The sequence below is a fragment of the Rhizobium sp. 007 genome (assembly GCF_015353075.1).
Classification (GTDB): Bacteria; Pseudomonadota; Alphaproteobacteria; order Rhizobiales; family Rhizobiaceae; genus Rhizobium.
On record NZ_CP064187.1, the window covers coordinates 3,105,001 to 3,490,000 of the forward strand.

Genomic DNA, 385,000 nt, shown 5'->3' on the forward strand with positions numbered 1-385,000 from the left:
GGAGAGCGGCGCCAACCGCAGAAATTGCGTGAACGCGAGAAAGCCGGCGCGGATACCGGCGGCAAGCGGGTCACCCTGCCGCGTGCTCTTTCGAAGCTCGGCTATTGTTCCCGCACCCAGGCCGAACGCCTGATCGCCGACGGCCGTGTTGCGGTCGATGGGCGGATCATCCGGAATCTCGACGCCTGGGTCGATCTCCAATCAGCAAAGCTTGCAGTCGACGGCGCAACGATCGCCGCCGAGGCGAAAATCTACCTGATGTTGAATAAGCCGCGCGGGCTGCTGACGACCCGGCACGATCCGGAAGAGCGTCCGACGGTCTATGATTGTCTCAAGGAATTCGACATTCCGCATCTTTCACCGGTCGGCCGGCTCGACAAGGCAAGCGAAGGCCTGCTGCTGTTTACCAACGATACCGAGTTCGCGCAGGCCCTGCTCGATCCGATCACCCATGTGACCAAGACCTATCATGTGCAAGTCAACCGCATCATGGATGCGGAATCGCTGGCCGAAATGACATACGGGATCCGGCACGACGGCGAAGTGCTGACAGCGACGGCTGCACGGCTCCTGCGAAGCGGCGACCGCAATTCCTGGATCGAGGTGGAGCTTGACGAGGGCCGTAACCGGCAGATCCGCCGCATGCTCGAAGCCACCGGTGCGGAGTGCCTGCGGCTGGTGCGGGTTGCAATTGGGGGGCTCAAGCTTGGAGAGCTGCCGAAAGGCTCGGTGCGCACACTGACAGAAGCGGAGCTACGCGACCTGAAGCGGCGGACGGGCATGGAAAGGACCGGGCGGAATTGATGCAGAACGACGATATCGCGCCGCATGACTTCTGGCAGGAGCTCCATCCCCCGGGCAGCTTTCCGGCAGATGGCGATTTTACCTCGTTCTATGTCGCGGAACTGCAGGACCGCCGCCAGCTTCGTCTGCCGATCCGGGTGCTTGCCGACAGCGACCACGCGCTCGCCTCGCTGATCGTCAACCAGGCGAGCTTCGCCGTGCTCGATGCGCTTGCCGGGCAACTGGCGGCAACGATCAGGCACTTTGACATCGATATCGTCGCAGGCCTGCCGACGCTCGGGTTGACGCTTGCTGCAGCAGTCGCCCAGAAGCTCGGACACGCGCGCTACGTACCCTTGGGCACCTCCCGGAAATTCTGGTACCGCACCGACCTTTCCGTAGCCCTGTCGTCGATCACGACGCCGGAACAGCAGAAGCGTCTCTATATAGACCCGCGCATGCTGCCGCTGCTTCGGGGCCGCCGTGTCGCGCTGATCGACGATGTCATTTCGAGCGGCAGTTCCATCGTCGCGGGCCTGCAATTGATGATGGCCTGCGATATCGAGCCTGTCGTCGTCGCCGCGGCGATGCTGCAATCCGAACGCTGGAAGGAAAAGCTCGCCGCTGAAGGCGCCCAATGGCCCGACCGCACCGTTGGCGTCTTCGCGACACCGATACTCGAAAGGACGGCAGAAGGCCGTTGGCGCGCGCCCACTGCCTGACCTCGCACAATATGAGGATTGTTCGATCTTTCCGCGCGCCCTCCCTATACAGCCCTGTCCGGATGGCTACATTCCGCTGACGGTTGAAACGCGAGCCCGCCAATGACGTTCGAGCAAGCATCCCTGCTGATCCTTCTCTCGGCAATGCTCGTTCTGTTCTCCCTGAACCGTATCCGCATCGAGGTCGTGGCGATCGGGGGCCTGCTTGCCGGGTATCTGCTCCGACTTTATCCAGCCGATCAGGTCTTTGCCGGTTTCGCGAGTCCCGTCGTCATCACCGTGGTCGAGATTCTACTGATCGTCCAGGTGCTCGCCCGCGCGAAACTCTTTGACAGCCTCGCCGCACGTTTTGCAGCCGCCGGACTGTCCGGCTTCACGGTCATCGCCAGTCTTTCGGCGGTCACCGGGCTCATCTCTATCTTCATGAACAATATCGGCGCCTTCGCGATCATGCTGCCTGCAACGCTGCGCATCAGCAGCGTCATGGATATCCCCCGGCGCCAGCTCGTCATGCCGATTTCCTTCGCGGCACTTCTCGGCGGTCTCGTCTCGCTGATCGGAACGCCGGCCAATCTGCTTGTCAGCGATGCATTGGCCAAGGCAACGGGCTCCGGCTTTCATTTTTTCGATTTCGCCTATGTCGGCCTTCCTGTCGCCATCGCCGGAATTCTGCTGATGGCCGCTCTCGTTCCGCACCTATTTCCCGAAACGGACGACCAACCTGCCGCTGCGGCGCCAGCCCGACGGCGCATCGTGACGGAACGGCGCATTCCTGAGGGTTCGCCGCTCGCCGGCGTACGCCTTCTCGATTGCTCCAGCCTCTTTGAAATCCAGCCGCACGCATTGATCCGCAACGGCCGGTTCGTCTTTGGCCCGCTCGATCAGTCGACGATCGAGGCAGGCGATAGCTTGCTTGCCGAAGGCGCCGATGCAGTTTTTGCCGGTCTCGCCGCCTCGGCTGCGCTCGTTCCAGAAGCTCATCCGAATGGGCTGCAGGCGGATTTCACCCGCATCGAGGCCGTCGTCATGCCGGAGAGCACGCTGGTCGGCTCGCGAATCCGCTCGTTGGAGGTTTTTAAGAGCCGGAGCGTCAGGGTTGCCGCTCTCTCCATGCGGTCACCACGGATCGAAGGCCGCTTCGAGGATTTGCAGCTCTCGATCGGCGATATCCTCCTGCTCGAAGGCCCACGCGAGGCGGTCGCTGAAGCGCTTGAGGAATGCGAATGCCTGCCGCTCGCCTCCCAGCCCGCAGACGAGGCGACGTCAAATGCGTGGCAGCCCTTCCTGATCTTCGCTGCTGGCGTGACGCTTTCCGCTGTCGGGCCGATCCGCCCGGAGATCGCATTTGCGGCTGTCGTGCTCGTTCTTGCGCTGATGGGCTATCTCAACATCCGCCAGGCCATGGCGGACATAAACTGGCCGATCATCATCATGTTGGCCGCGATGATCCCGATCGGCTCGGCTGTTGCCGCAACAGGCACGGCCCAGCTGGTCGCCGATTGGCTGAGCCTGCTCGTGCCGATATCCATGCCGCTTGCCGGCATCGCACTCCTGCTCTTCATCGCCATGGCGCTTACGCCTTTCGTCAACAACGCGACAGTGGCAATTGTGCTCAGTCCCGTTGCGCTGGAATTCGCGGAAGCGGCACACCAAGCCCCGGCCGCCTATCTGATTGCCGTTGCCGCCGGCGCATCGCTCGATTTCCTGACGCCGTTCGGCCACCACAACAATACGCTGGCGATGAGCATCGGCAGCTACCGCGTCTCCGACTTCCTGCGCGCCGGCAGTCCGCTGGCGTTTGCTTCCTATTTTCTGACCGTTCTTCTGGTCGCCCTGATCTGGCTTTGAAAGCCATTTGCTTGACATCCCCTGCAATGGAACTAGAGCAAGGTGAAACCCCGCGACAAAGGACTATCGAGCCCGTGCGAATTCTTTCCGAAGCCCATTTCCCCGAACTGCCGAACTATTATCGCGGCAAGGTGCGCGAGAATTACGACCTTCCGGATGGCAGCCGCATCATCATCAGCACCGACCGCCTCAGCGCTTTCGACCGCATCCTGACCTGCATCCCATATAAGGGCCAGGTGCTGACGCAGACGGCACGCTACTGGTTCGAAGCAACCAAGGATATCTGCCCGAACCACGTCATTGCCTATCCGGACCCGAATGTGGTCATCGGCAAGCGGCTCGACATTCTGCCCGTCGAGGTCGTCGTCCGGGGCTATCTCGCCGGCACCACCGGCACGTCGATCCTCACTCTTTATAAGAAGGGCGAGCGCGAAATGTACGGCATGCGCCTGCCGGACGGCATGCGCGACAACCAGCGCCTGCCCGAGCCGGTGATCACGCCGACCAGCAAGGAATTCGACGGCGGCCATGACGAGCCGCTGACGCCTGACGAGATCGTCAGCCGCGGGTTGCTCACAGCGAAACAGTGGGCAACGCTTTCGAGATACGCGCTCGCGCTTTTCGCACGCGGCCAGGAAATGGCTGCAAAACGCGGCCTCATCCTTGTCGACACCAAATACGAATTCGGAACCGACAAGGACGGCAATATTATTCTCGCCGACGAAATCCACACGCCGGACAGCAGCCGTTACTGGCTCGCGGACAGCTATCAGCAGGCCTTCGAAGCCGGCACGCGCCCCGCAAGCTTCGACAAGGACTTCGTCCGTGCCTGGGTCGCCGAGCGTTGCGACCCGTACAAGGACGAGATCCCCGAGATCCCGGTCGAATTGGTCGAGCAGACATCGAAGGTTTACATCAAGGCCTATGAGGCGATTACCGCCCAGTCTTTCGTGCCGGATGACAGCGGCGAAACCCCGGTTGCCCGTGTGCGAAGCAACCTTGCGCGCTATTTCCCTTAAAAATCCGGAACGAACCGCCCGAAAGCCGCCTGTGCGCTTGCGGGATTTCGCCGGAAGGCGTTAGCATGTGCAAGGAAGGGGTGCCGGTCGGAAGGCCGGCTTGGGAACGAATGGCACGAAGGCCGCGGCGCAAGGCCGAGGAAACCCGGGAAGACATTCTGTCGATGGCCGAGTTGCTGTTTCGCCAGCGCGGTTTCGTCGCCGTATCGATCGCCGACATCGCCTCCTCCCTCGGCATGTCGCCGGCCAATGTCTTCAAGCATTTTCATTCGAAAGTGGCGCTCGTCGATGCCATTGCCGAACGGCATCTCGGCAACGCCACCGAGCGTTTTGGCTCTTTCGAGCGAAACCTCCCGCCGAAAGAGCAACTGCTGCGTTTCGTGCTTCGGCTTCTCGAAAGCCACCTCAAGGACATTCAGGAAAATCCCTACATCTTCGAAATGGTGCTGACGACAGTTCAGGCGAAGCTCGAAGCGGGTAATCGCTACCGCGAGCGAATCGAGCAGCAACTCGAAGAAATCATCCGCGAGGGGGTTAGCGCAGATCATTATAAATGTTCCGATCCGCGCCGCGCCGCTCATACCGTTGCCGATGTCCTTGCATCGGTGCTGCACCCCGTGCTGATCGCCCGTGACGATAAGGATACACTTGTGCACAGGGCTGAGGAGATCGTCTGTTTTGTAGATACTGCACTGCAAAATAACGCTTGCTAAGTGACGATCATTGAATTACGTCACTTCGTAAATCTATTCTTAAGTTCGGATCGAAGGGTATTTGAATCCCGCTAATCACGCTCCTTATGTGGATGCAGCGCTCCGTCGCCGGGGCTGGTGATCCGATCCGCAAATGCCAACCGCAAGGGAATTCAGCATGATACGGCGTGGCTTCATCATCTCTTCAGTTTTGGTGCTGGGCGGATTGCTTACTGCCTGCAGCGACAGCGGCAACAACCAGGCCGGCGGCGCAGGCGCGCCTGGAGCGGCGGCTCAGCAGGCAGCCCCGGTCGGTGTCGTGGCGCTGAAGAAGGACACGTTCCCGGTCACGACGATCCTTCCGGGCCGGGCCGAGGCTTATCAGACGGCCGATATCCGTCCGCAGGTCAGCGGCATCATCCGTGAAATCGCCTTCAGAGACGGCAGCGAGGTGAAAAAGGGCGACCTCCTCTATCAGATCGAAGACGCGCCTTATGTTGCAACCGTCGAACAGGCCAAGGCGGCAATCGCCAAGGCCGAAGCCAGCGTGCCGAGCGCGCAGAGTAATTTCGACCGCTACCAGCGCCTCGTCGGCAGCGGCGCGACACAGATCGAATTCGAAACGGCAAAGACCACCCTTCTCCAGGCTCACGCTGAGGTCGAATCGGCCAAGGCCACCCTTGCCTCCGCGCAAATCGATCTCGACCACACGAAGATCGTCGCGCCGTTCGACGGCGTCATCGACGAGACGGCCTACAACGTGGGCAACGTGGTGGCCGCCAATCAGACAGCGGCGCTGACGACGATCCGCCAGCTTGACCCGATCTATGTTTCGCTGACCGAATCGAGCACCAATCTCCTCAGGCTCCGTGATGCCTTGGCATCTGGCACCGTTCGGGGTGAAGGCGCCGATGTCGCATTCCGGCTCATCCTGGAAAACGGCAAGGAATACGCCCAGAAGGGCAAGCTGGATATGTCGAAGCAGATCGTCAGCGAGACGACCGGCACCTTCATCATCCGCGTGCTCTTCCCGAATCCGGATCTGGTCATTTTGCCGGGCATGTATGTGCGCGCAACCGTCGAACTTGGCGCCGAGGTCGGCTATGCGCTGCCGCAACTCGCCACCAGCCGCGACGCAACCGGGCGTCTGACGGCGCAGTTCATCTCCGCTGATGGCAAAGTCGAGGCACGTGTCTTCGAAAACGCCTCGCCCTCCAACAATTCCTGGCTCGTGACCGACGGCGTGAAGGATGGCGATCAGCTGATCGTCAGCGGTCTGCAGTCGATCGCGCCCGGCATGCCGGTTACGCCCGTCCCCATGAAGATCAATGAAAGCGGTGTGGTCGTGGCTGCCGAGCAGGCAGCGGCCGGTGACGCCCAGAAGCCGGCCGCGCAGTAGGACGCGCCCGCCTCTAACATTGATCCAAGCCGCACAGGAATAATTTGATGGCCAAGTTTTTCATCCGACGCCCGATTTTTGCCTGGGTCATTGCGATTTCCATCATGCTCGCAGGCTTGCTCGGCATCTTCACTCTGTCGATCTCGCAGTATCCGGACATCGCACCCACCACGGTGCGTATCAACGCCACCTATCGCGGCGCGAGCGCTGAAACCGTAGAGAAATCGGTGACGACGATCATCGAAGACGGCATGACCGGCCTTGATGACCTCACCTACATGACTTCGACCTCGTCGACCGGTTCGGCGAGCATCTCGCTGACGTTTGGAACAAGCGTCGACCCGGACATCGCCCAGGTGCAGGTCCAGAACAAGCTGCAGCTCGTTCAATCGCAGCTTCCCGATGACGTCATCGATGCCGGCATCAGCGTCACGCGATCGACCTCCAGTATCCTTTTGGTCGGCTCGCTGGTTTCGACCGACGGCAAGCGGAATTCCGTCGACCTCGGCAACATCCTGTCTAATCAGATCGAAGATCAGATCCAGCGTCTCGAAGGCGTCGGCAGCATCAATATATTCGGTTCGGGTTACGCCATGCGCGTCTGGCTCGATCCCTTCAAGCTGCAGAAGTATCAGCTGACGCCAAGCGACGTAACCTCGGCTATCGAGGCCCAGAACACCCAGGTCTCCGTTGGCTCGCTCGGCGCACAGCCGCTCGTCGAAGGCCAACAGCTGAACGTCACGATCACCGCGCAGAGCCAGCTGACGACGGTCGCGGACTTCGAGCGGATCATTCTGAAAGTGGAAAAGGACGGCTCGACGGTCCGCCTCAGCGATGTCTCGCGCATCGAAATCGGCCAGGAAAGCTACGGCGGCTCTTCGCGCTACAATGGTCAGCCCTCGAGCGGCTTTGCCGTCAACCTCGCGATCGGCGCCAACGCCATCGATACCGCGGAGCGCGTTCGCTCGGCGCTCGACACGATCGGACGCGGCCTGCCGGAAGGCGTGGAGATCACCTATCCTTACGACACGACGCCCTTCGTCGAGCTGTCGATCGAAAAGGTCGTCCATACCCTCATCGAAGCGATCGTTCTCGTCTTCGTGGTTCTTCTTGTCTTCCTGCAGAACCTGCGCGCGACGCTGATCCCAACCATCGCCGTGCCGGTGGTGCTGCTTGGAACCTTCGGCATTCTCGCGGCAACGGGATATTCGATCAACACGCTGACCATGTTCGCCATGGTTCTCGCAATCGGCCTCCTCGTCGACGACGCTATCGTCGTTGTCGAGAACGTCGAGCGCATCATGTCGGAGGAAAAGCTATCGCCGCTTGAGGCGACCGAGAAGTCGATGGGCGAAATCACCGGCGCCATCGTCGGCATCGCGCTGGTTCTGACCGCCGTCTTCATTCCGATGGCCTTTTTCGGCGGTTCGACCGGCATCATCTACCGTCAGTTCTCGATCACCATCGTTTCGGCCATGCTGCTTTCGGCCCTCGTCGCCATCGTGCTGACGCCGGCACTCTGCGCGAGCATGCTGAAACCGGTCGGCGAACACAGGAAGCACCGCGTCGGCGACTGGTTCAACCGCAACTTCACGCGCTCGACCAATGGCTACGTCCGCACCATCGGCTATCTGTTGAAGCGTCCGATCCGGGTCATGCTGGTGTTCCTGCTCGTCGGCGCCGGTTGCGCCTATCTGTTCACGCGCCTGCCGAGCTCGTTCCTGCCGCAGGAAGATCAGGGCGTTCTGCTGACGATCGTCACCACGCCGCCCGGATCGACCACGCAACAGACCCAGGCCGTCGTCGAGAAGGTCGAAAAATACTATCGCGAAAACGAGAAGGACTCCGTCGAGTCGGTTTTCGGCGCCCTTGGCTTCAGCTTCAACGGCTCCGGCCAGAACAGCGCGATCGTCTTCACCAAGCTCAAGGACTTCTCGCTTCGTACCGATCCCAATCAGCACGCGCAGGCGATCGTGACGCGGGCGCTCAAGACCTTCTTCACCTTCCGCGAAGCGCAGGTCTTCGCATTGCTTCCGCCGGCGATACAGGGTCTCGGCGTGTCCAGCGGCTTCTCGATGTACCTCGTCGATACCGGCGGACACGGCACAGCTGCGCTCGACACCGCCTCCAAGCGGCTGATCCAGATGGCCAATGCCAGCGGCAAGGTGGTCGCCCTCCGCAATAACAACAAGGAGGTCGAGCCGCAGATGCGGATCGTCATCGACCAGGAGAAGATCGGCGCCATGGGCGTCGATATATCTGCGGTCAATGCGATGCTCTCTGTCATCTTCACCGGCCGCGACGTCAATGACTTCACGCTGAACGGCGAGATCAAGCCGGTCTACGTGCAGGGCGATGCGCCCTTCCGAATGCAGCCGACTGACCTCGACCACTGGTATGCCCGCAACTCTTCCGGCGAAATGGTTCCCTTCTCCGCCTTCACCACGACGGAATGGGTAAAGGGTGCCCCGACGCTCGCCCGCTTCAACGCGGTCAGCGCGATCCCGCTAGAGGGCGCTTCGGCACCGGGCGTCAGCTCCGGCGACGCCATGAACGAGATGGAGGCCCTGACTGCACAGCTCGGCGGCGGCTATACGGTCGCCTGGCAGGGCATTTCCTATCAGGAGCGGCTCTCGGGTTCGCAGGCGCCGATGCTTTATGCAATTTCGGTGCTCGTCGTCTTCCTTTGCCTCGCCGCACTCTACGAAAGCTGGTCGATTCCGTTCTCGGTGATCATGGCGGTGCCTGTCGGCGTGCTCGGCGCGCTTATGGCTGCGACCCTCTTCGGACAAGCGAACGACGTCTACTTCAAGGTCGGTCTTCTGACGACGATCGGTCTCGCAGCGAAGAACGCGATTCTGATCGTCGAATTCGCCAAGGACCGGATGGAGACCGGAATGGGGCTCTTCGAGGCGACTTTGGAAGCGGCAAGGCTGCGTTTGCGCCCGATCATCATGACATCACTTGCCTTCATTCTGGGCGTCGTGCCTCTTGCCGTCGCCACCGGCGCGGGCTCCGCAGCCCAGAACGCAATCGGCATCGGTGTCCTCGGCGGCATGCTCGCGGCGACTGCGCTCGGGATTTTCTTCGTGCCGTCCTTCTTCGTCGTCATCCGACGCGTATTCTCCCGCCGCAAGAAAATTGTGGCGTGAGTGTGATAAAAATGCACTGCCAGAATGAATGACTCATTGATACATTGCCCGCGGACTGCTTCGGCATGGTGTACCTCGTTGGGACGAAGCGCGGCCGAAGGCAAAGCATGATGCTTTTGGCAAGAATTTAGACTTGGTCGAGTTACAGGAAGAAATGAATGATATCTCTTCGTTTTGCTACACCGGCACTATTGCTGTTGCTGGCGGGCTGCGTGAGCGGACCGGACCACACGCCTCCGGAGATGCCGCTGCCGGCGAAATTCGGTGAGGGCAGCACCAAGAATATCGGTGATGTTGCGACGGTGGCCTGGTGGTCGGCCTATCGCGACAGGCAGCTCGACAGCCTGGTGGCGCGCGGCATCGACCAGAACCTCGACGTGCTGCAGGCGATGGAGCGCATCAATTCGGCGTCCTCGAATGTGACGGTCGCCGGGGCCGGTTCGCTGCCGAGCCTGGTGGTCGGTGCCTCGCACACGGTGTCGGGCCAGATGGGCTCGGAGCGCACCCGGGTGGGTGCTACCAACACCACTGGCGGCGAGGCCAATGTCTCCTGGCTGCTCGATCTCTTCGGCCAGTACCGCCGCTCCAAGGAAAGCGCGCTTGCCTCGCTCGATTCGGCCTATGCCAGCGCCGACGTGGCCCGGCTTGCCTTCCTGCAGGATCTCGTCTCGACCTATATCGACGCCCGCTTCTACCAGGAGCGCATTGCGCTGTCGAAGGCCAACCTGCAATCGCGCCGGGAGACCTACGACCTCACCAAGTTCCAGCTGGAAGCCGGGGCCGCCTCCAGGCTCGACGTCGTCCAGGCCGAGGGCCTGGTGCAGTCGACGCAGGCCGAAATCCCCGGTCTGGAAACCAACTTCCGCGTCTCGGCGCATCACATCGCCACGCTGCTCGGCCTGCCGGCCTCCTCGCTGATGGCCGAACTGCAGAGGGGGGCCGCCCAGCCGGTCTACCGTGCCGGCATCATCTCCGGCATCCCGGCCGACCTGATCCGCAACCGTCCCGACATCCGCGTGGCCGAGCGCAATCTGGCAGCGGCGACCGCCAATATCGGCGTCGCCCAATCGCAGCTTTATCCGTCGATCGCGCTGTCCGGCTCGATCTCGCCGACCTGGGTCAACCCGGCCAGTGGCCGCGGCGGCGGCCTGACCACCTGGTCCTTCGGCCCGACGCTCAACCTGCCGATCTTCGACGGCGGCCGCCTGCGCGCCAATGTCGACATTGCCAAGTCGGACGCCAAGACCGCCTATCTCGCCTGGAAGGCAGCGGTGCTCAACGCCGTCGAGGAGGTGGAGAACGCGCTGTCGGCGGTGCGCCGCGACGCCCAGACGGTGGAAGCGCTGCGCGCCCAGGTCAAGACGACGCAGGAATCGCTGGAACTGTCGACGGCAAGCTACAAGGACGGCGCCTCCTCGCTGCTCGACGTGCTCGACGCCCAGCGCCAGGTGTCGCTGGCCCAGGCGAGCCTGGCGGCGGCCGTGCAGCAGATGGCCAAGGACTACGTCTCCCTCAACGTCGCCATCGGCGGCGGCTATGCCCCGGGCGGCAAGGTCAACTCTGTCTCCGCCACCGTGGCAAAGGGCCCCACAAAGAGCTGAGAAAGCCATTTCTATGAATGACAAAAGCCCCGGCAACGGGGCTTTTTTTATTGCTTCTCGAAAAATCCCGTGTGCAACACGCCCTATCCCACAAAATGGATTCGACAAGCCGGTGCGCTTCAGGTACGCGTGATTAAACGATTAATCAAACACATTATGAAACCATGGCTCAGCTGCGCCCGGGACCGAACCTCAGCAGGATTGCGACGTCGCTAGGCGTGTCGGTCGCAACGGTGTCGAACGCGCTTTCGGGCAAGGGGCGCGTCTCGGAGCAGCTCGTCGGAAAGATCAGGGAACATGCCGCGGAGCTCGGATATGTTCCAAGCCAGGCGGGTCGGGCGCTTCGCACCGGCCGAAGCCGCGTGCTCGGCCTCGTTCTTCCCGACATCGCAAATCCCCTCTTTCCCAAGATTGCGCAGGCGATCGAATTCGCCGCCGCCTCTGCCGGTTACGGCGTACTGATCGCCGACTCGCGCGGCAATGTCTCGGCGCAGACCGAAGCAATCAACCGGCTGGTCGAACGCGGCGTCGACGGTATGGTGATCGTGCCCCGCCGCGCAACGCGAATATCGGCGGCAAGCTGCCCAGTTGCGGTCATCGACACCGCATCAACCCCCGGCAACACGGTTGCAGCCGATCATTGGCAGGGTGGCGAACTGATTGCCGCTCACCTCGCTGATCTCGGCCATAAGCGAATCCTCATCATCGGCAACAATCCGGAATCGAACGTGCAGAACGATCGGGCGGGTGGCATCCGTTCGGGTCTTTGTGCGGGCATGAGCGCCGAAACGCTCTGGATCGAAAAGCTTGAACATCAGGCCGGCAGCGGCTGCCCGCTCGGACTTGCAAGAAAGGTCGAGGAGGGCTTCAGCGCCTTTGCCGCCCTGTCCGATCTTCAGGCGCTGCGGGTGCTCACGGAGCTGCAGCGCGACGGCATCGATGTGCCTGCAGAGGCCAGCGTCACCGGTTTTGACGACCTCATCTGGTCTGCGGTCGTGACACCCGCACTTACCACGGTGAAGATGGACATGGACGCCATTGCCGAGATCGCCGTATCGGCCTTGCTTAACAGCATAAACACAGGCCGCACCCGGGAGGGCGCACTCGTGACCGCGCAGAATGATCGCGTGCCCATGCAACTGATCATTCGCCAATCATCCCGGCCGGCGAAGCCGGTTCAAGAAAACCTGCAGATGGAGAACTCATGACATGAAGACATCCCTCATCGCATCGACAGCGCTGCTCGCGCTTATCCCGCTCGGCGCCGTGGCGCAGGATCGCACTCTGACTATTTCCGTCTATGCCTTTGCGCAGGACGACTTCAAGACGCTGGTCTATGATCCCTTCGAAAAGCAATGTGGTTGCAAGCTCGTCGTCGAGACGGGCAACAGCGTCGAACGCCTCGCCAAGATGGAGGCGAACAAGGCAAACCCGGTTGTCGACATGGCTGTCGTCTCGATGGCGGATGCGCTGTCGGCCTCCCGCAAGGGCCTGGTGGAAAAGATCGATCCGTCCAAGCTTACCAACTTTGGCAAGCTCTACGATCTCGCCAAGGACCCGAACGGCGACGGCATGAGCGTCGGCTACACGTTCTATGCCACGTCTATCGCCTACCGCTCGGACAAGATGAAAATCGAGTCCTGGGCCGATCTCCTCAAGCCGGAGTATGTCGGCCACGTCGCCTTTCCGAACGTGACCACCAACCAGGGGCCGCCGGCGCTCTATATGCTCGGCCTCGCGCTCGGCAAGGATACGCCCGACCTCAACGGACCGATCGAAGCCGTCGGCGAAAAGAAGGATGACATCGTCACCTTCTACGAGAAGTCCTCGCAGCTGATACAGCTCATGCAGCAGGAGGAAATCTGGGCCGCCCCGATCGGCCGTTTCTCCTGGGCGGGCTTCACCAAGCTCGACCTTCCGGTCGCCTGGGCGACACCGAAGGAAGGCCAGACCGGCGGTATGAATGTCATGGTCGTCACCAAAGGCTCGAAGAATCAGGATCTGGCGCTGCAGTTCATGGATTTCTGGCTCTCGACCGACATCCAGACGAAACTCGCCGAAAAGCTGATCGATAGTCCCGCAAACAAGGACGTGAAGGTTTCCGAGGCCGCCGCCAACAACCTCACTTACGGCGAGGACACAGCCAAGAGCCTCAAGCTCATTCCGTCCGCAGCAGCGCTCGACAATCGCGACGCATGGCTCAAGGAATGGAACGACAAGGTCGGCCAGTAAAGCGCCCATCACCCGGTTCCGGCTTGCCGGGACCGCCCATTCCGCCGCCGTTCCGAAAGGCGCATCATGTTTCAGAACCGAGCAGAAGCCCTGGCGCTCGCCCTGCCCGCAGCGGTCTTTGCCGCGGTGGTTTTTCTGCTGCCCGTCGCCATCCTGCTTTCGGAAGGCTTTCGCCTGGAAGGCGCCTGGACGCTTTCTGCCTATGGTGACTTCTTCTCCGGGACGCTGAACCGCACCGTCTTCATCCGCACCTTCAAGCTTGGTCTTGAGGTGACGGCCGTTTCGGCGATCATCGGCTATGCCGCAGCTTTCGCCATCGTCAACCTGCCGCCCAAGGGCAAGGGCCGGATGATCGGCCTCGTTACCCTGCCGCTGATGATCTCGCCCGTTGCCCGTACCTATGCCTGGATCGTCATCCTCGGCCGCACCGGCATCGTCAACCAGGCGCTGACCGGCATGGGCCTCAGCGACGGACCACTACGCCTTCTCTTTACTGAAACGGCCGTGTTCATCGGCCTGCTGCAGCTCTTCTTGCCTCTGATGATCCTTTCGCTGATCAGCGCGCTCGAAAATATGCCGAAGGATGCGATCCCGGCGGCCCGCGTCCTCGGCGCCAACTGGTTCCAGGTTTTCTGGAAGGTCATCCTGCCGCTCACCCGCGAAGGCCTCGTCGTCGGCGGCACGCTCGTCTTCACCGGCTCGCTGACGGCCTATATCACGCCCGCCGTGCTTGGCGGTTCCAAGGTGCTGATGCTCGAAACATTGCTCTACCAGCAGGTCTCCGTCGCCAATAACTTCGTTTCCGCAAGCGTCATCGCCTTCATGCTGATCGTTATGAGCTTCGCCGCGAACATTCTGCTGAAGCGCCTGGCAACTGCAAGGAACAAGCGATGACCGCCCGTCTGTTCTCACCGATCGTGCTTTTCCTCGTGCTGGCGTTCCTGATCGGGCCATTTCTGATCATCATCGCCGCATCGCTTTCGGCCGGGGATACGCTCGCCTTTCCGCCGCAAGGCCTCTCGCTTCGCTGGGTGATCAAGGTCTTCACCATCGAGAGCTTCCGCGACAGCTTTTCGATGTCGATGTTCCTTGCAGTCTTCGGAACGCTCGCCGCCCTCGTGCTCGGCATTCCGGCCGCCTACGCTCTGTCGCGCTATTGGCTGCCGTTCGGTGAAACGGTCCGAACCGTTGTCTCGCTGCCGATCATCGTCCCGGGCATCATCGTCGGCCTCGCATTGTTGCGTTACCTCGTCGTGCCCTTCGGCTTCAACATCACGCTGGCGCTCTTCTTCGCCCACACGGCGCTCGTCCTGCCCTATGCCGTGCGCGTCGTCTCCGCAAGCCTCAATAATTTGCGCTCAGACATCGAGGAAGCCGCCGTGCTGCTCGGCTCGTCGCGCCTCGGCGCCTTCTTCCGTGTCGTGATGCCGAATATCCGCGGCGGCATTCTTGCCGCCTTCATCCTCGGCTTCGTCACCAGCTTCAACCAGGTGCCGGTCTCGCTTTTCCTGTCCGGCCCCGGCGTCCGCACGCTGCCAATCGATATGCTGGGCTACATGGAAACCACTTACGACCCCTCGATCGCCGCGCTCTCCTCGCTGCTCGCCTTCCTTTCCATCGGCATCGTCTTCCTCGCCGAACGCTTCCTGGGACTGTCTCGTTATGTCTGATACCTATCTTCAACTCGACAAGCTGACGCTGGCCTACGGCGATACGGTCGCCGTGAAGGATCTCGACCTGTCGATCGCCAAGGGCGAACTCGTCGCCCTGCTCGGCCCTTCAGGCTGCGGCAAGACGACGACGATGCGCTCCATTGCAGGTCTGCTCGCGCCCGCCTCCGGCCGCATCAATCTCGATGGCGCCGACATCACGCGCGTTTCGGCCAACAAACGCGCCGTCGGCCTCGTCTTCCAGTCCTACGCGCTCTTCCCGCACCTGACGGTCTATGAGAACGTCGCCTTCGGCCTCCGCCTCAAGGGTATCAACGGACAGACGCTCGATACCCGCGTCAACGCCGGCATCAAGTCAGTCGGCCTCTCCAGTTTCGCCTCACGCAAACCCGCAGAACTCTCCGGCGGCCAGCAGCAGCGCGTGGCGCTTGCCCGTTCCATGGTCATGGAGCCGAAGGTGCTGCTGCTTGACGAGCCGCTCTCCAACCTCGACGCGCGCCTGCGCCTCGAAATGCGGGCAGAACTGCAGCGCGTGCAGAAGGAAACCGGCGTTACAATGATCTTCGTCACCCACGACCAGGCGGAGGCCCTGGCCCTTGCCGACCGTATCGTGGTCATGCTGAACGGCGGCATAGAGCAGATCGGCACGCCGGAAGAGATCTACAACAAACCGGTCTCCGCCTTCGTTGCCGATTTCGTCGGCTTCGAGAATGTCTTCAAGCTGCAGAACGGCAGGCTTGTCACGCCGAACGGCGCCATTGAACTTTCCCTTCCCGCTCCGCAGGCAGCAGGGCTGGCCTGGCGGCCCAGCTCGATCGCGCTTGGTTCCGGTCCTTTCCAGGGCGCCGTGCGCGGCACCTCCTTTGCCGGCAACACGCGCGAATATCTGCTTGATACGCCGCTCGGGCCGATCAAGGCCGAGGTGGATGCAAGCCTGCCACCGCACGAAATCGGCGCGGCACTTTCCTTCGACCTACCGCTTAAGGCGGCTGCAACTCTTACGCGGTTCGGGTGACATCATGGGCGTTTGGATCGATACCGATATGGGCTTTGACGACATCGCCGCCATTCTGGTGGTTGATCAGTCTAAGCTCGAGATTGACGGCGTCTCGCTCGTCTTCGGCAACACGCCGCTGACTCAGGTGCAGGCAAACGCCGCTGGTGCCATGCAAACCTTCGGCTGGACATTCCCCATTCATACCGGCCGCGCCCAACCAGTCCTGGGCAAGTTCGAGACCGCTCAGGCGATCCTCGGCGATACCGGCATCCCGACGATCGGAAGAGGCCTGCCCGCAGCGGCGGCGCTTGCAATGAGCGACGCCTTCACTGCTCTTTGCCGCTGGCTTGAGGCTGACGGTCCGCGCCGTATCCTGGCGCTTGGCCCGCTGACGAATATCGCGGCGGTGGCGCTCGCGCGTCCGCATCTTGCTGCCCGCATCACCGAACTCACCTGGATGGGCGGCAGCGTCACTGCCGGCAATCATACGGCCTCGGCGGAATTCAACGCCTTTGCCGATCCCGAAGCGCTGGCGATCGTCATCGCCCACGGCATGCCGCTGCGTATGGTCGATCTCGACCTCTGCCGCAAGGTGCTCGCCAGACCGGAAGACGCTGAACCCGTGCGCAGCGCGGGCGGCACGAGGGCCGAACTGCTGGCCGACATGTTTGCCGGTTACATCCGCATCGGCACCAGCCGCGGCCGCCCCGCCATGGCGATCTACGATCCGTGCGCCGCCGTGGCATTCGTGGCGCCGGATGCTGTGAAGTTTCATCCCGCCCGTATCGATGTCGAGCTGGGGGGCCGGTTGACCCGCGGCCGCACGGTGGTCGAGACGCGCGACACGCATGCCACGTTTAACGCCCAGTTCGCCGCCGATATCGACGCCGAGACGGCGCGCACCATCATCCTCGCAGCCCTGGTCAACGAGGCCCGCACATGAACGCACAGCTTGGGCGGGAACCCGCAGACATCAATGATCCGTCGCTGCGCGCCCGCGCCGTTGCCGCCGCAAGGGGTGCTGCCCCGTTCGACGCGCTGATCACCAGCGGCAAACTGCTCGACGTGGTCACCGGCCGCTTCCGCGATGCCGATATCGGCCTCGTCGGCGCACTGATCGCCAGCGTGCATGCGCCGGGCACCCGCACCGACGCGACCGAACGCATCGATGCCGGCGGCACGTTCGTCACGCCCGGCCTGATCGATACGCACATGCATATCGAAAGCTCGATGGTGACGCCTGCCGAATATACCGCGGCCGTCCTGCCGCGCGGCGTGACGACGATCCTGTGGGATCCGCACGAATTCGCCAATGTGCACGGCCTTGACGGCGTGCGCTGGGCGATCGAGGCTTCCCACGCTCTGCCTTTGCACATGATCCTGCTCGCCCCGTCTTGCGTTCCTTCGGCACCCGGCCTGGAAATGGCAGGCGCCGACTTTGACGCTTCGGTCATTGCCGGAATGCTGCGCTTGCCGGCGCTCGGCGGCGTTGCCGAAGTCATGAACATGCGCGGCGTCATCGACGGCGATCCGCGCATGAACGCCATCGTTCAAGCGGGGCTCGCCTCGGGCAAGCTCGTCTGCGGCCACGCTCGCGGGCTGGAAGGCGCCGATCTCAACGCCTTCATGGCGGCCGGCGTCACCTCCGATCACGAGCTGACCTCCGGCGCCGACCTTCTCTCGAAGCTTACCGCCGGAATGACGATCGAGCTCCGCGGCTCGCATGATCACCTCCTTGAGGAATTCGTCCAGACGCTGAACGGCATCGGCCATATGCCGCCAACTGTGACGCTTTGCACCGACGACGTCTTTCCGGATGAACTCGAAAGGGATGGTGCCCTCGACGACGTCATCCGGCGTCTGGTCCGCTACGGCATGAAGCCGGAATGGGCACTCCGCGCTGCGACGTTCAACGCCGCCGAACGCCTGAAACGCAACGACCTCGGCCTGATTGCCGCCGGACGACGCGCAGATATCGTCCTCTTCGAAGACCTGCAGGACTTCAAAGCCCGCACGGTCATCGCCAATGGCCACGTGACGGCGCAGAACGGCAAGCTTACGTCGCCGGTCCATTCGCTCGACTCCGCGCCGCTTACCAATTCCGTCAAGCTTTCGCCGCTAACCGAGGACGACTTCAAAGTGCCGTCGAAGGGCAATCGCGTCCGCATCGCCACGATCGACCGGCCGCGCTTTACGCAATGGGGCAAAGCCGATGCCGAGGTTAAGGACGGTTTCGTCGTTCCGCCGCCGGACTGCGCCATGATTGCCGTCGCCCATCGTCACGGCAGGGCGGATGGCCGCCCGCGCACCGGCTTCCTGAAGGGCTGGGGAAAATGGCGCGGCGCTTTCTGCACCACGGTATCGCATGACAGCCATAACCTCACCGTCTTCGGCGGCAATGCACGCGACATGGCGCTCGCTGCGAACGCCGTCATCGCGGCCGGCGGCGGCATGGCCGTTGCCAGGGATGGTCAGATCGAAGCGTTGCTGCCCCTGCCGCTTTCCGGCCTCGTCACCGAAATTTCGCTGAAGGACACCGCCTCCGCCTTCCGCAATATTCGCAAGGCAATGGAAAAGATCGTCGACTGGCAACCGCCCTACCTTGTCTTCAAGGCCTGCTTCGGCGCGACACTCGCCTGCAACACCGGCCCGCATCAAACGGATCGAGGGATTGCGGATGTCTTGACGGGAAAGGTGCTGGAAAGTCCGGTGCTGGAGATTTTGTAGCGGACGGGGGAGCTTGCCGCTCCCCCCGTCCGACCTTCGGGCGAAGTTATGCCGCTGACGAGAAGAGGAAGGTTGGGGCATCGCCGCGAGCCCCTTCTCCCTCGGTTCCGGCAGGCGGATGGAGGAGAAGGCCGCGAGCTCTTATGCCGGGGACGTCAACGCCTGCTCCACCAGCTTCACCCAATAAGCCACGCCATAGCCGATCGCCGCATCGTTGAAGTCATAGGCGGTATTATGGTGCAGGGCACCGTCGACGGCAGGGCCATTGCCGAGCCACACGTAGCAGCCCGGCGCATTCTGTGCGAAGAACGCAAAGTCATCGCCGGCCGTCGAAGGCGGAAAACTGGTGCGCACCTTCTCCCCCAACACCGCCCGTGCAGCAGCCAGGGCCTGTTGCGTTGCATTGGCATCGTTGACGACCGGCGGAATGCGCCGCTCGAATTGATAATCCACGGCAATGCCGTACATCGCCGCCGTGCCCTGCGCGAGGCGGCCGATTTCCGCTTCGAGCTGATCGCGCACGTTGGCGCAATAGGCCCGCGCCGTCCCGCCGACCTCGACCGTGTCCGGGATGACGTTGAGCGCCTTCGGGTCACCCGCCTGCAGCGAACAGGCGCTCACGACGGCGGGCTGCAGCGGATCGACGACGCGGCCGACGATCGTCTGCAGCGAGGCTAGGAAGGTGCCCGCGGCGGTGATTGGGTCGCGCCCGAGATGCGGTTTTGCGCCATGCGTGCCCGTCCCGCGAAAGGTTATGCGCCAGCTATCGGAAGAAGCAAGCTGCGGCCCTTCGACCACTGCAATCTCGTCGACGGCAAGTCCCGGCATATTGTGCAGGCCGTAGACGGCATCGCAGGGAAAGAGCTCGAAGAGCCCCTCTTCCACCATCCGCCTCGCGCCGCCTCGCCCTTCCTCTGCCGGCTGGAAGATGAAATGCACGGTGCCCGAAAAGCCCTTGACCGCCGCCAGATGACGTGCCGCGCCGAGCAGCATGGCGGTATGACCGTCATGCCCGCAGGCATGCATCTTGCCGGCCACGGTCGATTTATACGACCGCTCGGCAATCTCCGGCATCGCCAGCGCATCCATATCCGCACGAAGCCCGATCACTCGCGTGCCGCTGCCGGCCTGCAGCGTGCCGACGACGCCCGTACCGCCAAGTCCGCGATGCACCTTGATGCCCGCCTCCTCAAGCAGCTCCGCCACGATGCCGCTCGTGCGCTCCTCCTCGAAGCCAAGCTCGGGATGGGCGTGCAGGTCACGGCGCAGCGCTGTGAGAAAAGCCAGATCGTCCTTGATCCGCACGGGGATGTTCATGGGCCTGGATGTCCTGTCATACGAAACGGGCGCCAAAACGGCGCCCGCGTCAGGTTATCCTTTGTTCAACAAAGAGCGGCGAACTTCAACCCTCCTCGACGAAGACCTCTTCGCGCTTCTTCTTCACGCTCGGCAGGAAGACGACGATGAGGACTGCCGCGGCGATCGCAAGAAGGATCGCGCTGATCGGCCGCGTGACGAAGGTCGTCGGATCGCCGCGCGAAAGGATCATCGCCCGCCGCAGGTTTTCTTCGAGCAGCGGACCCAGCACGAAACCGAGCAGCAGCGGTGCCGGCTCGCATCTGAGCTTGGCAAGCAAGTAGCCGATAAAGCCGAAGAAGGCGACGGAATAGAGATCGTAGACGTTGGAATTGACGCTGTAGACCCCGATCGAGCAGAAGGCCATGATGATCGGGAAGAGCACGTAATACGGCACTGTCAGCAGCTTCACCCAGAGCCCGATCAGCGGCAGGTTCAGGACGACGAGCATCAGATTGCCGATCCACATCGAGGCGATGATGCCCCAGAAGAGCGCCGGCTGCTCGGTCGCAACGTTCGGCCCTGGCACGATCCCCTGAATGATCATCGCGCCGATCATCAGCGCCATCACCGGATTGGCCGGAATGCCAAGGGTGAGAAGCGGAATGAACGAGGTCTGCGCACCAGCATTGTTCGCCGACTCCGGGCCTGCGACGCCGGCAACGGCACCCTGGCCGAATTCCTTCGGCTTGTTCGAGATGCGCTTTTCAACAGTGTAGGAGGCAAAGGACGCGAGGATCGCACCTCCGCCCGGCAGGATGCCGAGAGCCGAGCCGATCGCCGTGCCGCGAAGCACCGGCGCGATCATCTCCTTGAATTCTTCGCGTGACGGCAGCAGCCCGGAGACCTTTGCTACCAGCACCGTCCGGGTCTTTTCTCCTTCCAGGTTGCGCAGAATTTCGGCGATACCGAAGACCCCGACGGCAAGTGCCACGAAATTCAAGCCATCCGCATATTCGCGGATGCCGAGCGTGAAGCGTGGGGTGCCTGTATAGATATCCGTTCCGACGAGGCCAAGCAGCAGCCCGAGCACGACCATCGCCAGCGCCTTGACCACGGAACCATGGGCGAGCGCGATCGACGACACCAGGCCGACGACCATCAGCGAGAAATATTCCGCAGCACCGAAGCGCAGGGCGATATCGGTCAGCGGCGGCGCGAAGATCGCGACGAGGAAGGTCGAGACCGTTCCGGCGAAGAAGGAACCGAGTGCGGCGATCGCAAGCGCCGCCCCTGCCCTGCCGCGCCGCGCCATTTGGTAGCCGTCGATGGCCGTCACCGCCGAAGAGGATTCGCCCGGCATGTTGATCAGGATCGCCGTCGTCGAACCGCCGTACTGCGCGCCGTAGTAGATGCCGGCGAGCATGATGAGCGAAGACACCGGCTCAAGCTGGAAAGTGATCGGCAAAAGCATGGCGATTGTCGCCGTGGCGCCAATGCCGGGCAGCACGCCGATCAGCGTACCGAGCAGAACGCCGATCAGACAGAAGAAAAGGTTGGCAGGCGTTGCTGCCGTCGCGAAACCGAGTGCCAGATTGCTGAAAAGTTCCATCGCGGCCTCCTAGAACCGGACCCAGGGGCCAAAACGCTCGAACGGCAATCCGAGGCCGTAGCTGAACACGCCAACGGAAAAGGCCGTCAGCAGAACCGAGAGCAAAATCGCGTGGAGCACCGTCATCCGATGCGAGGCGAAGCAAGCAATGAAAGCGGTCAGGAAGATCGAAGGCACAAATCCCAGCCCCCGAACCGTCAGCCCAAAAAAGATCGGCGCAGGCAGGATGAACAGCATGCCACGCCAGGCAAGCGGCCCCATCGGCTCGCCCTGCACGCGGATCGCTTGAACAAAGACGACCGCGCCGAGAATGATCAGCACCGCTGAAAGCAGCAGCGGGAAGTAACCCGGCCCCATGCGAAGCGTGGTCCCCAGGTCGAGACTGTAGGATTGGATGGCGAAAAATGCGCCGGTCGCGACAAGCAGCGCGCCGCAGATCACATTGGTGGTATCGAAACTAACCGATTTCATGGTGTCTCCGTGGGTTGGAGATGGTTCCCTCAGCGCAAGTGGTTTTCCCTCATCCGGCTGCCGCCACCTTCTCCCCGCCGGGGAGATGATGCCAGAATTCCCTCCCCCCAGTGGGGAGAGGGTTAGGGTGAGGGGCCAGAGGCACTACACCTCAATCCGCATATTCGCCGGCAGCGTCGATCACCGGCTTCCAGCGGGCGATTTCGCTTTCAAGCTTCGCCTTCAGGGCAGCAGGCGTAGCGTCGGCCTCCGGCGATGGCGCGGTGCCCAGTTCTGCAAAGCGAGCCGCGACGTTCTGGTCCTTCAGCGCAACTTGCAGCGACTTCGACAGGCGCTCGTTGACCTCTGCCGGAGTGCCCTTCGGCGTGTAGATGCCGTGCCAGATGCCGACTTCAAAACCGGGCAGACCGGCTTCGACCGCCGTCGGGATATCCTTCATGATGTCGAGGCGCTTCGGCGAGGTCACGGCGTAAGCCTTGATCGTGCCGCCCTTGATCTGCTTCGTCGTGTTGGTCGTCTGGTCGCACATGACGTCGACCTGGCCGCCGAGAAGATCGGTCATCGCCGGGCCGGTGCCCTTGTAGGGAACAGTCGTCAACGGCGTCTGGATAGCGCTCATGAACATCATGCCGCAAAGATGCGAGGCTGCGCCGATACCGGCGTTCGCGACCGTCACGCTGTCCTTGTTGGCCTTCACATATTCAATAAGGCTCTTGAGGTCGGCCGGTTCGAAATCCTTGCGGGCAACGATCGTCATCGGGACTTCGGTGACGAGACCGACATATTCGAAGGCGCCGAGCGTGTCATAGGCGAGCTTGCGGTAAAGCGTGGCGCTGGTGGCCATGCCGATGTGGTGCAGCAGGATGGTGTAGCCATCCGGGCTGGCTGAAGCCACCCGTCCCGCGCCGAGCGTACCGCCCGCACCGCCGACATTTTCGACGACGATCTGCTGGCCGAGGTCCTTCGACATGGATTCGGCAACGAGGCGGGCAACCGTATCGGTCGGGCCGCCGGCCGAGAAAGGAACGACCATGGTGATGGTGCGCTCGGGATAGGTCTGCGCGGATGCGCCGCTTGCGAGAAGCGAAACGGCAACTGCCGCCGTCATGCCAAGCATGGCCTTCAGAATTTTCATCTTTTTCCTCCCTGATGAAAACAAAATACCACCGACGCTTCCCACGCGCCAATGGAGATAGGGCCATTAGCACGCCCCGAACCGGCTACGGCAATCAGCCCCGCTCCGCCCTTTGCCCGAATTCCGCATGGGTGCAGCGCAGCATGGGTCGATTCGGACACAAACGCGTTTAGCGATGTGTGGAAATCCACCCATCGAACTACTCGGAAACGAGCAGTTTCTTATCGAGGCCGTATTTCTGCATCTTTTCGTACAATGTCTTGCGGGAAATCTGCAGCGACTCGTAGACCGGTTTGAGGCTGCCGCCATGTGCAACAAGGGCGCTCGCGATCACGCTGCGCTCGAACTCCGCAACCCGATCGGCAAGGCCGCTCACCTCGCCCAGCTGCCGCTCGCCGTCGAGGCCGAGCACGAAGCGGTCCGCTGCATTGCGCAATTCGCGCACATTGCCAGGCCAATCCCGCTGGGCGATGTCGGAAATCACCTCGGGCGGCACTGCCATCTCGTCGCGGCCGTAGCGTGCCGCTGCCTCGCGGACGAGCTGGAGGAACAGCAGCGGGACATCCGGCCGCCGCTGCGCCAACGCCGGTACGTGCAGTGTTGCGACATTCAGCCTGTAGAGGAGATCGGCGCGGAAACGTCCCGCAGCGACTTCGGCTTCGAGATCGACCTTGCTGGTCGCAATGAAGCGCACGTCAAGCGGGACGACCTCGTTCGAGCCGAGGCGGGAAATGACCCGCTCCTGCAGCACTCGAAGAAACTTTGCTTGGAGGTCAAACGGCATCGATCCGATTTCATCGAGCAGGATCGTGCCGCCGCGCCCGTGCTCGAACTTGCCGTAACGCGGCCGCACCGCACCGGGAAAAGCACCTGCCTCATGGCCGAAGAGCTCGCTCTCGATGAGGTTCGCAGGCAGCGCCGCGCAGTTGATCGCGATGAACGGCCGGCTCGCACGGGCACTGATGTCATGCAGCGCCCGGGCAACGACCTCCTTGCCCGCGCCGGTCTCGCCAACGATTAGTGTGTCGGCGTCGCTCGCCCCGATTGCCCGGATACGGTAGCGTAATTCCACCATCACCTGCGTGCGGCCCGGCAAACGCGCCTCGATATCGTCGCGCTTTCCAGCGACGGCCTTGAGCAGCCGGTTTTCCAGCACGAGGCTACGGCGTTCCATGGCCCGCCTTATCACTCCGGCCAGCATCTGGGGCGTGAACGGCTTTTCGATGAAATCATAGGCGCCTTCGCGCATCGCCTTCACTGCCAGCTGCACGTCGCCATGGCCCGTAACGAGGATGACAGGCACTTCCGCATCGATCTCGCGGATCTTCTGCATCAAAGTCATGCCATCGGTGCCCGGCATGCGGATATCGCTGACGACGACCCCGGCGAAGCTATAGCCGATCAGCTCCAGCACATGGTCGGCATGGGAAAACGTCTCGACGTTGAAACCCGAAAGCTCCAGCGCCTGCGCCGTCGACCGGCGCAGCTCTTCCTCATCGTCCACCAGCAGGATCTTCTGTTCGCTCACTCGGCCGCCTCCGGCATTATGCCCGTCGCCGATTGCAGATCGATGCGGAACACGGCGCCTCCCTCCGGATGATTGGAGGCCGCCAGGCTGCCGCCGAAATCCTTGATGATGTTGTAGGAGATCGAAAGCCCGAGCCCCAGTCCCTTGCCGACGCCCTTGGTCGTGAAGAAGGGATCGAAGATGCGCTCGGCAATCGCCGCCGGCACGCCCGGTCCATGATCGCGTACCGTCAGCACCACCTTGCCCTTTTCTTCGCAGGCCGTCACCTCAATCCGCCGGTCCTCGATCCCTTCGACGGCATCGGCCGCGTTCGAAATCACGTTGACCAGCACCTGCTGCAAGCGGACGGACCCGGCGCGGACGACGGGTGGGCGGATGCCAAGATCGACCCGCAGGTCGGCATCCGCCGCCTTCAGCCGCCAGGCGATGATCTCCAGCGTATCGCGGATCGCCTCGTCGAGCGGCACCGGGCCGAGCTTCTCGTTCGGCTTGCGCGCGAAGTTGCGCAGATGCTTGCTGATGGATGCCATGCGGTCGATAAGCCCGCCGATGCGCTGGATATTGTCCTGCGCTTCTGCAGTCCGCCCGCGGTCCAGGAGCACGGCGGCGCTGTCCGTATAAGTCTTTGCGGCGGCAAGCGGCTGGTTGAACTCGTGGGACAGTGCCGCCGACATCCGGCCGAGACCGGCAAGCTTGCCTGCCTGGATGAGATCGGCCTGCGTCTGGCGAAGCTGTTGTTCGGTCAGCCGCCGCTCGGCGATCTCCTCTTCGATGCGGCTGTTGACGCGGGCAAGGTCGGCCGTGCGCTCCTCGACGCGCCGCTCCAGCTCGTTGCGCGCTTCCGCCTGCAGATGCAGGCGCTCGTTGAGCCGCATCCGCCGCTGCCGGAGAATCGCGATCGCCAGCCCGGCGATGCAGAGAATGAGGAAGACGGCGCCAAGCGCGGTGCGCGCCTGCGTGCGAATGGAACCGGTGTCCATCAGCACGTTCACGGTCCAATCCGCGGCCGGCATATAGTGCGAGAGCACCAGATATTCCTTTTGCACACCTTCTTCGACAAGCGACATCAACTCATGCTCGTCGAAATGGCTGCGCGTGATCGGCAGCGCGGTCAGCCTCGCATTCGCGTAGCGGCGGGACGCTCCGGTACGCGCGATGCGGTCTGAGGTCAGGGGCAGAATGCCGTTATAGAGCCAATCCGGCTTGCCCGACATGAAGATGATGCCCTCGGGGTCCGATACGAAGATGCGGTATTCCCCGCCGCTCCACGAAGCCTCGATCATGTCGATATCGACCTTGAAGACGATGACGCCGCGGATTTCCTCGCCTGCATAGATCGGCGAGGCAAAATAATATCCGCGTTTCAGCGAGGTGGTTCCGAGCGCGTAGAACCGGGACTGGCGCCCGGCAACGGCATCCTGGAAATAGGGGCGATAACTGAAATTCTCGCCGACGAAGCTGCCCGGAAGGTCGAAATTGCTTGCCGCAATCGTCTCGCCATCCGGCTTGATCACATAGATATCGGAGGATTTCAGAAGCCCGTTGATTTCCTTGAGATAGAGATTTGCCGCATCGCGCAGCGCCTGGTCCTGCGGGCGGCTGACCAGTTCCTTGATGTTGTCGTGATCGGCAATCAGCGCCGGCAGCGCTTCATAGCGGTTCAGGTGGCCACTGAGCGCGGAAACCGCGAGCCGCAGCGCAGTCCCCGCCTGCGATGACGCCTCGCTCATATAGGCGCGTGTTGCCATCGCCCCGCCATAATAGAAGAACGCGAAGACGACGAACGGCACCGAAAACAGCGCGGCTATCAGCCTGTATCTGGACGACAGGTCCGCCTCCTCCCCTTCCTGCCTCCTCTCCTGGGAGGCATACCCGACGCGCCAAGTCTAATGACCGGATAACGGATTTCCAAGAGGCGCTTTGCCTTGACTCACCCGGAGCCCGGATGTCCTATTGCGCCACCGCGATGAGGACACCCCGCATGAGCGACGAGCAACCCCCCGCCGACAGCAAACTCACCACTTCGAAGCGCCGCTGGGCCGCCGAAGGCAAGTTCCTGACAGGTCGCATCAGCCGTCCGGAAACCGAGCGCCTGCCGCCCGGCCAGCATCTCGTCAAGAACTGGCCCGTCCTCGATCTCGGCCAGCAGCCGGTCATCTCGCTGGACACATGGCGTCTGGAAGTGCGCGGGCTCGTCGAGACACCGCTGGACCTCACCTGGACGGCCTTTCAGGCGCAGGAGCAGAGCACCAAGGTCAGCGACATTCACTGCGTCACCACATGGTCGCGCTATGACAACAAATGGAAAGGCGTTTCGACACGCGATCTTCTCGATCTCGTAATGCCGAAGCCGGAAGCCAGTTACGTCATGCTGACAAGCTATGACGGCTATACGACCAACCTGCCGCTTTCCGATTTCGCGGCCGAGGATGCGATCCTCGCGACATCATGGGAAGGCCTGCCGCTGACGCGCGATCACGGTGGCCCCATGCGCCTGGTCGTGCCGCATCTCTACTTCTGGAAAAGCGCCAAGTGGCTTCGCCGCATCGACCTCATCCCGGCCGACGAGGCCGGCTTCTGGGAAAAGAACGGCTACCACATGTACGGCGACCCATGGCGCGAGCAGCGCTATACGGATGACTGACCGCGAAGCAGGCGCATGGCCGCGAAGTACACGCCGAAGAGAATACCCACAAGCGCCGATAGCGACGCCATGCTTGCCGCGTGGATCGGGATTTCGCTCCAGCGCGGGCGCACGATATCCGCCGTGTTGAACGCCTCGCCGCTGAAACGGCAGGTGATCAGCGAAAGCCCGCGCCGCACCATCTCGGCATCGGCATCCGCAATGATCGCCGATGCGGCCTCCGCTTCCTGCGGCATGGCGCGCATGGCGATCAGCACGGCCTTGGCCGCCGCCAGATAAGCATGGGCGCATTCGTTGAACGGGCTCCGCTCATCGGTGACGCTGCCGGGCATCCGCCCCCAGAAGCAGTAGGAATACTGGATCTGCGCATAGTTCAGCACGCGCCTGAACGGTTCGCTCGTATCAGTCGCCTGCGAGGCGAGATCGATGATCCGGTGCCGATAGCCGGCGATGACCGCCATCTCGCCATGCGAAATTTCGGGGATGGGGATGCCGGCATGGCTGCCAGCGGAACTGCTGCTGTGCGCTGAAGCGTTTCCGGCGGCGGAAAAAAGAAGTGCTGCCAGACCTAGTTTCGCCAGCCCTCGCTTCGCGCAATTTCGATAATGAGATTGCCTAAACATTGCCAAGCTTTCCCTCATCCCTGTGACACACGGGAATGAGGAGTTCTCTTTTAACGAGCCACGACGAGGCAACGCACCAAGCCCGAATTACCGGAATGCCGGACGCAGTCGCTTTTCCGCCAGCACGCCGAAGACAATCCCAAGCGCCGCCCACAGAATGACATGCATGCCGAGCGAGGCCGTGCGAAAACGCCAGAGCACCGTGGCCGAATAATTTTCCGGCACCTCGTTGATCGGCGGCAGCAGGTACTGAACCAGGCCGATGAAGACGAGATAGGCGGCACCTGCGAGGATCGCCGCATTCCAAATGCCGAAGCGGGCAGAGAGATTGCGCGCCAGCGCCACTGCGGCAATCAGCGAGGCAACGGAAACGACGATCATCAGGAAGAACACCTCGGTGCGCACGCCGATCGTATCGGGAATGCCGACCGCAGGCGGGTTGGCGGGGTACTTGATCGCCGGAACGAGAACGATCGCAACAAAGGCGGCAAGCGCGATCACTGCGGCCGTGCCGCGAGCGTCGAGCCGGCTGAAACGCCCATGAACGAAGGCGAAGGCAAGAGCAAAGAGGCCGCCAACCGCAATCGCATAGGTCATGACGCCGGTGAAGAGGCCGAGACCGGCCTGTGTGGCGCGACTGACGAGTTCCGGTTCAGCGGTTTCACCTGCCGCCCGGGCAGCGGCTTCTTCGAAGGCAATCGCCTGATCGACCAGCGGCTCACCGAATGTATAGGCAAAGACAAAAACCAGGATGCCAGCGATCACCCCCGCGAGCATGCCACGGAGCAAAAGATTTCCAACCATGTCTGTCGTCCTTTAGTGGCAGGGGAAGCCGAGAAGGTGGCGGCCGTCATGCACGAATTCGTGGACGTAGCCGCCGGAAAACAGCGCCGTGGCGCCCTCTTCCGTGCCGACGAAATAGATGGCGATGATCATCAGCAAGCCCCCGAAGATCGCCCAGGGCAGGATTTCTCCTACCGGGATCGGCGCGGGTGCTACGATGGGCTGAAGAGCGGTGTCAGACATGTTTTCCTCCTGGAAGACGCGTTCAGTCGAAAGAGCGTTGTACGGTAGGGTCTGACTTCCAGCCTGCTTTCGCATCCTGGTCACAGTGGCGCGACCGCGCCGGATTTTCACCGGCTTCCAAACCCGCAACATGATCGTTATATCTGCGCGCGGAGAACTGTCAACGAGACTTGATCTCGCTCCCCATCGCATTTCCGGAGATCGAAGGAACGTGCATACCCGGCTCACCTGGATCTGCCACGGCCCGACAAGCGCTGGTCGCAATGGTCGCTTCCCTCTCGATGAACCGCTTGAAGAAAGCGCCGTCGCGGAGACGCGGGCAATTGCCGGTCGGCTGCAGCGCGCCGATCGAGTCCTGACGAGTCCGGCGCTGCGCGCGCGCCAGACTGCCGAAGCGCTCTCGCTCGGCTCTCTTCCCGATCCGCTGCTTGCCGACTGCGATTACGGCAGGTGGGGTGGGATGGCGATCGCCGATCTGCAAATGCAGGAGCCTGAAAATCTGCTCGCCTGGATGAGCGATCCGGAATCGGCCCCGCATGGCGGCGAAAATATTAGGCAACTCGCAGAGCGGGCAGCCCAATCGATGGAAACGCAATCGGTGCTCGGCGGCCACGTCATCGCCGTCAGTCACGCCGCGCTCATCCGCGCTGCGATCCTGAACGTGCTTCAGGCGCCGCTTTCCTCTTTCTGGCTCGCGGATATCGAACCGTTATCCATCATCCGCATGTCCCATAACGGCCGCCGCTGGGCGCTTCGCTTCGGCGACTGAAGCCGCTATAACGCTAATTTTTCAAGGAATAAATTAGATCAGCCTTACGCAAGCAAGTTGCGTCATAGCTATTGAACCCGGTTTACCGGGCGCTAAGTCCTTGCCCCGAGGAGACCGGCCATGACCTATGATTGGAGTGGGGAGCGTACACGGCGCATGCGTCTTTTGCGGATCGCGACCGCCGTTATTCTCGTCGCCCTGGTTGTCAGCATTCCGTTGCTGATGACATAGGCGAAAAAGGCGAGCAGCCGTCAAACTGCTCGCCTTTCTTTAGCTCTATCGAACTGGAACGCGCACAGCACTCTGCGATCAAGCGATGACTCGCCAGGATTTTCTGTCGGGACATTCCTTTTCGTGCTTGCCCTTTAGTGCTTGATAGTCGTCCCGGTCACCGACACTGGATCGCTGGCCGGAAACGTATCCTCGAGCCCCTCGTCAAGCTGCTCCTCGAGGGTCAATCGATCATGGGACGCGCGCGCGCTCAGCCTGACGCTCATCGTTTCGCCCTCCGGGGCCTTGGAGGACGCGATTTGGCTCATCAGCTCCTTTGCCTTTTCTATGGCATTCTGCCGATTGAGCGAGCGTTCAGCGTCGTTCTTCAACTGGACGGAAACGATCTCGCCGCCGTCGCCGACGAATTCGACCGTAAAGCCAGCCTTCCCGCCGCCAATGGGGGTAACCTGTGTTCCAACGACCTGCATTGGGGATTTCCTCTCTTTGAACGCCAAAAGGAAAACGAAGATACCGCCCGCTTGGTTCCAAGCATTGAGGATTCAGCGCGGCTACAGCATTGGAGCGCCCGACCTGAGCGATAGATGAAGTTTTGTACCGAAATCAGGAACGTCTACGATTTGTCGCATGCCTCGGAAGGCGAAGGCATGAGCTCGACATCCGTCGCGCTCAGTCCAGGTCACTTTTGACCGTGTAGTCGCTCATTTGCCCATACCTCTCGCTCGGGTATTCTGGCAGCCGCCGGGCGCTAGAGCGTTTTGTTCCGATCCTTTAAGCCAATAAGCTTTGATGGCGGAAGGGGCTGGAAGAATTATTTCTCGGCGCCATTTACTGAATTCTAATAAAGGCAATGGAGTTTAGGAGCATGGCTCGGTGAGGTCCCACGTTTTATCAGCCCGAGAGACGTCGAAATCGAAGGCAATGGCGATATCGACACGCTGAGAAAGCCGAAGACCTCGCCGGTCATGCTCCTAAGCAGCAAGTGGCCGAGTGCCCCTATGACTTCCGTGGCGTGGCACACGAGACATATTGCGTGTCCTAACACGCGATGCGTGTGATGACGCATTGGGAAAAGAAGCCCCGCAAGGGGACGGGGCTCAAGATATGATGAGCAGCGCCCTAGAGCGGGCGACGTCGGAAAGTACGCTTCATAGCTCGCATCTTCAAGATGCAGAACTCAGGCTCAAAGCTGCGTCTATGGCCAAGTCTCCTCGTTCGAAGCCTCTCCTTTCCACCGAAGGGCCCCTCCGGCGGCGTGCATCGACCGCAAACGATCGCCTGCGCCGTGCTGGTTAAGATGATTGCGGCCGTGCGGCATGTCGTCTACGCGGAGCCTTTCGTGGGCATGGGCGGCGTGTTTTTCAGGCGAGTGCCGCGTGGCGAGGTGATCAACGACCGCAACGGCGAGGTGGTAAACCACGGGTTCCTGCAGCGGCACTACCCGCAGTTCATGGACACCCTGAATTCAAGATCACCAGCGGGCGGGAATTCGAACGCCTCAAAAGCTGCGATTCCGCCACTTTGACAGACCTCGAACGCGCGGCTCGCTTCATCTATCTGCAGAAACCCGCCTTCGGTGGAAAGGTCGCGGGGCAGAATTTCGGTGTCGATACGACCGGCGGGCACGCTTTAATCTCACCAGGCTGGCACGGCTCCCGGACGACGTCCATGAACGCCTCGCAGGTGTCGCAATTGAGAACTTGGATTGGCTTTACCTCGATCCGCCGTATTTCGGCAGCGAAGGCGACTACGGGAAAACGCTGTTTGGCCGGGGGCAGTTCGAAGTCATTGCGGAGCCCTTGCTCGCATCAAAGGCAACTCCATTCTGTCCAGCAACGACGTTCCGCAGATCCGCGATGTATTCAGCCTTACCTTCGCAGAAGCGGAATTGACCTATCGCGATGTGAGTGGCTGTGGCCATAGTCGCGCGAAGGGCTAGTCTTCTGACCTTCCGAAGTGCCCGCCATGGGCTTCATCGTAACGGTGGAGCGCATTCAGATAACCTGAAAGCGCTTCTGCTAGCGGACGCGACAAGCCTGTCTGGAGATGGCTCTTCCAGGTGGCTATCTCGTCGGTGTCACTGTCGACAACACGGTATTTGGCGTTGCCCTCTGCCTCAATCCGATACTTCATGACCCAGTCACCCAGCAGGTTTTGATGATGAACTAGACATCGCCAGAACGGTTTCAACCGCCCTTGTCAAACAGTTCGAGCGGCGAAGCAGATTAATTAATCCGGCCTACTTGGTTCCAACATCTTGTCTCGAAAGGAGAGCGAGCCACGCGCTTAGGGGCGCTCACCGCTTCTGCCAGCAGAATGACAGACGATCAAAAGGGAGCAAATTAGCTAAAACGGCTTAGGCCCTTGTGCCTTCGGCGGAGGCGCCGGGTTCTCCGGAAGCCGAATGCCTCTTTCTCAGGGCATCGATAATCTCCATGGCGGTCAATTCATCAAGACGTCTTAGCGGCAGAGTTTCAGCAATGACAGCGACCTTGTGCGTCTGCGTATCGACAATCGACCAGCTGCCATCCCCGTCGCGTCTGGCGTAATACTGCGGGCGTATTCGCATATTCACGTCGGCCTCTGCCTCTCGGTCATGCTCACGACTAGCTGTTGCAAGCTATCTTCGATAGTGACGCCGTGCTGATAGAAATAAATGATCTGGCTTGCGAGTTCGACGCGCTCATAATCGCTCGTTATGTGCCCGGTAGCGCAGATATCATCGAAGACTCTCTTGCAGATCTCAATATCTTCGGTAGCGAAATAGCCTCTGCTCATGCTCGGTTCCCTAAACTCCTAAGAATTCTAAGAGAAAGCCCCGCCGGAAGCGGGGGTAAAGCGGCCTTCACGAAAACATATCGTGGCAAGGGCTCGTCTAAGAGAGGGCAAAGCGAGCCCAAGCCACTGGCTCAGTACTTAGGGATCATCCCGCAGCACTTGAGATCACGCAGCTTCAGCGACTGGTGGGAAGATGAAACGCGTGATCGCAATAAACCGGCAGGGGAAGGAAAAGTTCCCGAGTGATTGGCCCCGCCTCTAAATGAGGCATCGGGCGACCGCCGAGCATTCAATACCGATATTATCCGTAGATAGGTCGAGCACCGCGCTTGCACTTGATCTCTTCTTTGTACTCTCCGTCGCCCCATTTCCGCTTAATCTAACATCCTCCGCGACGATACTCTTCCTTGTATGCTCTTCGTTCGTATCGGGGTTCACCATAGTAGCGATCGGAATGCCACCGCCCATGGCCGCTTTCGTCCTTCCAAGGATCGGCCGATGCGTCGCCAGCACACATGGTGAGTGCCACGCCCGCTGCGGCAGCGATGGTCAGCATCTTCATGGCTCGCACTCCTGCTTCCCGGTCCCAGATCAAAGCTGTACTTGATGGCTTCGTTTCGACGATCGATCCTGAACGCCGGATGAAGAGAACATCGGTTACCGTCCATGCAGCTCGTTGATCTTCTCCTATGGCTCTTCGACCTTTCTCGATGCCTCTCGCGCCGTGGGTGCCCAGCCGTTGGTGCGGCAGGATGCTTTGCCTCTGCCAAGGGATGGTGTTGATGGCCCATCGTCACTGGCGGGCGCGCGATCGGCTGGTTAGGTCGAGATAAATGCGCCCAAACTGCAAATCTCCATCCAACGAAACAATGTCCTGGTGGCCCTCGCCGAGCCATGTCTCTCGCCATTTGTATTTCGACTGATATTCTTCCGTCGTCATTGCCTCAAATTTGGTTTTCTTTTTAAGCATTCCCTGATGTAATCATCAGATGGCCAAGTCTCCAGCTTCAAAGCCGCTGCTCGCATCCGATAAGCCGGTTCGATCCCGGCCGCGCAAGCCACGCGATCCAGCGCAGCCGAACCTTCCCCTCGATCCCATGCCGGACCGCATCGAGCCGTGCCTGGCGCTTCTTAAGCCGAAGCCGCCGAGGGGCGAGCAGTGGGTTTACGAAATCAAATGGGACGGGTATCGCCTGGCGGTGCATATCGAGCCTCAGCGCGTGCGCATCATCACGCGCGGCGGCCATGACTGGACGCATCGTTTCCCCGCGATCGAGCGGGCCGCCAAGCAGCTCGGCGTGGCGACAGCGATCATCGATGGCGAGGCAATCGTGGTGGATGAGCGTGGCCGGTCCGATTTCGGGCTGCTGCAGCAATCGCTCGGCGGCCGGGGTGGCAAGCGGACTTCCGGCGAAGCGCTCTTCGTGGCGTTCGATCTGCTCTATTTCGACGGGCATGATCTGCGGCAACTGGAGCTTTTTTCGCGACGCCATCTGCTCGAAGGGCTGATCATCGATCGGGAGGGCGTCATTCGGCTGTCGGAGGAGTTCCAGGCGGACGGCGACAGGCTGCTGGAGCTTTCCTGCGAGCATGGGCTCGAAGGCATCATCGCGAAGGATCGCCGTAGCGAGTACCGCTCCGGCCGCCTCGGCGACTGGGTGAAAATCAAGTGCCTGCAGAGCGACGGCTTCGTGATCGTTGGCTATGAACTTTCCACGGTCGCGCGGGCCGGCATCGGCTCGTTGCTGCTGGCAGCGCGCAAGGGTGACGGCCTGGTTTATGTCGGCAATGTCGGGACCGGCTTCAACGAACGCACGGCGCAGGAGCTGCGCGAAAAGCTCGATCGGCTGAAGGTCACGAAACCGCCGGTCACATATGACGGAAGGCGCAAGGGACTGGTCTGGGTGCGGCCGACGCTGATTGCCGAGATCGAGTATCGCGCGTGGACGCACGATGGGAAGCTGAGACATGCCTCTTACAAAGGTCTGCGGGATGAAGAGGACGACGCCACGATTTATGTGCTGGACAAGTAGTCCTGACCCTAGCCGGCCCTTTGGGTAATGGTGCGCTGAAACGTAAAGTTTTTTCAGTCCCGTAAACTCCCGATTGGAACTTGAACCGTATATGACCTCCTCGCAGAGGGGAACGTCTTCCCACCGGCGAGCGGTTTCACGGAAAACTGAGCTTTCATCGCGGCCGGCGGCGCCTTTACATTGGCGCGCGACACGCTGCAAATGCAGCATCTCACTTCTTACACGATCAGCCGGTCCCAACTGCCGTAGTGCTCTTCGCTGCGCTTGCCGCGCGGCAGGCTGAGCCCGATCAGAAACAGGCCGGCGGCGACGTCGCCCGCGGTTCCGAGACTCGTTGCGCCCTGGAGCACGAACGGCGATGCGGCGATCCAGGCGCCGAGCAGCACGTTCAGGAAACGCGCCGGGCGGGCGACTTCGGCCATGGCGGTGACGGCGACCAGGATCACCAGACAACCGAGGATATGGTCGCTGAAGTAGAGCGGCGGCGCGGTGCCGAAGACAAGCGGCGAAAACATCAGGAATGCGCCGATGGCGGTGCTGGCGACGAGCGTCCAGGGGAAGTTGACGCCGCCGGTAACGAACTCGCGCAGGATGGCCGAGGCGGGACGGTCGAGATCAGGTTTGGGCGTCTGGTCCTCCGACAAGGACGGACCACCGCGCCAGAAGGTCCGCCAGAATAGCTCTCCCGCGCGTTTTGCGCCATAGAGGTATTGGCAGCTCACCAGCACCTCGTCGATCGAATAGGGCACGAGTACGACGGTGACCGCCGCCTGGACGATACACAGCGTACACAACGCGCCGATCAGGGGCGGCTGGATGATGACGAAACTGACGCTGACCACTCCCAGCGGGATGATCAGCAACCCGAAAAGCAGTACCATCCACGGCATGGTGCGCCAGCGGCGGCGATCGCCCCCGCCAAAATATCGAGGACGTAAGAGCATCCATGTATTTCACATAGGCCGCTTCCGCTTATTAGCGCTGGCCTTGTCCTTCACGACCTTATCAAGTTGCTCTCTGTTCAAGAGAACATCAGTCTCTCCTGGCTTGCCGTCGGGATGGCTGAATTTCATTCCCTCCTCTGCCGGCATATCGAGTGCCTGTTGGGCATTCATAATGCCAAGCGGGACGCGTTTACCGTCGACCTTTACCGTCGCCTCGACGATCTTCATATCTCGCACTCCTTCTCTAAGGCAAACGCTGGAAGGAGTGCGATCGTTCCGATAGCGCCAGCGACTATTCCGCGGGCTCTTCGTCTTCTGACACGCGGTCAGTCTTCTTCAGCAAAACAAGCTCATCAGATTTCGTCTGATTGTCCGTCGTGACGGTCGCTGTGGTCATTTTTTTGTCGACGGCCGCGTTGTTCTTGGCGTGGTAGGCGCAGTCGGCAAATGCCATTGGAGCGGATAGGCCAATGGCCGCCGCCATTATTAGAAGCATCTTCATGGTCTTCTCCTTCTGGCTCGCGGCAAATCCTAACCTACAATCCACTGCGCTCGAAATCACAATCCTGTTCCGGGCGCAGCTGCCGACTCGTCCACTATCAACACCAATGAAACGGGTCATCGGCTCCCCTATTTTTGTCACCAGGACACCAATCCTCCATCCGAGCGGTGTTTGCTCGCACAATGACCGGCGAGCCGGACATTCCACTGGTGGTAGCCGTGTCAACGAGAAAAAGCGGAAGCTCGTCAACCCATAAGTCCGGTTCCGAAGCAATCGTGCCTCGCTTCCAGAGCGGAGTTCCGACGACCACCACAGCGCCAGAAAAACCGCTGCGACTCACCACCGGGAAGCGGTTTTCATTCGTGTGGCATACGCGAAAGAAAGACCGCCTCAACCTGGCCAGTCGAGACGGTCAAGACGGATGCGTTATCCGTCGGCCACGGTGCGTGGACGCCGAAGCCACCGAGGCGCTGCTGCTCGCCTCATCGGGGGGGTGGGGGGGAATAATGAGGCGATGAAGGGAACCTATCAGCAGACGGCACCTTGCGAAATTATACAGAGGTTGTCCGAATCTTGGGCGCAGGTATGCGGCGTCCAAACGGGTTGCATCCGTGTTGCAAGTAATAAACTGCAACACATTGAAAAGCCCGGAAATGCGCTGTGTTCCTTGTCGGCGCATTCTGGAATTTGTGGGAATTTCCGGTAATAAGTGGGAAATAGCGCAAACGCCTGAGAGGGCAAGGATTTGAGGCAGTCACGCCGGTGGGTTTACCCGGCTACAGTGCTGTTAGTGCGGCACAGCAAAACCGATGAGTTAGCGGACACCGACAGGTCCCCAAGCGCTTGGCTCAATTCAAAAAATTCTCCAGCGGACTTTGAAGGCCTTTAAATCATTGAAAGATAAGACTTCATACCCTTGCCCTTGGCAGCCGCGCGCACGTGCTCAATTCACGCTGATGGCTGAGCGCCTTGGCCGGTTAAGAGGCCGCTTCATTCTGTCGATCAACGACGTACCTGAGATCCGAGACATTTTTGCCAAGTTTGCCTTTGCTGAAGCTGAATTGACATACACAATATCGGTCGCCGAGAGGACAGCAGCGCGAGAACTGATTATTACGCGATAAGGCCTGGACTAGTTGGAAGCGGGAGGCGCCGTTGCTCCATGGCGCCCCTTGTCCTTCCCTCACGTAACTCCGGCGACCACATCGGGCACCACGTTGCGGACGCTTTCGTCCTCGACGTAGTCACTGGGCCGCTTCTGACGCTTGCCGAGTTCCGGCTCGTGAAACTTTATCTTTTCGTACGGAATCGAGTTTAGGATGTGCGAGATGCAGTTGATGCGCGCCCGTTTTTTATCATCCGATTGCACGATCCACCATGGGGCGTGCCGGCTATCCGTCGCCCGGATCATCTCGTCGTAGGCTCGCGAGTAGTCCCACCACCGGCGGTATGACTCGACGTCCATTGGGCTGAGTTTCCACTGTCGCAGCGGGTCTTCGATCCGCCGTCTGAAGCGCCGATCCTGTTCTTCCTCGCCTACGGTCAGGAAGTACTTCAGGAGCGTGATGCCGCTTTCCACGATCGCCGCCTCAAAACGAGGAGCCACCTCGAGAAAGCGCCGCGCCTGCTTATCCGAACAGAATCCCATGACGCGGTCCACGCCAGGCCGATTATACCAACTGCGATCGAAGATGACGATCTCGCCTGCGGCCGGCAGATGCGCCATGTAGCGTTGCATGTAGATTTGCGACTTTTCGCGATCAGTCGGGGCCGGCAGCGCAATTACGCGAAAGACCCGTGGACTGACGCGCTCGGTAATTCGCTTGATCATCCCGCCTTTGCCGGCAGCGTCCCGGCCCTCGAAGATGATCACGATGCGAGCTCCTGATTTCTTCACCCAAGCCTGCAGGTGCGCAAGCTCGACTTGAAGTCTCGCGATTTCCTTGTCGTAGTTCCAGGACTTCTTGTTTTTCTGTTTTTCGCCAATTTCCGTGTCGTCGTGACTCTTGTTCATGACTTCCTCCTCGCCCTTTTACGGTGCCTTCACTTCATCACCCATCACTTAGTGACCCTCGACCAGTGGCCGATCGCTTCCCTCTTCGAGGCGAGCCGCGCGCAGGGCGTCTTCCGTGTCATCGAAGAATTTTTCTGCTCCGATGCCGTCGACGACGCCGGCGCGTTCCAGCAGCGCTGTGGCCTCGGCGTTTAAGTGAGCCACGCCAAAGGCGATGCCCCGTCCGGAGAGGTTCGCGTGCGCGGCATCAAGCGCGGCAGCTCCGGTGCTGTCGATATGCGCAATTGCGCTGGCATCCAGGATAAACCAACGCGTTTCGGTCGGCAGGCCCTCAGCGATGGCGCGCAGCCGCATGCGGACATAATCCGCGTTGTAGAACAGCAGATTGCCCTGGATGAGACATATGGCGATGCCTGGAACGCCCAGAGCTTCTGGAAAGCGCTGCATATCGTAGAAACCATCGCGTCCCGCAATGCGACCCAGAAGTGCGTCGCGTGGAAACATCGTCTTGCGCAGAAGATAGATCAACGTTGCGGCTATCGCGATGATGACGCCGTTCAGTACTCCGAAGCTGATGGCTCCCCCCATGGCGATCAAGGCGAAGACGAACTCCATCCGGCTGATGCGCCATATCTTTCTGAGTTCGCTGACGTCGATCAGGCTAATTGCGGCTGCCGCGAGGATCGCCGCCAGAGCCGGAATTGGCAGGATGCGCAGGGCATCATTCAAGAAAACCAACGCAGCCATCAGCGTCGCGGCGGAAATGAGACCCGCCGCTTGCGATCTGCCACCGGCCGAAAGATTGATCGCGGTTCGCGAATCGGAGACGCTGACGGGAAATGCGCCAAACAGGCCGGGAGCGATGTTCGCCGCGCCCAAGCCGATCAGTTCCTGGTTCGCATCCACCTCCTCTCCAGTGCGCGCGCCGAAGCTCCGGGCGGCGACTATACCCGCGCCAAAACTGACCAGAAACACAGCAGCCGATCCGAGCACGATCCTGTCCAAGGGCATTTGGGAGACTGCGTGAAGAGAAAATGACGGCAATCCGGTGGGGATGTCACCTACGACGCCGATGCCTGCCGCTTCAAAGTTGAAAATGGCAGAAAGAACCACGGAGAGGACGACGACAAGTACAGGTCCTGGTATCGGTATCGGCAGCCGCGCGGCTTTTACAATCCACAACAGTGCGAACATGGCGAGGCCAAGCAGCAGCGATGGCCAGTGGATCAAAGCACTTTTGCGAACGATCTCGGCAAGCGGTGCTAGGAGCCCGTCCGACTCGATACGCACTCCGGTAAAGCGGCCGATCTGCCCAATAAGGATGGAGAGCGACACGCCAGCAAAGAAGCCGACAAGGATTGGACGAGATAGAAAGTTTGCCAGGACGCCCAGCCGAAGCAGCCGTGCCGCAAAATAGAAGCCTCCAACGCCCAAAGCGATGGCGGAAGCGATCAACACGGGATCGATGGGCGTACCTGCGGGCTGCGCGGCGATCACCACGCCCATGGCGGCCGCAAGAACCGCCATGGTCGCGGCATCCGGCCCGACCACCAATAGCTTAGACGGCCCGAACAGCGCGTATGCAACGGGCGCGACGATGCTTGCGTATATCCCTGTCTCTGGGGGGAGGCCCGCGATGGCAGGGTAAGCGATTGCACTAGGCAGACCGACAGCCGCGATGGACAATCCAGCAGCAATATCGCTTCGCAGCCAATCCACGCGGAACCCCGCAAGCCCCCTGAGTATTGGCACATGAAAGCTTCTAGTCATGCCACCCCCCAGAAATCTATCCGCGTGCGGAGCCACGTTACGCTGTCAGTCCAGGCGTGATGTCCGATCGCTCTGCCCTGCGCCGTGATCGAGATGCTCTGCCAATAGTCTTCAGGAGTTCGAAGCGCGACGTGCCGGCCGAAGCAAACTTGACGACCCTTGGATGGGTGCACAGCAGTCTACGCGACTGGTGCCTCCCAACACAGGAAAAAGCCTATGTCGCCCGGCATGCCACCTGGAAAACTAATAACCATTGCTTTTAACTGGTAGCCCTGAGGCCGGGCGACCTCGACGAAAAGGTCGTACAATTGCTTGGCTTTTCCTTGAAGCGTCTCGGGCCAGTCTGGTCGGGCACTGTTAATCGCCCGACCGCTGTCCGTGCAGAAGCTCGAAGGGAAGCTGTAGACCAAAGCTTCGAATTTGCCGTCGGCGGCGGCCTTCATGACGACGCGCCTGATAACGTCACGCTCCTTGTCGCCGACATGCTCGCGGAAGAAATCGTCAACGAACTCCGCGTGTTTTTTTGCTTCCCGCGCTCTGAGTTTTTCGTCGCGCTGCATTTCCACAAGTTGCAGTTCAAGAGCCTTCGCTCTCAACTCTTCCGCGGTAATCGGTGAAGGACGGGGATCTGACTTTTCATTTGCGGCCATGACGTTTCCCTCCCAGTAATCGACGGCCAAGCAGAGGATTATAGAGCAAATCCATCAAACGCGGTAGCATTCATAATGCAGTAGGTTCGGGTACCAGTCGGCTCGATAGCGGCGTATCCGTCGTTTCTAAAAAGGCCCCCTTTACTGCAAAACTCGGTGACAAAAGTGCAAAGTTTCGCGACCGGCTACAGCCGAGCAAGGGGTGATCTCCCCCGGCGCAGGAGCCATGCTCCGGGCCGGGGTAACGTGGAAATAGCCCCGGCCGCATCACTCGCTTATTGAAGCGGCCAAACCACGCGAACACGAAATCTGAAAATTCCGGATCCAAGTGACAAAATTCCGGAATTTCGCGACCGGCTACAGCTGTTTTAGCTTGCAACACCGCAACATGGTGCGCTCAAGCTACCGTTTCAAATAAGTCAACAAAATCAGGAAGTTGACTGGTAGCGGAGGAGGGATTTGAACCCCCGACACAAGGATTATGATTCCTCTGCTCTGACCTACTGAGCTACTCCGCCACTGGTCAACGATGCCGTTCGCGAAGCGACGGCTCGTGGGATGAGCGGCTTATAAGGTGCGGTCCGGCTTGGTGTCAAGCAGGTGACATCAAGAAAACGGCGAGCTTTGTTGCACGCCGTTTCGCGTCCGGTTCAGGCGGCGACGGGTCTGGAAAGCAGGGCCTTCAGCGAGGCTTCGGCCGCCGGCTCGCGCTCTGAACGCTCGACAAAGCCGCCGCCAAAGACGCGGGCGTCGTCGCCCGGCGCCGAATAGAGCGCGCAGGCCTGGCCGGGCGCCACGCCGGCTTCGCCGACGGTCAGGTCGACATAGATGCCGCGCGCATCGGCACGGAGAATGGCCGGTGCCGGCGCCCGGGTAGAGCGAACCTTCGCGTAGCAGGCAAAACCTTCGCCGGACGCAGCTTCGGAAAGCGGTTCGTCGCCGAGCCAGTTGAGGTCGCGAAGATAGACGCGGTGTGTCTCCAGCGCTTCCTTGGGACCGACAATGACACGGCGGGAGCGCGCATCGAGAAAGACGACATAGAGCGGCTCGCCGGTCGCAACGCCGATGCCGCGGCGCTGGCCGATCGTATAATGAAGGATACCGTCATGGCTGCCGAGCACGCGGCCGTCGAGATGCACGATCTCGCCCGCCAGCGCCGAGTTCGGCTTCAGCTTGGTGATGATATCGGAATATTTGCCCTGCGGCACGAAACAGATGTCCTGGCTGTCGGCCTTCTTGGCAACGACGAGCCCCATCTCTTCGGCAAGCCTGCGGGTCTCGGCCTTCGGCAACCCGCCGAGCGGGAAGCGAAGATAGTCGATCTGCTCCTGGGTGGTTGCAAACAGGAAATAGCTCTGGTCACGATCGGCATCGGCCGGGCGGTAAAGCGCGCGGCGGCTGGGGTTGCCGGATGCCGGATTCGGGCGCGAACGGATGTAATGGCCGGTCGCCAGCGCATCGGCGCCGAGTTCCTTGGCGGTCGCCAGAAGATCAGCGAACTTGACGGTCTGATTGCAGGACACGCAAGGGATCGGCGTTTCGCCGGCGACATAGCTTTCCATGAAGGGATTGATGACGGTGTCGCGGAAGCGCTTCTCGTAATCGAGCACGTAATGCGGAATGCCGAGCGTTTCGCAGACGCGGCGCGCATCGTCGATGTCCTGCCCGGCACAGCAGGAGCCGGCGCGGTGAACGGCCGCGCCATGGTCATAAAGCTGCAGCGTGATACCGAGCACATCGTAGCCCTGGCGCTTCAAGATGCCGGCAACGACGGAACTGTCGACGCCGCCCGACATGGCGACGACAACGCGCGTATCTTCCGGCTTCTTGTCAAAATCCAGTGTGTTCACGGGTGCTGCCAGTTCAGTGCTTGTTTCGCCCCGCCGTTTGCCCTGCAAATGCGGCGGATTTCCTGCTCTTCCGGCAGGCTCGTTGGCAGGGCTTTCGTGGCCGTGGATATAGAAAGGATTGCGGCTTCGCGCAAGAGGCGGGGATTTGCAGCCACGCCGCGCTATTCCGCTGCCGCCTTGCGCCCTCTCTCCTCCCGGCCCTCCAGCATCGCTCTGAGCTGCGGCAAGGCCTGCGGATATTCGCGTTGGATGAAATCGATCAGCTTTTCGCGGATTTCGCACCGCAGATCGAAGGTTCGCCCGGAATTCGAGGCTGAGGCGAGGATGCGGATTTCCATGACGCTCTCCCTGAAATCGGTGACGGCGACGTTGGCCACCCTCCGATCCCAGAGCTTGGAGCCAGCCAGTATCTCCTCCGCCTTGGCGCGGATCGCGGAAACCGGCACGCTGTAGTCGAGATAGATCATGACCGTGCCGATCAGCGATGCGCTCTCGCGCGTCCAGTTCTGGAACGGGTTCTCGATAAAATAGCTGAGCGGCAGGACGAGGCGGCGCCAGTCCCATATTTTCACGACGACGTAAGTCGAGGTGATCTCCTCGACATTGCCCCATTCGCCCTCGACCAGAAGCGCATCGTCGATGCGGATCGGCTGCGTGATCGCAAGCTGAATGCCGGCGAAGAGATTTTTCAGGACCGGCTGCAAAGCCAGACCGACGACGATGCCGGCAACGCCGGCGGATGCGAGCAGACTCACCCCATATTGCTTGACCGCGTCGAAAGTCATCATGCAGGCGGAAATCGTCACGACGACGATGATCATGTCTGCGATCCGCTCGATGATCCGCGACTGCGTGACATGCTTGCGCGCGAGCAGATTGTCCTCGGCGTCCAGCTTGAAGCGCCGCAGATAGACCGTCATCCAGATATGCTTGGCGGTCTTCGCCATCCAGGCAACGAGGATGATGAAGGCGATCAGCAGCACGTGACGCAGCGTCGAGGCCTGATATTCCGTGAGCGGTGAAATCGTGGCGGCAAAGCCCAGCGCCGCAGCTAGGATTGCCAGCCGCGCCATGCCCTCGAGCCGGGAGACAAGCGACCGCCAGAAGAGATCGTGTGAGGCGACGAGGCGTGTGAGAAGCCGGAAAGCCACGCGATGGAAGAAAAGCGAGAACGCCACCACGATAGCGAAGGTGCCAATGCTTGCCACCCAATCAGGCAGCCAGATGCCTTGGCCGCGAATATCGTTCACAAGGTCGGACATGAGCCGGCACTTAGGGTGCATTGCAATATGGAAAAGGGTAAAAATTCATGCGACCGCTTGCAGCGCAGCAAGGCCGCGGAGCCTTTCGATGCGAGATCTGAGCCGTTGACGGCGATGCGCAGCTTTTAAGGACGTGCCGTATATCAATTCTTCGGCTTGCGCCCGTGGCATGGTCTTGCCGAGCAGATAGCTCTGGATTTCCCCGAACCTCCTACCTGAGCCTCTTGAGCTACTCTTTTGTTTCGACACCTTCGGCAGGCGTCGCGCATTGAAGCCCGGAGCGATGCCGACTGCGCGGATGATGGCGAGAATGCCGGCATCGCTCTCGATACCGGCCAGAAGCTGCGATCGAGCTTAATCTTGTCGAAGGCGAAGGCGAAGGCGAAGGCGAAGGCGAAGGCGAAGGCGCGAAGATAGCTGGAAACATCCGGCTGGTTATAGAGGAAAAATAAATAAAATCAGTATCATAGATCGCCTGAACTTTAGGCGGAAGAATGTTGATAGGCAATTGGAAGCCGTTTGATGCCGCAGGAACAATCCCTGCGGCAATTTGTTTCTAGTGAGACGATACGGAGCCAACGAAGGCGTCGAACCGCCCTTACGAACAACGCACAAATAACCGATCACATTTCGAAAAGGAGGCTCATGTGACTCTCCTGGAACTTAAACCGAACCAGGCGGACGGCATCGCGCATGCAATTCGCCATGCATGCGAACTGCTGCCTGATCCCGCTCATATGATCGAATTCGGCGTCTTCTTCGATCCATATATCGACGGCTCGAAGGTCGTCTTCCTCGGCGAGGCGTCGCACGGCACCGCCGAGTTCTACCAGGCGCGCGCGGCAATCACCCGAAACCTTATCGAAAATCACGGTTTCAACATTATCGCCGTCGAAGCCGATTGGCCCGACGCCGAAAGGATCGACCGGCATGTGCGCCACCGGAACGTGCGAACCTACGACCCAGAGTCGTTTATACGTTTTCCCGATTGGATGTGGCGGAACGCCGAGTTCGAGCAGTTCGTCTCCTGGCTGCGCAGCTACAATGAGAGCCTCGCGCCGGATCGGGGCGTCGAATTCCGCGGCTTGGATATCTGCTCACTGAATAGCTCGCTCAAAGCCGTGCTCGATTACCTCCAGCGTATCGATCCCGAGGAGGCGATAGAAGCCCGCCGCCGTTATGCCTGCCTGACGCCATGGCAGGAGCGGCCCGCGGGCTATGCCCATGCCATCCTTTCCGGCGTTCAGGAGGAATGCGAACCGGCCGTCGTCGCACAGTTGCAGGAACTGCTCGCCCGCGAGCTCGATTATGCCGCCGCTGACGGCGAGGACTTTCTCGATGCAGCTCAAAATGCGCGTATCGTCGCAACCGCCGAACACTATTATCGGGCGATGTACCGGAGCGGCAACGATTCCTGGAACCTGCGCGACAAGCACATGTTCGAAACGCTCCAGAAGCTGATGGAGCATCGGCCAGATGCAAAGGCTGTCGTATGGGCCCACAATTCGCACATCGGCAATGCGGCTGCCACCGCCATGGGCTGGGACGGCCAGTTCAACATCGGTGAGCCTGCCCGGATCGCCTATGGCGAGGAGGCCCTTCTCGTGGGCTTCGGGACGGACCGCGGTACTGTGGCGGCCGCCGACGACTGGGATCAGCCGGTAAAAGTCAAGACCGTCAATCCTTCGCGTCCGGACTCTTACGAGCGTGTTTTCCGGCAGACCGCGATACCGAGATCGCTGACCGACCTGCGCGGAACCCGCGATCGGGCAGTGCGCGAGATATTGTCGGAACGCCGACTTGAACGCGCCATCGGCGTTGTCTACCGGCCGGAAAGCGAATTCTACAGCCACTATTTCGAAGCGGTGCTTCCGGAACAGTTCGACTGCTACCTTTGGTTCGAAGAAACGAAAGCCGTCAATCCGCTTGCCGCCGTGCGCCCGCACGGTGTGCCCGAAACCTATCCGTTCGGATTGTGACGATGCAGAGCGCTCTCCGCTTTCACGATCGTGCCGACGCGGGCAGAAGGCTCGCCGAGGCCATTGGCGCACGAAGCGATGACCCGGTCGTGCTCGGTCTGCCGCGCGGCGGCGTGCCTGTGGCATTCGAACTCGCGCGCTGCCTGCACGCGCCGCTCGATATCCTCCTCGTCCGCAAGATCGGGGCGCCTGGCTATCCGGAATATGCCATCGGCGCTGTCGTCGACGGCAAAAATCCACAACGTGTGATGAACGAAGACGTCCTTGTTTATTGCGGCGCGTCCCTCGATTATTTCGAGAAAGAAGCAGCCCGCCAGCTCGAAGAGATAGAGAGGCGCCGAAAGGTTTACCTCGGCGATCGCCCACCGACTGATCTTGCGAACCGGAGCGTCATTCTCGTCGACGACGGCATTGCCACCGGCGCATCGGTAAAGGCTGGATTGAAGGCGCTCCGCCAGGCGGGTGCGGCCCATATCACGCTTGCGGTTCCGGTTGCGCCGCGGATGGTAATCGAGGAACTGAGGGCGCAAGTCGACGAAGTCTTCTGTCTATCCGCGCCTGAAGACCTCCAGGCGGTCAGCCTTCACTATGACGATTTCAATCAGACCAGCGATGGAGAGGTCACCGAGTTGCTTGCAAGGACTGCCTACGGCGACCCCCCGAAGGGCTGAGGCGATTAAGGCTTCAGCACCACTTCTCCACGTTCTTGCCATTCCAGTAGTGAGGGCGATCGGTATGGACCTTGACCATGCGATCCCATGAGAAACGATCTGCGCCGTTTAAGTTCAGTGGTGCGGATGCATGCACTGGCCGTGATCGGCAAGGACTTCGATGACCCGGCACTGATCCACACGGCCGTGGCCGCAGCCTTCGACCATGATCTCCAGCTCGGCTTTCAATGCCATGAGGCTGCGGATACGCTGTTCGACCTCGATGAGCCGCGCTTTTGCGATCGCATCGGCTGAAGCGCAGGATTGATCGGGATCATCCTGCAGCGCCAGCAAGGTTCGGATGGAACCGACCTCGAAGCCGAGTTCGCGGGCATGGCGGATGAAGGCAAGGCGGCGGATATCGGCAGGTTCATAGGAGCGCTGGTTGCCCTCGCTGCGGCTGGGCGCCGCCAGCAGCCCTATGCTCTCATAGTAGCGGATCGTCGGAACCTTCACCCCGCTCTGGCGGGCTGCATCGCCGATCGTGATCTTTTTCATGATTTTCCTCTTGCACCTCTAGTCGCTAGAGCATGTAGGAAGAATGCTGCTGAAGAACAAGGAAATCCGAAATGGCTGAAGCGGCTCGGGCGAAATACAAAGTTGGCGGCATGGACTGCGCATCCTGCGCGGCGAAGATAGACACGGCAGTCCGCCGCATCGCCGGCGTCGAGGAGGTTTCCGTTTCCGTGACCGCCGGCACGATGACCATCAGCCATGACGGTACCAGTGATCTGAAAGCGATCGAGAAGAAGGTGACCGGTCTCGGCTATTCGGTCGTGGCGATGCCGGCGAAGGCGCCGGATCACGATCACGCTGCGCAAGGCCATAATCATCGTCATACCGATCATGATCACCATGGACATACTCATTCTGAAAAGGACATCACAGGGGTGCCCGGCCACGACCATGGGCAGATGGGCGGCCTCTGGTGGCAAAGCAGGAAAGGGCGGCTGACGATCGCAGCCGGTGCGGCTCTTGCCGTGGCCTATGCTGCCGGGCATCTCATGCCGGCGATCGCCTCCTACGCCTTTGTTGCCGCCGTGCTGATCGGTCTTGTACCGATCGCCCGCCGCGCGATGACGGCGGCACTTTCCGGAACCCCGTTTTCGATCGAGATGCTGATGACGATCGCGGCCGTCGGCGCCGTTATCATCGACGCCGGAGAGGAGGCCGCAGCCGTCGTCTTCCTCTTTCTGGTCGGCGAGTTGCTGGAAGGGGTTGCCGCCGGACGTGCTCGGGCGAGCATTCAATCGCTGACGGCGCTCGTGCCGAAGAACGCCTTGCTGGAGGAAAACGGCCAAACGCGCGAAGTGCCGGCGGAAACGCTCGCTGTTGGCTCCACCATCCTCGTCCGCCCGGGCGACCGGATTTCCGCTGACGGCGTCATCGTCTCGGGCGAAAGCGCGATCGACGAGGCGCCTGTGACGGGGGAAAGCGTTCCGGTGCGCAAAAGTACCGATGACACGGTCTTTGCCGGAACGGTGAACGGTGATGCCGCGCTCCGTATCAAGGTAACTGCGGCAAGTGCCGACAACACGATCGCCCGCGTCATCAAACTCGTCGAGGAAGCGCAAGAATCGAAGGCGCCCACCGAGCGTTTCATCGACCGCTTCTCGCGCTACTATACGCCAGGCGTCGTCGCGGCCGCGGCATTGGTCGCGATCATCCCGCCGCTCCTTTTTGATGGCGCCTGGGACGAATGGATCTACAAGGGGCTTGCGATCCTGCTGATCGGCTGCCCCTGCGCTCTGGTGATCTCGACGCCCGCTGCAATCGCCGCTTCGCTGTCGGCAGGCGCGCGGCGCGGATTGCTGATGAAGGGTGGTGCCGTGCTGGAAACGCTCGGCAAGGTCACCGCCGTCGCGCTCGATAAAACCGGTACGCTGACCGAAGGTAAGCCGAGGGTGACCGACATCGTGCCTTTCGAATTGACGGGGGCTCAAGTGCTTTCGCGCACGGCCGTCCTGGAAAGAAACTCCAGCCACCCTCTCGCACTGGCGATCCTCGATCGCGCAAAGAGCGACAAGGTACCCGTACCGCCGGCCTTTGAGGTGGAAGCCATTCCCGGCAAGGGCATGACTGGCCGCGTCGGCGGTGAAAGGCTCGATCTTCTCTCTCCGTCTGCCGCTCGCGCGACGGGCGCCCTGACGGCCGAACAGGACGAGCGCATCGCTGCATTGAACGAACAGGGCAAAAGCGTATCGGTTCTCCTCGTCGACGGCAAAGCCGCCGGTTTGATCGCCATGCGCGACGAGCCGCGCGGGGACGCAAAAGCCGGCCTCAAGATGCTGACCGATGCCGGGGTCCGGATCGTCATGCTGACCGGCGACAACGAGCGCACAGCAAGGGCGATCGGTGAACAGCTTGGTATCGATGTCCGAGCCGAACTCATGCCCGGAGACAAGCAGCGTTTTGTCGGCGAACTGATGCGCGAAGGCTTCATTGTCGCCAAAGTCGGCGACGGCATCAACGACGCCCCTGCCCTGGCGGCCGCAGATGTCGGCATCGCCATGGGAGGCGGCACGGACGTAGCGCTGGAGACCGCGGATGCGGCGGTCTTGCACGGCCGCGTCGGCGACGTGGCGGCGATGATCGAGCTTTCCAAGCGGACGATGCGTAACATCTTCGAAAACATCGCCATCGCGCTTGGCCTGAAGGCGGTCTTCCTCGTCACGACCGTCATCGGCCTCACCGGCCTCTGGCCCGCAATCCTCGCCGATACGGGCGCAACAGTGCTGGTGACACTCAATGCGCTGCGGCTGCTACGTCCGGTGCGATAGCGAGCCAACCATAGCTTGTGATGAATTTTCGATGACACGGGAACCATGTTGCCGTCCGCGCATTCCCGCATTCGGGCTGTATTCTTCGAATGCGGCGCCCGGGCAAATCTCGATGGGGAGGATATCATGGATCGCAGAAATCTTACGGCATTGCTCGGCATACTTGCCGTCGCCGGCTACCAGAACCGCGACAAAATCGCCGCAGCACTCCGCGAACTCACGCAAGGCGGCGCACAGCCGCAAACTGCCGGCACGGAGCCCGGCGGAGTGCCCTCGCAACCTTCTGGAGGAGGCTTGGGCGGACTTCTCGGCGGCCTTGCAGGCGGTGGTCTTGGTGACCTCGTCAAGGGCGGCTCCGCCGGCGGTATCCTGAGTGGCGGCCTTGGCGGCCTACTCGATCAGTTCACCAAGAACGGCTATGGCGAAACGGCGGATTCATGGGTATCGCCCGGTGCGAACAAGCCGATCGACGACCGGCAGCTCTCGCAAGCGCTCGGCGCGGACGTTCTCGAAGAACTTTCTGCAAAGACGGGCTTGCGTGAGGATGAAATCCTCAAACGCCTTTCAAAAGACCTACCGAAGGCCGTCGATGACCTGACACCACAAGGTCAGATTCCGAACAGCGCCAACTTTTCGATCTGATTGAAAGCTTTGCCCGGCGCAGTCCCCCGCGCCGGGCATTCGCATTCTTCCTTGGGAGGAAATCTTAATCGACCGCGAAGACCAAGGGCTTGGCCTGGCGGATTGCCCGGTGGGCCGTCAGCTTCGCGAGAACGTCGTCGCCGATCGGACCATCGACATAGAGGAGCGCGATCGCATCACCACCCTGCTTGTCGCGGCCGAGCTGGAAGTTGGCGATGTTCACACCGGCTTCCCCGAGCGTCGTGCCGATGAAGCCGATCATGCCGGGAACGTCGGTGTTGGCAATATAGACCATGTGGCTGCCGACATCGGCATCGAGGTTGATGCCCTTGATCTGGATGAAGCGCGGCTTGCCGTCGGAGAAGACGGTACCGGCGATCGAGCGCGTCATGCTTTCGGTCGTCACCGTGAGCTTGATGTAGCCGTCGAAGACGCCGGTCTTGTCGCGCTTGACCTCGGAGAGCACGATGCCCTTTTCCTTGATCATGATCGGGGCCGAAACCATGTTGACGTCGGCAACCTGCGTGCGGATCAGACCGGCAAGCAGCGCGCTCGTCAGCGCCCGGGTATTCATGTTCGCCGTGGCGCCGTCGTAGAGGATCTCGATTTCCTTGATCGGCTCCTCGGTGACCTGGCCGACGAAGGCGCCGAGAACGTCGGCGAGCCTGATGAACGGCTTCAGGATCGGCGCTTCTTCAGCCGTGATCGACGGCATGTTGATAGCGTTGGAAACGGCACCCTTGACCAGGTAGTCCGCCATCTGCTCGGCAACCTGCAGGGCGACGTTTTCCTGCGCTTCCGTGGTCGACGCACCGAGATGCGGCGTGCAGACGACGTTTGGCAGACCGAAGAGCGGGCTTTCTTTGGCGGGCTCGACCTCGAAAACATCGAAGGCAGCACCGGCGACATGGCCGGACTTGATCGCCTCTGCAAGCGCAGCCTCATCGACGAGACCGCCGCGGGCGCAGTTGATGATGCGCACACCCGGCTTCGTCTTCGCCAGTGCGTCCCTGTTGAGGATACCGCGCGTCTTGTCCGTCATCGGCACATGCAGCGTGATGAAGTCAGCCTTGGCAAGCAGTTCGTCGAGCTCGACCTTGATAACGCCCATTTCCTCAGCGCGCTCCTTGGACAGGAACGGGTCGTAGGCGAGAACGTGCATCTTGAGACCAATGGCGCGAGCGCAGACGATCGAGCCAATGTTGCCGGCACCGATAACGCCAAGCGTCTTGCCGGTGATTTCGACACCCATGAACTTCGACTTCTCCCACTTGCCGGCCTGCGTCGAGGCATCAGCCTGCGGCAGCTGGCGGGCAACGGCGAACATCAGCGCGATTGCGTGTTCGGCGGTCGTGATGGAGTTGCCGAAGGGCGTGTTCATGACGATGATGCCGCGGCGCGAGGCAGCCGGGATATCGACATTGTCGACACCGATGCCGGCGCGCCCAATGACCTTGAGGTTGGTCGCGGCTGCAATCAGCTTTTCCGTCGCCTTTGTGGCGGAGCGGATGGCAAGACCGTCATAGTTGCCGATGATTTCGGCGAGCTTGTCCTTGTCCTTGCCGAGTTGCGGCTGGAAATCGACTTCGACGCCGCGGTCGCGGAAGATCTGGACGGCGGTTTCCGACAATTCGTCGGATACGAGAACGCGAGGTGCCATTGGGGGCTTCCTTCAAAAGTGTTCAGCGATGATAAATGAATGCGGAGGCCCCGCTCAGTGAGCGGAGCCGGATGCGATCACGTCAGGCAGCAGCCTGGGAAAGCGTCGCCTTCTGCGTCTCGAAGGCCCAGGAGATCCAGGGCATCAGCTTCTGCATGTCGGCGGTTTCGATCGTGGCGCCTGCCCAGATACGGAGGCCCGAGGGCGCGTCGCGATAATGGCCGATGTCGTAGGCGACACCTTCCTTCTCGAGCAGCGAGACGATGCCCTTGGCAAAATTCGCCTGGCCGTCGGCGTCGAGTGCCGCAACATCCTTGTCGACGATCTTCAGGCAGACCGACGTATTAGACGCGGTCTCCGGCTTCACCGCCAGGTTGGCGATCCAGTCGTTGGCCGCAACGAAATCGGCTATGACCTTGGCATTCGCATCGGCACGCGCCATCAGCGCCCTGAGGCCGCCGAGCTGCTTTGCCCAAAAAAGTGCATCGAGATAGTCCTCGACGCAGAGCATCGAAGGCGTGTTGATCGTCTCGCCCTGAAAAATGCCTTCGGAGAGCTTGCCGCCGGAAGTCATGCGGAAGATCTTCGGCAGCGGCCAGGCCGGCGTATAGGTCAGCAGGCGCTCAACCGCGCGCGGTGAAAGGATGATGACACCATGCGCGCCCTCGCCGCCGAGAACCTTCTGCCAGGAAAAGGTGACGACATCGAGCTTGGCGAAATCGAGGTTCTGCGCAAAAGCGGCAGACGTCGCGTCGCAGATCGTCAGTCCCTTGCGGTCGGCAGGGATGAAATCACCGTTCGGAACGCGAACGCCCGAGGTGGTACCGTTCCAGGTGAAGACCACGTCGCGGTCGAAATCGACGGAGGCAAGGTCTGGCAGCTCGCCGTAACCGGCTTCGAGCTTGCGGACGTCCTTGAGCTTCAGTTGCTTGACGACATCAGTGACCCAGCCGGCGCCGAAGCTTTCCCAGGCGAGCATGTCGACGCCGCGCTCACCGAGCAGCGACCAGAGCGCCATTTCAACGGCGCCGGTATCGGAAGCCGGAACGATGCCGATGCGGTAATCCGCCGGCACTTCCAGGACTTCGCGGGTAAGATCGATGGCTTGCTTCAGCTTTGCCTTGCCGACTTTCGCGCGGTGCGAACGGCCGAGAGCCGCGTCAGAAAGGGCATCGAGCGTCCAACCGGGGCGCTTTGAGCAGGGGCCAGAAGAGAAATGAGTATTTTGCGGACGTACGTCCGGCTTTGCGGTCTTCGCCATGTGCTATCCTTCCAGATAGATAGCTCCTCGTTGGGGAGGAGTGTCCCGCCGCCGTGGATATAGATGACGCGCATTATAGTCAACGTGGAAGTGTCGCATCCGGAGGATTTTTTGACGCAGGCGCGATCAAGACCGCTTCATCCATGCGGGGGCCGACAGGGGGAGAACGACCCGAAGAAAGCTGTCCTATGCTAGTGCGATAAGATATCGGCAGTCCCAGCTTTCGACCTGAAGACCCGCGTAGGCGCACTTGATGCGCAGACAATGGCACACCTCGAAAGTAGACTTCTGAACGTACTTAATCTGCACCCATGACGAAAAAAGCCGCCCCAACGGGCGGCTTTCGATCAGTAGCTGAGACTGCGGATCACTTGTAGACCGACGGCTGCAGCGGAATTTCCGGCGGCGGCTCGTAGCTTGCCTGCTGGCAACCGCCGAAGAGGTAACGGGCGCCGACGCGGGCTTCATGAACATTGAAGCCCTTGTCCCGGCCAGGACCACCATTGCTCGCGTAACCGAACATGCTGCCGCCGTCGACATGCAGGAAGCGATAGCCGACATCCGCCTTGACATTACAAGTGACGTCGATCGAGGCGCCGGCCATCAGCGCGTAGCTAAAGCGCCAGTTGCCGCGGCCGCCATGGATCACTTCGTCATCGCAACCGCCGCCATCATCCTGGCAGGAGACGTTACGAAGATTTTTCCATTTGACATAGGTACCGCCGATGCCACCGCCGACATAAGGCGTGAAGACGCCGTAAGTGCCGAGGTCGACATAGGCATTCGCCATCAGCGTCCAGGCCGTGAGCGACGAGACGTCGCGAGACGTGCAGGCCTCGAGTGGGTCGCCGCACAGGCCGGTCGTTGAGCCGCGGAAATCAGCCTTGGTCAGGTAGTCGAGCGTAAGGTCGGTGCGGAAGTAATTGTTGATCTGGTAACCAACGCCGCCGCCGACCGTCCAGGAGTCGCGTAGCTCGGCCTTGTCGAAATCGACCTCATTGGCGTTGCTTCCCTGGAAGTAGCGGGCCCCGCGCATGTCGGTGAAGCCGTAGCCGACATCGCCGCGCAGATACCAGCCGGTCGATTCAGTTACCGTGACTTCCGGCGGCATTTCCGGCGCGGGCTCGATAGGAGCGAGATCGGCGGCGAAAGCATTTGATGTGACAAGCAATGCGGCAAAGATGCCGGACAAGCTTCTTTTCATGATCCACTCCAAAATCCAGTTGCATCGGCAGAGCGGACCCCCTGCCAATCTGAAAGGCTTTGCATGGATAATGAATTGGAAACGTTAAAAGCTGCTTAACTGTAAAAATTAACTACGTTTTTTGCCAAGCAACATGGCTGAGCAACCCGTTGAAGTTAACGGAAACATGTCGAAGCCAAACAATTCTTCGATCTTCTAAGGTTCGACAAGTGATCGCGTCAGAGGCCCACACTGGAGAAGGTCAGCCGCGTGAAGATCGTATAGTTCGATTCCGAGACCATCATGGCGACGAAAACAAGCACCAGAACCGGCGGCACCAGGATTGCATAGACAAGTGCCAGCCGCTCCCACGCCATGTGCATGAAGACGGCGACGATCAGTCCTGCCTTCAGCACCATGAAGAACAGGATCAGGAACCACCGCGCATAGCCCTGGATGGCGAAATAGTCGACCAGGTACGAGAAGGTGCTGAGGACGAAAAGCAACCCCCAGACCAGGAGATAGAGCTTGACGGGGTGTTGTTGTCCGGAATGCGTTTGCGCATGTGCCATGGCAGTCCTCACCACAAATAGAAGAATGCGAAGATGAACACCCAGACGAGATCGACGAAGTGCCAGTAGAGACCCATGATCTCAACGATCTCGTAATCACCCTTGCGGCTGGTAAAAAAGCCCCGCCGCTCCGTGTCGAAATCACCGCGCCAGACCTTGCGGGCGACGATCAGAAGGAAAATCACGCCGAAAGTGACATGGGTGCCGTGGAATCCGGTGATCATGAAGAACGACGAACCGAATTGCGCCGCACCCCAGGGATTCTCCCAGGGCCGTACGCCTTCCGAGATCAGTTTCGTCCATTCGAACGCCTGCATGCCGACGAATGTCGCGCCGAGAACCGCTGTCAACAGCATCAGGGCAGCCGTCCGTCCGCGTTCGCGGCGATATCCAAAATTGACAGCCATCGCCATCGTGCCGGAACTGCTGATGAGGACGAAGGTCATGATGGCGATCAGAATCAGCGGCAATTCCTGCCCACCGATATGAAGCGCGAAGACCTCGCTGGGATTCGGCCAATCGACAGGCGTAGACATGCGCGCGGTCATATAGGCAAGCAGAAAGCAGCCGAAGACGAAGGTGTCGCTGAGGAGGAAGATCCACATCATGGCCTTCCCCCACGAGACGTTCTTGAACGCCCGCTGGTCGGAAGACAGATCGGCCGCGATCCCACGCAGGCCTTCGGGCCGCTCGAGTGTTCCGCCGGTTTGCGCTTGCGTATATTCAGCCATCCTTCATCCCTCACGAAATCAGCTGGCGGCAGAGATCGACGAAATCATTCGCCCAGCCGGCAAAGAGTGCGAAGAGAACCACCCAGACGAAAAGCATGAAATGCCAGTAGACGGCGCAGAGCTCGAGGCTGAGGTGCAGCCTGCGGGCAGGGAAACGACCGTCGAAGGCCCTGCCCGTCGTGCGGCCGAGCACCGCCAGACCGCCCAGAATGTGCAGGCCGTGCAGGCCGGTCAGCATGTAGAAGAAGCTGTTGGCAGGATTGTCGGCAAGCACGTAACCGGCCGCCGCCAGCTCCCGCCACGCCATCACCTGTCCAGCGAGAAAGAGGAATGCCGTCGCCAACCCCAAAAGGAGCGCAACCCGCATGATGTCGCTACGACCGCGGCGTGCCTCGCCCTTTGCCCATTCGAGCGCGACGCTGCTGAGCGCAAGCGCGGCGGTGTTGACCCAGAGCAGCCGGGGAATGGGCGTCGCCCACCAGTCGGCTGCCGCCATGCGCATGAAGTAGGCGCTGATCAGAAGCGCAAAGAGCGCGCCAACTACGGCGAGGAAAATGCCGAGCCCGACCCTTGCGGGCGCGATCGGCAATCGCTTTTGGCCAGCCGACTCGGTCACCAGTCCCACTTCCAGCCACGGCTTGGATGTCAGCCGGTGCTGGGTCATCCACCAGAGGACGATGACGGCGATGACCGCCAGGAAGATCATCATGACGCTCATGAAGCTGCTCCCGCCGCCGTCCGGGCGGTGCCCGGATCATTCTGCGCAAGGAAGTCCTCGCTATTGCCTGGCACGCTGTAATCATACGCCCAACGGTAGACCACCGGCAGTTCCTTGCCCCAGTTGCCATGCACCGGTGGGGTCTGCGGCGTCTGCCATTCCAGCGTTGTCGCACGCCACGGATTGCCGCCGGCTTCCCGGCCTCTGAAAAGGCTCCAGACCAGATTGAACAGGAAGACGATCTGCGCTGCCCCGACAATCAGCGCGGCAGCGGTGATGAAAACGTTCAGCGTATCGGCGGACGGCGGAACGAAAGCCGTCTCGCCCATCTCGTAATAGCGGCGCGGCACGCCCACCAAGCCGAGATAGTGCATGGGAAAGAAGATCGCATAGGTGCCGATGAACGTGGTCCAGAAATGGATGTGCCCCAGCGTCTCGTCCAGCATGCGTCCGGTCACCTTCGGATACCAATGATAGATCGCACCGAAAATGACCAGGATCGGTGCCACGCCCATCACCATGTGAAAATGCGCCACGACGAACATCGTATCGGACAAAGGCACGTCGACGACCACATTGCCGAGGAACAGCCCCGTCAGGCCGCCATTGACGAAAGTCAGAATGAAGGCGAGCGCAAAAAGCATCGGCAGCGTCAGGTGGATATCGCCGCGCCAGAGCGTCAGCACCCAGTTATAGACCTTGATGGCGGTCGGTACCGCAATGATGAGCGTCGTGACGGCAAAGAAGAAGCCGAAATTCGGGTTCATGCCGCTGACATACATGTGATGCGCCCAGACGATGAAGCTGAGCGCCCCGATGATCAGGATCGCCCAGACCATCATGCGGTAGCCGAAGATATTCTTTCGCGCATGCGTGCTAATGAGATCGGAGACGATCCCGAAGGCGGGAAGCGCCACGATATAGACCTCGGGATGTCCGAAAAACCAGAAGAGATGCTGGAAAAGGATCGGACTGCCGCCACCCTGCTGCAGCTGCGTGCCCATCTCCACGATGGCAGGCATGAAGAAGCTTGTCCCGAGCAGCCGGTCGAACAGCATCATCACGGCGGCAACGAAAAGTGCGGGAAAGGCAAGCAGCGCCATGACCGTCGCGGTGAAAATTCCCCAGACCGTCAGTGGCATGCGCATCAGCGTCATGCCGCGCGCGCGTCCCTGCAGCACGGTCACGACATAATTCAGGCCGCCCATCGTGAAGCCGATGATGAACAGGATCAGCGACGACAGCATGAGAATGATGCCCCAGTCCTGTCCCCCCGGCGTGCCCGAAAGAATGGCTTGCGGCGGATAGAGCGTCCAGCCGGCCCCGGTTGGTCCGCCGGGCGCGAAAAATCCGGCGACGAGCACAAGCACGGCGAGCAGATAAATCCAGTAACTCAGCATGTTGGCATAGGGAAACACCATGTCCCTGGCGCCGAGCATCAGGGGAATGAGGTAGTTGCCGAAACCGCCGAGAAACAGTGCGGTGAGGAGATAGATTACCATGATCATGCCATGCATGGTGATGAACTGGTAATAGTGCTCCGCGTCGATGAAAGCGAAGTAACCGGGAAAGGCAAGCTGCAGGCGCATCAACCAGGACAGGACGAGCGCGACGAAACCGATCGCCATCGCCGTCACCGAGTATTGGACGGCAATGATCTTGGCATCCTGGCTGAAGACATATTTCGTCCACCAGCTCTTTGGATGGTAAAGTTCCACATCTTCGACTTCTGCAGGCGGGATGACCTCCTCGGCGCCCGATCGAATATCGACCATGATATGTCCGTCCTCCCTGTTCCTCCGATAGTTACTGCGCCTGTTCTGCCGGCTGCGCTTCCCCCGATGCCAGCATCTGCGTGAATGTCGTCTGCTCCGCCAGCCAGGCCTGGTAGGCGACCTCCTCATCGATCATGACCGTTCCGCGCATTTGCGAATGCCCGACGCCGCACAGCTCGGCGCAAAGGATTTCGAACGTTCCCGTGCGCGTCGGCGTAAACCAGAAATAGGTCACCATGCCGGGGATCATATCCATCTTTGCCCGGAACTCAGGCACGTAGAAATCATGAAGCACGTCGATCGAACGAAGCAGGACCTTGACCGGTTTGCCGATCGGCAGGTGCAATTCACCTCCCTCGACGATCACGTCATCGAGCCCTGCGGTGTCGTTCTTGTTCAGGCCAAGGGGATTTTCCGGACTGACCTCACGGGTATCGGCTTTCCCCAGCCGTCCGTCTGCGCCCGGCATCCGGAAACTCCACTGCCACTGTTGAGCGACGACCTCGATCTGGTGCGCATCGGCGGGCACGGTGATGAACTGGTTCCACACGACGAGCCCGGGCGCAAGCATCGCGGCAACCCCGACGGAGGTCACCACCGCAAGCCATATCTCCAGCCGCCTGTTTTCCGGCTCATAGGCGGCCCGGTTTCCGGGTTTGTGCCGGAACCGGAATACGCAATAGGCCATGAAGGAACCCACCGCCACGAACACCAGACCGGTGATCGCAAAGGTGATCAGCAGGGTGTCGTCGATGTAGCTCCAGTTGGAGGCGATCGGCGTCCACCACCACGGGCTCAGCAAATGGAACACGACGGATCCCACGACCAGCAGAACCAGAACCAGCACGATAGCCATTGCCTGCTCCTTGAACCGTGACTTGCCACAGGGCGAAATCCGCAATCCGTCGGTGTATTTTTAGCATTATCTCACGAACAAGTCGTGTGGACAATGATGACGGCGAAAGCGACGCTGCGGTGACCGTCAGGCATTCGCATCACATCTATTGGGAAAACTGCTTGAGGTAAGCGATGAGATTGTTGATCTCGCTGTCGTTCTTCAGCCCGGCAAACACCATCTTCGTTCCCTTTATCTTCCCCTTGGGATCATGGAGATAGTCGCGCAGTGTTGCCTCGTCCCAAACGAGCCCGCCCTCGCCTGCTTTCTTCATTGCCGGAGAATAGCTGAAATTCGGATGCGTCGCCGCCTTCCTGCCAAGAATCCGGTTCAGCGACGGACCGACCTTGTTCTTGTCCGTATCGGCTACATGACATATGGCGCATTTTTTGAAAACAGTAGCGCCCGCCGTGGCATCGCCCTCCTGGGCATTCACGCCAAAAGCAGGAAGCATGGCAACACATAAGCCGGCTAAAAGAACGCGATACCGCATGACAACCCAATCCTCCCAGGTTGCCTGAAACGACGGCCGGCGCCATCTTTCTATCGCAATATGGCTTGCCGTGTTGTCGCCGCTGCAGGCGGGTGACACTTGTGCGATCAAGAAAAAGCTATGCCTCCACGCCGATAAGTCAATTCATCCAATAAGATTGTGCTGAAGCGAATGACGCGGGCATAAAAAAAGCCGGCGCATTGGCACCGGCTGTGATCGATCATCGACGGCAGAACTAAGCGGCGGTACGTACGCCCGAGATCGTGCCGATCAGCTCGTTGACAATGCGCTCGATCTGCGCCCGGTCGTCGCCCTCCGCCATGACGCGGATCAGCGGTTCGGTGCCGGAGGGGCGGATGACGAGGCGGCCGTTCTTGGAAAGCTCGGCTTCCGCATCGGCGATTGCCTGCTGCACCTGCAGGTCTTCCAGCGGCTTGCCGCCGGAAATTCGGACATTGCGCAGAAGCTGCGGCACCGGCTCGAAGCGGCGGCAGACTTCGCTGACGGTCTTGCCAGTGCGCTTGACGGCAGCAAGAATCTGCAGCGCGGCAACAAGGCCATCGCCGGTCGTGCCGTAGTCCGAGAGCACGATATGTCCGGACTGTTCGCCGCCGACGTTGAAATTGTGCTGGCGCATGTGCTCGACGACATAGCGGTCGCCGACCTTGGTGCGGGCAAGACCCATCCCCTTGCCTTCGAGAAAGCGTTCGAGGCCGAGGTTCGACATCACGGTCGCAACGATGCCGTTGCCGCGAAGCTGCTGGTTCTCCGCCCAGGTTTCGGCGATCACCGCCATCAGCTGGTCGCCGTCGATCATCGTGCCGTTTTCATCCACGATGATGACGCGATCGGCGTCGCCATCGAGCGCGATACCGATATCGGCCCGCACTTCGTCGACCTTCTTCTGCAGAGCGACGGGGCTGGTGGAACCGCAGTTGAGATTGATGTTGATGCCGTTCGGCTCGTTGCCGATCGTAACGACATCGGCGCCGAGTTCCCAAAGCACGGCCGGTGCCACTTTATAGGCGGCACCATTGGCGCAGTCGATCGCAATCCTCAGGCCCTGCAGCGTGACATCGCGCGGCAGCGTGCGCTTCGCATGCTCGATGTAGCGGTCATGCACGCCATCGATGCGCTTGGCACGGCCGATGTCGTCAGATTTGGCAAGTTGCGTGTGGAGATCCTTCTCCATCAAGTCTTCGATCTGTATTTCGATATCGTCGGAAAGCTTGTAGCCGTCGGGGCCGAAGAGCTTGATGCCATTGTCCTCGTATGGATTGTGCGAGGCGGAAATCATGACGCCGATATCGGCACGCAGCGAACGTGTCAGCATGGCGACGGCGGGCGTCGGAATCGGGCCAAGAACGAATGCATCGAGACCTGCGGCCGTGAAGCCCGCCACCATGGCATTTTCCAGCATATAGCCGGAGAGACGCGTGTCTTTGCCGATGACCACGCGATGGCGGTGATTGCCGCGGCGGAAGATCGTACCGACTGCAATGCCGACCCGCATCGCCAGATCCGGCGTCATCGGGAAGATATTCGACTGCCCGCGAATGCCGTCTGTGCCGAAGTAACGTCTTTTCATATGCTCCCCTATGCTTTCAGCGCGCCAAGAAGGCAGCGCGTTGCGCCAAGCAATTCAGGCCACAGAGACGACTCGCCCCAATACAAAGCCTCATTGCGGCCTCTTCATGATAGCGGCATGCCACAAATCCTAGGCGCCATCACGTAAATTACCAAGAAAATTTATTATATCCCGTTACCGACGGAAAAAAGGCCGGATCTTCTGCTGGAAAATCCGGCCTTGTTCGTTCGAGTTGCTTTCCGTCAATGCGGCTGGGGTTCGAGCCCTGCTTCCGGCTCGTCGCCCTTGGAAGCCGGGCGTGCGCCGGCTTTCGGCACGGCCGAGCCGCGGCTCGGCGGCGAATCGTCGCCAAGGTCGCGAGCGGGCTTTTCACCGCGCAGCAGCGCCTTGATTTCCTCGCCGGTCAGCGTTTCGTACTCAAGCAAGCCTTCGGCAAGCGCGACGAAATCGTCGTGCTTTTCGGTGAGGATATCGCGCGCCTGCGTGTATGCCTCGTCAATAAGCCGACGCACTTCGTTGTCGATCTTTTGAGCCGTGGCCTCCGAAACGTTCTTCGATTGCGATACGGAATGGCCGAGGAAGACCTCCTGCTGGTTTTCGCCATAGGCAACCTGACCGAGCTGGTCGGAAAAGCCCCACTGCGTGACCATGGCGCGGGCAAGCTTGGTGGCCTGCTCGATATCCGAAGACGCACCGGAGGTGATGTTCTCCTTGCCGAAGGTGAGTTCTTCCGCAACGCGGCCGCCCATCATGATGCAGAGGCGCGAGACCATCCACTTATAGCTCATCGAGTAGCGGTCGCCTTCGGGCAGCTGCATGACCATGCCGAGTGAACGGCCGCGCGGAATGATCGTTGCCTTGTGCAGCGGATCGGCGACGGCGACGTTGAGCGCCGTGATCGCATGGCCGGCTTCGTGATAGGCCGTGAGCTTCTTTTCCGCTTCGGTCATCGCCGAAGAGCGGCGCTCGGCGCCCATCATGATCTTGTCCTTGGCGTCTTCGAACTCCTGCATGGTGACGACGCGCTTGTTGCGGCGTGCGGCCATCAGGGCGGCTTCGTTGACGAGGTTCATCAGGTCAGCACCGGAGAAGCCGGGCGTACCGCGGGCTAGAACCTTGAGGTCGACATTCGGCGCCAGCGGAACGTTGCGGGCATGTACCTTGAGGATGCGCTCGCGGCCGACGATATCCGGGTTCGGAACGACAACCTGACGGTCGAAACGGCCCGGACGCAGCAGCGCGGGGTCGAGAACGTCAGGGCGGTTGGTCGCGGCGATCAGGATGATGCCTTCATTGGCCTCGAAGCCGTCCATCTCGACCAGCAACTGATTGAGCGTCTGTTCGCGTTCGTCGTTACCACCGCCGAGACCGGCGCCACGATGGCGGCCGACGGCGTCGATTTCGTCGATGAAGATGATGCATGGCGCATTCTTCTTCGCCTGCTCGAACATGTCGCGGACGCGACTTGCGCCGACGCCGACGAACATTTCGACGAAGTCGGAACCCGAGATGGTGAAGAACGGAACGTTGGCTTCGCCGGCAACGGAGCGGGCGAGCAGCGTCTTACCGGTACCCGGAGGGCCGACAAGCAGCACGCCGCGCGGGATCTTGCCGCCGAGGCGCTGGAACTTCTGCGGATCGCGCAGGAATTCGACGATTTCTTCCAAGTCCTGCTTGGCTTCGTCGACGCCTGCGACGTCATCGAAGGTGACGCGGCCATGCGCCTCCGTGAGCAGCTTGGCCTTCGATTTGCCGAAGCCCATCGCGCCGCGCGAGCCGCCTTGCATCTGCCGCATGAAGAACAGCCAGACGCCGAGAATGAGCAACATCGGCAGCAGCGTGCCGAGATAGCTCAGGAAGCCTGACGAACCATCGGTTTCAGGCCGGGCCGAAACCAGGACATTCTTCGACTGCAGGCGCTCGAGCAGGTTGTCATCTATGACAGGAGAATAGGTCTGGAAGGTGGTGCCGTTTTCAACATAGCTTCCCGACACACGGTTGCCCGTGACGACGACTTCCTTGACGCGGCCCGCATCGACCTCACGCAGGAACTGCGAATAGGGTATGTCGCGCGAGCCGGTCTGCGCCGGCGTCGTCTGGAACATGCTGAAAAGGGCAATCAGCAGAAGCGCTATGATTGCCCACAAGGCGAAATTACGTAAGTTAGGGTTCATTGAACTCCCCAGCACTGCAACAACCGCCTCATGGCAGCCGTCTTATTTGGCTTCTAACATAGGGTTGCGCTGTGCCGTTGCCAAGGCGATACACTCTGTCAGATGGCTTTTCCGTCAATAAGACCTAAAGGCGGGCTTGGATAGGGGCGCATTCCAAAAGCCGCCGCGAGGCTTTCAGCAAAGATGAGATCAAATCGTGTCAAAAAGCGGTCGAACAGCGCAAAATACCGCGTGAGAGTGACATCCGGATGAGAATTCATGCACGAGTTCGCGTCAGCGGCGACTGAAATGCGTGGCTGAGCTGCCAAGGCCCGCTTGAGCGCAGCTTTGGGCAAATGCGCCACCCGCCGTGGCTGGATTGCCGTGCCAAGCACGGGAATGAGGGAGGGGTTGGCGGGCCGTGCGATAACCGTCAGATCGAACGATGAGCTATTCTCGACAACAAACCGGCCATCCCAAATGCCGCGCTGTCCGGGCGCAACGAGCAGTGGCAAGATGCCGCGGCTTTCGCGGGCAAGGTAAAGGCCGTCGCGTCTTAGATCGAAAACCACTCGGCTTGCGGTCATGCGTCCGGGCGTGCCGGCGGTTACGAAACCGAGAATGCGATCCATCTGCATGCGGCCTGGCGCAAAGCGCTGTCCGCCGAAAACGGCCGCAAGACGGCCGAGCGCATAACCGAGCACGTCCAGGGGCGCCTCAAGTCCATCTCTCTCCACGCAGCCCAGCCCTTCGCACGCAAGGGCAAAATGACGGCCGAGCCATAGGGCCGCCTGCCGTGAAAGCTCCAAGCGGGCGTCGGCGCCGTAAGCTTCTGCCTCCGGGGCGCCCTCACCGGCCAATGCCGCGCGCGTCCGCACGCGCTCATATTTAAGATCCTCATTGCTTGGATCATCGAGCCACGGCACGGCGCGGGCCGAGAGAAATGCGCGGATATCGGCGCGCAGGCACGAAAGAAACGGCCGGGCGATCCAGACCCGGCGCTCAAAGAGAACGGCATCGGCGATCCCGGTGGAGGGGTTGTCGCTGCGCGCGCCGCGCATCGCTCGCGTCTCCCGCTGATCGTCCAGCGTATGCGCCGTCACGATGAGATTAGCGCCAAGTTCCGCCGCGGCATCTGCGAGCAGTTCGTAACGTGCCTCGCGGGCGGCCGCCATGATGCCGGTTTTTGGTTTGGGATCGCGCCAGACACGGATCCCGTGGGCAATGCCGAACGATTTGCATAAGGCTGCGACATGGCGCGCCTCATCTGCCGATTCTGCGCGCAGATCGTGGTCGATCGTGGCGGCGCATAGGGAAATTTGGGAACTGGGTTCGGCCTTCAGCGCTTCAAAAAATGCAAGAAGCAGACCGGTCGAATCGCTGCCGCCGGAGATCGCGACGAGAATACGCGTCGGGCTGGCAAGCGAACGGAGAAAGCGGCGGGCCGCTGCCTCGGGCGAAAGCACGGTTTCCGGAGACAAACCGGAAGCCTCAGCAGGAGAGGCGCTTTTGTTCGCTCGCGACCTTGCTTATGACAGCGCGCGAAGCCTTCGGGTAACGCTTGGTGACTTCCTTGAGCGTCGCACAGGCGGTGTCGTTATTGTCGAGTGCTGCCAGCGACATGCCGAGCTTCAGCAGCATTTCGGGCGCCTTTTCGGACGAGCCGTATTTCTTGTGGGCATTCAGGAAGGTCTTGGCGGCCTCATTGAACTTGCCCTGGGAATAGAGCGCTTCGCCCAGCCAGAAGTTGGCATCGGCAGCCCGAGCGCTTCCCGGATACTGCGCGATATACCGGGTGAACTGCTCTTCAGCAATCGCGTAATCGCCGGAAAGGACGTGACCGTAAGCGGCCTTGTACTGATCGGTCTCGCTGCCGAGAGATGCGGTCTGCTGCGGCGACGTCCCGGCATTCACGTCGGGAAGCGGCGCTGAACCGACCTCCGCGTTCTCATTCACGCTGCCGCCGATCGGATTGCCGTTCTGATCGAACTGGATCGAGCCCAGCTGCTGCGGCGGCCGACCGAAACCGCTGTCCGACGGAACGTCGTTGGAGGGAGCCCTTTCGGCTCCCTGTGGTGTTTCGATGATCGTCGCGACATCGTCGTTCTGGCGCTGGGGACGTGCATCGGCCTGCCCGGAAGCCGGAGGCTGCAGATCGGCCTCGCTCTTCTTCGTGTTGCCCTTCGATCCAGCGGCACCGCCGCTCTTTTCCAGATCCTGGAAGCGGAATTCGTTGTCTTCCTGCGTCTTGCGCAGCGATTCCTGCATCTGCAGGATCTGGAAGCTCATTTCCTCGATGCGGCCGTTCAGCTGGCGCAGCTGCTCTTCGAGTTGCTGCACGCGCATTTCCGCGCTGCTGCTCTGCACGTTGACGGCCGGCGGCGTCTGCGTCTGGCTCTGCGCAGGCTTGCCGCCAAAGTTCATGCCGAGAAACGAAGCGGAATAAGCCGCTCGCTCGGTTCCGGTAACGGCCGCGAGGCAGAGCAAGCCTGCCACGACAAGTTTCTTCATAGGTTTCGTCCTGTCCCAGTGATTCTTCGCGCCTGGATGGCACGAACAGGAGATTTTTCCAATTACCTTCAAAAAGCAACGGAGTCTGGCCAAAGTGTGTTCAAAAAGAAAAGGCGGCCCGCGAAGGAGCCGCCTTTTCACAACACAATATATTTGAAAGGATTACATACCGGCGCCGCCGAGAACAGTGACTGCACGGCGGTTCTGCGACCAGCAGGAAATATCGTCGCAGACGGCGACCGGACGTTCCTTGCCGTAGGAGATCGTCTTCATGCGCTGCGCCGGAACGCCGCGCGAAGAAAGGTAATCCTTGGTGGCGGCAGCACGGCGGGCGCCGAGAGCGAGGTTGTATTCGCGCGTGCCGCGCTCGTCGGCATGGCCTTCGACGGTGATCGCATAGTTCGGGTAGCGAGCCAGCCACTGTGCCTGGCGGTCGAGTGTCTGGGCAGCGTCGGCACGGATCGAGGTCGAGTCAGTGTCGAAGAAGATGCGGTCGCCGACGTTGACGGTGAAGTCCTGAGCCGAACCCGGCGTTGCGGCACCTGCACCGAGGCCGAGCTCGCCAGCGCTGTTCGGCGTCTTCTTGTTGGCGCAGCCAGCAAGCGCCAGACCGGCAACGAGTGCGATCATGACAGGGTTGCGGGCGAAATTCTGCATGCGGCTCATTGCCGGGGTGTGAATTCGGCTCATGGCCGGGTCTCCTTGCGATTTATCAGGGTTGCCGGACTGTAACCGTACTGGGTTAATCGGCGCTCAAGAAGTATGGTTAATAATTTGTTGATTGTCCCTGCATCGGCCAATTCCAGCACTTTGCGGCGACAAGAAGGCGAAATCCGGCTCATCCACTACTCAAGCAGCGGCGACCAGGCCGGGTCGGATGCGTAGGTCGGCGTCTTGATGGCCTGCTCGTTGTAACCCGTCAGATCGATCGAATAGAGCTGCGGGCCGCCTGCACCGGCGGGCTGGCGGAAGAACATCAGCACACGCCCGTTCGGCGCCCAGGTCGGGCCTTCGTTGTGGAAACCCGTCGTCAGGATGCGCTCGCCCGAACCGTCCGGCTTCATCACGCCGATCGAGAATTTCCCGCCCGATTGCTTGGTGAAGGCGATCAGGTCGCCGCGTGGCGACCAGACCGGCGTCGAATAATTGCCGTCGCCGAAGGAGATACGCGTCTGGCCGGAGCCGTCGGCATTCATCACGTAAATCTGCTGCTTGCCGCCGCGGTCGCTTTCGAAAACGATCCGGCCGCCATCCGGCGAATAGGATGGCGAGGTATCGATCGCGGCTGTCGACGTCAGGCGCGTCGTCGTGCGCGACCGCAGATCCATCGTGTAGATATTGGCGTTACCTTCCTGCTGAAGGCTCATCACCACTTTTTGGCCATCCGGCGAAAAGCGCGGCGAAAAGGTCATGCCCGGGAAGTTGCCGACAACTTCACGCTGTCCGGTTTCGAGCTGCAGCAGGTAGACGCGCGGCTGCTGGTTGGCGAAGGACATGTAGGTCACTTCCTGCCGGTTCGGCGAGAAGCGCGGCGTCAGAACGAGGTCGCTGCCATCCGTCAGCGTGCGCACGTTGAAGCCGTCCTGGTCCATGATCGCGAGTTGGCGTTTGCGCTGCTGCTTCGTGCCAGACTCGGAGACAAAGACGACGCGGGTATCGAAATAGCCCTCTTCGCCGGTGATCTGCTTATAGATCGCGTCGGCAATGATGTGGGCAACGCGGCGCCAGTTTTCCGGCTGCGTGTAGAATTGCTGGCCGGTCATCTGCTGACCGGCGAAGGAATCCCAGAGACGGAACTCGGCGCGAAGTCGGCCATCGCCTTCCTGCGTGACGCGGCCGGTGACGAGCGCCTGCGCGTTGATGACCTTCCAGTCCTCGAAACGCGGAGCGGCATCGGGGTTGGAAATCTTCTCGATGAAGGCGTTTTTGTTGATCGGCGCAAAGAGGCCGGAGCGCTGCAGATCGGCGGCGATCACCTGAGAGACCTGCGCGCCCATGTCGCCCTGCAGGAAATCGGTAATGGCGATCGGCAGCGGCTCGACGTTACCCTTGTTGATGTTGATCTCGACAAGCGCGTGCGCAGGCGTCGCGATAGCCGCCGTCACAGCCATGCCGAGAGCCACCATGAAGGCGCGGATGAGGGAACACTTGGTCATGAGGAGCAAGCCTTTCAGCATTTAAAGGGCCATCTGACTGGGATCGAAGTTCACGATGACTTCGCTCCACGCGTCATATTTGTCTTTCGGAAGGTTGGTGAACGGCGCAGACCGTTTGACGGCACGATAGGCACCGCCTGCAAGTGCACGGCGTGTGGATTCGTTGCCGCCGGTCGCTTCGACCTCGGGATCTCCGATGATCTCGCCATTCTCGTCCAGCTTCATGTGGACGGTGATGCGGACCTGGTCCATGTCCGCAAGGCCGGGAATGATCTGCCAGTTGCCGGCGATCGCATTACGCAGCGCATCCATCTCGCTCATGCTGAGCTTGGCGCCGGTGTTATTCGACTTCTTGGCACCCAGAGAAGCGACTTCGGTCGAGCGCTTGGCGCCGCCGTTGGAAGGCTCCTGCTTGTTCAGCAGTGCTGCGATGTCGTCGGCGTTGAAATCGCTCTGCTTCGAGGACGAGGCCTTCGCCTTTTCCTGGGCCTTGTCGGCTTTCTTCTTGTCCGGCTGCTTGTCAGCCGTCTTCTGCTGGTCCTGCGTTTTTTCCGGCGGCTTTTCAGCGGGTTTCTGCTCGGGCGGCTTCACCTGCGGCTTGGCCACCGGCGTCGGAACATTGTCCGGCAGCGCTTCGGCTTCCGGCTTCGGCGGCTCGGCCTGTTCGGCAGGCATTTCTTCCGGCTTCGGCGGCGTCGGCGCAATTTCCGGCTTGGTTTCTGGAATCGATGCGACTTCCTTCGGCTCATCGACCACCGTGTCCTCCTTCATGATCTCCTTCACCTCGTTGGGGACGGGATCATTCTGGGGAAGCGGCTTCTCGGCGGCTTTCGGCGCGGCAGTGCTTTCGTTGTTGTTGGGCTTGGCGTTCGGGATCGGCGGCGTCTTCAGATCGATCTTGTTGTCGCCGAGGTTTTCGGCGTCTGCAACATCAGCGGGTTTTGACGTCGGCTTCGGCGCCGGCTTGTCGTTGGGCTTTGCCGTCTTGTCACCCTGCTGCATCTGGGTGATGGATTCGACCGGCACCAGATCGACCGGCATCGCTTCGAAATCATCGACCTTGAACGATTCCGGCGAACCAATGGTCACCAGAGCCGCGGCGAGCACCAAGCCGTGCAGAACAGCAGATGTGACGACACTGGTCTTCATCTTGCTTTCTACTGGTCCTTCTTCTGCTGCGTGACCAGACCGATATTCTTGAAGCCCGCGCCCTGGATGCGCGCCATGACGTCGGCGATCACGCCGTAGGGCGCCGTCGCATCGCCACGCACAAAGATGCGTTCATTGTAGCCGGTGGTCGCGATCGCTTCGAGCTTGGCGGCGATCTCTTCGGCCGGGATCGGCGTTTCCTGCAGGAACACCGCACCGTCGTTCTTGACGGAAATGGTGATCGGCTGCGTTTCGGAATTGAGCGCCTTGGCCTGCGTTTCCGGCAGGTCGATCGGCACGCCGACGGTCATCATCGGGGCCGCCACCATGAAGATGATGAGCAGCACGAGCATGACGTCGACGAGCGGCGTCACGTTGATCTCGGAAATAACACCCTTGTTCCGGCCACCACGGCGGCGGCGTCCTCCGCCTCCGCCGTTATTGCCTCCAACAGCCATACCCATGATCGTGTACTCCGTTGGTTTACTGTGCGGCCTGACGCGGCTGCAGCTTCTCGTCGATCTGGCGCGAAAGTATGGCGGAGAATTCGTCCGCAAAGCCTTCCATGCGGCCAGAGAGTTTGCCGGCATCCGCGGAGAACTTGTTGTAGGCGATAACCGCCGGGATAGCGGCAACGAGGCCGATCGCAGTGGCGAGAAGCGCCTCGGCGATACCGGGTGCAACGACCGCGAGATTGGTCGACTTCGATCCGGCGATTGCCTGGAACGAAGTCATGATACCGACGACCGTACCGAAGAGACCGATGAACGGACCGGCCGAACCGATCGTCGCGAGCGACCCGAGGCGGGCGGAAAGATATTCGGTTTCACGGGCGAGCGTCACATCCATTGCCCGGTCGATACGCATCTGCAGGCCGATCGGCGAGCGTGCGCCGCGCTCGAAGGACTTCTTCCACTCGCGCATGGCTGCGACGAAGATCGAAGCAAGCCCGGTATTGTTGCGTTCGGAAAGTGTCCTGTAGAGCTCTTCCAGCGACTGACCCGACCAGAAAACCTGTTCGAACTTGTCGAACTGGCGCCGGGCGCGCCCATAGGCCAGATATTTGTCGATGACGATTGCCCAGGTCCAGACGGAGGCTGCGATCAGCCCGAGCATGACCAGCTTGACGACGATGCCTGCCTGCATGAACAGCGACCAGAGGCTGACGTCGGCCGTTGCTGCTGCCAATCCTACTTGTTCCATTTATCAAAATCCCCGAATCCAAACGCCCGGTGCTTGACCGGGCGGCACAGAAAGTGATCTCGCAAGAATTGCCTGGCGACCGCCGCCCAAAGCCCTGGTCAAGCTTAAAGCTCTTCTTCCGCCTTCCTTGCCGTCAAATTTGGTCAAAGGAAGGCGTGCACCGCACAATCTCTGACTTTCAGAGTAAGACACTATTATGGTTAATAGATCGTTAGTGCCAGAGTATGACGGCAAAGCTTTACCAGCTGAATTTTTCTTCCCGGCTTGGCACGAAGAGACCGAAGTCCGACGACGGAATACCGCGCAATCCTTGCAGCGCCGGATTCCTTCACATGAAAGTCATGTTTTTGCAAGGCTTGCGTTTGGTCATTTTGGCATGTCTGGGATGCACTTTCAGCCCTCCTGCGTCTCGATTTGCATCTGCTTTGCCAGCGCCTCGGGCAACCGCCGCGGTCTTCCCTTCGCGTTGATGACGGCAATGATGACCTTGGCGGCGATAAGCGGCGTCTCGCCACGGCGGATGTCCTGTTGCAGCACCATCTTCGCGCCGCCTGCCTTCTCGGTGCGCGTGACGATGGTGAGAACATCATCCATGCGCGCCGGATTCCTGAAGTCGATCTCCATGCGGTGAACGACGAAAACGAGCCCTTCCTCGTCGGCGGTGATCAGCTCGCGCTGCTCGACGCCCAGGCAGCGAAGATAGTCGGTGCGGCCGCGCTCGAGGAAATGCAGATAGCGCGCGTGATAGACGAGACCGGAGAAATCGGTGTCTTCGTAATAGACGCGCTGGATCAGTTGGTGCCCCGTCTGCGTCAGCGCGCCAGAAATCGAAAAGCCGTTATCCGCCATAATTTTCTCCAAACTCGCATGCCTGTTGGCGAGGCGCAGCAATGCCCTAGCTTTGAACAATCGTCACAGTACTTGAGTATTCCCGATAGTGGATGAACATGCAGGAGGCAATGCGATGAAGATTGCGGTGATGGGCGGAGATGGGTTCATTGGCTGGCCGACATCGCTGCATCTCTCAGACGCGGGGCACGACGTCCACATTCTCGACAATCTCTCGCGGCGCTGGATCGACACCGAACTCGGCGTGCAATCGCTGACGCCGATGGATTCCATTCAGGAGCGAACCCGCATCTGGCATGCCGAAACCGGGCGGCGCATCCATTTCAATCTGATCGACCTCGCCAAGGATTACGAGCTTCTCAAGAATTGGCTTGCCGAAAACCGGCCGGACGCCATCGTCCATTTCGCCGAGCAGCGCGCGGCACCCTATTCGATGAAGAGTGACCGGCACAAGAACTACACCGTCAACAACAATGTCAGCGCTACGCATAACCTTTTGAATGCGCTCGTCGAATTACAGCTCGACGCTCATCTGATCCACCTCGGCACGATGGGCGTCTACGGCTATTCGACTGTCGGCGCGGCGATCCCCGAGGGCTACCTGACCGTCGGCGTCGAAACGGCGGATGGCGACATGGCGCAACAGGAAATCCTCTATCCGTCCAATCCCGGCTCGATCTACCATATGACCAAGTGCCTGGATCAACTGCTCCTGCAGTTCTATGCGAAAAACGATGCGCTGCGCATCACCGACCTGCACCAGGGCATCGTATGGGGCACACATACGGAGCAGACCTGCCGCCATCCCCAACTGATCAACCGTTTCGACTATGACGGCGACTACGGCACCGTACTGAACCGCTTTCTCATCCAGGCCGCGATCGGCTACCCGCTGACCGTGCACGGCACAGGCGGCCAGACGCGCGCCTTCATCCATATCCAGGATTCGGTTCGCTGCATCGAGCTTGCGCTGAAGAACCCGCCTGCGCGCGGCTCCCGTGTCGAGATCTTCAACCAGATGACCGAGACGCATCGGGTGCGCGATCTTGCCGAGATGATCGCCAGGATGAGCGGCGCGAAGATCGCCTGGCTTCCCAACCCGCGCAAGGAAGCGCCGGAAAACGATCTGATCGTCAGGAACGAGAAATTCCGCGATCTGGGGCTCGATCCAATCACGCTCGAGGCGGGCTTGCTCAGCGAGATCGTCGACGTCGCCAGCAAATTCGCTTACCGCGTCGACCGCTCCCGCGTTCCCGCCGTCTCCGCCTGGACGAAGGACATCGCCGCCACGATCGACCGCGACCCGGAAGGCAAGCGGCTGAAATCGGTGTCATGAGCATGGATGTGACGGAGACCGGAGCGGCCATCTCACTAGCAGAGTCGCCTCAGCGTTACGCCTACATCACCCTCGTCACGAATGCCGACTATGCCAAGGGTGCGACCGCGCTTGTGCGCTCCCTTCGGCTTACGAAAACGGCGGCCAATATCGTCGTGCTGCATACCGGCGGCGTGGATGGGATCGCGCTTGCCCCGCTTGCCGATCTTGGCTGCCGCCTCATCGCAGTCGCGCACCTGCCGCTTTCCGGCGCCTTCAACGAGCGTCATGCCCGCGGCCAGCTTCATTCCGCCGCCCCCTTCACTAAGGGCCGCAAGCCTGATTTTCATTCGCCGCTCGACAATTTCTGCAAGCTTCGCCTCTGGCAGCTGACCGAATACGAGCGCACCGTCTTCATCGATGCCGATTCCATCGTCTTGAAGAATATCGACAAACTCTTCGGCTACCCCGAATTTTCCGCAGCACCGAATGTCTATGAAACGCTTGCCGACTTCCGCCGCATGAATTCCGGCGTCTTCGTCGCAAGGCCTTCCGAGGAAACCTTTGGCCGGATGCTTGCCATGCTCGACCAGCCGGATGCCTTCTGGCGACGAACCGACCAGACCTTCCTCGAAGCCTTCTTCCCGGATTGGCACGGCCTCCCCGTCTATTTCAACATGCTGCAATATGTATGGTTCACCATGCCCGCGCTTTGGGACTGGAAGAGCATTTCGGTCCTGCATTACCAATATGAAAAGCCATGGGAGAAGGATCATCCGAAGGCGGCCAGGCTCAAGCCGCTGATCGATCTCTGGCACTCCGTCCATGCCGGCAACGACCTGCCGGACCTTGCGTCCATGATGAACCCGGAGGCGAAATGAAGGTACTGGTATCCGGCGGGACGGGCTTGGTGGGTCGCTATATCGTCGAGGAGCTGCTTGCCGCCGGATATTCGGTCATCATTGGCGGACGCCGCGCGCCATTGCCACGCCTCTTCTCCCGTCCCGTCGAATTCGCACCGCTTTCGCTCGATCCCGACAAGGACCATATCGAGGCCTTCGACGATGCCTATTTCTTCGTGCATGCCGCGCTCAGCCACCTACCCGGTCAATATCGTGGCGGCGAAGGCGATGATCCGGGCGGCTTCCGTCGCCTAAACCTCGACGGCACTGTGAAGCTCTTCGACACCGCCAGGCGCGCCGGTACCCGCCGCTGCATCTTCATCTCCAGCCGCGCCGCCTATCAGGATGCAGCGCCCGGCACTGTTCTCACCGAAGACATGCTGCCGGAGCCCGATACGCTTTACGGAGAGGCGAAGCTCGCCGGCGAGCGAGCGCTCGCCCATCTGGCCGGACCGGGCTTTGCAGCGGCCAGCTTGCGCGCCACGGGGGTCTACGGCGACTTGCTCCCGAACAAATGGACGGGTCTCATCGAGGATTATCTGAGCGGTAGGCCGGCGCCCGTTCGAGCCGGAACGGAAGTTCACGGCCGCGACCTCGGCCGCGCCGTGCGGCTGATGCTGGAGACGGAAAGCGCCCGCATATCCGGCGAGGTCTTCAATGTTTCCGATCTTCTCGCCGATACCCGCGATATCTTGTCGGTCGTGCAACAGCAAACCGGCTGTCCCAATCCTCTGCCTGCCTCGGCAGACAAGTCTGCCATCAATCGGATGAGCACCGAAAAGTTGCAAGCGCTCGGCTGGCTTCCGGGCGGCAAGGCCCTGTTCGAACAGACGGTCCGGCAACTGGTGGCCCCATTGCAGCACTTGCGACAGTAAACTCCAGCTGCTTTCACGGGATTGCAATGGCCCGCCAGCCGTTTATGGTTCGCATTATGCAGCAGACGATATCCAAAGAACTGAAAGCCCAGATGCGCGCCGAACGGCTTGCGCTGCGCGACGCAATCCCGCCAGAGACGCGGATCGAAAAAAGCCTGGCAATGGCGGAGCACGCCGGCGAGGCCGTGGCTTTCGATCCCGGCACGATCATTTCGGGCTTCATGCCCATCCGCTCGGAGGCCGATATCCGGCCGTTGATGGCGCGCTTTGAGGCACGCGGCGCCCGCCTCTGCGTTCCCGCCATCCTCGACAGGCAGACGATCGTCTTCCGTGAACTCCTGCGCAGCGCGCCGCTGGTTGCAACGGGCTTCGGCACTGCCGGACCGGGACAAGAGGCCACCGTTCTCGATCCGGAAATCATGCTCGTGCCGCTGTCGGCCTTCGACGATCGCGGCCATCGCATCGGCTATGGCGCCGGCCACTACGACCGCGCGATCGGCCGTTTGCGGCAAAAAGGCATGCATCCGAAGCTGATGGGCATTGCATTCGACTGCCAGGAAGTGGCACATGTGCCCGACGAGCCGCATGACATAAGCCTGGATGCCATCCTGACAGAAAGCGGCCTTCGCTTTTTTGCTTCTTGGATCGGATAAGGAATGCGTCTGCTTTTTCTGGGTGACATGGTCGGCAAGACGGGGCGCACGGCTGTATGGGATCGCCTGCCCGGCTTGGTTTCAGACCTGAAACTCGACTTCGTGATCGTCAACGGCGAAAATGCTGCCGGCGGTTTCGGCATCACGGAGGACATCTTCCTCGAGACGATCAACGCCGGCGCCGACGTCGTCACAACCGGAAACCACGTCTGGGACCAGAAGGAAGCGGTCGCCTTCGCGGGCCGCCACGACCAGTTCCTGCGCCCGGCGAACTATCCGCAGGGAACGCCCGGCCGCGGCTCAGGGCTCTTTTATGCGCGAAGCGGAGCACGCGTGCTCGTGGCAAACATCATGGGCCGCGTCTTCATGCATCCCGAGCTCGACGATCCCTTCAAATCCGCCGAAGCGATCCTCGATGCCTGCCCGCTGAAGGAACAAGCCGATGCGATCATCTTCGATTTCCATGCGGAGGCCACCAGCGAGAAGCAGTGCTTTGGCCATTTCGTCGATGGACGCGCCAGCTTCGTCATCGGCACGCATACCCATGTGCCGACCGCCGACCACCAGATCCTCAACGGAGGCACGGCCTATATGTCGGATGCCGGCATGTGCGGCGACTACGACTCCTCGCTTGGCATGGACAAGGAAGAGCCGCTAAACCGCTTCATATCCAAGATGCCGAAGGGACGTATGGAAGCTGCCACTGGACCTGCCACGATCTGCGGTGTTGGCGTGGAGATTTCCGACTCCACGGGGCTTGCCGAAAAGATCGCGCCGCTGCGGATTGGCCCGCGGCTTTGCGAAACCATCCCGGATTTCTGGCTCTGAGAACACCCGCCGGCAACACGCAATTGTGAGCGGCCCTGCCTGATTTCGGCTGGACCGATGCGTCCCCTTGTCGCATCCTCGCCGCACCGTGAAAGCGCCGGAGGGTGGCATGAAGCCGCAATTGCTTATCCTCGCTATCGCATGCCTTGTGCCTCTTGCCCTGCCCCGTGCAGCCGCCGCACAAGAGGAACGGAAGCCCGTTAGCCAATGCCAGGCGATCGCACAGGCAATCCCCAAGGCCAAATTCGCAAGCTTTTCCGGTGAGATGCCCATCGTGACCGCGGTTTCGGAAGGCGAGGATGTCAAGCTGACCTTCCTAGGACATTCCACCTTCGAAATCGAAACGCCGGGCGGCATCGTCATCGCAACGGATTTCAACGGCTGGTACCGGCCGGTCGTGACACCCGACGTGGTGACGATGAACCGGGCGCACTCCACGCACTACACGCTGACCCCGGACCCGGCGATCAAGCACGTGCTGCACGGCTGGAGCGATGTGCCCGGAGAAAAGGCCGACATCGACCTGATGGTCGGCGACACCTATATCCGCAACGTGACGACGGATATCCGCGGCGGCTACGGCGCTGCGCAGCAGGATGGAAATTCGATCTTCGTCTTCGAGAGCGCCGGGCTCTGCATCGGCCATCTCGGCCATCTGCACTATGAGCTGACCGATGCCCACTACACTGAGATCGGCCGCCTGGACATCGTCATGGTGCCGGTCGATGGCGGCCTGACCATGGGCGCCGACAGCATGAGCCGCATCATCAAGCGGCTTCGCTCGTCGCTGATACTGCCGATGCACCGCCGCGGTCCGCCGGTCGCGCGCTTCGTGTCGATGTTCGGCAAAGATTTCGATATCAGCTACGCGCCCGACGACACGATCACCGTTTCCATGCGCTCCCTCCCCAAGAAGCCGCTCATTTATGTGATGAAGGGCGCTCAATAGAGAAGACCCGAAAGTCTGAGACCTCCGGGTTCTGCCCGTATCAGGCAAATTGCAGATGCCGCTTGATGCCCACTTCCGGCATCTTGTCATCGCTGAGATTGGCCTTCGCGATCTCCCAGCCGAACTTCAGCTTGCTGCCGGTCGAAACCCAGATTTCGGCGTCGTCCACATGCATGACAAGCATCGTCAGGTTCGGATCTTTCTTGCCCTCCTCGTACCAGGCAGCAACCACCGAATTCCAATATTGCTCGATCCTCGAAGGATCCGGCCGGACCTCGATCTTGCCTGCCAGGCACGCGTGGTAGTCGTGATCCTTGCCGACGACGCAGAAATGCGCCCGCATTCCCGGTTTGACGGCGCGTACGATGTCGGCATCCGATTTGGTATAGAACCAGATGGTATTGGTCTTCGGATCGGCATGCGGAGCCATCGGCTGCATGTGCATGTCGGCACCATCGATGCCGAGCATCCCTGCGGAAACATCGTTCACCTGATCCCAAAGCTGCCGTGCCGGATGATCGCGCGCTTCACTAAAGCTTGCCATGGCCTTTCCCCTTCCGTTCGGGCTTTTCAAGCCTTCAAACGTCACGTCTGCCGCTTTGTTCCGTAGCTTTTCGCCTTCCTCGGGACACAGAGACAAGCTGCTTTCTTCTTGAATGCAGCCCGCTTCGCTCTTATAAGGCCGTCCATTCCGAACAATGAGACGTGAACAGGGGTGCCATGGCTGGCCATTCACAGTTTAAAAACATCATGCATCGCAAAGGCCGTCAGGATGCCGTGCGGTCGAAAATGTTCTCCAAGCTTGCGCGCGAAATCACCGTTGCCGCCAAGGCCGGCCTGCCCGACCCGACGATGAACGCCCGCCTGCGCCTGGCAATCCAGAACGCCAAGGCACAGTCCATGCCGAGGGACAACATCGACCGTGCCATCAAGAAGGCCGCAGGCGCCGATAGCGAGAATTACGACGAAGTCCGCTACGAGGGTTACGGTCCGGGAGGCACGGCGATCATCGTCGAAGCGCTGACCGACAACCGCAACCGCACCGCATCCAACGTCCGCTCGATCTTCACGAAGGCCGGCGGCGCGCTCGGCGAAACCGGCTCGGTTTCCTTCTCCTTCGACCACGTCGGTGAGATCACCTACAAGCCATCCGCCGGCGATGCCGACACGGTCATGGAAGCCGCGATCGAAGCCGGCGCCGATGACGTCGAGACCGACGAGGAAGGCCACACCATCACCTGCGCCTTCGAATCCCTCGGCGAGGTCGCCAAGGCCCTGGAAGGCGCGCTTGGCGAAGCTGAAACCGTCAAGGCCGTCTGGCGCTCCCAGAACAACGTGCCGGTGGACGAGGAAAGGGCCCAGTCGCTGATGAAGCTTATCGACAGCCTGGAAGACGATGACGACGTGCAGAACGTCTATTCGAACTTCGAGGTTTCCGAGGAAGTGCTCGCCAAGCTTTCGGCCTGAGCATTCGAACGAACGAAGAAAAGACCCGGCTGCGGAAACGCTACCGGGTCTTTTGTTTTCAGGAGTGATGTTCGGCGCAGAGCGACGCAGCCTATATGCAACCACCCGCTACCTCTTGGGCTCCCTCACTCCTGTGCTTGTCACAGGGGGTCCAGCACGCCCACGTCCTTGGTCGCGGAAGACTTATTCACAGCAATGAGGGAAGAAGCCGCGGAGCGCTTCGCAGCTCCAGGACCTTAAGCCGCAACACGCATGAAATTCCCCAGTCCCGCAAACAGCTCGACCGACTTCAGCCGCGCCTCGATGTCGTGGATCGGCATCGAGATGATGAGTTCGTCGGCCCCGGTCTCCTTCAGGAATTCGGTGAGCTTCGCCTCTGACGTCTTCGGCGAGCCCACGACCGCATAGCGCAGCGTGTGCTCGACATTCAGTTTCTCCATCGGTGACCAGAAGCCCTCCATGTCCTCGACTGGCCGCGGGAACGGGCCACGGACGTTACGGCGCAGATTGACGAACTGCTGCTGGGCAGAGGTGAAATGATATTGTGCCTCCTCGTCGGTCGGCGCGACGGAACCCATGACGCCGGCCATGACGTAGGGCTGGTCGAGCGAGGCTGAGGGTTGGAACTTGCTGCGGTAGATATCGATCGCATCGAGCAGCGAATCCGGCGCGAAATGCGAGGCGAAGGCATAGGGAAGGCCGAGCATCGCCGCGAGCTGGGCGCTATAAAGACTGGAGCCGAGAAGCCAGATCGGCACATGCGAATTGTGGCCCGGAACGGCAAGGATCGCCTGGTTCTCGACCGGCGCGCCTAATAGCTGCTGCAGCTCGACGATATCGTTCGGGAAGTTGTGGGCGCCTGTCTCCAGATTGCGGCGGAGCGCCTGTGCCGTGCGCATATCCGTACCCGGCGCGCGGCCAAGCCCGAGGTCGACCCGGCCCGGGAAAAGCGCCGCCAATGTGCCGAACTGCTCGGCGATCACCAGCGGCGAGTGATTGGGCAGCATGATTCCGCCCGAGCCGATGCGGATCCGTTTCGTTGCGGCACCGACATGGCCGATGACCACCGCAGTCGCGGCACTTGCAACCCCCGGCATGCCGTGATGCTCCGCCAGCCAGAAGCGCTTGTAGCCGCACTCCTCCGCCTTCTGCGCCATGCGCGCCGAGCCTTCGAAGGATTGCTGGATCGTCGTGCCTTCGGCAACGGGCGAAAGATCGAGAATGGAAAAGGGAACCATAGGAAAACCTGCCGGTGATTGGAAGGACAGGTCTATGTAGGTTCTGGAATCGCTCATTCCAAATCCCGCGGACGAAGAAAAGGGCCGGTTTCCCGACCCCCGATCTCTTCGCTTCGTTTGCTCCGTTTATCGGCGTTGCCGGAGAACATGAACCTCGGCGCTGCGATGGTAGTGGTCGTGAGGCAGCGTGAAATTGCCGAGCTGACGGTCCATCTCCACAGCCTCGGCCGCAAGGCGGTGGATCGCGGCTGTCGTTTCCTCGACCATGGCGGCATTCTGCTGCGTCATCGAATCGAGCTCGGAAACGGACGTGTTGATCTGGCGGAGCGTATCCGCCTCTTCGCGGGTCGATTCCATGATCTCGTTGATTTGGCCGTTGATCGCTTCCACATGGCTGCCTATGCCGGTCAGAGCCACCCCTGCCCGCTCGACAAGCGCCACGCCGGTCTCGACTTCGCGGGTCGACTTCTGCAGCAGGCTCGCGATTTCCTTGGCTGCGCTCGATGAGCGCTGCGCCAGCTCGCGCACTTCCATTGCCACAACCGCAAACCCCTTGCCGGATTCCCCGGCGCGAGCGGCTTCGACGCCGGCATTAAGCGCCAGCAGGTTGGTCTGGAAGGCGATGTCGTCGATGACGGAGATGATCGTATTGATCTGCCGCGAGGAGGATTGGATTGCTTCCATCGCTGCGATTGTCTCGCGCATGATCTGGCTGGAGCCGGTGGTCTCCTTCTTCGCGTCACGGGCAATGCGCTCCGCCTGTTCGGCGCGTTGGATCTGGACGCGAACGGACTGGGTGATCGCGTCGATCGCATTGGCCGTTTCGGTGATCGAAGCAGCCTGGCGCTCGGTACGTCCGGCAAGGTCGTCGGCTCCGGTCCGCATCTCTTCCGAGCCCGACCGTACAGCCATAGAGTTGCCGCCGATCGCCGTCATCGTTTCGCTGAGCGTGGCGAGCGCCTCGTTGAAGTTGACGCGCAGGCTTTCAAGTTCGTTGGGGAAGCGCGTTTCGATCTGATAGGCAAGATCGCCGTTCGCCAGATGGTCCAGACCCTCGTCCAGTGCCTGGACGACATCCTGCAAGGTTCTCGCTTCCGCTTCGCGCAGTGCAAGGTTTTCCTGACGGTCGCGCTCGGCGCGGGCGCGGGTTTCGGCGCTTGCCGCTTCCAGCTCGCGGCTTTCGATCAGTGATTGCCTGAAGCGGGCGAGCGCCTTGGCCATCGTGCCGATTTCGTCCTGGCGGGTCTGGCTGCCGATCTCGACATCCAGCTTGCCGTCGGCCACATCGCGGGTATTTCCAGCGAGGCGGGCGAGCGGCGAGAAGAGCAGCTTGGTGATGAGGCCGGTGGCGATCGCCATGACGACAAGCGCTGCAAGGCCGATCATGGTCAGCAGCGTCGCGATCTCGATCGAACCAGCATTGAGCTCGCTGACGAGCACGCTTTCGACGACGAGGAACCGCTCGCCCTGATAGGTGATAGAGCGGACATAGGCCCGGGCGGTGCCGTCGGGGCGCGCAAAGTCGTCGACCGTCATGCCGTTGCTGCTTGCAAGCGCATCCTTCATGAAGGTGAACGGCGCCGTGTCGAGCGTCACAAGCCGGCCTTCGGCATTGAGCCCTACGACAGAACCGTCACTGGAAATGATGGCCGCCTGAGCCGTGCTGCCGGAAACGATCCCCTTTGCCAGGATGCTGGTGATGATATCGTCGCGAACCTTGAAGAGGATGATGCCCTTCGGCTGTCCGAGCTTGATGATCGGCACTGCGTAGAAGATCGCCGACTTGCCGTTGGAGGCATCAACGCGCAGGCCCGAAAATGCGGTCGGCGCGGAATCGTCCGTCGCCTTGGCCGTGTTCTCTATCGCCTTTGCAAACGCAATACCCGCACCTGTCGCCTTCCATGTATCAGCCTTCAGGTTTTCGGCAAAATTGTCGTCCTTCTTGTAGGAATAGAGAACCGAGCCATCGAGATCGGCGATCAGCAGGTCGCTGAAGGCGGTGTTCTCCAGGTCGCGTGCAACTTCGCCCTGCGTCTTTTCGTGGTTGGAGTAGTAGAAGCCGCTCGGTCCTTCCGGCTTCATCAGCTTTTCACGCTGATCGGCCGGGTTCGGATTGTTGGTGATGAACACCTTCTTGAGTTCGCCGCGCGCGTCGCCCGACGATTTTTCGATCGTCTTCCAGCCGCTCTTCAGGCTGGTGATCGACATCTGCAGCGCCTCGATGCGCGCAATGGAACTCGCCTGATTTTCGAGCTGTCCCAGTTGATCCTGCAGCATGTCGCCGCGGAAGATGAGAACGCTTTCCTTGGCCTTCAGCGCCTGCGCATCTGAAATGCGGCTGCTGGTGAAGTAGCCAAGAACACTGATCGTGCTCACAGCCAGTGCCGTGAGCAGGATAAATGTCGCGATAACCTTAAAGGACAGGGACTGAAATCTCTGAGCCATGACAACGAACCCTTCCGGAGCGGCTTGCCGGCAGCAAAACCTGCCACCTTGACCGAAAACAGAACACGGGGAGCCTTAACCTTTTGCAAAAAGGCAACTCCTCTCACATTTGAAGGGGTAGCTTTCAGGCATTGGATTTAATTCGTGGTAAACGGCGCCTTATAAAGGGACGTAATGTTTTTGTTTTGTTCACATATCGGTGGCAGTTATTTTGCAACCGCAATAAGGTGAGCCATGCAAAATACGATTCGCATCATCGGCATCGACCCGGGCCTTCGCCGCACCGGCTGGGGAATTATCGACACACTCGGCAATTCGCTGCGCTTCGTGGCCTCCGGAACGGTGACCTCGGACGGCGAGATGGACCTCGCCTCTCGCCTCTGCCAGCTGCATGACGGGCTTGCCGAAATCGTGCATGGCTACAAGCCGGATGAGGCAGCAGTCGAGCAGACCTTCGTCAACAAGGATGCGGTTGCGACGCTGAAGCTCGGTCAGGCCCGCGGCATCGCGATGCTCGTGCCGGCACGCGCCGGGCTCCAGGTATCGGAGTATGCGCCCAACGCCGTCAAGAAAGCCGTCATCGGCGTCGGCCACGGCGAGAAGCAGCAAATCCACTTGATGCTGAAAATCCTGATGCCGAAAGTCGAATTCAAGGGCAACGACGCCGCTGACGCGCTCGCCATCGCAATCTGCCACGCCCATAACCGCGGCAGCAGCCGGATGCGCCAGGCAGCACTGGCCGGCTGACATGCGTTCTTGACTTGTTCCCTTTCTGCAGCTAGGTAATACAAAGGAGGTATTACCATGCGTGTCACCGAAAAGGGCCAAGTGACGATCCCGAAGGAGATTCGCGACCGACTGGGGATCGGCCCTGGATCGGAAGTGGATTTCATCGCCTCCGGAGCGGGCGCCGTACTCGTCAAGATCGAGAAGAGCGGAGCTGATCCGATTCGCAATTTCGATGATTGGGCGCGCCGCGTCCAAGGAACGGTTGATCTCGGCGGAATGACGACGGATGAGTATATCGAATGGTTGAGGGGCCCACGTGACGATCTCGACCCTCGTTGACACCAATATCCTTATCGACATCCTGGGGCCTGATACCGCCGAACGGCAATGGTCGCTGAAGTCCCTGAAGCAATGCGTGATTGACGGCGATCTGGTAACGAACGTCGTTATCTGGTCGGAACTCGCCGCCTCGCCTTTGTCCGAGGAGCAGTTGACGTCTGCTTTGTCCTGGCTCGATGTGAAGCGTGAAGCCGTACCTTTCGAGGCGGCCTTTCGTGCCGGCAAAGCACACCGCCTATATCGGCGAGCCGGCGGTCAGCGCGAAAGGATACTTCCCGATTTTCTGGTCGGGGCTCATGCCGATTGGCGCCGGCATCGGCTGCTGACGCGTGACGCTGTCCGCTATCGTTCCTATTTCCCATCGCTCGATCTCATCACCCCCGAAACCCATCCCTGACGGACCTCTTCATGATCGGCAAGCTCAAAGGCACCATCGACGAAATCGGCGACGACCATGTGCTCGTCGACGTACACGGCGTCTGCTACGCCGCCTATTGCTCCGGCCGTACCCTATCGAGACTCGGCTCGCCGGGAGATGCCTGCGTGCTCTTCATCGAGACCTATGTGCGCGAAGACCAGCTGAAGCTCTTCGGCTTCATGACCGCGCTGGAGCGCGAGTGGTTCAACCTGCTGCAAAGCGTCCAGGGTGTCGGCGCGAAGGTCGCGCTCGCCGTTCTCTCCATCCTGACGCCAAGCGAACTGGCCAATGCGATCGCACTGCAGGACAAAACGGCCGTCTCCCGTGCACAGGGGGTCGGCCCGAAGGTTGCGGTCCGTATCGTCACCGAATTGAAGAACAAGGCACCCGCCTTTGCCGGCGAGGCGATCAATATCGGCCTCAAGCAGGAACTCGGTGAAGGTGTTGCTTCGGCCCCGGTCTCCGATGCCGTCTCGGCGCTGACGAACCTCGGCTATTCACGTGATCAGGCCGCCAACGCCGTCGCTGCGGCCATGAAGACGGCAGGCGAAGGTGCTGACAGTGCCAAGCTGATCAGGTTGGGTCTCAAGGAGCTCGCGCGTTAAATCCGCCGCGATTTGATGCAAAAGCGGACTGCGTCATGTATGGGTTGAATCCCTATCAAACTGGAAGATTGCCAAGATGAGTGAACCCGCGCGCCTGATATCGCCGGAAAAGCGGGGCGAAGACCTGGATGTGACGCTACGCCCGCAGTCGCTGGACGAGTTCACCGGCCAGGCGGAGGCGCGTGCGAACCTGAAGGTCTTCATCGAGGCCGCCAAGAACCGCGGCGAGGCGCTGGACCATGTCCTCTTCGTGGGGCCGCCAGGCCTCGGCAAGACGACGCTCGCGCAGATCATGGCCAAGGAGCTCGGCGTCAACTTCCGCTCCACCTCGGGTCCGGTCATCGCCAAGGCAGGTGACCTTGCCGCGCTGCTGACGAATCTCGAAGAGCGCGACGTCCTCTTCATCGATGAAATCCACCGCCTGAATCCGGCCGTCGAGGAAATCCTCTATCCGGCGATGGAAGACTTCCAGCTGGACCTCATCATCGGCGAAGGCCCGGCCGCCCGCTCGGTGAAGATCGATCTCTCGAAATTCACCCTCGTCGCCGCGACCACGCGTCTAGGCCTCTTGACCACGCCGCTCCGCGACCGCTTCGGCATTCCGGTGCGGCTGAGTTTCTATACGGTGGAAGAACTGGAACTGATCGTGCGCCGCGGCGCCCGTCTCATGAACCTGCCGATCGTCGACGACGGCGCCCGCGAAATTGCGCGGCGCGCCCGCGGCACGCCGCGCATCGCCGGCCGCCTGCTTCGCCGCGTGCGCGATTTCGCCGAAGTCGCCAAGGCCGAAGCCGTTACCCGCGAGATAGCCGACGAAGCGCTCACCCGCCTGCTTGTCGACAGTGTCGGCCTCGACCAGCTCGATAAGCGCTATCTCAACATGATCGCCGTCAATTTCGGCGGCGGCCCCGTCGGCATCGAGACGATCGCCGCGGGCCTTTCCGAACCGCGCGACGCGATCGAGGACATCATCGAGCCCTACATGATCCAGCAGGGCTTCATCCAGCGCACGCCGCGTGGCCGCGTGCTGACGGCAACCGCCTGGAAGCATCTCGGCCTGCAGCCACCGAAGGACCTGGAAGCCGCGCAGTTCCGGCTGTTTCAGGAAGAGGATTGAGTGATGACGCGACGCGGATTTCTGAAGATTCTCGGCGGCAGTGTCGCGGGCGTCGTGGCGCTTGGTGGTTATGCCTTCGCCTATGAGCCTCTCGCGCGGCTGAACATCACCCGTTATGCACTGACGCCGCCAGGGTGGACGCCGGGCTTGAAACTCAGGGTCGTCGCGCTTGCCGATTTGCATGCCTGCGAACCGTGGATGTCCGCCAGCCGTATTGCCGCGATCTGCGCTACGGCGAACGCACTCAGCGGAGACGTGACGGTCATGCTCGGCGACTATGCCTCCGGCATGAACATGGTGACCCGTTACATGCATTCGAGCGAGTGGTCGGAGGCACTCGCCACCTTGCGCGCTCCGCTCGGCGTTCACGCGATCATGGGCAATCACGACTGGTGGGAAGACAAGGACGCTCAGGAGAACGACGGCAGGGAACCGTTCGGACATCGCGCCTTGGCCGATGTCGGAATTCCGGTTTACAGCAACCGTGCCGTCCGGCTCGAAAAAGATGGCTATGGCTTCTGGCTGGCGGGCCTGGAAGACCAATTGGCGCTTTTGCCCGGCAAGAGGTGGGGCCGCACGCACATGCTCGGCCTGGACGATCTGGACGGCACGCTGGCACAGGTTTCCGACGATGCGCCTATCATCCTGCTTGCCCATGAGCCAGATCTTTTTCCGCGGGTGCCGCAGCGTGTATCGCTGACGCTTTCGGGTCATACACACGGCGGGCAGATCCGTCTTTTTGGCCACTCGCCGGTCGTTCCCTCCCGTTTCGGCAATCGTTACGCTTATGGCCACGTTGTCGAGGAGGGACGAAATATTATTATCTCCGGCGGCCTTGGATGTTCGATTGCGCCAATCCGCTTCGGCGTCCCGCCGGAGATTGTCGTGGTCGATCTTGGATAGACAGGGAATGTCCGAGCAACCCCTCATCCGAGACGCTGAAGCGCGAGATGATCGAGGAACTCGGCGTCGAGGTGAAAATTCAGCGTCTTCTCTGGAACGTCGAGAACTTCTTTGTCTGCGGTAAACGCGCCTGGCACGAGCTGGGCATTTGTGACCTGATGGAAATCCCGCCCGAGTTCCCGTTCAAGTCCGGCGAGATCATCCACCGGATCGAGGATGGCGGCAATTATCTCGAGTTCAAATGGGTGCCTGCGACACGCCGCCCTGTCCGCGCTGGATATTCCGCCTATTTCATCTCTGAAGAAATCGAGACCTTGCCAGCCTCGCTGCGCCATCTTGCCTGGCGCGATGGGAACCTAGCTGGCAACGATTAGGCCGACCGCAAACATTGACGCCACGTAGATCGGCGCCTTAGCTACGCCCCATTCGCAATGAGGAGGATGCGCCATGCCGAGTTTCGATCCGTGCCGGGTGTTCCGCAAGCTTTCCTATAACAACGCGCTTGCGAACCATCGCCTACTGTCTGCCTGCGCATCCCTGCATCCGGGGGAGTTCGAGGCGAAGCGCGTGAGCTTCTTTCCCTCGATCAAGTCGACGCTCAACCACATCATCACCGTTGACTGGTTCTATGTCGACGCGCTCGAGGGCGGCACGCTTGGTGCGAAAGCCTGGGAGGTCGAAGAGCCCTTCGATACGGTCGCCTCGCTTACTGTCGAGCAGCGCAAGGTCGATCAGCGCCTCGTGGCGTTTTGCGAAGCCCTGAGCCCCGAAGGGCTTGCAGCGGTGATCGATCTCCAGCGTGCTGGCCGCCTCCAGAAAGAGCGGGCGGACGACGTGCTAAGCCACCTCTTCCAGCATCAGACGCATCATCGCGGCCAGGTGCATGCGATGCTCGCTGGAACCTGCGTAAAGCCGCCGCAGCTCGACGAGTTTATCGTCGATGACGACGCGAAGTTCCGCAGTGTTGAGATTGCCGCCCTCGGCTGGAGCGAAGAGACGCTGATGCGTTAATCGGCAAGCTGCGCCTTTAGCCGGTCGACGATCGTCTTCGTCAGCAGATCGTAGTTCTCGTCGAAATGGTGATCGCCTGGCAGCTCGACGACGTCGGCGGCGCTATTCTTCAATGCGGGGCAGGCAACCTCGTCGTCGTCGTCCTTGCCGTAGATGCATTGCACAAGCTTGGGGTCGATGGCTCTCAGATCATCGACCGGGTCGCCGGCAGCACCCTCCGTCTTCTGGCCGAGCCAGCCCATGACGGAAATCACATAGTCCACCTCGTGGGAAAGCGAGAGCAGCGACACCTGGGCGATCGCCGCTTTGTCCGCGGCTTTGAGCCTGTTGTAGGTGGCGGGCACGATATCGGCACCGAAAGAGTACCCGATCAGAAGAACGTGCTTCACCTTCCATTGCTTGCGATAGAATTCGATAATCTTCGCCAGGTCGTCGGCCGTCTCCTGGGGCTGGCGCTCTGACCAGAAATAGTGAAGTGAGTCGACACCGATGACGGGAATGCCCTCTTTCTGCAGCGCCGCACCGACTTCCTTGTCGATATCGCGCCAGCCGCCGTCGCCGGAATAGACGATGGCCATGGTGTTCATGGACGGCTTGGCCTCGAGCACGGCAAGCGGCAATCCGAGCGGATTGTCCGCGCTTCCAGAAGCGGCGATCAGGTCGTCCAGAGTGTCAGAAAGCGCCGTTTCGGCATCATCCCCGACATCGCGGATCTCAATTTCCGGATGATCCTTCTTCAGCGCCTCGGCATGCGCACGCCCATCTTTCGTTGCAGCGGACGTGAAGGCAGCAGTGATGGCGTTCGGAAGGCTGCCATCGGCGAGGCCGTAGACCATCCGGTCACCCACCGTCTTTTTCGATGCCGGTGTGCAGAGCTGTTGGGTCAGCGGAATGCCGGCAACCGGATCCACGACCAGCGTTTGGCCGATCGTCGCATCCGGCGTCTGCGCAGCAATCGCCAGCGCCAATGCGCCGCCCTCGCTGATACCGGCGATGATCGGCAGATGATAGGCGCTGTTGCCGGCAGCCCGCTGCACCTGCTGGCTGAGCGACTCGATGTCGGAAACCAGATAGATGCAGCCGTCATTCTCGCTGACGTCATATTTGCGCAGGGCATCCATATAGGTCGGGAAGTCGACACCGATTACGACGGCTCCCTCCTGCACCAATCTGTCGGCCTCCGCCTTTTCCTTGTCGCTCCAGCCAGCGCCATCCGAAATCAGCATCACCGCGCCTTTGACATCGCCGTCCGGCAAAAAGATGTGCGGTGAAGGAATAAGCCCGGTTTCAAAGCGTTGCGTGGTTTCCTCGGCAGCGACGGCCGGGGCCGTCAGCGCGAAAGCGCACACGGCCGAGAGGAGATATCTTCTGATCATTTCCTGACAACTCCCTTCAATCCGCCGCCGATGAGAAGTGTAGCGTCCATCAACGCGATCATCGGATTGCCCCCTCCTGAAACCGCAAGATAGCGCGGCTGCCAGTGCGGATGAAACTTTGATTTGAATGCCCGAAGGCCTTTGAAATTGTAAAAGCGCTCGCCGTGTTCGAAGACGGTGCTGCCGATCCGGTCCCAGACAGGTGCCGTCTCGCGCTTGGACATGCCGGAAAGCGGCGCCATGCCAAGGTTGAAGTGCGTATAGCCTTCGCCTCGCAGATATTCCATGATCCGCACGAAGAGGAAGTCCATCGATCCCTTGGGCGCCTCCGGCGAAAAGCGCATGAGGTCAATCGTAGCTTCCGACTTCGTTTCGGTGACGAGGATATTGGCAAAGGCAACGATTCTACCGTCCTTCTTCAAAACGCCGACAGGCTGGACGCTGACGTAATCCGCCTCGAAGGCGCCGAGCGAGAAGCCTTTCTCCTTGGCGTTGTGATGTTCGAGCCAGGCGTTGGAAACCGCAGAGAGCTCGTCGATGACACCGGTTACCTCTTCGGGCGGGATGACTTCGAATTCCAGCCCGTCGCGCTGCGCGCGCGCCGCCGTCTGCCGCAGGTTTGCCCATTTGCCGCCCTTCATTTCGAAATCCGTCAGATCGGCAACGGCCAGTTCGCCGAGCTTGAACGCACGCAGGCCCGCATCGGCGCAGTGGGAGAGAAGTGCTGGAGAAATCTGATAGAACACGGCCCGGCAACCGGCAGCGCGCGCCGCCTCGACGAAGCGCCACACGAGTTCCGGCCTCGCGTGCTTTGCCCCGATGGGATCAAAGAGTGCGATCCAGGATCGCCCCTGCCGGCCATACATGATGAAGGCATCGCCCTCCTCGGAAAACATGATGCTCTTGTCGCCCATGCGCACGAGATTGGCATCGGCATCATTCTGCGTCCTGACTATCTCGACCGCGCGCCGGAGCGCCTCCTCCGTCGCAGGCTCCGGCTTGAACGCGGCGGGGCGCAGCAGGCTGAAGATCGCGATTGCCGACGAAATGATCGTGAGGCCGAGAACGGCACGCAGCCCGCGCGGCGCCTCGCCGGCGAATTCGAACTGCCACCAGAGCTCGTTGCTGTATTCCACATCGCGGTAGACGAAGAGCAGGATGACGACCGCGCCCACGCAGATCACTGCAATCGCCGTCATCCATGATGCCGTCAGCGTTTGGTTAAGCAGTGAGGCATGACGGGTGAAGAGCCGGCGGCTGACAAAGAGGCTGGAGATAAGGAAGGCAAGGAACACCGCTTCGACAAGCGCTACGGCCTTGAGCAGCGAAAGCGCTAGCGCAGCAACAGCAGCGATAACCGCCACCAACCAGGCGCCATCGAGCCGCTGGCCAAGACCGCGCGCGGCAACGAGTAGCGCCAGACCCATCAGGCTGGAGAGGAAATGCGCTCCTTCAACGATCGGCAGCGGCAGATAGCTGGCGAGGAATTCCAGGTTCTGGTCCGGCGTTGGCGTGACGCTCGAAAAGATCAGCATAACGCCGAGCAGCAGCGTCAGCGCCGAAAGCAACTGCGGCGTCAGCCGTGCGCCGATGCGCCGTATGCTGGAAGCCGCCGGATGATCGACGAAGCGCCGAAATTCGGTTGCCGACACTGCGAGCACGGCGATCAGAAGCGGCAGCACATGATAGATCAGCCGGTAAAGGACCAGCGAGCCGAGAACCGCGTCGATATTCACCGCGCTGCCGAGCGAAGCGATGATGACCGTCTCGAAAACACCGAGACCCGCCGGAACATGGCTCAGCACCCCGAGCCCGACAGCAATCGCATAGACGGCAAGGAACACCGGCCAAGCGATCGCCGTTTGCGGCAGCAGAACATAAAGAACCGTGGCTGAAGCCGCGATGTCGAAGGCGGTCACCAGGAACTGGCGCGACCATGTGCGCGAATCCGGCAGGCGGATTGCGATCGGACCGATGTGCATCGCCCGACCGTCGCGTCCAAGCACGAGAAGCGCGCCAAGAGCCGCGATGATCACGCCCGCGGCCAGCCGGAGCAGCAATGCGCTCGTTCCCACCAGAGGTGCGATTTCATTCGCGATGATCATCAGTGCGATCGATGCGACCCCTGCCAGGCCAAGCCCGAAGGACAGCGTGACGAACGCAATGACGCGGCCGATATCTTCCGGCGTCAGGCCGAGACGCGAATAGGCGCGATAGCGGATCGCCCCGCCGCTCAACGCGCCGAAGCCCGCCGTGTTGCCGACCGCATAAGCGCTGAAAGCCGTCAGGGCTACATGCGGAAATGGCAGCCTCTTGCCGATGTAGTCGATGGCATTGAGATCGTAAACGATGAGCGCCAGGAAGCTCAATCCGGTAAAGAGAAGCGCAAGCAGGATGGCGCTGGGGCGCGTATTGGAGAGCGCTGCGACGACGTCCTCGTAGCGCACCTCATCGGTTAGCTGGACGACGGCATATCCGACGATGCAGAAAACAAGAAGCGTGGCGAGCGCCACCAGGTGGGGCCGATAGCGCCGCAGGAACCCGCGCGCAACCCGGCTCTCCGCGACTTCGATCTCTTCCAAGCTGCCGTCACTCGCCATCTCTACCTGCCGCTTTGCCGTCTGGCGGATCATTCCGGTAGACGAAGCATACGCGGCATTCAAGCTCTGCGAGCTTATACCGGACGATACCCCACCGCCGTCATTTGCGTCTCACTCGGCTTGAATTGGGGCAGAATTAGCGCCGTCAAACGCAATGGAACATTGCATTTTCGTAAGGTTTGACAATCCAAGAACAAGATCAGCCAAGGCCTGCGTTCGTGCGGCACTGTCCGACACAAGCCTCGGAATTTTCAGCTCGCGGCCTCGCTCGCTGTATCCGGCTTTTGTGTCACATGGCGCGCCGCCGCCGCACGCGCCTCGGCCTCGCGCCCCTCGCCGGCGACCTGTACGGTAGGCACCGCGAATTCAATGCCGTTCTCCTTGAAGGCATTGCGGATCATCGCCAGTGCGTTGCGGCGGATGACGAATTGCTCGCCTGGCTTGGTCATCATCGACAGCCGGAGCTCAATCGCGAATTCGCCGAATTGCTCGACGCCCTTCATCTTCAGCGTCTCGATGATATGCGGCCCGAATTCGGGATTCTCGAGCAATTGCTGTCCGATCTGCTTGATTACCTTCTTCGCTTTCACGAGGTCAGTATCGTAGGTCACGTTGAGACTGATCTTGTCGATCGTCCAGTCGCGGTTGAGGTTCTTGACTGCGCCGAGCTCGCCGAAGGGCACGGTCGTCAGTGGTCCGCGGTGATGGCGGAGTTTCACTGAGCGCAGGCTGAAGGCCTCGACCACGCCCTTGTGGCTGCCGCTCTCGATATATTCGCCGACGCGGAAGGCATCGTCCCACAGATAGAACATGCCACTGATGACATCCTTGACGATCGCTTGCGCTCCAAAACCCACCGCAACGCCGACGACGCCGGCACCGGCGATCAAGGGCGCGATCTGGATGCTGAGACCGGCGAGCACCATCAAGACGGCGATAACGGCGATAACGACAGCAAGGATGTTACGAAAAATCGGCAGCAGCGTCTGCAACCGCGCGCGCCTCGCCTTTTCCTCATCCGTGGCGCCATCGGCAAGCGGGGCATCGGCAAGCTTGCTGTTGATAAAGGCCTTCACGAGATGCCAGAGCAGATCGGCTGCAAGCAGAATGACGACACCGCCGATGACGCCGCGAGCGATGCGATCCACCATCGTCTCCCCGGCGGCCATCGTATCGGCTCCGACGCCAATCATGCGCCCCAGCCAGACAGCTGCCAACGCGATGATGACCGCCCTGACGCCGCGGTCAAGCAACACTGCTGCCATGCTGCGCTTTGCAAGGAAACCCGCTTCAGCCTGATGCAGCGCACGGACAGAAATCGTGGCGATGGCGAGCACTTTCGGCAATATCAGCGCGTAGATGCCGAGCCAAAGCAACCCGGCGAAGCCGGTGACCCACAGCACCCAAAGCAACACGAAATAAAGCGTCAACGCCCAGGATGTCGTTGGACTGCGGCGTGCACCGTCTGCCGGTCGCGACCAAACAGCCTCGGTGGCAATCAGAAACAATCCGATACCAAGAACATAGGCAACGAAATAGCGCGATGCACTGGAAAAGCCGAGCGGCGCCAATACCTGGATGACGGCCCATCCGAAGGCGAAATAGATGACGAAAACCGCCGAGCGCCGGAACCAGAAAAGCGCTTCGGCGCGAGAGACCTCGCGTTCACCGTCGGCCCTTGGAAGCGTCACCAAAGCAACCAGCAGCCGTCCAAGCGAAATAACAAAGCGTGCGGCCACCAGCGCAATCGTCACGGCGATCGCCATCGACTGACTGACCGGCGGCCAGTTCAACACAAGAAGCGCTATGAGAGTTGCAATCATGAAGACGATAGCAGGTACGAGGCGATAGAACAGATTGACCCCTGCCTGATAAAGCCCCGCCGGCTCCTCGGCATCCACGCGCCGAATGCGCGGGCGCGGCGCAACCGCACGGAAAAGCAATTCAGCCAGGGGACCTGCAAGGAAAAGAGCCAGCGTCTGAACCAGAATCCGGCCGACGCCTACGGGCTCCACCTCCCGGTCGACAATATCGGATGCGCTTGAGACCTCGTCCGGCAGGGCCATTGGGGCTTGCGACACCATCTCGACATGACGGCGTACGTGCCCGAGCAAATCCGAAAGCACGGACATCTGCTCTTCAGGCGCGGCGGCGGCTGGAGCAGATGGTGCCGCGTTCGTCTGCGCCGACATCCATTTCTGGACTTCGGGGGCCTGCATCAGTTCCATTATCTGGCGCACTTTGTCCGGCGGCGGCCCGGCCGGATCCGCAGCAGGTGCTGGCGTTTGCCCACTCGTCGCGCCGCAAAGGGCCGTCAAAATCACCAAAGAGAGAAGAAACGCCCAAAGACCGCGCCCCACGAACCTTGAACCCGACATGATGCCGCCCCTTTGGTGTGATCCCGCATCAACCATATCGCGTGCACGGCCATAGGCAATGGCCCAGGAAAAGGCCCGCAACCGGTGAACTTTATGGGGTCAGTTCACCGGGGATGCGGGCTTGTAACGCTTGAGGCTTGGGGCCTCAGGCTTTCGGCTTTTCCACATGGCCGCCGAAGCCGGCGCGCATGGCGGAAAGCACCTTGTTGGCGAACTCATCATTGTCGCGCGAGGAAAAACGGCCATAGAGCGCAGCGCTCAGCACCGGCGTCGGCACGCTTTCGTCGATAGCTGCCATGATCGTCCAGCGGCCTTCGCCGGAGTCTGAAACGCGGCCCGCAAATTTCATCAGCGCCGGATCGGCATGCAGCGCGTCCGAGGTCAAATCAAGCAGCCACGAGGTGATGACGCTGCCGCGCCGCCATACTTCGGCGACATCCTGCAGGTTGAAATCGTAGCGGTAGTGTTCCGGGTGGGAGAGAGGCGCGGTTTCGGCGTTCGATTCTTGCGCCGCCGCACCGATATTCGCGCGCTTGAGGATGTTCAGCCCCTCTGCATAAGCGGCCATCAGGCCGTATTCGATGCCGTTGTGAACCATCTTGACGAAATGGCCCGCGCCGTGAGCACCGCAATGCAGATAGCCCTGCTCCGCCGTGCTGTTCGGGTCAGGCTCGCGGTTTGCCGACGGCGGCGTGGTGCCGGCGCCAGGGGCCAGCGAGGCGAAGATCGGCGAAAGGCTCTGCACGATGCCCTTTTCGCCGCCGATCATCAGGCAATAGCCGCGCTCCAGACCGAAGACGCCGCCGCTGGTGCCCACATCGACATAGTGGATGCCCTTGGTGATCAGCTCGGCGCCGCGGCGGATATCGTCGTGATAATAAGAATTGCCGCCATCGATGATGATATCGTCGTCGTGCAGCAGCGGCACGAGCTGCGCAATCACCTTGTCGGTGATGGCCGCCGGCAGCATCAGCCAGACGGCGCGCGGGCGGGAAAGCTTCGAGACGAGCTCCTCGAGAGAGGCGCTGCCGACCGCGCCTTTTGCGACGAGATCGGCGACGCTCTCCGGCTTCGTGTCATAGACGACGCATTCATGGCCGTCGCGCATCAAGCGCTGGACCATATAATTGCCCATACGGCCCAAACCCACCATGCCAAGCTGCATCTGAAATCTCCTGGAATGTACTCAATACAGTAAGTCCGGAAACTAGCACCCACAGTGCAGCAGGCAAGCGAAGTCTCATCACATTAAGGCGAAGGCGGCTCCCATGATGGCTGGTATTGTCATTTGAGCGCCTCGTAGTCTGGAGCCTCCGCAGGCTCGCCGCGCATCTCGCTGAGGAACATGCCCTCGCGAAGATTGATGCCGTATTCGACGAAGGCCTTCATGCAGCAGAGCATGTTGGCCCAGCCCTCGCAGTTGAGGTAGGTTCCGCGCCGGCCGGCCTCGTCTTCCTGCCAGCCATTCTCGGAGATCGTCACCATCGTTCCGCCGTCCTCCAGCGGATCGAATTTCATCTCGACCGTCGTTTTGTAGCGAACCTTGTTCTCGTCCGTGCCACCATCCCAGCGCAGCAAGATCAGGCGCTCCGGAACGAGATCGACCACTTCGACCGGCGAATCCTTCCACCAGGTTACCGTCGTACCCTTGACGAGCGGTGCGCTCGCCCCGCCGATGGTCGTGAAATAGCTCGAGAGCTTCTTCGGATTGACCACCGCATCGAAAACTTCTGCGACCGGACGTCCGATCCGTCCGCCGACACGAATACTGAGGGACATTGCACTTCCTCCTCTTTTCGATTGTGATAAGCGCCATTATGTTATAAAAACATAACATGTCAAGCGAATCGGATAACGACCCTGTTTTCAAGGCACTGGCCCACTTTCGGCGCCGGGAAATTCTCGACATTCTGAAAGACGGTCCGCGCACCACCGGCATGCTCTGCGAAACCTTCGCAGACATGGATCGCTGCACAGTCATGCAGCATCTGAAGGTTCTCGAAGAAGCCGACCTCGTTGTCCCGAAGAAGGAGGGCCGCGAGCGCTGGAACCACCTCAACAGCCTGCCGATCAAGCATATCTACGACCGCTGGATCAGTACTTATGCGGGGCATGCACTATCGATACTCGACAGACTGAAGAGCGATCTGGTGGGATAAACTCAAAACGAAACGGGCGCCGAAGCGCCCGTTTTGTTAAGGACCAGTTCAAGCGGCCTTGCGCAAAGGCGCGGCAAGCGGCGCAGAGCGGCGGTCGAGCGCACCGCTCGTGAGGGTGAGGACAAGAGCGGCGGCAACGAGGATCGCGCCGACCCAAGGCGTGGCGGCGAGCCCGAGCGAGGATTCGACGACCAACCCGCCGATCCAGGCGCCCGCCGCGATCCCGAGGTTGAAGGCAGCAATGTTGAGCGCCGAAGCAACATCGACGGCGGCCGGACGGACCTGCCTTGCCAGTTGCACGACATAGAGCTGCAGGCCCGGCACGTTTGCAAAGGAGAGAAAACCGAGCGCAGCCAGCGTCGGGATCGCAAGCCATGGCGAAACAGCCGTGAAGCTGAAGAGAACAAGCACGATCGCCTGGGCGATGAAGAGCCCGGTCAGCGCCCTCACCGGATCACGATTGGCAATCCGCCCGCCGATGATGTTGCCGATGGCGATCGCGATACCGTAAAGCACGAGGATCAGGCTGACGGCAGACGCTGAAAAGCCGGTGATCTCCTGCAGGATCGACGCAAGAAAGGTGAAGGCGACGAACGTGCCGCCATAACCGAGCGCGGTGGTGGCAAAGACGATCAGCAACCGGCCGCTGCCAAGCACGCGAACCTGATCCTTGATGCTCGCGGGCGGCGCTTTCGCGAGGTTGGAAGGAAGCAGGAGCGCAATACCGGCAAAGGCCACGACGCCGAGCGCCGCGACGGCGGCAAAGGTCGCCCGCCAACCGAATGTCTGGCCGATGAAAGTGCCAAGCGGCACGCCGGTCACGATCGCGACAGTCAGTCCCATGAACATCATGGCAATGGCCGAGGCGCGGCGGTTCTCCGGCACGAGATCGGCGGCGATCGTCGAACCGACGGAGAAAAATACGCCATGGGCGAAAGCCGAGAGCACGCGCGCAACCAAGAGCGGTGTGTAACCGGGGCTGAACGCCGCCATGGCATTGCCGATGATGAAGAGCGTCATGAGCCCGAGCAGCAGCGGTTTTCGGGCGATCCGGCCGGTCAGCGCCGTCAGGATCGGCGCGCCGAAAGTCACGCCAAGCGCATAGACGCTGACAATGAGACCTGCGAGCGGCAAAGTGATGTGGAGATCATTGGCAACGGTCGGCAGCAGGCCGACGATGACGAATTCCGTGGTACCGATCGCATAGGCGGCGATCGTCAAGGCAAAAAGAGCAAGTGGCATGAGATGACCCGTGATGATGTGCCCAAAGTTCGGGCGCAGGTTATTGTTCGGGTCCAAATATGGATGCGCGGCACCGCGTCGATAATCCGGTGGAGCGGCCCAGCACTTGTGAATTGAATTCAAGATATGCGGCTACTTAAGAATGCTCCGTCTCGCTGACAAGCCATTTCCGAAAGAGCGCCAACGACGACCTTTCCAGGGCGCCGGGGGGATAAAGCATCGCGTAGTTCAGGGCTGCAGGCTGGCGTTCGACGAAACAGCGCGCAAGTCTTCCGGCGGCAATATGCTCGGCAACCAGAGAACTGCGCACCAGCGCAAAACCCAGTCCCCTGCCGCAAGCTTGCAGCATCTCCTCGAAGGTATCGAAGACCGGCGCTTCATCGACCGCTCGTGCGATGTCGAACCCGGCAAGCGGCTCGACGTTCGGATCGTCTCGGACAGTCACCTGTTCGTACCATCGCTGCCAGTCGAGCACAGTGTGCCGCATGCCGCGATAGATCAACAACGGCGCGGCGCGAATGGCACCACGGCTTGGAAGCCTGCTTGAGAGAGTCGGCGCGCAGACGACGAATTCCTCGTCGAGCAGAAGCGGCTCCGTCACAAGGTCCGGGCCGCCATGACCAAGCCAGATCGCCAAATCGACACTCGAAAAATCCGGTCGCTGATAGCCGACGGCGGTGCGGACTTCGATTTTCGGATAGCGGCGGCAGAAAGCCTCGAGACGCGGAGCAAGCCATTGGCTTGAAAATTCAGGTGTCGTCGCGATCGTCAGCGACGGACTGGCGCTTGCCTCCCGTGCCTGATGCAAAGCACTTTCAAGTAAAGCAAGCGCGCTCGCAATCTCGGGATGAAGCCTGAGACCAAGCGGTGAAAGCCGGGCGCCGTGCCGCCCGCGATCGAAGAGCCGGCCGCCCATCCAGCCTTCCAGTTGTGCGATCTGATGGCTGACGGCTGTCTGTGTCAGCCCCAGCCGCCCCGCGGCACGCCCAAAGCCTCCTGTCTCCGCAATAGCGCAGAAGGCCTGCAGGGTCGAAAGCGGCGGCAACGGACGATCTGCCATGAAAATCTCTCATGATAAGAACAGTCGAGTTTCATTATACCGCGGTGCAAAGCAAGAATAAATTGACCACATGGGAGAGAGGCCATGAGGATTTCGATAAAAATTCTGAATGCATTGCTGCCGTTTAGCGGCCTCGCCGCTTCAGCGCAGCGGCAAAGATCCACAGCCCCGCCGCAGCCGGCAACCGCACTGAACGCGCATATGCAGAGAGATATCGGAATAGACGAGGGGCGGAACCCTGCCGCCGAAAAATGAAGTGCGATCCGCGGCAGCCGATGGAGATTTACGATCCTGGGCGCCTACAAACGTAGGTGGGCACCGTGTGTCCAGGCCCACGAGCCTGGTCAGGGACAGCTCCCTTTGGATCGAGTATGGCCCCAGGGATTGTGGTTCCTGTCGAGAGGCGCAGATCGCAGCACGATATATAAGGCCGTTCACGCAGCTGCGCCAGAGGGACATGCATGCTGCGAAAATTTAATTGAGCTCGGCAGGCGCCCGGCCGTTGAGCTTGTCGGTGAGGCCGCGAATGCGGCTCGTCACCTCTCCGAGCACTTCGGCGAGGCTTTCCTCCGTCCGCGCGGTCGCAGCGAGAACGGTGTCTCGATTGCCGCGCAGCGTTTCGAGCTCGGCTTCCAGCTCACCCACGCGGCGGCTCAGCTCGGAAATTTCGTCCATCACCATGATCCCGGCCATGACGGTGATCCTCAGATCGCCGATTTCGCCGAACTGACCCTTGAGATGGCCGACATAGCGGTCGAAGCGGTTGGCGAGGTCGGTCAGATGGTCTTCTTGTCCTTCCTCGCAGGCCATTCGATAGGCCTTCCCGTCAATCGTTACCGTCACCTGTGCCATGTCACTGTCTTTCCATTAGCGGTCCAGAACCGCGCGGATCGTCTCCATCGCCGTTACCAGCCGCCGCGAAACCTCGCGGTTGACCTCTTCCAGCCGGTTGGCACGGAATTCTGCCTGGTCGAGTTCCTGCGCGAGTTTGGAGCGATCGGCATGCACGCGGCGAACCTCGCCCTCGATGTCGCCCTGCTCACGCTGGCGTTCGATTCGCATATCCACGGCGTTTTCCAAGCCGGAAATCGCCTGCTTCAGCTCGTTGAGGGCCGCTTCCATGGATTTGCCTGTGGGCGTCATGTCGCTGTCCGGTTCTCCCGCGCAAGACCTCTCGAATCGGCAGGCCTTGCCGGTCCAGTGATTTCAACAGGATATGCAGCTAGCCGACGGCGCGTCAATAAAAGCCGTACCGGCGCATAGGCCCTATTCTGTGGATGACTGAAATACACGCACCTGAAGCAGCGGATTCGTCTTTTGCACAACTCAACGATCAAATGTCAAAAATCGTCGCACCCGGCCCGGATATGGCCCGCAATTTATTGACTTGGCCGTTCCAACTGCTATGTCTCACCCGCTTTCATCGATGGCCTTCAGAAGGCTCGAGGCCATCTCCCGACACCGGAACCCCGTGGAAAAGCCATGACCTCTCCCGAACAACATGACCGGATGGCGAATGCGATCCGTTTTCTCTCCATGGATGCCGTCGAAAAGGCAAATTCGGGCCATCCGGGCCTGCCGATGGGCATGGCGGATGTCGCCACCGTTCTCTTTACGAAATACCTGAACTTCGATCCCAAGCAGCCGCACTGGCCGAACCGCGACCGCTTCGTGCTGTCGGCCGGTCATGGCTCCATGCTGCTTTATTCGCTGCTTTATCTGACCGGTTATCCGGACATGTCGATCGAGGACATCAAGAATTTCCGCCAGCTCGGCTATAAGACAGCCGGCCATCCGGAATACGGCCATGCGACCGGTATCGAAACCACCACCGGCCCGCTCGGCCAGGGTATCGCGAATTCGGTCGGCATGGCGATCGCCGAGCGCAAGCTGCGCGAGGAGTTCGGCCCCGACCTGCTCGACCACTACACCTATGTGATCGCCGGCGATGGCTGCCTCATGGAAGGCGTCAGCCAGGAAGCCATCGCACTCGCCGGCCACCTGAAGCTCAACAAGCTCATCGTCTTCTGGGATAACAATTCGATCACCATCGACGGCGCCGTATCGCTGTCGGATTCGACCGACCAGGTCGCGCGCTTTAAGGCAGCGCACTGGAACACGATCGAAGTCGATGGTCACGACCAGGCTGCCGTTGCCGCCGCTATCGAAGCCGCGCAGAAATCCGACCGTCCGACACTGATCGCCTGCAAGACGATCATCGGCTTCGGCGCGCCGAACAAGCAGGGCACCCACAAGGTGCACGGCAACCCGCTCGGCGCAGATGAAATCGCTGCTACCCGCGAGGCGCTGAACTGGGACGCCGAAGCCTTCACCGTCCCGGCCGACATTCTGGAAGCCTGGCGCAAGGCGGGCACCCGTTCTGCCGAAACCATCACGGCCTGGGAGGGCCGCCTCGCTGCCTCCGACAAGAAGGCCGAGTTCACCCGCCGCTTTGCCGGCGAATTGCCGCCCGGCTTCGATGCAGCGATCAGCGAATACAAGAAGAAGCTTGCCGAAACCAAGCCGACGGTCGCGACCCGCAAGGCTTCGGAAGATGCGCTCGAAGTTATCAACGGCTTCCTGCCAGAAACGCTCGGCGGCTCCGCCGACCTGACGCCCTCGAACAACACCAAGACCAGCCAGATGAAGTCGATTACCCCGACCGACTTCTCCGGCCGCTACATGCATTACGGCATCCGCGAACACGGCATGGCGGCCGCCATGAACGGCATCTCGCTGCACGGCGGCCTGATCCCCTACGGCGGCGGCTTCCTGATCTTCTCGGATTATTGCCGCCCGCCGATCCGCCTCGCCTCGCTGATGGGCATCCGCGTCATCCACGTGCTGACGCATGACTCGATCGGCCTCGGGGAAGATGGCCCGACGCACCAGCCGGTCGAACAGCTCGCCGCACTGCGCGCCGTTCCGAACCTGATGATCTTCCGCCCTGCTGATGCCACCGAAACCGCCGAATGCTGGCAGATCGCCATCACGACGCCAAACCGTCCGTCGGGCCTGGCGCTCACCCGCCAGAACCTTTCGGCCGTGCGCACCGAATACAGCGAGAAGAACCTCTCGGCTAAGGGCGCCTACACGCTCGCCGGCTCCGATGATGCCAAGGTCACGATCTTCGCATCGGGCTCCGAGGTCGAGATCGCCATCGCCGCTCGCACGACGCTGGAAGGCAAGGGCATTTCCACCCGCGTCGTCTCCGTTCCCTGCACCGAACTCTTCTTCGAGCAGCCGGAAGCCTACCGCAATGCGGTCCTCGGCAAGTCGCCGGTCAAGATCGCCGTCGAAGCCGCCGTCCGCGAAGGCTGGGACGCCTTTATCGGCCCGGAAGGCACCTTTATCGGCATGAAGAGCTTCGGCGCCTCCGGCCCATACAAGGAACTCTACAAGCATTTCGGCATCACGGCGGAAGCCGTCGTCGCCGCAGCAGAAGCCAAGCTCTAAAGGGGGAGCGTTCCGGCGCTCTCCACTCATCCGCAAGCCCCATATCTAGGGAGTGAATGCAAATGACTGTAAAGGTTGCCATCAATGGCTTTGGCCGCATCGGCCGCAATGTTCTCCGCGCGATCGTCGAATCTGGCCGCACTGACATCGAGGTGGTCGCAATCAACGACCTCGGCCCTGTCGAAACCAATGCCCACCTGCTGCGCTATGATTCGATCCACGGCCGCTTCCCCGCAGCCGTCAAGGTCGAAGGCGACACGATCATCGTCGCCAATGGCAAGCCGATCAAGGTGACGGCGATCAAGGACCCGGCGACGCTGCCGCACCGGGAACTCGGCGTCGACATCGCGATGGAATGCACCGGCATCTTCACCGCGCGCGACAAGGCCGCGGCCCACCTCACCGCCGGCGCCAAGCGCGTCCTCATCTCGGCGCCTGCCGACGGCGCTGACCTCACCGTCGTCTACGGCGTCAACCACGACCAGCTCACCAAGGAGCACATGGTCATCTCCAACGCATCCTGCACGACGAACTGCCTGGTTCCGGTCGTCAAGGTGCTGAACGACGCCGTCGGCATCGACCACGGCTTCATGACGACCATCCACTCCTACACCAACGACCAGCCGTCGCTCGACCAGATGCACAAGGATCTGTACCGCGCCCGCGCTGCCGCACTCTCGATGATCCCGACCTCGACCGGTGCGGCAAAAGCCGTCGGCCTTGTCCTGCCGGAACTGAAGGGTAAACTCGACGGCACGTCGATCCGCGTCCCGACCCCGAACGTCTCCGTCGTCGACTTCAAGTTCGTCGCCAAGAAGGCAACCACGGTTCAGGAAATCAACGAAGCCATCAAGACTGCCGCCAACGGCAAGCTGAAGGGCGTTCTCGGCTACACCGAGGAGCCGCTGGTTTCCCGCGACTTCAACCACGACAGCCAATCCTCGATCTTGGCAATCGACCAGACCAAGGTCATGGAAGGCAATTTCGTCCGAATCCTCACTTGGTACGACAACGAGTGGGGCTTCTCCAACCGCATGGCCGACACGGCCGTTGCGTTTGCGAAACTCATCTAAGTTTTGCGAAGCGGATTAGGAAGGCGGCCTGCGAAAGCGGGCCGCTTTTGTTTTGAGCACTGCCCGAGCTATCAAGTCCCTTGCGGCAAAAACGGCATGCATCTGCCCATGCCGGCAGAACGAGGATGAAGATCGTGGAATATCTCGATATTCGAAAGGCAAGCGCAGACGACGCAGAGGAGCTCTGTGTGCTCCTCAACGAGATAATCGAAGTTGGCGGCACCACTGCTCTGGAGGAGCCACTCTCCGTAAAGGAGCTGACCGACTGGTTCATCACCGGCAAGTCCGCACTGACATGCCACGTCGCACGGGCCGGGCCTGGCATTGCAGGATTTCAGTTCCTGAGCCTTTACGAAAACCTACCGAAAGGGTGGGCCGACATCGGAACCTTTGCTCGCCTGAGCCCGAAGATACCCGGCGTCGGTACCAAGCTCTTCGCCGCGACCTTGTCCGCCGCCGAAGAGCGCGGCGTCGCGTTCATCAATGCAACCATCCGCGCCGACAACACTGCCGGACTCGCTTATTATGAGAAGATGGGCTTCCAGACATATAGGACGATTGAAAAGGTGCCGCTCCGGGATGGCACGCTCGTGGATAGAATCCAGAAGTGCTTCGCGGTGAAGAAAATTTGAGCGGCGTCTAACGACCTTTCGAAAAGCAAAAAATTGCAGTCCTCTTCTCCTTGCCCTGCTCTTGCCTGATTTACCTATAAGTTCTTCATAGAGAATCTCTCCCGTAGCATCCCCACCGGCCAGCCGTCCGGCGCGCCGTTCAGCAGCATGAAGCCGCAGGCAAGCGAGGTTAAGCCACAAGGCCTACCCTTCCGACCTGTTTTGCCGTTTACTGATGCAGGCGGAATGAAGCGTGGAGGGCGGAAATAGCGGCATGCCGGGGCGGATTGCGGCGGGCAATGAAAGGGGTTGGACGTGGAAGCATTCTACATCGTCGTACTGGTATCGACGGCGCTTGTGCTTCTTGCGGCCTTCTCAAGCCTGCTCGCCTTCCGCTTTGGCGCTCCCCTGCTTTTGCTTTTCCTGGCAATCGGCCTGATTGCCGGTGTAGACGGGCTCGGCATCGAGTTCAGCAACAATTACCTCGCCTATATCCTCGGCTCGATCGCACTTGCCATCATTCTCTTCGATTCCGGCTTCGGCACGCCGATTCAAGCCTTCAAGCTCGCGGCTATACCTTCGCTGACGCTTGCCTCCGTTGGCGTGCTGATGACCGCCGGCCTCTTTGCCGTTGTCGCCATGTGGCTGCTGAACTTCACCTGGCTCGAAGGCCTGCTGCTCGGCTCGATCGTCGCCTCCACGGATGCGGCCGCCGTCTTCTTCCTGCTGCGCATCGGTGGCATCAACATCCGCGACAAGGTGCGCTCGACGCTCGAAGTGGAATCCGGCACGAATGATCCGATGGCGATCTTCCTCACCATCGCCCTCGTCGAACTGCTTGCCAGCGGCGAAGGCTATGCCGGCATCAATATCGGCATGCTCGCGGTGTTCATTCAGGAAATGGGCCTTGGCGTCATCCTCGGGCTGCTCGGCGGCATGATGATCGCGCAGGTCGTCGGCCGTCTGGACACTGACCGCGGCCTCACGCCGATCTTCGTGCTCGGCCTTGCCATGCTGGTGTTTTCCTTCGCAGGCGCCGTCGGCGGCAGCGGTTTCCTGGCCGTCTATGTCGCCGGCATCTATGCCGGAAACCGCAAGCTTCCGGCGCTGGGATCGATCAAACGTTTTCAAGACGGCATGACCTGGCTCGCGCAGATCATCATGTTCCTCGTGCTCGGCCTGCTCGCGACGCCCTCGCAGTTTCCGGCGATCATCCTCCCAGCGGTTGCACTGGCGCTGTTCCTGATCTTCGTTGCCCGTCCGCTCGCCATCTGGCTTTCGCTCCTGCCTTTCGACTATACGCAGCAGGAGATCGGCTTCGTCGCCTGGGTCGGGCTTCGCGGCGCAGTTTCGATCCTGCTCGCGATCATGCCGATCCTCGGCGGGCTGCCGAACGGGCAGATCTATTTCAACACCGCCTTCATCATTGTGCTGGTCTCGCTGCTGATTCAGGGCTGGACGATCAAGCCGGTGGCCAAGAAGCTCGGCCTCATCATTCCCCCGCGCATGGGTGCCGTCGACAAGGTCGAGGTCGACCTGCCGGGTGCGGCAAACCACGAGCTACTTTCCTATCGCGTCATCAAGGACAGCCCGATCCTTCGCGGCGAGCGCATCCCGCGCTGGGCAACGCCTTCGCTCGTCATTCGCGACGGCAAGTCGATGCGTTATCAATACGCCGGGCGGCTGCGCGAGAACGATCTCGTCTATCTGTTCATCGTGCCGAGCCACTCGCGTCTGCTTGACCGGCTTTTCGCCAGTCGCGCGCCGGTGGATGCGGACGATGCCGAGTTCTTTGGTGCCTTCGCGCTCTCCCCTGCCCGCCCCGCAGCCGATCTCGATGCTGCCTACGGCCCGGGCCTGCTGAATGAATCCGAGAAGGGGCTGACGATCGCCGAACTGATGAAGCAGCGCCTTGGCGGCAAGGCGGACTATGCCGATCGCGTCCGTCTCGGCTCGATCATCCTGATCGTCCGCGACCTCGACGACCAGGCCCATATCACCTCGGTCGGCATGTCGCTCGAGGCTGTCGAGCCTGCCATCACGCTGCCGATCTTCATCAATCTGCATGACATCGTCCAGCGTATCCGCGACCGCCTCAAGGGTCGCAAAAACCCGGAAGCCGCAACGGCCAAGGGCGTGCCGGACCGTGACGAAAACGCGCGTGAAAACCACGGTTGAACGCCTTGCGTCTTGAGGCATCCTTGCTATGGTCGGCCACCTTCCAAGGCAAATAACGAACGGATAGTCCCATGCCAGCTTTCAAGACTCTCGACGACCTCAGCGGCATCGCCGGAAAGCGTGTTCTCGTCCGCGTCGACCTCAACGTGCCCGTGAAAGACGGCAAGGTGACCGACACGACGCGCATTGAACGCGTTGCGCCGACGATCCTCGAACTGTCGAAGAAGGGGGCCAAGGTTGTTCTGCTTGCGCATTTCGGCCGCCCGAAAGAAGGCCCCTCACCGGACCTCTCGCTCTCGCTGATCGCGCCGGACGTTTCAAAGGTGCTCGGCAAGCCGGTTGCCACGGCATCGGACTCGATCGGCGAAGCCGCTGCTTCGGCCGTCGCCGGAATGAAGGATGGCGATATCCTGCTTCTCGAAAACACCCGCTTCCACAAAGGTGAGGAAAAGAACGACGCGGAGTTCACCAAGGCGCTCGCTGCCAATGGCGACATCTATGTGAACGACGCTTTCTCCGCCGCGCATCGCGCCCATGCGTCCACCGAGGGCCTTGCCCACCTCATTCCTGCCTATGCCGGCCGCACCATGCAGCAGGAGCTCGAGGCGCTCGAAAAAGGCCTCGGCAGTCCGGCCCGCCCGGTCGTTGCCATCGTCGGCGGCGCCAAGGTTTCCACCAAGATCGATCTGCTCATGAACCTCGTGAAGAAGGTCGATGCCCTGGTGATCGGCGGCGGCATGGCCAATACCTTCCTCGCCGCCCGCGGCACCAATGTCGGCAAGTCGCTCTGCGAGCATGACCTTGGCGAAACCGCAAAGCAGATCATGATCGAAGCCGCGACAGCCGGCTGCGCGATCATTCTGCCGGAAGACGGCGTTGTCGCACGCGAGTTCAAGGCAGGTGCCGCCAACCAGACCGTCGACATCAACGCCATTCCCGAAGATGCCATGGTCCTCGACGTCGGTCCGAAGTCGGTCGAGGTGGTCAAGGCCTGGATCGAGCGCGCCCAGACGCTGGTCTGGAACGGGCCGCTCGGCGCCTTCGAAATCGAGCCTTTCGATAAGGCGACGGTCGCAGCGGCCAAATACGCTGCCGAACGCACCAAGGCTGGCAAGCTCACCTCCGTCGCAGGCGGCGGCGATACCGTTTCGGCACTGAACCATGCCGGTGCTGCTGATGACTTCAGCTATGTTTCGACCGCAGGCGGCGCCTTCCTCGAATGGATGGAAGGCAAGGTCCTGCCGGGCGTTGCCGTTCTTTCCGGCAAGTAAGCGCCCGGCTGATTTGGCAATCTGGAAGCGTTTAGGCTTCGGCGGTCTTTTGCTCAGGCCGCGAAAAAAATCTCAAAGTTTCAAACGATTGAAATGATTTCAATCGTTTCAATGACTTAGCGCTCCATTCTCCTGCCTATAAACTTCTGTTATCGCCGACCTATATGCATGGTTGCCGATTTTCTTGTCGTGGAGAGAGTAAAAATGAGCGAACGCCTGGAAGACATTGCAGCAAAGATGGTAGCGGGTGGCCGGGGGCTGCTTGCCGCCGATGAATCGACCGGTACGATTGGAAAGCGGTTCGATACGATCGGCCTGGAATCCACTGAAACGAGCCGCCGCGATTATCGCGAAATGCTCTTCCGCTCCGAAGAGGCTATGAAGAAGTATATCTCGGGCGTGATCCTCTATGAAGAGACGCTTTATCAGAAGGCGGCCGACGGCACGCCCTTCGTCGACATCATCAAGGCTGCAGACAGCATTCCCGGCATCAAGGTCGATACCGGCGCCAAGCCGATGGCGAAGTATCCGGGCGAAACGATCACCGAAGGCCTCGACGGCCTCGCCGACCGCCTTGCCAAATATTATGAAGCCGGAGCCCGCTTCGCCAAGTGGCGCGGCGTGATCGCCATCTCCTCCTCGCTGCCGACCTGGGGTTCGATGAAAGCGAACGCTCATGCGCTCGCCCGCTACGCCGTGCTCTGCCAGCAAGCCGGTATCGTGCCGATCGTCGAGCCGGAATGCCTGATGGACGGCAAGCCGGGCGACCACAATATCGACCGCTGCGCCGAAGTCACCGAATGGACGCTGCGCACCGTCTTTGAAGAACTTGCCGATGCACGCGTCAGCCTGGAAGGCATGATCCTGAAGCCAAACATGGTCATTGACGGCAAGAACGCCCGCAAGGCATCCGTCGCGGAAGTCGCCGAACGCACTGTCCAGGTTTTGAAGCGCACTGTTCCGTCCGCCGTTCCCGGAATTGCCTTCCTTTCCGGCGGTCAATCCACCGAAGAGGCGACAGCTCACCTCTCGGCGATCAATTCCGGATTCGAATTGCCATGGAAGGTCACCTTCTCCTATGGCCGCGCACTGCAGGATACGGCCCTGAAGGCGTGGGGCGGAAAACAGGAAAACGTCGCCGCCGGCCAACGCGCCTTCAGCCACCGCGCCGAAATGAACAGCCTTGCGGCCAAGGGCAGTTGGAAACAGGAACTCGAAAAGGCGGCGTAGCCGCCACTGAGTGCCTTTGCGACGCGGCCCCGTGAGCTTGTCACGGGGTCCAGCCGCGCCATGCCGATGGCGCGATGACTCGAAATGAATGATGAAGAGAACCATTCACGGCGCGGACGCTGCGTGGTTTCGTTCCTGTGACAAGCACAGGAATGCAGGAGGGCGGCGCAAGCTCGCCAAGCTCAATTCTTGCATTGTCACGGCGACAAGATTGCGCTTTCGCGATCGAAGGACATGACTCATTGTTGCGGCTTCCAAAATATCGGAGCCGCAATGACTGTCCTTTCTTATACGACCGTCGACGTTTTCACTTCTAACCGTTTTGAAGGCAATCCGCTCGCGGTCGTCACCGGCGCGGAGCAACTCAGCCCCAAGACGATGCAGAAGATCGCAGCGGAATTCAAATATTCCGAAATCACCTTCGTCCTGCCGCCCAAGGATCCCGCCAACACGGCGAATGTCCGAATCTTCACGCCGACGATGGAGGTGCCTTTCGCAGGTCATCCGAATGTCGGTACAGCTTATGTTCTCGGCCAGCAGCAGGAGATCTTCGGCAGGCCGGTCGGCGACACGCTGCGTTTCGAAGAAAAGGCCGGTCTGGTCGAAGTGGCGCTTCGGCGTATTGAAGGTCAGGTAACTGCTGCAACGATCCGTGCACCTCGGCCTCTGGATATCGGGGCTGCCGTCTGCGAAGAAACCATTGCGCGCTGCATCGGCATCGACCGCAGCACAATCGTCAAATCGACCCACCAGCCGGTTTTCGTCTCCGTCGGCCTTACCTTTGCGGTTGCCGAACTCGACGGTCTGGCATCGCTTGGCGCCGCCCGACCGAATCTCACGCATTTCCAAGAGGCTGCCGGCCCGAACGCTGAAAGCAATCACGATTTCTCGCTCTTCGTCTATGTCCGTTCGCCGGACGAGCCTTGGACGATCCGCGCCCGCATGTTCGCGCCACTAGACAACGTTCCCGAGGATCCGGCGACAGGCAGCGCTTCGGCGGCACTCTCCGCCCATCTCGTCTCACTCGCACCGGAGCAAACCGTGACCCGGCGTGTGACGATCGAGCAAGGTGTCGAGATGGGCCGGCGCAGCATCATCGAAGTCGATGTCGTCAAGAAGGATGGCGTCGTGACGGACGTCGCGATTTCCGGCAGTTGCGTGCCGGTCATGCGCGGTGAGATCACCGTCTAGGCGATCAGGTCGCGGCCAAGAAGCGCGACCGCCCAAACGGCAAACGCAATCAGCGCAATCTTCCAGAAGTCCATCCGTTGCCGCAAACCGGGCAACCCCAGCGGCTTGATGATCTGTATAACCATGGCAAGGACGAGCAACAGCGCCAGAAGCTTTGTCATGGCATTATTTTTCCAATATTTCAGAATGTCACAGGACGGACATTATTCCGCGCGAACACAGCACTTCTTCATGCCGTAACGGCATTCCGAACCATAATCAACACCATTGGGACAGGGCGGGCAGCGTCTTGTCTTATGACTTATTAAATCGAACTTGCCGAGAATTTGGAAATGAGAAGAAATCTGCTGTCCGTCGCCGCGCTGCTTTTCGGAACGCTTTTCCTCTTCATGGGCAATGGCCTGCAGGGCATCCTGCTACCCGTCCGCGGCAACCTCGAAGGTTATGCCACGACCACGCTCGGCCTGCTCGGCACGTCCTGGGCGGCGGGCTTTGTCGTCGGCTGCCTCGTCGCCCCCAAACTGGTGCGGCGCGTCGGACATGTGCGCGCCTTCTCCGGCTTCATCTCGATCATCGCCATCATCGCCCTTGTGAGCGGCATCATCATCGATCCGATCTGGTGGATCGCGCTGCGCGCCGTCACCGGCTTTTCGACCGCCGGCACCTCGATGATCATCGAAAGCTGGCTGAACGAGCGCGCCACGAACGAAAGCCGCGGTGCAATCTTCTCGCTCTATATCGGCATCACCCTTCTCGGCGTCGTCGGCGGCCAGATGATGATCCCGCTCGAAGACGTGCGAACGCCGTTGCTCTTCATGGTCTGCGGCATCTTCTACTGCATCGCCATGCTGCCCACGACGCTCTCGACCGCAGCCTCGCCGCAGCCGCTGAAAGCCGTGAAGCTCGACCTGCCTGCGCTCTACCGCAACTCGCCTGTCTCCTGCCTCGGCATCCTGATGGTCGGCATCGCCAACGGTGCCTACGGCACGCTCGGCGCGGTTTTCGGGGCAGGTGCGGGACTTTCCGATGCCAGCATCGCAATCATGATGAGCGCCACCATTTTCGCCGGTGCGCTGATGCAGCTTCCAGCCGGCCGCCTTTCCGATCGCGTCGACCGCCGGTATGTTCTGGCAGTCATGTCGGCGATTGCCGCGGTCGCGGGCCTTCTGATCGTGGTGTTGCATCCCTCTTCGCCCGCGCTTCTGATCGGCCTTGTCATCCTCTACGGCGCAGTTGCCAACACGCTCTATCCGATCGCCGTAGCGCATGCGAACGACTTCGCCTCCGCCGAGGATTTCGTGAAGGTTTCCGGCGGGCTCTTGCTGCTCTATGGTATCGGGACGGTGATCGGACCAACGATCGGCGGCCCTGTGATGGCGATGACAAGCCCGCACGCACTCTTCCTCGTCACGGCGCTGTCGCATGTCTTCATCACCGCTTACGCAATCATCCGCAGCCGCATTCGCGCCGCAGTGCCGGCAAGCGAACGCGACACTTACACGACGATGCCGACCGGCACCTCGCAGATGCTGACGCCCGAAAGCATGTCGCTTGTCGAGCCCATGTCGAACAAGCCTCCCGAAAGCGACGATCCTGCTGTAAAATACGGCTGAGAACCGGACGGAGGATTGCTCATGAGCTTCATTGACGATGACCTGCCTAAGAAGGCGGCTTACGAAATCGGATCCGATCTCTCCATGCTTTCCGTGGACGAGCTGAAGGAGCGTGTCGAACAGCTGAAGGCGGAGATTACCCGCATAGAGGCCGAAGTCACGAGGAAGGCTTCGGGCCGCGCCGCAGCCGAAAGCCTTTTTCGCTCCTAGCGTTCGATCAAAGGCGAATAACCGCTGCCGCAAGTCTTAATACGAAACAATGTTAATAGAATATTAAGCTTTATGAGATATTACTGTTCTTATCCAGATTTCGTCTGGATCTCAGACAGTTTTCCATGCGGCGAATTGGTCTGATTTTTCTCCCTGTTTTACCTTGAGAGCCGCTTTTGCGGCTCTTCTTTTTGCGCCGGCGCCGATTTCCCACGAAACTGTGGAAGTTAACCTTTTCTTAAGAAACGCCTTGCGCATTTGGGCTAAAGATACCATCCTAAAGACATAAAGACAGGCCTCTGAAACTTTTGTTTCAGGCTGGCGTTACCTGAACATATGTAGACGCGTGCAACAGGAACCATTTGAATGTCGGAACTCGGTTTGAACACCATCAGTTTTGCGGGCCGCGTTGCCGCATCCTCGCAGTTCAAGACACTGTACGCGGAAGGCATGTCGCTGGTCGAGGAAACTGCCGCCTATTTGGATGGCAATGGCCGCGCCGCATCCAAGGTTCTGCCCCGCATGGCTTCTGTTCTCTACGCTGCCGAATCGATGCGCCTCACGACCCGCCTGATGCAGATGGCGTCCTGGCTGCTCCTGCAGCGTGCCGTCAATAACGGCGAGATGTCGCGAGACCAGGTTCTCGCTGAAAAGAACAAGGTCCGCCTCGACGGGTTCAACGTGGACCGCAATGCTCCGGGCTGGGGCGATTTGCCGGAAGCCTTCCGCGATCTCGTCGAACGCTCGCTGCGCCTCCAGAACCGCGTTGCCCTTCTCGACCGTGAAATCTATCGCCCGAATGAAGCGCCGATCGTTCCGGACAATCAGAACAGCGTCCAGGCACAACTGAGCCTTCTACAAACGGCTTTCGGCAACAACTGAGAGCTTGCATAGGCTAAAGATGGAACCGGCTGCGTGATACGCGGCCGGTTTTTTGTTGCATACTGCTTGTCGCTACATCCAGGAGGAAGGCGACGTCCGCACATGCCGTGGTGCGCGCGAGAATATAGATACAGAAACAATAGAGAAGGCGACTGCCGACCTCGAAGCGATGGGGTTTCCGTTTCCGACGCAATCCGTCTTCTGGTGATGCGGTGCCAACGAGCATCGCCTGCCATTTGAAGTGTGCCGAAGCGTTCCACGGAAAAAGCAATGAAGGAACCGGAGATGGCCAAGGCAAGCGGTTCGAAAATGCCTGCGCCCTCTTCGACGATCTTGGCCGCTGATCTGTGCTGACGCCTGTTCAATCCGGAAAGTTCAAACGGGACGTCCAGCGCATGGAAAAGTGCTGCAAGATATCCGCAAGCTAAAGGATGCCTGCTTATCATGATCAATGAACAGCCACTACGTGCAGATTACTCGGATTATTCGTCGCGCGGCGATTTGTTGCCGCTGTATCTCATCGAAGATCGTGAACTGCAGCTTGCATGCCCCGGCACTCATTCAGGTTCAAGCAATAAAAAAGCCCGGAAACCCGGGCCCTTTTCAAATTCCGTACCGCAGAAGCGATTAGAGGCCGAGGCCGCCGAAGCGCTTGTTGAACTTGGACACGCGGCCGCCGCGGTCCATGAGCTGCTGGTTGCCGCCGGTCCAGGCCGGATGGGACTTGGAATCGATTTCGAGGTTCATGACAGCGCCTTCCGAACCCCAGGTCGAGCGGGTTTCGTATTCGGTGCCATCGGTCATCACCACCTTGATGACGTGGTAGTCGGGATGGATATCAGCCTTCATAACAATCTTCCTGCGATGCCAGGGTCCAATTTGACGCAAGTCATTGCGGCAAGAGAACCGATTGAATAAATGAAGCCGCAGTCGCTAAGGCTACGGCTTCCCATTCGGATGCGGTGCCTATACATGAAGGCCGCCCGGATAACAAGGGCCTACAAACCGCTGATCAGCGGTATTGGGGCGATTGGAGATGATTTGGCAAACGCAGTGCAGACCGCGGAAAAGAAGTCGCGTTCCTTGAAGCCGCTCGGAAGGCTGGCACCCTATGTGAAGCGTTACCGCGGCATCGTCGCAGGCGCGCTGGTTTCGCTTATCGTTGCCGCCGTGACATCGCTCACACTTCCGCTTGCCGTGCGCCGCATGATCGATCATGGCTTCACGCAAGCTGACGGCACCTTCATCAACAGCTACTTTGCCATGTTGTTGGTCATCTCCGCCATACTCGCGGCCGCAAGCGCTTTTCGCTACTATTTCGTCATCACGCTCGGCGAACGCATCGTCTCAGACCTGCGCCGGGATGTCTTTGCGCATGTCACACGGCTTTCTCCCTCCTTCTTCGATGTCAACCAGTCCGGCGAGATTGTGTCACGCCTGACGGCCGATACCACGCAGATCAAATCGGCTGTCGGCGCCACCGCCTCGGTGGCGCTTCGCAATCTGATCCTCTGTCTCGGTGCCATGGGCATGATGATCGTGACCTCGCCGAAGCTTTCAAGTCTTGTGCTCGGCGCAATCCCGCTGATCGTCTTCCCGCTCGTCGGCTTCGGGCGGTCCGTGCGCAAGCGCTCCCGTGCCGCGCAGGATACGCTCGCCCAAGCTTCCGCCTTTGCCAACGAGACGATTGCTGCCACGCGCACCGTCCAGGCCTTCAACGGCGAGGATGCGGCCGCAAGCCGCTACGGCGCTGCCGTCGAATCCGCCTATGAGGCAGCACGCTCCGCCGTCCGCTCGCGCGCGCTTTTGACAGGCATTGCGATCACCCTGATCTTCGGCAGCGTCGTTGCTGTCCTTTGGGTTGGCGCGCACAATGTGCTGACGGGAACGCTGTCCGCCGGCACGCTCGGGCAGTTCCTGCTCTATTCGGTCATCGCCGCCGGCTCTCTCGGCGCCTTGTCGGAAGTCTGGGGAGAACTCTCGCAAGCGGCAGGCGCCGCCGACCGGCTGACCGAGCTGCTGGACGAAGTCTCGACGATCGCAGCACCGGAAAAGCCCGAGACCCTGCCCGTTCCGGCCCTAGGACGCGTCGAATTCTCGAACGTGCACTTCGCCTATCCGTCACGCCCCGGAAAATCGGCGCTGCATGGCCTGAGCTTCAATGTGACGCCGGGCGAGACCGTCGCCATTGTCGGCCCATCAGGCGCCGGCAAGAGCACCGTCTTCTCTGTGCTGCTCCGCTTCTACGATCCGCAGCAGGGCAGCGTCGGGATCGATGGCATCGATGCGCGCGAAGTAACGCCCGGCAATCTGCGCGAACGCATGGCGATCGTGCCGCAGGACGTCACCATCTTTGCCGCTTCAATCCACGACAACATCGCCTTCAGCCGCCCCGGCGCGACGCGCGAGGACGTACGCGCCGCAGCGATTGCCGCCCAGGCCGATGAATTCATCGCGAGGCTGGACAAGGGCTACGACACCGAGGTCGGCGAGCGCGGTATTACCCTTTCCGGCGGCCAGCGCCAGCGTATCGCCATCGCCCGCGCGATCCTGAAGAACGCCCCGATCCTCCTGCTCGATGAAGCGACGTCAGCCCTTGACGCCGAGAGTGAAACGCTGGTGCAGAAGGCCCTCGACGGTCTCATGCACGGCCGCACGACGCTCGTCATCGCCCATCGCCTTGCGACCGTTTTGAAGGCCAACCGCATCCTCGTCATGGATCAGGGCCGCATCGTCGAGGAAGGCACGCATCAGAGCCTGATCCGCCACGGCGGCATCTATGCCAAGCTGGCGAAGCTGCAGTTCGATGCAGGTGCAGAAGAGTTCCTGACTACCGCCAAATAGACGCTACTCCTGAGGAAACGCGTAGACATCCACAGGCTCATCCAAGCCGCGCAGCGGGTGGGATCCGAGGCTTTCCAGGTCGCTTTCGCACCCTGCCATTTCGACGAAGGCTTTCGACAGCAGCACCGGACGCTTAATTTCCTTAGTCAGGCTCTCCAGCCGCGATGCAATGTTGACGGCCGGGCCGATGACGGTGAAATCGAGCCGCTTGCGCGAGCCGATATTGCCGTACATGACATCCCCCACATGCACGCCGACGCCATAGCGCAGCTCCACATGTCCCCGTTCCGCGTTGAAGAGATTGAGCTCGGTCATTGCCGCTTGCGCTTCCTTGATCGCCCGGAGAAGATTGATGCAGGCATCCGGATTGGTCAGCGGAAATATGGCGAGCAAGCCGTCGCCCATGAATTTCAGGATTTCGCCGCCGTGCTTTTCGATTGGCTCCGACATGGCATCAAAATAGGCGTTGAGCAGTTCGATGACATCGTCGCGCGGCCATAAGTCGGAGATCGTCGTGAAGTCGCGCAAGTCGCAGATGAGGATCGCTGCGCCGACCGTTGCGCCGCTGCCGCGGGTCGTGGCGCCTGCAAGAATCTGCTCGCTGGCATGCGGCCCGACATAGGTCTGCAGCAGCGTGCGGGCAAGAATGTTCTTGATCCGGATTTCGGTGACAAGCGTGAGCGCCGGTAAAAGATCCTTGAGGAAAATCAGATGGTCTTCCCTAAAGCCGCCTGGCGTGTCGCTTGAGAAGGTAATCACGTGCCGTTTTCCGAGCGTGTGCTCCATCGGCCAGGCCACATAGTCCGTCAGCCCCTCACCCTGCAACTCGCCATAGAGCGGATAGGAAGCAACTTCGCCTTCGAGACTCTGCCGCACTTCCCTACCGCCGCTGAAGATCTCGTTGATCGGGCTGTTCAGGAATTGCGACGTTGTCTCGACGCCGTAGCCGAAGGTGGTGATCTTTGCTTCCTGCAAGCCGGGACGCCAGAGGATGCGCGCGCCGAGCCATTGAGGATGCAGCGTCCGGAAATGCATCGTCGCGCGGGCGACGGGAATGCCCGAAGCTTGCAGCCGCTCGCACATCTCCACTAAGATATTGTCGATGAACCGCTGGTTGCGCGTTTCATTGATCAGCCAGTCGAGGATCTTGTGCCGGCGCACCGGCCAAAGACCGTCCTCCTCGTTCTCAACTGCCGGAAATGGATTGGATACCGGCTGCATGTCAAACTCCACGATCTCGTCCCGCCAAGCGTACACATTCGATTGCGTCTTTCGCATAGATGGTTATCGGAGGACGGATTGTAATATCAATAGTCGGATAGTTTACCTCAGCGACTAAAGTTGCAATTCCATGTGGCGGCTTTCGGTTGCTTTTATCCGCCTCCGCCCTACCCTCCTTTTGCCCGATTTGATGCAGTCGGGCGACATCATCGCTGAATTCCGGGAGGAGAATCGAATGGCACTTTTCAATATGACCCGCCGCATGGCACTCGGCCTCGGCTTGCTTGCGGCCTTGAGCGCCGGAGCCGCGCATGCCGAAGGGTTTCCGGAGCGCGCGGTTACGCTCGTCGTTCCCTTTGCCGCCGGCGGGTCGACCGATGTCGTGGCGCGCATCATCGCCGAGAAGATGTCGGAAGACCTTGGTCAGCAGGTGATCGTCCAGAACGTCGCCGGTGCGGGCGGCAATCTCGGTGCGGGCAACGTGGCTCGTGCAGAACCGGACGGCTACACCATCTTGATGGGAACGGTCGCGACGCACGCGCTGAACCCGCTGATCCTTAAATCCACGCCTTACGATCCGGAAAAGGATTTCGCGCCGGTTTCACTGCTCGTCATCGTGCCCAACGTGCTCGTCGTCAATCCGGAGCTGCCTGCAAAGAACGTCCAGGAACTGATCGCGATGCTGAAGGCCGAGCCGGACAAATGGAGCTATGCTTCCTCCGGCAACGGCACGCCGCTTCATCTTTCCGGCGAATTGTTCAATTCGATGGCCGGCGTCAAGATGCAGCACATCCCCTATAAGGGTGCAGGCCCGGCGCTGACCGATCTGCTGGGCAATCAGGTATCGATCATGTTCGATAACCTGCCGTCGTCGTCCAGCCACATCAAGTCCGGCAAGCTGCGGGCGCTGGCGGTCACTACGGCGAAACGTGCTCCATCCTTCCCGGATATTCCGACCATCGCTGAGTCCGGCGTTCCGGGTTACGAGACCTATACCTGGAACGCGCTCTTCGCGCCGGCGAATACGCCCGCGGATGTTGTGGCAAAGCTCAACGCGTCCGCCAACAAGGCTCTGAAGGACCCGGCCGTTGCCGAACGCATGAAAGACTTCAGCGCCACGATCGTCGGCTCCACGCCGGAGGAACTTGGCGCACATGTGAAGGCCGAACTGGCCAAGTGGGGACCCATCGTCAAGGGTGCGAATATCCAGATGGAATAGACTCAACTTTTGCACTAGATTGTCTCCCGTTACCGAGACAACTTCCTGATAATTGGGAGAAAATCGATGTATAAGTTTGAAGTGTACAAGGATAAGGCTGGCGAATTCCGTTTCCGCTTCAAGGCTTCGAACGGCGAATCCATGTTCAACTCGGAGGGCTACAAGGCCAAGGCATCCGCGCTGAGCGCCATTGAATCCATCAAGAAGAACGCGCCCGACGCAACGGTCGACGACCAGACCAAGGCAACGGCTTAACGAGACTGGCGGCGCTCGAAAGGCGCCGCCTCATACGGCTCTTCCCGCCACCCGGCCCGAAAAGATGCAACCGCCGAGAAAAGTTCCTTCAAGCGCTTTGTAGCCGTGCATGCCGCCTCCGCCGAAACCGGCGACCTCGCCGGCGGCATAGAGACCCGGCACCGCATCACCATTTATACTGATCACCCGCGCCGAAAGATCCGTCTGCAGACCGCCCAGCGACTTTCGCGTCAGGATATGCAGCCGCACGGCGATCAACGGCCCTGCCTTGGTATCCAGTAGCCGGTGCGGCTTTGCCGTCCGCAACAGCTTGTCGCCAATGTAATTTCGGGCGCCGCGAATGGCAGTTACCTGTGCATCCTTGGAATAGGCATTGTCGATTTCCCGGTCGCGCGCCTCGATCTGCCCTCGCAGATGCGCAGTGTCGAGCCGGTTTTCTCCGGTCAGCGCATTCATGCCTTCGACCAGTTCTTCGAGCGTCTTGCGGACGATGAAATCTTCGCCCTTCTCCATGAAGGCTTGCACCGGCCCGGGCGGGTTCTTGCCGAGCCGTTTCAAAAGCAACTGAATATCCCTACCGGTGATGTCGGGGTTCTGCTCCGAACCCGAAAGCGCGAACTCTTTCTTGATGATCGCCTTGGTGACAATGAACCAGCTATAATCATGCCCGCTGGCGCGGATCGCCTTCAAGGTGGCAAGCGTGTCAAAGCCCGGCATCGCCGGCGGAGCAAAACGGTTGCCGTCGGCATCGCTCCAGAAGGACGACGGACCGGGAAGGATGCGGATGCCGTGGTTCGCCCAGATCGGATCCCAGTTCCTCACGCCTTCCGTATAGTGCCACATGCGGTCGCTGTTGATGATGCTCGCGCCGGTACGCTCGCCGATCGCCAACATGCGGCCGTCGACATAAGCGGGAACGCCCGCAACCATCGACGCAGGCGGAGGACCAAGACGCTCTACCGGCCAGTTCCGGCGCACGAGATCGTGGTCGCCGCCGATGCCGCCGGAAGTGATGATGACGGCGCCCGCACGGAATTCGAATGTTCCGGCAGCCCTGCGAACCGTTGCCTTGCCACGCGGCGCAGCATCGGGCTCGAGGATCGTCCCCTGGACGCCGCAGACGGCGCCATTTTCGACCATGAGCTCGTCCACGCAGTGGCGGAAGGCAAATGTGACGCGCCCTCTCGCCTCTGCCTCCCGAACGCGCCGGACAAATGGCGTAAGCACGGCGGGCCCCGTGCCCCAGGTCAGATGAAAGCGCGGCACGGAATTGCCGTGACCATGCGCCATGCCGCCGCCGCGCTCCGCCCAACCGACGACCGGAAACCAGCGCATGCCCTGTTGATGCAGAAAGGAGCGTTTCTCGCCCGCCGCAAAATCGAGATAGGCGTCCGCCCAAAGCCGCGGCCAGTAATCCTCGGGCCGGTCGAAGCCTGCCGAACCCGCCCAATCCTGCCTGGCAAGATCGAGGCTGTCGCGAATGCCCAGGCGGCGCTGCTCGGGACTGTCAACGAAAAAAAGGCCGCCCAGCGACCAGAAGGCCTGCCCGCCGAGACTCTGTTCGCCCTCCTGGTCGAGAATGCAGACCTTGCGTCCCCGATCTGCCGCTTCCGCCGCAGCAACAAGCCCGGCAAGACCCGCACCAACGACCAGCACGTCATATTCCATTCCGAACGCCTCCCCGCATCCATCGGCATGAAATTACGCACACGTAAACGTCAATGCAACCGCAGGACTTCCCATCGCGAATTTTTCATCGATGATTTCGAATGGGTGGCAGAACCTTTGGTGGGGCCGCCCGTCCCTTGCGGCTGGAAAGGGCAGGTGTGCCTATCACCAACTATTTCTCGGTCAGCTTGAGCTCGATGCGGCGGTTGGTGGCGCGGGCTTCTGGCGTATCGCCGGGCGCGATCGGCTGGAATTCGCCAAAACCTGCCGCAACGAGCCGGTCGGAAGGCACGCCCTGCGAAATCAGGTATTTGACGACGGAGATGGCACGCGCCGAGGAAAGCTCCCAGTTGTCGCGAAAGCGGCCGGCCCCGGAAAGCGCCACATTGTCGGTATGGCCGTCGACCCGGAGCACCCAGTTGATTTCCGGCGGGATTTCCCTGGAAAGATCAAGCAGCGCAGTGGCAAGTTTCGTCATCTCCGTCGTGCCTTCAGGATTGAGATCGGAACTGCCGGAAGGGAACAGAACCTCTGACTGGAAGACGAAACGGTCGCCGACGATGCGGATGTTTTCGCGGTCGGACAGGATCTCGCGCAGGCGGCCGAAGAAGTCGGAGCGGTAGCGATTGAGTTCCTGAACCCGCTGCGCCAGCGCAACATTCAGCCGCCGGCCCAGATCGGCGATCTTCGCCTGCGAACTCTGGTCCTTCTGCTCCGATGCCTGAAGCGCCGCCTCGACGGCTGCGATCTGGCTGCGCAGGGCCGCAATCTGCTGGTTGAGAATTTCGACCTGGCTGAGCGCCCGGTCGCTTAACTGCTTCTGTTCGTCGAGTTCTTTTGTCAGGCCGCCGATGCGCTGTTGTGCCGCATCCTTTCCGCCGGAACCGGCATCGAGCAATGCCTGCAGCCGCGAGCGGTCACCTTCAGCGGTCGCGAGAGATGCCTGCAGATTGGCAACGGAATCCTCAAGGTCCTGCTTGCTGCCCTTCTCAAGCGCGAGCAGCTGCGTCAGTTCGTTGATCTGGCTGTTGAGGCGGGTCAGCACTTCGTCGCGACCGGAAATCTCGCGGCTTAGTATGAACTGGCCGACGACGAAAACCGTCAGCAGGAACATGATGGCGATCAGCAGCGTCGACAGTGCGTCGACGAAACCCGGCCAGTAGTTCATTTCGCCGTGGCGGCGGCGGTTTCGGGCGAGCGCCATGGCTTACTTGCCCTCGCTCTTTTCGATCTGGCTGACGCGGTGGCTTCTCTCGGCGCCACTCTGCTTTTCCTGCGCGCCGATGCGTTCGGCCAGTCGGTCCAGCGTGCGGCGCATGGCCTTTGCCTCGTCCTGCTGCGCTTCGATCCAGTCGCGCAGCATCTGCTGTTCGTTGCGCATATTCTTGACGAGACCCTGAATGCCTTCGGCAAGGCTTGCCATCGCGGCAACCGAGCGCTGGCTGCCGGCTCCGCCTTCTTCGGCAACCTTCTTCAGATAGTCCGACATCGCGCGAAGGTCCTCGGAAGACGTACCGGAGTCGAGCGCCGGAACGGCAATATCCGACCCGACATCGGTCACCGAGGAAAGCCAGTTTTCGAGTTCCGTGTAGAAGCGAGTCTGCGCCCGACCGGCCTGAAGATCGAGGAAGCCGAGAATGAGCGACCCGGAAAGGCCGAGCAGCGAAGACGAGAAGGCTTGGCCCATACCGGAAAGCGGCAAGGACAGACCTTCTTTGAGCGTGGTCAGCACGTCGCCGGTGCCGTTCGAGCCTGCATCCAGCGACTGAATGACGCCGCTGATCGAGCCGATCGTGCCGATGAGACCCCAGAAGGTACCGAGAAGACCGAGGAAGACGAGAAGGCCGATGAGGTAACGCGACGTATCACGCGATTCATCGAGGCGGGTGGCGATCGAATCCAGAATAGAGCGTAGCGCGGTGGTCGAAAGCGTCGCCGTTGACTTACGGTTACCGATCAGCGCCCGCATGGGGGCAAGAAGTCTCGGATTGCGGTTTACCTTGTCCGCACTGCCGGCTGCGCGAAAGGAATTGAACCAGCGCACTTCCGGACGAAGCGCCAGCACATGGCTGAAGACCAGGATGATGCCGACCGCAAGCACGCCGACGATGAGGCCGTTGAGGCCCGGATTGTGCATGAACGCTGTCTGCGTCTGCCGGAAAAGGATGGCGGCGATGAAGCCGACGATGACCAGGAACAGGAGCATCGTCCAGAGGAACGGCATCGGGCTGGAGAGTTTATAGACATAGTTGCTGCTCGGTTTTTCGGTCGAGCCGAATTCCGCCGCATTCACATTTTCCATGGTTGCGCAGCCCTCCGGATTGCTTGCAGCCGAAGACTAGATCAACATTGTGCCGAATTGAAGTGCGCGGGCAGAGAAAACCGTGTCTTTACAACAGTCGGTTTCCGACGTGTCTCACTTCGCAGGTATGGGGCGCTTGATGGTCTCGATCAGCGCCTTGTGAATATATTCATTGCCGGCGACGATCGCGCCGCCATCGAGGATATCCGTGCCGCCGTTCCAATCGGTCGCATAGCCGCCAGCTTCGCGGATAAGCAGGATGCCGGCTGCCATGTCCCAGGGCGACAATCCCATTTCCCAAAAGCCGTCGAAGCGGCCAGCCGCGACATAAGCGAGATCGAGCGAGGCAGCGCCCATGCGGCGGATGCCGGCCACTTCGCCCATCACATGACGAAGCTCGACGAGGAACTTGCCGTGGTTGCCGCGGCCGAGATGCGGCACGCCGCAGCCGATGACGGAATCCGAAAGAACGCGGCGCGCACCGACGCGCAGCCGGCGGTCGTTCAAGAAGGCGCCGCCGCCGCGCTCGGCAGTATAGAGCTCGTCCATCGCCGGATTGAAGACGACGCCCGCAACGACTTCGCCATTGCGCTCAAGCGCGATCGACACGGCAAACGTCGGAATGCCGTGCAGGAAGTTGGTCGTGCCATCGAGCGGATCGACGATCCAGCGGTGCGCCCCGTCCGTTCCCTTGATCTCTTCGCTCTCCTCTCCAAGGAACCCATAGGTCGGGCGCGCCTTCAGGAGCTCGTCCCTGACGATCTTTTCGGCTTTCCGGTCAGCATTGGAAACGAAATCGCCAGGCCCCTTCACCGAAACCTGCAGGTTCTGCACTTCCCCGAAATCACGCCCCAGCGACTTTCCTGCCTTGACGGCAGCCTGAACCATGACATTGAGAAGAGCAGAACGGGCCATTGGGGCATTTTCCTTGGAACTGGTACGGGGTGCGCTGTCAGGGCGGGAAAGGTCCCTGATCGCCGGAAAGGGCAGCGCTCTTAATTAGATGGCGGCCTCAAGACCACAAAATCAGGCAAATTTCAAGGGGAGAGCGTTGCGGACGCTGAAAGAGGTCGCCGGCACCGAAGGCTTCGCCGATGCGCTGTTGTGAACCTCAGGGCAGGCGGCGGAACTTGTTTGCCCGGTCGATCGCCTGCTTTTGCTGAGCGTGCTCGATGCCGAGATAGAAATCCTCAAGCTCCGGATCGGGCAACCCTGCCCGGCGGGAGAGCACGTACCATTTCGCCGCTTCGACCGGGTCCGGCTTGGTGCCGAGCGCACCGATATAAAGATGTGCGAGCTTGTTCTGCGCCGCCACGTTACCGCGATTGGCAGCGAGCTTCATCCACTGAAAGCCCTTCACGAAGTCCCGCGGTCCATTTGTGCCATTGACGAGCCATACGCCGAGATCGAGCTGCGCGGTGTCGTAACCTGCGCGCGCTGCGCGGGCGAGCCATTCGCGCGCCAGCTTCTTTTTCTGCTTCGGCAGATCGGCAAGCACGGAATAGATTTGCGCCACGGCATATTGGGCGTCGGCAATACCCTGCTGGGCGGACTTTTCATAGTAGGGAAGCGCGAGCTTCAGTCCTTCGGGGCCGGGATGATCGGTCGTCAGCAACTGCCCCCAGTTGAACTGCGCTGAAGGATTGCCGCCGTCGGCCGCCCGGCGCATGTAATCGTCCGCCTTCGCCTTGTCGCGCGGCACGAGCTCTCCGGCCATCAGGATCAGCGAATATTTGAACATCGCCGCCACATCGCCGCCTTCGGCGGCCTTGCCGTACCAGAATGCTGCGCTCTTCAGATCGCGACGAACACCGAGCCCGGCATACTGCATTTCCGCAATGAGCGTCTGCGCTGCCGGATCCCCAAGCTGCGCGCGCGGCAGCGCCAGCTGCATCGCCGTCAGGTAATAACCGCGCTGATAGGCGCCGTAAGCCGTATCGATCGGCCCTTTGTAATCCTTCTCCGGCGGCAGGTCGGGCAGCTTGGCGCCCATGCGATCCAGCACGCCGAGACCGGTCGAGGGCTGCGCTCCTTCCGCCGGCCGGTTGGTCTTGAACGGTTCAGCTTCCGAACCCAGCGGACGTGTCACGACGTTGTCGACCGTCTGCGCGGAAGCGCCATACGGCAAAACAGCCGCGAAAACGGCGGCAGACAGGAGGGATCGGCGCAAACAGGCGGAGAGGATCGGCATGGCCGCGATATCAATCCCCAAACCGTGGCGCTTTTTCGTCAAGAAGTGCGTTGACCTGAGCGACGACCGACGGGGCCAGCCCCGGCTCGCCAAACACCGCCAGGCGCAATGCCACGAACTCGGCACCGGACTCGGCGACGACAAGGGCAGAAGCCGGATCGGTCCCGCCCATGACGATGCAGGGAATTTCGATCATCGAGGCCCACCATTCGCCGAGCGCCACGTTCTTCGGATGCGCCTCCGGCTTGATGTCGCCGTCGAGTTTGCCGAAGAAAATATAATCCGGCCGTGCTTCGCCGATCTCCAAAGCCGTGTGGCGGTCGGTCGCTTTACCGCCGCCGATGATCAGCTTGCCGGCATGTTTATCGATCGCCTCGGCGATTTCGGCGGCCAAACCCGTCAAATGCAAACCGTCTGCCTTTGCGCGTCCGGCGACGCGGCTGTCTCCCGCAATTAACGCCGCTGCCCCTGCATTCTGGATGATCGGAACCAGTTTCTCGGCATGTTTCTGAAACGCGCCGGCATCGAGCCCGTATTGCGGCACGATCACCGAGGCAACGTCGCCGCCCTTCAGCGCGTCGGCGACAATATTTGCCTGCTCGTCGGCATCCGCGATGTCCGGGACGATCAGGACAAGGCGGCAGCGGTTTTCCGGTCCGGTCATGAACTCTTTCCATTTTCAGCGGGTTTCGCCAGTAGGCGGCAAATCCACACTCGTTTTGTGTGAGTAATTCCGTTAGACGGGGCTGGCAAGGGGAGGACTTGAAAAGCATGCTGCCGGAACTGTCATTCTTTTATGCCGCGGTGCCGGCCGTGCTGCTCGTCGGCCTCGCCAAGGGCGGCATGGGCGACGCACTGGCCTTGATCGGCGTCCCTATTTTAGCCCTGGTTGTCTCGCCTGTCGAAGCAGCCGCCATCCTGCTGCCGATCCTGATCTTCATGGACATGATCTCGCTCGTTGTCTGGCGCAAGCACGGCGATTGGACGACGCTGAGGATCATGCTGCCGGGTGCCCTCTTTGGCATCGCGGTCGGCTGGGCAACATCCGCACTGGTGCCCGGCAATGTCTTGCGCGTGGTCATCGGTGCAGTCACCGTACTTTTCTGCGCCCGATATTTCTGGAACAATTTCGGCCCCGGTGCAGGAAGGGTCGTCCTGCCGCGCGGCCAGCGGCCCTTGCTTGCGAGCGCCTGGGGCACGCTTTCCGGCTATGGCAGTTTCGTCGCCCATGCCGGCGGTGCGCCGTTTCAGATCTACGCCCTGCCCTTGAAACTGCCGCCACGCGAATTCATCGGCACCAGCGTGCGTTTCTTTGCCATCTTGAACGCGGTGAAACTCATTCCTTATTTTGCGCTCGGCCAGCTCGATAACAAGAATCTCGTAACATCGGCGACATTGCTGCCTTTCGCCCCGCTTGCGACCATTGCTGGCGCCTGGTGCGTTAAGCGCATGAAGCCGGAGATATTCTATCCGTTCATGTATGCGATGGCACTGATCGCAGCGCTTCTGATCATTCACGAAGGGCTTGGATTCTAGGTCCTCACGCCGGCCAAAGGCCGCTCGGTTGCGGCGCACAATTTCCTTGCCCGGAGGCTGCCTTTGACGTAGCTTTTCGCCATGTCGACCACCGACCCTTTCGCCGCGATATCCGATCCGAACCGGCGGTTCCTGCTGGAGCAGTTGCGGCGCGCGCCGAGAACGGTCAACGAGCTCGCCGAAAGCCTGCCGATCAGCCGGCCGGCGGTCTCGCAGCATCTGAAGGCGCTGCTTGACAGCAACCTCGTGTCGGTAACCTCTGAGGGCACGAGGCGCATCTATGCGGTCAACAACCGCGGCTTCGACAAACTCAATCTGTGGCTTGATCAATTTTGGGCGTGAACGCCTTCGTCCAAAAGAAATGCGCCAGCCCAACTCCGCACTGTTTGGGACTGGCGCATGATTTTCTCAAAAATCGCCGGTTATTAACTAACCCATTTGAAAGATTGGATTTTATCCTCTTTATGCTGCAGGATCAGCGCGCCGGCAATCGGCATTATCGCTTAGTGAACGGATGATTTCAGACGTTGGATTTCGTCTTTGATGCGCAGCTTTCTGCGCTTGCAATCCGCAATGTCGGTGTCTTTTCTGGAGGGAGATGCCATCAGCGAATGTAACTCCTCCTCAAGAGCTACATGCTTTTTTTCGAGTGACTCAAGATGAGCTTGAACAGTCATTTGACCCTTCCTTCCTCTTGCCTTCCCCAGCCATCCATCGCTGGAGTTCTAGGCGTCAACTTTTGGAATGTGACATATTTTTACATCCTTGTCGAAGGCGAAAACGTGCTCAGTCCATGGCAAATTCATGATCAACACCAACTAGCCGCTGCCGCTATTTGGTGATAGGAGCTTGCGGAAATCATCGGCAGGCCGGACAACGTCCGAAGACGATTATGGGGAATACGAATGGCCGATCAGGAACAGGCGGAAATCAGGCTCATGGCAGCGCGCTTGCGTCAGGAGCACGAGGATTACGACGCCGCGATCAACGCCATGATTGCCATGGGATGCGAGGCGCTGCGCATCCAGCGCATGAAAAAGAAGAAGCTCGCCATCAAGGACAAGCTGACCAAGCTGGAAGACCAGATCATTCCGGATATCATCGCCTGAAAGGGTAATGCCGTTGACGCTGACAGACAGACCGCCCGTCGCCATCATCATGGGCAGCCAATCCGACTGGGAGACCATGAAAAACGCCGCCGACACGCTGGAGGCGCTGGAAATTCCTTATGAAGCGCGCATTATTTCGGCGCATCGGACGCCCGAGCGCATGGTGAATTTTGCCAAGACCGCGCGCGAAGAGGGCTTCAAGGTGATCATCGCCGGTGCGGGCGGCGCCGCCCACCTTCCCGGCATGACGGCCGCGCTGACGCCGCTTCCGGTTTTCGGCGTTCCCGTCCAGTCGAAGACGATGTCCGGCCAGGACAGCCTTCTTTCCATCGTCCAGATGCCGGGTGGCATTCCGGTCGGCACTCTTGCGATCGGCAAGGCAGGTGCCATCAACGCAGCACTCTTGGCCGCCGCCGTTCTTGCGCTTTCGGACGAGGATATCGCCGAGCGTCTCGATGAATACCGCGAACGGCAAAGCGCCTCGATTGCGGAATATCCCATGGACAACCTATGACGGCAAAGACGATCGGCATCATCGGCGGCGGCCAGCTCGGCCGCATGCTTGCGATGGCCGCAGCACGGCTGAACTTCCGCACGATCATCCTGGAACCGCAAGCCGATTGTCCCGCCGCACAGGCCGCCAACCGCCAGATCGTTGCAGCCTATGACGATCCCGCCGCGCTGGCCGAACTCGCAAAGGCCTGTGACGTGGTGACCTACGAATTCGAGAATGTGCCGGTTTCCGCAGCCGAGGCCTTGGCAAGGGATGTTCCCGTCTACCCCCCGCCTAAGGCGTTGGAAGTGGCACAAGACCGTCTCGTTGAAAAGCGCTTCATCAATGAATGCAGCATCCCGACCGCGCGCTTTCACGCCGTCGACAGCCAAAGCGAGCTTGACACAGCGCTGAAGGATTTCGGCGGTCAGGGCGTGCTCAAGACGCGCCGCCTCGGCTATGACGGCAAGGGCCAGAAGGTATTCCGTTCCGCCGCCGACAGCGCAGAAGGCGTCTATGCCGGCCTCGGCGGCGTGCCGCTGATTCTGGAGAGCTTCGTCGCCTTCGAGCGCGAGATTTCGGTCATCGCCGCCCGCGCGGCGAACGGCACCGTCGTCGCCTTCGATCCGGCGGAAAACGTGCATCGCAACGGCATTCTGCACACGTCGACGGTGCCCGCGTCGATCTCAGAGGCGACCGCCGCGGCCGCACACCAGGCGGCGGAAGCAATCCTCTCCTCGCTCGGCTATGTCGGCGTCATCGGCATCGAATTCTTCGTGCTCGCAGACGGCAGCCTGATCGCCAACGAGATGGCCCCGCGCGTCCACAATTCCGGCCACTGGACCGAGGCAGCTTGCGTTGTCTCGCAGTTCGAGCAGCACATCCGCGCCGTCGGCGGCCTGCCGCTCGGCAACGCGGACCGTCATTCCGAATGCGTGATGCAGAACCTGATCGGTGACGATATCTTGAGCCTGCCGGAATGGCTGAAACGCCGCGATACCTTCGTCCACCTCTATGGCAAGACCGAATCCCGCCCCGGCCGGAAGATGGGGCATGTGACGGTACTGACGGGGAAAGCCTAGGTTTTTGCCCGAGAAAACGCCTTCATGTGGTTGACACAGACATGAGGCCGGGTTATCTGCACGCCCAACCTAAAGAGCGCGCACAGACGCGCTTTTTGATTGTTTAAAAGATACGGGCGAATGTGAAATTCCCCCACAGAGATCGCGGATCAGAAAAATGAAGATCAAGAATTCGCTCAAGTCGCTCAAGGCTCGCCACCGTGACAACCGTCTGGTTCGCCGCAAGGGCCGCATCTACATCATCAACAAGCTGAACCCGCGCTACAAGGCTCGTCAGGGCTGATCATAGCGTGAGCCGGATTACGCCTGCGCGTTTATGCGCTGCGGGCTTTTCCGCTAGGGTCGCTTCGGTGATCACATCAAATTTTCTTTGATCTTCGGCGCTGGCGGGCTACATTGTCCGCCATGCGCTTTTTTGCTTTGACCTGCGCGGCGCTGCCGCTTGCTCTCGGTTTCCTTGCTCCTGCTTTCCCTGCCGCTGCCGCGGAGAAGGAAGTTATTGTCGACCGGTCGGATGCCAACTCCTCTCCGAAACAGCATCTCGACAATCTCTATGCCCAGCTGAAGCGCGAGCGCGATCCGGACAAGGCGAGCGGCATTGCGGAGGAAATCCGCCTCGAGTGGAATAATTCCGGCAGCGCCACTGTGAACTTGCTGATGCAGTGGGCCGACAAGGCGATCGAGGAAAAGCGCAGTCCTGCAGCCCTTGATTTCCTCGATCAGGCGATTGCGCTGAAGCCTGACTACGCCGAAAGCTGGAACCGCCGCGCAACGCTGAATTACGCCATGGGCAACTACCGGAAGTCGATGTCCGACATAGAGCACGTGCTCGATCTCGAGCCGCGCCACTTCGGTGCACTCTCGGGATTGGCGACGATTCTCAATATGTCGGGCAATGACCAACTCACCTTGAAAGCCTGGGAGCGCTTCCTGGAGGTCTACCCCGCAAACCGCGCGGCGCAGCAGCAGGCGAATACCCTCTCCGAAAAACTCGCCGGAAGCCGGACCTGATCTTGACGCCGAACCGGCATGCGCAATCTTACGGATTGGTGCCGTAACTGTTGCCGGTTCAAAGCCATGTTTGCCGAAATTTCCGCCATTCTCGCCCCCATCGCTGCCGCAATCGGGTATTCGTCTTACAAAGCCCGGCAGTTTGAACAGGCATTTCCCAACATCGGCGAACTGGCCGATATCGACGGCTACAGGATGAACGCCGTGCACATCCCCCGCCCCGACACCGCCGACCTACCGCCCCTGGTCTTTATCCATGGCGCGAGCGGCAATCTGCTCGACCAGATCGGCGCCTTCCTATTGCCGCTCGAAGGGCGCGCGGAAATGCTCTTCGTCGACCGTCCCGGACATGGCTATTCGGAACGCGGAGGACCGGAGAACGCTTTTCCCTCCGGCCAAGCGGATGCGATCGCAAAGCTCATGGAAAAGCGCGGGATTGAAAAGGCGATCATCGTCGGTCACTCCTTCGGCGGCGCGATCGCCGCGGCGCTCGGCGTGCACCATCCGGAAAAGACCGCCGGTCTCCTCTTCCTTGCCCCGGCGACGCATCCGTGGCCGGGCGGCATCGACTGGTACTATCATATCGCGACCGTGCCGCTGATCGGCTGGCTCTTTAGTCGAGTTGTTGTCGTACCACTGGGCCTGTGGCGGCTGGAGCAGGTTACGCTTAATGTCTTCCGGCCCAATCCGCGCCCGGCTGATTACATCTCAAAGACTGGGCCGTCCCTGGTGTTGCGGCCGAAGACCTTCCATGCCAACGCCACCGATTTCATCAGGTTGCTTGAATATCTGAAGGCGCAATCGCCCTTCTATACCCGCATCACGGCGCCGACCGTCATCATTACCGGCGACAGCGACGGCATCGTCTGGGAGCACCTGCATTCTCAAGGCCTTGCCCGCGACATCGCCGGCTCCAAACTGCTGAAGATCAAGGGTGTCGGCCATAAGCCTGATTATCTCGCAACCGATGTCGCCATCGCCGCACTGGAAAATATCGCCGGAATGCCGCGCGATCTTGAGGCCGCCGTGCGCGTTGCCGAAGAAAGGTTGTCAGGCGGCAGCGCAATTGCCGCCTGAACGGACTTGCGCACCGCCAAAACGAAACCATATCCCTCCGAATAATTTGATGGTTTGGAGGGAAAGTGATGGCACGCTTGCGCATTAAAGCCATTTCGCTATTTACCGCTTTTGCCTTTGTCGTCTCGCCGTTCGCACCGGCTTTCGCCGCCTCGCCTGCGCCCGTCGAAGCCGAACATGGCATGGTCGTAACCGCACAGCATCTGGCAACGGATGTCGGTGTCGAAATCCTCAAGAACGGCGGCAATGCCGTGGATGCGGCAGTGGCGGTCGGCTACGCGTTGGCAGTCGTCTATCCGACGGCTGGCAATATCGGCGGCGGCGGCTTCATGACGATCCGGCTGAAGGACGGCAAGACGACCTTCCTCGATTTTCGTGAGCGCGCACCGCTTGCCGCCACCAAGACCATGTATCTCGATGCCAAAGGCGATGTCGTTCCGCGCGCCAGCCTGGACGGTTATCTCGCCGTCGGCGTACCGGGCTCGGTCATGGGCTTCGAAACGGCGCGTGAGCGATATGGCACCAAACGCCGCGCCGAGTTGCTGGCGCCGGCGATCCGCTTTGCCAAGGACGGCTTTACGTTGGAACAGGGCGACGCCGCGACTTTCGCCTCAAGCGCAAAGCGCCTCGCAAAAGATGAAGCTGCCGCAAAGATCTTCCTGAAGCCGGATGGCAAACCTTATTCCGCGGGAGAAAAGCTCCTGCAGCCCGAGCTCGCCTCGGTGCTGTCCGGTATTTCCGAGAAGGGCACGGACGCCTTCTACAAGGCCGCACCTGCCGAGGCGATCGTAAAGGCAAGCCAGACGAAAGGCGGCGTTCTCGCGAAGGAAGATTTCGAGCAATATAGCGTGCGCGAATTAAAGCCGGTCGAATGCAACTACCGTGGCTACGACATCGTCTCCTCGCCGCCCCCTTCTTCCGGCGGCGTCATCATCTGCGAGATCCTGAACGTGCTGGAGGGCTACCCGCTTTCCTACATGGGTTATGGTTCGTCCGAGACAGTCCGCGCCATGGTCGAGGCCATGCGTTACGCCTACGTCGACCGCAACGCCGCGCTTGGTGATCCGGACTTCGTCGACAACCCGGTTTCGAAGCTCCTGGACAAAGGCTATGCCAAGGAAATCCGCGAGAAGATCGATCCCTACAAGGCCGGTAAATCTGTCAACCTGAAGCCGCTCGGCGCCAAGGAAAGCGTTGAAACCACCCATTATTCGATCATCGACGACGAGGGCAACGCGGTCGCCGTCACTTATACGCTGAACGGCTCCTTCGGTGCCGGCGTGGTTGCCCCCGGCACCGGTATCCTGCTCAACAACGAAATGGACGACTTCACCTCGAAGCCGGGCGTGCCCAACCTCTACGGGCTCGTCCAGGGCGAGGCCAACGCCATCGCGCCGAAGAAGACGCCGCTCTCCTCCATGAGCCCGACGATCATCTCCAGGGACGGCAAGCCCTTCATGGTGATCGGCAGCCCCGGCGGCTCGCGCATCATCACCATCACGCTGGAAGCGATCCTGAACGTTGTCGATTTCGGCATGGACATCAGCCAGGCCGTCAATGCACCGCGCATCCATCATCAATGGCAGCCGGACAAGATCTATCTCGAACCCTATACCCTTTCTCCGGATACGATAAAGACGCTCGCCGCCATGGGCTACAGCTTCGACGATGGCAGTGGTCCGCCCCAATGGGGCCAGGCGGCCGGCATCCTTGTCGGCGGCAAGAGCCTTGCCGATATCGAGAAGGGTGGCGGCGCGCGCTATTATGGTGCGATGGATAGCCGCGCCACCGAGGGTGCGGCAAAGGGATATTAAGCGCCGGCTGGGCTACCGGATCCGGGCGCGTACATAATCTCCTTTGATGTTCACCAGCGGGCGCGTGCCCGGGACGCTTGGAACGAGGCTGTCAATGTAGGACGCCTTGGCGGTCACAGTGTAATCGACTGGGACATCCTTGCCGAATCCGAGATAGGCATCGAGCGACTGTGCGGCGATCTCGATCTTTTCGTCGTGTTTGACGGCATCGTAGGTGAGGGTTGCGCGAACGGCGGCGCCGGAGATATCGACGCTGGAAGCGTGGCCGTCGAGCGTGATGTCCGCCGCCTTTCCCGACGTGCCAAGACTTGCGAAGTCGCCGTTCAGTTTCGCCACGAATACCTGCTGCTCGATGCGCACGGCGCTGCCGGGCGGGACATTCGCCGATACTTCCGGCGAGCAATCGGCAATGTCGCTCCAGGCCGACATCGCTACGTCGATCGTCAATGTCGCTCCGTCGATTTCTGCCCGGCTCTCGTCCTTGCAGATATTGAAGAACCAGCTCGAATACCAGGATGAAAACCAGCCGCTCCGGCGGCCGCTGGTTGCTGCACGATAGGGCTCATCGGATTTGGTGGTGATCTTGATTGAGCTTGCATCGCCAATGATCACGATCGTGCGGATGCTGGAAACATCAAAGGTCTCGCCGAGCGGCCTCACATCAGCGAAACTGGATATCAGCATCATGAAAAACAGGGGAATGGACAGGACTATCGACATCGGCTTTCTCCTTGATGGTGCCGTCGAAATGACCGGCCATATCAGGTTGCCTTCCAGTCCTCTTTGTTGAGACCTGAATCATGATCCGGGTCGCCTGCAATTGCGATCGAGGCCATTCTCGTGCTGATATCGAACCATCGAACCCGGACGCCGCCTCATGATCTTTGTTCCGCTTCCCTTCGTCGTTGCACTGCTGCTCTTCATCGTCCAGATCCGCCTGCTGCGGCAGGAGGACTGGCGTGCGCCGGAAAAGCGGCCGTTCCTGCTTCTCATCGGCATCTACGCGCTGCAGTCCGTGCTGATCGGAATTCGCTGGGGCTACGACGTCCTCGCGATCATGCCGGCACAAGCCATTCTGGCAGCGATGATTGCCGCACTCGCCTGGGTCAGCTTCCGGAGCCTGACGCTGGAAGGGCCGCGCTCATTCGCTCACCTGTGGCCTCATGCCCTTCCAGCGGTTCTGATCGCCGCCCTGCTGGTATTTTGGCGCGAGCCGGTGGGCGTTGCCTTGACCCTCATCTTCCTTGGCTATGGAGCGGCCCTGTTCTGGCTCGCGCGCCATGGCCCGGACGCACTTATCGCATCGCGGCTGGATGGCGCGCTACTTTCCTATCGTTCGCTCCTGATTACCGCAGCGGCGCTCATTGCTGCCGCCGTCGCCGATATCTACATCAGCCTGGACTTCGACCGCACCGGCGGCACACATGGCGGTGCCATCGTGGCGCTCGGCAACGTCATCACGCTCCTCGTTCTCGGGGGTGCTGCGTCCATCGCCAGCGGAGGCCAACCGGCGGAGGAGCAGAGCCTGGAAACACCCCCCACCCCGCCGCTGATGCCGACGGAAGAGGACGGCGCAGTTGCTGCCTCCCTCGATGCACTGATGCAATCCCGCGAGATCTATCGCGATCCCGAGCTCAACCTTAACCGCATTGCGCGAAAGATGAGTCTGCCTGCCCGCCGCGTATCGATTGCCGTCAACCGCATCCACGGCGTCAGCGTCTCGCAATATGTCAATGAGTTCCGCATCCGTTCGGCCTGCGATCAACTGATCAAGACGGATGAACCGGTGACGCGCGTGATGTTCGATTCCGGCTTCATCAGCAAATCGAACTTCAATCGCGAGTTCCTGCGCGTGACCGGCACGAGCCCGACCGACTTCCGGCGCCGGCGCATCATCGGCATGGCTGACATCGCTGATGCGAAAGTGCCGGCTTTTGTGTCACGGTGACAAAGTCTGCGTTCACAAGTGAAGGCGGGCATCATATTCATGGATGAACTATCAGCCGAAAGAGCTCACAATGGCCAGCATTGAAATGATCGTCGCCGCTCGCGCCCGTCTGCGGGGCCATGCACGGCGAACGCCGCTTCTTTCTTCCCCATTCCTCAACGAGATCGCCCGAAGGCATGTCTTCGTGAAGGCGGAATGTCTGCAGCATTCGGGCTCGTTCAAGTTCCGCGGCGGCTGGTCGGCCGTTTCCGGCCTTGATCCTACAGTGCGTGCGAAAGGCGTTATCGCTTTTTCGTCCGGCAACCACGCGCAGGGCGTCGCCCTTGCCGCAATGCTTCACGGCATTCCCTCCGTTATCATCATGCCGTCCGACGCGCCGGCGCTGAAGATCGACAATACCCGCGCTTTCGGTGCCGAAGTGGTGCTTTACGACCGCGCAAATGGGGATCGCGATGCGATCGGCGCCCGGTTTTCGGCTGAGCGCGGCCTCACTCTGATCAGGCCTTTCGACGAGCCGTTGGTGATTGCCGGCCAGGGCACGACCGGGCTTGAAATTGCCGAACAGGCAGAAGAGGAAGGCGTGAAGTCGGCAGAAGTGCTTGTTCCCTGCGGCGGCGGCGGGCTGACGTCCGGCATCGCGCTGGCGCTCGAAGCAAGTGCGCCGGGCTTCACCGTGCGGCCCTGCGAGCCGAAAGACTTCGACGACACCACGCGTTCACTGGCCTCCGGCAGGATCGAACGCAACGCGGCGATGACGGGCACGATCTGCGATGCGATCATGACACCGGAACCCGGCAAGATCACCTTCCCGATCCTGCAGCGGCTCGCAGGCGCGGGCATTGTCGTCACCGACGAAGAGGCGCTGCGCGCCATGGCACTCGCATTCAAACGGCTGAAGATCGTCGTCGAGCCCGGCGGGGCAGTTGCGCTTGCCGCTGCCCTTTTCCATGGCGAGGCCCTCGAAAGCGACAACGTCATCGCCGTGACCTCAGGCGGCAATGTCGATGCGGATATCTTTGCCGCCGCTCTCGAGAAATACGGCTAACCCAGCGAAGTTGCCGCCTACGCATTCTCCGATACCCGTTGCGGCATGAAATCCGAGATCGCCTCGCCTACCGCCCGCAGCAAGATCGAAGCGAGCCGTGCCGTCGCCGGATCAGGGTCAGCTTCCGCGCGGTGAAGCACGAGGCCCAACGACGGCAGCTCCGGCAATCCCAGTTCCGCGGGCTTCAGCGGCCTGACCTTTGCCGGCAAGCCGATCGGCGTGCGTATTGTCACCCCCAACCCGGCCGCGGTCGCAGCCCACAGCCCGCCGAGGCTGGGGCTGACGAAGGCAAGCCGCCAGGCAATATTGGCCCTGTCCAGCGCATTTGTCGCGGCGGTTCGCAGGAGACAGGGCGCCTCCAGCGAGGCGAGTGGCAGCGGCTCGCCGCTTGCGGCATTCCAGCCGGGCTCACCTGCGGCAGGACCGATCCAGCGCATCGGCACCTCGCCGATCTTTTCGCAATGGGCGGTCAGGGTTGCATCGCTCCAAGCGAGCGCCAGATCGAGTTTCCCCGTTGTGACCCGCTCGAGCAGTTCCGCGTTGCGGACGACTCGCGCCTCGATCCGCACCTTCGGATGGGCGCGGGCGAAACGGCCCAGAACATCGGGAAGCAGATTTTCACCGAAGTCCTCTTGTAGGCCAAGCCGCACCCAGCCTTCCAACTCGACGCTTTGGACGGCCACTGCCGCTTCGTCGTTAAGGTCGAGCAGCCGTCGGGCGTAGGCGAGCATCGTCTCGCCCGCCTCCGTCAAGGCCAGGCCACGGCCCGCCTTGCGGAAAATCGGCGTACCGGCCTGCTCCTCCAGTTTCTTGAGCTGTGCGCTGACGGCCGAGGTGGAGCGCCCAAGCCGGTCCGCCGCCTTTGCAAAGTTCCCGAGTTCCATTCCAGTCGCGAAGGTTCGAAGTACATCGAGGTCGAAGACCATCCTACGCATCGCTTAATCCCAATTTTCAGGACAATTGATCCACAAAATTCTGATTTTCTGCATCATCGTGGCGTGCGAGGATTATGAAGTCAAGGTTGGATTAGCAAGGAAAAGGAGGCTCCAATGCCTTTCGTTCGAATCTCTCTGCTGAAAGGCAAGTCGCCGGATTATCTCCGTGCGCTCTCAGACAACATTCATCGTGCCATGGTCGAGACGTTCGACGTCCCTCCGAATGACCGCTTTCAGGTCATTCATCAGCATGAGCCTGGTGAACTGATCTTCGACCGCCACTATCTCGGGGGCCCGCGTTCGGACGATTTCGTGCTCTTTTCCATCACCGCGGGCAAGCCCCGCACGACCGGGATGCGCAAGGCCTTTTACCGGCGTGCGGCCGATCTGCTTGGACAGTCTCCGGGCCTGAGACCTGAAGATGTGATGATCGTGGTCAATACCACCTCTCCGGAAGAATGGTCCTTCGCCAATGGCGAAGCCTCGATGACGGAACCAGGTTGGCAAATCCGAGCGCTCGCGCCCATGGCGCCATCCCGATGATCGCCATGCAATACGGCTTCACGCTGCCGGCAGATTATGACATGACGATCATCGATCGCCGGATCCGCGACAAGGGGCCAATGCTGGACGGCTTTTCGAATCTTGGATTCAAGGCCTACCTCAGCGCCCGCAAGGGCGAATTCGGCAGCCGGGAGAACCTCTATGCTCCATTCTATCTTTGGAAGCAGCCGCAAGGCGCCAGCGATTTCCTCACCGGGCCCGGTTTCGAAGGGCTGACGCAGTCTTTCGGCTGGCCGCAGGTAAGGCACTGGATGGTATGGAATGCCGAGGTCGCGGACTTGCGAGCCGCAAAGTTTGCAAGCTGCGATATCCTGCCGATCCCTGCCTACGCGCCGCTTGCCGAAATCCGCAAGGAGGAGGTCACGCGGTCACATGCTGAAGCGGCGCGGCGCGGTGTGCTGGCCTCGATATCCGCCTTCGAGCCGTCCGGCTGGAGCCTTGTGCGCTTCACGCTTTTTCGCGACATGCCGTTGATCTCCAACGGAGACCAGATCTATCGCGTCGGCCATGTCTCCTTGCCGTAGGTCAGGCGGTCGCGCGCCGATAAAATGCCAATGACCCGGCGAGCGCGATGAGTGCGCCGCCGCTGATACGGTCAAGCCACATGGCGCCGGAGTTCTTGAGCAGGCGGACAGCCTGCGCGCCGAAGGCGGCGTATCCGAACATGATCACGAAATCGATCGAGGCGAAGATGAGGGCAAGCACCGCATACTGAGCAGGCTGGGGCAGCGTAGGATCGATGAACTGCGGCAGGAAGGCCGAGAAGAACAGGTAGCCCTTGGGATTCGTGACTGCCACCATGAAGCTTTTCAGCCCGATCGCAAAGGCCGAAGCGGCGCTGCCGGCGCTTTCCACCTTCATTGCCGTTTCGATCGTCCCCTGAGAGCGCAGCATCATGATGCCGAGAAAGGCAAGATAGGCGGCACCCAAATATTTCAGCACGGAGAACCAGAATTCGGAGGCCGCAAGCAGCGCACCGAGGCCGATCGCCACAGCACCGATCAGAACGAAATCCGAAAGCACGGCACCCAGCATGCCGGCAATCGCCCGGCGAGTGCCGTAACGCGAACCGTTGGTCAGCGCCAGGAGCACGGTCGGCCCCGGCGTTGCGATACCGACAAAGGAAACCGCGGCGAAAGCAAGAAGCGTGACGATATCCATAAGTCCCTCCAGAGCTCGGATATCGGAAGCTTGCATTTGCCGGGATCGCGATCAAGCCGAAAACGAAAAGCCCGTTTCCTTCACGCAGCGAGCTGGTTCGAGCCAACGCGAACGGATCACATGCCGCTTTGGCCGTCGGAGCCGATATAGGCGATACGGAGCATGTTGGTGGCGCCCGGCGTTCCGAGCGGCACGCCGGCCGAAATGATGATACGGTCGCCCGGCTTGCCGAAACCCTCGCCGGCGACGATGCGGCAGGCCCGGTTGACCATGTCGTCGAGATCGGTCGCGTCATGCGTGACGACACAGTGCAGGCCCCAGACGATCGCCAGCCGGCGGGCTGTCTTGATGATCGGCGAGAGCGCCAGGACCGGCACCTGCGGGCGCTCGCGCGAAGCGCGCAGGCCCGTGGTGCCCGACGAGGTGTAACAGACGATCGCCGAAAGCTTCAGCGTCTCGGCAATCTGGCGGGCGGCGAGAGAAATCGCATCGGCACCGGTTGCTTCCGGCTGGGCGCGCTGGGCATAGATGATGCCCGGATAATGCGGTTCGCGCTCGATGGCGCTGGCAATCGACGCCATCGTCGCAACGGCTTCGACCGGATAGTCGCCCGCGGCGGATTCAGCCGAAAGCATGACGGCATCGGCGCCTTCGAAAACGGCGGTCGCGACGTCCGAGACTTCGGCGCGTGTCGGCACCGGCGCGGAGATCATCGATTCCAGCATCTGGGTCGCGACGACGACCGGCTTGCCGGAGCGGCGGCAGGCGCGGATCAACTGCTTCTGGATGCCCGGAACGGATTCGAGCGGCATCTCAACGCCGAGATCGCCGCGGGCGACCATCAAGGCATCCGAGAGTTCGATGATTTCTTCGATGCGCTCGATTGCCTGGGGCTTCTCGATCTTCGACATCAGGCCGACCCGACCCCTGGCGATCTTGCGGACCTCCGCGAGATCTTCCGGGCGCTGGACGAAAGAGAGCGCGACCCAGTCGACGTCATCGGTCGCCAGAACGGCATCGAGATCGGTACGGTCCTTGTCCGTCAGAACGCCGACGCCGAGCAGTGTGTCTGGAAGGCTGATGCCCTTCCGGTCCGATATCTTCGTGCCGGAAATGACCGTCGTAACGATGCTCTTTCCGTCGCACTTTTCGGCGCGCAATGCGAGCTTGCCATCATCGATCAGCAGACGGTGGCCGGGCTTGACGGCTTCAAGAATTTCCGGATGCGGCAGGAAGACACGGCTTGCATCGCCGGGTGCGTCATCGTTGTCGAGCGTAAAGGTCTGGCCCGGCTTTAGTTCAACCTTGGTTTCCGCAAACTTGCCGACACGAAGCTTCGGCCCCTGCAAATCGGCCAGGATGCCGATCGGACGGCCGGAGCGGGCCTCGACGGCGCGAATACGCTGGATCAGAGTGCGCATCAGGTCATGGGTCGCATGGCTCATGTTGATACGGAAAACGTCGGCACCGGCCTGGTGCAGCTTTTCGATCATCGCTTCTTCGCTCGAGGCGGGGCCGAGCGTCGCGAGGATTTTCACTTTGCGGTTACGCTTCATCAATTCGGACTTTCTTGCGTGCCGGGAGTGTCGGAAAGTTGAACCATCCAGCTACCCTGGCGGCCCGTGTCATATTCCTTGAATCCCATCCTCTGATAACCGCGGGCATAGCAGTCCTGCACGCCCGCGATCTTGAACTCGTTTTCCGCTACGCACATCTGGATGTCACCCGTCCAACGTCCCCCCCGGGCGGCATCCTCTGCGTAGAGGTAATAGTATCGCGACTGCAATTCTCCTTCGATCAGCGTCGCGCAGGTCGTTGCCGGGACCTGCCACCAGCCTTCCGTGATCCACCCGTCCTTGGCACGGTATCCGATCGCCACACCCACAAGGTTCTGCGTGCCGTTGCAGACGCGAAAATCGGCGCGCGCAACATCGGCAGCGAAAAACGGTGAGAGGGCAGCGAATGCAAATAAGGCGAAACGGGCAATCCCGGACCGGGTGAGGAAACTTGGTGCGGCTTGCATCAACACGGCTTCCGAATGGCTCCCACGGTTATTCGTTGTCCGTGCCTTCTTGCGCCGCCATCAAACGAATGTCAACGCGATGCTAATCGATTATATTCCTTTCATAACCTGCTCGTGATCACTGACTTGCCGCGGGCTGGTGCGCATTGCGCTTGAACCTGCAGCATGTGCATGCGATCAGTGACGGCGAGCGCCAAATGACGATCGGCAATTCCCTGATGAATCCCTTTCAATCCTTCGAAATTCTACCTGGAAATCATGACAGCGGCATGGTGATTCTGGGCGATCACGCGATGAACCGCCTGCCTGAACGGTATGATAGGCTCGGGCTTGCCGAATCGGTCTTCTCCCGCCATATCGCCTATGACATAGGCATCGAAGGCCTGGTGCGGGAGCTTTCCGCGAGGCTGGGGGTTCCGGCCGTTCTTGGCGGCTTTTCGCGGCTTCTAATCGACCCGAACCGCGGCGAGGACGACCCGACGCTGATCATGAAGATTTCCGACGGCGCGATCATTCCTGGCAATCATCCGATCACGGATGAGGAGTGGAACTACCGCATCGAGGCCTTCCACCGGCCCTATCACAGTGCCGTTTCCAAGACGATCGACAAGGTCGCCAACGCGACCGGCAAGGCGCCGCTCGTGCTCTCGCTTCATTCCTACACGCCTGCCTGGAAAGGCGTACCGCGGCCATGGCATGCCGCCGTCCTCTGGGACAGCGACCACCGCGCCGTCGCCCCTCTGCTTGACATGCTGAGCCGCGATCCCGATCTGATGGTCGGCGACAACGAGCCGTATGACGGCGCACTCAAAGGCGATACGATGTACCGGCACTGCATGGTCACCGGCATACCGCATGCGCTGCTCGAGATCCGTCAGGACCTGATCGGAAACGAGGCCGGCATTTGCGAATGGGCCGAACGCCTGGCTCCGATCTTCGCGGCCATGAATGCCGATCCGGTGCTGCACGAATACGATGTCCATGTGTCGCGCACCGGCCCTTACGAATGAAGGAGAGCGAGATGACCGCACTCAGCAAGGAACAGCAGACCGAATTCGAAGCTGCCGCCTTCCGCCGCCTTGTCGCGCATTTGCGCGAACGGAGCGACGTTCAGAATGTCGACCTGATGAATCTCGCGGGTTTTTGCCGCAACTGCCTGTCGAACTGGTATCGCCAAGCCGCCGAGGCTGAGGGCGTGCCGCTGTCGAAGGACGAATCGCGCGAGATCGTCTACGGCATGCCCTACGAAGACTGGAAAAACCTGCACCAGAACGAGGCCTCGGACGCACAAAAAACTGCATTTGAACTGAACAAGCCGCACAAATAGGTTCATGACGCCCGATTGGACTTGACCGCGGCGCAGCTTCGCGGCAGTCACTCCCCACCGAATTCAAGACGAGAAAATCAGGAGAACACGATGTCCGATGCTCATGGCGTCGCCCGCGATCAGCTTCGCGCTTTCATCGAGCGCATTGAACGGCTGGAAGAAGAAAAGAAGACCATCGCCGACGATATCAAGGACGTCTACGGCGAAGCAAAGGGCATGGGTTTCGACACCAAGATCCTGAAGAAGGTCGTCGCCCTTCGCAAGAAGGACGAGCAAGAGCGCATGGAAGAGGAAGCCATCCTCGATACCTACCTGCACGCGCTCGGCATGATCGAGTCCCCGCCGGAAGGCTGAGGATTGCCATTGGCAGTTTTCAAAGCCGCCGGATTTACCCCGGCGGCTTTTTGAATCATGCTTTGGAATTAGCCCGCTGTTTTCCCATTGTGCTTTGCATCCGGCGCGATAATATCCCTCCGCCGCATACTGGAGCCGCGTCCGGTTCCGCTTAATATTCAGTTATTTGACTTAATTGTAGCAAGCGGCTGCCGGTTTTTTCTTTGCTGCGCCTCGCACACACAATGCATGCATTCCTATTTCAGACATGCGCGAAGCCGCGAGCTTCGCTCACTCCCATCCGGTGCCTCGCATGGCGCCGAGATCAAAGCCGAAGCGAAAATCAACCCTGCTCAAGAGGAACTCAAATCATGTCGATGATTACCACGAAGGACGGAACGGAGATTTTCTACAAGGATTGGGGCAACGGCCAGCCTATTCTTTTCTCCCACGGCTGGCCGCTTTCGGCCGACGCCTGGGATGCGCAAATGGTCTTCTTCGGCAATAACGGCTACCGCGTCATCGCACATGACCGTCGCAGCCACGGCCGTTCGAGCCAGACCTGGGATGGCAACCACATGGACCAGTACGCCGACGACCTGGCCGAACTGATCGAGACGCTCGACCTCAAGGACCTGATCATGATCGGCCACTCCACGGGTGGCGGCGAAGTCACCCATTACCTCGGCCGCCACGGCACGAAGCGCGTCGCCAAGGTCGTGCTGGTGGGCGCCGTGCCGCCGCTGATGGTCAAGACCGACAAGAATCCCGGCGGCTTACCGCTTGAAGTCTTCGATGGCATCCGCAAGGGCACGCTCGAAAACCGCTCGCAGTTCTACAAGGATCTCGTGACGCCCTTCTACAGCTACAATCGCGATGGCGCGACGTTCTCCGAAGGCATCCGCGACAGTTTCTGGATGCAGGGAATGATGGGCGGATTGAAGGGGCAGCTGGATTGCATCCACGAATTCTCCGAGGTCGATTACACCGACGACCTCAAGAAGATCGACAAGCCGACGCTCATCATTCATGGCGACGATGATCAGATCGTGCCGATCGGTGCTTCCGCATTGGAGTCCTCGAAGATCGTCGAGGGCTCTATTCTCAAGGTCTATCAGGGCGCTCCCCACGGTCTTGCTGAGACGCATACCGACCGCTTCAACAAGGACGTACTCGACTTCCTGAAGGCCTGATCCTTCGGGCCATCAATCCTCCCGCCTCCAGTGCGGGAGGATGTGCCCAGCGCATAAACAAAGACCGCCGGATTTCTCCGGCGGCCTGTCGTTCATTTTGATAGATTCGCTCAGTTCGTATTGAACTTGCGCACTTCCATGAAGTTCACCGCCGAGCCGCTGAAGCGGGCCGGATCGATGGAAGCGGTCTTGACGTTGAAGCCTTCGGCGTAGACGGCGGTCGGCTGGGCGCGAAGCGTCTGGCTGACGAAACGGGGTGCCTTGACCGGCTTCGTGATCATTTCCATGCGGGAATTGGTCAGCGCCCACTGCGAAATTATCTTCTGGGTCAGCTTCGGCTCGGTACGGACCGTCGCGCGGCCTGCGTCGGCAGCGGCAGCAGCCTCCTTCGTCGGGCGCCCGCCCTTGGTTGCAACGCCATTGGCAGTGGAGTCTTCGGAAATCTGCTGTAGGTCGAAGGCGTCGCCGAAGCTTGCGGATTTGACAGGAGCGAGTGCGGCAAGTTGCACCGGTGCCTTATTCTCAGCCGGCTTGGCGGCAGGCATCGCTGCGCTGATGGCCTGCTCGACGGTGGCCGGCGCAAGGGCAGCCACCCGCCTATCGACTGCATTGTTCTGATCAAGCGCTTGAGCCAGTGCCGGAGAAAGCCGGTCCGCTTCGGCTTCGTCCGCATCCGCTTGCGGATCGATTGCTGCCGCCGCAAGCAGATTTTCGGCGACCGCCGGACGTTCGGCCGGGGTTGGAACCATCGGATCGTTGGATGCGACTTCCGCATCACCTGGCGCGTTGCGCGGGCCAAGCAGCGAGGGAACCGGAACGTGATAGGCGCTGAGATCGGCGAACTGCTGCGGCTGGCCTTGCTCTTCGGTGGCAGCGGCAAGTGCCTGCTGTGCAGCATTGCCGGAATTCGGTGAAACGAGAGCATTTGCAACTTCGCCGCCGGCAAGCTGACCGGCAAAGGCTGGACGAACCTGGGGCACCGGTGCATTCACGGCGGCAACCTCAGTCGGCTGCGGCTCAGCCGCGGCAGCAGGCGCTTCGGCCTTCGGCGGCGTTGCCCTTGCAACGGCGACCGGAGCGGAATCCTCCGCGCTATCCTCTTCCTCGTCTGCGCCGCCGCCAAAGAGTGCAGCGAACAATGTCTTCGGCTTTCTCGTCTCGGCATCGCCGCCGCTTGCCATGACAAGCTGATTGGTGCTGACCCGGCGCTTATAGTCGGCCATCGCCTGCTGGTAGCCCGGCAGGGGCTTGCCGTCCGACGGGATATGAATGGTGTTGCCGTTCGGGAAAAGCTGCGCCAGCTCCTGGCGGCTCATGCGCGGCCAGGCGCGAACGCCGCCGACATCCATGTGCACGAAGGGAGAACCGGACTTCGGATAGAAGCCAACGCCGCCGACCTGCATTTTCATGCCGATCGCACGCAGCTTTGCAAGCTTCACATCCGGAATGAAGAAGTCCATCGCCTTGCCGAGCATATGCTGGCTCTTCTCGGCAACGCCGGAATTGCGCGAACGGGACTTGAGCATTGAATTGGTGGCGGGCGAACGGAAGCCGCAGACAACGTTGATGTAGTCCCTGGAACCGCTCTGGCGGTAGACTTCCCAGATCAGATCGAAAAGATGGGGGTCCATCTTCGTCGGCTGGTTCTTGCGCCAGTCGCGAAGGAATCGATTCAACTGCCCAAGACCCTTCGGGTCGAACCTGCCATTGCGTTTGTAGGTGATGACGGCCTTTTCGCCGGTATGGATGAAATAAAGTTTCAGACTGCGCGTTTCGCCCGCTGCTTCGGACGGCGTGCCAACGAATACTGGTGAGGAAACCGCGAGTGCGAGAAGGACAGCCATGGCCGTCCTAACCGCCTTTCCGCCAATGTCGGCGCACACTGTACGCCAGCTCAAGCGCGAAGGCTTGGTGTTCTCATTCAGATCCGGCAAACTCAATCCCCGTCAGACTGCCCAGGTCCCCGAACTGTCCCAATGACTGTCAATTGCGGTGACACGATGGCAAAAATGCCACACTCGATCAACCTTTTCTTTACATAGTCAACGATCGACTAACAAGTAGTTTATATCGGGTAACAAAACATGCTTGCGGGAATATTAATGGAACGCCGCTTATGCCGCATCTTTCTGGGGATTGTCGGGATCGATGCCGTAATCCTTGAGCTTTCTGTAAAGCGTTGAGCGTCCGATGCCGAGTTTTCTGGCCACTTGACTCATCTGGCCGCGATAGAATTTAAGCGCGAATCGAATCAATTCTTCCTCGACATCGGCAAGTTTGCGCACCTCGCCCGCCGGATTGACGCTTGCGATCGCATTCTCCGGCATCTCGTCGTGGTGCCCGCGCGACTCGCTCGCAGAGACCTGCGGAACGTGAAATTCCGCAAACTCCACCTCGTGCTCGCGATATGTATTGTCGGCAACCAGCGCCAGGTGATCGACCACGTCATATTGCGGCAGCTGGGCAGCGATCTGCGGAAAATCCGCTTCGCTGAGCTCGTGGCCTTCGGCGAGCACGACGGCGCGGAAGATCGCGTTCTCGAGCTGGCGGATGTTGCCCGGCCAGTCATAGGCCGTCAGCAATGCCAACGCACCCGCGCTGACCGTCATGCGATGGCCATTTTTCTGTTCGGACGAGAAGCGGTCGGCAAAGACGCGCACCAGATTCGGAATGTCCTCCTTGCGCTTGCGCAGCGCCGGAATGGTGATCGGAAAGACATTGAGGCGATAATAGAGATCTTCGCGGAAGTGGCCGTTTTTCACTTCCTCGATCAGGTCCTTGTTCGTCGCGGAAATGAGCCGGACATTGACCTTGTGCGCCGTGCGTGCGCCGACGGTCTCGACTTCGCCCTGCTGCACGGCTCGCAGCAGCTTGACCTGCACGTCGAGCGGCAGATCGCCGATTTCATCGAGGAAGATCGTGCCGCCGTCGGCCTCCATGAACTTGCCCGTATGGCGCTCGGTTGCACCGGTGAACGCGCCCTTTTCATGGCCAAAGAGGATGCTCTCGACGAGGTTGTGCGGAATGGCGCCGCAGTTCACCGTGACGAAGGGCTTACCCGAGCGGTCGCCGCCTGACTGGATGGCACGCGCAACCAGCTCCTTGCCGACGCCGGACTCGCCTTCGAGCACGACCGGAATGTTGGATTGCGCCGCACGCTGCGCCAGATCGATGACGCGGATCATCGCCGGGCTTGCCGAAACAATGTCGTCGAAGCCGACGAGGCCGGAGCGCGAACGGCGGCCCGAGCGGGCCCGCACTTCGCGCTGGTCCAGCTTCATTGCGTTGGCGATCGAGGTTGCGATGCGCTCCGGTGAAACGGGCTTGACGACGAAATCGAAGGCGCCGGCACGCATGGCCTGCACGACCGTTTCAATGCCGCCCTGCCCGGTCTGCACGATCACCGGGATCTGCGTGCCGAGTTCATGGAGCGCTTCGAGGAATTCTAGGCCGGTCATTTCCGGCATCATCAGGTCGAGAAGGATGACGTTGAAGAGACCACTGTCGCGCTTCACCATCTCCAGGCCGATGCGGCCGTTCTCAGCCTGATGGACGACATGCCCGTGACGCTCGATTGCGTTCTTCAGCAGACGGCGTTGTACCGGGTCGTCCTCGACCACGAGAATCTGCCCTGCACCCTTGAGCTCACTATAACCGGTCATTGTTGCCTCACTTCATGCGAAACCTGCGGGCACTCTGGCAGAAAGGCTTGAACATCCAGTTTTGAGAAATAATTGCATTTTAACGATTGTGGCGATACCGAATCCGTATCGAAGCGGGCCTCCAGCATCCCGAAAGCCCCTTGATACGGGGCCTTCCGGCGCTTAGACAGTCAGACCTGTTCGAAATGAGGAAGAGGAACCCAGCCATGAATTTCGTGCTCCCCGGCGCCGGTCTTAATTTTTCGGCAACAGTTGCCTCGGCCGCGACCGATCCGGCGCTCGGCGACCTCCCGGTCTGGAAGCTGCAGGATCTCTACCCTTCCGCCATCTCGACCGCCTTCACCAGCGACATGGAAAAGGCAGGCCGCAACGCGCTCGCCTTCGAGGAAAAATGGAAAGGCAAACTTGCCGATGCAGCGGCCCAAAAAGGCGCTGGAGGCATCGGCGAGGCGCTGAAGGAATACGAGGCGCTGGACGATCTCATCGGCCGTCTCGGCTCTTTTGCCGGCCTCACCTATTTCTCCGATACGACCAACCCGGTAAACGGCAAGCTCTACGGCGACGTCCAGGCGAAGATCACCGAATTCTCCGGCCACCTTCTCTTCTTCGCGCTGGAGCTGAACCGCATCGACGACGCGGTGATGGACGCCTGCATGGCAAACGACCCTGAGGCCGGCCATTACCGCCCCTGGCTGATCGACCTGCGCAAGGACAAGCCCTACCAGCTGGAAGACAAGCTGGAACAGCTCTTTCTCGAAAAGTCGATGACGAGTGCGGCTGCGTTTAACCGCCTCTTCGACGAGACCATGGCCGAGCTCCGCTACAATATCGACGGCGAGAAAGTGCCGCTCGAAGTCGCGCTCAATCTTTTGCAGGACGAGGATCCGGAAGCGCGCCGCAAGGCGGCAATGGCGCTCGCCGAAACCTTCAAGGCGAATATCCGCACCTTCACGTTGATCACCAATACGCTTGCCAAGGACAAGGATATTTCCGATCGCTGGCGCGGCTTCGAGGATATCGCCGACAGCCGTCATCTGGCAAACCGCGTCGAGCGCGACGTGGTCGATGCGCTGGCAGCTGCCGTCAAGCAGGCCTATCCGCGCCTTTCGCACCGCTATTACAAGATGAAGGCGAAGTGGCTCGGAATGGACCAGATGAATTTCTGGGACCGCAATGCGCCCTTGCCCGAAACCTCCAATGCAGTGATTTCCTGGGGCGAAGCGAAGGACACCGTTCTTTCGGCCTACGGCAATTTCGCGCCGGAAATGGCGGCCATCGCCAAGCGCTTCTTCGACGAGCAGTGGATCGACGCGCCCGTGCGTCCCGGCAAGGCGCCCGGCGCCTTCTCTCACCCCACGGTTCCCTCAGCGCATCCCTACGTGCTGGTCAACTACATGGGCAAGCCGCGGGATGTGATGACGCTTGCCCATGAACTCGGCCACGGCGTTCATCAGGTGCTGGCCGGTGCACAGGGCGCGCTGATGTGCCAGACCCCGCTGACGCTTGCCGAAACCGCCTCCGTCTTCGGCGAGATGCTGACCTTCCGCGCACTGCTTGACAAGACGACGGACAAGCGCGAGCGCAAGGCGATGCTCGCCCAAAAGGTCGAGGACATGATCAACACGGTCGTGCGCCAGATCGCCTTCTACGAATTCGAACGCGAGCTTCACACGGCCCGCAAGGCAGGCGAACTGACCGCCGAGGATATCGGCGAACTCTGGCTTTCGGTTCAGTCGGAAAGCCTCGGTCCGGCGATCAGGATCTCCGAGGGATACGAGACCTACTGGGCCTATATCCCCCACTTCATCCACTCGCCCTTCTATGTCTACGCCTATGCCTTCGGCGACTGCCTGGTGAACTCGCTCTATGCCGTCTACCGCAAAGCCGACAAGGGCTTCCAGGACAAATATTTCGCGCTTCTGAAGGCCGGCGGCACCAAGCATCACTCTGAACTCCTGAAGCCTTTCGGCCTCGACGCCACCGATCCGTCGTTCTGGAGCAAGGGCCTGTCGATGATTGAGGGGCTGATCGATGAATTGGAAGCGCTTGATAAGGCTTAAGACGCAGCTCCGGGTCAGGGGCTAACCGAAAGCCCTGACCTTGAGCTGCGGCCGTCGGTGCAAGCAGCCAGGCGGCATTGTGCAACGCTTACGAGGAACGATGAAGGCAACCCCTTCTCCCTCATTCCCGTGCTTGTCACAGGAATCCAGTGCGCCCAAGGCCTTGGGCGCGGGAGACACTTTGAAACGAAAAAAGTCATTCGCGACGCGGATGCGCCGGGGCTGGAACCCTGTGACAAGCACGGCAATGAGGAAATCCGGAGCGACCGGTCTCAGCAAATGGGAGCGCGGATGACAATTTCTCAGTCTTGCATCCTCTTCCGCGACGACACGACCGGCGAAGTCATGCTCTTCGCCGATCCCGCCGAGATCATCATCGCCCGGACGCGTGCCGAATTCTTCGCCGGCCTCGCGCGGATGGAGACGGCCAAGACGGACGGAAAGTGGCTGGCAGGATATCTATCTTACGAAGCGGGCTATCTCTTCGAGGAAAAACTCGCGGGCTTCGTGGAAGAGAACAGGCAGACGCCGTTGCTCTGCTTCGGCATCTTCGACGCCCCGCAGAAGGACGGTCGTCCGCTCGCGCAGCCGAAACAGCGTCTCGACAACGAGGAATTCCTGACGGCGCCCAAAGCCGCTTGGGCATTCCCCGCATACAAAGAGCGCTTCGACCGATTGCATCGGCATCTGCGCCAGGGCGATTGCTATCAAGCAAACCTCACCATGCCCATCGAAGCACGTTGGAATGGAGATCCGCGCGCGGCCTTCTGGTCGCTGATCGAACGTCAGCCGGTGAAATACGGTGCGCTCGTCGATCTCGGCGGCCCCGTCATCCTGTCCCGCTCTCCCGAGCTCTTCTTCCGGACGGACGAGGAAGGCTGGATCGAGACGCATCCGATGAAAGGCACCGCCAAGCGTGGCGCCGATGCGGCCGAAGATGCCGCCATTGTCGCGGCGATGCGTCACGATATAAAGACACAAGCCGAAAACCGGATGATCGTCGACCTGCTTCGCAATGACATCTCGCGCATCACGGAGGTCGGTACGCTCGATGTTCCGAAGCTCTTCGAGATCGAGACCTACCCCACACTGCACCAAATGGTAAGCCATGTGCAGGCGAAACTTCTTCCCGACCTTTCCATCCGCGATATCTTCGCCGCCCTCTTCCCCTGCGGCTCGATCACCGGCGCACCGAAGCTCAGCGCCATGCACATCCTGCACGAACTCGAAGACACGCCACGCGACGCCTATTGCGGCGCGATCGGCATGATCTCTCCGGCAGGCGCCATGCGCTTTTCGGTTGCGATCCGCACGATCAGCCTTTTTGAGGACGGCAGGGCAATCTTCAATGTCGGTGGCGGCATCGTCTTCGATTCCACTGCGGAAGCCGAATATGAAGAATGCCTGCTCAAGGCGCGTTTTGCGATCGGCGACCAGGACATCGCGCGATGAGCGACTTCTCGCTGATTGAGACATTGCGGTTTGAACCGGGGACCGGCTTCATGCGCCTGCGGCTGCATCTTGCCCGTCTGACGCGCTCGGCCCGGCGGATCGGCTTTGCCGAGCCGCGACATGCGCTCGATGAGCTCAATGCCTCCGTCCAAGGCGCGACGGGCGCTCTGCGCATCCGGCTGACCTTCGATGCGCAGGGCCGCATAGACGTCACGACCGCGCCTTTCACACCGCTTGCGCCCGGCACGGTGTGGAACATCCGCATCGCTTCGACCCGCCTCGACAGCGCCGACAAGCTGCTGCGGATCAAGACCACCCGCCGCACGCTCTACGAAGCCGCCCGCGCCGAATACACGCCGCAGCAGGCGGACGAAGTGCTGATGCTGAACGAACGCGGCGACGTCTGCGAAGGCACGATCACTTCAGTCTTCCTCGGCGATGGTTCCGGCATCCTTCGCACCCCGCCGATTTCCTGCGGCCTGCTCGCTGGCGTGCTGCGCACAGAGTTGATCTGTCAGCGCAATGCCCGCGTCGGTCGCATCCGGCTGGACGATTTGAACAACGGCCAGATCTACGTTGGAAATTCGCTCCGCGGCCTCATCCCTGCACGGCTTTTCATCTAAGCCCGCGCAAACCCTAAAAAGAAGATGGATGGCAACGTTCCAATCGATTATTCAACAGATCCGCAACGATAGACCGGAAGGATTTTGCCATGTTCATGCTGGCGCTCACCTATGTGAAGCCGAACGAAGAGGCCGATAAGCACATGGAGCCGCATATGGCCTGGGTCAAGGAAGGCTATGCCAAAGGCTGGTTCCTTGCCTCCGGCCGCAAGGTTCCCCGCACCGGCGGCGTCATCCTCGCTATCGGCAATCGTGCCGAGATCGAGGCCTATGTCGCCGCCGATCCGTTCATGGTTCACGGCGTTGCAGAATATGAGATCACGGAAGTCGCGGTGACGACGGTGGCCGAGGGGCTGGATATCCTGAAAAAATAGAGTTTCCTACAAAGGGGCTGACGCTGCACAAGGCCGAGCTCGTTGCGGAGCTTGCGCATGTCCGCGCGCTGATAAATCCATTTCCGGCCCAAACGCTCTTTATTGTGACGCCGATTTATGGTTAGAGCCGGTCACCTCGCATTTCTCGCGCCATTTCAGAAGAATTCTTAAAGGTTCATCGCCTTCGTCACCTTCCATAGGAGAAAAGAATGACGGAACAGACCCACCCGGTATATGCCGAAATTACCGGTCCGATCGTGATGATCGGCTTTGGCTCCATCGGCCGCGGCACGCTGCCGCTGATCGAGCGCCACTTCAAATTCGACAAGAGCCGGATGGTTGTCATCGACCCGCGCGACGAGCCGGCCGACATGGAGATCCTGAAGAAGTACGGTGTCCTCCACATCAAAGAATACGTGACGAAGGACAATTACAAGGATCTCCTGAAGCCGCTTCTGACCAAAGGCGGCGGTCAAGGCTTCTGCGTCAATCTCTCGGTCGATACCGGCTCGCTCGACATCATGAAGCTCTGCCGCAAGCTCGACGTACTTTATATCGACACCGTCGTGGAACCCTGGCTCGGCTTCTATTTCGACAAGAACATGAAGAACGCCGACCGCACCAATTATGCGCTGCGCGAAACCGTCCGCAAGGAAAAGGCGAAGAACCCTGGCGGTGCTACCGCCGTTTCCACCTGCGGCGCAAACCCAGGCATGGTGTCCTGGTTCGTCAAGCAGGCGCTTGTCAACCTCGCCAACGAAATCGGCGTGAAGTTCGACGAGCCGGATCAGCACGACCGTGAAGGCTGGGCGAAGCTGATGAAGAAGGTCGGCGTCAAGGGCATCCACATTGCCGAACGCGACACACAGCGCACCAAGCATCCGAAGCCGCTCAACGTCTTCTGGAATACCTGGTCGGTCGAAGGCTTCATTTCCGAAGGCATGCAGCCCGCAGAGCTCGGCTGGGGCACCCATGAAAACTGGATGCCGAAGAACGCCAAGAAGCAGAAAAAGGGCTGCAAGGCCGCGATCTATCTGGAGCAGCCGGGCGCCAATACCCGCGTGCGCACCTGGTGCCCGACGCCCGGTCCGCAATACGGTTTCCTTGTCACTCACAACGAGTCGATTTCGATCGCCGATTATTTCACGGTCCGCGACAAGGATGGCGAAGTCACGTTCCGCCCGACCTGCCACTATGCCTACCATCCGGCCAACGATGCGATCCTGTCGCTGCATGAGATGTTCGGTAACGGCGGCACGTCGCAGCCGGTCCACCACGTTCTCGACGAAGACGAACTGGAGGACGGCATCGACGAACTCGGTGTGCTCCTCTACGGCCACGAGAAGAACGCCTATTGGTTCGGCTCGCGCCTGTCGCTCGAAGAAACCCGCCGCATCGCGCCCTATCAGAATGCGACCGGCCTGCAGGTGACCTCTGCCGTTCTCGCAGGCATGGTCTGGGCTCTCGAACACCCGAAGGCCGGTATCGTCGAAGCCGACGAGATCGACTACAAGCGCTGCCTCGAAGTGCAGCTGCCCTATCTCGGCCCGGTTGAAGGTCACTACACCGACTGGACGCCGCTTAATGGTCGTCCGGGCCTCTTCCCGGAAGACATCGACACCAAGGATCCCTGGCAGTTCAAGAACATCCTGGTTCGTGCCTAACCGGGCATTCAAATCCGCATCGATGCCCGCCGAAAGGCGGGCATTTTTGTAACGCCTGCCGCGTAATTTCGCTTCATCGTTGCAGGAGGCTTGCCATGGCGGCGGGCTCGCGCCATGTTTTTCAAGACTTTCGCGGATAGAGTCCGCTCCGAATCGCCGGGAGAACCATATGACGTTCAGAAACATTCTCGTCCTTGCGGGTGCTGCAGCAGCGCTTGCCGCCTGCGTCTCAGACCGCCCCATGCCGGTAGCGACACGCGCTGCGCCGACCGGCGTCGAGGGTTCCTGGGCCGATCCGAACGGCATCATTTCTACCTTCCAGGCAGGCACCTTCACCACCCGCACGACCGACAGCAACCAGCTGCTCGCGTCCGGCACCTATATCAACACCTCACCGTCACTGGTCGAAATCAGCATGACATCGCTGGTTCGCAAGACGCAGTCGAAGGTCAATTGCGCGCTCGTCAACCAAAGTCAGCTGAACTGCACCTCGGATGCAGGTTCGCAATTCACGTTGACGCGCCGCATGTAATTTCCCCCGCTTTTAATGAAGAAGCTCTCCTTTGCGGGAGCTTTTTTCGTTTTTGCCTCTTGGAAAGCACCCCGAGAACAACAGCTTTTTTGCACTTGCGGTCGGTCATCGTTGATGAAAACATCCGCACGCCGGGTAGCCGCCAAACGAGTAAGGGAAGGACGAAGTCAGGGGTACGGGGCTTCGCCATTAAATCAGGAGAACAGTATGACCAAGTCATTTAGCTTCGGTCTGTTGACCGCATCGATGCTGGCGCTTAGCGCTGGCGCAGCTTTCGCGGACTACAAGCTCAATATTCTTCATATCAATGATTTCCATTCACGCATCGAGTCGATCAACAAGTTCGATTCCACCTGCTCGGCGGAGGACGAAGGCAAGAACGCATGCTTCGGCGGCGCCGCCCGCTTGAAGACCGCGATCGACCAGCGCCGCCAGGCGCTGTCCGGCCAGAACGTCCTGCTTTTGAACGCCGGCGACAACTTTCAGGGTTCGCTCTTTTACACGACCTACAAAGGTACTGCGGAAGCCGAGATGCTGAACGCCATGAAGTTCGATGTGATGACCGTCGGCAACCATGAATTTGACGACAGCGAAGACGGCCTCGCCGCCTTCCTCGACAAGGTCCAGTTCCCGGTTATTTCCGCAAACGTCCTTGCCGCCGACGGCTCGAAGCTCGGCGATCGCATCAAGCCTTCGCTGGTGCTCGATGTCGGCGGGCAGAAGATCGGCATCGTCGGCGCCGTGGCCAATGATACCGAAGAGCTTTCCTCTCCCGGCCCCAAAGTGATGATTGCCGAGGACGTCCAGACGATCAGCGCAGCTGTCCAGGAATTGAAGGCCCAGGGCATCAACAAGATCATCGCGCTCACCCATGTCGGCTATCCGCGCGATCTCGCAGCCATCGCCAAGATTCCGGATGTCGATGTCGTCGTTGGCGGCCACTCGCACAGCCTGCTTTCGAACACCGATCCGAAGGCGGAAGGCCCCTACCCGACGATGGTGGACAATCCGGGCGGCTACAAGGTGCCCGTCGTGCAGGCGGCATCCTACAGCAAGTATCTCGGTGATCTCGTCGTCGACTTCGACGACAGCGGCGTCGTCAAGAGCGCCAAGGGCGATCCGATCCTGATCGACTCCTCCTTCACGCCCGACCCGGCCCTTGTTGCCCGTATCCAGGAACTGGCGAAACCGATCGAAGAACTCCGCAAGAAGGTCATCGGCTCGTCCCAAGCCCCGATCGAGGGCAACCGCACCGTTTGCCGCGTCAAGGAGTGCTCGATGGGCAACCTCGTTGCCGATGCCATGCTCGACCGCACGAAGAACCAGGGCATACAGATCGCCATCCAGAACGGCGGCGGCCTTCGCGCCTCGATCGACGGCGGCGATATCACCCAGGGCGAAGTCATCACCGTGCTGCCGTTCCAGAACACGGTGGCCACCTTCCAGCTGACGGGCGCAGACATCGTCACGGCGCTAGAAAACGGTGTCAGCCAGATCGACGAGGGCGCCGGCCGCTTCGCGCAGGTCGCCGGCCTGAAGTACAGCTTCGACAAGTCGAAGCCGGCGGGCAGCCGCGTCAGCGGCGTTGAGGTCAAGGAGGGTGACAAATTCGCACCGATCGATCCGGCCAAGACCTACGGGGTCGTCACCAACAATTTCATGCGCGCCGGCGGGGATGGCTATTCGATCTTCGAAACAGCCGGCAAGAATGCCTATGACTTCGGTCCGGATCTCGCCGACGTGACGGTCGAATATCTGGCAGCCCATAACCCTTACAAGCCCTACACCGACGGCCGCATAGCGGAAGCCGCCCCGGCTGCGACCGCTGCACCTGCCGCGCCGGCTGCTCCATCCGCTCAAGCTCCAGCCGCAACTGCGCCAGCTGCCAGCGCACCGGCTGCGGCGACGCCGGCAAGCCATGTCATCGCCGCAGGTGATACCCTTTGGGATCTTGCCAAGCAGTTTTACGGCGATGGCGAGCTCTGGAAGAAAATCTCCGAAGCCAACGGCGATCCCGATCCGCGTCGCCTGATGGTCGGCAAGGAGCTGCAGGTTCCCGCGAAGTAAGGCGATAGTCTGGATGTTGAAGACCGGTCCGGGGTTTCCCGGGCCGGTTTTTCCACTTATAGGGATATACCACCGCGCCGGCTGCCTATGAGCGGGAAGGGACTATCAAACGTTGGGGCCAAGATGACCATTGCACCTTCATACCTCCCGGCGGAGCATCCTCCGGTCAAATTCGGCAAGGTCGGAGTCCTTCTCGTCAATCTCGGCACGCCCGACGGCACCGACTACACGTCGATGCGGCGCTATCTGCGCGAATTCCTGACCGACAGGCGCGTCATCGAATGGTCACCGTTGAAATGGTACCCGATCCTCTTCGGCATCGTCCTGAACACCCGCCCGCAGAAGGTCGGCAAGGCCTACGAGACAATCTGGAACAAGGATAAGAACGAGAGCTATCTGCGCACCTATACGCGCAACCAGTCCGATCTCATGGCCGCGCGTCTGAAGGACCTGCCGAATGTAAAGGTAGACTGGGCTATGCGTTACGGCACGCCCTCGATCGCTTCGCGCATCAACGCACTGAAAGAGGAAGGCTGCGACCGCATCGTTCTTTTCCCGCTCTATCCGCAATATGCGGCAGCGACGACCGCCACGGTCAACGACAAGGCATTCCAGCATCTCTTGAAGATGCGCTGGCAGCCGGCATTGCGCACGGTGCCTAACTATCACGACGACGAAACCTATATCGAAGCGCTCGCCAATTCGGTGACAAAGCATCTTGCGGGGCTCGACTGGGAACCGGAGGTGATCCTCGCCTCGTTTCACGGCATCCCGCTCTCCTATTCCGAGCAGGGCGATCCCTACTTCTTCCAATGCCAGAAGACAGGCCACTTGCTTCGCGAAACGCTCGGCCTTGCGAAGGAGAAGTTCATGATAACCTTCCAGTCCCGCTTCGGGCCGGAAGAATGGCTGCAGCCCTATACCGACAAGACCGTCGAAAAGCTGGCACAAGACGGCGTCAGACGCATCGCCGTTCTCAATCCCGGTTTCGTCTCCGACTGCCTGGAAACACTGGAAGAGATTGCCGAGCAGGCGGCCCATTCCTTTCATGAAAACGGAGGCGAGAAGTTTGCGCATATTCCGTGCCTCAACGACAGTGAGGACGGGATGCGCGTGCTGGAAAAGGTCGTGCGCCGCGAACTACTGGGTTGGGTCTAAGACGGACGTCTGCTGCCAGCCGCGCCCCGGTCTTCGGGCTGCTGTTTAAAACCTTGGCGTGCGCTTGTGAATATCCCGCTCGTTGAATAGGATCGCCGCGATGATAGGCGATGAAGGAGAGAGTGATGATTTTAGGCGGGTTCGATATCGTCGTTATTGCTCTCGTCGTCTTCGTCATCCTTGTGCTTTTTGCAGGCATCAAGACGGTGCCGCAGGGCTATCGCTATACGATCGAGCGCTTCGGCCGCTATACGCGCACACTGGAGCCCGGCCTCAACATCATCACGCCCTTCATCGAGCGCATTGGCGCCCGCATGAATGTGATGGAGCAGGTGCTCGACGTACCCACCCAGGAAGTCATCACCCGGGACAACGCCTCGGTCGCCGCCGATGCCGTCGCCTTCTATCAGGTCCTGAATGCCGCGCAGGCAGCCTATCAGGTCTCCAATCTCGAAAACGCCGTTCTTAACCTGACGATGACCAATATCCGTTCCGTCATGGGCTCTATGGACCTCGACGAGCTCCTGTCCAACCGCGATGCGATCAATGACCGGCTGCTGCGGGTTGTCGATGATGCCGTGCAGCCGTGGGGCATCAAGGTCACCCGTATCGAGATCAAGGACATCCGTCCGCCGACCGATCTCGTCGACGCCATGGCGCGGCAGATGAAGGCCGAGCGTGAGAAGCGTGCCCAAATTCTGGAAGCCGAAGGTTCGCGCAACGCTCAGATCCTTCGCGCCGAAGGTGCCAAGCAATCGGCAATCCTGGAGGCAGAAGGCCAGCGCGAGGCAGCGTTCCGCGAAGCGGAAGCCCGAGAGCGTCTGGCCGAGGCCGAAGCCAAGGCGACAAAGATGGTCTCCGAGGCGATCGCCGCCGGCGACGTGCAGGCGATCAACTATTTCGTCGCGCAGAAATATACAGAGGCGCTGTCTGCCATCGGAACGGCCGGCAATTCCAAGATTGTCCTGATGCCGATGGAGGCCTCATCCATTATCGGCTCGCTGAGCGGTATCGGTGCAATCGCTAAGGAGGTCTTCGGCGACGGCAATAGTCCGCCCTCCCCGCCGCGGCCGCGTCAAGTGCCGCCGCGCACGACCCCGCCGGTCAATCCCTTCAACCAGGCCCCGGAGCGCTGACGAATGCTGACACGCGTCGTTGCCGAACTGGGACCATGGACCTGGTGGATTGTGGGCCTGGCGCTGCTTGCCGCCGAAATGATGGTGCCGGGCTTTTTCCTCGTCTGGATCGGTCTTGCCGCGCTCGCCGTCGGCGTTCTGTCGCTGCTGCTTTGGAATGCCGCTTTCTGGATCTGGGAAACGCAGCTCATCCTTTTTGCCATCCTGGCCGTTGCTGCGACATTCCTTGGCCGCCGGCTGACGCTTCGCCATGATGCGACCGACGAACCCTTCCTCAATCAGCGGGGCGCAAGTCTCGTCGGCCGGACGGCAACGCTCTTAGAACCGATCGCCGAAGGCCGCGGCCGCATTCGCATCGATGATACGATCTGGCGGGTGACAGGCCCGAACCTCCCCATCGGAACGCAGGTGAAGGTGGTCGCAAGCAACGGGCGCGACCTGACGGTCGAGCCGCTCTGATCAGGCGACGCCGATCCGCAAGAGATCGTGAAAATGCACCAGGCCGGCCGGCTTGTTATCGTCATCGATGACGATCAGTGCGCCGATTTGATACTGCTCCAGCAATGCCAGCGCGCTTGTCGCAAGCGCCGTCGGCCTGACCGTCTTCGGCGTGCGCGTCATGACGTCGTCGACGCAAAGCTCGGACAGGTTGCGCGTCAAGTTACGGGCAATGTCACCTTCGGTAACGATGCCGCAGAGCCGCCCGTCCTCGTCCAGAACGCCGACGCAGCCGAAATGCTTGCGCGACAGCACGCGGATCGCCTCCGGCATCGGTGTCCCCTTCGCCACCAGCGGGACGCGGTCGCCGGTATGCATGACGTCGCCGACATGCATCAGGCTGGCGCCGAGCTTTCCGCCTGGATGGAAGACATGGAAATCCCGCGCCGTGAAGCCGCGCGCTTCAAGCAGCGCGATCGCGAGCGCATCCCCGAGGGCGAGCTGCATCAATGTCGATGTCGTTGGCGCAAGGCCGTTCGGGCATGCTTCCTGTTCGTTCGGGATCAGCAGTACGATGTCGGATGCCGTCGCCAGCGACGAGTGTTCGCTGCACGTGAGCGCGACCAGGGGGATGGAAAACCGGCGCGTATAGGCAATGATGCTGCGCAGTTCCGCGCTTTCGCCGCCCTTGGATATGGCGAGCACAAGATCGTCGCTCGCGATCATCCCAAGGTCGCCGTGATTGGCTTCCGCAGCGTGAACGAAAAACGCAGGCGTGCCCGTCGAAGCAAAGGTAGCAGCCAGTTTCGTTCCGATGTGTCCACTTTTGCCGACACCCGTTACGATGACACGACCGCTGATACTGCCGATCGTCTCCACAGCTTGAGAAAACGGCTCCCACAGACCGTCGCTCAAGGCGCGCTCCAGCGCTTCCAGTCCGCGTCTCTCCGTCTCGATCGTCCGCTTGGCGGATTCGAGCACACCGTTCTCAACAAGTTTGACTGCTTTTCTCATGGTCCTGCGTTAGCGCTTTTCATTTGAGGTGTCTACCCACGTTGCTTTGCAACCTGTGAACAGAGCCTCGCGGCGCAACGAATGATTAACCACGAGGCTTTACGTTCGGGTAACGAATTGAAGCATGCCACGCGCGGAATCCGGATGGCCAAGGAAAGAGAGACGAGCAGTTTGACGCCGCTCTGCGCGGCGCGCTTTGCCGTGTCTTCTATCGCTTGCTTCGCTTTGTTTCTTCCACCTCACCCTGGTTTTGCTCAGTCCGCGCAAAACAGCACCGGCAGCGGCACATCCGGCTATTCGTCTGCATCTAGCGCGCAGTCCTACAGCAGTTCGCCGAATGCACAGCAGTTGCCCGCCAATGGCGCAGCCGACGGTAGCGATATCGCAAATCCCTCAGCCGATGGAATGAGCGGCACACCGCCCAGCTCAAACCAACAAGCCGGAACAACGATGGCAACCGGGACGACTGATCAGGATCCGTCCGGCGAGACGACCGGCTCCATTCTCGATGAGGACATTCGTCGCCTGAATACCCGCGAACCGGCAATCGATGACAGAAGGGCGCCACGCAAGCCGGAGGAAAACCTCTCAGGTCAGGAGACGCCGGGCATCCGCATCGGCACCTTCGTGCTGCGCCCTTCCGTTACCCAGTCGATCAACACCGAAACGACGAAGGACGGAGAGACAAAGGAGACGCGCGCTTTCCTCCAAACCGACGCCCACGCAACGCTTGCTTCCGACTGGGCGCTCCATCAACTGATCGTCACGAGTGAGGGCACTTGGCAGCGCAATGTCAGCGGTACCGGCGAAGAACAGCCCGCCTTCGACATCGACGGGGACCTTCGACTCGACCTGCCGGACGATACGGTCGCTTATATCAAGGGCGGATACCGGTTTTATCGGGAAGATACCGACGATCCTGACGCAATCGCCGATGCCGAGCAGCAATCGGATGTGCAGGAGTTCTCAGCCGGCGCATCCATCGAGCGCGGGTTCGGCATCCTGCGCGGTACCGCGGCACTCGATCTGACCCGGACCATCTACTCCGACGCCGTGCTTTCGAACGGCACGAGGATCTCGCTCAGCGACCGCGACCAGACGTCCGGCACATTTCGGACCCGTGTCGGCTATGAGCTTTCGCCGGCCCTCATTCCCTTCGTCGAGGCCTCGGTCGGTAAGACTGTCTACGACGAAACCCGGGATTCGGCGGGTTTTGCGCGCTCCGGCAACAGCTACGGCGCCAAAGCTGGCGTCGAGGTCGATCTGGGAGAAAAGTTGAAGGGTGAAGTCGGTCTCGGCTACGAAACCGCAACCTTTGACGATAGCCGCCTCGAACCGATCGATACCGCAACCGTCGATGCAAACCTCCTCTGGTCGCCGCTGCGTGGAACCGACGTTCGTTTTGATCTATCGACCAGCATCCAACCCTCAACGACAGCTGGTCAGAGCGGCTATATCTCGCACGAACTGACAACGGCGGTCACGCATCAGCTGCGCGACAATCTCCAGGCAACGGTGCTGGGTGGGGTGACTTTGCGGGACTATCCGTCCGGCGGCAGCAGCGACGAGACGGTCTATACGGCGAGCGGCGGGCTCACCTGGAACATCAACCGCTATCTCGATTTCACCAGCACGCTGGGATACGAGCTGACGACGCGCGATGTGGGCGCCGACTCGCAGCAATGGCGAGCCGGCGTCGGTCTCAAGCTGAAACGCTAGGCTCAAAGGCCTTTCAGCAATGCCTTGAAACCGGCTTCGACGGTCGGGCGGATATCCGCACGTTCGAGTGCGAAGGCAACATTGGCCAGGATGAAGCCATCCTTCGCGCCGCAGTCATAGGTCGTGCCGCGGAAGTGGTAGCCTGCAAAATCCTGTTCCTTGAGCAGCTTCAGCATGCCGTCGGTCAGCTGGATTTCATTGCCGGCGCCGCGCTCCTGCGTCTCGAGGATCTTGAATATCTCAGGCTGCAGGATGTAGCGGCCGTTGATGAAGAAGTTGGAAGGTGCCGTCCCCTTGGCCGGCTTCTCGACCATGCCGGTGATGCGGAAGCCCTCGCCGACCGGTTCGCCGGCTCCCACGATGCCGTATTTATGCGCTTGCTCCGGAGCACATTCCTCGACGGCGATGATGTTGCCGCCGCTCTGGGCATAGAGATCGATCATGCCCTTCATGCAGCCCTTGCCTTCATTCTTCATGATCATGTCCGGCAGCAGCAGCGCGAAAGGTTCGTCGCCGACGATCTCACGGGCGCACCATACGGCGTGGCCGAGGCCGAGTGGCTCCTGCTGGCGGGTGAAGCTGACCGTTCCTGCTTTCGGAAGCTGATTGGCGAGCAGCGTCATTTCCGCCTGCTTGCTGCGTTCGCGCAGCGTCTGCTCGAGCTCGAAGTGAATGTCGAAATAATCTTCGATGATATGTTTGTTGCGGCCGGTCACGAAAACGAAGTGTTCAATGCCGGCTTCGAGCGCCTCGTCGATCACATACTGAATGATCGGTTTATCGACGACAGTCAGCATTTCCTTCGGAACGGCTTTGGTGGCCGGGAGGAAGCGTGTCCCCAAACCTGCAACCGGGAATACCGCTTTACGAACTTTTTTCTGCTGTCCCACTTAGACCTCCTAGGGGGGCTGGATCGCTTTTACACTCAAGCTATTTAGGGTGAACTAGATTAGAATCGCTACCGTTTTGCAAAGGATGACGGGAGAAGCCGGTCATGGTAAAGAATTTGTTGACTCCGTTCCGGTAGTGTCGGGTTTGGCCGGAAACTGCAACTCCGCCGCACGTGCAACGAAGATGACGGATACGACTGCCGATGACCCAGAACCGCAAATACTCCCTTCGTGGTCTTGCTCTCGCCCTCATGGTGACCGCTTCCGCAGGTCTGGCTCCCGATAGCGCGGCGGCCGACCAGCGGTTCCAGAAGTGGATCGCGGACTTTTATCAAACTGCCGCGCAAAATGGCATCAGCAAGGCAACCTATCGGAAAGCTTTCGCAGGCGTGACCGAACCGGACCCGACAGTCCTTGAAAAGGCGACCTTTCAGCCGGAATTCACGACCAAGATTTGGGACTATGTGGACTCCCGCGTCAACCCCTACACAGCCGAGATTGGCCGCAAAATGGCCACAAAGCATGCGTCGACGCTGACGGCGATCGAACGGCATTTCGGCGTCGACAAGAACATCATACTGGCGATCTGGTCGATGGAATCGAACTACGGCGCAGTCCTCACAAAGGACGACCGGCTGCACTATGTGCCACGCGCGCTTGCAACCCTTGCCTACGCGGACGACCGCCGCTCCAAATATGCCAAGAAGCAGCTCGTCGCTGCGCTGAAGATCCTGCAGAACGGTGATATCTCTGCCGATGGCATGACGGGATCCTGGGCAGGCGCCATGGGCCATACGCAGTTCATCCCGACGAGCTATCTGCTCTATGCCGTCGATGCCGACCGCAATGGTCATCGCGACATCTGGAATTCCGTGCCGGATGCACTTGCGACCTCGGCCAACCTTCTCGCAAAGAACGGCTGGGACACCGGCAGGACCTGGGGCTACGAAGTCTCGGTTCCGGCGAGCCTCGCAAAGCAGGTAGGCAAGACACATACGATCGCGCAATGGGCAGCGATGGGCGTCACCCGCCCCAACGGCAAGGGTTTTCGAGACGGCTCAACAAGGGCCGTGCTGAAGATGCCGGCTGGCGCCGGCGGTCCCGGCTTCCTGATGACCGCGAACTTTTTCACGATCAAGAAATACAACGCTTCCGACAGCTATGCGCTCGCCGTTGGCCTGCTTGCCGATGAAATTGCCGGTTATGGTGGCATGAAACAGCGCTGGCCGCGCCCGGAGGGCACGCTCGACATGAAGGAAAAATTCGAGCTGCAAAATCGCTTGAAGACGCTCGGCTATTACAACGGCGAGGTCGACGGCAATTTCGGTTCAGGTTCGAAAGCCGCAATTTCGGCGGTTCAAGAACGCCTCGGCATGCAGGCCGATGGCAAACCCTCGCTCCCGCTCCTGAATGCGCTCCGGCGCTAGAAAGGAGAAATCCGCGACATAGCCTTCATGGAGAGTGGACGTGCGTGTCCCCTCCATGCGAAAATGTCGCGAGATATGGGGCATGACGATGCGTAGATCGGGTGACAGGCTGAAACTGGGCTGGAGGACGCTGCTTTCCGCCGCTCTGGTGCTTTCCTTCGGCATTACCGCGCCCGTTGATTTTGCCGACGCGCAGGAGCGCTATTACTACCGCCGCTCGATCTTCGATTTCTTCACCGGCCGCCGCTACATCAACGAAGATTATGCGCCGCCGCCCGAGGTTCGACGCCCGCCGCAGCGTCAGCGCAAACGGACGCCGCTTGCGCCCAAACCTCCAACCGTCGCCACTGCGCGGCCTGTAGCGCCCGTCCTTCAGGAGCCGGTGGTCCAGAAACTCGAGAATGCCCAAAAGATCCTGATCGTCGGCGATTTTCTCGCAAGCGGCCTGGGCGATGGCATGACGGAAGCATTCAAGACTTCGCCCGGCGTGATCGTAGAGGCCCGAGGCAACGTCTCTTCGGGCCTGGTGCGCGACGATTATTACGACTGGCCCGAACAGCTCCTGAAGATAATGGACGAACTGAAGCCGGCGATGGTCGTCGTCATGATCGGCGCCAACGACCGGCAGCAGATGGTCATCGGCGGCGCCAAGGAGAAGTTCCGCACCGACGCCTGGTATGGCGAGTATCAGAAGCGTGTGCTGAACTTCGGCAAGGAAATAACGAACCGCAAGATACCATTGCTTTGGGTCGGACTCCCTGCTTTCGAATCGCCCTCGATGACGGCCGACGCCGTTCAGATGAACCAGCTCTATCGCAAGCAGGTGGAAAGCATCGGTGGCGAATTCGTCGACATCTGGGATGGCTTCGTGGACGAGAACGGACAGTTCGTCGTTACCGGTTCCGACATCAATGGTCAGCAGGTGCGCCTGCGCACCTCGGACGGCATCAATCTGACACAGGCCGGACGCCGCAAGGTCGCCTTCTACGTTGAAAAGCCGGCCCGCCGCCTTCTCGGCACCCAGGCAAGTCCCGACCTTGTGCGCCTCGACACCAGCAACCTGCCCCATCTCGGTCTGCCGTCGGACCCGGTCGCGCATACGCAGCCGATCAGTCTTTCGGACCCCAATCTCGATGGAGGAGCTGAGCTTCTCGGCGGCAGGCAGCCTCCGGCCACTTTGGCGAACTCGCCACGCGACATGCTCGTGCAGGAGGGCAAGATGGAGCCGGCCCCGGCAGGACGCGTGGACGACTACAGTCTTCCGGCCCTGAAAGAGCCGAAGCAGGTCTCGGCTAAATAAGCTTCAGTTCTTTGCCCGAGCGACCGTGCATGGAGATGAAATTTTCGTGACGCTCGCCTTCGAACTCGAAGTCGGTCGAGCCTCGCCTTTCGAAGCCCTTGAACAGATGCCCTACAGACTGATCAATAGATCGGCCGCCCGCAACCTCTTGCGAGCAGCGCGTTCTGTTCGGCTTTAAGCGAGAGCAATCAGCGCGGCAGAACCGTCGAGCCCATCAGCGCTTCATCGATCGCACGCGCTGCCTGGCGGCCCTCGCGGATCGCCCAGACGACCAGCGATTGGCCGCGGCGAACGTCGCCTGCCGTCCATAGCTTGTCGACCGAAGTCTTGTAGTCGTGGTCGTTGGCAACGACATTGGTCGAGCCACGGCGGTCGGTGTTGAGCGTCAGTTTGCCGTCCAGTTCCTTGAGCACGCTGTCAGTGAACGGTCCGCGGAAACCGATGGCGATAAAGGCGAGATCCGCCTTGATGACGAATTCCGTACCGGGAACCGGCTTGCGGCGCTCGTCGACTTCGCAGCACGTGACGCCTGTCAGCACGCCGTCTTCGCCGATGAACTCCAGCGTCGCCACCTGGAACTCGCGGACGGCGCCTTCGGCCTGCGACGAAGAGGTGCGCATCTTGGTTGCCCAGAACGGCCAAACGGCGAGCTTGTCTTCCTTCTCCGGCGGCTGCGGACGAATGTCGAGTTGCGTAACCTTCACAGCGCCCTGACGGAACGCCGTGCCGACGCAGTCCGAAGCGGTATCGCCGCCACCGACGACGACCACATGCTTGGCGCCCGCCAGGATCGGGTCCGACGCCCAGCCGACGCTGTCGATGTTTTCGCGGCCGACACGCTTGTTCTGCTGCACGAGATAGGGCATCGCGTCATGGACGCCGGCAAGTTCGATACCGGGAATGCCGGCTTCGCGCGGCGTTTCGGAGCCGCCGCAGTAAAGCACGGCATCGTAATCGGACAGTAATTGCTCGACCTTCATGTCGACGCCGACATTGACGCCGCAATGGAAGGTAACGCCCTCGCCCTTCATCTGCTCGACGCGGCGATCGATGAAGTTCTTCTCCATCTTGAAGTCGGGAATGCCGTAGCGCAGCAGGCCGCCAGGGCGGCTTTCGCGTTCGTAGACATGGACCTCATGGCCGGCGCGGCCGAGCTGCTGGGCAGCCGCCATACCAGCGGGACCGGAGCCGATGACCGCGACCTTCTTGCCGGTATGGACCGTTGCCGGCTGCGGACGGATGAAGCCGAGCTCGTAAGCCTTGTCGGCAATTGCCTGCTCGACCGTCTTGATCGCAACCGGCGCATCTTCGAGGTTCAGCGTGCAGGCTTCTTCGCAGGGCGCCGGGCAGACACGACCGGTGAACTCCGGGAAGTTGTTGGTCGAATGCAAGTTCTGGATCGCCGCTTCCCAATTGTTGTTGTAGACGAGGTCGTTCCAGTCCGGAATTTGGTTATGGATCGGGCAGCCGGTCGGGCCATGGCAATAGGGGATGCCACAGTCCATGCAGCGCGCGGCCTGTTTCTGCACTTCCTGGTCCGACATCGGGATCGTGAATTCGCGGAAATGCCGGATACGATCCGACGCCGGCTGATATTTCGCCACCTGCCGGTCGATTTCCAGAAACCCTGTGACCTTACCCATATTTTCGTCCCTCATCATCTTAAAGCCCAAGACCCAAAGGTCCCCAATACCAGTAGGCCAGTCCCATGACTGCGCCCAGGGCTACGAATTCCGTTTCAAGGCCGCCGCCGGCAAAAGAGGTTCCGGCGGAAACTGCGACGGCGAGGCACAGAGAGATGAAGGAATGAAGCAGCGAAAACCGATTTTTCATCATCGTTCTTTCCAGCATCCTCCATGCCGCTCGGCAAAGCAGTGGCTGATTTAGCGATTTAGAGCACTCACTCCGCGGCGATCCCCATTCGGCTCCGCTCCATTTCCTCGAGCGCACGACGGTACTCGACCGGCATGACCTTGCGGAATTTCGGACGATAGTCGACCCAGTTGTCCAGGATCTGCTTGGCGCGGGTCGAGCCCGTGTAGTGCAGATGGTTGGAGATCAGCTGGTAAAGGCGCTCCTCGTCGTGACGCGTCATGTCGCCGGAGACGTCGACGCGTCCCTTGTGCATGAGATCGCCGCCGTGATGGTGCAGCTTCTCCAGCATGTCGTCCTCTTCGGGAACCGGTTCGAGTTCGACCATCGCCATGTTGCAGCGCTTGGCGAAGTCGCCGGCCTCGTCGAGAACGTAGGCGACGCCGCCGGACATGCCGGCGGCAAAGTTGCGGCCCGTTGCGCCCAGCACGACCACCACGCCACCCGTCATGTATTCGCAGCCGTGGTCGCCCACGCCCTCGACAACGGCAATGGCGCCTGAGTTGCGCACCGCGAAACGCTCGCCCGCGACACCGCGGAAGTAGCACTCGCCTTCAGTCGCACCGTAAAGCACGGTGTTGCCGACGATGATGGAATCTTCAGCGACGATCTTCGAGTTCTCCGGGGGCCGGATGATGATCTTGCCGCCCGAAAGGCCCTTGCCGACATAGTCGTTGCCGTCGCCGATGAGGGTGAAGGTGACGCCACGCGCGAGGAAGGCACCGAACGACTGACCGGCTGTCCCCTTGAGTGTGACGTTGATCGTGTCGTCCTTCAGGCCGCGGTGGTTGTAGCGCTTCGCAACCTCGCCAGAGAGCATGGCGCCCGCCGAACGGTCGACATTCTTGATATCGACTTCGAAGGCGACCGGCGTCTTCGAGGAGAGCGCAGGCTCGGCCTTCTCGATCAGCTTGCGGTCGAGAATGTCGTCGATCGGGTGCTTCTGACGCGCCGTCCAGTAGGTCTCTTCCTTTGCTGCATCAACCTTGTGGAAGATGCGGCTGAAGTCGAGCCCCTTGGCCTTCCAGTGCGCCAGCATCTCGTCCTTCTCAAGCAGTTCCGAAGCGCCGATGATGTCATCGAGCTTGGTGAAGCCGAGCGAGGCCAGGATTTCGCGCACCTCGTTGGCGACGAAGAAGAAGTAGTTGATGACGTGCTCGGGTGTGCCCTTGAAGCGCTTGCGCAGAACCGGGTCCTGCGTCGCAACCCCTACCGGACAGGTGTTGAGGTGGCACTTGCGCATCATGATGCAGCCCGCGGCAATCAGCGGCGCGGTTGCGAAGCCGAACTCGTCGGCGCCCAGCAGCGCGCCGATGATGACATCGCGGCCGGTCTTCAGGCCGCCGTCCACCTGCAGGGCGACACGCGAGCGCAGCCCGTTCAGCACCAGCGTCTGCTGGGTTTCGGCGAGGCCGATTTCCCAAGGGCTGCCGGCATGCTTCAGCGAAGTGAGCGGCGACGCACCCGTGCCGCCGTCAAAGCCGGCAACGGTGATGTGGTCGGCGCGCGCCTTGGCAACACCGGCGGCGACCGTGCCGACGCCGACTTCCGAGACGAGCTTGACCGAGACGTCGGACGTCGGGTTGACGTTCTTCAGGTCGTAGATCAGCTGCGCCAGATCTTCGATCGAATAGATGTCATGATGCGGCGGCGGCGAAATCAGTCCGACGCCGGGCGTCGAATGACGGGTCTTGGCGACCGTCGCATCGACCTTGTGACCCGGCAGCTGGCCGCCTTCGCCGGGCTTTGCACCCTGCGCGACCTTGATCTGCAGCACGTCGGCATTGACAAGATATTCGGTCGTCACCCCGAAGCGTCCCGAAGCGATCTGCTTGATCGCCGAGCGTTCCGGGTTCATCGAGCCATCGCGCAGCGGCATGTAGCGGTCGGACTCTTCGCCGCCTTCGCCGGTGTTCGACTTGCCGCCGATCTTGTTCATGGCGATTGCGAGCGTCGTGTGCGCCTCGCGGCTGATCGAGCCGAAGGACATCGCACCCGTCGAGAAGCGCCTGACGATATCGGCAGCCGGTTCGACCTCGTCGATCGATACCGGTTTGCGGCCGAGCTTCTCTGCGCTCTTGACCTTGAACAGGCCGCGGATGGTGTTCATGCGCAGCGCCGTGGTGTTCACCATTTCGGAGAATTCGCGGTAGTGATCCTCGGCATTGCCGCGAACGGCATGCTGAAGGGCTGCAACAGCGTCCGGCGTCCAGGCATGGCTTTCGCCACGCATGCGAAAGGCATATTCGCCGCCAATGTCGAGCGTGCTTGCAAGCAACGGGTCGCGGCCGAAGGCGGCTGTATGGCGAGCAACGGTTTCCGTGGCGATCTCTTCCAGCCCGACGCCTTCGATCATCGTTGCGGTGCCGAAGAAATACTTGTCGACGAATTCCGACTGCAGTCCGATCGCATCGAAGATCTGCGCACCGCAATAGGACTGATAGGTCGAGATGCCCATCTTCGACATGACCTTGAGGATGCCTTTGCCGACCGCCTTGATGTAGCGGTAGACGATTTCGCTGGCGTCCACTTCCTTCGGAAATTCGCCCTTGGCATGCATGTCGAGCAGCGTGTCGAAGGCGAGATACGGGTTGATCGCTTCAGCACCATAGCCCGCGAGCAGGCAGAAGTGATGCACTTCGCGCGGCTCGCCGGTCTCGACGACAAGACCGACCGACGTTCGAAGCCCCTTGCGGATCAGGTGATGGTGGACGGCAGCGGTCGCAAGCAGCGCCGGGATCGCGATGCGATCTGGCCCGATCTGACGGTCGGAGAGCACGATGATGTTGTAGCCGCCCTTGACCGCCGCTTCGGCGCGCTCGCAGAGACGGTCGAGCATATCCGGCATGCCTTCGGCACCACGCTCGACATCATAGGTGAAGTCGAGTGTCTTGGTATCGAAACGGTCTTCCGTGTGACCGATCGAGCGGATCTTTTCGAGATCGCCGTTGGTCAGGATCGGCTGGCGCACTTCGAGACGCTTGGCGTTGGCCATGCCGGTATGGTCGAGGATGTTCGGCCGCGGCCCGATGAAGGAAACCAGGCTCATGACAAGCTCTTCGCGGATCGGATCGATCGGCGGGTTCGTGACTTGGGCGAAGTTCTGCTTGAAGTAGGTGTAGAGCAGCTTCGACTTGTCGGACATCGCCGAAATCGGCGTATCCGTACCCATCGAGCCGATCGCTTCCTGACCCGTCGTCGCCATCGGCGACATCAGGATTCTCGTGTCTTCAGTTGTGTAGCCGAAGGCCTGCTGGCGGTTGAGCAGCGAAACATCGCGGCGCAGCGCACGCGGTTCGACGGGCTTCAGGTCTTCCAAAATAAGCTGAGTACGGTCGAGCCAGCTGCGATAGGGATGCTGGGTCGCAAGCTGCGACTTCACCTCGTCATCCGAGATGATGCGGCCTTCTTCCATATCGATCAGCAGCATCTTGCCGGGCTGCAGGCGCCACTTCTGGACGATGTTTTCTTCCGGAACCGGCAGCACACCCGCTTCCGACGCCATGATGACACGATCGTCATTGGTGACGAGATAGCGCGCCGGACGCAGGCCGTTGCGGTCGAGCGTCGCGCCGATCTGCTTGCCGTCGGTGAAGGCGACAGCAGCCGGCCCGTCCCATGGCTCCATCAAGGCAGCGTGGTATTCGTAGAATGCCTTGCGCTCAGCCGCCATCGACTGGTTGCCGGCCCAGGCTTCCGGGATCAGCATCATCACCGCATGCGACAACGAATAGCCGCCGCGCACGAGGAACTCGAGCGCGTTATCGAAACAGGCTGTGTCCGACTGGCCTTCGTAGGAGATCGGCCAGAGCTTGGAAATGTCCTCGCCGAAGAGCGGCGAAGACACCGACGCCTGACGCGCCGCCATCCAGTTGACGTTGCCGCGCAGCGTGTTGATTTCACCGTTGTGGGCAACCATGCGATAGGGATGCGCCAGCTTCCAGGACGGGAAGGTGTTGGTCGAGAACCGCTGGTGCACGAGGGCAACCGCGCTTTCGAACCGCGGGTCCGACAAGTCCTTATAATAAGCGCCGACCTGATAGGCGAGGAACATGCCCTTGTAGACGACGGTGGATGACGAAAGCGACACCGGGTAGAAGTTGCTCTCCTCGCCTTCGAACTCGTCGTAGATGCGGTTGGAGATCACCTTGCGGAGCGTGAAGAGGCGGCGCTCGAACTCGTCGTTCGTCGCGGCATCCTCGCCGGCACCGATGAAAACCTGAACATGATGCGGTTCGGTGGCGGCGATATCCGGCGCCTTGGAGAGCGACGAGTTGTCGACCGGCACGTCGCGGAAGCCGAGGAAGACCTGGCCTTCCTCGGTGATCACATCCTGGATCACTTTCTTGAAGTGCTCGATCTGCTGTTCGTCGCGCGGCATGAAGATATGGCCCATGCCGTATTCACCGGCCTTCGGCAGGATGACGCCCTGCTTTGCCATTTCCTCACGGAAGAAACGGTCGGGAATCTGCACGAGAAGACCGGCGCCATCGCCCATCAGCGGGTCAGCACCGACGGCACCGCGGTGCGTCAGGTTTTCGAGGATGAAAAGGCCGTCCTTGACGATCTGGTGCGACTTCTGGCCCTTCATATGCGCGACGAAGCCGACGCCGCAGGCGTCATGCTCGTTGCGCGGATCGTATAGACCCTGTTTTCGCGGCAAACCGGAGGCGGATTTACGCGTATTGGCCGTTGCGCGCACGTCTGCTGCTGCGAACTGGTCAAAACCCGTGGATGGCGTCTTCGTCATCTTTCCCTCCTGTCAAAGCCCGCGAGCGGGCGTCTCTTTGTCGCGCGCCGTCCCTTGATACGGGGTTCGGCGCGTGACAGCGCTGTTGCATTATCGAAGATCCGGTCGCGTTGGCCCGCCAAAAGCGAGCCGCCGCGCTCCGCGCCTGCCAGTCGCCGCAGCGCTGCCAAGGCTGCGCTCGAGTGGACTATAGCGTGAAACCCTGCAAAGGTCAGGGCTTTCGGCGCCTCTTCGGCCGCAAAGGCCAAAATAGGACAGCAACACTGTCCTAATTCATCAGTTCTATGCCAGAAACCTATGCGCTCCGCAAGAGCGCGCGATTAAAAAATCGTCGATTTGCGACGGAAGATTGCCAAACTGACGAAAATGACGAAATTAAATTACCCGGCGCCGCACTATTTTGTTTATTGATTGCGGAATTCAATTTTTGTGATGCATTGCGACGCAGATGTTTGATCGCGTGAAGCTTTGGCGTAATGTCCCTGCCGAACTTGCCAACCCCACATTTCCCTAACGGTTCTTCCATGTATTTTGCTTCCGACAACTGGGCTGGCGCCCATGAATCTATTGCCCAACGCCTACTCTCGGCTTCCGCCGGTTTCGCGTCCGCATACGGCACCAGCGATCTCGATAAAAAAGTCGAGGCACGCTTTTGCGAGGTCTTCGAGCGTGAAGTCTCCGTCTTCTTTGTCGCGACGGGTACGGCTGCGAATTCCCTTTCGCTCGCCAGCGTCCAGCGTCCCGGCGGCGTCACCTTCTGTCATTCGGAGGCCCATGTCATCGAGGATGAATGCGGCGCACCGGAATTTTTCTCCGGCTCCGCCCGCCTTGTTGCCGTGCCCGGTGCGTCCGGCAAGATCGATCCGGCAAAGCTTTCGGCGAAGATAGCAGGCTTCCCTGAAGATGCCGTGCATCACGGCCGCGCCAGTGCCATCACCATCACCCAGGCGACCGAGATTGGTACGGTCTACACGTTGCCGGAAATCGGCGAGATTTCAGCCATCGCAAAGAAGCGGAACCTGGCTCTTCATATGGACGGCGCCCGCTTCGCGAATGCGCTCGTCGCGCTTGGCGCAACGCCTGCCGAAATGACATGGAAACGCGGGGTGGACATGCTTTCCTTCGGCGGCACCAAGAACGGTTGTTGGTGCGCGGAGGCGATCGTCTTCTTTCATTCGGATCAGGCCAAAGAGATGCCTTTTATCCGAAAGCGTGCGGCGCAGCTCTTTTCCAAGTCGCGCTTCATCGCCGCCCAGTTCGACGCGTATTTCGACAACGATCTCTGGCTCGATCTTGCCCGCCATGCGAACAGCATGGCCGATGGCCTCCGTGGCGGCATCGGCGCCAGCAATTCCGCCAGGCTCGCCTGGCCCACCGCCTCCAACGAAGTCTTCGCCGTCGTCACCAAGAGCGCGGCGAGAACTGCTGAAAATAGGGGGGCGACGTTCTACGAGTGGCCGATTCCGGCCGCAACGCCTGACCTCGTTAACGACAACGAGACGCTGATCCGCCTCGTCACCAGCTTCGCCACGACAAAAGCCGATGTCGACGGCTTCCTGAAGTGCCTGGCGGCATAAAGCCCGGCAGCACCTAGTTCTGATGGCCGTAGACGGCGGATTGCGGGGCACCGTGATCCGCCTTTTCCGCTTCGTGCCCGATCACAAGGATCATCATTACACAGGCCACCAGCCCGGATACGAATAGTGCGCCATACATCATCGGTCCGTCCTTTCTTGCCCCGAACGACGACCAGATTGGGTCCTAACGTAGAAGCCGGAATCTAACCAAATAGCTAAGCGACAAGGTTGAGAGGGGCTTAAAATGGTAAGCAGCCGGTTAACTTTCGTCCGGCGAATGCACACCTAAATCTTCCAGCTGCCGGAACTTAGTGGGCACTCAATCGTTTATAAGCGAAAGGTGAAGTGCCATGAAAAAGTTAGCTGTCGTTCTCATGTCGCTCGTGACGGCATTTTCCGGCGTAGCGCCCGCCGAAGCATTTCCGGCGATCAATCTCGAAAAACCGAAGGTGGTTTCAAACATCGAGCAGGTTCAGGATCGCATGATCATGCGCCGTTGGAACGGGCGCCGCTATTATTCGGGCCCTCGCCGCTATGGGAATTACCGCGGCTATCGCTACCGAAATTATTCCGGCTACCGCTATCGGAACTATGACGGCTATTACGGGCGTCGCTACTACCGCCGTCACCGTAACAACGACGCCGCGGCCATCATTGGTGGATTGGCGCTCGGCGCGATCATCGGCGGCGCATTGGCTCAGCCACGCTACTATGGCCCCCCGTCCTCCTATGCTTATGGCGGCAGCGGTCATACGCGCTGGTGCTACAGCCGATATCGCTCCTATAGGGCCTGGGATAATACGTTCCAGCCGTATTATGGCTCGCGCCGTCAGTGCGTTTCGCCCTATTGATCGGCATCTTGATCGGCAAGCAACCGAAACCCGCCGCCCGGCGGGTTTCTATTTTTGTGCGCCCGATCGCAGACCCCGCACCTTCCCAAGAATGTCCTCCGAAAGCGCCGACACCAGCGCCTGATCGGCCCCTTTGCGCGGCACGAGCACGAATTCCACATCCTCCAGCAGCGGCAGCCTTGCCGTGCCGATCTCTTTCAATCCCGAGGGGGCCATGCTGCGCGGCTGCACCAGTACTCCCATTCCTGCCCGCGCCGCGGCCGTAAGCCCGCTCAGGCTGCCGCAGGTGCAGACGATCCGCCAAGGCACCTGCACTCGGCTGAGGGCCTCGAGCGCAATGCTGCGCGTCACACTTGGCGGCGGGAAGGCGATCAGCGGCAGCGGCCCTTGTGCGAGCACATGGTCCGGATCGCGCGCCAGCCAGACCAGCGGCTCGCGATAGACAAGCCGGCCGCGGGCATCGCCGAGCCGGCGTTTGGCAAGCACAAGATCGATCTCGCCATTGTCCTGCATCTCGTAAAGCGCACCCGACAACGCGACTGTCAGCTCCAGATCGACCGATGGATGCGACCGCACGAAATCCTCCAGCACGGCCGGGAGCTGGCTGGTCACAAAGTCTTCCGAAACGCCGAGGCGGAGGCGGCCGCGCAGACTGTTCTCCTTGAAAAGCGATTGAACCTGCCCTTCGATCGAAAGCATCAGGCGCGCATGCGAAAGCAGCGCCTCGCCATCTCCGGTAAGCACGACCTTGTGGGTGTCGCGCGCGAGAAGTCTTCGCCCGAGTGAAGTTTCCAGCCGCTGGACGTGCTGGCTGACGGTCGATTGACCGAGACCCAAACGCTCTGCAGCGAGCGTGAAGCTGCCCATCTGCTCGACGGCAACGAAGCTGCGCAATTGCGTCAAATCAAGCATCGACATCCCAATTCGCGATAACTGTTATTCCTTGCATCCTGATTCATAATGGGCGACAAAACAACGAAATTCTGAAAATGCCGAGAAAGCATCATGCGCCGCTTCTTGCCCGATACCTTCACGATCCTGCTCGTTTGCACCGTCATTCTTGCCTCGCTGTTTCCGGCAAGCGGCATTTTCGCGGATTATTTCGGCGTCGCCACCGGACTTGCCATCGCCCTGCTGTTCTTCCTGCATGGCGCCCGGCTATCCAGCGACGTCGTCATTGCAGGCATCCTGCACTGGCGGCTGCACCTCGTCATTCTTCTGACGACATTCGCCATCTTTCCGCTGCTCGGCATGGCGCTCGGCCTCATCCCGGATTCGATCCTGCCGCAGCCGCTTTACCTCGGCATCCTTTTCCTGTGCGTCCTGCCGTCCACGGTGCAATCCTCGATCGCCTTCACCTCGATGGCAGGCGGCAATGTGCCGGCCGCCATTTGCTCGGCCTCCGCTTCCAACATCTTCGGCATGTTCCTGACGCCGCTTCTCGTCGGCCTGCTCTTTTCCGTCGGCGGCCATGGCGGCTTTTCCTGGGACGCGCTGGAGCAGATCCTGCTGCAATTGCTTGCTCCCTTCGTGGCAGGCCAGATCCTGCAGCCCTGGATAGGCAATTGGATCCGCGCGAAGAAGAAAATCCTGATGCCGGTCGATCGCGGATCGATCCTGATGGTCGTCTATCTCGCCTTCAGCACGGCGGTCGTCGAGGGCCTGTGGCACACCTTCTCGGTAAGAGACATCGCGGTCGTCGTCGTGCTCGACATGTTGCTGCTCGCAATCGTCCTGCTGCTCACCATGCACGGCAGCCGCCTTGTCGGCTTCAACAAGGCCGACGAGATCACCATCACCTTCTGCGGCTCGAAGAAGAGCCTGGCAAGTGGGGTGCCGATGGCGAGCGTCATCTTCGCCGGCCAGTCGATCGGTGCCATCGTTCTGCCGTTGATGCTCTTCCACCAGATCCAGCTGATGGTCTGCGCGGTGATCGCGCAAAAATATGCCGCAGCGGCTCCGCATCGGATAACAAAAGAGGAAGCTGAAGAGGCTGCGAGCCCAGCCTGATCCGCAGCCTAAAAAAAGCGGCGCCCCAACGGAGCGCCGCCTGTCTTTTCCTATCCTGGGAGGGATCGGTTAGTTGGCGACCTGAGCCTCGATAGCCTTCGGCGCGCTTACCGGCTCTGCGGCAATCGCGATCTTGCGTGGCTTCATGGCTTCGGGGATGCTGCGAAGTAGGTCGATATGAAGCAGGCCGTTCTTCAGCGAAGCGGCGGTCACCTCGACATGATCGGCAAGCTGGAAGCGGCGCTCGAAGGCGCGCTTGGCAATGCCGCGATAGAGGAACTCACTGCCCTCGGCGTTCTCTTCGCTCTTTACGCCCTTGACGGTCAGCGCGTGAGCTTGAGCCTCGATGGAGATTTCGCTTTCGTCGAAACCGGCAACGGCCATGGTGATGCGGTAGGTGTTCTCACCGGTGCGCTCGATATTGTAGGGCGGATAGGTATTGCCCTGATCCGGCTGAGCCAGGCTGTCGAGCATGGTGAAGAGACGGTCGAAACCGACGGTCGAACGATAGAGTGGAGAAAAGTCGACGTGACGCATGATGTCCTCCTTAAGGAAGCGACGTGTTGCGATAATGCCCCTGAAACCCCATATTCGGCAGCTTCGGGACGGTTCAGCGGACCCGTTTGGCACCCGCAGAATTCAGATGGTGATCGACTTTCCGCAGTTCAAGACCCTTTTGAAGCCCGGTGAACGGGGCATGAACGCGAGGTTCGGCATGCGTTCAGCAGCACCTCTGTAGAAGTAGTAACTGTCGGGTGATTAAACCGCCCGATGGCTGAAGTGCATCGTCCCTTCTTCTTCAGTCCGATTTACGGCCGGCGCCGGGCACCCCTCACATCGCCCCGCCGGTCTCTTTTTATTCGCTCCGCGCTTAACAGTTGATTTTCCGTCTCCGTGCATTATCCCCTAGACTCAAGGCGGCATCGAAAGCAGCGGCTCATGGACAGCGTCCTTATTTCGACACCTGACAATCCGGTCCCAGAAAACCGTACCGAAGGCTATTTCGAGACGCATGACGGCTGGAAGCTGCGCTATGCGGTGTTCCGCTCCGATGCCCCCGTTGCAAAAGGCACGGTCGTCATCCTGCAGGGACGCAACGAATACATTGAGAAATATTTCGAGACGATCGGCGATCTAACGGAGAAGGGCTACTGGGTTGCGATCTTCGATCTTCGCGGCCAGGGCGGCTCGCCACGGCTGATCAAGAAACGACAGCATGGCCATGTGAGGCGCTTTTCCGATTACGAGCGAGACCTCGACACCTTTCTGGAAAAGGTGGTGCTGCCCGACACCCGCCTGCCCTTCTACCTGCTCGGCCATTCGACCGGTGGCCTTATTGCGCTTTCGGCGGCCCCCTATCTTGCAACACGCATTGAACGCATGGTGCTTTCCGCGCCCTTCATCGGCCTGATCGGCCAGGCAGCGTCCGCATCGACCATCCGCCGCCTGGCCGCGACGGCTTGCTCGCTCGGATTTGGCTCGCTGCCATTGAGCCGCAAGCTACGGGAGCTTCCTTTCCAGGACAATCCGCTGACATCGGACGAGGTGCGTTTCGAGCGCAACATTGCAATGATGAGGGATCATCCGGAACTGATGCTCGGCCCGCCGACCGCGCGCTGGGCCCATGAATCCTTCAAGGCGATCGACAAGGTACTCATGCCGAGCCACCTCTTTTCGATTACCATCCCGACGATCGTCATTGCCCCGACCCGCGACGGCGTCGTGCCCTATATCGCGCAGGAACGGCTTTCGCGCTATTTCCGCGCAGCCCAGCTCGTGCCCATCAATGGCGCGCGGCACGAGATTTTTCAGGAGCGCGACGCCTACCGCGCCGCAGCACTCGCCGCGTTCCATGCGTTTATTCCAGGCAGTGACGCCGAGACCGCTGAAGAGGTCGAAGGATTCGGCGTCTAAACGGATGGCGACTTAGCGCTGCAGGATCGCAAGTGCCTGGTCGTAAACGGCATGGCTGCCGGCGGCGATGATCGAGCCACCGTTTTCGGGCCGCCCGCCGTCCCAGGTCGTGATGATGCCGCCCGCATTTTCGATCACCGGAATGATCCCGCCGACATCGTAGGGCTTGAGGCCGTTTTCGATCACGAGATCGACATGGCCGGCCGCGAGAAGTGCGTAGGCATAGCAATCCGTGCCATAGCGGAAGAGCCGGACCTGGCGTTCGATCTCACGATATTTCTCCATTTCCAAGCCGGTGAAGAGATGCGGCGAAGTGGTGAAGAGGATCGCGTTCGAAAGCGTGCCGCAATCGCGTGTCTTCAAGCGCCGTTCGCCCTCCGGTCCGCAATAGATCGAGCCGTTCTCATCCGCGAAATAGCGCTCGCCGGTGAAGGGCTGCTCGATCATGCCCATGATCGCCCGGCCGTTCTTCTGTAGCCCGATCAGCGTTCCCCATACCGGCACGCCGGAAATGAAGGCCCGCGTGCCGTCGATAGGATCGATGACCCAGACATAATCACGGTCCAGGCCAACATTGCCGTGTTCCTCGCCAAGAATGCCATGATTGGGAAAATGCTCTTCAATCAGTTTGCGGATTGCCGCTTCCGCTGCCCGATCGCCCTCGGTAACGGGATCAAAGCCACTCGAAAGCTTGTTCGTCACATCGAGGCCGGATCGGAATCGCGGCAGTGTCTCGGCCTTGGCGGCTTCCGCCAGGCGATTGAAGAACGAGCGGTCAGGAAGCATGGATGATCCGTTTTCTGGGCCGTGTGGCACGCATTTCTTAGCGGAGTTGCGTTCGAATGCAAATCTACGATGCATTTTCTCGATATCTGCCTAAAGATTTTGCATTGCAAAATAATGATTGACAATTGTGCAGCGCAGCAGTAGCTTCTTCATACAGTCTTCTGACTGTAAATACCCTCCTTGGGTGTTTCCTCCCTAGACTTAGCCGCGCTGAACAGCGCGGTTCTTTTTTGAGCGACTGTCCGGGAGCTTATTCGGCAGCAAGCGCCGTATCGGTTGCAAACTGCTCCACGTAGCTGGCCATCTGCCGCATGAAGCCTGTGACGGCGTTGACGATCAGCGGAAAATCCGTGTGCTTTTCCAGTGTCACTTCGTCCACGTAGATCGCCCGATTCACCTCGATCTGCAGGGCGTGCAGCCCGCGCGCCGGCCGGCCGTAATGCTCGGTGATGAAGCCGCCGGCATAGGGCTTGTTGCGGATGGCGGTGAAACCCATCTCCTCGAGAATACTGATCGCCGTACGCGAAAGTTCGGCCGATGCGCTGGTACCATACCGGTCACCGATGATGAAGTCGGGACGCGCATTGCTGCCTGCGACGCGGACATTGCCCGGCATCGAGTGGCAATCGATCAGCACGCCGAAGCCGAATTGCACGTGGGTGCGCGCAATCAGCCGGCGCAGCGCGGCGTGGTAGGGTTTGTAGATGCTCTCGACCCGATCGAGCCCTTCCTGCACCGGCAGCCGCCGGGCATAGATTTCCATATTCTCGGCAACGATGCGCGGAATGGTGCCGAGCCCGCCTGCCACGCGCAGCGAATTGATGTTCGCATATGGCGGCAACAGGCCATCGAACATGCGCGGGTCGAGTTCGTAAGGTTCGCGGTTCACATCCAGATAGGCGCGCGGGAAATTGGCGAGAAGCAGGGGGGCGCCAAGCAGGCTGGCGGCTGAAAAGAGCTCATCGACATAGTGATCCTCCGACCGGCGGATGGAGATGCCTTCGAGCCGCGACTGGGCGATAAATTCCGGTGGATAAATGCGGCCGCTGTGGGGAGAATTGTAAACGAAGGGAATGGTCTGCGACACGGGCTCACGGATCTCAAAAAGCTCGTACTCGCGAATTTCCGGCACCTTTTTCCCTCTTAACCATGTCACAGGACGGCTGCTGCGCCCATGTTGCCAGTTGCCTCACTGCAAGTCCATACTATGTAGCGGGGATGACAGCCTTGGGCAGGCAATTCACCGGTTGTTTACTGGCTAAAGTCTAGTGTAAATAGCTGGCGCCTCCCACCAAAAACCTATTCACCAATCGGTCTGGATAATGACTCAGAAGATACTGCTCGCTGAAGACGACAACGACATGCGCCGCTTTCTGGTAAAGGCGCTCGAAAAGGCCGGTTACAAGGTTCTTTCCTACGATAACGGCGCAAGCGCCTATGACAGGCTCCGGGAAGAGCCCTTCTCCCTGCTCCTGACCGATATCGTCATGCCGGAAATGGATGGCATCGAGCTCGCACGCCGTGCGACCGAGCTCGACCCGGACCTCAAGGTCATGTTCATCACCGGTTTTGCGGCCGTTGCACTGAACCCTGATTCGAAGGCGCCGAAGGATGCAAAGGTGCTTTCCAAGCCTTTCCATCTTCGCGATCTCGTCGATGAAGTGAACAAAATGCTTGCCGCATAAGGCTTGCGGGCGGCGGGTCACAAAACTTCAAAAAAGCCTATTGACGGCTCCCAAGGTTTTGTGATCTATGCGCCGCCATCGGATGGGCGTGTAGCTCAGCGGGAGAGCACTACGTTGACATCGTAGGGGTCACAAGTTCGATCCTTGTCACGCCCACCATTCGATCCTCTTGAATTACAGAGGACTTCGTCAAACCGCTGATTGACGAGTTATCTTCCAGGACGTGAGCAGTCGTGCGTTACGACGCAACACTGCGCCCTTGCCCAACACGGCTCACACAAGCCAGCCAAAACCCCATCAAATACTTTACTTCGTAAGCGTGGCGTCTTCAGATAGAGTTGCTGCGGTTTGCAAGTTCGGCGTCTCAGGGATTGCTGCGATGAAAAACATCGTGAACGCATAAACTGAGAACAACGTCAGCACCGCGGTCAATCGAATCATTCAGTATCTCCTTATTCACACGGACAGCTTGACCCATATCGGGGTTTTCCAAAACCGTTTTCTGAACGGGAGATGAACAAAAACTTGTGACGGGGCATTTTAACGATATTTTTACAACACATTTTGGAGAGTCTCTCCTTTTCCCGCGGGTGCTTATAAGCCGGAAGAAGGAGGGTTTTTGATCGCGAAGGAGGTATTGCTCCATTCGAGCTAATCCTGTGAATAGCGGGAATCGACGCCGGCGGGCTGGACATTAGCAAAGAGAAATGTTTGCTTGGGAAGGCTGGCTGAGGGGCCGGCGGTTGGGGGCAAGCGATGAATATCGAAGAACTGCTCGACATGCAGGAGCGCGGAATACGCGACCGGATCCTCGGCTACGCTTTAAGCGACAATCCCATGTCGCGACCGGAATTGATGCCGATCCGTGATGCTTGGGAGCTTGAAGTCTGGTACGCCCGCTACGAGGCATGGCGCTTCGGTTGGGCCGTCGAGGACGCCAGCCGGTGCCACTGAGCGTTTGAATGGGCGAAGGCCCCGCGCAAGCAAGAGGTAAGATACAGAGGCCGGCCGTCGCTGTTGACGGCCACGCTTCCCAGAACGGGCCGCTATCCCTGCAGCGGCCCGTTTTCTTTGAGCGCGGCAAATTTCGGACACAGAAACATGCGACCCCCGTCCGGTAAACCAGCATGACAGGATTCCTGAACAGATGAGACTGACAGTGATTGCAGCTGCGGCGCTTTCCGCCGCAGCTTTCGCCTCCGGCGCCAACGCCGCCTCCCAGAACTTTCCAGGCGCCGGCGTTTCGACCCTTACAGGCAAATGCGCAAAGCTCGTCGTTGGCAACGTGGATGCAACGAAGGGGTGCAAGGGCGAACTCGCCAGCGTGGGACTGCCGAACGGCCAGGTGACCTTCATCTTCACCTCAGGCGGGAAGATGCTTGGCTTCCAGGGCGATGGCACCGCGATCAAGCCGGCATCTAATGGCAATGCCAGGATTCCGCTCAAGATGGTGACAACCGGCGTCGGCGAGAAGATGACGGGCCAGGTCAAGGTGGCAGGCACCTGCACATTCGGCAACCCTTACGGCGGCAAGCCGGTCGTGATCGAATGCTCCGCGGAAAGCAAGGATACGGCCTTTACCGGCAGTTTCCGCACCAGCGGTAAGGCTCCGAAGCAGAAATAGACCTCAGGCGCACCACCCACCGGCGGCGCCAGGCTTGCGGGCAAGACCCTCGGTAATCAGTTGAGTGCCCAAGGAGCGGCCGCCGCGCGAAATCACGTGCGGCGCACCGGAACTGGCAGGCTTGCCGGCAGCGTTCATGATGAAGGGCCCGGCATTCAGAAATTTGAGCAGCCTCGATTTTGCGGCAAAGCCGATCCTCCGCTCGCCTTCGCAACGCGCGGCGCCGACATCGGGCACTACCATGTCCGCGACCAGGATCTTCTCGCCCTTGTACCAGAATATCCCACCGTCTCCGACGCAGTTCATATGCTCCCCCTGCCCACAATAGCCGAAGGCGGCGCGCGCGTTTTGCGGGCCGGCGGGTGAGGTCGCCGTTGAGGAGAGCTTCACAGGCTGCGCGGCAGGAACAGGAACGGCTTCGGGCGGCACGGGACGCTGCGGCTGCGAAGCAATGGCCTGCCTCGGCGCGCTCTTGGCGACAGCCGCTTTCGGCGAATCCGCCTTGATTGCAGCGGTAATCGCGGCTGTGTCCGGCGCCCGTGAGGCAAGAATCGGGCGCACGCTCTTCCAGTTGTCGTAAAGCGCGATACTGCCTACGGCAACGACACCGGCGAAGAGCCAGGGCAAGGCTCCACCATGGCCCCTGCCCTTCGATTTTGCGGATGATTTGCGGCGGCGGCCGCGAGTTGCAGTTCTAGCCATCTGGTCCGAATCCCGTGATGGGCCGATTATCGCCTCCCAATCCTTTCCGAAAGGTTGGCATGGAGCCGCAACGTCGAAGCGGACGAACAAAGAGCCACAGAAGACGTTAGCCCCGCGAAGAAATGTTCACCGAAGGGAGCGCCTTTTCCATGGATATCGTTTTTGCCGACATTTTCCCTGAATCCCGTATTCATTACCCGGTGATCTTTGCCCGGCTCATCGGCGCGATTGTGCTGGGCGGCATCATCGGCTTCGAACGCGAGGCGCAAAACCATGCAGCGGGTCTGCGGACCCATATTCTGGTGAGTCTTGCGGCAGCGCTTTTCGGCATCATTTCCATCGAATCCGTGCATATGCCGGGCTTTGCCAACGATCAGCAGGTCCGCATCGACCCGCTGCGCGTCATCGAGGCCGTGACGGCGGGCGTCGCGTTTCTGGCCGCGGGCATGATCGTCTTTTCCAGAGGCAGGGTGAAGGGCCTGACGACGGGAGCAGGCATGTGGCTCTCAGGCGCGATCGGCCTTGCCATGGGCTTCGGCTATTGGCCGGTTGCCTTCTTCGCGACGGCGGCAGCAGTCTGCGTGCTCTTTGCTCTGGGTAAGATGGAGCAGCGCCTGGAGCGGAATTCCGGAAAGCAGCCGCCACCCGAAGACGATGCCGACTCATAAAAAACGCCCGGTATGCCGGGCGCGCTATCGGCGATGAGAATTAGCCAGTCTTCCCTCTTGAACTGTCCTTGTCTCCAGGCGCGCTCGTTTCGCCATGAGCAATAATTCCGGATGCCGTTTCGCGCTTCTGGATATCAATGCCGTTCTCGGAGGCCTCTTTGAGGGCCTGCCACTCGTTTTCGTGTTTCAGATAGATGTCCTGCGGCACGAGATCAGTCGTCATGGAGTCCTCACATCTTTGTCCGGGCCTTAAATGCAAAAGCCCCGACGTCGGTTCCCGCGCCGCCTGAAAAATCATTCGGCGCGCCGTTTGCGGCCTTTGGACGCTGCAAGGTCTGGACCGCCTTTTGAAAGATCGCCGCCGGTCACATGAGCCGGAACGTGAATGTCGTCCATCGGCGTCTGCGGCAGCGTCAGATCGACATGGTGCGGCGGCAGCACCTGCACCTTCTGCATGCGGTTCGGCTTTGCCCGCTTCATGCGGTCTGCCGCTTCCGTACGCTTGTCGGGAGAATGGGTCGAAGTCTGCATTCGTGGTCCCTCCTTTTTTATCGCGCCGGCAATGGCGTTCCATTGCTCAACCAGAGCCTAACGGGCGGGCGACTGCATGGTTCCAAAGAAAAGCTTCGGCGCAGACTGCGGCCGCCTTGACTGGCGCCACAGGTTGACTACCTAGAAGGCTGTCCGCGGCCAAAACGATGCGCATGGTTGCCCCCCGTGCAAAAGCATCGGCTGCCGGACAAACACTGGTGCCGGGCCCCTCTGGCGAGAGTTTTTACGGCGCTCTCGTGATGTCGGTACCGCCTGCAAATAGCCGGCGGATTTTCACTCGATGAAAAAGCTCACAATGCCTCGCGCGCATATCCCTTACGATATGCCGCGTTTTTCACTCACATCATCCTTCAAGAACGATGTCCGCATCAAAGAGGTGCGGCCATGAAGCAACCCATCAGCCATCAATCCACGCTCGGCTATTTCCGCTGGGCTTTCATCATCACGGCCGTTGGCCTGGCGCTCGGCGCTTTGCTGGGCTGGCAGTCAACCGGCACGATCAGCGGCATGGCGACTATCTTCTTTATCTGCACGGTTCTGGCCGTGCTGGAGATTTCCCTCTCCTTCGACAACGCGATCGTAAACGCCAACAAGCTCAAGGAAATGACGCCTGTCTGGCAGCATCGGTTCCTGACCTGGGGCATTATCATTGCCGTCTTCGGCATGCGCATCGTCTTTCCGCTGGCAATCGTGGCGATAGCCGCAAGTATCGGCCCGATCGACGCCGTGATCCTCGCCGCACGGCAACCGGCTGAATATGCGCGCATCATGAACGAAGCCCATCTGCCAATCGCCGCCTTCGGCGGGACCTTTCTTCTGATGGTCGGCCTTTCTTACTTCTTCGACCCTGAGAAGGACGTCCATTGGATTGTCTCTGTTGAAAAACTGATGTCGCGCGGTGCCACGGTCAAAGGCATCGAAATCGCCTTCGTTCTCTTATTGATCCTCACTTTCGCTTCATTGCTTGAAGGCCAAGAATCGACGACCTTCGTCTACAGCGCGATCTACGGCCTTGTCACATTCCTGGTGGTCGAAGTCATTGGCGCACTGCTGGACGCCTCGCAAAAGGCCATGGCAGAAGCGGCACGCGGTGGGCTTGGCGCATTCATCTATCTTGAGGTTCTGGATGCAAGCTTCTCGTTCGACGGCGTCATTGGCGCCTTCGCCCTGACGCAGAACCTTTTCATCATCGCCATCGGTCTGGGCATCGGCGCGATGTATGTACGCTCGATGACGATCATGCTCGTCGAAAACGGAACGCTGACGCATTACCGCTACCTGGAGCACGGCGCGTTTTACGCGATCCTGATCCTTGCGATCATCATGTACGTCCAGACCCTCTTCCACATTCCGGAAGTGGTCACCGGTCTCGGCGGTGCAGCGCTCATCGGTGTTTCGCTCTGGTCCTCGATCCGCCACAACAAGCGGAAGGAAGCCCGTGCGAAAGCAGCGAAGGCGCAGGCCGAAGTCCATTCACCTGCCCGCGAGCGGCTGGAGGCCTGACATTTCCGAAGCCGCAGCGTTTGCATGCGTTGCGGCCTGACGGACAAAAATAAAGCCCGCGACCAACCGGTTGCGGGCTGTTTCATGCGTGATGTATCGGGAAATTAACGCCCGAAATGGTCGAAGGCGTCCGGTGCGATACCGAGAACCTTGAGGTCCCGGGGCTTCGGACGGCGACCCGCTTCGAATGCAGCGCTTACAGCATTTGCGGCGCCGATGACTGCGAAGGCACGGCCGAAGAAACCTTCCCGAATGGACTTGCTGTAGGAGGACATTGTCTTTCTCGCTTTGGCTTCATTATTGACATCTCATATATGATGCGCTGCAGCATTTTCCACAAGTGATGGGATTTCAGGCCTGCCATGCAAAAACAAGCGGCCGGCCCATGTTTCAGGGCCGGCCGCAAGAAAGGGTTCGAGCAGTATTATTCTTCTTTAGTCTTCGCTTGCAGCAAGTTGCGAAAGAACTTCGCCGCGGCCGCGTATTCTCAAGATCAACGGGATGATGAAGGCCGCAGCCGCAACGATCAGCAACCCGGCTGCGATCGGCGACGTGACAAGCGTCGTCACATCGCCCTGGCTGATGGCGAGCGCCCGGCGGAGCTGCTGTTCGGCAAGCGGCCCGAGAATCAAGCCGACAACCACCGGGGCGATCGGATAGCCGAAGAGCCGCATGATATAGCCAAGTACGCCAAACGCGAGCAGCATGCCGAGCTCGAACACCGAGGGATTGGCGCCGATGGTACCAAGCGTCGCAAACAGCAGGATGCCGGCATAAAGCCAGGGCTTCGGGATCGTCAGCAGGCGGACCCAAAGCCCGATCAGCGGCAGGTTCAGAACCAGCAGCATGGCATTGGCGATGAGCAGGCTGGCGATCAGGCCCCATACGAGCTGCGGATTGTTCGCAAACAGCAGCGGACCGGGTTGCAGGCCGTATTGCTGGAAGCCGGCGAGCATGATCGCCGCCGTCGCCGTCGTCGGCAGGCCGAGCGTCAGGAGCGGCACCAGCGTACCGGCTGCCGATGCGTTGTTTGCCGCCTCCGGGCCTGCTACGCCTTCGATCGCACCGTGACCGAATTCTTCGGGGTTCTTCGCCAGGCGTTTCTCGGTCGCGTAAGAGAGGAACGTGCCGATTTCGGCACCGCCAGCCGGCATTGCACCGATCGGGAAGCCGATCAAGGTACCACGCAGCCATGCCTTCCAGGAGCGGCCCCAATCCTGGGCCGTCATCCAAAGAGAACCCTTGACCGCTTCGACCTTGTCCTCGCCGCGATTGCCTTGGGCTGCGATATAGAGCGTCTCCCCGATCGCGAACATGGCAACCGCAAGCGTGGTCACTTCGATGCCGTCCAGAAGATCCGGAATGCCGAAGGAAAGACGTGCCTGGCCGGTCTGCTGATCGATGCCGACCATCGCCAGCGCAAAGCCGATGAAAAGCGACGTCAGCCCGCGAAGCGCCGAATCGCCGAAAGCGGACGAAACGGTCACGAAGGCGAGTATCATCAGAGCGAAATATTCACGCGGCCCGAAGATCAGCGCCAGTTTGACGATGTAGGGCGCGATGAAGGCAAGGCCGAGCGTGGCTATGAGGCCGGCCACGAACGAACCGATCGCCGCTGTCGCCAGCGCCGGACCGCCGCGACCCGCGCGCGCCATCTTGTTACCCTCGAGCGCAGTCACGATCGAGGCGCTTTCACCCGGCGTATTGAGCAGGATGGAGGTCGTCGAGCCGCCATACATGCCGCCGTAGTAGATACCGGCAAACATGATCAGCGAACCGGCCGGGTCGAGCTTGTAGGTGACGGGGAGAAGAAGGGCAACGGTCAGCGCCGGGCCGATGCCCGGCAGAACGCCGACCGCGGTGCCAAGCGTGACACCGACGAACGCATAAAGAAGGTTCATCGGCTGCATGGCGACCAGGATGCCCTGGAAGAGGAATTCGAAGGTGCTCATCGCATCCAATCCTAGAAGAAGAGTCTCTCGAAGGGTCCGGCAGGCAGCGTAAGCTGCAGCAGCTGCGAGAAAATGATCCAGACGACGAAGCTGAAGACGATACCCGCCGGGATCGAAAGCCAGAGCTTGCGACGCCCAAAGCCGCGCGCCGTGAAGGCAAAGAGAATGCCTGTGGCAATCGAGAAGCCGGCCGTCTTCAGAAGCAGCATTTGCGCTGCAAGACCGGCAACAATCCAGATGACGGGAGCGACTTCCTGATGTTCCCGCTCGGGAAACTCATTGCGCAACGCCTCGAAGACGGTCCAGATGCCGAGGCCGATCAACCCGAACGCCACGACCTTGGGCGCGGTAGCCGGGCCGATGCGAGCATATTGGGCGATCGCTCTCATATGCGTGGCGTCCCAAAGCATGACGGCCGCAACGACGAAAAGACAGATAGCAATGATCAGCGCCGCCCAATCCGGGCGGCGCTTCGTTGCCAAGGGTGCGTTGCCCCTGCTCATTTAACAAGCCCGATCTCTTTGAGGATGCCTTCGGTTGCGGAGACGTCCTTCTCGAGCTGCGCCTTGAAGGCATCGCCTGCGAGGTATGTGTCGGCCCAGCCCTTCGTCTTTAGGATTTCCTGCCAGCCTGCCGACTTGGAAAGCTTGTCGAAATCAGCGGTGACGGCAGCCGTCTGCTCAGGCGTCAGGCCGGGAGCGGCGGCGACCATCCGCCAGTTCTGCACGCTGACATCGACGCCAGATTCCTTCAGCGTCGGAGCGTCGACACCGTCAATGCGCTTATCGCTCGAGACGGCGAGCAGGCGGAGCTGCCCGGCCTTCACCTGCGATTCGAACTCGCCATAGCCTGAAATGCCGGCCGTCACCTGTCCGCCGAGAATAGCGGCAAGCGCCTCACCGCCGCCCGAGAAGGCGACATAGTTGATCTTCGTCGGATCGACGCCGGAGGCCTTCGCGATGAGACCGACCGCGATGTGGTCGGTACCGCCGGCCGAGCCGCCACCCCAGGACACCGAACCCGGATCAGCCTTCAGCTTGGCAACGAGGTCACCCATCGTCTTGATGTCGGACGATGCCGGAACGACGATGGCCTCATACTCGCCGGTCAGGCGAGCGATCGGTGTGACGTCCTTCAGCGTGACAGGTGACTGGTTGGTGAGAATCGCGCCGACCATGACATAGCCGCCAACGATCAGGGCGTTCGGATTGCCGCTATTCTGGCTGGCGAACTGCGCCAGACCGATGGTGCCGCCGGCGCCTGGAACGTTCTGAACCTGAACATTGCCAGAGATGCCTTCCTTCTGCATGACGGTCTGCAGCGAGCGGGCCGTCTGATCCCAACCGCCGCCGGGTGCGGCAGGGGCCATGATGGTGTAGTCGGCCGAATAGGCCGGCAGCGCGATAGCGGCTGCGAAAAGCGTAGCAAGGAAAGTATGCTTCACGATGTGTCCTCCGTGATCGCGGTGAGCGCCGCGTATTGTTCTCAAGGGAATCGAGAAGCGTTGCCGGGCAGCGGACATTGATGGTCCGCAATAGCGACGGAGACTCCTCCCGAAACGTCTACTCTCCGCCTCCACGAAGAGAAGTACCAGAACCGCACCACATCAAGCTGTCATTTAGCTGACATCGGCAGGATATCCAGCACCAAGGACACTTTTTTGCCGTAATTCAAGCATGAGCGCCCGGTTATGCCGGTGGCGTGCATCCCAAATCCGCTCCAATAAAGCAGGTAGGTGCGAAGGCTATCCCACCTATTGTGTCCGCAGCACCTCGTTCCAATGGGCGATCAGCCGCGCGCGCTTGACCTGGTCGAGATAGACCATCAGGCCCGGGCTGACCGGAACGGGCCTGAGCTGGGCGCCGAGAAGCTCCTGCATGGTGTTGGCCGTATTCTCGCCCGCAACCTCGGGGCTGACCGCCGGGATCTGGAGTTTTCGGGCCATGATCGTCTGTCCTTCCTTCGACATGAAGAAGGTGAGATATTGCCGCCCGAGTTCCGGCTCCGCGGCAGCCTGCGGCACCAGCCCGATGCGCGACATCACGACTGTATAATCCTTCGGCAGCACGATGCCGACATCGGGGTGCCGCGACGCCCAGTCCGCCGCATAGGAGCCGAGAATGTTGTAGCCGAGCACGAAGCGCCCGTCGGCTACCCTCTCCAGGATCGCCGAACTCGTCGAATAGAGCTTGACGCCCGCAGCCCCCATCGCCCGGATCACCGACCAGATGTCCCCGAACTGCTCCTGGTCGCGCGCCATGAACAGAAAGCCGACGCCGGAGCGTTCGATGTCATAGGTGCCGATGCGGCCGTAAACCGCGTTGCCTTTGCGCTTCAGGTAATCGACGAATTCCGCCCGTGAACTTGGCACCGGTTCATGCAAGAAGCTCGGCTTGTGATAGACGAAGACGGCCGGCTCGAAGGTGAGTGCATAGGCCGTGTTGCGCCAGTTTGCCCATTTCGGCCATTGTCCGCTCATCGGCAGATTGCTGACCTGCGCATAGCCGTCGTTGGAGAGCTTGACCTGCAGGTCCATCGCTGATGAAAAGGCGAAATCCGCCGTTTTCTTCCCGGCATCCGTCTCCCGCACGATCCGGTCATAGATCTCGCCCGTCAGCATGTCTTCATAACGCACGGCGACATCCGGATTGGCTTCCTGAAAGCCATGGATCATCGGCTGGGCGAGAGGCTCGTCGAGCGAGGAATAAACCGTCAGCACCCGCGCATCAGCCTTGCCGGATTTCGCGGGATAAAAGGCCTGATCCGCGGCTGCAAAACCGGGACAGAGCAGAAGCAGCAGAACAAGAAGTCTCCTCATGAGGGCAGAATGCATCACCACGCTTCAGCGGGCAAGGACGAGTAATTGCGGGCGCTGTCTCGCAACGCGACAAGAGCATTAAAAGACGCTAAGCTAATTTAGACAACCGTATGGAGGGGATATTGGAACGACGGCTGAGTGCCATACTCGCTGCCGACGTGGTGGGTTATAGCCGTCTGATGGGTATCGACGAGACCGGTACCCTGCAGGCGCTCAACCGCCACCGCTGCGAACTGATCGATGTCAGGATCTCCGACTACAAAGGGCGCATCTTCAAGCTGACCGGCGACGGAATGCTCGCGGAATTCCAAAGTGTGGTAAACGCTGTCGCCTGCGCTGTCGAAATCCAGCGCGAGATGGCTGTGCGCAACAAAGGCGTCCCGCAGGATCAGCGCATCGAATTGCGGATCGGCATCAATCTCGGCGATGTTGTCATCGAGAACGACGACGTCTTCGGCGACGGCGTAAACGTCGCAGCTCGGCTCGAGCGCCTTGCTTCGGCGGGTGGCATTGTCGTTTCCGGCTCGGTTCGCGATCAGGTCGGCACGCGCCTCAATATCGGTTTCGAGTTCCAAGGTGAGCAATCTCTGAAGAACATCAAGCAGACTGTGTCGGTGTTCACGGTTCTCCTCGATCCGCCTTCTGCAACGGCCGGTGCGTCGGACGACCAAACCCGCAATACCTGCTTTATTGCCGTTCTGCCTTTCACCAACATGAGCGGCGATCCCGAGCAGGAGTATTTCGCGGACGGCATCACGGAAGACATCATTACCGACCTCTCCAAGATATCGAGCCTGCACGTCGTGCCGCGGCACACTGTCTTCACCTACAAAGGGAGTTCGCTGAAGGTAAAGCAGCTCGCCCACGAACTTGGCGTGCGATACATTCTCCAGGGTAGCGTCCGCATCGCCGGCGCGCGTGTGCGCATATCCGGCCATCTCATCGATACGGCGAACGGCGACCATCTGTGGGCCGATCGCTACGACCGGAATCTCACCGATATCTTCGCGATCCAGGACGAGATCACCAATTCGATCGTCGGCCAGCTCAAGATCCGGCTCCTGCCGGCCGAGAAGAAGGCCATCGCCGCCGAACCCACGGCCAATATCGAGGCCTATACCTACTACCTGCGAGGCCGCCAGCTATCGCACACCTGGACGAAGTCGTATCTGCAGCTTGCCCGCAGGATGTTCTGCAAGGCTGTCGAGCTGGATCCTGATTATGCGCGCGCCTATGCGGGTATTGCCGATTGCGATGCGGCCATACGCGATTGGGACCCTGAAAATGTCCCTCTCGAAAACATCCTGCAGATGAGCGCCCGCGCCCTCGAACTCGATCCTGATCTCGCGGAGGCCCATGCCTCCCGAGGTCTGGCCTTGCATCAGAACGGCCAGGATCAGCAGGCCATTGCAGCCTTCGAGCGGGCACTTGCACTTGAACCCAATCTTTATGAAGCGAACTTCCACTATGCGCGATTCTTCTTCATGCGCGGCGATTTCGCCAACGCCGTCCGCTACTTCACGCGCGCGGCGCACATCCGCACGGACGACTATGTCTCACCCATTCATTTGATGAGCGCCCACCGCTCGCTCGGCCGCATGTCGGATACGGAAAACTGGGCCAAGCTCGGGCTGCTGCGAGCGGAACGCGCACTGAATCTCAGTCCGGAAAATTCAGGACCGGCCCATCGCGGCGCCCTGGCGCTGGCGCATCTCGGAGACAGGGCGAGGGCAAGGGATTGGGCCGCCCGCGCCATCGCGATCGATCCCGACGACATCGTTGCGCAATACAATCTCGCTTGCGTCTACTCCGTCCTCGGCGACGTGGACGAAGCGATTGATATTCTGGAGAGGCTGATGCCGCGAAGCTCGGTCTACCACATCAAATGGTTCGATAACGACTCCGATCTGGATAACATCCGCAGCGACCAGCGCTTCCAGAAACTCCTGCTGGCAGCGCAGGAGGAGCAACCCCGGGAGGTCGCTGAATAGAGCAATTGAGGCGCCAAACTCGCGTTGCTTGAATGACGCCGGGTTTTCTTTTGCCGCTGATGACATCCCCATTCACGGGCTGTAATCTTCTTTGTTGAACAACAGGAAACCACCCGTGCGCATTCTCCTTACCGAAGACAATATCGCGCTGGCCGACGGCCTGTCCGCGATCTTGCGCGGTACGGGGCATGCCGTCGATGTCGTCCACGACGGCGCATCCGCCAATGCAGTCATCGCGGCAGAAAATTTTGATCTCGTGATCCTCGACCTCAACCTGCCCGAGATGGACGGGCTGGACGTGTTGCGCAGCATGCGCGCCCGGCAGAACCAGGCGGCCGTCCTAATTCTGACTGCACGCGGAGCGCCGGAGGAGCGGGTCAGAGGCCTCGACCTCGGCGCCGACGATTACCTTATCAAGCCGTTCGACATTACCGAATTCGAGGCGCGCGTGCGCGTGCTGCTCCGGCGCCAGGCGGGCCTGCATTCGGCGACGGTGATGTACGGCTGCGTGTCCTTCGACCTCAAGTCCCGCACCTTTTCCGCCGGCAATATGCAGCTTGATATTCCCGCTCGCGAAGTCGGACTGCTTGAAATCCTCTTCATGCGTGCCGGCAAAGTCGTGTCCAAAGAGGCAATCACCCAGTCGTTGACGGCCTTCGACGATGACATTTCCACCAATGCGATCGAGCAATATGTCAGCCGGCTGCGCAAGCGCCTGGCACCGCATGGATTGACCGTGAAGACCGCGCGCGGCATCGGCTACTATCTCGACAAGCTTCCCGAGGCCTCATGAAAGCCGCCTATTCGCTGAGGCGCCGGCTGCTTTTCTGGCTGCTGATCTCCACCGCCATCATCGGCACGCTGGCGCTCGCCGACACATACCGGGAGGCGGTCGAGACCTCGAACATTGTTTCAGACCGTGTGCTTGCCGGTTCGGCGCTCGCCATTGCCGAGCGCGTCGTCGTGGCAGAGGACGGCGCTCTGGAAGTCGACATTCCCTATGTCGCGCTGGAAATGCTGACATCGGCCGCTCAGGACCGGGTGTTCTACCGCGTCGATGGTCCGCCCGGCAAATTCATTACCGGCTACCAGGCGCTTCCGGTTCTCAAGGAAACCAAGGGCGACGCAGCCGTCTTCGCAGACGATATTTTCCGCGGCGAGCCGATCCGCGTCGCGACGCTGGAGCGCTCCGCCTCAACCGGCATCCGCTCGGTTCCGTTTGTTGTCACCGTCGCGGAAACGACGATCGCCCGCCGTCAGCTGGCACGCGCGATCCTTTTCCGTTCGGCTGTCCGCCTTGCCTTCATGATCGCCGGTGCAGCCGTGATCGTCTGGATCTCGGTCACGGTCGCGCTCCGCCCGCTCTACAAGCTCCGGGACGCGATCGGCGAGCGCAGCCCGGACGACTTGCATCCGATCGAGCAATCGGTACCGAGCGAGGTGCAGCCACTGGTGGATACGGTGAACAGCTTCATGGTGCGCCTGCAGTCAGCCCTTGACGCGCTCCGGAATTTCACCGGCAATGCCAGCCATCAATTACGCACACCGCTTGCCATCATCCGAACTCAGCTCGCGCTTTCCGCCCGCGCCGCAACGCTGCCTGAAGCGCAGGACTCGGCCTTGAAAGGCGACCAGGCCGTCGCGCACGCCGAACGCATTCTCGCCCAGCTGCTGCTGATGGCAAAAATCGACGCCGCAACAGCCAAGGAGGCCCTGGCGGCCTCGACGATCGACATCGCCGCCATCGCCCAGGAGATTACCGGCGAACTGATCCCTCAAGCCGCGGAGGCCGGTATCGATCTCGGCTTTGAGGGGGATGGACATGCGATGATCCGCGCCGAACCCCTGCTGATCGGCGAGCTGCTGCGCAATCTTGCGGGCAACGCCATCGCATATGCCGGCAAGAGCGCCGAGGTTACCGTGCGGATTGCGCAGGATGGCGAAACCGTACGCCTCGAGGTTGAAGACAATGGTCCCGGTATCGCGCCGGAAAAGCTCGACGCCGTGCGCCGCCGCTTTTCGCGCGGCAACGACTCCGAGGCGCCGGGCGCCGGCCTCGGCCTCCCAATCGTCGAGGAAATCGCCAATCTTTTCAATGCGACGCTCACGCTCGCGCCTGCGACCAGCGGCAAGGGGCTCAAAGCCGCCGTCGCCTTTGCAAAAGTGTCGTAAAGGCTTCGCGGCGTTAACCTTTCCGCCTTGCTTTCTTTCGTTGCATTGCACACTATCGCGTCGGGAACAGCAAATGCCGCATAACGATGTGGCGTCGGACAAGGCAAAATATGTCGATCAAAGCCAGTATCTATCATCTGACGCACTACAAATACGACAGGCCGGTCCGCCTTGGGCCGCAGGTCATCCGCCTCAAGCCCGCCTCGCATTCAAAAACGCACGTGCTCAGTCATTCGCTGAAGGTCACGCCGTCGAACCATTTCGTGAACCTGCAGCAGGACCCCTACGGGAATTATCTTGCCCGCTATGTCTTTCCCGACCCGGTGACCGAATTCAAGATCGAGGTCGATCTCGTCGCCGACATGACGGTCTACAACCCCTTCGACTTCTTCGTCGAAGAAGAGGCCACCAAATGGCCCTTCGACTATCCGCAGACGATCCAGGAAGACCTCTCGATCTACATGAAACCGGAGGTCCCCGGCCCGCGGCTCAAGGCTTTCCTCGAAACGCTCGACTATTCGCCGGGCCAGCCGACCGTTGACATGATCGTCGGCCTCAACGCCCGCCTGCAGCAGCAGATCGGCTATGTCATCCGCATGGAGGCCGGCGTCCAGACGCCGGAAGACACGCTTGAAAGCGCCAGAGGCTCCTGCCGTGATACGAGTTGGCTGCTCGTTCAGGTTCTCCGTCACCTTGGCCTCGCCGCCCGCTTCGTCTCCGGCTACCTCATTCAGTTGACGCCCGACCTGAAGGCCCTTGACGGCCCCTCCGGTACGGAGGTCGATTTCACCGACCTGCATGCCTGGGCCGAAGTCTATCTACCCGGCGCCGGCTGGGTCGGCCTCGATCCGACATCCGGGCTGCTCACCGGCGAAAGCCACATCCCGCTCGCCGCAACCCCGCATTATAGCAACGCCGCCCCGATCTCCGGCGGCTATTTCGGCGAAGCCAATACCGAGTTCGCCTTCGACATGAAGGTCGCCCGTGTCGCCGAACATCCGCGCATCACCAAGCCCTTCTCCGAGGAGAGCTGGAACGAGCTCGACGCACTTGGCAAAAAAGTGGATCGTATCCTCAAAGCAGAAGATGTGCGCTTAACGATGGGCGGCGAGCCCACTTTCGTGTCGATCGACGATTTCGAATCCGAAGAGTGGAATACCGCCGCCGTAGGCCCGACCAAGCGGGAGAAAGCCGACAGCCTGATCCGCAGGCTGCGCCAGCGCTTCGCCCCGGGCGGCTTCCTGCATTACGGACAGGGCAAGTGGTATCCCGGCGAAAGCCTGCCGCGCTGGACCTTCTCACTCTACTGGCGCAAGGACGGAAAGCCGATCTGGCAGAATCCGGATTTGATCGCAGTAGAAGGCGCTGACACCGTCGCCAAGGCGGAAGACGCCGAGCGGCTGCTCACCGGCATCGCGCGCGAGCTGGCGATTACGCCTGATATGGTGCTGCCGGCCTATGAGGATCCCGCCGAGTGGATCGTCAAGGAGGGAAGCCTTCCCGAAAATGTCGATCCGTCGAACTCCAAGCTGAAGGATCCGGAAGAACGCAACCGCATCGCCCGCGTTTTCGAACGTGGCCTGACGGTTCCGACAGGTTATATCCTTCCCGTTCAAGCCTGGAATGCTCAGGCTTCAGGGCACCGCTGGATCAGCGAGAAATGGCAGACCCGGCGCGGCAAGATTTTCCTCGTCCCAGGCGACAGCCCTGTCGGATACCGTCTGCCGCTTGGTACGCTCCCTTACGTGCCGCCATCGCAATATCCCTATATCCACATCGCCGACCCATCGATCCCGCGCCAGCCCCTGCCCGAAGTTTTCGTGCCCGCCGGCCGCGCCATGCCGGAGGCCTCCTTCCAGCGCGACGAGAGCGGCCAGAGCCGTGTGGAACAGACGCTCGGCGAAATCGGCGGCGCGGTTCGCACGGCGATATCGGTCGAGCCGCGCGACGGCCGGCTTTGCGTCTTCATGCCGCCCGTCGAGCGCATTGAAGACTATCTCGAACTCATCGCAGCCGCCGAAAACGCAGCGGCCGAACTTGGGCTTGCCGTCCATATCGAGGGCTATTCGCCGCCTCAGGACGAGCGCATCAATGTCATTCGTGTCGCACCGGATCCAGGCGTCATCGAGGTGAATATCCACCCCGCCTCGAACTGGCAGGATTGCGTCGCAATCACCACCGCGATCTACGAAGAAGCGCGGGTGACGCGTCTCGGCGCCGACAAGTTCATGATCGACGGCCGTCACACGGGCACGGGCGGCGGCAACCATGTCGTCGTCGGCGGCGCCAATCCGAACGACAGCCCGTTCCTGCGCCGGCCCGACCTCTTGAAGAGCCTCGTGCTGCATTGGCAGCGCCATCCCTCGCTCTCCTATCTCTTCTCCGGCATGTTCATCGGACCGACCAGCCAGGCGCCGCGCATCGACGAGGCCAGGCACGACAGCCTGTACGAGTTGGAAATCGCCCTCGCCCAGGTGCCCGCACCCGGCCGCGGCCTGTCGCCGCTTCCCTGGCTGACCGACCGCCTGTTCCGCAATCTCCTGATCGACGTGACGGGCAACACCCACCGTGCGGAAATCTGCATCGACAAGCTGTTTTCGCCGGATGGGCCGACCGGACGTCTCGGTCTCGTAGAGTTCCGCGGCTTCGAAATGCCCCCGAATGCGCGCATGTCGCTCGCTCAGCAATTGATGGTCCGCGCCCTCATTGCCCGCTTCTGGAAAAATCCCGCCGACGGCAAGTTCGTGCGCTGGGGCACTTCCCTGCACGATCGCTTCATGCTGCCGCATTTCGTCTGGGCCGATTTCCTGGATGTGCTTGCCGATCTCAAAGAAAACGGCTTCGAGGTCAGCCCGGAGTGGTTCAAGGCACAACTCGAATTCCGCTTCCCCTTCTGCGGCGAAGTGGAATACGAGGGCTCGAAACTCGAGCTTCGCCAGGCGCTCGAACCCTGGCACGTCATGGGCGAGGAAGGCGCGATTGGCGGCACCGTTCGATATGTCGATAGCTCGGTCGAACGACTTCAGGTTCGCCTCGAAACCAGTAATTCCTCGCGCTACACCGTCACCTGCAACGGCCGAACGGTGCCGCTGACACCGACAGGGACGTCCGGCGTGTCCGTCGCCGGCGTCCGCTTCAAGGCGTGGCAGCCGGCCTCGGGCCTGCATCCGGTCCTGCCGGTGAATACGCCGCTGACATTTGACATTTATGATACATGGTCGAAGCGTTCGATCGGCGGCTGCATCTATCATGTTGCCCATCCGGGCGGGCGCAACTATGACACCTTCCCGGTAAACGGCAACGAAGCGGAAGCAAGGCGGCTCTCCCGATTCGAACCGTGGGGACATACGGCGGGCGGCTTCATTCCGCGCGCCGAGATCGGTTCGCCGGAATTCCCGCTGACGCTGGATCTCCGCAGGCCGGCAGGCATTTGACGAGCTAGGTTTTAATGGGCAAGAAACCGGCAATGGAGAAACGTAGGGACGAGGTTCCAAGCCGCGGCGGCAACGATGCGGCGTTCGGCTATGCGCCCCTGCCCGGCATTGCCGACGAGATGGTCGATAACAACGGCGCCATCCGCCCGGTCTGGCAGCGCTTTCTTGCGGGCTTCGGGGCAATTCCCGAGAAGGAACTGACCGAGCGCTTCGCCCGAGCCGACCGCTATCTGCGCGATGCCGGCGTATTCTACCGCGCCTATGGCAGCAAGGGCACCGGCGAGCGCTCCTGGCCGCTGTCGCATATCCCGGTCCTGATCGACGAGCGCGAATGGCAGGCGCTTTCCGCCGGCCTGGTGCAGCGCGCCGATCTGCTTGAGGCGATCGTTGCCGATATCTATGGCGACAACAAGCTGGTCGACGACGGCTTCCTGCCACCTGGCCTGATCGCCGCCAACCCGGAATTCCAACGCCCGCTTGCAGGCGTAAAGCCGGCGACCGGCCACTACCTGCATTTCTGCGCCTTCGAGATTGGCCGCGGCCCGGACGGAAACTGGTGGGTTCTGGCCGACCGTACACAGGCGCCGTCAGGTGCAGGCTTCGCGCTTGAAAGCCGCGTTGCCACGACGCGCGCCTTCTCCGATATCTATGCCGAAACCCCGGTTCACCGTCTCGCCTCCTTCTTCGGCGCCTTCCGCGATGCGTTGCAGACGATGAAACATTCCGGCGACGATCGCATCGGCGTTCTGACCCCCGGACCGGCAAACGAAACCTACTATGAACACGCCTATATCGCCCGCTATCTCGGCTTCATGCTGCTCGAAGGCGAAGATCTGACGGTGGTCAACGGCCGCGTCATGGTTCGCACGGTGGCCGGCCTGAAGCCGATCGGCGTCCTCTGGCGGCGCCTCGATTCCGCCTATGCCGATCCGCTGGAGCTGAACCAGAATTCGCATATCGGCACCCCCGGTCTGGTCGAGGCACTGCGTGCTGAATCGGTGACGATCGTCAATGCTCTCGGAACCGGCATCCTCGAGACGCGCGCCTTGCTCGCTTTCATGCCGACGATCTGTCGCCGCCTGCTTGGCGAAAAACTGTACCTGCCGTCGATCGCCACTTGGTGGTGCGGGCAGAAGGAGGAGCGCGAACACGTCGCGACGAACATCGAGAAGATGGTGATCGGTCCCGCCTATTCGCGCGCTCCCTTCTTCGACGATAGCGGCGAGTCCGTCCTCGGCTCGTCGCTGCGCGCAACGGCAAAGGATTCGATCACCGACTGGCTGAACTCCGACGGCCCGAAACTCGTCGGCCAGGAAGTCGTCACGCTGTCGACGACGCCGGCCTGGGTAGACGGAAAGCTGACGCCGCGGCCGATGTCGCTTCGCGTCTTCGCCGCTCGCACGGCGAATGGCTGGCAGATCATGCCGGGCGGCTTTGCCCGCATCGGCGCCGGCGATGACGCCGCTGCGATCGCCATGCAGTCGGGCGGCGCGGCGGCAGACGTCTGGATCGTCAGCGACAAGCCGGTCGAGCGCCATACCCTTCTGCCTGCCGAAGGAAGCTTCACCCGCAACATGTCGGGCAGCCTGCCAAGTCGGGCGGCCGACAATCTCTTCTGGCTCGGCCGCTATATCGAGCGCGCCGAAGGAGCGCTGCGCATCCTTCGCGCCTGGCACGCCCGTTACGCCGAAGCTGCCGATCCGAGTCAGCCGCTGCTTGCCGATGTTTCGGAATATCTCGCTGCCGTCGACATCGGCACGGAGGAAGCCGTGCCCGAAACGCTGCTGCGCAACATCGACAGCGCCGTCTATTCCGCCAGTAATATCCGCGACCGGTTCTCGCCGGATGGCTGGCTGGCCCTGAACGACCTAGCCAAGACCGCGCACCGCTTCCATGTCAGCGTTGCAGCGGGCGACGACGCCAGCCATGCCATGACGATCCTGCTGCGCAAGCTCGCGGGCTTCGCAGGTCTCGTGCATGAAAACATGTATCGCTTCACCGGATGGCGCTTCCTCTCGCTCGGTCGCTATATCGAGCGCGGCCTGCACATGACGCGTCTTCTCGGCCACATGTCCGGCCCCGATGCCCCTGATGGCGCGCTGGATATGCTGCTCGAAATCGGCGATAGCGTCATGACCCACCGCCGCCGGTACAACGTCAACACCGCCCGCCTGACCGTCACGGACCTTCTGGCGCTCGACCCGCTAAACCCACGTTCGGTTCTCTTCCAGATGAACGAGATCCATCGCGAGGTCGAGCAGCTGCCGAACGCCTTCGTCAACGGCCAGATGTCGCCATTCTACCGCGAGGCCATGCGCCTGCATTCCGGCCTCGCCGTCATGACGCCGGAAACGATGACCGGCGAGTTCTACAAGAAGTTTGAACGCGAGCTCGAGCAGCTGTCCGACCTTCTCGCCCAGACCTACCTCGGGTGACCGCCGTGCTCTACGACCTCACCCTGCACATGGGATACACCTACGACACTCCGGCTTCCGGCGCGCGTCACATCATTCGGCTGATGCCGCTTTCGCTGCCCGACCGGCAGCGGCTGGTCGCAGGCTCGATTACCATATCTCCGTCGCCGGACGAGCAATCGCATTTCACCGATTTCTTCCTCCATCCGGCAACATCCATCCTGCTGCGGTCGCCGCACGAGACGTTGGATATCCGCATGCAGGCCCGCGTGCAGGTCGATAGCCGTTCGATCGCCGCCGATTTCTCGCCGGATCTCGACCGCCTGCCGAAGGAGGTCGCCGGCGTCTGGTCGCTGGAGCCTGACTCTCCGCATCATTTCCTCGCCAGCAGCCCTCGTCTCACGGAAACCCGCGCCATTTCGGACTATGCCCGGGACTGCGCGCCGCCCGGCCTTACCGTGCTGCAGATCGCCAATGCCTTGTGCACCCGCATCAACAAGGATTTCACCTACGATACGGAAGCAACGACGGTAGATTCCACAGCTCTCGACGCTTTCACCCTGAAGCGCGGCGTCTGCCAGGATTTCGTCCATGTGATGATCCTGGCGCTCCGCAGCCTCGGCATCCCGGCAGGCTATGTCTCCGGCTTCCTGCGGACGATCCCACCACCCGGCAAGGAAAGGCTCGAAGGCGCTGACGCCATGCATGCCTGGGTCCGTGTCTGGTGCGGTGAAACCCTGGGCTGGATCGAACTCGACCCGACCAACGACATGCCCGCCGGCACCGACCACATCGTCGTCGCCTATGGCCGCGACTATTCCGACGTCGCCCCTGTCATCGGCGTCCTGAAAAGCTACGGCGGCCATCGCGCCGTGCAGGCCGTCGACGTCATTCCCATCAAGTGATCGGAAGACAGGAATAGCCGCTGCTTCCTGGAGCCTCGCGACCAGCAAGACAAACCCTGTCTCATATCTTTTTGACTGCCTGAATCCCGAAATCAACCGACCTTGGCGGAAGCATCCGCATGTCTTCCTGGCCTCTGTGCCGGAATGAGCCGATGGCGACGGTAAGTGTGTAGGACTGACGCAGAACCCGCCGCCACAGACGTTAATGCGCAAAAGCGCCAGCTGTCCTCTTGGCGAGAAGGTTATCCGGCAAACGCAGTAAATCATGTCCCGAAATCGCAAGGTATCTGCAATTTTAACGATTACCTTAAGACCTGTGGTAACAACCGCGCTGTAGATATGGAAACAGCATAAACCCTCTCTTGCTGCAGGTGACATGATGTCTCCCATATCTTTTCTGCGCGCCAACATTACGCGCGCCTTACGCGATCGTTCCGGCAATTTCGCCATGATGACGGCGATTTTGATGCCAGTCGCGATTGGCGCCGCCGGGCTCGCCGTCGATGTATCCAACATGATGCTTTCGCAACGTCAGTTGCAGGAAGCCTCCGATTCGGCTGCGCTGGCTGCAGCCTCCGCGCTCGTCGCCGAAAAGGTCGATGTGAACGGTGCCAAGGAGCTTGCCAAGAACTTTGTCATCGGCCAGATGTCAAACTACATTGACGATTCCGACACCATCGCGGCCCTAAAGGATGCAATGTCTGTTGTTGTCACAGAAACCGCATCCGGTTCGGGCGGCAAGACTTACAAAGTTGAGGTCAAAACTGCCTACAACATGGGCAATAGCGCGCTGATGCGCATCTTGGGCAAGGAAAGCACGGAAATCGGCTCATTGTCCAAGACAGAGAGCAGCACCGAAAACACCGTCACAAAGAGCTCGCTCTCGATGTATCTCGTGCTCGACCGTTCGGGCTCGATGGCCGAGGATACTACGACCTCGCATACGTACACGGAAAGTTACAACTGTGGCTCGAGAAAGAACCCAAAGACCTGCGATCGAACCGTTACGGACTACTACACCAAGATCGAGGCATTGAAGCTGGCCGTTTCGAACCTGCTGACCCAGTTGAATACCGCCGATCCTAATCTGCAATACGTCCGCACGGGCAGTGTCTCTTACAATGACCAAATGCAGTCGGCGTTGAATCTGGCCTGGGGAACGTCTGCCGTGTCAACCTACGTCCACGCTCTGACCGCGACAGGCGGGACAGATTCAAGCGATGCCTTTAAGACGGCATATGACAAGATTATCGACCCGGCCGAGAATACAGCGCACTTGAACAAGAACGGCCTGACACCCGACAAATACATTGTCTTCATGACGGACGGCAACAACAATTACACGTCAGCCGATACTGAAACCAAAAAATCGTGCGACTTGGCGCGCGACAAAAATATCACGGTCTATACGGTTGCGTTCATGGCTCCCGATCGCGGCAAGGCGCTGCTAAGCTACTGCGCGACGAGCTCTTCAACCTATTTCGCAGCCGAGAACATGGCCTCGCTCGTCGCGGCCTTTAAGATAATCGGCTCATCGGCCGCCAAACAGAGCATACGCCTGACCCAATAAAATTCGGCGCTCATCCTTTCAAGGAAAAGCCGCTCCGGAACAAACCGGGGCGGCTTTTCGTTTAGGGCTAATCTCGCGCATCAGACCGGGAAAACCAATTGAAATCAAGTCCCTTATGCAGGTGAACACGACGGTTTCGCAAATTTTTGCTTTCGCTAAATCCCTTGTTGCAAGTGCTTGGTAACGATGCATAAACTGCCGTGACCGGCGTGCGTGCAAAGTCGGCTTCGTCAGACGTAACGCACTGAAACTAAATCAAATTTGGCGAGATATGACGATGAACCCCGTTTCCAAGCCGACCATCCCTTCTCCCGCCCCGCGCAGTTCCCGCCCGGAAATTCTAGCCGAAGAAATCATCGAACGCCTGACTTACCGCATCGGCAAGGATGCAAAAGTTGCCAAGCCGCATGACTGGCTGACGGCGACTATCCTCGTCGTTCGCGACCGCATCATTGACAAATGGATGGAGTCGACGCGCAAGGTCTACGCGACAGGCGACAAGCGCGTTTACTATCTATCGCTTGAGTTTCTGATCGGTCGCCTGATGCGCGATGCCGTCACGAACATGGGCCTGATGGAGCAGGTGCGCGATGCGCTCGCCTCCCTCGGCGTCGATGTCAACGTGATCGCCGGCCTCGAGCCGGATGCTGCTCTCGGCAACGGCGGCCTCGGGCGCCTCGCGGCCTGTTTCATGGAAAGCATGGCAACGGTCGAAGTGCCGGCCTATGGCTACGGCATCCGTTATGTCCACGGCCTCTTCCGTCAGCAGCTTGCCGACGGCTGGCAAGTGGAATTGCCGGAAAGCTGGCTCGCGCATGGCAACCCCTGGGAATTCGAACGCCGCGAAAGCGCCTATGAAATCGGCTACGGCGGCACCGTCGACGTCGCCAACAATGCCGAAGGCGAGCCGCGCTATGTCTGGAAGCCGGCAGAGCGCGTCATTGCCGCTGCCTTCGACACACCGGTGGTCGGCTGGCGCGGCAAGCGCGTCAACACGCTGCGTCTCTGGTCGGCCCAGCCGATCGACCCGATCCTGCTCGACGCCTTCAATGCCGGCGACCATATCGGTGCTCTGCGCGAAAGCAACAAGGCGGAAAGCCTGACGCGTGTGCTCTATCCGGCAGACGCGACGCCCGCCGGACAGGAGCTGCGCCTTCGCCAGGAATTCTTCTTCTCCTCCGCCTCGCTTCAGGACATCCTGCGCCGCCACCTGCAGCAGTATGACGATTTCACGTCGCTGCCGGACAAGGTGGCGATCCAGCTGAATGACACGCACCCCGCCGTTTCGGTTGCCGAGCTGACGCGCCTGCTCTGTGACGTTCACGGCATGGATTTCGAGCAGGCCTTCGATATCGTCCGCCGCACGATTTCCTACACCAACCACACGCTCCTGCCGGAAGCTCTCGAGACCTGGCCGATCCCGCTCTTCGAACGGCTGCTGCCGCGTCACATGCAGCTGATCTACGCGATCAATGCCAAGATTCTGCTTGAGGCCCGCAGGGAAAAGAACTTCTCCGACACCGAAATCCGGGCGATCTCGCTGATCGACGAGAGCGGCGACCGCCGGGTGCGGATGGGAAATCTCGCCTTCGTCGGCTCGCATTCGATCAACGGCGTATCCGCCTTGCATACCGAACTCATGAAGGTCACGGTCTTTGCGGACCTGCACAAGCTCTATCCGAACCGCATCAACAACAAGACGAACGGCATCACGCCACGCCGCTGGCTGCAGCAATGCAACCCCGGGCTCACCAGCCTTATCCGCGAGGCGATCGGCGACGAATTCATGGATGACGCCGAAAAGCTCACGCCGCTCGAAAAATTCGCCACCGATCCGAGCTTCCAGGAAAAGTTCGGCTCCGTGAAGCGCGCGAACAAGGTGGCGCTCTCCAATCTTGTCGCCAGCCGCATGGGCGTGAAGCTTGATCCTTCCGCGATGTTCGACATTCAGATCAAGCGCATCCACGAGTACAAGCGCCAATTGCTCAACGTTGTCGAGGCGGTCGCTCTCTACGACCAGATCCGCTCGCATCCCGAACTCGACTGGGTGCCGCGTGTGAAGCTCTTTGCCGGCAAGGCGGCGCCGAGCTATCACAATGCCAAGCTCATCATCAAGCTCATCAACGACGTCGCCCGCACGATCAACAACGACCCGGCCGTCCGCGGCCTCCTGAAAGTGGTCTTCGTGCCCAATTACAACGTCTCGCTTGCCGAGGTCATGGTGCCCGCCGCCGACCTCTCCGAGCAGATTTCGACGGCCGGCATGGAAGCCTCCGGCACCGGCAACATGAAGTTCGGTTTGAACGGAGCGCTCACGATCGGCACCCTGGACGGGGCGAATGTCGAAATGCGCGACAATGTCGGCGCCGACAATATCGTTATCTTCGGCCTGCGCGCCGATGAAGTCGCCGATGCCCGCACCGATGGACACAACCCACGCGCCATCATCGAAAGCTCCCGGGAACTGTCGCAGGCGCTGGCTTCGATTGCCGGCGGCGTCTTCTCGCCGGATGACCGCAATCGCTACGCCCAGCTGATCGATGGCATTTATTCGCACGACTGGTTCATGGTCGCCGCCGATTTTGACGCCTATGCAGCCGCCCAGCGGGACGTGGACCAGATCTGGAACAAGCCGTCCTCCTGGTATGCCAAGACCATCAACAATACCGCGCGAATGGGCTGGTTCTCCTCCGACCGCACGATCCGGCAGTATGCCGATGAAATCTGGAGAGCCGGATGAAAACGCCGAAAGTCGCCCTTGAAGTAAAGCGTCCCTGGGAAATTTCGGCAGACGAAATAACGGCAATCCTTGCCGGCTCGCACGCTAATCCATTTGCTGTGCTCGGCGTGCATGAGGCAGGTGACAGCTACGCTGCCCGCTGCTTCATTCCCGGCGCCGAAGAAGTCACAGCCTTGACCCTCGACGGCAGCGTCATTGGCGAACTGACGCAGCTCCATCCGGATGGCTTTTTCGCTGGCCCGGTCGCGCTGTCGAAACGGCAGCCGGTGCGCTACCGCGCCCGGCGCGACGATGCGGAATGGGCCGTCACCGACCCGTACAGCTTCGGCCCCGTGCTCGGCCCGATGGACGATTACTACGCGCGTGAAGGCTCGCATCTCCGCCTCTTCGACAAGATGGGGGCGCACTGGATCAAGCACGAAGGCGCGCAGGGAATCCATTTTGCCGTCTGGGCGCCGAATGCCCAGCGCGTTTCCGTCGTCGGCGATTTCAACAATTGGGACGGACGCCGACATGTGATGCGTTTTCGCGCCAGCGCCGGCATATGGGAAATCTTTGCGCCGGATGTCCCGACGGGCGTCCCTTACAAGTTCGAGATCCGCGGCCATGACGGCGTTCTCCTGCCGCTAAAAGCCGATCCTTTTGCGCGGCGCAGCGAATTTCGTCCGAAGACGGCCTCCGTCGTTGCGCCTGAACTTCTGCAGGAATGGCAGGACGAAGACCACCTCAAACACTGGAGCGAAACCGACAAGCGCCGCCAGCCGATCTCGATCTATGAGGTGCATGCCGGTTCATGGCAGCGCCATCAGGATGGTTCCTTCCTCTCCTGGGACGAGCTTGCTTCCAGCCTCATCCCCTACTGCGTCGACATGGGCTTCACCCATATCGAATTCCTTCCGATCACCGAACATCCCTACGATCCGTCATGGGGCTACCAGACCACCGGCCTTTACGCGCCGAGCGCCCGCTTCGGCGAACCGGAAGGTTTTGCGCGTTTCGTGAACGGCTGCCACAAGGTCGGCATCGGTGTCATTCTCGACTGGGTGCCCGCGCACTTCCCCACCGACGAACACGGCCTCGGCTGGTTCGACGGCACCGCACTTTACGAGCATGAGGATCCGCGCAAAGGTTTCCACCCGGATTGGAATACGGCGATCTACAATTTCGGCCGTACCGAGGTTCAATCCTATCTCGTCAACAACGCGCTCTATTGGGCGGAGAAATTCCATCTCGACGGCCTGCGTGTCGATGCCGTCGCCTCGATGCTCTATCTCGATTACTCGCGCAACCACGGCGAATGGATTCCGAACGAATACGGCGGCAACGAAAACCTCGAGGCCGTCCGCTTCCTTCAGGACATGAACACCCGCATCTACGCCGAGCACCCGGGCGTCATGACCATTGCCGAGGAATCGACCTCCTGGCCGAAGGTCTCGCAGCCGGTGCATGAAGGCGGCCTCGGCTTCGGCTTCAAGTGGAACATGGGCTTCATGCACGACACGCTGAGCTACATGAAGCGTGATCCGATATATCGCAGGCATCACCACAACGAACTGACCTTCGGCCTGCTCTACGCCTATTCGGAAAACTTTGTTCTGCCACTCTCCCATGACGAAGTGGTGCACGGCAAAGGTTCACTGATCGCAAAGATGCCTGGCGATGACTGGCAGAAATTCGCAAACCTGCGCGCCTACTATGCCTTCATGTGGGGCTACCCCGGCAAGAAACTGCTCTTCATGGGCCAGGAATTTGCGCAATGGAGCGAATGGAGCGAGGCAACCTCGCTCGACTGGAACCTGCTGCAATACCGCATGCACGAAGGCATGCGCCGCCTCGTACGCGACCTCAACTTCACCTACCGCTCCAAGCCGGCGCTGCACGCGCGCGATTGCGAAGGCGACGGTTTCGAATGGCTGATCGCCGACGATCACGAAAACTCCGTCTTTGCATGGCTGCGCAAGGCACCGGAACACAAGCCGATCGCCGTCATCACCAATTTCACGCCGGCTTACCGCGAGAACTATTCCATCCGCCTGCCGCTCGAAGGCCGCTGGCGGGAAATCCTGAATACCGATGCCGATATCTACGGCGGCAGCGGCAAGGGAAATGGCGGGCGCGTGCAGGCCGTCAACGCCGGCGGCAGCATCGTTGCGTCGATCACCTTGCCGCCGCTGGCGACGATCATGCTTGAACCTGAGACTTGAAGACTGGTGGGAGGAGTAGACAATGGTAGAAAAGCGCATTCAGCCACTTGCCCGCGACGCAATGGCCTATGTTCTGGCCGGCGGCAGGGGGAGCCGCCTCAAGGAACTCACCGACCGGCGCGCCAAGCCGGCGGTCTATTTCGGCGGCAAATCACGTATCATCGACTTTGCACTGTCGAACGCGCTGAATTCCGGCATCCGCCGCATCGGCGTCGCGACGCAGTATAAGGCTCACTCTCTGATCCGCCATATGCAGCGTGGCTGGAACTTCTTCCGTCCCGAGCGAAACGAAAGCTTCGACATCCTGCCGGCCAGCCAGCGCGTCTCGGAAACGCAATGGTACGAAGGCACTGCCGACGCCGTCTATCAGAACATCGACATCATCGAGGATTACGGCGTCGAGTACATGGTCATCCTTGCAGGCGATCACGTCTACAAGATGGATTACGAGTGGATGCTGCAGCAGCACGTCGATTCGGGCGCGGATGTCACCATCGGCTGCCTGGAAGTGCCGCGCATGGAAGCCGTCGGCTTCGGCGTTATGCATGTGGACAAGGCCGACCGGATCATCGATTTCGTCGAAAAGCCCGCCAATCCGCCAGGCATTCCGGACAAACCTGATTTTGCGCTGGCGTCCATGGGGATCTACGTCTTCCACACCAAGTTCCTGATCGACGCATTGCGCCGCGACGCAGCCGATCCGAATTCCAGCAAAGATTTCGGCAAGGATATCATCCCCTATATCGTGAAGAACGGTAAGGCGGTCGCGCACCGCTTCGGCCAGTCCTGCGTCCGCTCGGATTTCGAACACGAACCCTATTGGCGCGATGTCGGAACGATCGAAGCATACTGGCAGGCGAATATCGATCTGACGGCGATCGTCCCGGAACTTGATATTTATGACAAATCCTGGCCGATCTGGACCTATGCGGAAATCTCGCCACCGGCAAAATTCGTCCACGACGACGAAGACCGCCGTGGCTCGGCCACCTCCTCGGTCGTCGCCGGCGATTGCATCATCTCCGGCGCCACGCTTCACAAAAGCCTTCTTTTCACCGGTGTTCGCGCTAACTCCTATTCGAAATTGGAGGGAGCCGTCGTCCTTCCGAGCGTGAAGGTCGGCCGGCGCGCGCAATTGAAAAACGTCGTGATCGATCATGGCGTCGTCATTCCGGAGGGCCTTGTCGTCGGCGAGGATCCGGAACTCGATGCCAAGCGGTTCCGGCGGACGGAAAGCGGTATTTGCCTGATTACGCAACCGATGCTCGATAAGTTGGATCTTTGAACATATGAAAGTTCTTTCGGTTGCGTCCGAAGTCTTCCCTTTGATCAAAACAGGGGGCCTTGCCGACGTGGCCGGCGCCCTGCCAATCGCACTCAAGCAGTTCGGCATTGAGACGAAGACCCTCATGCCCGGCTATCCGGCAGTCATGAAGGTCATTCGCGATCCGGTCGTTCGCCTGCAGTTCGATGATCTGCTGGGAGCGCCCGCGACGGTGCTGGAAGTGGAATATGAAGGCCTCGATATCCTCGTTCTCGACGCTCCTGCATATTACGATCGCGTGGGCGGTCCCTATCTCGACCACACGGGCAAGGACTATGCCGACAACTGGCGGCGTTTCGCGGCGCTATCGCTGGCGGCTGCCGAAATCGCCGCGGGCCTGATGCCGGACTGGCGGCCGGACCTCGTACATGCCCACGACTGGCAAGCGGCCATGACGCCGGTCTATATGCGCTACTATCCGACGCCTGAGCTGCCGACCGTTCTGACAATCCACAACATGGCATTCCAGGGCCAGTTCAGCGCCGACATCTTCCCGAGCCTGCGCCTGCCGCCGCATGCGTTCTCGACCGAAAGCATCGAATATTACGGCCATATCGGCTTCCTGAAAGGTGGCCTTCAGGCTGCGCACGCGATCACCACCGTAAGCCCCACCTATGCCGAGGAAATCCTGACGAACGAGTTCGGCATGGGGCTGGAAGGTGTCATCGCCAGCCGCCGCGACGTGCTGCACGGCATCGTCAACGGCATTGATGCTGAAGTTTGGAATCCGGCAACCGATCCGGTCGTCCACACACATTACGGCGTCACGACACTTAAAAATCGCGAAGAGAACCGCAAATCGATCGCCGAATTCTTCCGCCTGCATGATGACGGCGCGCCGATATTCAGCATCATCAGCCGCCTTACCTGGCAAAAGGGAATGGACGTGATCGCTGCGACCTGCGACGCAATCGTCGCCCTCGGCGGCAAGCTTGCCGTCCTCGGCTCCGGCGATCCAGCGCTTGAAGGCTCGCTGCTTGCCGCAGCCGCCCGTCATCCCGGCCGCATCGGCGTCTCGATCGGATATAACGAGCCGATGTCGCACCTGATGCAGGCCGGCTGCGATGCCATCATCATTCCCTCGCGTTTCGAACCTTGCGGTCTCACCCAGCTTTACGGCTTGCGTTATGGCTGCGTGCCGATCGTGGCACGCACCGGCGGTCTCAACGATACCGTGATCGATGCCAATCACGCCGCGCTTGCAGCGAAAGTCGCAACGGGGATACAGTTTTCTCCCGTCACCGCAGAGGGTATGTTGCAGGCAATCCGGCGTGCACTACATCTCTTCGCGGACCAAAAAGTCTGGACCCAATTGCAAAAGCAGGGCATGAAATCGGATGTCTCGTGGGAGAAGAGCGCCGAGCGCTACGCTGCCCTCTATTCAAGCCTCGCCCCGAAAGGCAAGTGACAGAAATGAACAAATCTGTATCCACAACGCCCTACCAGGACCAGAAACCCGGCACGTCGGGTCTCAGGAAGAAGGTCCCGGTCTTCCAGCAGCCGAACTATGCTGAGAACTTCATCCAATCGATTTTCGATTCTCTGGAAAGCTATCAGGGCAAGTGCCTCGTCATTGGCGGCGACGGACGCTACTACAATCGCGAGGTCATCCAGAAGGCGATCAAGATGGCCGCCGCCAACGGCTTTGGAAAGGTCATCGTTGGCAAAGGCGGCATTCTTTCGACCCCGGCTGCCTCGCACATCATTCGTAAATACAAGGCTTTCGGCGGCATTATCCTTTCTGCCAGCCACAATCCCGGCGGCCCGACCGAAGATTTCGGCATCAAATACAACGTCAACAACGGCGGGCCGGCGCCGGAAAAGATCACCGACGCGATCTATGCGCGCACCAGGGTGATCGACAGTTACAAGATCGCCGATTTCCCGGACGTGAACCTCGATCGCATCGGCAAGGAAGAACTGCCCGGCGGCATGATGCTTTCGGTCATCGACTCGGTCGAGGACTATACCGCGCTGATGGAGGAGCTCTTCGATTTCGGCGCGATCCGCAATCTGATCAGCCTCGGCTTCCGAATCGCCTTCGATGCGATGAGCGCCGTTACCGGCCCCTATGCCAAGGAAATCTTCGAAAACCGTCTTGGCGCGCCGCTCGGCTCGGTGCGAAATTTCATGCCGCTGCCGGATTTCGGCGGGCATCATCCGGATCCGAACCCTGTCCACTGCAAGGAACTCTATGACGAGATGATGGGCGAGGACGCGCCCGATTTCGGCGCCGCTTCGGACGGCGACGGCGACCGCAACCTCATCATCGGCCGCGGCATCTTCGTCACCCCTTCAGACAGCCTGGCGATCCTCGCAGCCAACGCCAATCTCGCGCCGGGATATTCCGGCGGCCTGGCAGGCATCGCACGCTCCATGCCGACCAGCGGTGCTGCCGACCGCGTCGCCGAAAAACGCGGCATCGGCATGTATGAAACGCCGACCGGCTGGAAATTCTTCGGCAATCTGCTCGATGCCGGCATGGCAACGATCTGCGGCGAGGAAAGCGCCGGAACCGGCTCCAGCCACGTCCGCGAGAAGGACGGCCTCTGGGCCGTACTCCTCTGGCTGAACATCCTTGCCGTCCGCGGCGAAAGCGTTCAGGACGTCGTTACCCAGCATTGGCAGACCTATGGCCGCAACTACTATTCCCGCCATGACTATGAAGGCGTGGATACCGACGCTGCAAACGGCCTGATCGATAATTTGCGCAGCCAGCTTGCAGCCCTGCCGGGCAAGACCTTCGGCGGCTTGACCGTCGAAAAAGCGGACGACTTCGCTTATCACGATCCGGTCGACAAGTCGGTCAGCGAACATCAGGGTATTCGCATTCTTTTTTCGGGCGGCTCGCGAGTCGTGTTCCGCCTCTCCGGCACCGGGACGTCCGGTGCGACGCTACGTGTTTACCTGGAGCGTTACGAGCCAGATTCGACCCGGCACAACATCGAGACGCAGGAGGCGCTGGCCGACCTGGTCGCCGCCGCGGAAAGCATCGCGGACATCCGCAAGCACACGGGCCGTGATGCACCTTCGGTGATCACCTGATCGGAGGCTCATGCGGGCGGACAACAGGGCTAAAGGGGGCGCGATCCTTTTCGAAACCGGCGTCGAATTCGCCGTCTGGTCTCAGCATGCCGCAGAGATCCAGCTCTGCCTCTTCGATGAAACCGGCAACAAGGAACTCGCGCGCCTGCCGATGGCGCGTGAAAAAAACGGCCATGTGCACCGGCTTTTCGTCGACGGTCTGAAGGAAGGCGCCTGTTACGGCTTACGGGCCGACGGCATCTATGCTCCGGAAAACGGTCTCTGGTTCGATCCGTCCAAGCTTCTGGTCGACCCGTACGCCAAACAGCTCGACCGGCCGTTCCGCCATGATCCGCGTCTCGGCATCTTCGGCGAAGACACGCAGAACCTGATGCCGAAGGCGATGGTGACCCGCGATACGAAAGTGACGTTGGAGAAACCCCTCTTCAAGCCAGGCGGTTTTATCTATGAAGTCGCGGTCAAACCCTTCACGATCCTTCACCCGGACGTTCCCGAGACGCAGCGCGGCACCGTCGCCGCCCTTGCCCATCCCTCAGTGATTGCTCATCTCAAGCGGGTCGGTGTCGATGCCGTCGAGCTGATGCCGATCACCGCTTGGATCGACGAGCGCCATTTGCCGCCGCTCGGACTAGCGAACGGGTGGGGCTACAATCCCGTTGCCTTCATGGCGCTCGATCCGCGCCTCGCGCCGGGCGGCATGGCCGAACTGCGCGATACGGTTGCGAAGCTTCGGGTCGAAGGCATCGGCGTCATTCTTGACCTCGTCTTCAACCATACCGGCGAGAGCGACCGTTACGGCACGACGCTGTCGCTGCGCGGCCTCGACAATCGCTCCTTCTACCGGCATCTGCCCGGCCGGCCCGGCGAGCTTGTCAACGACACCGGGACCGGCAATACCGTCGCCTGCGATCATCCCTATGTCCGCCAGCTCATCATCGATAGCCTCCGACATTTCGTCCTCGGCGCCGGCGTCGATGGTTTCCGCTTCGATCTGGCGCCTGTTCTCGGCCGCACGGCAAACGGCTTCGAGGCCCATGGAGGGACACTCTGCGCAATCCTCGACGATGACGTGCTCGCCGAGCGCATCATGATCGCCGAGCCTTGGGATATCGGTCCGGGCGGCTATCAACTCGGCAATTTTCCAGCTCCCTTCCTCGAATGGAACGACCGCGTTCGCGACGATATCCGCTGCTATTGGCGCGGCGACGACTGGAAGACCGGGCCGCTCGCAACAGCACTGGCCGGCTCCTCCGACATTTTCTTGCGAAACGGCGGAACGGCGACGCGCAGCGTCAATTTCCTCGCCGCCCATGACGGTTTCACGCTGAAGGATCTCGTTGCCTACAGTCATAAGCACAACGAAGCGAACGGCGAGGAAAACCGCGATGGCCACAACGAGAACCATTCGTGGAACAACGGCATCGAGGGCGAAACGCGCTATCCCGATATCATCAAGAAGCGCCGTGGCGATCTGAAGGCGCTGATCTCGACGCTCTTTGCCAGCCGCGGCAGCATCATGCTGACGGCGGGTGATGAAGGCGGGCGAACACAGCGCGGCAACAACAACGCCTATTGCCAGGACAACGAAATCACCTGGGTCGACTGGGAGGCGCTGGATGAAGAATTGATCGCCCACACCGCCTTCGTGGCAGCATTGCGAAAGCGCTTCTCCGTCTTCTCCGAATCCGGCTTCTTCGACGGCAACGGCGATGTCGAATGGATATCCTCCTCGGGCAATCCGATGACCGTTGGAGAGTGGGAGACTGCGAATCTTTCCACGCTCGGCATGCTGCTCACAACGCGCGACCGCGACAGCCGCAGACAGGTGCGTCTGGCCGTGCTTTTCAACCGATCGAACAATGCGATGGACTTCGTCCTCCCGCCCCCAGACACTGCCGCGTGGCGGCTGTTGAGCGCGTCCGGCAACTCCGAGAAGCTTGGCGCGGCCGTGATCGTTCCGCCGCGATCGGCCATCTTTTGCGTCGGGAATTGATTCAAGCCGCAACGAATGTGAATCGTTGTCGTAATTGTCATAAATCCACTGTAAGCAATTGAGCAGGCGGCTTTTTTCATGGGGAATTTATGGTCAGGGAAATTTCGCTCGCGGAAGTCCGCGGGCTCATTGGCACGAAAACAGGGCTTTCAGATTGGATTCTTGTCGATCAGGCGATGATCGACGCTTTTGCGCACGCCACCAACGACCATCAGTTCATCCATACCGATCCGGCCCGCGCGACAACCGAAAGCTCCTTCGGCGGCACGATCGCCCATGGTTTCCTGACGCTCTCTCTGCTTTCCACAATGAATTACAATGCGTTGCCCAAAATCCGCGAGCAGACGATGGGTATCAACTATGGATTCGACAAGGTGCGCTTCATGGCGCCGGTCAAATCCGGCACCCGCATCCGCGGCCATTTCATCCTCGCCGACGCACGCTTCCGCGGCGCCAGCATGCTGATGACCACATATGAAGTGTCCATCGAGATCGAAAACGAGAAGAAACCCGCGCTTACTGCGAACTGGATCACCATCATCCAGTTCGACCCGAAGGACCGGCCGGAGGAAACCTGAGGAGCAGGCTTCTTTGGAAATCCCCGCGCAGTTTAATATCCTCGAAACCGGGAGCTGGATTGTAAACCACAGGATGAATTCGGCGTTGGTGGAGACACTCTTCTGGGAGGATGCCCGATATCGGCTCCTTGAGGACCTTGCCGAATATCCCGCCAAAACCATTGATGGCGCGAAGTTAACGCTGTTCGTATGGCGGGAATTTTGCGAACGCGCAGTTCCGCCCGCGATCAGTTTCAGCGGCCATTGAATTGCTGAAAGCGGCTTTGCGTCCTTAGCCGCTCTCGCGCGATTTCACGGCCGGCGTGTCAGTGCCCCGCATCTTCTGCCGCCTCGGCCAGCAGACCGAAGACATAGTCGGAAAACGACCGCCAGCATTCGATCCGGTACGTATCGTCCTCGGTGCGGAAGAACACGACTTCCGCCTTGCCGAACAGCGTGCGCGAGCAGGCGCCGACCGGAAATGTGCCGATCGACAGGTCCTGCGGGCAGCCGCCCGAAAGCGCGGCTTCGGCGCCGGGGCCAGAGACGATGATGCCGACATTGCGATGGGAGACATCCGTCGCCGAATGAAGGAGGCTGACACCTGATAACAAGGCCATCAGATCTGCGCCGTCTTCATCGATCACCAGCCATTCGTCGGGGCCGAGCCAGAGCACTGAACGTCCACCCTCGCGGCCCGAGGTTTTCGGCGCATCCGGGATCGTGACGCCGAGAGCCGATGAAAGAGCTTTGAGCGAAGCTGCCGGCGCCCGCAGCGCCACCCGGCTCGCCGCAGGCGCAGGCGTCAGCCGCACAGTGGCAGAACCGCCGTGGTTGCCGGAAAGAGCGGATTTGCGAATTGCCACATCAACCATTGATCCGGCCTCCTTCTTTGTCAAAGAACACCATGTCCGTCACTTCAACGGCAATCGTCTTGTCGGGCATTGGTACATACAGAGTCTCGCCTGTGCGCGCCCGGCCGCCGGCGACCAGCGCGAAGGCGATGGACTTGCCGAGGTTTTCCGACCAGTAGGACGAGGTCACATGACCAAGCATGGTCATCGGCTTCGGCTCGTTCGGATTGGCGACGATCTGTGCGCCCTCTTCGAGCACCAGCTTCGTATCCTTCGTAACGAGACCGACAAGCTGCTTGCGGCCTTCCCTGACGAGATCGGGACGCTTCAGCCCCCGAATGCCAACAAAATCCGTCTTCTTCTTGGAAACGGCCCAGGAAAGACCTGCGTCATCCGGCGTGACCGTGCCGTCCGTATCCTGTCCAACGATGATATAGCCCTTTTCGGCGCGAAGAACGTGCATCGTCTCGGTGCCGTAGACGCAGGCGCCGAGCGGCTCGGCATTTGCCCAGACAGCTTCCAGCACCGACTGGCCGAAATCGGCTGGAACGTTGATTTCGAAGCCGACTTCGCCAGTAAACGACACTCGGAAGAGGCGCGCAGGTACGCCGCAGACCTTGCACTCGCCAACGCTCATATGCGGGAAGGCCTCGTTGGAAATATCGAGCCCCTCAACGAGCGGCGCGACGATCTCGCGCGCCTTCGGACCTTGCACGGCAATCACAGCCCATTGCTCGGTAACGGAGGTCAGCCACACCTTCAGGTGCGGGAACTCCGTTTGCAGATAGTCTTCCATGTGATGAAGAACGCGCGGCGCGCCGCCTGTCGTCGTCGTGACATGGAAACGGTCATCCGCAAGGCGCCCGACAACGCCATCGTCGTACACGAAGCCGTCTTCGCGGGTCATGATGCCATAGCGGCACTTGCCGGGTTTCAGCGTGTCCCAGGCATTGGTGTACATCAGGTTCATGAACTCGGCCGCATCCGGGCCGACGACCTCGATCTTGCCGAGCGTCGAGGCATCAAAAACGCCTGCGATGTCGCGAGCCGTTTTGCATTCGCGGGCAACCGACTGATGCATCGTCTCGCCGGCGCGCGGATAGAACCAGGCACGCTTCCAGTTGCCGACGTCTTCGAACACAGCGCCATGCGCCGCTTCCCACTGATGCATCGGCGTCTTACGCGCGGGATCGAAGAGCTCGCCGCGCGAATGGCTGATCAGCGTGCCATAGGTGACCGGCGTATAGGGCGCACGGAAGGTCGTGAGGCCGACCTGCGGGATTTCCTTGCCGAGCATTTCGGCGGCGATCGCCAGACCGTGCATGTTGGAGAGCTTGCCCTGGTCGGAGGCCATGCCGTTCGTCGTGAAGCGCTTGATGTGCTCGATCGAGTGCATGCCTTCGCGCACTGCAAGACGGATGTCCTTGGCGCAGACATCGTGCTGGAAGTCTATGAAGGCCTTGGCGCTCGTCTCCGGGCCGGCACCTTCGGCAGCACCGATCATACCTCCGGTCCAGTCATAGGCCTGCTCGGCCGAGATGCTGATCTTGCCACTGCCCGATTTTCCGACGGCTTGCGCCATCAGCTCGCCGGCCGCAAGAGACTCTTCGATCGTCTGCTGCAGGCCGTCCGTGCCGTTGCAGGCGCCGACCGACAGGCAGTCCTGCGCATAGGTGCCGGGCAGGAAGCGCTGGCTTTCCGGCTCGAACTTCACCTTGCCGCGCGACTGCGAGAAGAGGTGCACCGACGGCGTCCAGCCGGCCGAAACCAGCAATGCGTCGACCGCAACTTTGCGCGGCGAGCCGCCGCCGTTGCGGGCGACGGTCATCGATGAGACGCGGAGCTTGCCCGAAGTATTGATGACCGATTGTCCAGCCAGCACCTCGATACCGAGCGAACGCGCTTCGGCAAGAACTGCAGCCCCCGGCGTCTGGCGGCAATCGACGATCGCAGCGATTGCCACGCCGGCACGCTTCAGGTCGAAAGCGGCTTCATAGGCCGAGTCATGGGCGGTGTAGACACCAACCTTGGCTCCGACGGCGACGCCGTAGTGGTTCAGGTACATGCGCGCGGCAGACGCCAGCATGATGCCCGGACGGTCGTTGTTTCGGAATACCATGTGCCGCTCGATTGCACCGCTGGCGAGGATCACCCGCTTGGCGCGGACCTGCCAGAGACGCTCGCGCGGCAGGTCACGGCCCGGCTTGGCGATATGGTCGGTCACGCGCTCGGCAAGAGCGATGAAATTATGGTTGTAGTAGCCGAAGGCCGTCGTGCGGGTCAGAACCTGCACGTTGTCCATCGCCTTCAGCTTGGCAGCCGCCTGCTGCGCCCAGACGTAGCCTTCGATGCCGTCGATCTTCACGCCGCAGTCGAAGCGCAACGCACCGCCGCATTCCGCCTGCTCGTCGCAGATGATGACGCGGGCGCCCGTCTCAGCCGCGGCAAGGGCAGCGGAGAGACCTGCAACGCCCGCACCGGCGACGAGCACGTCGCAATGCGCATAGCGGCTTGCGTAGTGATCCGGATCCCCTTCCGTCGGCGCGACGCCGAGACCGGCGGAACGTCGGATGAGTGGCTCATAGACATGCTTCCAGGCGGCCTTCGGCCACATGAAGGTCTTGTAGTAGAATCCCGCCGCAAAGAACGGCGAAAGCAGATCGCTGATGCCACCGACGTCAAAAGCAAGTGACGGGAAGCGGTTCTGCGACTTGACGATCATACCGTCGAAGACTTCCTGAACCGTGGCGCGCACGTTCGGCTGCTTTCGCGCCGAGTCTCGGGCAACGTCGATCAGCGCATTCGGCTCTTCCGCACCGGCTGAAAGGATGCCGCGCGGGCGGTGGTACTTGAAGGAGCGGCCGACGAGATGCACGCCGTTGGCGATCAGCGCCGAAGCGACGGTGTCGCCTTCGAGCGCGGTATAGCTCTTGCCGTCGAAAGTGAAGCGGGCGGTTCTCGCCGGCGTCAGGCGTCCCTTGCCTGGAATTCGGTTCGCGCCGCTCATTTCGCCTCTCCTTCCGTCGCTTCATAGGTTTCGACGGGGGCGTGCGGGACGCTCGCAGCGCCTATTTCAGGCTTTGGCTCGCCTGCCTTGTAGGTCATGATGAATTTGTCGCTGATGGTGTCGCGCGCTGCATTGAAGAAACGGCCGCAGCCGTGGATGTGCCGCCAGCGTTCGAAGATCAGACCCTTCGGGTTGTCGCGCAGGAAGAAATACGCCTCGAATTCCTCGTCGGAAATCGAAGCGATATTCTGGGGCCGCGCAATATGCGCGTCGCCAGCGCCACGGAATTCGAGCTCGGAGCGCTCTTCCTGACAGTATGGGCAGTAGATCAGTAGCATTGGATTCCCTTGTCGGAAGTGCGTGGTCAGTGCGCGACGGCGGCGGCTGCCGCTTCGTCGATGAGCCGTCCGGTGCGGAAGCGATCCAGCGTCAATCCGGCATTGAACTTGTGCGGCTCGTCGCGGGCGATCAGGTGCGCAAAGAGATTGGCCGAACCCGGCGTCGCCTTGAAGCCGCCCGTTCCCCAGCCGCAGTTGACATAGAGCCCCGGAACCGGCGTCTTCGACTGGATCGCCGAACGGTCCGGCGTATTGTCGACGATGCCGCCCCAGGAGCGCATCATCTTCACGCGGCGGAACATCGGGAAGAGCTCGCAAATCGCATCAAGCGTATGCGTGATGATCTGCAGGCCGCCTGTCTGCGAATAGGAATTATACTGGTCCGTGCCAGCGCCGATGACGAGCTCGCCCTTGTCGGACTGCGAGATATAGGCATGCACCGTGTTCGACATGACGACACAGGGAAAGATCGGCTTCAGTGGTTCGGAAACCAGCGCCTGCAGCGGGCTCGATTGCAGCGGCACGCGCACGTCCGCCATCTTCATCACGGTCGTCGAGTGGCCGGCCGCGGAGACGCCGACCTTCTTCGCGCCGATGAAGCCGCGATTGGTTTCGACGCCAACAACCCGCCCGTCCGGTCCGCGGCGGATGCCGGTGACTTCGCAATTCTGGATGATGTGAACGCCGCGATCCGACGCCGCTCGGGCATAACCCCAGGCGACCGCATCATGACGCGCCGTACCGCCGCGGCGCTGCAAGGCGGCGCCGTTAATCGGATAACGCGCAGCTGCGGAAATATCGAGCGGGGGGCAATAAGCCTTCGCCTGCTCCGGCGTCAGCCATTCATTATCGATGCCATAGAGCCGGTTGGCATGGATATGCCGCTTGAAGGACTGCTGATCGTGGATGTTGTGCGAGAGCATCATCACGCCGCGCGGCGAATACATCACATTGTAATTCAGATCCTGCGACAGATTCTCCCAGAGCTTCATCGAATGCTCGTAGATGTGCATGCTCTCTTCATAGAGATAGTTCGAGCGGATGATGGTGGTGTTACGGCCGGTATTGCCTCCGCCGAGCCAGCCCTTTTCCAACACCGCGACGTTGGTGATGCCGTGCTCCTTGGCAAGGTAGTAGGCTGCTCCCAGACCATGCCCGCCGCCGCCGATGATAATAACGTCGTATTGCGCACGCGGCTCCGGCGAAGTCCACTGCCTCTCCCAGCCCTTGTGGCCCCTGAGCGCTTCCCGTGCCACGGCAAAAACCGAGTATTTCCGCATCCGCCTTCATCTCCTTCAGGGAAAGGCATTTTCTTCGTGGCCATACAAATCGCAAATCGAAATGCGGCACAACGTTTCTTTTGCGACGCGAACGGGCTTTTGTTTGACATGGGTGGAACAAGTGCTGATGACACTGAGGTTGCCGCATCCGCCCACCCGCACCGGATTAGTCCAACTAACCCAAGAGGGCAGGAAGACGAGACGCGAAATCACATGCTAATATTCCTATTCCTAGGGGTGTTCCCATGTCGTATGTGCGTCTTGCCGCAGCCACGGTGTTCAGCGCGGTGCTTTCCAGCTCCATGCCGGCCTCCGCAGCCGAGCAGGTTGGCCAGGCGGTCCGCATCAAGACGGAAGTGACCGGTCAAACGGGACCGCTGACCGTAAATGCCGCAGTCCATCGCGACGAGCGCATTCGTACATCGAAATCCGGTCTCGGCCAGTTTCTCTTCCGTGACGGCACCAAGCTTGCGGTCGGCTGGGGTTCGTCAGTCGTCATCGACAAATACATCTTCGATGACTCTCAATCGGTGAAAAAGCTGAGCATCCGCGCAGCGAAGGGAACTTTCCGCTGGATCAGCGGCAGTTCGAAATCGTCCGCCTACCAGATCCTGACACCTGCGGGCACGATCGGCGTGCGTGGCACCGCCTTCGATTTCTATGTCGGCCCGGATGGAACGACGGCCGTCGTCATGCTGAATGGCGCCGCCCAGTTTTGCGGCCCGGGCGGCTGCCGGCAACTGACACGCCGTTGCGACTGTGTCGTTGCGACACCCAACGGCAACATGACGGATGTGGCGCGCGTAAACCAGGGCGTCCTTCGAAGACTGGGAACGCCACGCGCCCTCCCATTCCTTTCCGGCAGTCAGTCGCTTTCCGGCATGATGGGCGGCGGCTGCGGATTGACGGCGGCACTGCAGCGGCCCGATAACCTTCAGCGCCAGGTGCCGGCCGTCTCGCCTCCGGAACCGAAGCCGGAGAAACCGAATAAACCTGACAAGCCGGATAAGCCCGATAGACCACACAAACCCGACAAACCCGACAGGCCGCATAAGCCGGACAAGCCCGACAAGCCCGACGGGCCGCATAAGCCGGACAAGCCGCATGACCACGACAGGCCGCATAAATCACATGATCACCACCGGGGCGATCACGACAGAGACCGCGACAAGGGCGACCATCACTATGGCAAGGACCGCGATAGGGATCGCGGCGAACGGAACCACCATCGCTGATAGGTCATTCTGCGGGACGCGCTTCCTCAGAAATCGGTTCATCACGGAAATGATCGGCCCTGCGGGAAATCCGGCGATAAAATTCCGCCAGGCCGGGAGCGATCATTTTGGTCTTCAACCTGATGGCACTGACGATCCTGCGCGTGTCGGGCGAGCGCGAGCGAAATGCCTCGACAAGCTGATTGTGGAGCTGCCGCAGCTCTGCAAATTCGGCCGATTGCGTCACGCGCTCATCCCCGACGACGGCGAATAGGCGCGTCAGGCTGCTCTTTCCCTTCAGGCCGATGGTGCCCGCCTCAAGCAGCGCAGCACCTAACTGCAGCCGCGCTGTGTCCTCCGAAATCAGAATATCGAAGCCGATTTCCTTGCAGGAGGATTCGATCCGCGCAGCAACGTTCACGGCATCGCCGACGGCCGAGTAATTGAAGCGCGTTTCGGCTCCCATATTTCCGACACAGGCAACACCGGTATGGATACCGATGCCGATGCCCACCGGTTGATCCTTGCCAAAGCCGAAGGCATCGGCAGCATTGAGCTCGGCAAGCGTTTCCCGCATGGCCAGAGCGGCGCGCACCGCCTTCGTCTCGTGATCGGCGACATCGACTGGCGCATTCCAGAAGGCCATGATCGAGTCGCCGATGAACTTGTCGAGCGTGCCCTCATTGGCGACGACATGGCGGCTCAGTGCGTCGAGCAGCGTGTTCAGGAATCCGACCACGGCCCTCGGCGTAAGCCGCTCACTGATTTCGGTGAAATGACGCACGTCGACGAACATGACCGTTAGTTGCCGATCGTCGCCGCCAAGGCGCAGTGCGTCGCGCGTATGCTCGATACGATAGAGAAGCGATGGTGACAGATATTGCCCGAAGGCGCGGCGAACCTCGCGCCGTTCCCGGTCGATCACCAGAATGCGGAACGACGTCGCGGCGAAATGCGTCACTGATCCGCTGATGATCGGAGCCAACGGATCGAAAAGAAGCCCGGCGTAGGAAAAGCAGAGCCACGAGGCGACAACAGCAAGCGCAGTAATCGCCAAACCACAGGCTAGGGCTACCGCCGGGCTAACGAAGGTCGTCAGGATCACCAAAAGGCTGCCAAGCACTGCGATGGCGAATATCTCCAGGCCATCCGCCCAGTCCGGCCGCGACAGATAGCGGCCGTTCAAAATCTGCTCGAGGGTCTGCGCGTGCAGCGAAACCCCCGGCACATTTTCTCCAAGCGCCGTGACACGGATATCCTGCAGCCCCGCGGCCGATGTGCCGATAAAGACGATACTTCCGTTTATCGCCGCGCTGACTTCGGCCGAGGCACCTTTTTCTGCAAGCACATGCCGCGCGGAGACATATCTCTCCGCACGGTCTGGGCTGACATAGAGCCATAACTCGCCGGCCGCCGTCACGGGGACGACAAAATCGCCTGTCTTGACTGAGACCATGACGCCGGCCGCATCCGGAGCACCCGCCAGCACATAGGTCGAGACACCCTGCGCAACACGCAGTGCCTCCAGCGCCAGATTCGGATAAAGCTGCTCCCCATCCGTCAGAAACAGCGGAACTGCCCGCACGACCGACGAAGAGCTGCCCGGATTGAGACTGATATGACCGATGCCGGCGGCGTTCGCTTCAAGGCGCGGACGTAACGGCGTTGCGGCATTGATATGCGGGGGTGCGCCGACGGGACTCTCGCCGGTGAAGGCGAAGCCTGCCTTGACGGACGGGCGATAGGTTCCCTCGTTGGTCAAGCCGAAGCCGAGCACGACAGGCTTATCGGCAATAGTATCGGCGAAAATCTCGTCATTGTCGGGCAATTGCGACAGCAGCGACGGATCGATGCCGGGCACATTGCCGACGACAGTACGTGGCGAAAGCCGGTCGGGCTCGGCAAAGAGAATGTCGAAAGCGATCGCCGCCGCACCCATCTCGGACAGCCTGTCGACGAGCAGAGCCAGCCTGTCTCTCGGCCACGGCCACTGGCCGAATTCGCGTAGCGATGCCTCGTCAATATCGATTACCCGAACCGGCAGCTCTTCGAAGGACCGCGGCGATAGGCGCTGGTATTCGTCGAAGGTCACATCGCGGATCGATCGCAGCAGCTGTGGATCGCTGGCCCGCAGCAGCGTGAGCACGGCAACAATCGCCAAGCCGATGATGACACCGATTTGCTGCGCGCGTGTCATGAACCGATGGCGCCCCCTACGCTGCAAGCCGCTGAGCAGCGAAGAAAGGCTACGCCGCTTTAGCGCCGAACGCCATCCTGTCGCAGAACTGGCACGCAGCATAAAGAGAGATTGTGTTGGAGCGCGTGGGAATCGGACAGGCAGACGCCTTCAAGGGGAAGGACCACGGTTTGCAAAGACCTATTGGCCGGCCGATTTGACTGAAACCTTGCGCTTTCTTTTCGGAGCCGGAAGTTCGGGCTCAGCTTCGGCCTGCCGCTGCAGACGGAGGGCTTTCAGCTTCTCCGTCTTTTTTTCACGCAGTTTTGCTTCGTCTGCAATAATCGCCCGCGCCGTGTGATCCGTGGCTTCCGCCTTGTCGCGGGCCGACATCTTCGTGGCGTTGAAGAATGCGTCCTTTGTGGCAGTCATTCACTTTTCCTTGGATGGTTCGCGATTTTGAAAACCACGCTCGCAAGCGACACTCAACGTGTGTTTGCGGCCTTTTTGGGCATCGGCAGCAAACCTTCGCGCTGCATCTTCTTGCGCGCGAGTTTCCGCTGACGGCGGATAGCTTCGCCCTTTTCGCGGGCGCGCTTCTCGGATGGCTTTTCATAGGCGCTGCGCGCCTTCATTTCACGAAACAGACCTTCGCGCTGCATCTTCTTCTTGAGAACGCGAAGAGCCTGGTCGACATTGTTGTCCCTGACGAGAACCTGCAAAATCTTATCCTTTCGCGGCAATGGCATGCCGTATCGTTAACGAGGGGAGGCGTTACTTTCGAACCTTGATGCTGGACGTCTTCAGCCAAGGCTCGGCATTGGAAGTTTGGGCTACGTGAGCGCCTGAAATCCGCGGCGGCGATTCGGTCGCATCGATATCAAGCGCTGTTATCCTGCGCTCGAAGTTTTCGGCCTCGAACCGAACACGGTACTGTACATGTCCATGGTCGTTCGGCAGGATGCCGACGACCTCGCATCGCCTGTCGGCAGCGGCCGTTCGGGTGAGACCGGACTTCAGCACGACAAAGTCACCTATTTTATAGGTCGGCTTTGCCTTATAGTTCGGCTTTGGCATCACGGTGCTCTTTCAAAATGTCAAAAAGGCCGGGCGTTTTACCCGACCTCTTCCCGTCATTCAGCCCGCTGCCAGTACATCCGTGGTCAGCCGTGGCAAATGACAAATCACGCGGCCTGAAGATTATCCGCTGCGTTCTTGCCGGACTTTTTGTCCCGGACGAGATCGTAGCGTACCTTCTGCCCGTCGGACAACGCGCTCATGCCGGCACGCTCCACGGCGGAAATGTGAACAAATACGTCGGTCGAACCATCGTCCGGCTGAATAAAGCCAAAGCCCTTGGCGCTATTGAACCACTTAACTGTGCCTGAATTCATGAACGATCTCCTTTCAATCGCTGCACTGCCGGGAAATTATTCGCCGGCTCTTATCGAGAGTTGAGAGGAAATCTGACAGAGCGCTCAGCGCGTGACAAAGGTCACAAGCAATATTCGATAGGCTCATATATAGGGGTATTTCTGCATACCGCAATAGCAAATGCATTTCTGGGCACCGCATCCGCCAAGCAGGCGGAAGGTTTATCGGCCATTTTTTCCGCAGATCGCCATATCAGTCTGGACTTCGTGTCATCGATCTGTTATCCCGCATCACCAATCGCGAGGCTCCGGTCGCGCGAACCGTATAATTTTGCCCTGGCGCTGTGCCGCCGCTGGTGTCAACCAAAACCAAAGGAACGTGATTCTCGTGCAGGTACTCGTCCGCGATAACAATGTCGATCAGGCTCTCCGCGCTCTCAAGAAGAAGATGCAGCGCGAAGGCATTTTCCGCGAAATGAAGATGCGCGACTACTACGAGAAGCCGTCGCAGAAGCGCGCCCGCGAGAAGGCCGAAGCTGTTCGCCGCGTTCGCAAGCTGGCTCGCAAGCGGGCACAGCGCGAAGGTCTGGTCGCACGCTAAACGGTGCCGTCGTTATTTCGACGTTTTCAGATGCATGTTGGCGGGGGCGATTACGTGTCGCCGCCGCCTTTTTATTTTTGCTGCTGAAGATCGCATATCCGATTGCCCCCGGATATGACGCATGGGGGAAGCGCACGAATGGCTGATTTCTTGTTCACCTCGCCCCGGTCCTTGCGCGCGCCGAAAGCGACGCTGCTGCCGGTGCTTGCAGTCCTTGGTGCAATCGGCCTTGCCGGTTGCCAGACCGACAACACCTCCGATGCTGTGATCCGCCTCGACAAGGCTCAGGGTTCCGAAGAGAACATTGCCTCGCTGACCTCGGTGATCAATTCCAATCCGCGTGATCCGGAAGCATATAACGTCCGAGGCTCGGCCTATGGCCGTGCCGGTCAGTTCAAGGCCGCGCTGAACGACTTCAATACCGCCCTGCAGATCAATCCGCGCTTCTTCCAGGCCTATGCCAACCGCGCGCTCGTCTATCGCAACATGGGCCAGCAGCAACAGGCGATCGCCGACTACAACGCCGCGCTGCAGATCAACCCGAGCTACGACGTCGCCTATATCGGCCGCGGCAACGTCTATCGCCAGGCCAGCCAGGACGATGCGGCATTCAACGATTTCGCCCGCGCAATCCAGCTCGGCACGACGGATGGCCGCGCTTATCACAATCGCGGCCTGATTTTCCAGAAGCGCAATCAGCAGGACAAAGCGATCGACGATTTCTCGAAGGCGATCTCGCTGTCACCGAATTCGCCCGAGCCCTATAACGGCCGCGGCATTTCCTATTTCGCGCTGAATGACGACGACAATGCCTTCGCCGACTTCAACCATGCGATCGAGCTCAACGGCAACATCGCCGAATCCTGGGCCAACCAGGCGCTCGTCTATGAGCGCCGCGGCGACAAGGAGAAGGCGGCCCGCTCCTATCGCCACGCGATCGGCCTGGACCCGAAATACCAGCCGGCCCGCGACGGCCTGGCCCGCGTCGGTGCTGCAACCAGCGGCTGATATCTGCAGATCACGGAGAAAACAGCGATGGCGGCGAAACGGCATGTGATCGTCGTCGGCGCCGGTATCATAGGCGCCTCGATCGCCTGGCATTTGGCGAAGGCCGGTGCTGCTGTGACGGTCATCGCCGAAGAAACCGGCGGCGTCGCAACGCCCAATTCCTTCGCCTGGATCAATGCCAGCTGGGGAAACCCCGAATTCTACTTTCATTTCCGGCGCCGCTCGATGGCGGAGTGGAAGCGGCTCGCTGCGGAGCTTCCGGGCCTGCCGCTTTCCTGGTGCGGCGGCATCTGCTGGGACCTGCCCCGCAATCAACTCGAAGCTTACGCGAAGGAGCACGGCGGCTGGGGCTACGGCATCAAGCGCATCGAGCGCAGTGAGATCTCCCGCCGCGAACCCTATCTCAGTAATGCACCCGATTTCGCCCTCGCTGTCGCTGAGGAAGGCGCAGTCGAGCCGATCGCAGCCGCGCGCATGATGCTGGCGGATGCCGAAGCGCGAGGCGCGAAATTCATCGGCGCTGCCGTTCGCAGCCTCATCCGTAGCGGAGATCACATTGCCGGCGTCGTGACGTCGCAAGGTCTGATCGATGCGGATCATGTCGTCCTCGCTTGCGGCGCAGGATCCGTTCCCATAGCCGCGTCAGCCGGGATCACGCTGCCGATTGACGCGCCGCCCGGCCTGATCGTTCACTCCCGCCCGTTCGAGAAACGGCTGAACGGCCTGGTGATTGCGACGGAACTGCATATGCGCCAGACGACCGAGGGGCGCATCATCGCGGGCAGCGACTTCGGCGGCAGCGATCCGGGCGAAGACCGCCAGGCGACCGCGGCCGCTCTCTTTGCAAAGGTCAAAGCCAGCCTTTTGGAAAGCGACGCGCTGACAATGGATTTCCTCACTGTTGGATATCGCCCGACGCCGCGAGACGGCTTCCCGATCATCGGCAATTGCGGCATCGGCGGCCTTTACATCGCCGTTATGCATTCCGGCGTGACGCTTGCTCCGTTGGTCGGCACGCTGGCGGCAAACGAGATTCTGTCAGGCGCAACTGACGCAAGCCTCCGATCATTTCGGCTCTCCCGGTTCGCCTGACGGCACAATTGTATGACCATTACAATTCTTCCGTCAGCATGTTTTAGTGTGTTGCAACCACTTTCCCCTGCCCCTAACATGTCCTTGCTTCGATAGCAGGCTATCGGGAATCCGAACGCGTTGAGGGCACTAACGGCGATGCAGTTTTTTGCTTTCGTAACTGTTTGCGAAAATCCGGCCGGGCCATTCGCCCTCGAAAGCCTGCAAAGATTATGCCCATGAGTCTGCGCACGCGGCTGTTTCCCAAGGCTTCGATCGGCACCTATCTGGTTGCCATGGCGGTCTCGATCGCCGTGCCGATCTTTGCTTTCGTCACACTCCTGCTTTTGCAGCTCGAGGACAATCAGCGGACGACGCTGCGGCGCGAGACGGCGCAAGACGCGCTGACCCTGTCTCGCTCTATTGACCGGCAGTTGCAGGACATGGCGACGACACTTCGTCTGCTCTCAACCTCGCCCGAACTCGAGAACAACGACTTCGCCTCGTTTCATGAGCGGACCGAAACGGCCCTGCGCGGCGATACACTCTACGTGATCGCCGTCGACCGAAGCGGTCAGCAGCTACTGAACACGCGCCGAGATTTCGGCACGCCGCTCAGCAAGACAGCCAATATCCCGGCAATGGAATCGGCCATCGAGTCCGGCCGTATCGAAGCATCCGACGTCTTCAAGGGAGCGACAAGCGGCGAGTGGGTCTACAATGTCACGATGCCGCTGGATGCAGGTCAAGTCGCGGCCCTGATCGTAACCCAGAACGCCAAGGACCTCGCCAGACTTGTCACGACCGAAGGGCTTGCGTCGGGTTGGTCGGCTGCGGTGATCGATCAGGGCGGCCATGTGGTGGCTTCGAGCGGCATGGCAAGCATTGCCCCCGGAACGCCGTTCGACACGCGCATCCTGCCGTCGCTTATCGCTTCGCGCGGCGTCTTCGAGGACGAGGATATTCTGCCGAATCAACTCCTCGGTTATGCCCAAATTCCCGGCTGGTCCTGGAAAACGGTGGTCTGGGGACCGGTTGCCACGGCGCAGGCATCGATCCTCACGACATGGCGTTTCCTGATCGTCGGCGGCATCGCATTGCTTCTGGTCGCCGTGCTCGCGGCCTATGCCGTGGCGCGGCAGGTGCGCACTACGATCCGCGATATCGCCGACATGGCAAGCAGCATGGGCGAGGGCCAAATCGTGGCGCCGATCGATACCAGCGTCATCGAGGCAAACCAGGTCGCCGTTGCTCTGTCCAATGCCTCGTTCGATCGCAGCCAGACGGAAGACCGTCTGCATTTCATTATGCATGAGCTCGTGCATCGAACGAAGAACCTGCTCACGCTGGCCCAGGCAATGATGCGCCAACTCGCCAAACAGGCCGACAGCGTCGAAGGCTTCCAGTCGGCCGTTTCCGATCGCCTCGACGGGCTCGTCCGTTCGATCGAGCTTTTGACAAGCGAGCAATGGTCCGGTGCCTCGCTCCGCCGGGTCATCGACATTCACCTGGAGGCCTTCCCGCAGGCGGCAGAACAGCTTGAGATTTCCGGAGAGGATTTTGTGGTCAAGCCGGAGGCGGTCCAGAACCTCGGCCTGACGCTGCATGAACTGGCTACCAATTCGGTGAAATACGGTGCGCTTTCAGTGCCGCAGGGCCGCGTCTCCTTCTCCTGGGCGAATATCCAGGTCGAGGATCAGTCCGAGGCAATGCTCCGTTTTATTTGGGAGGAACGGAACGGTCCCGAAGTCGCTACTCCGTCCCGCTCCGGCTTTGGAACCACTGTCATCAAGACGCATGCTGCAGCGGCCTTCCGCGGATCGGTGCAGGTAGACTACCTGCCGCAGGGCCTGATCTGGACCCTGACAGCACCGCGTAGCGCGCTGGAGCGCGAATAACGGCCGGAACAATCAAAAGGATCAATTCGTTTCCGATAGGTCATCCGAAAGGAGAACGGCCATGTTCAAGCACATGATGATCGCAGCAACGGCAGCGGCGGCAGCAGTCTTTGCAAGCCCGGCAGGCGCTGCGAACTATATCAGCCTCGGCCGTCTGGTCTGCGGATCGGAAGGCAGTCAGGGGCTGATTATCACTTCGCAGAAGAATCTGATCTGCACCTACACGCCTGCCGGAGGCGGCCCGAAAGCCGTCTATGCCGGCAAGATCGAGAAATTTGGCCTGGATATCGGCGAGACCGGCAAAAGCGTTATGATCTGGCAGGTTCTTGCCAAGACCGGCACAAACATTCCGGAATTTGCACTTGCCGGTGAATACTACGGGATCGGCGCCGATGCCAGCCTGGGCGCAGGTGCCGGTGCCAAGGTGATCGCCGGTGGCACCAACAAGGCTTTCATGCTGCAACCGCTGAATGTGCAGGCCCAGGAGGGCCTCAATCTCGCAATCGGCGTGGAGAAAATGACGCTGGCGCCCGCTGCTACCTGACAAGGTCGGCGGAGATGGAAAAAGGCTCGCTTAGGCGGGCCTTTTTCTTCGGCTGGCATCGCTTGAAATAAAAGCCCGGCTCGAAGCCGGGCCTTGGCTCAGTGGCCGATCGCTTTGTTGATCTCCTCGGTGACCTTCTTTGCATCGCCGAGCAGCATCATCGTGCCATCCTTGTAGAACAGCGTATTGTCGATGCCCGCATAGCCGGAGCCGAGCGAACGCTTGACGAAGAGGCAGGTCTTGGCCTTGTCGACATCGAGGATCGGCATGCCGTAGATCGGCGAGGTCTTGTCATCGCGCGCCGCTGGATTGGTGACGTCGTTGGCACCGATGACATAAGCGACATCGGCTTGGCCGAAGTCGGAGTTGATGTCTTCGAGTTCGAAGACCTCGTCATAAGGCACGTTCGCTTCGGCCAGCAGCACGTTCATGTGGCCGGGCATGCGGCCGGCGACCGGATGAATTGCGTATTTGACCTCGACGCCGGCCTTCTTGAGATTGTCGGCCAGCTCGCGAAGCGCGTGCTGCGCCTGGGCAACCGCCATGCCGTAGCCCGGCACGATAATGACCTTGGAAGCGTTCGCCATCAGATAGGCGGCATCCTCTGCCGAGCCGAGCTTGACGGTCTTGTCGGAATTGTCCGCAGCCCCTGCAGAGGTCTCGCCACCGAAGCCGCCGAGAATGACGGATATGAACGAGCGGTTCATGCCCTTGCACATGATGTAGGACAGGATCGCACCCGAAGAGCCGACCAGCGCACCGGTGATGATCAGAGCGAGATTGCCGAGCGTGAAACCGATACCGGCTGCCGCCCACCCCGAATAGGAGTTCAGCATGGAGACGACGACCGGCATGTCGGCGCCCCCGATCGGCACGATCAGCAGCACGCCGAGCGCCAGCGAAAGCGCCACGACCGCCCAGAAATCGAAATGGCTTTCGGTTGCGCGAGCCCGATGATGAAGAAGACGATCAGCACCAAAAGCGCGATGTTGATGATATGCCGGAAGGCAAGCAGGATCGGCTTGCCGGACATGCGCCCGTCAAGCTTCAAAAAAGCGATGATCGAGCCGGTAAAGGTAAGCGCCCCGATCGCGGCGCCGATCGCCATCTCGATACGCGCCTCGCCATGGATCGAGCCGATATCGCCGATGCCGAAGGAGGCCGGTGTATAAAGCGCGGAGGCGGCAACCAGCACGGCGGCCAGGCCGACCAACGAGTGGAAGCCCGCCACCAGCTGCGGCATCGAGGTCATCGGGATGACGCGGGCGATATAGGCGCCCGCCCCGCCGCCGATCGCCAGTCCGAGCACGATCAGCACGAAGCCGGCAAAAGAAGGCGTTGCCAGCACCAGCGTCGTGAGGATCGCCATCCCCATGCCGATCATGCCGTAGAGATTGCCCTTGCGGCTGGTGGCCGGATGGGAGAGGCCGCGCAGTGCCAGGATGAAAAGCACGCCGGAGACGAGGTAGAGGAAAGCTGCGATATTGGTCATTCGTCCGGCCTCACTTGTCCTTCTTGCGGTACATCGCCAGCATGCGCTGCGTGACGAGGAAACCGCCGAAGATGTTGACCGAGACGAGAACGAGCGCGACGAAGCCGAAACCGGTCGCAAGCCCGCTTGCCGAAATGCCCACTGCAAGCAGCGCGCCGACGACGATGACTGAAGAGATGGCGTTGGTGACGGCCATCAGCGGCGTATGCAGCGCCGGCGTCACCGACCAGACGACGTAATAACCGACGAAGATCGCCAGCACGAAGATCGCGAACTGGAAAATGAAGGGATCGATCGCCCCGCCGTTGCCGCACTTGCCGCTTCCGGTGCCTGCGCGGCCGCCGCCACGACTGCGTTGACCGCCTGGTCAAGCTGCTCCAGCGCCTTGTCCATTGCTTCACTGGCCATCAGCTATCCCCTTCTTCGTCCCGGCGAATGCCGGATGCACGACATCGCCTGCATAGGTCAGCATGGTCGCTTTGATGAGTTCGTCGTCGAGGTTGAGGACGACGCTCTTCGTCTCCTTGTTGAGCATGGTCTCGAGGAAGGTGACGAGGTTCTTGGCATAGAGCGCCGAAGCGCTGGCGGCCACCCGGCCCGGCAGGTTGGCGAAACCGATCACCTTGACGTCTTCGACATCGACGACCTCGTCTGCAACCACGCCCTCGATATTGCCGCCACGCTCGACCGCAAGATCGACGGCAACGGCGCCGGGCTTCATCGAAGCCAGCATCTGGCGCGATACGAGCTTCGGCGCAGGGCGTCCGGGGATCAGTGCCGTGGTGATGACGATGTCCTGCTTGGCGATGTGCTCGGCAACGAGGGCTGCCTGCTTCGCCTGGTATTCCTTGGACATTTCCTTGGCGTAGCCGCCCGCCGTCTCGGCTGCCTTGAACTCCTCGTCTTCAACGGCGATGAACTTGGCGCCGAGTGAGGCGACCTGTTCCTTGGCGGCGGGGCGAACGTCGGTGGCCGAGACCGCAGCGCCGAGGCGGCGCGCCGTCGCAATCGCCTGGAGGCCTGCCACACCTGCACCCATCACGAAGACCTTGGCGGCCGGAACGGTGCCGGCGGCCGTCATCATCATCGGCAGGGCGCGATCATAGACAGACGCCGCTTCAATGACGGCCTGATAGCCGGCGAGATTTGCCTGTGAGGAAAGAACATCCATGGACTGGGCGCGCGTAATGCGCGGCATCAGTTCCATCGCGAAGGCTGAAAGCCCTGCCTTCGCCATCGCGGCAATCGCCTCATCGTTTCCATAGGGATCCATGATCGCGATGACGACCGCGCCGCTCTTGTAGCCGGCAATCTCCGCCTCCGTCGGGCGGCGCACTTTCAGCACCACATCCGCGGTTGCCGCATCGCCAGCCGAGCCGATCCGCGCCCCTGCAGCCTCGAATTCGCTGTCCGGTATGCGCGATAAAACCCCAGCACCTGCCTCGACCACGATGTCGAAGCCGAGGTTCCCCATCTTCTTTACAGTTTCGGCAGACGCCGCAACGCGTGTCTCGGAACCGTTCGATTCTTTTGTAATGAAAACGATATTGCCCAACTGCCCCCTCCTCGGGTCAGCCAAACCACCGCGGGCTCACCGCTCAGGCCAAGCACCTATTCGAAAATTTCGGAAATGCCGCTCCTCGCCTGCTGCAGTCAGCGCAGCAGGACGATGCCGGCAACGAAGATGACGAGAAAAACCAGGAGGCCGCCGAGAAAGCCGCTGCTGGTGAAAAAACCGGCCGTCATGCCAAGCAGCAGGGCGATGAGGAACATCGTGCCGTATTTCGCAGCCGAAATGAACAGATTGTAGGTTTGTTCATGTTCTTTGTAGTCCATCGGCGCGCCGACTTCGACGGGTCCGTTGTGTTCTTCGGCCATGAAATTTCGTCTCCCTGAATGCCATGATCCCATTCAGGGCTTACACAAAGCCTGGGAAAAGCGCAATGCATGAGAATGCCGCAGCCGGTACGCTTTGCGGCATTTCATGAGCGCGGCCTCAGAGCGGCAGATCGGTGCCGAACTGGCCTTCCGGCACGAAGCGCGCGGTCGGGATGATGGTGAGCGATGGCAGCCTGCTGTCGGGGCCGCGGGAAAACATCATGCGCTGTTCGCTGGCGCTGGAAATAAAGAAGGGATAGCGCGTCAGAAGCTTTCGACCAACCTCGATCACATTCGTCGCCATCAGCGTCATGTCGATTCCGTAATTCTTCGCCAGCCGGCCGGGCACGATGGTATCTGCATAGAAGACCCGCTTGTAGAAAGCGGCATGCGGGGGCCGGCAAAACTGAAGAACGCGGTCGGCACGGAAATGCGCCGCCGCAACGATGCTTGGCCTCAGCGTCAGGTAGGGAATCCACGACAGGTCGGCGGTCATTTCCGGATCGGCCGCAAAGCGCGCTGGATCGATCAAGGTCAGCCCTGCATCCAGAAGCGAATCGATCGCCTCAGGAAAGGCGCCGGCGGACTGGCTGACGCGATGGTCCGGCGTTACATAGTGAAGTCGGACCGTGCTGACCAGTTCGCCGTAATAGTAGAGACCGAAGACATAAGCATGGCTATCGAAATCGGTATCGTCCAACAGCCCTTTTGGGGCGAGCGCCAGCACATCATGGGCCTTGTAGGCCTTCCATCGCAACCGTTCGACATCCTCCATGTCCTCGCTGCTTTCGATGCGGCGATATTCGACATTGTCCAGAATTTCGAGAAGCTTTCTTGAAAAGTCACTTGTATTCAAAGGGATTGACGCCATTGATGTTCCCGCCGTTAACGGGCCATTAATCATATCTGGGCGCGCAAAGAGCAAGAAGTATCAAAAGTTTCGGACGTATTTGAATTATTAAGGTTAACAGACCCGGATAATTGGGCTCGTGTTTCGATGGCGGCAATCCGGGCTCAGGCGACCTTGCTGCGGCGGCGCTGGGTGACGCGACGGCTGAGTGCTTGCGAAAGGATGCCGATCTCCTTTGAGGGCACCGGCGCAGAGAAGACATAGCCCTGCACGAGATCCGCGCTGCGATGCTTGTTGAGCAATGCCAGTTGCTCAACAGTTTCCACACCCTCGATGACGATCTTGAGCCCGAGCTCGCGGGCGAGATTGACCGTACCGCACAAAAGCTTCAGACGGCGCGTGTCTTCTGCGATATTGCGAACGAAGGAGCGATCGATCTTGACGATATCGAGCGGCAACGTGTCGAGATAGCTAAGGCTGGAGAAGCCCGTGCCGAAGTCATCGATCGCTATGGTGATGCCGTGGGAGCGCAATTCCGCGAGGATGGCGCGCACCGCCGCAGGCTCGTCGATGAGACAACTTTCTGTAATTTCCAGATGCAGCCGCGACGCCTTGAGGCCGGATGTTGAAAGCGCTTCCGAAACGACGGTGAGGATATCGTTGTCGCGCAGGTCGCGTGCCGAGAGATTGACCGATATCGCGATGTGGTCGGGCCAGGTCATGCATTCGCTGCAGGCCTTGAAAAGGATGAACCGCGTGATGTCCGATATGATGCCCATCTCTTCGGCGAGGCGGATGAAAACGTCCGGCGGAATGGCGCCTTTTTCCGGGTGGACCCAGCGCGCCAGCGCCTCGGCGCATTCGATGCGTGTCCCATCGGCTTTGAACATCGGTTGAAACGCGACGCTGAGCGCGCCCGCAGCCACCGCTTCGCGCAAGTCTGCTTTCAGCTTCTGCTGCTCGATGTAGCGGCCATCCATTTCGTGTTCGAAGCCGGTGATGCCGCCGCGCAGTCGTGACTTGCTTTCAAAGAGGGCGAGGTCCGCTTTGATGCTCCACTCCTCCATTGCAAATGCATTGCTTTCGAGGATCGCGTAGCCGGCGCTGAGCGACACCAGGAAGGTGACCTCGTCCACTTCATAATTGCCCTGAATGTCGGCATGCATCCGGCGGATTTCGGCATCGAGCGCTTCGTTGTTCTTGGCATGCGGGAAGAAGATGACGAACTGGTCGCCCATGAGGCGGCCGATGATGGCATTGCCTGCTTCGTCCTTGATCCGCGCCGCGATCGCGCAGAGCAGGTGATCGCCGGTGATGTGGCCGCGCATGTCGTTAACGTGCTTGAACTCGTCGATGTCGAGGACCATGAAACCAAGCGGCCCACGCCTTTTCGGGTGGCGCTCGATATATTCCTTTACGAGATGACCGAAATATTCTCGGTTCGGCAGGCCGGTCAGAGCATCGAAGCGGACCATATGCAGGATCTTCTGCTCCGCCTTCACGCGGCTCGACACATCCTCGAAGATCAGAACGGCGCCGCCGTCGGCACGACGCTTCGCGGAAAATTCCAGCGATAGGCTTTCAGGAAAATGGATCAGGGTGCGCGATAGGCCTTCCTCGGCAACCTGTGTCAGCTGCCGCAGGATCAGTTCCGGTTGCGAGGCATCCATGAAGCTATAGCGCGCGCCGTAACGCAGGACGGCACCGAGGTCGCGATCCTTCAACCGGTCCGGATCGCCGATCTTGAGAAGCTCGCAGGCTTTCCGGTTGATCACCTGGATACGGTTCGACGGATCGACCATCACGAGACCGTGCGGCATATTGTTGAGCGCAGTATCGAAACGATCGGCAATCAGCGAGATCTGCCTGTGAGCGATGACGTTCTCATAAAGGAACTCGCGCACGCCGTTCGCCATCGCCCGCGTCGTCAGCCAGAAAGGAATAAGGAAGATGGAGAGGATGCCGCGATAGAAATCCAACGCCATCAGGCTGCAGACGATCATCGGCAGGCAGCAGGAGAAAGTCTGCAGGTCAACTGCCAGCCGCGAGCCGTAGTTGCGGCCGACGACGGAAACCATGGTCGCCATGGTGACGGAAATGCAGGCAAGCTCCGCGAAGGAATCATGCACGACGAAGATGGCATAGCCGCTGCCGATGCCGAGGATGGCTGTAGTGCAGGCCGCACCGGCAACGAGAACGCGCTCCCAGCGCTCGATGCCGGCGCGCGACAGTTTCTCTTTTTCCACGCGATCGAACCGCCGGAAGGTGATCATGCGGACGCAAAAGACCAGGAGGGCGGCAGCCGACAGCAGCACATAGATGGAAGACTGTGTTTTGGCTGCAACCGCCAGGAAAGTTGCCACATGCACGATGACGCCGGCGAGCAGCGTCATGCGGTTCCCCGAAAGAGAACTCACAAACGACAGATACACATCGATAGGGACCCTGTTCGGGCTATGTGGTTTCATCCATACTTTCCCTGTGCGCCGGGATGATACGGGGAACCTTTTAAAAATTGATTGCCTTGACCCTATCTGTTTGGTTGTTTTTTCTAAAACCCAAGAGAGAATTTCAAGATTAATGGCGAATTTCACAGCTATGAAGTGAAGTTCATGGAAAAATGATCCGCGCTTAAGTTGCCGGTTGTACAGCCAGCATCTAAACCGCCGCATTCTATGTCTACGACTAAAATCCTATACGGCCGTTTATTCTTTCAATTTCGGAAACCGTAGTTTACACAAATTTCAAAAGTGAGAACTTGCCGCAAAGGCAGAGTAAGGGGAAAGGCATGCCGGCGTTTCTAAGCGTCAGCCGGCTGATCGACAGCGTCAGCCAATTCATAGGGAAAATCGCGGATTACATGGTGCTTGCGTGCTGCTTCATCAGCGCCGGCAATGCAATCGTCCGCTATCTGTTCAATTACAGCTCGAATGGTTGGCTGGAGATTCAATGGTATCTCTTTGCCTACGTCGTCGTGCTCGGGGCGGCTCATACGCTGCGCAACAATGAGCACGTGCGCGTCGACCTAATCTACGGATCGGTTTCCGACAGGGCCAGAATCTGGATCGATATCATCGGTTTGATCGTCTTCCTGATCCCGGCCTGCTCCTTCCTGGCTTTCCTGTGCTGGCCCTATTTCGTGATCGCCTTCCAGCAGGGCGAGATATCCGCCAATGCCGGAGGGCTCATCCGCTGGCCGGTCAAGCTTATTCTTTTCGCAGGTTTCGCACTCCTGGCACTGCAGGGCATTTCGGAACTCATCAAGAGGATCGCCGCGGTGCGCGGCTACATCCAGCTCGAAACGAAATACGAAAAGCCCCTGCAATAAAGCTCTCCGGGAGGAACGGACTTGTTTGACTTCGGTATCATTCCGCCGGCGATGTTTCTAGGCATGGTCATCTTCATGCTCTACGGCTTCCCGGTCGCCTTTTCGCTCGCGTCCGTCGGCCTTTTCTTCGGGGTCATCGGCATAGCAACCGGCCATTTCAGCGAGGCCTTCCTGCAGGCCCTGCCCCTTCGCGTGTTCGGCATCGTTTCCAACGACCTGCTGCTTGCCATACCCTTCTTCACCTTCATGGGCGCCATTCTGGAAAGGTGTGGCCTTGCGGAGGATCTTCTCGAGGGAACCGGCAAGCTCTTCGGCGCCGTTCCTGGCGGTCTCGCCTACGCCGTCATCCTCGTCGGCGCTGTTCTCGGCGCCATCACCGGCACCGTCGCGGCATCGGTCATCACCATGGGCGTGATCTCGCTGCCGATCATGCTGCGCTACGGCTACAATCCGCGGCTGGCGACCGGCGTCATCGCCGCGTCGGGCACGATCACCCAGGTCATCCCGCCCTCCCTCGTGCTCGTCGTTCTCGCCGACCAGCTCGGCAGATCAGTCGGTGACATGTATCTCGGCGCCATCGGCCCTTCGATCCTGCAGGTCGCGATCTTCCTTGGCTTCATCCTGTTCCTGTCCATCTTCCGGCCAGGCTTGATGCCGCCGCTGCCGAAGGAGGTGCGCGGCGAGTTCAACTGGGCACTGCTGATGAAGGTGCTGGCCGGCATGGTGCCTTCCATTATCCTCATCTTCCTCGTGCTCGGCACGATCTTCATGGGGCTTGCGACGCCAACGGAAGCCGGCGCCCTCGGCGTCGTGGGCGCGATCGTGCTTGCAGCGCTCCACCGCCGCCTGACCTGGCCGCTGGTCCGCGAAGCCATGACATCGACGATGCATATCACCTCGATGGTGGTGATGATCCTGATCGGCTCGACTTGCTTCAGCCTCGTCTTTCAGGGCATGGATGGTTCGCGTTGGATCGAGCACATGCTGTCCGGCATCCCGGGCGGTCCGGTCGGCTTCCTGATCTTCGTCAACCTCTTCATCTTCGTCCTCGCCTTCTTCCTCGATTTCTTCGAAATCGCCTTCATCGTCATTCCGATGCTGGCACCCGTCGCTTCGGCGCTCGGTATCGATCTGATCTGGTTTGGCGTGCTTATCTGCGTGAACATGCAGACGAGCTTCATGCACCCGCCCTTCGGCTTCGCGCTGTTCTATCTGCGCTCCATCGCCAGCCGTGACGTGAAGACACGGGATATCTACATGGGCGCGATCCCATGGGTCGTCATGCAGCTCATCCTCGTCGCGATCGTGATCTTCTGGCCGCAATCCGTGACCTACTGGCTGAACAAGGGTCCGGCCGTGGACCTCAACACGATCAAGATCGAAATACCCGGCTTCGGCGGCAATCAGCTCTCGCTGCCGCCCGCGCCTGGCGGTGGCGGCAGTACACCACAGATCCCGGGTCTCACCCTGCCGCCACTGAACGGTCTGCCCGGTCAGCAGCCAGCCCCTGCGACGCCCGCGCCGGCCAATCCGGCACAACCAGCACCGCCACCCGATCTCAGCCAACCTCCAAAGATCAATTGAATGCAAATGAAGAAGCCCCGGATTTCCATCCGGGGCTTCTGTCGGCGATGCGATGAACGCGCAGACGGGTTCCCAAGCCGCCTAGAGCTTGCCCGATCGCTGCTGGATCATCATGAATGTGTCAAACGTATATTCCGAGAGCTGCATCCAGAGGTAAGCATCGCGCTTGAATGCGGTCTGGTCGTCATAGATCTTCTTGAAAGATGGGTTCGAAGCCGAGAGCTCGCCATAGAGACCGGTTGAAGCCTGGAACGCGGCTTCCAGAATTTCCTGGCTGAAGGGACGCAGTGTTGCACCTTCGGCGACGAGCTGCTTCAGCGCTGAAGGGTTCTTCATATCGTATTTCGCCATCATCCTGGTATTGGAATAGGTGCAGGCGTCGGCGAGGATCGTCTGGTAGTGCTCCGGCAGGCTGTTCCACTTTTCGAGATTGAAGAAAGCGTGGATCGCCGGACCGCCTTCCCAGAAGCCCGGATAGTAGTAGTACTTGGCGACTTTGTGCAGGCCGAGCTTCAAGTCGTCATAGGGACCGACCCACTCGGACGCGTCGATCGTGCCCTTTTCGAGCGCCGGATAGATGTCACCGCCGGCAATCTGCTGCGGGATGACGCCGAGCTTTTCCATGACGCGCCCGGCAAGACCGGCGATACGCATCTTGACGCCCTTGAGGTCGTCCAGCGTATTGATTTCCTTGCGGAACCAGCCACCCATCTGGACGCCGGTATTGCCGGCCGGAAGACCGAACATGCCCTGCGTGGCATAAAACTCGTTCATCAGGTTGATGCCATTGCCCTCGAAGAACCAGGCGTTGGTGAGACGGGCGTTGAGGCCGAAGGGAATGGCCGTGCCGATTGCATAGGTCGGATCCTTGCCGACGAAATAGTACGAGCAGGTGTGGCAGCATTCAACGGTACCCGAGCTGACGGCGTCGGCCGCCTGCAGGCCGGGCACGATTTCGCCGGCTGCGAAAGGCTGGATCTTGAAGGCACCGTCGGTCGCGTCGGCGACGTGCTTGGCGATATCTTCCGCACCGCCAAAGATCGTGTCCAGGCTCTTCGGGAACGAAGAGGTCATGCGCCACGAAATTTTCGGATTCTCCTGCGCGATTGCCGGCGCGGCGAGTGCGCTTGCCGCAACGGCACCTGCCCCCGCAGTTCCGGCCTTCTTAATAAACGAACGACGATCCATCAAAAACCTCCCGTATAGATGGCATGCGCGGACAATTTCATCCCTACCCGCAGCAATGGAGGCGAGCTAAGCATGCGGCCGCGTGTGTTTCAAGCTTTAGTCGATCAGACTTTGGCATCACGGCAGCAATTTGGCGAATGACGTGTTTCCATCGAAAATCAGCAGTTTAGCAAGGTCTCTATGCTTGAATGGCGCAGATCGCCGCAATTTGGCCCGCCATTGCGTGGAGAAGTTGACTTTGAGGCCGATCTCGGTTTTCACAATAGAAAAATCGAGAGCGTTCCGGACCAAAAATGATGAAGCCGATCGTCGCCGTTCCTGCCGATACCCGCACCCTCGATGGCGCCGACTGGCATGCCGTCCAGCATCAATATGTACGCGCGGCGCTGAACGCTGCGGGCGTCATGGCCTTCATCATTCCTGCCTTCGAAAAAGGTTATGACACGGACGCAATCCTTGACCGAGTGGATGGACTGCTGGTTTCGGGCTCGGCGAGCAACGTCCATCCATCGCTCTACGCTGCAGAGGCTCGCGAGAGCGATGGCCCCTTCGACCCCGCGCGTGACGCAACGGCCATACCCCTCATCCGCCGTGCAATCGATCGAGCCATCCCGCTGCTGGCGATCTGCCGCGGCATACAGGAGCTGAACGTCGCGCTCGGCGGTTCCCTTGCCACTGAAATCCACGAGCAGGAGGGCATCTGGGACCACAGGAAGCCAGCCGATGTCGATCGCGACGGAATGTATGCTATCCGCCAGAGCGTTTTCGTCAAGGAAGGCTCCTGCATCGCCCGCATCATCGGTCCAGGCGAAGTCCTGGTGAACTCGCTGCACCGTCAGGCAATCGCCAAGACGGCGCCTCGCCTACAGGTGGAGGCGATCGCCGAAGACGGGACGATCGAAGCCGTTTCCGTCATCGACGCCAAAGCCTTTGCCGTCGGCGTGCAGTGGCATCCGGAATACTGGGCCGAAACCGACAAGCCCTCGAACCAGATCTTTGCGGCCTTCGGGGATGCGGCAAGGGAATATGCGGCGACTAAGAATGTCTCCATGAAGGTTAAGGCCTAGGCGCTCCGGTTGCACGACAGAACGACAGGTATCGACAGTGGCTCACGGCGGGCAGATCAATATACGGCTCCTCGGCCCCGAGGATATTGAGGCTTTTCGGCAAATCCGCTTGGAGGCGCTGCAGACCGAGCCCGCGGCCTATGCGAGCACCGCCGCCGATTGGGAGAGCCTAACAAACGATGAATGGCGTCACCGCCTCACGAACAATGCAGTGTTCGTCGCATTCCACCGAGAAAAACCGGTTGGCATGATGGGCTTGATGCGGCAGCAATCGAGCAAGATGGCCCACCGTGCCACGATTATTATGGTTTACGTGCATAAGAGCTTTCGCGGTTTGGGCGCCGCTTCGGCGCTACTGGAACGACTGACCGGGCACGCTCGAGAGGTCGGCATCAGACAGCTGGAGCTGGCCGTAAGCGCGCAGAACCCGCCCGCGATCCGCTTCTACGAGCGCGAGGGCTTCAGCCAAGTCGGGCGAATTCCGGGCGGAATTATTCACGAGGGCGAGGAAATCGATGATGTCGTTATGGCGCGGCGCATCGTTGACTGAGCCCCTTACCTTGCCGAAGGCGTCTCCGGCACCGCGGTTAGCGGCCTGCCCTTCTCAAACCATTCGATCAGATTGCCGGCAACAAGATCGGCCATCGCGTTGCGCGTCGGGATCGAGGCGGAGGCGACGTGCGGCAGCAGCACCGCATTCGGCAAGCTGAAGAGTTCCGCCGGGACCACCGGCTCGCCGTAGAAGACATCAAGGCCCGCAGCGCCGAGTGCGCCGCTCTTCAGCGCCCAAACGAGCGCTGCTTCATCCACCGTCCAGCCTCGGCCGACATTGATCAGAATGCCGTCAGGGCCGAGTGCAGAAAGGATCTCCGCATCGATCGTCTTGTGGGTGTGAGGCGTCTTCGGAACGATCGCAATCAACGTATCGACAGCGCCGGCGAGACCTTTCAGGGTCGGGTGATAATCATAGGCGATATCTGGATGGATCGTGCGTGTGTGATAGCTGATTTTCACCTTGAACGGTTCGAGGCGCTTGGCGATCTCTTGGCCGATGCGGCCGAGGCCGTAGAGACCGACATGCCGTCCTTTTAAGGAAAAGCGCGATAATGGATAGGCCGAACCCGTCGTCCAGTGGCCCTCACGCAGCCAGTTCTCCGCCCGCGGCAGTTCGCGGACGGTGTTGAGCAGCAGGCCGATCGCGGTATCGGCGACCTCGTCGTTCAACACATCCGGCGTGTTGGTGACGACCAGTCCTTTTTCCGCAGCATGCTTGACGTCCACGGCGTCATAGCCGACGCCGAAGCTCGCGATCACCTCAAGGCTCGGCAGCTGATCCATCCACCTGCCGGGAAACGCGCCGCTGACGGCCGCGCCGCGAATGCGGTTTGCGGTTTCGGCGTCGAGTTCCAACGTCTCGCTTTTTTCGACGGCGACAACTTCGAAACGGTCCTTCAAGGTCGCAAGAACACGCTCGTGTATCTTCCCGGGAACGAGAATGGCGATGCGGGACATGGCTTTTCCTCTTGTCTTACTGGCGGGGTCTGTAAGGGCTTGTCGACTGGCGGATGCGCATCTCGGGTTTGATCAGGTGGATGCCGTCCGGCTCGTGACTGCCGGCCAAGCGATCGAGAAGCGCCCGGGCGGCAAGGCGGCCGACTTCGGCCTGCCCATTCCAGACCGTCGTCAGCGCCGGTGTCGAGAGCGAGGCTTCCTCGAGATCGTCATAGCCGGTAACCGAGATGTCCTTGCCTGGCACAAGACCGGCACGGGCAATGCCGTTCATGAGCCCGATGGCAACGAGATCGTTCCAGCAGACGGCGGCCGACGGCTTTTGCGGCAGCGACAGGAAATGCACAGCCGCCTCGAACCCGCCCTGCATCGAGCGCGGACCGGGAATGCGCAGGTTGGGATCGACTTCGATCTCAGCCTTGCGCAGCGCATTGACATAGCCCTGATAGCGGTCGCGGCCGGTCGAGGTCTGATCCGTTCCCCCGATCATGGCGATTGAGCGGTGGCCGAGCCCGATCAGGTGATTGGTGGCAAGCGAAATGCCGTAGCTGTCGTCACCGCGATAGGTCGGCAGGTCCATCCCCTCCATCGAGCGCGCGACAAGGATCGCCGGCATGCCGTTGGCCTCGGCAAGCTGCATATCCTCCGGCGGCGTGCCGATTGCGGGCGACATGATGACGCCATCGCCGCCGAGCTGCAGCAGCGTCTCGATGAAGGTGCGCTGCTTCTCGACCGAATCGTAGTGGTTGGACAGGATGAAGGTATGACGGCTGCGATCGAGCTCGCTCTCGATCGCCTTCAGGATTTCCCCGTAGAACGGGTTCATGATGTCGTGCACGACGACGCCGACGATGCCCGAGCGAGACGTACGCAGACTTGCGGCCCGGCGGTTGTAGATATAGCCGAGCGCGCGCGCCTGTTCCTTGATCTTTTCCCGCGTATTGCCCGCAACGAGCGGGCTGTCGCGTAAGGCTAGCGATACCGTTGCCGTTGAAATGCCGAGTGTTTCGGCAATTGTCGAAAGTTTGATCTTTTGAGCCACGCATCCTCCCCAGGCAACGCGCGAGATGGTGGAGCGCATCGCGGAACCGGAAAAAGAGCGCCCCTTAAAATGTTTAATTAAAAGATTAAACGCGGAGAGGCAAACCGAATTTTAATTGACCGTCAAATTTCGTCGGGTTCTTCGAACGGCACTGCTTCTGCCTGGAGATTGTTGTCGATCGCCTTTAGAAGGCGCACGAGGTTGCGGATTTCTTTCTCCGAAAAATCAAGCGTAGCCGTCCGATCGCAGGCCGACGCCGCCATCTCGATCGCCTTCACGCTGCCGCGCCCGAGTTCGGTGAGGTAGACCTTCGTCAGCCGCGCATCTTCCGCATCCGGCTTGCGCTCCAGGAAGCCCTGGGCTTCCATGCGGCCTATGGTGCGAGTCATCGTTGGCGCCTTGACGCCGAGCTTCTGAGCAAGGCCGCCTGCCGTCATCCCGTCGGTTTCGGCAAGCGAAAGAATGACGCCGTCCTGGCCGGCGTAAAGGCCGCTTTCAAGCAGACTACGGGAGAGGACCGTGCGCATCGACCGCGCAGCCTGCGTCAAAGCCGGCGAAAGATCGGCAAGCGTATATTCGGTCTGGTCCTTTTTCTTGGACTTGTTTTTCTTGCCGTCTTTGTGCTTCTTCCCCATCGCCATCCCTTTGATCTTTAAGCCGTGACAACGCTGCGTTATGACATTGCGCAGGTTCACGTCATAAACAAGGGGCATTGAAACCGGATGACAGCGCCTGCCCGGAACTTCGCAGACAACGATGCCGCACTTTCGGCCGAAGATCGCCGGAACTGGATCGCGGTTCTGCCGCTTGGCGCGCATGAGCAGCACGGCCCGCACCTGCCCTTCGAAACCGATACGCTGATTGCCGAAGGCATCGTCGAAAGGCTAAAGGCTGCCCTCCCCTCAACATTGCCGGTCACTTTCCTGCCCACAGAACCGGTCGGCTACTCGATCGAACACATGGATGTCGTAGGTACGAAGACGCTGACCTACAGCGAAGCGATCCACCGCTGGCTCGCAATTGCCGGAATGCTGCGCGATCTCGGCTGCCGCAAACTGGTGATGTTGAACGCCCACGGCGGAAATTCACCGCTGATGACAATCGTCGCAACCGAAGCGCGGGTGAAGTTCAACATGCTGGCCGTTGCGACCAGCTGGACCCGTTTCGGCGTGCCGGAAGAGGTGATTTCAGCTGAAAACAAGGCGATCGACATCCACGGCGGCGATATCGAAACCTCGGTCATGCTGGCGCTGCATCCCGGTAGGGTCGCCATGTCCAAGGCTGAGAACTTCGCTTCAAGGCAGCTGGAATTTGCCAGCCGCTTCAAGCATCTACGGGCCTACGGGCCGCACGCCTTCGGCTGGAAGATGCTCGATCTGAACGTCAAAGGCGCGGCCGGAAACGCCGCTGCCGCAACGGTCGAGAAAGGCGAAGCGCTGGTCGGCCATGCGGTTAAGGGGCTGATGGAGCTGCTGCAGGATGTGGATGCGTTTGACACATCCGAACTCAAATAGAGCGATCCGAAAACAATGTGATCTTATAACATTATAAAACCTTTGAACTGACGCGTCCAAATCCTTATATGGAACCGTCCGTTTAAAGCCCCCTTGGCGGCAAGCCCATTCTTCGAGGTTCTCATGACCGACGCAATTTCGACTCAGCAGAAACCCATCCCCGTCACCGTGCTCACCGGCTATCTCGGCGCCGGCAAGACGACGCTGCTTAACCGCATCCTGTCCGAAAACCACGGCAAGAAATACGCGGTCATCGTCAACGAATTCGGCGAGATCGGCATCGACAACGACCTGATTGTCGAGTCGGACGAGGAAATCTACGAGATGAACAACGGCTGCGTCTGCTGTACCGTGCGCGGCGACCTGATCCGCGTCGTCGAGGGCCTGATGCGCCGCCCCGGACGCTTCGACGGCATCATCGTCGAGACGACCGGACTTGCCGATCCGGTGCCGGTCGCCCAGACCTTCTTCATGGATGACGACGTGCGCGCCAAGACGGAGCTCGACGCCGTTGTCGCCCTTGTCGATGCCAAGCACCTGCCGCTGCGTCTGAAGGATAGCCGCGAGGCCGAAGACCAGATTGCCTTTGCCGACGTCGTCCTCATCAACAAGACTGATCTCGTCTCGCCGGAAGAACTGGCGCAGATCGAGGATATCGTCCGGGCCATCAACCCGTCGGCTCGCGTCTACAAGACGAGCCGCTCCGGCGTCGATCTCGCCCGCGTGCTTGATCAGGGCGCTTTCAACCTTGAACGCGCGCTGGAAAACGACCCGCACTTCCTGGAGCAGGAGCACGACGATCACGTCTGTGGCCCGGATTGCGATCACGACCACCATCACCATGCGCATGATCACGATCATGATCACCATGATCACGACCATGGCCATCATCACCACGGCGCGGTGTCGCCGATCCACGACGTGACGGTGCAGTCGGTGTCGCTCCGCGGCGGCGAGATGAACCCCGAGCGCTTCTTCCCCTGGATCCAGAAGATCACCCAGACGCAGGGTCCGAACATCCTGCGCCTTAAAGGCATCATCGCCTTCAAGGACGATGCCGAGCGTTATGTCGTCCAGGGCGTGCATATGATCGTCGAGGGCGACCACCAGCGCCCTTGGAAGGATGGCGAGAAACATGAGACGCGGCTCGTCTTCATCGGCCGCGAACTCGACCGCGAAAAGCTCGAAGCCTCCTTCAAGGCATGCGAGGCCGCGGCCTGATGCCAACAGTTGCCCCGCTTGATCTCGACGGCCACATTCTGGCCGTCGAATTTTTAGGTGATGTCCCCTTCTTTGCGAACGCCGCCGGCACGCTTCACCGGCTGGATGGCGGCGAGAAGGTTTGCGAAGCCCATCAGGGCATGCTCACCTGCATCCGCGATCCCTATAGCGAAAGCCTGATTTCCGGCGGCGAAGATGGCAAGGTGTTGCGCATTGCGGCCGACGCCGGCGTCAGCGAGATCGCTAACGTGCCGCGCAAATGGATTTCGCAGGTGGCGGCCGGCCCGCAGGGTGCCGTCGCCTATGCCTATGGAAAGAGCGCCTTTGTTCGTCTTTCGAATGGCGACACTAAGGAAATCACAGAGGAGCGGACGGTCGAAGGCCTTGCCTTTGCACCGAAAGGCATGCGCATCGCTGCAGCGCGCTACAACGGAGTATCGCTGCACTGGGTTGGCATGAACGCAAAGCCGGTCGATCTGGAATGGAAGGGCGCGCATACGGGTGTCACATTCTCGCCCGACGGCAATTTCCTCGTGACCACCATGCAGGAAAACGCCCTGCACGGCTGGAAGCTTGACGCCAAGCCGGGGGCTGAGGCGCGTCACATGCGCATGACCGGTTATCCGGCCAAGGTGAAGTCGCTCTCCTGGTCCGCCAAGGGCAAGTGGCTCGCCTCGTCTGGCGCGCCAGCAGCGATCGTCTGGCCCTTCCAGGGCAAGGACGGTCCGATGGGCAAGGCGCCGCTGGAGCTCGGCACGCGCGCCAACATCATGGCGACCGCGGTCAAGTTCCATCCGGCTGAGGACATCCTTGCAATCGGTTTCATCGACGGCATGATCCTTGCCGTGCGGATTGCAGACAGTAAAGAGGCGCTGATCCGCCGCCCCGGCAAGGGCGCTATCACCGCGATGAGCTGGAGCAAGAACGGCAAGCTGCTCGCCTTCGCCTCGGAAGCAGGCGACTGCGGCGTCGTCGATATCTCGGCCTGACCGCTCAAACTCTTCCGATGGTGACGGCTGAGTGCCTTCGCCATCCCTTCCGGTCAGGATGTCCGGGCATTTTCGACAATCTCGCCCAGCACGCCGTGCAAGGCATCGCGATAGCCGTTGCGGGCCGATGGCCCGCTTTCCTGCGAGGTCATCACCACGGTCAGATTGAGCGACGGCACGATGTAGAGCATCTGCCCACCGTAGCCCCATGCGAAATGCACGTCCTCGCCGCCGAGATTGCGCTCAAACCATCCGTAGCCATAGGCATCGCCCGAAAAGCGCGAGTTGGTGCGCGGCTGCCAGGACGCGGCAATCCACTCGGCGGGAACGACTTGTCGCCCCTCCCGCGTCTTGCCGCCGTTGCGATAGAGCTCGCCAAAAGCAAGCAACGAGCGGGCGCTCATGGCCATCTGGTTTCCGCCGAGATAGATGCCCTGTGGATCGCGCTCCCAGGCGCCGATCCGAAAGCCTTCGACTGGCCCGAGCCATTCCCGTGCCAAGGCAAGGGTTGTCTTACCACTCGCCTTCGTCAGGATTGCAGACAGGAGATGTGTCGAGGCGGTCGAGTACAGCATTCGGCCCCCGGGCTCATCGTCGAAGGGTTGCGAGAGTGCAAAACGCACCCAGTTTCGGCTTGCAACCCAGCGTCCGTAGTTCGGTCCCGACATACGGCCCAACCCCGCCTGCATGGACAGCAGGTTTCCGATGGTGATCTCGTTCAGCCGCGGATCGGGTGATTGCGGCAGATCCGCCTTCAGGATCGGGGCAATCTTCTGATCCGGTCCTTCGAGCACACCCTTGCTGACGGCGATGCCGACAAGGGCGGAGATGATCGCTTTCGAGGCGGACTTGATATTGGTCGATTCCGACGCTGTATGCCCGCGATAGCCGCGCTCGGCAACAATCTTTCCGTCACGTGAAATGATGATGGTTTTCAGCGATTTCAGTTCCTCGCGGGAAGCGAAGTTGTCGAGCAGCGACGCAAGGCGATCGTTTTCCTGCTGGGCTGAGACCGGCGCGGCGGAAAGGAAAAGGGCAAACCATATGAGGAAGGCTCTGGTCATCGCCATGAGCTATCGCAATCCCACGCAGAATTCATCCGCCCGAAGTGCCGATTCACGCGGACGTGAAAGTTTATGATCCTGCTTGCCCTATCGACCGGCCGCCCAACATACTGGCCGGACCAGCTCAACACACGGCAGGAGCGTAAAAACGATGGCACGCGTAATCGTGATCGGAGCAACTGGCCATGTCGGCACATATCTCGTCCCGCGTCTTGTCGAGGCGGGGCATGACGTCGTTGCAATCAGCCGCGGCAAAGCGGACCCCTACTGTCCCCACGCAACATGGCAGAGCGTCGAACGGCAGCAGATGGATAGGGCGCCGATGGAGGAGGAAGGCAGCTTCGGCCCCGCCGTCCGCGCACTGAGGCCCGATATCGTCATCGACATGATCTGTTTCACGTTGGAGAGCGCTCGCCATCTGGCGGGAGTGTTGGATGGCCATGTCGGCCATTTTCTGCACACCGGCACCATCTGGACGCACGGCCATTCCATTTCGGTTCCGACGCGCGAGGATGCGCCGAAAACGCCGTTTGGAGACTATGGCGAGCAGAAGAAGGCAATCGAGGACTATCTTCTAGGCGAGGCACGACGGCGGGCCTTTCCCGCAACCCTCATCCATCCCGGCCATATCGTTGGACCGGGCTGGCCTCCACTCAACCCCGCCGGACATTTCAACATTTCCGTCTTTTCGACGATTGCGCGCGGCGAGACGCTGAGATTGCCGAATCTCGGTTTGGAGACCGTTCATCATGTTCACGCTGACGATGTGGCAGGCATGTTCATGGCAGCGATCAGCAATTGGCAAGCGTCAACCGGAGAAAGCTTCCACGCGGTTTCCGACCAGGCACTGACGTTGAGAGGATATGCCGAAGCGATGTTTCGCTGGTTCGGTCATGAGCCGAACCTCGAATTTTTCCCCTATGACGAATGGTCGAAAATGGAAAGCGCCGAGGACGCAAGGGCGACGTGGGAGCACATCGCCCGGAGCCCGAATTGCTCAATGGACAAGGCAAGGCGTCTGCTGGGGTTCACGCCGCGCCACAGCTCCCTCCAGGCTGTGCAGGAGGCGGTCCAGTGGCTTGTCGCGCAGGGGCGCATAAGGGCTTAAAAGAAAAAGCCCCTCCCGTTTCAGGGAGAGGCTCGACCCGTCAGGCGGCCTTCCGGAGCGGCGCCTTGGCCAGCATGCGCCCCGAGGGAACAATCATGCCGGCTGCGCCGTCAAGCCAGCCTTCCGTCAACTCCAGCGCCAGAAAGCGCGAGCGTTCGAACGGGCCGGGCATGACGAGATGGCAAGCCTTCTCGGCAAAGAAGCCGAAGCGCTCGTAATAGGCAGCATCTCCGACGAGCAGGATCGCGCCATGTCCGCGGTTCTTGGCCTCGAGAATCGCCGCACGCATCAGCGCCGAACCGACACCCTTGCCCTCAAAGGTCGGATCGACGGCCAAAGGGCCGAGCAGCAACGCATTGATCGACGTGCCGTCGGTGTTGACGCCAGCCTCGATGTTCCAGAGGCGGACGGTGCCGATGACATGGCCGTCGCGGTCGCGCGCGACAAGTGCCAAGCCTTCTGCCGGGATGCGGCCGCGCCGGATCTTCTCCGACGACTTCTTGCGGCGGTTCGGACCCATGGCGCGATCGAGCAGGTTCTCGCGCGGTACGACATCCGACGGATTCTCGGAATCGATGGTGAAGACGGAGGGCGCAAAGAATGCGCGGACAGAATCAAGAACAGCGGCCATCTTGGCCTCCCGAACTCAAAACCGTTTCAGACGGTGTCGAAAGGAAATTGTGAAGGTGCCGCCCCGATTGGCTACGGGGCCGGCTGGATCAGATGACGTAGGCCTTCAGCGGCTCAAAGCCATTAAAAGCAACCGCCGAATAGGTCGTCGTATAGGCACCGGTGCCTTCGATCAGAACCTCGTCGCCGATGGTGAGGCTCACCGGCAGCGGGTAGAGGTTCTTCTCGTAGAGCACGTCGGCCGAATCGCAGGTCGGGCCGGCGATGACGCAAGGCTCCATGTTGTCGCCGTCGCGTTCGGTGCGAATCGGGTAGCGGATGGCCTCATCCATCGTTTCGGCGAGACCGCCGAACTTGCCGATGTCGAGGAATACCCAGCGGGCCGTGTCGTTGTCCGACTTCTTCGAGACAAGCACCACTTCAGCCTTGATGACGCCGGCATTGCCGACCATACCGCGGCCCGGCTCGATGATCGTCTTCGGGATCTGGTTGCCGAAGTGATCGCGCAGGCTCTGGTAGATCGAACGGCCATAAGCCTCGGCCGACGGAACGTCACGAAGGTATTTCGTCGGGAAGCCGCCGCCCATGTTGACCATCTGCAGATGGATGCCCTGCTTGGCAAGCTGCACGAAAACGCGCTTGGCATCGGCAAGAGCCGAATCCCAGGCATCGACCTTGGTCATCTGCGAACCGACATGGAACGAGACGCCATAGGATTCGAGGCCGAGCTGATGGGCATAGACAAGAACATCGACAGCCATTTGCGGGACGCAGCCGAACTTGCGCGATAGCGGCCATTCGGCGCCTTCGCCATCCGTGAGCACGCGGCAGAACACGCGGGCGCCGGGAGCGGCGCGCGAGATCTTCTCGACTTCCTCGTGGCTGTCGACCGCAAAGAGGCTGACGCCGAGCGCACAGGCGCGGGCGACGTCGCGCTCCTTCTTGATCGTATTGCCGTAGGAGATGCGCGCAGCGGTCGCACCGGCATCCAGTGCCATTTCGATTTCAGCGACAGACGCGCAATCGAAATTGGAGCCGAGCGAAGCCAGCAGCTTCAGCACTTCCGGAGCCGGGTTTGCCTTGACAGCATAGTAGATCGCGCTGTCCGGCATCGCATGACGGAAGGCGTTGAAATTGTCGCGCACGACGTCGAGGTCGACCACGAGGCAGGGACCGTCGGGACGTCGGGTTGCGAGAAAGTCGCGGATGCGCTGGGTGGTCATATCGATTCCCTCTTCCAATTCCAGAGCTCCGGCAAAAACCGGAGGACAAAGGGCATACGAATGCTCGCATTGGAACCAGCCGGTGGAGACCCCGGAACCATAGCAAGCGCTCGATGCGCAAATATTGAACCAACGCCACGACAGCGGCATAGTTCGGCTTTGTCTGCCATGGATTGGAGGGAAAATCCCAACCGCACTTCCGGCAATGAAGGTGTGCCTCTTCAGTAACCCCGGCTGATGGAAAGCCGGAAGACACCAGAAAGGCCCGCACCGTCGTTGCTTAGGCGTCCTCGCATTTCCCGGTTGGCCGGAATAGCGACTGGAGGGGTTAGTTCCAGGTACCTTACCGATGACCTCACCTAATCGAGGGTCGGCGGACACCCATGGGCACGTGCGACTTTGGGCTGAGGACGAGATAAGAATATTCGCAGTCATAATCAAGAATTTTTTTGCCCTTCGCTCAAAAAATAAATTGAACAACTGCGCGCAATTTGTTCAATCTTCCGCAACAACGGGAGATGGCCATGGACACACTGACGCGCATACGCGCCTTCATCGATGTCGTTGAAGCGGAAGGTTTTTCCGCCGCAGCGCGGCGCACCGGCCGCTCCAAGGCGCTGCTTTCCAAATATGTGCGCGAGCTGGAAGACGAGTTGGGCGCCCTGCTGCTCAATCGCACCACCCGGCAGTTTTCGATGACCGAGGCCGGGCATACTTATTACCGCACCGCCTCCGACATTCTGAAGGAGATCGACAACCTCGCCGATCTGGTCCGCGAGAACAACGCGCAACTCAAAGGCCGGCTGAAGATCTCGGTGCCGCGCACCTTTGTCGATGCCGATGTCGGTCAGTCGTTGATCGATTTTGCCAAGGAGAATCCGGATCTGCAGCTGGAAATCGCCGCAGACGACCGATTCGTCGATCTGATCGAAGAAGGTTTCGACCTGGCGATCCGCGTCACGAAGCTAGAAGATTCGGGAATGATCGCGCGAAAGATCTCGGATTTCCGCGTCCACGTCTGCGCCACGCCGGAGTTTCTCGAGCGCTATCCGAACCTCGAACATCCGACGGACATTTCCAACGTTCCCTTCATCGTGGATACGAACTCGCGCACGCAGGCAAGCGTCCGTTTCTACAATCCGGACAGCACGTCCTTCGCCGTCGCGGTTTCCGGACCGATCGAGGTGAACAGCCCACATGCGACATTGCGCGCGGCTCTTTCCGGCATCGGCATTGCGGTCATCCCGGACTTCATCGCTCGTAAGCCGATCGAGGACGGCCGGCTCGTGACGCTGTTCAACGACTACATACCGACCGATCGCGGGATTTATGCCGTTTATCCGCATCGGCGCTACCTGCCGGCAAAGGTCCGCATCTTCGTGGATTACCTCCATGCTTGGTTCAAGAAGCAGGCTTGAAGCCGGCCTGATTCACTTTGTCACCTTGAGGCAGGTCCCAATTCCGTCCCATTCTCCGGCAAGAAGACACCAACCGATTTGGGCAGAGCGGTAACCAGACACATGAAGAAATCCACTTACCTGATGGCCGCGCTGATCTTACTTGCGCCGGCCGCGGCCATGGCACACCCGCATATTTTCGTGGAAGCTCGGCTCGAAGTCGTGGCAGCGCCCGACGGGAGCGTTCAGGAGTTGCGAAACGTCTGGCGTTTCGACGAGGTGTTCTCCTCCTCCGTCGTCATGGATTTCGACAAGAACACCGATCTGAAGCTGGAGCCGAACGAGCTCGCCGAAGTCGGCAAGACTGTCCGCGAGTCGCTCTCGGACTATGACTACTACATGAATCTGACGATCGACGGGAAGAACGTGACCGTGCAGAAGCCGGACATCATTCACGTCGACTACAAGGAAGGTCAGCTTCTGATGTTCTTCGCGGTAAAGCCCGCGGAGAAGATGCCACTGAAGGGCAAACTCACCTTCGGCGTCTACGACCCCACGCTCTACACCTCGATCGACTTCCCGACGGACAAGGAGCTGGCAACAGTCGGGGACGGCTTCAAGAACTGCAAGCATGATGTGCTGCGGCCGGACGCCGATCAGGTGATTTCTCAAAACAAGCAGTCGCTGACCGACGCCTTCTTCAACGATCCGACCGGCACCGACATGTCCAAGCTCTTTGCCACCAGGCTGGAGGTTTCATGCTGAAACGGAGCGCTTTGCTGTTCCTTCCAACGGCCGCATTCGCGGCGCTGGCGCTCATGAACGTGGCGCATGCGCAATCGCCGCTCGGGATTGGAACTGCGGAGCCAAGTTTCCAGCCGACAGGTGGGCCGCTGGCGCCGCTGCTTGCCTACATCAATTACGAACAGCAGGCCTTCTACCGCGCGCTGACGGATGCCCTGAAGGCAATGCGTGAAGACCCGTGGCAGCTTGCGTCGCTGATCGGCCTTTCCTTCGCCTATGGCGTCTTCCATGCGGCCGGTCCTGGGCATGGCAAGGCAGTGATCTCCTCCTACATGATCGCCAACGAAATCGAGCTGAAGCGCGGCGTAGTGATCTCCTTCATCTCAGCCTTCATTCAGGGTGCAGTGGCAGTGGCGCTCGTCGGCGGTGCCTGGCTCATCCTGCGTGGCAGCGGCATAACGCTGACGCAGGCGACGAATGCGATGGAGATCACAAGCTTCGTCATGGTCATCGCCTTCGGTGGCTGGCTGCTTTTTCGCAAATTGCGTTCGATGATCAACGGCCTGCCAAAGCGTGAAGTCGTGGAGACCTCTGCCGGTCCGGTCAGCATGATGCTCGACTGGAAGGACAATGAAAGCCGCAGGGAAGCCTATGCCTTCGGCGAGAAGCAGGCACGCAAGGCGGGACATAACTTCATCGCCGGCATGGCCTGCGAAACCTGCGGCCGCTCTCATGCGCCGGACCCGTCGCTGCTGGGCGGCGACAAATTCAGTATCCGGGAAGCCTGGTCGGCGATCGTTGCCGTCGGCCTTCGCCCCTGCTCCGGCGCGCTGCTCGTCATGACCTTTTCGCTGCTGAACGGCCTTTATCTCGGCGGCATTCTTTCTGTGCTCGCCATGTCGCTTGGCACGGCCATCACGGTCGCCATCCTCGCGATCCTTGCCGTCGCCGCCAAGGGCACCGCCGTCCGCATCTCCGGCCGTGGCTCAGCGAGATCGATCTGGATTGGCAACGCGATCGAAATCCTGGGCGCCGTCCTGGTGATTTGCATGGGCGTGCTGCTGCTCGGCGCCTCGCTTCAGGGGTAGGCTCTTATTTCCCCCTGCCTCGCTGATAGTGCGCCCTCAGCCAGAATATCGCGAAGAAGCCGAGCAGCAGCGCCGCGCCGGCAATGACCGCAAGCGCGGGAGAATAGCTGCCGATCCAAAGAACGAGCGTCGGCAGGAAATAGATGACCAGTCCCGCGCAAATGAGGATGGTCGCGGCGGCGATCGCCTGAGAACGGCTTTCGGGGCTCATGCGAGCCTTTCCTTTTCAAGATCTGAACGGATATCCTGCAGGCGCCGGCGCTGCCTGCCTTGGGCATCGAAGTTCTCCGGCGAAAGCCAGGTCTCGAAAGCCTCGCTGATCAGCGGCCACTCGCTGTCGATCATCGAGAACCAAGCCGTGTCGCGGTTGCGGCGCTTGGCGATCATATGCTGACGAAAAACACCTTCGAACTTGAAGCCGTAGCGCGCGGCCGTCGTCTTGCTGGCCTCGTTGTTGTTGTCGCACTTCCATTCGTAGCGGCGGTACCCGAGGTCTTCGAAGACATGCTTGGCCATCAGGTAATGCGCTTCGGTGGAAAGCGGCGAACGCTTCATATCCGGCCCGTGCGCCACGCCGCCGATTTCGACGACGCCGTTGGCCGGGTCGGCACGCATATAATTGGCCATGCCGACGATCCTGCCGGTGGAGGTATCGCGGAAGATGTGGGTGAGCCAGCCAGACTTGGTATAGGCGTTCTCAAGCCACTTGGCGAAATCGTCGATGCCGGCAAAATCGTCCTGCGCGAAGTAGAGAAGCAGCGGGTTGATGCCCATGCCGCCGAGGCCGTCCCAGAGCGCCTGAAGGTGCTCCGCGCGAACATAGGGCTCGACCGACACGTAGCGCCCTTTCAGTGTCACATAATCAGGTGCCGGCACCTTGAAATTCGATAGATCGCGCATGCTCACTCCTCTCGTCGGAAGAGTGGATAGGCCAGCCGCCCTGGAAAGGCAACCAGCCTGCATGTCACCGTGACAAGGAAACCTTGGCGGAGGAAACCGTTGCTTCGATGTGGTCCACAAGCGCATCGGCAAGGCCAAGACGGCCGGCAAGAAGATCGAGATAGCCGCGTTCGGCCCGCGAGTCCGGCTCGACCGTCAGGCGCGAAGCCGTATAGAGCTCGACCTTCTGTTCCTCCGTAGTGGCGGCGGCGACCAGCGCGTCGAGATCGGTCGGCGAGGCAAGCTCGTGCTCGATGAAGGACGCGGCTTCGCCGCTGACGTCGGCGGCCTTTATCTTGTCCATGACATGCGCTCGCTCGGCGTCGTCGATATGCCCGTCGGCTTTGGCCGCCGCGATCATGGCGCGGATCAGCACGAGAGCAAATTCGTTGCTGCCAGCAGGCGAAGCCGGACCGAAACCTGAATCGGCGGGTGCCGGCAGAAGAACCGGCGTCGAGGGCGGAGGGGCATCCGAAGGCGTGGCAGGTGCCTGGCCCGCCTGGTAATTCTTGTAGGCCTGGTATCCGAGGCCGGCGATAGCTGCGAGCCCGCCGATTGCCAGCGCGTTGCCGGCAATATTGCGGCCCGTCTTCGTTCCGAGAAACACGGTCGCCAGCGCTCCGGCCTTCCACGGATTATCCTTGGCCAACTGGACGGCATCGCCGGCCCGGTTGCGGACACTTCCGCCGACGCCCGGTATTTGCGATCCCAGGAACTGGTCAAGAAGCTTCTTCGCGTCGAACATCCTTCATCGTCTCCCTGTTGAGGCAGACCTGAAGATAGGAAGCGGATCGACAAATACAAATGCCGGCGAAGCCGCCGGCATCCTGAAGCGATCAGGAAAATGTCAGGCCTTCAGCGCAGCCGCTTCCGAGGCGAGCTTGGTGATGCCGTCCCAATCGCCCGCAGCGACGAGTTCCTTCGGCGCCACCCAGGATCCGCCAACGCAGATGACGTTCGGCAGCGACAGGTAATCATTGGCGTTTTTAAGCGAAATGCCGCCAGTCGGGCAGAAAACGGTGCCGGCGAGCGGCGAGGAAAGCGCCTTGAGATATGCGGCACCGCCCGCCTGTTCGGCCGGGAAGAATTTCAACACCTGGTAGCCTTCTTCGCGAAGCGCCATGACTTCGCTTGCCGTAGCAGCGCCCGGCAGCAGCGGAACCGGCGATGCCGAAGCGGCGTCGAGCAGTTCCTGCGTGGCCCCCGGGCTGACGACGAACTTCGAGCCGGCAGCAATGGCCGCGTCCCACTGCTGGGCATTCAGGATCGTGCCTGCGCCGACTTCCGCACCTTCGACCTCCTGCGCAACGGCACGGACCGTATCGAGTGCTGCAGGCGTGCGCATGGTGATCTCGATCGCCTTCAGGCCGCCGGCGACCAGCGCACGCGCCAGCGAAACGCCGGACTTCACGTCATCGACGATCAGCACCGGAACAACTGGCTGGAGTTTGAGGATGGAAAGGAGCTTTTCTGTCTTCTCGCCCATGGCCGCACGGTTCCTTAAACGATTGAATTGGGCTCCCGAATACCTCTCTGAACCCTCTTTGTCGAGACAAAACAGATGCGGCAAGAAGATGGGTATCCCTCCCGGGAGTTTTACGTTACGGTACCGCGATCGTCACAAAAGGTTCACTGAAATGGCGAAAGAGATCGAGCGGAAATTTCTGGTACGCAACGACGGCTGGCGCGCGAAGGCCGAGACGAAATCGATCCTCAGACAAGGTTACATCGCCTCGATGGACGACCGGTCCGTGCGTGTGCGCATCCTTGATGGAAAGCGCGCGCGGCTGACGATCAAGATCGGCCGCAGTACCGTGACGCGAGACGAGTTCGAATACGAAATCCCCGTTTCTGACGCCGAAGAATTGATGCAGAGCACCATTGGCCTGGTGATCGAAAAGACGCGTTACCGCGTTCCGCATGACAACTTCGTCTGGGAAGTCGATGTCTTTGCCGGTGCGCATCGCGGTCTGGTGATCGCTGAGGTGGAGATGAAGTCCGAAAATGACGATCCCTCCCGCCCCGCCTGGCTTGGCCGCGAAGTGACCGGCGATTTCCGCTATTCCAACCAAGCGCTCGCGACCGAATTCGAGTACGATCAGGATGCCCTTTCGCATACGGCCTGATTTCGATTTCACTGATGAGTTCCGAAGAGTGGCAACGGAACAGCTTGAACGTGCCATTGCCGTTCTCGAGGAGCGGCCGGACGGCGCGCATGAGGCGGTCCATGATTTTCGCAAGAACGTGAAGCGGCTGCGCTCTCTTTACCGGCTCGTGGCGAAAGAGGTGCCGAACTTTCAGAAGCGACAAAATGCCAGGCTGCGCGACACCGCAAAATCGCTTTCATCGATCCGGGACGCAGCAGCCCTGATCGGCACTGCCGAATATTTGCAAAAAGGCGCCCGCGGCGACGTAGAGAGCGAAGCGCTCAGCCGCGTCGTCACCATTTTGCAAGCACGGCGTGACTGGATGGCGGAGGCCGAAAGCGGCCTTGAACAGAAGCTTCACGACACGGCCATCTCGCTAAAGGACGCGATCGCCGCAGTCGATAAGGTTTCTTTCAAGAACAACCCGCGTAGAAACGCCCGCATGCTTGCTAAAAGCTGGCAGCGAACTTTGCGAAGAGGGCGGACAGCGCTCGATGCATGCCACGATACGGCAGCGGTCGAGGATTTTCATGAACTGCGCAAGCGGACCTATGACTACCGGCTCTATCACACGCTGCTGCGCAATCTGTGGCCCGCCGCGATGAAGGCGAAGCAAGATGCAGCCAAGGATCTCGCAGAACGGCTCGGCCACGTCAACGATCTCTCGGTGCTTTCGCAACTGGTCGAGGCCGAGCCGCAGCTCTTTACGCGCAATGAAGATCTCGCCCACCTGCTCGATGCCATCATCTTCCGCCAGCAGGAAGAGCGGCAAAGCGCGCTCGCCGACGCCGGCCGCGTCTTTGCCTACAAACCGCAACGCGAGGCCAACCGGATTGAAGCACTCTGGCAGTTGAGCCGGAACTGAATTCGACAAGTGTCGAGCCTTAGCTGCGGCCGCAATGGCGACGCTTGCGCGAAAACGCTGCAGACTGTATTTCAGCGCGCATGACCGACAGCATCAATCACACCAGCCCGTTCCTCGTGGCGGCGCTTTATCATTTTGTTTCCGTGCCGCGCTTCGAAAGCCTGTGCGCGCCGCTGCAGACGCTTTGCGAAAAAAACGGCGTGAAGGGAACGCTGCTCCTGGCGCATGAGGGTATCAACGGGACGATCGCCGGGCCGGATGCTGGCATCGAAATGGTGCTCGCCTACCTGCGGGCGCAGCCGGAATTCACCGCCCTGGAACACAAGGAAAGCCGCGCATCCAAAATGCCTTTCCTGCGCATGAAGGTGAAACTCAAAAAAGAGATCGTCACGATGGGCGTCGAGAATATCGACCCCAACAAGGTGGTTGGGACTTATGTGATGCCGCAGGATTGGAACGCCTTGATATCCGATCCCGACACCATCGTCATCGACACGCGCAACGACTACGAAACGGCGATCGGCACCTTCCGTGGCGCCGTCGATCCGAAAACCAAGACCTTCCGCGAGTTTCCGGAATGGGTGCGCCAGAACACCGGCCTGCACAACAAGCCGAAGATCGCCATGTACTGCACCGGTGGTATCCGCTGCGAAAAGGCGACGGCTTTCATGAAGGAGCAGGGCTTTGAGGAGGTCTACCACCTCAAGGGCGGCATCTTGAAATATCTGGAGGAAGTTCCGCGGGAGGAAAGTCTGTGGGATGGCGCCTGTTTCGTCTTCGACGAGCGGGTGTCGGTCGAGCACGGACTGAAGGAAGGCGAGCACAAGCTCTGCCATGCCTGCCGCAATCCGATCACCGCAGAAGAGATCACGTCGCCGCTTTACGAGGAAGGCGTTTCCTGCAGCAGCTGCTACCACACGCGCACTGAAGACGACCGGCTGCGCTATCGCCAGCGGCAACTGCAGATCGCGCTTGCCAAGAAACGCGGCCAGAAGCACATCGGGACTTAGGTTCAGGCAGCGGTTATCTGGCGCGGCATCGCGTCCAGGGCACGGCGTGCTTCAAGCATTTCGGTGATCCTGTCTGCCGGCACCGGCTTGCTGAAGAAATAACCCTGCAGGCAATCGCAACCAAAGAGACGAACGGCGAGCGCCTGCTCTTCTGTCTCGATACCCTCGGCCGTCACCGGAATATCCAGTGAGCGGGCAAGCGCGACGGTTGCCTGCAACATCTCGCGCTGGCTGTCGCTTTCGGTCACGCCCTCGACCAGCGAACGGTCGATCTTGATGCGGTCGAAACCGAATTGGCGGAGATAGCCGATCGACGAAAAGCCCGAGCCGAAATCATCGAGCGCGATCTTGACGCCGAGCGTCTTCAGCCGCTCGATCGATTGCCGGGTTCGCTGCGGATTCTGGATCATGTATCCTTCGGTGATCTCCAGCGTTACACGCTCCGCCTCGATCTCCGTCTGTTTCAGGACATAGCGAACATAGTCGGTAAAGGCCGGATTCCGGAACTGGCCGGGGGAAACGTTTACGGCAACGCGCAGCTCCGGCCATTGCTTGGCGGTCTCGCAGGCCTTGCGCAGCACAAAGAGACCGAGCGCCTCGATAAGCCCGCTGGTTTCGGCGATCGGAATGAATACTTCCGGCGATACAGGTCCGTGGCCGGGACGATTCCAGCGCACCAGCGCTTCGACGCCGTTCATCTCATGTGTAGAGGCATCGATCAGCGGCTGATAGGCAAGCGTCAGATCGCCGCTTTCGATCGCAACGCGCAGATCCAGTTCAAGCGCATTGCGCTCCTCGCGGTCGGCATCCATCGCGGGATCGTAAAGCGTCATGCGGGCCCGGCCCGCTTCCTTGGCCTTGTACATCGCAAGATCGGCACGGCGGACCAATTCTTCGCGACCGATCGTCCCGCCAGCAGCCATCGCGATGCCAATGCTGGCGCCGATGACGACGACGCGCCGGCCGATCTCCAGCGGCTCCGCCAGGAAATCCAGAATCTGTTCCGAAAGCTGCAGGGCATCGGCGTTGCCACCTTCAGACAGGAAAGCAATCGCGAATTCGTCGCCGCCAATGCGCGCCAGAACCGCGGCCTTTGGGATCAGCACCTTGAGGCCGGCAGCCACCGCGCGGATCAACTGATCACCGGTGCCATGCCCGTAGCTATCGTTGACTTCCTTAAAACCGTCGAGGTCGAGATAGAGAAGCAGTACGTTCTTACCGGTCTGCTTCGCCTTAGCAACGACGTCATCGACAGCAATCCCAAGGCCTTCACGGTTCGACAGCCCGCTGAGGCGATCGCGGAGCGCATCCTCGCGGGCATTGTTTTCCTCCGCCTTGAGCCGGCGTCCGGCGAGCCAGCCGATCACGAGCAGGCCAGCGAAGAACAGCCCGACGAGACCGAGTGCCTTCACAACCGTCGGGCGCACCTGTGCATAGCTGATGTCGCCCGGCGAACGCGAAATCCATACGAGTTTGCCGAGCGCCTTGCCGGCGGCATCATCGACCGCCACGGAATATTGCGCGTCGTAAGCAGCTGGCACCAGCTTCAATCCCTGGATAACATAGGTCTCCCCGAGGCTCCTGATCGTCTCGTCGTTCAGATGGCGGGCAAAAATCAGATAGCGGCGCTGCCCCGCAGGTGCATTCAGCGTGCCGGATTTTTCGCGCACGAGCGCAACGCCGACTGCCGCGATGCCGCTCTTGGTGCCGACGAAACCCACGGCTTCCGGTGATTCAAGCCCGGCGGCCTTCACTTTGTCGAACAACGTCCAGAACGATGGCGCAAAGAAATCGCCAAGCGCGCCCTCCATCGGCTGGCCGTCGCGATAGACCATCAGCGGTTTCTTGTCGTCATCTATGACGATCGCTACGTCGAAAAGCGCGCTGTTGGAGGACATTTCGCCGTAGTTGCTGATCGTCCATGCCATGCCATCGGGGGCATAGACATTGACGGCCGCATCGTCCCAGGCGGCATAGTCGTTCAGCGTCGCGCCGAGTTGCGCTTCGAATGTCTTGAACGCCCCGGCCGTGGTTTCACGCGAACGTTCGTCGTCGAGAATATTGGCGTTATCGGTGACGCGCGACAGCGCCGTCAGCACCATGACGGTAACGACCGCGACCATAACCGCAAAGGAAAAAAGCACACCCGTAACAGTCGCGTGGCGGCCGATCCCCGAAGCCTGATTTTTTTGCCTAAAGAACGCAGGCATACATTACTCCCCGATAACGGGGGACTTTGCCAGTCAAGGCTTCAAAAACGGTTAAAGCAAACGGTACAAGGCTTCATCCGGGTGATTTTTCTCCATGAAAATCACTGGGCATTGAAATACCCTCCCCGCGGAACGGGAAGGGCTTGATTTCATAACGGTTTTGGCCGCCGCTTACCAGCCTGCGATGACCGATCCCTTGAAAGTATCGGCGATGAACTGCTTCACGGCATCGCTGTGATAGGCTTCGACCAGCGTCTTCACCCAAGGCTGATCCTTGTCCTTCTCGTTGACCGCCAGAATATTGACATAGGGCGCCTTTTCGCCTTCGCGGGCAATCGGATCCTTCGAGGGATCAAGGCCGGCTTCCAACGCGTAGTTGGTGTTGATAACAGCGGCATCTACATCGTCCAGCGAACGCGGCAGCTGGGCGGCATCGAGTTCGGCGAACTTCAGATTCTTGGCATTTTCCGTGACATCGGCAGGTCCGACCTTCAGGCTCGCGCCATCCTTCAGCTTGATCAGTCCCTTATCGGCGAGGATCAGCAGAGCACGGCCGCCATTGGTCGGGTCGTTGGGGATCGCCACGGTAGCACCATCAGCGAGTTCGTCCAGGCTCTTCACCTTCTTGGAATAGACGCCCATCGGGAAGTTGACTGTATAGGCGACGTCAATGATCCTGAAGCCGCGATCGGCGACCTGGTTGTCGAGATAGGGCTTGTGCTGGAACGAGTTGGCGTTCAACTCGCCATCGGCAAGCGCCTGGTTCGGCACGACATAGTCGGAAAATTCCAGAATCTCGATGTCGAGGCCCTTGGGCGCTGCAACTTCCTTCACCTTCTCCATGATCTGTGCATGCGGACCCGGCGTCACGCCAATCTTGATGGTTTCGGCCGCGGCAGCAGTCGCAAAGGCCGCTGCGAAGGCGGCCGCGAGGATGATTTTCTTCATCGGTTTTCTCTCCTTGGGTTATAGGGCAATTCGATCAATTCTTGCGGGATCGCTTGTCGAAGCGGCGGGCAAGCGCATCGCCGACGCTCTGCACGGCCTGGACGAGCAGTATCAGGACGATGACGACGACCAGCATCACATCCGGCATGAAGCGCTGGTAGCCATAGCGGATGCCGAGATCGCCGAGCCCACCGCCGCCCACGGCGCCGACCATCGCCGAATAGCCAATGAGGCTGACCAGCGTCATTGTGAGCGCCAGTGTCAGCGTCGGACGCGCTTCGGCAAGAAGTACCTTGCGCACGATCTGCATCGGGGTCGCGCCCATGGCGCGGGCGGCTTCGATCAGGCCCTTGTCGACGTCGCGAATGGCGGCTTCGACGAGTCGCGCGAAGAACGGAATGGTTGCGATCGTCAACGGTACGATCGCTGCCTTGGTGCCGATCGACGTGCCGGTGACGAGGCGCGTGAAAGGGATGATCGCGACGACGAGGATGATGAAAGGTGTCGAGCGCGTCGCGTTGACGATCAGTCCAACGACGCGATTCACGGAAGGCGCCGGAAAGAGCTCGCCGCGGCCGCTAGTCGCCAGGAACACGCCGATCGGCAACCCGATCAGCGAGCCGATGAAGCCGGCGATCGCCACCATGCGCAGCGTATCGAGCGTTGCCTTGCCGATGAGAAGCAGAAGATCAGGAGACATAGCCGAGCACCTCCGCAACGAGACCGTTCGCCTTGAAGAATTCATCCGCTTTCGCGGAAGTCGCATCATCCGCTGCATAGGCGATGATAAGCGAGCCGTAGGGTTCGCCGCCGATCTCGTCGACCGTTCCGGCGATGATGTTGATATCCGAACCCAACGTCTGGATAAGCTGCGAGATCAGCGGCTGTTCCGCAGTGCGCCCGAAGAACGTGATGCGCACGGCAACGCGACCGCCTTGTGTCTTGTGCGGCCGCAGGCCGGCTGCGAGCGCTGCCGGAAGCTTCGAGCCCGGCAAACCGGAAAGCAATGCGCGCGTCGTCGGATGTTGCGGCCGGGTGAAGACATCGAAGGTGCGGCCGCGCTCGACGATGATACCCTTGTCGATCACCGCAACGTCGCTGGTCACCGCTTTGACGACCTCCATCTCGTGGGTAATCAGAAGCACGGTAAGCCCCAACTCTGCATTGATGCGCTTCACGAGCTCGAGGATCGACTGGGTTGTCTCTGGATCGAGCGCGGAGGTCGCTTCATCGGAAAGCAAAAGCTTTGGCTGCGTGGCGAGCGCGCGGGCAATGCCGACGCGCTGTTTCTGGCCACCGGAAAGCTCTGCCGGATAGCGGTCTCGTTTGTCGGAAAGCCCGACGAGATCGAGCAGCGGCTCGACGCGCGTGCGAATGGCGTCCCTGTCGAAACCAGCGATTTCCAGGGGCAGCGCCACATTGCCGAAGGCGGTGCGCGAGGACAAAAGGTTGAAATGCTGGAAGATCATGCCGACCGAACGGCGGAGCGCACGCAGGCCAGCCTCGTCCAGATCGGGAACGTTGACGCCATCGACGATGACCTTGCCGCTCGTTGGACGTTCCAAGCCGTTGACAAGACGGATCAGCGTCGACTTGCCGGCGCCGGAACGCCCGATGATGCCAGTAATGGAGCCGCGTGCGACGGCGAAATCGACCGCATCAAGTGCGGTAAACGATTTGTTCTCGGCGCCGAAGCGTTTCGATACGTCTTCGAAGAGGACGGTATTTGCGGCATTGGCCGCGCTTGAAGAGTCGGAATGCATGGATGCTCTCGATGTTCAAAAAAGTCCGCAATCGCTGAATGGCTGGGGACGCGGCGCGTCTGATCAGGCCGGCATTCGGCAACGCATTCGGAACAGAGAGGCAGTCTTTATCATCGCACAACCGGAAGATTCAATTTGATCGGCGCATGGCTGCCATGCGCAGGGATGTAATGCTTTATGGCGGAGTTCCAGTCGCGATTGACAGAGAGATTTTTTCTTTGAATCGGTCAGCGCGGCAAAAAACCACCCATTGTGCAATTGTCTGGTTCACGAAACGCGCGCCGCTTGCTTCTTCTCCCCAGCGGGGAGAAGTGCCCAAGCGTCAGCGAGGCGATGGGGGTGAGCGACGAAAGGAGCGAACGACCGAACGACGAACAGCAAGGAGGACGGGTCTCCCATACGGTCCCCTCATCCGGCCTTTCGGGCCTTCTCATCAAGAGGCGGAGGGTATTCAACCCGCTTTGTGATTGCCCGCCGGAAACTGGCTTGCCAGTTGCCGGTACCACTTGCCGCTCTTCTTCACGGTGCGGACCTGGGTGTCGTAATCGACATGCACGAGGCCGAAACGCATCTTGTAGCCTTCCGCCCATTCGAAGTTGTCCATCAGGCTCCAGGCGAAGTAACCGCGCATCGGGTAGCCGTCCTTGATGAGGTCGGCAACGACCGCCAAGTGATCGCTGTAATAATCGAGGCGCGGCTGGTCATCGACCTCGCCGTTGACCACATCCAGGTTGTAGCAGGCGCCGTTTTCGGTGATGTAGCATTCCGGCAGTTCATAGCGACGATAGAGGTCTTCGACGACGTGCTTGAGGCCGGGCGCATAAACCTCCCAGCCGATATCTGTCTTCACGTCGCTGGCACGCGGCGCTTCGGCCGTCCAGGGGAAATCGCCGTTCTTCGCCGGGTCGTCGGCAACACGCAGCGGCGTGTAGTAGTTGAGACCCCACCAATCGAGCTTCTGGCTGATGATCTTCATGTCTCCATCTTCGATGATGGGCATGCGGTCGCCGAGCGCTTCCACGAACTCGCTCGGATACTCGCCCTTGAAGACCGGATCGAAAAAAGCGCCGTTGTGGAACTGATGCGCGCGTTCGCCGGCTGCAATATCCGCCTTGCTCTGCGATCCCGGAATGACGGGCATCGCATTCAGCACCAGGCCGGCTGGTACCTTCGGCGCCTCGGCGCGGATCGCCTCGACGCCAAGTCCGTGCGCAAGGTTCATGTAGTGCATGGCGTGAAGCGCTGCCTGCATGTTGCGCTCGCCCGGCGCATGGATGCCGTAGAGATGGCTGAGCCAGACGATGCACCATGGTTCGTTGAAGGTCGCGACGCTGTCGAGCCGGTCGCCGAGACGCGCCATGACGGTCTTTGCGTAGCGCTGAAAGGCGTAGGCCGTGGAGCGCGCCGTCCAGCCGCCGTCGCCTGCCAACAGCAGCGGCAGGTCCCAATGATAAAGCGTCGCGAAGGTCTTGATGCCACGCGCCTTGCAACCGTCGACGAGGCGGTCGTAGAAATCGAGGCCGGCTTCATTCACAGGCCCGGTACCATCCGGAATGATGCGCGGCCAGGCGATCGAGAAGCGATAGGCCTCGACACCCATGTCCTTGATCAGGTCAAGGTCCTGTTCGAGCCGGTTGTAGTGATCGCAGGCAACATCGCCATTATGGCGGTTATAGACACGACCCGGCATGTTGCAGAAGGCATCCCAGATCGACGCCTTGCGCCCATCCGCTTTACTGGCACCTTCGATCTGGAAGGCAGCCGTCGCGACGCCAAAGGTGAAATCGCCCGGAAAGCGGGCGGCGAGTGTCTTAGCCTCGATCATCTGAAAACCCCGTCTGGTACTGGACTGGTCGTTCGAGCGGCGGTTTAACCAAAGGAACCGGCGTTGTACAGAGTGGAAATGTCAATCCTGCAACGTTGCAGACGGATAGCGGACCTAACGGGTATAGCCAGACTAGGCGCCGCCCCTCACGCTAACTTCTCCCCGCAAACGGGGCGAGGGAACGTCTCTCACGCAAGCGCACGTTCTAATGAAGCGATGCGACACATACCTTCTCCCCTCTCGCGGGGAGAAGGTGGCGTCAGCCGGATGAGGGGCTCGCCCAAGACCTGGTTATCAGACCTTGACCCAAGCCCCATTCCGCTTCGACGAAGCAACGCAGGCTTCGACAAAGGCAACGCCCTTCACGCCGTCATCGACGGTCGGATAGACCACGGCCTTGGCGACCGCTTTGCCATTCTTGTGCGCATTGATCGCATGCGCCGCTTCCGTGTAGATCGTCGCGAAGGCTTCGAGGTAGCCTTCCGGATGGCCGGACGGAATGCGTGAGACGCGGGCAGCGGCGGCACCGGAACCCGCGCCGTTGCGGGTAATCAGCCGCTTCGGCTCGCCGAACGGCGTGTACCAGAGATAGTTGGGGTCAGCCTGCACCCACTCGAAGCCGCCCTTGGTGCCGTAGACGCGGATCTTCAGCCCATTCTCATGGCCGGGAGCCACCTGGCTGCACCAGAGCATGCCCTTGGCCGGCTTCTCCTTGCCTTTTGCCTTGAAGCGCAGAAGCACGTGAGCGTTGTCGTCCAGGCGACGGCCTTCGACGAAACTATCGAGATCGGCCGCGAGACTATCGAGCTCGAGGCCGGTGATGAAGGAGGCAAGGTTATAGGCATGCGTGCCGATATCGCCGGTCGAACCACCTGCGCCCGACTGCGCCGGGTCGGTGCGCCAGACGGCCTGCTTGGCACCGCTCTGCTCGACAGGCTCTGTCAGCCAGTCCTGTGGATATTCGGCCTGCACGATGCGGATATCGCCGAGTTCGCCATTGGCAATCATCTCGCGCGCCTGACGGACCATCGGATAGCCGGTGTAATTGTGCGTCAGGATGAACAGCGCGCCGCTCTCGTTGGCGACCTTCTTCAGTCTTTTGGCATCGGCAAGATTGGATGTCAGCGGCTTATCGCAGATGACGTGGATGCCCCGGCGCAGAAATTCCTTGGCGGCATCGTAGTGAACATGGTTCGGCGTGACGATCGAGACCGCCTCGATGCCGTTCTTAAGCTTCGCCTCACGGATCGCCATCTCCCGGTAGCTCGCGTAGGTGCGCGACGGGTGGAGGCCGAGATCGCGGCCCGATGCGATCGCCTTTTCCGGCGTCGACGACAGCGCACCTGCGATGAGCTCGTATTGATCGTCGATGCGAGCCGCTATGCGATGCACGGCGCCGATGAAAGCACCCGCTCCGCCGCCGACCATGCCGAGGCGGATGCGCGGCTCGCGCGCCTGTTCCGTTGATCCTTCAATTGCCATAGGTTCCTCCAAAGAAATGATTGTTTGCCGACGGTGCCGCGGTAGCCGGATGAGGGGGTGCGGCGGACGTAGTCTTTCGCTGTGTGCTCAAGACGTCGCTCCGCTGCGCCCCCTCATCTGTCCTTCGGACATCTTCTTCCCGCAGGGAGAAGAAAGGAGCAAGGCTCAGAGCCCGAGCATGCGGCGGTTCGCCGCCTGATCCGTACCGCTGCCGGCAAAATCGTCGAAGGCCTTCTCCGTGACGCGGATGATGTGTGCTTTGACGAACTCAGCACCCTCACGCGCACCGTCTTCCGGATGCTTCAGCGCGCATTCCCATTCGACAACGGCCCAGCCGTCGAAATTGTTGGCCGTCATTTTCGAGAAGACGGCGCCGAAATCCACCTGGCCGTCGCCGAGCGAGCGGAAGCGGCCAGCGCGATCGACCCAGCCCTGATATCCGCCATAGACGCCCTGACGCCCGGTTGGATTGAACTCCGCATCCTTGACGTGGAACATCTTGATGCGATCCTTGTAGATGTCGATGTTGTCGAGATAGTCGAGGCACTGCAGGACATAGTGCGATGGATCGTAGAGCATGTTGGCGCGCGGATGGTTGCCGACCCGCTCCAGGAACATCTCGTAGGTGACGCCATCATGCAAATCCTCGCCGGGATGGATTTCATAGCAGACGTCGACGCCGCACGAGTCGGCATGGTCGAGGATCGGCTTCCAGCGGCGGGCAAGCTCGTCAAAGGCCGTTTCGACAAGACCGGCCGGACGCTGCGGCCACGGGTAGATGAAGGGCCAGGCAAGCGCTCCTGAAAAGGTCGCATGTGCCTTGATGCCGAGGTGCTTGGAGGCCGTCAGCGCCATCTTCACCTGCTCGACCGCCCATTCCTGCCGCGCCTTCGCATTGCCGCGCACTTCCGGTGCGGCAAAGCCGTCAAAGGCCTCGTCATAGGCAGGATGCACGGCCACCAGCTGGCCTTGCAGGTGGGTCGAAAGCTCGGTGATCTCGATACCGTTTTCCCGCGCCTTGCCGGCGAATTCGTCGCAGTAATCCTTGGAGCTGGCAGCCTTTTTCAGATCGATCAACTGACCGGCCCAGGTCGGAACCTGCACGCCCTTGTAGCCGATATCAGCCGCCCATTTGGTGATCGCATCCCATGAATTGAAAGGCGCGGCATCGCCCGCAAACTGCCCGAGGAATAGGCCGGGCCCTTTGATCGTCCTCATATCAGAATCCTCCCTGATGATCGACCGTAAACGTTTATGATGACTTCCAGCACGCGGTTTGGCGGGAGCAAGGCGCCCACGCCCTTGCGCAGATGCAGCTGAAAAGCCGAAAGTCTGAAGCGAACTAATCATGCCTGTCTGGAGGCCGCAAGAGGTACGTGCCGCATTCTTGACCGCAGCGCGTGCGCAAGCAAAGAAAATGCGTCCATCCTTGCGAATGGGCGCATTGCAGTCGGAAGATCAGAACGGAGAATCCGCGAAGTAGAAGTCCTTGGCGTTATCCTTGGTGATGAGCGTCGCGTCGAGGATATAGGTACCGCGCACCGGAACCTGATCGTAGAAATTTGCTGCCGTCATTTCCATCGCCGTGGCGACCATCGCCGGCGGATAGAGAACGTCGACGGGGATCAGCTTGTCGCCGTCCATGACCTTCTTGACCATGTCCTTGGAGCCGGCGCCGGCGATAACGTACTGGATGTCCGTACGCTTGGCCTGCTCGATGGCCTGCAGCACACCGACGGCCATGTCGTCGTCCTGGCACCATACGACGTCGATCTTCTGGTACTTCGTCAGATAGTCCTGCATGACCTTGAAGGCGTCGTCGCGGTTCCAGTTGCCGTACTGGCGGTCAAGAACCTTGACGTTCGAACCGGCGATGCCCTTGTCGAAGCCGTCCTGGCGCTGCTGGTCGATCGGGATCGGCAGGCCGCGGATGACGACCACCTCTGCATCCGGCGTGTTTTCCTTGATGTACTTGCCGGCGACTTCGCCGAGCGCCGGGTTGTTGCCGGCGACGTAGAGGTCGCGAACGGAATCATCGTTGTTGCTCGGCGCACGGTCGACGAGCGCCACGAACTTGCCGGCGTCCTTGATTTCCTTGATGGCGTTGACGAGCGGATCCGGATCCGACGGCAGGATGACCAGGGCATCAATGCCTTGTGTCGCAAGATCCTGCACGGCGTTTGCCTGGCTTGCGGCATCTGGCGAGGTCTTGACGATGACGTTCAGGCCCGGATGTTCGGCCATCAGCAGCTTTGCCACGCGCTCTGCATGGAAGACGACGCCGGCCGTCCAGCCATGGTCGGCTGCCGGAATGGAAACGCCAATCGTTACCTTCTTGTCCTGGGCATACGAGACGCCCGTGAGGACCGCCATGGCGGCGACGGCCAGGCCCAAAATTTTTTTACGCATTTTTCTCTCTCCCAAATAATGACTGGGCCTAGTCGATCGAGGACCGGGCGACCCATAAACCCGGCTATTCACGATTTACGCACCAGCGACCGCTGAACCAGCATGGCGATGATGATGATCGCCCCCTGGATGGCGCCGATCAGGTATTCGCTGATGAAATTCGAAAGCAGCATGATGTTGCCGACGAGTTCGAGAATGAAGGCGCCGCAGATCGTGCCCCAGACCCGGCCCGCGCCACCCTTGAGCGCCGTGCCGCCGACAACCACGGCGGTGATCGCCTGCAGTTCCCAAAGGATGCCCGTCGTCGCCGAGGTCGAGCCAAGCCGCGGCACGTAGAGAAGCACGGCGATGGCGACGCACAGGCCCTGGATGACGAAGGCGATGGTGCGCACGCGATTGACGGCGATACCGGAATAACGCGCCACATCGCTGCTGGAGCCGACCGCCACGACATGCCGCCCATAGCGGGTACGGTAGAGGACGAAGGCTGCAACGCCGGTGACGGCAAGGATCACGGCGATCGGAACCGGCACGCCAAGGATGGAGCCGAAATAGGCCGGGCGATAGAGTGACTGCAGCTCGGGCTCGCGCAGCGTGATGGCGCCGCCCTGCGAAAGCCAGGTGGTCAAACCGCGATAAACGCCCATGGTGCCGAGCGTTGCGATGAAAGGCTCGATCTTACCAACGGTGGTGATGAGACCGTTCGCAAGGCCGCATGACGCCCCGATCACGATCGTGAGCACGATGGCAGCCGTCAGCATCAGCGCCGGATCGGCGATCGCGCCGGAATTCATGAACAGGATCATCAGGCTGGCGACGAAAGCGACCATCGACCCCACGGAAAGGTCCAAGTCACCCGCCGAAATCACGAAGGTCGCGCCCACGGCAATGATGGCAATGAAAGCGCTTCTCGTCGCAACATTGGCAAGGTTCGTGATGCCGATGAAATTCGGATTGACCAGCGCCCCAACCACGAGAAGCAACGCCAGCGCCGCGAAGGGCGCGACCGCCCGAAGATCGACATCGCGCCAGGAACGGCGCCGGCTTTCCCTTTCGCTGCTTTCCTCGCTTATACTCATGTTCAAAACCAACCTCCCGTCCCATTGTCCCTGGGAATTCGCCGCTACGCCTCGACCGGATTATTTCGCCTAGTCAGGCAGCAATCTTTTTTTTCAATCCCGCCGCGTAGCGCATGATTTCCTGTTCGGAGATCTCATCGCCCTCCAGAATGCCGACGATCCGACCTTCGCGCATCACGGCGATACGCGTGCAAAGTCCGATCACCTCCGGCATCTCCGAAGAAACCACGATGATTGAATGACCATCGCGGGCCAGTGCCGAAATAAAATGATAGATCTGCTGCTTGGTGCCGACATCGATGCCGCGGGTCGGCTCGTCGATGATGATGATCTGCGGCTCGATCTCCATGACTTTCGCCAGTAGCAATTTCTGCTGGTTGCCGCCGGACATGCGGCCGGCAATGATATTGCCGTCCCTGACGCGGATGTCGAAGCGGCGCCGGGCCCTTGCCATCGCAGAGGCTTCGCTCGCAGCGCTCAAATAGCCGAACCGGCCATGCTTGTCCAAGGATTGCAGCGTAAGGTTGGCGACCATGCCGGAGTTGAGAAGCAGTCCCTTGGACTTGCGGTCCTTGGTCATGTAGGCCAAGCCAGCGCGATTTGCGGCATGAACGTCGTGCGGAGGCACGGACTGACCGTTGACCGTGACTTCCCCCGATGCGCGCGAGCGCAAACCCATGATCGCCTCCATAAGCTCGGTACGGCCGGATCCGATCAAGCCGGAAAACCCGAGGATCTCCCCTCTCCGGACCTCGAAACTGGCATCGCGGACATAGTGGGTCGACACGGAATTGACGCTGAGGACGACCTCTTCGTCGACATCGGGCTCGTTCTTGGCGGGATAAAGGCTGGAGAGCTCCCGCCCGACCATCAATTGAGCGATCGATTCGCCGTCGAGGATCGAGGTAGGCGAGGTCTTCACCCATTGGCCGTCGCGCAGCACCGTCACCCGGTCGGTCAGTTCCATGACTTCGTCGAGCTTATGGGAAACGAAGACGAAGCTCGTTCCCTGGTCGCGAAGCTTGCGCACCTGCTTGAACAGGAAGTTGATCTCCTCGCGCGATAGCACCGCGGTCGGTTCATCCATGAATACGATCCGCGCATTGCGGCTGATCGCCTTGGCGATCTCTACCATCTGCTTGTCGGCGATCGACAGCGTGTTGATCTGCGCATTCACGTCGACATGCGAGCCGAGGAGATTAAGGACGCGCCGCGCCTCGGCGCGCATATACTTGCGGTCGAGCACGCCGAAACGCGTGACTTCGCGGCCGAGAAACAGGCTCTCGGTGACGGTCAAATGTTCGGCGAGATTGAATTCTTGGTGAATGATGACGATGCCGAGCGCCTCTGCGGCACCATTGGGCGGCAGCTTCACAGCTTCGCCGTCGAGCAGGATTTCGCCGGAGCTTGGCTCTTCGAAACCGGAAAGGATCTTGACGAGGGTGGACTTGCCGGCGCCGTTTTCGCCCATCAGCGCATGGATTTCGCCGGCGCGAAGGTCGAAATTGACGCTGAAGAGCACCTGCACGCCGCTGAAAGATTTGCTAATTCGCCTTGCAGACAGCAGCGCCGCACCTTCGACGGTCTCCGGACCCATTATTCCCTCCCCAACGGCTCCCGTCCGCTTTATGCGACTGTGTAAACCTTTACATTGGCGATGTAAAGGTTTACATCATAGCATACATGAGAATTTTTCAGCGTCGCCTTTGACCTTCGGGGAAGTCTGTGTAGTGTCCCGGTCAAGACGAGACCCAAGGCAGAGCGCAGTGTCGAATTCCACCCCCGCAACAATCGAAGACGTCGCCCGAATTGCCCAGGTTTCGATTGCAACGGTCTCCCGCGCGATCCATATGCCCGAGAAGGTCGCGAACTCGACACGCCTCAAGGTCAACCAGGCAATCGCCATCACCGGCTACACGACGAATGCGATGGCGCGCAGCCTGCGGCTCGGCCGCTCGAACATGATTCTCGTGGTCGCGCCCGACATCGGCGACCCGAATTTCTCCAACATCCTGGTCGGATTGGAGAATGAAGCCCGCGCGCACGGCTACGGCATTCTCATCGGCCATACACAGAACGATGCGCAGCGCGGCCTCGAATACCTGAAGTTCCTGAATTCCAATCAGGCGGCCGGGCTGATCCTCTTCACCGGCATCCTGCCCTTCGGCCACCAGACCATGACCGCGCGCCTGCCGCCCAGCGTCGGCGTCTTCGAGCCGGTCTTCAACGGCGGCATTCCCTATGTCGGCGTGGACGACATCGCGGGCGCCCGCAAGGCCGTCGACCTGCTGATTGCCGAGGGCCATCGGAAGATTGCCTTCATCGGCGATTCGCGCACCCGTCTCGCCTACAGCCGGCGGCGCATGGGGTATGAAGCCGGAATGGATGCCGCTGGCGTCAGTCCCGACCTTCGAATTGTCTTCGAAGGCGACGGCACGATCGAAAGCGGCCGGCTGGCGGTCGAACAGCTTTTTATGCGCGATACCCTGCCGACGGCCTTCATGTGCGTCAACGACCAGACCGCCATCGGTGTGATGATCGGCCTCGGCGCGCGCGGCTACGATATTCCTCGGGATTTTTCCGTGACCGGCTTCGATGACGTGCCTCAAGCCGTCTTCATGTCACCCTCGCTGACAACGATCCGCCAGCCACGCACTGCCATCGGCAAGCATGCCATGGCACTCCTGCTCGAGCTCCTGTCAGACGGTCAGCCCGCCGAGACGGAAATCCTGCTCAGACCCGATCTGGTGGTCCGCAACTCGGTCTCTGCGCCCTCGCGCAACTGGACAAGGAAGTAAGAAGGACGGCGGCAGCCGAATGAAAGCTGCAGCCGTCCCGCATTGCTTAAACGTAGCGGTTGACGACGTTTTCCAGCAGTTCCTGCTTGCCGGATTTCGGCTGCGGGTTGATGTTCCTGGTTTCAACCCACTCGGCGATCTGCTCAAGCGAGTATTCGCCGCGCAAGAGCTTCTGGCCTTCGGCGGCGTTCCAGCCGGCATAGCGATCCTCGAGCGGTTTGGAGAGCGCCCTGTCCTCGATCATCTTGGCGGCCGCCTTAAGGCCGCGAGCGCAGCAATCCATGCCGCCGATATGGCCGATCAGCAGGTCTTCCGGATCGAGCGACTGGCGGCGCAACTTGGAATCGAAGTTCGTGCCGCCGGTCTTGAAGCCGCCGCCTGCTAGGACGTGGTAATAGGCCAGCGCCATTTCCGGCACGTTATTCGGGAACTGGTCGGTATCCCAGCCGGACTGGTAATCGTTACGGTTCATGTCGATCGAGCCGAAGATGCCGAGCGCGTTGGCAAGTGCCAGCTCGTGCTCGAAGGAATGGCCGGCGAGGATCGCGTGGCCTTGCTCGATATTGACCTTCACCTCGTTTTCCAGGCCATTCCTCTTCAGGAAGCCGTAGACGGTCGCGACGTCGTAGTCGTACTGGTGCTTGGTCGGCTCCTGCGGCTTTGGCTCGATGAGGATCGTGCCCTTGAAGCCGATCTTGTGCTTGTATTCGACGACAAGGTTGAGGAAGCGGCCGAGCTGATCGAGCTCGCGCTTGAGGTCGGTGTTGAGCAGCGTCTCATAGCCTTCGCGGCCACCCCAAAGCACGTAGTTTTCGCCGCCGAGCTTCTGCGTCGCATCCATGCAGGTCTTCACCGTCGCAGCCGAAAATGCAAAGACATCCGGATCCGGATTGGTCGCGGCACCCGACATGAAGCGGCGGTTCGAGAAGAGGTTCGCCGTGCCCCAAAGCAGCTTGACGCCGGTCGCAGCCTGCTTTTCGGCAAAGTAGTCGACAATCTCGTCGAGGTTCTTCGTGTTCTCGGCAAAGCTGTTACCTTCCGGGCGAACGTCGGCGTCGTGGAAGCAATAATAAGGCGTGCCGAGCAGCTGGAAGAATTCGAAGGCGACATCGGCCTTCAGTTTCGCTGCCTTCATCGTGTCTTCGAACCAGGGACGCAGGAAGGTCTGGCCGCCGAAGGGGTCGCCACCCGGCCAGGTGAAGGTATGCCAATAGGCAACCGCAAAGCGCAGGTGGTCTTCCATGCGCTTGCCCATGACAATTTCGTCGGGCTGGTAGTGGCGGAAGGCCAGCGGATTGGTGCTGTCCGGGCCTTCATATTTCACTTTCTGGATATCGCCGAAAAATCCGGTGCTCATGGTATTGTCTCCTTGGGTTCACTCTTGTTGGTTATGCAGCCAGGCGCCCCCTCACCCTACCCTCTCTTCGCTGGGGAGAGCGGGGACAAGGCGCCGCCGCAAGTACTTTTTCCCCAACGGGGAGAAGGTGCCGGCAGGCGGATGAGGGGCAGCCTCGACCTCAATGCGCCAGTGATTTGATCGCCGGATAAAACGACCGATAGCGCCTGTAGGCATCCTCATAGGCACCACTCAAAGCCGCGACCGGCTCGATCGTTTTTGCCGTCTTCGGCGGCGTGCAGACTGAAACTGGCTCGGCGCCTGTCGCCGCGATCAGCCCAAGCCTCGCCGCCCCGAAGGCCGCGCCGAAATCGCCGTCGGCGGGCAGATCGACCGGAAGGCCGAGCGCCGTTGCGATCGACGCCAACCAATAGCGCGAGCGCGAGCCGCCGCCGATGGCGGTGACGCGGGATATATTGGTGCCTGCCGAACGCAGCGCTTCGAGATTATCGCGGATTGCGAACGACACACCTTCGAGCACCGCCTGTGTCAGCACAACCCGACTGCTCTCATGTTCGAGGCCGATGAAGGCGCCACGGATGACGGCATCATTGTGCGGCGTGCGTTCGCCTGAAAGATAAGGAAGAAAGGTGACACCAGAGGGTGTCTTCAGCGTCTCGCCGAGTTCGTTCGTGAGATCGGCAGCGGACTGACCAGTGACGTTCGAATGCCAGTTCAACGCATCGGTGGCCGAAAGGATAACGCCCATCTGATGCCAGGTGTTGGGTAGTGCGTGGCAGAAGGCATGGACCGCACTCTCTGGCTTCGGCAGGTAGGCGGCATTCGCCGCGAAGAGAACGCCGGACGTGCCGAGCGAGACGAAGGCCGCGCCATCGCTAACCGTGCCCATGCCGCAAGCAGACGCTGCATTGTCCCCTGCCCCGCCGGCAACGACAGCGTCGCTTGCAATACCCAACTTGGCGGCGAGTTCGCCGCGCAGCTTTCCTGCCTGCGCGGTGCCTTCCACCAGCGCCGGCATCTGCTTTTCGTCGAGACCCGTCGCGGCAAGAAGCTCAGACGACCATTTGCGTTTGCCTGTATCGAGCCAGGACGTACCGGCAGAATCCGACATTTCGGAAATGTGCTCGCCCGTCAGCCAGAGCCGCAGATAGTCCTTCGGCAGCAGCACCTTGGCGACCTTGGCGAAAATTCCGGGCTCATGCTTGGCGACCCAGGCAAGTTTCGGTGCGGTAAACCCGGGAAATACGATGTTACCCGTCAGCTTGCGGAATTTCGGGTCGGCATCCAGCGCCGCTGCCTCGACATAAGAACGCGTATCGTTCCAGAGAATGCAGGGACGCAGCACCCTATCGTCGGCATCAAGGAGCGTCGCGCCATGCATCTGGCCGGAAAGGCCGACGCCTTTGACGGCCGCGAGCTCTTTCGGGTGTTTCGCTTTCAGGCCCGCAACAGCCTCCTCCGTTGCGCGAATCCAATGCGACGGTTCTTGTTGCGACCAGCCGGAATGCGGCCGCGAAACATCGAGCGAACCATTCGCCGAGCCGATGATCTTCTGATCGCCGTCGATGAGCATCGCCTTGACGCCCGAGGTTCCGAGATCGAGACCCAGATACATGTCATTCTCCTTGCCGTTACGGCAGATTGTCTTTCAGGAATATGTCGAGCCGGATCCGCTCCTGCGCATCGATGACGGCAAGCCCGTCGGCCTTTGCTTTGAGAACCCGGATCGCACTTCGGACCTCATGGCCGGCGTTCTGATTGAGGATCGCATCGATCGTGCCGTCGATGAGGGCTGCACGCGTATGGACGGTCAATTCATGGGCGACGACTGTCAGCGGGCGGCTTGAGGCTCTCGCCTTGAGCGCCCTGACAAGGCCACGGTTGCCGGCGCCTAGGCTGTAGACGCCAATCACCCGCTCATGCTTGGACAAGACGTCGGCGACCAGCATATGCGCCAGTTCCGGATCGTCGCGGCCTTCGAGGACCGGCAGGATGGAGAGCTTCGGAAACTCCTGCGCCATCAGCGCGGCAAAGCCTTCCAGCCGCTCGCGATGGTCGCGCACCAGCATGGAGCCGGCAAGCACCGCCACCTCGCCCTTGGCATCGCCAAGAAAGCGTCCGAGAAGACGCGCTGCGGTTCTTCCGGCGGCGATATTGTCGACACCCGCATAATGATGCCGGCGCGAACCGGTGAGGTCTGAAACCAGCGTGACGACAGGAATCCCGTCGGCCACGAGCCTGTCGACCGCAGCGACGACCTCAGGTGCGTCGGTGGCGACAAGCGCAATCCCGGCGGGACGTTCATCGGCAAGCTTTTCGAGCGCCGTAACCAGAGCGGCCGGATCGAAGGCGGCAACCTCCACTGTGCGAATACTCGTCCTCTCGGACGGCGAACGGATCATCGCTTCGCGGATCTCGGCGTGCAGCCCGTGCATGAAGGAATTGTCCGAGGCGGGCAGGATGAAAACCAAAGGATAGGTGCGGCCCTTAGCGAGGTTGGCGGCGGCAACATCGCGCACATAGCCGATCTCGCGGATTGCCGTTTCCACTTTTTCGCGCGTGATGCGGCGGACACCGGGGCGCTGGTTCAGCACGCGGTCAACGGTCGCCAGACTGACCCCCGCCGCAGCGGCGATATCATGAACTGTAGGCCTCATCGCTCCTCCTGATGAAACCATTATCGCCAAATTTGATGTACGTAAATCAAAAATTTCAAACGGCTGTCGAGCACCCATAAAAAGGCCGGCATGGTCTCCCAAGCCGGCCGTCATTTCGAACCTTCGAACGCTCAGTGGCCTCCGCTGCCACCGCCGCCGCCCTGGGGTTCCGGTTTCTTGATCATCGCGACCCCGAGGATCATGGCCATGAAAAGTACGGTCAGGATCAGGAATACGTCGCTGAAGGACAGAATGATCGCCTGTCTGGTGGCAAGCCCGACCATCTGCTTGATCGCGGCCGAAGCACCGTCCAAGCCATAGGAGTTGAAGTTGGCAGTGAGGTTGTTCATCTGGTCGATCGCGGCCGGATTACCCCAATCCATGTTTTCCCGCAGCCGCTCGTAGTGCACGTCCTGACGGTTGGAGAGAACGGTGTTGATCACCGCAAGGCCGACTGCCCCGCCGAGGTTACGAGTGAGGTTGAACAGACCGGAGGCACCACGGATACGTGAAGGCGGCATCGTGCCGAGCGCGATGTTGTTGATCGGCACCATGCACATCATGAGCCCGAAACCGCGCAGGATCTGCGGGATGAAGAGCTCGTAGAAATCCCAGTCTTCGGTCAGGTGGGTCATGACGAAGGTGCCGGCCGCGAAGCTGGTAAAGCCGATCACCATCATCAGGCGAAGGTCCATCTTCGTCGACAGCCGGCCGGCAATCGGCGCAGTGAGGAACATCGCAAGGCCGGAGACAAACATGGTCTCGCCGATCATCAGCGAATCGTAACCGCGGATGCGCCCCAGATAGACCGGATAGATATAGGTGAGGCCGTATAGCCCGATCCCCATGACGAATGAGAACACCGAACCGAAGGAGAAATTCCTGTTGGTAAAGGCTCTGAGGTCGACGACCGGGAAGTCCACGGTGAAAGCGCGATAGAAGAAGATGATCGCGCCTACCGCGGAAGCCACAGCACCGGCGACGATATAACTGTCGTTGAACCAGTCGTTCGAATTGCCTTCCTCCAGCACATATTCCAGCGCACCGAGGAAAACGCCCATGGAGATAAGGCCCCACCAGTCGAACTTCCTGAAGAGCGACAGTTCCGGCTTGTCGAAGTCGATGAAATTCCAGGTGATGGTGGCGACCAGGATACCGGGAATGACGTTGACGAGGAACAGCCAGTGCCACGAGAAGGCGTGGCTGAGATAACCGCCGACGGTCGGGCCGATGGTCGGCGCAAGGGTGGCGATCAGGCCGATGATAGGCGAGACGATGCTGCGCTTCGACGGCGGGAAGATGGTGAAGGCGGCCGCGAAGACGGACGGAATCATACCGCCGCCGATGAAGCCCTGGATGGCGCGGTAAACGATCATCTGGTCAATGTTCGTTGCCGTTGCGCAGAGCACGCTCGACAGCGTGAAACCAGCAGCCGAAATAGCGAAAAGATAGCGTGTCGAGATGATGCGAGCGAGCGTTCCCGACAGCGGAATCATGATGACTTCCGCAATCAGGTAGGACGTCTGCACCCAGCCGATCTCATCCGAGCCGGCGGAAAGGCCTGCTTGGATTTCCGCGAGCGATGCGGAGACGATCTGGATGTCGAGGATCGACATGAACATGCCAAGCACCATCGCAAAGAATGCGATGAGCTTGCGCGGGTCCATTCGCTCTTCGGAACCGGCGACCGGAATGGCGCCTGCTGTAGCGGTGGTAGCCATTGGCCTACTCCGGCTGGCTGATCACTTTGCTGCCTGCTCTCTACCGGGGGCCGTGCGGGTATCGACATCGACGACGACGCTCAGGCCGGCGCGCAAGCGGCCGCTGTCGAGCGCATCTTGAGGCAGCGCAATGCGGACCGGGACGCGCTGGATGATCTTGGTGAAATTGCCCGTCGCATTTTCCGGCGGCAGTAGCGAGAAGACGGAGCCGGAGGCCGGCGAAATCGACTCGACGGTGCCGACGATCGGATGGTCGTCATAAGCGTCGACATGCACGTTGACCTTCGAGCCCGGAACCAGGTGCTGGATCTGCGTTTCCTTGAAGTTGGCGTCGATGAAGAGCTGACGCACCGGAACCAGTGCCATCAGGCGCTGGCCGGGCGAAACGAGATCGCCTTCCTGAACAGAGCGGTTGCCGACGACGCCATCATACGGTGCCTTGAGGATTGTGAAGGACAGATCGCGGGCTGCCTTGTCCCGCTGAAGCTCGAGCGTGCGAACCGAACCTTCGGCTTCCCTGCGCTGCGCCTCGAGAATGGTGACGTTTGCTTCCGCCGACTTGATGTTGGCGTCACCGCCGACGAGATTGGCCTTGGCCTGGTCGAGAGCAATATTGGCAGTGTCGAGATCGGCCGTAGTGCCGACCGACTTCGCCTGGAGGTCCGCCTGGCGCTTCTGTGTGATCTCGGCGCCACGGACTGCCGCCTCGAGAGCCACCTTGGAGGCCTGGGCCTGAGCAAGCGCTGCCTTGGCTCCTTCGATCTGCGCGTCGATGCGGCTCAGCGACAGCTTCTCCGTAGCGATCTGGGCTTCGGCCTGATCGAGGGCATTTTGATAATCGCCATTGTCGAGCGTGGCGAGCACGTCCCCGGCCTTCACCTGCTGGTTGGCGACGACATTCACCTTCGCGACATAGCCGGTGACCTTTGGCGAGATCGTTGCGATATCGCCTTCGATATAGGCGTCGTCGGTCGAGACCATGAAACGGCCGTTCGTCCACCACTCGTAGCCGTATGACGCACCGCCGGCAAGAATAGCGAGCGCCACGATCGGTAGCACCAGGCTGCGGCGCTTCTTCTTTTCAGCCGGAGCGGTCTGCGTATCGGGAGCAGTCTGAGGGGCACGCGGAGCTTCCGCAGTCGCCGGTTCGGCAGGGACAACGGCGTCCGGCACCGTCTCGTCCCTTGCGGAATCGCTGACAATGCGGGCGACATTCGATTTCTGGTTGGACGACATGAGCAAAGACCGGGTAAATCGAGTGACGTTGATCGAACTGAACGGTTCGGTTCAGTTGACATAAGACCTTTTTAAAGTCATATCAAGTTATATCGAACCAGGCGGTTCGATTTTGTATGTTCGCATCTGCGAACGTGGTTAAGGAGACAATGACAGAAATCTTCAAAGATACGATCGAAGCCCCGGCCGCAAGCGGCCGATGGGCGGCAGGAGAGGATCCGGCAAAGCGCAGGCAGATCCTTGAAGGGGCGAAGCGTGTCTTCATGAAACTCGGCTTCGATGCCGCGAGCATGAACGATGTGACGCGCGAGGCTGGTGTTTCGAAAGGAACGCTTTATGTCTACTTCGCCAACAAGGAAGAGCTTTTTACTGCGATGATGGAGACCGAGCGCGCCGCTTTTGTCGCCAGCGTGCGTGCGGCTCTCAATGCCAATCCCGATCCGGACACGGCTCTTTACGATTTCGGCATGACCTTCGTCCGGCACACAACCGAAGAAAAGGTCATCAATGCCATACGCACCGTCATCGGAGTGCGCGACCGCATGCCGCACCTTTGTCAACGCTTCTTTACCGGCCCCGAAAACATCCGGACCGTCCTCACCGACTATCTGAAGGCGCAGGTCGCCGCCGGGCATTTTGTGATCGAGGATGTCGAGCTTGCCGCTCGCCAGTTCCTGGAACTATGCGGCGGAGGCTTCTTCAAGCTGCGCCTCTTGGGCGACATGGCGGGTCCTCCCTCCGAGGAGGAGATGAGCCGCATCATCCGCGGTGCGATCCGCGTCTTCCTTGCCGCCTATGGCGTTAACCAGAACCGGCCAGCCTGAACGTCTTCGATTTCTTTCGGCGTTGCACTAAAATCCAGCAAAAGCGATCAAACCTGCTTGCCGGTTTTACTCTAATCAGGAGACCGCAACCAAGGAAGTGTGCATGAGTGCCATTGGACGGGCGATTTGGTTTATTGAAAGCCATTCCGCCAGCGATATCTCGCTGGATGATATCTCGGATGCCGCAGGTCTGTCGCGCTATCATCTGTCGCGCGTCTTCGGGCTCGTCACCGGCCACTCGATCAGCGGCTATCTCCGCGGACGTCGTCTGAGCGCCGCCGCATTGGCCCTGATCGGCAGTTCATCGAGCATCCTCGAGGTTGCCCTCGGCGCGAGTTACGGCTCGCACGAGGCTTTCACCCGTGCCTTTCGCGACCAGTTCGGCATCACGCCGGACGCGGCTCGCAAGCAGGGGCACGTCCGCAACCTCGCTTTAGTGGAGCCGATCAAAATGGACCCCGCACGCCTCAACGAACTTGAAGAACCCCGCTTCGAAACCCTGCCGGCAATGCTTTTTGCCGGACTGCAAGAGGCCTATGGCTACGGCGGCAATGCCGCGATTCCCTCACTTTGGCAGAAATTCAACTCTTATTTCGGCAATATTTCCGGCCAGCGCGGCAATGTCGCCTATGGCATCTGCACACATATCCAAGGAGAAACCGAAACGTTCCGCTATATGGCAGGTGCCGAAGTCACAGATGCCGGCGACCTGCCGGAGGGTTTTACGACGCTAAAAGTGCCCGGTCAGCGCTACGCTGTCTTCACCCATCGCGGCCACGTCTCCGCTATTGCGGCAACGATGCATCATATCTTCGGGACATGGCTCCCCGCCTCGGGTCTCAAGCACGCCGAGATGCCAGACATGTTCGAACGCTACGACGAGCGCTTCGATCCCCATACCGGCATGGGCATCACGGAAATCTGGATACCGGTGAAGGAATAAAAGCCTTTCCGCTTTCGTATATTCCCCTGCGCGCTTGTTTCTTGGCGCCTTCACCTTAAATTGCGGGCGTCAGATTCTATGGCGCGAGGGAAAATAACTTATGCAAGATATCATCATGCTCGTTCAGGATCCGGCAGCCTGGGTGGCTCTGGTGACCCTGGTTGTCATGGAAGTCGTCCTCGGCATCGACAACCTGATCTTCATTTCCATTCTCACCAACAAGCTGCCGGTCGAGCATCGTGATAAAGCTCGCAAAGTGGGCATCAGCCTCGCCCTCGTCATGCGTCTTGCATTGCTCGGTACCGTGGCCTGGATCGTCCAGCTCACGACACCTGTCTTCGAGGCTTTCGGTCATGGCTTCTCTTGGAAGGACATGATCTTGATCGCCGGCGGCCTGTTCCTCGTATGGAAGGCCACCAAGGAAATTCACCACAGTGTCGATCCGGAAGATCACAACGAGGATTTCATCGCGAGTTCGGCAACGACGGGCTTTGCGGCGGCGATCAGCCAGATCCTGCTGCTCGACCTCGTCTTCTCGGTGGACAGCATCATCACCGCCGTCGGCATGACCCCGCACCTGCCGATCATGGTCATCGCCGTCATCGCCGCCGTCACTGTCATGCTGTTCGCCGCGACGCCGCTTGCGAATTTCATCGAGAAAAACCCGACGATCGTCATGCTGGCGCTGGCCTTCCTGCTGATGATCGGCACCACACTCATCGCCGACGGTATGGGGTTCCATGTACCGAAGGGCTATGTCTATGCCGCCATGGCCTTCTCGGCGCTGGTTGAAGTGCTGAACATGTTTGCAAGAAACGCCCGAATGCGGAAGAAAGCCAGCGGGCATTGACGAGATTTAAACGGGGGGCGCGACAAAAACGCGCCCTTTGCTTTTTTGTTCAGGCCGCTCCCTTGGAGTTCCCTGTGATCGCCGAAACCAGCCGCTGATCGTCTGCCGTGATGTCCGGCGCTAAACGGGCGGCGCCCGCCCAAATGGGCGTGTATCGAACGATACCGCCCTGTCCGGCGAGATGCTGGAAAAGACCATTTGCGCCGGCGAGGTGAAGGATAGGAACTTTGCATCCTGCATGACATTGATTGCTCCAGGAAAGCGTACAAGTATCATCCGGCAATCAGCCCGAACCTTCAGAGCGGTATGACGACCCAACAGATCCTTTCCTTCGGCGTGATCGGCCTGATGATGGCAATCTTCATCTGGGACCGGTTCCGTTACGACATTGTGGCCTGTTGCGCCCTCGTTCTTGCGGTTGCAGCCGGTCTCGTTCCTTTCGGCAAGGCGTTTTCCGGCTTCGGAGACGACATCGTCATCATCGTCGGCAGCGCCCTCGTCGTCAGCACCGGGGTCGCCCGCTCGGGGATCGTCGACATGGCGATCAAGCGCTTCTTTCCCAATCTTGCCAAGCCGCATCTCCAACTCGCCCTGTTGCTTATCGTTGTTGCGGTGCTCTCTGCCTTCATCAAGAATATCGGCGCTTTGGCGATCATGATTCCGGTCGCCTTCCAGTTCGCCAGGAAAACCGGCAAATCACCATCGCTCTATTTGATGCCGATGAGTTTTGCTGCCTTGCTCGGCGGCTTGATGACGCAGATAGGCACTTCGCCCAACATCGTCGTATCGCGATTGCGCGAGGAGATCACCGGTGCGCCCTTCACCATGTTCGATTTCACGCCTGTCGGCGCGACCCTGACCCTTGTCGGCGTCGTCTTCTTGATCTTCTTCCATTGGCTGGTGCCGGAACGGCAGAACGAGAATCCCTCGCTCGAGGAGGCGCTCGACCTCAAAACCTATTTCTCGGAGGCGACGGTTGTCGAAGGATCGAGCTTCGACGGCAAGAAGCTGAACGAACTCCTTCAACTCGGCGACGGCGAAGTCGTGGCGACGGCGATCCTGCGCGGCCACTCCCGCATGTCGCCTTTTCCCGACGTGATGCTGAAGGCCGGCGATACGATATTGCTGGAAGGCGTGCCGGATGCACTCGATCGCGTGGTGACCCGTGCGAAGCTGAAGCTCTCCGGAAAGCCCATCCCGGAAGCGCGGGCGGAAGGCAATCTCGTGTCGATCGAGGCCGTCATCACCGCGGAATCGATGCTGATCGGCCTTTCCGCGCGCCAGCTCTCGCTGTGGAACCGGCGGCGGGTCAACCTGCTCGCCGTCAGTCGCCAGGGCCACAAACTTACCGAGCGGCTGAGCGAGGTGACGCTTCGGGCCGGCGACGTTCTCCTGCTTCAGGGAAGCCGCAGGAACCTGCCTGGCTTCCTGCAGGAATTTTCCTGCCTTCCGCTTGCCCAACGTGACATCATGCTTGGCACGCCACGCCGAGGCTATGTGCCCCTTTTGATCCTCGCCGCCGCCATGGGCGTGACTGCCGCGGGCCTCACGCCGGTTTCGGTCGCCTTTTTCTGCGCAGCGCTCGCCATGGTCGTCTTTCGCGTGATCCCGCTCGTCGATGTCTATAAGTCGCTCGATGCGCCGATCCTGATCATGCTTGCAGCACTGATCCCGGTATCCGATACGCTCCGGACCACGGGCGGCAGCGATCTGATTGCCGGATGGCTCGGCGATTTCGCTGCCCAGATGCCGCCATTCGGCGCGCTGGCGTTGATGCTGGTGACCGCCATGGCAGTGACGCCGTTCCTCAATAATGCCGCCACAGTCCTTGTCATGGGACCGATCGCGGCGAGTTTTGCTGAGGCCCTCCATTACAAACCGGAAGCTTTCCTGATGGCGGTTGCCATTGGCGCCGGCTGCGACTTCCTCACGCCAATCGGCCATCAATGCAATACGCTGGTTTTCGGCCCCGGCGGCTACCGCTTCAGCGATTACCCTCGCCTGGGCCTACCGCTATCCTTCATCATCATCGTGGTGAGCGTGCCCGTGCTTCTCTATGTTTGGCCTGCGCTTTGAGTGCCCGGCGCCCATTTTCCTTGACGTGCGCGGTCGAATATGGCCTTAAGGCCAGCCAAACGGACAATCGGCGGATGAACTGGGCAGAATGCCCTTATCCGGCCGGTTTCCTGATCCAGTGATCTGCATTCTTCCCGCCGAACGTCGCTTTCGCAGGAAAGCCGTCCGGCATTTATTTGACGGGCACATAAAATGACAGCTTCCGGCGTCCGCGTCCGAATCGCTCCCTCGCCGACTGGCGAGCCGCATGTCGGGACCGCTTACATCGCTCTCTTCAATTATCTTTTCGCCAAGAAAAACGGCGGCGAGTTCATTTTGCGCATCGAGGATACCGATGCTACGCGCTCGACCCCGGAATTCGAAAAGAAGGTCCTGGATGCGCTGAAATGGTGTGGCCTGAAGTGGTCGGAGGGCCCCGACATCGGCGGGCCCCATGGCCCGTACCGCCAGAGCGACCGCAAGCATATCTACGGCGAGTATGTCGAAAAGATTGTTGCCGCCGGCCACGGTTTCCGCTGTTTCTGCACGCCGGAGCGTCTGGAAAAGATGCGCGAGGCGCAACGCGCCGCAAACCTGCCGCCAAAATATGACGGCCTCTGCCTGAGCCTCTCGGCAGAAGAAGTCACCTCGCGCATGGCGGCAGGCGAACCCTCTGTCGTGCGCATGAAGATCCCCGCCGAAGGCTCCTGCAAGTTCACCGACGGGGTCTATGGCGACGTGGAAATCCCGTGGGAAGCGGTCGACATGCAAGTCCTCTTGAAGGCCGACGGCATGCCGACCTATCACATGGCAAACGTCGTTGACGACCACCTGATGAAGATCACCCATGTCGCCCGCGGCGAGGAATGGCTGGCTTCGGTTCCAAAGCACATCCTGATCTACCGGTATCTCGGCCTCGAGCCACCGGTGTTCATGCACCTGTCGCTGATGCGCAATGCCGACAAGTCAAAGCTGTCGAAGCGCAAGAACCCGACCTCGATCTCCTATTACACCGCGCTCGGCTATATCCCCGAGGCGCTGATGAACTTCCTCGGCCTCTTCTTCGTCCAGATCGCTGAAGGCGAAGAGCTGATGACGATGGACGAGCTCGCCGAAAAATTCGACCCGGAGAACCTCTCCAAGGCGGGCGCGATCTTCGACATCCAGAAGCTCGATTGGCTGAACGGCCGCTGGATCCGCGAGAAGCTTTCGGAAGAAGAGTTCCAGCATCGCGTCCTGCAGTGGGCGATGGAAAACGATCGCCTGAGGGCCGGTCTTGCGCTCTCGCAGTCGCGCATCTCCAGGCTTGGCGAACTGCCGGACCTCACGGGGTTCCTGTTCAAGTCGGACCTGAACCTTGATCCATCCGCCTTTGTCAAGATCAAGTCGCCGCCGGAAGAGATTCTGGAAATCCTCAACACGGTGCAGCCGGACCTCGAAAAGATCCTTGAATGGAACGTCGAGTCGATCGAAGCCGAGCTGCGCGCTGTTGCCGATCGCATGGGCAAGAAGCTGAAGGTGGTCGTCGCACCGCTTTTCGTCGCCGTCTCCGGCTCATCGCGCTCGCTGCCGCTCTTCGATTCCATGGCGATCCTCGGCCGGGCCGTCGTACGCCAGCGCCTGAAACTGGCGTCTCAGGCGGTCGCCTCCCTCGTCGGCCCGAAGAATTGAACCGGACGTTTGCATCATGACTGAAAAGACCGAAACAGCGACCCTTTCCTCCGACGCAACGGAAGTCCGCGCCCAGAAGCTGAAGCTGCTGCGCGAACAGGTCGGCGATGTCTATCCGGCGCATTTCCACCGGACGATCACCAATGCCGAACTCGCTGCGAAATACGAGGGCCTGGAGCCGGACACCGAGACACAGGATGTCGTCACCGTCGCCGGCCGCGTCTATTCCTCGCGCAACTCCGGCATGTTCATGGACATCCATGACGCTTCGGCCAAGATCCAGATCTTCAGCCACAAGGACACGACGCCGGAAGAGGCTCGCGCCCTGCTGCCAATGATCGACATCGGCGACATCATCGGTGTGACCGGCGTGGTGCGCCGCACCAAGCGCGGCGAACTGACGATCAACGCGCAACAGATCACCATGCTGACCAAGTCGCTTTTGCCGATGCCCGAGAAGTGGCATGGCCTCTCCGACATCGAGCTGCGCTACCGCAAGCGTCACCTCGACATCATGACCAACGAGGAATCGAAGCTCCGTTTCCAGCAGCGTTCGAAGATTGTCTCCGGCATCCGCCGCTTCATGGAGAATGACGGCTTCATGGAAGTCGAGACGCCGATGCTGCAGTCGGTGTACGGCGGTGCGACCGCCGAACCCTTCAAGACGCATCACAACACGCTCAAGCTCGACATGTACCTGCGCATCGCGCCGGAACTGTTCTTGAAGCGCACGCTGGTTTCGGGCCTCACCGACAAGGTCTTCGAGATCAACCGCAACTTCCGCAACGAAGGCGTCTCGACAAGGCACAATCCCGAATTCACCATGATGGAGTGCTACTGGGCCTATGCCGACTACGAGGACATGATGGACCTCGTCGAACGCATGTTCGCCGAGCTTGCCATTTCGGTCCATGGCAGCACGGAATTCACCTTCGTCGACAAGCAGATCTCCTTCAAAGGCCCGTTCCGCCGTGTGCCGATGCCTGACGCCGTCAAGGAAGCGACCGGCATCGACTTTCTGGCGATCAAGACCGACGAGGAAGCCCGCGCCGCCACGAAGGCCGCCGGTTTCGAAATCGAGAAGGACGCAACCTGGGGCGAATGCCTGGCCTTTATCTTCGAGGAGAAGGTCGAAAGCACGCTGATCCAGCCCGCGCACGTCACGCATTTCCCGAAGGACATCTCGCCTTTCGCCAAGGAAGTGCCGGGCGAGCCGCGCCTTGTCGAGCGTTTCGAGACCTATTGCAACGCCTGGGAACTCGGCAACGCCTTCTCGGAACTCAACGATCCAGAAGAGCAGCGCAAGCGCATGGTCGAACAGCTGGAGCAGGCTCACGCGCGCGGCGAAAAGGAAAAACAGCTGGACGAGGAATTTCTGGACGCAATCGACCAGGGCATGCCGCCCGCCGGCGGTCTCGGCATCGGCGTCGATCGCCTGATCATGCTGCTGACGAATTCCGCCTCGATCCGCGACATCATCCTCTTCCCGGCCCGCCGCAGTAAGGCGGACTGAGCAGATTGAAAAGGCGGACGGCCGATGGTCGTCCGCCTTTCGCATGCCCAATGATCAATGGCCGGAGGCAGGAGCAGCCTTGATGCCTTCTGGCAGAGAAACGGCTTCGCTATCCGGTGGCGCGCCCCCTTCGCCGCCTTTTTCGTTGCCCTCGCCTGCGGTTGCAGCGACAGCCGTCGGATCAATGCAATCGGAGCGTTGCTTGAACGAGGCGTTCAGCGCCTGGATTTCTTCGTCCGGCAAATCGATGCGCTCGCCGAAAAACAGGCCGTTCTCGCTCGCCTGACCATCGTAATAGCGGGCAGTATAGGGTTTGCCGTTCAGCCCTTCGACCAACTGGTCGGGATGCGGGATATAAACCACATCGGCGCCGATCGCCCTGCCACGAATATCCGAACGCAGCGTTGGACCGTTTTCATCGAGGACCACGACCTGTACCAGATCGGGCCTTTCTTGCGCGTAAATGGCTTGCGCCACGCGGAGCGCCGTCTTGACCCGTGTCATGCCGTCCGTCGGCTCGGTCTTGATGTATTTGCGAATCCAGACGCGATCCTGCTTCTTGATGGTCACCAGGTTGACATCGGTGCAGGAGACGCCGTTCGCCTCTTCCAACACCTGGCCGATGATGTTGTCCCTGCCGATATAAAGGGCAACACCGCCGGAAGCGCCTATAAACAAGGCCAATCCGCCGATTACAATCACCAATTTCCGGGAGGGCCGGAAGATGCGCAGTAAGGCCTTCACGCCAACTGCTCCGCCATCGAAAAAACTCCAACGCAATACATGCGAGTGAAGCTAGTCAAACGACGTTTCGGAATGCTTAAGTGGTCTTTCGAGAAACATACCAATTCGGGCTAAAGACCAAAAAAGGTCCGCCACCCGATGTGCTTGCCATGATCCGTTTGGCCGTGCTCTAAAACACGCATGGCCTTCACCCTTCGCCAGATCCAGTATTTCGTCGCCGTTGCCGAGCAGGGTTCGGTGACGCGCGCCGCGCAGAATCTTTCCATCTCGCAATCCTCGATCACAGAAGCGCTGAAGGAGCTGGAAACCGACCTTAGCGTCGAACTCTTCGAACGCCACCCGCGCGGCCTGACGATCACGCACAACGGTCACCAGTTCCTCCGGCATGCGACAAAAATTCTAGCCAGCGTCTCCGATGCCCGGGCCAGCTTTTCCAGCCTGCAAAGCGCTCTTTCCGGAACATTGAATATCGGCGTCACCTCGCTGGTCGCAGGCTATGTTCTTTCCGATCTTCTGGCGCGGTACCGCCGCGCCTGCCCCGGTGTGGAGGTTAGTGCAATCGAAGACAATGGCGGCTATCTGGAGCATCTGCTGGTCGGCGGTGAACTCGATGTCGCGGTCATGGTAATCTCCAACCTGCGCGACCGCATGGCGCTGCAGGCGGAGATCCTCGAAACCTCGCCCTATCGTCTCTGGCTGCCGATGGGCCACCCGTTGGTTTCGGCCGACATCATCTCGGTTGCCGACATTGCCCGCGAGCCGCTGATCATGCTGACGGTCGATGAGATCGAGGAGAACACCGGCAAGCTGCTGTCGGCGCTCGGCGCCCGCCCGCATGTCGCCTTCCGCACCCGGTCGGTGGAAGCCGTGCGCAGTCTCGTTGCAACAGGCGCCGGCGTCGCTCTGCTTCCCGATCTCGTCTACCGCCCCTGGTCGCTGGAAGGCGACCGGATCGAAAGCCGCGATGTCTCCGGTTCATTGCCAGTCGTCCAGGTCGGCATGGTCTGGCGCAAGGGTTCCAGCCTGCCGCAAGCGGCGCGAGATTTCGTCGGCATTGCGGAAGCGATGCGATCCGGCCGTGCGCGATGACGATATCGGAATTTCCGATATCGTCTTTCTGATAAATGAATTTGCGAAACCGGATATTTCAGCGCACCTTTCAACCGGGAACAAAATGCCGCAACAAGCGGCACAAACCGGGAGACAGACGATGAAGTACCTTCTGAAATCGTGCACTGCTGCCCTCGCAAGCTTGAGCTTCGTGACGCAGGTGGCTGCTGCCGAACCGTTGAAGGCCTTGGACAAGGGTGAGGGTGCGGTCAGCATCGTCGCCTGGGCCGGCTATATCGAGCGCGGCGAAACCGACAAGAATTACGACTGGGTTACCGATTTTGAAAAGAAGACCGGCTGCAAGGTTTCCGTGAAGACGGCGGCGACCTCGGATGAAATGGTGGCGCTGATGAACGAAGGTGGCTTCGATCTCGTCACCGCTTCGGGCGATGCTTCGCTGCGTCTCGTTGCCGGCAAGCGCGTGCAGCCGATCAATACCGATCTCATTCCGAGCTTCAAAAACCTCGACGAACGCCTCCAGAGCGCTCCGTGGCATACCGTCGGCGGCGTCCACTACGGCGTGCCCTATCTGTGGGGGCCGAACGTTTTGATGTACAACACCGATGCCTTCAAGGATAAGGCCCCGACGAGCTGGAAGGTGGTATTCGAAGAAGAAACGCTGCCTGATGGCAAGTCCAACAAGGGCCGCGTCCAGGCCTATGACGGACCGATCTACGTCGCCGATGCTGCCATGTACCTGATGGCCCACAAGCCTGATCTCGGTATCAAGGATCCCTACGAACTCAATGAAGACCAGTATAAGGCAGCCCTCGATCTGCTGCGCGGCCAGCGCAAGCTTGTCTCCCGCTACTGGCATGACGCGATGATCCAGATCGACGACTTCAAGAACGAAGGCGTCGTCGCATCCGGCTCCTGGCCGTTCCAGGTGAACCTGATGCAGGCCGACAAGCAGAAGATCGCCTCGACCTTCCCCGAGGAAGGCGTCACCGGCTGGGCCGACACGACAATGCTTCATGCCGACAGCGAGCATCCGAACTGCGCCTATATGTGGATGGAGCATTCCCTGTCCGCCAAGGTCCAGGGTGATGCCGCCGCCTGGTTCGGTGCCGTCCCCTCCGTTCCGGCAGCATGCAAGGGCAACCAACTGCTGACCGATACCGGCTGCACCACCAACGGCTTCGACCACTTCGACAAGATCAAGTTCTGGAAGACGCCTGTTGCCAAATGTACGACACAGAGTGAGTGCGTGCCGTATCATCGCTGGGTGTCGGACTATATCGGCGTGATCGGCGGGCGATAGCCAACACCCAGGCAGAATGATTGCCCCTAACCCTCTCCCACACGCAGGGAGAGGCGACATGCCCCAAGACCTCTCGCCGCTATCCGAAACGCCCCGAGGGGCGAGAGCATCGCGCTTGCGGGGAGAAGGCGCCCGGCAGGGAGGATGCGGGGCATCATGTATAACTCGGAGACCCCAATGACACCCGCCGTCCGTTTCCAGCAGGTTTCGCGCCATTTCGGCCAGGTTCGCGCCGTCGACGGCGTCGATCTCGAAATCGCACCGGGCGAGTTCTTCGCGATGCTCGGTCCGTCGGGCTCCGGAAAGACGACCTGCCTGCGTCTGATCGCCGGCTTCGAACAGCCGACGGATGGGCATATCGAGATTTTCGGAGAAACGGCAGACGGTGTCCCGCCCTACCGCCGCAACGTCAACACCGTCTTCCAGGACTACGCGCTCTTCCCGCATCTCAACATCCTCGACAACGTTGCCTACGGGCTGATGGTCAAGGGCATCGGTAAGGCAGAGCGCACCAAGGCGGCCGAACAAGCGCTGGAGCTGGTGAAACTTCCGGGCTACGGCGCCCGCCGCCCCGGCCAGCTCTCCGGCGGCCAGCGGCAGCGCGTGGCACTCGCCCGCGCGCTCGTCAACAAGCCGAAGGTCTTGTTGCTCGACGAGCCGCTTGGCGCGCTTGATCTGAAGCTGCGGGAGCAGATGCAGGAAGAATTGAAGAGCCTTCAGCGCGCACTCGGCATCACCTTCGTCTTTGTCACCCACGACCAGGGCGAGGCGCTCTCCATGGCAGACCGCGTCGCCGTCTTCAACAACGGCGGCATCGTGCAGGAGGGTACGCCGCAGGATATCTACCGCCGTCCGAGGACACGCTTCGTCGCCGATTTCGTTGGTTCCTCGAATGTCATCGCGCCAGATGTAATGACGTCGCTCGGCGGCGAAAAGCGCTGGGCAAGCCTGCGCCCCGAAGCGATCCATCTCTCCGGCGACGGCATGGAGGCGGCGGTCGAAAACACCAGTTTCCTTGGCGCCGCGACTCGCCTGACGGTCGGCATGAGGGGCACGCGCCTGCATGTCACACTACCCGCAGGTGCCAATGTGCCGGATATCGGAGCCAGCGTGCGCCTGGCTTGGCAGCCGGCCGACGTGCATTACATGGATGATGCAGCATGACAGCGCTCGCCCTGACAAAGCCTGGCGTTACGACCTCCATCTTGCCCGGCCGCGGCGGATTCTTCGGTGGATTGTCGGACGCGTTTTGGCGCCATCCGAAGCTACTGCTTTTGCTGATGCTGACGCCGCCGCTGCTCTGGCTCGGCATCATCTATATAGGCTCGCTGATCGCACTGCTGCTGCAGAGTTTCTTCTCGATCGACGATTTCTCCGGCTTGATCAATTACGAGTTCACGCTCGCGACGTATGCCGAGCTGCTGAACCCAACCAATTTCGACATCATCGTCCGTACCGTCGTCATGGCGGTCATGGTGACGATCGCATCCGCCGTCATCGCCTTCCCAATCGCCTACTACGCCGCGCACTATGCGCAGGGAAAGTGGAAGGCGTTTTTCTATCTCGGTGTCATGCTGCCGCTCTGGTCGAGCTATCTCGTCAAGGTTTACGCTTGGAAGCTGATCCTCGCCAAGGAAGGCATCCTCACCTGGATTTTCGCCAAACTGCATCTCTCATGGCTGCTCGACGCCATTCTCACGCTGCCGGTCGTCGGCGGCAATTCGCTTTCGGTGAGCTATCTCGGAACCTTCGTCGTTTTCGTCTATATCTGGCTGCCCTACATGATCCTGCCGACGCAGGCCGCTCTCGAGCGCGTGCCTGCAAACCTGATCGAGGCCGCCTCCGATCTCGGCGCCACGCCGGGCCAGACCTTCCGCACGGTGCTGTTCCCGTTGGCGTTGCCCGGCATCGTCGCCGGCTCAATCTTCACCTTCTCGCTGACTCTCGGCGATTACATTATCCCGCAGATCATCGGTTCTTCCCGCCTCTTCATCGGCCAGGCGGTCTATGCGCAGCAGGGCACCGCCGGTAACGTGCCGCTTGCCGCCGCCTTCTCCGTCGTGCCGATCGTCATCATGGCCATCTATCTCTGGCTTGCAAAAAAACAGGGGGCCTTCGATGCGCTCTGACCGAGGACACCGCTCCCCTCTCCCCCTGAAGATCGCAGCCGCGAGCGGGCTGCTTTTCCTGCATCTGCCGATCCTTTTGATCTTCGTCTATGCATTCACCACCGAGGAGAAGAGCTACCAGTGGCCGCCGCCGGGGCTGACGACGCAGTGGTTCGACGTGGCCTGGAACCGGCGTGACGTCTGGGCAGCTTTCGGCCTTTCTGTGCAAGTCGCCTGCATCGCCACCGCTATCGCCCTGGTGCTCGGCACGCTTTGTGCTGCCGCCGTCAGCCAGACGAAGTTCTTCGGCCGCGAGGTCATCTCTTTGCTCGTCATTCTGCCGATCGCCCTTCCCGGTATCATCACCGGCATTGCGCTGCGCTCGGCCTTCAGCCTGTTCGACATCCCGTTCTCGGTCTGGACGATCGTGCTTGGCCACGCCACCTTCTGCGTCGTGGTCGTCTACAACAATGCGGTCGCCCGCTTCCGCCGCACCTCCGGCTCATTGATCGAAGCTTCGATGGACCTCGGCGCCGACGGCTTCCAGACTTTCCGGTACGTCATCCTGCCGAATATCGGCACCGCGCTGCTTGCCGGCGGCATGCTTGCCTTCGCGCTCTCCTTCGACGAAGTCATCGTCACCACCTTCACCGGCGGCCAGCAATCGACGCTGCCGATCTGGATGCTCGAAGAACTCATCCGCCCGCGCCAGCGCCCGGTCACCAACGTGGTCGCCATGGCCGTCGTGCTCGTCACCTTCCTGCCGATCCTGGCAGCCTACTACCTCACCCGCGACGGCGACCAAATCGCCGGAGCCGGCAAATAAAAGGGAGAACATCATGGACACCCAGATGCTGATTGGATCCCGCTTCGAAACGGGCACGGAAACGGAAGAGCACATCCTGAACCCGAAGACGGGCGAGACGGTGCTGAATCTGCCGGAAGCCTCGTTCGGCCAGATCGATGCCGCTGTGGAAGCCGCCGGGAAGGCTTTCAAGCGCTGGTCGCAGACGACACCCGCCGAACGCTCCGGCTATCTGCTGAAGATCGCCGATGCCATAGAGAAAGACGGACAGTGCTTTGCCACGCTCGAAGCACTGAACTGCGGCAAGCCGATCAACGCCGTGCTCAATGATGAAATCCCGGCGATCGTCGATTGCTACCGTTTCTTCGCGGGCGCTGTCCGCAACCTGCACGGTCCGGTTTCCGGCGAATACCTGCCTGGTCACACCTCGATGATCCGTCGCGATGCAATCGGCATCGTCGGCTCGATCGCGCCCTGGAATTATCCACTGATGATGATGGCCTGGAAGCTGGCACCCGCGATCGCCGGCGGCAACACCGTCGTCTTCAAGCCTTCCGAACAAACGCCGCTGACGGCTCTGAAGACGGCGAAACTGCTCGCTGACATCCTGCCCGAGGGCGTCGTCAACGTCATCCTCGGTCGCGGAGAAAGTGTCGGCAATGCGCTGATCAACCACCCGAAGATCGCCATGGTCTCGATCACCGGCGATGTCGCGACCGGCAAGAAGGTGCTGCAGGCGGCCGCCAAGTCCGTCAAGCGCACGCATCTGGAACTTGGCGGCAAGGCCCCCGTCATCGTCTTCGACGACGCCGATATCGATGCGGTCGTCGCAGGCATCCGCACCTTCGGTTACTACAACGCCGGCCAGGACTGCACCGCCGCCTGCCGTATCTATGCTGACGCCAAGGTCTACGACAGGTTCGTCGCCGATCTCTCCTCGGCGGTTTCCTCGATTAAGTTCAACCAGGCCGAGGACACTGAAAACGAGATCGGCCCGCTGATCTCCAAGCGCCAGCGCGACCGCGTCGAAAGCTTCGTCACCCGCGCTGCCGAGCACAAGCACATGGAAATTACAACCGGCGGCAAGACCTCAGGCGACAAGGGCTTCTTCTTCACGCCAACCGTCATCGCCGGTGCCACGCAGGATGACGAGATCGTCCGCCGCGAAGTCTTCGGCCCGGTCGTCTCCGTGACGCGCTTCACCGACGTCGAGGATGCCGTCACCTGGGCGAACGACAGCGACTATGGCCTTGCCTCCTCCGTCTGGACCAAGGACATCAGCTGCGGCATGAAGACGGCCGCGCGCCTGCAATATGGCTGCACTTGGATCAACACACATTTCATGCTGGTCAACGAAATGCCGCATGGTGGTCTCAAGCAATCCGGCTACGGCAAGGACATGTCCGTCTATGCGCTAGAGGATTACACCGCCGTCCGGCACGTGATGATCAATCATGGTTGAGTAATATTCCAACCAGTATCAGTTGTGATCAAGACCGTCGCAGACAACTGCGGCGGAACAATTTGGTCTTTCCTGCGTCCTCTTCTGTATCCAACGCAGAGGAAACATCCATGCTCAAATGGGCTCTCATATTTCTCGTCATTTCGCTGGTTGCCGGGTTCTTCGGTTTTTCCGGCATCTCAGCCGCCACCGCAACGATCGCGCGCGTCCTTTTCGGCATCGCCCTCGTCATCTTCCTGATCTTCCTGATCCTGGCACTGATCGCCGGCCAAGCGGTTCTCTAAGAACGGCGTGGCTTGCCTAGAGCAGGCTCGCTCCGACATTGATCGCGAGTGCCAGGATCGTCGTATTGAAGAGAAACGACAGCACTGCATGAAGCAGCGCGACCTTGCGCATCGTCATGGTGGAGACGGCAACATCAGCCGTCTGCGCCGCGACGCCGATCGTGAATGAGAAATAGAGGAAGTCCCAATAGACGGGCTCTTCGATCCTGTCCGGAAAAATCAGGCCTTCACCCTTGTCAGGTCCGCCGTAGAATCGATGGGCGTAGTGGATGGTGAAGAGCGTGTGCAGGAAAACCCAGGAAACCAGGATCGTGACCACCGCCGCGCAGGCCCTGGCGAAGGCGACATCAGGTGGCGCTTCTTTCACGGAATGCAGCTCGAGCCCAATGCCAGCAATGCTTGCGAGCGCCGCCGCGATCGACAGGAACAGTACGAAGGTGTCGGAAAAATCCAGATCTTCCGCTCGCTTCCTGATATCCGCGACTGTCGCCCGAAGCATCCTTCGCCAACTGATACATGTAAAAACGATGGCCGTCACGTTCCAGCCGACCAGCACGTTCTTGGCGTTCACATCCCGGGAGGTGAGAAGCAGGAAAACTACCAAGCCCACGATGAATGCAATGATGATGCTCAGATGCCGGACGGCATAGGTCATTATCGAACTGCGCTGATCGTCATCCGCCATGTCTTTCCTCAGGCTTTATGCCATTGATATCATCACGAAAAAGGCGCGGCCGCCATTGGCAACCGCGCCTTTCAGCCGTTTTCTGTGAAGACGTCAGGCAGCAGCGAGCTGCAATTCCTTCTGGACCATCGTGCGAAGCGCCGTCAGGTCCTTGGCGAAGGCGCGAATGCCTTCGGCAAGCTTTTCGGTTGCCATCGCATCTTCGTTCATCATCCAACGGAAGGTCTTCTCGTCGATTTCGATCCTCGGCTCGGCCTTCTTCGTGTCCGGCGAGAGCTTGCGGACCAGCGTGCCCTGATCGTTGGCGAGTTCGTCGAGCAGCGCCGGGCTGATGGTCAGGCGGTCGCAACCCGCCAGTGCTTCGATTTCACCGGCGTTGCGGAACGAGGCGCCCATGACGATCGTCTTGATGTCATGCGCCTTGTAGTAATTGTAGATGTCACGGACAGACTGAACGCCCGGATCCTCTTCCGCAGTGTAATCCTTGCCGGTCGACTTCTTGTACCAGTCGAGGATGCGGCCGACGAAGGGCGAGATCAGAAAAGCCTTCGCATCGGCGCAGGCAATGGCCTGGGCCTTGGAAAAGAGAAGCGTCAGGTTGCAGTCAATGCCCTCCTTCTGCAGGACTTCCGCGGCGCGGATGCCCTCCCAGGTCGAGGCGAGCTTGATCAGAATGCGGTCGCGCTCGATGCCGCGCTCCTTGTAGGAGGCGATGATGCCGCGCGCTTTGGCGATCGATGCTTCAGTGTCGAAAGAAAGGTCAGCATCGACCTCGGTCGATACGCGACCCGGCACGAGCTTCGACAAGGCGGCACCAACGGAGATCGCAAGACGATCGGCGACGGCTGCGCCAACCGCATCGCTGTTTCCGCCCTGTTTCTTGCCCCAGGAGACGGCTTCCTTGATTGCATCGGCAAACATCGGCGTTCCGAGCGCCTTCAGAACGATGGTCGGATTGGTCGTGCAATCCACCGGCTTCAGGCGGGCGACAGCCTCGATATCGCCGGTATCGGCGACGACCGTGGTCATGTCGCGGAGTTGGTCAAGCTTGGATGTCATGGTCAAAATCCCTTGTGAACTCGAACTGCTAACTTGAGCTGCGGACCGGCGCGAGCTCCGCCCGGCAATGAGGTAGTCTACAGACAGATGAGTTTGCTGCAGGCGAAAACGCGTGCCTTCCCATGTGCCCGCACATTGTCCTCCTCGGACAAACGACTGTGTCGGGAATGACTATCGCCATTCCGAAATGAGAAAGTCAAGGACATTTGTGCATTTCAATTGACATAAGTGTCATGCCCGTCATTATCGCTTGGAACAAGGAAAATGGCCCTGTTTTTTCCGCCTCCGGATGCAAGTAGGGTGAAACTCAAGCAGGAGAAGATGTGGCCAAGCTGAAACGCGGCACGCACACGGCTTACTCAGAAGCCTCCTCGCTGAGGCTACGCGCCGCGTGGCTCTACTACAATCAGGGCCTGACGCAGAAGGACGTCGCCGAGCAGCTCGGCATAAGCCGCACGACGGTCATCCGCTTGCTCGACGAGGCGATGAAGCGCAGCGAGGTGCAGATCTGGATCAACGATTCGATCGGCGACTGCGTCGAGCTTTCCGTGAAGCTGGAGCGCGCCTACGGGCTCGACGAGGCAATCGTTGTCCCCGCTCCCGTCGGTTCCGACGTCGATAGTCTCGCAAAGAGCGTTGGGCTCGCGCTCGGCCAGTTCCTGTCCGAGGCGATCCCCGACGACTATACGATCGGCGTCGGCTGGGGGCGCACGATGACGGCTTCGCTTTCGAGCTTCCGGCCGCCCCGACGCACCAATTGTAAGGTGGTCTCGCTGCTAGGCGGCATCGTCGCCGTGCACCAGACAAACCCCATCGACTATACGTGGCGGCTTGCAAGCCAACTTGGCGCTGAGTGCTACATGTTCCTCTCGCCGCTGCTCGTGGATTCGGTCGAGACGAAGCGCAATCTGATCGAGAAATGCGGACTGGACACGATCTACCGGCTGGCGGAAGACCTTGATCTTGCGATCGTCAGCTGCGGCGACATCGGCCCGCATTCGACATCTCTGTCGGAAGGCTGGATTTCCAAGGCCGAACTGCAGCAGCTGATCGACGCCGGCTGCGTCTGCGACACGATGTTCAATTTTCTGGACAAGGACGGCAACACCGTCGATCACTCGATCAACAGCCGCGTGATGTCGGTCGATCTGGACACCCTGAAGAAGGCACGGCACATCGTGCTCTCTTCAGGGGGCGCACATCGCGCCGTCGCGATCCGTGCCACCATCCGGCGCATCGGCTGCAATACGCTGATCACCGACGAGAGCGCCGCAAAGGCGCTGCTCGAACTAGCCGAAATTCATGCCTGACCGGCTTCCCACCCCAGTATCGCCCGTTTGCGGGTGAGACCCCAATGGTAGCCCGTCAAGTCGCCATTTTTCCCGAGCGCACGGTGGCATGGCACAACGAAGGAGATCGGATTGCGTCCAATCGCAGCACCGACTGCACGCGATGCCGTCGGCTGGCCGATATCTTTAGCGATGTCCGAATAAGTCATCGCTTTGCCAAGCGGAATCTTCAAAAGACTCTCCCAGACGCGGACCTGAAAATCCGTGCCGATGAGCACGACGCGCAAAGGCTGGTCTGCAGACCACTTTCCGGGCTCGAAGATGCGCTCTGCATAAGGCGTGGTTGCCTGCCGATCTTCGACATATTGGGCATTCGGCCAGCGGCAGGTCATGTCTTCGAAACAGGCGGCCTCGTCGCCGAGATCGCTGAAGGCAAGGCCTGCAAGGCCGCGATCGGTGGCCATGACCAGCGCGACGCCGAAGGGCGACTGGTGGAAGCCGTAGCGGATCGTCAGGCCGCCGCCCTTTGCCTTCCATTCACCGGGTGACATGGCCTCATGGGTGACGAAGAGATCGTGAAGACGGCTTGGACCGGAAAGACCCACCTCGATCGAAGTTTCAAGCAGCGGCATGTCTTCGTTGCGCAGCAACCGCTTGGCATGATCGAGCGTGACTGCCTGCAGGAAGGCCTTGGGCGAAAGCCCGGCCCAGCGGGTAAACGTCTTCTGAAGCTGCGTCGGCGACTGGTTGAGCCGCGCGGCAATCGCCTCCAGCGACGGCTGGTCGCGATAGTCCTCGGTGATAAGTTCGATGACCTGACGGACGGTCTCGTAGTCCGGACCCTCCGGCGTGGTGTCTCTGTTCAGATTGGCGATCATATTCATCGTTCTTCTCCTTGTAACAAGGAGATAGTCAAGGGGAGCACCGCAAGCCACCCGTTTCTTGCGCAACGTTTAAATACGCTGCTTGACTGTCGCAAGCGCTCCTTTGAAGGCCTTGGCAAAGCTTTCGCGATCATCCGGATTGAGGAAGGAGCCGATATCCGTCCGCCGGCCCTCGCCAAAAATATGCATGGAAAGAATGCCGATTTCCTGGTGGCGGCGGACGAGGAAACGCGCCCAGAAGGGATTGAAGTGATGCTCCACCATGCGTCCGGAAGGCGCGAACTTGCGGATCGCGACATCGGTGCGCGAAACGGTCACTTCCTCGCGCGCCCTGCCGGAGCGGTAGTTGAGCCAGAAGGCACCGTAGAGCAACGCGAAATCCAGCCCGAAGAAGAAGCCGATCGGCCAAGCACCGGTAACGACGAAGAATATCCCATAGATGAAACAGACGGCACCGGAAATCAGCAGCAGCACCCTGAAACCCTTGCGGCCGAGCGACCGATAAGGGAAAAGTTCGGCTGCAAAAACAGGCTGTTCGTTCGCCCGCCCGGCGTTGCTTTCCGTCATGGCTGATGAGTATAGATTGTCGATGCCCGAACCGAAACTCAAATCCGTCCGCAAAACACCGCAAAACTCGAAAGTGATCACCCGCCGCAAGGCCGTCCCGGTGCGCACCGCGTATTCGCAAGCCGAGCGCGAGGAGATATTCCGCCGCTTCTCGATCCAGCGGCCGGAACCCAGAGGCGAGCTGGCACACACCAATCCGTTCACGCTCGTCGTTGCCGTGGCACTCTCCGCCCAGGCGACGGATGCCGGTGTCAACAAGGCGACGCGGGCGCTTTTCAAGGTGGCAGATACGCCGGAGAAGATGTTGGCGCTCGGCGAGGAACGCCTTCGCGACTACATCAGGACGATCGGCCTTTACCGCAACAAGGCGAAGAACGTCATGGCGCTCTCGCAAATGCTGGTCGATGAATTCGGCGGCGAGGTTCCGCAGAAGCGTGAGGAACTCGTGCGCCTGCCGGGCGTCGGTCGCAAGACAGCGAACGTGGTTCTATCGATGGCCTTCGGCCAGGCGACGATGGCGGTGGACACGCACATCTTCCGCATCGCCAATCGCATCAAGCTGGCGCCGGGAAAGACACCGGACGAGGTCGAGGACCGCCTGATGAAGGCGATCCCCAGTCACTACCTTTATCATGCCCACCACTGGCTGATCCTGCACGGCCGCTACACGTGCAAGGCGCGCCGCCCGGAATGCGAGCGCTGCGTGATCGCCGATCTCTGCAAATCGCCGGAAAAGAGCTGCGACATACCGGCGCCGCTGGTCGAGCTACCGCCGCAGGTGATCGGCGAGGCCGTCGAATAGCCGAACCTTCGGCCTCCTCAAACTGATTACCGGTGAAAACCGAGATCCCGTTGGGAAATCAGCTTGTAGAGATGAACCATCATGCCCGCCGCAAAAAGCGGCGTCAGCAGATTGAGGAAGGGGATAGCCAGGAAAGCGGCGATGACCAAACCGCCGAGAAAGACGGTAGAAGCGTGCTTTGCCCTGAAGAGCCGGGCCTCCTCCGGCGAACGGAAGCGCATGGCGGCGAATTCGAAGAATTCCCGGCCGAGCAGATAACCGTTCACCAGGAAGAAGGCAATCAGGTTCACGCCCGGGATGAAGAGCAGGAGGAGAGCGACAATATTGCCGGCAATCACCACGCCCAGGAACTTGAGTGAACTCGCAATTGCCGGGCCGATCGGCATCGCCGTTCCCGGGGTATCCTCGGGATAATCCCGCTTCTCCACCACTTCCGCCACGTCATCGAGAAAAAGGCCGGCAATCAACGCCGTCACGGGCGACAGCATCAGCGCCAGGCCCAAGGCAAGACCGATGCTTGCGAGAATGACAAAGACGAAGCTCAGCCAGCCGGCCCAATCCGGAATTTCCGGAAAGAAGCCCGCGATCCACGGAAACAGCAAAGTCATGAACAAGCTTCGCAGCACGAACCAGAGCCCAATGAGAACCAGGATCGTAAGCCCCAGCACCTTCCAGAAAACAGACCGGGTTTCCCGTGCAAAAAGGTTGAAAAACGCAAGGCGCGCGGCATCGAGGATCATTCTTCGCATCTCCAGGTTATATCTGCGCATGTAGGAATCTCAACGCCCGACGGCAAGTCGAAATAAAACTACATGCAACGATGGAAAACTTGTCTAAAATAACACACTAATATATAGTCTATAGTATTCGATATAAACTTGAGCCTAGGACGCAGCTTCCGGAAATAGTTGCAACGGCAAGTCTCGCCAATAGCGCATCCGCGAATTGCCTCTGGGAAGTCAGGGAGGCTGATGTGGAAGACTTTGTTCAGAAGCTCAGACACTATGTGAAGTCAGGCACGCCGGCCGAGCGCAGAATTGCGAAGTATTTTACCGAGCACCTGAACGACCTTCCCTTCGAGACCGCTGCCTCCGTGGCCGACAGGCTCGATCTAAGCCCGATGACGGTTGGCCGTTTTCTGCGCGCCCTCGGCTATCAGGGTCTCGACAGCGTCAAAGTCCATTTCCGTGAAACCGCAGTCACCTCTCCTGTCCAACTTCAAAATTCGCTCAACGCGTTGCAGACCGATGCCTCGGAAGGAAAATCGCTTGCCTTGCTCGTCACCGAGCAGATCCAGGCGCTGCACCACATCTACCATCTGACCGCACAGACGCACTGGGCCGAAGCCGTCGCGATGATTGGCATGGCGCGCGAAGTTTTCATTGCAACGCATGTACGGCTCGCGGGCTTCGCAACGCATTTCGCCCACCGGCTGACACGGTCCCGCGATGGCGTCCACGCACTGGACGGTTCGGCAAACCGCTTCGCCGAACTCTTCGCTCGCCCGAGTGGCGAAGGCGCCCTCCTGATCATCATCGATTGCCGACGCTTCGGCAAAGCGCGTCTGTTGGCGCGAACCGCGCGGCGCTATGGCTACAAGGTCGTGCTGATCACAACGGAAAACAGCGACTGGCTGCCCGACCAATCCAACGTCATGCTGGCGCTTCCGCCTGCCCGCTCGCCCGACGAGGACAACCTTCCTCCGTTGATCGCTCTTCTCGACTGTCTGTCGGAATCGGTCATTGCCGCTGCAGGCGAAGAGGCGCTCGAACGCCGGCGGCGAATGTCGGAATTCGGCACCATTCTCGGAGAAAGCGGCAATCGCTAGCTTATCGCGTCCAGTTCGGCGCGATGGCGATACATCGCGAGAAACCGCCGGTATTCGCGATCATACAGAGCCTGCTTTGTCGCATCCGGCGCACGCTCTTCACCCCCGGGATACATCGCCACGCCGGCCGTCGTGAGATCCTTATGTAAGCCACAGGCAACAGACGCCCCGATCGCGGTGCCCAGCAACACCGCCTCGTTCATCTTCGGAACGACGACCCTGCAGCCTGTCGCATCCGAATAAAGCTCCATCAGCACGGGGTTCTTCACATGCCCGCCCGCAACATGCAGCGTGTCCGGCACATAACCGTATTCCTTCATCTTTTCGAGAATATGCCGGATGCCGAGCGCAATGCCGACGGCCGTACGCCAGTAGAGCGCGCAAAGTCCGTCGAAGGACGTATCGAGCGTCAGCCCGCTGATAGTGCCGACGGCGTGCGGATCGGCAAGAGGCGACCGGTTGCCGTGGAAATCCGGCAGCACGAAGATGCGCGAGCCGAGCGCGTCGCCTTCTTCGGCACGCAATTGCGCAATGCGGGAGACGATCTTCTGATGCAATGCGGCGGTGGGCTCGCCCCCGGCAGCATGCATGCGCACGATATGCTCGAGCAACGCACCCGTCGCCGATTGACCGGCTTCAACAAGCCACGAATCCTGAAAGACGACCTCGTAGTAAGGTCCCCACATGCCATGGCTTGGCTTTCGATCGCGGGAGAACGAAATGATGCAGCTCGAGGTTCCCGCAATGAGCGCCAACTGACGCTCAAGCTGCGTTGGGTCGGCCGCATAGCCGGCAAGCGTGCCGAGCGCGCCCGCATAGGCGTCGATCAGGCCCGCCGAAACGTGGCAATCCGTCGTCAGCCCGAGTGCCGATGCAGCCTCCTGGGTGAGCGTGCCGACGCTTGTGCCGACCGATGCTGTCTCGTCGGGCAGACGGCCGCGCTCCTGCAGGTCTTCCAGACCGATCTGCGCGAGAAAATCTTTCTGCCAGCCCGTTTCCTTGTGCGCCAGATAATTCCACTTCGCCGTCAGCGTGCTGCGCGAACGGGCAATCGAGCCCGTCGCCTTCCACGTCATGAAGTCGGCAAGATCGAAGAAATAACCGGCATTCATCCAGGTGCCAGGCAGTTTCTTCTTCAGCCACATCAGCTTTGGCATCTCCATCTCCGGCGACATGAAATGCCCGGAATGATCGAGAACCGCATGGCCGGTTGCCGTGCAGAAATCAGCTTCGTTCAACGCCCTGTGGTCGAGCCAGACGATCGTGTCGAAGCGCCTCTCGCCCCCGGTCGAGACGCTGATCTGTCCACCATCGACATCGCGGACGACGAGCGAGCATGTGCCGTCGAAGCCGATCGCACCGACAGACGCAGGAGCTGCGCCCGATTGTTCCATCGCCTTGCGAACGACGATGCAGACCGCAGACCAGATGTTTTCGGAATCATGTTCGGCATGATTTTCACGCGGCCTATTCATGATGATCGCATGTTCGGCCTTTCCGAGCAGGCGACCGCGGGCATCGAACACACCGGCACGCGCGCTGCCGGTGCCGACATCCACCGCAACCACATGATCATGCATCAAGGGCGAGCCCCATCCAGCTTTTGTTTCTGGATAAGGTGTATCAAATCCGGCATTGCGTCAAATACGCGTTCCGGCGAAAGCCGCTCGAGTTCGGCACGATAACCTGCAAAATTGGCATGTGAGCCGCCGGTAAAGGCAAAGACCGTCATGCCTGCGGCCTTCGCTGCCTCGATCCCGGCAGGGCTGTCTTCGATTACGACGCAGTTCTTCGGATCGACGTGCATTTCGCGGGCCGCATGCAGGAAGAGGTCCGGCGCCGGCTTTCCATTCTTCACCATCGAGGCGCTGAAGATGTTCGGTAGCTTGTCGATAAGGCCGGTGACGGTGAGCGACAGCCTGATGCGCTCGACCTGGCTCGACGAAGCGACGCAGCAAGGGATGTCGAGCGCGTCGATCGTCGCACCTATGCCTTCGATCGGCCTCAGTTCTTTCCTGAATCGCGCATAGAGATTGGTGCGGATGCGCTCGAGAAACTCGTCGCCGGCATACACCTGATATTCGCTCTTCATCGTTTCGATGACGGTCGCGAGGCTCCTGCCGAGGAAGCGCCCATAGACCTCTTCCTCGGTGATCGGCACTCCGAGGTCGTTCATCGCCTCGACGAGCACGCTGACGGAGATCGGCTCGCTATCGACGAGGACACCGTCACAATCGAAAATGACCAGGCGTGTTTCAGAATCAGCCATGAAGACCAACCAGAGTTCGGTTCGGGCGCGTTATCGGCTCGCGCATGCGCAAGCCGGATCAATGGCGGCAGGAATTGCCGCCATGTTGATTTCCTACACTGCAAGCTTGCCCTCGAGATAGAGCTGCAAGGTCGCGCGGGTCCGCTTTTCCCACAGTGTTTTCAGGGCATGCGTAAAACGCTTGCAGAACAATTCGGATTGCGACACCTCGCCGAAAATGTCGTCGAAGACGAGGAACGCCGCCGGATCGTCCTTTGCCTTCAGCGCGGCGGCATGGAGCCGATCGGCACTAGCATCGTTGAAAACGATCTCCTTGCCGCTGTCGGTCGTGCCCGCGAAGTAACGGCACCAGAGAGCCGAAACCAGCGAAAGGCCGACGACGTCCTTGCCCTGGCGCAGATTGTCGAGCGTGGATGGCAGGATAAATTTCGGCTGACGGTTCGAACCGTCCTGCGCCAGGCGCGGGATCGTGTCGGCGATCTTCGGGTTCAGAAGACGGCGTTCGATCAGCGCGAAATAATCCTTGAGCGAGGTATTCGGCACCGGCGGCACGATCGGGATGATCTCGTCGTTTTCGAGCTTGGCGAGGAAGGCGCGGATCAGAGGCTCTTCCATCGCGTCATGCACGAAATGGATGTCCATCAACGCCGCCGGATACGCGATCGCCGCATGGCCGCCATTGAGGATGCGTATCTTCATATGCTCGTAAGGCGTGACATCCGGCACGAAGGTGACGCCGACTTTATCGAGCGCTGGCCGTCCGGCAGTGAACTTGTCTTCCAGCACCCATTGCTTGAACTCTTCACAATAGACCGGCCAGTTGTCTTCAATACCGAAAGTATCCGTCAGCAAATCGATCTCGCGCTGGCCTGTTGCCGGCGTAATGCGATCGACCATGGCATTCGGGAAGGCGACATTCGCCTTGATCCACACGGCAAACGCCGGATCGGAAAGCTCCGCCATACCCAAGACGGCGTTTCTGGTGACGGCACCGTTATGCGGAATGTTGTCGCAGGACATAACGGTGAAGGGCACGGTGCCCTTCTCCTTGCGTGCCTTGAGACCGGCAACGATAAGGCCGAAAACGGTTTTCGGCTCGGACGGGTTTTTTCCGTCCGCAACAATCGCCGGATGCGATGGATTGAATTTGCCGGACGCGTCGATGAAGTATCCGCCCTCGGTGATCGTCAGCGAGACAATGCGGATTGCAGGATCGGAGAGCTTGGCAACGATGGCTCCGGAATCGCCGACCGGCAGGATGTCGACCATCGGCCCCGTGACACGCGCCGCCGTCTTGTTGTTGTCCTGCTCCACGACCGTCGTCAGGAAGTCCTGCGCGGCAAGCTTCTCGCGCATCGCGGCGTCGGAAGGTAGCATGCCTGCGCCGATGATGGCCCAGTCGTGATCCTGTCCTTGGTTGAAAAGGTCATCGAGGTAGATAGCCTGGTGGGCGCGGTGGAAATTGCCAACGCCGAAGTGCACGATGCCGGCCGTGAGCGACGCTCGGTCATAAGCCGGGATTTCGGCCGTTTTAGCCGCATCGGTAAGCGTTGCCAGCGATAATTTGCACGTCATGTTTCAGTCCTCTTGAGGTCTTGCGAAGCGGATCCGCCGCTCTGCTCTCAGCAAACCGGACGCCTTGCCCGGCCTGCATTCTCACCCCGCCCGGCATTTGCGTCAGATGGCGAGACCGCCCTCGTTGAATTTATGGATGCGCGTCTTGTCCGGCGTCAGGTAGACGGTGTCCCCGGCCTTCGCCGGGAAATCGCCGCCACCGCGTGCAGTAATCGAGCCGATACCATCGACGTCGATATGCAGGAACGTGTCGGAGCCGAGATGCTCGGCGACGATGACCCTGCCCTTCCAGTCGCCGCTTTCGGTCGAAAGCAGCACATGCTCCGGACGCACGCCGATCGTATGCGCATTCAGCGCAGCCGCATTCTGACCGGTGATGAAATTCATCTTCGGCGAGCCGATGAAACCGGCCACGAAGAGATTGCGCGGGCTCTTGTAGAGCTCCAGCGGCGAGCCCACCTGCTCGATGTTGCCGCGGTTCAACACGACGATCTTGTCGGCCATTGTCATGGCTTCCACCTGGTCGTGGGTGACGTAAACCATCGTCGTCTTCAGTTGCTGGTGCAGTTCGCTGATTTCGATGCGCATGTTGACGCGAAGTGCGGCATCGAGGTTCGATAACGGCTCGTCGAAGAGGAAGGCCGATGGCTGGCGCACGATGGCGCGACCGATCGCGACACGCTGCCGCTGGCCGCCGGAAAGCTGGCGCGGCTTGCGCTCCAGATAATCCGTCAGGTTCAGGACGCGTGCGGCATCGCTTACCTTCCTGTCGATCTCGGTCTTGTCCATGCCGGCCATCTTCAATGGGAAGGCAATATTGTTGCGCACGCTCATATGCGGATAAAGCGCATAGGATTGGAACACCATCGCAAGCCCGCGCTCGGATGGCGCCTTTTCGGTCGCGTCCTTGCCGTCGATGACGATCTTGCCGCCGGAAACGTCCTCCAGCCCGGCGATCAGCCTGAGCAACGTGGACTTGCCGCAGCCCGACGGGCCGACGAAGACGACGAATTCGCCGTCCTGGATGTCGAGATCGATCGAAGGGATGACCTTGGCTTCGCCGAAGACCTTCGAAACGCTCTGAAGGGTAATGCTGCCCATGTTTGTCTCCCTGATGTCTTATTTCACCGCGCCGAAGGTCAGGCCGCGGACGAGTTGTTTTTGTGAGAACCAGCCGAGGATCAGGATCGGCGCGATTGCCATTGTCGATGCTGCCGAAAGCTTGGCGTAGAACAGACCTTCGGGGCTGGAGTAGGAGGCGATGAATGCCGTCAGCGGCGCGGCTCTCGAGGCGCTGAGGTTCAGCGTCCAGAAGGCTTCGTTCCAGGCCAGTATGATGTTGAGGAGCAGCGTCGAGGCAATGCCCGGTATCGCCATCGGCGTCAGCACGTAGATGATTTCCTTGGCAAGCGATGCGCCGTCCATGCGCGCCGCCTCGAGGATTTCGCCAGGGATTTCCTTGAAGTAGGTGTAGAGCATCCAGACGATGATCGGCAAGTTGATCAGCGTCAGCACGATCACCAGCCCCATCCGGCTGTCGAGCAGGCCGAAATTGCGGAACATCAGGTAGATCGGAATCAGCGCGCCGACCGGCGGCATCATCTTCGTCGACAGCATCCACATCAGCACGTCCTTGGTCCGCTTGGTCGGCGAGAATGCCATGGCCCAGGCGGCAGGGATGGCGATGATCAGGCCGATCAGCGTCGAGCCGAAGGAAATGATCACCGAATTCATGAAGTGGCCGAGATAGTTCGACCGGCTCTGCACCTCCGCATAGCTTTCCGTCGTCCAGTGGAAGAACAGGAACTGCGGCGGCGAGGCAATCGCGTCGGCCTCCGACTTGAAGCTCGTAAGAAACGTCCACAGGATCGGGAAGAAGATCAGGATCGCCAGCGTCCAGGCGATCGCCGTCATGATCACCTTGCGTTGAGTTGTAACTTTTCTAGCCATCTCAAGCCTCCAGATTCTTGCCGACAAGGCGGACAAGGAAGATCGCGACGATGTTGGCGAGGATGACCGCAATGATCCCGCCCGCCGAAGCGCCGCCGATATCGAACTGAAGAAGCGCCTGCGCATAGACGAGGTAGGTCAGGTTCGTGCTCTGCGTGCCCGGGCCGCCGTTGGTGGTAACCAGGATTTCGGCAAAGACCGAGAGCAGGAAGATCGTCTGGATCAGGATCACCACCGTGATGGCGCGCGCCATATGCGGCAGAATGATATAGATGAATCTCGATATCGCGCCGGCGCCATCCATTTCGGCAGCTTCCTTCTGCTCCTCGTCCAGCGACTGCAGAGAGGTGAGCAGGATCAGCGTCGCAAACGGCAGCCACTGCCAGGCGACGATCAGAATGATCGAGAACAACGGCGCGTTTGCCAGCCAGTCATAGGGCTGCAGTCCGAGCGCCTTGGCAAGATGCGCAAAGAGCCCGTTGACCGGGTTCATGAACATGTTCTTCCAGACAAGCGCTGCCACCGTCGGCATGACGAAGAACGGCGCAATCACCAGGATGCGCACGATGCCCTGGCCATAGATGTCCTGGTCGAGCAGCAAGGCGAAGGCGATACCGCCGACCACGGTGATGATCAGCACGCCGAGCACCAAAAGCAGCGTATTGGTGAGTGCTGCGAAAAAGGCCGGATCGGACAGGAAGTAGCTGTAGTTCAGAAAGCCGACGAAGCTCTCCATTCCCGGGCTGAGAAGGTTGTAGTTCAACAGTGAGAAGTAGATCGTCATCGCAAGCGGGACGATCATCCACGCGAAGAGAAGCACGACGGACGGTGCGATCATCATTCGCGCTGCGGAGCGGGTGTGTAACGTTGCCATGGCGATGACCGATCCTGTTTCGAGGGGCGTCTGGCTGCAGGGCAGCTAAGAAAAAGGGGCCGCCGACGCTATTCGGGCATTCGGCGGCCCAGAGGGGTGGGAGGTCAACGATCCCACCGTCTCAGGAGGTTATTATTTGATGTAACCAGCCTTGGTCATTTCGCGGGTCGCCAGTTGCTGCGCGCTCTGCAGCGCCTGGTCAACCGAGACCTGGCCGGCGAGAGCCGCGGAGAACTGCTGGCCGACGGCCGTGCCGATGCCCTGGAATTCCGGGATCGCCACAAACTGGACGCCGACATAGGGAACCGGCTTTACGGTCGGCTTGGTCGGGTCAGCCGCATTGATGGAGTCGAGCGTCATCTTCGCGAAAGCCGCAGCCTTCTGGTATTCCGCGTTCTCATAGAGCGAGGTACGCGTGCCGGGAGGTGCGTTCAGCCAGCCTTCCTTCTCGGCGACGAGCTTGGTGTAGTCCTTGCTCGTTGCCCAGGCGACGAACTTCTCGGCTGCTTCGACCTTCTGCGAGCTCGCCGGGATGGCAAGGCTCCAGGCCCACAGCCAGTTGCCACGCTTGCCGAGACCCTTGTCCGGAGCCAGTGCGAAACCGACCTTGTCGGCAACCGTCGATTCCTTCGGGTTGCTGACGAAGGAGGCCGCCACGGTGGCGTCGATCCACATGCCGCACTTGCCAGTCTGGAAGAGCGCCAGGTTTTCGTTGAAGCCGTTGGACGAAGCGCCGGGAGGGCCGGCTTCCTTCATCAGGTCGACGTAGAAGGTGAGCGTGTCCTTCCACTCCGGCTGGTCGAACTGGGGTTTCCAGCTCTCATCGAACCAGCGGGCGCCGAAGGAGTTCGACATCGCCGTCAGGAAGGCCATGTTTTCGCCCCAGCCGGCTTTGCCGCGCAGGCAGATGCCGTAGATTTCCTTGTCCTTGTCGGTGATCTTCTTCGCAGCGTCGGCGATGAAGTCCCAGGTCGGCGCGTCGGGCATCTTCAAACCGGCGGCGTCGAAGAGGTCTTTCCGATACATGACCATTGAGCTTTCACCGTAAAACGGCGCCGCATAGAGCTTGCCGTCTACAGTCAGGCCGCTGCGAATGGCCGGTAGCAGGTCGTCGGCGTCATAGTCGGCGCCCAGGTTGTCGAGCGGCAGGAGCCAGCTCTGCTTTGCCCAGATCGGGACTTCATAAGTGCCGATCGTCAGAACGTCGTACTGGCCACCCTTGGTCGCGATGTCAGTCGTGACCTTCTGGCGCAGAACGTTCTCTTCGAGGGTAACCCATTCAAGGTCGATGTCGGGATTCTTCGCCTTGAAGTCGTCCGTCAGCTTCTGCATCCGGATCATGTCGCCGTTGTTGACGGTCGCGATCGTCAGCGTTTCAGCCGAAGCCATGCCCGCAAACGCCAATGCTGAGCAGGCGCCCAGCAGAATAGTTCTCAATGTCATATCTTCCTCCCAGAAGATGGGTATGAGCATTCGCTTTGCTCGTGAGCAATTACTCACTACAGTGCGTCGAATGTCAATTGGAATCGTTGCTGCACCAGCGAAATGGCAAGCTATCCGATTGATTTTAAATATGATATTTTTTGCTCAAGACGTGAGCAAAAAATCGGCAGTCTGTTCATCGGTGATCAGGCTATTGATTTGACGGCCAACAATTGCGGCCCTTATCGCCTTGAATTTGCGCTTGCCTTTGGCGATTCCAATGACTGTCGAGGTTTCGCGTGAAGGAATCGAGGCCGACGCGACGCGCTCGTTGATCGGATTATCGAGAAGCCTGCCCTCCTCGTCGAAAATCCAGCCGCAGATTTCGCCGACGGCCCCCTCGCGCATCAGCTCCATCATCTCGTCCTTCTCCAGGAAGCCGTCGACGCAGAGTGGGCCGTCGATGCCCAGTTCGCCAATACCGACGAAGGTCACATCGGCTTGGGCGCTGATCGCAAGCGTGTAGCGCACCAGTTGCTGGCCATGGAGCAATTCACGCTCCTCGGCCGAAGTGACGAGCACCGGCAGCGGCATCGGGAAGTGCCGCGCCTTCACCGCATCCGCCATGCTGAAGATGACATTGTAATAGGCGGCTGAACCGTCCGGCGTGATGTTGCCCGTCAGCGAAACGATGCGATGATTCGGACATTCGATCGTCGGCAGCTGATCGACGGCAGCCTTCAGCGTGCGGCCGGTACCAACGGCGAGCACGATCGGATCCGGCCGCTTGAGCCATCGCTCGATCTCAGCAGCCGCCGCTTCGGCAATGCCGACCGTCCTCGATGAAGACCCCGGATCGCTCGGCACGATCTCGACATGCTTGAGGTCGAATTTCTTGCGCAGCTGGTTGGCGAGCTCGAGGCAGGCAGCAATCGGATGATCGAGCCGCACTTTGATGAGTTTTTCGGCGACGGCCAGCGACACCAGGCGCTGTGCTGATTGCCGCGAGATACCCATCGCAGACGCAATCTCGTCCTGCGTGCGCCCAGCCACGTAATAAAGCCAGCCCGCACGCGCTGCGTCGTCCAGCCGTCCAGGTGTCTCGGTTCTTTTCGCCATCGAGGTCTACCGCGCGTAAAATGGGCCGGCTTTCTGCCGGACGAATATCTTTGAGTCTGTGCCGCGCCAGATCAGAACAAAATTGAGCAAAAGTCGAGTGCATTGAGAAAATGCAACGGCCGTATGGGCGAATATTCGCTCAGGCAAACCAGTTTGTGACGAAGAAGATCGCAGCCTTGATAAGGCCGTAGATCACGCCGCCAACGACAGTCAGTGATATACCGGCCATGACCATTCCAAACGCCGAAAAGAGACCATCCTTGCCCAATATGCCGAAGGAAAACAGGCAGATGGTAAAAGCCGGCAGGATGTTGCCGAGCGGGATCGGCAGCGTCAGGATGACCGCAAGCACCAGGCAGAGAAAGCCCACAAGGTATTCGGCAGGCGGCTCGACGAGGAAAGAAAGCCGCGGCTGCAGCATGCGCTCGGCAAAGGCGAGCCAACGGTGGATGCGCGAGACGATCGCTTCGAAATCCTCGCGCTTCATCGAGCGGCCGGCAATTACCTTCGGTAACCATGGCTTCAGCCCGAATGTCAGCTGCGCTGCAAGAAAGAGTAGCGGCGCGCCGAGGATTGCGGAGGTTCCCGGCGGCGTCGGCACCAGATTGGGGATGGCGAAGACCAGCATGAGCGCACCGGTCGCACGGTCGCCCATCACCTCGAAAAGATCGCCGATCGAAATGCGCTCACGGCTCCTGTCACCCGCAAGCTGCCTCAAGATGGCCGAAAGCCGTCGCCCCCTCGGGCGCGGACTCCTGATAAAACGCCTGCGTGATGTCTCCATTTCCTCGATTGTCATAGCATCCCGGCTCGTCGGCCTGCGACTGATACCATCCCAATGTGAATCTTCTCTGTCGAATGCGCCGCCATCATGGCCGCGCGGGTTCTGGATCACGGCCATTGCATGGCGATTTTTCGCCGGCACCCTTCGCTTGACCCTTAGCAAAAAGCAGCGCTACTGCTCTTGGCAAGGAGAGATTGCGTGCGCATTCTTTTGGTTGAAGACGACAAGATGATTGGGGAAGCGGTGCGCGATCACGTTGCAGCGGCCGGTCACGCGATCGACTGGATGTGTACGATCGGCGATGCTGAGGCCGCTGCAGGCTCCGTGGACTACGGTCTGATCCTGCTTGATCTGCAGCTTCCCGACGGCAGAGGCATCGATTTCCTGAAACGGTTGCGTGACGACGGTATGGCAATGCCGGTAATAATTCTCACTGCGCGCGACCAGATTTCCGATCGCATCGAAGGCCTGAACGCCGGCGCCGACGACTACCTCGTCAAGCCGTTCGATCTCGGAGAATTGCAGGCCCGCATCATGGCTGTCGCGCGCCGCTACGACGCCAATCCAAGGACTATCATCCGCATTGCCGATATCGAGATCGACCGGCCGCAGCACAGGCTTGCCATCGCCGGCGAGCCGGTCGTGCTGACCAGCCGCGAATGGGCCGTGCTCGATCTGCTCATCGCCCGTCCGGGCGCAATCGTGCCGAAGGACCGGATCGAGGAAGCCCTTTATGCCTTCGGCTCGGAGATCGAAAGCAATACGGTTGAGGTCTATGTCAGCCGGCTGCGCAAGAAGATCGGTCGCGACAGGATCAAGACCGCCCGCGGCATCGGCTACACGCTGGCGGAAGCATGAGACGCGAACCGAGCATCACGCGCCGGCTCATTCTGGCGCTCACAAGTGCTATGGTCATCTTCTGGCTCGCCGCGATCGGGCTCGGCATCCAGGTGATGCAGCACGAATTCGACGAGCTTTTCGACAGCGCCCAGCAGGAGACGGCCCAGCGCCTTTTGGCGCTGATCGTCGACGACCTGAACCAGCGCGCCGAAACAGACCCTTCCGGCGTCGCAATTTTAAATACGCCAGCCAGCCGCGAATATCTGACCTATCAACTACGCGACAAGGTCGGAAACGTCGTTCTTCGCTCCGATGACGCTTCGCCTGAACCTTTCGATGCGCCACTCGCCCGTGGTTTTCACAACAACGATCGCCAGCGCATCTATACCGAAGCGACCGCTGACGGCGCCCTGTTAATGCAGGTCGCCGATCGCCTCGGCAATCGTCGCGAAGCCGTGCGCGAAAGCGCCGTCACGCTGCTGCTTCCACTGATCGTGCTGATCCCGGCGAGTATCTTCGCCATCTGGCTCATCCTTGGCCGGGCGCTGAAGCCGATCGAAACGCTACGCCGGGACATCGCCACCAAGGACAGCGGCAATATGGCGGCCATTGAAGGCGACGAGCTGCCGAAAGAAATCAAGCCGATCGCTCGCTCGGTCAATCTTCTGCTCGCCCGTCTCCGGTCGGCGCTCGAAGCGGAACGCGAATTTACCGCTAACAGCGCTCACGAGCTCCGCACGCCGATTGCCGGCGCGCTGGCACAGACCCAGCGCTTGGCCGAAGAACTGTCGGCCGGTGCCGCCAGGACGCGGGCGCGGCAGGTCGAAAGCTCGCTCGTCGATCTCGGCCGCCTAGCCGAAAAACTGCTGCAGCTTTCACGCGCCGAAGCCGGCATCGGTGCCTGCGACAAAGCCGCCGACCTCAGCAAGGTGCTGGAGATGATCGTCAGCGACTACGAGCGCGACAGCCGCACCAAGGGGCGCGTCAACTATGTGCCCGACGCCGGAGCAACGCTTGTCCGTTATGCAGACATGGATGCCTTCGGCATCGTCATGCGCAACCTCATCGAAAACGCGCTGCTTCATGGCGACCAGGATCGGCCCGCCAAGGTCAGCCTGGATAAGGCCGGGACCATCCGTGTCGTCAATGGCGGCCCTGCGATCCCGGAAGCCGATCTTGCTGGCCTCAAGAAACGCTTCCGGCGCGGCACGACCAGCGCATCCGGTTCCGGCCTGGGCCTTGCGATCGCCGACCGCATCGTCTCACAGATGGGCGGCACGCTGGAACTCCTCTCCCCGGCAAGCGACGAGACTTCCGGCTTCGAGGCGAAGGTGAACCTGCCGGCATAGGACTTGCAAATCCACCCGAAGGGTGCGAGCAGACGCGGAAACTTTCGAGGCAGACAAGCATGATCATCTCACTCGACATCGGCGGTTCGGCGATCAAAGGCGGTATCGCACGCTCGGAAACGGATATCGTTCCTATGGGTCGCCGTCCGACGCCCAAGGATGATTTTGCTGCTTTCGCCGAGACGATCCGCAGCTTCATAGCAGAGACCAGCGAAACACCTTCGTGCCTTGCCTTCTCGATTGCCGGCGTCGTCGATCCGGATACGCAACGGCTGACATGCGCCAACATTCCCTGCATTCACAACCGCAGCCTTGCGGCTGATCTGGAGGCCGAACTTGGCTTTCCGGTCCTGATTGCCAACGACGCCGATTGCTTCACCATGGCCGAAGCTGAACTTGGCGCCGGGCGCGGCCACCGCATCGTCTTCGGCGCGATCCTCGGCACTGGCGTCGGCGGCGGGCTCGTTTCCGACGGCAGGCTCGTCAACGCCTCGGGCGGTTTTGCCGGCGAATGGGGTCACGGCCCGATCCTCGCCTGCGAAGCCGGCAATCCCCCCGTGAAAATCCCAGCCCTTCCCTGCGGCTGCGGCCAAAAGGGCTGCGTCGATACAGTCGGCGGCGCCCGCGGCCTCGAGCGGCTTCACAAGACGCTGCACGACCTCGACTTCCCCAGCGAGGAAATCATCGCGCAATGGCAACGGGGTGAGGAAAAGGCGACGAGCACGATCGACGTCTATACCGATCTCGTCGCCTCGCCCTTGGCACTCACCGTCAATATCACCGGCGCGACCATCGTCCCGGTCGGCGGCGGACTTTCCAATGTCGAGCCGCTGCTTGCCGAACTCGACAAGGCCGTAAGAGGCCGCACGCTGCGCAGGTTCGACCGGCCGCTGATCGTGCGCAGCGAATGCCGTTTAGAGCCGGGCCTCATCGGCGCGGCTCTTCTGGGCCTGAAAGCGGAAGCGGCTTGAGAGCATTTTTTTCGAGTGGGTTGATTGGAAAATGAAAATGGCGGGGATTTCACCCGCCATTTTCACTCTGCTGCCAATGCCGGCGGATGATGGTCATCCGCCTCTTCCTGGTTGGCATTGGCATATTCGGTCTCCGTGTCCTTCGTCTTCGGCTCGCGGCCGAAGAAGAGGGCATAACCCGCTGGTAGCACGAGGATGGTCAGCACGGTCGCAACCAGAATGCCGCCCATCATCGCGTAGGCGAGCGGACCCCAGAAGACACCGCGGGAGATCGGGATAAGGGCGAGAACTGCCGTCAGCGCCGTCAGCATGATCGGCCGGAAACGGCGCACGGCCGCACCCACGATCGCCTCCTGCCGGGCCATGCCCGCCTTGATATCCTGGTCGATCTGGTCGACGAGGATGATCGAGTTGCGGATGATGATGCCAAGCAGCGCAATCACGCCGAGGATCGCGACGAAGCCGAAGGGCGCGCCGCTGATCAGCAGTGCGGCAGAGGCACCGATGATGCCGAGCGGGCCGGTCGCGAGCACCAGCATCGCCTTGCCAAAATGCTGCAGCTGCGCCATCAGCAGCAGGACGATGACGACGAGCATGATCGGCGCCTTGGCGGCGATCGAAGCCTGACTTTCAGCCGCATCTTCCGCACCGCCCTGGATTTCGATCTTGTAGCCGGCAGGCAGGCTGTCACGCAGGCCCTGCATATCGGCATACATCTTCATCGCCACGTCGTTCGGCTGGATGCCATCTGGCAGCGTCCCGCGGACGGTGATCGTCGGCAGGCGGTCACGCCGCCATTCGACGCCTTGTTCCATGACGGGGACGACCTTGGCGACCTGCGAGACCGGAACAAAACCTCCGAAGTCCGTCGGGACATAGACCGAATTGACGGCCGACAGCAGCGAACGGCTGGAATCCGGCTCCCGGGCCACGATCGAGACCGTCTCTTCGCCGTCGCGGAAGTCGTCAAGCGACGTGCCGGACACGGCGGTCTGCAGCGTCTCGCGGACGCGCTGCGAAGTGACGCCGAGGGCGCGGGCACGGTCCTGGTCGATCACCAGCTTCATGGCCGGCACCGGCTCCAGCCAATCGTCGTGGACGGCGCCGAGCTGCGGATTTTCGGCAAACTTCGCCTTCACCTGATCGGCGATATGGCGGACCTCCTGGCGATCCGGTCCCATGACGCGCATTTGCACGGGCCAGCCCGTCGGCGGACCGAGGAAGAGACGGTCGACCTTGCCGCGGATCGACGGAAAATCGTCCGCAAGGATGCTACGCAGCTTGACAATCAGCCGCTCGCGAGCAGGTTCGTCATTTGCGATGATCAGGAGCTGCGCGAAGTTTGGATTGCGAAGCTGCTGGTCGAGCGGCAAGAAGAAGCGCGGTGCGCCCTCGCCGATATAGGTGGCGATGAACTTCTTGTCCTTGTCATCCATCATCTTGGCTTCGAGCATCTTTGCCTGCGTCTCGACTTCCCTGATGCTGGTGCCTTCCGGCAGCCAGAGATCGACGAGAATTTCCGGACGCGAGGATTGCGGGAAGAAGTTCTGCGGAATGAACTGGAACGCCCAGAGACTCGTCGCAAAGGTGAAGAGCGTGGCAGCCAGCACGATGATGCGATGGCGCACAGCCCATGCGACAGTGGTACGCAGGCGGCGGTAAAAGCGCGTGTCGAAGACATCATGATGCTCGCCGGCGTGCTTGCGCTGCTTGAGGATCATGTAACCCAGCCACGGCGTGAAATAGACCGCGACGAACCACGAGACGACGAGCGCGATGCCGACCACATAGAAGAGCGAGCGCACATATTCGCCGGCCGTCGATTCTGCAAAGCCGACGGGAATGAAGCCTGCCGTGGTGATCAGCGTACCGGTCAGCATCGGAAAGGCGGTCGAGGAATAGGCGAAGCTCGCCGCCTCGATCTTCACGAGGCCCTCTTCCAGTTTTCGTTCCATCATTTCGACGACGATCATCGCATCGTCGACCAAAAGTCCAAGCGCAATAATGAGCGCGCCGAGCGAGATGCGCTGCAGGTCGATGCCGAGTTCGTACATAATGGCGAAGGTCGCAGCCAGCACAAGCGGAATCGCTATCGCGATGACAAGGCCCGATCGCCAGCCGATTGATAGGAACGAGACGATCAGCACGATGATAAGCGCTTCGCCAAGGGCATGCATGAATTCGCTGATGGCGTCGGTCACGACATCCGGCTGATTGGATATCTGGTCGACGGAAACGCCGTAGGGAAGAGATTCATCGAAGCGCTGATAGGTCGCTTCGACATCCTTGCCGACATCAGTGACCTTGAAGCCTTTGGCCATGACCACGCCGACCTGCACGCTTTCGTGCCCGTTGAAACGGTATTTGCGTTGATAGGGGTCTTCGAGCCCGGAGGTAACGGTGGCAATATCACCGAGACGCGTCACCTGGTTGCCGGAACGCAGGCGTAGTTCGCGAATATCCTCGGCCTTCTTCACATCGCCTTCGACGGAAATACGCACCGAACGCAGCCCGGTATCGACAGAGCCGGCAGGATCGACTGTGTTCTGGCCTTTGATGGCATTTTGCAGGTCGAGGATCGTAAGCCCTCGTTCGGCAAGCGCCTTGGAGGAAACGTCGATGTAGATCTTTTCCGGCTGGTCACCGATGATGACGGCCTTCTCGACGCCCCGCGTCGAAAGCAGCATGTCGCGCGCCTGGATCGCGAATTTCTTCAGTTCCGGATAGGAGTAGCCGTCGCCGCTGATCGAATGAAGTGTGATGAAGGTATCGCCGAATTCGTCATTGAAATAGGGCCCGAGCAGGCCTTCCGGCAGCTCGTTCGAAATATCGCCGACCTTCTTGCGCACCTGATAGAAGGCATCCGCCACTTCCGCGGAGTTCGTGTCGCCCTTGACCTGCAGCGTAATGATCGCGCTGCCGGCACGGGTGTAGGAGCGAACGAAATCGAGGTGCGGCGTTTCCTGCAGCTTGCGCTCGATCTTGTTGACGACCTGATCCTCCATTTCCTGGATCGAGGCGCCTGGCCACATAGCTTGCACGACCATGACACGGAAGGTGAAATCCGGATCTTCCTTCTGCCCCATGCGCATCAGTCCGAGCGCACCGGTGATGATGATCAAACCGAAGAGGAAGCGTGCAATGCTGGGATGACCGATTGCCCAGCGCGACAGATTGAAGGAGCGTTTCTCGGTGGTCGAGTTGTCCATGACAGTATTCCCTCTCCTGGACAGCAATTATTGAACGGTGCCGGCGGGCTCGGCGGAAGCCGACTGATCGCCCGGCACCGAGACCTTCAGGTTCTCGGTCATGAACTGCGTTCCGGCAGCAACAACGAGATCCCCGCTCTTCAGGCCATCGGTGACGTTGACGCCGTCGCCGGTGAAATCACCGACGTGGATTTGGCGCGCGTGCACGGTTGCCGCGCCGCGGTCGACGACCCAGACGATCTTCTTCCCATCCTTCTCGGCAAGCGCGCTCAACGGCACCGCGACATAGGGATCGGAATTCGTAACATCCGCCTCGATCGTCGCCGTCATACCGAGCAGAACACGCTGATCATTTGGCAGGCTGACGCGGACGGAAAAGGTCCGGGACTGCTGATCGGCGCTGCCTGAAACTTCGCGCACCTTGCCGTCGAGCACCAGCTTGTCATCCGACCAGAAGGTTGCCTTCACCGTCTTGCCCGGCTTGAATTCGGCAATATCGTTTTCCGACACCGCGATCTGAACTTCCTTCTCGCCATCGATGGCAACGGCGACGACAGGCGCACCGGAGGCGATGACCTGACCCGTATCCGCACTGACTGCGGTCACGATGCCGTTCTGATCGGCCTTCAGATCCGTGTAACTTACCTGGTTCTTCGCCTGATCGAGCGATGAGATCGCAGCATCGCGCGTCGAAACAGCTTGGTCATAGGAAAGCGAAGCCTGCTCGAGCTGCGATTTCGGCGTGGCATTCTTGTCGAAGAGCTGCCCGGCACGCTTGTTGGCGAGATCTGCCGTCTGCACGCCCTTCTCGGCCGCCGCCAAGTTGGCTTCAGCCGTCTTCACCGCGAGCTGATAATCCGTGGAGTCGATGCGCGCGAGCACATCCCCAGGCTTCACCCGATCGCCGATATTGACGAGCCGCTCCGTGATCTTGCCCGCAACACGGAACCCGAGATTCATCTCGATGCGTGCTTTTACAGCCCCGGAATAGTCGAGGGCGCGCGTTTCGCCGGCCATGGCAATCTCCACGACCTTGACGGGGCGGACGATTTCCTTCGTCTCTGCCTTCTCCGCCTCGCTGCAGCCGGCAAGGCCGAGGCTGATGATGCCGACAAACGCGAAGCTGAAAACGGACGGCAGATTGCGTGTCTTGAGCGAAACCATCTTCGCACTCCTGATCGTTTCGTGTGTTTCTGACGGCCTGGCCATGCTGTTATTTCAATGCCTTGATCGAATACTCGATGAGTTCGTCAACCGTCGCGCGGTTGGTCTTGGCAAGACATTGCGCCACCATCTGCGGGTGGCAGAGCGTCACAGTGGCCGCACCGAAGCAGCGTGAAGCAACATCGGCATCTTGCTCGGCGAATTCCCCGGCTGCGATCCCTTCGCGGATCACGCCGGCGATCAGTTCATGAATGCTGTCGATATGGCGTTCGATGACATGCCAGTCGCGTTCGATTGCGACGACGACCATCTCGTGCACCTTCTGTTCATCAAGCATGGTGTCGAGCGTCATCTGATACTGGCCATACACAAATCGTCGCAGGCGCTCCGAGGCGTTGATCGGCAGGTGACAGATGTCGTAGGCCTGCTTGTAACTGGCAGCCAGCATGCGGCCGCAGATCGCCTGGTGGATTTCCACTTTCGAGGCGAAGAAGCGGTAGATATTGGCCGGCGACATGCCGAGGTCACGCGCCACATCGGCAACCGTCGTTTTGCCGTAGCCATAGTGGCGGAACAGCCGCTCTGCCGCATCCAGAATGCGCGTCACATTTTCCTGGCGGGTACTGTCCAGCATGTTTTCTGCGGTGTCATTCATGCGTTTTCAGAAGCCTTACTTACGACTGACGAATTTTGAATTTCGTCAGTCGTAAAACATCAGGCATCATTTGTCAATATTCTGCCGCCGCCAAAAAAATGCCGCGGCATCGGCTCGCGGCATTTAAAATCAATCATTGCGGAAATCAGTCCAACTTGACGTCGAGTGTGATCGGCACGGCGGAAAGCGCCTTGGAAACCGGGCACCCCGCCTTCGCCTTGTTGGCGAGCTCGGTGAACGCCGCTTGGTCGGCGCCGGGAACCTTGCCGGTCAGCGACAAATGGATTGCGGTGATCGCGAAGCCACCTTCGACGCTCTCGAGCGTTACCTTTGCCGTAGTCTCCATGTCTTCGGCCGTAAGCCCCGCATCGCTGAGAATCAACGATAGCGCCATGGTGAAGCAGCCGGCATGAGCCGCGCCGATCAGTTCTTCAGGATTGGTGCCTGGAATACCTTCGAAGCGGCTCGAAAAACCATAGGGATACTCCTTCAACGCGCCGCTCTGTGTCGATATCCGTCCCTTGCCGTCCCTGAGGCCGCCGGACCATTGAGCCGAACCTGTACGATTGATCTGCATGCCGTCCTCCTGTTTCGATTGGACTCATCCGGAAAGGACTTGTGCCGCTTCCCGCCGCAGAGAGGCCAAAGCCTCCCCAAACGGCAATATAAGGCTCTATCCGCAGAAGACGACAGCTTGTCCCGAAGAAGACCTGCGGCCGCCTGACCGCGCGATAAATCATCATACCAGGAAATTGCCTTTGTATGATGATTGCAGTATAGGATTGTGCACATGCGCCGAGGAGGCGTCGCATGGCAAACCGAATTTCCAGTGGGATCCGGTTTGCTTCGCAGGCGAGAGGCGGAGAGGTCAGTGGGCTCCATCGAGCAGCAGGGTGAGGGCGAAAACCCGCGCGCCGAGCGCCGCCCGCGCGTGCGCCGAAACGTCACGGCCTCGATCGCGCAGGATATCTGTTCCGACCGTTATCCGGCAGGCCTGCCGCTGCCGCGCGAAAACGACCTCTGCGAAATCTACGGCGTCAGCCGCACCGTCGTTCGCGAATCCCTGAAAATCCTGGAATCCAAAGGCCTCGTGCGCGGCAAGCCGCGTATCGGCACGACCGTCTGCGACAAGGACGACTGGAACATCCTCGATGCCGACGTGCTCGAATGGATGGGACCGCATATCGAGGATTCCGACCTGCTCGGCTGCATCCTCGAAGCCCGGCGCACCATCGAGCCTGCGGCCGCCGAATACGCAGCCGCACGCGCAACGGCGCAGGAGATTGCCGATCTCGACAGCGCCTGGCGACAGATGCGCGATTGCGCCAACGATCCGGAAAGCTTCACCGATGCCGACATCATGTTCCATTCGGTGCTGCTAACCGCGAGCCACAACCAGGTGTTCCGGCGGCTTTCGAGCGCCATTCACGCTGCGGTGAAATATGCCCTGCACGCCTCGAATGTCGCGGTTAAAAACCGCGAGGACGCAGTTGCCGTTCACGGCGAACTGGTCGAGGCACTCAGGATGCGCGACCGTAAAAGGGCACGCGAATGCGCCAACCGGATGCTGGATCTTGCGGTGCGCGATCTTGCAGCCGTCAAGAAAGCGGCCAGCAGAACCAAATCACCGTGAACCTCGCGGGATACCCCGGCGTTCAGGCCGGGGAGGAACGCGAGAGCGGCCTTGGGCCGCTTCCCGCTGGGATTTGACATATTCGGCGATCACCGAGAGCGGTGCGCCGCCACAGCTTGCCGCAAAGGAGGACGGCGACCACAAAACGCCCTTGTGGTAGCGCCCGGTGATTTCCGGGCGGCTCTCGCGCAGACGTCGGCTGGATACGCCGTTTAGGCTGTTGACCAGCTTCGACAGGGCGATCTTCGGAGGGTCATGCACCAGCAGGTGAACATGATCGTCCTCGCCGTCGCATTCGATCAATTCGGCCTCGAAGTCGCGACACAGCTTGGCGAAGATGCGCCGCCGGTGGCGGATTGCCGGTTCTGACAGAACGTCACGGCGGTATTTCGTGACAAAGACCAAATGACCATGGAGCATGTAGACGACATGCCTGCCGGTGCGATCCACGGTTGCGCTCCCTGGAGCAATTGATAGAATCGTAACATGATCCACCGCGCTTTCCGCTACAAGCTCGCTCCGACCGCCGAACAGGAAGTCCTGTTGCGGCAGTTCGCGGGGGTTGTGCGGCTGGTCTATAATCTGGCGCTGGAGCAGCGCAGGGACTGGTGGCGGCATTACCGGCGGCAGACGGGAACCGCTTGAACGACATCGCCCAGGCGCGGGAATTGACCGCACTGCGGGCCGCGTTCGACTGGATTGCCGCCGTGCATGTGACGCCCCAGCAGCAGGCCCTGCGCGATCTGGATAAGGCGTATGCCAACTTCTTCGCCGGGCGCGCAGGATATCCCTTGCCCCGCAAGAAGGGCGTGAACGGCGCCTTCCGCTTTCAGGGGCGGGAGATCGAGGTCAAGCGCCTGAACGGCAAGTGGTCCGCCGCGCGCCTTCCCAAGATCGGCTGGGTGAAGTTCCGCGACACGCGGCGCCTGCGCGGCAAGACCATGAATGTGACGGTGAGCCTGGCGGCGAACGGCTGGCACATCGCCTTCGCCTGCGAAATCGACCATGCCGTCCCGCAAAACGATTTGCCCGCCGTGGGGATCGACCGGGGCGTGGCGAACACGCTGACGCTTTCGACCGGGGAGCATTGGTGGATGCCTGCCGGCCTTGCGGAGATCGAGCCCAGGAAGCGCCGGGCCCAGCGCGTTCTGGCGCGGCGCAAGCGCGGGTCGCGTCGCCACGCGAAGGCCCGCCGCCGCGTTGCAGCCTTGCAGGCCCGTGCTGCCCGCATCCGGCAGGATTGGCGGCACAAGGCCAGTCTTGATATCGCCCGTCGCTTCGCAACGGTCGTGCTGGAAGACCTCGCCACGCGCAACATGACGCGCAGCGCCAGGGGAACCGTGGACGCGCCCGGAACCAACGTCTGCCAGAAGGCGGGCCTGAACCGGGCGATCCTCGAACAAGGCTGGCACGGCTTTGAAACCGTGTTGGCCGACAAGCTCGAAGAACGGGGCGGATACCTGTGCAAGGTCGATCCCCGCCACACCTCGCAGACCTGTTCGGCCTGCGCAGCCGTGGACAGGGAAAGCCGCGAAAGCCAAGCGTCTTTCCGCTGTTGCCAATGCGGCTTGCGCGCCCATGCCGACCACAATGCTGCAATCAACATCCTGCGTCGGAACACGGCGTCTATGATCGTGGAGGAAGGGCAGCGGCTCTCCGTTGAAGCGATAACCATCGGCGGAGCTTCGCGCCCCCTCGGAAATCCCCCGCTTTCAAACGGGGGAAGATGTTAAGACTGAAAATGGCGGCCGAGCCCCGTAGAGCAACACGAGAAGAATGAGGCCTGAACCCATGAAGATCACGAAACTGACCACCTATATCGTTCCACCCCGCTGGCTATTTTTGAAGGTCGAGACCGATGAGGGCGTGGTCGGCTGGGGCGAGCCGGTGGTCGAGGGCCGGGCTCTGACCGTGGAAGCCTGCGTGCACGAGCTTGCCGACTACCTGATCGGCAAGGATCCATTCCTCATCGAGGACCACTGGAACGTCATGTATCGCGGCGGCTTCTACCGCGGCGGCGCCATCCACATGAGCGCGCTTTCCGGCATCGACCAGGCGCTCTGGGACATCAAGGGCAAGGCCCTTGGCCAGCCGATCCATTCGCTGCTCGGCGGCCAGGTGCGCGACCGGATCAAGGTCTACAGCTGGATCGGCGGCGACCGCCCGTCGGACGTCGCGCGCAACGCCAAGGAGGTCGTCGCGCGCGGCTTCAAGGCGATCAAGCTCAACGGCTGCGAGGAAATGCAGATCGTCGACACCAACGAGAAGGTCGAAAAGGCCGTCGAGACCATCGCCACCATCCGCGAGGCGATCGGCCCGCATATCGGCATCGGCGTCGATTTCCACGGCCGTGTCCACAAGCCGATGGCAAAGGTTCTGGCCAAGGAACTCGAGCCCTACAAGCTGATGTTCATCGAAGAGCCAGTGCTTTCCGAAAACAGGGAAGCGCTGAAGGAGATCGCCAATCATTGCTCCACGCCGATCGCGTTGGGCGAGCGGCTCTACTCGCGCTGGGATTTCAAGTCGGTGCTTTCCGACGGTTATGTCGACATCCTCCAACCGGACCTTTCGCATGCCGGCGGCATCACCGAGTGCCGCAAGATCGCGGCGATGGCGGAAGCCTATGATGTGGCGCTTGCCCCGCATTGCCCGCTCGGGCCGATCGCGCTTGCCGCATGCCTGCAGGTCGATGCGGTTTCCTACAACGCCTTCATCCAGGAACAGAGCCTCGGCATTCACTACAACCAGGGCAACGATATCCTCGACTACATCTCAAACAAGGACGTCTTCAAGTACGCCGACGGCTTTGTCAGCATTCCCCAAGGGCCGGGTCTCGGTGTCGAGGTCGATGAGGCCTATGTCATCGAGCGCGCCAAGCAGGGCCACCGCTGGCGCAATCCCATCTGGCGTCATGCCGACGGCAGCTTCGCCGAGTGGTGAGAACCAACAAGGGTCGCGTCGAGCGGCCCTTTTTGTTGCACCGTGTAGGAGGCAGCGCGCGCCATCCGTCATAGTGAAAGCTCACAGGAGGAGATTTCAAATGACCAGAGCAATCGCAGTGATCGTCGCACGCATTATCTTCAGCTTCATCTTCTTCATGGCGGCTGGCTTCAAGTTTGCCGACATGGGCGCCACGTCAACCTATATCGCCTCCGCCGGTTTTCCGATGGCCGGCTTCCTGGCATGGGTCGCGGCCTTCTTCGAGATGGCTTTGGCGCTAGCCTTGATAACAGGTGTCTTCTTTACGGAGGCAAGCCTGCTTGCCGGCACTTATGTCGTCTTCCTGGCATTCGCCTTTCATGGCCCGTCACGCTGGACGGATAACCAGGCGGAATTCGGCTTCTTTATCGACCACTTCAGCTTCCTCGCGGGACTTCTATTTGCCGCCGTGCACGGGCCGGAGAAGTGGGCGATCCGCCGCAGCCTGGTGAGGCTTTAGGGCCGCCAGCGAGATAACTTCGCCCCCGCGCCGGAACCATGCCCCCATTCGAACATTGCCCTAACGCAAAACCGAACGAGGGATTGGGAAAATGGAACTTCAGGGAAGAACTGCACTGGTCACCGGCGCGGGTTCCGGCATCGGAAAGGCGACCGCTCTGAAGCTCGCCGCAGAAGGCGCCAGGGTTGCCGTTTTGAGCCGCACCGGCCGCGAGGCGAAGCAAACCCGCGACGAAATCCGCTCCGCAGGCGGGGAGGCGATCTCGCTGACGGCCGACACCAGCGACGAGGGCCTGATGCGCGACGCAATTGCAACGCTTCTCGGCAAGTTCGGAGGCATCGACATCGTCGTTGCCAATGCCGGCATCAATGGCGTCTGGGCGCCGATCGACGACCTGAAGCCGGAGGAGTGGGACAAGACCATGGCCGTCAACCTGCGCGGTACCTACCTCACCCTCCATCTCACCGTCCCGCATATGAAATCGAACGGCGGCTCCATCATCGTCGTCTCCTCGATCAACGGCACGCGGACCTTCACGACGCCTGGCGCGACCGCCTATACCGTCACGAAGGCCGGCCAGGTGGCGATGGTGCAGCAGCTGGCACTGGAACTCGGCAAGCACGGAATCCGCGTCAATGCCGTCTGCCCGGGCGCCATCGACACCAATATCAGCGACAATACCCGAAGCCGTCACCGCGAGGAGACGGAAATCCCGGTCGTCTGGCCGGAAGGCGAAATTCCGATCAGCGGCGGCGAGGCAGGGCATAGCGCGGATGTCGCCGAAGCCATCCTCTTTCTTGCGACAGAGCGCTCGCGTCACATCACCGGCACACCGATCTGGATCGATGGCGGCCAAGGCCTGCTGCGCTAGGGTCCGCCGAGCCGCGCAGTTTCCAGCGTGTAAAGCTGCTGCGGCCGCTTGACGCCGCGTAGCGCATAACGGCCGATGCAGGCGAGGCCGCTGCGCTGAGCCTCAGGAATAGCAGCTGCAAAATCCGATGACATCAGTACGTTGAGATCGACCGACCGGCATATCGACGCGATGCGGCTGACCTCGTTGACCGCCGGACCAATGACCGTGAAGTCCAGCCGTTCCTGGCTGCCGATATTGCCGTAGAAGACATCGCCGATATGCAGGCCGAGATAAACGTCGGTCGTCGGCCTGCCATCGGCGGCGCGCTCTTGATTGAGCGTCGAAAGCCTCTTGCGCAACAGACCTTCGGCACGCAATGCCGCGCGGCACGCTTCGGATTGCTCCTCATCCTTGAAAATCGCAAGCACACCGTCGCCGATGAGCTTCAACACGTCGCCACCTGCCTCATGGATCGCGGAAATCACCACTTCGCTATATGCGTTGAGCAGCGGCAGAATTTCTTCCGGCGGCGCGCTATCCGATATCTTGGTGTAATTCAGAAGATCCGAAAACCAGAGTGCCGCCGAAATTCGCTCGGACTTGCCGCGCGTGATCTTGCCCTCCAGCACCTGCTTCGCTGCATCCTCGCCTAGATAGACCTCGGCGATCGTGCGCGCGATGCGGCCGAGCGCGATGCACTTGATTGCCAGCGCCAGGACCGGCACCAGCTTGCGCAGGATGGCAAGGTCGTGGTCGCAAAAGCCTTGCGGATGCCGGGTCGTAAAATGCGAGAAAAAGCAATCCATCTCGCCGATCGTACCAGCTTTGGCGAAGCGATGTACCATGGCGACGAAATCGGTGTGGCCCGCTTCGGCCATCTCGTCGAGCATGACGAAATCCGTCGGGTCGCCGAAGCCGATGCGGCGGCGCACCTCGCTCTCTTTGCCGGACCAGAGATAGTAGAAGGCCGAACGTTGCCAGTTATCCCGCGCACTGCCTTCGCCGGTCGGACCGTATTCGAATTCGGTCTCTATATCCTCCTGGCTGTCCCACCGGAAGGCACGACCCTCATGCACCGGGTGCAGTGTATCCATAAGCGCCATGCCGCGATCGAGCGGCAGGCCGAATTCGCGGCAGGAAATGCAAAAGCCGGTCAGCAGCTCGACTTCGGAGGCACCCTTCAGTCCCTGTTCCGTCAGCCATGCGGCCACCGTTCCGACGTCGCTATATTCCATGTCGCCGATCCTCACTGTTGAAACCTGTACCCCGATTTCGCCGGCAAGGGAAAGACAAACTCAGCCGGGTACGGGCATATTGTAAGGTGTTACGATTTCGACGGTCGATAGCGAAGGCGCCGCGGGATGGCCCGAAAGCTGGCGGCCGATGATGGCCCGGAAGGCAGAGCGGGCGTCCATGCGCAAGTCGTGATGCAGCACGAAGCCGATCTTATGCGCAGCAAGCAGAGCCCGGTTATCGGCATCGAGATCATGAGCGACGAAGATCAGGATCCGCCGCTGCATCGCCTCGAAGGCCGCCAGAACCGCCTTGTTACCGCCGCCGATCGAATAGACGGCATTGATCGCCGGATCGTCTGCGATGGCGCGTGCCGTCTGCGTACCGGTCGCCGCATCGGTTCCGTGTCCCTCGCTGATTTCTGTAATGCCGATCTGCGGATAGCGGTCCCGGATGAGGCGGCGAAAGCCGATTTCCCGCTCTTCTTCGCCACGAAAGCGGCCGCTCGACAACGTCACCAGCACCTGGCCGGGGGCGCCGGAAAAGCGCTCGCCAATCAGATAGGCAGCCGTCTCTCCCGCTGCCCGGTTGTCCGCGCCCGCGTAAGCGGCGCGCAGCGAATTCGGCAGGTCCGTCACCAATGTGACAACGGGAATGCCCGCTTCGTCCGCGCGCGCTACGGCCGCGACGATCTCGGGGACATCGGGCGCCTTCAGCACGATCCCATGCGTTCCGCGAAGCCGAATGCGGTCGAGAAGCAGGACCAGCTCGGCTGGCTTCATCACCTCGGCAAAATGGAAGCGGCAGCGGAAAACCGTCGGCAGGAATGTCGCAACCTCGGCCTCGAACGCCGCCCGCACGGCAGTGCTGAAACGGTCCGGCGTCTCCATGACGATATCGATCGCGAACTTTCGTCCCGCGGTCTCCGCGCCGGTCTGCTGCTTCTCGAGTTCAACGATGGCAGCCCTGACACGCATCTCGGTCTGGCGCCGTACGCCGCCTCGTCCATTCAAGACGCGATCGACGGTTGCGGTGCTCAACCCCGCTTGAAAGGCAATATCCTTGACGAGGAATATATGCGCCATGCCCATACTGATGGTTTTTTGATGGATTTCTGATCTATAACACGCTCATCCTCGGCGTATAGTGCCATCATCAGAGATGGAGGAGGAGCCGCCTGATGAAAACCGATAACCCACAGAAACTCCGTGCCGATCGCGTCTGGCTGACCGAGGATGCCTGCGATCTCGGCGATTTTCGTGCACTCGCCGAGAAGACCACGTTGCTCGCCGACTATCCGACGGCCGACAGGATCGACAAGAACGTGCTGATCTACGAGAGCCGCAAGGTTACCGCCGCGATCGCCGATCCGCATGGCCGCCGCGCCGTTCTCGCCGAGATATGCGAAGCTTTCGGCGAAGGTCCGGGCGTGGTCGTCTTCAAGCACGCCTATGAGGACACGAGCGTTATTGATCGGGCCAGCAGGATCTTCGATGACCTTATCGAGGGGCAGCATCGCACCTCGACCGGCGGCGGCGACCATTTCGCCAAGCCCGGCGCCAATGACCGCATCTGGAATTCGCTGGAAAAGCATTGCCTCGCTGATCCGGCAAATTTCGCTAAATATTACGGCAATGCCATTGTCGCTATCGCCAGCGAAGCCTGGCTCGGACCGTGCTACCAGATGACGGCCCAGGTCAACCGCGTAAACCCGGGCGGTGCAGCGCAATCCGCCCACCGCGACTATCACCTCGGCTTCCAGGCTTCGAAAGTAATCGAGCAGTTCCCGGCGCATGTGCACCGGCTTTCTCCAGTGCTGACGTTGCAGGGCGCGGTCGCGCATTGCGACATGCCGCTCGAAAGCGGGCCGACGCTCTTCCTGCCACACAGCCAGACCTATGTACCCGGCTACCTCGCGTTGAAACGGCAGGAGTTCAAGGACTATTTCGAGGAAAACCACGTCCAGCTGCCGCTCGAAAAGGGCGATGTGGTCTTCTTCAATCCCGCCCTTTTCCATGCCGCCGGCACCAACCGCTCGGCAAATATCAGGCGTGTCGCCAATCTTCTGCAGGTGTCGTCCGCCTTCGGCCGCGCGATGGAAACGGTAAACCGTGAACGGATGAGCGCGAAGTTGTTCCCGGCTCTAAAGGCGCTGAAGGGCAGGCTCTCCGACGCAGAAATCGCGAATGCCGTCGCCGCTTGCGCCGAGGGATACTCCTTCCCCACCAATCTTGACCGCGACCCGCCCCTCGGCGGCCTTGCCCCGAAGACGCAATCGCAGCTTATGCATGAGGCGTTGAGGCAAGGCTGGAGCGACGAGGCATTGGTGACAGCGCTGGCCGAACAGGCGGAGAGGAAGTTGAGCTAGGGAGGTTAGGCTGGAGCAAGCCGACCCTTCATCCGATCCTCCGGGCAAACCATCGCCGCCACACGTTTCTTCTGCCCACCGAGGAGAAGGTGCCGGCAGGCGGATGAGGGGCGAGCGTCCGCACTGACAGCAAACGAGCCCTCGCCCAACGGGGGGCCATTCGCATATCATCGCCACACATCAAGGGAGGAACCATATGACCACAGACCATGGCCGTCTCGACGGCAAGATCGCGATCGTCACCGGCGGCACGCAGGGGCTCGGCGCGACGATCGCCCGGCTCTTTGCGGAACGCGGCGCAAAAGGCATCGTTATCTGCGGCCGTAATGAACAGAAGGGCAAGGCGAAAGCGGAGGAGATCTCGTCGAGAACCGGCTCCAAGGTCGTCTATGTCAAAGCCAATCTCGGCAAGGTCGAGGACGCGCGCAATGTCGTCCATGTCTGCGACCAGACCTTCGGCCGCGTCGATGCGCTGGTGAACGCAGCGGCGATTACCGATCGCGGAACGATCCTCGATACAAGCCCGGAACTCTTCGACGCCATGTTCGCCGTCAATGTCCGCGCGCCATTCTTTCTGATGCAGGAAACCGTCAAGGTCATGCGTCGCGAGAAAATCGAGGGCACGATCGTCAATATTGGCTCGATGTCTGCCAAGGCCGGCCAGCCCTTTATCGCCGCCTATTGCGCATCGAAGGGTGCGCTGGAAACATTGACGAAGAACACGGCCTATGCGCTGCTTCGAAACCGTATCCGCGTCAACGGTCTCAATATCGGCTGGATGGCGTCTGAGGGCGAGGACCGCATCCAGAGAGAATATCACGACGCGTCCGACGACTGGCTGGCGAAGGCCGCGGCAAGCCAGCCCTTCGGCCGCCTCGTCGATCCGGAAGAAGTTGCCCGCGCCTGCGCCTATCTCTCGTCTGCCGAATCCGGCCTGATGACTGGCTCGGTCATCTGCTTCGACCAGTCGATATGGGGCGCATATGACGGATCACCGCATCCGGCGGCAGCCCTTTGAAAAATCGCCAGAGCCCGGCGCATTTGCCGCACCGGGCTCTGGCACGCATCGCCGTTTATGTTTACGAAGAACGCATATCGCTTTGGGGAGGAGCCAATCAGTGTCGGAAGATATCCTCTATGAGATTCGCGACGACCGCTTCCGCAGCCTGATTGCAGGAAGCGCCAGGCTGGAGGAACTTTATACCGGCTGCCGCTGGGCGGAAGGCCCTGTCTGGTTCTCTGATCTCAATTGCCTGATCTGGAGCGATATCCCGAACGAGCGCATGCTGCGCTGGGTGCCGGATGGCGGCGTCTCGGTCTTCCGTTCGCCATCGAATTACGTCAACGGCAACACCCGTGATCGTCAGGGGCGCCTGATCTCCTGCGAACACGGCGGCCGTCGCGTCACGCGTACGGAGCCCGACGGCAAGATCACGGTGCTGGCCGACAGCTATCAGGGCAAGCGTCTCAACTCGCCAAACGACGTCGTCGTCGCGTCCGACGGCTCGATCTGGTTCACGGACCCGAGCTACGGCATCAAATCGGACTACGAGGGCCACAAGTCGGAGCCGGAACAGGAGACGCGCAACGTCTACCGCATCGACGCGCAGAGCGGCGTCGTCGAAGCGGTGGTTACCGACTTCATCCAGCCGAACGGCCTTGCTTTCACTTCCGACGAAAAGCAGCTCTACATTGCCGATTCGGGCTCTGCCGATCATGACGTGCCGCGCCATATCCGCGCCTTCGACGTCATCGACGGCAAGAAGCTCGCCAATAGCCGTTATTTCTGCTCAATCGACAACGGCATACCGGATGGCTTCCGCTTCGACATCAGCGGAAATCTTTGGAGCAGCGCCGCCGATGGCGTGCATTGCTTCGCCCCGGACGGTACCTTGCTCGGCAAGATCAAGGTGCCGCAGACCGTCTCCAACGTCACCTTCGGCGGCCAGAAGAAAAACCGCCTGTTTATCACCGCAACACAGTCGCTCTATTCAATCTACACGACGACGAATGGCGCACAATATCCATAAGCGGCTTTGCCGGCCGCGCCAATCAGACATGCTTTAAAGAGGAGTCCGGGATGCGGTCCGTCGTCTCGTTCAATGAATCCTGGAGTTTCCACGAAGGCTTCGGCCAGCAGCTTCTCGACGCTTTCGACGGCACGACGAGCGTCAGCCTGCCGCACACCGCCGTCGAGCTGCCCTTCAACTATTTCGACGAGAAGATCTATCAGCGCGCGTTTACTTATCAGAAAGTCTTGCGCTGGCTGCCCGAATTCGAAGGCCGCGAAGTATCGATCGTCTTCGATGGCGCCATGGCCGATAGCGTCGTCTATCTGAACGGCGAAGAGATCATCGCTCATAAGGACGGCTACACGCCCTTCGAGGCCCGCCTCACCGGCAAGCTTGTTAAGGGCGACAACCTGATCACCGTGAAGGTTGACGGCAGCGAGAACCCCGCAATTCCGCCCTTCGGGGGCCGTATCGATTACCTCACTTATGCCGGCATCTATCGCGATGCCTGGCTTAAAGTCACCGGCGCGGTTTCGATCCGCAACCTCAAGATCGAAACCGCAAATGTACTCTCCGACGTCAAATCCGTTCGCGTCCGCTGCGATCTCGCCAACCCGCAAAATGCCGCCTTTCTTGGCACCGTTACGGCTTCGCTGAAGGACGCATCCGGCACCGTCATCGCGACCGCGAGCGGCGATACGACGGGCGAAGACGTGACGCTTTCCTTCGAAAGCCTTAGGGACATTTCGCTTTGGGACATTTCCAGCCCCGCGCGCTATGAAATCACCGTCGACCTGAAAACCAGCCACGGCTCGGATCGGCTGTCGTCGCATTTCGGCTTCCGCACCGCCGAGTTCACGCCGGATGGTTTTCTGCTCAACGGCAAGCCGCTGAAACTGCGCGGCCTGAACCGCCACCAGGCATTTCCTTATGTCGGCTACGCGGCCGGGCGCTCGGCGCAGGAGCGTGATGCCGATATCATGAAATCGGTGCTGAAGTGCAATATCGTCCGCACCTCGCACTATCCGCAGTCGAAATGGTTCTTGGACCAGTGCGACCGCATCGGTCTGCTGGTTTTCGAGGAGATCCCCGGCTGGCAGCATATCGGCGACGTGGAATGGCAGCAGGAGTCGATCCGCAACGTCCGCCGCATGATCGAACGCGACTGGAACCACCCGTCGATCGTCATATGGGGCGTGCGCATCAACGAATCGCAGGATAGCCACGACTTCTACGCCGAAACCAACCGGCTCGCTCGCGAGCTCGACCCGACCCGCAAGACCGGCGGCGTGCGCTACATCACGGAAAGCGAGTTGCTCGAAGACGTCTACACGATGAACGATTTCATCCTCGGCAACGAGGAACTGCCCGGCGCCAATCGCCCACGCACGGCGCTTCGCAGCCAGCAGGAAAACACCGGTCTTGATCGAAAGGTGCCGTACCTCATCACCGAGTTCAATGGACACATGCATCCGACCAAGATCTACGATCAGGAAGCGCGCCAGGCAGAGCATGTGCGTCGTCACCTTGAGGTGCTGAACGCCGCCTACGGCGATCCGGAAATCGCCGGCGCGATCGGCTGGTGCATGTTCGACTACAACACCCATAAGGATTTCGGCTCCGGGGACCGCATCTGCTATCACGGTGTGCTCGACATGTTCCGCGAGCCGAAATTCGCCGCCTATGCCTATTCCAGCCAGTGCGATCCGTCTGACGAGATCGTCATGAAGCCGGTGACCTTCTGGGCGCGCGGGGAGCGCAACATCGGCGGCGTTCTGCCTCTGATCATTCTTACGAACTGCGATGAGGTCGAGCTGAAATACGGCTCGATCACCAAGCGCATCGGTCCGGATCGTGAAAATTTCCCGCACCTACCCCACCCGCCCGTCGTGCTGGACCATCGGCATTTCACGGCCGATGAGCTTGGCACGTGGGGTTTTGAGTGGCTCGACGGCGAGTTTACGGGTTATATCGACAGCCAGCCCGTAGCCAGATTGCGGCTTGCTGCCGATCCGCTGCCGACGACGCTCGACGTGGTGGCCGACAGCGGATCGCTGAAAGCCCGCGAGCGCGACACGACGCGCGTCATCATTCGCGCGCTGGACCAATATGGCCAGCGACTTGCCTTTCTGCATGATAGCGTGACACTGCGCGTCGATGGTCCGGCCAAGATCGTCGGCCCCTCCACTATTCCGCTGCAGGGCGGCACAGCTGGTTTCTGGCTGGAAGCAAACGGACTCACCGGCAACATTATGGTCGAGGCAGTCTCGTCCCGCTTTGCACCTGTCACCCTGCATGTAACGGCCGTCTGACGGACGCTATGCGATCCGGAGCTGGCTCTCCGGATCGAAGAACACCGCCTTGTCGAGATTGAAGGCAAGGCGCGTGCTCTGACCAGGCTGAATACCGGCATCGGCGCGCAGCCGCGCAATGACCGACTTGCCGCCGAGCTTCGTCACGGCGAAAGTGTCCGAGCCTGCGGGCTCGACCACCTCGATCGCACAGTCGCCTTCCGCCAGCGACTTTGCCTTGCGGTCGGCGCCGTCCGGATCGGTCAGCGCTTCCGGGCGAATGCCGAAGATCACCTTCTTGCCGGCATAGGAGGCGAGGCTCTTGCTTGCGGCCGGAACCGGCAGCTTTAAGGCTTCGGCGTTCGGCCGGTCGAGTGAAACCTGCAGGCCGCCGGCGCTGTTTTCCAGCGTCGCGTTGAGGAGATTCATCGCCGGCGATCCCATGAAGTCGGCAACGAAGATATTGGACGGGCTGTTGTAGATTTCGGCGGGTGTGCCGAACTGCTGCAGCACGCCATCCTTCAGTACGGCGATCTTGGTTGCCAGCGTCATCGCCTCGATCTGGTCGTGCGTGACATAGACGATCGTCGTTTTCATACGCTGATGCAGGCGCTTGATCTCGGTGCGCATATCGACGCGCAGCTTGGCATCCAGGTTCGACAGCGGCTCGTCGAAGAGGAAGACCTGCGGATTGCGCACGAGCGCGCGGCCCATCGCAACGCGCTGGCGCTGACCGCCCGAAAGCTGGCTTGGCTTGCGGTCGAGCAGATGGCCGATCTGCAGCATGTCGGCCACTTCCTTGATCGCCTTTGCACGCGCGTCCTTCGGCACGCCGCGAATCTCCATGCCGAAGGAAATGTTTCCCGCCACCGTCATGTTCGGATAGAGCGCGTAGGACTGGAACACCATGGCAATGTCGCGCTTGGAGGGATGAAGACCGTTAATGGTTCGGCCATCGATGCGGATATCGCCCGAGGTAATCGACTCAAGGCCGGCAATGGTGTTGAGCAAAGTGGACTTGCCGCAGCCGGATGGACCGACCAGCACGAGGAAGCCGCCTTTTTCAAGCTCCAGATCGATCCCCTTGAGGATGTCGACGGCGCCGAAGCGCTTTTTAAGACCGGATATTTCAAGGAAAGCCATGGATTACCCTTTGACGGCGCCCGCCATCAGACCGCGGACGAAGTAGCGGCCGGCGAGGACATAGACGATGAGCGTGGGCACGGCGGCGATCATCGCAGCGGCCATGTTGACATTATATTCGACCACACCGGTCGAGGTATTCACGACATTGTTTAGCGCCACCGTCATCGGCATGGATTCACCGGTGCCGGCATAGGCGGAAGCGAACAGGAAGTCGTTCCAGATATTGGTGAATTGGTAGATCACCGTGACGACGATGATCGGCAATGAATTTGGCAGCATGATGCGACGGAAAATCTGGAAGAAGCTGGCGCCGTCAACCTGTGCGGCCCTGACCAGTTCAGTCGGAAAGGCCTCGTAGAAATTGCGGAAGAACAGCGTCGTGAAGCCCAAGCCGTAAACGACATGCACGAAGACCAGATTGACGGTCGGATTGCCGAAGCCGAAGCTCATGCCCGTGGCGTTCTGGAGCGTGGCACCGAAGCGGCCGAGTGCACCGAGGATCGTCGCCATCGGCAGCAGCACCGACTGGAACGGAATAAAGCAGGCAAACAGCATCAGCCCGAACACAAGCTTATCGCCGGGAAAGCGCCATTTGGTAAGCACATAGCCGTTGAGCGCGCCCATGATGGTGGAGATTGCAACGGCAGGAACGACCATCTTGATCGAGTTCCAGAAATAGCCCTTGATGCCGGCGCAGGTCAGGCCGACGCAGGTCTCGCCCCAGGCCCGCAACCAAGGCTCGAAGGTCGGCGACTGAGGCAACGCCAGCATGTTGCCGTTCTGGATCTCGTCCATGGTCTTGAACGAGGTGACCAGCATCACGAAGAGGGGCATCAGATAAAGGATCGCGAAGATCACCAGCAGGCTGTAGATGACGGTGCGAGTGATCCACCGGCGTCCATTTCCGCCTTGCGAAATGGCAGTTGCTGAAGAGGCAACGGTACTCATCGCGCCTTCTCCCTCAGTTCGGAGTAGAGATAGGGCACGATGATCGCCGAGATCGTCATCAGCATGATGATCGCGCTCGCAGAACCGACGGCCATTTCGTTTCGCTTGAAGGTGTATTCATACATGAAATTGGAAGGCAGCCAGGCCGAGCCACCGGGACCGCCGCTCGTCAGCGCGACGACTAGGTCATAGGACTTGATCGCCATATGGGCGAGTACGATGAAGGCCGACAGGAAGACCGGTCGCAGCATCGGGATGACGATGCGCCTGTAGAGCTGAAAGGTCGTTGCCCCGTCGATCTGGGCGGCTTTCATGATCTCGCCGTCGATGCCACGCAGACCCGCGAGAAACATCGCCATGACGAAACCGGAAGCCTGCCAGACGCCGGCGATCACCACGGTGTAGATGACGAAGTCCTTGTTCTTGATCCAATCGAAATGGAAGCTCGTCCATCCCCATTGATGCAGTGTCTGCTCAAGTCCGAGGCCCGGATCAAGAAACCACTTCCAGGCAACGCCCGTGACAATGAAGGAAAGCGCCATCGGATAGAGGTAGATCGGTCGCAGCAAGCCCTCGCCGCGGATCTTCTGGTCAAGCAGAATTGCCAGGAACAGGCCGAGCGCCAGAGAGATTCCGACATAGAGAAAGCCGAAAATTCCCATGTTGGTAATCGAGGTGTACCAGCTCGACGGCGGATCGGTCTCAAACGTCCAGCGCCATAGCCTTTGATAGGCGCGCGGTCCTGTCAGCACATAGGATGGGAATGTCTTGGAATTGGTGAAGGACAGATAGGCGGTCCAGACGATGAAACCATAAACAAAGATCACAGTGACGGCGAAACTCGGCGCCAGCACGATCTTGGGCAGGACATCCTGCAGGCGGGAGCGGATGGAATTGCCTATTTTGCGTTCCGTCGTCAGGTTGATCTCGGGGGTCGCGACAGTGTTCATAAAATCGTCCCCTCCCAGGGCCGTATCTGTGGCAAAACGCCTCCCCCGCCGGCGCGGGGAAGGATCCTATTTGATCGATGGCAAGTTACTTGGCGTCGTCGATTGCCTTGACGAGCTCTTCCACGGCCTGATCAGAGGTCTTGATCTGTCCATGAACGAACTTGGACACGACGTCCTTGTAAGCATTGGCAACCGCTGGAGGAGCGCCATAGCCCTGGGCCAGCGAGCCGAACAGCGTGCCGCCTTCATTGGCGGCCTTGAGGTCGGCAATACCCTTCTTGCCGCAAGCATCGAAGTCGGTATCGGGAACGTCGGTGCGCGCAGGCACCGAGCCCTTGACGACGTTGAAGGCCGACTGGAAGCTCTTGGAGAGCGTGGCTGTGGCAAGCGCGACCTGCGCGGCCTTGCGGTCATCCGGCACATTGAACATGCCGAACATGTCGGAGTTGTAAATCACGCTGCCGTCCGTGCCCGGGAAGCGGTAGCAAAGGAAATCGGTATCCGGCGTCTTCTTCGCCGCCACGAATTCGCCCTTGGCCCAATCGCCCATGACCTGAACAAGTGCATCGCCTTTGATTACCATGGCGGTCGCCAGGTTCCAGTCACGGCCGGAGAAGTTCGGGTCGACATATTCCTTGATCTTGGCAAGGTTGTCGAAGGACTTCTTCATCGTGTCTGATTTCAACGACTCTTCGTCGAGGTCGTTGAAGGCCTTCTTGTAGAATTCCGGCCCGCCAGTGGAGAGCACGATCGAATCGAACATCGTCGCTTCCTGCCAGTTCTGACCACCAAGCGCCAGCGGAATGACGCCTGCAGCCTTGGCCTTTTCAAGCAGTGCGATCAGGTCGTCGAAAGTCTTCGGCTCCGTGCCGCCGATCTTTTCCATGACGGCCTTGTTGATCCAAAGCCAGTTGACCGAGTGCACGTTGACCGGAGCAGCAACCCATTTGCCGTCATAGACGGAGAACTTCTGAAGAGCCGCGGGAACAGACTTGTCCCATCCTTCCTTCGTAGCGGTCTCGGTGAGATCGCCCATGACACCTGCCTGCGCGTAGTCAAGCACCGTATAGCCGAGCATCTGCGAGGCGGTCGGATAGGTACCCGCCGCAACCATCGCCTTGAGCGCGGTCATGGCAGCATCGCCGCCACCGCCGGCCACCGGCACGTCCTTCCAAGCAAAGCCTTCCTTGGAGAGGTCCTCCTTCAGCACGTTGAGCGCCGCAGCTTCACCGCCGGACGTCCACCAGTGCAGCATCTGGACTTCCTTCACGTCGGCCGCGTAGGCCGCAGTACCTGCCATCATCACGGCAGCAACGGCTGCCGAGCCCAAAAACTTGCGCATGATATTCCTCCCGTTCGCAAGTAAAGCGGCGAGACCCTCCTCGTCCGCCGATGTCTCCCGCAGTCGAAGCGGCAAACATGCCCCGCAACTCTCCCAGTCACGGTTGATAATTTAAAGCGTTATAAAACGAGCGGCGTCAAGTCTTTCTCGACTCGTGAGAAAAATCGGCCTTTATTGTATAAATTATTGAAAATATTTAACTTCGGCAGGCGCTTCCAGTGACCGCTTAGAACGAGATTTCCCTTCGCGTGATTGCCGCACCCGGCAATATGGTAGCCAGCAGCGGCAGGTGATCCGAGGCCCGGCGCACGAGTGGTGTCGCGGTGACCGTCGCAGATGTCACGCCAATCCCATCCGATACGAAAATATGGTCGATCCGCAGGATCGGCAGCCGGGAGGGATAGGTCGGGCGGGGGCGCCGCGCGGCGAGCAGCTGCGTATCGCGGAAATGCCGCGCCAGCATTTTGTAAGCCGGCGATGACGGGACAGCATTGAGATCGCCGCAGATGATCGCGGGAGCCGCCTGGAATTTCTGGCTTCCAATCCATTCCCTGCCGAGCAGCGTCGTCACCTGCCGCATCCGATCGATGCCGCGCAGGCCAAGATGCGTATTCAGCAAGTTCAGATGAATTCCAGCCATTTCGATCTGCACCCATATCGCCCCCCGCATCTCGCCTACGGAGGGTAACGGCCCGGCTTTCATCAACCGGGTCGGCATGGCTGTCAGGATGGCATCGCCGTACTGCTCCTCCTCGACATGCAGCGCCGGATGAAAGTGGGCCTGCATCTTCAAGAGCGAAGCGATCGCATGTGCCTGGTCGATACCGCCCGTGCGCTTGCGGCCGACATCCAGTTCCTGCAGCGCAATGATGTCCGCGCCGGTTTGCGCGATCACATCGGCGATGCGCGCTGGTTCGATCCGCCGGTCGGTGCCGATGCAGCTATGCACATTGTAGGTCAGGATTTTCAGCTCGCTGCCGGTCGATTCCGGCAGAACGGAGGAGAATGTGCTCATCCCGGGGGAACTTGCTTTCAGCCTGTTTCGTTCCATCTCCGGAACTCCAACGAAACGGGGCATTGATGTCCATCAAGCGCGTGCTTATCAATGTAGCTCTGGTTCTCTGCCTGATGCTTGCGGCCTATCTTCTCTACAGGGTCTTCAGCCGTTACACCTTGAGCGACGTCTTGGAATCGATCCGCACGATACCGGGAGCCCGCATTCTCGGGGGCCTCGGCTTTGCGGCCGCCTCCTACCTCTGCCTGACCGGCTTCGACTGGCTGGCGCTGCGCTACGCCGGCAGGCCGCTGAGCTATCCGAGGGCCGCCATTGCCTCGTTCACCAGCCTCTCGATCGGCCATAATCTTGGCTTTGCAGCGCTGAGCAGCGGCGCTGTGCGCTACCGCTTCTATTCTCGCTGGGGCTTGAATGCCGAAGAAGTTGCAAAGGTCATCCTGTTTTGCGGCGTGACCGTAGGCATCGGCCTTTCGGCCCTTGCGGGCATCGCCCTCATCATCAATCCGCAGGATGCCGCAAATCTCCTGAAACTCGGCCCGGCCAGTCTGTTCGCGCTTGGCTGCGCCTGTCTTAGTCTGCCCGTAGTCTATGTCATTCTGTCCGCCATCGTCCGCATGCCGCTGCATCTTTGGAAATGGTCGTTCGAAATGCCCCGCCTGAAGCTCGCATTGGGCCAGGTCGTCATCGGCACGGTGAATTTCATCTTCGTCGCAGCCTGCCTGCATCAGATGCTCGCCGTACAAGGCCAGGCGAGCTACGTGCAGACGGCGACGGCATACGTGCTCGCCAATATCGCTGTCCTCGTTACCCACGTGCCTGGCGGTCTAGGCGTCATCGAGGCCACGGTCAGCTATGTCCTGCCCGGCGCCGCCTCGATAGGGGCACTGGTGGCCTTCAGGGTGATTTATTTTCTGATTCCGCTGCTGATCGGCCTGCCGGTCTTCGCGATCAGCGAAGTCGTCATTCCGAAACCAAAGCAGATACCGTCAAAAGATCGCTCTCAACAGTCGGCTCATGCGCAGACGCAGCTTCTGTAGCGGCCGGTAAGGTCGCCGGGGGTCCACGAAAGCAGTTCCGATCATCGGCGATGTCTCGCCTTTCGCGATATCGATCGCAAAGTGGCGAAGGCCGCGCTTGCGGATGTTCAGCGCCTCTATGGCATTGAGCAAGGACCGCTTCGCCGTCTCCATTTCTTTGACAGCTTCGCTCGTCGCATCGAGATGCTCGGCAATCAGCCGGTGGCGAAACGACGTTATCGCCCGCCGGTGAGCAGCACTTTCCGCCTCGATCGCCAGGTCGCATTCCGTATCGAGTCCCTCCGAACGATTGTTGAGATTCGAAGAGCCGATGCGAATGAAACGGTCGTCGACGATGATAAGCTTCGAATGGATGACAACCTCCTGCTCGCCCCCCTTTCCGTCCGGGACCACCGAGTACATCACGCGCAGCCGGTCATGGCGATCGATGCGCTTCAGCCTGCGGATCAGCCGGTCCCGGTTGTGGCCCATTGCCAGCTTTTCGATCAGTCCGTGTGAACTCTTCGTAACCAGAACAGCAATCTCCGGGCCATCTGCCTCCTTGAGGCGTTTCGCGATGACTCGCGCCACGCCGAAGGAGGCAAGATATTGGGTCTCGATATAGATGTATTTCCTTGCCGCATTAATGGCATCGCGCGTCAGCCGAAAGGCTTCAAACCGCCCGCGTTTGCCGATCCATCCTGGCTCGGTGAGTGCAATCGCCGCCGTCACATTCTCCATTTCCGGCGGGAGCGTATGCGGCCATGACACGCCGCCCTGCGGAGTTACTTCGACCAGCTTGCCGGTCGCCTGCTTCCACCGCCGGCGGCACACGTCGCCGATCAGCCGCGCAGCGCTGCCTGAGACCATCGACTGCATATCATGCACAGGATCGTATGGCACACCGTCCGGAGCCTTTCGAAGCGGATTGTCGGCCCGATGATCAGGCTCATCCCAGCGCCGGGCGGTCAAATCTACACCGCCGAGGAAACCGATGCTGTCATCGATGGAAACCAGTTTCTGATGGTGGCAGCCACGCAGAGGATGGCGCAGATCGAAACGCAGGCTGATCTGCGGATGTGTGGAGAAGCCGTTTTCCTTGAAAAGCTTCAAGGATTTGCCGGAATAGACCGGTCCCATGCCCCAGATCAATATCCGGATCTGCAGCCATGGATTTTCATCGGCAAGCGCCAGCAGAAGTTCGCCGAGCGTTTCCGAGCTTTGATGTGGCCTCAGCCGGATATCGGGATTGAAATCCCAGCCGATGATCCAGATCGAATGTCTTGCCTGTCGCAGAACCTCATCAAGCGCCGCGAAATAGGCAGCGCCGTCAACCAGAAAAGCCGCCTTGTCCGCTTTGCCAGTTCGCCAGACGTTTCGTCCGTTGCGGATAATGCCGCCCGGAATGACCGGAAGAGCGGTGCGGCGGCGCGCGACCGTCGTGATATAATCAATTGCTTTGGCTGTCTTACGTTTATCGGATACGGCTCGCAAATCGGTCATTCGCTATCCAGCGCCCTTGAATTTTATGCGCTGGAAACGCCCGAAATACGCGGCTTGTTCCCGGATGGAGCAAAAGCACCGGTTGTTTATCGTGATGCCGCCGCAATCTGCTCGACCGATGGAAGCCGTTAAATCCGCATTGCCGCCTGCAGGCATTTGACGCGTTACTAAGGCACCAGGGAGGGACCATCATGCGCCAATACTCAGCCTGCATCGAATGGCTGTTCGCCGAACCCGGTGACCGTTTCGAAGACCGCATCTACCGCGCCAGGAAGGCCGGTTTGCCGGCAATCGAGTTCTGGCGTTGGACGGACAAGGATCTCGGCGCGATTTGCGCTGCCCTCAAGCAGACCGGCCTCGCCGTATCCAGCATCGTGACAGAGCCGATGATTCCGTTGACAGATGCCACCAACAAGCAAACGTGGCTGGAAGGACTGGCCGCGTCGGTAAAGGTCGCCCAGAGGCTCGCCGCTCCTATCCTCATTGCACAGGCAGGTGACGATCTCCCCGGCCGCTCGCGCCAGGAGCAGCGCCTTGCGCTGACGGCTGCGCTGCGCGCCGGCGCCGATGTCCTGAGGGGCACGGGTGTGCGCCTCGGCGTCGAGCCACTGAACACCCGCATCGACCATATCGGTTATTTTCTGGAATCCACCCGCGAAGGCCTCGACATCGCTGACGAGATCGATCGCCCCGAAATCGGGATCGTCTACGATATCTACCATTCGGCGGTGATGGATGAGCGAACCGAGGATGTGGTCGGCGACCGGATTTCGCGCGTGTTTCATGTACACGTCGCAGACCACCCGGGTCGCAACGAACCCGGCTCCGGCAGCATCGATCTGGCGCACCGCCTCAACTGGCTGTTTGAGAGAGGATACGCAGGACGCGTGGGACTGGAGTATCGGCGCTTACGCAAGGCGTTATGGCGGCCAGAAATGCGATTGGCGTGCTTTGGTAGAGATCCGCTGGCAAGCTGCGATGACGCAGCGCATATCGTAAGCATACGGGTCGCGGCGGCCATTGCAGGGCGGGCCGGAAGCCTCGTTTCTTCCGACCCGCCCCGATGACGATCAGTTCGACTGCCAGCTCTTGACCAGTTCGTCGTAATTGACCGTTACCGGCTTCTCTTTCTCGTTCTCGACCTTCAATTGCGGAGCGAGGTTGCCCTTTGCGACGGCATCCTTGTTCCAGTATTCGAGATCCTGCTCTTCGGCGAGCTTCGGGCCGACATCGCCCTGGACGCCGGCGCGTTCAAGGCGCTGCAGTACCTTTTCCTGCTCGGCGCAAAGCGAATCCATGGCTTCCTGGGGGGTCTTCGCGCCCGACGAAGCATCGCCGATCGCCTGCCACCAGAGTTGTGCGAGCTTCGGATAGTCCGGCACGTTGGTGCCCGTCGGCGACCACTGCACGCGGGCGGGCGAGCGATAGAACTCGACCAGACCGCCGAGCTTCGGAGCGCGTTCGGTGAAGCTCTTGTCACGAATGGTGGACTCGCGAATGAACGTCAGCCCGACGTGGCTCTTCTTCACGTCGACCGTCTTCGACGTGACGAACTGAGCATAGAGCCAGGCGGCCTTGGCACGATCGTCCGGGGTCGACTTCATCAGCGTCCAGGAGCCGGCATCCTGGTACCCGAGCTTCATGCCGTCCTTCCAGTAGACGCCGTGCGGCGACGGGGCGAAGCGCCACTTCGGCGTGCCGTCCTCGTTCACGACCGGCAGGCCCTGCTTCACGAAGTCCGCGGTGAAGGCCGTGTACGTAAACATCTGCTGGGCGATCTCACCCTGCGACGGAACCGGGCCAGATTCGGAGAAGGTCATGCCCTGGGCTGCCGCCGGAGCGTAGGCCTTCATCCAATCCAGATACTTCTGGATCGAATAGACGGCTGCAGGACCGTTGGTGTCGCCGCCGCGTGCGACGCAAGAGCCGACTGGACGCGAGTTCTCGTCTACCTTGATGCCCCATTCGTCAACCGGCTTGCCATTCGGAATGCCTTTGTCGCCGTTGCCGGCCATGGAGAGCCAGGCGTCGGTGAAGCGCCAGCCGAGCGACGGATCCTTCTTGCCGTAGTCCATGTGGCCATAGACCTTCTTACCACCGACCTCACGTCCGGTGAAGAATTCAGCGATGTCCTCATAGGCCGACCAGTTGACCGGCACGCCGAGGTCGTAGCCGTACTTCGCCTTGAAGTCTGCCTTGTTCTTCTCGTCGTTGAACCAGTCGTAGCGGAACCAGTAGAGGTTCGCGAACTGCTGGTCGGGCAGCTGATAGAGCTTGCCGTCCGGCGCCGTCGTGAAGGACTTGCCGATGAAGTCGTCGATGTCGAGGTTGGGATTGGTGACGTCCTTCCCCTCGTTCGCCATGAAGTCGGTCAGACTGCGTGCCTGCTGATAGCGCCAGTGCGTACCGATGAGGTCCGAGTCGTTGATGTAGGCGTCGTAGATGTTTTCGCCTGACTGCATCTGCGTCTGCAGTTTTTCAACGACGTCGCCTTCGCCGATCAGATCGTGGGCGATCTTGATGCCGGTGATGGCGGTAAAGGCTGGTGCCAGCACCTTCGATTCATATTCGTGCGTTGTGATCGTTTCGGAGACAACCTTGATGTCCATGCCGGCGAAAGGCTTTGCCGCATCGACGAACCACTGCATTTCCTTTTCCTGGTCCGCACGGGAAATCGTCGAGAGATCGCCGACTTCCTTGTCCAGAAAGGCTTTCGCCTCATCCATGCCGGCATAGGCGGAGCCCGCCATGGCCAGCAAGATGCCTGCTGTTGTCGCTAGTAAATGCCGTCGCATAATATCCTCCCAGGGTTTGCGATTGCAGTCTTCACGTCTCAGGCGGCCAGTCCCCCGGCCATCTGTATTACCCTGCCGTCACACGTAGCGGAACACGCCGATGGCGTAGACTACGGCGAGGGCAAGAGCCCACCACAGGTTGGGCCCGACAAGGCCCAGCCATGCGAGATGAATGAATGCTGCACCGAGCAGCGAAATGAAAAGCCGGTCACCGCGCGTCGTTTCGAAACGCAGCACGCCGACCCGCGGCGAGCCCCCCGGCGCGAAATATTCCCACACGCTCATGCCGATCAGCAGCACGAGGATCGTCAGGAAGAACAGTGCCGTGGGCAGCGTCCACGCCATCCAGGAAAAGTTCATATCAATCTCCCTCAAACGCGTCCAAGAGCAAAGCCCTTGGCGATATAGTTCCTGACGAAATAAATGACGAGCGCGCCCGGCACGATCGTCAGCACGCCGGCAGCAGCCAGCACGCCCCAATCCATGCCGGCCGCCGACACGGTGCGCGTCATGATCGCCGAGATCGGCTTTGCAGCCGTGGTCGTCAGCGTGCGGGCAAGAAGCAGTTCGACCCACGAAAACATGAAGCAGAAGAAGGCTGCGACGCCGATCCCGCTTGCGATCAGCGGCATGAAGATCTTCACGAAGAAGCGCGGGAACGAATAGCCGTCGATATACGCAGTCTCGTCGATTTCCTTCGGCACACCCGACATGAAGCCTTCCAGGATCCACACCGCCAGCGGCACGTTGAAAAGGCAATGCGCCAGAGCAACGGCAACATGCGTGTCGATGAGGCCGAACGCCGAATAGAGCTGGAAGAAAGGAAGCGCGAAGACGGCCGGCGGTGCCATCCTGTTCGTCAGCAGCCAGAAAAACAGGTGTTTGTCGCCGAGAAACCGGTAGCGCGAGAAGGCGTAGGCCGCCGGGAGCGCTGCAAGCACCGAGATCACCGTGTTCATCACGACGTAGATGATGGAATTGATATAGCCATTGTACCAGGAGGGATCGGTGAAGATCACCCTGTAGTTCCTGAGTGTCGGGTTCTGCGGCCAGAGCGAGAAGGCGCCGGTGATCTCGGCATTCTCCTTGAAGCTCATATTGATCAGCCAATAGATCGGCAGCAGCAGAAAGACGATATAGATCGTCGAGACGACCCAGGAGAAGTTGCCGGCGGGTTTGTATTTCATCGTGGTTTCCATGACCCTCTCCTCATGAATTCGCGTCGCTGCTGGTCATGACCGTGTAGAATATCCACGAGAGCAGCAGGATGATCAGGAAGTAGACGATCGACATGGCGGCTGCAGGTCCGAGGTCGAACTGGCCGACCGCCATCTTCACGAGATCGATGGAAAGGAATGTCGTGGAATTGCCCGGTCCGCCGCCGGTGACAACGAAGGGTTCGGTATAGATCATGAAGCTGTCCATGAAGCGCAGGAGGACCGCAATCAGCAGCACGCGCTTCATCTTCGGCAACTGGATATAGCGGAAGACGGACCAGCGCGAAGCGCCGTCTATCTTCGCAGCTTGATAGTACGCCTCCGGGATCGAAACGAGACCGGCATAGCAGAGCAGCACGACAAGGCTCGTCCAATGCCAAACATCCATGATGATGATCGTGATCCACGCATCGATAGGGTCGCGGACATAGTTGTAGTCGAGCCCCATCGCTTCCAGGCTGTGGCCGAGCAAGCCGATATCGACACGGCCGAAGACCTGCCAGATCGTGCCGACCACATTCCACGGGATGAGGAGGGGAAGCGACATCAGCACGAGGCAGACGGGAACGCCAATGCCTTTTTTGGGCATGTTGAGCGCGATGAAGATGCCAAGCGGGATTTCAAGCGCCAGGATGATGAAGGAGAACAGCAGGTTTCGCTGCAGGGCTTCCCAGAAGCGGTCGGAATGCAGGATGTCGTCGAACCAGTCGGTGCCGGCCCAAAAGAACTCGTTGTTGCCGAAGGTGTCCTGAACGGAATAGTTCACGACCGTCATCAGCGGAATGGCCGCCGAAAACGCGACGAGCAGCAATACCGGCAGGACGAGAAACCAGGCCTTGTTGTTCCAGGTCTTTTCCATGATCAGCCCTCCCTGCCGACCCGCCACGAACCGGCGTAGATGCTGATCGCATCCGGATCGAAGCTGACGCGCGCATCCGCTGGAATTTCCACATCTTCCCGCACGACGATGGCGATCGGCTGATCCGCAAACCGCGCGCGAACGATCTTTTGCCTGCCGATATCCTCGACCTTCGAAATCGAGACGGGCATGCCTTCACGGCCGAGGCGGATGAATTCGGGACGGATGCCAAGTTCGATCTTGGCCGCACCATTCGTTTTCGGCGCGTAGCCGAGATTGATCGTCTCACTGCCAATCTTGACGGTATTGCCGGCAACTTCCGCCGGCATGACATTCATCCCCGGCGAGCCAATGAAATAACCCACAAACGTGTGGCTCGGGCGTTCGAATAGTTCCGCCGGCGTGCCGATCTGCACGATTTCTCCCTCATACATGACGACGACCTTCTCGGCGAAGGTCAGCGCCTCCGTCTGGTCGTGGGTTACATAGACCATCGTGAAACCGAACTGCTTGTGCAGCCGCTTCAGCTGCGACCGCAGCACCCATTTCATGTGCGGATCGATAACGGTCAGCGGTTCATCGAAGAGAATGGCGTTGACGTCGTTTCGCACCAGACCGCGGCCAAGCGAAATTTTCTGTTTCTGATCGGCCGTAAGCCGTTGCGCCTTGCGCTTGGCCCAGTCCGCAAGATCGATCATCTCGAGAATTTCGCGAACGCGCCGATCGACGTCGACCTCCGAAACACCCCGGTTGCGAAGCGGAAAAGCGAGATTGTCGTAGACCGTCATCGTGTCGTAGATAACGGGGAACTGGAAAACCTGCGCGATGTTGCGGGCTTGCGTCGATAGCATCGTTACGTCCTGGCCGCCGAACAGGATGCGCCCGTGCGAAGGCTGCAGCAGACCGGAGATGATGTTGAGAAGCGTTGTCTTTCCGCATCCTGACGGACCAAGAAGCGCATATGCGCCGCCGTCGGTCCACTCATGATCGACTTCCTTCAGGGCATAGTCCTTGTCCGTCTGCGGATTGGGTCCGTAGGCGTGGCGGATATGGTCGAGCGTGATCCGTGCCATTCTGTCCCCCTATGCCGCTAGCCGCGTGGCGGCGATGGCGCGGCCGTTCTCGCCGAACGCCATCAGATGACGCGTGTCCAGGAACACGTCGACATCCGTATCCGGCTCGATATCATGAATGCCGTGCGCTAGCATAACCCAGCGCACCCCTTCGTAATCCAGATGCACGAAGCTCTCGGAGCCGGTGATTTCGGAAATCTGCGTTCTGGCGCGAAGCTTGGGCGCATCAGCGGTCTGTGGTTCCAGCGCAAGATGATGCGGATGAAACGCGATCGTGACCGGACCGTCCGCGATTGCCGCAAGATGTGCCGGCACCGGAATACCGATTAGGCCATTATGCTGAAAGCTCGCGCCTGCTTTCGAAACCGAAATGAAATTCAGCGGTGGGTCGGCAAAGGTCTTGGCCGTCACCAGATCGGTGGGCCGGCGATAGACGGAAATCGTCGGACCGAATTGCGTCACGCTTCCCTGATCGAGGGTCGCGGTATTGCCGCCGAGCAGCAAGGCTTCCGAAGGTTCCGTCGTCGCATAGACGAAAATCGCGCCCGACTGGGAAAATATCCGCGGCAGTTCCTGGCGCAGTTCCTCGCGCAGCTTGTAGTCGAGATTGGCAAGCGGTTCGTCGAGCAGCACGAGACCTGCATTCTTGACAAGGGCGCGCGCAAGCGCGGTCCGCTGCTGCTGCCCGCCCGACAGGTTGAGCGGAGTACGCTCGAGATAAGGTGTCAGCTTCAGGAGTTCTGCCGCCTTGCGCACTTCCACATCGATCGTCTTTGCGTCCCGGCCGGCGATCCTGAGCGGTGAGGCGATATTCTCATAGACGGTAAATGCGGGGTAATTGATGAATTGCTGGTAGACCATCGCGACATTGCGCTTCTGCACCGGCACGCCGGTCACATCGGCGCCATCGAAATGGATGGAGCCGCTGGTTGGACGGTCAAGACCAGCCATGAGGCGCATCAGCGACGTCTTGCCGGAGAGCGTCGGTCCCAGCAGGACGTTCAGCGTACCCCGTTCGAGTGTCAGATCGGTCGGGTGAATATGGTATTCACCACCCACCATCTTAGCGGCATTCCGCAATTCAAGCATTCCGGTTCCCGTGCCTCCTCACGACGGGGACGACATGGCGCTTCATCCCGCAAGTTGCGCAGGGATCGCGGCCATGTACTCCTCCAATTTCTGTACTTCATCCAATTGCAGATATAGCCCGTTCTTGGTCCTTCGCCACAGGATGTCTTGAGCGGTGACGGCCCATTCGTTGCGGACGAGATAGCGGACCTCGGCCTCGTAGAGATCGGAACCGAAGCAGTGGCCGAGATCGGCGATAGATTTAGCCTCTGCGAGCAGGCTTGCGGCGCGCGTGCCGTAGCGGCGCACCAGCCGGCGGGCATGGGCCTCGGCAAGGAACGGATAGTCCGCTTTCAGCTTGCTCACCTCGGCCGCATAGCCCTTGACCGGGAAATCGCCGCCCGGCAGATGGCTCCTCGCCGTCCACGGGCCGCCCTTCTTGCCGATTGCCTCGCCGATCTTTTCCAGCGCATGCTCCGACAGCCGCCGGTAGGTGGTCAGCTTGCCGCCGAAGACATTGAGCAGCGGCGCCTCGCCACCTTTGCCTTCGAGCTGCAGCACATAGTCGCGCGTCGCCTCCTGTGCCTTCGAGGCGCCGTCGTCATAGAGCGGCCGCACCGCCGAATAGCTCCAGACGATGTCGTCCGGGGTCACCGGGGCGTTGAAATATTCGCTGGCTGCGGCGCAGAGATAGCCGGTCTCCTCCGCAGAGATGCGCACGTCCTTGGGATCGCCGCTATAGTCGCGGTCGGTGGTGCCGATCAGCGTGAAGTCGTCCTCGTAGGGGATGGCGAAGATGATGCGGTTGTCGGGGTTCTGGAAGAAATAGGCGCGCGGCCCCTCGAACTTCTTCTTGACGACGATGTGGCTGCCCTGCACCAAGCGCACATGGCGGGCCTCGGTCTCGCCAAGGGCTGCACGCAGCACCTGGTCGACCCAGGGACCGGCGGCATTGACCAGCATGCGGGCCTGATGCCGGCGCCTTTCGCCGGTCAGCATATCGCAGCTGTCGATTTCCCACAGGCCGTTGTCGCGCCGCGCCGCCACCACCTTGGTGCGGGGCATGATCAGCGCACCGCGGTCGGCGGCATCGCGGGCGTTGAGCACCACCAGCCGGGCATCGTCGACCCAGCCGTCGGAATATTCGAAGGCCTTGGCAAACACCGGCTTCAGCGGCCGGCCCGCCGGATCGCGGCGCAGGTTCAGCACGGCGGTCGGCGGCAAAAGCCTGCGGCCGCCAAGATGGTCGTAGAAAAACAGCCCCAGCCTGATCAGCCAGGCCGGCCGGATGCCGCCCTTGTGATAGGGCAGCACGAAGCGCAGCGGCCAGATGATGTGCGGCGCCATCGCCCACAGCACCTCGCGCTCCATCAGCGATTCGCGCACCAGCCGGAACTCGTAATGCTCCAGATAGCGCAAGCCCCCATGGATCAGCTTCGTCGCCCCAGACGACGTGCCAGAGGCAAAGTCGCCCATCTCCGCCAGCGCCACCGAATAGCCGCGTCCAGCAGCATCCCGGCAAATGCCGCAGCCGTTGATCCCGCCGCCAATCACGAAAAGGTCGTGATGTGTTTGGCCCACTTTACCCCTCCCCGTGCGCCGTCGTCGATTTGCGCAACAGCACAAATCGAAAGTTTCTGAAGTAAAAACGAAAACCATTCGCGTGTCAAACGAATGTTTCTCGCATCAAGGCAGGATAAGAAAAAGCCGCTACCCGATCGGGTAGCGGCGCATTATGAAGCGGATGAGAGTGTAGGAAACCCGGCATGAACCGGGCTGTTTTCCTAGCCCTCCAGCCACTTTACCTGTTCGGTAGTAAGCTCGATGTCGAGGGCCGAAAGACTATCTTCCAGTTCGGCGATCGTGCGCGGGCCGATCAGCGGAATGACTGGGAACGGCTGGGCGATCACATAGGCGAGCGCGATATGGATCGGGTTTCGGCCGAGCTTATTTGCCAGTTCATTCGCGCGGTCGCGGCGTCCGAAATTGCGATCGGAATACCAGCAGCGGACGATTTCCTCATCGCCGTGCTTGTCGCGTCCTGCCCGGTCGGTGAAGAAGCCGCGGCCCTGGCTGGACCATGCGAAGTTCGGAATCTGCTGTTCGTTCAGCCACTTCTTCCATTCGTCGTCCGAGGCCGCGACGCATCCAGCCCAGATCGGATCGAGCATTTCGGCCAGCGAAAAGTTATTGGAAAGCGCCGCAGGCGCTTTCTTGCCGGTCTTTGCCGCATAGGCCATTGCCTCGTCCATCCGCTCACGGGTCCAGTTCGAGCCGCCGAAAATCCCGCGGATGCGGCCGCGATTGACTTCGGCATCCATGGCATCGACGAACTCTCCCACCGGAATACCGGTATTGTCCCGATGCATGAAGTAGATGTCGACATAGTCCGTCTTCAACCGCTCGAGCGACTGATCGAGTTGCTTGGCGATCATGTCCGGGTAGCAGAGCGGCGAATGCGCCCCCTTGCCGATCAGCACGATCTCGTCGCGCGAAACATTGCGGCTCGTGTGCCAATCGCCGAAGATACTCTCCGTCTTGCCGCTTCCGTAAACATAGGCCGTGTCGAAGACGTTGCCGCCCGCCTCGTAGAAGGCATCGAGCGTCAGCGAGGCGGCCGCAAAGTTCGGAAAGAACTCGAATCCAAGCGTTACGACGGAGGCCGGTTTAGAGATGCCTGGTATCTGGCGCTGCGGAATGCTGCTGCCAGGCCGGACTGTTCCGCCCGCAATATTCGTGGTTCGTTTTGACGCCTTCTCGACACCATATTCGAGGCCGACAGAGGCCCGCCATTTGTCGAGAACGCGAAGATTGCCGGTGGAATCGGCCCAACTCATGCCCGGCGAAGCGAATTCCTTCTCGCCGGCGCGGATTGCATCTCCAGCCGCATCGACTTCGAAGGAATAGAGCCAGCGGTCTTCCTTGACCTCGATCGTTTCCTGCTCGGCTCCCTTGAAAATCTCGATCGTGCCAACGCCGCCCTTGTGACCTGAGGCGAACCAGAAATCCTTGACCTCGATGCGGCCTTCGGAGCCGATGACGCGAAGCGTATTGTCCTGCTGGGCCATGATGGAGCAGGAGACTTCGGCAATGATGCCGTTTTGGAATTTCAAGACGGCGGAGGCCCATTCGTCTACGCCGGACTGTCCGAGGTGCGCCACGCCAAAAACCTTCTCCGGCTCGAGGAACGGCTTGCCTTCAACCGCGCCGGCCATCAGCCGCGCCATCGAGACGGGGTAGCCACCGACATCCAGAATGCCGCCGCCTGCCGTATCGTTGGCGAACAATCGATGCTCGGGCTTGAAGCCGCCCATGTTGAAACCGAAGCTTGAGCGGATGATGCGCACCGTGCCGATCACGCCGCTTTTCACCAGTTCGACGATCTTCGCCGTCTGGGGATGCAGGCGGTACATGAAGCCCTCGCCAGCAAAGACACCGGCCTTGCGCGCTTCATGGTAGATCGCATCCGCATCGAAGGCCGAAAGCGCAATCGGCTTTTCCACCAGCACATGCTTGCTAGCGCGAATCGCCTTGATCGCCCACTCGGCATGGCCGGTATGCGGGGTGGCTATATAGACGGCGTCGATCTCCGGATCGGTCAGCAGCGCGTCATAGCCTTTAACGATGCGGGCGCCGGGAAAGCCATCGCCAAGGCCGGGCTTTTCCGGATTGCGGCTCGCGATCGCCACCAGTTTACCCGTACGCGAATGGGCAATGCCGTCTGCAAAGGTGCGGGCGATGGTGCCGGGGCCGATGATGCCCCAGCGGATCGGTTGCTCTGAACTCATGACTATTCCTCTTTCGTATCTTCGTCTTGGGAGCGGATTTCGTCAGCGCAAGCGATTGCCTGCGCTGTCGAACAGGAAGGTGCGTTTTGCCGATAGCGCGACGGTGAGCGTGTCGCGATCAGCTGCAGAACGGGATTCCGGACGTTCGATGATGAGTGGCTGGCCGCCCGCAGCGGTCGCATAGATGTAGCTGGTATTGCCGAGGTGTTCGGCAACATCGACCGCGACAGTGAGGTCGGCGTCGCCACTGCCCTGGTCGGCAAAATGCTCGGGCCGCACGCCGAGCGTTACTTGTGCCCCTTTTTCGGTTGCCGCCAAAACCGGCAGCGTCAGGCGGACGTTCCTGTCGCCCGCCAAGGCGACTGTCACGTTCGATGCATCGCGTTCAACAACCTCTGCCGCCAGAAAATTCATCTTCGGCGAACCGACGAAACCGGCGACGAACTGGTTAGCCGGATCGTCGTAGAGATCGAGCGGCGCGCCGATCTGCTCGATGTTGCCGGCACGCAGCACGACGATTTTGTCGGCAAGCGTCATTGCCTCCGTCTGATCGTGCGTGACATAGATCATCGTCGCGCCGAGCTGCTTGTGCAGCCTGGAGATTTCCACCCGCATCTGCACGCGCAGTTCTGCATCGAGGTTCGAGAGCGGTTCGTCGAAGAGGAAGACCTCGGGCTCGCGAACGATGGCGCGGCCAATCGCAACACGCTGGCGCTGGCCACCGGAGAGTTGCTTGGGGCGGCGTTCCATCAATTCCTTGATCTGCAGGATCTCGGCGGCGTGGCGCACCCGTTTCTCGGTATCCTCTTTCGGGTTGCCGTTCATGCGCAGGCCGAAAGAGAGGTTGTCTGCTACCGTCATATGCGGGTAGAGCGCGTAGGACTGGAAAACCATCGCGATGCCGCGGTCGGCGGGCTCGACATTGTTGACGACCCTGCCGCCGATCGTGATCTCGCCCTCCGAGATATCTTCGAGGCCGGCGATCATCCTAAGCAGGGTGGATTTTCCACAGCCCGAAGGGCCGACGAAGACGACGAACTCGCCATCCTTCACGTCGAGATTGGCGCCATGGATCACGCCGAAGGCGCCAAAGCGTTTTACAACATTCCTGAGTGAAAGCTCCGCCATGCGGCCTCCCCTATTATTTGATTGCGCCGGCCGCGATGCCGGCGATGAAGTGGCGCTGCAACAGCACGAAGACGACGAGGATCGGTGCGGTCAGCAACATCGCACCCGCCATGATGCCGCCCCAAGAGACCTTGGTGAGGCCGATCAGCGTTCCAAGAGCCACCGGCGCCGTCATCATTCCGGGCCTGGAATTGATGAGCAGCGGCCAGAGATAGTTGTTCCAGGATGCCAGGAAGAGAATGATCGAGAGCGCCGCCATTGTCGGACGGGCAAGCGGCAAGGCGATGCGCAGGAAGATCTGCCACTCCTTGACGCCTTCGACGCGGGCGGCATCGAAGAGCTCGTTCGGCATCATCGAGAAGGACTGGCGCATGAAGAGCACGCCCAGCGAATTGAAGAGCGGCGGGACGATCAGCGCCACCCAGGTATTCGCCAGCTTGAATTCACGCGCCACCATGATGAATTGCGGGATCACGACGACGGCGAAAGGCAGGGTGATCGTGCCGAGAATGATGGCTGTGACGACGGAGCGGCCGGCGAATCGATAGCGGGCAAGCGCCCAGCCGGCCATCGATGTCAGGAGCACCGACAAGAAGGTGTAGATGACCGCGACGGTGATCGAGATGAACATCGCCCGAAGAAAATTTGTATCGGCCTCCAGGTTCCTGAAATTCTCAACGAAATTCGTCGACGGCCAGAGCACGATGTCCGGGCTGAAAATGCCATTGTCCGGCATGGTCGAGAAGACGAACATCATCCAGAGCGGAAAGAGCCAGATGATGGCAAGCGGCGTCAGCACGATATGCAGCGCAATCTTGCGCATTAAGAGGGACTGCGACTTGGACCTCGACTTCATTTCGGCTCCCTCCCCACCCAGAGATTGAAAAGCGAAATCGCAATCGCCAATGCGGCTATCGTGTAGGCGATCGCCGACGCGTAGCCGAAATTCAGCGATGTGAAGCCCTGCCGGTAAAGAAGCAGGCCGAGCGTTTCCGTGCCCCCGCCGGGGCCGCCGCGATTGGTAATGAGGAAGGGTTCGGTGAAAAGCTGCATCGTGCCGATCACCGACAGCACCACGCAGAAGAGGACGATCGGCTTCAGGAGCGGCAGGGTGATGTGAAAGAACTGCTGTACCTTGCTGACGCGATCGAGCGTCGCAGCCTCGTAGACATCCTCAGGGATCGACTGCAAGCCGGCTAAGATGATGATCGCGTTATAGCCGGCCCAGCGCCAGGTAACGGCGATTATGACGAGGGCCATCGCCGCGTTCGCATTGTCGAACCAGGAAACGGGAGCGATGCCGACCGAACCGATCAGCTTGTTGACGATGCCGAAGTCGATGCTGAACATCAGCCGGAAGACGGCGGCATAGGCGACCTCGCCGACGACGACGGGCGCGAAGAAGGCGAAGCGGAAAAGAGGCCGCGCCTTCAGCAGCGGCGAATTTAAGAGCACCGCCATGACGGTTGCAAGCGCAATCATCACCGGTACCTGGATGACCAGGATGATCAGCGTGTTGTAGAGCGCGTTATAGAAAGCCGGGTCGCCGAAAAGGCGCCCCCAATTCGACGCAAGGCTGAATTTCCAGGGATTGACGCGCGTATTCTGGAACGAAATCAAGAACGAGTTGATGATCGGCCAGACCCAGAAGGTCGCGAAGACCAGCAGATAGGGCGCAAGGAACGCATAGGCGCTCCGGGTCCTGAACGGCATTTATTTCCTCCTCACAAGCGAAACGAGCCACCTTGTAGGTGAATGCCGGGCGCGCACCTGGCGCCCGGCCGGTTGCTCATTCTGCGATCGGAAGGCCGGTCGCCGAGGCGATCTGGTTGGCCGCATCGTCAAGTGCAGCTTTCGCATCCGGATAACCGCCCGCGAAATACTTCGTCTGCGCTGCCTTGTAGATCGCGTCCGCATCGCTCTGAAACGCCGTCCCGCGGCTCGGCACGATCTTCGGCAGCGTCGAAAGGATATCTGCCCAGACCTTCTGCCCGCCCCAGTAAGGCAGCGGCTCGTTGACGAAAGGATCCTGGACGGCCGACAGCAGCGAAGGGACGAGGCCAAAGGACTTCAGCATCGTGACCTGGCCCTCATTGGTTGCCAGCGCATAGTTCAGATAGGCCCAGGCCGCTTCCTTGTTTTCGGAATTGGCGTTGATGGCGAGCGACGAACCGCCGAGGTTTGCGGCATGCGGGCCGTCAGGCGTGAGGCTCGGCATCATGTAGACGCCCCATTTGCCGGAAAGGTCCGGCGAGCCTGAGCGTATCGTGCCCTCGTACCAGCCGCCATACATCTGGCTTGCGACCTTGCCGGCGGTATTGGCCTGGATTTTCTGGTCCCAGATGGCGGCTGTCAGCGTACCGGCGTCCTTCATCTGCTTGACCTTTTCGAGGGTCGCGACGCAGGCCGGCCGGTTGATCGTGATCGTCTGGCCGTCGGTGGAGAAATAGCCGCAGCCCTGCTCGTTGGCGATCATCCGGAACCATTCGCTATCGCCGTTGAAATCGGCCTGGGCCATGACGACGCCGGGATTGGCTTCGGAAATCTTCTTACCGGCGGCGATGAAATCGTCCCAATTCTTGATCGTTGCCGGATCGACGCCGGCCTTTTCATAGAAATCGCGGCGGTAAAAGACGGCGACCGGGCCGGAATCCCACGGCATCGCATAGGCGACGTCATCCACCTCCAGCTCGGTGCGTTTGAAGTCCGGGAATTTCGCCTGGATTTCCGCCGTATAGCCGAGATCCTTCAGGTTGGCGAAGCAGTCCGGGAAGCGGTTCCAGAAGATTTCCGCCTCGAAATTTTCGATCGTCACGATGTCCGGCAGGCCGTCGCCGCCGGCTGCGCAGCCGGCAAGAGTCTTGTCGAAGACTTGGCTGTTCCCGAGGTCTTCGACCGTGACTTTGATATCGGGATATTGCTTGTTGAAGCCTTCGAGCGTGGATTTCAGCGCCGATGCCGCGACGTTCCAGCTCCAGATGGTGAGATTGCCCGACTGCGCGAATGCGGAACCGGAAGAAAGCAGCGCGACCGCAGCGGTCGCACCGATAAGTTTGAAGCGCATTGAAAATCCTCCCTTTTCAATTGCCGTCCTTTAGCGAACGTGGCTAAGTTATCTGTAAGGGAGCCGCTGTCTCCTAAAAAGGGAATATCAATTTGGCGGAAAGTAAGGTTGCCAGCAGAGCCATCTATCAACCGGGCGCAAGCAGCATCGAAGGCTCGCCGACAGAGCTGCAGCTGTTTCATGCTCATCCACCGGTGATGGCGATGCCGCACTGGCATGCGCAGGTGGAGGTGAATTACATCATGCGGGGCACTGTGCATTACCGCATGAACGATCACGAAATGACGCTAAAGGCTGGCGACATGTGCCTCTTCTGGGGCGGCCAGCCGCATCAGATGGATGAATCCTCGGAAGATTCGCTCTACGCAGGTGCCCATTTGCCGCTTGTCTATTTCTTCCGCCTCCGCCTTCCCGCTGAAATCTCCAGCCGCCTGATGAAGGGCTCGACGCTGTTGACGTCTGCCACCGATGCCGCGGACAAAGAGAACTTTTCCCGCTGGTTCCGCTACGCGAATTCGGGCAATCCGGCAAAGGCGCAGCATGCCGTCGACGAGTTGCTGCTCCGTATCGAGCGCATCGCATTCGAACCCTATTCGATGACGGTCGTCGGCTACGGTGGAACGGAGGCCGATCAGCCCCATGCGCAACCGTCACGCAGCATAGTCAGGATGTGCGATTTCATCGCCGCCAATTTCATGGAGGACATCGACACCGTCGATATCGCCCGGGCGGCGGACCTGCATCCGAAATATGCAATGAACGTCTTCAAGAAATCGACTGGAATGACGCTCAGCAAATATCTCAATCTGCTGCGCCTCTCCCGCGCCCAGGCATTGCTGATGGCCGACGATACCAATGTGCTTCAGGTGGCGATGGACAGCGGTTTCGGCTCCATCAGCGCCTTCAACAAATCCTTCCGCCACATCGCCGGCATGTCTCCCTCGGACTTCCGAAGAGACATTCGCCTCGCCACATCCAGCGGCGCACCGGCAAGCTAGACTGGTTCCCGTCCATAAACGATAAACTTCTAAAACGGTGTGAGGAATCACGATATTGCCGGGCGTAAAGCCCGGCTGCTTCAGGTACACCTTTAGGTCAAACTACTGATTCTAAAGACAAACCCGCAACCGCCGGGCAGCCCGAGAATGCGCCAAGAACGCACCGTCCAGGCCAGTGTATTCGAGCTCTTTCGCCGAACAGGAGATCGGTCGTTAATTGAAGGCGATGTCGCAATGGTCGGATGAGCATCGCGATCTGCCCGGGCTGGTGACGCGGGACGCCCGGCATGGTCTCAAGGAGACCACCCATTGGGGGATGTCGGCCGAGGCAGTGCCGCGCTGCGCATTGCTCAAGCATCGCCAGTTGAGTTGTCAGGAGTTGGCGTTCCATGTGGAAGTGTCCGCCCCGTTCCGGGCTTTTGCCCGACAGCCGTGGGGGCGGAGCCCGAGGAAGTCTGTCCTCCACAAGACGATCAGCGCGATCCGGCCGCAAACCTTTGAAGAGATCAACCGGGTGCTGCTGGCTCGTAGAGGTCTCAACCGGCATGCCGGGATAGATCTGATCCGCCTTGAGACAACCTTGAACCACCCCGGCCCGCGCCAGGCCAGATCAGCGAGACCCGGATTGCGAGCGCCCAGCCATAGGAGCAATATAAGGAACACATAATACATCTGGCCGTCTGGGGAACTCGGCGATCATGTTACGGAATCACTTAATCCTCGCCGTCGCCGGCGTCGTTCTCGTTTTAAGTCTAGTCCTGGCCGGTCTATGGATCTGGACGGGAAACGTCATCGTCTCGATCATGTCCGAGCGCCTGATCCGAGAGGTGACGCATGCTGTGCATCGCGACGTCGGTCATTTGGTGCGGGGCGCCGACAAAGCGGTTTCCCGGTTGGCCAATGGTCTTGTTCGTCACGACCTATCGCCCGGCGACCCAGATGCTGTCGCACAGGAGCTCCATGCATTGCTGGCCGAGGAACCCGATGTCGACTGGATGTTTTTCGGCAACGAGGCCGGCGGGATGGTTTCGGTCGGGCGATTGGCAGATTCAAGCGTCGTGTTTCTGATCACCGATAAATTTCGCGCAGGCGTCGTGCGCGAGTTCGAAGCACTGCCAAGCGGCAGGATCGGCCGATTGCGGAAGTCGGAAGGCGCGATCGATGCACGCCGGAGGATTTGGTACGCGCAGGCCAAGGAGACGGGCAAGCGATACTGGACCGAGCCCTATCTCGGTGTGGCCGAGCCGATCTTGGGCATCTCGCTCTCCGTCCCGGTCTTCAACAAGAACCGCAACTTCGTCGGGGTGTGCGGGATCGATCTCATCCTCACTCAGCTTTCCAGGTTCTTGCAGACGCTCGAAATCGGCGACAACGGCAGGGCCTTCATCATCGATGCCACCGGACATTTGATTGGCGCGTCGGGAGGAGTATCACCCGTCACCATCGGCGCCGACGGCGGGCACCTGCGCCTGCAGGCATCAGAGGCGACCGATCCCATCGTTCGCGAAACCGCCCGCTACCTTCGTCGGTACCCTGGCATCGCCGGGTCCTCGTCACCCGGACCGCACGTGTTTTCCTTCAGTGACCCCGAGGGCGGCAGGATCTATGCGGCGGTCGATCGCGCCGCTGTCCCCGGCGCACTTAACTGGACCATCATCTCAGCGGTGCCAGCTTCGGATTTCCTGATGCCTGTATATCGTGCGGCCTATCTCTCGATAGGCGTCGGAACGGTCATCGTCGCTGTCTTCGGGGTCCTCGGACTAGGGCTGGTCGGTCGCACGTTGCGGCCGCTGACTGCCTTGACGCAGGCGGCGCACGCGATTGCAAACGGCGAATGGCGAGACGTGCCCAAGGTTCGTCGAAACGATGAGGTCGGCCTGCTTGCCCAGGCGTTCGCTCTCATGACCTTCCGTCTCAAGGAGACATTGGAGGGCCTGCGTCGAAGCGAGGCCAACTTCGCAGAAGCGCAACACGTTGCCCATGTCGGCTATTGGGAACGTGACCTCGGCACAGACTGTCTTACCTGGTCAGACGAGACATACCGCATCTTTGGGCTGACGCCGCGCGCAGACACGGTGGTCAGTCTTGCCGAAGCGGTTGAGCGGATCCATCCAGAGGATCGGTCGAGCTGGAGCAAGGCCGCGGCAGAGGCCGTGCGTGGCGAATCTCGCTACGACTTGGAGTACCGCATCGTCCGGCCCAGCGGCGAGCTGCGCATCGTTCACAGCCAGGGCGATCTAACAAGGGACGCGTCGGGACGGCCGCACAGCATGTTTGGTACGATCCAGGACGTTACCGAGCGCAAGCGGGTGGAAGAAGCGCTGCGGGACAGCGAGGAGCAGTGGAGAGCCGTATTCGAGAACAATCCGACGATGTACTTCATGGTGGACGCGAGTGGCACCGTCGTGTCTGTGAATCCCTTTGGGGCGGAGCAGCTTGGGTACACCGTCGACGAACTGATCAACCGACCCGTACAGGACATCTTTCACGAGGCAGACCGAGAAACCGTCCAGAGGCATGCGGCCGCCTGTCTCGAACATCTCGGCCGAGCCATGAGCTGGGAACTGCGCAAGATACGCAAGGACGGCTCGATGCTCTGGGTCCGCGAGACGGCCCGAGCGATGGTGATCAAGAAGCGACCTGTCATCCTGATCGTGTGCGAGGACATCACCGAGCGCAAGCGCGCCGAAGAGGCCGCCCGGCGGAGTGAAGAAGAGCTTCGCGAGGTCATCGAGACAGTTCCGGCGATGGTGTGGACCGCCTTGCCCGACGGCCGTGTCGATTTCATCAATCGGCGTTGGCAGGAGTTCACAGGCTTGTCCCTGGACGCAACGGCAAGAGCGAGCGGGGGCGCTGAAGCCCGATTTCACCCCGACGACCTTGAGCAGTATATGTCCCGGTGGCGTGCCTCCTTGACCACGGGCCACCCGTTCGAGGTTGAGGTGCGGATCCGTCGGGCGGCCGACGGCGAATATCGCTGGTGGTTTGAAAATGCCGTGCCGCTGCACGATGAGCACGGAAACATTCTCAAATGGTATGGGTTTCTCGTCGACATTGATGATCGCAAGCGGGCCGAGGAGGCCCTGCAGAAGGCGCAGGCCGAGCTCGCGCATGTCGCGCGCGTGACGACGATGGGCGCCCTGACCTCCTCCATCGCCCACGAGGTTAACCAGCCGCTCGCCGCCGTGGTCGCCAACGCCAACGCCGCCCTGCATTGGCTCGCCAGCCAGCCCCCCAACCTCGACGAGGCGCGGGAGACGGTGACGCGCATCGTCCGTGACGGGCACCGGGCCGGCGAAGTCATCGGCCGAGTGCGCGCGCTCCTGAAGAAGACAGCCACTGTCACGGCGCAGGTGGACCTGAACGGCCTCGTCGAAGATTCGGTAGCCCTCGTCCAAGGTGAGGTACGCCGCCATCGGATCCTGCTACGGACCGAGTTGGCTAACGACCTCCCGCGCGTTGCGGGCGACCGGGTGCAGTTGCAGCAGGTAATCCTAAACCTGGTGATGAACGGCGTCGAGGCGATGAAGACGATCGCGGACCGGCCACGCAAGCTGCTGATCAGGTCCCTACTCGACGCATCCGGGGCCGTGCTGGTCGAAGTGCAGGACACCGGCGTCGGATTGGAACCGCAGAGTGTGGAGCGGGTGTTCGAGGCGTTTTACACGACGAAGGCAGAGGGTCTCGGCATGGGCTTGGCCATCTGCCGGTCGATCATCGAGGCGCACGGGGGGCGGCTGTGGGCCAGGCCGAATGAGCCTTGGGGAGCTGTGTTTCAATTCACCCTGCCTTCAGCCCCGGACGAGAGCGCTCCTGGCGAGCACCCCGGCCTAACGCCGGCAGTGTGAGGTGGCGGGTCCTGGCGACACCTCATGCATCACCTTCGACGTGCAGCCTGGCGTCTGCAGCCCCTCATCAATCATTGTCGCCGTCGCTACCGCGCGCTAGCGCAGAACGGATGCACTTCAGCAGATCCTGCTCGCCAAACGGCTTTGCCAGATAGCCGACAATGTCCGGACCCAACCCACGCGCGTGCACATTCTCGTTCGGATAGGCTGTGATCAGAACGGTCGGAATGCTCTCGCCCAACGCAACGAGGCTGCGGTGCAGATCAAGCCCACTCATTCCGGGCATATGGATGTCCGTTACCAGGCAGGCCGTGCGGTTTAGATGGGGGAATTTCAAGAAATCATCGGCGGATGAAAAAGCCTCGGCATCAAATCCCAGCGACCTCATGAGTCCCTTGGTGGCCTCGCGCATCGACTGGTCATCATCGACGATCGCAATTAGAGGCTTCTTCGTTGGCACTGCTGCCTCCAAATTCGCGATAGGCGTTATTGCAGAAATCTAGGTGTGGTCGCGGCTGTAAGATACATCAGCCTGCAGGGGCCACAAAGGCATAGGGAGCTATACGATGGTATAGATTGTTTACGACTTGTCGTCGCGAAGAGCCGATCTCGCCAGGATGAGTTTTTGGTCCAGCTGGCTGCCGGCTTGGCGTGCGGGCGATGGCAGGAGGTGCAACGCCTTAGCCGGCAGCCCGATCCCATCATAACTGGCCTTGTGGCTGAGGGAATTAGGGCGCATTCTGATGTGCGAGAAAGCTTCGGTTCGGCACCGGCTGAGGAGAGAGGGGAGTGTTCTCATTGCGGCATCGCCACTCTGTCGGTTGGGCTCGCCCCGATGCCGCAGCAGCGGGTGCAGACACCGCGTGTCCGCAAGAGCCGGCTCCCCCTGAGGTGCGCTGACATGAGGGAGGTGCCAGCAACCGCCATCGTCATCGATGATGATCCGGCGATCCGCGAGGCGCTTGGCAGCCTGCTGCGATCCGTCGGTTTTGACGTGAAACTCCTTGCCTCTGTGGACGACTTCCTCAAGTCTGGACGACCCAACGGGCCGACCTGCCTCGTGCTGGATGTTCGGCTGCCGGGACAAAGCGGTCTTGAATTTCAACGAGAGTTATCGCGGAGAAATATTCAGCTGCCGATCGTCTTCATCACCGGGCATGGCGACATTCCCATGTCCGTCCAGGCGATGAAAGGGGGCGCGATTGAGTTCCTGACGAAACCGTTCCGCGAGCAGGATCTACTCGACGCCGTTCACGTCGGCCTGGCGCGCGACCGCGCTTGGATTGAGAATGAAAAAGCGTTGGCGAAGTTGCGTGCGAGTTTTGATAGCCTGACCCCGCGGGAGCGCGAGGTGATGGCTATGGTGGTGATTGGACGGCTTAATAAACAGATCGCCGCCGATCTGGGCGTGAGCGAAATTACCGTAAAGGTTCATCGCAGCCAGGTCATGCAGAAGATGCGTGCCAAGTCCTTGCCCGAACTCGCCCTCATGGCGGACAAGCTGAAGCTCGAGCCAGGAAAGCCGCAAGGCTCTTAGGTCCGCCCGGCCAATCCTCCCGACAAAAGAGTCCTTGGAGGGCACCGCTTGACCTTAATGTATCGTCACGGAATGCTGCGAAAGGCAAAGCTCCTCAAAGTCCTCTACAAGGCGGACAAGCCCGAGCGAGTAGCACAAAAGACCGAACCGCGTCCCAGTCGCGTACAGGGTAAATGCAGATGTCCGGGATTGCAAAGCTTGCCCCCCGAGAGGCGCGATTGTTTCGCGCGGCATGACGGAAAACCTCATCAAATGCGCTTCAGGGTCCAAATTCGGCACTGATGGATAGTCTCGCGGCATCTGGATCGGATAACCTGATGCTATCGTCCAGCCTTCTGACATGCGCTGCAGATCGATTTCGATGCGGTTGAGGTCTTGTGTCATGGTGACAATCCTTAAAAGGAGCGCGGAGGAACGAACAGGCAAATGGTGCGACCCGTGGGCTCGCCGGCCACCGTGCATTGGTGAAACTGCCCGTCCGGACTGTTCTTGATGCGAGTATCCAGTGGCGTTATGAGCTCCCCAGTGAGCTTGATGACATATCCGCGGGGGCCTTCGAGGACCCCTTGATCGTGGATCTCGCGGCAATCCATCCCGCTGCAGCACGAAAACGGATATTTCCATCCGTGCGGCTGTGCCGCCGTTGGCGTCGCATCATGCGCCACTGCCGGAGCAGCGATCACGACTGCAAAGAAAATAGCTGCTGCCTTGCTCATGATCCGCACCTCGATGGTGAACTGAACCAGCTTCGGTTCCGAAGCTTGCCATTCGAAAGATTGAGCCGCTGTGAAATAACGTTTCCGTCTTTTCGGGCGGCTCCGCCTCCCCGATGTGCCGCCCCTCCATTCATGGCGCTTTGGGAAACGGCCCCGGGGGAGAATGTACACTGACGATAGCAGCACGTTGTCGGACCTGCCTATTGATCAGGAGGAAGGATCAGATACCAACGAGGAAGGGATGACTTATACGAGGGTCTAAGTGCGCTTTTACGCGGGACTAGATAGTACCCCCCAAGAACCGACGTCGATGGAAGTCCTCGACCCGATGACCAAGTCAGCGCATCATTGCTAGCGCAGCCGTGAAGAAATCCTCGCCTCCGAAGTTTCCGGATTTCAGGGCCAGAAGCATGTCGCCCTGCTTATTGCCGACCGTTCGCAGCACCGGTACACCAGGCCCGATTTCCAGGCCGATCAGAAATGCTGGAATGGCGAGCCTGTCGACCGCTGCGCCGGAGGTTTCGCCGCCGGCGATCACCAGGCGCCGCACGCCTCTTGTCACAAGTTCCTCGGCAATGATCGACGTCGCGGTTTCGATCGCGTGGCCCGAGGCGTCCCGTCCGTATTGCGATTGCAGCCGGGAAACGGTTTCCGGCGACGCGCTCGCTGCGACGACGACGGGGCCGGCGGAAATGCGCTCTCCAGCCCAGGAAATCGCGGCGGAAATCTCCTCGGGGCCGGCAAGCAGTTTTTCCGGATCGAGCCGCAGAACGGGCAACGACCGTTCGGCGACGTCTAGCTGCCGGAGCGTCGCGCTGGAGCAGCTGCCGGCAACGATCGCGGCAAGCCCGCCCACGGGGCGCATGGCGTCAGCAGTTGCTACGGTCGTGGAAGATACCCGGCCTGAGCGCGTAAGGGCGCGGGCGAGACCAAGACCGAGGCCCGATGCGCCGGTAGACACCGGTGTTTGGAGCGCCACCTCGCCGAGCGTTTCAAGATCGTGTTCGAAGATCGCATCCGCGATCGCGGCGGTCGCGCCCGCGGCGCGCAGAGCCTCAAGCCGCGCCTTTACCGCACCGGCTCCGGCCGAGACCGTTGCCAGATCGACGATATCGACCGCACCGCGCGACTGCCGGGCCATGACGCGCACCAAATTGGCATCATGCATTGGATTGAGGGGGTGATCCTTTAGCGGGCTTTCGTTCAGCGGTTGCCCGCCGACAAAGAGGTGACCGAGATAGACGGTGCGTCCAGTTTCCGGAAAGGCGGGCGTAACCAGCACCGTGCCGCCGCCGGCAGCATTGTTCAGCGCCTCCGTCACCGGACCGATATTGCCGGCATCGGTCGAATCGAAGGTCGAGCAAACCTTGTAAAGCACATGGGCCGCCCCGCGCTTGCGCAGCCATCGTTCGGCCTCCGTCGCCGCAGCCACGGCGTCAGCGGCCGCGACGGAGCGAATTTTCATGGAGACGACGACTGCGTCGACATCCGGCAGCACCAGCGACGGGTCGGGAATGCCGACGGTCTGCACGGTGCGAAGACCGTTCTTCGTTAGCGTGTTGGCAAGGTCTGACGCGCCGGTGTAATCGTCGGCGATCGATCCGAGCAGGATGGTCATCCGCTAGCTCCTTGCAAAAGGTCTGAACCAGTCGAGGCCGTCCAGCGTCTGGCCCCGGGGGATATATTCGCAGCCTACAAAGCCGCCGTAACCGAGCCGGTCAATTTCCTCGAACAAATAGGGATAGTTTAGCTCCTCCCCGTCCGGCTCATTGCGCGACGGCACGCTAGCAACCTGGATATGGCCGGTCATCGGCAGCAGCCGGCGCAACCCCATGACCACGTCGCCATGCAGGATCTGGCGGTGATAGACGTCGAACTGAAGCTTTAGATTGGGCAGGCCGAGGTCGGTGATGAACCGCTCAGCGGCACCGAAATCATTGAGGAAATATCCCGGCATGTTTCGTCCGTTGATGGGCTCAATCAACAGATCGATACCGCTCTCTCCGAGCCGCGCCGCAGTGTAGGCCACGGAATGCCGATAGCAGGTTGCGGCCTCTGTATCAGAGGGCTCGACAAGCCCTGCCATCAAATGCAGCCGCTTTGCGCCGGTCGCCGCCGCATAGTCCAGTGCCCGTTCCACGTCAGACTTCAATTCGTCGAACCGCCCAGGAAGAGCTGCGATACCACGCTCGCCCGCTATCCAATCACCCGGCGGCAGATTGAACAGTGCCTGCCGCAGGTTGTTGCGGGTTAGCCGTTCGGCGATCGCTTCCGGCGGGGCTTCATAGGGAAAAAGATATTCGACGGCGGCAAATCCGGCATCCGCTGCAGCATTGAAGCGATCGAGGAACGACCATTCGTTAAACATCATCGTCAGGTTGGCCGCGAAAATGGGCATACCTACCTCCTTTATCGCGACTCTTTGACTGTGCCAGGCAATTTCGCACCTGAGAGCTGGGCATAGAGCCGGGCGAGCGAGGAATCGTCGTCACGGCCCATACCGGCGCCTGAAGCGGCAAGGTACATCTGCAAGGCGGCCGCCACCAACGGTACCGGATAACGCTCCGAACGCGCCATGTCTTGAACGATGCCGAGATCCTTGACGAAAATCTCGATGGCGCTGAGCGGCGTATAATCTCCCGCCAGCACATGCGGGATCCGGTTTTCGAACATCCACGAATTGCCGGCCGACGCCGTGATCACCTCGTAGACCTTATCGAGATCGAGGCCTTGCTTGGCAGCGAAGGCGATCGCTTCGCAGGCAGCTGCGATGTGCACGCCGGCAAGGAGTTGGTTGATCATCTTGAAGGCTGCCCCTGTGCCAGCCGCATCGCCAAGTTCATAGACCTTGGCGGCCATGGCATCGAGGGCCGGGCGAGCCGCTTCGAAGGCAAGCCTGGAGCCGGACGCCATGATCGTCAGCTCGCCGCTCGACGCTTTTGCCGCGCCGCCGGAAATTGGCGCGTCGAGGTAGTGTAGGCCGATGGCTTCCACCTGGTGTGCCAGGTCTCGCGCGACGGCAGGATCCATTGTCGCCGAAGAAATGAATACCGCTCCTGGTTTCATTAGGCTTGCGACACCTTCGGCACCAAACAATAGGGCCGCGGTCTGCGCGCCGTTTACGACGACTGAAACGATGATGTCAGCGCCCCGAACCGCGTCGGCGGGCGTGGCTGCGCCACGCCCGCCATCCGCGACGAAGCGATCGATGGCGGCAGGAGCGATGTCATAGCCGACGACGTCGAGGCCCGCGCGCTTCATCGACCGGGCCATGCCGGCCCCCATGGAGCCGAGGCCGATCACGGCAGCGACCGTCTGTCCCAGATTTTCAGCATGCGATGCCATGACGATATTCTCCAGGTTTTTGAAAATCTAGCAGGCCCGCCCCCCTTCGAGCCGTAGATCTCCGGAGGGCGGCAGCTTGGAAGGTTTAGCGATTGACGGTTTTTCCGGGAACCGCCAGCACGGCCAGCGAGCCGACGACGAGCGCTGCGGCCAGGAAATACATGCCCGTGCTGTTGCTGCCGGTGAGGTCCTTCAGATAACCCACCAGAAACGGCCCGAGAAATCCGGCGAGATTTCCGACCGAATTGATCCAGGCAATGCCGGCGGCCGCACCCGTACCGACGAGAAAAGCCGTCGGAAGGGACCAGAAGAGGGGTGCGCAACTGATGGCGCCTGCGGTGGCGAGCGAGAGGCAGGCAATGGCGACTGTCGTGCTTGCAGCCGTCGTTGCTGCGACAAAACCGCCGGCCGCAATGAGGGCGGGAATGACGAGGTGCCACCGCCGTTCGCGCAACCTGTCGGAGGAGCGTCCGAGCGCCAGCATGACAACGAAAGCGCAGATGTAGGGGATCGCGGAAATCAGGCCGATATTCAGATTTCCGGTTACGCCCGAGGCCTTCACAATGGACGGCATCCAGAAATTCAGTCCGTACTGCCCGAGCACGAAGCAGAAATAGATAAGGCACATCAGCCAGACGCGGCGATCCGTCAGTGTTTCGGCAATGCTGTGGGGGCTCGAGACCTTGGCTCGGTTCTCCGCTTCGATATTGGCCGTCAGCACCGCCTTTTCGTCTTCGTCCAGCCATTTGGCGGCACGGATCGTATCATCGAGGTAGAAGTACGTGGCGACGCCGAAAAGGATGGCCGGAATGGCTTCGATGAGGAACATCCATTGCCAGCCGGAAAGACCGTGCGTTCCGTGGAAGCTGTCCATCAGCAGGCCCGAAAGCGGATTACCGAAGATGGCGGATATCGGGATCGCGGACATGAACGTGGTAATGATCTTGGCGCGGCGGTGCGCCGGATACCACGACGTCAGGTACAAGATTATGCCGGGGAAAAATCCCGCCTCGGCAACGCCCAGAAGGAAACGCAGGATATAGAAGACGGTTTCCGACGAGGTGAACATGAAAGCGGCGGAAACGAGGCCCCAGGTGACCATGATACGGGCCATCCACACCCGCGCGCCAACCTTGTTCATGATGACGTTGCTGGGCACTTCAAATAGAAAATACCCGATGAAGAAAATGCCTGCGCCGATGCCATAGGCCGCTTCCGACAGGCCGAGTTCACTCGCCATCTGGAGCTTCGCGAAGCCGACATTGACGCGGTCGAGATACGCGACCACGTAGCACAGCATCAAAAAAGGGACGATTCGCCAGAATACCTTGCCATATGCACGATCCTCCACCGCCTGTGCGGGGTACACGCCATCGACTGGCGCCTGCGTTTGCAGCGTCATGATTTCCTCCAAGGGTTTACCGCAAATCTCCTTCCGCGGTACGCCGGCCGATGTTGGCAGCGCTGCCATTTTATTTAGACCATATTGGCAGCGCTGCCAATAGGCAAATTGGCAGCGCTGCCAAAAAGGAACTTGCTTCTTGGTGAAAGCGGTGAAAAATGGTGGCACGGTGGATTCTCATCGCCCGCCACTGAGGCAGCCGCCAGGGTTGGATTCAAGCATGACCGTGGAATTCAAACATCAGGCTACAGTGACGCTTGCCGAGGTCGCAGAAGCGGCCGGGGTCGGCGAGAGCACTGTATCACGCGTGCTGCGCAACCACGGTTCCTTTTCCGACAAGACGCGGGATCGGGTCATGGCAGCGGTCGAGCGGCTGGGTTATGTACCGAACCGGATCGCGGGAACTCTCGCCTCCACCGGTTCGCGTCTTGTTGCCTTCGTCGTCCCATCGCTTTCAAACATCGTCTTCCCCGACGTCCTGAGAGGCGCCAGCACCATTCTGGAGGAAAACCGATACCAGGCGGTTTTCTCCGTCAGCGACTATGATCCGGAGAAGGAGGAAGCCCTGACCGCCGCGATGCTCTCCTGGCGGCCGGCGGCAGTCATGGTGGCGGGATACGAGCACACTGACGGCACCGTAAAGAGATTGCGCGCGAGCGGTTGCCGGATCGTGGAACTGCTCGATCTGGACGGTGATGCTCTCGACATGGCGGTCGGTTTTTCCAACCGTGCTGCCGGACGGGAAAGTGCTGCTTTCCTGCTAAAGCGGGGCTATCGCCACATCGGCTATGTCGGTCACGACCTGAACCGCGATACCCGCGCCGGCAAGCGGTTTTCCGGCTTCTGCGAAGCGCTCGCCGCTAGCGATGCGACCCTCGCCGATCGCGAAATTCTCGCGGGGGGATCATCCGTGGAGAACGGCAGACTGGGGCTGGAACGCTTGCTCGCCCGGACCGCAGATCTCGATGCGGTGTATTTTTCGAACGACGACATGGCGCTTGGTGGTTATTTTCATTGTCTCGCAAGGGGAATATCGATCCCCTCGCAGCTTGCCATTTTCGGCTATAACGGTCTCGATATCGGCCGGGCAACGCCGCAACCGCTCTCGACCATCCGCACCCCGCGCGTTGAGACCGGAAAGGTGGCCGCACAGCTTGTCGTCAATAATGCGCCATCCCAGGTCGTCGATCTCGGATTTGAGCTGATCGAAGGGGCAACCGCCTGACTTGACGTCTGGCGGGCAAAATATACGTCGGTGCTTCTGGCCTATGACTAGACACGGTAGCAGACATAGAACTTCACAAACCTGATCTAATTCCTGGAATCGCTTAGTCACGGATAAACCGCTGACCTGCGATCGCTAGACGGGGTGTATGGGTGAATGCATCGCTGACCGGGGATTTATGCTTTTTATGCTAGCTTTTGCTTGAGGGAATTCCGAACGCAAAAAGGGCTCCGAGTTTCCTCGAAGCCCATTGAATTTGTCGTAAGCTTTGGTTGCGGGGGCTCACAACCAACGATTCCTGCGATTGGCCGAGCGCCGCATACCGAAGCTGGCACTTTAGACATGGTGTAGGTCGAGAAATGGAGTTCCGCGCCGGGCTTCTTTCCGGCAATTCCACGTACCAGGATTGCGGGCCGCCGTCGGAGCGGTCGACCAGCGATAGCCGCGCGCCTTTTAGTGCTCACCCTCGCGAATGGGCTCCTTTCTTCACGGCACAAGCTGTAAGCCAAGTCCACCTTCGGCCATGGCGAAGCGGCCGGACGCAAGGATAACTCCTGTTGAAGTGCAGTCTTGTGAACAGGAGCAATGAGAACTTCAGTTTCGTTTCACGAGCGCCCAGAAGCCGGATTTTCGACCATGGGACTTTTGCAGACCGGCACTATAATAAGTATGGGAACATATCCCGCTGACGGTAGTGGCCTCGGCGTCTGAACTGGCGGCAAGCGCATCCAGTTTCTTTAGATAACGCGCCGCATGTGGATAGGCCTTCGAGCGAGTGCGAGAGAGAATATCGTTGAGAAGCGCGCGATAGAGGACGACGGCGGCCAGAGGGTGATCGTGCTGCAGGGCGTCGGCCACCGGCGGTAGCATGTAATACTGTCCTCCATCCCATTCATTTCGGCGTTCGATCACCAGTTTCGCGGCGAGGTCGAGCCTCGGCCACTCCACCAGAAACGCCAGCGCCCGATAGATATGTTTCGACGCGAGAACAAGGGCGAAAGCCCGGTCGAGCGCCGAGAACTCCTCGAAGTCCGGCAGGGCGGCGATATATTCCCGCAACGTACCGGCATTCAGCGATGTCTCGAACGCCGACCATCGCAGCGTTTGGGCCGCATCCTTTTCGCCAATCGCTTCCAGTATCCTCGCCTCAAGGCTCACCCGCTCCGATGAGGTCGCCTCTTGCGGCATCATGCCGTCTGCCAGGTCGGACGCCGACACATATTTCAGTCCACCGGTTTTCTCACGTCGAACCCACCCGAACGCTTCTTGCGCCCTGCCCGCCTCCAGCAGGTGTTCCGCCATGCCGATCGTATCCTGCAAGTTCGGATGCTTCTTTTCCTCAAGAGCGATCAACCCGTCCAGATCGCCGAGCACGTGAGCAATGAGTTGCCTTATATCCCGGTATTGCGAGGCGTTCGAGAAGACATAGCGGTCTTTCGATTTCGCATCCTTCGCTTCCTGCTCCTGTTGAAGGACTGCCAGATCGGCATCCCACTTGCGCAAGACCTCCTTCGGCTGATGGTCTACCACCTCATGCGCCACATCGACCAGATAGCCGTGGCTGCTGTCACCCAGCGCCTCCACGATTCTCTCCGGCAGCAGACCGATCTCTTCTTCCAGCTTCGGTGTCAATTGGCCGAGCTCCGCGATCGCCTGATGATAGACGTCCTGCACATGGCCGTAGGAATCGTCGATCCGCTCAAACACCCGTTCGTGCGTGGCGATGAACCGTAACAGTCGGTCGATGGCCATGGCGGGTGACGCTTCCACCCAGTTCGCCCGAGATGGTTACAACCGTCGCCGCCAGATCGTCGCGAAAAGTTCGCGCCTTGTCCCAGTCGATGAAGCCCCGCGCCCTTTCCAGTCCACCGAGCCTGCGATCCACGAGTTTCGCAATCGCCTCCGGACCCTTCCGGGCGGCAAGCGCGGCCGACACCAGTTTGCGGAACGAGGCGTCGCGTTCAGCCTCATCCAGCACCAGCCGTGCAAGCTTTTCGCTCCAAGCTCTGTTAGCGTATCGATGGAAATTGCAGATTTACGCGCCATGGGAGATGGGTTCCGGCAAATCGGACATCAATGTCAGTCGTCTTCTGCCAGATGGTACGCTGTCGGAGCAAGCGAGAATGGAAACCGGATCATTTTCGGCATGGCTTTCTCGGCACGTTGACGCTGTATATCCGCAAGCGCGAACCGCTCGCGCATTTCGCAGGCTATTTCGCTATGCTATCGCCACCGATGTCGCGCAACACCCTTCTGTTGCACGCCTGGCTACTCCGAACGCCGCCGGATATTCCCAACTTCGCATGTGCCGGCTTCATGCCGAGAAGCAGGGCTGGCGCGTTATCGAGGAATATACCGATCACGCGATCTCCGGCGCCTCCCTTCTCCGTCCTGGTATCCAGGCGCTGATCGCAGACTCCACACGCAGCCGCTTCGACCTGATCCTCGCCGAGGCAATGGACCGGCTGTCGCGCAACCAGGAGGATATTGCCGGCCTGTTCAAACGCATGTCCTATTCCGACGTAAAGATCTTCACCCTGTCCGAAGGCGAGGTCTCGCATCTGCGTGTCGCCCTGAATGGGACGATGAACGCGCTGTTCCTCAAGGATCTGGCCGACAAGACGCGCCGCGGCCAATGCGGCTGCGTCGAAGCGGGCAAGTCCGGCAGGGGCAATTCCTACGGCTACGATGTGGTCAAGAAGTTCGATGGCGATGGCGAGCCGATCCGCGGCCGGACCATCAACGAAGCCCACGCCGAAGTCGTCCGCCGCATCTTCCGCGACTATGCCGCCGGCAAGTCGGCCAAGATCATCGCCTTCGCTCTCAACAAGGAAGGCATCCCCGCCCCGACCGGCCGTGATTGGGGCTTCAGCACCATCAACGACAAGCCCCGCGACGCAAGCACGGCGGCGCGGATTTCGGTGACCGGATCATGCGGCCGACGCAGCTTAATAACGGGCATAAAGGGCGGCACCGGTCATTTTCAAGCTTCTCCTCTCATTCGGCAATGCACCGGTCTGCCAGCAGTTGCGCCGGGCCGTTGCGGCTGGCGCGGGGCTGCCAGCGCACGCCCCGCCTTTCCTGCTTCAGAAGCCTTCGCCGGTACGAAACCGACCGGTCAAGGCTGGTGCGCAGCACCACCGCGAAGCGGCGTGGTCTTGAGGGGGCGGATTCGTACCGGCCCAATCCAGCAAGCCAAAAAAGGCTTTAACTGCACACATTCCGGCTTATTAATTATGCACCCCACCATCGGAACATACCTACGCAGACTCATTCCGGTAGCTCATCGTATCAAATGGTGTCCTCCGGCAGCGGCGGCACATCCGGCGCTTTGTCCAGCAAGCTTGTCAGAGCACCACGCTTCATCGTGCCTGCACGCGCCTTGAGGAATTCGCTCGCCGTCTCCACGGCCCCGATCTTCTGTGCGACCGCCGAAACGATCCACTGATTGAGCGACACGCCGTCCTCCATGGCGAGACGTGCCGCCGTCTCCTTGAGCGACTGCGGCAGTTGCAGCGGATATTTGTAGCGTTGGGCCTGCGTCATGTGTTCAGTCTCCTGACGATCTCTCCCGGTGTTATCACGGTGACGCCCAGCCCGAGCGCCGGGCGGAAATCCTTGACATTATGCGTCACGATGGCCTCGGCCTGTCCGTTCAAAGCAACCTCAAGCACCATTTCATCTGCGACATCGGCCAGCATCGGGCGCGTTCGAAACGAAATATCGACGCCCTCAGAAATGGCGGCAAGCGCGCTCATCACCGAAGCGACATCCTCAAGGCTGTGGCCAGTCGCCTGCCGGGTTCCCAGTCGACTCAGCACAGCCTCATACTCCAGAAACAGCGCTGTCGAACAAAGTGGTGTCACCAGTCCTTGATCAGCGAAACGCAGAAGCAAGTTGCTCGCTCCATTGCGGCTGCGAAACGCCGCCACGATCACATTGATATCCAGAACAAGTCGCATGACAGGCAATTTATAGACATCTCATAGGATGTCAATGTGTTGCATGATGGTCCCCGTTATACATCGTCATCCGCCGCGCTTCTGTCCGATTATCGTTGGTGCCATGTTCACCGGCGCGGCGCGGCGAAGTGCTGGGCGCGCGTTGGGATCAATTCGATCTCGATGCCGCCGTTTGGATCAAGCCTGCGGCCACCACGAAACAGCGCCGCCTGCATCGCGCGCCGATCAGCGCTGCTGCGCCCGATCCGGCTTCGAGTGCCGGAAGATTGCGAATGGGTGTTTCCGCGCCACGCTGAGGGCAAACCGCTTCAGGACATCAAGCGGTTCTGGAAAGATGTCCGGGCGAAGGCCGAACTGCCCGCAGTCCGCATCCACGATCTTCGCCACACGTTCGCGTCGTTGCTCGTCTCGGGCGGCATGACGCTGCCGATGATCGGCAAGCTCCTCGGTCACACACAGGTGCAAACCACCCAGCGTTATGCCCACTTGCTCGATGATCCGCTGCGCGCCGGGCTTGAACAGGTCGGGGATACGCTGCGGGCGAAGCCGAGGCTGGTTCAGGCCGAAGCGGCGGCATAAGGGCCGAAAATTACTAAGCCGTCGGCCGTCCCTGAAAGCACGTCCCTATAGGGCATCCCCCTGCGCTGAGGGTGACCGAAACTACCTCTCGGAACAAACAGCGTGTGGCAACGTTTGACACACAGCCGCCCGCGACGTGGGACTTTCTATGACCGTGCGGCAGACTAGAAATGTTTCCCTGACTCCGGAATTGGAGCGCTTTGTCATGTCAATGTTGGCACATGGCCGTTACCGCAGCGCCAGCGAGGTAATCCGTGCAGCTTTGCGACTGCTCGAAAAGTCCGAGTCGGGGCCAGAGGCTGTCCAACGTTTGAATACTGGAAGCGCGGGCCATCGTGCAAGATGAGCCCGACAGATCTGGCAGCCAGAAAGCCGCCGAGGCCGAGGTTGAGGGATTCAAGCAGGAGCTTGGACCGTTTGTCGTTGCCGCTGAAACAACTCGAATGGCAATGGTATTTACCGACGCAAAGAAAGATGACCAGCCAATCATATTCGCGAACGACAGCTTTCTCTCCCTGACCGGCTTCACTCGAAATAATGTTTTGGGAGAGACCTTCAGGTCTCTCCTTGCTCCGAACTCCGATACACGCGCTCTGGAGCAGTTGGGTTCTGCATTTGAGGGCGCATCGGACGGCGATGCGGAACTAGGGCTCAAACGCCACGATGGAAGCATTATTCCGACATCCGTCTTTGTAAGCCCGGTTCGGGACGAGCGCGGGGAGATCAACCAAAATTTCGTATCGTTCGTTGACCTGACGAAGCACCGGCAAGAACAGGAGCATCTTCGCTTTCTTCTCGACGAACTAAACCATCGGACGCAAAACACGCTCGCAACCGTACTGGCGATCATAGGTCAAACCTTGCGGGGGATGGCCGATGATGACGTCATCGCCAAACTCGAGAAGCGGGTGTTGGCCCTCTCCGAAGTCAATAGCCTGCTCGGTGACGAGAACTGGGATCGAGTGGGTCTTCGCGATGTCCTCGACCGAATTTTAGAGCCCTTCCGCTTCAACAAAGGGCACAACTCCCGGTTCGCCTTAAGGGGCGAAAATGTTCGACTGCGGCCCAAAGCTGCCCTAACTTTCGCAATGGTTTTCCATGAATTGGCGACCAACGCGGTCCAATATGGCGCACTATCGGAACGGGATGCAGGGCTCGTCGAGGTTGAGTGGAGCGTCGAACCGTTGCAAGGAGGTCAGCTCCGTCTGTGCTGGCGGGAGTCGGGCGGTCCACCGGTAGCGGCGCCTCAGTACAAGGGATTTGGATCGCGCTTGATCGAGCGCGGGTTGGCGCAGGAACTGAACGGAAGCGTTCATCTCTCCTTCGATCATTCGGGCTTGATTTGTGAAATCAAAATGCCTGCGCAAGGCGATACTCCGGTGCCGTCGTGAGCGCCCTGGAATCCGCTCGGCGCATCCTCGTTGTCGAGGACGAGGTCATGGTTGCATGGGCGCTCGAAGATATGCTGACCGGTTTGGGCTACAGTGTAGTTGGACCCGCCGCACGGGTCGACCAGGCGCTGAGCTTGATCGAAAACGGTTTTGTCGATGCTGCCGTGCTCGACATCAACCTCGATGGCGAGAAAAGCTATCCCATAGCCGACGCGCTCGCGGCTCGCGGAGTGCCGTTCGTTTTCTCAACTGGCTATAACAAGCAACGGGTTCACAAGGACTATCTAGCCTACACAACCTTGCAGAAGCCATTCGAGGGTTCGACTTTGGGCAAAGCGTTAACAGAACTGTTGGTTCCGGGGACGACGACACCATCTACGCAGCACCATGATACCGCAGTATGGGATGCCCATCGCCTTCGTATAGCGACCGACGCCGCAGGCGTGGCCCTCTGGTCGTGGAATGTTGATACTGACCAGATTTCAATGGACGAGCGCGCGCACGAGTTATGGGGTGTGCCCAGCGGCATCGTCACTTTCAGAGACCTTTCGGCCCGTATCCACCCGGAGGACCTCGACCGAGTGAGGGCCGCGTTCTCCGCTACTCGGGACATTCTGGGTGGTTACGAAGTCGATTTCAGAATTTTGCACGGCTCGGATGTTCGGTGGATTTCCGCCCGGGGGAGAGGGGATGATCAAGGCATCGTAGGTCGCGTGATGTTTGGCGTCTTCCTGAACGTGACAGAACGCAAAATGGCTGAGGAAGCACGCGAGATGATCGCGGGTGAGATGGGGCATCGAGTCAAGAACTTGTTTGCAATAGCGTCGGCGCTTACCGGAATCTCAGCACGCACGTCGAAAACGACGAGCGAGATGGCGGGGGATCTGACGCTGCGATTGACTGCCTTGAGCCGCGCGCACGACCTTGTCCGTCCTGTCCTCAGCGAACCCAAGAAGGCAGCTCTGCTGGGCGATCTCCTCGCAGTGCTTCTTGATCCCTACACAGGTGATGGACCGCTCAACGCGCGTGTCAAAGTTTCCGTGCCGGAACTGCTGGTCGGAGAAGCCTCGGCGACAACGCTGGCGCTGGTTGTTCATGAGTTGGCGACGAACTCGATTAAATATGGTGCGCTGTCAAAGTCATCCGGCACACTTGACGTTTCGTGCCAAGCCGATGACAGGGACGTGGTGATTGTATGGAAGGAGGAAGGTGGCCCCGCTGTCGTAGCTCCCACGGGGCCCGCAGGGTTCGGAAGCCAGCTGATCGCGAAAAGCATGGCAGGTCAGTTAGGGGGCACCATCGCATTTGACTGGCCCCAAAGCGGCGTCGTTGTTACGCTGCACGTAAGTAAAGCCCGACTAAACGGCTAGTGGGTTTTTGAGCTCACTCGCACCTTAGTTCCTTCCATATCGCCGACACTTTCCGCCGCACTGTCCGCTCGTCGGGCGGCGGGAAATCCTCCCGACCGGCGAACCAATCCATCATATCGCGTACTAGTTCGCCCTAGCTCGCCGGCATGCCGTGATCGTGGACGCGCCGGGCGATCGCGCCGGCGAAGGCGTCCCAATCGTGCTTGGGCGGCGCGCCCGGCCCGGCTGGGCGTTTGGTCGGGTTCGATGTCGGCGCAGACGCTGAACACCCGTTTCTATCGCGAACTGGCCAACTGGTTTTTCTGGTCGACGAAAATCGTCGAGTTTCCGGCCGCGGTTCGGGCGCGCGAGAACGAGGCAACCGACAAGGCGAAGAAGGAAGCCTTCGAGGCGCAGAACCAGAGTACCCGTCCGGTGAAGGCCGCAGCAGCTACGGCTCCGGCGGTTTGATAGCGGCAGGCTTGGGTGGAGCGTCACCCATTTCTCTACGTACATTGACGATGTGCTGAAGATTATCGATTCCGTCTTCAGTGAAGACGACGATGGTTTCGCTCAGTTCAGATGCCGGATAGGTGTCGTAGGCACTCAAGCGTCCATCTTCTGAGAACATCTCGATAGAGCAATCGTGGAGAAAGTCCTCGTCCTCGTCGAGCATCTCAGCCACATATTTAAGGGTGTAGAGCGTGGTGTTGCGGTATCCCATCGCCGATCCAGTCCTTTGATCACGCCGCCTTTTCGGCAATCGCCCCCACGGCCGACCAATTCCAAGGGAGCAGTTGCTCCAACTTAGTGATGGGGGTGTCGGCGATGCGGGCGAGCACGTCGGCGAGCCAAGCTTGCGGATCAATGTCGTTGAGCTTGGCTGTCATGATCAGCGTCGCCATGAAGGCGGCGCGATCCGCACCCCGGTCAGAGCCTGCAAAGAGCCACGCTTTTCTGCCGAGAGCAAAGCCACGCAGGGCCCGCTCAGCAGCATTGTTGCTGAGGCAGATGCGGCCGTCGTTGAGGAAGGACGTGAAGCCCTCCCAACGCTTCAGCATGTAATCGATGGGCTCGGTGACCGGTGAGCTGCGCGACAGCTTTGTTCGTTCAGAACGAAGCCATTCCTCAAGCTCGTCGACGAGAGGACGACTGTCTTGTTGCCGTCGTGCCAGTCGTTCACCGGCAGATAAGCCATTGATCTCGCGCTCGATGTCGAACAGCATGTCGATGCGGCTGACCGCTTCGAGCGCAGCCGGCGAGATCGTTGCTGCGTTCTTTCCCCGTTTCGCATTAGTGGCAATGTCGGCAAGCACAAAAAACTTGCGACGGGCATGCGCCCAACACAGCGCCTGCGTCAGCGGACCTGGATTGCGATCCACTTTGAACAGGGGATTGTAGCCGCCGTATGCGTCTGCCTGCAGAATGCCGGTGAAGGTCTTGAGATGCCTCTCGGGATGCTCCTGGCGACGATCTCGCGAGGCATAGTAGAGGGCTGCCGGTGGCGATGTTCCGCCGAACGGCCGGTCATCCCTGACATAGGTCCATATGCGGCCAGTTTCGGTCTTTCCCGTCGCCAGGATCGGCACCGTGGTGTCATCGCCGTGCAGCCGCTCGGCAGCCAGCACATGTGCCTCGATCAATCCATGCACTGGCTTCAAGACCGCGGCGCAAGCGCCAACCTGGTCGGCAAGCGTCGACAGGCTGAGATCGATGCCCTCGCGGGCATAGCGCTCACTTTGCCGGTTCAGCGGCTGATGCTGACCGAACTTCTCAAACAGGATCATCGCCAGCAGGTTTGGCCCGGCAAAGCCACGCGACGTCACATGGAAGGGCGCAGGCGGCTGAGTAATCTTCTCGCATTCGCGGCAGGAGAATTTCTCGCGCACCGTCTGGATCACCTTCCACTGGCGCGGGATTACCTCCAGCGTCTCAGTGATGTCCTCGCCCAGTTTCGCCAGCCTGGCCGAGCCACAGCACGGGCAATTTGTCGGCGCGGCAATGACGACGCGCTCGCGCGGCAGATGCTCGGGAAACGGTTTGCGCGATGGACGCTTGCGCTCGAAGGCCCTGACTGTCGATGATCGTGCCGCCATCTCTGCCGCCAGTTCGTCTTGGCTGGCGTCGGCTTCCAGCTCTTCGAGCTGCAATTCCATCTGTTCGAGAAGCCGGGCCTTCCGCTCCGAGCGGCTGCCATGGATGTCGCGCTTGAGCTTCTCGATCTCCAGTCTCAGCCGGGCGATCAGCGCATCGGAATGCGAGTTCACAGCTTGCGCACGAGCAGCAACGGCCTCGGCTTCACGACGGGCGGCACGTTCCGCGAGGATCATCGCGTGAGCGCTGGCAAGGTCGTCGGGAAGCTGATCGGCCGCGTCGGTCATGACGAGATGGAATCATATTCGCTCCCGTCATGCCAGCGGTTTTGCTCATCCAGCCGACGTCGGCCGCCAGGTTTTTTGCGGCATCCGCCAATCGATGCCTTCGAGCAAATAACCGAGCTGCGCCGGCGTAATCACCAGCGTGCCATCGGCCGCCGACGGCCATAAGAAGCGACCCCGTTCCAGCTTCTTGGTGAACAGGCAGGCACCCTGGCCATCATGCCAGATCACCTTGATCAATCCACCCTGACGTCCGCGGAAGCAGAACAAATGGCCGCTGTGAGGATCGCGCTTCAACGTCTCCTGCACCATCAGGGCAAGGCCGGGAAAACCCTTTCGCATGTCCGTGTAACCTGTTGCCAGCCAGACCTTCACGCCGCTCGGAACCGGGATCATCGCCGCTCCAGGATATCGAGGATCCGAACCAGGGCTTCGGTGTCAATGTCACTCTCGACGCGAAGGCGCCGGCTGCGGCCAAGCTCGATCGTCACGATGCTCGTCTTCTTGCGCGACCGTGCAGGCGGGGCCGTTTCCACCGCATCAGGCGCTGGCAAGCTCGCGACAACTTCGACAGGGATAAACCGTGAGATTGAGGGCGCCGATACCTGGCACAGTTCCTTTCGCCAGCGGAACAACTGGCCGGAATGGATACCAGCAGATCGCGCGATCTCCGACACGCTGGCTCCTGGCTCAAACGTTGCCGCGACCAGCCGCTCTTTATCCTCCCGAGACCAGCGCCGACGTCGCTCGACCGATGTGATAACCTCAACAAGCTGCTTTGTCATAAGACTATCCCTAGTGCTTGCACTAGGACTTGCAGTCTTCAGCCCTCTTCAGCAAGGCGGCCGTCACCGTGGGGATACGAACCAGATCGCCGTCATCCGGCTGCTCACCCGGCTGATCTTCGTCTGGTTTATCAAGGAAAAAGGCCTCGTGCCCGAAGCCTTGTTTGATCCGACCGAACAAGGCGCTCCGGAATTAATCACCAAATTAATTCCGTAACTTCGCCGCTTTGCACCCGTCAGAAAAGAAACATTCACCGGACGCTTACGGAACGGCTGCGCGCCGGCGAACTTGAGACGGAGGCCAAAAAGAAAAAGCTCCTCGACGCGTATGCGGAGGAGCTTCTATGAAGCGACTTGAAGGGCAGAATATTCAAGTCTCATTGGTTGCGGGGGCAGGATTTGAACCTGCGGCCTTCAGGTTATGAGCCTGACGAGCTACCGGGCTGCTCCACCCCGCGTTATTGTTTTTTTGAGCGGAACGGACCGCTGTTGTTGCGGCCGGTTTATATCGGCTTATTGCCGTTGTTTTGTTTTGAGAAGATTGTGATTTTGTTGTTGCGTTTTGCAGACCTGGCGGCGACCGACTCTCCCGCGTCTTGAGACGAAGTACCATGGGCGCTGGGGCGTTTCACGGCCGTGTTCGGAAAGGGAACGGGTGCAGCCACCCCGCCATAACCACCAGGTCAGCGAAGCGCAACGATTTGAGAAGCTGGTGAAGTTTTCACTTCGTTTTGTTGAACACGTCATTGGCGGGGAAGCGCTTGTATGCTGCTTCTTATCGCCTGGCTCATTTTGATGAGCATTGTCAATGAGAACGATCAAGCCGATCGAGCTATTAGTACCGGTAAGCTTCATGCATTGCTGCACTTCCACACCCGGCCTATCAACGTGGTCGTCTTCCACGGCTCTGATAGGGAACACTCGTTTTCAGGTGGGTTTCCCGCTTAGATGCCTTCAGCGGTTATCCCTTCCATATGTAGCTACCCTGCTATGCCCTTGGCAGGACAACAGGTCCACCAGAGATATGTCCATCCCGGTCCTCTCGTACTAGGGACAGATCCTGTCAATATTCCTACACCCACGGCAGATAGGGACCGAACTGTCTCACGACGTTCTGAACCCAGCTCACGTACCGCTTTAATTGGCGAACAGCCAAACCCTTGGGACCTGCTCCAGCCCCAGGATGCGATGAGCCGACATCGAGGTGCCAAACAACCCCGTCGATATGGACTCTTGGGGGTCATCAGCCTGTTATCCCCGGCGTACCTTTTATCCGTTGAGCGATGGCCCTTCCACGCGGGACCACCGGATCACTATGACCGACTTTCGTCTCTGCTCGACTTGTCAGTCTCGCAGTCAGGCGGGCTTATGCCATTGCACTCGACGACCGATTTCCGACCGGTCTGAGCCCACCATCGCGCGCCTCCGTTACTCTTTCGGAGGCGACCGCCCCAGTCAAACTACCCACCATACACTGTCCCGGATCCGGATAACGGACCGCGGTTAGACATCCATGACGATAAGGGTGGTATTTCAAGGATGGCTCCACGGAAACTGGCGTCCCCGCTTCAAAGCCTACCACCTATCCTACACATGCCGACACGAATGCCAGTGTAAAGCTATAGTAAAGGTGCACGGGGTCTTTCCGTCTGACCGCAGGAACCCCGCATCTTCACGGGGAATTCAATTTCACTGAGTCTATGTTGGAGACAGCGGGGAAGTCGTTACGCCATTCGTGCAGGTCGGAACTTACCCGACAAGGAATTTCGCTACCTTAGGACCGTTATAGTTACGGCCGCCGTTTACTGGGGCTTCAGTTCAAAGCTTGCACCTCTCCCTTTAACCTTCCAGCACCGGGCAGGCGTCAGACCCTATACGTCGTATTGCTACTTCGCAGAGCCCTGTGTTTTTGATAAACAGTCGCTACCCCCTGGTCTGTGCCACCCCATCCTGGTTGCCCAAAATGGGGTCACGCTTCTTCCGAAGTTACGCGTGCAATTTGCCGAGTTCCTTCAACATAGTTCTCTCAAGCGCCTTGGTATACTCTACCTGACCACCTGTGTCGGTTTCGGGTACGGTCTATACGGTGGAGCTGTTTCCTGGAACCGCGTCCCTGCAAGATCAATCCAATAAGACCTTACAAGTTGAGCAATCCGTCACTACCACCAGGCCCACGAATATTAACGTGGTTCCCATCGACTACGCGTGTCCGCCTCGTCTTAGGGGCCGGCTAACCCTGCTCAGATTAACTTTAAGCAGGAACCCTTGGTCTTTCGGCGAGAGGGTCTCTCACCCTCTTTATCGTTACTCATGTCAACATTCGCACTTCCGATACCTCCAGGATGTCTCACGACTGTCCCTTCACAGGCTTACGGAACGCTCCGCTACCACGTGTATTGCTACACATCCTCAGCTTCGGTGCATGGCTTCAGCCCCGTTACATTTTCGGCGCAAAGACCCTTATTTAGACCAGTGAGCTGTTACGCTTTCTTTAAATGATGGCTGCTTCTAAGCCAACATCCTGGTTGTTTTGGGATCCTCACATCCTTTCCCACTTAGCCATGACTTGGGGACCTTAGCTGGAGGTCAGGGTTGTTGCCCTTTTCACGACGGACGTTAGCACCCGCCGTGTGTCTGCCGAGTAGTACTCCCCGGTATTCGGAGTTTGGTTAGGATCAGTAAGACGGTGAGTCCCCATAGCCCATCCAGTGCTCTACCCCCGGGGGTATTCGCTCGACGCTCTACCTAAATAGATTTCGCGGAGAACCAGCTATTTCCGAGTTTGATTGGCCTTTCACCCCTAGCCACAAGTCATCCCAATCTATTGCAACAGATGCGGGTTCGGTCCTCCAGTTGGTGTTACCCAACCTTCAACCTGCTCATGGCTAGATCACTCGGTTTCGGGTCTAATGCAACAAACTCAATCGCCCTATTCAGACTCGCTTTCGCTACGCCTACACCTACCGGCTTAAGCTTGCTTGTTACACTAAGTCGTTGACCCATTATACAAAAGGTACGCCGTCACCCTTTCAGGCTCCGACTGTTTGTAGGCATCCGGTTTCAGGTTCTATTTCACTCCCCTTGTCGGGGTGCTTTTCACCTTTCCCTCACGGTACTTGTTCGCTATCGGTCATGCACGAGTACTTAGGCTTGGAGAGTGGTCTCCCCATGTTCAGACAGGATTTCTCGTGTCCCGCCCTACTCTAGGACAATGAGTGTTCTACGCGTACGGGGCTGTCACCCGCTACGGCCCAACTTTCCAGATGGTTCCGCTTTATTCCTCATTGCCACTGGCCTGGTCCGCGTTCGCTCGCCACTACTTGCGGAGTCTCGGTTGATGTCCTTTCCTGCAGGTACTTAGATGTTTCAGTTCCCTGCGTTCGCTTCTTACCCCTACCCCTATTCGAAGGTAAGATACCTTATTAACGATACTTGGAAACCTGTTTGGTTCTCACTCACGCTTGTTCCGCACATTCCGTGCGGCGCTGCGTGGGCGCGCCGGACGACCGGCGACGCGCTCCGCGCTGTATTGGGAAGTTCCCATACAGGCCACAGGCCGTCGGCGATCGTTCGCCGTAACGTCGGATCGAAGATCCGACAACAAAACAGATTTCCCAAGTATCTAAGGTGGGTTGCCCCATTCGGAGATCCATGGATCAAAGCTCATTCGCAGCTCCCCACGGCTTATCGCAGCGTATCACGTCCTTCATCGCCTGTGCATGCCAAGGCATCCACCAAATGCCCTTACGACACTTAATCGTTCTCATTGCCAATGCTCATCATTTACTGGATCAGGATCCCGACAACCTTGCGATTGCCGTGCCAGCCAGAGACCAGGTTACCTTTTACAACCCGGACAATTCATGATGCCATCGACGTGTTCGACAGATCTGCTTTATTGGAGCTACGCCGAGCAGCTCGCTTCACAGTCTGTCTTAAGACCAGCTTCTCGAGATCAAATCCGGTGGCGCGCGGTCAGGCAACGCCAATCCAGCACCGTCGGTCAGATGAAAGCCAAAGCCTTCAAACAACAACAATGCCTCGGGACAAGCTTCCTTCCTACCTCCGGCTCCTCTTTCGTTTCCGGTCGGCTAGACCATCAACGACATCATGGGAACCGGCTTCGGACGCCCTGGGCCAAAACCCAAAACACCTGGAAGCCTCCAGATCAATCTTCTCTTCACGATATATGCAGAACAGGCATCGTCATAAACGATGCAAACTTTGTTTTTCTTCAGAAGACAATGCTTGTCGCTCACGCGCCGAAGGCGCTCCGCTAGGGCGCCAAACGATTGGCGACG

The 385,000-nt window shown here is 60.3% G+C and carries 345 protein-coding genes, 3 tRNA genes, 2 rRNA genes, 1 other RNA gene, 10 pseudogenes and 1 riboswitch (1 of these 362 cut by a window edge); of the genes and pseudogenes, 172 read left to right on the top strand and 189 right to left on the bottom strand.

The features are described 5' to 3' along the window. The 15 genes from ISN39_RS15285 to ISN39_RS15355 form a co-directional block, all read left to right on the top strand. Positions 1-804 carry the 3' portion of a pseudouridine synthase gene (locus ISN39_RS15285; protein ID WP_194728098.1) on the top strand. 3 nt of this gene lie to the left of the window's left edge, so 804 of the gene's 807 nt are visible here — the last part of the coding sequence; its start codon lies off the left edge, out of view; the stop codon is at positions 802-804. Positions 805-818: 14 nt separating this feature from the next. Then, positions 819-1,505: a phosphoribosyltransferase gene (locus ISN39_RS15290; protein WP_194730228.1), complete on the top strand. Its 687-nt coding sequence runs from the start codon at positions 819-821 to the stop codon at positions 1,503-1,505. Between the two features lie 102 nt (positions 1,506-1,607). Continuing rightward, positions 1,608-3,353 (top strand): SLC13 family permease, encoded by a 1,746-nt coding sequence (locus ISN39_RS15295; protein WP_194728099.1) that lies wholly within the window; start codon positions 1,608-1,610, stop codon positions 3,351-3,353. Positions 3,354-3,427: 74 nt separating this feature from the next. Then, entirely contained in the window at positions 3,428-4,372 is a 945-nt protein-coding gene (locus ISN39_RS15300; RefSeq protein ID WP_194728100.1) for a phosphoribosylaminoimidazolesuccinocarboxamide synthase, read from the top strand. A gap of 110 nt (positions 4,373-4,482) precedes the next feature. Continuing rightward, entirely contained in the window at positions 4,483-5,085 is a 603-nt protein-coding gene (locus tag ISN39_RS15305) for a TetR family transcriptional regulator (protein WP_194728101.1), read from the top strand. 157 nt (positions 5,086-5,242) lie between these two features. Continuing rightward, complete coding sequence (locus ISN39_RS15310) at positions 5,243-6,463, top strand: efflux RND transporter periplasmic adaptor subunit (protein WP_194728102.1); 1,221 nt, start codon at positions 5,243-5,245, stop codon at positions 6,461-6,463. 47 nt (positions 6,464-6,510) lie between these two features. Then, positions 6,511-9,615, top strand: coding sequence for an efflux RND transporter permease subunit (locus ISN39_RS15315; protein WP_194728103.1), 3,105 nt, complete (start codon positions 6,511-6,513; stop codon positions 9,613-9,615). Positions 9,616-9,773: 158 nt separating this feature from the next. Beyond that, positions 9,774-11,216: an efflux transporter outer membrane subunit gene (locus ISN39_RS15320; protein WP_194728104.1), complete on the top strand. Its 1,443-nt coding sequence runs from the start codon at positions 9,774-9,776 to the stop codon at positions 11,214-11,216. Positions 11,217-11,380: 164 nt separating this feature from the next. Next, complete coding sequence (locus ISN39_RS15325; protein ID WP_194728105.1) at positions 11,381-12,424, top strand: LacI family DNA-binding transcriptional regulator; 1,044 nt, start codon at positions 11,381-11,383, stop codon at positions 12,422-12,424. A 1-nt stretch (position 12,425) separates the two neighbouring features. After that, positions 12,426-13,448 (top strand): ABC transporter substrate-binding protein, encoded by a 1,023-nt coding sequence (locus tag ISN39_RS15330; RefSeq protein ID WP_194728106.1) that lies wholly within the window; start codon positions 12,426-12,428, stop codon positions 13,446-13,448. A 66-nt stretch (positions 13,449-13,514) separates the two neighbouring features. After that, on the top strand, positions 13,515-14,342 hold the full coding sequence (locus tag ISN39_RS15335; protein ID WP_039845949.1) for an ABC transporter permease: 828 nt from the start codon (positions 13,515-13,517) through the stop codon (positions 14,340-14,342). Beyond that, on the top strand, positions 14,339-15,118 hold the full coding sequence (locus tag ISN39_RS15340) for an ABC transporter permease (RefSeq protein WP_074069556.1): 780 nt from the start codon (positions 14,339-14,341) through the stop codon (positions 15,116-15,118). Before ISN39_RS15335 ends, ISN39_RS15340 begins: the two co-directional genes overlap by 4 nt. Beyond that, positions 15,111-16,133, top strand: coding sequence for an ABC transporter ATP-binding protein (locus ISN39_RS15345; protein ID WP_194728107.1), 1,023 nt, complete (start codon positions 15,111-15,113; stop codon positions 16,131-16,133). The genes ISN39_RS15340 and ISN39_RS15345 overlap by 8 nt, the downstream gene beginning before the upstream one ends. Positions 16,134-16,137: 4 nt before the next feature. Then, positions 16,138-17,058, top strand: a complete 921-nt coding sequence (locus ISN39_RS15350; protein ID WP_194728108.1) for a nucleoside hydrolase — start codon at positions 16,138-16,140, stop codon at positions 17,056-17,058. Next, positions 17,055-18,842, top strand: a complete 1,788-nt coding sequence (locus ISN39_RS15355) for an adenine deaminase C-terminal domain-containing protein (RefSeq protein ID WP_194728109.1) — start codon at positions 17,055-17,057, stop codon at positions 18,840-18,842. The genes ISN39_RS15350 and ISN39_RS15355 overlap by 4 nt, the downstream gene beginning before the upstream one ends. A gap of 141 nt (positions 18,843-18,983) precedes the next feature. Here the strand turns inward: ISN39_RS15355 and ISN39_RS15360 are convergent, their stop codons facing one another. From ISN39_RS15360 to ISN39_RS15385, 6 genes are all read right to left on the bottom strand, one after another. Continuing rightward, positions 18,984-20,159, bottom strand: coding sequence for a M20 aminoacylase family protein (locus tag ISN39_RS15360; RefSeq protein WP_194728110.1), 1,176 nt, complete (start codon positions 20,157-20,159; stop codon positions 18,984-18,986). Between the two features lie 85 nt (positions 20,160-20,244). Next, entirely contained in the window at positions 20,245-21,750 is a 1,506-nt protein-coding gene (locus ISN39_RS15365) for a tripartite tricarboxylate transporter permease (RefSeq protein WP_194728111.1), read from the bottom strand. A gap of 9 nt (positions 21,751-21,759) precedes the next feature. Next, positions 21,760-22,221 carry a tripartite tricarboxylate transporter TctB family protein gene (locus ISN39_RS15370; protein ID WP_022715709.1) on the bottom strand — a complete coding sequence of 154 codons (462 nt, stop codon included), beginning with the start codon at positions 22,219-22,221 and terminating at the stop codon, positions 21,760-21,762. Between the two features lie 151 nt (positions 22,222-22,372). Further along, on the bottom strand, positions 22,373-23,356 hold the full coding sequence (locus ISN39_RS15375) for a tripartite tricarboxylate transporter substrate-binding protein (protein WP_194728112.1): 984 nt from the start codon (positions 23,354-23,356) through the stop codon (positions 22,373-22,375). Positions 23,357-23,555: 199 nt separating this feature from the next. Next, positions 23,556-24,884 (bottom strand): sigma-54 dependent transcriptional regulator, encoded by a 1,329-nt coding sequence (locus ISN39_RS15380; protein WP_194728113.1) that lies wholly within the window; start codon positions 24,882-24,884, stop codon positions 23,556-23,558. After that, positions 24,881-26,632 carry a sensor histidine kinase gene (locus ISN39_RS15385; RefSeq protein ID WP_348651971.1) on the bottom strand — a complete coding sequence of 584 codons (1,752 nt, stop codon included), beginning with the start codon at positions 26,630-26,632 and terminating at the stop codon, positions 24,881-24,883. The genes ISN39_RS15380 and ISN39_RS15385 overlap by 4 nt, the downstream gene beginning before the upstream one ends. Before the next feature lie 233 nt (positions 26,633-26,865). On the opposite strand from ISN39_RS15385, the gene ISN39_RS15390 reads away from it, so the two are divergent. Continuing rightward, on the top strand, positions 26,866-27,528 hold the full coding sequence (locus ISN39_RS15390; RefSeq protein WP_194728114.1) for a sulfite oxidase-like oxidoreductase: 663 nt from the start codon (positions 26,866-26,868) through the stop codon (positions 27,526-27,528). On the opposite strand, the gene ISN39_RS15395 is transcribed toward ISN39_RS15390, so the two are convergent. The 3 genes from ISN39_RS15395 to ISN39_RS15405 all read right to left on the bottom strand — a co-directional run bounded on the left by ISN39_RS15395 (position 27,513) and on the right by ISN39_RS15405 (position 29,177). After that, complete coding sequence (locus tag ISN39_RS15395; RefSeq protein WP_194728115.1) at positions 27,513-28,151, bottom strand: hypothetical protein; 639 nt, start codon at positions 28,149-28,151, stop codon at positions 27,513-27,515. The two genes, ISN39_RS15390 and ISN39_RS15395, sit on opposite strands and share 16 nt — an antisense overlap. 87 nt (positions 28,152-28,238) lie before the next feature. Continuing rightward, complete coding sequence (locus ISN39_RS15400) at positions 28,239-28,955, bottom strand: CbtA family protein (RefSeq protein WP_194728116.1); 717 nt, start codon at positions 28,953-28,955, stop codon at positions 28,239-28,241. Between the two features lie 12 nt (positions 28,956-28,967). Next, positions 28,968-29,177: a CbtB-domain containing protein gene (locus ISN39_RS15405; protein ID WP_194728117.1), complete on the bottom strand. Its 210-nt coding sequence runs from the start codon at positions 29,175-29,177 to the stop codon at positions 28,968-28,970. A 49-nt stretch (positions 29,178-29,226) separates the two neighbouring features. Further along, positions 29,227-29,296: riboswitch (cobalamin riboswitch) on the bottom strand. A gap of 92 nt (positions 29,297-29,388) precedes the next feature. On the opposite strand from ISN39_RS15405, the gene ISN39_RS15410 reads away from it, so the two are divergent. Continuing rightward, the gene (locus ISN39_RS15410) at positions 29,389-29,946 is read left to right on the top strand and encodes a histidine phosphatase family protein (RefSeq protein WP_194728118.1); all 558 of its coding nucleotides are present in this window, start codon (positions 29,389-29,391) and stop codon (positions 29,944-29,946) included. A 365-nt stretch (positions 29,947-30,311) separates the two neighbouring features. On the opposite strand, the gene ISN39_RS15415 is transcribed toward ISN39_RS15410, so the two are convergent. Beyond that, a complete protein-coding gene (locus tag ISN39_RS15415) occupies positions 30,312-30,647 on the bottom strand; it encodes a hypothetical protein (RefSeq protein ID WP_074069568.1) in 336 nt (111 codons plus the stop codon). 789 nt (positions 30,648-31,436) lie between these two features. On the opposite strand from ISN39_RS15415, the pseudogene ISN39_RS15420 reads away from it, so the two are divergent. Beyond that, positions 31,437-32,116: pseudogene (locus tag ISN39_RS15420) on the top strand (DNA adenine methylase). Here the strand turns inward: ISN39_RS15420 and ISN39_RS15425 are convergent. Then, positions 32,113-32,310 (bottom strand): hypothetical protein, encoded by a 198-nt coding sequence (locus ISN39_RS15425; protein ID WP_022715719.1) that lies wholly within the window; start codon positions 32,308-32,310, stop codon positions 32,113-32,115. The pseudogene ISN39_RS15420 and the gene ISN39_RS15425 sit on opposite strands and share 4 nt — an antisense overlap. A gap of 223 nt (positions 32,311-32,533) precedes the next feature. Further along, a complete protein-coding gene (locus ISN39_RS36005) occupies positions 32,534-32,752 on the bottom strand; it encodes a hypothetical protein (RefSeq protein WP_156886475.1) in 219 nt (72 codons plus the stop codon). 38 nt (positions 32,753-32,790) lie between these two features. Between ISN39_RS36005 and ISN39_RS15430 the strand changes: the two genes are divergently transcribed. Then, complete coding sequence (locus tag ISN39_RS15430) at positions 32,791-33,201, top strand: hypothetical protein (protein ID WP_194728119.1); 411 nt, start codon at positions 32,791-32,793, stop codon at positions 33,199-33,201. A 55-nt stretch (positions 33,202-33,256) separates the two neighbouring features. On the opposite strand, the pseudogene ISN39_RS15435 reads toward ISN39_RS15430, so the two are convergent. Continuing rightward, positions 33,257-33,517 (bottom strand): annotated as a pseudogene (locus ISN39_RS15435) (hypothetical protein). A 427-nt stretch (positions 33,518-33,944) separates the two neighbouring features. On the opposite strand from ISN39_RS15435, the gene ligD reads away from it, so the two are divergent. Then, entirely contained in the window at positions 33,945-34,988 is a 1,044-nt protein-coding gene (gene ligD, locus ISN39_RS15440) for a non-homologous end-joining DNA ligase (protein ID WP_194728120.1), read from the top strand. Between the two features lie 218 nt (positions 34,989-35,206). Here the strand turns inward: ligD and ISN39_RS15445 are convergent. The 9 genes and pseudogenes from ISN39_RS15445 to ISN39_RS15485 all read right to left on the bottom strand — a co-directional run. Further along, positions 35,207-35,928 (bottom strand): annotated as a pseudogene (locus ISN39_RS15445) (vitamin K epoxide reductase family protein); the annotation flags it as partial. 13 nt (positions 35,929-35,941) lie between these two features. Then, complete coding sequence (locus ISN39_RS15450; RefSeq protein WP_246763239.1) at positions 35,942-36,160, bottom strand: hypothetical protein; 219 nt, start codon at positions 36,158-36,160, stop codon at positions 35,942-35,944. Between the two features lie 64 nt (positions 36,161-36,224). Beyond that, positions 36,225-36,434 (bottom strand): hypothetical protein, encoded by a 210-nt coding sequence (locus ISN39_RS15455; protein ID WP_074070413.1) that lies wholly within the window; start codon positions 36,432-36,434, stop codon positions 36,225-36,227. A gap of 1,183 nt (positions 36,435-37,617) precedes the next feature. Further along, complete coding sequence (gene ppk2 / locus ISN39_RS15460; protein WP_194728122.1) at positions 37,618-38,448, bottom strand: polyphosphate kinase 2; 831 nt, start codon at positions 38,446-38,448, stop codon at positions 37,618-37,620. Positions 38,449-38,496: 48 nt separating this feature from the next. Continuing rightward, complete coding sequence (locus tag ISN39_RS15465; RefSeq protein ID WP_194728123.1) at positions 38,497-40,218, bottom strand: SulP family inorganic anion transporter; 1,722 nt, start codon at positions 40,216-40,218, stop codon at positions 38,497-38,499. A gap of 179 nt (positions 40,219-40,397) precedes the next feature. Beyond that, a complete protein-coding gene (locus tag ISN39_RS15470; protein ID WP_194728124.1) occupies positions 40,398-40,868 on the bottom strand; it encodes a hypothetical protein in 471 nt (156 codons plus the stop codon). 441 nt (positions 40,869-41,309) lie between these two features. Continuing rightward, positions 41,310-41,386: transfer RNA gene (locus ISN39_RS15475), tRNA-Met, on the bottom strand. Positions 41,387-41,518: 132 nt separating this feature from the next. Next, the gene (gene mnmA / locus ISN39_RS15480; protein ID WP_194728125.1) at positions 41,519-42,718 is read right to left on the bottom strand and encodes a tRNA 2-thiouridine(34) synthase MnmA; all 1,200 of its coding nucleotides are present in this window, start codon (positions 42,716-42,718) and stop codon (positions 41,519-41,521) included. Positions 42,719-42,879: 161 nt separating this feature from the next. Beyond that, positions 42,880-43,980 (bottom strand): mechanosensitive ion channel family protein, encoded by a 1,101-nt coding sequence (locus ISN39_RS15485; protein ID WP_074069575.1) that lies wholly within the window; start codon positions 43,978-43,980, stop codon positions 42,880-42,882. Between the two features lie 647 nt (positions 43,981-44,627). Here ISN39_RS15485 and ISN39_RS15490 point away from each other — a divergent pair. Together ISN39_RS15490 and ISN39_RS15495 are read left to right on the top strand one after the other, a co-directional pair. Continuing rightward, positions 44,628-45,959, top strand: a complete 1,332-nt coding sequence (locus ISN39_RS15490) for an erythromycin esterase family protein (RefSeq protein WP_246763240.1) — start codon at positions 44,628-44,630, stop codon at positions 45,957-45,959. Between the two features lie 2 nt (positions 45,960-45,961). Next, positions 45,962-46,630, top strand: a complete 669-nt coding sequence (locus ISN39_RS15495) for a phosphoribosyltransferase (RefSeq protein ID WP_194728126.1) — start codon at positions 45,962-45,964, stop codon at positions 46,628-46,630. 114 nt (positions 46,631-46,744) lie between these two features. Here ISN39_RS15495 and ISN39_RS15500 read toward each other — a convergent pair whose 3' ends face one another. Continuing rightward, positions 46,745-47,167 carry a helix-turn-helix domain-containing protein gene (locus ISN39_RS15500; RefSeq protein ID WP_039846005.1) on the bottom strand — a complete coding sequence of 141 codons (423 nt, stop codon included), beginning with the start codon at positions 47,165-47,167 and terminating at the stop codon, positions 46,745-46,747. A gap of 71 nt (positions 47,168-47,238) precedes the next feature. Between ISN39_RS15500 and ISN39_RS15505 the strand changes: the two genes are divergently transcribed. Together ISN39_RS15505 and ISN39_RS15510 are read left to right on the top strand one after the other, a co-directional pair. Further along, complete coding sequence (locus ISN39_RS15505) at positions 47,239-49,449, top strand: heavy metal translocating P-type ATPase (protein WP_194728127.1); 2,211 nt, start codon at positions 47,239-47,241, stop codon at positions 49,447-49,449. A 126-nt stretch (positions 49,450-49,575) separates the two neighbouring features. Continuing rightward, positions 49,576-50,091, top strand: coding sequence for a YidB family protein (locus ISN39_RS15510; RefSeq protein WP_074070415.1), 516 nt, complete (start codon positions 49,576-49,578; stop codon positions 50,089-50,091). 64 nt (positions 50,092-50,155) lie between these two features. Here ISN39_RS15510 and serA read toward each other — a convergent pair whose 3' ends face one another. From serA to ybgC, 19 genes are all read right to left on the bottom strand, one after another. Further along, positions 50,156-51,751, bottom strand: coding sequence for a phosphoglycerate dehydrogenase (gene serA / locus ISN39_RS15515; protein WP_194728128.1), 1,596 nt, complete (start codon positions 51,749-51,751; stop codon positions 50,156-50,158). 82 nt (positions 51,752-51,833) lie between these two features. Next, complete coding sequence (locus ISN39_RS15520) at positions 51,834-53,012, bottom strand: phosphoserine transaminase (RefSeq protein WP_194728129.1); 1,179 nt, start codon at positions 53,010-53,012, stop codon at positions 51,834-51,836. Positions 53,013-53,379: 367 nt separating this feature from the next. Then, a complete protein-coding gene (locus ISN39_RS15525; RefSeq protein ID WP_194728130.1) occupies positions 53,380-54,216 on the bottom strand; it encodes an outer membrane protein in 837 nt (278 codons plus the stop codon). 218 nt (positions 54,217-54,434) lie between these two features. Continuing rightward, positions 54,435-54,767 carry a cytochrome C oxidase subunit IV family protein gene (locus ISN39_RS15530; RefSeq protein ID WP_039846010.1) on the bottom strand — a complete coding sequence of 111 codons (333 nt, stop codon included), beginning with the start codon at positions 54,765-54,767 and terminating at the stop codon, positions 54,435-54,437. Between the two features lie 8 nt (positions 54,768-54,775). Further along, a complete protein-coding gene (locus tag ISN39_RS15535) occupies positions 54,776-55,498 on the bottom strand; it encodes a heme-copper oxidase subunit III family protein (protein ID WP_194728131.1) in 723 nt (240 codons plus the stop codon). A 10-nt stretch (positions 55,499-55,508) separates the two neighbouring features. After that, positions 55,509-56,216 (bottom strand): cytochrome c oxidase subunit 3, encoded by a 708-nt coding sequence (locus ISN39_RS15540; protein WP_194728132.1) that lies wholly within the window; start codon positions 56,214-56,216, stop codon positions 55,509-55,511. Continuing rightward, entirely contained in the window at positions 56,213-57,991 is a 1,779-nt protein-coding gene (gene ctaD / locus ISN39_RS15545; protein ID WP_194728133.1) for a cytochrome c oxidase subunit I, read from the bottom strand. The genes ISN39_RS15540 and ctaD overlap by 4 nt, the downstream gene beginning before the upstream one ends. A 31-nt stretch (positions 57,992-58,022) precedes the next feature. After that, positions 58,023-58,847, bottom strand: a complete 825-nt coding sequence (locus ISN39_RS15550; protein ID WP_074069586.1) for a cytochrome c oxidase subunit II — start codon at positions 58,845-58,847, stop codon at positions 58,023-58,025. Between the two features lie 145 nt (positions 58,848-58,992). Continuing rightward, a complete protein-coding gene (locus ISN39_RS15555; RefSeq protein ID WP_074069587.1) occupies positions 58,993-59,379 on the bottom strand; it encodes a cytochrome c family protein in 387 nt (128 codons plus the stop codon). A 235-nt stretch (positions 59,380-59,614) separates the two neighbouring features. Continuing rightward, a complete protein-coding gene (gene glmM / locus ISN39_RS15560; RefSeq protein ID WP_194728134.1) occupies positions 59,615-60,967 on the bottom strand; it encodes a phosphoglucosamine mutase in 1,353 nt (450 codons plus the stop codon). Positions 60,968-61,209: 242 nt separating this feature from the next. Further along, positions 61,210-63,141, bottom strand: coding sequence for an ATP-dependent zinc metalloprotease FtsH (gene ftsH, locus ISN39_RS15565; protein ID WP_022715750.1), 1,932 nt, complete (start codon positions 63,139-63,141; stop codon positions 61,210-61,212). Between the two features lie 98 nt (positions 63,142-63,239). Then, a complete protein-coding gene (gene tilS / locus ISN39_RS15570) occupies positions 63,240-64,601 on the bottom strand; it encodes a tRNA lysidine(34) synthetase TilS (protein ID WP_194728135.1) in 1,362 nt (453 codons plus the stop codon). A gap of 10 nt (positions 64,602-64,611) precedes the next feature. Then, the gene (gene ybgF, locus ISN39_RS15575; RefSeq protein ID WP_074069590.1) at positions 64,612-65,631 is read right to left on the bottom strand and encodes a tol-pal system protein YbgF; all 1,020 of its coding nucleotides are present in this window, start codon (positions 65,629-65,631) and stop codon (positions 64,612-64,614) included. Positions 65,632-65,793: 162 nt separating this feature from the next. After that, positions 65,794-66,321, bottom strand: a complete 528-nt coding sequence (gene pal / locus ISN39_RS15580) for a peptidoglycan-associated lipoprotein Pal (protein WP_074069591.1) — start codon at positions 66,319-66,321, stop codon at positions 65,794-65,796. Positions 66,322-66,476: 155 nt separating this feature from the next. Next, positions 66,477-67,787: a Tol-Pal system beta propeller repeat protein TolB gene (gene tolB, locus ISN39_RS15585; RefSeq protein ID WP_039846976.1), complete on the bottom strand. Its 1,311-nt coding sequence runs from the start codon at positions 67,785-67,787 to the stop codon at positions 66,477-66,479. A 21-nt stretch (positions 67,788-67,808) separates the two neighbouring features. Beyond that, entirely contained in the window at positions 67,809-68,936 is a 1,128-nt protein-coding gene (locus ISN39_RS15590) for a hypothetical protein (protein ID WP_074069592.1), read from the bottom strand. An 8-nt stretch (positions 68,937-68,944) separates the two neighbouring features. After that, complete coding sequence (gene tolR / locus ISN39_RS15595) at positions 68,945-69,400, bottom strand: protein TolR (RefSeq protein WP_022715756.1); 456 nt, start codon at positions 69,398-69,400, stop codon at positions 68,945-68,947. Positions 69,401-69,419: 19 nt separating this feature from the next. Continuing rightward, positions 69,420-70,139 (bottom strand): protein TolQ, encoded by a 720-nt coding sequence (tolQ, locus tag ISN39_RS15600; protein ID WP_022715757.1) that lies wholly within the window; start codon positions 70,137-70,139, stop codon positions 69,420-69,422. 393 nt (positions 70,140-70,532) lie between these two features. Next, positions 70,533-70,988 carry a tol-pal system-associated acyl-CoA thioesterase gene (gene ybgC, locus ISN39_RS15605; protein WP_194728136.1) on the bottom strand — a complete coding sequence of 152 codons (456 nt, stop codon included), beginning with the start codon at positions 70,986-70,988 and terminating at the stop codon, positions 70,533-70,535. A gap of 115 nt (positions 70,989-71,103) precedes the next feature. On the opposite strand from ybgC, the gene ISN39_RS15610 reads away from it, so the two are divergent. The 6 genes from ISN39_RS15610 to ISN39_RS15635 all read left to right on the top strand — a co-directional run bounded on the left by ISN39_RS15610 (position 71,104) and on the right by ISN39_RS15635 (position 76,510). Beyond that, positions 71,104-72,324, top strand: a complete 1,221-nt coding sequence (locus tag ISN39_RS15610) for an NAD-dependent epimerase/dehydratase family protein (RefSeq protein WP_194728137.1) — start codon at positions 71,104-71,106, stop codon at positions 72,322-72,324. Positions 72,325-72,326: 2 nt separating this feature from the next. Then, positions 72,327-73,184: a glycosyltransferase gene (locus tag ISN39_RS15615; RefSeq protein WP_194730231.1), complete on the top strand. Its 858-nt coding sequence runs from the start codon at positions 72,327-72,329 to the stop codon at positions 73,182-73,184. Then, complete coding sequence (locus ISN39_RS15620; protein ID WP_074069595.1) at positions 73,181-74,080, top strand: NAD(P)-dependent oxidoreductase; 900 nt, start codon at positions 73,181-73,183, stop codon at positions 74,078-74,080. The genes ISN39_RS15615 and ISN39_RS15620 overlap by 4 nt, the downstream gene beginning before the upstream one ends. Positions 74,081-74,136: 56 nt before the next feature. Continuing rightward, entirely contained in the window at positions 74,137-74,733 is a 597-nt protein-coding gene (locus tag ISN39_RS15625) for a 5-formyltetrahydrofolate cyclo-ligase (RefSeq protein ID WP_074070417.1), read from the top strand. Positions 74,734-74,736: 3 nt separating this feature from the next. Continuing rightward, a complete protein-coding gene (locus ISN39_RS15630; RefSeq protein ID WP_194728138.1) occupies positions 74,737-75,561 on the top strand; it encodes a TIGR00282 family metallophosphoesterase in 825 nt (274 codons plus the stop codon). 109 nt (positions 75,562-75,670) lie between these two features. Beyond that, the gene (locus ISN39_RS15635) at positions 75,671-76,510 is read left to right on the top strand and encodes an MBL fold metallo-hydrolase (protein WP_194728139.1); all 840 of its coding nucleotides are present in this window, start codon (positions 75,671-75,673) and stop codon (positions 76,508-76,510) included. Between the two features lie 40 nt (positions 76,511-76,550). Here ISN39_RS15635 and ISN39_RS15640 read toward each other — a convergent pair whose 3' ends face one another. Continuing rightward, positions 76,551-77,054 carry a pyridoxamine 5'-phosphate oxidase family protein gene (locus ISN39_RS15640; RefSeq protein ID WP_074069598.1) on the bottom strand — a complete coding sequence of 168 codons (504 nt, stop codon included), beginning with the start codon at positions 77,052-77,054 and terminating at the stop codon, positions 76,551-76,553. Positions 77,055-77,230: 176 nt separating this feature from the next. On the opposite strand from ISN39_RS15640, the gene ISN39_RS15645 reads away from it, so the two are divergent. Then, positions 77,231-77,977 (top strand): YebC/PmpR family DNA-binding transcriptional regulator, encoded by a 747-nt coding sequence (locus tag ISN39_RS15645; RefSeq protein WP_039846027.1) that lies wholly within the window; start codon positions 77,231-77,233, stop codon positions 77,975-77,977. A 236-nt stretch (positions 77,978-78,213) separates the two neighbouring features. Here ISN39_RS15645 and ISN39_RS15650 read toward each other — a convergent pair whose 3' ends face one another. Together ISN39_RS15650 and ISN39_RS15655 are read right to left on the bottom strand one after the other, a co-directional pair. Then, the gene (locus ISN39_RS15650; RefSeq protein WP_194730232.1) at positions 78,214-79,215 is read right to left on the bottom strand and encodes an LLM class flavin-dependent oxidoreductase; all 1,002 of its coding nucleotides are present in this window, start codon (positions 79,213-79,215) and stop codon (positions 78,214-78,216) included. 126 nt (positions 79,216-79,341) lie between these two features. Then, positions 79,342-81,660, bottom strand: coding sequence for a methyl-accepting chemotaxis protein (locus ISN39_RS15655; RefSeq protein ID WP_194728140.1), 2,319 nt, complete (start codon positions 81,658-81,660; stop codon positions 79,342-79,344). Positions 81,661-81,894: 234 nt separating this feature from the next. Here ISN39_RS15655 and ruvC point away from each other — a divergent pair, with 234 nt between their 5' ends. The 8 genes and pseudogenes from ruvC to ISN39_RS15695 all read left to right on the top strand — a co-directional run bounded on the left by ruvC (position 81,895) and on the right by ISN39_RS15695 (position 86,782). Beyond that, positions 81,895-82,407 carry a crossover junction endodeoxyribonuclease RuvC gene (gene ruvC / locus ISN39_RS15660; protein WP_074069602.1) on the top strand — a complete coding sequence of 171 codons (513 nt, stop codon included), beginning with the start codon at positions 81,895-81,897 and terminating at the stop codon, positions 82,405-82,407. A gap of 57 nt (positions 82,408-82,464) precedes the next feature. Further along, positions 82,465-82,728 carry an AbrB/MazE/SpoVT family DNA-binding domain-containing protein gene (locus tag ISN39_RS15665; RefSeq protein WP_194728141.1) on the top strand — a complete coding sequence of 88 codons (264 nt, stop codon included), beginning with the start codon at positions 82,465-82,467 and terminating at the stop codon, positions 82,726-82,728. Continuing rightward, positions 82,706-83,125, top strand: coding sequence for a type II toxin-antitoxin system VapC family toxin (locus ISN39_RS15670; RefSeq protein WP_194728142.1), 420 nt, complete (start codon positions 82,706-82,708; stop codon positions 83,123-83,125). Before ISN39_RS15665 ends, ISN39_RS15670 begins: the two co-directional genes overlap by 23 nt. Before the next feature lie 11 nt (positions 83,126-83,136). Next, entirely contained in the window at positions 83,137-83,751 is a 615-nt protein-coding gene (gene ruvA / locus ISN39_RS15675) for a Holliday junction branch migration protein RuvA (protein WP_194728143.1), read from the top strand. A 76-nt stretch (positions 83,752-83,827) separates the two neighbouring features. Beyond that, positions 83,828-84,868, top strand: coding sequence for a Holliday junction branch migration DNA helicase RuvB (gene ruvB / locus ISN39_RS15680; RefSeq protein ID WP_074069606.1), 1,041 nt, complete (start codon positions 83,828-83,830; stop codon positions 84,866-84,868). Then, the gene (locus ISN39_RS15685; protein ID WP_194728144.1) at positions 84,869-85,771 is read left to right on the top strand and encodes a metallophosphoesterase; all 903 of its coding nucleotides are present in this window, start codon (positions 84,869-84,871) and stop codon (positions 85,769-85,771) included. A gap of 23 nt (positions 85,772-85,794) precedes the next feature. Beyond that, positions 85,795-86,145 (top strand): annotated as a pseudogene (locus ISN39_RS15690) (DNA mismatch repair protein MutT); the annotation flags it as partial. A 73-nt stretch (positions 86,146-86,218) separates the two neighbouring features. Continuing rightward, positions 86,219-86,782 (top strand): DinB family protein, encoded by a 564-nt coding sequence (locus tag ISN39_RS15695; protein ID WP_194728145.1) that lies wholly within the window; start codon positions 86,219-86,221, stop codon positions 86,780-86,782. Here the strand turns inward: ISN39_RS15695 and ISN39_RS15700 are convergent. From ISN39_RS15700 to ISN39_RS15720, 5 genes are all read right to left on the bottom strand, one after another. Beyond that, positions 86,779-88,158, bottom strand: a complete 1,380-nt coding sequence (locus ISN39_RS15700; protein ID WP_194728146.1) for a virulence factor family protein — start codon at positions 88,156-88,158, stop codon at positions 86,779-86,781. The genes ISN39_RS15695 and ISN39_RS15700 overlap by 4 nt on opposite strands. Next, positions 88,155-90,758 carry a bifunctional lysylphosphatidylglycerol flippase/synthetase MprF gene (mprF, locus tag ISN39_RS15705; protein ID WP_194728147.1) on the bottom strand — a complete coding sequence of 868 codons (2,604 nt, stop codon included), beginning with the start codon at positions 90,756-90,758 and terminating at the stop codon, positions 88,155-88,157. Before mprF ends, ISN39_RS15700 begins: the two co-directional genes overlap by 4 nt. 251 nt (positions 90,759-91,009) lie before the next feature. Next, complete coding sequence (locus ISN39_RS15710; protein WP_194728148.1) at positions 91,010-93,136, bottom strand: mechanosensitive ion channel family protein; 2,127 nt, start codon at positions 93,134-93,136, stop codon at positions 91,010-91,012. Positions 93,137-93,281: 145 nt separating this feature from the next. Further along, positions 93,282-94,301, bottom strand: coding sequence for a phosphogluconate dehydrogenase (NAD(+)-dependent, decarboxylating) (gene gnd / locus ISN39_RS15715; RefSeq protein ID WP_194728149.1), 1,020 nt, complete (start codon positions 94,299-94,301; stop codon positions 93,282-93,284). A 119-nt stretch (positions 94,302-94,420) separates the two neighbouring features. Continuing rightward, a complete protein-coding gene (locus ISN39_RS15720) occupies positions 94,421-94,915 on the bottom strand; it encodes an SRPBCC domain-containing protein (protein ID WP_074069612.1) in 495 nt (164 codons plus the stop codon). Between the two features lie 56 nt (positions 94,916-94,971). On the opposite strand from ISN39_RS15720, the gene ISN39_RS15725 reads away from it, so the two are divergent. Then, a complete protein-coding gene (locus ISN39_RS15725) occupies positions 94,972-95,295 on the top strand; it encodes a helix-turn-helix domain-containing protein (RefSeq protein WP_194728150.1) in 324 nt (107 codons plus the stop codon). Between the two features lie 48 nt (positions 95,296-95,343). Here ISN39_RS15725 and ISN39_RS15730 read toward each other — a convergent pair whose 3' ends face one another. From ISN39_RS15730 to ISN39_RS15750, 5 genes are all read right to left on the bottom strand, one after another. Beyond that, positions 95,344-96,537 carry an MFS transporter gene (locus tag ISN39_RS15730; RefSeq protein WP_194728151.1) on the bottom strand — a complete coding sequence of 398 codons (1,194 nt, stop codon included), beginning with the start codon at positions 96,535-96,537 and terminating at the stop codon, positions 95,344-95,346. A gap of 136 nt (positions 96,538-96,673) precedes the next feature. Next, positions 96,674-97,597, bottom strand: coding sequence for a LysR substrate-binding domain-containing protein (locus tag ISN39_RS15735; RefSeq protein WP_194728152.1), 924 nt, complete (start codon positions 97,595-97,597; stop codon positions 96,674-96,676). A 256-nt stretch (positions 97,598-97,853) separates the two neighbouring features. Beyond that, positions 97,854-98,012, bottom strand: a non-coding RNA gene (ssrS, locus tag ISN39_RS15740) — 6S RNA. A 59-nt stretch (positions 98,013-98,071) separates the two neighbouring features. Beyond that, positions 98,072-98,449 carry a cell division protein ZapA gene (locus ISN39_RS15745; RefSeq protein WP_039846043.1) on the bottom strand — a complete coding sequence of 126 codons (378 nt, stop codon included), beginning with the start codon at positions 98,447-98,449 and terminating at the stop codon, positions 98,072-98,074. Between the two features lie 15 nt (positions 98,450-98,464). Then, entirely contained in the window at positions 98,465-98,740 is a 276-nt protein-coding gene (locus ISN39_RS15750) for a DUF4164 domain-containing protein (protein WP_022715786.1), read from the bottom strand. A 339-nt stretch (positions 98,741-99,079) separates the two neighbouring features. On the opposite strand from ISN39_RS15750, the gene tkt reads away from it, so the two are divergent. The 7 genes from tkt to ISN39_RS15785 all read left to right on the top strand — a co-directional run bounded on the left by tkt (position 99,080) and on the right by ISN39_RS15785 (position 108,607). Then, positions 99,080-101,053: a transketolase gene (tkt, locus tag ISN39_RS15755; protein WP_194728153.1), complete on the top strand. Its 1,974-nt coding sequence runs from the start codon at positions 99,080-99,082 to the stop codon at positions 101,051-101,053. A 62-nt stretch (positions 101,054-101,115) separates the two neighbouring features. Continuing rightward, positions 101,116-102,126 carry a type I glyceraldehyde-3-phosphate dehydrogenase gene (gene gap / locus ISN39_RS15760; RefSeq protein WP_194728154.1) on the top strand — a complete coding sequence of 337 codons (1,011 nt, stop codon included), beginning with the start codon at positions 101,116-101,118 and terminating at the stop codon, positions 102,124-102,126. Positions 102,127-102,251: 125 nt separating this feature from the next. Then, a complete protein-coding gene (locus tag ISN39_RS15765) occupies positions 102,252-102,758 on the top strand; it encodes a GNAT family N-acetyltransferase (RefSeq protein ID WP_194728155.1) in 507 nt (168 codons plus the stop codon). 294 nt (positions 102,759-103,052) lie between these two features. Continuing rightward, entirely contained in the window at positions 103,053-104,915 is a 1,863-nt protein-coding gene (locus tag ISN39_RS15770; RefSeq protein ID WP_074070420.1) for a potassium/proton antiporter, read from the top strand. 71 nt (positions 104,916-104,986) lie between these two features. Further along, positions 104,987-106,186, top strand: a complete 1,200-nt coding sequence (locus ISN39_RS15775) for a phosphoglycerate kinase (protein WP_074069619.1) — start codon at positions 104,987-104,989, stop codon at positions 106,184-106,186. A 204-nt stretch (positions 106,187-106,390) separates the two neighbouring features. Further along, a complete protein-coding gene (locus ISN39_RS15780) occupies positions 106,391-107,416 on the top strand; it encodes a class I fructose-bisphosphate aldolase (protein ID WP_194728156.1) in 1,026 nt (341 codons plus the stop codon). 273 nt (positions 107,417-107,689) lie between these two features. After that, on the top strand, positions 107,690-108,607 hold the full coding sequence (locus ISN39_RS15785) for a PhzF family phenazine biosynthesis protein (protein ID WP_194728157.1): 918 nt from the start codon (positions 107,690-107,692) through the stop codon (positions 108,605-108,607). Here the strand turns inward: ISN39_RS15785 and ISN39_RS15790 are convergent. Then, positions 108,604-108,768, bottom strand: coding sequence for a hypothetical protein (locus tag ISN39_RS15790; RefSeq protein WP_022715794.1), 165 nt, complete (start codon positions 108,766-108,768; stop codon positions 108,604-108,606). The genes ISN39_RS15785 and ISN39_RS15790 overlap by 4 nt on opposite strands. Before the next feature lie 171 nt (positions 108,769-108,939). On the opposite strand from ISN39_RS15790, the gene ISN39_RS15795 reads away from it, so the two are divergent. The 3 genes from ISN39_RS15795 (at position 108,940) to ISN39_RS15805 (ending at position 111,312) form a co-directional block, all read left to right on the top strand. Continuing rightward, positions 108,940-110,220 carry an MFS transporter gene (locus ISN39_RS15795; protein ID WP_074069622.1) on the top strand — a complete coding sequence of 427 codons (1,281 nt, stop codon included), beginning with the start codon at positions 108,940-108,942 and terminating at the stop codon, positions 110,218-110,220. 21 nt (positions 110,221-110,241) lie between these two features. Then, a complete protein-coding gene (locus tag ISN39_RS15800) occupies positions 110,242-110,430 on the top strand; it encodes a DUF1192 domain-containing protein (protein WP_022715796.1) in 189 nt (62 codons plus the stop codon). 366 nt (positions 110,431-110,796) lie between these two features. Next, positions 110,797-111,312 (top strand): DUF1465 family protein, encoded by a 516-nt coding sequence (locus tag ISN39_RS15805; protein ID WP_022715797.1) that lies wholly within the window; start codon positions 110,797-110,799, stop codon positions 111,310-111,312. Positions 111,313-111,939: 627 nt separating this feature from the next. Here the strand turns inward: ISN39_RS15805 and rpmE are convergent. Continuing rightward, positions 111,940-112,161, bottom strand: a complete 222-nt coding sequence (gene rpmE, locus ISN39_RS15810) for a 50S ribosomal protein L31 (protein WP_027508080.1) — start codon at positions 112,159-112,161, stop codon at positions 111,940-111,942. Positions 112,162-112,353: 192 nt separating this feature from the next. Here rpmE and ISN39_RS15815 point away from each other — a divergent pair, with 192 nt between their 5' ends. Next, positions 112,354-114,156, top strand: coding sequence for an ABC transporter transmembrane domain-containing protein (locus tag ISN39_RS15815; protein ID WP_246763241.1), 1,803 nt, complete (start codon positions 112,354-112,356; stop codon positions 114,154-114,156). A gap of 3 nt (positions 114,157-114,159) precedes the next feature. Here the strand turns inward: ISN39_RS15815 and ISN39_RS15820 are convergent, their stop codons facing one another. Further along, on the bottom strand, positions 114,160-115,377 hold the full coding sequence (locus tag ISN39_RS15820; RefSeq protein WP_194728159.1) for an adenylate/guanylate cyclase domain-containing protein: 1,218 nt from the start codon (positions 115,375-115,377) through the stop codon (positions 114,160-114,162). Positions 115,378-115,612: 235 nt separating this feature from the next. On the opposite strand from ISN39_RS15820, the gene ISN39_RS15825 reads away from it, so the two are divergent. Together ISN39_RS15825 and ISN39_RS15830 are read left to right on the top strand one after the other, a co-directional pair. Then, positions 115,613-116,596: a tripartite tricarboxylate transporter substrate binding protein gene (locus ISN39_RS15825; RefSeq protein ID WP_194728160.1), complete on the top strand. Its 984-nt coding sequence runs from the start codon at positions 115,613-115,615 to the stop codon at positions 116,594-116,596. A 66-nt stretch (positions 116,597-116,662) separates the two neighbouring features. Next, positions 116,663-116,851, top strand: coding sequence for a YegP family protein (locus ISN39_RS15830; RefSeq protein WP_039846052.1), 189 nt, complete (start codon positions 116,663-116,665; stop codon positions 116,849-116,851). Positions 116,852-116,881: 30 nt separating this feature from the next. Here the strand turns inward: ISN39_RS15830 and ISN39_RS15835 are convergent, their stop codons facing one another. The 6 genes from ISN39_RS15835 to ISN39_RS15860 form a co-directional block, all read right to left on the bottom strand. After that, a complete protein-coding gene (locus ISN39_RS15835) occupies positions 116,882-118,519 on the bottom strand; it encodes an FAD-binding dehydrogenase (protein ID WP_194728161.1) in 1,638 nt (545 codons plus the stop codon). A 172-nt stretch (positions 118,520-118,691) separates the two neighbouring features. Beyond that, on the bottom strand, positions 118,692-119,723 hold the full coding sequence (locus ISN39_RS15840) for a peptidoglycan -binding protein (RefSeq protein WP_183926888.1): 1,032 nt from the start codon (positions 119,721-119,723) through the stop codon (positions 118,692-118,694). A gap of 3 nt (positions 119,724-119,726) precedes the next feature. Beyond that, the gene (locus tag ISN39_RS15845; RefSeq protein ID WP_074069625.1) at positions 119,727-120,821 is read right to left on the bottom strand and encodes a flagellar motor protein MotA; all 1,095 of its coding nucleotides are present in this window, start codon (positions 120,819-120,821) and stop codon (positions 119,727-119,729) included. A gap of 114 nt (positions 120,822-120,935) precedes the next feature. After that, positions 120,936-121,736, bottom strand: coding sequence for an inositol monophosphatase family protein (locus tag ISN39_RS15850; protein ID WP_022715806.1), 801 nt, complete (start codon positions 121,734-121,736; stop codon positions 120,936-120,938). A gap of 196 nt (positions 121,737-121,932) precedes the next feature. Then, entirely contained in the window at positions 121,933-123,012 is a 1,080-nt protein-coding gene (locus ISN39_RS15855; protein WP_074070424.1) for a tetratricopeptide repeat protein, read from the bottom strand. Positions 123,013-123,022: 10 nt separating this feature from the next. Then, positions 123,023-123,676, bottom strand: coding sequence for a thiamine phosphate synthase (locus tag ISN39_RS15860; RefSeq protein ID WP_194728162.1), 654 nt, complete (start codon positions 123,674-123,676; stop codon positions 123,023-123,025). A 107-nt stretch (positions 123,677-123,783) separates the two neighbouring features. On the opposite strand from ISN39_RS15860, the gene ISN39_RS15865 reads away from it, so the two are divergent. Together ISN39_RS15865 and ISN39_RS15870 are read left to right on the top strand one after the other, a co-directional pair. Beyond that, entirely contained in the window at positions 123,784-124,548 is a 765-nt protein-coding gene (locus tag ISN39_RS15865; protein ID WP_194730233.1) for a sulfite exporter TauE/SafE family protein, read from the top strand. 81 nt (positions 124,549-124,629) lie between these two features. Continuing rightward, positions 124,630-124,890 (top strand): metalloregulator ArsR/SmtB family transcription factor, encoded by a 261-nt coding sequence (locus tag ISN39_RS15870; RefSeq protein ID WP_022715809.1) that lies wholly within the window; start codon positions 124,630-124,632, stop codon positions 124,888-124,890. A 161-nt stretch (positions 124,891-125,051) separates the two neighbouring features. Here the strand turns inward: ISN39_RS15870 and ISN39_RS15875 are convergent, their stop codons facing one another. Beyond that, the gene (locus ISN39_RS15875; protein WP_022715810.1) at positions 125,052-125,225 is read right to left on the bottom strand and encodes a DUF465 domain-containing protein; all 174 of its coding nucleotides are present in this window, start codon (positions 125,223-125,225) and stop codon (positions 125,052-125,054) included. Between the two features lie 228 nt (positions 125,226-125,453). Between ISN39_RS15875 and ISN39_RS15880 the strand changes: the two genes are divergently transcribed. The 7 genes from ISN39_RS15880 to ggt all read left to right on the top strand — a co-directional run bounded on the left by ISN39_RS15880 (position 125,454) and on the right by ggt (position 131,134). Beyond that, positions 125,454-125,657 carry a DUF465 domain-containing protein gene (locus tag ISN39_RS15880; RefSeq protein ID WP_194728163.1) on the top strand — a complete coding sequence of 68 codons (204 nt, stop codon included), beginning with the start codon at positions 125,454-125,456 and terminating at the stop codon, positions 125,655-125,657. Between the two features lie 19 nt (positions 125,658-125,676). Continuing rightward, on the top strand, positions 125,677-126,171 hold the full coding sequence (purE, locus tag ISN39_RS15885; protein WP_194730234.1) for a 5-(carboxyamino)imidazole ribonucleotide mutase: 495 nt from the start codon (positions 125,677-125,679) through the stop codon (positions 126,169-126,171). Next, positions 126,168-127,232 carry a 5-(carboxyamino)imidazole ribonucleotide synthase gene (locus tag ISN39_RS15890; RefSeq protein WP_194728164.1) on the top strand — a complete coding sequence of 355 codons (1,065 nt, stop codon included), beginning with the start codon at positions 126,168-126,170 and terminating at the stop codon, positions 127,230-127,232. The genes purE and ISN39_RS15890 overlap by 4 nt, the downstream gene beginning before the upstream one ends. A 157-nt stretch (positions 127,233-127,389) precedes the next feature. Further along, positions 127,390-127,515: a type B 50S ribosomal protein L36 gene (ykgO, locus tag ISN39_RS15895; RefSeq protein ID WP_003582204.1), complete on the top strand. Its 126-nt coding sequence runs from the start codon at positions 127,390-127,392 to the stop codon at positions 127,513-127,515. 113 nt (positions 127,516-127,628) lie between these two features. Beyond that, positions 127,629-128,243, top strand: coding sequence for a hypothetical protein (locus tag ISN39_RS15900; protein WP_194728165.1), 615 nt, complete (start codon positions 127,629-127,631; stop codon positions 128,241-128,243). A gap of 66 nt (positions 128,244-128,309) precedes the next feature. Continuing rightward, complete coding sequence (locus tag ISN39_RS15905; RefSeq protein ID WP_194728166.1) at positions 128,310-129,320, top strand: alpha/beta hydrolase; 1,011 nt, start codon at positions 128,310-128,312, stop codon at positions 129,318-129,320. Positions 129,321-129,388: 68 nt separating this feature from the next. After that, positions 129,389-131,134 carry a gamma-glutamyltransferase gene (gene ggt / locus ISN39_RS15910; RefSeq protein ID WP_194728167.1) on the top strand — a complete coding sequence of 582 codons (1,746 nt, stop codon included), beginning with the start codon at positions 129,389-129,391 and terminating at the stop codon, positions 131,132-131,134. Positions 131,135-131,146: 12 nt separating this feature from the next. On the opposite strand, the gene ISN39_RS15915 is transcribed toward ggt, so the two are convergent. Continuing rightward, positions 131,147-131,854: a hypothetical protein gene (locus ISN39_RS15915; protein ID WP_194728168.1), complete on the bottom strand. Its 708-nt coding sequence runs from the start codon at positions 131,852-131,854 to the stop codon at positions 131,147-131,149. 157 nt (positions 131,855-132,011) lie between these two features. Here ISN39_RS15915 and ISN39_RS15920 point away from each other — a divergent pair, with 157 nt between their 5' ends. Both ISN39_RS15920 and ISN39_RS15925 read left to right on the top strand, forming a co-directional pair. Then, positions 132,012-133,082, top strand: a complete 1,071-nt coding sequence (locus ISN39_RS15920) for a helix-turn-helix domain-containing protein (protein ID WP_194728169.1) — start codon at positions 132,012-132,014, stop codon at positions 133,080-133,082. A gap of 70 nt (positions 133,083-133,152) precedes the next feature. After that, the gene (locus tag ISN39_RS15925) at positions 133,153-134,127 is read left to right on the top strand and encodes a threonine/serine dehydratase (protein WP_194728170.1); all 975 of its coding nucleotides are present in this window, start codon (positions 133,153-133,155) and stop codon (positions 134,125-134,127) included. A gap of 17 nt (positions 134,128-134,144) precedes the next feature. On the opposite strand, the gene ISN39_RS15930 is transcribed toward ISN39_RS15925, so the two are convergent. Further along, positions 134,145-135,062, bottom strand: a complete 918-nt coding sequence (locus tag ISN39_RS15930; protein WP_074069634.1) for a LysR substrate-binding domain-containing protein — start codon at positions 135,060-135,062, stop codon at positions 134,145-134,147. A gap of 114 nt (positions 135,063-135,176) precedes the next feature. Between ISN39_RS15930 and ISN39_RS15935 the strand changes: the two genes are divergently transcribed. Continuing rightward, the gene (locus ISN39_RS15935) at positions 135,177-135,605 is read left to right on the top strand and encodes a tautomerase family protein (RefSeq protein ID WP_194728171.1); all 429 of its coding nucleotides are present in this window, start codon (positions 135,177-135,179) and stop codon (positions 135,603-135,605) included. Then, positions 135,602-136,150, top strand: coding sequence for a DUF4865 family protein (locus ISN39_RS15940; protein WP_194730235.1), 549 nt, complete (start codon positions 135,602-135,604; stop codon positions 136,148-136,150). Before ISN39_RS15935 ends, ISN39_RS15940 begins: the two co-directional genes overlap by 4 nt. 1 nt (position 136,151) lies before the next feature. On the opposite strand, the gene ISN39_RS15945 is transcribed toward ISN39_RS15940, so the two are convergent. The 3 genes from ISN39_RS15945 to ISN39_RS15955 form a co-directional block, all read right to left on the bottom strand. Then, a complete protein-coding gene (locus tag ISN39_RS15945; RefSeq protein ID WP_194728172.1) occupies positions 136,152-136,787 on the bottom strand; it encodes a LysE family translocator in 636 nt (211 codons plus the stop codon). Positions 136,788-136,903: 116 nt separating this feature from the next. Further along, the gene (pyk, locus tag ISN39_RS15950) at positions 136,904-138,343 is read right to left on the bottom strand and encodes a pyruvate kinase (RefSeq protein ID WP_194730236.1); all 1,440 of its coding nucleotides are present in this window, start codon (positions 138,341-138,343) and stop codon (positions 136,904-136,906) included. Beyond that, positions 138,343-138,810, bottom strand: a complete 468-nt coding sequence (locus ISN39_RS15955) for a DUF1036 domain-containing protein (RefSeq protein WP_022715823.1) — start codon at positions 138,808-138,810, stop codon at positions 138,343-138,345. The genes pyk and ISN39_RS15955 overlap by 1 nt, the downstream gene beginning before the upstream one ends. Before the next feature lie 218 nt (positions 138,811-139,028). Between ISN39_RS15955 and ISN39_RS15960 the strand changes: the two genes are divergently transcribed. The 4 genes from ISN39_RS15960 to ISN39_RS15975 all read left to right on the top strand — a co-directional run bounded on the left by ISN39_RS15960 (position 139,029) and on the right by ISN39_RS15975 (position 141,663). Beyond that, the gene (locus ISN39_RS15960; RefSeq protein ID WP_194730237.1) at positions 139,029-139,820 is read left to right on the top strand and encodes an N-formylglutamate amidohydrolase; all 792 of its coding nucleotides are present in this window, start codon (positions 139,029-139,031) and stop codon (positions 139,818-139,820) included. Positions 139,821-139,831: 11 nt separating this feature from the next. Then, positions 139,832-140,137, top strand: coding sequence for a DUF1244 domain-containing protein (locus ISN39_RS15965; RefSeq protein WP_074069639.1), 306 nt, complete (start codon positions 139,832-139,834; stop codon positions 140,135-140,137). A gap of 90 nt (positions 140,138-140,227) precedes the next feature. Further along, positions 140,228-140,491, top strand: coding sequence for a DUF2312 domain-containing protein (locus tag ISN39_RS15970; protein ID WP_003585771.1), 264 nt, complete (start codon positions 140,228-140,230; stop codon positions 140,489-140,491). Between the two features lie 350 nt (positions 140,492-140,841). After that, positions 140,842-141,663: an alpha/beta hydrolase gene (locus ISN39_RS15975; protein ID WP_194728173.1), complete on the top strand. Its 822-nt coding sequence runs from the start codon at positions 140,842-140,844 to the stop codon at positions 141,661-141,663. Positions 141,664-141,773: 110 nt separating this feature from the next. Here the strand turns inward: ISN39_RS15975 and ISN39_RS15980 are convergent, their stop codons facing one another. Next, positions 141,774-143,597, bottom strand: a complete 1,824-nt coding sequence (locus ISN39_RS15980) for a DUF882 domain-containing protein (protein WP_194728174.1) — start codon at positions 143,595-143,597, stop codon at positions 141,774-141,776. A 180-nt stretch (positions 143,598-143,777) separates the two neighbouring features. Beyond that, on the bottom strand, positions 143,778-145,325 hold the full coding sequence (locus ISN39_RS15985; RefSeq protein ID WP_194728175.1) for a sigma-54 dependent transcriptional regulator: 1,548 nt from the start codon (positions 145,323-145,325) through the stop codon (positions 143,778-143,780). 206 nt (positions 145,326-145,531) lie between these two features. Between ISN39_RS15985 and ISN39_RS15990 the strand changes: the two genes are divergently transcribed. From ISN39_RS15990 to ISN39_RS16035, 10 genes are all read left to right on the top strand, one after another. Further along, on the top strand, positions 145,532-147,385 hold the full coding sequence (locus tag ISN39_RS15990) for a M3 family oligoendopeptidase (protein ID WP_194728176.1): 1,854 nt from the start codon (positions 145,532-145,534) through the stop codon (positions 147,383-147,385). Positions 147,386-147,676: 291 nt separating this feature from the next. Next, entirely contained in the window at positions 147,677-148,837 is a 1,161-nt protein-coding gene (locus ISN39_RS15995) for an aminodeoxychorismate synthase component I (RefSeq protein ID WP_194728177.1), read from the top strand. Then, the gene (locus ISN39_RS16000) at positions 148,834-149,460 is read left to right on the top strand and encodes an aminotransferase class IV family protein (RefSeq protein ID WP_194728178.1); all 627 of its coding nucleotides are present in this window, start codon (positions 148,834-148,836) and stop codon (positions 149,458-149,460) included. Before ISN39_RS15995 ends, ISN39_RS16000 begins: the two co-directional genes overlap by 4 nt. An 89-nt stretch (positions 149,461-149,549) precedes the next feature. Next, on the top strand, positions 149,550-149,834 hold the full coding sequence (locus tag ISN39_RS16005; RefSeq protein WP_074069646.1) for a YciI family protein: 285 nt from the start codon (positions 149,550-149,552) through the stop codon (positions 149,832-149,834). 209 nt (positions 149,835-150,043) lie between these two features. Then, the gene (locus ISN39_RS16010) at positions 150,044-151,498 is read left to right on the top strand and encodes a homospermidine synthase (RefSeq protein ID WP_194728179.1); all 1,455 of its coding nucleotides are present in this window, start codon (positions 150,044-150,046) and stop codon (positions 151,496-151,498) included. Between the two features lie 169 nt (positions 151,499-151,667). Beyond that, positions 151,668-152,030: an outer membrane lipoprotein Omp10 gene (omp10, locus tag ISN39_RS16015; RefSeq protein WP_027508040.1), complete on the top strand. Its 363-nt coding sequence runs from the start codon at positions 151,668-151,670 to the stop codon at positions 152,028-152,030. A gap of 207 nt (positions 152,031-152,237) precedes the next feature. After that, positions 152,238-154,097 (top strand): 5'-nucleotidase C-terminal domain-containing protein, encoded by a 1,860-nt coding sequence (locus tag ISN39_RS16020; RefSeq protein WP_194728180.1) that lies wholly within the window; start codon positions 152,238-152,240, stop codon positions 154,095-154,097. A gap of 123 nt (positions 154,098-154,220) precedes the next feature. Continuing rightward, positions 154,221-155,255, top strand: coding sequence for a ferrochelatase (hemH, locus tag ISN39_RS16025; RefSeq protein WP_194728181.1), 1,035 nt, complete (start codon positions 154,221-154,223; stop codon positions 155,253-155,255). Positions 155,256-155,380: 125 nt separating this feature from the next. Then, positions 155,381-156,391 (top strand): SPFH domain-containing protein, encoded by a 1,011-nt coding sequence (locus ISN39_RS16030; protein WP_074069650.1) that lies wholly within the window; start codon positions 155,381-155,383, stop codon positions 156,389-156,391. Between the two features lie 3 nt (positions 156,392-156,394). Next, complete coding sequence (locus ISN39_RS16035; RefSeq protein ID WP_074069651.1) at positions 156,395-156,850, top strand: NfeD family protein; 456 nt, start codon at positions 156,395-156,397, stop codon at positions 156,848-156,850. Here ISN39_RS16035 and ISN39_RS16040 read toward each other — a convergent pair whose 3' ends face one another. Beyond that, positions 156,851-157,843 carry a KpsF/GutQ family sugar-phosphate isomerase gene (locus ISN39_RS16040; RefSeq protein ID WP_074069652.1) on the bottom strand — a complete coding sequence of 331 codons (993 nt, stop codon included), beginning with the start codon at positions 157,841-157,843 and terminating at the stop codon, positions 156,851-156,853. Between the two features lie 144 nt (positions 157,844-157,987). Here ISN39_RS16040 and ISN39_RS16045 point away from each other — a divergent pair, with 144 nt between their 5' ends. Next, positions 157,988-159,562, top strand: a complete 1,575-nt coding sequence (locus ISN39_RS16045) for an outer membrane beta-barrel protein (protein ID WP_194728182.1) — start codon at positions 157,988-157,990, stop codon at positions 159,560-159,562. A gap of 2 nt (positions 159,563-159,564) precedes the next feature. On the opposite strand, the gene galU is transcribed toward ISN39_RS16045, so the two are convergent. Continuing rightward, entirely contained in the window at positions 159,565-160,452 is an 888-nt protein-coding gene (gene galU / locus ISN39_RS16050) for a UTP--glucose-1-phosphate uridylyltransferase GalU (RefSeq protein ID WP_194728183.1), read from the bottom strand. Between the two features lie 203 nt (positions 160,453-160,655). Between galU and ISN39_RS16055 the strand changes: the two genes are divergently transcribed. Further along, positions 160,656-161,879, top strand: a complete 1,224-nt coding sequence (locus ISN39_RS16055) for a lytic murein transglycosylase (RefSeq protein WP_194728184.1) — start codon at positions 160,656-160,658, stop codon at positions 161,877-161,879. An 88-nt stretch (positions 161,880-161,967) separates the two neighbouring features. Then, positions 161,968-163,179 (top strand): DUF459 domain-containing protein, encoded by a 1,212-nt coding sequence (locus tag ISN39_RS16060; RefSeq protein WP_194730238.1) that lies wholly within the window; start codon positions 161,968-161,970, stop codon positions 163,177-163,179. Between the two features lie 188 nt (positions 163,180-163,367). On the opposite strand, the gene ISN39_RS16065 is transcribed toward ISN39_RS16060, so the two are convergent. The 3 genes from ISN39_RS16065 to gltB form a co-directional block, all read right to left on the bottom strand. Then, on the bottom strand, positions 163,368-164,822 hold the full coding sequence (locus ISN39_RS16065) for a glutamate synthase subunit beta (protein ID WP_074069656.1): 1,455 nt from the start codon (positions 164,820-164,822) through the stop codon (positions 163,368-163,370). Between the two features lie 19 nt (positions 164,823-164,841). Next, the gene (locus tag ISN39_RS16070) at positions 164,842-165,015 is read right to left on the bottom strand and encodes a hypothetical protein (RefSeq protein ID WP_156886478.1); all 174 of its coding nucleotides are present in this window, start codon (positions 165,013-165,015) and stop codon (positions 164,842-164,844) included. Between the two features lie 64 nt (positions 165,016-165,079). Further along, positions 165,080-169,801 (bottom strand): glutamate synthase large subunit, encoded by a 4,722-nt coding sequence (gene gltB, locus ISN39_RS16075; RefSeq protein WP_194728185.1) that lies wholly within the window; start codon positions 169,799-169,801, stop codon positions 165,080-165,082. Positions 169,802-170,325: 524 nt separating this feature from the next. On the opposite strand from gltB, the gene ISN39_RS16080 reads away from it, so the two are divergent. Further along, on the top strand, positions 170,326-171,378 hold the full coding sequence (locus ISN39_RS16080) for a low specificity L-threonine aldolase (RefSeq protein ID WP_194728186.1): 1,053 nt from the start codon (positions 170,326-170,328) through the stop codon (positions 171,376-171,378). A gap of 13 nt (positions 171,379-171,391) precedes the next feature. Here the strand turns inward: ISN39_RS16080 and ISN39_RS37650 are convergent, their stop codons facing one another. Then, complete coding sequence (locus ISN39_RS37650; protein WP_267285075.1) at positions 171,392-171,520, bottom strand: hypothetical protein; 129 nt, start codon at positions 171,518-171,520, stop codon at positions 171,392-171,394. A 208-nt stretch (positions 171,521-171,728) separates the two neighbouring features. On the opposite strand from ISN39_RS37650, the gene ISN39_RS16085 reads away from it, so the two are divergent. After that, the gene (locus ISN39_RS16085; RefSeq protein ID WP_194728187.1) at positions 171,729-172,229 is read left to right on the top strand and encodes a BA14K family protein; all 501 of its coding nucleotides are present in this window, start codon (positions 171,729-171,731) and stop codon (positions 172,227-172,229) included. A gap of 48 nt (positions 172,230-172,277) precedes the next feature. On the opposite strand, the gene ISN39_RS16090 is transcribed toward ISN39_RS16085, so the two are convergent. Beyond that, entirely contained in the window at positions 172,278-173,141 is an 864-nt protein-coding gene (locus ISN39_RS16090) for a LysR substrate-binding domain-containing protein (protein ID WP_194728188.1), read from the bottom strand. Positions 173,142-173,234: 93 nt separating this feature from the next. Here ISN39_RS16090 and ISN39_RS16095 point away from each other — a divergent pair, with 93 nt between their 5' ends. After that, the gene (locus tag ISN39_RS16095; RefSeq protein ID WP_194728189.1) at positions 173,235-174,239 is read left to right on the top strand and encodes a bile acid:sodium symporter family protein; all 1,005 of its coding nucleotides are present in this window, start codon (positions 173,235-173,237) and stop codon (positions 174,237-174,239) included. Positions 174,240-174,308: 69 nt separating this feature from the next. On the opposite strand, the gene ISN39_RS16100 is transcribed toward ISN39_RS16095, so the two are convergent. Further along, complete coding sequence (locus ISN39_RS16100) at positions 174,309-174,776, bottom strand: Hsp20 family protein (RefSeq protein WP_074069662.1); 468 nt, start codon at positions 174,774-174,776, stop codon at positions 174,309-174,311. Between the two features lie 402 nt (positions 174,777-175,178). Between ISN39_RS16100 and ISN39_RS16105 the strand changes: the two genes are divergently transcribed. After that, positions 175,179-176,153, top strand: a complete 975-nt coding sequence (locus ISN39_RS16105) for an alpha/beta hydrolase (protein WP_194728190.1) — start codon at positions 175,179-175,181, stop codon at positions 176,151-176,153. Positions 176,154-176,165: 12 nt separating this feature from the next. On the opposite strand, the gene hisN is transcribed toward ISN39_RS16105, so the two are convergent. Beyond that, positions 176,166-176,939, bottom strand: a complete 774-nt coding sequence (gene hisN, locus ISN39_RS16110) for a histidinol-phosphatase (RefSeq protein WP_194728191.1) — start codon at positions 176,937-176,939, stop codon at positions 176,166-176,168. Positions 176,940-177,189: 250 nt separating this feature from the next. Continuing rightward, on the bottom strand, positions 177,190-178,071 hold the full coding sequence (locus tag ISN39_RS16115; RefSeq protein WP_022715854.1) for an N-formylglutamate amidohydrolase: 882 nt from the start codon (positions 178,069-178,071) through the stop codon (positions 177,190-177,192). Positions 178,072-178,261: 190 nt separating this feature from the next. Here ISN39_RS16115 and cpdR1 point away from each other — a divergent pair, with 190 nt between their 5' ends. Then, complete coding sequence (gene cpdR1 / locus ISN39_RS16120) at positions 178,262-178,624, top strand: response regulator CpdR1 (protein ID WP_003542883.1); 363 nt, start codon at positions 178,262-178,264, stop codon at positions 178,622-178,624. Between the two features lie 84 nt (positions 178,625-178,708). After that, positions 178,709-178,783 (top strand) — tRNA-Val (locus ISN39_RS16125). Between the two features lie 147 nt (positions 178,784-178,930). On the opposite strand, the gene ISN39_RS37655 is transcribed toward ISN39_RS16125, so the two are convergent. Then, the gene (locus ISN39_RS37655) at positions 178,931-179,065 is read right to left on the bottom strand and encodes a hypothetical protein (protein ID WP_022715855.1); all 135 of its coding nucleotides are present in this window, start codon (positions 179,063-179,065) and stop codon (positions 178,931-178,933) included. A gap of 315 nt (positions 179,066-179,380) precedes the next feature. Between ISN39_RS37655 and ISN39_RS16130 the strand changes: the two are divergent. Beyond that, a pseudogene (locus tag ISN39_RS16130) lies at positions 179,381-179,563 on the top strand (CrpP-related protein); the annotation flags it as partial. Positions 179,564-179,771: 208 nt separating this feature from the next. After that, positions 179,772-180,248 carry a hypothetical protein gene (locus ISN39_RS16135; RefSeq protein ID WP_039846091.1) on the top strand — a complete coding sequence of 159 codons (477 nt, stop codon included), beginning with the start codon at positions 179,772-179,774 and terminating at the stop codon, positions 180,246-180,248. 3 nt (positions 180,249-180,251) lie between these two features. Here the strand turns inward: ISN39_RS16135 and ISN39_RS16140 are convergent, their stop codons facing one another. After that, positions 180,252-180,950 carry a hypothetical protein gene (locus ISN39_RS16140; protein ID WP_194728192.1) on the bottom strand — a complete coding sequence of 233 codons (699 nt, stop codon included), beginning with the start codon at positions 180,948-180,950 and terminating at the stop codon, positions 180,252-180,254. Between the two features lie 149 nt (positions 180,951-181,099). Here ISN39_RS16140 and ISN39_RS16145 point away from each other — a divergent pair, with 149 nt between their 5' ends. Continuing rightward, positions 181,100-181,618 (top strand): MgtC/SapB family protein, encoded by a 519-nt coding sequence (locus ISN39_RS16145; RefSeq protein ID WP_194728193.1) that lies wholly within the window; start codon positions 181,100-181,102, stop codon positions 181,616-181,618. 40 nt (positions 181,619-181,658) lie between these two features. On the opposite strand, the gene ISN39_RS16150 is transcribed toward ISN39_RS16145, so the two are convergent. Beyond that, positions 181,659-181,841, bottom strand: a complete 183-nt coding sequence (locus tag ISN39_RS16150) for a hypothetical protein (protein WP_074069667.1) — start codon at positions 181,839-181,841, stop codon at positions 181,659-181,661. A 71-nt stretch (positions 181,842-181,912) separates the two neighbouring features. Then, positions 181,913-182,149: a hypothetical protein gene (locus ISN39_RS16155; protein ID WP_074069668.1), complete on the bottom strand. Its 237-nt coding sequence runs from the start codon at positions 182,147-182,149 to the stop codon at positions 181,913-181,915. A 405-nt stretch (positions 182,150-182,554) separates the two neighbouring features. On the opposite strand from ISN39_RS16155, the gene ISN39_RS16160 reads away from it, so the two are divergent. Continuing rightward, the gene (locus tag ISN39_RS16160) at positions 182,555-183,673 is read left to right on the top strand and encodes a DUF475 domain-containing protein (RefSeq protein WP_194728194.1); all 1,119 of its coding nucleotides are present in this window, start codon (positions 182,555-182,557) and stop codon (positions 183,671-183,673) included. Between the two features lie 104 nt (positions 183,674-183,777). On the opposite strand, the gene ISN39_RS16165 is transcribed toward ISN39_RS16160, so the two are convergent. The 5 genes from ISN39_RS16165 to ISN39_RS16185 all read right to left on the bottom strand — a co-directional run bounded on the left by ISN39_RS16165 (position 183,778) and on the right by ISN39_RS16185 (position 188,425). After that, entirely contained in the window at positions 183,778-183,948 is a 171-nt protein-coding gene (locus tag ISN39_RS16165; RefSeq protein ID WP_166677317.1) for a hypothetical protein, read from the bottom strand. 159 nt (positions 183,949-184,107) lie between these two features. After that, entirely contained in the window at positions 184,108-185,625 is a 1,518-nt protein-coding gene (locus ISN39_RS16170) for a tripartite tricarboxylate transporter permease (RefSeq protein ID WP_039846994.1), read from the bottom strand. Between the two features lie 11 nt (positions 185,626-185,636). Further along, positions 185,637-186,128: a tripartite tricarboxylate transporter TctB family protein gene (locus ISN39_RS16175; protein WP_022715865.1), complete on the bottom strand. Its 492-nt coding sequence runs from the start codon at positions 186,126-186,128 to the stop codon at positions 185,637-185,639. Beyond that, on the bottom strand, positions 186,125-187,069 hold the full coding sequence (locus tag ISN39_RS16180) for a tripartite tricarboxylate transporter substrate binding protein (RefSeq protein ID WP_074069670.1): 945 nt from the start codon (positions 187,067-187,069) through the stop codon (positions 186,125-186,127). The genes ISN39_RS16175 and ISN39_RS16180 overlap by 4 nt, the downstream gene beginning before the upstream one ends. A 309-nt stretch (positions 187,070-187,378) precedes the next feature. Continuing rightward, entirely contained in the window at positions 187,379-188,425 is a 1,047-nt protein-coding gene (locus ISN39_RS16185; RefSeq protein ID WP_074070431.1) for an ABC transporter substrate-binding protein, read from the bottom strand. 140 nt (positions 188,426-188,565) lie between these two features. Here ISN39_RS16185 and ISN39_RS16190 point away from each other — a divergent pair, with 140 nt between their 5' ends. From ISN39_RS16190 to ISN39_RS16260, 15 genes and pseudogenes are all read left to right on the top strand, one after another. Next, positions 188,566-190,434 (top strand): tetratricopeptide repeat protein, encoded by a 1,869-nt coding sequence (locus tag ISN39_RS16190; RefSeq protein WP_194728195.1) that lies wholly within the window; start codon positions 188,566-188,568, stop codon positions 190,432-190,434. Positions 190,435-190,549: 115 nt separating this feature from the next. Further along, positions 190,550-191,227 (top strand): response regulator transcription factor, encoded by a 678-nt coding sequence (locus ISN39_RS16195; protein ID WP_039846099.1) that lies wholly within the window; start codon positions 190,550-190,552, stop codon positions 191,225-191,227. After that, positions 191,224-192,606, top strand: coding sequence for a sensor histidine kinase (locus tag ISN39_RS16200; protein ID WP_194728196.1), 1,383 nt, complete (start codon positions 191,224-191,226; stop codon positions 192,604-192,606). The genes ISN39_RS16195 and ISN39_RS16200 overlap by 4 nt, the downstream gene beginning before the upstream one ends. A 110-nt stretch (positions 192,607-192,716) precedes the next feature. Then, on the top strand, positions 192,717-196,040 hold the full coding sequence (locus tag ISN39_RS16205) for a transglutaminase family protein (protein WP_194728197.1): 3,324 nt from the start codon (positions 192,717-192,719) through the stop codon (positions 196,038-196,040). Between the two features lie 14 nt (positions 196,041-196,054). Beyond that, the gene (locus ISN39_RS16210; protein WP_194728198.1) at positions 196,055-198,475 is read left to right on the top strand and encodes a circularly permuted type 2 ATP-grasp protein; all 2,421 of its coding nucleotides are present in this window, start codon (positions 196,055-196,057) and stop codon (positions 198,473-198,475) included. After that, positions 198,472-199,359 (top strand): transglutaminase family protein, encoded by an 888-nt coding sequence (locus ISN39_RS16215; protein ID WP_074069676.1) that lies wholly within the window; start codon positions 198,472-198,474, stop codon positions 199,357-199,359. Before ISN39_RS16210 ends, ISN39_RS16215 begins: the two co-directional genes overlap by 4 nt. A gap of 448 nt (positions 199,360-199,807) precedes the next feature. Next, positions 199,808-200,929, top strand: a complete 1,122-nt coding sequence (locus ISN39_RS16220) for a VWA domain-containing protein (protein ID WP_246763242.1) — start codon at positions 199,808-199,810, stop codon at positions 200,927-200,929. A 277-nt stretch (positions 200,930-201,206) separates the two neighbouring features. Further along, complete coding sequence (locus ISN39_RS16225) at positions 201,207-203,669, top strand: glycogen/starch/alpha-glucan phosphorylase (RefSeq protein WP_194728199.1); 2,463 nt, start codon at positions 201,207-201,209, stop codon at positions 203,667-203,669. Next, complete coding sequence (gene glgB, locus ISN39_RS16230) at positions 203,666-205,873, top strand: 1,4-alpha-glucan branching protein GlgB (protein WP_194728200.1); 2,208 nt, start codon at positions 203,666-203,668, stop codon at positions 205,871-205,873. The genes ISN39_RS16225 and glgB overlap by 4 nt, the downstream gene beginning before the upstream one ends. 22 nt (positions 205,874-205,895) lie before the next feature. Beyond that, a complete protein-coding gene (glgC, locus tag ISN39_RS16235; protein WP_074069678.1) occupies positions 205,896-207,158 on the top strand; it encodes a glucose-1-phosphate adenylyltransferase in 1,263 nt (420 codons plus the stop codon). Positions 207,159-207,162: 4 nt separating this feature from the next. Next, on the top strand, positions 207,163-208,605 hold the full coding sequence (glgA, locus tag ISN39_RS16240) for a glycogen synthase GlgA (RefSeq protein WP_194728201.1): 1,443 nt from the start codon (positions 207,163-207,165) through the stop codon (positions 208,603-208,605). 5 nt (positions 208,606-208,610) lie between these two features. Beyond that, entirely contained in the window at positions 208,611-210,242 is a 1,632-nt protein-coding gene (locus ISN39_RS16245) for an alpha-D-glucose phosphate-specific phosphoglucomutase (RefSeq protein ID WP_194728202.1), read from the top strand. 10 nt (positions 210,243-210,252) lie between these two features. Further along, positions 210,253-212,235: a glycogen debranching protein GlgX gene (glgX, locus tag ISN39_RS16250; RefSeq protein ID WP_194728203.1), complete on the top strand. Its 1,983-nt coding sequence runs from the start codon at positions 210,253-210,255 to the stop codon at positions 212,233-212,235. A gap of 89 nt (positions 212,236-212,324) precedes the next feature. Next, entirely contained in the window at positions 212,325-212,813 is a 489-nt protein-coding gene (locus tag ISN39_RS16255) for a MaoC family dehydratase (RefSeq protein WP_194728204.1), read from the top strand. A 13-nt stretch (positions 212,814-212,826) separates the two neighbouring features. Continuing rightward, positions 212,827-213,088: pseudogene (locus ISN39_RS16260) on the top strand (hypothetical protein). 30 nt (positions 213,089-213,118) lie between these two features. On the opposite strand, the gene ISN39_RS16265 reads toward ISN39_RS16260, so the two are convergent. From ISN39_RS16265 to ISN39_RS16280, 4 genes are read right to left on the bottom strand one after another with little or no spacing between them, the layout of a single operon-like run. Then, positions 213,119-213,667 (bottom strand): sarcosine oxidase subunit gamma, encoded by a 549-nt coding sequence (locus tag ISN39_RS16265; protein WP_074069683.1) that lies wholly within the window; start codon positions 213,665-213,667, stop codon positions 213,119-213,121. Continuing rightward, positions 213,660-216,653 carry a sarcosine oxidase subunit alpha gene (locus tag ISN39_RS16270; RefSeq protein WP_194728205.1) on the bottom strand — a complete coding sequence of 998 codons (2,994 nt, stop codon included), beginning with the start codon at positions 216,651-216,653 and terminating at the stop codon, positions 213,660-213,662. The genes ISN39_RS16265 and ISN39_RS16270 overlap by 8 nt, the downstream gene beginning before the upstream one ends. Next, positions 216,650-216,991 carry a sarcosine oxidase subunit delta gene (locus ISN39_RS16275; protein WP_074069685.1) on the bottom strand — a complete coding sequence of 114 codons (342 nt, stop codon included), beginning with the start codon at positions 216,989-216,991 and terminating at the stop codon, positions 216,650-216,652. The genes ISN39_RS16270 and ISN39_RS16275 overlap by 4 nt, the downstream gene beginning before the upstream one ends. A 26-nt stretch (positions 216,992-217,017) precedes the next feature. Then, the gene (locus ISN39_RS16280) at positions 217,018-218,271 is read right to left on the bottom strand and encodes a sarcosine oxidase subunit beta family protein (RefSeq protein WP_074069686.1); all 1,254 of its coding nucleotides are present in this window, start codon (positions 218,269-218,271) and stop codon (positions 217,018-217,020) included. A gap of 245 nt (positions 218,272-218,516) precedes the next feature. Here ISN39_RS16280 and ISN39_RS16285 point away from each other — a divergent pair, with 245 nt between their 5' ends. Next, a complete protein-coding gene (locus ISN39_RS16285) occupies positions 218,517-219,506 on the top strand; it encodes a FecR domain-containing protein (RefSeq protein WP_194728206.1) in 990 nt (329 codons plus the stop codon). A gap of 4 nt (positions 219,507-219,510) precedes the next feature. On the opposite strand, the gene ISN39_RS16290 is transcribed toward ISN39_RS16285, so the two are convergent. From ISN39_RS16290 to ISN39_RS16310, 5 genes are all read right to left on the bottom strand, one after another. Then, positions 219,511-221,682 carry an adenylate/guanylate cyclase domain-containing protein gene (locus ISN39_RS16290; RefSeq protein ID WP_194728207.1) on the bottom strand — a complete coding sequence of 724 codons (2,172 nt, stop codon included), beginning with the start codon at positions 221,680-221,682 and terminating at the stop codon, positions 219,511-219,513. 180 nt (positions 221,683-221,862) lie between these two features. Then, the gene (locus ISN39_RS16295; RefSeq protein ID WP_039846116.1) at positions 221,863-222,093 is read right to left on the bottom strand and encodes a hypothetical protein; all 231 of its coding nucleotides are present in this window, start codon (positions 222,091-222,093) and stop codon (positions 221,863-221,865) included. Positions 222,094-222,146: 53 nt separating this feature from the next. After that, positions 222,147-222,383, bottom strand: a complete 237-nt coding sequence (gene rpsU / locus ISN39_RS16300) for a 30S ribosomal protein S21 (RefSeq protein WP_022715889.1) — start codon at positions 222,381-222,383, stop codon at positions 222,147-222,149. A gap of 52 nt (positions 222,384-222,435) precedes the next feature. Further along, positions 222,436-222,738, bottom strand: a complete 303-nt coding sequence (locus ISN39_RS16305) for a cold-shock protein (protein WP_194728208.1) — start codon at positions 222,736-222,738, stop codon at positions 222,436-222,438. Between the two features lie 107 nt (positions 222,739-222,845). Then, complete coding sequence (locus ISN39_RS16310; RefSeq protein ID WP_028739741.1) at positions 222,846-223,055, bottom strand: cold-shock protein; 210 nt, start codon at positions 223,053-223,055, stop codon at positions 222,846-222,848. Between the two features lie 367 nt (positions 223,056-223,422). Between ISN39_RS16310 and rpsU (ISN39_RS16315) the strand changes: the two genes are divergently transcribed. The 5 genes from rpsU (ISN39_RS16315) to ISN39_RS16335 all read left to right on the top strand — a co-directional run bounded on the left by rpsU (ISN39_RS16315) (position 223,423) and on the right by ISN39_RS16335 (position 228,156). Then, positions 223,423-223,635: a 30S ribosomal protein S21 gene (gene rpsU, locus ISN39_RS16315; RefSeq protein ID WP_003585885.1), complete on the top strand. Its 213-nt coding sequence runs from the start codon at positions 223,423-223,425 to the stop codon at positions 223,633-223,635. Positions 223,636-223,773: 138 nt separating this feature from the next. Further along, the gene (locus ISN39_RS16320; RefSeq protein ID WP_194728209.1) at positions 223,774-224,643 is read left to right on the top strand and encodes a tetratricopeptide repeat protein; all 870 of its coding nucleotides are present in this window, start codon (positions 223,774-223,776) and stop codon (positions 224,641-224,643) included. 27 nt (positions 224,644-224,670) lie between these two features. Further along, on the top strand, positions 224,671-225,735 hold the full coding sequence (locus tag ISN39_RS16325; protein ID WP_194728210.1) for an FAD-binding oxidoreductase: 1,065 nt from the start codon (positions 224,671-224,673) through the stop codon (positions 225,733-225,735). A 218-nt stretch (positions 225,736-225,953) separates the two neighbouring features. Beyond that, positions 225,954-227,612, top strand: coding sequence for a sensor histidine kinase (locus ISN39_RS16330; RefSeq protein WP_074070434.1), 1,659 nt, complete (start codon positions 225,954-225,956; stop codon positions 227,610-227,612). A gap of 61 nt (positions 227,613-227,673) precedes the next feature. Next, a complete protein-coding gene (locus ISN39_RS16335; RefSeq protein ID WP_194728211.1) occupies positions 227,674-228,156 on the top strand; it encodes a DUF992 domain-containing protein in 483 nt (160 codons plus the stop codon). 98 nt (positions 228,157-228,254) lie between these two features. Here ISN39_RS16335 and ISN39_RS16340 read toward each other — a convergent pair. The 6 genes and pseudogenes from ISN39_RS16340 to ISN39_RS16365 form a co-directional block, all read right to left on the bottom strand. Beyond that, a pseudogene (locus ISN39_RS16340) lies at positions 228,255-229,648 on the bottom strand (NAD(P)(+) transhydrogenase (Re/Si-specific) subunit beta). Positions 229,649-229,658: 10 nt separating this feature from the next. Next, a pseudogene (locus tag ISN39_RS16345) lies at positions 229,659-230,056 on the bottom strand (proton-translocating transhydrogenase family protein). Then, the gene (locus tag ISN39_RS16350; protein WP_074069693.1) at positions 230,046-231,203 is read right to left on the bottom strand and encodes a Re/Si-specific NAD(P)(+) transhydrogenase subunit alpha; all 1,158 of its coding nucleotides are present in this window, start codon (positions 231,201-231,203) and stop codon (positions 230,046-230,048) included. Before ISN39_RS16350 ends, ISN39_RS16345 begins: the two are co-directional and overlap by 11 nt. 98 nt (positions 231,204-231,301) lie before the next feature. Continuing rightward, entirely contained in the window at positions 231,302-231,526 is a 225-nt protein-coding gene (locus ISN39_RS16355) for an aa3-type cytochrome c oxidase subunit IV (protein WP_074062505.1), read from the bottom strand. A gap of 118 nt (positions 231,527-231,644) precedes the next feature. Then, positions 231,645-232,397, bottom strand: coding sequence for a hypothetical protein (locus tag ISN39_RS16360; protein ID WP_194728212.1), 753 nt, complete (start codon positions 232,395-232,397; stop codon positions 231,645-231,647). Between the two features lie 143 nt (positions 232,398-232,540). Next, positions 232,541-234,844 (bottom strand): EAL domain-containing protein, encoded by a 2,304-nt coding sequence (locus ISN39_RS16365; RefSeq protein ID WP_194728213.1) that lies wholly within the window; start codon positions 234,842-234,844, stop codon positions 232,541-232,543. Between the two features lie 320 nt (positions 234,845-235,164). Between ISN39_RS16365 and ISN39_RS16370 the strand changes: the two genes are divergently transcribed. Further along, the gene (locus tag ISN39_RS16370) at positions 235,165-235,704 is read left to right on the top strand and encodes a TRAP transporter small permease subunit (RefSeq protein ID WP_074069696.1); all 540 of its coding nucleotides are present in this window, start codon (positions 235,165-235,167) and stop codon (positions 235,702-235,704) included. 21 nt (positions 235,705-235,725) lie between these two features. Continuing rightward, a complete protein-coding gene (locus ISN39_RS16375) occupies positions 235,726-237,288 on the top strand; it encodes a TRAP transporter large permease subunit (protein WP_074069697.1) in 1,563 nt (520 codons plus the stop codon). An 81-nt stretch (positions 237,289-237,369) separates the two neighbouring features. Here the strand turns inward: ISN39_RS16375 and ISN39_RS16380 are convergent, their stop codons facing one another. Further along, complete coding sequence (locus tag ISN39_RS16380; protein WP_194728214.1) at positions 237,370-238,476, bottom strand: TRAP transporter substrate-binding protein; 1,107 nt, start codon at positions 238,474-238,476, stop codon at positions 237,370-237,372. 293 nt (positions 238,477-238,769) lie between these two features. Here ISN39_RS16380 and ISN39_RS16385 point away from each other — a divergent pair, with 293 nt between their 5' ends. Together ISN39_RS16385 and ISN39_RS16390 are read left to right on the top strand one after the other, a co-directional pair. Beyond that, complete coding sequence (locus ISN39_RS16385; RefSeq protein WP_194728215.1) at positions 238,770-239,543, top strand: gamma-glutamyl-gamma-aminobutyrate hydrolase family protein; 774 nt, start codon at positions 238,770-238,772, stop codon at positions 239,541-239,543. Positions 239,544-239,580: 37 nt separating this feature from the next. After that, positions 239,581-240,093: a GNAT family N-acetyltransferase gene (locus tag ISN39_RS16390; protein ID WP_246763243.1), complete on the top strand. Its 513-nt coding sequence runs from the start codon at positions 239,581-239,583 to the stop codon at positions 240,091-240,093. A gap of 5 nt (positions 240,094-240,098) precedes the next feature. Here ISN39_RS16390 and ISN39_RS16395 read toward each other — a convergent pair whose 3' ends face one another. The 3 genes from ISN39_RS16395 to ISN39_RS16405 form a co-directional block, all read right to left on the bottom strand. Then, a complete protein-coding gene (locus ISN39_RS16395) occupies positions 240,099-241,055 on the bottom strand; it encodes a 2-hydroxyacid dehydrogenase (RefSeq protein WP_074069700.1) in 957 nt (318 codons plus the stop codon). A 16-nt stretch (positions 241,056-241,071) separates the two neighbouring features. Continuing rightward, the gene (locus tag ISN39_RS16400) at positions 241,072-242,094 is read right to left on the bottom strand and encodes a LacI family DNA-binding transcriptional regulator (RefSeq protein WP_022715909.1); all 1,023 of its coding nucleotides are present in this window, start codon (positions 242,092-242,094) and stop codon (positions 241,072-241,074) included. A gap of 122 nt (positions 242,095-242,216) precedes the next feature. Next, positions 242,217-242,729, bottom strand: coding sequence for a MarR family winged helix-turn-helix transcriptional regulator (locus ISN39_RS16405; RefSeq protein ID WP_194728216.1), 513 nt, complete (start codon positions 242,727-242,729; stop codon positions 242,217-242,219). An 87-nt stretch (positions 242,730-242,816) separates the two neighbouring features. Here ISN39_RS16405 and ISN39_RS16410 point away from each other — a divergent pair, with 87 nt between their 5' ends. The 3 genes from ISN39_RS16410 to ISN39_RS16420 all read left to right on the top strand — a co-directional run bounded on the left by ISN39_RS16410 (position 242,817) and on the right by ISN39_RS16420 (position 245,818). Continuing rightward, positions 242,817-243,608, top strand: coding sequence for a creatininase family protein (locus ISN39_RS16410; RefSeq protein ID WP_194728217.1), 792 nt, complete (start codon positions 242,817-242,819; stop codon positions 243,606-243,608). 123 nt (positions 243,609-243,731) lie between these two features. Next, a complete protein-coding gene (locus ISN39_RS16415; RefSeq protein ID WP_074070438.1) occupies positions 243,732-244,829 on the top strand; it encodes a GTP-binding protein in 1,098 nt (365 codons plus the stop codon). Beyond that, positions 244,829-245,818, top strand: a complete 990-nt coding sequence (locus tag ISN39_RS16420; RefSeq protein WP_074070437.1) for a WD40 repeat domain-containing protein — start codon at positions 244,829-244,831, stop codon at positions 245,816-245,818. The genes ISN39_RS16415 and ISN39_RS16420 overlap by 1 nt, the downstream gene beginning before the upstream one ends. A gap of 53 nt (positions 245,819-245,871) precedes the next feature. On the opposite strand, the gene ISN39_RS16425 is transcribed toward ISN39_RS16420, so the two are convergent. Then, entirely contained in the window at positions 245,872-246,882 is a 1,011-nt protein-coding gene (locus ISN39_RS16425) for a serine hydrolase (RefSeq protein WP_074070439.1), read from the bottom strand. Positions 246,883-247,033: 151 nt separating this feature from the next. On the opposite strand from ISN39_RS16425, the gene ISN39_RS16430 reads away from it, so the two are divergent. Further along, on the top strand, positions 247,034-247,990 hold the full coding sequence (locus ISN39_RS16430) for an NAD-dependent epimerase/dehydratase family protein (protein ID WP_194728218.1): 957 nt from the start codon (positions 247,034-247,036) through the stop codon (positions 247,988-247,990). A gap of 40 nt (positions 247,991-248,030) precedes the next feature. Here ISN39_RS16430 and ISN39_RS16435 read toward each other — a convergent pair whose 3' ends face one another. Both ISN39_RS16435 and odc2 read right to left on the bottom strand, forming a co-directional pair. Further along, positions 248,031-248,621, bottom strand: a complete 591-nt coding sequence (locus ISN39_RS16435; RefSeq protein WP_194728219.1) for an N-acetyltransferase — start codon at positions 248,619-248,621, stop codon at positions 248,031-248,033. 88 nt (positions 248,622-248,709) lie between these two features. Continuing rightward, positions 248,710-249,843 (bottom strand): ornithine/lysine decarboxylase, encoded by a 1,134-nt coding sequence (gene odc2 / locus ISN39_RS16440; protein ID WP_194728220.1) that lies wholly within the window; start codon positions 249,841-249,843, stop codon positions 248,710-248,712. Between the two features lie 524 nt (positions 249,844-250,367). On the opposite strand from odc2, the gene ISN39_RS16445 reads away from it, so the two are divergent. The 3 genes from ISN39_RS16445 to ISN39_RS16455 all read left to right on the top strand — a co-directional run bounded on the left by ISN39_RS16445 (position 250,368) and on the right by ISN39_RS16455 (position 253,072). Then, complete coding sequence (locus ISN39_RS16445) at positions 250,368-251,261, top strand: LysR family transcriptional regulator (protein ID WP_022715917.1); 894 nt, start codon at positions 250,368-250,370, stop codon at positions 251,259-251,261. Positions 251,262-251,363: 102 nt separating this feature from the next. Then, positions 251,364-252,005, top strand: a complete 642-nt coding sequence (locus tag ISN39_RS16450; RefSeq protein WP_194728221.1) for a DUF1007 family protein — start codon at positions 251,364-251,366, stop codon at positions 252,003-252,005. 53 nt (positions 252,006-252,058) lie between these two features. Then, positions 252,059-253,072: a nickel/cobalt transporter gene (locus tag ISN39_RS16455; RefSeq protein ID WP_246763344.1), complete on the top strand. Its 1,014-nt coding sequence runs from the start codon at positions 252,059-252,061 to the stop codon at positions 253,070-253,072. A 4-nt stretch (positions 253,073-253,076) separates the two neighbouring features. Here the strand turns inward: ISN39_RS16455 and ISN39_RS16460 are convergent, their stop codons facing one another. The 4 genes from ISN39_RS16460 to ISN39_RS16475 form a co-directional block, all read right to left on the bottom strand. After that, a complete protein-coding gene (locus ISN39_RS16460) occupies positions 253,077-253,283 on the bottom strand; it encodes a hypothetical protein (RefSeq protein ID WP_194728223.1) in 207 nt (68 codons plus the stop codon). Then, positions 253,280-253,972, bottom strand: a complete 693-nt coding sequence (locus ISN39_RS16465; protein ID WP_194728224.1) for a GNAT family protein — start codon at positions 253,970-253,972, stop codon at positions 253,280-253,282. The genes ISN39_RS16460 and ISN39_RS16465 overlap by 4 nt, the downstream gene beginning before the upstream one ends. A 64-nt stretch (positions 253,973-254,036) precedes the next feature. Next, positions 254,037-254,756 (bottom strand): tellurite resistance TerB family protein, encoded by a 720-nt coding sequence (locus ISN39_RS16470; protein ID WP_194728225.1) that lies wholly within the window; start codon positions 254,754-254,756, stop codon positions 254,037-254,039. A 102-nt stretch (positions 254,757-254,858) separates the two neighbouring features. Beyond that, entirely contained in the window at positions 254,859-255,497 is a 639-nt protein-coding gene (locus ISN39_RS16475; protein ID WP_074069709.1) for a 2-dehydro-3-deoxy-phosphogluconate aldolase, read from the bottom strand. Positions 255,498-255,648: 151 nt separating this feature from the next. Between ISN39_RS16475 and ISN39_RS16480 the strand changes: the two genes are divergently transcribed. From ISN39_RS16480 to ISN39_RS16490, 3 genes are all read left to right on the top strand, one after another. Beyond that, positions 255,649-256,137, top strand: coding sequence for a CYTH domain-containing protein (locus ISN39_RS16480; RefSeq protein WP_039846143.1), 489 nt, complete (start codon positions 255,649-255,651; stop codon positions 256,135-256,137). Beyond that, a complete protein-coding gene (locus ISN39_RS16485) occupies positions 256,115-257,023 on the top strand; it encodes a CHAD domain-containing protein (RefSeq protein ID WP_194728226.1) in 909 nt (302 codons plus the stop codon). The genes ISN39_RS16480 and ISN39_RS16485 overlap by 23 nt, the downstream gene beginning before the upstream one ends. A gap of 80 nt (positions 257,024-257,103) precedes the next feature. Then, positions 257,104-258,033: a rhodanese-related sulfurtransferase gene (locus ISN39_RS16490; RefSeq protein ID WP_194728227.1), complete on the top strand. Its 930-nt coding sequence runs from the start codon at positions 257,104-257,106 to the stop codon at positions 258,031-258,033. 2 nt (positions 258,034-258,035) lie between these two features. Here the strand turns inward: ISN39_RS16490 and ISN39_RS16495 are convergent, their stop codons facing one another. From ISN39_RS16495 to ISN39_RS16540, 10 genes are all read right to left on the bottom strand, one after another. Further along, positions 258,036-260,243, bottom strand: a complete 2,208-nt coding sequence (locus tag ISN39_RS16495; protein ID WP_194728228.1) for an EAL domain-containing protein — start codon at positions 260,241-260,243, stop codon at positions 258,036-258,038. Positions 260,244-260,414: 171 nt separating this feature from the next. After that, complete coding sequence (locus ISN39_RS16500; RefSeq protein ID WP_194728229.1) at positions 260,415-261,191, bottom strand: MetQ/NlpA family ABC transporter substrate-binding protein; 777 nt, start codon at positions 261,189-261,191, stop codon at positions 260,415-260,417. A gap of 34 nt (positions 261,192-261,225) precedes the next feature. Next, positions 261,226-261,891: a methionine ABC transporter permease gene (locus tag ISN39_RS16505; protein ID WP_194728230.1), complete on the bottom strand. Its 666-nt coding sequence runs from the start codon at positions 261,889-261,891 to the stop codon at positions 261,226-261,228. Then, entirely contained in the window at positions 261,881-262,954 is a 1,074-nt protein-coding gene (locus ISN39_RS16510; protein ID WP_194728231.1) for a methionine ABC transporter ATP-binding protein, read from the bottom strand. Before ISN39_RS16510 ends, ISN39_RS16505 begins: the two co-directional genes overlap by 11 nt. A 451-nt stretch (positions 262,955-263,405) precedes the next feature. After that, the gene (locus ISN39_RS16515) at positions 263,406-264,779 is read right to left on the bottom strand and encodes a GH1 family beta-glucosidase (RefSeq protein WP_194728232.1); all 1,374 of its coding nucleotides are present in this window, start codon (positions 264,777-264,779) and stop codon (positions 263,406-263,408) included. A 294-nt stretch (positions 264,780-265,073) separates the two neighbouring features. Beyond that, complete coding sequence (locus ISN39_RS16520; protein WP_194728233.1) at positions 265,074-266,261, bottom strand: Gfo/Idh/MocA family oxidoreductase; 1,188 nt, start codon at positions 266,259-266,261, stop codon at positions 265,074-265,076. A gap of 165 nt (positions 266,262-266,426) precedes the next feature. Next, a complete protein-coding gene (locus tag ISN39_RS16525; protein WP_194728234.1) occupies positions 266,427-267,479 on the bottom strand; it encodes a sugar phosphate isomerase/epimerase in 1,053 nt (350 codons plus the stop codon). 240 nt (positions 267,480-267,719) lie between these two features. Further along, positions 267,720-268,670: a substrate-binding domain-containing protein gene (locus ISN39_RS16530; RefSeq protein WP_194728235.1), complete on the bottom strand. Its 951-nt coding sequence runs from the start codon at positions 268,668-268,670 to the stop codon at positions 267,720-267,722. 68 nt (positions 268,671-268,738) lie between these two features. Beyond that, the gene (locus ISN39_RS16535) at positions 268,739-269,749 is read right to left on the bottom strand and encodes an ABC transporter permease (RefSeq protein WP_074069720.1); all 1,011 of its coding nucleotides are present in this window, start codon (positions 269,747-269,749) and stop codon (positions 268,739-268,741) included. A 73-nt stretch (positions 269,750-269,822) separates the two neighbouring features. After that, positions 269,823-271,346, bottom strand: a complete 1,524-nt coding sequence (locus ISN39_RS16540) for a sugar ABC transporter ATP-binding protein (RefSeq protein ID WP_194728236.1) — start codon at positions 271,344-271,346, stop codon at positions 269,823-269,825. A 169-nt stretch (positions 271,347-271,515) separates the two neighbouring features. On the opposite strand from ISN39_RS16540, the gene ISN39_RS16545 reads away from it, so the two are divergent. Further along, complete coding sequence (locus ISN39_RS16545) at positions 271,516-272,547, top strand: LacI family DNA-binding transcriptional regulator (protein ID WP_074069722.1); 1,032 nt, start codon at positions 271,516-271,518, stop codon at positions 272,545-272,547. Positions 272,548-272,593: 46 nt separating this feature from the next. Here ISN39_RS16545 and xylA read toward each other — a convergent pair whose 3' ends face one another. The 5 genes from xylA to ISN39_RS16570 all read right to left on the bottom strand — a co-directional run bounded on the left by xylA (position 272,594) and on the right by ISN39_RS16570 (position 279,518). Beyond that, positions 272,594-273,904 (bottom strand): xylose isomerase, encoded by a 1,311-nt coding sequence (gene xylA, locus ISN39_RS16550; protein WP_074069723.1) that lies wholly within the window; start codon positions 273,902-273,904, stop codon positions 272,594-272,596. Positions 273,905-274,064: 160 nt separating this feature from the next. Next, on the bottom strand, positions 274,065-275,519 hold the full coding sequence (xylB, locus tag ISN39_RS16555; protein ID WP_194728237.1) for a xylulokinase: 1,455 nt from the start codon (positions 275,517-275,519) through the stop codon (positions 274,065-274,067). 16 nt (positions 275,520-275,535) lie between these two features. Then, positions 275,536-276,561, bottom strand: a complete 1,026-nt coding sequence (locus tag ISN39_RS16560; protein WP_039846159.1) for a LacI family DNA-binding transcriptional regulator — start codon at positions 276,559-276,561, stop codon at positions 275,536-275,538. Positions 276,562-276,692: 131 nt separating this feature from the next. Next, positions 276,693-278,282 carry a DHA2 family efflux MFS transporter permease subunit gene (locus tag ISN39_RS16565; protein ID WP_194728238.1) on the bottom strand — a complete coding sequence of 530 codons (1,590 nt, stop codon included), beginning with the start codon at positions 278,280-278,282 and terminating at the stop codon, positions 276,693-276,695. Between the two features lie 21 nt (positions 278,283-278,303). Next, complete coding sequence (locus tag ISN39_RS16570) at positions 278,304-279,518, bottom strand: HlyD family secretion protein (RefSeq protein WP_194728239.1); 1,215 nt, start codon at positions 279,516-279,518, stop codon at positions 278,304-278,306. A 149-nt stretch (positions 279,519-279,667) separates the two neighbouring features. Here ISN39_RS16570 and ISN39_RS16575 point away from each other — a divergent pair, with 149 nt between their 5' ends. The 6 genes from ISN39_RS16575 to lysS all read left to right on the top strand — a co-directional run bounded on the left by ISN39_RS16575 (position 279,668) and on the right by lysS (position 287,374). Continuing rightward, on the top strand, positions 279,668-280,342 hold the full coding sequence (locus tag ISN39_RS16575) for a TetR/AcrR family transcriptional regulator (protein WP_194728240.1): 675 nt from the start codon (positions 279,668-279,670) through the stop codon (positions 280,340-280,342). Positions 280,343-280,445: 103 nt separating this feature from the next. Further along, positions 280,446-281,285 (top strand): GyrI-like domain-containing protein, encoded by an 840-nt coding sequence (locus tag ISN39_RS16580; RefSeq protein ID WP_194728241.1) that lies wholly within the window; start codon positions 280,446-280,448, stop codon positions 281,283-281,285. Positions 281,286-281,385: 100 nt separating this feature from the next. Continuing rightward, entirely contained in the window at positions 281,386-282,135 is a 750-nt protein-coding gene (locus ISN39_RS16585) for a TerC family protein (protein ID WP_194728242.1), read from the top strand. Positions 282,136-282,441: 306 nt separating this feature from the next. Further along, positions 282,442-284,211 carry an SLC13 family permease gene (locus ISN39_RS16590; protein WP_074069732.1) on the top strand — a complete coding sequence of 590 codons (1,770 nt, stop codon included), beginning with the start codon at positions 282,442-282,444 and terminating at the stop codon, positions 284,209-284,211. 192 nt (positions 284,212-284,403) lie between these two features. After that, entirely contained in the window at positions 284,404-285,861 is a 1,458-nt protein-coding gene (gene gltX, locus ISN39_RS16595; protein WP_194728243.1) for a glutamate--tRNA ligase, read from the top strand. 16 nt (positions 285,862-285,877) lie between these two features. Further along, positions 285,878-287,374 carry a lysine--tRNA ligase gene (gene lysS / locus ISN39_RS16600; RefSeq protein ID WP_194728244.1) on the top strand — a complete coding sequence of 499 codons (1,497 nt, stop codon included), beginning with the start codon at positions 285,878-285,880 and terminating at the stop codon, positions 287,372-287,374. 54 nt (positions 287,375-287,428) lie between these two features. Here lysS and ISN39_RS16605 read toward each other — a convergent pair whose 3' ends face one another. After that, positions 287,429-288,118, bottom strand: a complete 690-nt coding sequence (locus tag ISN39_RS16605) for a hypothetical protein (protein ID WP_194728245.1) — start codon at positions 288,116-288,118, stop codon at positions 287,429-287,431. Between the two features lie 180 nt (positions 288,119-288,298). Here ISN39_RS16605 and ISN39_RS16610 point away from each other — a divergent pair, with 180 nt between their 5' ends. The 7 genes from ISN39_RS16610 (at position 288,299) to ISN39_RS16640 (ending at position 295,148) form a co-directional block, all read left to right on the top strand. After that, positions 288,299-289,207: a LysR family transcriptional regulator gene (locus tag ISN39_RS16610; RefSeq protein WP_194728246.1), complete on the top strand. Its 909-nt coding sequence runs from the start codon at positions 288,299-288,301 to the stop codon at positions 289,205-289,207. Between the two features lie 121 nt (positions 289,208-289,328). After that, positions 289,329-290,489, top strand: a complete 1,161-nt coding sequence (locus ISN39_RS16615) for an ABC transporter substrate-binding protein (RefSeq protein ID WP_074070440.1) — start codon at positions 289,329-289,331, stop codon at positions 290,487-290,489. Between the two features lie 177 nt (positions 290,490-290,666). Beyond that, complete coding sequence (locus ISN39_RS16620) at positions 290,667-291,653, top strand: ABC transporter ATP-binding protein (protein WP_074069737.1); 987 nt, start codon at positions 290,667-290,669, stop codon at positions 291,651-291,653. Next, entirely contained in the window at positions 291,650-292,618 is a 969-nt protein-coding gene (locus ISN39_RS16625; protein WP_194728247.1) for an ABC transporter permease, read from the top strand. Before ISN39_RS16620 ends, ISN39_RS16625 begins: the two co-directional genes overlap by 4 nt. Next, positions 292,608-293,423, top strand: coding sequence for an ABC transporter permease (locus ISN39_RS16630; protein ID WP_194728248.1), 816 nt, complete (start codon positions 292,608-292,610; stop codon positions 293,421-293,423). Before ISN39_RS16625 ends, ISN39_RS16630 begins: the two co-directional genes overlap by 11 nt. 13 nt (positions 293,424-293,436) lie before the next feature. Continuing rightward, entirely contained in the window at positions 293,437-294,864 is a 1,428-nt protein-coding gene (locus ISN39_RS16635; protein WP_194728249.1) for a gamma-aminobutyraldehyde dehydrogenase, read from the top strand. Positions 294,865-294,974: 110 nt separating this feature from the next. Further along, a complete protein-coding gene (locus ISN39_RS16640; protein ID WP_022715956.1) occupies positions 294,975-295,148 on the top strand; it encodes a DUF1328 domain-containing protein in 174 nt (57 codons plus the stop codon). Positions 295,149-295,164: 16 nt separating this feature from the next. Here ISN39_RS16640 and ISN39_RS16645 read toward each other — a convergent pair whose 3' ends face one another. After that, a complete protein-coding gene (locus tag ISN39_RS16645; protein WP_074069741.1) occupies positions 295,165-295,833 on the bottom strand; it encodes a DUF1345 domain-containing protein in 669 nt (222 codons plus the stop codon). A gap of 93 nt (positions 295,834-295,926) precedes the next feature. Further along, positions 295,927-296,892 carry a transaldolase gene (tal, locus tag ISN39_RS16650; protein WP_074069742.1) on the bottom strand — a complete coding sequence of 322 codons (966 nt, stop codon included), beginning with the start codon at positions 296,890-296,892 and terminating at the stop codon, positions 295,927-295,929. 323 nt (positions 296,893-297,215) lie between these two features. Between tal and ISN39_RS16655 the strand changes: the two genes are divergently transcribed. Beyond that, positions 297,216-298,202, top strand: a complete 987-nt coding sequence (locus ISN39_RS16655; RefSeq protein WP_194728250.1) for a sugar-binding transcriptional regulator — start codon at positions 297,216-297,218, stop codon at positions 298,200-298,202. On the opposite strand, the gene ISN39_RS16660 is transcribed toward ISN39_RS16655, so the two are convergent. Both ISN39_RS16660 and ISN39_RS16665 read right to left on the bottom strand, forming a co-directional pair. Then, complete coding sequence (locus ISN39_RS16660) at positions 298,193-299,065, bottom strand: bifunctional helix-turn-helix domain-containing protein/methylated-DNA--[protein]-cysteine S-methyltransferase (RefSeq protein WP_039846177.1); 873 nt, start codon at positions 299,063-299,065, stop codon at positions 298,193-298,195. The genes ISN39_RS16655 and ISN39_RS16660 overlap by 10 nt on opposite strands. 69 nt (positions 299,066-299,134) lie before the next feature. After that, positions 299,135-299,632 (bottom strand): DUF2244 domain-containing protein, encoded by a 498-nt coding sequence (locus ISN39_RS16665; protein ID WP_074070441.1) that lies wholly within the window; start codon positions 299,630-299,632, stop codon positions 299,135-299,137. Between ISN39_RS16665 and nth the strand changes: the two genes are divergently transcribed. Further along, positions 299,631-300,434 (top strand): endonuclease III, encoded by an 804-nt coding sequence (nth, locus tag ISN39_RS16670; protein WP_194728251.1) that lies wholly within the window; start codon positions 299,631-299,633, stop codon positions 300,432-300,434. The two genes, ISN39_RS16665 and nth, sit on opposite strands and share 2 nt — an antisense overlap. A 26-nt stretch (positions 300,435-300,460) precedes the next feature. On the opposite strand, the gene ISN39_RS16675 is transcribed toward nth, so the two are convergent. Next, on the bottom strand, positions 300,461-301,174 hold the full coding sequence (locus ISN39_RS16675; protein ID WP_074069746.1) for a sulfate transporter family protein: 714 nt from the start codon (positions 301,172-301,174) through the stop codon (positions 300,461-300,463). A gap of 233 nt (positions 301,175-301,407) precedes the next feature. On the opposite strand from ISN39_RS16675, the gene ISN39_RS16680 reads away from it, so the two are divergent. Continuing rightward, complete coding sequence (locus tag ISN39_RS16680) at positions 301,408-302,262, top strand: MurR/RpiR family transcriptional regulator (protein WP_194728252.1); 855 nt, start codon at positions 301,408-301,410, stop codon at positions 302,260-302,262. Here ISN39_RS16680 and ISN39_RS16685 read toward each other — a convergent pair. The 9 genes from ISN39_RS16685 to ISN39_RS16725 form a co-directional block, all read right to left on the bottom strand. Beyond that, entirely contained in the window at positions 302,259-303,842 is a 1,584-nt protein-coding gene (locus tag ISN39_RS16685; protein ID WP_194730241.1) for an FGGY-family carbohydrate kinase, read from the bottom strand. The two genes, ISN39_RS16680 and ISN39_RS16685, sit on opposite strands and share 4 nt — an antisense overlap. Continuing rightward, positions 303,842-304,531 carry an HAD family hydrolase gene (locus ISN39_RS16690; protein ID WP_194728253.1) on the bottom strand — a complete coding sequence of 230 codons (690 nt, stop codon included), beginning with the start codon at positions 304,529-304,531 and terminating at the stop codon, positions 303,842-303,844. Before ISN39_RS16690 ends, ISN39_RS16685 begins: the two co-directional genes overlap by 1 nt. Positions 304,532-304,624: 93 nt before the next feature. After that, a complete protein-coding gene (locus tag ISN39_RS16695; RefSeq protein WP_194728254.1) occupies positions 304,625-306,106 on the bottom strand; it encodes a mannitol dehydrogenase family protein in 1,482 nt (493 codons plus the stop codon). Between the two features lie 102 nt (positions 306,107-306,208). Further along, positions 306,209-307,207, bottom strand: coding sequence for an ABC transporter ATP-binding protein (locus tag ISN39_RS16700; RefSeq protein WP_074069751.1), 999 nt, complete (start codon positions 307,205-307,207; stop codon positions 306,209-306,211). Positions 307,208-307,225: 18 nt separating this feature from the next. Next, a complete protein-coding gene (locus ISN39_RS16705) occupies positions 307,226-308,056 on the bottom strand; it encodes a carbohydrate ABC transporter permease (RefSeq protein WP_074069752.1) in 831 nt (276 codons plus the stop codon). A 1-nt stretch (position 308,057) separates the two neighbouring features. Next, on the bottom strand, positions 308,058-308,930 hold the full coding sequence (locus ISN39_RS16710; RefSeq protein ID WP_028739754.1) for a sugar ABC transporter permease: 873 nt from the start codon (positions 308,928-308,930) through the stop codon (positions 308,058-308,060). A 132-nt stretch (positions 308,931-309,062) separates the two neighbouring features. Further along, positions 309,063-310,373, bottom strand: coding sequence for a sugar ABC transporter substrate-binding protein (locus ISN39_RS16715; protein WP_194728255.1), 1,311 nt, complete (start codon positions 310,371-310,373; stop codon positions 309,063-309,065). Positions 310,374-310,517: 144 nt separating this feature from the next. Next, entirely contained in the window at positions 310,518-311,471 is a 954-nt protein-coding gene (locus tag ISN39_RS16720; protein ID WP_039846186.1) for a sugar-binding transcriptional regulator, read from the bottom strand. A 139-nt stretch (positions 311,472-311,610) separates the two neighbouring features. Beyond that, positions 311,611-312,189, bottom strand: a complete 579-nt coding sequence (locus tag ISN39_RS16725) for an exopolysaccharide biosynthesis protein (protein WP_239596821.1) — start codon at positions 312,187-312,189, stop codon at positions 311,611-311,613. Positions 312,190-312,453: 264 nt separating this feature from the next. Between ISN39_RS16725 and ISN39_RS16730 the strand changes: the two genes are divergently transcribed. From ISN39_RS16730 to ISN39_RS16740, 3 genes are read left to right on the top strand one after another with little or no spacing between them, the layout of a single operon-like run. After that, entirely contained in the window at positions 312,454-313,113 is a 660-nt protein-coding gene (locus ISN39_RS16730; protein ID WP_074069754.1) for a response regulator, read from the top strand. Continuing rightward, positions 313,110-314,444, top strand: coding sequence for an ATP-binding protein (locus ISN39_RS16735; protein ID WP_194728257.1), 1,335 nt, complete (start codon positions 313,110-313,112; stop codon positions 314,442-314,444). Before ISN39_RS16730 ends, ISN39_RS16735 begins: the two co-directional genes overlap by 4 nt. Positions 314,445-314,503: 59 nt before the next feature. Continuing rightward, positions 314,504-315,415, top strand: a complete 912-nt coding sequence (locus ISN39_RS16740; protein ID WP_074069756.1) for an ROK family protein — start codon at positions 314,504-314,506, stop codon at positions 315,413-315,415. Between the two features lie 62 nt (positions 315,416-315,477). Here ISN39_RS16740 and ISN39_RS16745 read toward each other — a convergent pair whose 3' ends face one another. From ISN39_RS16745 to ISN39_RS16760, 4 genes are all read right to left on the bottom strand, one after another. After that, positions 315,478-318,624: an efflux RND transporter permease subunit gene (locus ISN39_RS16745; RefSeq protein WP_194728258.1), complete on the bottom strand. Its 3,147-nt coding sequence runs from the start codon at positions 318,622-318,624 to the stop codon at positions 315,478-315,480. Positions 318,625-318,651: 27 nt separating this feature from the next. After that, on the bottom strand, positions 318,652-319,788 hold the full coding sequence (locus tag ISN39_RS16750) for an efflux RND transporter periplasmic adaptor subunit (protein WP_194728259.1): 1,137 nt from the start codon (positions 319,786-319,788) through the stop codon (positions 318,652-318,654). Between the two features lie 49 nt (positions 319,789-319,837). Then, the gene (locus ISN39_RS16755; protein WP_074069758.1) at positions 319,838-320,443 is read right to left on the bottom strand and encodes a TetR family transcriptional regulator; all 606 of its coding nucleotides are present in this window, start codon (positions 320,441-320,443) and stop codon (positions 319,838-319,840) included. Between the two features lie 145 nt (positions 320,444-320,588). Further along, positions 320,589-321,020: an OsmC family protein gene (locus ISN39_RS16760; RefSeq protein WP_074069759.1), complete on the bottom strand. Its 432-nt coding sequence runs from the start codon at positions 321,018-321,020 to the stop codon at positions 320,589-320,591. Between the two features lie 294 nt (positions 321,021-321,314). Here ISN39_RS16760 and ISN39_RS16765 point away from each other — a divergent pair, with 294 nt between their 5' ends. Then, positions 321,315-322,076 (top strand): FadR/GntR family transcriptional regulator, encoded by a 762-nt coding sequence (locus ISN39_RS16765; protein WP_194728260.1) that lies wholly within the window; start codon positions 321,315-321,317, stop codon positions 322,074-322,076. Here the strand turns inward: ISN39_RS16765 and tnpA are convergent. Continuing rightward, a complete protein-coding gene (gene tnpA / locus ISN39_RS16770) occupies positions 322,068-322,526 on the bottom strand; it encodes an IS200/IS605 family transposase (protein ID WP_281438292.1) in 459 nt (152 codons plus the stop codon). The genes ISN39_RS16765 and tnpA overlap by 9 nt on opposite strands. Before the next feature lie 36 nt (positions 322,527-322,562). On the opposite strand from tnpA, the gene ISN39_RS16775 reads away from it, so the two are divergent. The 5 genes from ISN39_RS16775 (at position 322,563) to ISN39_RS16795 (ending at position 326,386) form a co-directional block, all read left to right on the top strand. Continuing rightward, positions 322,563-322,721 carry a helix-turn-helix domain-containing protein gene (locus ISN39_RS16775; RefSeq protein ID WP_194728261.1) on the top strand — a complete coding sequence of 53 codons (159 nt, stop codon included), beginning with the start codon at positions 322,563-322,565 and terminating at the stop codon, positions 322,719-322,721. Further along, positions 322,718-323,809 carry an RNA-guided endonuclease TnpB family protein gene (locus tag ISN39_RS16780; RefSeq protein ID WP_194728262.1) on the top strand — a complete coding sequence of 364 codons (1,092 nt, stop codon included), beginning with the start codon at positions 322,718-322,720 and terminating at the stop codon, positions 323,807-323,809. The genes ISN39_RS16775 and ISN39_RS16780 overlap by 4 nt, the downstream gene beginning before the upstream one ends. Positions 323,810-323,867: 58 nt before the next feature. Further along, positions 323,868-325,016: a galactonate dehydratase gene (gene dgoD / locus ISN39_RS16785; RefSeq protein ID WP_074069761.1), complete on the top strand. Its 1,149-nt coding sequence runs from the start codon at positions 323,868-323,870 to the stop codon at positions 325,014-325,016. Between the two features lie 100 nt (positions 325,017-325,116). Then, positions 325,117-325,515 (top strand): DoxX family protein, encoded by a 399-nt coding sequence (locus ISN39_RS16790; protein WP_022715982.1) that lies wholly within the window; start codon positions 325,117-325,119, stop codon positions 325,513-325,515. A 91-nt stretch (positions 325,516-325,606) separates the two neighbouring features. Beyond that, on the top strand, positions 325,607-326,386 hold the full coding sequence (locus tag ISN39_RS16795; protein ID WP_022715983.1) for an SDR family NAD(P)-dependent oxidoreductase: 780 nt from the start codon (positions 325,607-325,609) through the stop codon (positions 326,384-326,386). On the opposite strand, the gene ISN39_RS16800 is transcribed toward ISN39_RS16795, so the two are convergent. Together ISN39_RS16800 and ISN39_RS16805 are read right to left on the bottom strand one after the other, a co-directional pair. Next, positions 326,383-327,603 (bottom strand): adenylate/guanylate cyclase domain-containing protein, encoded by a 1,221-nt coding sequence (locus ISN39_RS16800; RefSeq protein ID WP_194728263.1) that lies wholly within the window; start codon positions 327,601-327,603, stop codon positions 326,383-326,385. The two genes, ISN39_RS16795 and ISN39_RS16800, sit on opposite strands and share 4 nt — an antisense overlap. Positions 327,604-327,663: 60 nt before the next feature. Further along, positions 327,664-328,686 (bottom strand): LacI family DNA-binding transcriptional regulator, encoded by a 1,023-nt coding sequence (locus ISN39_RS16805; protein WP_194728264.1) that lies wholly within the window; start codon positions 328,684-328,686, stop codon positions 327,664-327,666. Positions 328,687-328,781: 95 nt separating this feature from the next. Here ISN39_RS16805 and ISN39_RS16810 point away from each other — a divergent pair, with 95 nt between their 5' ends. From ISN39_RS16810 to ISN39_RS16825, 4 genes are all read left to right on the top strand, one after another. After that, on the top strand, positions 328,782-329,969 hold the full coding sequence (locus ISN39_RS16810) for a phytanoyl-CoA dioxygenase family protein (RefSeq protein ID WP_194728265.1): 1,188 nt from the start codon (positions 328,782-328,784) through the stop codon (positions 329,967-329,969). Between the two features lie 196 nt (positions 329,970-330,165). Then, a complete protein-coding gene (locus tag ISN39_RS16815; protein WP_194728266.1) occupies positions 330,166-330,987 on the top strand; it encodes an SDR family oxidoreductase in 822 nt (273 codons plus the stop codon). A 100-nt stretch (positions 330,988-331,087) separates the two neighbouring features. Beyond that, positions 331,088-331,999: an SMP-30/gluconolactonase/LRE family protein gene (locus ISN39_RS16820; RefSeq protein WP_074069766.1), complete on the top strand. Its 912-nt coding sequence runs from the start codon at positions 331,088-331,090 to the stop codon at positions 331,997-331,999. A gap of 50 nt (positions 332,000-332,049) precedes the next feature. Beyond that, positions 332,050-334,293 (top strand): glycoside hydrolase family 2 protein, encoded by a 2,244-nt coding sequence (locus ISN39_RS16825; protein WP_194728267.1) that lies wholly within the window; start codon positions 332,050-332,052, stop codon positions 334,291-334,293. 6 nt (positions 334,294-334,299) lie between these two features. On the opposite strand, the gene ISN39_RS16830 is transcribed toward ISN39_RS16825, so the two are convergent. The 5 genes from ISN39_RS16830 to ISN39_RS16850 all read right to left on the bottom strand — a co-directional run bounded on the left by ISN39_RS16830 (position 334,300) and on the right by ISN39_RS16850 (position 339,673). Next, on the bottom strand, positions 334,300-335,415 hold the full coding sequence (locus ISN39_RS16830; protein ID WP_194728268.1) for an ABC transporter ATP-binding protein: 1,116 nt from the start codon (positions 335,413-335,415) through the stop codon (positions 334,300-334,302). Between the two features lie 3 nt (positions 335,416-335,418). Further along, positions 335,419-336,366 carry a carbohydrate ABC transporter permease gene (locus tag ISN39_RS16835; RefSeq protein WP_194728269.1) on the bottom strand — a complete coding sequence of 316 codons (948 nt, stop codon included), beginning with the start codon at positions 336,364-336,366 and terminating at the stop codon, positions 335,419-335,421. Then, positions 336,363-337,316 carry a sugar ABC transporter permease gene (locus ISN39_RS16840; protein ID WP_194728270.1) on the bottom strand — a complete coding sequence of 318 codons (954 nt, stop codon included), beginning with the start codon at positions 337,314-337,316 and terminating at the stop codon, positions 336,363-336,365. The genes ISN39_RS16835 and ISN39_RS16840 overlap by 4 nt, the downstream gene beginning before the upstream one ends. Before the next feature lie 85 nt (positions 337,317-337,401). Beyond that, the gene (locus ISN39_RS16845; RefSeq protein WP_022715993.1) at positions 337,402-338,658 is read right to left on the bottom strand and encodes an ABC transporter substrate-binding protein; all 1,257 of its coding nucleotides are present in this window, start codon (positions 338,656-338,658) and stop codon (positions 337,402-337,404) included. A gap of 226 nt (positions 338,659-338,884) precedes the next feature. Beyond that, the gene (locus ISN39_RS16850) at positions 338,885-339,673 is read right to left on the bottom strand and encodes an endonuclease/exonuclease/phosphatase family protein (protein WP_194728271.1); all 789 of its coding nucleotides are present in this window, start codon (positions 339,671-339,673) and stop codon (positions 338,885-338,887) included. A 65-nt stretch (positions 339,674-339,738) separates the two neighbouring features. On the opposite strand from ISN39_RS16850, the gene ISN39_RS16855 reads away from it, so the two are divergent. Further along, entirely contained in the window at positions 339,739-340,710 is a 972-nt protein-coding gene (locus ISN39_RS16855) for a lysylphosphatidylglycerol synthase domain-containing protein (protein ID WP_194728272.1), read from the top strand. Here the strand turns inward: ISN39_RS16855 and ISN39_RS16860 are convergent. Then, on the bottom strand, positions 340,660-342,192 hold the full coding sequence (locus tag ISN39_RS16860; protein ID WP_194728273.1) for a phospholipase D-like domain-containing protein: 1,533 nt from the start codon (positions 342,190-342,192) through the stop codon (positions 340,660-340,662). The genes ISN39_RS16855 and ISN39_RS16860 overlap by 51 nt on opposite strands. A gap of 191 nt (positions 342,193-342,383) precedes the next feature. Between ISN39_RS16860 and ISN39_RS16865 the strand changes: the two are divergent. Then, positions 342,384-343,118: pseudogene (locus ISN39_RS16865) on the top strand (TIM barrel protein); the annotation flags it as partial. Positions 343,119-343,262: 144 nt separating this feature from the next. Here the strand turns inward: ISN39_RS16865 and ISN39_RS16870 are convergent. The 12 genes from ISN39_RS16870 to ISN39_RS16925 all read right to left on the bottom strand — a co-directional run bounded on the left by ISN39_RS16870 (position 343,263) and on the right by ISN39_RS16925 (position 357,184). After that, a complete protein-coding gene (locus ISN39_RS16870) occupies positions 343,263-344,987 on the bottom strand; it encodes an ABC transporter substrate-binding protein (protein WP_039846210.1) in 1,725 nt (574 codons plus the stop codon). A gap of 78 nt (positions 344,988-345,065) precedes the next feature. Next, the gene (locus tag ISN39_RS16875; RefSeq protein ID WP_027507881.1) at positions 345,066-345,347 is read right to left on the bottom strand and encodes a DUF2160 domain-containing protein; all 282 of its coding nucleotides are present in this window, start codon (positions 345,345-345,347) and stop codon (positions 345,066-345,068) included. 11 nt (positions 345,348-345,358) lie between these two features. Next, the gene (locus ISN39_RS16880; protein WP_074069775.1) at positions 345,359-346,186 is read right to left on the bottom strand and encodes a carbohydrate ABC transporter permease; all 828 of its coding nucleotides are present in this window, start codon (positions 346,184-346,186) and stop codon (positions 345,359-345,361) included. A gap of 10 nt (positions 346,187-346,196) precedes the next feature. Further along, on the bottom strand, positions 346,197-347,063 hold the full coding sequence (locus ISN39_RS16885; RefSeq protein WP_074069776.1) for a sugar ABC transporter permease: 867 nt from the start codon (positions 347,061-347,063) through the stop codon (positions 346,197-346,199). Between the two features lie 2 nt (positions 347,064-347,065). Continuing rightward, positions 347,066-348,136, bottom strand: coding sequence for an ABC transporter ATP-binding protein (locus ISN39_RS16890; RefSeq protein WP_194728275.1), 1,071 nt, complete (start codon positions 348,134-348,136; stop codon positions 347,066-347,068). 9 nt (positions 348,137-348,145) lie between these two features. Further along, on the bottom strand, positions 348,146-349,225 hold the full coding sequence (locus ISN39_RS16895; RefSeq protein WP_194728276.1) for an ABC transporter ATP-binding protein: 1,080 nt from the start codon (positions 349,223-349,225) through the stop codon (positions 348,146-348,148). A 42-nt stretch (positions 349,226-349,267) separates the two neighbouring features. After that, positions 349,268-350,785 (bottom strand): glycerol-3-phosphate dehydrogenase, encoded by a 1,518-nt coding sequence (glpD, locus tag ISN39_RS16900; RefSeq protein WP_194728277.1) that lies wholly within the window; start codon positions 350,783-350,785, stop codon positions 349,268-349,270. Positions 350,786-350,988: 203 nt separating this feature from the next. Beyond that, entirely contained in the window at positions 350,989-352,992 is a 2,004-nt protein-coding gene (locus ISN39_RS16905; RefSeq protein WP_194728278.1) for an aldo/keto reductase, read from the bottom strand. 42 nt (positions 352,993-353,034) lie between these two features. Beyond that, a complete protein-coding gene (ugpC, locus tag ISN39_RS16910; protein ID WP_194728279.1) occupies positions 353,035-354,120 on the bottom strand; it encodes a sn-glycerol-3-phosphate ABC transporter ATP-binding protein UgpC in 1,086 nt (361 codons plus the stop codon). A 13-nt stretch (positions 354,121-354,133) separates the two neighbouring features. Next, positions 354,134-354,976, bottom strand: a complete 843-nt coding sequence (locus ISN39_RS16915; protein ID WP_022716007.1) for a carbohydrate ABC transporter permease — start codon at positions 354,974-354,976, stop codon at positions 354,134-354,136. Next, a complete protein-coding gene (locus ISN39_RS16920; protein ID WP_092587031.1) occupies positions 354,973-355,833 on the bottom strand; it encodes a sugar ABC transporter permease in 861 nt (286 codons plus the stop codon). The genes ISN39_RS16915 and ISN39_RS16920 overlap by 4 nt, the downstream gene beginning before the upstream one ends. 76 nt (positions 355,834-355,909) lie before the next feature. Then, on the bottom strand, positions 355,910-357,184 hold the full coding sequence (locus ISN39_RS16925; RefSeq protein WP_194728280.1) for an ABC transporter substrate-binding protein: 1,275 nt from the start codon (positions 357,182-357,184) through the stop codon (positions 355,910-355,912). 86 nt (positions 357,185-357,270) lie between these two features. Between ISN39_RS16925 and ISN39_RS16930 the strand changes: the two genes are divergently transcribed. From ISN39_RS16930 to ISN39_RS16940, 3 genes and pseudogenes are all read left to right on the top strand, one after another. Further along, the gene (locus ISN39_RS16930) at positions 357,271-358,182 is read left to right on the top strand and encodes a helix-turn-helix domain-containing protein (protein ID WP_194730243.1); all 912 of its coding nucleotides are present in this window, start codon (positions 357,271-357,273) and stop codon (positions 358,180-358,182) included. 147 nt (positions 358,183-358,329) lie between these two features. After that, positions 358,330-358,708: pseudogene (locus ISN39_RS16935) on the top strand (ISNCY family transposase); the annotation flags it as partial. A gap of 277 nt (positions 358,709-358,985) precedes the next feature. Then, on the top strand, positions 358,986-362,030 hold the full coding sequence (locus ISN39_RS16940) for a PAS domain S-box protein (RefSeq protein WP_348651972.1): 3,045 nt from the start codon (positions 358,986-358,988) through the stop codon (positions 362,028-362,030). Positions 362,031-362,097: 67 nt separating this feature from the next. On the opposite strand, the gene ISN39_RS16945 is transcribed toward ISN39_RS16940, so the two are convergent. Then, positions 362,098-362,490, bottom strand: coding sequence for a response regulator (locus tag ISN39_RS16945; protein ID WP_074069787.1), 393 nt, complete (start codon positions 362,488-362,490; stop codon positions 362,098-362,100). A 441-nt stretch (positions 362,491-362,931) separates the two neighbouring features. On the opposite strand from ISN39_RS16945, the gene ISN39_RS16950 reads away from it, so the two are divergent. Next, complete coding sequence (locus ISN39_RS16950) at positions 362,932-363,567, top strand: response regulator transcription factor (protein ID WP_074070446.1); 636 nt, start codon at positions 362,932-362,934, stop codon at positions 363,565-363,567. A 54-nt stretch (positions 363,568-363,621) separates the two neighbouring features. On the opposite strand, the gene ISN39_RS16955 is transcribed toward ISN39_RS16950, so the two are convergent. The 6 genes from ISN39_RS16955 to ISN39_RS16980 all read right to left on the bottom strand — a co-directional run bounded on the left by ISN39_RS16955 (position 363,622) and on the right by ISN39_RS16980 (position 369,030). Beyond that, positions 363,622-363,951: a hypothetical protein gene (locus ISN39_RS16955; protein ID WP_194728282.1), complete on the bottom strand. Its 330-nt coding sequence runs from the start codon at positions 363,949-363,951 to the stop codon at positions 363,622-363,624. 11 nt (positions 363,952-363,962) lie between these two features. Then, positions 363,963-364,283 (bottom strand): hypothetical protein, encoded by a 321-nt coding sequence (locus ISN39_RS16960; protein WP_194728283.1) that lies wholly within the window; start codon positions 364,281-364,283, stop codon positions 363,963-363,965. Positions 364,284-364,620: 337 nt separating this feature from the next. Beyond that, complete coding sequence (gene otnK, locus ISN39_RS16965; protein WP_194728284.1) at positions 364,621-365,901, bottom strand: 3-oxo-tetronate kinase; 1,281 nt, start codon at positions 365,899-365,901, stop codon at positions 364,621-364,623. A 3-nt stretch (positions 365,902-365,904) separates the two neighbouring features. Then, positions 365,905-366,681: a 2-oxo-tetronate isomerase gene (gene otnI / locus ISN39_RS16970; protein ID WP_194728285.1), complete on the bottom strand. Its 777-nt coding sequence runs from the start codon at positions 366,679-366,681 to the stop codon at positions 365,905-365,907. Positions 366,682-366,692: 11 nt separating this feature from the next. Continuing rightward, positions 366,693-367,628: an L-threonate dehydrogenase gene (gene ltnD / locus ISN39_RS16975; protein WP_074069792.1), complete on the bottom strand. Its 936-nt coding sequence runs from the start codon at positions 367,626-367,628 to the stop codon at positions 366,693-366,695. A gap of 85 nt (positions 367,629-367,713) precedes the next feature. After that, positions 367,714-369,030 (bottom strand): MFS transporter, encoded by a 1,317-nt coding sequence (locus ISN39_RS16980; protein ID WP_194728286.1) that lies wholly within the window; start codon positions 369,028-369,030, stop codon positions 367,714-367,716. A 226-nt stretch (positions 369,031-369,256) separates the two neighbouring features. Between ISN39_RS16980 and ISN39_RS16985 the strand changes: the two genes are divergently transcribed. Then, on the top strand, positions 369,257-370,255 hold the full coding sequence (locus tag ISN39_RS16985) for a LacI family DNA-binding transcriptional regulator (protein ID WP_194730244.1): 999 nt from the start codon (positions 369,257-369,259) through the stop codon (positions 370,253-370,255). Between the two features lie 594 nt (positions 370,256-370,849). Here ISN39_RS16985 and ISN39_RS16990 read toward each other — a convergent pair. Both ISN39_RS16990 and ISN39_RS16995 read right to left on the bottom strand, forming a co-directional pair. Then, a complete protein-coding gene (locus ISN39_RS16990; RefSeq protein WP_194728287.1) occupies positions 370,850-372,007 on the bottom strand; it encodes a DUF6880 family protein in 1,158 nt (385 codons plus the stop codon). Then, complete coding sequence (locus ISN39_RS16995; RefSeq protein ID WP_348651973.1) at positions 371,955-372,290, bottom strand: DUF6880 family protein; 336 nt, start codon at positions 372,288-372,290, stop codon at positions 371,955-371,957. Before ISN39_RS16995 ends, ISN39_RS16990 begins: the two co-directional genes overlap by 53 nt. 268 nt (positions 372,291-372,558) lie before the next feature. On the opposite strand from ISN39_RS16995, the gene ISN39_RS37910 reads away from it, so the two are divergent. Next, positions 372,559-373,641 (top strand): recombinase family protein, encoded by a 1,083-nt coding sequence (locus tag ISN39_RS37910; RefSeq protein ID WP_348651960.1) that lies wholly within the window; start codon positions 372,559-372,561, stop codon positions 373,639-373,641. Here the strand turns inward: ISN39_RS37910 and ISN39_RS17005 are convergent. Next, on the bottom strand, positions 373,547-373,801 hold the full coding sequence (locus ISN39_RS17005) for a toxin-antitoxin system HicB family antitoxin (RefSeq protein ID WP_194728289.1): 255 nt from the start codon (positions 373,799-373,801) through the stop codon (positions 373,547-373,549). The genes ISN39_RS37910 and ISN39_RS17005 overlap by 95 nt on opposite strands. Continuing rightward, on the bottom strand, positions 373,798-374,217 hold the full coding sequence (locus tag ISN39_RS17010; protein ID WP_194728290.1) for a putative toxin-antitoxin system toxin component, PIN family: 420 nt from the start codon (positions 374,215-374,217) through the stop codon (positions 373,798-373,800). The genes ISN39_RS17005 and ISN39_RS17010 overlap by 4 nt, the downstream gene beginning before the upstream one ends. Positions 374,218-374,253: 36 nt before the next feature. Between ISN39_RS17010 and ISN39_RS17015 the strand changes: the two genes are divergently transcribed. From ISN39_RS17015 to ISN39_RS17035, 5 genes are all read left to right on the top strand, one after another. Further along, positions 374,254-374,796 (top strand): tyrosine-type recombinase/integrase, encoded by a 543-nt coding sequence (locus tag ISN39_RS17015; protein WP_246763246.1) that lies wholly within the window; start codon positions 374,254-374,256, stop codon positions 374,794-374,796. Between the two features lie 148 nt (positions 374,797-374,944). Further along, a complete protein-coding gene (locus ISN39_RS17020; protein ID WP_194728291.1) occupies positions 374,945-375,142 on the top strand; it encodes a type II toxin-antitoxin system ParD family antitoxin in 198 nt (65 codons plus the stop codon). After that, complete coding sequence (locus ISN39_RS17025; protein WP_194728292.1) at positions 375,132-376,187, top strand: HWE histidine kinase domain-containing protein; 1,056 nt, start codon at positions 375,132-375,134, stop codon at positions 376,185-376,187. Before ISN39_RS17020 ends, ISN39_RS17025 begins: the two co-directional genes overlap by 11 nt. Then, a complete protein-coding gene (locus ISN39_RS17030) occupies positions 376,184-377,557 on the top strand; it encodes an HWE histidine kinase domain-containing protein (RefSeq protein ID WP_194728293.1) in 1,374 nt (457 codons plus the stop codon). The genes ISN39_RS17025 and ISN39_RS17030 overlap by 4 nt, the downstream gene beginning before the upstream one ends. Positions 377,558-377,803: 246 nt before the next feature. Next, positions 377,804-378,007: a hypothetical protein gene (locus ISN39_RS17035; RefSeq protein ID WP_194728294.1), complete on the top strand. Its 204-nt coding sequence runs from the start codon at positions 377,804-377,806 to the stop codon at positions 378,005-378,007. Here the strand turns inward: ISN39_RS17035 and ISN39_RS17040 are convergent. From ISN39_RS17040 to tnpB, 3 genes are read right to left on the bottom strand one after another with little or no spacing between them, the layout of a single operon-like run. Beyond that, positions 377,988-378,260, bottom strand: coding sequence for a hypothetical protein (locus ISN39_RS17040; protein ID WP_194727744.1), 273 nt, complete (start codon positions 378,258-378,260; stop codon positions 377,988-377,990). The genes ISN39_RS17035 and ISN39_RS17040 overlap by 20 nt on opposite strands. A 19-nt stretch (positions 378,261-378,279) precedes the next feature. Further along, a complete protein-coding gene (locus ISN39_RS17045) occupies positions 378,280-379,917 on the bottom strand; it encodes an IS66 family transposase (RefSeq protein ID WP_194727743.1) in 1,638 nt (545 codons plus the stop codon). A gap of 45 nt (positions 379,918-379,962) precedes the next feature. Continuing rightward, the gene (gene tnpB / locus ISN39_RS17050; RefSeq protein WP_194727742.1) at positions 379,963-380,310 is read right to left on the bottom strand and encodes an IS66 family insertion sequence element accessory protein TnpB; all 348 of its coding nucleotides are present in this window, start codon (positions 380,308-380,310) and stop codon (positions 379,963-379,965) included. A 96-nt stretch (positions 380,311-380,406) separates the two neighbouring features. Here tnpB and ISN39_RS36465 point away from each other — a divergent pair, with 96 nt between their 5' ends. Continuing rightward, complete coding sequence (locus tag ISN39_RS36465; RefSeq protein ID WP_246763247.1) at positions 380,407-380,916, top strand: hypothetical protein; 510 nt, start codon at positions 380,407-380,409, stop codon at positions 380,914-380,916. Positions 380,917-381,080: 164 nt separating this feature from the next. Here ISN39_RS36465 and ISN39_RS17065 read toward each other — a convergent pair. The 3 genes from ISN39_RS17065 to ISN39_RS17075 all read right to left on the bottom strand — a co-directional run bounded on the left by ISN39_RS17065 (position 381,081) and on the right by ISN39_RS17075 (position 384,458). Beyond that, a tRNA-Met gene (locus tag ISN39_RS17065) sits at positions 381,081-381,157 on the bottom strand. 110 nt (positions 381,158-381,267) lie between these two features. Then, positions 381,268-381,382 (bottom strand): 5S ribosomal RNA (gene rrf, locus ISN39_RS17070). Between the two features lie 131 nt (positions 381,383-381,513). Further along, positions 381,514-384,458: ribosomal RNA gene (locus ISN39_RS17075) — 23S ribosomal RNA — on the bottom strand. Positions 384,459-385,000 lie beyond the last annotated feature (542 nt).

What these genes read in the sequence shown, in the direction of transcription:
- ISN39_RS15295 (WP_194728099.1), top strand. Translation starts at nt 1,608, where the DNA reads ATGACGTTCGAGCAAGCATCCCTGCTGATCCTTCTCTCGGCAATGCTC.
- ISN39_RS15305 (WP_194728101.1), top strand. Translation starts at nt 4,483, where the DNA reads ATGGCACGAAGGCCGCGGCGCAAGGCCGAGGAAACCCGGGAAGACATT.
- ISN39_RS15310 (WP_194728102.1), top strand. Translation starts at nt 5,243, where the DNA reads ATGATACGGCGTGGCTTCATCATCTCTTCAGTTTTGGTGCTGGGCGGA.
- ISN39_RS15315 (WP_194728103.1), top strand. Translation starts at nt 6,511, where the DNA reads ATGGCCAAGTTTTTCATCCGACGCCCGATTTTTGCCTGGGTCATTGCG.
- ISN39_RS15320 (WP_194728104.1), top strand. Translation starts at nt 9,774, where the DNA reads ATGATATCTCTTCGTTTTGCTACACCGGCACTATTGCTGTTGCTGGCG.
- ISN39_RS15325 (WP_194728105.1), top strand. Translation starts at nt 11,381, where the DNA reads ATGGCTCAGCTGCGCCCGGGACCGAACCTCAGCAGGATTGCGACGTCG.
- ISN39_RS15330 (WP_194728106.1), top strand. Translation starts at nt 12,426, where the DNA reads ATGAAGACATCCCTCATCGCATCGACAGCGCTGCTCGCGCTTATCCCG.
- ISN39_RS15335 (WP_039845949.1), top strand. Translation starts at nt 13,515, where the DNA reads ATGTTTCAGAACCGAGCAGAAGCCCTGGCGCTCGCCCTGCCCGCAGCG.
- ISN39_RS15340 (WP_074069556.1), top strand. Translation starts at nt 14,339, where the DNA reads ATGACCGCCCGTCTGTTCTCACCGATCGTGCTTTTCCTCGTGCTGGCG.
- ISN39_RS15345 (WP_194728107.1), top strand. Translation starts at nt 15,111, where the DNA reads ATGTCTGATACCTATCTTCAACTCGACAAGCTGACGCTGGCCTACGGC.
- ISN39_RS15350 (WP_194728108.1), top strand. Translation starts at nt 16,138, where the DNA reads ATGGGCGTTTGGATCGATACCGATATGGGCTTTGACGACATCGCCGCC.
- ISN39_RS15355 (WP_194728109.1), top strand. Translation starts at nt 17,055, where the DNA reads ATGAACGCACAGCTTGGGCGGGAACCCGCAGACATCAATGATCCGTCG.
- ISN39_RS15360 (WP_194728110.1), bottom strand. Translation starts at nt 20,159, where the DNA reads ATGAACATCCCCGTGCGGATCAAGGACGATCTGGCTTTTCTCACAGCG.
- ISN39_RS15365 (WP_194728111.1), bottom strand. Translation starts at nt 21,750, where the DNA reads ATGGAACTTTTCAGCAATCTGGCACTCGGTTTCGCGACGGCAGCAACG.
- ISN39_RS15370 (WP_022715709.1), bottom strand. Translation starts at nt 22,221, where the DNA reads ATGAAATCGGTTAGTTTCGATACCACCAATGTGATCTGCGGCGCGCTG.
- ISN39_RS15375 (WP_194728112.1), bottom strand. Translation starts at nt 23,356, where the DNA reads ATGAAAATTCTGAAGGCCATGCTTGGCATGACGGCGGCAGTTGCCGTT.
- ISN39_RS15385 (WP_348651971.1), bottom strand. Translation starts at nt 26,632, where the DNA reads ATGGCAACACGCGCCTATATGAGCGAGGCGTCATCGCAGGCGGGGACT.
- ISN39_RS15390 (WP_194728114.1), top strand. Translation starts at nt 26,866, where the DNA reads ATGAGCGACGAGCAACCCCCCGCCGACAGCAAACTCACCACTTCGAAG.
- ISN39_RS15395 (WP_194728115.1), bottom strand. Translation starts at nt 28,151, where the DNA reads ATGTTTAGGCAATCTCATTATCGAAATTGCGCGAAGCGAGGGCTGGCG.
- ISN39_RS15400 (WP_194728116.1), bottom strand. Translation starts at nt 28,955, where the DNA reads ATGGTTGGAAATCTTTTGCTCCGTGGCATGCTCGCGGGGGTGATCGCT.
- ISN39_RS15405 (WP_194728117.1), bottom strand. Translation starts at nt 29,177, where the DNA reads ATGTCTGACACCGCTCTTCAGCCCATCGTAGCACCCGCGCCGATCCCG.
- ISN39_RS15415 (WP_074069568.1), bottom strand. Translation starts at nt 30,647, where the DNA reads ATGCAGGTCGTTGGAACACAGGTTACCCCCATTGGCGGCGGGAAGGCT.
- ISN39_RS15425 (WP_022715719.1), bottom strand. Translation starts at nt 32,310, where the DNA reads ATGAAGTATCGGATTGAGGCAGAGGGCAACGCCAAATACCGTGTTGTC.
- ligD (WP_194728120.1), top strand. Translation starts at nt 33,945, where the DNA reads ATGGCCAAGTCTCCAGCTTCAAAGCCGCTGCTCGCATCCGATAAGCCG.
- ISN39_RS15450 (WP_246763239.1), bottom strand. Translation starts at nt 36,160, where the DNA reads ATGAAGATCGTCGAGGCGACGGTAAAGGTCGACGGTAAACGCGTCCCG.
- ISN39_RS15455 (WP_074070413.1), bottom strand. Translation starts at nt 36,434, where the DNA reads ATGAAGATGCTTCTAATAATGGCGGCGGCCATTGGCCTATCCGCTCCA.
- ppk2 (WP_194728122.1), bottom strand. Translation starts at nt 38,448, where the DNA reads ATGAACAAGAGTCACGACGACACGGAAATTGGCGAAAAACAGAAAAAC.
- ISN39_RS15465 (WP_194728123.1), bottom strand. Translation starts at nt 40,218, where the DNA reads ATGACTAGAAGCTTTCATGTGCCAATACTCAGGGGGCTTGCGGGGTTC.
- ISN39_RS15470 (WP_194728124.1), bottom strand. Translation starts at nt 40,868, where the DNA reads ATGGCCGCAAATGAAAAGTCAGATCCCCGTCCTTCACCGATTACCGCG.
- ISN39_RS15485 (WP_074069575.1), bottom strand. Translation starts at nt 43,980, where the DNA reads ATGTCCGACCTTGTGAACGATATTCGCGGCCAAGGCATCTGGCTGCCT.
- ISN39_RS15495 (WP_194728126.1), top strand. Translation starts at nt 45,962, where the DNA reads ATGCAGAGCGCTCTCCGCTTTCACGATCGTGCCGACGCGGGCAGAAGG.
- ISN39_RS15500 (WP_039846005.1), bottom strand. Translation starts at nt 47,167, where the DNA reads ATGAAAAAGATCACGATCGGCGATGCAGCCCGCCAGAGCGGGGTGAAG.
- ISN39_RS15505 (WP_194728127.1), top strand. Translation starts at nt 47,239, where the DNA reads ATGGCTGAAGCGGCTCGGGCGAAATACAAAGTTGGCGGCATGGACTGC.
- ISN39_RS15510 (WP_074070415.1), top strand. Translation starts at nt 49,576, where the DNA reads ATGGATCGCAGAAATCTTACGGCATTGCTCGGCATACTTGCCGTCGCC.
- serA (WP_194728128.1), bottom strand. Translation starts at nt 51,751, where the DNA reads ATGGCACCTCGCGTTCTCGTATCCGACGAATTGTCGGAAACCGCCGTC.
- ISN39_RS15520 (WP_194728129.1), bottom strand. Translation starts at nt 53,012, where the DNA reads ATGGCGAAGACCGCAAAGCCGGACGTACGTCCGCAAAATACTCATTTC.
- ISN39_RS15525 (WP_194728130.1), bottom strand. Translation starts at nt 54,216, where the DNA reads ATGAAAAGAAGCTTGTCCGGCATCTTTGCCGCATTGCTTGTCACATCA.
- ISN39_RS15530 (WP_039846010.1), bottom strand. Translation starts at nt 54,767, where the DNA reads ATGGCACATGCGCAAACGCATTCCGGACAACAACACCCCGTCAAGCTC.
- ISN39_RS15535 (WP_194728131.1), bottom strand. Translation starts at nt 55,498, where the DNA reads ATGGCTGAATATACGCAAGCGCAAACCGGCGGAACACTCGAGCGGCCC.
- ISN39_RS15540 (WP_194728132.1), bottom strand. Translation starts at nt 56,216, where the DNA reads ATGAGCGTCATGATGATCTTCCTGGCGGTCATCGCCGTCATCGTCCTC.
- ctaD (WP_194728133.1), bottom strand. Translation starts at nt 57,991, where the DNA reads ATGGTCGATATTCGATCGGGCGCCGAGGAGGTCATCCCGCCTGCAGAA.
- ISN39_RS15550 (WP_074069586.1), bottom strand. Translation starts at nt 58,847, where the DNA reads ATGGCTATCGTGCTGGTTCTGGTTCTGCTGGTCGTGGGATCCGTCGTG.
- ISN39_RS15555 (WP_074069587.1), bottom strand. Translation starts at nt 59,379, where the DNA reads ATGCGGTATCGCGTTCTTTTAGCCGGCTTATGTGTTGCCATGCTTCCT.
- glmM (WP_194728134.1), bottom strand. Translation starts at nt 60,967, where the DNA reads ATGAAAAGACGTTACTTCGGCACAGACGGCATTCGCGGGCAGTCGAAT.
- ftsH (WP_022715750.1), bottom strand. Translation starts at nt 63,141, where the DNA reads ATGAACCCTAACTTACGTAATTTCGCCTTGTGGGCAATCATAGCGCTT.
- ybgF (WP_074069590.1), bottom strand. Translation starts at nt 65,631, where the DNA reads ATGAAGAAACTTGTCGTGGCAGGCTTGCTCTGCCTCGCGGCCGTTACC.
- pal (WP_074069591.1), bottom strand. Translation starts at nt 66,321, where the DNA reads ATGAGCCGAATTCACACCCCGGCAATGAGCCGCATGCAGAATTTCGCC.
- tolB (WP_039846976.1), bottom strand. Translation starts at nt 67,787, where the DNA reads ATGACCAAGTGTTCCCTCATCCGCGCCTTCATGGTGGCTCTCGGCATG.
- ISN39_RS15590 (WP_074069592.1), bottom strand. Translation starts at nt 68,936, where the DNA reads ATGAAGACCAGTGTCGTCACATCTGCTGTTCTGCACGGCTTGGTGCTC.
- tolR (WP_022715756.1), bottom strand. Translation starts at nt 69,400, where the DNA reads ATGGGTATGGCTGTTGGAGGCAATAACGGCGGAGGCGGAGGACGCCGC.
- tolQ (WP_022715757.1), bottom strand. Translation starts at nt 70,139, where the DNA reads ATGGAACAAGTAGGATTGGCAGCAGCAACGGCCGACGTCAGCCTCTGG.
- ybgC (WP_194728136.1), bottom strand. Translation starts at nt 70,988, where the DNA reads ATGGCGGATAACGGCTTTTCGATTTCTGGCGCGCTGACGCAGACGGGG.
- ISN39_RS15610 (WP_194728137.1), top strand. Translation starts at nt 71,104, where the DNA reads ATGAAGATTGCGGTGATGGGCGGAGATGGGTTCATTGGCTGGCCGACA.
- ISN39_RS15615 (WP_194730231.1), top strand. Translation starts at nt 72,327, where the DNA reads ATGGATGTGACGGAGACCGGAGCGGCCATCTCACTAGCAGAGTCGCCT.
- ISN39_RS15620 (WP_074069595.1), top strand. Translation starts at nt 73,181, where the DNA reads ATGAAGGTACTGGTATCCGGCGGGACGGGCTTGGTGGGTCGCTATATC.
- ISN39_RS15625 (WP_074070417.1), top strand. Translation starts at nt 74,137, where the DNA reads ATGCAGCAGACGATATCCAAAGAACTGAAAGCCCAGATGCGCGCCGAA.
- ISN39_RS15630 (WP_194728138.1), top strand. Translation starts at nt 74,737, where the DNA reads ATGCGTCTGCTTTTTCTGGGTGACATGGTCGGCAAGACGGGGCGCACG.
- ISN39_RS15635 (WP_194728139.1), top strand. Translation starts at nt 75,671, where the DNA reads ATGAAGCCGCAATTGCTTATCCTCGCTATCGCATGCCTTGTGCCTCTT.
- ISN39_RS15640 (WP_074069598.1), bottom strand. Translation starts at nt 77,054, where the DNA reads ATGGCAAGCTTTAGTGAAGCGCGCGATCATCCGGCACGGCAGCTTTGG.
- ISN39_RS15645 (WP_039846027.1), top strand. Translation starts at nt 77,231, where the DNA reads ATGGCTGGCCATTCACAGTTTAAAAACATCATGCATCGCAAAGGCCGT.
- ISN39_RS15650 (WP_194730232.1), bottom strand. Translation starts at nt 79,215, where the DNA reads ATGGTTCCCTTTTCCATTCTCGATCTTTCGCCCGTTGCCGAAGGCACG.
- ISN39_RS15655 (WP_194728140.1), bottom strand. Translation starts at nt 81,660, where the DNA reads ATGGCTCAGAGATTTCAGTCCCTGTCCTTTAAGGTTATCGCGACATTT.
- ruvC (WP_074069602.1), top strand. Translation starts at nt 81,895, where the DNA reads ATGCAAAATACGATTCGCATCATCGGCATCGACCCGGGCCTTCGCCGC.
- ISN39_RS15665 (WP_194728141.1), top strand. Translation starts at nt 82,465, where the DNA reads ATGCGTGTCACCGAAAAGGGCCAAGTGACGATCCCGAAGGAGATTCGC.
- ruvA (WP_194728143.1), top strand. Translation starts at nt 83,137, where the DNA reads ATGATCGGCAAGCTCAAAGGCACCATCGACGAAATCGGCGACGACCAT.
- ruvB (WP_074069606.1), top strand. Translation starts at nt 83,828, where the DNA reads ATGAGTGAACCCGCGCGCCTGATATCGCCGGAAAAGCGGGGCGAAGAC.
- ISN39_RS15695 (WP_194728145.1), top strand. Translation starts at nt 86,219, where the DNA reads ATGCCGAGTTTCGATCCGTGCCGGGTGTTCCGCAAGCTTTCCTATAAC.
- ISN39_RS15700 (WP_194728146.1), bottom strand. Translation starts at nt 88,158, where the DNA reads ATGATCAGAAGATATCTCCTCTCGGCCGTGTGCGCTTTCGCGCTGACG.
- mprF (WP_194728147.1), bottom strand. Translation starts at nt 90,758, where the DNA reads ATGGCGAGTGACGGCAGCTTGGAAGAGATCGAAGTCGCGGAGAGCCGG.
- ISN39_RS15710 (WP_194728148.1), bottom strand. Translation starts at nt 93,136, where the DNA reads ATGTCGGGTTCAAGGTTCGTGGGGCGCGGTCTTTGGGCGTTTCTTCTC.
- gnd (WP_194728149.1), bottom strand. Translation starts at nt 94,301, where the DNA reads ATGCAGCTTGGCATGGTGGGTTTGGGCCGTATGGGCAATTATATGGTC.
- ISN39_RS15720 (WP_074069612.1), bottom strand. Translation starts at nt 94,915, where the DNA reads ATGTCCCTCAGTATTCGTGTCGGCGGACGGATCGGACGTCCGGTCGCA.
- ISN39_RS15725 (WP_194728150.1), top strand. Translation starts at nt 94,972, where the DNA reads ATGTCAAGCGAATCGGATAACGACCCTGTTTTCAAGGCACTGGCCCAC.
- ISN39_RS15730 (WP_194728151.1), bottom strand. Translation starts at nt 96,537, where the DNA reads ATGCCACTTGCTCTTTTTGCCTTGACGATCGCCGCCTATGCGATCGGT.
- ISN39_RS15735 (WP_194728152.1), bottom strand. Translation starts at nt 97,597, where the DNA reads ATGGCAGATCGTCCGTTGCCGCCGCTTTCGACCCTGCAGGCCTTCTGC.
- ISN39_RS15745 (WP_039846043.1), bottom strand. Translation starts at nt 98,449, where the DNA reads ATGGCACAGGTGACGGTAACGATTGACGGGAAGGCCTATCGAATGGCC.
- ISN39_RS15750 (WP_022715786.1), bottom strand. Translation starts at nt 98,740, where the DNA reads ATGACGCCCACAGGCAAATCCATGGAAGCGGCCCTCAACGAGCTGAAG.
- tkt (WP_194728153.1), top strand. Translation starts at nt 99,080, where the DNA reads ATGACCTCTCCCGAACAACATGACCGGATGGCGAATGCGATCCGTTTT.
- gap (WP_194728154.1), top strand. Translation starts at nt 101,116, where the DNA reads ATGACTGTAAAGGTTGCCATCAATGGCTTTGGCCGCATCGGCCGCAAT.
- ISN39_RS15765 (WP_194728155.1), top strand. Translation starts at nt 102,252, where the DNA reads ATGAAGATCGTGGAATATCTCGATATTCGAAAGGCAAGCGCAGACGAC.
- ISN39_RS15775 (WP_074069619.1), top strand. Translation starts at nt 104,987, where the DNA reads ATGCCAGCTTTCAAGACTCTCGACGACCTCAGCGGCATCGCCGGAAAG.
- ISN39_RS15780 (WP_194728156.1), top strand. Translation starts at nt 106,391, where the DNA reads ATGAGCGAACGCCTGGAAGACATTGCAGCAAAGATGGTAGCGGGTGGC.
- ISN39_RS15785 (WP_194728157.1), top strand. Translation starts at nt 107,690, where the DNA reads ATGACTGTCCTTTCTTATACGACCGTCGACGTTTTCACTTCTAACCGT.
- ISN39_RS15790 (WP_022715794.1), bottom strand. Translation starts at nt 108,768, where the DNA reads ATGACAAAGCTTCTGGCGCTGTTGCTCGTCCTTGCCATGGTTATACAG.
- ISN39_RS15795 (WP_074069622.1), top strand. Translation starts at nt 108,940, where the DNA reads ATGAGAAGAAATCTGCTGTCCGTCGCCGCGCTGCTTTTCGGAACGCTT.
- ISN39_RS15800 (WP_022715796.1), top strand. Translation starts at nt 110,242, where the DNA reads ATGAGCTTCATTGACGATGACCTGCCTAAGAAGGCGGCTTACGAAATC.
- ISN39_RS15805 (WP_022715797.1), top strand. Translation starts at nt 110,797, where the DNA reads ATGTCGGAACTCGGTTTGAACACCATCAGTTTTGCGGGCCGCGTTGCC.
- rpmE (WP_027508080.1), bottom strand. Translation starts at nt 112,161, where the DNA reads ATGAAGGCTGATATCCATCCCGACTACCACGTCATCAAGGTGGTGATG.
- ISN39_RS15820 (WP_194728159.1), bottom strand. Translation starts at nt 115,377, where the DNA reads ATGCAGCCGGTATCCAATCCATTTCCGGCAGTTGAGAACGAGGAGGAC.
- ISN39_RS15825 (WP_194728160.1), top strand. Translation starts at nt 115,613, where the DNA reads ATGGCACTTTTCAATATGACCCGCCGCATGGCACTCGGCCTCGGCTTG.
- ISN39_RS15830 (WP_039846052.1), top strand. Translation starts at nt 116,663, where the DNA reads ATGTATAAGTTTGAAGTGTACAAGGATAAGGCTGGCGAATTCCGTTTC.
- ISN39_RS15835 (WP_194728161.1), bottom strand. Translation starts at nt 118,519, where the DNA reads ATGGAATATGACGTGCTGGTCGTTGGTGCGGGTCTTGCCGGGCTTGTT.
- ISN39_RS15840 (WP_183926888.1), bottom strand. Translation starts at nt 119,723, where the DNA reads ATGGCGCTCGCCCGAAACCGCCGCCGCCACGGCGAAATGAACTACTGG.
- ISN39_RS15845 (WP_074069625.1), bottom strand. Translation starts at nt 120,821, where the DNA reads ATGGAAAATGTGAATGCGGCGGAATTCGGCTCGACCGAAAAACCGAGC.
- ISN39_RS15850 (WP_022715806.1), bottom strand. Translation starts at nt 121,736, where the DNA reads ATGGCCCGTTCTGCTCTTCTCAATGTCATGGTTCAGGCTGCCGTCAAG.
- ISN39_RS15855 (WP_074070424.1), bottom strand. Translation starts at nt 123,012, where the DNA reads ATGCCGATCCTCTCCGCCTGTTTGCGCCGATCCCTCCTGTCTGCCGCC.
- ISN39_RS15860 (WP_194728162.1), bottom strand. Translation starts at nt 123,676, where the DNA reads ATGACCGGACCGGAAAACCGCTGCCGCCTTGTCCTGATCGTCCCGGAC.
- ISN39_RS15865 (WP_194730233.1), top strand. Translation starts at nt 123,784, where the DNA reads ATGCTGCCGGAACTGTCATTCTTTTATGCCGCGGTGCCGGCCGTGCTG.
- ISN39_RS15870 (WP_022715809.1), top strand. Translation starts at nt 124,630, where the DNA reads ATGTCGACCACCGACCCTTTCGCCGCGATATCCGATCCGAACCGGCGG.
- ISN39_RS15875 (WP_022715810.1), bottom strand. Translation starts at nt 125,225, where the DNA reads ATGACTGTTCAAGCTCATCTTGAGTCACTCGAAAAAAAGCATGTAGCT.
- ISN39_RS15880 (WP_194728163.1), top strand. Translation starts at nt 125,454, where the DNA reads ATGGCCGATCAGGAACAGGCGGAAATCAGGCTCATGGCAGCGCGCTTG.
- ISN39_RS15890 (WP_194728164.1), top strand. Translation starts at nt 126,168, where the DNA reads ATGACGGCAAAGACGATCGGCATCATCGGCGGCGGCCAGCTCGGCCGC.
- ykgO (WP_003582204.1), top strand. Translation starts at nt 127,390, where the DNA reads ATGAAGATCAAGAATTCGCTCAAGTCGCTCAAGGCTCGCCACCGTGAC.
- ISN39_RS15905 (WP_194728166.1), top strand. Translation starts at nt 128,310, where the DNA reads ATGTTTGCCGAAATTTCCGCCATTCTCGCCCCCATCGCTGCCGCAATC.
- ggt (WP_194728167.1), top strand. Translation starts at nt 129,389, where the DNA reads ATGGCACGCTTGCGCATTAAAGCCATTTCGCTATTTACCGCTTTTGCC.
- ISN39_RS15915 (WP_194728168.1), bottom strand. Translation starts at nt 131,854, where the DNA reads ATGTCGATAGTCCTGTCCATTCCCCTGTTTTTCATGATGCTGATATCC.
- ISN39_RS15920 (WP_194728169.1), top strand. Translation starts at nt 132,012, where the DNA reads ATGATCTTTGTTCCGCTTCCCTTCGTCGTTGCACTGCTGCTCTTCATC.
- ISN39_RS15925 (WP_194728170.1), top strand. Translation starts at nt 133,153, where the DNA reads ATGGCCAGCATTGAAATGATCGTCGCCGCTCGCGCCCGTCTGCGGGGC.
- ISN39_RS15930 (WP_074069634.1), bottom strand. Translation starts at nt 135,062, where the DNA reads ATGCGTAGGATGGTCTTCGACCTCGATGTACTTCGAACCTTCGCGACT.
- ISN39_RS15935 (WP_194728171.1), top strand. Translation starts at nt 135,177, where the DNA reads ATGCCTTTCGTTCGAATCTCTCTGCTGAAAGGCAAGTCGCCGGATTAT.
- ISN39_RS15940 (WP_194730235.1), top strand. Translation starts at nt 135,602, where the DNA reads ATGATCGCCATGCAATACGGCTTCACGCTGCCGGCAGATTATGACATG.
- ISN39_RS15945 (WP_194728172.1), bottom strand. Translation starts at nt 136,787, where the DNA reads ATGGATATCGTCACGCTTCTTGCTTTCGCCGCGGTTTCCTTTGTCGGT.
- pyk (WP_194730236.1), bottom strand. Translation starts at nt 138,343, where the DNA reads ATGAAGCGTAACCGCAAAGTGAAAATCCTCGCGACGCTCGGCCCCGCC.
- ISN39_RS15955 (WP_022715823.1), bottom strand. Translation starts at nt 138,810, where the DNA reads ATGCAAGCCGCACCAAGTTTCCTCACCCGGTCCGGGATTGCCCGTTTC.
- ISN39_RS15960 (WP_194730237.1), top strand. Translation starts at nt 139,029, where the DNA reads ATGAATCCCTTTCAATCCTTCGAAATTCTACCTGGAAATCATGACAGC.
- ISN39_RS15965 (WP_074069639.1), top strand. Translation starts at nt 139,832, where the DNA reads ATGACCGCACTCAGCAAGGAACAGCAGACCGAATTCGAAGCTGCCGCC.
- ISN39_RS15970 (WP_003585771.1), top strand. Translation starts at nt 140,228, where the DNA reads ATGTCCGATGCTCATGGCGTCGCCCGCGATCAGCTTCGCGCTTTCATC.
- ISN39_RS15975 (WP_194728173.1), top strand. Translation starts at nt 140,842, where the DNA reads ATGTCGATGATTACCACGAAGGACGGAACGGAGATTTTCTACAAGGAT.
- ISN39_RS15985 (WP_194728175.1), bottom strand. Translation starts at nt 145,325, where the DNA reads ATGACCGGTTATAGTGAGCTCAAGGGTGCAGGGCAGATTCTCGTGGTC.
- ISN39_RS15990 (WP_194728176.1), top strand. Translation starts at nt 145,532, where the DNA reads ATGAATTTCGTGCTCCCCGGCGCCGGTCTTAATTTTTCGGCAACAGTT.
- ISN39_RS15995 (WP_194728177.1), top strand. Translation starts at nt 147,677, where the DNA reads ATGACAATTTCTCAGTCTTGCATCCTCTTCCGCGACGACACGACCGGC.
- ISN39_RS16000 (WP_194728178.1), top strand. Translation starts at nt 148,834, where the DNA reads ATGAGCGACTTCTCGCTGATTGAGACATTGCGGTTTGAACCGGGGACC.
- ISN39_RS16005 (WP_074069646.1), top strand. Translation starts at nt 149,550, where the DNA reads ATGTTCATGCTGGCGCTCACCTATGTGAAGCCGAACGAAGAGGCCGAT.
- ISN39_RS16010 (WP_194728179.1), top strand. Translation starts at nt 150,044, where the DNA reads ATGACGGAACAGACCCACCCGGTATATGCCGAAATTACCGGTCCGATC.
- omp10 (WP_027508040.1), top strand. Translation starts at nt 151,668, where the DNA reads ATGACGTTCAGAAACATTCTCGTCCTTGCGGGTGCTGCAGCAGCGCTT.
- ISN39_RS16020 (WP_194728180.1), top strand. Translation starts at nt 152,238, where the DNA reads ATGACCAAGTCATTTAGCTTCGGTCTGTTGACCGCATCGATGCTGGCG.
- hemH (WP_194728181.1), top strand. Translation starts at nt 154,221, where the DNA reads ATGACCATTGCACCTTCATACCTCCCGGCGGAGCATCCTCCGGTCAAA.
- ISN39_RS16030 (WP_074069650.1), top strand. Translation starts at nt 155,381, where the DNA reads ATGATTTTAGGCGGGTTCGATATCGTCGTTATTGCTCTCGTCGTCTTC.
- ISN39_RS16035 (WP_074069651.1), top strand. Translation starts at nt 156,395, where the DNA reads ATGCTGACACGCGTCGTTGCCGAACTGGGACCATGGACCTGGTGGATT.
- ISN39_RS16040 (WP_074069652.1), bottom strand. Translation starts at nt 157,843, where the DNA reads ATGAGAAAAGCAGTCAAACTTGTTGAGAACGGTGTGCTCGAATCCGCC.
- ISN39_RS16045 (WP_194728182.1), top strand. Translation starts at nt 157,988, where the DNA reads ATGGCCAAGGAAAGAGAGACGAGCAGTTTGACGCCGCTCTGCGCGGCG.
- ISN39_RS16055 (WP_194728184.1), top strand. Translation starts at nt 160,656, where the DNA reads ATGACCCAGAACCGCAAATACTCCCTTCGTGGTCTTGCTCTCGCCCTC.
- ISN39_RS16060 (WP_194730238.1), top strand. Translation starts at nt 161,968, where the DNA reads ATGCGTAGATCGGGTGACAGGCTGAAACTGGGCTGGAGGACGCTGCTT.
- ISN39_RS16065 (WP_074069656.1), bottom strand. Translation starts at nt 164,822, where the DNA reads ATGGGTAAGGTCACAGGGTTTCTGGAAATCGACCGGCAGGTGGCGAAA.
- ISN39_RS16070 (WP_156886478.1), bottom strand. Translation starts at nt 165,015, where the DNA reads ATGATGAAAAATCGGTTTTCGCTGCTTCATTCCTTCATCTCTCTGTGC.
- gltB (WP_194728185.1), bottom strand. Translation starts at nt 169,801, where the DNA reads ATGACGAAGACGCCATCCACGGGTTTTGACCAGTTCGCAGCAGCAGAC.
- ISN39_RS16080 (WP_194728186.1), top strand. Translation starts at nt 170,326, where the DNA reads ATGTATTTTGCTTCCGACAACTGGGCTGGCGCCCATGAATCTATTGCC.
- ISN39_RS37650 (WP_267285075.1), bottom strand. Translation starts at nt 171,520, where the DNA reads ATGATGTATGGCGCACTATTCGTATCCGGGCTGGTGGCCTGTGTAATG.
- ISN39_RS16085 (WP_194728187.1), top strand. Translation starts at nt 171,729, where the DNA reads ATGAAAAAGTTAGCTGTCGTTCTCATGTCGCTCGTGACGGCATTTTCC.
- ISN39_RS16090 (WP_194728188.1), bottom strand. Translation starts at nt 173,141, where the DNA reads ATGCTTGATTTGACGCAATTGCGCAGCTTCGTTGCCGTCGAGCAGATG.
- ISN39_RS16095 (WP_194728189.1), top strand. Translation starts at nt 173,235, where the DNA reads ATGCGCCGCTTCTTGCCCGATACCTTCACGATCCTGCTCGTTTGCACC.
- ISN39_RS16100 (WP_074069662.1), bottom strand. Translation starts at nt 174,776, where the DNA reads ATGCGTCACGTCGACTTTTCTCCACTCTATCGTTCGACCGTCGGTTTC.
- ISN39_RS16105 (WP_194728190.1), top strand. Translation starts at nt 175,179, where the DNA reads ATGGACAGCGTCCTTATTTCGACACCTGACAATCCGGTCCCAGAAAAC.
- hisN (WP_194728191.1), bottom strand. Translation starts at nt 176,939, where the DNA reads ATGCTTCCTGACCGCTCGTTCTTCAATCGCCTGGCGGAAGCCGCCAAG.
- cpdR1 (WP_003542883.1), top strand. Translation starts at nt 178,262, where the DNA reads ATGACTCAGAAGATACTGCTCGCTGAAGACGACAACGACATGCGCCGC.
- ISN39_RS37655 (WP_022715855.1), bottom strand. Translation starts at nt 179,065, where the DNA reads ATGATTCGATTGACCGCGGTGCTGACGTTGTTCTCAGTTTATGCGTTC.
- ISN39_RS16135 (WP_039846091.1), top strand. Translation starts at nt 179,772, where the DNA reads ATGAGACTGACAGTGATTGCAGCTGCGGCGCTTTCCGCCGCAGCTTTC.
- ISN39_RS16140 (WP_194728192.1), bottom strand. Translation starts at nt 180,950, where the DNA reads ATGGCTAGAACTGCAACTCGCGGCCGCCGCCGCAAATCATCCGCAAAA.
- ISN39_RS16145 (WP_194728193.1), top strand. Translation starts at nt 181,100, where the DNA reads ATGGATATCGTTTTTGCCGACATTTTCCCTGAATCCCGTATTCATTAC.
- ISN39_RS16150 (WP_074069667.1), bottom strand. Translation starts at nt 181,841, where the DNA reads ATGACGACTGATCTCGTGCCGCAGGACATCTATCTGAAACACGAAAAC.
- ISN39_RS16155 (WP_074069668.1), bottom strand. Translation starts at nt 182,149, where the DNA reads ATGCAGACTTCGACCCATTCTCCCGACAAGCGTACGGAAGCGGCAGAC.
- ISN39_RS16160 (WP_194728194.1), top strand. Translation starts at nt 182,555, where the DNA reads ATGAAGCAACCCATCAGCCATCAATCCACGCTCGGCTATTTCCGCTGG.
- ISN39_RS16165 (WP_166677317.1), bottom strand. Translation starts at nt 183,948, where the DNA reads ATGTCCTCCTACAGCAAGTCCATTCGGGAAGGTTTCTTCGGCCGTGCC.
- ISN39_RS16170 (WP_039846994.1), bottom strand. Translation starts at nt 185,625, where the DNA reads ATGAGCACCTTCGAATTCCTCTTCCAGGGCATCCTGGTCGCCATGCAG.
- ISN39_RS16175 (WP_022715865.1), bottom strand. Translation starts at nt 186,128, where the DNA reads ATGAGCAGGGGCAACGCACCCTTGGCAACGAAGCGCCGCCCGGATTGG.
- ISN39_RS16200 (WP_194728196.1), top strand. Translation starts at nt 191,224, where the DNA reads ATGAAAGCCGCCTATTCGCTGAGGCGCCGGCTGCTTTTCTGGCTGCTG.
- ISN39_RS16205 (WP_194728197.1), top strand. Translation starts at nt 192,717, where the DNA reads ATGTCGATCAAAGCCAGTATCTATCATCTGACGCACTACAAATACGAC.
- ISN39_RS16210 (WP_194728198.1), top strand. Translation starts at nt 196,055, where the DNA reads ATGGGCAAGAAACCGGCAATGGAGAAACGTAGGGACGAGGTTCCAAGC.
- ISN39_RS16220 (WP_246763242.1), top strand. Translation starts at nt 199,808, where the DNA reads ATGATGACGGCGATTTTGATGCCAGTCGCGATTGGCGCCGCCGGGCTC.
- ISN39_RS16225 (WP_194728199.1), top strand. Translation starts at nt 201,207, where the DNA reads ATGAACCCCGTTTCCAAGCCGACCATCCCTTCTCCCGCCCCGCGCAGT.
- glgB (WP_194728200.1), top strand. Translation starts at nt 203,666, where the DNA reads ATGAAAACGCCGAAAGTCGCCCTTGAAGTAAAGCGTCCCTGGGAAATT.
- glgC (WP_074069678.1), top strand. Translation starts at nt 205,896, where the DNA reads ATGGTAGAAAAGCGCATTCAGCCACTTGCCCGCGACGCAATGGCCTAT.
- glgA (WP_194728201.1), top strand. Translation starts at nt 207,163, where the DNA reads ATGAAAGTTCTTTCGGTTGCGTCCGAAGTCTTCCCTTTGATCAAAACA.
- ISN39_RS16245 (WP_194728202.1), top strand. Translation starts at nt 208,611, where the DNA reads ATGAACAAATCTGTATCCACAACGCCCTACCAGGACCAGAAACCCGGC.
- glgX (WP_194728203.1), top strand. Translation starts at nt 210,253, where the DNA reads ATGCGGGCGGACAACAGGGCTAAAGGGGGCGCGATCCTTTTCGAAACC.
- ISN39_RS16255 (WP_194728204.1), top strand. Translation starts at nt 212,325, where the DNA reads ATGGTCAGGGAAATTTCGCTCGCGGAAGTCCGCGGGCTCATTGGCACG.
- ISN39_RS16265 (WP_074069683.1), bottom strand. Translation starts at nt 213,667, where the DNA reads ATGGTTGATGTGGCAATTCGCAAATCCGCTCTTTCCGGCAACCACGGC.
- ISN39_RS16270 (WP_194728205.1), bottom strand. Translation starts at nt 216,653, where the DNA reads ATGAGCGGCGCGAACCGAATTCCAGGCAAGGGACGCCTGACGCCGGCG.
- ISN39_RS16275 (WP_074069685.1), bottom strand. Translation starts at nt 216,991, where the DNA reads ATGCTACTGATCTACTGCCCATACTGTCAGGAAGAGCGCTCCGAGCTC.
- ISN39_RS16280 (WP_074069686.1), bottom strand. Translation starts at nt 218,271, where the DNA reads ATGCGGAAATACTCGGTTTTTGCCGTGGCACGGGAAGCGCTCAGGGGC.
- ISN39_RS16285 (WP_194728206.1), top strand. Translation starts at nt 218,517, where the DNA reads ATGTCGTATGTGCGTCTTGCCGCAGCCACGGTGTTCAGCGCGGTGCTT.
- ISN39_RS16290 (WP_194728207.1), bottom strand. Translation starts at nt 221,682, where the DNA reads ATGACACGCGCGCAGCAAATCGGTGTCATCATCGGCTTGGCGATTGTT.
- ISN39_RS16295 (WP_039846116.1), bottom strand. Translation starts at nt 222,093, where the DNA reads ATGACTGCCACAAAGGACGCATTCTTCAACGCCACGAAGATGTCGGCC.
- ISN39_RS16305 (WP_194728208.1), bottom strand. Translation starts at nt 222,738, where the DNA reads ATGCCAAAGCCGAACTATAAGGCAAAGCCGACCTATAAAATAGGTGAC.
- ISN39_RS16310 (WP_028739741.1), bottom strand. Translation starts at nt 223,055, where the DNA reads ATGAATTCAGGCACAGTTAAGTGGTTCAATAGCGCCAAGGGCTTTGGC.
- ISN39_RS16320 (WP_194728209.1), top strand. Translation starts at nt 223,774, where the DNA reads ATGGCTGATTTCTTGTTCACCTCGCCCCGGTCCTTGCGCGCGCCGAAA.
- ISN39_RS16325 (WP_194728210.1), top strand. Translation starts at nt 224,671, where the DNA reads ATGGCGGCGAAACGGCATGTGATCGTCGTCGGCGCCGGTATCATAGGC.
- ISN39_RS16330 (WP_074070434.1), top strand. Translation starts at nt 225,954, where the DNA reads ATGAGTCTGCGCACGCGGCTGTTTCCCAAGGCTTCGATCGGCACCTAT.
- ISN39_RS16335 (WP_194728211.1), top strand. Translation starts at nt 227,674, where the DNA reads ATGTTCAAGCACATGATGATCGCAGCAACGGCAGCGGCGGCAGCAGTC.
- ISN39_RS16355 (WP_074062505.1), bottom strand. Translation starts at nt 231,526, where the DNA reads ATGGCCGAAGAACACAACGGACCCGTCGAAGTCGGCGCGCCGATGGAC.
- ISN39_RS16360 (WP_194728212.1), bottom strand. Translation starts at nt 232,397, where the DNA reads ATGGCGTCAATCCCTTTGAATACAAGTGACTTTTCAAGAAAGCTTCTC.
- ISN39_RS16365 (WP_194728213.1), bottom strand. Translation starts at nt 234,844, where the DNA reads ATGAAACCACATAGCCCGAACAGGGTCCCTATCGATGTGTATCTGTCG.
- ISN39_RS16370 (WP_074069696.1), top strand. Translation starts at nt 235,165, where the DNA reads ATGCCGGCGTTTCTAAGCGTCAGCCGGCTGATCGACAGCGTCAGCCAA.
- ISN39_RS16380 (WP_194728214.1), bottom strand. Translation starts at nt 238,476, where the DNA reads ATGGATCGTCGTTCGTTTATTAAGAAGGCCGGAACTGCGGGGGCAGGT.
- ISN39_RS16385 (WP_194728215.1), top strand. Translation starts at nt 238,770, where the DNA reads ATGATGAAGCCGATCGTCGCCGTTCCTGCCGATACCCGCACCCTCGAT.
- ISN39_RS16395 (WP_074069700.1), bottom strand. Translation starts at nt 241,055, where the DNA reads ATGTCCCGCATCGCCATTCTCGTTCCCGGGAAGATACACGAGCGTGTT.
- ISN39_RS16405 (WP_194728216.1), bottom strand. Translation starts at nt 242,729, where the DNA reads ATGGGGAAGAAGCACAAAGACGGCAAGAAAAACAAGTCCAAGAAAAAG.
- ISN39_RS16410 (WP_194728217.1), top strand. Translation starts at nt 242,817, where the DNA reads ATGACAGCGCCTGCCCGGAACTTCGCAGACAACGATGCCGCACTTTCG.
- ISN39_RS16415 (WP_074070438.1), top strand. Translation starts at nt 243,732, where the DNA reads ATGACCGACGCAATTTCGACTCAGCAGAAACCCATCCCCGTCACCGTG.
- ISN39_RS16420 (WP_074070437.1), top strand. Translation starts at nt 244,829, where the DNA reads ATGCCAACAGTTGCCCCGCTTGATCTCGACGGCCACATTCTGGCCGTC.
- ISN39_RS16425 (WP_074070439.1), bottom strand. Translation starts at nt 246,882, where the DNA reads ATGACCAGAGCCTTCCTCATATGGTTTGCCCTTTTCCTTTCCGCCGCG.
- ISN39_RS16430 (WP_194728218.1), top strand. Translation starts at nt 247,034, where the DNA reads ATGGCACGCGTAATCGTGATCGGAGCAACTGGCCATGTCGGCACATAT.
- ISN39_RS16435 (WP_194728219.1), bottom strand. Translation starts at nt 248,621, where the DNA reads ATGGCCGCTGTTCTTGATTCTGTCCGCGCATTCTTTGCGCCCTCCGTC.
- odc2 (WP_194728220.1), bottom strand. Translation starts at nt 249,843, where the DNA reads ATGACCACCCAGCGCATCCGCGACTTTCTCGCAACCCGACGTCCCGAC.
- ISN39_RS16445 (WP_022715917.1), top strand. Translation starts at nt 250,368, where the DNA reads ATGGACACACTGACGCGCATACGCGCCTTCATCGATGTCGTTGAAGCG.
- ISN39_RS16450 (WP_194728221.1), top strand. Translation starts at nt 251,364, where the DNA reads ATGAAGAAATCCACTTACCTGATGGCCGCGCTGATCTTACTTGCGCCG.
- ISN39_RS16455 (WP_246763344.1), top strand. Translation starts at nt 252,059, where the DNA reads ATGAACGTGGCGCATGCGCAATCGCCGCTCGGGATTGGAACTGCGGAG.
- ISN39_RS16460 (WP_194728223.1), bottom strand. Translation starts at nt 253,283, where the DNA reads ATGAGCCCCGAAAGCCGTTCTCAGGCGATCGCCGCCGCGACCATCCTC.
- ISN39_RS16465 (WP_194728224.1), bottom strand. Translation starts at nt 253,972, where the DNA reads ATGCGCGATCTATCGAATTTCAAGGTGCCGGCACCTGATTATGTGACA.
- ISN39_RS16470 (WP_194728225.1), bottom strand. Translation starts at nt 254,756, where the DNA reads ATGTTCGACGCGAAGAAGCTTCTTGACCAGTTCCTGGGATCGCAAATA.
- ISN39_RS16475 (WP_074069709.1), bottom strand. Translation starts at nt 255,497, where the DNA reads ATGGGCGAGAAGACAGAAAAGCTCCTTTCCATCCTCAAACTCCAGCCA.
- ISN39_RS16480 (WP_039846143.1), top strand. Translation starts at nt 255,649, where the DNA reads ATGGCGAAAGAGATCGAGCGGAAATTTCTGGTACGCAACGACGGCTGG.
- ISN39_RS16485 (WP_194728226.1), top strand. Translation starts at nt 256,115, where the DNA reads ATGCCCTTTCGCATACGGCCTGATTTCGATTTCACTGATGAGTTCCGA.
- ISN39_RS16490 (WP_194728227.1), top strand. Translation starts at nt 257,104, where the DNA reads ATGACCGACAGCATCAATCACACCAGCCCGTTCCTCGTGGCGGCGCTT.
- ISN39_RS16495 (WP_194728228.1), bottom strand. Translation starts at nt 260,243, where the DNA reads ATGCCTGCGTTCTTTAGGCAAAAAAATCAGGCTTCGGGGATCGGCCGC.
- ISN39_RS16500 (WP_194728229.1), bottom strand. Translation starts at nt 261,191, where the DNA reads ATGAAGAAAATCATCCTCGCGGCCGCCTTCGCAGCGGCCTTTGCGACT.
- ISN39_RS16505 (WP_194728230.1), bottom strand. Translation starts at nt 261,891, where the DNA reads ATGTCTCCTGATCTTCTGCTTCTCATCGGCAAGGCAACGCTCGATACG.
- ISN39_RS16510 (WP_194728231.1), bottom strand. Translation starts at nt 262,954, where the DNA reads ATGCATTCCGACTCTTCAAGCGCGGCCAATGCCGCAAATACCGTCCTC.
- ISN39_RS16515 (WP_194728232.1), bottom strand. Translation starts at nt 264,779, where the DNA reads ATGATCGAGGCTAAGACACTCGCCGCCCGCTTTCCGGGCGATTTCACC.
- ISN39_RS16520 (WP_194728233.1), bottom strand. Translation starts at nt 266,261, where the DNA reads ATGGCAATTGAAGGATCAACGGAACAGGCGCGCGAGCCGCGCATCCGC.
- ISN39_RS16525 (WP_194728234.1), bottom strand. Translation starts at nt 267,479, where the DNA reads ATGAGGACGATCAAAGGGCCCGGCCTATTCCTCGGGCAGTTTGCGGGC.
- ISN39_RS16530 (WP_194728235.1), bottom strand. Translation starts at nt 268,670, where the DNA reads ATGCGTAAAAAAATTTTGGGCCTGGCCGTCGCCGCCATGGCGGTCCTC.
- ISN39_RS16535 (WP_074069720.1), bottom strand. Translation starts at nt 269,749, where the DNA reads ATGAGTATAAGCGAGGAAAGCAGCGAAAGGGAAAGCCGGCGCCGTTCC.
- ISN39_RS16540 (WP_194728236.1), bottom strand. Translation starts at nt 271,346, where the DNA reads ATGGGTCCGGAGACCGTCGAAGGTGCGGCGCTGCTGTCTGCAAGGCGA.
- xylA (WP_074069723.1), bottom strand. Translation starts at nt 273,904, where the DNA reads ATGAGCACCGGATTTTTCGGCGATATCCAGAAAGTGAAATATGAAGGC.
- xylB (WP_194728237.1), bottom strand. Translation starts at nt 275,519, where the DNA reads ATGTATCTGGGTCTCGATCTCGGAACCTCGGGCGTCAAGGCGATGCTC.
- ISN39_RS16560 (WP_039846159.1), bottom strand. Translation starts at nt 276,561, where the DNA reads ATGAGGCCTACAGTTCATGATATCGCCGCTGCGGCGGGGGTCAGTCTG.
- ISN39_RS16565 (WP_194728238.1), bottom strand. Translation starts at nt 278,282, where the DNA reads ATGGCTACCACCGCTACAGCAGGCGCCATTCCGGTCGCCGGTTCCGAA.
- ISN39_RS16570 (WP_194728239.1), bottom strand. Translation starts at nt 279,518, where the DNA reads ATGTCGTCCAACCAGAAATCGAATGTCGCCCGCATTGTCAGCGATTCC.
- ISN39_RS16575 (WP_194728240.1), top strand. Translation starts at nt 279,668, where the DNA reads ATGACAGAAATCTTCAAAGATACGATCGAAGCCCCGGCCGCAAGCGGC.
- ISN39_RS16580 (WP_194728241.1), top strand. Translation starts at nt 280,446, where the DNA reads ATGAGTGCCATTGGACGGGCGATTTGGTTTATTGAAAGCCATTCCGCC.
- ISN39_RS16585 (WP_194728242.1), top strand. Translation starts at nt 281,386, where the DNA reads ATGCAAGATATCATCATGCTCGTTCAGGATCCGGCAGCCTGGGTGGCT.
- ISN39_RS16590 (WP_074069732.1), top strand. Translation starts at nt 282,442, where the DNA reads ATGACGACCCAACAGATCCTTTCCTTCGGCGTGATCGGCCTGATGATG.
- gltX (WP_194728243.1), top strand. Translation starts at nt 284,404, where the DNA reads ATGACAGCTTCCGGCGTCCGCGTCCGAATCGCTCCCTCGCCGACTGGC.
- lysS (WP_194728244.1), top strand. Translation starts at nt 285,878, where the DNA reads ATGACTGAAAAGACCGAAACAGCGACCCTTTCCTCCGACGCAACGGAA.
- ISN39_RS16610 (WP_194728246.1), top strand. Translation starts at nt 288,299, where the DNA reads ATGGCCTTCACCCTTCGCCAGATCCAGTATTTCGTCGCCGTTGCCGAG.
- ISN39_RS16615 (WP_074070440.1), top strand. Translation starts at nt 289,329, where the DNA reads ATGAAGTACCTTCTGAAATCGTGCACTGCTGCCCTCGCAAGCTTGAGC.
- ISN39_RS16620 (WP_074069737.1), top strand. Translation starts at nt 290,667, where the DNA reads ATGACACCCGCCGTCCGTTTCCAGCAGGTTTCGCGCCATTTCGGCCAG.
- ISN39_RS16625 (WP_194728247.1), top strand. Translation starts at nt 291,650, where the DNA reads ATGACAGCGCTCGCCCTGACAAAGCCTGGCGTTACGACCTCCATCTTG.
- ISN39_RS16630 (WP_194728248.1), top strand. Translation starts at nt 292,608, where the DNA reads ATGCGCTCTGACCGAGGACACCGCTCCCCTCTCCCCCTGAAGATCGCA.
- ISN39_RS16635 (WP_194728249.1), top strand. Translation starts at nt 293,437, where the DNA reads ATGGACACCCAGATGCTGATTGGATCCCGCTTCGAAACGGGCACGGAA.
- ISN39_RS16640 (WP_022715956.1), top strand. Translation starts at nt 294,975, where the DNA reads ATGCTCAAATGGGCTCTCATATTTCTCGTCATTTCGCTGGTTGCCGGG.
- ISN39_RS16645 (WP_074069741.1), bottom strand. Translation starts at nt 295,833, where the DNA reads ATGGCGGATGACGATCAGCGCAGTTCGATAATGACCTATGCCGTCCGG.
- tal (WP_074069742.1), bottom strand. Translation starts at nt 296,892, where the DNA reads ATGACATCCAAGCTTGACCAACTCCGCGACATGACCACGGTCGTCGCC.
- ISN39_RS16660 (WP_039846177.1), bottom strand. Translation starts at nt 299,065, where the DNA reads ATGAATATGATCGCCAATCTGAACAGAGACACCACGCCGGAGGGTCCG.
- nth (WP_194728251.1), top strand. Translation starts at nt 299,631, where the DNA reads ATGGCTGATGAGTATAGATTGTCGATGCCCGAACCGAAACTCAAATCC.
- ISN39_RS16665 (WP_074070441.1), bottom strand. Translation starts at nt 299,632, where the DNA reads ATGACGGAAAGCAACGCCGGGCGGGCGAACGAACAGCCTGTTTTTGCA.
- ISN39_RS16675 (WP_074069746.1), bottom strand. Translation starts at nt 301,174, where the DNA reads ATGATCCTCGATGCCGCGCGCCTTGCGTTTTTCAACCTTTTTGCACGG.
- ISN39_RS16685 (WP_194730241.1), bottom strand. Translation starts at nt 303,842, where the DNA reads ATGCATGATCATGTGGTTGCGGTGGATGTCGGCACCGGCAGCGCGCGT.
- ISN39_RS16690 (WP_194728253.1), bottom strand. Translation starts at nt 304,531, where the DNA reads ATGGCTGATTCTGAAACACGCCTGGTCATTTTCGATTGTGACGGTGTC.
- ISN39_RS16695 (WP_194728254.1), bottom strand. Translation starts at nt 306,106, where the DNA reads ATGACGTGCAAATTATCGCTGGCAACGCTTACCGATGCGGCTAAAACG.
- ISN39_RS16700 (WP_074069751.1), bottom strand. Translation starts at nt 307,207, where the DNA reads ATGGGCAGCATTACCCTTCAGAGCGTTTCGAAGGTCTTCGGCGAAGCC.
- ISN39_RS16705 (WP_074069752.1), bottom strand. Translation starts at nt 308,056, where the DNA reads ATGGCTAGAAAAGTTACAACTCAACGCAAGGTGATCATGACGGCGATC.
- ISN39_RS16710 (WP_028739754.1), bottom strand. Translation starts at nt 308,930, where the DNA reads ATGGCAACGTTACACACCCGCTCCGCAGCGCGAATGATGATCGCACCG.
- ISN39_RS16715 (WP_194728255.1), bottom strand. Translation starts at nt 310,373, where the DNA reads ATGACATTGAGAACTATTCTGCTGGGCGCCTGCTCAGCATTGGCGTTT.
- ISN39_RS16720 (WP_039846186.1), bottom strand. Translation starts at nt 311,471, where the DNA reads ATGGCGAAAAGAACCGAGACACCTGGACGGCTGGACGACGCAGCGCGT.
- ISN39_RS16735 (WP_194728257.1), top strand. Translation starts at nt 313,110, where the DNA reads ATGAGACGCGAACCGAGCATCACGCGCCGGCTCATTCTGGCGCTCACA.
- ISN39_RS16740 (WP_074069756.1), top strand. Translation starts at nt 314,504, where the DNA reads ATGATCATCTCACTCGACATCGGCGGTTCGGCGATCAAAGGCGGTATC.
- ISN39_RS16745 (WP_194728258.1), bottom strand. Translation starts at nt 318,624, where the DNA reads ATGGACAACTCGACCACCGAGAAACGCTCCTTCAATCTGTCGCGCTGG.
- ISN39_RS16750 (WP_194728259.1), bottom strand. Translation starts at nt 319,788, where the DNA reads ATGGTTTCGCTCAAGACACGCAATCTGCCGTCCGTTTTCAGCTTCGCG.
- ISN39_RS16755 (WP_074069758.1), bottom strand. Translation starts at nt 320,443, where the DNA reads ATGAATGACACCGCAGAAAACATGCTGGACAGTACCCGCCAGGAAAAT.
- ISN39_RS16760 (WP_074069759.1), bottom strand. Translation starts at nt 321,020, where the DNA reads ATGCAGATCAATCGTACAGGTTCGGCTCAATGGTCCGGCGGCCTCAGG.
- ISN39_RS16775 (WP_194728261.1), top strand. Translation starts at nt 322,563, where the DNA reads ATGATCCACCGCGCTTTCCGCTACAAGCTCGCTCCGACCGCCGAACAG.
- dgoD (WP_074069761.1), top strand. Translation starts at nt 323,868, where the DNA reads ATGAAGATCACGAAACTGACCACCTATATCGTTCCACCCCGCTGGCTA.
- ISN39_RS16790 (WP_022715982.1), top strand. Translation starts at nt 325,117, where the DNA reads ATGACCAGAGCAATCGCAGTGATCGTCGCACGCATTATCTTCAGCTTC.
- ISN39_RS16795 (WP_022715983.1), top strand. Translation starts at nt 325,607, where the DNA reads ATGGAACTTCAGGGAAGAACTGCACTGGTCACCGGCGCGGGTTCCGGC.
- ISN39_RS16800 (WP_194728263.1), bottom strand. Translation starts at nt 327,603, where the DNA reads ATGGAATATAGCGACGTCGGAACGGTGGCCGCATGGCTGACGGAACAG.
- ISN39_RS16805 (WP_194728264.1), bottom strand. Translation starts at nt 328,686, where the DNA reads ATGGCGCATATATTCCTCGTCAAGGATATTGCCTTTCAAGCGGGGTTG.
- ISN39_RS16810 (WP_194728265.1), top strand. Translation starts at nt 328,782, where the DNA reads ATGAAAACCGATAACCCACAGAAACTCCGTGCCGATCGCGTCTGGCTG.
- ISN39_RS16815 (WP_194728266.1), top strand. Translation starts at nt 330,166, where the DNA reads ATGACCACAGACCATGGCCGTCTCGACGGCAAGATCGCGATCGTCACC.
- ISN39_RS16825 (WP_194728267.1), top strand. Translation starts at nt 332,050, where the DNA reads ATGCGGTCCGTCGTCTCGTTCAATGAATCCTGGAGTTTCCACGAAGGC.
- ISN39_RS16830 (WP_194728268.1), bottom strand. Translation starts at nt 335,415, where the DNA reads ATGGCTTTCCTTGAAATATCCGGTCTTAAAAAGCGCTTCGGCGCCGTC.
- ISN39_RS16835 (WP_194728269.1), bottom strand. Translation starts at nt 336,366, where the DNA reads ATGAGTACCGTTGCCTCTTCAGCAACTGCCATTTCGCAAGGCGGAAAT.
- ISN39_RS16840 (WP_194728270.1), bottom strand. Translation starts at nt 337,316, where the DNA reads ATGAACACTGTCGCGACCCCCGAGATCAACCTGACGACGGAACGCAAA.
- ISN39_RS16845 (WP_022715993.1), bottom strand. Translation starts at nt 338,658, where the DNA reads ATGCGCAAGTTTTTGGGCTCGGCAGCCGTTGCTGCCGTGATGATGGCA.
- ISN39_RS16850 (WP_194728271.1), bottom strand. Translation starts at nt 339,673, where the DNA reads ATGAGCACATTCTCCTCCGTTCTGCCGGAATCGACCGGCAGCGAGCTG.
- ISN39_RS16855 (WP_194728272.1), top strand. Translation starts at nt 339,739, where the DNA reads ATGTCCATCAAGCGCGTGCTTATCAATGTAGCTCTGGTTCTCTGCCTG.
- ISN39_RS16860 (WP_194728273.1), bottom strand. Translation starts at nt 342,192, where the DNA reads ATGACCGATTTGCGAGCCGTATCCGATAAACGTAAGACAGCCAAAGCA.
- ISN39_RS16870 (WP_039846210.1), bottom strand. Translation starts at nt 344,987, where the DNA reads ATGCGACGGCATTTACTAGCGACAACAGCAGGCATCTTGCTGGCCATG.
- ISN39_RS16875 (WP_027507881.1), bottom strand. Translation starts at nt 345,347, where the DNA reads ATGAACTTTTCCTGGATGGCGTGGACGCTGCCCACGGCACTGTTCTTC.
- ISN39_RS16880 (WP_074069775.1), bottom strand. Translation starts at nt 346,186, where the DNA reads ATGGAAACCACGATGAAATACAAACCCGCCGGCAACTTCTCCTGGGTC.
- ISN39_RS16885 (WP_074069776.1), bottom strand. Translation starts at nt 347,063, where the DNA reads ATGGAAAAGACCTGGAACAACAAGGCCTGGTTTCTCGTCCTGCCGGTA.
- ISN39_RS16890 (WP_194728275.1), bottom strand. Translation starts at nt 348,136, where the DNA reads ATGGCACGGATCACGCTCGACCATATCCGCCACGCCTACGGACCCAAT.
- ISN39_RS16895 (WP_194728276.1), bottom strand. Translation starts at nt 349,225, where the DNA reads ATGCTTGAATTGCGGAATGCCGCTAAGATGGTGGGTGGTGAATACCAT.
- ISN39_RS16905 (WP_194728278.1), bottom strand. Translation starts at nt 352,992, where the DNA reads ATGAGTTCAGAGCAACCGATCCGCTGGGGCATCATCGGCCCCGGCACC.
- ugpC (WP_194728279.1), bottom strand. Translation starts at nt 354,120, where the DNA reads ATGGCGGAGCTTTCACTCAGGAATGTTGTAAAACGCTTTGGCGCCTTC.
- ISN39_RS16915 (WP_022716007.1), bottom strand. Translation starts at nt 354,976, where the DNA reads ATGAAGTCGAGGTCCAAGTCGCAGTCCCTCTTAATGCGCAAGATTGCG.
- ISN39_RS16920 (WP_092587031.1), bottom strand. Translation starts at nt 355,833, where the DNA reads ATGCCGTTCAGGACCCGGAGCGCCTATGCGTTCCTTGCGCCCTATCTG.
- ISN39_RS16925 (WP_194728280.1), bottom strand. Translation starts at nt 357,184, where the DNA reads ATGCGCTTCAAACTTATCGGTGCGACCGCTGCGGTCGCGCTGCTTTCT.
- ISN39_RS16940 (WP_348651972.1), top strand. Translation starts at nt 358,986, where the DNA reads ATGTCCGAGCGCCTGATCCGAGAGGTGACGCATGCTGTGCATCGCGAC.
- ISN39_RS16950 (WP_074070446.1), top strand. Translation starts at nt 362,932, where the DNA reads ATGAGGGAGGTGCCAGCAACCGCCATCGTCATCGATGATGATCCGGCG.
- ISN39_RS16955 (WP_194728282.1), bottom strand. Translation starts at nt 363,951, where the DNA reads ATGACACAAGACCTCAACCGCATCGAAATCGATCTGCAGCGCATGTCA.
- ISN39_RS16960 (WP_194728283.1), bottom strand. Translation starts at nt 364,283, where the DNA reads ATGAGCAAGGCAGCAGCTATTTTCTTTGCAGTCGTGATCGCTGCTCCG.
- otnK (WP_194728284.1), bottom strand. Translation starts at nt 365,901, where the DNA reads ATGACCATCCTGCTCGGATCGATCGCCGACGATTACACCGGCGCGTCA.
- otnI (WP_194728285.1), bottom strand. Translation starts at nt 366,681, where the DNA reads ATGCCCATTTTCGCGGCCAACCTGACGATGATGTTTAACGAATGGTCG.
- ltnD (WP_074069792.1), bottom strand. Translation starts at nt 367,628, where the DNA reads ATGGCATCGCATGCTGAAAATCTGGGACAGACGGTCGCTGCCGTGATC.
- ISN39_RS16980 (WP_194728286.1), bottom strand. Translation starts at nt 369,030, where the DNA reads ATGACGCTGCAAACGCAGGCGCCAGTCGATGGCGTGTACCCCGCACAG.
- ISN39_RS16990 (WP_194728287.1), bottom strand. Translation starts at nt 372,007, where the DNA reads ATGGCCATCGACCGACTGTTACGGTTCATCGCCACGCACGAACGGGTG.
- ISN39_RS37910 (WP_348651960.1), top strand. Translation starts at nt 372,559, where the DNA reads ATGTGCCGGCTTCATGCCGAGAAGCAGGGCTGGCGCGTTATCGAGGAA.
- ISN39_RS17005 (WP_194728289.1), bottom strand. Translation starts at nt 373,801, where the DNA reads ATGACGCAGGCCCAACGCTACAAATATCCGCTGCAACTGCCGCAGTCG.
- ISN39_RS17010 (WP_194728290.1), bottom strand. Translation starts at nt 374,217, where the DNA reads ATGCGACTTGTTCTGGATATCAATGTGATCGTGGCGGCGTTTCGCAGC.
- ISN39_RS17020 (WP_194728291.1), top strand. Translation starts at nt 374,945, where the DNA reads ATGACCGTGCGGCAGACTAGAAATGTTTCCCTGACTCCGGAATTGGAG.
- ISN39_RS17035 (WP_194728294.1), top strand. Translation starts at nt 377,804, where the DNA reads ATGTCGGCGCAGACGCTGAACACCCGTTTCTATCGCGAACTGGCCAAC.
- ISN39_RS17040 (WP_194727744.1), bottom strand. Translation starts at nt 378,260, where the DNA reads ATGGGATACCGCAACACCACGCTCTACACCCTTAAATATGTGGCTGAG.
- ISN39_RS17045 (WP_194727743.1), bottom strand. Translation starts at nt 379,917, where the DNA reads ATGACCGACGCGGCCGATCAGCTTCCCGACGACCTTGCCAGCGCTCAC.
- tnpB (WP_194727742.1), bottom strand. Translation starts at nt 380,310, where the DNA reads ATGATCCCGGTTCCGAGCGGCGTGAAGGTCTGGCTGGCAACAGGTTAC.
- ISN39_RS36465 (WP_246763247.1), top strand. Translation starts at nt 380,407, where the DNA reads ATGCTCGTCTTCTTGCGCGACCGTGCAGGCGGGGCCGTTTCCACCGCA.